The 412,501-nt window shown below is 43.7% G+C and carries 377 protein-coding genes, 6 pseudogenes and 2 riboswitches (1 of these 385 only partly in view); of the genes and pseudogenes, 82 read left to right on the top strand and 301 right to left on the bottom strand.

Going from position 1 to position 412,501, the window contains the following annotated elements; genetic code table 11:
- Nucleotides 1–828 carry the 5' portion of an erythromycin esterase family protein gene (locus J2Z66_RS06185; protein ID WP_209970499.1) on the bottom strand. It extends 447 nt beyond the left edge of the window, so the window shows 828 of its 1,275 coding nt (coding positions 1–828); its start codon is at nucleotides 826–828; the stop codon falls past the left edge of the window.
- Nucleotides 829–1,064: 236 nt separating this feature from the next.
- Between J2Z66_RS06185 and J2Z66_RS06190 the strand changes: the two genes are divergently transcribed.
- Both J2Z66_RS06190 and J2Z66_RS06195 read left to right on the top strand, forming a co-directional pair.
- Nucleotides 1,065–2,069: an ABC transporter substrate-binding protein gene (locus J2Z66_RS06190; protein ID WP_209970500.1), complete on the top strand. Its 1,005-nt coding sequence runs from the start codon at nucleotides 1,065–1,067 to the stop codon at nucleotides 2,067–2,069.
- Between the two features lie 36 nt (nucleotides 2,070–2,105).
- Nucleotides 2,106–3,722 carry an AraC family transcriptional regulator gene (locus J2Z66_RS06195; protein ID WP_209970501.1) on the top strand — a complete coding sequence of 539 codons (1,617 nt, stop codon included), beginning with the start codon at nucleotides 2,106–2,108 and terminating at the stop codon, nucleotides 3,720–3,722.
- 107 nt (nucleotides 3,723–3,829) lie between these two features.
- Here J2Z66_RS06195 and J2Z66_RS06200 read toward each other — a convergent pair whose 3' ends face one another.
- From J2Z66_RS06200 to J2Z66_RS06215, 4 genes are all read right to left on the bottom strand, one after another.
- Nucleotides 3,830–4,804 carry a phosphotransferase enzyme family protein gene (locus J2Z66_RS06200; protein WP_245375318.1) on the bottom strand — a complete coding sequence of 325 codons (975 nt, stop codon included), beginning with the start codon at nucleotides 4,802–4,804 and terminating at the stop codon, nucleotides 3,830–3,832.
- A 232-nt stretch (nucleotides 4,805–5,036) separates the two neighbouring features.
- Entirely contained in the window at nucleotides 5,037–5,684 is a 648-nt protein-coding gene (locus J2Z66_RS06205) for a TVP38/TMEM64 family protein (RefSeq protein ID WP_209970502.1), read from the bottom strand.
- Nucleotides 5,685–5,712: 28 nt separating this feature from the next.
- Nucleotides 5,713–6,099: a ribosomal maturation YjgA family protein gene (locus tag J2Z66_RS06210; protein WP_209970503.1), complete on the bottom strand. Its 387-nt coding sequence runs from the start codon at nucleotides 6,097–6,099 to the stop codon at nucleotides 5,713–5,715.
- A gap of 75 nt (nucleotides 6,100–6,174) precedes the next feature.
- Complete coding sequence (locus tag J2Z66_RS06215) at nucleotides 6,175–6,936, bottom strand: class I SAM-dependent methyltransferase (protein WP_209970504.1); 762 nt, start codon at nucleotides 6,934–6,936, stop codon at nucleotides 6,175–6,177.
- Nucleotides 6,937–7,273: 337 nt separating this feature from the next.
- Between J2Z66_RS06215 and J2Z66_RS06220 the strand changes: the two genes are divergently transcribed.
- Nucleotides 7,274–8,140: a pentapeptide repeat-containing protein gene (locus J2Z66_RS06220; protein WP_376774367.1), complete on the top strand. Its 867-nt coding sequence runs from the start codon at nucleotides 7,274–7,276 to the stop codon at nucleotides 8,138–8,140.
- 744 nt (nucleotides 8,141–8,884) lie between these two features.
- Here the strand turns inward: J2Z66_RS06220 and J2Z66_RS06225 are convergent.
- Together J2Z66_RS06225 and J2Z66_RS06230 are read right to left on the bottom strand one after the other, a co-directional pair.
- A complete protein-coding gene (locus tag J2Z66_RS06225) occupies nucleotides 8,885–9,406 on the bottom strand; it encodes a redoxin domain-containing protein (protein ID WP_209970506.1) in 522 nt (173 codons plus the stop codon).
- A gap of 156 nt (nucleotides 9,407–9,562) precedes the next feature.
- Nucleotides 9,563–10,009, bottom strand: a complete 447-nt coding sequence (locus tag J2Z66_RS06230; protein ID WP_209970507.1) for a BlaI/MecI/CopY family transcriptional regulator — start codon at nucleotides 10,007–10,009, stop codon at nucleotides 9,563–9,565.
- 235 nt (nucleotides 10,010–10,244) lie between these two features.
- On the opposite strand from J2Z66_RS06230, the gene J2Z66_RS06235 reads away from it, so the two are divergent.
- Entirely contained in the window at nucleotides 10,245–11,210 is a 966-nt protein-coding gene (locus J2Z66_RS06235) for a cation diffusion facilitator family transporter (protein ID WP_209970508.1), read from the top strand.
- Between the two features lie 771 nt (nucleotides 11,211–11,981).
- On the opposite strand, the gene J2Z66_RS06240 is transcribed toward J2Z66_RS06235, so the two are convergent.
- The 12 genes from J2Z66_RS06240 to J2Z66_RS43340 form a co-directional block, all read right to left on the bottom strand.
- On the bottom strand, nucleotides 11,982–13,814 hold the full coding sequence (locus J2Z66_RS06240) for an ABC transporter ATP-binding protein (protein ID WP_209970509.1): 1,833 nt from the start codon (nucleotides 13,812–13,814) through the stop codon (nucleotides 11,982–11,984).
- The gene (locus J2Z66_RS06245) at nucleotides 13,795–15,537 is read right to left on the bottom strand and encodes an ABC transporter ATP-binding protein (RefSeq protein WP_209970510.1); all 1,743 of its coding nucleotides are present in this window, start codon (nucleotides 15,535–15,537) and stop codon (nucleotides 13,795–13,797) included. The genes J2Z66_RS06240 and J2Z66_RS06245 overlap by 20 nt, the downstream gene beginning before the upstream one ends.
- Before the next feature lie 206 nt (nucleotides 15,538–15,743).
- Entirely contained in the window at nucleotides 15,744–16,766 is a 1,023-nt protein-coding gene (locus J2Z66_RS06250; RefSeq protein WP_209970511.1) for an LLM class flavin-dependent oxidoreductase, read from the bottom strand.
- A gap of 2 nt (nucleotides 16,767–16,768) precedes the next feature.
- Nucleotides 16,769–16,984, bottom strand: coding sequence for a DUF896 domain-containing protein (locus tag J2Z66_RS06255; RefSeq protein WP_209970848.1), 216 nt, complete (start codon nucleotides 16,982–16,984; stop codon nucleotides 16,769–16,771).
- A 33-nt stretch (nucleotides 16,985–17,017) separates the two neighbouring features.
- Nucleotides 17,018–17,500, bottom strand: coding sequence for an Rrf2 family transcriptional regulator (locus tag J2Z66_RS06260; protein ID WP_209970512.1), 483 nt, complete (start codon nucleotides 17,498–17,500; stop codon nucleotides 17,018–17,020).
- 93 nt (nucleotides 17,501–17,593) lie between these two features.
- Entirely contained in the window at nucleotides 17,594–18,313 is a 720-nt protein-coding gene (locus J2Z66_RS06265; RefSeq protein ID WP_209970513.1) for an ATP-binding cassette domain-containing protein, read from the bottom strand.
- Nucleotides 18,310–19,110 (bottom strand): hypothetical protein, encoded by an 801-nt coding sequence (locus J2Z66_RS06270; RefSeq protein ID WP_209970514.1) that lies wholly within the window; start codon nucleotides 19,108–19,110, stop codon nucleotides 18,310–18,312. Before J2Z66_RS06270 ends, J2Z66_RS06265 begins: the two co-directional genes overlap by 4 nt.
- Complete coding sequence (locus J2Z66_RS06275; RefSeq protein ID WP_209970515.1) at nucleotides 19,103–19,654, bottom strand: RNA polymerase sigma factor; 552 nt, start codon at nucleotides 19,652–19,654, stop codon at nucleotides 19,103–19,105. The genes J2Z66_RS06270 and J2Z66_RS06275 overlap by 8 nt, the downstream gene beginning before the upstream one ends.
- 21 nt (nucleotides 19,655–19,675) lie before the next feature.
- On the bottom strand, nucleotides 19,676–20,356 hold the full coding sequence (locus J2Z66_RS06280) for a hypothetical protein (protein ID WP_209970516.1): 681 nt from the start codon (nucleotides 20,354–20,356) through the stop codon (nucleotides 19,676–19,678).
- On the bottom strand, nucleotides 20,353–22,470 hold the full coding sequence (locus J2Z66_RS06285; RefSeq protein ID WP_209970517.1) for an ABC transporter permease: 2,118 nt from the start codon (nucleotides 22,468–22,470) through the stop codon (nucleotides 20,353–20,355). The genes J2Z66_RS06280 and J2Z66_RS06285 overlap by 4 nt, the downstream gene beginning before the upstream one ends.
- Nucleotides 22,467–23,342 carry an ABC transporter ATP-binding protein gene (locus tag J2Z66_RS06290; protein WP_209970518.1) on the bottom strand — a complete coding sequence of 292 codons (876 nt, stop codon included), beginning with the start codon at nucleotides 23,340–23,342 and terminating at the stop codon, nucleotides 22,467–22,469. The genes J2Z66_RS06285 and J2Z66_RS06290 overlap by 4 nt, the downstream gene beginning before the upstream one ends.
- A 220-nt stretch (nucleotides 23,343–23,562) precedes the next feature.
- Entirely contained in the window at nucleotides 23,563–23,685 is a 123-nt protein-coding gene (locus tag J2Z66_RS43340) for a hypothetical protein (protein ID WP_281068797.1), read from the bottom strand.
- 1,014 nt (nucleotides 23,686–24,699) lie between these two features.
- Here J2Z66_RS43340 and J2Z66_RS06295 point away from each other — a divergent pair.
- Nucleotides 24,700–26,163 (top strand): Msr family ABC-F type ribosomal protection protein, encoded by a 1,464-nt coding sequence (locus J2Z66_RS06295; protein ID WP_209970519.1) that lies wholly within the window; start codon nucleotides 24,700–24,702, stop codon nucleotides 26,161–26,163.
- Between the two features lie 257 nt (nucleotides 26,164–26,420).
- Here the strand turns inward: J2Z66_RS06295 and metE are convergent, their stop codons facing one another.
- The 14 genes from metE to J2Z66_RS06365 all read right to left on the bottom strand — a co-directional run bounded on the left by metE (nucleotide 26,421) and on the right by J2Z66_RS06365 (nucleotide 43,818).
- Nucleotides 26,421–28,709 (bottom strand): 5-methyltetrahydropteroyltriglutamate--homocysteine S-methyltransferase, encoded by a 2,289-nt coding sequence (metE, locus tag J2Z66_RS06300; protein ID WP_209970520.1) that lies wholly within the window; start codon nucleotides 28,707–28,709, stop codon nucleotides 26,421–26,423.
- A 140-nt stretch (nucleotides 28,710–28,849) separates the two neighbouring features.
- A complete protein-coding gene (locus tag J2Z66_RS06305; protein ID WP_209970521.1) occupies nucleotides 28,850–29,749 on the bottom strand; it encodes a LysR family transcriptional regulator in 900 nt (299 codons plus the stop codon).
- 309 nt (nucleotides 29,750–30,058) lie between these two features.
- Nucleotides 30,059–30,820: a DeoR/GlpR family DNA-binding transcription regulator gene (locus J2Z66_RS06310; protein WP_209970522.1), complete on the bottom strand. Its 762-nt coding sequence runs from the start codon at nucleotides 30,818–30,820 to the stop codon at nucleotides 30,059–30,061.
- Nucleotides 30,821–30,845: 25 nt separating this feature from the next.
- On the bottom strand, nucleotides 30,846–32,321 hold the full coding sequence (locus J2Z66_RS06315) for a rhamnulokinase (RefSeq protein ID WP_209970523.1): 1,476 nt from the start codon (nucleotides 32,319–32,321) through the stop codon (nucleotides 30,846–30,848).
- Between the two features lie 39 nt (nucleotides 32,322–32,360).
- Nucleotides 32,361–33,617, bottom strand: a complete 1,257-nt coding sequence (gene rhaA / locus J2Z66_RS06320; RefSeq protein ID WP_209970524.1) for an L-rhamnose isomerase — start codon at nucleotides 33,615–33,617, stop codon at nucleotides 32,361–32,363.
- A gap of 45 nt (nucleotides 33,618–33,662) precedes the next feature.
- Entirely contained in the window at nucleotides 33,663–34,034 is a 372-nt protein-coding gene (locus J2Z66_RS06325) for a sensory rhodopsin transducer (protein ID WP_209970525.1), read from the bottom strand.
- 57 nt (nucleotides 34,035–34,091) lie between these two features.
- Nucleotides 34,092–36,161, bottom strand: a complete 2,070-nt coding sequence (locus J2Z66_RS06330; RefSeq protein ID WP_209970526.1) for a bifunctional aldolase/short-chain dehydrogenase — start codon at nucleotides 36,159–36,161, stop codon at nucleotides 34,092–34,094.
- Nucleotides 36,162–36,336: 175 nt separating this feature from the next.
- On the bottom strand, nucleotides 36,337–37,386 hold the full coding sequence (locus tag J2Z66_RS06335; protein ID WP_209970527.1) for a serine hydrolase domain-containing protein: 1,050 nt from the start codon (nucleotides 37,384–37,386) through the stop codon (nucleotides 36,337–36,339).
- A 107-nt stretch (nucleotides 37,387–37,493) separates the two neighbouring features.
- Nucleotides 37,494–39,035 carry a hypothetical protein gene (locus tag J2Z66_RS06340; protein ID WP_209970528.1) on the bottom strand — a complete coding sequence of 514 codons (1,542 nt, stop codon included), beginning with the start codon at nucleotides 39,033–39,035 and terminating at the stop codon, nucleotides 37,494–37,496.
- Nucleotides 39,036–39,125: 90 nt separating this feature from the next.
- Nucleotides 39,126–39,836, bottom strand: a complete 711-nt coding sequence (locus J2Z66_RS06345) for a TioE family transcriptional regulator (RefSeq protein ID WP_209970529.1) — start codon at nucleotides 39,834–39,836, stop codon at nucleotides 39,126–39,128.
- 119 nt (nucleotides 39,837–39,955) lie between these two features.
- The gene (locus J2Z66_RS06350) at nucleotides 39,956–41,866 is read right to left on the bottom strand and encodes a PAS domain S-box protein (RefSeq protein WP_209970530.1); all 1,911 of its coding nucleotides are present in this window, start codon (nucleotides 41,864–41,866) and stop codon (nucleotides 39,956–39,958) included.
- A 126-nt stretch (nucleotides 41,867–41,992) separates the two neighbouring features.
- Nucleotides 41,993–42,229, bottom strand: a complete 237-nt coding sequence (locus J2Z66_RS06355) for a hypothetical protein (protein ID WP_209970531.1) — start codon at nucleotides 42,227–42,229, stop codon at nucleotides 41,993–41,995.
- A 406-nt stretch (nucleotides 42,230–42,635) separates the two neighbouring features.
- Complete coding sequence (locus J2Z66_RS44000) at nucleotides 42,636–42,767, bottom strand: winged helix-turn-helix transcriptional regulator (RefSeq protein WP_209970532.1); 132 nt, start codon at nucleotides 42,765–42,767, stop codon at nucleotides 42,636–42,638.
- 169 nt (nucleotides 42,768–42,936) lie between these two features.
- Nucleotides 42,937–43,818 (bottom strand): LysR family transcriptional regulator, encoded by an 882-nt coding sequence (locus J2Z66_RS06365; protein WP_209970533.1) that lies wholly within the window; start codon nucleotides 43,816–43,818, stop codon nucleotides 42,937–42,939.
- A gap of 112 nt (nucleotides 43,819–43,930) precedes the next feature.
- Between J2Z66_RS06365 and J2Z66_RS06370 the strand changes: the two genes are divergently transcribed.
- The gene (locus tag J2Z66_RS06370; RefSeq protein WP_209970534.1) at nucleotides 43,931–45,316 is read left to right on the top strand and encodes an MFS transporter; all 1,386 of its coding nucleotides are present in this window, start codon (nucleotides 43,931–43,933) and stop codon (nucleotides 45,314–45,316) included.
- Between the two features lie 143 nt (nucleotides 45,317–45,459).
- On the opposite strand, the gene J2Z66_RS06375 is transcribed toward J2Z66_RS06370, so the two are convergent.
- The 3 genes from J2Z66_RS06375 to J2Z66_RS06385 all read right to left on the bottom strand — a co-directional run bounded on the left by J2Z66_RS06375 (nucleotide 45,460) and on the right by J2Z66_RS06385 (nucleotide 48,223).
- Nucleotides 45,460–46,572, bottom strand: coding sequence for a Gfo/Idh/MocA family protein (locus tag J2Z66_RS06375; protein WP_209970535.1), 1,113 nt, complete (start codon nucleotides 46,570–46,572; stop codon nucleotides 45,460–45,462).
- Nucleotides 46,573–46,613: 41 nt separating this feature from the next.
- Complete coding sequence (locus J2Z66_RS06380) at nucleotides 46,614–46,952, bottom strand: ASCH domain-containing protein (RefSeq protein ID WP_209970536.1); 339 nt, start codon at nucleotides 46,950–46,952, stop codon at nucleotides 46,614–46,616.
- A 323-nt stretch (nucleotides 46,953–47,275) separates the two neighbouring features.
- Nucleotides 47,276–48,223 carry a sensor histidine kinase gene (locus tag J2Z66_RS06385; protein WP_209970537.1) on the bottom strand — a complete coding sequence of 316 codons (948 nt, stop codon included), beginning with the start codon at nucleotides 48,221–48,223 and terminating at the stop codon, nucleotides 47,276–47,278.
- A gap of 202 nt (nucleotides 48,224–48,425) precedes the next feature.
- Between J2Z66_RS06385 and J2Z66_RS06390 the strand changes: the two genes are divergently transcribed.
- Both J2Z66_RS06390 and J2Z66_RS06395 read left to right on the top strand, forming a co-directional pair.
- Nucleotides 48,426–48,791, top strand: a complete 366-nt coding sequence (locus J2Z66_RS06390) for a c-type cytochrome (RefSeq protein WP_209970538.1) — start codon at nucleotides 48,426–48,428, stop codon at nucleotides 48,789–48,791.
- Nucleotides 48,788–49,402: an SCO family protein gene (locus J2Z66_RS06395; RefSeq protein WP_209970539.1), complete on the top strand. Its 615-nt coding sequence runs from the start codon at nucleotides 48,788–48,790 to the stop codon at nucleotides 49,400–49,402. Before J2Z66_RS06390 ends, J2Z66_RS06395 begins: the two co-directional genes overlap by 4 nt.
- A gap of 6 nt (nucleotides 49,403–49,408) precedes the next feature.
- On the opposite strand, the gene J2Z66_RS06400 is transcribed toward J2Z66_RS06395, so the two are convergent.
- From J2Z66_RS06400 to J2Z66_RS06420, 5 genes are all read right to left on the bottom strand, one after another.
- Nucleotides 49,409–50,269, bottom strand: coding sequence for a cytochrome c oxidase assembly protein (locus J2Z66_RS06400; protein WP_209970540.1), 861 nt, complete (start codon nucleotides 50,267–50,269; stop codon nucleotides 49,409–49,411).
- A 26-nt stretch (nucleotides 50,270–50,295) separates the two neighbouring features.
- On the bottom strand, nucleotides 50,296–52,518 hold the full coding sequence (locus tag J2Z66_RS06405; RefSeq protein WP_209970541.1) for a heavy metal translocating P-type ATPase: 2,223 nt from the start codon (nucleotides 52,516–52,518) through the stop codon (nucleotides 50,296–50,298).
- A 118-nt stretch (nucleotides 52,519–52,636) separates the two neighbouring features.
- Nucleotides 52,637–52,966 (bottom strand): hypothetical protein, encoded by a 330-nt coding sequence (locus J2Z66_RS06410; RefSeq protein ID WP_209970542.1) that lies wholly within the window; start codon nucleotides 52,964–52,966, stop codon nucleotides 52,637–52,639.
- Nucleotides 52,967–53,214: 248 nt separating this feature from the next.
- Nucleotides 53,215–53,946: a class I SAM-dependent methyltransferase gene (locus J2Z66_RS06415; RefSeq protein WP_209970543.1), complete on the bottom strand. Its 732-nt coding sequence runs from the start codon at nucleotides 53,944–53,946 to the stop codon at nucleotides 53,215–53,217.
- Between the two features lie 142 nt (nucleotides 53,947–54,088).
- Nucleotides 54,089–54,742, bottom strand: a complete 654-nt coding sequence (locus J2Z66_RS06420; RefSeq protein WP_209970544.1) for a response regulator — start codon at nucleotides 54,740–54,742, stop codon at nucleotides 54,089–54,091.
- A 179-nt stretch (nucleotides 54,743–54,921) separates the two neighbouring features.
- Between J2Z66_RS06420 and J2Z66_RS06425 the strand changes: the two genes are divergently transcribed.
- Complete coding sequence (locus tag J2Z66_RS06425; protein WP_209970545.1) at nucleotides 54,922–55,344, top strand: FixH family protein; 423 nt, start codon at nucleotides 54,922–54,924, stop codon at nucleotides 55,342–55,344.
- 14 nt (nucleotides 55,345–55,358) lie between these two features.
- On the opposite strand, the gene J2Z66_RS06430 is transcribed toward J2Z66_RS06425, so the two are convergent.
- The 6 genes from J2Z66_RS06430 to J2Z66_RS06455 form a co-directional block, all read right to left on the bottom strand.
- Nucleotides 55,359–56,039 (bottom strand): sulfite exporter TauE/SafE family protein, encoded by a 681-nt coding sequence (locus J2Z66_RS06430; RefSeq protein ID WP_209970546.1) that lies wholly within the window; start codon nucleotides 56,037–56,039, stop codon nucleotides 55,359–55,361.
- Nucleotides 56,040–56,504: 465 nt separating this feature from the next.
- On the bottom strand, nucleotides 56,505–57,068 hold the full coding sequence (locus J2Z66_RS43750) for a winged helix-turn-helix transcriptional regulator (protein WP_209970547.1): 564 nt from the start codon (nucleotides 57,066–57,068) through the stop codon (nucleotides 56,505–56,507).
- A 2-nt stretch (nucleotides 57,069–57,070) separates the two neighbouring features.
- Nucleotides 57,071–57,427: a VOC family protein gene (locus tag J2Z66_RS06440; RefSeq protein WP_209970548.1), complete on the bottom strand. Its 357-nt coding sequence runs from the start codon at nucleotides 57,425–57,427 to the stop codon at nucleotides 57,071–57,073.
- A gap of 335 nt (nucleotides 57,428–57,762) precedes the next feature.
- Entirely contained in the window at nucleotides 57,763–58,740 is a 978-nt protein-coding gene (locus J2Z66_RS06445) for a phosphotransferase (protein ID WP_209970549.1), read from the bottom strand.
- A 27-nt stretch (nucleotides 58,741–58,767) separates the two neighbouring features.
- Nucleotides 58,768–59,490, bottom strand: a complete 723-nt coding sequence (locus tag J2Z66_RS06450) for a metallophosphoesterase family protein (RefSeq protein ID WP_209970550.1) — start codon at nucleotides 59,488–59,490, stop codon at nucleotides 58,768–58,770.
- Nucleotides 59,491–59,532: 42 nt separating this feature from the next.
- Nucleotides 59,533–60,222 (bottom strand): metallophosphoesterase family protein, encoded by a 690-nt coding sequence (locus tag J2Z66_RS06455; RefSeq protein WP_209970849.1) that lies wholly within the window; start codon nucleotides 60,220–60,222, stop codon nucleotides 59,533–59,535.
- Nucleotides 60,223–60,418: 196 nt separating this feature from the next.
- On the opposite strand from J2Z66_RS06455, the gene J2Z66_RS06460 reads away from it, so the two are divergent.
- The gene (locus J2Z66_RS06460) at nucleotides 60,419–60,949 is read left to right on the top strand and encodes a histidine phosphatase family protein (RefSeq protein ID WP_209970551.1); all 531 of its coding nucleotides are present in this window, start codon (nucleotides 60,419–60,421) and stop codon (nucleotides 60,947–60,949) included.
- A 42-nt stretch (nucleotides 60,950–60,991) separates the two neighbouring features.
- On the opposite strand, the gene J2Z66_RS06465 is transcribed toward J2Z66_RS06460, so the two are convergent.
- The 10 genes from J2Z66_RS06465 to J2Z66_RS06510 all read right to left on the bottom strand — a co-directional run bounded on the left by J2Z66_RS06465 (nucleotide 60,992) and on the right by J2Z66_RS06510 (nucleotide 71,900).
- Nucleotides 60,992–62,446 (bottom strand): MFS transporter, encoded by a 1,455-nt coding sequence (locus tag J2Z66_RS06465; protein ID WP_209970552.1) that lies wholly within the window; start codon nucleotides 62,444–62,446, stop codon nucleotides 60,992–60,994.
- A 256-nt stretch (nucleotides 62,447–62,702) separates the two neighbouring features.
- Nucleotides 62,703–63,473, bottom strand: coding sequence for an ABC transporter ATP-binding protein (locus tag J2Z66_RS06470; RefSeq protein ID WP_245375319.1), 771 nt, complete (start codon nucleotides 63,471–63,473; stop codon nucleotides 62,703–62,705).
- A 1-nt stretch (nucleotide 63,474) separates the two neighbouring features.
- Nucleotides 63,475–64,593, bottom strand: a complete 1,119-nt coding sequence (locus J2Z66_RS06475) for a FecCD family ABC transporter permease (protein ID WP_245375320.1) — start codon at nucleotides 64,591–64,593, stop codon at nucleotides 63,475–63,477.
- Between the two features lie 2 nt (nucleotides 64,594–64,595).
- Complete coding sequence (locus J2Z66_RS06480; protein WP_209970554.1) at nucleotides 64,596–65,642, bottom strand: ABC transporter substrate-binding protein; 1,047 nt, start codon at nucleotides 65,640–65,642, stop codon at nucleotides 64,596–64,598.
- Between the two features lie 680 nt (nucleotides 65,643–66,322).
- Nucleotides 66,323–67,342 (bottom strand): helix-turn-helix transcriptional regulator, encoded by a 1,020-nt coding sequence (locus tag J2Z66_RS06485; RefSeq protein WP_209970555.1) that lies wholly within the window; start codon nucleotides 67,340–67,342, stop codon nucleotides 66,323–66,325.
- Nucleotides 67,343–67,524: 182 nt separating this feature from the next.
- Nucleotides 67,525–68,349 carry an ABC transporter permease gene (locus J2Z66_RS06490; RefSeq protein ID WP_245375321.1) on the bottom strand — a complete coding sequence of 275 codons (825 nt, stop codon included), beginning with the start codon at nucleotides 68,347–68,349 and terminating at the stop codon, nucleotides 67,525–67,527.
- A complete protein-coding gene (locus tag J2Z66_RS06495; RefSeq protein ID WP_209970556.1) occupies nucleotides 68,346–69,296 on the bottom strand; it encodes an ATP-binding cassette domain-containing protein in 951 nt (316 codons plus the stop codon). The genes J2Z66_RS06490 and J2Z66_RS06495 overlap by 4 nt, the downstream gene beginning before the upstream one ends.
- Nucleotides 69,297–69,330: 34 nt before the next feature.
- Entirely contained in the window at nucleotides 69,331–70,152 is an 822-nt protein-coding gene (locus tag J2Z66_RS06500) for an SDR family NAD(P)-dependent oxidoreductase (RefSeq protein WP_209970557.1), read from the bottom strand.
- Nucleotides 70,149–71,054, bottom strand: a complete 906-nt coding sequence (locus J2Z66_RS06505) for a helix-turn-helix transcriptional regulator (protein ID WP_209970558.1) — start codon at nucleotides 71,052–71,054, stop codon at nucleotides 70,149–70,151. The genes J2Z66_RS06500 and J2Z66_RS06505 overlap by 4 nt, the downstream gene beginning before the upstream one ends.
- Before the next feature lie 222 nt (nucleotides 71,055–71,276).
- On the bottom strand, nucleotides 71,277–71,900 hold the full coding sequence (locus J2Z66_RS06510) for an FMN-dependent NADH-azoreductase (protein ID WP_209970559.1): 624 nt from the start codon (nucleotides 71,898–71,900) through the stop codon (nucleotides 71,277–71,279).
- Nucleotides 71,901–72,125: 225 nt separating this feature from the next.
- Between J2Z66_RS06510 and J2Z66_RS06515 the strand changes: the two genes are divergently transcribed.
- Complete coding sequence (locus J2Z66_RS06515; protein ID WP_209970560.1) at nucleotides 72,126–72,851, top strand: sulfite exporter TauE/SafE family protein; 726 nt, start codon at nucleotides 72,126–72,128, stop codon at nucleotides 72,849–72,851.
- A 25-nt stretch (nucleotides 72,852–72,876) separates the two neighbouring features.
- Here the strand turns inward: J2Z66_RS06515 and J2Z66_RS06520 are convergent, their stop codons facing one another.
- Complete coding sequence (locus J2Z66_RS06520; protein ID WP_209970561.1) at nucleotides 72,877–73,743, bottom strand: sigma-70 family RNA polymerase sigma factor; 867 nt, start codon at nucleotides 73,741–73,743, stop codon at nucleotides 72,877–72,879.
- 199 nt (nucleotides 73,744–73,942) lie between these two features.
- On the opposite strand from J2Z66_RS06520, the gene J2Z66_RS06525 reads away from it, so the two are divergent.
- Nucleotides 73,943–74,413, top strand: a complete 471-nt coding sequence (locus tag J2Z66_RS06525) for a carboxymuconolactone decarboxylase family protein (RefSeq protein WP_209970562.1) — start codon at nucleotides 73,943–73,945, stop codon at nucleotides 74,411–74,413.
- A gap of 145 nt (nucleotides 74,414–74,558) precedes the next feature.
- On the opposite strand, the gene J2Z66_RS06530 is transcribed toward J2Z66_RS06525, so the two are convergent.
- From J2Z66_RS06530 to J2Z66_RS06570, 9 genes and pseudogenes are all read right to left on the bottom strand, one after another.
- Entirely contained in the window at nucleotides 74,559–75,077 is a 519-nt protein-coding gene (locus J2Z66_RS06530; protein ID WP_209970563.1) for a GNAT family N-acetyltransferase, read from the bottom strand.
- A 30-nt stretch (nucleotides 75,078–75,107) separates the two neighbouring features.
- On the bottom strand, nucleotides 75,108–75,917 hold the full coding sequence (locus J2Z66_RS06535) for an AAC(3) family N-acetyltransferase (RefSeq protein ID WP_209970564.1): 810 nt from the start codon (nucleotides 75,915–75,917) through the stop codon (nucleotides 75,108–75,110).
- A gap of 382 nt (nucleotides 75,918–76,299) precedes the next feature.
- The gene (locus tag J2Z66_RS06540; RefSeq protein WP_209970565.1) at nucleotides 76,300–76,818 is read right to left on the bottom strand and encodes a GyrI-like domain-containing protein; all 519 of its coding nucleotides are present in this window, start codon (nucleotides 76,816–76,818) and stop codon (nucleotides 76,300–76,302) included.
- Nucleotides 76,819–76,990: 172 nt separating this feature from the next.
- Nucleotides 76,991–77,402: pseudogene (locus J2Z66_RS06545) on the bottom strand (hypothetical protein).
- 214 nt (nucleotides 77,403–77,616) lie between these two features.
- Nucleotides 77,617–78,672: a hypothetical protein gene (locus J2Z66_RS06550; RefSeq protein ID WP_209970566.1), complete on the bottom strand. Its 1,056-nt coding sequence runs from the start codon at nucleotides 78,670–78,672 to the stop codon at nucleotides 77,617–77,619.
- The gene (locus J2Z66_RS06555; RefSeq protein ID WP_209970567.1) at nucleotides 78,662–79,237 is read right to left on the bottom strand and encodes a sigma-70 family RNA polymerase sigma factor; all 576 of its coding nucleotides are present in this window, start codon (nucleotides 79,235–79,237) and stop codon (nucleotides 78,662–78,664) included. Before J2Z66_RS06555 ends, J2Z66_RS06550 begins: the two co-directional genes overlap by 11 nt.
- Before the next feature lie 314 nt (nucleotides 79,238–79,551).
- The gene (locus J2Z66_RS43755) at nucleotides 79,552–80,418 is read right to left on the bottom strand and encodes an SRPBCC family protein (protein ID WP_209970568.1); all 867 of its coding nucleotides are present in this window, start codon (nucleotides 80,416–80,418) and stop codon (nucleotides 79,552–79,554) included.
- An 18-nt stretch (nucleotides 80,419–80,436) separates the two neighbouring features.
- On the bottom strand, nucleotides 80,437–80,916 hold the full coding sequence (locus J2Z66_RS06565; RefSeq protein ID WP_209970569.1) for a MerR family transcriptional regulator: 480 nt from the start codon (nucleotides 80,914–80,916) through the stop codon (nucleotides 80,437–80,439).
- An 82-nt stretch (nucleotides 80,917–80,998) separates the two neighbouring features.
- A complete protein-coding gene (locus J2Z66_RS06570) occupies nucleotides 80,999–82,207 on the bottom strand; it encodes a macrolide family glycosyltransferase (RefSeq protein WP_209970570.1) in 1,209 nt (402 codons plus the stop codon).
- Between the two features lie 217 nt (nucleotides 82,208–82,424).
- Here J2Z66_RS06570 and J2Z66_RS06575 point away from each other — a divergent pair, with 217 nt between their 5' ends.
- A complete protein-coding gene (locus J2Z66_RS06575) occupies nucleotides 82,425–82,706 on the top strand; it encodes a toxin-antitoxin system YwqK family antitoxin (RefSeq protein WP_209970571.1) in 282 nt (93 codons plus the stop codon).
- 598 nt (nucleotides 82,707–83,304) lie between these two features.
- Here J2Z66_RS06575 and J2Z66_RS43760 read toward each other — a convergent pair.
- From J2Z66_RS43760 to J2Z66_RS06590, 3 genes and pseudogenes are all read right to left on the bottom strand, one after another.
- The gene (locus tag J2Z66_RS43760) at nucleotides 83,305–83,457 is read right to left on the bottom strand and encodes an NUDIX hydrolase (protein ID WP_312894420.1); all 153 of its coding nucleotides are present in this window, start codon (nucleotides 83,455–83,457) and stop codon (nucleotides 83,305–83,307) included.
- Between the two features lie 218 nt (nucleotides 83,458–83,675).
- Nucleotides 83,676–85,152, bottom strand: a pseudogene (locus J2Z66_RS06585) (amidase family protein).
- A 694-nt stretch (nucleotides 85,153–85,846) separates the two neighbouring features.
- Entirely contained in the window at nucleotides 85,847–86,524 is a 678-nt protein-coding gene (locus J2Z66_RS06590; protein ID WP_245375322.1) for a helix-turn-helix domain-containing protein, read from the bottom strand.
- Between the two features lie 403 nt (nucleotides 86,525–86,927).
- On the opposite strand from J2Z66_RS06590, the gene J2Z66_RS06595 reads away from it, so the two are divergent.
- Nucleotides 86,928–88,094: an epoxide hydrolase family protein gene (locus J2Z66_RS06595; RefSeq protein WP_209970573.1), complete on the top strand. Its 1,167-nt coding sequence runs from the start codon at nucleotides 86,928–86,930 to the stop codon at nucleotides 88,092–88,094.
- A gap of 157 nt (nucleotides 88,095–88,251) precedes the next feature.
- Here the strand turns inward: J2Z66_RS06595 and J2Z66_RS06600 are convergent, their stop codons facing one another.
- The 10 genes and pseudogenes from J2Z66_RS06600 to J2Z66_RS06645 form a co-directional block, all read right to left on the bottom strand.
- A complete protein-coding gene (locus J2Z66_RS06600; protein WP_209970574.1) occupies nucleotides 88,252–88,734 on the bottom strand; it encodes an NUDIX hydrolase in 483 nt (160 codons plus the stop codon).
- 178 nt (nucleotides 88,735–88,912) lie between these two features.
- A pseudogene (locus tag J2Z66_RS06605) lies at nucleotides 88,913–88,990 on the bottom strand (helix-turn-helix domain-containing protein); the annotation flags it as partial.
- Nucleotides 88,991–89,012: 22 nt separating this feature from the next.
- Nucleotides 89,013–89,756: a metallophosphoesterase family protein gene (locus J2Z66_RS06610; RefSeq protein ID WP_209970575.1), complete on the bottom strand. Its 744-nt coding sequence runs from the start codon at nucleotides 89,754–89,756 to the stop codon at nucleotides 89,013–89,015.
- Between the two features lie 155 nt (nucleotides 89,757–89,911).
- Nucleotides 89,912–91,177 (bottom strand): acyl-CoA thioesterase/bile acid-CoA:amino acid N-acyltransferase family protein, encoded by a 1,266-nt coding sequence (locus tag J2Z66_RS06615; protein WP_209970576.1) that lies wholly within the window; start codon nucleotides 91,175–91,177, stop codon nucleotides 89,912–89,914.
- Nucleotides 91,178–91,907: 730 nt separating this feature from the next.
- Nucleotides 91,908–92,102 (bottom strand): hypothetical protein, encoded by a 195-nt coding sequence (locus tag J2Z66_RS06620; RefSeq protein WP_209970577.1) that lies wholly within the window; start codon nucleotides 92,100–92,102, stop codon nucleotides 91,908–91,910.
- Nucleotides 92,103–92,369: 267 nt separating this feature from the next.
- Nucleotides 92,370–93,365 carry a phosphotransferase enzyme family protein gene (locus J2Z66_RS06625; protein ID WP_209970578.1) on the bottom strand — a complete coding sequence of 332 codons (996 nt, stop codon included), beginning with the start codon at nucleotides 93,363–93,365 and terminating at the stop codon, nucleotides 92,370–92,372.
- 249 nt (nucleotides 93,366–93,614) lie between these two features.
- A complete protein-coding gene (locus J2Z66_RS06630; protein WP_209970579.1) occupies nucleotides 93,615–93,920 on the bottom strand; it encodes a hypothetical protein in 306 nt (101 codons plus the stop codon).
- Nucleotides 93,921–94,016: 96 nt separating this feature from the next.
- On the bottom strand, nucleotides 94,017–94,487 hold the full coding sequence (locus J2Z66_RS06635) for a DUF4362 domain-containing protein (RefSeq protein WP_209970580.1): 471 nt from the start codon (nucleotides 94,485–94,487) through the stop codon (nucleotides 94,017–94,019).
- Nucleotides 94,484–95,005 (bottom strand): phosphotransferase-like protein, encoded by a 522-nt coding sequence (locus J2Z66_RS06640; protein ID WP_209970581.1) that lies wholly within the window; start codon nucleotides 95,003–95,005, stop codon nucleotides 94,484–94,486. Before J2Z66_RS06640 ends, J2Z66_RS06635 begins: the two co-directional genes overlap by 4 nt.
- 20 nt (nucleotides 95,006–95,025) lie before the next feature.
- A pseudogene (locus tag J2Z66_RS06645) lies at nucleotides 95,026–95,250 on the bottom strand (NUDIX hydrolase); the annotation flags it as partial.
- 344 nt (nucleotides 95,251–95,594) lie between these two features.
- On the opposite strand from J2Z66_RS06645, the gene J2Z66_RS06650 reads away from it, so the two are divergent.
- Nucleotides 95,595–95,756: a hypothetical protein gene (locus tag J2Z66_RS06650; RefSeq protein WP_209970583.1), complete on the top strand. Its 162-nt coding sequence runs from the start codon at nucleotides 95,595–95,597 to the stop codon at nucleotides 95,754–95,756.
- A gap of 129 nt (nucleotides 95,757–95,885) precedes the next feature.
- On the opposite strand, the gene J2Z66_RS06655 is transcribed toward J2Z66_RS06650, so the two are convergent.
- The 14 genes and pseudogenes from J2Z66_RS06655 to J2Z66_RS06720 all read right to left on the bottom strand — a co-directional run bounded on the left by J2Z66_RS06655 (nucleotide 95,886) and on the right by J2Z66_RS06720 (nucleotide 109,410).
- On the bottom strand, nucleotides 95,886–97,178 hold the full coding sequence (locus J2Z66_RS06655; protein WP_209970584.1) for an arsenic transporter: 1,293 nt from the start codon (nucleotides 97,176–97,178) through the stop codon (nucleotides 95,886–95,888).
- 14 nt (nucleotides 97,179–97,192) lie between these two features.
- Nucleotides 97,193–97,516, bottom strand: a complete 324-nt coding sequence (locus J2Z66_RS06660; protein WP_209970585.1) for an ArsR/SmtB family transcription factor — start codon at nucleotides 97,514–97,516, stop codon at nucleotides 97,193–97,195.
- A gap of 261 nt (nucleotides 97,517–97,777) precedes the next feature.
- On the bottom strand, nucleotides 97,778–98,695 hold the full coding sequence (locus J2Z66_RS06665) for a hypothetical protein (RefSeq protein ID WP_209970586.1): 918 nt from the start codon (nucleotides 98,693–98,695) through the stop codon (nucleotides 97,778–97,780).
- A 30-nt stretch (nucleotides 98,696–98,725) separates the two neighbouring features.
- Entirely contained in the window at nucleotides 98,726–99,583 is an 858-nt protein-coding gene (locus J2Z66_RS06670; protein WP_245375323.1) for a DNA alkylation repair protein, read from the bottom strand.
- 210 nt (nucleotides 99,584–99,793) lie between these two features.
- Nucleotides 99,794–100,003: a hypothetical protein gene (locus J2Z66_RS06675; RefSeq protein WP_209970587.1), complete on the bottom strand. Its 210-nt coding sequence runs from the start codon at nucleotides 100,001–100,003 to the stop codon at nucleotides 99,794–99,796.
- Nucleotides 100,004–100,285: 282 nt separating this feature from the next.
- Complete coding sequence (locus tag J2Z66_RS06680; protein ID WP_209970588.1) at nucleotides 100,286–101,395, bottom strand: NADH:flavin oxidoreductase; 1,110 nt, start codon at nucleotides 101,393–101,395, stop codon at nucleotides 100,286–100,288.
- A gap of 135 nt (nucleotides 101,396–101,530) precedes the next feature.
- Complete coding sequence (locus tag J2Z66_RS06685) at nucleotides 101,531–102,109, bottom strand: SCO family protein (RefSeq protein WP_209970589.1); 579 nt, start codon at nucleotides 102,107–102,109, stop codon at nucleotides 101,531–101,533.
- A gap of 19 nt (nucleotides 102,110–102,128) precedes the next feature.
- On the bottom strand, nucleotides 102,129–102,464 hold the full coding sequence (locus tag J2Z66_RS06690; protein WP_245375325.1) for a c-type cytochrome: 336 nt from the start codon (nucleotides 102,462–102,464) through the stop codon (nucleotides 102,129–102,131).
- A gap of 30 nt (nucleotides 102,465–102,494) precedes the next feature.
- The gene (gene cyoE / locus J2Z66_RS06695; protein WP_209970590.1) at nucleotides 102,495–103,373 is read right to left on the bottom strand and encodes a heme o synthase; all 879 of its coding nucleotides are present in this window, start codon (nucleotides 103,371–103,373) and stop codon (nucleotides 102,495–102,497) included.
- Nucleotides 103,370–103,696 carry a cytochrome o ubiquinol oxidase subunit IV gene (cyoD, locus tag J2Z66_RS06700; RefSeq protein WP_209970591.1) on the bottom strand — a complete coding sequence of 109 codons (327 nt, stop codon included), beginning with the start codon at nucleotides 103,694–103,696 and terminating at the stop codon, nucleotides 103,370–103,372. The genes cyoE and cyoD overlap by 4 nt, the downstream gene beginning before the upstream one ends.
- A complete protein-coding gene (gene cyoC, locus J2Z66_RS06705; RefSeq protein WP_209970592.1) occupies nucleotides 103,697–104,338 on the bottom strand; it encodes a cytochrome o ubiquinol oxidase subunit III in 642 nt (213 codons plus the stop codon).
- Nucleotides 104,338–106,317, bottom strand: a complete 1,980-nt coding sequence (locus tag J2Z66_RS06710) for a cbb3-type cytochrome c oxidase subunit I (RefSeq protein ID WP_209970593.1) — start codon at nucleotides 106,315–106,317, stop codon at nucleotides 104,338–104,340. Before J2Z66_RS06710 ends, cyoC begins: the two co-directional genes overlap by 1 nt.
- A gap of 37 nt (nucleotides 106,318–106,354) precedes the next feature.
- Nucleotides 106,355–107,263, bottom strand: a complete 909-nt coding sequence (gene cyoA, locus J2Z66_RS06715; RefSeq protein ID WP_209970594.1) for a ubiquinol oxidase subunit II — start codon at nucleotides 107,261–107,263, stop codon at nucleotides 106,355–106,357.
- Nucleotides 107,264–107,842: 579 nt separating this feature from the next.
- A pseudogene (locus tag J2Z66_RS06720) lies at nucleotides 107,843–109,410 on the bottom strand (aminotransferase class I/II-fold pyridoxal phosphate-dependent enzyme).
- A 250-nt stretch (nucleotides 109,411–109,660) separates the two neighbouring features.
- Here J2Z66_RS06720 and hisC point away from each other — a divergent pair.
- On the top strand, nucleotides 109,661–110,785 hold the full coding sequence (hisC, locus tag J2Z66_RS06725; protein ID WP_209970595.1) for a histidinol-phosphate transaminase: 1,125 nt from the start codon (nucleotides 109,661–109,663) through the stop codon (nucleotides 110,783–110,785).
- A 58-nt stretch (nucleotides 110,786–110,843) separates the two neighbouring features.
- Here the strand turns inward: hisC and J2Z66_RS06730 are convergent, their stop codons facing one another.
- Genes J2Z66_RS06730 through J2Z66_RS06750 form a run of 5 tightly spaced genes read right to left on the bottom strand, consistent with a single transcriptional unit; the run spans nucleotide 110,844 to nucleotide 114,237 of the window.
- Complete coding sequence (locus J2Z66_RS06730; RefSeq protein ID WP_245375326.1) at nucleotides 110,844–111,521, bottom strand: HAD family hydrolase; 678 nt, start codon at nucleotides 111,519–111,521, stop codon at nucleotides 110,844–110,846.
- Nucleotides 111,490–112,323: a VanW family protein gene (locus tag J2Z66_RS06735; protein ID WP_209970597.1), complete on the bottom strand. Its 834-nt coding sequence runs from the start codon at nucleotides 112,321–112,323 to the stop codon at nucleotides 111,490–111,492. The genes J2Z66_RS06730 and J2Z66_RS06735 overlap by 32 nt, the downstream gene beginning before the upstream one ends.
- Before the next feature lie 36 nt (nucleotides 112,324–112,359).
- Nucleotides 112,360–113,076 (bottom strand): DUF7002 family protein, encoded by a 717-nt coding sequence (locus J2Z66_RS06740; RefSeq protein WP_209970598.1) that lies wholly within the window; start codon nucleotides 113,074–113,076, stop codon nucleotides 112,360–112,362.
- Nucleotides 113,077–113,091: 15 nt separating this feature from the next.
- Nucleotides 113,092–113,661 (bottom strand): HAD-IA family hydrolase, encoded by a 570-nt coding sequence (locus tag J2Z66_RS06745; protein WP_209970599.1) that lies wholly within the window; start codon nucleotides 113,659–113,661, stop codon nucleotides 113,092–113,094.
- A gap of 30 nt (nucleotides 113,662–113,691) precedes the next feature.
- Nucleotides 113,692–114,237, bottom strand: a complete 546-nt coding sequence (locus J2Z66_RS06750) for a GrpB family protein (protein ID WP_209970600.1) — start codon at nucleotides 114,235–114,237, stop codon at nucleotides 113,692–113,694.
- 83 nt (nucleotides 114,238–114,320) lie between these two features.
- Here J2Z66_RS06750 and J2Z66_RS06755 point away from each other — a divergent pair, with 83 nt between their 5' ends.
- Nucleotides 114,321–114,494: an Arc family DNA-binding protein gene (locus tag J2Z66_RS06755; RefSeq protein WP_209970601.1), complete on the top strand. Its 174-nt coding sequence runs from the start codon at nucleotides 114,321–114,323 to the stop codon at nucleotides 114,492–114,494.
- A 61-nt stretch (nucleotides 114,495–114,555) separates the two neighbouring features.
- Here the strand turns inward: J2Z66_RS06755 and hisA are convergent, their stop codons facing one another.
- The 12 genes from hisA to J2Z66_RS06815 form a co-directional block, all read right to left on the bottom strand.
- On the bottom strand, nucleotides 114,556–115,314 hold the full coding sequence (gene hisA, locus J2Z66_RS06760) for a phosphoribosylformimino-5-aminoimidazole carboxamide ribotide isomerase (protein ID WP_209970602.1): 759 nt from the start codon (nucleotides 115,312–115,314) through the stop codon (nucleotides 114,556–114,558).
- A gap of 127 nt (nucleotides 115,315–115,441) precedes the next feature.
- Nucleotides 115,442–115,969 (bottom strand): GrpB family protein, encoded by a 528-nt coding sequence (locus J2Z66_RS06765; protein ID WP_209970603.1) that lies wholly within the window; start codon nucleotides 115,967–115,969, stop codon nucleotides 115,442–115,444.
- Between the two features lie 26 nt (nucleotides 115,970–115,995).
- Nucleotides 115,996–116,592, bottom strand: a complete 597-nt coding sequence (locus tag J2Z66_RS06770) for a GNAT family N-acetyltransferase (RefSeq protein WP_209970604.1) — start codon at nucleotides 116,590–116,592, stop codon at nucleotides 115,996–115,998.
- Between the two features lie 2 nt (nucleotides 116,593–116,594).
- Entirely contained in the window at nucleotides 116,595–117,125 is a 531-nt protein-coding gene (locus J2Z66_RS06775; protein ID WP_209970605.1) for a nucleoside deaminase, read from the bottom strand.
- An 80-nt stretch (nucleotides 117,126–117,205) separates the two neighbouring features.
- Nucleotides 117,206–117,682, bottom strand: coding sequence for an NUDIX hydrolase (locus J2Z66_RS06780; RefSeq protein ID WP_209970606.1), 477 nt, complete (start codon nucleotides 117,680–117,682; stop codon nucleotides 117,206–117,208).
- A 1-nt stretch (nucleotide 117,683) separates the two neighbouring features.
- A complete protein-coding gene (locus J2Z66_RS06785) occupies nucleotides 117,684–118,475 on the bottom strand; it encodes a sugar phosphate isomerase/epimerase family protein (protein ID WP_209970607.1) in 792 nt (263 codons plus the stop codon).
- Nucleotides 118,441–118,782 carry an NUDIX domain-containing protein gene (locus tag J2Z66_RS06790; protein WP_209970608.1) on the bottom strand — a complete coding sequence of 114 codons (342 nt, stop codon included), beginning with the start codon at nucleotides 118,780–118,782 and terminating at the stop codon, nucleotides 118,441–118,443. Before J2Z66_RS06790 ends, J2Z66_RS06785 begins: the two co-directional genes overlap by 35 nt.
- Nucleotides 118,783–118,792: 10 nt before the next feature.
- Nucleotides 118,793–119,458: an HAD family hydrolase gene (locus J2Z66_RS06795; protein WP_209970609.1), complete on the bottom strand. Its 666-nt coding sequence runs from the start codon at nucleotides 119,456–119,458 to the stop codon at nucleotides 118,793–118,795.
- 179 nt (nucleotides 119,459–119,637) lie between these two features.
- Nucleotides 119,638–120,072: a DUF2798 domain-containing protein gene (locus J2Z66_RS06800; RefSeq protein WP_209970610.1), complete on the bottom strand. Its 435-nt coding sequence runs from the start codon at nucleotides 120,070–120,072 to the stop codon at nucleotides 119,638–119,640.
- 216 nt (nucleotides 120,073–120,288) lie between these two features.
- Nucleotides 120,289–121,335, bottom strand: a complete 1,047-nt coding sequence (locus J2Z66_RS06805) for an NAD(P)/FAD-dependent oxidoreductase (protein WP_209970611.1) — start codon at nucleotides 121,333–121,335, stop codon at nucleotides 120,289–120,291.
- A gap of 309 nt (nucleotides 121,336–121,644) precedes the next feature.
- A complete protein-coding gene (locus J2Z66_RS06810) occupies nucleotides 121,645–122,847 on the bottom strand; it encodes an MFS transporter (protein WP_209970612.1) in 1,203 nt (400 codons plus the stop codon).
- 351 nt (nucleotides 122,848–123,198) lie between these two features.
- The gene (locus J2Z66_RS06815; protein WP_209970613.1) at nucleotides 123,199–126,363 is read right to left on the bottom strand and encodes an ATP-binding cassette domain-containing protein; all 3,165 of its coding nucleotides are present in this window, start codon (nucleotides 126,361–126,363) and stop codon (nucleotides 123,199–123,201) included.
- Nucleotides 126,364–126,664: 301 nt separating this feature from the next.
- On the opposite strand from J2Z66_RS06815, the gene J2Z66_RS06820 reads away from it, so the two are divergent.
- Nucleotides 126,665–126,844, top strand: a complete 180-nt coding sequence (locus J2Z66_RS06820; protein WP_209970854.1) for a small acid-soluble spore protein H — start codon at nucleotides 126,665–126,667, stop codon at nucleotides 126,842–126,844.
- Between the two features lie 77 nt (nucleotides 126,845–126,921).
- On the opposite strand, the gene J2Z66_RS06825 is transcribed toward J2Z66_RS06820, so the two are convergent.
- From J2Z66_RS06825 to J2Z66_RS06880, 12 genes are all read right to left on the bottom strand, one after another.
- Entirely contained in the window at nucleotides 126,922–127,719 is a 798-nt protein-coding gene (locus J2Z66_RS06825; protein WP_209970614.1) for a helix-turn-helix domain-containing protein, read from the bottom strand.
- Between the two features lie 186 nt (nucleotides 127,720–127,905).
- Nucleotides 127,906–128,583, bottom strand: a complete 678-nt coding sequence (locus J2Z66_RS06830) for a stalk domain-containing protein (RefSeq protein WP_209970615.1) — start codon at nucleotides 128,581–128,583, stop codon at nucleotides 127,906–127,908.
- A gap of 37 nt (nucleotides 128,584–128,620) precedes the next feature.
- The gene (locus J2Z66_RS06835) at nucleotides 128,621–129,718 is read right to left on the bottom strand and encodes a sensor histidine kinase (protein ID WP_209970616.1); all 1,098 of its coding nucleotides are present in this window, start codon (nucleotides 129,716–129,718) and stop codon (nucleotides 128,621–128,623) included.
- Nucleotides 129,711–130,409 carry a response regulator transcription factor gene (locus tag J2Z66_RS06840; RefSeq protein ID WP_209970855.1) on the bottom strand — a complete coding sequence of 233 codons (699 nt, stop codon included), beginning with the start codon at nucleotides 130,407–130,409 and terminating at the stop codon, nucleotides 129,711–129,713. Before J2Z66_RS06840 ends, J2Z66_RS06835 begins: the two co-directional genes overlap by 8 nt.
- Before the next feature lie 164 nt (nucleotides 130,410–130,573).
- Nucleotides 130,574–131,866 carry an ABC transporter substrate-binding protein gene (locus J2Z66_RS06845; RefSeq protein WP_209970617.1) on the bottom strand — a complete coding sequence of 431 codons (1,293 nt, stop codon included), beginning with the start codon at nucleotides 131,864–131,866 and terminating at the stop codon, nucleotides 130,574–130,576.
- A 27-nt stretch (nucleotides 131,867–131,893) separates the two neighbouring features.
- Nucleotides 131,894–133,078 (bottom strand): efflux RND transporter periplasmic adaptor subunit, encoded by a 1,185-nt coding sequence (locus J2Z66_RS06850; RefSeq protein ID WP_209970618.1) that lies wholly within the window; start codon nucleotides 133,076–133,078, stop codon nucleotides 131,894–131,896.
- Between the two features lie 28 nt (nucleotides 133,079–133,106).
- A complete protein-coding gene (locus J2Z66_RS06855) occupies nucleotides 133,107–133,937 on the bottom strand; it encodes a carbohydrate ABC transporter permease (protein ID WP_209970856.1) in 831 nt (276 codons plus the stop codon).
- A 59-nt stretch (nucleotides 133,938–133,996) separates the two neighbouring features.
- Nucleotides 133,997–134,908: a carbohydrate ABC transporter permease gene (locus tag J2Z66_RS06860; RefSeq protein WP_209970619.1), complete on the bottom strand. Its 912-nt coding sequence runs from the start codon at nucleotides 134,906–134,908 to the stop codon at nucleotides 133,997–133,999.
- A gap of 80 nt (nucleotides 134,909–134,988) precedes the next feature.
- Nucleotides 134,989–135,498 carry a VanZ family protein gene (locus tag J2Z66_RS06865; RefSeq protein WP_209970620.1) on the bottom strand — a complete coding sequence of 170 codons (510 nt, stop codon included), beginning with the start codon at nucleotides 135,496–135,498 and terminating at the stop codon, nucleotides 134,989–134,991.
- Between the two features lie 259 nt (nucleotides 135,499–135,757).
- Nucleotides 135,758–136,594 (bottom strand): sugar phosphate isomerase/epimerase family protein, encoded by an 837-nt coding sequence (locus J2Z66_RS06870; protein ID WP_209970621.1) that lies wholly within the window; start codon nucleotides 136,592–136,594, stop codon nucleotides 135,758–135,760.
- A gap of 306 nt (nucleotides 136,595–136,900) precedes the next feature.
- Nucleotides 136,901–137,071: an anti-repressor SinI family protein gene (locus J2Z66_RS06875; RefSeq protein ID WP_209970622.1), complete on the bottom strand. Its 171-nt coding sequence runs from the start codon at nucleotides 137,069–137,071 to the stop codon at nucleotides 136,901–136,903.
- A gap of 27 nt (nucleotides 137,072–137,098) precedes the next feature.
- A riboswitch (cyclic di-GMP riboswitch) is annotated at nucleotides 137,099–137,188 on the bottom strand.
- A 450-nt stretch (nucleotides 137,189–137,638) separates the two neighbouring features.
- The gene (locus tag J2Z66_RS06880; protein WP_209970623.1) at nucleotides 137,639–138,751 is read right to left on the bottom strand and encodes a DNA alkylation repair protein; all 1,113 of its coding nucleotides are present in this window, start codon (nucleotides 138,749–138,751) and stop codon (nucleotides 137,639–137,641) included.
- A 1,062-nt stretch (nucleotides 138,752–139,813) separates the two neighbouring features.
- On the opposite strand from J2Z66_RS06880, the gene J2Z66_RS06885 reads away from it, so the two are divergent.
- On the top strand, nucleotides 139,814–140,647 hold the full coding sequence (locus J2Z66_RS06885; protein WP_209970624.1) for a helix-turn-helix transcriptional regulator: 834 nt from the start codon (nucleotides 139,814–139,816) through the stop codon (nucleotides 140,645–140,647).
- Nucleotides 140,648–140,718: 71 nt separating this feature from the next.
- On the opposite strand, the gene J2Z66_RS06890 is transcribed toward J2Z66_RS06885, so the two are convergent.
- The 7 genes from J2Z66_RS06890 to J2Z66_RS06920 all read right to left on the bottom strand — a co-directional run bounded on the left by J2Z66_RS06890 (nucleotide 140,719) and on the right by J2Z66_RS06920 (nucleotide 156,484).
- The gene (locus J2Z66_RS06890; protein WP_209970625.1) at nucleotides 140,719–145,512 is read right to left on the bottom strand and encodes a DUF4838 domain-containing protein; all 4,794 of its coding nucleotides are present in this window, start codon (nucleotides 145,510–145,512) and stop codon (nucleotides 140,719–140,721) included.
- A gap of 47 nt (nucleotides 145,513–145,559) precedes the next feature.
- Entirely contained in the window at nucleotides 145,560–147,803 is a 2,244-nt protein-coding gene (locus J2Z66_RS06895) for a hypothetical protein (protein WP_209970626.1), read from the bottom strand.
- 49 nt (nucleotides 147,804–147,852) lie between these two features.
- The gene (locus J2Z66_RS06900; protein ID WP_209970627.1) at nucleotides 147,853–148,881 is read right to left on the bottom strand and encodes an S-layer homology domain-containing protein; all 1,029 of its coding nucleotides are present in this window, start codon (nucleotides 148,879–148,881) and stop codon (nucleotides 147,853–147,855) included.
- A 132-nt stretch (nucleotides 148,882–149,013) separates the two neighbouring features.
- Complete coding sequence (locus J2Z66_RS06905) at nucleotides 149,014–152,517, bottom strand: DUF4838 domain-containing protein (RefSeq protein WP_209970628.1); 3,504 nt, start codon at nucleotides 152,515–152,517, stop codon at nucleotides 149,014–149,016.
- A 54-nt stretch (nucleotides 152,518–152,571) separates the two neighbouring features.
- Nucleotides 152,572–154,986, bottom strand: a complete 2,415-nt coding sequence (locus tag J2Z66_RS06910; RefSeq protein WP_209970629.1) for a glycoside hydrolase family 36 protein — start codon at nucleotides 154,984–154,986, stop codon at nucleotides 152,572–152,574.
- Nucleotides 154,987–155,233: 247 nt separating this feature from the next.
- Nucleotides 155,234–155,485: a YolD-like family protein gene (locus J2Z66_RS06915; protein WP_209970630.1), complete on the bottom strand. Its 252-nt coding sequence runs from the start codon at nucleotides 155,483–155,485 to the stop codon at nucleotides 155,234–155,236.
- Nucleotides 155,486–155,665: 180 nt separating this feature from the next.
- Nucleotides 155,666–156,484 carry an SPL family radical SAM protein gene (locus J2Z66_RS06920; protein WP_209970631.1) on the bottom strand — a complete coding sequence of 273 codons (819 nt, stop codon included), beginning with the start codon at nucleotides 156,482–156,484 and terminating at the stop codon, nucleotides 155,666–155,668.
- 196 nt (nucleotides 156,485–156,680) lie between these two features.
- On the opposite strand from J2Z66_RS06920, the gene J2Z66_RS06925 reads away from it, so the two are divergent.
- The 5 genes from J2Z66_RS06925 to J2Z66_RS06945 all read left to right on the top strand — a co-directional run bounded on the left by J2Z66_RS06925 (nucleotide 156,681) and on the right by J2Z66_RS06945 (nucleotide 161,659).
- Complete coding sequence (locus J2Z66_RS06925; protein WP_209970857.1) at nucleotides 156,681–157,454, top strand: hypothetical protein; 774 nt, start codon at nucleotides 156,681–156,683, stop codon at nucleotides 157,452–157,454.
- Between the two features lie 258 nt (nucleotides 157,455–157,712).
- Nucleotides 157,713–159,212 (top strand): spore germination protein, encoded by a 1,500-nt coding sequence (locus tag J2Z66_RS06930; protein WP_209970632.1) that lies wholly within the window; start codon nucleotides 157,713–157,715, stop codon nucleotides 159,210–159,212.
- Nucleotides 159,209–160,429 (top strand): Ger(x)C family spore germination protein, encoded by a 1,221-nt coding sequence (locus J2Z66_RS06935; RefSeq protein WP_209970633.1) that lies wholly within the window; start codon nucleotides 159,209–159,211, stop codon nucleotides 160,427–160,429. The genes J2Z66_RS06930 and J2Z66_RS06935 overlap by 4 nt, the downstream gene beginning before the upstream one ends.
- A complete protein-coding gene (locus J2Z66_RS06940; RefSeq protein ID WP_209970634.1) occupies nucleotides 160,416–160,583 on the top strand; it encodes a hypothetical protein in 168 nt (55 codons plus the stop codon). Before J2Z66_RS06935 ends, J2Z66_RS06940 begins: the two co-directional genes overlap by 14 nt.
- Entirely contained in the window at nucleotides 160,580–161,659 is a 1,080-nt protein-coding gene (locus tag J2Z66_RS06945; RefSeq protein WP_209970635.1) for a GerAB/ArcD/ProY family transporter, read from the top strand. The genes J2Z66_RS06940 and J2Z66_RS06945 overlap by 4 nt, the downstream gene beginning before the upstream one ends.
- Before the next feature lie 97 nt (nucleotides 161,660–161,756).
- Here J2Z66_RS06945 and J2Z66_RS06950 read toward each other — a convergent pair whose 3' ends face one another.
- The 5 genes from J2Z66_RS06950 to J2Z66_RS06970 are packed head-to-tail and all read right to left on the bottom strand — an operon-like array spanning nucleotide 161,757 to nucleotide 165,851.
- Nucleotides 161,757–162,374 (bottom strand): response regulator transcription factor, encoded by a 618-nt coding sequence (locus tag J2Z66_RS06950; protein ID WP_209970636.1) that lies wholly within the window; start codon nucleotides 162,372–162,374, stop codon nucleotides 161,757–161,759.
- Nucleotides 162,352–163,473, bottom strand: coding sequence for a sensor histidine kinase (locus J2Z66_RS06955; protein ID WP_209970637.1), 1,122 nt, complete (start codon nucleotides 163,471–163,473; stop codon nucleotides 162,352–162,354). Before J2Z66_RS06955 ends, J2Z66_RS06950 begins: the two co-directional genes overlap by 23 nt.
- A 19-nt stretch (nucleotides 163,474–163,492) precedes the next feature.
- Entirely contained in the window at nucleotides 163,493–164,179 is a 687-nt protein-coding gene (locus tag J2Z66_RS06960) for an ABC transporter permease (protein ID WP_209970638.1), read from the bottom strand.
- Nucleotides 164,176–164,907, bottom strand: a complete 732-nt coding sequence (locus J2Z66_RS06965; protein ID WP_209970639.1) for an ABC transporter permease — start codon at nucleotides 164,905–164,907, stop codon at nucleotides 164,176–164,178. Before J2Z66_RS06965 ends, J2Z66_RS06960 begins: the two co-directional genes overlap by 4 nt.
- Nucleotides 164,904–165,851 (bottom strand): ABC transporter ATP-binding protein, encoded by a 948-nt coding sequence (locus J2Z66_RS06970; protein WP_209970640.1) that lies wholly within the window; start codon nucleotides 165,849–165,851, stop codon nucleotides 164,904–164,906. The genes J2Z66_RS06965 and J2Z66_RS06970 overlap by 4 nt, the downstream gene beginning before the upstream one ends.
- A 260-nt stretch (nucleotides 165,852–166,111) precedes the next feature.
- Between J2Z66_RS06970 and J2Z66_RS06975 the strand changes: the two genes are divergently transcribed.
- The 6 genes from J2Z66_RS06975 to J2Z66_RS07000 all read left to right on the top strand — a co-directional run bounded on the left by J2Z66_RS06975 (nucleotide 166,112) and on the right by J2Z66_RS07000 (nucleotide 173,848).
- Nucleotides 166,112–167,869, top strand: coding sequence for an ABC transporter ATP-binding protein (locus J2Z66_RS06975; RefSeq protein ID WP_312894427.1), 1,758 nt, complete (start codon nucleotides 166,112–166,114; stop codon nucleotides 167,867–167,869).
- Nucleotides 167,866–169,635, top strand: coding sequence for an ABC transporter ATP-binding protein (locus J2Z66_RS06980; protein ID WP_312894429.1), 1,770 nt, complete (start codon nucleotides 167,866–167,868; stop codon nucleotides 169,633–169,635). The genes J2Z66_RS06975 and J2Z66_RS06980 overlap by 4 nt, the downstream gene beginning before the upstream one ends.
- 66 nt (nucleotides 169,636–169,701) lie before the next feature.
- Nucleotides 169,702–171,288: a spore germination protein gene (locus J2Z66_RS06985; protein WP_209970642.1), complete on the top strand. Its 1,587-nt coding sequence runs from the start codon at nucleotides 169,702–169,704 to the stop codon at nucleotides 171,286–171,288.
- Complete coding sequence (locus J2Z66_RS06990; protein ID WP_312894430.1) at nucleotides 171,285–172,460, top strand: Ger(x)C family spore germination protein; 1,176 nt, start codon at nucleotides 171,285–171,287, stop codon at nucleotides 172,458–172,460. The genes J2Z66_RS06985 and J2Z66_RS06990 overlap by 4 nt, the downstream gene beginning before the upstream one ends.
- A gap of 2 nt (nucleotides 172,461–172,462) precedes the next feature.
- The gene (locus J2Z66_RS06995; protein ID WP_209970643.1) at nucleotides 172,463–172,708 is read left to right on the top strand and encodes a hypothetical protein; all 246 of its coding nucleotides are present in this window, start codon (nucleotides 172,463–172,465) and stop codon (nucleotides 172,706–172,708) included.
- 24 nt (nucleotides 172,709–172,732) lie between these two features.
- A complete protein-coding gene (locus J2Z66_RS07000) occupies nucleotides 172,733–173,848 on the top strand; it encodes a GerAB/ArcD/ProY family transporter (protein WP_209970644.1) in 1,116 nt (371 codons plus the stop codon).
- 46 nt (nucleotides 173,849–173,894) lie between these two features.
- On the opposite strand, the gene J2Z66_RS07005 is transcribed toward J2Z66_RS07000, so the two are convergent.
- From J2Z66_RS07005 to J2Z66_RS07025, 5 genes are all read right to left on the bottom strand, one after another.
- Nucleotides 173,895–174,845 (bottom strand): NAD(P)-dependent alcohol dehydrogenase, encoded by a 951-nt coding sequence (locus J2Z66_RS07005; protein ID WP_209970645.1) that lies wholly within the window; start codon nucleotides 174,843–174,845, stop codon nucleotides 173,895–173,897.
- Between the two features lie 174 nt (nucleotides 174,846–175,019).
- Nucleotides 175,020–175,811: a squalene/phytoene synthase family protein gene (locus J2Z66_RS07010; protein ID WP_245375327.1), complete on the bottom strand. Its 792-nt coding sequence runs from the start codon at nucleotides 175,809–175,811 to the stop codon at nucleotides 175,020–175,022.
- A gap of 118 nt (nucleotides 175,812–175,929) precedes the next feature.
- Complete coding sequence (locus J2Z66_RS07015) at nucleotides 175,930–177,009, bottom strand: NAD(P)H-dependent flavin oxidoreductase (RefSeq protein ID WP_281068799.1); 1,080 nt, start codon at nucleotides 177,007–177,009, stop codon at nucleotides 175,930–175,932.
- Nucleotides 177,010–177,079: 70 nt separating this feature from the next.
- On the bottom strand, nucleotides 177,080–178,360 hold the full coding sequence (locus tag J2Z66_RS07020; RefSeq protein ID WP_209970646.1) for an MFS transporter: 1,281 nt from the start codon (nucleotides 178,358–178,360) through the stop codon (nucleotides 177,080–177,082).
- Nucleotides 178,361–178,546: 186 nt separating this feature from the next.
- A complete protein-coding gene (locus J2Z66_RS07025; protein ID WP_209970647.1) occupies nucleotides 178,547–178,975 on the bottom strand; it encodes a MarR family winged helix-turn-helix transcriptional regulator in 429 nt (142 codons plus the stop codon).
- A 544-nt stretch (nucleotides 178,976–179,519) separates the two neighbouring features.
- Between J2Z66_RS07025 and hflX the strand changes: the two genes are divergently transcribed.
- Entirely contained in the window at nucleotides 179,520–180,785 is a 1,266-nt protein-coding gene (gene hflX, locus J2Z66_RS07030) for a GTPase HflX (protein ID WP_209970648.1), read from the top strand.
- Here the strand turns inward: hflX and J2Z66_RS07035 are convergent.
- Nucleotides 180,772–181,320 (bottom strand): DMT family transporter, encoded by a 549-nt coding sequence (locus tag J2Z66_RS07035; RefSeq protein WP_209970649.1) that lies wholly within the window; start codon nucleotides 181,318–181,320, stop codon nucleotides 180,772–180,774. The two genes, hflX and J2Z66_RS07035, sit on opposite strands and share 14 nt — an antisense overlap.
- Nucleotides 181,321–181,468: 148 nt before the next feature.
- Nucleotides 181,469–182,386 (bottom strand): DMT family transporter, encoded by a 918-nt coding sequence (locus J2Z66_RS07040; RefSeq protein ID WP_209970650.1) that lies wholly within the window; start codon nucleotides 182,384–182,386, stop codon nucleotides 181,469–181,471.
- 110 nt (nucleotides 182,387–182,496) lie between these two features.
- Between J2Z66_RS07040 and J2Z66_RS07045 the strand changes: the two genes are divergently transcribed.
- Nucleotides 182,497–183,846, top strand: a complete 1,350-nt coding sequence (locus tag J2Z66_RS07045) for an aminotransferase-like domain-containing protein (RefSeq protein ID WP_209970651.1) — start codon at nucleotides 182,497–182,499, stop codon at nucleotides 183,844–183,846.
- Nucleotides 183,847–184,185: 339 nt separating this feature from the next.
- Here J2Z66_RS07045 and J2Z66_RS07050 read toward each other — a convergent pair whose 3' ends face one another.
- The 7 genes from J2Z66_RS07050 to J2Z66_RS07075 all read right to left on the bottom strand — a co-directional run bounded on the left by J2Z66_RS07050 (nucleotide 184,186) and on the right by J2Z66_RS07075 (nucleotide 188,478).
- Nucleotides 184,186–184,527, bottom strand: a complete 342-nt coding sequence (locus tag J2Z66_RS07050; RefSeq protein WP_209970652.1) for a DUF1801 domain-containing protein — start codon at nucleotides 184,525–184,527, stop codon at nucleotides 184,186–184,188.
- A 30-nt stretch (nucleotides 184,528–184,557) separates the two neighbouring features.
- A complete protein-coding gene (locus J2Z66_RS07055; RefSeq protein ID WP_209970653.1) occupies nucleotides 184,558–185,013 on the bottom strand; it encodes a YciI family protein in 456 nt (151 codons plus the stop codon).
- Between the two features lie 146 nt (nucleotides 185,014–185,159).
- A complete protein-coding gene (locus J2Z66_RS07060) occupies nucleotides 185,160–186,425 on the bottom strand; it encodes an RNA polymerase sigma factor (RefSeq protein ID WP_209970654.1) in 1,266 nt (421 codons plus the stop codon).
- Nucleotides 186,422–186,856 (bottom strand): YciI family protein, encoded by a 435-nt coding sequence (locus tag J2Z66_RS07065; protein ID WP_209970655.1) that lies wholly within the window; start codon nucleotides 186,854–186,856, stop codon nucleotides 186,422–186,424. The genes J2Z66_RS07060 and J2Z66_RS07065 overlap by 4 nt, the downstream gene beginning before the upstream one ends.
- Nucleotides 186,857–186,953: 97 nt before the next feature.
- Entirely contained in the window at nucleotides 186,954–187,586 is a 633-nt protein-coding gene (locus J2Z66_RS07070; protein ID WP_245375371.1) for an alpha/beta fold hydrolase, read from the bottom strand.
- The gene (locus tag J2Z66_RS42465) at nucleotides 187,571–187,780 is read right to left on the bottom strand and encodes a hypothetical protein (RefSeq protein ID WP_245375328.1); all 210 of its coding nucleotides are present in this window, start codon (nucleotides 187,778–187,780) and stop codon (nucleotides 187,571–187,573) included. The genes J2Z66_RS07070 and J2Z66_RS42465 overlap by 16 nt, the downstream gene beginning before the upstream one ends.
- Before the next feature lie 254 nt (nucleotides 187,781–188,034).
- Entirely contained in the window at nucleotides 188,035–188,478 is a 444-nt protein-coding gene (locus J2Z66_RS07075) for a MarR family winged helix-turn-helix transcriptional regulator (RefSeq protein ID WP_209970656.1), read from the bottom strand.
- A gap of 119 nt (nucleotides 188,479–188,597) precedes the next feature.
- Here J2Z66_RS07075 and J2Z66_RS07080 point away from each other — a divergent pair, with 119 nt between their 5' ends.
- Nucleotides 188,598–189,185 carry an NAD(P)H-dependent oxidoreductase gene (locus J2Z66_RS07080; protein WP_209970657.1) on the top strand — a complete coding sequence of 196 codons (588 nt, stop codon included), beginning with the start codon at nucleotides 188,598–188,600 and terminating at the stop codon, nucleotides 189,183–189,185.
- A 41-nt stretch (nucleotides 189,186–189,226) separates the two neighbouring features.
- On the opposite strand, the gene J2Z66_RS07085 is transcribed toward J2Z66_RS07080, so the two are convergent.
- Nucleotides 189,227–189,541, bottom strand: a complete 315-nt coding sequence (locus tag J2Z66_RS07085; RefSeq protein WP_209970658.1) for a hypothetical protein — start codon at nucleotides 189,539–189,541, stop codon at nucleotides 189,227–189,229.
- A gap of 128 nt (nucleotides 189,542–189,669) precedes the next feature.
- On the opposite strand from J2Z66_RS07085, the gene J2Z66_RS07090 reads away from it, so the two are divergent.
- Both J2Z66_RS07090 and J2Z66_RS07095 read left to right on the top strand, forming a co-directional pair.
- Complete coding sequence (locus J2Z66_RS07090; RefSeq protein ID WP_245375329.1) at nucleotides 189,670–190,959, top strand: UDP-N-acetylmuramoyl-tripeptide--D-alanyl-D-alanine ligase; 1,290 nt, start codon at nucleotides 189,670–189,672, stop codon at nucleotides 190,957–190,959.
- 508 nt (nucleotides 190,960–191,467) lie between these two features.
- Entirely contained in the window at nucleotides 191,468–192,370 is a 903-nt protein-coding gene (locus J2Z66_RS07095) for a GNAT family N-acetyltransferase (RefSeq protein WP_209970659.1), read from the top strand.
- A gap of 84 nt (nucleotides 192,371–192,454) precedes the next feature.
- Here J2Z66_RS07095 and J2Z66_RS07100 read toward each other — a convergent pair whose 3' ends face one another.
- Nucleotides 192,455–193,402 carry a ketopantoate reductase family protein gene (locus J2Z66_RS07100; protein ID WP_209970660.1) on the bottom strand — a complete coding sequence of 316 codons (948 nt, stop codon included), beginning with the start codon at nucleotides 193,400–193,402 and terminating at the stop codon, nucleotides 192,455–192,457.
- 176 nt (nucleotides 193,403–193,578) lie between these two features.
- Here J2Z66_RS07100 and J2Z66_RS07105 point away from each other — a divergent pair, with 176 nt between their 5' ends.
- Together J2Z66_RS07105 and J2Z66_RS07110 are read left to right on the top strand one after the other, a co-directional pair.
- On the top strand, nucleotides 193,579–194,160 hold the full coding sequence (locus tag J2Z66_RS07105; protein WP_209970661.1) for a TetR/AcrR family transcriptional regulator: 582 nt from the start codon (nucleotides 193,579–193,581) through the stop codon (nucleotides 194,158–194,160).
- A gap of 130 nt (nucleotides 194,161–194,290) precedes the next feature.
- Nucleotides 194,291–195,058 carry an alpha/beta fold hydrolase gene (locus J2Z66_RS07110; RefSeq protein ID WP_209970662.1) on the top strand — a complete coding sequence of 256 codons (768 nt, stop codon included), beginning with the start codon at nucleotides 194,291–194,293 and terminating at the stop codon, nucleotides 195,056–195,058.
- A 67-nt stretch (nucleotides 195,059–195,125) separates the two neighbouring features.
- Here J2Z66_RS07110 and J2Z66_RS07115 read toward each other — a convergent pair whose 3' ends face one another.
- Nucleotides 195,126–196,529 (bottom strand): sigma-70 family RNA polymerase sigma factor, encoded by a 1,404-nt coding sequence (locus J2Z66_RS07115; RefSeq protein ID WP_209970663.1) that lies wholly within the window; start codon nucleotides 196,527–196,529, stop codon nucleotides 195,126–195,128.
- A gap of 103 nt (nucleotides 196,530–196,632) precedes the next feature.
- The gene (locus J2Z66_RS07120) at nucleotides 196,633–197,169 is read right to left on the bottom strand and encodes a GNAT family N-acetyltransferase (protein WP_209970664.1); all 537 of its coding nucleotides are present in this window, start codon (nucleotides 197,167–197,169) and stop codon (nucleotides 196,633–196,635) included.
- Nucleotides 197,170–197,318: 149 nt separating this feature from the next.
- Here J2Z66_RS07120 and J2Z66_RS42470 point away from each other — a divergent pair, with 149 nt between their 5' ends.
- A complete protein-coding gene (locus J2Z66_RS42470; protein WP_245375330.1) occupies nucleotides 197,319–197,609 on the top strand; it encodes a DNA glycosylase AlkZ-like family protein in 291 nt (96 codons plus the stop codon).
- Between the two features lie 82 nt (nucleotides 197,610–197,691).
- Entirely contained in the window at nucleotides 197,692–198,489 is a 798-nt protein-coding gene (locus J2Z66_RS07125) for a DNA glycosylase AlkZ-like family protein (RefSeq protein ID WP_245375331.1), read from the top strand.
- A gap of 553 nt (nucleotides 198,490–199,042) precedes the next feature.
- On the opposite strand, the gene J2Z66_RS07130 is transcribed toward J2Z66_RS07125, so the two are convergent.
- The 6 genes from J2Z66_RS07130 to J2Z66_RS07155 all read right to left on the bottom strand — a co-directional run bounded on the left by J2Z66_RS07130 (nucleotide 199,043) and on the right by J2Z66_RS07155 (nucleotide 205,577).
- Entirely contained in the window at nucleotides 199,043–199,789 is a 747-nt protein-coding gene (locus J2Z66_RS07130) for a MerR family transcriptional regulator (protein ID WP_209970863.1), read from the bottom strand.
- Between the two features lie 109 nt (nucleotides 199,790–199,898).
- The gene (locus tag J2Z66_RS07135) at nucleotides 199,899–200,237 is read right to left on the bottom strand and encodes a VOC family protein (RefSeq protein WP_209970864.1); all 339 of its coding nucleotides are present in this window, start codon (nucleotides 200,235–200,237) and stop codon (nucleotides 199,899–199,901) included.
- A 277-nt stretch (nucleotides 200,238–200,514) separates the two neighbouring features.
- Nucleotides 200,515–201,804 (bottom strand): ankyrin repeat domain-containing protein, encoded by a 1,290-nt coding sequence (locus J2Z66_RS07140; protein WP_209970665.1) that lies wholly within the window; start codon nucleotides 201,802–201,804, stop codon nucleotides 200,515–200,517.
- Nucleotides 201,805–201,972: 168 nt separating this feature from the next.
- On the bottom strand, nucleotides 201,973–202,770 hold the full coding sequence (locus J2Z66_RS07145; RefSeq protein ID WP_209970666.1) for a hypothetical protein: 798 nt from the start codon (nucleotides 202,768–202,770) through the stop codon (nucleotides 201,973–201,975).
- Between the two features lie 14 nt (nucleotides 202,771–202,784).
- Nucleotides 202,785–203,798 carry an ABC transporter substrate-binding protein gene (locus tag J2Z66_RS07150; RefSeq protein ID WP_209970667.1) on the bottom strand — a complete coding sequence of 338 codons (1,014 nt, stop codon included), beginning with the start codon at nucleotides 203,796–203,798 and terminating at the stop codon, nucleotides 202,785–202,787.
- 135 nt (nucleotides 203,799–203,933) lie between these two features.
- Complete coding sequence (locus J2Z66_RS07155; protein ID WP_209970668.1) at nucleotides 203,934–205,577, bottom strand: helix-turn-helix domain-containing protein; 1,644 nt, start codon at nucleotides 205,575–205,577, stop codon at nucleotides 203,934–203,936.
- A gap of 269 nt (nucleotides 205,578–205,846) precedes the next feature.
- Here J2Z66_RS07155 and J2Z66_RS42475 point away from each other — a divergent pair.
- Together J2Z66_RS42475 and J2Z66_RS42480 are read left to right on the top strand one after the other, a co-directional pair.
- Nucleotides 205,847–205,984 (top strand): annotated as a pseudogene (locus tag J2Z66_RS42475) (YiaA/YiaB family inner membrane protein); the annotation flags it as partial.
- A gap of 84 nt (nucleotides 205,985–206,068) precedes the next feature.
- On the top strand, nucleotides 206,069–206,272 hold the full coding sequence (locus J2Z66_RS42480; protein WP_245375374.1) for a YiaA/YiaB family inner membrane protein: 204 nt from the start codon (nucleotides 206,069–206,071) through the stop codon (nucleotides 206,270–206,272).
- 677 nt (nucleotides 206,273–206,949) lie between these two features.
- Here J2Z66_RS42480 and J2Z66_RS07165 read toward each other — a convergent pair.
- The 3 genes from J2Z66_RS07165 to J2Z66_RS07175 form a co-directional block, all read right to left on the bottom strand.
- Nucleotides 206,950–207,504, bottom strand: coding sequence for a superoxide dismutase family protein (locus tag J2Z66_RS07165; RefSeq protein ID WP_312894432.1), 555 nt, complete (start codon nucleotides 207,502–207,504; stop codon nucleotides 206,950–206,952).
- 90 nt (nucleotides 207,505–207,594) lie between these two features.
- Complete coding sequence (locus J2Z66_RS07170) at nucleotides 207,595–208,272, bottom strand: DUF421 domain-containing protein (protein WP_209970669.1); 678 nt, start codon at nucleotides 208,270–208,272, stop codon at nucleotides 207,595–207,597.
- Nucleotides 208,273–208,444: 172 nt separating this feature from the next.
- Nucleotides 208,445–209,221, bottom strand: a complete 777-nt coding sequence (locus J2Z66_RS07175) for a TetR/AcrR family transcriptional regulator (protein ID WP_209970670.1) — start codon at nucleotides 209,219–209,221, stop codon at nucleotides 208,445–208,447.
- Between the two features lie 220 nt (nucleotides 209,222–209,441).
- Here J2Z66_RS07175 and J2Z66_RS07180 point away from each other — a divergent pair, with 220 nt between their 5' ends.
- Complete coding sequence (locus J2Z66_RS07180; RefSeq protein ID WP_209970671.1) at nucleotides 209,442–210,422, top strand: ATP-binding cassette domain-containing protein; 981 nt, start codon at nucleotides 209,442–209,444, stop codon at nucleotides 210,420–210,422.
- Nucleotides 210,423–211,265: an ABC transporter permease gene (locus tag J2Z66_RS07185; protein ID WP_209970672.1), complete on the top strand. Its 843-nt coding sequence runs from the start codon at nucleotides 210,423–210,425 to the stop codon at nucleotides 211,263–211,265.
- Nucleotides 211,266–211,299: 34 nt separating this feature from the next.
- On the opposite strand, the gene J2Z66_RS07190 is transcribed toward J2Z66_RS07185, so the two are convergent.
- The 6 genes from J2Z66_RS07190 to J2Z66_RS07215 all read right to left on the bottom strand — a co-directional run bounded on the left by J2Z66_RS07190 (nucleotide 211,300) and on the right by J2Z66_RS07215 (nucleotide 217,780).
- Nucleotides 211,300–212,685, bottom strand: coding sequence for an FtsW/RodA/SpoVE family cell cycle protein (locus tag J2Z66_RS07190; protein WP_209970673.1), 1,386 nt, complete (start codon nucleotides 212,683–212,685; stop codon nucleotides 211,300–211,302).
- Nucleotides 212,672–213,016 (bottom strand): PadR family transcriptional regulator, encoded by a 345-nt coding sequence (locus J2Z66_RS07195; RefSeq protein WP_209970674.1) that lies wholly within the window; start codon nucleotides 213,014–213,016, stop codon nucleotides 212,672–212,674. The genes J2Z66_RS07190 and J2Z66_RS07195 overlap by 14 nt, the downstream gene beginning before the upstream one ends.
- A 161-nt stretch (nucleotides 213,017–213,177) precedes the next feature.
- Nucleotides 213,178–213,807, bottom strand: a complete 630-nt coding sequence (locus tag J2Z66_RS07200; RefSeq protein ID WP_209970675.1) for a zinc dependent phospholipase C family protein — start codon at nucleotides 213,805–213,807, stop codon at nucleotides 213,178–213,180.
- Nucleotides 213,808–213,843: 36 nt separating this feature from the next.
- Complete coding sequence (locus tag J2Z66_RS07205; protein ID WP_245375332.1) at nucleotides 213,844–215,892, bottom strand: sensor histidine kinase; 2,049 nt, start codon at nucleotides 215,890–215,892, stop codon at nucleotides 213,844–213,846.
- A 175-nt stretch (nucleotides 215,893–216,067) separates the two neighbouring features.
- A complete protein-coding gene (locus J2Z66_RS07210; protein ID WP_209970677.1) occupies nucleotides 216,068–216,760 on the bottom strand; it encodes a response regulator transcription factor in 693 nt (230 codons plus the stop codon).
- A gap of 588 nt (nucleotides 216,761–217,348) precedes the next feature.
- Entirely contained in the window at nucleotides 217,349–217,780 is a 432-nt protein-coding gene (locus tag J2Z66_RS07215; protein ID WP_209970678.1) for a DUF6526 family protein, read from the bottom strand.
- Nucleotides 217,781–218,106: 326 nt separating this feature from the next.
- Here J2Z66_RS07215 and yjcZ point away from each other — a divergent pair, with 326 nt between their 5' ends.
- Nucleotides 218,107–218,199: a sporulation protein YjcZ gene (gene yjcZ, locus J2Z66_RS44345; protein ID WP_209970679.1), complete on the top strand. Its 93-nt coding sequence runs from the start codon at nucleotides 218,107–218,109 to the stop codon at nucleotides 218,197–218,199.
- A gap of 58 nt (nucleotides 218,200–218,257) precedes the next feature.
- Here yjcZ and J2Z66_RS44005 read toward each other — a convergent pair whose 3' ends face one another.
- The 6 genes from J2Z66_RS44005 to J2Z66_RS07250 all read right to left on the bottom strand — a co-directional run bounded on the left by J2Z66_RS44005 (nucleotide 218,258) and on the right by J2Z66_RS07250 (nucleotide 222,462).
- Nucleotides 218,258–218,401, bottom strand: a complete 144-nt coding sequence (locus tag J2Z66_RS44005) for a DUF1697 domain-containing protein (protein WP_376774364.1) — start codon at nucleotides 218,399–218,401, stop codon at nucleotides 218,258–218,260.
- A gap of 7 nt (nucleotides 218,402–218,408) precedes the next feature.
- Complete coding sequence (locus tag J2Z66_RS07230; protein WP_209970681.1) at nucleotides 218,409–219,425, bottom strand: GNAT family N-acetyltransferase; 1,017 nt, start codon at nucleotides 219,423–219,425, stop codon at nucleotides 218,409–218,411.
- 32 nt (nucleotides 219,426–219,457) lie between these two features.
- On the bottom strand, nucleotides 219,458–219,679 hold the full coding sequence (locus J2Z66_RS07235) for a hypothetical protein (RefSeq protein ID WP_209970682.1): 222 nt from the start codon (nucleotides 219,677–219,679) through the stop codon (nucleotides 219,458–219,460).
- A gap of 243 nt (nucleotides 219,680–219,922) precedes the next feature.
- Nucleotides 219,923–220,819 carry an NAD(P)/FAD-dependent oxidoreductase gene (locus tag J2Z66_RS07240; RefSeq protein ID WP_209970683.1) on the bottom strand — a complete coding sequence of 299 codons (897 nt, stop codon included), beginning with the start codon at nucleotides 220,817–220,819 and terminating at the stop codon, nucleotides 219,923–219,925.
- Nucleotides 220,820–220,944: 125 nt separating this feature from the next.
- On the bottom strand, nucleotides 220,945–221,442 hold the full coding sequence (locus J2Z66_RS07245; RefSeq protein WP_209970684.1) for a dihydrofolate reductase: 498 nt from the start codon (nucleotides 221,440–221,442) through the stop codon (nucleotides 220,945–220,947).
- Between the two features lie 21 nt (nucleotides 221,443–221,463).
- Nucleotides 221,464–222,462: an aminoglycoside phosphotransferase family protein gene (locus J2Z66_RS07250; protein ID WP_209970685.1), complete on the bottom strand. Its 999-nt coding sequence runs from the start codon at nucleotides 222,460–222,462 to the stop codon at nucleotides 221,464–221,466.
- 638 nt (nucleotides 222,463–223,100) lie between these two features.
- Between J2Z66_RS07250 and J2Z66_RS43355 the strand changes: the two genes are divergently transcribed.
- Nucleotides 223,101–223,232, top strand: a complete 132-nt coding sequence (locus tag J2Z66_RS43355) for a hypothetical protein (protein WP_281068801.1) — start codon at nucleotides 223,101–223,103, stop codon at nucleotides 223,230–223,232.
- Nucleotides 223,233–223,435: 203 nt separating this feature from the next.
- On the opposite strand, the gene J2Z66_RS07255 is transcribed toward J2Z66_RS43355, so the two are convergent.
- The 3 genes from J2Z66_RS07255 to J2Z66_RS07265 form a co-directional block, all read right to left on the bottom strand.
- A complete protein-coding gene (locus J2Z66_RS07255; protein WP_209970686.1) occupies nucleotides 223,436–223,690 on the bottom strand; it encodes a helix-hairpin-helix domain-containing protein in 255 nt (84 codons plus the stop codon).
- 103 nt (nucleotides 223,691–223,793) lie between these two features.
- Nucleotides 223,794–225,605 (bottom strand): peptidoglycan D,D-transpeptidase FtsI family protein, encoded by a 1,812-nt coding sequence (locus tag J2Z66_RS07260; RefSeq protein WP_245375333.1) that lies wholly within the window; start codon nucleotides 225,603–225,605, stop codon nucleotides 223,794–223,796.
- A gap of 456 nt (nucleotides 225,606–226,061) precedes the next feature.
- Entirely contained in the window at nucleotides 226,062–228,140 is a 2,079-nt protein-coding gene (locus J2Z66_RS07265) for a methyl-accepting chemotaxis protein (protein ID WP_245375334.1), read from the bottom strand.
- Nucleotides 228,141–228,419: 279 nt separating this feature from the next.
- Here J2Z66_RS07265 and J2Z66_RS07270 point away from each other — a divergent pair, with 279 nt between their 5' ends.
- The gene (locus tag J2Z66_RS07270; protein WP_209970688.1) at nucleotides 228,420–229,097 is read left to right on the top strand and encodes an SIMPL domain-containing protein; all 678 of its coding nucleotides are present in this window, start codon (nucleotides 228,420–228,422) and stop codon (nucleotides 229,095–229,097) included.
- 27 nt (nucleotides 229,098–229,124) lie between these two features.
- Here the strand turns inward: J2Z66_RS07270 and J2Z66_RS07275 are convergent, their stop codons facing one another.
- From J2Z66_RS07275 to J2Z66_RS07285, 3 genes are all read right to left on the bottom strand, one after another.
- Nucleotides 229,125–232,301 (bottom strand): bifunctional cytochrome P450/NADPH--P450 reductase, encoded by a 3,177-nt coding sequence (locus J2Z66_RS07275; RefSeq protein WP_209970689.1) that lies wholly within the window; start codon nucleotides 232,299–232,301, stop codon nucleotides 229,125–229,127.
- 164 nt (nucleotides 232,302–232,465) lie between these two features.
- A complete protein-coding gene (locus J2Z66_RS07280; protein ID WP_209970690.1) occupies nucleotides 232,466–232,687 on the bottom strand; it encodes a hypothetical protein in 222 nt (73 codons plus the stop codon).
- Between the two features lie 299 nt (nucleotides 232,688–232,986).
- Nucleotides 232,987–236,475: an FG-GAP-like repeat-containing protein gene (locus J2Z66_RS07285; RefSeq protein ID WP_209970691.1), complete on the bottom strand. Its 3,489-nt coding sequence runs from the start codon at nucleotides 236,473–236,475 to the stop codon at nucleotides 232,987–232,989.
- A 296-nt stretch (nucleotides 236,476–236,771) separates the two neighbouring features.
- Between J2Z66_RS07285 and J2Z66_RS07290 the strand changes: the two genes are divergently transcribed.
- From J2Z66_RS07290 to J2Z66_RS07300, 3 genes are read left to right on the top strand one after another with little or no spacing between them, the layout of a single operon-like run.
- On the top strand, nucleotides 236,772–237,386 hold the full coding sequence (locus J2Z66_RS07290; protein WP_209970868.1) for a superoxide dismutase: 615 nt from the start codon (nucleotides 236,772–236,774) through the stop codon (nucleotides 237,384–237,386).
- A 54-nt stretch (nucleotides 237,387–237,440) separates the two neighbouring features.
- Nucleotides 237,441–238,577: an Mrp/NBP35 family ATP-binding protein gene (locus J2Z66_RS07295; RefSeq protein WP_209970692.1), complete on the top strand. Its 1,137-nt coding sequence runs from the start codon at nucleotides 237,441–237,443 to the stop codon at nucleotides 238,575–238,577.
- A 51-nt stretch (nucleotides 238,578–238,628) separates the two neighbouring features.
- A complete protein-coding gene (locus tag J2Z66_RS07300; RefSeq protein WP_209970693.1) occupies nucleotides 238,629–238,868 on the top strand; it encodes a ferredoxin family protein in 240 nt (79 codons plus the stop codon).
- Here J2Z66_RS07300 and J2Z66_RS07305 read toward each other — a convergent pair.
- A complete protein-coding gene (locus J2Z66_RS07305; protein WP_209970694.1) occupies nucleotides 238,809–239,813 on the bottom strand; it encodes a VOC family protein in 1,005 nt (334 codons plus the stop codon). The genes J2Z66_RS07300 and J2Z66_RS07305 overlap by 60 nt on opposite strands.
- A gap of 207 nt (nucleotides 239,814–240,020) precedes the next feature.
- Between J2Z66_RS07305 and J2Z66_RS07310 the strand changes: the two genes are divergently transcribed.
- Complete coding sequence (locus J2Z66_RS07310; protein ID WP_209970695.1) at nucleotides 240,021–240,662, top strand: helix-turn-helix transcriptional regulator; 642 nt, start codon at nucleotides 240,021–240,023, stop codon at nucleotides 240,660–240,662.
- Nucleotides 240,663–241,212: 550 nt separating this feature from the next.
- Here the strand turns inward: J2Z66_RS07310 and J2Z66_RS07315 are convergent.
- The 3 genes from J2Z66_RS07315 to J2Z66_RS07325 are packed head-to-tail and all read right to left on the bottom strand — an operon-like array spanning nucleotide 241,213 to nucleotide 244,589.
- Complete coding sequence (locus J2Z66_RS07315; protein ID WP_209970696.1) at nucleotides 241,213–242,121, bottom strand: carbohydrate kinase family protein; 909 nt, start codon at nucleotides 242,119–242,121, stop codon at nucleotides 241,213–241,215.
- Nucleotides 242,118–243,170 carry an SIS domain-containing protein gene (locus J2Z66_RS07320; protein ID WP_209970697.1) on the bottom strand — a complete coding sequence of 351 codons (1,053 nt, stop codon included), beginning with the start codon at nucleotides 243,168–243,170 and terminating at the stop codon, nucleotides 242,118–242,120. The genes J2Z66_RS07315 and J2Z66_RS07320 overlap by 4 nt, the downstream gene beginning before the upstream one ends.
- Before the next feature lie 24 nt (nucleotides 243,171–243,194).
- On the bottom strand, nucleotides 243,195–244,589 hold the full coding sequence (locus tag J2Z66_RS07325) for a family 4 glycosyl hydrolase (protein ID WP_209970698.1): 1,395 nt from the start codon (nucleotides 244,587–244,589) through the stop codon (nucleotides 243,195–243,197).
- A 99-nt stretch (nucleotides 244,590–244,688) separates the two neighbouring features.
- Between J2Z66_RS07325 and J2Z66_RS07330 the strand changes: the two genes are divergently transcribed.
- Nucleotides 244,689–245,543: an AraC family transcriptional regulator gene (locus J2Z66_RS07330; protein ID WP_209970699.1), complete on the top strand. Its 855-nt coding sequence runs from the start codon at nucleotides 244,689–244,691 to the stop codon at nucleotides 245,541–245,543.
- 161 nt (nucleotides 245,544–245,704) lie between these two features.
- Here J2Z66_RS07330 and J2Z66_RS07335 read toward each other — a convergent pair whose 3' ends face one another.
- The 5 genes from J2Z66_RS07335 to J2Z66_RS07355 all read right to left on the bottom strand — a co-directional run bounded on the left by J2Z66_RS07335 (nucleotide 245,705) and on the right by J2Z66_RS07355 (nucleotide 252,780).
- The gene (locus J2Z66_RS07335) at nucleotides 245,705–247,960 is read right to left on the bottom strand and encodes a helix-turn-helix domain-containing protein (RefSeq protein WP_209970700.1); all 2,256 of its coding nucleotides are present in this window, start codon (nucleotides 247,958–247,960) and stop codon (nucleotides 245,705–245,707) included.
- 210 nt (nucleotides 247,961–248,170) lie between these two features.
- Complete coding sequence (locus J2Z66_RS07340; protein ID WP_209970701.1) at nucleotides 248,171–249,787, bottom strand: type 2 periplasmic-binding domain-containing protein; 1,617 nt, start codon at nucleotides 249,785–249,787, stop codon at nucleotides 248,171–248,173.
- Between the two features lie 164 nt (nucleotides 249,788–249,951).
- Nucleotides 249,952–250,830: a carbohydrate ABC transporter permease gene (locus J2Z66_RS07345; RefSeq protein ID WP_209970702.1), complete on the bottom strand. Its 879-nt coding sequence runs from the start codon at nucleotides 250,828–250,830 to the stop codon at nucleotides 249,952–249,954.
- Between the two features lies 1 nt (nucleotide 250,831).
- Nucleotides 250,832–251,824 carry an ABC transporter permease gene (locus J2Z66_RS07350; protein WP_245375335.1) on the bottom strand — a complete coding sequence of 331 codons (993 nt, stop codon included), beginning with the start codon at nucleotides 251,822–251,824 and terminating at the stop codon, nucleotides 250,832–250,834.
- Between the two features lie 98 nt (nucleotides 251,825–251,922).
- A complete protein-coding gene (locus J2Z66_RS07355; RefSeq protein WP_209970703.1) occupies nucleotides 251,923–252,780 on the bottom strand; it encodes an AraC family transcriptional regulator in 858 nt (285 codons plus the stop codon).
- Between the two features lie 165 nt (nucleotides 252,781–252,945).
- Between J2Z66_RS07355 and J2Z66_RS07360 the strand changes: the two genes are divergently transcribed.
- Nucleotides 252,946–254,286 carry a hypothetical protein gene (locus J2Z66_RS07360; RefSeq protein ID WP_209970704.1) on the top strand — a complete coding sequence of 447 codons (1,341 nt, stop codon included), beginning with the start codon at nucleotides 252,946–252,948 and terminating at the stop codon, nucleotides 254,284–254,286.
- An 87-nt stretch (nucleotides 254,287–254,373) separates the two neighbouring features.
- On the opposite strand, the gene J2Z66_RS07365 is transcribed toward J2Z66_RS07360, so the two are convergent.
- From J2Z66_RS07365 to aroC, 4 genes are all read right to left on the bottom strand, one after another.
- The gene (locus tag J2Z66_RS07365) at nucleotides 254,374–257,322 is read right to left on the bottom strand and encodes a heparinase II/III domain-containing protein (protein ID WP_209970705.1); all 2,949 of its coding nucleotides are present in this window, start codon (nucleotides 257,320–257,322) and stop codon (nucleotides 254,374–254,376) included.
- A gap of 20 nt (nucleotides 257,323–257,342) precedes the next feature.
- A complete protein-coding gene (locus J2Z66_RS07370) occupies nucleotides 257,343–259,460 on the bottom strand; it encodes a DUF4838 domain-containing protein (RefSeq protein WP_209970706.1) in 2,118 nt (705 codons plus the stop codon).
- 908 nt (nucleotides 259,461–260,368) lie between these two features.
- A complete protein-coding gene (locus tag J2Z66_RS07375) occupies nucleotides 260,369–261,478 on the bottom strand; it encodes a PsbP-related protein (RefSeq protein WP_209970707.1) in 1,110 nt (369 codons plus the stop codon).
- A 113-nt stretch (nucleotides 261,479–261,591) separates the two neighbouring features.
- The gene (gene aroC / locus J2Z66_RS07380; RefSeq protein WP_209970708.1) at nucleotides 261,592–262,659 is read right to left on the bottom strand and encodes a chorismate synthase; all 1,068 of its coding nucleotides are present in this window, start codon (nucleotides 262,657–262,659) and stop codon (nucleotides 261,592–261,594) included.
- Between the two features lie 129 nt (nucleotides 262,660–262,788).
- On the opposite strand from aroC, the gene J2Z66_RS07385 reads away from it, so the two are divergent.
- Entirely contained in the window at nucleotides 262,789–263,691 is a 903-nt protein-coding gene (locus J2Z66_RS07385) for a LysR family transcriptional regulator (RefSeq protein ID WP_312894433.1), read from the top strand.
- Nucleotides 263,692–264,092: 401 nt separating this feature from the next.
- On the opposite strand, the gene J2Z66_RS07390 is transcribed toward J2Z66_RS07385, so the two are convergent.
- The 7 genes from J2Z66_RS07390 to J2Z66_RS07420 all read right to left on the bottom strand — a co-directional run bounded on the left by J2Z66_RS07390 (nucleotide 264,093) and on the right by J2Z66_RS07420 (nucleotide 271,542).
- Nucleotides 264,093–264,710, bottom strand: coding sequence for an alpha/beta hydrolase (locus J2Z66_RS07390; RefSeq protein ID WP_209970709.1), 618 nt, complete (start codon nucleotides 264,708–264,710; stop codon nucleotides 264,093–264,095).
- A 26-nt stretch (nucleotides 264,711–264,736) separates the two neighbouring features.
- A complete protein-coding gene (locus J2Z66_RS07395; RefSeq protein ID WP_209970710.1) occupies nucleotides 264,737–265,717 on the bottom strand; it encodes a ring-cleaving dioxygenase in 981 nt (326 codons plus the stop codon).
- 334 nt (nucleotides 265,718–266,051) lie between these two features.
- On the bottom strand, nucleotides 266,052–266,855 hold the full coding sequence (locus J2Z66_RS07400) for an alpha/beta hydrolase (protein WP_209970711.1): 804 nt from the start codon (nucleotides 266,853–266,855) through the stop codon (nucleotides 266,052–266,054).
- Nucleotides 266,856–267,343: 488 nt separating this feature from the next.
- The gene (locus J2Z66_RS07405) at nucleotides 267,344–267,679 is read right to left on the bottom strand and encodes a DUF1516 family protein (protein ID WP_312894435.1); all 336 of its coding nucleotides are present in this window, start codon (nucleotides 267,677–267,679) and stop codon (nucleotides 267,344–267,346) included.
- A 190-nt stretch (nucleotides 267,680–267,869) separates the two neighbouring features.
- Complete coding sequence (locus J2Z66_RS07410) at nucleotides 267,870–269,009, bottom strand: Ger(x)C family spore germination protein (RefSeq protein WP_209970712.1); 1,140 nt, start codon at nucleotides 269,007–269,009, stop codon at nucleotides 267,870–267,872.
- Complete coding sequence (locus J2Z66_RS07415; protein WP_209970713.1) at nucleotides 269,006–270,442, bottom strand: spore germination protein; 1,437 nt, start codon at nucleotides 270,440–270,442, stop codon at nucleotides 269,006–269,008. Before J2Z66_RS07415 ends, J2Z66_RS07410 begins: the two co-directional genes overlap by 4 nt.
- A gap of 5 nt (nucleotides 270,443–270,447) precedes the next feature.
- Complete coding sequence (locus J2Z66_RS07420; RefSeq protein WP_245375378.1) at nucleotides 270,448–271,542, bottom strand: GerAB/ArcD/ProY family transporter; 1,095 nt, start codon at nucleotides 271,540–271,542, stop codon at nucleotides 270,448–270,450.
- A 115-nt stretch (nucleotides 271,543–271,657) separates the two neighbouring features.
- Between J2Z66_RS07420 and J2Z66_RS07425 the strand changes: the two genes are divergently transcribed.
- Complete coding sequence (locus J2Z66_RS07425) at nucleotides 271,658–271,882, top strand: hypothetical protein (protein ID WP_209970715.1); 225 nt, start codon at nucleotides 271,658–271,660, stop codon at nucleotides 271,880–271,882.
- A 132-nt stretch (nucleotides 271,883–272,014) separates the two neighbouring features.
- Here the strand turns inward: J2Z66_RS07425 and J2Z66_RS07430 are convergent, their stop codons facing one another.
- The 10 genes from J2Z66_RS07430 to J2Z66_RS07475 form a co-directional block, all read right to left on the bottom strand.
- Complete coding sequence (locus J2Z66_RS07430) at nucleotides 272,015–272,614, bottom strand: nitroreductase family protein (protein WP_209970716.1); 600 nt, start codon at nucleotides 272,612–272,614, stop codon at nucleotides 272,015–272,017.
- Between the two features lie 395 nt (nucleotides 272,615–273,009).
- Complete coding sequence (locus J2Z66_RS07435; RefSeq protein WP_209970717.1) at nucleotides 273,010–273,366, bottom strand: winged helix-turn-helix transcriptional regulator; 357 nt, start codon at nucleotides 273,364–273,366, stop codon at nucleotides 273,010–273,012.
- Nucleotides 273,367–273,560: 194 nt separating this feature from the next.
- Complete coding sequence (locus tag J2Z66_RS07440; protein WP_209970718.1) at nucleotides 273,561–273,962, bottom strand: Rrf2 family transcriptional regulator; 402 nt, start codon at nucleotides 273,960–273,962, stop codon at nucleotides 273,561–273,563.
- Nucleotides 273,963–274,046: 84 nt separating this feature from the next.
- A complete protein-coding gene (locus J2Z66_RS07445; RefSeq protein ID WP_209970719.1) occupies nucleotides 274,047–274,877 on the bottom strand; it encodes an alpha/beta fold hydrolase in 831 nt (276 codons plus the stop codon).
- Between the two features lie 27 nt (nucleotides 274,878–274,904).
- Nucleotides 274,905–277,232, bottom strand: coding sequence for a histidine kinase (locus tag J2Z66_RS07450; RefSeq protein WP_209970720.1), 2,328 nt, complete (start codon nucleotides 277,230–277,232; stop codon nucleotides 274,905–274,907).
- 47 nt (nucleotides 277,233–277,279) lie between these two features.
- Entirely contained in the window at nucleotides 277,280–277,885 is a 606-nt protein-coding gene (kdpC, locus tag J2Z66_RS07455; RefSeq protein ID WP_209970721.1) for a potassium-transporting ATPase subunit KdpC, read from the bottom strand.
- 58 nt (nucleotides 277,886–277,943) lie between these two features.
- Nucleotides 277,944–279,974, bottom strand: coding sequence for a potassium-transporting ATPase subunit KdpB (gene kdpB, locus J2Z66_RS07460; RefSeq protein ID WP_209970722.1), 2,031 nt, complete (start codon nucleotides 279,972–279,974; stop codon nucleotides 277,944–277,946).
- A gap of 17 nt (nucleotides 279,975–279,991) precedes the next feature.
- Nucleotides 279,992–281,671, bottom strand: a complete 1,680-nt coding sequence (kdpA, locus tag J2Z66_RS07465; protein ID WP_245375336.1) for a potassium-transporting ATPase subunit KdpA — start codon at nucleotides 281,669–281,671, stop codon at nucleotides 279,992–279,994.
- A gap of 29 nt (nucleotides 281,672–281,700) precedes the next feature.
- Nucleotides 281,701–281,778, bottom strand: coding sequence for a K(+)-transporting ATPase subunit F (gene kdpF / locus J2Z66_RS44010; protein WP_209970873.1), 78 nt, complete (start codon nucleotides 281,776–281,778; stop codon nucleotides 281,701–281,703).
- A 141-nt stretch (nucleotides 281,779–281,919) separates the two neighbouring features.
- Nucleotides 281,920–282,327 (bottom strand): hypothetical protein, encoded by a 408-nt coding sequence (locus J2Z66_RS07475; protein ID WP_209970723.1) that lies wholly within the window; start codon nucleotides 282,325–282,327, stop codon nucleotides 281,920–281,922.
- Nucleotides 282,328–282,449: 122 nt separating this feature from the next.
- Nucleotides 282,450–282,620, bottom strand: a riboswitch (cyclic di-AMP (ydaO/yuaA leader).
- A gap of 492 nt (nucleotides 282,621–283,112) precedes the next feature.
- On the opposite strand from J2Z66_RS07475, the gene J2Z66_RS07480 reads away from it, so the two are divergent.
- The 3 genes from J2Z66_RS07480 to J2Z66_RS07490 are packed head-to-tail and all read left to right on the top strand — an operon-like array spanning nucleotide 283,113 to nucleotide 286,893.
- Entirely contained in the window at nucleotides 283,113–284,189 is a 1,077-nt protein-coding gene (locus J2Z66_RS07480) for a GerAB/ArcD/ProY family transporter (protein WP_209970724.1), read from the top strand.
- Nucleotides 284,190–284,194: 5 nt separating this feature from the next.
- On the top strand, nucleotides 284,195–285,742 hold the full coding sequence (locus tag J2Z66_RS07485; RefSeq protein WP_245375337.1) for a spore germination protein: 1,548 nt from the start codon (nucleotides 284,195–284,197) through the stop codon (nucleotides 285,740–285,742).
- Nucleotides 285,742–286,893, top strand: a complete 1,152-nt coding sequence (locus J2Z66_RS07490; RefSeq protein WP_209970725.1) for a Ger(x)C family spore germination protein — start codon at nucleotides 285,742–285,744, stop codon at nucleotides 286,891–286,893. Before J2Z66_RS07485 ends, J2Z66_RS07490 begins: the two co-directional genes overlap by 1 nt.
- A gap of 106 nt (nucleotides 286,894–286,999) precedes the next feature.
- Here the strand turns inward: J2Z66_RS07490 and coaD are convergent, their stop codons facing one another.
- From coaD to J2Z66_RS07520, 6 genes are all read right to left on the bottom strand, one after another.
- Nucleotides 287,000–287,479: a pantetheine-phosphate adenylyltransferase gene (gene coaD / locus J2Z66_RS07495; protein WP_209970726.1), complete on the bottom strand. Its 480-nt coding sequence runs from the start codon at nucleotides 287,477–287,479 to the stop codon at nucleotides 287,000–287,002.
- 11 nt (nucleotides 287,480–287,490) lie between these two features.
- Nucleotides 287,491–288,000 carry a phosphoesterase gene (locus J2Z66_RS07500; protein WP_209970727.1) on the bottom strand — a complete coding sequence of 170 codons (510 nt, stop codon included), beginning with the start codon at nucleotides 287,998–288,000 and terminating at the stop codon, nucleotides 287,491–287,493.
- A 577-nt stretch (nucleotides 288,001–288,577) separates the two neighbouring features.
- A complete protein-coding gene (locus J2Z66_RS07505; protein ID WP_209970728.1) occupies nucleotides 288,578–289,084 on the bottom strand; it encodes a C40 family peptidase in 507 nt (168 codons plus the stop codon).
- Between the two features lie 505 nt (nucleotides 289,085–289,589).
- The gene (spoIIP, locus tag J2Z66_RS07510) at nucleotides 289,590–290,774 is read right to left on the bottom strand and encodes a stage II sporulation protein P (RefSeq protein WP_209970729.1); all 1,185 of its coding nucleotides are present in this window, start codon (nucleotides 290,772–290,774) and stop codon (nucleotides 289,590–289,592) included.
- Nucleotides 290,775–290,948: 174 nt separating this feature from the next.
- Entirely contained in the window at nucleotides 290,949–291,665 is a 717-nt protein-coding gene (locus tag J2Z66_RS07515) for a permease prefix domain 1-containing protein (protein WP_281068803.1), read from the bottom strand.
- Complete coding sequence (locus J2Z66_RS07520; protein ID WP_209970731.1) at nucleotides 291,649–291,996, bottom strand: PadR family transcriptional regulator; 348 nt, start codon at nucleotides 291,994–291,996, stop codon at nucleotides 291,649–291,651. Before J2Z66_RS07520 ends, J2Z66_RS07515 begins: the two co-directional genes overlap by 17 nt.
- 270 nt (nucleotides 291,997–292,266) lie before the next feature.
- Here J2Z66_RS07520 and J2Z66_RS07525 point away from each other — a divergent pair, with 270 nt between their 5' ends.
- On the top strand, nucleotides 292,267–293,541 hold the full coding sequence (locus J2Z66_RS07525; protein WP_209970732.1) for a copper amine oxidase N-terminal domain-containing protein: 1,275 nt from the start codon (nucleotides 292,267–292,269) through the stop codon (nucleotides 293,539–293,541).
- A gap of 49 nt (nucleotides 293,542–293,590) precedes the next feature.
- Here J2Z66_RS07525 and J2Z66_RS07530 read toward each other — a convergent pair whose 3' ends face one another.
- From J2Z66_RS07530 to J2Z66_RS07545, 4 genes are all read right to left on the bottom strand, one after another.
- A complete protein-coding gene (locus J2Z66_RS07530; protein WP_209970733.1) occupies nucleotides 293,591–294,679 on the bottom strand; it encodes a GerAB/ArcD/ProY family transporter in 1,089 nt (362 codons plus the stop codon).
- Nucleotides 294,680–294,931: 252 nt separating this feature from the next.
- On the bottom strand, nucleotides 294,932–296,155 hold the full coding sequence (locus J2Z66_RS07535; RefSeq protein WP_209970734.1) for a Ger(x)C family spore germination protein: 1,224 nt from the start codon (nucleotides 296,153–296,155) through the stop codon (nucleotides 294,932–294,934).
- A 2-nt stretch (nucleotides 296,156–296,157) separates the two neighbouring features.
- Entirely contained in the window at nucleotides 296,158–297,702 is a 1,545-nt protein-coding gene (locus J2Z66_RS07540) for a spore germination protein (RefSeq protein WP_209970735.1), read from the bottom strand.
- 98 nt (nucleotides 297,703–297,800) lie between these two features.
- Complete coding sequence (locus J2Z66_RS07545) at nucleotides 297,801–298,754, bottom strand: carbon-nitrogen hydrolase family protein (protein WP_376774365.1); 954 nt, start codon at nucleotides 298,752–298,754, stop codon at nucleotides 297,801–297,803.
- 220 nt (nucleotides 298,755–298,974) lie between these two features.
- Here J2Z66_RS07545 and J2Z66_RS07550 point away from each other — a divergent pair, with 220 nt between their 5' ends.
- Together J2Z66_RS07550 and pdxR are read left to right on the top strand one after the other, a co-directional pair.
- Nucleotides 298,975–299,187, top strand: coding sequence for a hypothetical protein (locus J2Z66_RS07550; protein WP_209970737.1), 213 nt, complete (start codon nucleotides 298,975–298,977; stop codon nucleotides 299,185–299,187).
- A 198-nt stretch (nucleotides 299,188–299,385) separates the two neighbouring features.
- Complete coding sequence (pdxR, locus tag J2Z66_RS07555) at nucleotides 299,386–300,822, top strand: MocR-like pyridoxine biosynthesis transcription factor PdxR (protein WP_209970738.1); 1,437 nt, start codon at nucleotides 299,386–299,388, stop codon at nucleotides 300,820–300,822.
- A gap of 755 nt (nucleotides 300,823–301,577) precedes the next feature.
- Here pdxR and J2Z66_RS07560 read toward each other — a convergent pair.
- Complete coding sequence (locus tag J2Z66_RS07560; protein WP_209970739.1) at nucleotides 301,578–302,228, bottom strand: TetR/AcrR family transcriptional regulator; 651 nt, start codon at nucleotides 302,226–302,228, stop codon at nucleotides 301,578–301,580.
- Between the two features lie 197 nt (nucleotides 302,229–302,425).
- Between J2Z66_RS07560 and J2Z66_RS07565 the strand changes: the two genes are divergently transcribed.
- Nucleotides 302,426–303,925 carry an MDR family MFS transporter gene (locus J2Z66_RS07565; protein ID WP_209970740.1) on the top strand — a complete coding sequence of 500 codons (1,500 nt, stop codon included), beginning with the start codon at nucleotides 302,426–302,428 and terminating at the stop codon, nucleotides 303,923–303,925.
- Nucleotides 303,926–304,059: 134 nt separating this feature from the next.
- Here J2Z66_RS07565 and J2Z66_RS07570 read toward each other — a convergent pair whose 3' ends face one another.
- From J2Z66_RS07570 to J2Z66_RS07640, 15 genes are all read right to left on the bottom strand, one after another.
- Entirely contained in the window at nucleotides 304,060–307,398 is a 3,339-nt protein-coding gene (locus J2Z66_RS07570) for an ATP-binding protein (protein WP_209970741.1), read from the bottom strand.
- Between the two features lie 86 nt (nucleotides 307,399–307,484).
- Nucleotides 307,485–308,372 carry an ABC transporter substrate-binding protein gene (locus J2Z66_RS07575; protein ID WP_209970742.1) on the bottom strand — a complete coding sequence of 296 codons (888 nt, stop codon included), beginning with the start codon at nucleotides 308,370–308,372 and terminating at the stop codon, nucleotides 307,485–307,487.
- A gap of 35 nt (nucleotides 308,373–308,407) precedes the next feature.
- Entirely contained in the window at nucleotides 308,408–308,629 is a 222-nt protein-coding gene (locus tag J2Z66_RS07580) for a hypothetical protein (RefSeq protein WP_209970743.1), read from the bottom strand.
- Nucleotides 308,630–308,654: 25 nt separating this feature from the next.
- Complete coding sequence (gene acpS, locus J2Z66_RS07585; protein ID WP_209970744.1) at nucleotides 308,655–309,038, bottom strand: holo-ACP synthase; 384 nt, start codon at nucleotides 309,036–309,038, stop codon at nucleotides 308,655–308,657.
- 39 nt (nucleotides 309,039–309,077) lie between these two features.
- Entirely contained in the window at nucleotides 309,078–309,815 is a 738-nt protein-coding gene (locus J2Z66_RS07590; protein ID WP_209970745.1) for an SDR family oxidoreductase, read from the bottom strand.
- Between the two features lie 24 nt (nucleotides 309,816–309,839).
- Nucleotides 309,840–310,583: a 3-oxoacyl-ACP reductase FabG gene (fabG, locus tag J2Z66_RS07595; protein ID WP_209970746.1), complete on the bottom strand. Its 744-nt coding sequence runs from the start codon at nucleotides 310,581–310,583 to the stop codon at nucleotides 309,840–309,842.
- A 4-nt stretch (nucleotides 310,584–310,587) separates the two neighbouring features.
- The gene (locus tag J2Z66_RS07600) at nucleotides 310,588–310,884 is read right to left on the bottom strand and encodes an acyl carrier protein (protein WP_209970747.1); all 297 of its coding nucleotides are present in this window, start codon (nucleotides 310,882–310,884) and stop codon (nucleotides 310,588–310,590) included.
- 29 nt (nucleotides 310,885–310,913) lie between these two features.
- Entirely contained in the window at nucleotides 310,914–313,316 is a 2,403-nt protein-coding gene (locus tag J2Z66_RS07605; RefSeq protein WP_209970748.1) for a beta-ketoacyl-[acyl-carrier-protein] synthase family protein, read from the bottom strand.
- A 25-nt stretch (nucleotides 313,317–313,341) separates the two neighbouring features.
- On the bottom strand, nucleotides 313,342–314,259 hold the full coding sequence (locus J2Z66_RS07610) for a GNAT family N-acetyltransferase (RefSeq protein WP_209970749.1): 918 nt from the start codon (nucleotides 314,257–314,259) through the stop codon (nucleotides 313,342–313,344).
- Nucleotides 314,243–315,568 (bottom strand): dicarboxylate/amino acid:cation symporter, encoded by a 1,326-nt coding sequence (locus J2Z66_RS07615; protein WP_209970750.1) that lies wholly within the window; start codon nucleotides 315,566–315,568, stop codon nucleotides 314,243–314,245. Before J2Z66_RS07615 ends, J2Z66_RS07610 begins: the two co-directional genes overlap by 17 nt.
- 88 nt (nucleotides 315,569–315,656) lie before the next feature.
- The gene (locus tag J2Z66_RS07620) at nucleotides 315,657–316,031 is read right to left on the bottom strand and encodes a hypothetical protein (RefSeq protein WP_209970751.1); all 375 of its coding nucleotides are present in this window, start codon (nucleotides 316,029–316,031) and stop codon (nucleotides 315,657–315,659) included.
- Nucleotides 316,032–316,130: 99 nt separating this feature from the next.
- Nucleotides 316,131–319,124: an NHLP bacteriocin export ABC transporter permease/ATPase subunit gene (locus J2Z66_RS07625; RefSeq protein ID WP_209970752.1), complete on the bottom strand. Its 2,994-nt coding sequence runs from the start codon at nucleotides 319,122–319,124 to the stop codon at nucleotides 316,131–316,133.
- A gap of 34 nt (nucleotides 319,125–319,158) precedes the next feature.
- The gene (locus J2Z66_RS07630; protein ID WP_245375338.1) at nucleotides 319,159–321,399 is read right to left on the bottom strand and encodes an NHLP family bacteriocin export ABC transporter peptidase/permease/ATPase subunit; all 2,241 of its coding nucleotides are present in this window, start codon (nucleotides 321,397–321,399) and stop codon (nucleotides 319,159–319,161) included.
- A 20-nt stretch (nucleotides 321,400–321,419) separates the two neighbouring features.
- Entirely contained in the window at nucleotides 321,420–322,382 is a 963-nt protein-coding gene (locus J2Z66_RS07635; RefSeq protein ID WP_209970753.1) for an NHLP bacteriocin system secretion protein, read from the bottom strand.
- Between the two features lie 18 nt (nucleotides 322,383–322,400).
- Entirely contained in the window at nucleotides 322,401–323,570 is a 1,170-nt protein-coding gene (locus tag J2Z66_RS07640; RefSeq protein WP_209970754.1) for an ABC transporter substrate-binding protein, read from the bottom strand.
- Nucleotides 323,571–323,840: 270 nt separating this feature from the next.
- Between J2Z66_RS07640 and J2Z66_RS07645 the strand changes: the two genes are divergently transcribed.
- From J2Z66_RS07645 to J2Z66_RS07665, 5 genes are all read left to right on the top strand, one after another.
- Entirely contained in the window at nucleotides 323,841–324,548 is a 708-nt protein-coding gene (locus J2Z66_RS07645; protein ID WP_209970755.1) for a response regulator transcription factor, read from the top strand.
- 214 nt (nucleotides 324,549–324,762) lie between these two features.
- A complete protein-coding gene (locus tag J2Z66_RS07650) occupies nucleotides 324,763–326,334 on the top strand; it encodes a spore germination protein (protein WP_209970756.1) in 1,572 nt (523 codons plus the stop codon).
- Nucleotides 326,335–326,353: 19 nt separating this feature from the next.
- The gene (locus J2Z66_RS07655; RefSeq protein ID WP_209970757.1) at nucleotides 326,354–327,589 is read left to right on the top strand and encodes a Ger(x)C family spore germination protein; all 1,236 of its coding nucleotides are present in this window, start codon (nucleotides 326,354–326,356) and stop codon (nucleotides 327,587–327,589) included.
- Nucleotides 327,586–327,810, top strand: a complete 225-nt coding sequence (locus J2Z66_RS07660) for a hypothetical protein (RefSeq protein ID WP_209970758.1) — start codon at nucleotides 327,586–327,588, stop codon at nucleotides 327,808–327,810. Before J2Z66_RS07655 ends, J2Z66_RS07660 begins: the two co-directional genes overlap by 4 nt.
- A 59-nt stretch (nucleotides 327,811–327,869) precedes the next feature.
- Nucleotides 327,870–328,958, top strand: a complete 1,089-nt coding sequence (locus J2Z66_RS07665) for a GerAB/ArcD/ProY family transporter (protein WP_209970759.1) — start codon at nucleotides 327,870–327,872, stop codon at nucleotides 328,956–328,958.
- A gap of 13 nt (nucleotides 328,959–328,971) precedes the next feature.
- Here the strand turns inward: J2Z66_RS07665 and J2Z66_RS07670 are convergent, their stop codons facing one another.
- The 4 genes from J2Z66_RS07670 to J2Z66_RS07685 all read right to left on the bottom strand — a co-directional run bounded on the left by J2Z66_RS07670 (nucleotide 328,972) and on the right by J2Z66_RS07685 (nucleotide 334,381).
- Complete coding sequence (locus J2Z66_RS07670) at nucleotides 328,972–331,164, bottom strand: M56 family metallopeptidase (RefSeq protein ID WP_312894439.1); 2,193 nt, start codon at nucleotides 331,162–331,164, stop codon at nucleotides 328,972–328,974.
- A gap of 45 nt (nucleotides 331,165–331,209) precedes the next feature.
- Nucleotides 331,210–331,584 carry a BlaI/MecI/CopY family transcriptional regulator gene (locus J2Z66_RS07675; protein WP_209970761.1) on the bottom strand — a complete coding sequence of 125 codons (375 nt, stop codon included), beginning with the start codon at nucleotides 331,582–331,584 and terminating at the stop codon, nucleotides 331,210–331,212.
- Nucleotides 331,585–331,731: 147 nt separating this feature from the next.
- Nucleotides 331,732–333,477: an ATP-binding cassette domain-containing protein gene (locus J2Z66_RS07680; protein ID WP_209970762.1), complete on the bottom strand. Its 1,746-nt coding sequence runs from the start codon at nucleotides 333,475–333,477 to the stop codon at nucleotides 331,732–331,734.
- A 16-nt stretch (nucleotides 333,478–333,493) separates the two neighbouring features.
- A complete protein-coding gene (locus J2Z66_RS07685) occupies nucleotides 333,494–334,381 on the bottom strand; it encodes an energy-coupling factor ABC transporter ATP-binding protein (RefSeq protein WP_209970763.1) in 888 nt (295 codons plus the stop codon).
- A gap of 98 nt (nucleotides 334,382–334,479) precedes the next feature.
- On the opposite strand from J2Z66_RS07685, the gene J2Z66_RS07690 reads away from it, so the two are divergent.
- A complete protein-coding gene (locus J2Z66_RS07690; RefSeq protein ID WP_209970764.1) occupies nucleotides 334,480–335,103 on the top strand; it encodes a biotin transporter BioY in 624 nt (207 codons plus the stop codon).
- 145 nt (nucleotides 335,104–335,248) lie between these two features.
- Complete coding sequence (locus tag J2Z66_RS07695) at nucleotides 335,249–335,467, top strand: spore germination protein (protein ID WP_209970765.1); 219 nt, start codon at nucleotides 335,249–335,251, stop codon at nucleotides 335,465–335,467.
- 462 nt (nucleotides 335,468–335,929) lie between these two features.
- On the opposite strand, the gene J2Z66_RS07700 is transcribed toward J2Z66_RS07695, so the two are convergent.
- The 9 genes from J2Z66_RS07700 to J2Z66_RS43360 all read right to left on the bottom strand — a co-directional run bounded on the left by J2Z66_RS07700 (nucleotide 335,930) and on the right by J2Z66_RS43360 (nucleotide 346,084).
- Nucleotides 335,930–337,426: an aldehyde dehydrogenase family protein gene (locus tag J2Z66_RS07700; RefSeq protein ID WP_245375340.1), complete on the bottom strand. Its 1,497-nt coding sequence runs from the start codon at nucleotides 337,424–337,426 to the stop codon at nucleotides 335,930–335,932.
- An 86-nt stretch (nucleotides 337,427–337,512) separates the two neighbouring features.
- A complete protein-coding gene (locus J2Z66_RS07705; RefSeq protein WP_209970766.1) occupies nucleotides 337,513–338,964 on the bottom strand; it encodes an ABC transporter substrate-binding protein in 1,452 nt (483 codons plus the stop codon).
- Between the two features lie 21 nt (nucleotides 338,965–338,985).
- A complete protein-coding gene (locus J2Z66_RS07710; protein WP_209970767.1) occupies nucleotides 338,986–340,077 on the bottom strand; it encodes an ABC transporter ATP-binding protein in 1,092 nt (363 codons plus the stop codon).
- Between the two features lie 14 nt (nucleotides 340,078–340,091).
- The gene (locus J2Z66_RS07715; RefSeq protein WP_209970768.1) at nucleotides 340,092–340,874 is read right to left on the bottom strand and encodes an ABC transporter permease; all 783 of its coding nucleotides are present in this window, start codon (nucleotides 340,872–340,874) and stop codon (nucleotides 340,092–340,094) included.
- Nucleotides 340,871–341,734, bottom strand: coding sequence for an ABC transporter permease (locus J2Z66_RS07720; protein ID WP_209970769.1), 864 nt, complete (start codon nucleotides 341,732–341,734; stop codon nucleotides 340,871–340,873). Before J2Z66_RS07720 ends, J2Z66_RS07715 begins: the two co-directional genes overlap by 4 nt.
- Before the next feature lie 85 nt (nucleotides 341,735–341,819).
- On the bottom strand, nucleotides 341,820–342,932 hold the full coding sequence (locus J2Z66_RS07725) for an ABC transporter substrate-binding protein (protein WP_209970770.1): 1,113 nt from the start codon (nucleotides 342,930–342,932) through the stop codon (nucleotides 341,820–341,822).
- Between the two features lie 74 nt (nucleotides 342,933–343,006).
- Nucleotides 343,007–343,783: a gamma-glutamyl-gamma-aminobutyrate hydrolase family protein gene (locus tag J2Z66_RS07730; RefSeq protein WP_209970771.1), complete on the bottom strand. Its 777-nt coding sequence runs from the start codon at nucleotides 343,781–343,783 to the stop codon at nucleotides 343,007–343,009.
- 25 nt (nucleotides 343,784–343,808) lie between these two features.
- Nucleotides 343,809–344,525: a FadR/GntR family transcriptional regulator gene (locus tag J2Z66_RS07735; protein WP_209970772.1), complete on the bottom strand. Its 717-nt coding sequence runs from the start codon at nucleotides 344,523–344,525 to the stop codon at nucleotides 343,809–343,811.
- A gap of 857 nt (nucleotides 344,526–345,382) precedes the next feature.
- The gene (locus tag J2Z66_RS43360) at nucleotides 345,383–346,084 is read right to left on the bottom strand and encodes a DUF4183 domain-containing protein (RefSeq protein WP_312894440.1); all 702 of its coding nucleotides are present in this window, start codon (nucleotides 346,082–346,084) and stop codon (nucleotides 345,383–345,385) included.
- Nucleotides 346,085–346,312: 228 nt separating this feature from the next.
- On the opposite strand from J2Z66_RS43360, the gene J2Z66_RS07745 reads away from it, so the two are divergent.
- Nucleotides 346,313–346,726, top strand: a complete 414-nt coding sequence (locus J2Z66_RS07745; RefSeq protein WP_209970773.1) for a DUF4183 domain-containing protein — start codon at nucleotides 346,313–346,315, stop codon at nucleotides 346,724–346,726.
- A gap of 60 nt (nucleotides 346,727–346,786) precedes the next feature.
- Here the strand turns inward: J2Z66_RS07745 and J2Z66_RS07750 are convergent, their stop codons facing one another.
- From J2Z66_RS07750 to J2Z66_RS07790, 9 genes are all read right to left on the bottom strand, one after another.
- Nucleotides 346,787–346,918: a DUF4023 domain-containing protein gene (locus J2Z66_RS07750; protein WP_209970774.1), complete on the bottom strand. Its 132-nt coding sequence runs from the start codon at nucleotides 346,916–346,918 to the stop codon at nucleotides 346,787–346,789.
- Between the two features lie 72 nt (nucleotides 346,919–346,990).
- Entirely contained in the window at nucleotides 346,991–348,277 is a 1,287-nt protein-coding gene (locus J2Z66_RS07755) for an AAA family ATPase (RefSeq protein WP_209970775.1), read from the bottom strand.
- 343 nt (nucleotides 348,278–348,620) lie between these two features.
- Nucleotides 348,621–349,610, bottom strand: a complete 990-nt coding sequence (locus J2Z66_RS07760; protein ID WP_209970776.1) for a helix-turn-helix domain-containing protein — start codon at nucleotides 349,608–349,610, stop codon at nucleotides 348,621–348,623.
- Between the two features lie 25 nt (nucleotides 349,611–349,635).
- Nucleotides 349,636–350,724 (bottom strand): TolB family protein, encoded by a 1,089-nt coding sequence (locus J2Z66_RS07765; RefSeq protein WP_209970777.1) that lies wholly within the window; start codon nucleotides 350,722–350,724, stop codon nucleotides 349,636–349,638.
- A gap of 78 nt (nucleotides 350,725–350,802) precedes the next feature.
- The gene (locus J2Z66_RS07770; protein ID WP_209970778.1) at nucleotides 350,803–352,263 is read right to left on the bottom strand and encodes a sensor histidine kinase; all 1,461 of its coding nucleotides are present in this window, start codon (nucleotides 352,261–352,263) and stop codon (nucleotides 350,803–350,805) included.
- On the bottom strand, nucleotides 352,254–352,949 hold the full coding sequence (locus J2Z66_RS07775; RefSeq protein ID WP_209970779.1) for a response regulator: 696 nt from the start codon (nucleotides 352,947–352,949) through the stop codon (nucleotides 352,254–352,256). The genes J2Z66_RS07770 and J2Z66_RS07775 overlap by 10 nt, the downstream gene beginning before the upstream one ends.
- Nucleotides 352,950–353,162: 213 nt before the next feature.
- Nucleotides 353,163–353,969, bottom strand: coding sequence for an IucA/IucC family C-terminal-domain containing protein (locus J2Z66_RS07780; RefSeq protein ID WP_312894442.1), 807 nt, complete (start codon nucleotides 353,967–353,969; stop codon nucleotides 353,163–353,165).
- 210 nt (nucleotides 353,970–354,179) lie between these two features.
- Nucleotides 354,180–354,653, bottom strand: a complete 474-nt coding sequence (locus tag J2Z66_RS07785; RefSeq protein WP_209970781.1) for a hypothetical protein — start codon at nucleotides 354,651–354,653, stop codon at nucleotides 354,180–354,182.
- Between the two features lie 11 nt (nucleotides 354,654–354,664).
- A complete protein-coding gene (locus J2Z66_RS07790) occupies nucleotides 354,665–355,699 on the bottom strand; it encodes a DUF3231 family protein (RefSeq protein ID WP_245375341.1) in 1,035 nt (344 codons plus the stop codon).
- Nucleotides 355,700–355,951: 252 nt separating this feature from the next.
- Between J2Z66_RS07790 and J2Z66_RS07795 the strand changes: the two genes are divergently transcribed.
- Nucleotides 355,952–356,404, top strand: a complete 453-nt coding sequence (locus J2Z66_RS07795) for a MarR family winged helix-turn-helix transcriptional regulator (protein ID WP_209970782.1) — start codon at nucleotides 355,952–355,954, stop codon at nucleotides 356,402–356,404.
- A gap of 11 nt (nucleotides 356,405–356,415) precedes the next feature.
- Complete coding sequence (locus J2Z66_RS07800; protein WP_209970783.1) at nucleotides 356,416–357,681, top strand: MFS transporter; 1,266 nt, start codon at nucleotides 356,416–356,418, stop codon at nucleotides 357,679–357,681.
- A 366-nt stretch (nucleotides 357,682–358,047) separates the two neighbouring features.
- Here the strand turns inward: J2Z66_RS07800 and fumC are convergent, their stop codons facing one another.
- A complete protein-coding gene (gene fumC / locus J2Z66_RS07805; RefSeq protein WP_209970784.1) occupies nucleotides 358,048–359,445 on the bottom strand; it encodes a class II fumarate hydratase in 1,398 nt (465 codons plus the stop codon).
- 164 nt (nucleotides 359,446–359,609) lie between these two features.
- On the opposite strand from fumC, the gene J2Z66_RS07810 reads away from it, so the two are divergent.
- Nucleotides 359,610–360,002 (top strand): fluoride efflux transporter FluC, encoded by a 393-nt coding sequence (locus J2Z66_RS07810; protein WP_209970785.1) that lies wholly within the window; start codon nucleotides 359,610–359,612, stop codon nucleotides 360,000–360,002.
- Nucleotides 359,999–360,355: a fluoride efflux transporter CrcB gene (gene crcB, locus J2Z66_RS07815; protein WP_209970786.1), complete on the top strand. Its 357-nt coding sequence runs from the start codon at nucleotides 359,999–360,001 to the stop codon at nucleotides 360,353–360,355. The genes J2Z66_RS07810 and crcB overlap by 4 nt, the downstream gene beginning before the upstream one ends.
- 115 nt (nucleotides 360,356–360,470) lie before the next feature.
- Here crcB and J2Z66_RS07820 read toward each other — a convergent pair whose 3' ends face one another.
- The 5 genes from J2Z66_RS07820 to J2Z66_RS07840 all read right to left on the bottom strand — a co-directional run bounded on the left by J2Z66_RS07820 (nucleotide 360,471) and on the right by J2Z66_RS07840 (nucleotide 365,297).
- Entirely contained in the window at nucleotides 360,471–361,346 is an 876-nt protein-coding gene (locus J2Z66_RS07820) for a radical SAM/SPASM domain-containing protein (protein ID WP_209970787.1), read from the bottom strand.
- A gap of 187 nt (nucleotides 361,347–361,533) precedes the next feature.
- On the bottom strand, nucleotides 361,534–362,502 hold the full coding sequence (locus J2Z66_RS07825) for an alpha/beta hydrolase (RefSeq protein WP_209970788.1): 969 nt from the start codon (nucleotides 362,500–362,502) through the stop codon (nucleotides 361,534–361,536).
- 661 nt (nucleotides 362,503–363,163) lie between these two features.
- Nucleotides 363,164–363,313, bottom strand: coding sequence for a 50S ribosomal protein L33 (gene rpmG, locus J2Z66_RS07830; RefSeq protein WP_209970789.1), 150 nt, complete (start codon nucleotides 363,311–363,313; stop codon nucleotides 363,164–363,166).
- A gap of 13 nt (nucleotides 363,314–363,326) precedes the next feature.
- The gene (locus J2Z66_RS07835; protein ID WP_209970879.1) at nucleotides 363,327–364,541 is read right to left on the bottom strand and encodes a GTP-binding protein; all 1,215 of its coding nucleotides are present in this window, start codon (nucleotides 364,539–364,541) and stop codon (nucleotides 363,327–363,329) included.
- A gap of 141 nt (nucleotides 364,542–364,682) precedes the next feature.
- Complete coding sequence (locus J2Z66_RS07840; protein WP_209970790.1) at nucleotides 364,683–365,297, bottom strand: DUF5052 family protein; 615 nt, start codon at nucleotides 365,295–365,297, stop codon at nucleotides 364,683–364,685.
- 278 nt (nucleotides 365,298–365,575) lie between these two features.
- Between J2Z66_RS07840 and J2Z66_RS07845 the strand changes: the two genes are divergently transcribed.
- Nucleotides 365,576–366,052 carry a phage lytic cycle repressor MrpR family protein gene (locus J2Z66_RS07845; protein ID WP_209970791.1) on the top strand — a complete coding sequence of 159 codons (477 nt, stop codon included), beginning with the start codon at nucleotides 365,576–365,578 and terminating at the stop codon, nucleotides 366,050–366,052.
- A 63-nt stretch (nucleotides 366,053–366,115) separates the two neighbouring features.
- Here the strand turns inward: J2Z66_RS07845 and J2Z66_RS07850 are convergent, their stop codons facing one another.
- Nucleotides 366,116–367,549, bottom strand: coding sequence for a serine hydrolase domain-containing protein (locus tag J2Z66_RS07850; RefSeq protein WP_245375342.1), 1,434 nt, complete (start codon nucleotides 367,547–367,549; stop codon nucleotides 366,116–366,118).
- Between the two features lie 211 nt (nucleotides 367,550–367,760).
- Here J2Z66_RS07850 and J2Z66_RS07855 point away from each other — a divergent pair, with 211 nt between their 5' ends.
- Entirely contained in the window at nucleotides 367,761–367,982 is a 222-nt protein-coding gene (locus J2Z66_RS07855) for a DUF3951 domain-containing protein (protein WP_209970792.1), read from the top strand.
- Nucleotides 367,983–368,096: 114 nt separating this feature from the next.
- Here J2Z66_RS07855 and J2Z66_RS07860 read toward each other — a convergent pair whose 3' ends face one another.
- Entirely contained in the window at nucleotides 368,097–369,173 is a 1,077-nt protein-coding gene (locus J2Z66_RS07860) for a CobW family GTP-binding protein (protein WP_209970793.1), read from the bottom strand.
- A 111-nt stretch (nucleotides 369,174–369,284) separates the two neighbouring features.
- Here J2Z66_RS07860 and J2Z66_RS07865 point away from each other — a divergent pair, with 111 nt between their 5' ends.
- Nucleotides 369,285–370,058, top strand: coding sequence for a HoxN/HupN/NixA family nickel/cobalt transporter (locus J2Z66_RS07865; RefSeq protein WP_209970794.1), 774 nt, complete (start codon nucleotides 369,285–369,287; stop codon nucleotides 370,056–370,058).
- A gap of 279 nt (nucleotides 370,059–370,337) precedes the next feature.
- Here J2Z66_RS07865 and J2Z66_RS07870 read toward each other — a convergent pair whose 3' ends face one another.
- Together J2Z66_RS07870 and J2Z66_RS07875 are read right to left on the bottom strand one after the other, a co-directional pair.
- Nucleotides 370,338–371,270, bottom strand: a complete 933-nt coding sequence (locus J2Z66_RS07870; RefSeq protein ID WP_209970795.1) for a manganese-dependent inorganic pyrophosphatase — start codon at nucleotides 371,268–371,270, stop codon at nucleotides 370,338–370,340.
- Between the two features lie 126 nt (nucleotides 371,271–371,396).
- Nucleotides 371,397–372,707, bottom strand: coding sequence for a hemolysin family protein (locus J2Z66_RS07875; protein WP_209970796.1), 1,311 nt, complete (start codon nucleotides 372,705–372,707; stop codon nucleotides 371,397–371,399).
- Between the two features lie 256 nt (nucleotides 372,708–372,963).
- Between J2Z66_RS07875 and J2Z66_RS07880 the strand changes: the two genes are divergently transcribed.
- A complete protein-coding gene (locus tag J2Z66_RS07880; protein ID WP_209970797.1) occupies nucleotides 372,964–373,716 on the top strand; it encodes a DUF1836 domain-containing protein in 753 nt (250 codons plus the stop codon).
- A gap of 67 nt (nucleotides 373,717–373,783) precedes the next feature.
- On the opposite strand, the gene J2Z66_RS07885 is transcribed toward J2Z66_RS07880, so the two are convergent.
- On the bottom strand, nucleotides 373,784–374,107 hold the full coding sequence (locus J2Z66_RS07885) for a hypothetical protein (protein WP_209970798.1): 324 nt from the start codon (nucleotides 374,105–374,107) through the stop codon (nucleotides 373,784–373,786).
- Between the two features lie 270 nt (nucleotides 374,108–374,377).
- Here J2Z66_RS07885 and J2Z66_RS07890 point away from each other — a divergent pair, with 270 nt between their 5' ends.
- A complete protein-coding gene (locus J2Z66_RS07890) occupies nucleotides 374,378–374,530 on the top strand; it encodes a DUF1540 domain-containing protein (protein WP_209970799.1) in 153 nt (50 codons plus the stop codon).
- 108 nt (nucleotides 374,531–374,638) lie between these two features.
- Here J2Z66_RS07890 and J2Z66_RS07895 read toward each other — a convergent pair whose 3' ends face one another.
- From J2Z66_RS07895 to xylA, 14 genes are all read right to left on the bottom strand, one after another.
- Nucleotides 374,639–375,424: an ABC transporter permease gene (locus tag J2Z66_RS07895; protein ID WP_209970800.1), complete on the bottom strand. Its 786-nt coding sequence runs from the start codon at nucleotides 375,422–375,424 to the stop codon at nucleotides 374,639–374,641.
- Nucleotides 375,421–376,326 carry an ABC transporter ATP-binding protein gene (locus J2Z66_RS07900; protein WP_209970801.1) on the bottom strand — a complete coding sequence of 302 codons (906 nt, stop codon included), beginning with the start codon at nucleotides 376,324–376,326 and terminating at the stop codon, nucleotides 375,421–375,423. The genes J2Z66_RS07895 and J2Z66_RS07900 overlap by 4 nt, the downstream gene beginning before the upstream one ends.
- The gene (locus J2Z66_RS07905) at nucleotides 376,323–376,526 is read right to left on the bottom strand and encodes a PLDc N-terminal domain-containing protein (protein WP_209970802.1); all 204 of its coding nucleotides are present in this window, start codon (nucleotides 376,524–376,526) and stop codon (nucleotides 376,323–376,325) included. The genes J2Z66_RS07900 and J2Z66_RS07905 overlap by 4 nt, the downstream gene beginning before the upstream one ends.
- Before the next feature lie 46 nt (nucleotides 376,527–376,572).
- The gene (locus tag J2Z66_RS07910) at nucleotides 376,573–377,673 is read right to left on the bottom strand and encodes a DUF1648 domain-containing protein (protein WP_209970803.1); all 1,101 of its coding nucleotides are present in this window, start codon (nucleotides 377,671–377,673) and stop codon (nucleotides 376,573–376,575) included.
- Nucleotides 377,674–377,684: 11 nt separating this feature from the next.
- Nucleotides 377,685–378,068 carry a GntR family transcriptional regulator gene (locus tag J2Z66_RS07915; protein ID WP_209970804.1) on the bottom strand — a complete coding sequence of 128 codons (384 nt, stop codon included), beginning with the start codon at nucleotides 378,066–378,068 and terminating at the stop codon, nucleotides 377,685–377,687.
- 82 nt (nucleotides 378,069–378,150) lie between these two features.
- A complete protein-coding gene (locus tag J2Z66_RS07920) occupies nucleotides 378,151–379,788 on the bottom strand; it encodes an alpha/beta fold hydrolase (protein WP_209970805.1) in 1,638 nt (545 codons plus the stop codon).
- Nucleotides 379,789–379,928: 140 nt separating this feature from the next.
- A complete protein-coding gene (locus J2Z66_RS07925) occupies nucleotides 379,929–381,707 on the bottom strand; it encodes a Rieske (2Fe-2S) protein (RefSeq protein WP_209970806.1) in 1,779 nt (592 codons plus the stop codon).
- A gap of 23 nt (nucleotides 381,708–381,730) precedes the next feature.
- Nucleotides 381,731–382,816: an AI-2E family transporter gene (locus J2Z66_RS07930; RefSeq protein WP_209970807.1), complete on the bottom strand. Its 1,086-nt coding sequence runs from the start codon at nucleotides 382,814–382,816 to the stop codon at nucleotides 381,731–381,733.
- A gap of 18 nt (nucleotides 382,817–382,834) precedes the next feature.
- A complete protein-coding gene (locus J2Z66_RS07935; protein WP_245375343.1) occupies nucleotides 382,835–383,764 on the bottom strand; it encodes a YihY/virulence factor BrkB family protein in 930 nt (309 codons plus the stop codon).
- A gap of 265 nt (nucleotides 383,765–384,029) precedes the next feature.
- The gene (locus tag J2Z66_RS07940; RefSeq protein WP_209970809.1) at nucleotides 384,030–384,344 is read right to left on the bottom strand and encodes a hypothetical protein; all 315 of its coding nucleotides are present in this window, start codon (nucleotides 384,342–384,344) and stop codon (nucleotides 384,030–384,032) included.
- 588 nt (nucleotides 384,345–384,932) lie between these two features.
- Complete coding sequence (locus J2Z66_RS07945; protein ID WP_209970810.1) at nucleotides 384,933–386,333, bottom strand: DUF4179 domain-containing protein; 1,401 nt, start codon at nucleotides 386,331–386,333, stop codon at nucleotides 384,933–384,935.
- Nucleotides 386,326–386,853: a sigma-70 family RNA polymerase sigma factor gene (locus J2Z66_RS07950; RefSeq protein WP_312894446.1), complete on the bottom strand. Its 528-nt coding sequence runs from the start codon at nucleotides 386,851–386,853 to the stop codon at nucleotides 386,326–386,328. Before J2Z66_RS07950 ends, J2Z66_RS07945 begins: the two co-directional genes overlap by 8 nt.
- 206 nt (nucleotides 386,854–387,059) lie before the next feature.
- Nucleotides 387,060–387,647, bottom strand: a complete 588-nt coding sequence (locus J2Z66_RS07955; protein ID WP_209970812.1) for a hypothetical protein — start codon at nucleotides 387,645–387,647, stop codon at nucleotides 387,060–387,062.
- Nucleotides 387,648–387,792: 145 nt separating this feature from the next.
- Complete coding sequence (xylA, locus tag J2Z66_RS07960; RefSeq protein WP_209970813.1) at nucleotides 387,793–389,109, bottom strand: xylose isomerase; 1,317 nt, start codon at nucleotides 389,107–389,109, stop codon at nucleotides 387,793–387,795.
- A 174-nt stretch (nucleotides 389,110–389,283) separates the two neighbouring features.
- Between xylA and J2Z66_RS07965 the strand changes: the two genes are divergently transcribed.
- Entirely contained in the window at nucleotides 389,284–390,477 is a 1,194-nt protein-coding gene (locus tag J2Z66_RS07965; protein ID WP_209970814.1) for an ROK family transcriptional regulator, read from the top strand.
- A gap of 29 nt (nucleotides 390,478–390,506) precedes the next feature.
- Here the strand turns inward: J2Z66_RS07965 and J2Z66_RS07970 are convergent, their stop codons facing one another.
- The 4 genes from J2Z66_RS07970 to J2Z66_RS07985 all read right to left on the bottom strand — a co-directional run bounded on the left by J2Z66_RS07970 (nucleotide 390,507) and on the right by J2Z66_RS07985 (nucleotide 396,141).
- Nucleotides 390,507–392,339, bottom strand: coding sequence for an ABC transporter ATP-binding protein (locus tag J2Z66_RS07970; RefSeq protein WP_245375389.1), 1,833 nt, complete (start codon nucleotides 392,337–392,339; stop codon nucleotides 390,507–390,509).
- The gene (locus J2Z66_RS07975) at nucleotides 392,323–394,083 is read right to left on the bottom strand and encodes an ABC transporter ATP-binding protein (RefSeq protein WP_209970882.1); all 1,761 of its coding nucleotides are present in this window, start codon (nucleotides 394,081–394,083) and stop codon (nucleotides 392,323–392,325) included. The genes J2Z66_RS07970 and J2Z66_RS07975 overlap by 17 nt, the downstream gene beginning before the upstream one ends.
- A 100-nt stretch (nucleotides 394,084–394,183) precedes the next feature.
- Nucleotides 394,184–395,059 (bottom strand): sugar phosphate isomerase/epimerase family protein, encoded by an 876-nt coding sequence (locus J2Z66_RS07980; RefSeq protein WP_209970815.1) that lies wholly within the window; start codon nucleotides 395,057–395,059, stop codon nucleotides 394,184–394,186.
- Nucleotides 395,060–395,079: 20 nt separating this feature from the next.
- Nucleotides 395,080–396,141 carry a Gfo/Idh/MocA family protein gene (locus J2Z66_RS07985; RefSeq protein WP_209970816.1) on the bottom strand — a complete coding sequence of 354 codons (1,062 nt, stop codon included), beginning with the start codon at nucleotides 396,139–396,141 and terminating at the stop codon, nucleotides 395,080–395,082.
- Nucleotides 396,142–396,377: 236 nt separating this feature from the next.
- On the opposite strand from J2Z66_RS07985, the gene J2Z66_RS07990 reads away from it, so the two are divergent.
- Complete coding sequence (locus J2Z66_RS07990) at nucleotides 396,378–397,232, top strand: helix-turn-helix domain-containing protein (RefSeq protein ID WP_209970817.1); 855 nt, start codon at nucleotides 396,378–396,380, stop codon at nucleotides 397,230–397,232.
- 9 nt (nucleotides 397,233–397,241) lie between these two features.
- Here the strand turns inward: J2Z66_RS07990 and J2Z66_RS07995 are convergent, their stop codons facing one another.
- The 14 genes from J2Z66_RS07995 to hrpB form a co-directional block, all read right to left on the bottom strand.
- Nucleotides 397,242–398,465: an ABC transporter permease gene (locus J2Z66_RS07995; protein WP_209970818.1), complete on the bottom strand. Its 1,224-nt coding sequence runs from the start codon at nucleotides 398,463–398,465 to the stop codon at nucleotides 397,242–397,244.
- A gap of 51 nt (nucleotides 398,466–398,516) precedes the next feature.
- Complete coding sequence (locus tag J2Z66_RS08000; protein WP_209970819.1) at nucleotides 398,517–399,227, bottom strand: ABC transporter ATP-binding protein; 711 nt, start codon at nucleotides 399,225–399,227, stop codon at nucleotides 398,517–398,519.
- A gap of 27 nt (nucleotides 399,228–399,254) precedes the next feature.
- Entirely contained in the window at nucleotides 399,255–399,533 is a 279-nt protein-coding gene (locus tag J2Z66_RS08005) for a DUF1294 domain-containing protein (RefSeq protein WP_209970820.1), read from the bottom strand.
- Between the two features lie 39 nt (nucleotides 399,534–399,572).
- On the bottom strand, nucleotides 399,573–400,355 hold the full coding sequence (gene murI / locus J2Z66_RS08010; protein WP_209970821.1) for a glutamate racemase: 783 nt from the start codon (nucleotides 400,353–400,355) through the stop codon (nucleotides 399,573–399,575).
- A gap of 52 nt (nucleotides 400,356–400,407) precedes the next feature.
- Nucleotides 400,408–401,382, bottom strand: coding sequence for a peptide-methionine (R)-S-oxide reductase MsrB (gene msrB, locus J2Z66_RS08015; protein ID WP_209970822.1), 975 nt, complete (start codon nucleotides 401,380–401,382; stop codon nucleotides 400,408–400,410).
- A 102-nt stretch (nucleotides 401,383–401,484) separates the two neighbouring features.
- Nucleotides 401,485–402,396: a DUF4871 domain-containing protein gene (locus J2Z66_RS08020; RefSeq protein ID WP_209970823.1), complete on the bottom strand. Its 912-nt coding sequence runs from the start codon at nucleotides 402,394–402,396 to the stop codon at nucleotides 401,485–401,487.
- 8 nt (nucleotides 402,397–402,404) lie between these two features.
- Complete coding sequence (locus tag J2Z66_RS08025) at nucleotides 402,405–402,950, bottom strand: RNA polymerase sigma factor (RefSeq protein WP_312894447.1); 546 nt, start codon at nucleotides 402,948–402,950, stop codon at nucleotides 402,405–402,407.
- A 949-nt stretch (nucleotides 402,951–403,899) separates the two neighbouring features.
- Nucleotides 403,900–405,843, bottom strand: coding sequence for an ATP-dependent DNA helicase (locus J2Z66_RS08030; RefSeq protein ID WP_209970824.1), 1,944 nt, complete (start codon nucleotides 405,841–405,843; stop codon nucleotides 403,900–403,902).
- A gap of 62 nt (nucleotides 405,844–405,905) precedes the next feature.
- Nucleotides 405,906–406,838 (bottom strand): LLM class flavin-dependent oxidoreductase, encoded by a 933-nt coding sequence (locus tag J2Z66_RS08035; RefSeq protein WP_376774368.1) that lies wholly within the window; start codon nucleotides 406,836–406,838, stop codon nucleotides 405,906–405,908.
- A gap of 155 nt (nucleotides 406,839–406,993) precedes the next feature.
- Nucleotides 406,994–407,215 carry a hypothetical protein gene (locus J2Z66_RS08040; RefSeq protein WP_209970826.1) on the bottom strand — a complete coding sequence of 74 codons (222 nt, stop codon included), beginning with the start codon at nucleotides 407,213–407,215 and terminating at the stop codon, nucleotides 406,994–406,996.
- A gap of 30 nt (nucleotides 407,216–407,245) precedes the next feature.
- Nucleotides 407,246–407,515 carry a hypothetical protein gene (locus J2Z66_RS08045; RefSeq protein WP_209970827.1) on the bottom strand — a complete coding sequence of 90 codons (270 nt, stop codon included), beginning with the start codon at nucleotides 407,513–407,515 and terminating at the stop codon, nucleotides 407,246–407,248.
- Nucleotides 407,516–407,538: 23 nt separating this feature from the next.
- Entirely contained in the window at nucleotides 407,539–408,231 is a 693-nt protein-coding gene (locus J2Z66_RS08050) for a hypothetical protein (RefSeq protein ID WP_209970828.1), read from the bottom strand.
- A gap of 104 nt (nucleotides 408,232–408,335) precedes the next feature.
- Complete coding sequence (locus J2Z66_RS08055) at nucleotides 408,336–408,635, bottom strand: hypothetical protein (RefSeq protein WP_209970829.1); 300 nt, start codon at nucleotides 408,633–408,635, stop codon at nucleotides 408,336–408,338.
- 53 nt (nucleotides 408,636–408,688) lie between these two features.
- Entirely contained in the window at nucleotides 408,689–411,223 is a 2,535-nt protein-coding gene (gene hrpB, locus J2Z66_RS08060) for an ATP-dependent helicase HrpB (protein ID WP_209970830.1), read from the bottom strand.
- Nucleotides 411,224–411,320: 97 nt separating this feature from the next.
- Here hrpB and J2Z66_RS08065 point away from each other — a divergent pair, with 97 nt between their 5' ends.
- Nucleotides 411,321–411,581, top strand: a complete 261-nt coding sequence (locus J2Z66_RS08065) for a DUF2533 family protein (protein WP_209970831.1) — start codon at nucleotides 411,321–411,323, stop codon at nucleotides 411,579–411,581.
- 251 nt (nucleotides 411,582–411,832) lie between these two features.
- On the top strand, nucleotides 411,833–411,997 hold the full coding sequence (locus tag J2Z66_RS08070; protein ID WP_209970832.1) for a hypothetical protein: 165 nt from the start codon (nucleotides 411,833–411,835) through the stop codon (nucleotides 411,995–411,997).
- The last annotated feature ends 504 nt before the right edge of the window (nucleotides 411,998–412,501 follow it).

Below are 412,501 nucleotides of genomic sequence, written 5' to 3' on the forward strand. Positions count from 1 at the left end.
GTTGTGTTCCCAAACGATCGCTTTGGCATCCTGTCCATGGAAATTTAACGTTCTCTTGAGCACTTCCACCATATGCTGATCGCGGACATTCCACGATTCTGGACCTCCCATTACCATAGTGCGATAATATTTTTCAGCGTTCAATGCAACCAGCGTATTCATCTCTGCATCGAGAGCAGCTTCACTACCGGGATGCTGGTGCCTCTTCTTATTCATCTCGAAAAGCAGCTGGACCACCTCGTCTTCACAGCCCTCACCAAACAAACCTGCAGAAATACCGTAGGATTGCTCATCTCTGTTGAAAGGCTCGAAGCATTCAAATGCTTTTTTGGCATGCTCCAATTGCGATGAGCCTGTCTTTTCCAAATAAGCGATGATATGCTCCATGGATTCCCAAAGGCTATACATATCCAGACCATAAAAACCTATTTGCTTCTCTTTTGTGAACGTTTGATTTGCAGTACGGAGCCAGTTAACAAAATCGGCAACTTCGCGATTCGCCCACATCCAGGTTGGCCAACGGTTAAAATCACTAAGCGCCAACTCTGCTGATTCGGCAGCCCCAGATGCCCCTTTTATATATTGATTGACGCTGTTGCATGAGGGCCAATCCCCTTCAACGGCAATGAAATCGAAGCCCTTTTGCAAAATCAAACGCTTGCTTAACTCTGCACGCATCGTATAAAATTCCGAAGTTCCATGACTCGCCTCACCGAGCAATACGATTTTTGCATCACCTATTGCCTCCATGATTACATCCAGATCCTCCATACTATTAAAAGAAACCGCATCAGTTCTAATACGATCAACAATCTTATCAGCATTCATTTTTCGTTTTCCTGCCCTTCACACAAAATGCTCACAATGACTAGGATATCCATATGAACCTGGTTTTAAAATCCATGAAATTGGCAAGGTTAGGAGCGCTACTATCCAATTATGTATATGTCCGAATCATTCATGTGGCATGGCTGAATCCGGCATGTTAAAGCTTGATCCGGTTTGCTATAATGAGTTGCTGAGAATGATAATCATCTGATACAATTGAGAAAGGGAGTTCTACAATGAGAAAGCAACATTTGGCAATATCAGTAACAATTCTTCTATTACTCTTGCTGGTGACAGCATGCGGGAAATCGGCAACGGAAACACCCGTTCAGGAGCAGCCGCAAACCTCTGCTTCTACGAGCACAACTACGCCAACGGTTGAGACGGGTGCTGAGACCAAAACTTATACAGATAGTCTAGGCCGCGAAGTGGTGATCCCAACGAAGCCGGAAAGGATCGTGACTACGCAATACTTACCAGATATGCTTGCTCTAGGTATTAAACCGATCGGGGTGCCTCAGCATTTGCTAACCAATTTTGCATCCGTTAAAGATCTGATCGACGGCATAGAAAATTTGGGTCCGGTAAATGAACTCAATTTGGAGAAGACAGTTACGTTAAATCCGGATCTGATCATCGCTATGGAAGGCAATCAGGAGCTGATCGACAAGTTAAGCAAAATAGCACCGACTATCGTTGTTAAGTGGAGCGGCAGCGATCCCTTTCAGCATTTGAAAGACGTAGCAGATGTCCTTGGGTTGAATGATAAGGCAGACCAATGGATTGCGGCATATAACAAGAAGAGTGAGGAAGCCAGAGCGAAGCTTGCAGCTTATGTGAAGCCTGGTGAAACGTTCGGCACAGTCGTGATTGGCGGCTATGAGAAAGGACAGCTGCGTGTGTATGGCGACAGTAACGTAGGCTACACGCTGTTTAATTCGCTGCAATTTCCGATGACAAATACGGTAAAAACGGAATGGGATAAGGGCGGACATGATTTAGGTATGAAAATATCACTGGAAAAGCTGCCAGAATTCGCTTCGGCAGATAGGCTGTTTGTCGTAAAATTCGATAATGATCAAGATTTCCTCAAGCAGGTTGAGGACAGCATGCTGTGGAACAATCTTCCTGCAGTGAAAAATAATAAAGTTTATGTCGTAAACGAGAGTCTGTGGTTTTCTCTGGACGTACTGTCATTCGAGCAACAGCTCGATGATGCCGTCAAGCTTTTGGCCAAATAATGAGATGCTCTCACACTTAGAAAGGACGAATATACTATGAGCCTGCCAAGGGTTTATGTGTGGTCACAAATCATATTGCTAACAGGTGCTTCAGCAGCCAAAAGTGACTATATATCGCAAGCTGGATATTCGCTCGTAATTCCTTTTCAAGGTCAATGCCTGTGGAAAATCGCTGGACAGGGAGACGGCAATGTCGCCAATGGCGCTAATGGCGCTAATTTCGCATATATCCTCCCGCCTGCGACTGCCATCGAAGTTCATAACGCTCCAGGGCTTCCCTGGAGCGCTTTTGTCATTACATTTCAAAGTATCGAATTGCAAAAGGGTAGTGAACCTTCTGCCGATCCGCTAGCAGTGTCCTCCCCCGTCACTTTGCGGGTTCCTCCATTTTATCGGCTGCTGGAGCTTGCTGAGGAGATTCACAAGTCATTGCCAGAAGGCAGCTATGCGGAGCGTTATAGGGCTCACTCGGCGTTTCAGGAGCTAATGTTTCTGCTGTTGAAAGCCGCTGAAGAAAGTGCTGCAGCCGAAGAGGATAAAGGGGTTCAAGCTGTAAGGAAAACGATTGCTTATATCGATAAGTACTTTGCGTCTGAAATTACGCACACCCGGCTGGCCGAACTGAGCGGCCTCTCACTTCGCCATTATTCACGAATTTTTCGTCAGCTTACCGGCCAAAGCCCCATCGATTATTTGATAAGACAGCGGATTAATGAAGCCGAAAGGCTGCTTCTTTCTTCAGCCGATCCGATTCAGGATATTGCCGGCAAGAGCGGGTTTCGCGATCCCTTCCATTTCAGCAGGAGCTTCAAGCGTCAGCGCGGCGTCTCTCCACGGTTGTATGTTAATTTACGTAAAGACAGGAGCCGTTTAGTGACTTACCAGTATCTTGGTGAAATACTCGCGCTTGGCATGAAGCCGGTAGGAGCTCCAAAACTGCTGCTGGCAAGTGGCTATTTACGCAAGCAGGCAGAAGGCATCGAGGAGATGGGAATGTCCGTCGTCACGCCATATTTGGATAAATTGGCAAAGCTGAAGCCAGATGTCATTCTAACCTTTGACGGCCATCACTACAGTCAGTACGCGAAAATTGCCCCGACGCTGGACGTTTCGTGGTCCAAACCAGCCTTTGAGCGCTTTCGGCTTTTGGCCGATCATCTGGGGAAGGACAAGGAAGCCCAAGCTTGGCTGCTGAGCTACCAGGAGAAGGTGGAAGCGGCTAGAATCAAGTTGGCCGAATATGTGAAGCCTGGACAGACTGTTTCATTTTTCTGGGCTAGAGGGCTCCCCCGCTCTTTTCAGGCTTATTATGATGCAGAATTGTTCTATGATGACCTTGGTTGCATGGCACCGGAAGCGGTTCGGCATGTACAAGCGATAAGCGGCCATCCGTTCAAGAGCGACATCCCCGTGGGTGAGCTTGGAAAATATGCAGGTGATCACATGTTTGTCGTTGTATCACGGGACCCTAAGTCACAGCGGGAGTTTCGGCGGTGGCGTCAGGATCCAGCATGGAACGAACTGCCCGCGGTAAAAAACAATCAGGTTTACTTGCTCTCCGAAGATTGGCTGAGTGAGGATCCTATTTCCAGGCTGGGCCAGCTGCAAGACGTTGTCAACCTCATACAAACAAATATGCAAGGTATACATTGAGCCTGAACAGTGGTGGAACCCTGGTCTGGGTTTTTTTTTTATAATTTCACATTATAAATCCCTACTTTTTCTTAAACCGCTTCTTAAATCGCTTCTTAAATCGCTTCTTAAACCTCTATTGAATTAAATAGAAATGGTTTCCCATTTAAGTAATGTTTGATAATGGCTTGTGCGTAGGGTTGCTCTCCCTTAAGTCCCTCGCTTTCCCTTGGATCAGGCGCATGGTGAGAATAATTTTCGATCATTACCATCACTGTGAAATTTTCCAATATGGGAAGCCAATCTTCTTCTAGTTTCCTAATACTTTGGTATCCCTTAGTAACCAATTCCCTCTGCGCGGGATAAATCCCCAAAATGGTATGCGCTATATCATAAAGGAAGTATCCAAACCCACATCTTCCAAAATCAATCGGACGAGGATCTTCGTTGTGAAATACAATGTTGCCTTGGTGCAAATCCCCATGAATTAATCCATAACCACTCCTATCCTTGCTCAATGTGTTCATCCAGGAAAGGATCTTCTCAGCTGCTGTTTGGTACAATTGGAATTCAGCGTCAGTCAAGAACCGATCGTAATTCTGTGTCAAACGAATCATAGCTTGCCTAAAACTCTGCTCACCCCAAACAGGACGTTCGAAGCCAGGAGTCAGCTCAAAATTCTGTGATACTTGATGGAGCTTTGCTAAGAGGATTCCCTCTTTGTAGCTCTGGTTCTCGGTAATTCCTTCTTTCGCATGCTCACCTTCAACCCAACACATCAACGAAGCATGGCTATGATAATCATTATCCAATTCTATGCTCACGGTTCTAGAACCATTGCGATCCAAGACACCCTTGGGGATAGCAACATCAATCCGTTCATTCAAAGTATCTAGCCAAACAATCTCGGAATCTATCTCTTCCCTGCTCATATTTGAGTGAATGCGGAGCAAGAAAGTTTCCCCTTTATTTGTTTTTACTATGAAAGTACACGTATCGGAAAATTGGTTGAATTGAATTTGATCCCAATCCAAATCATAGTTTTGAAGTGCTATCAAAGCTGCCTGTTTCGATCTTGCAATTGCCTTGTTTATTTCATCCAAACTCAGGTCCCCCTATTGCAAACTAGAAATAATATTAATGATATCATATCGGATTCCTTTCAACTGGTAAAATATAACTATAATTAAGCATTCTGTGAAGAAGCAGTTAATCTCATCCGCTGGTTGAAATCCGATTGATAAAGTAAAAAAACACAGCTCTACCCGCTTTTTGGGGACAGAACTGTGTTGTTGGTTTTTAATATCATGCTCTAGTCTAGCCATCCAGGCTTGTCTAAACTTTAAATGTTGACTTTGATTTATTGCCTGATCGCTTCCTATACCACCAATACAACAGAAAAACGAAGGAAAGAAAGAATATATAGATCAAAGATGCCCACAAAACATTACCCAAATCGGAAAGCAGTTGGTCGCCAATGACAGCAAATACAAACATCACAGGTATCTTCCCAATACATGTAGCGGCGGCAAAAGTTCGAAACCGTATGCGACTGATGGCGGTGTAGACATTCACTGCAACTGCAGGCACAAAGGGAATGAGCCGGGCTGTTAATACCGCGATAAACGCATTACGTTCCATCAGCTCCGTAAACCGGTCCAATCGCTTGAATTTTGCCATTAGCTTGATTCCTTGTTTCTGAAAAACCAGCCTCACAGACAAAAAAAGCAGAGCAGCAGCGATGGTGGAGCTCATAACATTCAGGAATCCTCCCAAAAATGGGCCATATTTGGCCCCAATCAATCCTGCAACAATGCCATAAGGGACTACAGGAACCAGGGCCAATAATACAGCTGCTCCAAATAGCAAAATGAAATTATTGCCGCTATCGTCATCCAACCAGCGAAGAATGGGGTCTTTATTTAGAATGATTACGATGATGGTGATTACATACCCGAGAACAAGAAGCCATTTATTAATCATCCTATAGCCCCCTTGTCACTGATTGTGGTTATCGCTTTATTCGTTGAAGCAAGTACTTGTCTATCGAAACAGCAATTGCAATTCCTAGGACATATCTAATTAAATCAACCGATAAAAACCCTCTCCCAAGTATAAGCGATCCCAAGACTGTATTCCTGAGGCTAACTATCCACTCGGCTTGATATAACTGACTAAATTCAATAGCAAAGCTAAATAGGATGCTGATCCCTACTGTCCATGTCAAACTTTTCTTAATGAAGAAAAATCGAAATCCAAAATAGACCATACTCGCCCATAGCATGTCCCCAGCATGTTGGGAAATAAACTCAGGTATTTGGCTGGAGAACTTTCTTGAGCTTAAGCCTAATACGACAGAAGTTATAATAGCTACAAAATAAATGATGCGCGTATACAAATAGAATCATCCTAACTTCTTCATATCCAATTTGTGATTGAAATGGAGCCTTCCAAATAAGAAGGCCCCCGCTTTCTAAATAGGTCGTGATTTTATTATGAAACGGTGTTGACTTACGTCAAAAAAGCCTTTTTCTTGAATGATTTGATGAATCTCATATATTTTTGTGAGATATTTTTCCGGTTCGAATCCGGGAACTTGCCAAGGTATTGCTTTTAAGTAGTAAATTAAGCTGCCGACATCATAAAATCTTTGAAGCGGGAATTCTTCTTTACTTGTCAAAACCTCAAATCCATTGGCTTCAATTTCCAGCACCGCCGTTTCTAAATTCCAATGATTAAATTCTTCATTTAACGGGACTCCAAATGTCTCATTTATTTCACGACAATCAAGTCCGCCTGATTGCTGGGTAAGGAAAATACCGTCATCTGAAATAATCCTTCGTATTTCTTCCGGGCAGTAAGATTCATGCTTATTTAAAATTAAATCAAATTGATTATCTTCAAACGGTAAGTGGGAGTCTTCGTCAATCTGTACAACTTTCACACCTAGTGGCTCTAGTCTCTTTCTGGCTATTGGAACATTAGGAAGATATCCTTCCGTAGCGAATACTCGCTTAGGCAGAGGACTCAGCATGGATAATAACTCTCCCCCACCGGTTCCCATATCTAGCATAGAATTAGCTTTCTGAATAAGGGGGATTGCCATGCTGCCATAGGACCAGGAGAGCAGTTGGCTTCCCATTCGACCAGTCGCTGTAATATAAGAAAAGTCCCAGCCGGAAAAATCTTGATGGACATTTGATAAGATATCTAGAAATTGCTTATCCATTTTCATCTGGTTACCTCCGTAATAACAGTAATTTGTAATTAGTTATTCTTAATCTCTCGCAACTGTTAATTATGGAGGACCTCTTATGTATACGTATAGGAGTTACGTCTCATGTTCTAACAATTTCATATGGATAGCCCCCCTAATGAAGATGATTAAATACAATTATATTGCTATTTCATTGTTTTGTCAGTGCTTTGTGAGATCTTTGTGAGCTATATAACTATAATCAAACAACTGCAAGCATGGATTGACGGGAAGAATATTCAGTACTAATATATAAGAATTCAGAAAAAAATTCATTGTTTTACTATACAAAGTAGAACAGGGAGGCCATGCTTTGATAGAGAATCACGAATATTCAGGAGCTTTCCCCGACAGAAATTTTCGTAGTCTGCAGGCTGACTGCGAGAACTGCTTCGGCTTATGCTGTGTTGCGCTGCCCTTCGCAGCTTCGGCAGACTTTGCGATTGACAAAGACGCAGGACAGCCCTGCATCAACCTGCAATCCGACTTCCGCTGCGGTGTTCATACCAGCCTCAGGCAGCGGGGCTTTCGAGGCTGCACTGTGTATGACTGTTTTGGCGCCGGCCAAAAGGTTTCTCATGTCACCTTCGGCGGAAACGATTGGCGGCAATTCCCGGAATCGGCGAAGCAAATGATCGAGGTTTTCCCGATCATGCGGCAGCTCCATGAAATGCTCTGGTATTTGACCGAAGCGCTGGCGTTGCAACCAGCCTGTCAGATACACGAAGCGCTCAACTTAGCGCTCAACGAGACGGAACGTCTCACTTTTCTTAGTCCCGACACTCTCAGGGAAGTGGACGTTACAGCGCACCGAGCAGATGTCAACGCTCTTCTCCTTCGTACAAGCGAACTCGTAAGAGCTGAGGCCCTCCGCCAGCACAAGAAGTCTTCGAAGCGTCAGAAAACATACAGCCGCGGAGCCGACCTGATTGGAGCCAAGCTCAGAGGGGCTGACCTTAGAGGTGCCAACTTGAGAGGCGCTTATCTTATTGCCGCTGATCTCAGAGAAGCTGATTTAAGAGTGGCTGACCTGATCGGGGCTGATTTCCGAGACGCTGATCTCAGGGGTGCTGACCTTACCGGGAGCATCTTTCTCACCCAAGCACAGCTTAACGCAGCGAAGGGCGACGCCGATACAAAGTTGCCGCCTTCACTTACTCACCCAACGCATTGGTCCACATAGGCCCACCAGATCGCTGCTAAACCAAAATTTTAATTAAAAAAAAGACCGCTAAGCGGTCTAATTTATGAACTTATCCCTATCGCCACTATCCACTTCCCTCAGGAAGCAGCATCTATGGACAGTCCTTTTGAGCGTGCGATTCACTTGGGCGATGGTTTTCATCGTTAAATCCAATCGAGAGAAAAACCCTTGTTGGCTGTTCGTTTGAGCTTGGTGTTCGTGTGATTCGTGCGGTTGTAGCTAAAGAGAGGGAATGGCTGTGGGTGGAAGAGCGTTAGCGTCCGCCTTTAAAGATTTGTTCCTACCTCTTCATCTCTAACATTCAAAGGAACAAATCTTTAACAGCGGCTGGAGCCCACAGCTATTCCCTCCCCAACCACCAAAATTACGAACACGCACCTCAAAGGACACTGCAAGGCGTCTTTTCTTATTTTACATTAAAGTAAAGAGTACAATCACAATTACAACCATTGAAACCAGTGTACCCATCATTCCTCCCAATAACCAGGACTCTTTCTTACTCATAAATAAGGAGCATAGAACATGAATAAAAAAAGGGATCGCATATATGTACAATCTCAGACTAGTAGGGATATGGATGATCAGATCCAAAGCAAATAACACTAACAGAGCAAAAATGATAATAAGCGCGCTTGTCCTTACTTTCTTAAAATCCAAAGTACCATAAAAATGAAGATGCATCATCTATACCCCGATCTGATTAATGATTGTTCAATTCACCGCTTACGGTTTCGATCCAAGGATTTTTTCAATGCGCGTTTGAATATCCTTCTCCTTCATTTCTCCCACGAAAATATCTTGGATAACTCCATTGGCATCAATATAGAATGTTGTTGGGTAAGAATTGACTCTGTATGTTTTTCTAACTTGATCATTGTCCATCAATGTAGGGAAGCTTATTTGGTGTTGCTGCATAAACATTCGTACGGTTACCAAACTTTCGTTAAGGTTTACCCCTATTATTCGCACGGGCTCCCCTTTCCAAAGCTCACTTTGTTTCTGCAAGGCAGGCATTTCTCTTACACAGGGCGGACAAAATGTTCCCCAAAAATTCAACACCAGTCCTTGCCCTTTAAAATCTGCAAGCTCAAAGATCTCCCCGTCCAATGTAGCCAATTTAAAATCAGGGGCTTTCCCCCCTATCTTCACTTCTTCTAATTTTTTCCCCGAAGCTGTCCAAATCGCAAACGCTCCAGCCAGCAAAACAACGAAGATGATCACCATTTGAACCCAGCGATTGCGCAAAATTGAGCACTCCTCTTCCATAAATACTTTTTATTTGTCTGTGTCTTCGTTATCTTTTATTTACGTTTATTGTACCATAACACATGATTCTCAAAATACTATGCGCTGTAGTTTTTATGACAAATTCATGAATCTCTCGTGCGTTATTGTGTATACCTATTTTTCTATTTCATGGTCTTTCCTTTTGATGGCGTCCTGCAGCTTCTGTTGAACTTTACGCAACAATTCAGGATCAACTTCTTCCATAACATCAATCATATGAGAGACGATAACTTCTCCAAAATCTTTAATAAGTCCTTCTGTTACACTCCGGGTCTGTTGATTTATGAATACATCCTTTGAGACAGCTGCTCTGAATTGAGCCTGTTTGTTTCTCCCTCTCCCGCCTGCTTGCTTTTCGATAATGCCCTTCTCACCAAGTCTATTTAAGACCGTCATTAGAGTATTGACAGAATAATTATGTTCTTCTTGTAATTGATCCCGCAGCTGCTTAACATGCATCCATCCTTCTGAGGCCCACATGAGCTCCATAATTCGCGATTCGAGCGAACCAAAGAATCGATTGATCCCTTCTTCTTGCATCCGATAACCAATTGGCTTCATGATGTCAGGCTCCCTTTTTTACAGTAACGTTCCTCTTACATACGCATTATAACAGAATATTATTCATTTTACCGCGGATCCAAGGACATAATAGACGTTAAAGGAAATCATTAAGTGTTTAAAGTATTGAGCTATAAATGATTTGAAATTGAGATTTATATTGCAAAGAATGAAAATAACAAATATAATACATATGAATACATGCTCATATATTAATTATAAGGAGGCGTTTCTTATGTCTGACCACTCGCATCAACCCCACTCTCACTCTCACTCTCACTCTCATGCTCACGACCATAGTCATCACGGACATGGGCACGGACACTCACATGCTTCCAACAATAAAAAGGGCTTGACTGTCGCACTTATCCTTACAAGCAGCATTATGATACTGGAGTTCTTCGGAGGTCTCATCACCAACAGCTTGGCCCTGCTCTCAGATTCGGGACATATGCTGAGCGATGCAGCATCACTGGCTCTCAGCTTGGTCGCCCTGTCGTTTGCTGCAAAAGCTGCTTCGCCACGAAAAACATATGGTTTTTACCGCTTTGAAATCCTAGCCGCGTTATTTAACGGAGTGACCTTGTTTATTATTGCTGCCTTTATTATTAAAGAAGCCTATCAACGATTTTTCGAGCCCCCTACTGTTTCAAGCGGTTCCATGATTCTCATAGCATCCATAGGTTTATTGGCTAACCTGATAAGTGCCTGGGTACTACTTAAAAAAAGCGACGTCAAGGACAACATCAACGTTCGCAGCGCTTACTTGCATGTCATTGGTGATGCATTAGGCTCTGTTGGGGCCATTATCGCGGGGCTATTGATGCTCATATTTGGTTGGTACATTGCTGATCCCATCATCAGTGTGATTGTTGCCTTACTTATTTTGAAAGGTGCGTGGGGCGTAATACGCAATGCCATCCATATCCTGATGGAGGGTACACCAATCACGATTGATTCTGATCTTGTTAGAGAGATATTAGAGAGCATTGAAGGTGTTATCGATGTTCATGATCTTCACATTTGGACGATTACTTCCGGTCTTGATTCGTTAAGCTGCCACCTGCTAATTGAAGATTCTTACGAGGGTCACGATATCTTACAACAGGCCATCTCGAGAATCGAGGAAACATTCAAGATCAAACATACAACAATCCAAGTGGAAAAATCTTCTTTGCAGCATGCCGAGTTAAATGTTTAACTAGCAACCAGTTGAGAGCAGTGGCGGTCACCGGTAAAATATATGAGAAATACGCTTGCTGCGTCTCTTGAGGAGCTTTTTCATGGCTTTGGTGCGTTGCGGAGGAAATGGCCGTTGGCTCCAGCCGCTGTTAAAGATTTGTTCCCTTGAATGGAATGGATGAGTAAGTAGGAACAAATCTTTACATGCAGAAGCTATTGCTCTACCACCAACTGCCACGCACACTCTCAACTTCAAGGTGCAAGAACACCAAGCTCAAAAGGACCACACTACCAAACCGACTAATCGATCTGACGTGACAGCAAACAAGGTTTTTTCACTTGGTTAGAGGAGATTTCCTAGGGGGCAAATGAGCTGGGGGCTGGAAATTGGGATGGGGCAAAAGATCCCCGCTACGTTAACGATGAAAATCATCATTAAAGTGGCACCTTGACTTGGGAACACTTGTTTTAACGATGAAAAACATCGTTAAGTGCAGCCCACGCCAATTCTCCCAATTCTTCCGGGGAGGAGCATGGGACAATGTGAAGCGGCAGCATGAATGGAAAAAAACTCACAATGTGCGCGCGCGTCTGGCTTACTACAAAGATCCTAACATGCCACGCTCAAACGGACGGACTTTCAGCAGGGCACCAGTTTCCTGATCGAAAGGGATAGTGATGACAATGAAAATTTGGACATCTTTGCAGATTTCAATTAGTTTACAAAAAGACCACCTGTAAAGGCGGCCTGAAAAATGCTAAATATATAGGAAGCTATCCATATTCCATTTTACATCCCTACCAATTGCCCTTCATGAAGCGCGTGGTAAAATCCGCCCTTTTCCATCAATTCCTCATGCGAACCCTGCTCCAAAAGACGTCCTTCCTTCAGCACCAGAATGCGGTCCGCTTGACGGATCGTATTCAACCGGTGGGCGATGACGAAGCTGGTTCGCCCTTTCATTAACCGCTTCAGCCCTTCCTGAATTTTGATCTCCGTAACGGTATCGATGCTGCTGGTTGCCTCGTCGAGTACGAGGATAGACGGATCGGCCAAAATAGCGCGCGCAATCGCGAGCAGTTGCTTCTGTCCTTGGCTGATACCACTGCCGTCGGCGCTTAGCTGTTTATCATAGCCATCTGCTAAGCGTACAATAAACGAATGGGCGTTGGCCAGTTTGGCCGCCGCTTCGACCTCCTCGTCGGTTGCGTTCAGCTTGCCATAGCGGATATTTTCCCGGATCGAACCTTGGAACAGGAAGGAATCCTGCAGCACAAATGCCATATGAGATCGCAAGCTCTGGCGTTGAATAGATAAAATGTTCCGGCCGTCAATCGTAATCGTTCCCCCATTGGGCTCGTAGAAGCGCGAGATGAGCTGAATTAGGGTCGTTTTGCCAGCGCCAGTTGGACCGACCAGGGCGATCATGTCACCAGGTTTCGCCTGAAAGCTAATACCTTCCAACGTATCACCGCCCACATCATAGGCAAACGACACATTTGAGAACGTCACCTCGCCTTCGATGCGATGAAGTGCAACTGCGTTTCCTTCATCCTTCGATTCATCTTCTTCGTCCAGCACTTCAAACACCCGTTCAGCGCCTGCAATGGCCGACAACATCGTATTCCATTGATTGGCCAGATCGTTGAGCGGCCGGGTAAACTGCCTTGCATATTCCACGAACACGATAATGACTCCAACGGTGATAGCGCCTTGAATGGCTAGAATGCCGCCAACTCCGGCAATGACCGCGAAGCTCAAATTATTCAAGCCATTCATTAGCTTTGGTATAAAGCTAGAGATCGTCTGCGCCCAAAAGCCGGACAAGGTGATTCGGTCATTGCGTTCCGTGAAGCCGCGGATAACCCGTGCTTCCTGCGAGAACGACTTGATGACCTTCTGTCCCGACAGCGTTTCTTCAATGTAACCGTTCAGTTCTCCCATATTGCGCTGACGCTGCTTGAATAGCGGACCGGTGCGCCGGGTTATCCATCGCATACCTAGTGCCATCAGCGGCACCACAGTGAAAGTGAGCAGCGTCAGCAGCGGGCTCAGCCGCAGCATCACAATAATCGTCCCTACGAGCGTCAGCACACTGGAGAAAATCTGGATCGCTGAGCTATTCAGCGTCGCACTGACATTCTCGATATCGTTGGTCAGCCGGCTCATGATTTCGCCTTGCTGGCGTTTGCCGAAGAATGGGATCGGAAGCTTGTGCAAATGTGCGAACAGCTCGGTGCGCATCCGGTATACAGTCTCTTGGGCAATGCCGATCATCCATACATTTTGCAGCCACGATGTCAAAGAGTAGAGCACATAAACCACGGCCAAGACGATCAAAAAACGTACCCAGGACGAACCGCCAGTGCCTTCCAAATAATCGTCAACCGCGACTCCAAGCAGGTAAGGTCCAAGCAGTGCCAGCGCTGAGCTGAACACGACCATAAGCAGCACGAGGGCCAGCTTGCCCTTGCGGTAAGACAAATAGGTCCAGATTCGTCCCAGTGTGCCTGACCAGTTTTTGGCCTTGGCTTTCTTCGTCTTGCCGCCTGGTTCTACTGCCGTGCTGGAACTGGTCTTCGGAAAAGGATGACGGAAAGGCTCAAGAAGTGCTTTGAACATAAGGCACGTCCTCCTTCCTGTACTGGGATTCATAAATTTGGCGATATAAGGAAGACGCAGTGATCAGCTCATTATGTGTTCCCTTATCAATCAGCCGTCCTTCATCGATCAGCAGGATCAGATCCGCAGAAGCGGTGGAGCTGATCTTCTGAGTAATCAGGAAAGTTGTGCATGACAGGCTGGTCAGCGCATCCAGAAGTGCAGCTTCTGTCCTAACGTCCAAAGCGCTAGTGCTATCGTCGAGTATAAGGATGGACGGGTTCCGGACAAGCGCGCGGGCGATCGACAGACGCTGCTTTTGTCCCCCTGACAAGTTGACGCCTCTTTGTCCTAGCATCGTATCATAACCGTCAGGCAGACGTTCGATTGTCTCGTGAATTTGAGCCTGCTTGGCAGCCTCGACAATCTGCTCAAAGCTGGCGTTCTCCAAACCCCAAGCGATATTGTCCCGCACAGTGCCAGTGAAGAGCAGCACTTCCTGGGGCACATAGCCAATGGCTTCACGCAGACTGACAACGTTAAGCTTGCGGGCATCAACACCATCGATCCGCACCGTTCCTTCCTGCTCTTCGTAAAGCCTGGTGATGAGCTGAACGAGCGACGACTTGCCTGCGCCGGTTGCTCCCATGATTGCGATCCGTTCCCCGGGACGTGCCGTGAATGAAACGTCCTTCAATACAGAAACTTCACCGCCCGGATATTGGAAGCCGACACGATCAAATTCGACACCGCCTGTAACGTTCAGGAGAAGCTTCCCATCCTGGAAGACCTCATTCCCCTCGCCGTCAGCAGCGAATACTTCGTTGATACGCCTTGTGGAAGCTCGCGCTCTCGAGAAAGAGACAATCAGCCAGGCGAAAGCCGATAACGCACCGATCGTGCGTAAAGAGTAGTTCATCACTGCGACGACTTGTCCTACCGTCGCGTCACCGGAGGCAATGTCAGCCCTCCCAAACCAGAGTACGGCAATGATGCCTGCATTCATAACCAGCATTATGAAAGGCATCGTCGTCTCCGTCAACCGTAAAGCGGAAACTGTACTTTTCATTAATTTCAAACAAGCCTGAACGAACCGGTTGCTCTCATGACTCATGCGCACGAAGACACGGATGAGACGCATACCAGTGAGATTCTCTTGAATGACACCATTGACTGAGTCCAGACGCTCCTGTACAGAACTGAACAATTGGGCGGACTTCTTGATGACCCATATAACAAATACAAGAAGAGCCGGGACCATAATAACGAGCAGCAGACCTAAGCGTACATGAATGATCAGCGCCATGATCATACTGCCAGCGACAACAAGCGGCACACGTGTCATGAACCGTAGACTCATAAATACGAGTTCCTGCACTTGGCCGACATCACCCGTCAATCGTGTAATGAGCGATGAAGCGGCGAAACGGTTGAAGACTGCGTATGTAAATGACTGCACTTTGTCGTACAGCCTCGCCCGAAGATCATACCCGAAGCCCTGGCTCGCGTGAGAGGCGAAGAAAGAGCTTGCAATTCCAGCCATAAAAGCCAATATTGAGCTTATGGTCAGAATGCCGCCCCATAACCAAACGACGGACAGATTCTGTCGCATGATGCCTTCATCGATGATTTTGGCAATTAACAACGGTTGCATAAGCTCGACCGCTAGCTCAACTAGCATCATGATTAAAGCCGCGATCGAAGCTACCCGGTATTTTTTCAAAAAAGTGAAGATAATGCCCATTTCCATTCCTCCTGCCTAACGGTGTCCTCTCCCCCTCATTTTGTTTATTATACCGTATTTTAGCGATTTGTGATCGTTTTCACCGAGAGAAATTACAGCAAAAATCCGTGAATGAACATTGTTCATCCACGGAATCCAGTAAACTAAAGCATAAAAAGTCACACAAGTACAACAATTTCAGGACCCTTTATTTCGACTCATTCTCTTCACTTCATACCAGTAATCTCAGCTACTATTTCATATGAACGAAGACGGGCTGAATGATCATAGATGGCTGTGTTAATAATTAGTTCATCTGCTTGAGTTTCATCCAGAAATGAATGAAGCTGCTCCCTCACTTCATCCCGATTACCAATAATCGAGGATTTAAGCTGATTCATGACCCAATTTTTCTCCTCGTTTGTCCAAATGCCCTCCATCGAATCTACTGGCGCTGGCAGCTGGGAGGCCGTATTCCGAATAACACTAAGAAATTGCTGTTGAAATGAAGTTGCCAGATAATGCGCTGCATCACTTGTATCTGCTGCAATTATATTTAATCCTACCATAGCATAAGGCTTATCCAATACTTTGGATGGTTTAAAAAGGCTTCGGTATCGTGTGAGAGCAGGAACCGTATTTTCAGGAGAAAAATGACTCGCAAAAGAAAACGGCAATCCTAGTTGTGCAGCTAATGCGGCGCTGAAGCCACTGGATCCAAGCAGCCAAATCGGAATATCTTGTCCTTCGCCAGGAATGGCTCTAACCCGATTAGTGCTTGAGCCGGCATCCAGATAGCTCCTCAATTGCTCCAGCTGTTCCGGGAACTCCTGGCCATTTGCCCGGGAATCACGACGAAGAGCCATCGCAGTTAACTGATCACTTCCAGGGGCGCGGCCTAATCCCAAATCGATTCGGCCTGGATACATCGCTTCTAGTGTTCCGAATTGTTCAGCAATTACAAGCGGGGCATGGTTGGGCAGCATAATCCCTCCAGAACCGACACGAATTGTATTAGTTCCCCCGGCCACATAACCTATGACGACTGAAGTCGCTGAGCTCCCGATACCTGGCATATTATGATGTTCAGCAAGCCAATAACGATTATAGCCCCATTTCTCTGCTTGCTGTGCGAGATTCAAGGTATTTTTGAATGCTTCACCGGGCGTACCTCCCTCTGTTATGGGGGCAAGATCTAGTACAGAATAAGAAATTTGCTTTAGCTTTGCATCATCTATGAAATGGTTCATCTTCAACCTCTTCTTTCCAACCGAACTTTATCAGGTGTAACATCATTTCCTAGCGGATCGATCACAGTCAGACCGGAAATCGTAGAAAGAACCTGTCCGCGAATTTCGCGCAAATAATGCTGCCGCAATTCTTTCTGCTCCATCCGTTCAACGCTTGTTAATCCTTCTCCACGGTCTTTTCTTGCTAATTCATTTATCCGATCTAGGCTTTTAATCATCATGATCCCTCTTCTCTAAAATGATTTTCCCTGCTATACAACCATTTTTTCCTTGACCCATGCCTGAAGTGATTCTAATTTGTTCTTAAAACGATTGGCCTTCATCTCCTCAGCCAAATAGGCGACGGTTTCCCGTTTAAGCACAGATTTCCAAGCCGTCTCCGCCTCTTCCATCAAATCGCTCAATAAACAGCATTGATCTTCTGCATGCAGCTCAAGCATATCGTTCAAAATTCCGCTTGCCGAATAAAGTGTCTGCTGCCCTTCTATAGCCAGGTAAATATCATAAATCCGAATATCTTCAAGCTTCTTCTTTAATTTAAAACCGCCCTTTATCCCTGGCACTGAAGTAATCAAGTCCGCACTGACTAGCTTCCGCAATAACTTTTGGAAATACGTCGCTGAAGTCCCTAACTGCTGACTGATCGCTTCTCCAGGCAACACAGCCCGATCTGGCAGCATATCAAGTAAAAGAATCGCATATACCGACTGCTCGACACCCGTTTTCATGTGCATAACCATTCACCTTATCCATCTCTGTTTATTTTTTATAAAGTGGATAATGATTATCCTTATTAATATAATACAATATTTTTGGATATATGTAAACTACTCTTTAAATCTTTCCAATATAGAATCGACCTCATCCACCCCGCCATAAAAACACACCTTCCCGTCTTCTAGATACAGAAGGCTATCATTTTCAGACTGTTCAATTTCTTCAAGTAAATTTGTGCTAAGCATAATAATGCTATGAAAAGAAAGCCTATGGAGGATGCGCTTATACAAGAGCTTCTCTTGATTATCCAGCCCGGCAAATGGCTCATCCAAAATACAGATCCGAGGCTGATTCATAAGAGCTTGCAGCAAGCCTACTTTTTGCAGTTGTCCCCCGGAAAGTGCCCGCAGCTTTTTCTTTTTAAGTTCATACAAGCTGCTTTGCTTCAATCCATTCTCTACAGTAATTTTTACTAGGTTGTGAGGAATTCCTTTATGAAAGGCCATGTAAGTTAAATACCTTTCGATTATCATATCCGAATGACCCGTAAAGTGTTGGGGCATGAATCCAATCATGGTTCGAACATCTTCGATACTTAGCTGCTTGCGGTATAGACCTGTTCTATCTTCACGTATTAATTTTGTGTAGGTAATGCTTCCCTTATCCGGGGTTATGGCTGTGGCAATAAGCTTTAAGAGCGAGCTTTTGCCCGCTCCATTCTTTCCGACAACATACGTAATTCCTGCAGTAAATGTGCAGGTGGTATCGTTTATGAGTTTGGCATGATCCTTCGTATATTCCACGTTGTTTAATGTGATCCGCATGCTCATTTGAAGTCCCTCGATCGTCCATTTTTTAAAAGCAGGCTGCATAGCAAGAGGCTGGAAAGCGCCAAAATGGCAGCGTTGATCAGGTAGAAATGTTCATTCCAAGGCAGCTGAAACATAGAGGCTGATTTGAGCTGCTGATCGAATATCAGTTGAATTAGCCAAATCAATAGTGTGATGAGAACACCAACCTTTTGTCCCAGCCACATTGTACTTATAAACCCAATCACTCCAAAGAAGAAAATAGGTGTAAAGGAGCCGGATATATACAAAAGTGAGCTTGCTTTCCCTAGAATGAAAAAGCCTAAAGAGAATATCAACGCTAATTGCAAACCCATAACGATAATAAACCGTGCAAACATCTGTTGCGCCAAGGTATGATAGCTTAATTTTTCGATGATGTCATTCCCTTCATTTTTGGAGCGGAAGGCATAGCCCATAATAGCAATCACAACAAGTGTAATCCACTTTATCCAGGTCATAAAGCCAGTCATTTCACTTCCTGCACTCACGCTGATCATAATAGTCAATAGGAGCATGACGGCTCCAGTTAGCAGCCAGCTGGTAGTGCCATAAAAACTCCATTGGGACAAAAATAAATTCGCAATTTTCGTTAATGCAGGTTGAGCTGCTTGTCTGGCTTCCAGTTCAACCCGTAAATCCACTGGCTTTACTTCATGATTTTTTAATTTTTCAATCAAATTGAAGGTTTGCTCTCTTGTTGGCTCCGGGGATGTGAAACGGTCCAAGCGGTTTTTCCACTCGTTTTCTAAACGTGTTAACTCCCGGTCTTCACTCATGGATCCCCACCCCTTTTCTGTCATCTTCTTTTAATATTTCTTCAAGATGCTTTAATCCACGGGCAATTCGGGTTTTTACAGTATTGATGGAAAGATCTAAGGTCAGAGCAATCTCTGCATACTTCAAATCCTGATAAAATCGTAAATAAAGCACAGAGCGATATTCAAATGATAATTGATTCAAGGAGTCAACCATCCATTTCCGCTCAAGCTGGCGATCGATGATGGAGTGAATGTGTCCAGTCGCCTCTACCTCTTCATCCATCACATATTCCTGCTGTGTAGAAGCCTTTTTCCAGTAATCTTTGCAGCAGTTTGTAGCTATTTTGTACATCCATGGTTTGAACTGATCTGGAATAAATCCTTTTTTACCTTGTTGATATATTTTAAGAAAAATTTCCTGAACCATGTCTTCTGCTAACTTTTCATCCTGTAGTAATCGGTATACATAGCCATACAGGGGTTTATGATAACGAAAAACAAGTGCATCCAGAGCCGAGTCATTGCCTAGTGACAGCTGGCTCATATCATCTTCATCCTGCATTCCAGTACTACCTCCAAATGTTCAGACTGACTTTCGGTTGAAATGCCATACAGCTAACACAGAAAACAGTACGCCCAAACTCATATAAAACAATCGGTTGTATAAGATCCAATGAGCATCGTTGGCGAACAAGCCGCTTGTACCGCTCAGGGATTCATAAACACCAGAAAACTGCAGTAAAGCCGGATTTAAATATAATAACGCATCTCCATTTAATGATATCATCCAAAAAACCAAACCAGCAAATAGCCCACCAAGTGAATGATTGCCTATGATCACTGCAAGGATGACGATCCCAGCCAAACCAATATAAACGGGAATAGAAAAAAGTAGTCCTTTCCAAATAAAACTGCCTATAAGTGGTGTCAACAGCATCGTGACGATACACATAAAACTGATAAAGATAAGTGAAGCTAATAGCAATCTTTCAACAACTAGCTTCCACCTTGAAATTGGGTACGTAATCAGTTGGCCATAAAATTTGGAATCGAAGTCTAGGGAGAAGCACCATTGTAAAATAAACACATAGATAAGCGTTGCTGCTTTTTCATATATCATGCTTGATAAGTACGCTATTTTATACGATTGAATAGTGTAGATGAAATAAACGATAAGTGGTATGAGCAGCATCAAGACTATGGAGTGTACGGATGTAAACCAAAGTTTGAACCATAGCCTTAGTCTGATGGAGAGTCCGCTCATCTGTTTTGCTCTCCTTCATACAGATTTAAAGCAGCTTCTAGGTCAAATTGAGTTTTGTCTGCCAGTTGTTCGTATTGTTTAAAAAGAAATTTAACGACTTGTTCAAATGCCTCTTTACCTTTTTCATCATAACGATTGATCATATTTGCTTGATTCGCTGTTTCCGCAGGTATTTCAGAAGAAAACTCCTTCATGTACCAGTCATCAAATCGTTTAAATTCAGTCTCCACTTGAAAATGATGCATCAATGTCCACGTCAATGCTCTTTGCAACAGGTGGACATCATCGCCTGGTTGAGAATTATCATTTATAAGATCGAGTGCTAGAGCATAAACCATAATGGGTGGTTCCACATACTCCATATCTACAGAGCTCCAAAGCTTAAATTCCTGACTAGGTGTAAATTGGGTAAGATATTTATGATCATGATTCAATATATAAATCACTTTGGGCGCCATGGGGACTTCCAGCCACTCTTCTATATAATTCCACCATTTAAGATATATTTCAGTCGTTTTTTTAGCGCCCTCCATGATATCGGGATGTCCGACGACTCTCGTTTGCTCAACCTTAATTTCCTTGAAGTTTCCACCAATCAGGGACAAACCATACAGAGAGGTTCCTTGATATAAACCATCTTGTACATGTGGGATCGTCAGGGCAACGGGATATTGCTCGTTTTTGTTCATTATTGTGACCTTAAACTCGGTTGGGTAATTCTCAATAAGTCCACCATTCCGCAGCATAAATTGTACATAGCGGTTATCAAGAGCTTTCGTACTTATCGCTAAATATTTTTGACCAATTAACGGGTACCAGCCTGCTTCCTTAGGAAGGTAGATCCGGTCGGATTCGATAAAGGAATGCTGCAGCAAGCCATCTTCCCGATATTGCTTCATATCTCCGGCATAATTCAAATTTAAGCTGAGCTGCTCACCTGGTTCAAGCTTGTCTGAAAGATGGACAGTTAGAAAGTCATTTTCCCTTGAACAAGTGATCTTCACATCACTCGTGCAGTCAGTAACCTTTAATTGGTGATGCAAGGTGACATAAACCTCGTTAACAGGTACATCCCCGTTATGCCTAATCGATAGCTGGCTGTTGACTGCAATTTGATTTTCGGCTGGAAACTGCACGTTTAAATTCGTACGTTCCATTGAAAAAGGATATGCTTTAGGATTGGATTGCAAATTGTAATATTGAATCTCGTCTTGCCAATCTATTAAGTACTGTTTTCCTGTATGAACGAATTGCTCCAGCGCATTATTATATTGTGTATACCGAATTCCGCTAACCACAACGGTAGGGATCATTAGAAGGATGATCAGAGTAATGGCGATTCTTTGTTCTACTTGCAATCTGCGATTGGGACGAAACAGCAGGAGCGCTACAAGTATGAAAATAAATCCAAGCAATATGACGGCAATTTGGTGCAGGATCACACCTTCAAATACGCCATTAATCCCCCATATGCCTTCAAACGGAGAAGCGATAAACATCGTATCAAACAGAGATAATAAGTTTAACCTTGGATTTACATAGGCGAATCCGTAGCTATTGGCTTGAAGTAAAAAAACGATGCCCAGCAAGGCTGGAATACAGATGTAGGTAAACATATTTTTAATCCAGACACCGAACAAATATCCGAATGAAACGAGTAAAAAGAAAGCCCCTTCCATTTGAAAAAATAAGTAAATAAGATTTTTGAACGCTTCTTCCATGCTCATATTTCCGCTTAAAAACCATATGCCTTGAACAAGTAAGGTAATGATCGTAATGCAAAGACCATACGTCTGGGTAACCAGCCATTTTCCTAGTACCCATTCCATATTTTTCACCTTATAGGTGACAACCAATAGTTCGAATTCACTTTCATGGTCTTTTCCAGCCATATAGACGGAGAATAAACCGACAATTAATAGGTTTAACATCAATATCCACTGGAAGCTGCTATAGAAAACGGCAGCAAGTTCCTGGTAATGAACAGGTTGATTCTCATAAGAAAAAATGACGTATCCCCAGCAAATTAAATGAATGATAAGCGGGAGCGCTAGATATTTATTGCGAAGCAATATCCGCATTTCATTGTGATAAATGAGCTTGATCATGTTCATACAACCACCCCATTAATGACGGCCATATACCCGTCCTCAATTGTCGGCTGTACAGCCGCGGCATGCGTGTAGGGAGGTTCTTTCGCGATCACCCGAAAAACAGCATGGTTCATTTCCCTTCTGCTGGAAATAATCAAGTGCTCCCTGGCGACATGGTCATATTCAGCGTATGGCATCTGAAATTCCCAAATACAATTTCTCGCTTTTTGCGCCAAGGCAGAGGTCATACCTTGAAAAAGAACCTGGCCATGATTCACAACGGCGACCTTCTCACAGCTGGATTCAATATCACTAATAATGTGCGTGGATAGCAGGATCGTGCAATCTTTGCTCTTTTTCTCGATTAAATTACGGAAGCGGATTCGTTCAGATGGATCAAGTCCTGCAGTGGGTTCATCCAAAATGATTAATTTGGGATTTCCAAGTAATGCCTGGGCAATGCCCAGCCGCCTCTTCATGCCTCCGGAATAGCTTTTTATTTTTTTATCCGCATGCGGCAGCAGATTCATTTCATCGAGCACGCGTTCAACCTGCTGGGATCTTTCCTTAGGCTGAGTTAACCTTTTCATCGATCCCACGTAATGTAAAAACTCTTTGCCTGTGAATTGCAGTGGTGCGTGGAAATTTTGTGGCAAATAACCAAGTATCCCCCGGATTTGGTCTCCTTCCTTAGCTAAATCATAATCATAGATGGTAATGTCCCCATCCTTATAAGGAAGAATCGTACTCAGGATTTTCATTAAAGTCGTCTTGCCAGCCCCATTAGGCCCAAGAAGACCGAATAAACCTGTTTCAATTTGCAGATGAATATCCTTTAATGCTTGAAAGCTGCGATAGGTTTTATTAATACCTGCTATTTTTATAGTATACATACGCTTCTCTCCCCGAAAATCAAAGTTCTAACCTTTACACGAGCAGCTGAGAGAAATTGTTTCATTATTAAGAAAAACGTTTGGCGGTGACCTTTGAGGTGCGTGTAAGTGACTTGGGTGCGTTGCGGAGGGAATGACTGTGAGCTCCAGCCGCTGTTAAAGATTTGTTCCCTTCAATGGAATGGATGAGGAGGTTGGAACAAATCTTTAAAGGCGGGCGCTAACGCTCTTCCACCCACAGCCATTCCCTCTTCTTAGCTACAATCGCTCGAATCACACGAACACCAAGCTCAAACGGGCAGCCAACAAGGGTTTTACTCTTGGCTGGAGGAGATCTTCCCATCGGGCAAAACCGCTGTCGATTAACTCTGGACAAAAAATAGATGTGCCAAGCGTTGTTGATTAACATATATGTTTATTTCCACTACTCTCTTTCCCTACCTATAGCATACATGCCAATAAGAACCGACCCTGGGGGACAAAAAGATGCATAAGTACATCATTTTTGGATTCGAATGCACCTATAAAAGGAAATTACTGCAAATCTGCAGGATTTTAGGTGTCTCTTGTCCATTAGAGCGCTCCAAGTGACTATTTTCCTGCACTTTTGCAGCAATTCTTGGCCAATACCCGATTTCAGGCGAAAAATCCTGTACTTTTGCAGGATTTACTATGAGGAGAGTCCAAGGCTTTGGCCTCCAAAGCAGGGGGCCTCCAAGGCTGCTGAAAGGCGAGTTTTGATCGATTTCAGTGGGAGTTTAGTTAATCGACAGCCCCAAAAACATCGTTAAAATCCCTTTTTACCCCAAGAGAGGCCAACCGTCCTCTTATAACGATGAAAAATATCGTTAATTGAATCACCCGCTCCGTGATTTATTGAATTGACACTCGGAGTAGTCCATGTTATCTTTAAATATATTTTTAATAAGGAGGCATGTCATCTATGTTCTACTACATACGTTTAAGATAAGCTGGCAATAAAAAGCGGATTTTCCACAGATTGTGGGCTTTTTTTGAGCTGCTTATTTTTACGTGTGTAGACATGGATCGCGATTTGGATAGCTTTTTGCTATACCCTCTTCGCCATGCTCTCTCTCGTGATAAATGCAGATTTAAGCCCGCGTTGTGGACTTGGATCTGTATTTTTTATTGCCAGAAAACAGTGAAATGTTGGTGCCAGAGGATCAACGGACGAGATGCGCCGGACACAGCCAATCGAAGCCTTCCATGTGTGTTAGGAGAAAGGAGCTAAATATATGCGATATATGCATTGGTATTTCTTTATATAATCCTCACTTCGTAAATCGCAGGCTATCCTGCGAACAGAAAACTGCGATTTCTGAAGGAGGAAAATACGATGGAATTATTGATAAAAGCAAAAGGTATTCAAGTGGAATATATGGGACGCGATGTGTTAGACATTGACGATTTGGAACTTTATGATTATGATCGCATCGGTCTGGTAGGTGCGAACGGGGCAGGCAAAAGTACATTGCTAAAAGTGTTGTTAGGTGAACTTCCTTTAACACATGGCAATATAGTCCGTGAGGGTAATTTTAGCTATATACCTCAGTTGGATGATGTATTCGTACAAGAAGTACAGGATTATGCTTTAATGGGCAAGCTGGGGATTGATGGTTTTAAAGTGGAGCATATGAGCGGTGGCGAAGAAACCCGGCTAAAAATTGCACAGGCGCTCTCAGGAGAGGTACATGGTATCTTTGCCGATGAACCCACTTGTCACCTGGATCGTGGTGGTATAGACTTTTTGATCAACCAGCTTAAATATTATTCTGGCGCATTGCTTATCATTAGTCATGACCGCTATTTCCTTGATCAAGTCGTCGATAAGATTTGGGAGTTGAAAGAGGGGAAAATTACTGAGTATTGGGGTGGATATTCCGAATACTTGGCCCAAAAGGAAGAAGAACGGCAAAGTCAGGCTGCACAATATAAGCAGTTAGCTGCTGAACGAGACAGGTTAGAGAAAGCAATCACCGAAAAACAGAATCAGGCTCGGAAAATAGATCAAAAGGCCAAGGGTGCTTCAAGAAAGAACGATACTGAAAGCGGCGGACGTCTTGGTCATCAAAAAACGACGGGCAGCAAACAAAAGAAGCTCCATAATGCAGCTAAAAATATGGAACATAGAGTCGAGGCGCTCGGTGATATGAAACCACCTGAAGCAATTCGTTCCTTCCAATTCCGGCAAAGCAAAACCTTGGAACTTCACAATCCGCTTCCTATCACGGGGAAAGAGGTCTGCAAACAGATCGGGGGCAAGGTCATTTTTGAAAATGCGTCCTTCCAATTTCCATTGGGCGCCAAGATTGCGGTAACAGGTGCAAATGGAACAGGTAAAACCACGCTTTTCAAAATGATACTAGATCGTGAAGAGGGTATCACCTTATCACCTAAAGTGGAAATCGGCTACTTTGCTCAAAACAGTTACAAGCTTGAACGTAATCAGGGTGTTATGCAGTTCATGCAGGAAAGCTGTGATTATCAGGTGGCGGAAATTCGCGCCGTACTGGCATCTATGGGATTTTCTCATCAGGATGTACGCAAGGAGCTATCTGTTTTAAGTGGTGGCGAAATCATTAAATTGCAGCTTGCCAAAATGCTGCTAGGGCGATATAACATCTTGCTTATGGATGAACCAAGCAATTTCCTTGATCTTCCTGCTGTGGAAGCGTTAGAAAATTTGATGAAGAACTACGCGGGTACACTTATATTTATCACGCACGATCTTCGTTTGTTGGAGAATGTAGCTGATATCGTTTATGAAATTGAGGATAGAAAGATCATTCTGAGGAATTAGCGAAGTTTGACGAGTGAACTATGATTGAGCTAACGGCTGCATAGTTCAATGTCCTAAATAAGACGAGACTGCCGACATGGATTGGTAGTCTCGCTTCGTTTGATGGAAAATGGGTAGAGGCTCCCGCCGCTGTTAAAGATATGTTTCCTGATTGGACTATTGGAAAAAGGCAGACGTCCTATTTAGGACGTCTACCCTCTCCTCTATTATTCAGATCCCGTTAACTATTAGCTTTCGTTAGCTTCTGTAAGCTTCCCTTAGCCTACAGGGACATACTGTTCACGAGCGATCTGCGTTGCTTTCACCATGTTGCGCAAGGAATCCACTGTTTCTTCGAGTCCGCGTGTTTTAAGTCCGCAATCTGGGTTAATCCAGAATAGCTTAGGATCCAGCACACGCAGGGCACGTTCGATCATGCTCGTCATTTCCTCTACGCGTGGAACACGTGGACTATGGATATCATATACACCTAAACCAATTCCCAGTTTGTAGGTGTTAAGCTCAAAGCTATGAATCAGCTCACCATGGCTGCGTGAGGTTTCGATCGAAATCACATCTGCATCCATTGCTTCAATGGAATCGATCATGTCATGAAACTCGCAATAACACATATGTGTGTGAATTTGTGTAGTATCCTGCACGGTGCAGGTAGTCATACGGAATGCCTTGACTGCCCACGCCAGATAATTGGCCTGCTCTTCTTCTTTGAGCGGAAGCCCTTCACGAACCGCAGGCTCATCAACCTGTATCATGCCGATGCCAGCTTTCTCCAGAGCCTCAACTTCTTGTCTAAGCGCATAGGCCAACTGGTAAGCGATCTGTTCACGGGGAATATCTTCACGAACAAATGACCAATTCATGATCGTAATCGGGCCAGTCAGCATCCCTTTAACGGGACGTTCCGTCCGTGATTGTGCATACTTGGTTTCTTCGACGGTCATTTCTCCGATAAAAGCAACGTCCCCGAATATGACCGGTGGCTTCACACAGCGTGAGCCGTACGACTGTACCCATCCGTTTTGCGTGAAAGCAAAGCCCGCGAGCTTTTCACCGAAAAACTCGACCATATCAGTCCGTTCAAATTCCCCATGCACAAGCACGTCCAGACCAATTTCTTCCTGCAGCTTAATCCAGATATCGATTTGTTCCCGGATAAATGCGGCATACTGCTCGGTATTCCATTCACCCTTGCGCCATAATTGACGGGCCTTGCGTACTTCTGCAGATTGAGGAAAGCTGCCGATTGTCGTCGTTGGAAATATTGGCAATTGCCATTTCTTTTGTTGAGCAACATTACGATCTGCAAATGGACGGCTGCGTACCAGTTGCTGATTACTAATGGATGCAACGGCTTGTTGAATGTCGCTGCGGTTACGATCACTTGATTGCTTGAGCGCTTCATGAGCGCGATCGTTTTCTTCCAGCTCCGCAGCAATTTCTGCATCATCCGAAGAAATCGCTTTGGCAAGAATGGCCAGCTCATCCAGCTTCTCATCTGCAAAGGCTAGCGCATTTTTCAGTTCAGGAGCAAGCTTTGTTTCACTACCTACTGTTACGGGAACATGAAGCAAGCTGCAGGATGTTTGCACGATCAGAGACTCAGGTTTCACAGATGTGCTTAGCTCTTTAAGAAGCTCAAGCTTATTGCGAAGTGGTGCTTTCCAGATACCACGTCCGTCTATGATGCCTGCACCTAGAACCTTGTCTGCCGGGAAACCATGTGATCTAATCGACGATAGATTACCAGAATAACCGTGAACGAAGTCAAGACCGATACCTTTGACAGGCAGCGCGACAACGTCGCTGTAATACTGAACGGATTCGAAGTAGGTTTGCAGCATGATGTTGAGTTTTGGCGCCGCTTCTGCAAACGTCTTATAAATGGTGTTCAATCGTTGAATATCTTCATTATTTAACTTCGTTACGAGAATCGGTTCGTCGATCTGTACCCATTCAACACCCTCGCTTGAAAGCTCCTGAAGAATCTGCACATACAGCGGCAGCAAACGCTCGAGCCATAAATCAGTTTCCGACTGGCTGTATCCTTTGGACAGCTTCAAGAAAGTCAAAGGTCCGACGATAACTGGCTTACCTTCAATACCAAGCTTTTCTTTAGCTTCGCGGTAAGCAATTAACGGTTTGTTTTCTGTAAGCTGTGGCAATGCTCCGTCCAGTTCAGGTACGATATAGTGATAATTCGTGTTAAACCATTTGGTCATTTCGCTTGCAGTAGCTTCCTTTGTCCCACGGGCAACTCCGTAATAAGTAGACAAAGGCACGACGCCGCCTTTATATGAAAAACGCTGCGGAATAATACCAAACATTGCAGCAGTATCCAGTATATGATCATAATAGCTAAAATCATTGACCGGGATGAGCGTAATGCCTCTCTCCTGCTGCTTGCGCAAATGATTCAGCCGAATCTCCTGCAGTTGGCGGTGAAAATCGGACTCTTCGAGTTTGCCTGCCCAGAATGCTTCAAGTGCTTTCTTCCATTCCCGATCTTTTCCAATTCGTGGATATCCCAGTACACTACTTTTTATCATCTTGTAAACTCCCCTGTGTAAAATTTTTGTATGGTTCGGTTGTTTGGTTGTTTACAAGAAAGATATCACGGATTACCAGATATAGGGTAACTCCATTAAACTATATCTAGTTATAGTCAGGGGCTATATCAAGAAAAAGATTAGGATATGACCTCCTCGAGCGCTTGAATATAGGCGACTCCGAGCTTAGAGAGCGACACATTGCGGTGGGCAATCCAACCCACATTTATATTTTCCTCGCAATCCAAAGGCACTGGAATAATTTCATTGCCGTTCAAATCAGCACTCAGCACGCCTGTCGAAATCGTATACCCGTTCAAGCCAATCAGCAAATTAAAAAGCGTGGCCCGGTCATTCACACGAATGCTTTTTTTGTGCGTGATCGTACTCAGAATCTCTTCAGAAAAATGAAAGGAATTATATTCCCCTTGATCAAATGACAAGTACGGATAATGCTGAAGCTGCTCTATGGTCACGATCGATTGCTTGGCCAGCGGGTTTTTGCTGCTGATGAAAATATGCGGCTTCGCCGTAAACAAGCTGTTGAATTGCAAATTCGCGTCTTTGAGCAGTTTGTTAATGACTTTTCCATTGAACTCATTCAGATACAGGATGCCGATTTCGCTGCGCAAGCTTTTGACATCTTCAATAATTTCGTAGGTTTTGGTCTCACGCAAAGCTAGCTCATATTCATCCTGGCCGTACTCTCTTACCAGATTTACAAATGCATTCACAGCGAATGCATAGTGTTGCGTGGATACCGAAAAATGCTGCGGGGAGGGCTTCGCGTTCAGATACCGGCTTTCTAGTAATTCTGCCTGCTCGACAACCTGGCGTGCGTAGCTTAAAAATTCAACACCCTCCTTGGAGAGTGAAATCCCTTTATTGGATCGTTCAAAAATGGCAATCTGCATTTCTTCTTCCAGATCCTTAATGGCATTTGAAAGACTAGGCTGAGAAATAAACAGCCGCTTGGCGGCCTCATTAATAGACCCCTGATTAGACACCTCAATAACGTACTTTAATTGTTGCAGAGTCAAAGAAATGCTCCCCTTAGAAATTCACATTGTATTGGATGGATTGTCGATCCTTCTATATCTATTATACATGAACAACAAGTTCTGAGAGTAACCAAAACTATGTCTAAAAAATATTAGTTTACATAACTAATATTATGTAAACTAAACTGAGTTTTTTTTTCATTCTCACCTCTCCTACTCGATAATGCTTTGCAGTACCAAAAAGGCCACCGATGTTAATGGCGGCCTTTTCACCTATGTTGTACCCATCTTTTTACATAACTTATAATATATCTTGACTCGAATTCATGGATTGCTCAGTTTACAAAGTTACACAGTTACAACGGTAATTCCCCGTTCTTGCAACTGCTCCAGCGTTTCCTTGGCTATGCGGCGATCTGTTATAATCACATCGATCTCGCTCAAATTGACAACATGGGTGAACGCTTGTACGCCGAATTTGCTGGAATCCACAAGAAGTACAACTTCATCCGCCATACCGATCATCCGCTCTTTGATACGGGCTTGCAGTTCGTTGGATTCGCTGATTCCGCGGTCAAGGTGAACTCCCTTGCAGGATAGGAAAACTTTGTCTACATGGTAGGCATCAAGTGAGCGTTCGGCCAGTGGTCCAACAAACGATAAGGAGCGCTGTGCCAATATACCGCCTGTTGAAATCACTTCGATCTTCTCTTTACTGCTCAGCTCCGTTGCGACCTTGATTGAATTGGTAAGTACGGTCAGAGGAACGTCGGGTACTTCCGCAGCCATATACCAAGCCGTCGAGCTGGCATCCAGAAGAATCCGATCATTAAGGCCTATTCGCTTGATCGCTTCCTGGGCTATCCGTCTCTTCTCTTCGGCGTGGATGATTTCCCGCTCGAAATAGGGAATTTCCGGCTGCTGGTCGTCCTTGACACTCACCGCTCCGCCATGCGAACGGCGAAGACGCCCGGCTTGCTCCAAGCGGTCCAGATCGCGGCGAATTGTCTCCTCAGTAACCAGACAGAGGTCGCTAAGCTCGGAAACCCGAATCGCCCCCCGCTCGTTAACCAAACTTACAATTTTTTCATAACGCTCCGCAACTAGCATGGTTTACCTCTTTTCACTGACTTTATTATTCGGCAATTCCCGTCAGCTTAACAAATCTATCGTAGGCATGACCCCAGGCTTCTTGTTCTTCAGGTTTATACTCAACAATAGGAAAAGAATCCCGAATAACTTGACGTGCTTCCCAAATATCTTTAAATACGCCTTGTGCGATCCATTGAACAGCCAGGTTACCAATAGCGCTGCCTTCCGAAGGGCCCGCCCATACCGGTTTGCCAATAGCATTGGCTGACCACTGGCAAAGCAGTGTATTTTGAATCCCTCCGCCAACCATATGCAAACCATTGAACTGTTGGCCGGATAAACGTTCGGTTATCTCAAACACAAAGCGATACTTCAATGCAAGGCTTTCCAGAATGCAGCGCACGATTTCCCCAACTGACTCAGGTGCTTGCTGTCCTGTCTGACGGCAATATTGAGCGATTCGGGCAGGCATATCTCCCGGGGCAAAGAACAGGGAATCGTCAGGATCAATGAAAGCGCTGAAAGGTTTAGCTGCTCCGGCCATTTGCACGAGCTCGGGGAAGGAATACGATTTCCCTGCTTTTTCCCAACCGCGGCGGCTTTCCTGCAAAATCCACAAGCCCATAATATTTTTGAGCAAGCGGTAAGTCCCCTCAACTCCACCTTCATTGGTAAAATTGAGCTTCTGTGACAATTCGTTAATTACAGGCTCCTGCACCTCAGTGCCCATTAAGGACCAAGTCCCACAGCTCAAGTAAGCAAAGGACTGATCCGTAGCAGGTACTGCAGCTACTGCAGAGCCTGTATCATGCTCGGCCACCGCATAGACAGGAATGGATGGTATACCTAGCTCTTCACATACAGAAGCTTGCAGCATCCCAGCTTTGCTTCCAGGCTGCAATACATCGCCAAACCAGGAATCATGGAAACCCAGACGGTTGAAAAGTTCTTTATCCCATTGATATTTAATTGGGTTAAATAGTTGTGTTGTAGTAGCATTTGAAAATTCATTATGCATATTTCCAGTTAAGAAGTATCTAAGCAAGTCTGGAATCATAAGAAGCCTATTCCCCTCTTGCAACCAAGGGGAGTTAGCCTGTTTAAGCGCATAAAGTTGAAATATAGTATTGAATTGAAGAAACTGAATGCCTGTACTCGCGAAAATTTCCGAAGCCGGAAGTTCAGCAAACAACTTCTCCATTATATGATCCGTATGGTGATCCCGGTAATGATACGGGTTCCCGATAAGTTCACCGTTCTTGCCAATAAATCCGAAATCGACTCCCCAGGAATCGATACCGATACTTTCTACATCGATGCCTTGGGTTTTAGCGATTAACAGCCCTTGCTTGATCTCGTGATATAGCCGTAAAATATCCCAATGCAAGTGGTCGCCCACCTGCACCGGATCATTGGAAAACCGATGAAGCTCTGTAATCTCGATCTTGCCATCCGTCAAGCGGCCGAGCATAGCTCTTCCGCTGCTCGCCCCCAGATCAAATGCGACAATGTTTCCCAAAGGATATCACCCTTATTCGTTAATTGGATTCCGCCAGCTTCAGCGCTTAAGCAGTACTTCTTGCTCGTAGGCTTTAACCTCGGCGAGCCACTCTTCGCGTACGGGAACATTTTTGGACGCACAGTAATAGTCCCAGATAGCGCCGAAAGGATACGATTTGAACTCTTCTGTCAATGCCAGACGTGTTGTATAATCGCCTTCCAGTTCAGCTTTCTTCAAAGCTTCCACAGGATCCAGCATCGCCCGCAGAATCGCTTTGATTGTGTTGCGTGTACCGATAACCCAAGCTGCAACACGGTTAATGCTCGCATCGAAGAAATCCAGGCCGATATGTGTTTTACCTAACAGGTCGCCGCGCACCAATTCACGGCCAATATCGATCAATTCATCATCCAAAGTTACCACGTGATCGCTATCCCATCTCATTGGACGGCTGACATGCAGCAGAATGCCATCGGCGAATAAAGCAAGGGACGATAATTTGTTCGAGATCACTTCTGTCGGATGGAAATGTCCTGAATCCAGACAGATCAGCTTGTTGTTTTGGATACCATAGCCCATATAGAACTCATGGGAACCAACAACATAAGCTTCGGATCCAAGGCCGAACAGCTTGCTTTCAATCGCATCCAGATTATAGGCGGGATTAAGCTCTTCAGCAAATACTTCATCCAAGGAATCTTTCAAGCGTTGTCTTGGAGCCATGCGGTCTGCGGGGACATCCTTAAAGCCGTCTGGTACCCAAATGTTCGTTACGCAGGTTTGACCAAGCTGCTCGCCAAAATACGCTCCGATTTTTCTGGAAGCTTTGCAGTGATCAATCCAAAATTGACGAATTTCTGCGTCGGAATGACTTAGTGTAAATCCATCCTTGGATTTCTCGTGGGAAAAGCAAGTCGGGTTGAAATCGAGACCTAATCCCTGCTCCTTACTCCAATCCACCCACTTCTGAAAATGCTTCGGTTCCAGCTTATCGATCTCAACTTTCTCATCCGTATCGGCATAAATGGCGTGAAGATTTACTTTATGCTTTCCTGGGATCAAAGAGAAGGCTTTCTCCAGATCTGCACGAAGCTGTTCAGGTGTTTGTGCCGCTCCGGGATAATTACCAGTTACGGATATACCACCGGTCAAATCCTGATCACGATTCAGAAATCCCTTTACATCGTCGCCCTGCCAGCAGTGCATGGAAACTTTGATTTTTTCCAGCTGCTCGAGTACTTGATCCACATTGATGCCATGGGCTGCATACAGCTCTTTGGCTAACTCATAATTTGCTTGAACGTTCTTATCCATTTGTACAACTCCTCAACATTGATATTTGATAGGTTATTTGATAAGTTATTTGATTGGGTAAGCCATGATTGACATGAGAGCATTCTCAGCCTGAGTCGCATCCAAGCGGCTGTATTGTACGATGATCGGGATATTACTCTTTACTTGAATCGCATAGGGAACACCAACGGGTATGGATGCTCCTTCTTTGTCTAAGAGCGCTGTGCGGATATGCTTTGTGCGTCGGCCCTGAACAACTTCGGTTATATCCTCAAGCGGATCACGATCCTCAAAGAAGATAGTGATGCTAAGGGATGCATCTTCGGAAGAGGTATTTAATACGCAAATCGATTCATGGCTGGTTAACGATCCAGAGCTAAACTCCGGAATGTAACCGTCAGGGATAATCCATAGCTTTTCGCCTGTTGCTGCTGACATGTGAAAGCATCTCCTCTATATAAATAGTCTCTTGCTCTTACTCTTGCTATCGTGCAATTAACGAGTAAATGCAGCAGGTACACCGCCATCGATCGTCAGCATGCAGCCTGTTGTTTTATCCGATTTCGAAGAAGCGAAGAAGGCGATCCCTTCCGCAATATCACGCGGATAAATATTAACTAGCAGGGTTGTACGTTTGCGATAATATTCTTCCAATTGATCAGGTTCAATGCCGTAAGCAGCGGCACGTTCGTTACGCCAGGTTCCGTTCCAGATAGCAGAGCCTTGCAGGATCGCATCCGGCAGAATCGTGTTGACGCGAATGCCGAACTCTCCACCTTCTGCAGCGATGCAACGAGCCAGATGAGCCTCCAGTGCCTTAACTGAGCTATACGCCGAGGCGCTTTTACCGGCATAAATAGAGTTTTTGGAGCCGATGAACACCATGTTGCCGCCGATCGCCTGCTCTTTCATCAGAATGAACGCTTCGCGGGCAACGAGGAAATATCCGGTTCCGAGCACGTTCATGTTCAAATTCCATTCCTTCAAAGACGTTTGGTCGAAGGGGCTGGAAGTGGCCAGACCTGCATTATTAACAATAATATCTACACCGCCATATGCAATTGAAGTTTCTGCATAAGCTGCTTTAATCATATCTTCGTTTGTAACATCCATCTTCACTGCGATAGCACGGTTTTCTCCATATTTGGCATTAATATCTGAAGCAACCTTCTCAGCACCTTCAAGATTAAGATCTGCCAGTACAACATGGGCACCCTCAGAAACCAGTCGGCGTGCTGTCTCACTGCCGATTCCGCCTGCTCCACCAGTGATGAAAGCAATTTTGCGGGAAAACTCAGCTTCTGCAGGAGCCAGTGACAATTTGTAAAGCTCAAGCGGCCAATACTCAACATTGTAGGATTCGTTCGCGCTCAGGGATACGAATTGTCCAAGAGCTGTAGCACCTCTCATAACGGCGATGGCACGGTGATACAAGGCTCCGCTCACTTGAGACATTGCCCAGCTTTTTCCGGTATTGATCATGCCTACGCCTGGTATCAGGATCACGCGCGGCGCCGCTTCAAACATCACATCGCCATCGTTCTTGTTGCGGTCGAAGTAAGCTTTGTATTCTTCTTTGTATGCGGCAATACCTTCTTTAAGCTTGGCCTTAAGACCGTCGATATCATCAGCGTCCGGTGCCCAATCAATGAATAAAGGAACAACCTTCGTATGAACGAGGTGATCCGGGCAAGCAGCTCCAACCTGGGAAAGTGTTGCGGAATCTTGTCCACCTACGAATTGAAGAACGTCATCGGCATCGTCGAAAGAAAGAATCATCTTCTTCGCATCGCTAACAGCACCGCGGATCGTAGGCATCACTTGTGCAGCAACGCTTCTGCGAACATCAGCAGCCAGGGCAGCATGCTTCACTCCGCCGAAAATTTGATCTTCCTTCACACGTGCTTTGATAAAGCTCTCTGCTTCGGTGATAATCTTGATGGTTTGAGCATAAGCCTCTTCTGAGGTTTCACCCCATGTGACTAAGCCGTGCTTCTCCATAAGTACAAGCTCAGCGTTAGGGTTGTTCAATACACCTTCTGCGATCATTTTGGATAATTTGAAGCCTGGACGGATATAAGGAACCCAAACGAAACGATCACCGAAAATTTCACTAGCCAGTGCTTTACCGTTATCTGCGCAGCAAAGACTGATTATGGAATCGGGATGCGTGTGGTCAACGTGTTTAAATGGAAGAAAAGCGTGGAGCAAGGTTTCAATAGAAGCACGCGGATGCTTGGCATCAATCATACAGTTCGCAAGATAAGCGACCATTTCTTCATCTGGCATTTCGTCTTTCTCAAACAAAGGACGGATATCATCCATACGTAAGCCTGTGAAATTAGACGCCTTCATCGTAGCAAGGTCAGAACCGCTGCCTTTAACAAACATAACTTCTACGTCACGACCGCGAAAATCCTTTACGATCGTTTTGCTGGAAGTATTCCCCCCGCCATAATTGCACACACGACGATCTGTACCTATCAGATTGGAGCGATAAACCAATTGAGCAAGACCCGTAATTTGTTCTGCTGCTTTAGATGCTTCCCATAAACTTTGTACCATGATTATACCTCCGAGTTGATGTTTATTTGGTTTTGATTTCATCTTATCATATTTGTTTTGTTTTGAATACAAAAAAAATCAAACACAAACAAAGATTTAACCAAAAATAAAAGGAAATCTATCAACTGAGATTTTTCTGGTGAGATAAACGAAAATGTAGGAACATTCGTCGTTGTTAAGCGCTCTCATTACCAAAGAGCAATTCCTCGAATTTTTGGTGTACCCCGATTATTCCCCTGTCTGGATCGTAATTAGATAATACTGCTAATGTAAAACCGCTATTCATATACATATTCAGAAGCGCGCTAACCCCGGGAAATCCGCCATTGTGACCGATGATCCGCTCTCCCTGCTTGTTCACATCCATAAATCCATACCCGTACTGCATTTGCATATCTGGGCCGAAAGATTTAAACTTATCGGTTGTAGCCAGGTTCGTCCATTCGGGACTAAGCAGCTTATTTGCACGAAGGGCGATGTCAAACTGGAGCAGATCTGCGACAGTCGAGTATCCTCCACCTGCTGGTCCTCCCTTTACGACATGCAAAAATACATTATTGCGCCAAGGACCTCCCTCCTCTGTGCCTAACCGGGTATACCCGGTTGCCAGGTTTGGTACGTCATATTCCAGATCGTAACAGTCGGAGTTGTGCATATTCGCTGGTGTGTAAACATGCTCTTGCACAAATTCAAAATAGTCCTTCCCTGAAACTGCTTCGATGATCGCTCCTAGAATGATATACCCTGAATTACTATATGCCCACATCGTTCCCGGTTCGAACAAAAGCGGATCTTCAATAAATAGCGGAATGTAGTCATTCACGGTTTTTAAGGAGGTAAACCTGGCTTTAAATTTATCATTCCAGTAAAGACCAGCTCCCGATGTATGCGTTAGAAGCTGGTGAATAGTAATTTTATTGGCAAGCTCCGGAGGAAAATGAGGCAAGTACTTGCCGATTAAATCATTAACATGCAAGAGCCCATCTTGCGCTAGCTTCATAATGGAAACGGCGGTAAAGCTCTTGTTCAACGAACCAAGATTAAACTTGGTGTCTGTTCGGTTTGGAATGCTGTTTCCTTTGCTGGCCATACCAAAAGCATGTTTGTACAGGACTTCCCCGTGCCGCGCAACTAATACAGAGCCCGAAAACTTATCCTCGGCAACAAGATTTTCAATCGATGAATGAAGTTCAGTCAGATCAATTTCCGATAGTGTCATATTCATGATTTTGTACCGCCTCAATTCAACTTTTTTAGTATCGAATCTAACCCCCATGTATTCTATTTAGAGAATGGAATATCCTGCTAATTCAATCTCTATTACACTATTTTTTACATATGGCGGTACATATATCGAAGCTTCCAGAGCAGCTGGACTAGCGGGTCCCTTCCGATAGACACTCGAAGAGCCGTTTCCTTGCCGGTCGCATCGGTGACAGCATTCATCCGGAACGTATCGAAGCCAAAACTGCCTCCGGATACAAAATGTTCTTCCTCGGGAGCAGCTGCTACAAAACGATCAATCCAGGCCTGATAGTCCTGCTCCGTGCGTTCACCTGGAAGCTGAATATAAAAAAGCGAGCCGATCCATGGCTGACCTTTCAGCATAAATTGAGAAGATGGCTCCACCGAATGATAAAAGGAAGCAACCTTCCCTTCCCGTACCATATGCCTCAAAAAAGCGTCCATCCAGTAAGCATTGCGATTCAATCTGCACAAGCGGGACGTTACCCGCTTTAGATCAGGCTCAGGCAGCTGACGGACCGTGACCGGATCGGCACCCGCGTCGAGGAGCGACAAGAGAGACACCCATTTCTCTCGATGCTCCGCGCTTTCAAGAGCCCTCCCGAGCGCGACCAGGCAGCCGACATTTGCCAAATCAAACCCATATTGCAAGTATTTAATCCCACTTTCCACACTGATCAGCACGACATGATCCGGCAGCCGATCCGCATACCTAACGAATAAAGGATTAGCAATACTTGTCAGTGTCCGGTCCACGATAACATAAAGCGGTGCGTTCTGTTTGTGATGGGCCAAGCCTTCGAATAACCTAGCAAGATCAATTGCGGGTCTTACCGGCCAGCATACCCCAGGATCAACAAGAAGACCGCCGATCGTCTCGTTAGCCTCCACTTTTGTATAGATTGCCTCAGGGTCTACCTCCAACGGAGCATTCAGCAGCATAGTAGCCAGATCTACACCTTCACCATAGAAGCCCTTTTGAAAATAGAAAGGCATTGTTTGTTGCGTTATACTTTTATATGAGAATAGGGCCAGCTCAAGAGCCTTCATGCCCGAGGACGTCAAAAAACCTACACTTTGTTTGAGCAAGCCCTCTGATAAGGAGTAAAAAGCTTCTATAGAAGCCTCCTCGTACTGCTTCACGGTTTCGCTGCCATAGCTGCGCATATAAGTGCCTTCTTCCTCCTGGGCAAAACCTGCCTCGGCGGAGATGTCTGGGGCAGCACTGCCCAACCTTTTGCATGGAGATTGCCAATCACTTCCGGCTAATATCGCACCAAGCTGCTTGAAAAGCAGACGAATTTCGTACTTCAAGCTGAGGTAAGCATCCAGATCGCAAGCTTCCAGCTTGTTTTCATAACCATCCACACGCTGCTGCAGCAAATCCGTCTGCTGGGTAAAGGCCGCTTCCAGATCGAGCTCGAATTGTTTATCCGGGAAAGCTTCCTGGTAAACCTGGAGCTTCTTTCTAATGCCTTGCAGCAGCCAGCCAAGCTCCGACAAGTCCTCTTTGCGGTCATTCATTTCCACATGCATCCAGGCTAATTCTAACTCAGCATCGCTGCCGCGCAGTAAGGTTGTCCAGTCAAATTCTGTTGGATCTAATTCTTTCGCGGCTTGGTCCTTCATCCCATTCAACTCCTAGCTCAAACATAGATCTTCAAAGTTCATTAAATAAGTTTACCCGTAATCTGGTTAAATCAAGCATAAGCATTACCGTCAATGCTCCAGCAGCTCAACCTCTTTACAAAGCAGAACCAATTGATGAACGCCATAGAACTGCATACGGTTACGCTGATGAATGCTCAATAGTGCTTGTTCGGTGACTTTCTTTGCTTGCTCTATATTTTGATGCTCCACAGCCTGAACAATTTCCTTCATATTTTCCAAAAAGTAGACAGTCCTGCGCAAAGTACGAATGAGCAAAATTTGCCGTACATGCATGGAGGTGAAAACGCGATATCCATTCTCGGGATCTCGTCCTGGCAGGAGAAGTCCTTCCTTTTCCCAATGACGAATTGCCGAAGCTTGTACATCAGTGAGCGCGGCGACTTCGCCAATGGTCATATTGTTTTTTAGCTTTTTATTCGCAATAAGTGGGAGATCCGGATCTTGCAGCAGCGCAAGCGTTTGGTCGGCAACTACTTTTTCATGCTGCAGATTGGATTGTTCTTTGTTTACAAGCCAGAACGCGGTATCTATATCCGCTTTTTGTATGTGCAGAAGCACTTCACAAGTGATCGGAACACCAAATCCGGGGAACATGGCACGAAGGCAGCGGAAATAGGCTACATGCACCTTGGTATAAAGACGATACCCATTCGCAGCACGAGCAGGTGCCGGGACAACTCCCCATGACTCGTAATGCCGCAAAGCGCTTGTACTAATCTGGAGCTCTCTGGCAATCTCGATTGGCTTGAAGTAATGCATCTTCAGTCCTCCCCCATAGGTTCATAGATTTTCAATATACCATGAAATTTTATGGAAAAACATTGCACAGAGAAAGACCGCCGAGAGTTCTCGACAGTCTTTACATACTGACAGTGAATTTACTTGAGACTAGGGAATTTGTCAATCACATTGGATATAGCATCAATACTAATGGGCTTGCTTATATATTCATCAAAACCAACGGCTAAATATTTTTCCCGATCGCCTTTTATGGCATGTGCGGTTACTGCTACGATATAAGGCTTTTTCTTAGCGGATAAAGTTTCCCTGATCTTTTTAGTAGCTTCTAATCCATCCATAACAGGCATTTGAATATCCATAAAAATAATGTCATACGGATAACGCTCACACGCATCAACGGCTTCTTTACCGTTTTGGACTGTCGTTGAATTATAACCGAGCTTCTCGACCATTTTTTTAATGACAATTTGATTAACTTCATTATCTTCCGCTATAAGGACTTTTAAAGGATTCTCTATGAGTTTATCCTGCTCAGCTGACGTATCATACAACATGGAATCTGGATGAGTTTGGATCTGAAAGGAAGCCGTGAATATAAAAGCTGATCCCGGTTGTTCTAGACAGGGCTCATACCAGATATCTCCGCCCATTAGGTGAACAAGCTTTTTGCAGATAGCTAATCCGAGTCCAGTTCCTTCAACAGTACGTGTCATAAAATTATCGACCTGATAAAAGGGATCGAATAAATGAACAATCTTCTCTTGAGGCACACCTAGACCTGTATCCCGAATGGCAAATTGGAGACTTACCCTGTCCTCTTCTTGCGCAGCACGTTGTACCGAGATTGCAACCGCACCATTAGGCGTAAACTTAATAGCGTTGCTAAGCAAGTTCATAATCACTTGTCTTAACTTAGTAATATCACCAAGCACAATGGAGGGAACGTCAGGGAAAACGGATGTTGTAATTTCTAAATTTTTTTCAAGCGCTTTTGGCAAAATAATATGCAGCGTTTCTGATAGCATTGTTCTTACGCTAAATGGCTCTTCAACTAATTCCGTCTTGCCCGATTCGATCTTGGAGAAGTCCAGAATATCATTGATGATCATAAGAAGCGTGTCGCCACTTTTTTTAATAATTTGAACATATTCAATTTGCTCGGGGTCCAGGCTCGTATCTATGAGCAAATCAGTCATTCCAATGACACCATTCATAGGCGTACGAATTTCATGACTCATCATAGCTAAAAATTCACTCTTCGCTTTATTCGTCTTTTCCGCGGCTTCTTTCTCAATAATCAGCTTCTTTTGATCGGTCATGTCTTTCGCAATGATATAGAAGCCCACATTCTGATTATGAATAATAATCGGAGCTAAAGTGGCTAGCACTTCGACTGCGGACCCCTCTTTGTTTTGGATATAATTTATATCTTTTTCAACCTTTGTATAGTCTTCTAAGGCCAAGAGGATGTTTGCGAGATTTTTTTCACCAATTAGTTTGGCAACGCTAGTTCCAATTAGTTCAGCAATGCTATATCCGGATACTTGTTCTGCCATTTGATTTCCATTTAAAATAATGCCTTCCATACCAAAAGAGATGATGGCATCATGGTTGTACTTTTTTAGCGAAGTATAGCGTTCAATGCTTTCCAGCAGCTTTATTTCGGCAACTTTGCTTTTCGTAATATCGATCACTTGTGAAATGAAAAAAAGAGGCTTTCCATCACTTTCATCGCGTACCAGCGAAACATGTAAAGAAGCCCAGATGATTTCTCCATTGGTATGAGAATAGCGTTTTTCTGCCTCAAAAGTAGACACACCGTTCATAAAATCTAATAAATCTTCAATATTATTTACATTTTCTGGATAAATGAAATCTGCAGCCCTAAGTTTCATGACTTCCACTTCCATAAGCCCAAAAAAATTACAGAGTGCAGGATTAACACTTATCCACTGCTCTTCAACCGATACTAAGGCGATGCCAATCGGAGCATTCTTATACACATGTTCAAAAATAGCTTGGTGACCAAATCCTTCTTTATTCTGCATATTCCGCACCTCCTCATATGGATCATTATACAACAGGTGCGTTGATGAAGGAATGGCTGCAGGCTCCAGCCGCTGTTAAAGATTTGTTCTCTTGAGTGGAAACGAATTGTATGGTGGAACAAATCTTTAAATGCGGACGCCTCCGCTCTTCCACCCAAAGCCATGCTCTCTCTCAGCCACAATCGCACGAATCGTACAAACACCACGTTCAAAAGGAATGCAGCTTAAATGGACTGCCAGCTTAAACGAACAGCCATGAAGGGTTTTTCGCTGGATTGGAGGAGATTTGCCCGCGGGCCAAGACCGCTGGGACTGAAGAACGCGCAGCTGAGAAGGAGCTGCTACTTTAACGATGATTTTCATCGTTAAAAGCGCCAGGTCTTCTCCATATCCTTACTTAACGATGTTTTTCATCGTTAAATCGCTATTATTCACCCTGAGGGGGCCATCCGACCTCTTTTAACGATGAAAAACATCATTAACGTGACGGATTGACCTGGAACACTTGCTTTAACGATGAAAAACATCATTAAGTGGCGCACATGCTCCATTCAAGGAAGGTTGTACTGCTAAGGTTTACTCCAACTGGCAATTAGACTCTATTCATGCAATCTGCCCATTAAACTGATTTAGCGAAAGTCACGCGATGATATCCTGATATAAAGAAATCTTTCTCAAGTTTTATTAGCTCAAAGCCCAGATTCATATAAAAAGCTAACGTTGATTGGGTTTCTGGGTGTCTATATTACAGCAAGATTACGGCAAGTTTTTAGCTATCCCTATCATTGGCTTCATTTTTGTGCAAAGAAATGTAATGTTCCCCCACTATTATCATTTGCTCCAGAATGGGCTCCAAACTTTTTCCGAAATCGGTTAATGTGTACTCAACCTTCGGCGGCATCGTTAAAAATGCGCACTTCAGAAGTTGTTAGAAAGCAGCCGGATGATAGCTGGCTGTATATCATAGATCATCCGTTCGGTACGGATCTGTTAAGAGAAACGGAGCCCACCGGCTGACACATAAACATAACTCAAGCCTTATCTCCACCTGAGCTCTACTGGTTATACAATTAGGATTTGGATATCGCTTCAAAATATTGTACAACTACCTCACGGAATTCCAGAGCAGCCTGCGAAATGTACCGACTCTTGTGCCATAATAAAGCTATCTCCCGTACCAATTCTTGATTCTCTACTTGGAGATATTTGATATCTTCCCGTGAATTCCTTGCCGTGCTTGGTATGAAAGCTATGCCAATTTCGGCTTCAACAAGCATGCTAAGCCTTGCAGGCTCATCACCCTCATACACAAATTTAGGTACAAATCCAACCGATTTGCATACAGAGTCAATTAAATCGCGAGTACCGTAGCCTCTTTTTACACCAACAAACCATTCATCTCTTAGCTCTGTCAAGGATACGCTGCTTCGATCTGCCAGCCTATGCCCTTTTGGAACGGCTACAAGGATAGGATCGATAAACACGATTTGACATTCGATGTCATCCCCTCTTATCGGAGGTGAGGACAAGCAAAAATCAACCTCTCCTCTATCAAGAAGCGTAACCATTTCCTTCGTGGTCAGCATTTGAACATGAAATTGAATATTGGGGCGCTTTTTCTGAAACTCTCGAAGGATATTTGGTAATGTGCTTGCGGTGGTCACCGCTAATTCGAGTGTGCCATGATCCGGGCTGGATAAATCACTTAGCTCCTGCTTCCCCTGTTCCAATTCAAACAAAGCTCTTTCTGCACGGCGAAGAAATCTGCTTCCGAACTCATTTAATCGCAGCTTCCTCCCTATTCGATCGAATAAAGGAACACCTAGATCCTCCTCCAAGCGTTGAATCGTTTTGCTTAGTGACGACTGAGTAACGTGCAGATTTCGTGCAGCTTCGGTAACATGTTCCAAACGAGCTACTGTGAGAAAATATTGCAGTTGAAGAAGTTCCATTTCGTACCCTCCATTCATTCCCTCAAGTCAATGAGATTATAACATGAAATGCGTTGGAATGAATAAACGATTTCAAGTAAGATGACATTAATACGCATCGGGGGGATTCAAAATGAGTGTTCGCAGCAGGTGGTTAATGATTTCAGTTGGTCTAGGGATACTATTGAACCCTTTAAATTCTTCGATGGTTTCTGTTGCTATTCCAAGTCTGCAAAATGTGTTCCAACTTGACTTTACAGGTGTTTCCTGGATTGTTTTTTCTTTCTATATTGCAAGCAGCATCGCTCAACCTGTCATGGGAAAGGCTAGCGATTTATTCGGTCGTAGGAAGATATTTCTTACCGGGCTTGTTGTAGCCTTCATTGCATCCTTATTAGCTCCATTATCACCAAACTTCGGGTGGCTCATCGTGTTCCGCATTGTGCAAGCCATAGGAACCAGCATGATGGTTGCGGTTGGAATGGCCATTGTGCGAATTCATATTACCGAGAAACAAGCGACAGCACTATCTGTTTTGTCCATATTCCTATCCGGTGCGGCAGCAATTGGACCCTTTATTGGCGGGGTCATCATTCACTGGTGGGGCTGGCCTGCTATCTTTTTCGTCAATATTCCTTTCGCAGTGGTGAGCTTTCTATTATCTTGGAGGCATATTCCTAAGGACGAACCGTCAACATCCGTTACACTGGGCATGACCTATCGTAAATGGTTTGATTTGGTTGATGCGTCAGGGATCCTGCTCTTCACAGTGGGACTGGTTGCCCTGCTCTTTGGATTACTCTCAGCAAAATCATCTGGGCATATCTCATTAGGAAATGTCATTCTCGTGCTGATAGGTCTCGTTGCACTGGGGGCATTCGTACGACATGAGTTAAAAGCGGCGTCACCTTTTATTCCTTTGCGCACATTCGCCAAATATCCTGCGATGACTTGGGTTAATGTCGAATTCATGCTCGTTAACATACTTTATTACTCGCTCTTTTTCGGGCTTCCGTCCTACTTGCAAATGGTACGTCATGTTAGCGAGTTCCAAACAGGGATTCTCATGCTAACCTTGGGCTTGTGCTCACTAGTTACTTCTCCAATAGCAGGACGATGGATTGATAAATCAGGACCTCGACCAGCTTTACTGGTGTCCGCAATCTTGATGACATTAGGGTCGGTGTGGCTTGTGACATTGAACCAAACATCACCCGTTATCAGCGTGTGTTTGGCTTTGGCTGCATTCGGTATTAGCAACGGATTGAACAATGTAGGTATGCAAGCGGCCTTGTTCCAAAGTTCTCCAAAAGAAATAATCGGCGTAGCATCCGGATTATTTAATACATCAAGATACCTGGGAACTATTCTATCTTCCTTGTTGATAGGTGTCGTAATGGGAGGTAAGTTCAACTTCGAGGGATTTCGAGTGCTTGGAATTATTCTCACGGTAATTGCATTGTCTTTGGTATTCATGAGTCGGCGGCGCCGGGAGGCAGGGTATGTGCAAGAGTCGTAGGTATTGAATAGCTTGTTTGAAAATTTGTCTCAGTGATTGTCATCATAGTAAGCCCCACGCTGTTCAAATCTTTCAAGGTCGGGAAGCGTGGGGCTTACTGAGTAATGATCAAATACTTTGCCCAGTACAAAGGCCTTTAAATTTTAAATGAAATCACTTCGAGTATCAAAAATATTTGGATCCAATTTCTCCCAAGGAGTAAAAGTTGTTGATAATTCATAACGTTTGCCAGATTGCGCTGAGGTGTAAGCTCCGAACATAATTTCGTGAACATGCAACTGCTGTCTACCCGATTGTATGGGCTGTTTTCCGTTACGGATGCAGCGAACGAAATAGGTTAAAACATTCTCATCCGGTACGGAAGCAATGCTTCCGTGTGGTACATAGCAATCGCTGAGACCGCGCCATGTCACCTGCTCAGCATCTGCCAAAGCTAGTTTCAGGGAATGTATAACCAGGGGAAATCCGCTATCGTTCAGGGCTATCGTCCCGCTGCGGCCATATATCAAAGTATTATTTTGCTTGAACGATGTTCCCCATAATGTACGGATGACTGCATGTTGACCACCAGCAAATTCGACGATTAGGGTCACATTATCATCAACGTCACTATTCACTTTTTTGCCTTCGCCTACGATCCGATTCGGAATTAACGTATTGACTTCTGCCATGACACTAACAGCGGGACCCAACAAAGCGATTAATCGGCTGACGGGATAAACTAGACAGTCGAGCACGGCTCCACCGTGAGCGACTGATTTATTATAATACCAGTTATCCCTCCACGGTCCGGGCAGAGAAAGCTGAGCCTCGGCACCGGTGATTTTACCGATGTATCGTTCATCGACAAACTCGGAAGCAGCTAGGAAGGCAGAGTTGAGATCAAAGGGCAAACTCATGAAGATCGCACTTTTCTCTTCCGCGAGCAAAACCATCCGTTTACAATCCTCAAAAGAAGTAGCCATCGGCTTCTCGTTCAATACATGCAGCCCGCGTTCAAGAGCTGTCAGCACTGGCTCCATATGTATGGAGTGGGGCGTCGTTACTACAATGGCATCAAGCTCTTCTTTGTCTATCATGATGCGGTAATCATCATACCAACGTGGCACACTATGAGCAGCAGCTTTCCGCTCCGCGCTTTCCATCCGTCTTGCACATGTAGCCACGAAACGAACTCCTTCCAGCTGGGCAGCCTGCATAAAGTAACGGTCACTAACATTCCCGCTTCCGATCATCCCTAAGCGAATTTCTTTCATCGACATTTCTCCTCTTGGTAATCTTGGTAACATACCCAATGTTAATACTTTATTGAAATCGCCAATGTTCCCCATTGTTTTTCTTGTTCTCGCGTGTAGATTGCAAATGTGCCTTCAACCATCTCTTCCAATAACCATCCTTCACAATCGAATTCCTTAAATGGGATATTTTCATACATCTCTTTAAATGTATCGTATATTCTTAACATTGTAACTTGAACTTTTAATGTTTCATTTTGTTCAGGGACATTAATAAATTCGATGGTATCCCCGACTTGGATCATTCTTCTTTTCTCGTCGTTCAAACGTACCTCAACCGTCTTTCTTCCTTCTTTTATCGCTTTGAAATATTCTCCATATAGCCCCATTTGATGTACCAATTCATCTTCACCTCAATATTCAACTTCGACACTTTCAATTCTAGATGATTTTGGAGAAAATTTCACTTAGAATGCTTCTGAGCCTGCAAAAGTTGCAAAAGGAGTATTCACAGCAATTCCTTTTATTTGGTTAGAAAGGGCCCTAAATTGTTGTATATTTGGATCTTTTTTGGGTTTGCATAGCAGGTTGCTTGGATTTTCGATTTTTTGAAGGTATTGAGGTCAGCAGCAAGCCTAACAGATGACCCAAGGTTACTCAATCACTCGTTTGGGTGTTGAGTCTTAATTATACTTGTTTTTTCCAATACGTTCATCCTACTGGCTTATCCCTCTCTCTCTCCCCTTTTCCCTACTTCGATGATTGTCAGACCCTGCTCTTTCTTAAAATCAAGAAACCATCCAAGCTCCAGAGCTCGCTCTTTCATAATCCTAAGGCCGTATCCTGTTGAACTGTTAGAAGCATGCAAACTATCCAATCTATCCGAATCGCTTGAACTACCCGAACTATCCAATCTATCCGAGTTGCCAGAACTGTCTAAACTGCCCGAACTGCTCCAACCATCCTGGAGAAAACCCTTGCCGTTGTCTTTTACCATACAGCGCCATCCACTTTTGTCTTCTTGCCCAGAGACCCATGCCTGGCTGGCATTCGCGTGCTTATATACATTAATGAGGGCTTCTCTTAGTGTCGCATATAATTCTACCTTTTCTTTCATGGAAAGCTTATCTTCACTGAGCTGCCAGTCCAGTTCGGCCGTGATTCCTGTATCTTTTTTAAAGTCCTGAACAAGATTATGAATGGACTCTTTCCAAGGCATTGCAGCTGGTATCGGCGGATAGCGCAAGTTGGCAATGGCCTGCCTTACGTACTCATTTATTTGATGCACAGTCTTACGAAAGCTTTGATAAGGCTCTGTCCGTTCTGACCGTTCCCCGGAGTCATCTTTTTCTAATCGATCCACTTTAACTGACAACAAAAACAAAGACTGCGCGATTCCATCGTGTAATTCACGGGCAATCTTTTCCCGTTCCTCCAAAGACGCTTTAGCGGCCTTCTCTTGTTGAAGCTGTTCCTGCAAGTGTTCCATGATTTGAAACAATTGGCGCAACAAAGTCATCGTTACCAAAAAAATGATGAGCGGCGAAAGCCAGTTTCCCAGCTCCATAGAAATATAGGGCAGTAATATCGTGTGGCGCAAGTATTCCCAAAGACCAATTGTTAGTGTGGGAATGATCAATATCAGGCTCTTAATATTTTTATATAAGATCATAAATCCTCCTAACCCTTCTATTTTCAATATAATCATATTTCCTCAAAAATTCTATGACTCAGAAGAGCTATTGCATTCTTGCTATTTGACGAATCCATGTCAGAGGCGCATTGGTTCGGCTGAATCTGACTCCAAAGTGCTATATACAGTACTTTCGGCAGAATGCTAGGATAATCGTGAAAGCAGGGAGGTGAGATCAATCATGTATAAGTGGATCATGGCTGTATTCTGTGGGATTGCTGTTGTAATCGGATTCGGTGTCTTGTTTAATCAAATTAGTGAGCGGCAAAATCAAGCTGTACAAGAGGAAAAGGTTGTTGAGATTCCAGATGCTCCCGTGAATGCAGAGGCTGCTGAGGCTATTTATAAGCAATCCTGTCTGGCCTGTCACGGGAAAGGTTTGGAGGGGCAAATTGGCCCGAATTTACAAAAGGTGGGCGACAAACTGACCAAGCAGCAGATTTACAAAATGATTCAAAATGGTAAAGGCGGCATGCCTTCCTTCAAAAGCAGCTTGAAAGACGATGAGATTTCTAATTTGGCACTTTGGTTGGCGGAGAAAAAATGAAAGCTTTTATAACACAGCATGGATTTAAATTACTCGTCACTGTCTTATTTACGGCTTTAATTGTCAGTGCATTTTTCTGGATCAATCAGGATAGCCCCCCTCTGCCCAGTCTCAAAAAAGCTCCTGATTTTACTTTGAGCAGCTTGGATGGAAAGCAGGTCCAGTTGAGTGATTCAGCTAAAAAGGTTCGTCTGGTCGAGTTTTTGTTCACCAGTTGTCCGGATATATGTCCAATAACGACTTACAATATGGTGAGGCTTCAAGAGGAGCTAAAGCAGGACAAGCAATGGGGCAATGAAGTTCAGTTTATTTCAATTACCTTTGATCCGGAGCGCGATACACCAGAAGTATTCAAAGAATATGGAGATCGCATGGGCATGGATTACGAGGGTTGGACATTGTTAACTGGAACTGAAGCAGAGACGTCAGCAGTTGCGAAAAGCTTCGGGGTACTGGTACAAAAAATGCCTGACGGCCAATTTGCCCATTCTGTTACCTCGCTTTTTGTCATAGACGGGAGTGGCGAAATCCGCAAAATATTTGCAATGGGCGAAGATATGGATAATGAAGAAATATTAAAAACGATCCGGCAGATTGCCGAATCGAAATAAAAAGCTTTAAGTGCTTGCCACTGGCCGGGGATCTTCGAGATCCTCGGTTTTATCTTTTTCCTTCCGATACCATTGAAAGAAGATATAGCCGAGTATGCAGCCGTACGACAGCTCCTGCAGGACCTTCATAATGACTCCTCCCAGCTGCTGGTCATTCATAGGGGTCAGCCACGAGATATCAAACGCCGGTTTTTCTACAGTTAAAGAATAGAATGGCAGACATAGTAAATGAGTCGAGCCCGTATATACATTATAAATCAAGTCGTTCGCAAATATGATCAGCGCACAAGCTGGGGTTAGCAGAAATCCATTCACAAAAATAAATCCCATTTTTTTAGGGCTGCTCATTGCATGTACGGTTCCTTCCGGCGTGAAGACACACCACCATACACAAAGTGCCGAAAGGAATAATAATAGATGCAGCATGTTATGCAGCGCGTAATTGGACATGGCAGCATCAAAGATAACTGGCATATGATAAAAAGAAAAAGCACCATTAAATAAAAATAGAGCGAATACCGGATGAGCAAACAAACGAAGTACCCGGTTCGAAATGTTTAGGTTTGATAGCAAGCGAAACACACTGTCCGGCAGTCCCACATACAGCAGCGGAGGTACAATCAAGTACAGGAAGGATTGCTGCAGCATGTGGATACTGAACCAAAAGTGACCCAATAAGTTTAAAGGTCCTCCAAGTGCGAAATAGAAGACAAATAGGGCAAGTAAAAAGCTGAACTTCCCCCTTCTTCCCACCTGACTCCCTAAATAGCGCAAATAAAAAACAGCTACAATGGTCATCATCAAAAACAATTCAGGGCTGAACGAAGCCCGAAACCCATATGTTTCAACTAAAAGCATGAAATCCATAATCTACAATTTCTCCTTAACTCCCGTCATCCAAGTTTTCTTCTCAAAATACGTTTCAATCGAAGTGCATTAAGAACTACTGTCAAGGAACTTAGCGTCATCGCCGAACCTGCTGCCCATGGTTCTACATGTCCCAGCATAGCTGAGGGAATAAGCAGAGCATTATACACGAAAGCAAAACCGAGATTTTGGCGGATGTTGGTTACCGTCATGCTGCTTATTTGGAAAGCATCAACCAATGCCTTGCTGTCTTCCCGGTTAAGAAGTACATCTGCTGCTTCTTTAGCCGCGGTTGTAGCATTCCGCACGCTGATGCCAATATGAGCGGCAGCCATTGCCGGTGCATCGTTCATTCCATCTCCAACCATAGCGATCTTCCGCTGCTGCTGCTGTAATTGCAGGACATGCTCCATCTTTTCATTCGGCAGCACTCCGGCCTGGAAATGTTCGAACCCGCAGAGCTTCGCTGTATAAGCAGCTGCCTTATAGGAATCTCCTGTAATTAATGAAAGCTGGATTCCTTTCTTTTTCAAGCTTCGGATTGCAGCTGTTGTTCCTGGGCGCAACGAATCCGTAATAGCTGAACTACCTGCCCATTCCCCGTCGACTGCTACATAAAGAACAGTCTTTCCTTGCGCTTCCCATTGATCAGCATCTCCAGATTGAATCCCCTTTACGTTACGGCTCAATAATAATCGTTTGCTTCCTATTAGCAAGAATTTTCCTTCTAGCTTCGCTTCTACCCCATATCCAGGTAATTCCGTCCAATATTCAGCCTGGGTCAGAACTATCCCCCTTCGGCCAGCTTCCCGAACCAGAGCCCCAGCAATCGGATGCTCGCATTCTTTTTCGGCTGAAGCGATTAGACGCAGGAATTCAAGAGTTGGCAGTGCCCGTGCCGATATATCCGTAACCATTGGAACCCCCATCGTCACGGTGCCCGTTTTATCGAAAAGAATCGTATCCGTTCGACTCAACGCTTCCAAAGCCTTGCCGCTGCGGAAGGAGATACCAAGCTCTGCTGCACGCCGGGAACCGATAAATACCGACAAGGGGGTGGCGAGTCCAATGGCGCAGGGACAAGCGCTAATAATAACGGAGATGGCAGCCTTCAACGCGATTCCGGCATCCCCAAGTGTTCGGAGCTTAAACCAGTAAAGAAAAGTTATTGCCGCCAAACCAATAATGATTGGCACGAACCAGGCGGCGGCTTTGTCTGCTTTCGTTTGTATAGCAGGCTTGGCGCTTTGGGTTTCTTCGAAAGATCGGATGATGTGCCCAAGCAGCGTCTGTCCGCCAGTCTGTTCCACTTTTACCTTCAGCGTCCCTTGAATGATCCGGGTTCCTGCTGAAACCTTCGTGCCTGCTTGCTTTTCCAACGAATGGCTCTCACCTGTTAAAGCCGACTCATCGATGAGGGCACTGCCCTCCAGCACGATGCCATCAACAGGAACGATCTCGCCTGAACGAATGAGCACTTCCTCGCCTTTACGGATCTGGTGGGGTTCAAGAAGTTCCTCGCAATCCTCCCGAACTCTTCGTACCGTAGAGGGCAGAAGTCCGCCCCAGCCTTCCGTACTTTGTCGAACATGATTTCGGGCTTTCGCCTCCATCCACTTCCCGAGCCAGATAACCGAAATGATCATGGCACTCGTTTCAAAATATAATGGACTATGTCCATGGTGAAATCCTGCTGGAGGATGAAAAACCAGATAGTGACTGTATCCAAAAGCAGATAATGTGCCCAATGTTACCAGTACGTCCATATTTGCATACCCATTCTTTAAAGAGCGATAGGCTCCATCCAGAAAAGGCCATCCCCAGATAAACTGAACCGGAATTGCAAGCAGGAGCTGCACCCAAGGTATTTGAAGCCATTCAGGAACCCACAGAAATGAAGTCCATGTAAAATGATGCAGCATCGGCCAAAGCAGCGGCAGCGTGAAGAGAGCGGACAATAGGAAGCGGTTCCTGAATAGTTGTACCGTACTAGAAGAAGAAATCCCGGATTCATTCTGCTCAGAGACTGCTGCCCGAAATCCTAACTGATGAACACGATCGAGAACTTGTCTTACATCGGCTTCTTCAGGAACTAAACGAATATAAGCTTTTTCGAGGGCAAGGTTCACAAAGATAGAATCGATTCCGCTCATTTTTTCAACACTCTTCTCAATACGATGCGCGCACGCCGAGCATGTCATACCGGTAATTTGCAGCGTCAGCTTTTCCTGTACCAGACCATCCTTCATTAGCCTCACTCCATCCTGAGAAAAAGGGACAACTATACCCTTTTACATCCTATGGATGGAGAAGCCTTTTCATGATGAAATCACGCCAAAACCTTTATTTCAACTGTCTCCCTCCTTCTTACCAATTCCAAGAACTCTCCTTCAGACCTATCTTTTCCAGAATCACAAAATAAATAGTTGTTTTAACACCCTTCAGGGATTTCTCTGTACAAACGGAATTGGCTTCATATTCCAACTGAATTGCTTTAGATAAAGTGGTTTCTGATAAATCATTGGTCGTTGTCGTTTCAAAACAAGGAGGTGATATGTACGTCCGATTTGTTCGTTCCAGGATAATGCGGGTATTGCCCGGAGGGTTCACTTCTACTTGGATTGTAAATATGGCTATGATGCCAACAGCAAGCAATATGCTGATCGCTGCAAGAAGCCGGATGCGTCCTTTTTTCATTTCAAATCAAACTCCATTCAAATGAAGTAATAGGCTTTAAAACGTAGTCTACAGAAGTAAATTATAGTGCAGAATGCTATTTTTATCATGACTATAAAGAGCTACTTTAGTGTCTTAATTGTGAAAAATACACAAAATAAAAGCCGTAAAATGCGCGATTCGTGCGAAGTTTACGGCTTTTATTTTTCACCATATCTATGTGCTGCTATCTGCTATCAAGTTTGACACACTTACCGATTAAAATTTAATTACAATTTAACCGCTGCAATGAGTAAGAAAATGGGACGGCGGATAGCGTCTTTCCAATCGGGGTTGTCCAGCATTTCTTGGGTCGGCAGAAGTTCGGAAATCTTCGTAATCCTAAACCCGGATTCAATCAGGGAATTAATATAGGTGGTGACGGTTCTATGGTATTTGATAACATCATTGTCAAGAAATCTTGTCTGCCGTGGACCTTCGATGCAGTAGTCGTCAACAGGCCAATGTAATTTCTCACCTTGCTCATCGTAGTGCCAGTCTTGTGCAGCGACCGCGGTGTAGATTGGATGTTCAACGGAGAACACAAAACTTCCCCCAGGAACAAGATAGTGATGAATTTTCTCACAGATCTGATCGAACCTCTTAATATAATGGAGTGCAAGAGAGCTTATTACCACGTCAAATTCCCCCGCATGAAAGTCGATGTCTTCGATTGCGAGACGACGATACTCGATCTCTGAATCACTAGTCATAGCTCTCGCGCGTTCTAACATGTTTTCTGAGAGATCTACACCCACTACCGAGCGGGCTTTCTGTTCGCGCACATATCGGCAGTGCCAGCCAAAGCCACAGCCAAGGTCAAGCACCTTTTTATCCTTCAGCTCAGGAAGCAATGCACGGAAGGCAGCCCATTCCCCAGCTGCATCCAGTCCGCCGATCGAACGAGGCATTTGACTGTAATTCGCGAAGAATCCTGAATCATCATATTTGTTTTCCTTCATACTAGCTGCAGCCTCCAAATTAAATTTATTTGTCCTTATTTATACTTTACCTTCAAAGATAAAAAGAAACAATTGCCTATTTGACTATAACTAAATAGTACAGCCGCTACATTGCTCACTCCCATTATCCACTCATGAACATTTACTTCTTTCCCATCCAGCCCTGCTCATAGGCGTACCGGGTGAGTTGTACTCTGTTGTCTAAATGCAGCTTTTGCAAAATGTTTTTCAAATGATTTTTTACCGTATGCTCGGATATGTCCAGATTAATAGAAATGTCACGATTGGACAAGCCCTTGGCAACAAGACCCAGGATTTCCCGTTCCCGGGGAGTCAGAGGGCTTGCATGAGCTGCAGGTCGCTCAAATTGGGAGAACTCCGTTAGAATGCGGAAGGCCAGCTCTCTTGTCATGGGTGCCTCGTCAACCGCTATCGCTTTTAAGTATTCGTGCCAGGACTCCGGTTTTAAATTTTTTAGTAAATAGCCCTGTGCCCCTTTTTTAAGCGCATCGAACAGATGGGCAATATCATCAGAAACAGTAACCATCACGATTTTCACATAAGGATACTTCGCTTTGACTCTCCTGGTTGCTTCCAGTCCATCTATTCCGGGCATCTGAATATCCATCAATATCAAATCGGGCATCCATAGTTCAGTTAATGCAAGAGCTTCAGCGCCGCTTCTCCCCTCAGCTACAACTTCAAAAGCGGGATCGCTGCTGAGGATCGTACGGATGCCCTCTCTAGCCTGATCGCTATCATCGATGATAAGCACTCGAAAACTTGGATAATTCACGCGGCTTTCTCCTCTCTAATAAGTTCATTATCTCATGCTACCCCAAATCAAATTTAAAAAATATGACCCCAAAGGGCTAGTATGGCAAGTGAATATGGTATAAAAGGAGCTTGGGATGCATCAGGTTAGCCCTAAACGTATAAACATGATGGAAAGAACTCTTAAGGAGGCCTCCCATCATGCTTATGAAATATGCTTGGTATTTGCTCATCGGTGTAAGCATACTTACGGTCATTGCGTTGACTGCTCACTTTGTAAAAAGCGACGAAAATATGGGTCAGCCGACCACTTTCCGCTCATCCGGTTACGAAGTTCATCTGCAGATGAACGAAGCCCCCGTTAAACCTATGACAAACCATGACCTGATTATTTCTATTCAGGATGATCTTGGCCTGCCAGTGGATGCTGCAGAAATCAGCATTTCCTTACGCATGCCGGATATGTTTTGCGGTACGTTTAATTTCACTGCAGAGCAAACGTCCCCAGGTATGTACAAAAGCACTGTTAAACCTGTGATGCCAGGAATTTGGGATGTTGAGGCGAGCATTCGTATTGGCTCGAAGCTTTTGGACGTTACCCATACTTTTAGGACTGCCCCGTAATACTACTTTCTTCTTTACCACAGCCATGGATGAATAGCCGGTATCCATTGATTTGCAGATAATCCCCGCATGATGCATAGAAGTCCAATCGTCACAGCCAATCCATTTCCCACCTTGATCATCGCTAAACGAAAAGATTGTTTGATTATAGCCGCGAATAAAGCGACAATGATCAAAGCAGGCATCGTAGCAAGTCCGAAGACGGCCATAGATAGCGCCCCAGCGGCCCCGTTTCCGCTTGCGGCAGCATTAATTTGCATAGCATAAGTGAGCCCGCAAGGAATCAAACCAAATAATAACCCACTAACAAATACTGCAATACCTTCGCCCTGTTTCTTAAGACGTTCCAAAAGCCGCTTAACCGGTGATGCTTGATACAAACGATGATGGTGAAGCGGCAGTCCTATTTTGGTAAAAATCCATAACAGCATCAATAACCCGCCGCAGATACTTGCTATCCCCTGAAAACCGACCCAAGAACCCGCCATATCCATAAAACTGCCGATGACACCCATTATCGCCCCTAACACGGTGTAGGTAAGAATACGTCCCCCATTGTAGTAAACAATGATGATGAGCGCTTTCGTATTTGCCCGCATCGTAAACCCGGATACAATTCCACCACACATGGCAATGCAATGCGGAGCACTAAAAAGACCTGTCAGGGCAATAAGTGTTAAACTTTGACTGGTCATACATGTTCCTTTCCCTGCATATGCTGCAGTCGGAATGGCGTGCCTATGAATTTTACTGATCCGATGTTGAAGAGCGATGGAACAGAGCTGGATTTATGGTTACTCTGTGATTTAGTGATTTAGCAATTTCGATACACTATCCAAGGCTAAATGGCCATCCAAACCAATTCATTCTTATCATTCTTATGCATGTTCTATACACAATAGCATAGCTCTAGATAAGATCATCTCAAATATGGCATTCCCTTTTTCAATCTGAAATAGGAACGTGCATGGGTTGCAGTTTGCCCTAATTCTCCCTCTAGCTCATATTCGGGCTGATCCCTTGTGTTCAGTTATATTATAGAAGAAAAAGCCCGTCACGCCAGCATATTTGCCGGTACAACGAGCGCGCTTTTCAAATTTCCCATGTTTTGTTATTTCCCGAAGCGCCTTTGGATATAACCTTATTTTATCTTATTTTATTTAGATCAAAGAAAACAAATCGACAGATAGACGATGAACGGGACTCCGCACATGACTGGAAAGCTGGTAAAGAAATGAAGGCCGTGGCAGCTCGGATACAAGCTTCCTTATGAGACCTTCCGTGTTCAGCTCGCCCAGACGCATAGAAAGCATACGGGGCGTTACCTGATCCAGTACGCGGCGGATTTCTTGGAAGTGTTCATGCTCAAAGCCAAGTGTTAGCAGCACCGGAATGTTCCATGCTTTGGCGGACAAGCAGCCATGTGCAATATCGGACTCCGCAATATGGATGGCCTTGGCCATTTCTTTCCAAAGCTTACCTTCCTCGGTAAGCTTATATTCCGGTAATAAAGGATGGCGACGTTCGTAGGGTGAAAGATGCTGGATGATCCCTAGATGGATCAGCTGTTTTAAGTTTTCGCTCAGCCTCGCAGGCGCGATGTCGAGTTGGCGCTGAAGAGGCGTAAAACGCCCCCCATTAGATTCCAATCCAAGCAGTATTGGAATCGTCCACCGACCCGAAAGCTTCTGTGAGGCTTGAATGATGAGCGCCTCCTGATTCACAGCTAAACCAGAGACTCTGCTAACATTAGATTATGCCCGTCAGGATCGACAAAAGTAGCCAGCTTTACCATGTTGGGGATCGTTTCGATTTCACCAATAAACGTAATGCCTTTACCAGAAAAGCCTTCAACGGCCTGCTCGAGATTATGTACATCAAACACGGTTGAAGAAGTTGAAGGAATTACGGTCTCGACCTCTGAGAAACCGATTGTACAATCATTCGTGTTCGTACTTATAATGGCCATACCACTCTCCATGTCATGAAACTGCAGTTGAAAATCAAGCTTCTTCGTGTAAAATTCCAACGTGCGTTCGATGCTGTTTACATTATACCAAATCGTGAGTCCAGGTTTATACATAATTCATCCTCCTTTTGATACCGTTATTATACTAAGTATAAAAACGGTAGTAAAGGTTTATTTTCACTTTTTAATTTCCCATTCGGAGTATGCAATGCCGATTAGTTGGCATCTCATTTTGTAGTAACTTCATCTGTGCTCTTGGAATCAGACATTTGTTCACGCCATTCTAGGGCATCCACGAGACAATGGAGTCAACAAAACTACACGCCTCTTAATTAACTAAAATAAGGAGCAAAATAATTAAAAAAGTGCTGGAAAGTCCCTCTGGACAATTCAGCACACTTGTATAGAAACTGGTTGCTCACAGGATGTATTGCACAAGATAGTGTATCTCACAAGCTTTTAAATATCTCTTCGAGATTATTCCATTCCTTCCCTATCCATATCATTTCTTCAATAAACCGGCTCATTGCTTTATCTTGGCTAAACTGTTCGTGCACCCATTTAAACTCTTTATACCAAGTTAATTTAATCGAAAGCATCAGTTGATCTATAGTAAGAGCGGCATGGTTTCTATAACCTTCTATATACGCTTTGGTTGTTTCTGTATTTAGGATGGAACCACTTGAAAGTGCACCAGAAAGTAAGGCACGGGAAATATCAAAATCCGGATATACAAAGTGGAGTCTGTCAAAATCTAATATATCTGCCAATCGGTCTTCATGAAATAAGATATTGTCAACATGCATGTCCCAGTGTGCCCATCCTTTGGTGCAGGCATTAAATATTTCCATATCTAATTGTTCAAGGATAATAATTTGTTTCTCAATGGCTTCTAAATACCTGTCATTACCCAATTCTTTTGTTTCCCTGAAATTTGACTCCAGTTTCTCAAACATTAGTGTTTTTGAAGGCAATTCCCATTGCAGGTGCTTTAACCGGGGCATAAATGTTCTCATCCACATATGCATACGGCCTGTAGCTTCGCCGAGACTATTCATTTGATGGCTATTTATTTGTCCGGCTTCTACGAGTTTTCCTTCACTAACACCAGATATCATGTACTCTTCACCAGAACCAGTGGTAAGAACATATTCACCATTAAAACTATACACTGGCTGACAAGGAAGCTGATCTCGCTGCATTAGATCTTGATACTTCAGTGCTTGCCTCACCCCTTCTAATCCACGCCGATTTCTGATTTTACAATATTGCTTGACAAAAATAGGCTTGTAATCTGTCTCCATAATCCACTTCAAATTCCCATAACCAAGAGCGCTTGGTTTAAGTCCATAAACCTTCCATCCAAACTTTCCTTCTATGTCAGAGATGATTTCATTTTGTATGAAATCAATGTTTTGAATGCTCATAATCGGGCCCCTCCTACTTGTATTGCCTCAAAGGGATTTTTCACAGCTGTTAATCCGCTCTGTCAAATAGACTCCATCCTTATAAATCAAAGCGTTTAATTGAGTCCCGTAAGAACATCCACCATCTATGCCAATCTTATCATCACTAAACCATACTTCTCCGGTTCCATGAATATCTGTTGTTCTTGTATGACCAAATATTACTTTTTTACTAACCGTTGTCTTAGATTGGATAAACTCTCCCTTGATGTACATAAAATCATGTTCGGGTTGCTCCTTCCAATTTGTATACCTGGGATTTAGCCCAGCATGAACATAAATATGGTTGCTATCTTCATAGTAGAGAGGAAGCTTACTGAGGAAATCAATGTGATGTGAATAGGTTTCCTTTATGTAAGAAATGGCTTGTTCCATCATATTTTCTATGTTTTCAACATCAATCCACTCACAATAACTTTGTAAGGTTTGTCTGCCTCCATGCTCTAAAAACTTCATCTGAACTTGTTGGCTTTCCAATCTTATTAAATCAACCAGACGTTGATCATGGTTTCCTCGCAAAGCTATTACATTCTGTGTGTGAACTAAACTTATGACTTGCTCAACTACTTCTCTGCTTCTAGGACCACGGTCAACATAATCACCAAGTAAAATTAACTGGTCATTTGACCGATTATAGTTAATGACATTAAGTAATTTGTGGAATGAATCCATACAACCATGAATATCGCTAATCATTATTATTCTTTTCATCTGTTCACCTGGTTTTTCTAGGATTTTTTTTCTAAACAGCTCTCAAAATATTTCTTCTATTTTATTAAATAATAGCGTTTGTTTATCAGAAACTTTAAAGTCTAAGTGAAAATGTCCAAAATACCAGTGAGAATATTCCAATTTCGTTTTAATTTCTTCAAAATAATCAGTGAGTTGATCGCTATGCATTGATTCAGTATCACCCTGTTTAATTAATCCTAAGGTTGATGAAGGACAAGTGTGGGTAATAACAATGTCCACTTTCCAATCGTGTTTATTAAGATTTAAGTGTCCTTCTTCATACTCTTCATTACTAGGCATCTCCCTGGACCACCAATTAATATTTTCTTTTCTAAATTCCTTATCGTGCGAACTGGCTCCTCCAAAAGTAAAAAGTTTAATGTCATTAATTATATACACTTGACCTCTCATAAGGTGAATTATGCTTTCGTTTATCTTGTGAACTTTACCACCACTCCAAGTTTGAACCGGATAGTCATCTAATAAGTTAAAATTTTCATGGTTTCCGTCTATAAAAAGCGTTGTGAATTTCTTATTGCTAAGCCACTTTCTCCAATATAATTCATCGTTCTTATTATCCCAGATTAGCCCAAAATCCCCTGCTACGATAACGTAATCCTCTTTAGTTAATTTTCTACTCTGTGGAAACCGTTTGAAGTTAAACTTACTTATTTCAGTGTATCCATGTAAGTCTCCAGTAACATATATCATTTTCACATCCAGCCCCAATTTTCGCCACGTTTTCCGATTTGTACAACTAGTATACTATGATTCCCCAATTTAAGGGAGGGTGGATTTTTATCCCCAATCGATTCAAATTGAACTCGCAATGTGATTTTAAAATGGTTATAATTGGTATTGGCATTGTAAATGCAAAGTTTAAATATTTCAATTCGGAGATGAATATATGAAATTATTTGTTACAAGACATGGTCAAACCGAATGGAATTCTGAAAACCGAGTCTGTGGGATAACGAATATTAATTTAACGGATACAGGAATTGAACAAGCAAAGGAACTTTCGACTAAACTCGCAGACTATAAAATCGATATAATAATATCTTCACCACTGAAGAGGGCAAAAGAAACAGCCGAAATCATATCTGATGCTATTGGTAAAATAGTGATTATAGATAGAAGACTTTTCGAGCAAAACTATGGTGTTTATGAAGGTGTTTCACGTAATGCTGAAGATTTCAGAGCTGCAAAGAAACATTTTTCAAGCAAACTATCAGGAGGCGAATCATTATTTCAAGTGGCACACAGAGTATACAGTTTAATTGAAGAAATAAAAGAAAAATATCCTAATGAAAATGTTCTATTTGTTACTCATGGTAGTGTGTGCAGAGTTATACATTCATATTTTACTGATTTATCTAATGAAGAATATTTTGAATATTACACAGGCAATTGCGAATTAAAAGAATATAGCCTTTGATGAAAGGGTCTATTAACATCGATTTTGAGAATTTTCAGACCTCTATTTTTTTCGCCCATCCAAGAAACAAAGACAAACAAACGCTGCAAAGGCAAGTCCCCCGATTACTTTTAAAGAGGTGGAAAACGCCCTTACATAATCCGAAAGCTCTGCTTCTAAAAGAGATTGCTGAAGGGATCCGGAAAATAAAATACTGATCAAAGCCACCCCTAGCGAATTTGCCAAATACATACATGTAGTGAATAAGCCTGAACCTGCCCCGGCATCCTTTGAAGGTACTGCGCTGAGAATGACGTTAACAAGTGGAGTGGTCGCCATCCCGAGACCGAAACCGTAGAAAAATAATATGAGTATATTTCGGAAATACAGCAGGTGCACCGCATCCATATGCAGGGAGCCGATAAGTAACAGGCAGCAGGTTCCCATCACCAAAGCTCCTATTTTCAGAACTATAAGCCCCCATTTCTTCACGATTCGGGACGATACCAAAGAAGTTAGAAAAAAGCCCACACCTATAGGCAAAAAGACTAAACTCGTGGAGTGAACATTATCATGTAAGCCAAATTGCAAATAGTAACTTAAAATGAAGAAGAAGGAGAACATGCTGAGATAGATCATCACAACTGTGGCCATACCTACGCTGAAAGAACGATGTTTGAAAATAGACATGTCGACTAGGGGGAAATTTCCCTGCTTCCCTTTCCGAATTTCGACCGAAATAAAAGCAAAAAGAAACGGAAGCGACAATAGTAGACAGCCCAAGGTCCATATCGGCCAGCCTTGTTTTTGCCCCTCTGACAATGGATAAACGAGCAGGAGCAAGCCAATCATCAGGATGATGGAGCCAGTCCAATCAATGCTTTGTTCTCGTGCAGCCCGTGATTCGGGTACAATCGGCAAAAACAGCAGGACAAGAAGACCGAGTGGCACATCGAAAAAGAATACCATCCGCCATCCGAGGTTGAATAGATTCCAATTGACTATAGCACCGCCGAGAATAAAGCCTGAAGCAAATCCAACGCCAATCAAAGCACCATAAATACCAAAAGCAAGCGCCTTTTCTTTGGGAAGAAAGCTGACCTGCAGCGTGGATAATACTTGTGGTTGGATAAGCGCCGCCGTCAGTCCTTGTATGGTGCGAATAGCAATCAGGAGTGTTGGATCAGAAGTGATACCACCCAGAGCAGCCATCACGGTGAACCCGCTCACCCCGATCAGCAGCATCCGTTTTCTGCCGTAAATATCTCCCAGCTTGCCGCTAACGATCAGTGCCACAGCCAAACCGAGGGAAAAGCCGGTGACGATAAGCTGAGCTTCGGAGAAGCTGGCTTTGAGGCTATTTTGCATAGACGGGAGCGCGACCTGGATCATATAAGTGTTCAAAGAAATAAGTAAAGTGGGAAGCAAAATAACCGCAAGCGCATACCAACGGCGCGGATCCACCTGCTGCTCCTCTCGTTCATTAGTTGTTAATGTGGCGGATGAATGATTGGACATTGCACTTCCTCCTTGTCTTGTTAAATGATCTATGATAATGATTATCATTCAGATCAATCTTTTTCTCTACCTGCTGGGGGAGGTTCCATCCTCATTTAGGGAGAAAAAACAAAAAAACTTCAAGTTTGGAGAATATATCGCTCGATTCCGAACCATATGTTCTACCTAACTGAAGTTTTCTCTGACTTAAACGAGAGTCAATCGCAAAAAAAGATCGTTTTATTGTTGAATCCAATCTGTTATCACAGGTTTTCCATCATAAACTGCCGGGCATATAGGCGATAGCAAGTCCTCCGGTTACAGGGTTTGTATACATTTCACAATCAATCTCATATACATCCTTGACAAGTTCTTTTGTTAAAACTTTATTTGGCTCGCCGCTTGCGACTATTTCCCCACTTCTAACAACATATAAAATATCGCAATAAGTCGCGGCGAGAGAAAGATCGTGCAATGCAGCCAAAGTGCCTACTTTCAATGATTTGACAATGGATAATATTTGCAGCTGATATTTGATATCCAAATGATTGGTCGGTTCATCGAGGATTAAAAACTGGGGCTGCTGGGCAATGGCTCTGGCCAATAGAACGCGTTGTTTTTCACCACCGGAAAGCGTTAAATAACTTCTATCTGCATATGTGAGTAAATCGACTTTTTTAAGGGCAGCATTCACAATTTCATAGTCTTCTTTGTTATCTGATTCCATGATATGTTTATGGGGCGTTCTTCCCATCATAACTATTGCGTGTACAGTGAAATCAAAGCTCATATCATTAAATTGCCCAACCACACCCATTTTTTTGAAGATTGACTTGGGACTGGATTTTAATACATCTCTCCCATCTAAAAATATGGACCCTCGCTTCGGTTTAATTACTTTATAAATACTTTTTAAAAGGGTCGATTTTCCACATCCGTTAGGGCCAATAATACCAACAAATCGTCCGTTATCAACATGGAGTGAAATATCTTTTACAATTTGCGTGCCGGAAAGTGTAACATGGAGATGATCAACTTGTAAATTCAACCTATTTTCCTCCAAATCCATAGCTCTTCTTCATTAACATGTACATAAACATAGGAGCGCCAAGCAGGGCTGTCACAATGCCTATAGGCAGTTCTCCATTCGGTATGATGGTTCTTGCTAATACATCTGTCCATATCATAAAAATAGCACTTGTAAGAATGACCACCGGTAATAGGCGTTTGTGGTCGGGACCGACCATGCCCCTGACGATATGTGGAACAATTAATCCAACGAATCCAATAATACCGCATGTTGCCACAATGACACCTGTTAGTACCGAAGAAATAATCATATACAATCTTCTGTAAAAATTGAGGTTAATCCCTAATGTTACCGCAGTTTCATCTCCCATCAGCATCGTATTCAGGACTCTTGCCTGACAAATAAAAAAGAGAGCTGCAAGACCAATCATGATAGCAATCAGCGGCAGCTTGTCCCACTTGGCCGAGGCAAGGCTTCCCATCGACCAAAAGGTAACGGATCGAATGCCTTCCGCATTTTTGGCCAAATAAACGATGAGATTGGAAAAAGCACTGCACAGCGCATTGATGATCGTCCCGGCCAGCACCAGCTTGACGGAGGACATTTTACCTCCCAGATTGGCTAGAACTAGCACCAGAGCTGCTGCCCCCAGAGCCCCGATAAAAGCCCAAAACGCAACGCCCAAGCTTGCCATAATCCCCACGGCTCCAAAACCGAGCATAATCGAAAATGTTGCTCCTAATGAGGCACCCGACGAGATACCCAATAGATAGGGATCAGCCAGTGGATTTTGCACGGACGCTTGCATAACCGTTCCACATAAGGCCAGCCCTATGCCGACAATCATTGCCAGCAGCACTCGAGGAAAGCGGATATGCCATATGATATCCACAACGCTCCCTGAGCTGAGCTCATTCATATCGCCGAGTGATAGCCCTATCGTCTGGTAAACAATGATCCGCAATGAATCCATAAAGGGTACCGCAACCTGTCCGATTGAGAGGGCCATTCCAATAGAGCATATAACCGCAGCGATTAGCGAAATCATCATCCATATAAATAGTGAACGTCTTTTTAAAACAGATTCAAAATGGGTCGACATGCCTGTGAAAGCACCTCGTTTTTGTATCGATGACATGTCTACTTTCCTCCAAATAACTCTGGATGAATAAACGCTGCCACATCCTCGTATAGATCAGCAAGCTGCAAACCGCCATTTATAGCGCTTGTATATTCAGCCACCATCACATTTCCTGTCTTTATCGCACTGACATTTTGAAGTTTTTCGTTGGTAAGCAGCTTGTTTTTTGTCACCTCACTATCAGGTTCCTGAAATTCCGTAATAATAATTTTTTCTGGATTCGCGGCAATGATTGCTTCAAGCGACAATTCCATATAGCCATCCTTCGATAACTCCATATACTCCCCTCCTGCTCCTTCAATCATTTCGTCGATCATGCACCAGGAAGGTGGATAGTAATAATTGGTGTCACGTGCTCCCCCGATAAACAGTACCTTTGGAACCTCTTCCACCGCTTCAGCGATCTTTATGACCTGATTTATTCTATCGCTCTGTGTTTTTAAATACGCATTTGTCTTGTCTTCAACGTTAAAAGTGAGTCCAAAATTCTTGATTTCTGTAAAATATTCTTCAATACTACGCCCGACAGTAAAATTAACGGCTGAAACCACAGGAATCCCTCTGTCATTCCAAAAAGATATGTCCCCCAATAAATCTTCCTTAAAAGCTGAAGAAATGGAATAGATGATATCAGGCTGCAAAGCAAGCACAGATTCCTTAGATGGCCACGATTTCGTAATCAGGGGCAGCTCCGCAATTTCACTTGCATATTTTGAAAAAGATTGATCCGGATATCCGAGACCAACAACTTTTTCTTTTTGCCCAAATTCAATCATAAGCTCGGCTATGGCTGATCCCACTACCACAACCTTTTTAGGCTCTACCTCAATGGTTTGGATGACTTCTTTCCCGTCATTCGTATAAACCTTGATCGAGACGGGATAATGATCGTCACTACCGCTCTTTGATTGCAGAGTTTCTATACTCCCTTTTTCAATGCTTGCAATGCCTTCCATTTCCCGTGCCGGAACAGATGCATCTTTTTTCGAGCAAGCTGAACACCATGTAAGCATGATCATAAGCAAAATAACCCCACATTTTTTCATAAAACAACACTCCTTATCCTAGTTTTTTCACCCGACCAAAAGATTACTTTAAGCCGAACATTCTATGATAATGATTATCATTTATATGAACATTAATCTCTACCTGTTGAGGGAGCTTCTTTCCTTATTCAGGGAGCAGAAAATAAAAAAACGCCTGTGGCGTCCTTGAGGTACATATTCGAGACGTGATGGTTCGGGGAGGGATGAGCTGCGGGCTCAATGTTGTAAGGTTAAGCCGGCCAAAGTGATTGGTTTGTCAACTACATTCTACTGTTTCGGCCACGTATAAGCACAATGTGGTCGGTTTTCCGCCTACATTCTGCCGCTTCGGCCACACTCAAGCATATTGTGTATGGTTTTTCGAATACATTCCGCTGCTTCGGATTTGGCCTCCCTTTTAATTGGGAAAATCCCAACCTCCCACTTGCCTATTAACCTGACAACATTGGGGCTGTGGGCTCCAGGCGCCGGGAATGAAAACGGAGAGGATCTGCTACTTTAACGATGTTTTTCGTCGTTAAAACCACAGGTCCTCTCCACATCCTTACTTTAACGATGAAAATCATCTTTAACGTGATCGGTTGACCTGGAACACTTGCTTTAACGATGAAAAACATCGTTAAGTGGAGCGCACAGCACACGCTCATTTCGGCGGAGGACGAACCGTTACTAGGTCTCTACTAGTCAAAATCCTTCTGAAGCTTGCTTCTTTCGAAATCCAGTTGATCAACACGCTTTAAGTATTCACTCGGATTGCAGCCATAATGCTTGCGAAAGGTCGTCGTGAAATTACTGACATTGCTATAACCGACCGAAACTGCGGTTTTCCCCACATTCAAATGCTCCACTTCCATATACCAGAGCGCTTTCTCCATTCTTTTTTGACGCACCAGCTCGAAGATTGTCATGTCAAATAGTTCCCGGAATCCCTTTTTTAGCTTGAATTCATTCATGCCTACCCGCTTGGCTAACTCGCGGATCGATAACGGTTGTTCGAAATGGATTTGCACCAATTGGTGGACCTGCTTCAGTTTCGTTATATCATCATGCCGGAGCGTCATGCTTCCACCCACAGAGCCGTAGCCATCAGACTCCCCGAACAATGCGATAAATTCAAGCGCTTTGCTTTCCATATATAAACGTTTCATCGTTCCCTGATGCTTACAGTGGATCATTTCGGAAACACATCTTTGGATAGCCGGAGTGTCTGGAAAGCGGTCAATATTTCCACGATGATGCGTAAGCCAAGTTCCCATTTGCTGCTTCTCCGTCAAATCTCCGGCATAATGCAGCAGCTCATTTGGAGTCAGCCTAACTTCAACCAGTTTATTTCGGATGCCAGCTTTTTTCTCTTCATACACCTGAACATCCTCCAGGAATAGAACATTGCCTGTTGGTATATCCGTATGGCTCTCTTTGCCATTCCATTCGCAATAAATATCGCCGCTTACACAATAGCTTAGCTCAAACAACGGACAAGCCTCTTGGATGTGGAGCTTCATATCTTGTTCAAATGTAATATCCGTATACATGATCTCCATCCCTGGACGAATTCGTGTCCGTGTAACGCTCCCCTTGCCAATATGTGGGGGAATAGTGAGGCGCTGCTCCCACTTGTTTTGTTGAACAGTGCCCTCTACCAATATCGTAAATTGATCAAAAAGATCATGAATCTCCATATTCCATATATTTAAAGTCATCGTATTCGTGCTCCTTCTTACCCTTTCGTATACGATGCATTGTACTCTATACCGTGATTTACTACAACCTCATAAAAATAGTAGTGCTTTACTTTCTTCACCACCTCAGATGTAGCACAAAGTCAGCCCTCCTTATCGGAAGGCCCTCTCCTATGCTTTCTGAATTCCGTAACCAAGATGCATCACCGATTATTTTTAGTCAAATATAAATACAAGGTTAGCGGGGCGAAAATGAGTATCATCAGCAGGCAAACGCCGATTCCCGCTGCGATGTCGGTTGTATTTGCCGTTCCATTCATAAGTGCTCTCACCGTAGAAACCGCGATACTGATTGGATTTACTTCGACGATGAGCCCTACCCATTTCGGCATGGTTGATGAGTCTACCAATATATTGCTTGCAAACAGAAGTGGATACACCACCATCATACTTGATCCCGATACCGTCTCAGGACGTTTGGCTAAGATACCAATCATAGAAAAAATCCAGCTTACACTAAAGGCGAACAAAATAATAAATAATACAGATGTTATCGCTCCCCCGATTCCTCCTTCTGGACGAAACCCCAGCAGCATCCCAGTCCCTAATGCAATGAGTAAGGCTATCGTATATCTCAGCCCATCTGTTATTAACGGTCCCATGACCGTGGCGGGCTGCCAAAAAGGCAGCGTTCGGAAACGGTTATACACCCCTTTTGAAATATCCTGGCACAAAGTTGTTCCGCTATATACGGTCATAGGAACGACAGTTAGAACGAGTATGCCTGGCAGAAGAAATTGAATGTATGCCTCAGTAGAACCAGCAATGGCGCCTCCGAACAAAAAATTAAATATCAGCAGCATCATGACTGGAGACAAGGTGGCATCCATCGCAAAGCCGAAAAGATTGTTTTTCGTATTTTGCCATGTTCTCCACATGAAAATTGTTGTCGACACAAAGACATTTGGGCTGCCCAGCGCGGATTCCCGATTCATGATCGATGCATTTGTGAGAGGGATATCTTTCATTGAACGACCTCCTTCTTCAGTTTAGAGGCAGTCAAAGCCAGAAATACCTCGTCCAAGCTGGGCTCACTTAGTGAAAAGTAGTCAATGGAGACTTTATTATTCACAAGCGTAAGGATCACTTGGCTAGCAAGATTTGCTTCTTGCACGGGTATTTTATACACAAACGGGTCATCATCTTGAAATCCGGTCAAATGATGATCAGCTAACAGGCGATTGATTGCTGCTTGATCTGTCTGTTCTGCCAGGCGGATCAATAAAGTCTTGCGGCCAATGGATGCCTTTAATTGATTAGGTGTCCCTTCAGCAATAATTGTTCCTTTATCGATCACAGCGATTCTGTCAGCCAACTGATCCGCTTCCTCCAGATATTGAGTCGTCAACAACACAGTCGTCCCCTGCTTTAATAGCATACGAACCACTTCCCACACCCCCAGACGACTCTGCGGGTCTAAACCGGTTGTAGGTTCATCCAGGAAAAGAATTTCCGGCTGTGCAACAAGGCTTGCAGCAATATCCAAGCGTCTGCGCATGCCACCTGAATAACTTTGGACCATACGATCCTTGGCATCCGAAAGCCCGAACGATTGAATCCGTTCTTCAGCAATGGAACGTGCTTCTTTAAATGAGAAGCCATAAAGTCTGGCAATCAGGATTAAATTTTGAATTCCGGACAGTCCTTCATCCAGGGCAGCAAACTGCCCGGTCAGACTTATTTTCTTTCGCACTTCTTTGGCATTTTTCACAACATCATAGCCACATACGAGTGCTTTTCCTCCATCCGGCTTGAGAAGAGTGGTCAACATTTCAATGGTCGTAGTTTTCCCTGCGCCGTTAGGGCCAAGCAAAGCAAGCAGTTCCCCTTTTTTGACGCATAAATGTATGCCCTTGACCACTTCAATTTCATTAAACGATTTTCTAAGATCGTTGACTTCAATTGCAAAAGACATTTTGCCAGTCCCCTTGTCATAAAATGCTTCTGTTCTACTCAAATTTGTGTTTATGTTCAAGCACCCACTCGGCGAGTGTCTTGGCAGGACGTCCTGTCACTTGCTCCACAGTGGGGACAACCGTGTGGCCGATTTCGGGCGGATTTTTTACCATGAGGACAAAAAAATCAATATCTCCCTCTTCATACCCCTGATCTCTCCAGTTCTGCCTTGCTTGATCCTCTGTCAGTTCATCAAAATGAATAACCTTGCCGATCCCTTCACTAATTGTCCGGACTGCTTCTCTGCGAGAAATAGACTCAGGACCTGTTAGCATATAACTTTGCTTGTGGTGACCGTCCTCCAGGAGTGCTGCAACGGAAACAGCGGCAATGTCTGCTTCATGTACTCTGGCACTCGGTGCGTCTCCGAAAGGCTCCCGGACAACCCCTTCCGTACGAATCGATTCCTGCCAATCCGCAAGAATGTTGGCCATGAATTCACCCGGTTTAACAAGCGTCCATTCCATCCCGCTATTTTTAAGCGCTTCTTCAACAGGCCCTTCTTCGTAACTCACCAATACGGTGACCCGTCTCACTCCGGCTTTTTCCGCCAGTTCAATCACTTTGGGCTGAGTTTGCAACGTGGCATTGGGTTCATCGCTGGATAGGATTAAAAACATCCCTTTAACACCCTCAAATGCGGCTTTCAGCGATTCCGGAAAATTAAGATCTCCTTCCATGATTTCAACACGCTCCGGTAAATTGGCTTTGGCCGGGTTACGCGATATGGCTCTCACCTCTACTCCTTTTTCAACTAGCTGATCTACGACGTGCCGTCCAACCGTACCCGTTGCACCTGTTACTAAAATTGTCATGTTATACCTTCTCCTTCATATTGATTTTGGATTTGTTTGAGCTGTCTGATAAAATCTTTCATCAGATCATCAGGAGCAATAATCTTCACCTTTGACCCGAAGCTTAAAATGATCGAAATTGCGTACTCTCTTGAGTAGAAATCCGTGTGTACCTCAATATGGTCTCCTCTGTGTATGCATTCCCCCTGAAATTGCTCCAACACTCGCGGTTGGGCTTTTAAATCAAAATGAAGATGGACTTGCGTACCTTGCACTTCTTCTTCAGCCAGAAGATTGTATGCTTTCCTTGGTAAAAATTGGTCGTCTGAAACTTCGAACTGAGTGATCCTTGAAACCCGAAAGATTCGCTTCGCTTTGCGCAATAAGCAATATCCCTCTAAATACCAAGCCCCTCGTTCCCAGTACAAAATGATCGGTTCCACTTGTCTCTCCGTAAGCGTACCCGATGTGCTTGTATAGGAAATTGTAATCTTTCTGGTTTGATGGATTGCTTGGAAAAGCGGGTGAACAATCGCCTTTTCGTTTGCTGATGTGCTCATATCGAAAATGATTTTATCGTGGTGCCCTCCGTTCAACAGAGCAGGCTGCACACTGGTAAGCTTATGCATTAACGAGGTGGATTTGCCTCCCATGGCTCCTTCCATACCCTTTAAGAGATTATAGATCACCGAGAAGTCATCGATAGAGAAATGCTGTTTCGTTATGAAGAAACCGTTCATCAGCTCAAAACCTCCAACTGTCCCCGTATATGAAGCAATGGGAATGCCCGCTTGATTAATCAATTCCACATCACGGTAGATCGTTCGGATGGAGACCTCAAACCTGGCTGCCAATTCGGTGGCCGTCACTCTTCTTTTCGTCATCAGTTCTACGGTAATACCGAGCATTCGATCCAGTTTCATCTTTTCACTCCTCAGGTTCATGACTTATCGGCCCATCTATATTTGAATCATAACGCATAAATTCTGACATCATGTATGTCAGGATTAAAAAAATAAAATTTATAAATTTTATCCAGCAGAGAAATTTTCACAGGATTAAAGACTAAATAAATAAAGACAGCCCCACTTTAGGAAAGGCTGTCTTCACTACTTCTTCACTACTTTTATAGCATTCAATATGATTTAGAAATTAGCCGCTATTTTTGCCGTTTCCTCTAAACCTTCAGAAATAATTTGTGCCGAACGATCCTTAAATTGATTGTGGCCTTCAATGATGACTACCTCTGCCTCAATTCCAAACAAGCCGAGGGTTGCTTTGAGTGGTTTTATTGCTGATTCAATAGCAGACATTGGACCAGTAGAATAAATCCCTCCACGAGCATTTAGCAATACGACTTTCTTGTCACCTACAAGACCAACAGGACCTTCTGCCGTATATCTAAAAGTCTTGCCTACTTGAGTAAGGTAAGAAATATAGCTGATCAAAGGTGCAGGTGCTACATAATTCCAGAGTGGGAACGCAATTACGACCTTGTCGGCTTTCAGAAATTGATCCAAATATCGGGAAACGATATTAGTGGCTTCTTGCTCTTGCGGTGTAAGTTCGTATCCTTGACTCAGCTTATACATTCCTGTGATAGCATCATTTCCGTAATAAGGAAGCTCTTCTTTATAAAGATCAAGTTCCGTAATAACGTCGGAAGCATGTGTTTCTTTAAACGTGTTCAGGAACGTTTCATACATTTGAAGACTTATCGCCTGCTCAGCAGGACGATCGTTTGCCTTAATGAATAGTACATTTGCCATAATTTCATTTCTCCTTTAATATAAGTAAACAGCTATGATCTATAGCTGCAAATCATTAAAAAACAAATTAGCTGCGAACTGGCCTCCATGATACTTATGATTTAAGTGTGCCTCTAGAAAGCACAGATGTATCGAAAAAAATATCACTTACTGCAACTAACATAAGCACATTATAAATCAATTAAAAATTTTTCTCAAGTAGTATTTATATAGGAGCGTTTTTTTGTGGGAGATTATTTATTTGTGTTACTTGTAGGATTTATTGCTGGTGCTATCAGCGGTGTTATTGGAACAGGCTCATCCATCATGCTATTGCCTGTTCTAGTGTTTACTTTTGGACCCAAGCAAGCTGTACCTATCATGGCAGTTGCTGCTGTTATGGCGAATATTTCAAGGGTTATAGCCTGGTGGCGTGAAGTCAACTGGCGGGCTTTTGCCGCTTACTCGCTTACTGGTGTGCCAGCTGCAGCAATTGGTGCAAGAACATTGTGGATTTTGCCGACACACGTTGTGGAAATTGGGCTAGGTATGTTTTTTCTGTCGATGATTCCTGTAAGGCACTGGCTTGAGGCCAAAAAAATTCACATTCGCTTATGGCAGCTCTCTGTTGCTGGTGCTGTTATCGGCTTTTTGACAGGATTAGTTCTCTCCACAGGGCCACTCAGCGTGCCAGCTTTCACTTCCTACGGACTAATAAAAGGTGCATTCCTCTCTACGGAAGCAGCCAGTTCACTTGCACTTTATGTTTCTAAAGTTGTGACTTTTCATGAACTGGGGGCTCTCCCGACAGAAATGATTGTACACGGAGTTATTGTGGGCTCCTCTCTTATGCTTGGAACGTTCACCGCAAAATCTGTTGTACAGCGAATGAGTGTTGTCTCATTTAAGTTTGTATTGGACATTCTTCTCCTATGCTCCGGGATTTCTATGTTATGGGCGGCGTTCCATTAGATTTTTTTCGTATTCCAGTGGACGATCAATCGCCCAACACCGCCAGTTCGAGCTGGCTTATGCGCGTGGGGTCGGAAATCAAGTCGACCTCGGTGATCTTCCCGTGTCTCATTGTAAATTTGAGTACGTAGAGGAGTCTTCCGCGAGGAGCCACGATGACTCCTACTGATCCGTCCACGAGTGCTGACTGAGCAGCTTGAGCACGTCCCGAAACCTGGTTGGCCAGAGCTCTTGCACCTCGAGTTATTCTTGAGGCACTTGTCTGGCGATCATCCCGAAGCACAACGTCCGGATCAAGCGCCGCTACCAGTGTATCAAAATCGCCGGCATGCGCGGCAGCAAGGAAAGCATCGACGAGTCTGCGTTGACGGGCAAGATCGGCATCAGGCACCGAATCAGCCCCCTGAACCCGGCGGCGTGCCCGGCTCGCAAGCTGTCTGGCTGCGGTCTCCGATTTCCCTACAATAGATGCAATCTCGGTGAAAGGAATGGCGAATATATCATGTAGTACGAACGTGATCCGTTCTGCAGGATTCAGCTTGCCAAGCACGACCAGCAGCGCGAGACCGACAGAATCAGCCAACAGTGTTTCTTGTTCGGGGTCGCTTCCATCCTCTTGACTCGCGAACTTCTCGGGTGAGTGCATTTCTATCGATTCCTCGCGTTTTGATTTTCGTGACCGCAACATATCGAAACACACACGCGAGACAACCGTAGTCAGCCATCCCCCCAAGTTCTCGACACTGCTCGTATCCGAACGGTTAAGACGCAGCCAAGATTCCTGTACCGCATCCTCCGCATCGCTTAATGATCCCATTATGCGATAAGCCACCGCCTGCAGGTGATTCCGGTGTGCTTCGAAATGCTCTGTCAACCATTCATGTTCGCTCACTTATTCAACTTCCTTTTTATAATAAAATTAGCCCTTATACATACTGACGAACGGAAACAAGCCGATGTGACAAGAACTTAAAGATTTGTTAATTTCCCCTCTTCTTTTGCAGAGCTGTCACATTCCCGAGGTTCGATCCGTCATCGTAGTGAAGGGCCGAATAAGCGGCTCCTATCCTAAGAATGAAGGAGTTTTTCCCATGCAATCGAGAATGAGTAGTCCCGTTATGATCGTACCTGAAGCGGTCCAAGCCTTGCAATCCCTGGGCAAAGCCCTGTTCATGTCCGCAGAAAAAACCGGCGTTCCAAGCCGGACGCTATTCCTTGCCTATCTTCGGGCAAGCCAAATCAATGGAGACAGCGTCTGTGTCGAACTCCATTCGCGTAATGCCTTAGCGGCAGGTGAAACGACAGAGAGGCTTCTGGCCGCAGCGGCATGGCGTGAAACACCTCACTTCACCGATGCAGAACGCGCTGCCCTGGCACTCAGCGAAGCGGTTACCCGACTCAGCGACCGAGCAGACGCGGTATCGGACGAGATCTATAATGAGGCTGCCCGGCACTACGAAGAGCAGGCTCTGGCCACACTTATCTCTGGGATCGCCACGGCCAACCTCTGGAATCGCCTTAACGTCACGACAAGGCAGATGGTCAATGTTCCGGCTGACTAAGTACATCTGATAGAGATTTCGTCGAGAACGAAAAAGGATCAGTAAAGAAGCTGTCTTTTACTGTAGAGGGACCAATTTGGCCGGAGGGAATGAATTTTGGCAGCATTCACCCTTCGGCCGTATAATCATTCTTATTGTTATCTTTTTAGACAACCATTGTTAAGCTATCCCATCCCAAAGCAATTTCAACCAAGCTTTCTTCACCAATTGTGATTTCTTTCTGACCAATAACCTTTCCTCCAAATGCGTGGTAAAATCCTACTGATGGATTATTATTAAGAACCCAAACCATCATGGAACAATAGCCATGGTATTTCAAGGAGTCAACAACTGCATGTAAAAGTAATTTACCAATACCTAATCCCTGGTAGTCCTTCAACAAATATATGGCATACAATTCCCCTTCGTGTTTAAACTCCTTGTTACGACTTCGACCGCCATCGGCAAAACCAACAATTCTGCCATCCGTGTCTTCCGCTACAAATATATTCTCATTCTCACAAGGATTATTAAATGCCCAAAGCCAACTGCTCTTCCGAGTTTCTACAGATAGATTTGCTAGTACCGAATCAGAAATAATCCCCTTGTAAGTGCTTCTCCAACTCTCTACATGAACAATAGCCATACCTTCAGCATCTTTTAAACATGCTTCTCTTATTTTCACACAGGTCAACTCCTTATGGATGAAAAGAGATTAAGTACCTCGGTTATTTTCTATCCACTGAACCCCGAAATCGACGAGTTGTCTCTGTGGCATCAGTCGTAGGGTTGCGTCTCCGATTTTGCCGATTTTAACATTATTAGTTTCACGCTCAAAGTCCCTTCCGATTAACTGGAAATCATTTGAATCATAATCGAGATCTCTAAAAGTAACCCATTCCCTTCTGCCGTTCATCAGGATAGGTGCACCAAACTCCACTTGTTTTTTTCCCGGGTAGTTTGCACGATATTCGGATAAATGCAAAGAAGTGCTGTTGCTATGATCTACCCCAAACAATAAAACCCAACTGTTACAATCAAATATGCGGGCTAGAGGCGAGCTTTCTCCCAGTCCGTTTGCTAGTGGATGTGGATCGGTAATGAACTGTGCCTTGGGTCCCCTTGCAGCGAATGAAACCTGAGGATGGTCACTGCGCAGTGTGCCGTTTTGTTTGCGAAAGCATTCCGCTACGACACCCATACCACTCGTTGGAGTCAAGTCACGGTCAAAAACCGGCATTTCTGTCCGGATGATGTCCCACCAATCTTCTGGAACCGGGGGATTTTCCCAACATGCAGGATCTGATAAATCCACGGATTGAGCTGGCATAATTAAAGTGCCTTCTTCTCCGATTGCTTCTTCGAGTGATATAATAACCGTCTGTGCCCCGCCCACAATCCAACGATTCAGTGATTTAAGCGAAGAGTGGACAAAGAGATTCATCCCTCTGGCTATTCCCAAATTTGTCAGCTCTTGCACTAGTAAAGAAGGAGTCAGTGGATATTCGGATTCATTTATTTTCATTTACACCAATCACTCCTTTGCTTCCAAATATATCGTTTCCCGTTAAGGTAAAGCCACTTCTAGACTTTGGCTGGCTTCTATCAACAAACAATAAACATATTTGCCCAGTCAGCAGAAACAATAAAAACAAAGAAAGCACATGATTAACTCCGCTTCTGGAAGTTCTTTTATTTTTTAGTAAGTTCCTCTAAACAAAGCTGGCCATACATCTCCAGGATTAGTCTGTTTCCCAATATTGCTCACTCCGACAATCATGCGTTCAGAATATTGGTGTGTTAATCATTGCTTTTTCGTCTCCCTTATAAGTTTGAGTTGAGTTTATTTATCTGGACAGTGACAAGTTTTCACTGTCCAGATTAGTAAACAATCGACTGAAAATGCTCTATAATGCTTTCTTCACCGGAATCCATAATTCCTCAAAGTATTTACCATCGGGTGTAGTATAGTAAATTTCCATATTTGGCCCGATTGCATGGTCATAATCGGAGGATCGGAGCCATTCGCTATTCGCTTGTTTGAATAGAATGGGGATTTCCGCACCTATCTGGTCTGTTTTTTCACTTCTGAATACTGCCCAGGTGGTTTTCGGAATCTGCACGACTTTAAACCCTGTTATGTTATTGTCTGGCTTTTTCAATGCGCAAATCAAGTAATGGTAGGTATTGTCGCCCAGATCGGAATAACCACATACCGCATTTATCACAAAGCTTCCATCCTCGAGTGGAAGACCACGACCATCTGGGTAACGCGCTCCTCCTGCAGCCTCAAATAATTTTTCGTAGTTGCCGTTTTTACGGCACTCGTCCCAAAAAACCGGAATTTTCTCGGTTTCATCGAGTCTGAAATTTCGTTCAATACCAAAAACTTCAAACGCTCCTCTTTCTTCAATCCGCCAATTCATAGCCTGAACTCCTTTGATTTTATTTTGGAAAGTAAGCACTTTTTCAATAAGAACTGCTCACTGTCCAGATTTATCAATTCAACATACATTCAATATTTCCTTCCAATTTTTGTAACTAATCTGCCGTTAGCTCAACAGTAAGCCATCCGTCGAAGTCTGGCATTCGTATCCTTCACAGAAAACAGGCATGAGGACACCAACATGTTTTTCTTATTCGACGCTGTGTTCTCATATTCCTTACTGTCGAGATAGCGGAACCACGCCAGGTAATGCACCGAATACTTGGTTGCTACTACGTTGAAGCGGTCAATCCATTTCGACTGTACCTTGAAATGCTTCGGTCGGAACCTGTTTAAGCGCAGCGAGAATCTTATGCGCCAGTAAAAGAGGGTCACGAATGAAACCTCTTCATACATCAGTTCGGCACATTTCCGCAGCGAAAATCCTTCTTGCTCTTGAATTTCATCAATCACTCGGGTAGGAGCTGCCGCACCTTTGGTTTCCGACTGCAAGAAGCGAATAAGCTTCTGCTTGTCCCGATTATCCAAGCTCTTAGCAAGTCTAATTAGTTCTTTCAGATCCATAGGGTATCAGCTCCGAGCAAATGATTACCTTTATTATAGAACAAATGTTCGCTATCTTCAAATATCAACAATGAAGGTTAACATAGCCTTGATAAAAAAAAGACCCGCAGGAGGGACATTTGTTTAAAATGTCCAACTTGCGGGTCACCGTTCAGAAACGTGATCGTTTTTGGTTCTGGATTATCCAACTGTTCTATGCATACACCTTGACTTGTTATTTATTCGAGGGTGCTTCAGTTTTGTGTTCAATAACTTGCAATACTTTTGGTTCAATAGCTTTTAACATTTGTTCATTTGAACGATTACTTTTAGGAACATCGCCAATATTTTCACCTTGAATTTGTGCATCAACCTGTGTTTGAGCAATAACATCAATCACTTGTTGTTTAGAGATATTTTTAGATGCTGCAATCTCTACAACAGATTTACCTGTTGCTAATTCTTGTTTTAATTCTGCAGGGCTAATTTTTAGTAAAGAAAACAGTTTTGCATCATTTAAGAAGTTATCAGCAAAATAATCAGGCTTACCATTTGTAGAGAAGAAACCTTCTACTTTCATGTTTGAAGGTGTAGTTTCACCTCCGATCAGAGAAACGCTGCTTGTATTGCCCTGAACAAATACCTGGTAGAACGGTGTATTTGATCCCTTCTTGGTGTAATTCAACATAAACGTTTTCTGATCCGGGTTCTCCATTTGCTCCATAGCAAACTCGTACTCTTCGATGCTACCATACATTTTATTAAGCAGATCATCTACCTTAGACTTAATTTCCTGATCGGTTAAAGCAGTGAGCGGCTTCTCCTTAGGCTCCCAATTCTCTTGAATTACGTGTTCAATCGTACCTGTAATACCGTTTGTATGAAGGGTAATCTTTTTTCCCATTGCCCCTTTTTCTTGCAGTGTGATGCTTGTTTGGACACCTTGAACGTTGCTTGCCTCGATAATCTCGAACGATTTTGTTTCGGGAAATGCGCTATACACCTTCTCAAGTGCTGCTTTGCCAACCTCATCCGTCTTGACTTGTTCGACAGTCATTGGTGTTCTTGTAAGCATTTCAATCAGGGTAGGGGCTGCAAATGCTGCAGTTGGAATCAAAATGGCAGCAGCAACTATTCCACCAATTAATCTTTTTTTCATGGTTTTTTCGCTCCTTTTTCGTTGCAAATATTGAGAATAGGATTGTTCTATTCGTTTGGTAATGGCCGGAGGGCATTCCATAGATTCTGCTTCTATGTGCAGATGTTCACGGATTTTGCGTTCAATAGTCATTGATCTTTTCCATCCTCTCTGGGGGGAGATTCCTTAAGTTTTTTCGAAGCGCCTGGAGACCTGCATGATATCTGGACTTGACTGTTCCCAGTGGAATATCGAGCAATGTCGCGGTTTCCTCAAGCGTGTAGTCGTGAAAAAAGCGGAGGATAACAACCGTACGCTGTTTGTCTGTCAGTTTTCGGATTGCCTGCGATATCATTGGGTCCGTCCCATCCATCAACACAGTAGGTTGATCCCAATGAGACTCTTCCCGGGAGAATGCACGGATGCGTTCAAAAATTCGGAATCTCCGCCAGCTCTTGACCCGAAATCTCTGCACTTGACGGATTACCAAGCCGTGTAGCCAGAAGTGGAAAGGTCGGTTCGTATCGTAGTTAGCAAGCGAGGTCCACATTTGCATATAGATCTCATTCATGACATCTTCCCGATCCTGCCGATGATCCACAAGAAAGGAAACTGTCCGGTAGACGTCCTGATGGGTGGCATCATAAATCGTATGAAACGCCTGTTGATTACCATCTTTCATTTTTGTGAGTAATTGGTACATATATTCACTTTGCATTCAGAGGGCCCTCCTGAGTAAGCTTACACCCTATATTGTCTCTATCTCAAAAAAAGGTTCGGTTCTTTATATTTTTTTTTCAAAAGGTTGAGTTTTGGCGGCCAAAATCTTCCCTTTTATCCCAACATCCATATCCTTTTCCACTAAGCCTCTAAACTATCCTACCCTGTAGCTTAATAAAAAAACAAGGAGTAGCTGCCGCGGCAGACTGCACCTTGTTTTGTGTTCAATTAACGTTTATAAATTATAATCTGTTAGTTGCAGGTTATCTTTATTTTCTCTTGTGCTTGCCTTCTTTCCCAATCTGTCTATTCTTAAAGCCCATTCAAGAGCAATCCGAGCCTGTCTAAATTTTGTTCATTCGCTTCTTCACAAATGGGTTTGAGTTTATTGAATTCTTCCAGTGTTTCAAAAGTTTGCTGAAAGGTAATCTCTGTCCCACCGTCAACTTCCTTGAATGTGAAAGTCAGGGTGAAATAGGGTCTGGATTCGTGCCGAAGCACAATGCACTCAGGCCCGATTTCATGAAAAACGTTTCGGTTCGGGAAGTCGGTTCCGTCAGGACCATGCATTGTAAATTCCCAGACGCCTCCGGGTTTTAGATCAAATGTGTGGAAAGTATTCGTGAACCCATCAGGACCCCACCACTGGGCAAGTAGTTCCGGCTCGGCCCAAGCCCGATAGACCAAATTTTGAGGGGCTGCAAGCTTCCGTCGAGATATGAGTTCAAAGGTAGCTGAATTACTTTCCCCAAGTGATTTTCCGAGAAGATCCAACATTTCCTTCGTTCCATGCTCACGTTGTTCCGGCGTATCATGACCGTCCAAAAATGTTCCCTGCTCTGTAAAAACCAATTTAGTGCCCTCGCTGGTTGGGAGCAATTCAATGGTCGCAATGGAAACTGATATTCGGATTTCATCTTGGTCCAAACTGTACGAATACACCAGTCGTTCATTGGGCACGATTTCCTGGTAATTAGCTTCAAAGGCAAAGACAGGTCCTCCTGCAGGGCCACCCTGACTATATTCTCGACCCCCAACGCGGAAGTCGAAGACCTCAGCAGGTTGAAACCAGCGCGCTTTTGCGCTCCGGTCCGACCATGCCGCAAATACGCGTTCCGGCGTGGCACGATAAATACGTTCAATTTGAAATGTAGAGTGAGTAGTAAATCGTGGTTTCATAATGTGAACCTCCCAAATTTATGTCAAATTATTATTTAAAAAATCGCCAAGCTGATCAAAATGGTGTTCCCATTTCAGCCGATGTTCAATGATATACTTTTCGTGGCCCGTCTTCATTATTTCCAGTAGTGAAATAAATTCATCAACGGAAGGCGGCTCCTGATGGTTCATTCGCTCGGCCACGTGTTCTAGTTCGGCCAGAAGCTTCTGTTGGGTTTTTATATTTTGCCGGACCCGTTCAATCTGAATGGCCACGATGTCAGACGGTGTATATGTATGTCCCTGAAGCACCGACTGAATTTCTTCAAGCGATAAGCCCAAGTCTTTTAGAGACAAGATTTGCAGCAACCGTCTAATATCGGCTTCGTTATACAATCGATGACCGGAATCGGAATACCCTGACGGTGAAAATAAGCCGATCTGATCGTAATACCGCAGGGTTCGGACGGTAAGTCCAGTTAATTTGGCAAGATCTCCTACCTTCCAATGCGACTGCATAATCCACTCCTTTCTTTGGCGCTAGCTGATTACCGGTGTTTTTAGTTTAGAACATGACGTTACGTAAGGTGCAAGAGGGATTTTATATTGAGATATGATTTTGAATTTTATAATCGAAAATATCATCAACAGCTTGATCGTACCCACCTGATTTTCGAAAGGATTCCTTAATATTTGCAACAGCTTTCTTGATCGATCTTAGGGTTAACACATGATCTACGGCTTCACGAAGTTGATTTGCAGTCAAGCTGTGCAGCTGTAATTTTATACCTGCTCCTATACTGGCGACTTGCCCGGCAATAATCGGCTGATCCGCGCTTTGCGGGATTACAATTAACGGAACCCCGTAATAGAGACCTTCATGTGTACTGTTCATTCCACCATGCGTAATAAATAACTTAGTGTACTGCAGCACATCTGTTTGTGGAACATAATTGTTTACAATGAAGTTTTTGGGGATTTCCCCTAAATCAGAAGTTTGAGCTTTATTCCCAATAGACATGACAATCGTATGATCAGTGTTCCCTAATGCCTCAAAACAAAGCTTGTAGAAATCAATTGTTTGGTTAAAGACAGTACCCAGTGAAATGTAAATGGAGTCTTTACCCTTGATTGCAGCAAAATCGAAGTTTTCTTGAGTTAATCGTGAAGAGATGGACGGACCTACAAATTTATAGGTTTGGTCGAATGTTTCTCCATAAGGCTGAAACTCCCTAGTTGTATAAACGATTGTAAGTGGTGCAGGATTACAAAACACTTCGTAAGGAGAATGGATCTCCACACCATACTTTTCCTGTATCATTAACGTCAGACTTTGAAATTTGTCGTTTATAGGTTTAACTATTTCTTTAGGGACTTTTATAGAAAATTGTTCCAACATTTTATCGAATGATTCTTTTGTCTGCGCAAAAGAAGTACAAGAGTTGATTGCAGGAAGCTTTAGGATTTGAGCAAGTATACGTCCACAACCAAACATGGAATCATGTATGATGTAATCAAAATGCTCTCCTTTGATCTTTTCAAGAACGCTTGGTATGACTATATCTGCCGTAAGTAAAAGACCGTTGATTCTTTCGAGTAAATAGTCTCTTCCACCTGAGATAAAGGCTTTTATAAATTTTTGATCGTCAAAAGTTCGTACTGAAGCTCCCGTCTTCTCCATACGCTCTCTAAAAGCTTCTATAGAAAAGTATACTACCTCTTCTCCACGCGAAATAAGCTCTTGCACAACTCCGATAGTTGGATTGATATGTCCCTCTGATCCACCATTAATAAATAAAACACGCGCCATTTCTACCACTCCTTAGGTATACTGTTCTCTAAATTGTGTAAGAGTAAAGGGCACTTCCCATACATCTATTGAATCAAAAAAAGGAATCAAATATATCATAGTACAATACTTGAAAATCTCAAAGCTTTAATCACTATACGTTTCCTCTATTCTACCAAGAATCACTATTATTGAAATGTGATATAATTAACAAAAAGCTGATTATAGGAGGGAAATCGTGGAAAATGAAAAATGTGACTTGATACACCCAAACGGTGTCAAGGAAAAGAAGCTGGAAGTGATTGATGGATGCACGATCAAGTACCATGCAAACGGAAAAACAATTTGGTCAAAGGGAAAAATGATGGATGATAAGCCAGAAGGCTATTGGGAATGGTATCGTGTTGATGGAACAATAAAGCGATCAGGGTATTTTGACATGGGCGAACCTGTTGGTGAGTGGGTCACCTATGACGGCCAAGGCAATAAACACAAAACTACAATTCGTGATAATGGATAAAATGACAGAGAAAGATGCTATCCCTTACCCATTTTAGAGCAATGATAATTTAGGTGAACTCCAGCCCTAAGCAGCTTGAACTTTAATTCGGTGCCTAGTTCAACCTTACGGCATTGCTTTTGAATAATATATGTCAGTACGCGGGCCCGTTTCAACGACTCTTCTCTTCTTGAACATTATCTGCATGCCTTTAAGGTGCTCGAAAAGCCTCTGCCCCTCACCAAGCAAAATAGGCATAATGCCAATTTGCAATTCATCCACGACTGAGCTGCGGTTTCTTTTAATTTGCTCTTTTTAGAATATGACTTAATGTCGCAATGCCCTTCGTCTCCAGTTATATTAACTTCCTTTCAGCTTAATACATGGAGAGATGCATTCAACTATCGTTTCGCGTTTGTTCAACAACGAGAAACAATCTACTTCGATAACCCTGTTTGGTGTTTGATTATGAACCCCACCAACAGGTTTACATACGAAGTCAAACATAACTTGCGTAGGAACATCAGTCACACCATCATACCATTTAAAAATCCCTGTATTCGAATAGACACCAATTAAGTTGCTAACCGTGGTGTCTATTCCGCTTTCCTATTTGATTTCACGAATCAAAGCATCCATTAGATTTTTCTCCAACTTCCACTTGTCCACCAGGGTAAACCCAACCACCGTCACGAGTTTTTACTAAAAGGATATTTCCTTCCCCATCTTCCACAAATCCACCTGCGGCTACGATATGTGCTGGAAATGACATTTTTGGACCTCCTTATACTGCAATGAATATATATTTATTCCACTTCCTTCTTGCACTTCCCTGCCCGTTATTTGAGTTAACTGGTGAAAATCTTATTTTTAAGATTAATAAAATGAGCAGGCTGCGGTAGCCTGCTCAACAATACGTGTTATTCAATTAACCCGTTAGTTCAATGCTGCAAAGCGAACTCTGATGTCATGATTTGAGCTCATATTTTATCATCCAGGGGGAAAGCGATGTTTTGTGGCTTGTTCAAAAGCATAAGCTAGTTTTATCAATGTAGGCTCACTAAATGAAGTTCCCGAAAAGGTTATACCAAAAGGACCCTTTGTAATCCAACCTTCCGATGTGGTACTTCCATGAGTCGCATATCCAGCCGGCACTGTAATCAACGGGTAGCCTGCCCTCCCAGCAATATCAGTACCTTCGTAATTACCGGGCAGCAATAGGGCATCTAAACTATGTTTTTCCAAAACATAATCGATTCCCTCGGTGCGGGCATACATTTCATTTTTCTTTTTACTTTCAAGGTATTCTGGCTCATTCAAAGAACCTGACGTTTCATCACACCAAATCAACCGCGATTGTCCATATTTCAGAGCGACATCAGCATGTTTAGTATTATATTCAATCAATTCCGACAAAGTATGAACCGGAACTGAGACCGGCAACTTGGATAAGTAATCGTTGACGTATTTCTTAAATTCATGTCTTTTCACATCAAAATTCCATTGCACCTGCTCGCAAGAAAGGACAACGGGGTCAATAACGGTCGCCCCCTCATCTATTAAAAGCGTGATGGCCGACTCCATAATAGCAAGTCTCTCTGGGTCCAAATTTTGATAATAAAATCTCGGGATTCCGATTCTAGCCCTTTTCAAAAAGTTACGATCGAGAAATTGCGTATAGTCTTTAAACGATTGATTCACGCTCGATAATGTGCTGGAATCTCGTTCATCAACCCCTGTCATAACGCCCAATAAAATGGCTGCGTCTTTTACAGTTCTAGTCATAGGCCCGGGGGTGTCTTGGCTGTTCGAGATGGGGATTATCCCCGTGCGGCTAATTAATCCGATTGTCGGTTTCAACCCTACAATGAAATTTTGACTTGATGGACAAATGATGGATCCGGTAGTCTCTGTACCAATAGCAGCAGCAGCCAAATTTGCGGCTATAGCAGCTGCCGATCCAGAACTTGATCCGCCAACGAATAATTCACCAGGACCATAAGGATTCATGGTCAGTCCGCCTCTTGAACTGTATCCTGCCCACATAGTATCCGACATAAAATTTGCCCACTCGGTCATATTCGCTTTCCCTAATAAGACTGCGCCTGCTGACCGAAGCTGCTCAGCAACAAAAGAATCTTTCAAAGCGAAAGATTCTGCGAGAGCCACAGCCCCAGCGCTCGTGTGCATATTATCAAATGTATCAATATTGTCTTTCAACAATATGGGAATACCGTGCAACGGCCCACGGCTTCCCTTTTCTGTCCGTTCTTTGTCCAATGACATTGCAATTTTGACAGCATCCGGGTTGATTTCGATAATTGTATTCAAGACTGAATAGCGTTGAATTCGATTCATGTATATGTTAATGAGGTCGGTCTTCTGATCTAATTTTTCCTAACTCCATAGCAGTCTGCATACTATTAATATCAGCCTCTATGATCCATTCTTCTAGCACGTCTGGCATACGAGATCTCCTTTTAAAGTTAGCAGTTAATTTTGTAAATTTGATTAGGCAGTCACTCGTTAGAGTCCAGCAAACCAAGCCCAAAGTTTCCTCTTCAATCTCATAGCAATACCCAAGCTCGAATCTCTTCCTTGAAGCCATCGAATACAATTATTTTATCACACTCATTTGCGATTATTTGGTAAAGTTTTGTTATATTTGTATGTTATTCTCTATACGCTTTTTATTGAACTAATCTGTCCATTAGCATAACAAGAGGACGCCGCGGCAGCTTCTTGTTTAAAGTTGAACACCCGTTTACCACTAGTTAGAAGATCATATCTCAACTGGTCAACTAAAGCTACCCGCTAGCATAATCGTTAACCGATACCCTTTATTAGAACAGAGAGTGCAAAAAAAGCGTAACTCCGCAAATTAGAATAATCAGTACCGACAACAACCACAAATACAAAGTTATCTTCTTCAAACGAGTTCCAAGCCGAAGATAAATATGAAGCAAAATAAAAATTGGCAGAGTATAAATTAGAGTTTTCCCCGCGATATCCCTTAGTAAGTCCAATACGAACGCATCTCCTATGTCTAATAAATACTGATAGAGGGTTCATTAATCATCCTTCAATATGCGCAATATTTGCCTTGAAATTGAACTATCCTTCCTGTTAGCTTAATAAAGAAAAACTGTATGCGCTGATCGTTATTGAGCTGTACCAAACTTGCGGGATGTAATTCGATACGTTGTAGGTGACATCCCTTTTCTAGCTGTAAACTGTTTAATAAAGTAGGTGTCATACTCGAATCCAGTGGAACGTGCAATTTCATTAAGGCTCACATCGGTATGTGTTAAAAGGTCACTCGCAACCTTCAAGCGATGTGTAAGCAAGTAACCAAATGCTGTTTTTCCACATCTCTCCTGAAACAATTTATTCAGAGACACACGGTTCAAATGAGCACAATTCGTCAAATCGTTTAATGAAATCTTTTGCGAATAATTAGTGTGTATATAATTTAATACTTTATCGACAGGTGAATGTTCGCTATTTTGATTTAACTCCTCCATCAAGCCTAAAATTTGGATGAGATACTTTTTTATTCTGCACACCCAGAGTGCATCACTTTGCGCCTGCACTTCGGTGCCAAGTACGAAAAACCATTCAAACAATAGGGGGAATGCTTTCTCGGTTATTCGAGGTACACCAGTATACAAATGATCCCTTTGAAAAAGGGAAAGTCCTGTTTGAATGCTAGGAGCTGCAGGAAAATAATCCTTCGTTTCGGTAAGAGTAATGGTGTTAAGAAATTCGGGATGAAAACTAAAGGATTGAGCAGATACATTAATCTTTTCAACCACTTGTATATTATCGTCCTCAGCCAAGCATAGGACACCAGGAGCGCTAATGGATATTGGACGTTCATTCAATAATCCGTTTATACTGCCTGACGTAATAAATATAAGCGTATACCGTTCAGGATAAGGAAGAAAACTGAAATCCTCCACTGCTACAAATTCTATTTTCACCGTACGTTCTTTGTGTCGGTCCAATTGCGGCATTTTTTTCACCTATCAAATAGTATAGTCGATTGCTTCACTTATAACAGTGTAGCATACAAGTTCAAAGGTTATAATTAGATTGTGAATCAATCCCAAATGAGCAGCTTAAGGATAACATTCCATAAGTGCAACCTGTGTCATACGGGAGGGGAAAAGAATGAATAAGGATATCCGCTTGAGAGATCAGATATGTTCCAACTATTAAGATTAGTGGGAGGAAATCATTGTGGCTGTTGAACGTTTTCAAATCCAGGTACCCGATGAAGTGCTTGACGATTTACAATACAGACTGAATCACGTCCGCTGGCCGGATCAATTAGAAGACTCAGCTTGGGAACAAGGCACTGAATTAAGTTATTTACAGTCGCTCGTTGCTTATTGGCGAGACCATTTTGACTGGCGTGTTCAAGAAGAGAAATTAAACCGCTTTTCTCAATTTCGCAGTAATGTGGATGGGATAGATGTTCACTTCGTGCATGAGCGCGGTAAAGGACCTAATCCGTTGCCCATTATCCTTACCCACGGATGGCCGGACAGTTACCTGCGTTACCAGAAGATTATCCCGCTTCTTACTGATCCCGCTGCCCACGGTGGTGACCCTGAGGACGTTTTTGATGTCATTGTCCCTTCACTGCCAGGGTTTGGCTTCTCTAGCCGTCCTGACCATCGTGGCGTCAACAATTTTCATGTTTCCGAGATGTGGGCTAAACTAATGACACAAGAACTTGGCTATAACAAATTCGCTGCTGCAGGCGGGGATATTGGCTCTGGTGTTACCAGATATCTTGCGGCGAACCATCCTGAGCTGCTTGTCGGCATCCACTTAACTGATATCGGGATCATTAGAGATCTCATGACTGCACAAGATCTGGTGGGGCTCTCAGAGGAAGAACTGCAGTATAAGAAGAATGCTCAGGAATGGCTTGCCCTTGAAGGTGGCTACATATCCATTCAATCGACAAGACCCCAGACTCTTGCCTACGGCCTATCCGACTCGCCAGCAGGTCTGGCTGGTTGGATGATTGACAAATTCCGTGCATGGAGCGATTGTAAGGGGGACCTGCGGCAAAGTTTCAGCGAGGATGAACTGCTCACGCATATTATGATCTATTGGGTTACCAATACGATAGGATCAACTGCACGTATGTATTATGAGAATTCGCATTCTTTGCCGCCTCTCGGCCGCATAGAGGTACCGACAGCCGTCGCTCTTTTCCCGGCAGATATATTATTGCCACCTAGAGAATGGGCTGTACGCCACCTGAATATAACTCGCTGGAATGTAATGCCCCGCGGCGGCCATTTTACTGCTCTGGAAGAGCCGGAATTGCTGGTTAAGGACATTCGCGAATTTTACAGACCCTTTAGAACATTTCCGGAAAAACTCGAATAGCGGACAGCAAACCGCTAGCATTTGTGGGGTCAGCAACATTACGTAATACCAACAGTTATGTTGCGCTATAATACCCGTTACTTCAACAAAGAAGAATGGAGATGGATCAAAGCCAGCTCCTTTCTTCTTTGTTGAAGTAACGATTTAGAAGAAAAAATTATATAGTCCGTTTCAATTTAACTTCAAAATTAGGTTTGGTAACATAATCCATATAGAATGAACTTCCTCTAGAATCCAGATATGCTTGATAACGAGAACGTATCGCTGGAGCTGTGATTATATCGAGCACTTTACCCTTTTCAAACCAGCTACTTTCTGATGTTTCCTCAGAAGCACACAATTCTCCACCCACAGACTTGCACATAAAGTCTAACATTACCTTTGTTGGAATATCGGTTACACCGTCATGCCATTTATGGATACCTGTATTTGAATAGACCCCAATCAAGCAAGAAACAACCACGTGAATTCCGCTTTCCTCTTGTATTTCTCTAATTAAAGCATCCATTAGGTTCTCACCTACCTCCACTTGCCCACCAGGAAACACCCATCCCCCATGTTGTGTCTTCACTAAAAGGACATGTCCTTGTTCATTTTCTACGATACCACCTACCGCTACAATATGGGTTGGCATTGCCATACTTACTCCCCCTTATATCATTTATGTATAATTATTCCATTGTTAATGGTATCATGAAACCTTATGAATTGAACTCTACTGCCCTTTAGCATAAAAAAAAGAACAGCTGCCGCGGCAAACTGCTCCTTGTATCGTTCAAATAGCGTGTACCGTTAGTTCAATACGGTCGAGTGTTCATTTAATCTTTGAGTTTCTCGTCACTTTTGTATTCTAAAATGTCTCCAGGATGACATTCTAAAGCCTTACAAATCGCCTCTTCGTTAGTTCAATGATTTTTTTCAGGGTGTATGTTGATAAGGGTTTTGACCACCATGGAATATCTTGAGAATATAATCTCCCTCAGGCACCTCAAGTTCATTATAAGATTTTAAAAAACTCTTGTTATCATATGGTAATTCCAAGGTTTTTACACTGACTTTCTCATCGTTTACATTTACAATTCCATATCTTGCGCGTGGCAGATGATAACATCCTAGAGAGCCTGGATTAAAGAAAGTTCTATGATTAGAAATAAAATGATGAACAATGTGATGATGACCAAAACAGACAAGTTGATATGCTGTTTCAGTATAGGCTTGCTCCAATCCTTCTACTGTTGGCTGTTTTTCAATTGGTAAAAACCAGTGTTCATCGTCCAAGTGATAATGTGTAAATAACAACTGTTTATCATTAACGGGTATCGATAGTTGTTTGGGCCACTTAGACATAACTTCAATATATTTAGGTTCAATCCGATCTGCCAACCATTGATGATGTTCCCGCTCTTTATGATGCCCTCGCGGGGGGATCTCTTGATTGAATGCAGCAATTACAGCTAAATCATGATTTCCAACAACAAATGAAATATCATCTCTTTGAGTAAGCAGATCAAGAACTTTATTTGATTCTGGGCCTATACCGACGACATCACCGAGACAGTAAATGTGATCAATTTCTTTTTTTGATGAGATATCTTTCAAAACTGTTTCAAGTGCAGGGCTATTTCCATGAATATCAGTTATGATTGCAAAACTTCTTTTCATCTCATCGACGTCCTTTGCGTGTTTCTCTTAATAATACTCGGATTAATCAAGCAATCCTGCCTAGCTCAACGAGGCTGCCGTTTCATGCCGGCAGCCTCGTTATGGTGATTGTTAAGCTATAGTTAACTGTTAGATTAATGAATTGATCGTATTTATTATGCCGTTGTATTTCTGAAATTTCGTTGCAAAAACTCTTTAGTTCTATTCCAAGAATCCTCACTAGCATCAGCTATTAACTTTGCATCCTGTCCAGGGATTGTTACACGCAAGAAAGGAATTCCAATAGCATGTGTTCCTCCGGGATAGTCTAGATGAATAACCTCATACGGATGATCGTACTCAGCAAGACGATCCACTCCAATTCTAGTAAATCTGGAGACATCACCATCGTCCTGTCCAGAAATGAAAAGGACTGGACCTTGAATACGCTCCACAGGAATAGCTGACCTTTTCACTACTTCTGGATCGGATGCAAGTTCTTCGTACCACTTTACGAACGGTCTACCTTCACCAGAATTAAACATTCTTAAGCACTCTAAGGCAACGTCAACTGGATTTTCTGGCGTAGCATATGGGATAGGTTTATTTTCATACGTCCATGATGGCGGTAAAGTTTTAGCAACAGACCAAGGCACAATACCAGCAAAAGACAAAGCTAGACCACTTAAACAAACAACCGCCTTAATCTTGTTAAAGTAAGCTCCAGATAAGAGAGCTAGTTCCCCACCTTTTGAAGTGCCGTGAATTCCTAGCCAATTAGGTATTACTTCAGGGCGGGATTCCATCCATTTGATTGCAGTTTGGATATACTCAAGAGGAATTTCAGCCGCTCGTTTAGGTAAATGTTCAATGCCAAAGTATGCTAAAGCAAGGGTACTAAATCCGTGGGATGCAAATAGTGCAGCCATATATTCATTTAACCCGCCTTCAGATCCACCAACAACAATTACACCAGGTCGGGCAATACCATCATTGTTAAAAAAATAAGTCGCAACTAGACCCTCTTCACGAATGGGATTTCTAACAATATCATTATTCAACCAAAATCTATTGAGACTACTTGTGCTAATTAACTGACCACTACTTTCAACCGTTAAAGTAAAATGTTGAGGCTCTAAAACTTGACCAACAGATTTTGTATTATCCTCTGATTGAACGTGCTGTATTTTAAGTGACCAGAAAAGGCCCATTGGATCTATACCCTTAAATGTCCCGTCTATAGGAGATTGTCGGGAAAGATCAATACGTCCGTAGTCGTCGGCTATAAACTCAGCATACGATGAAAGATAAAATGTATGAGCTGAACTTCGAGTAATGCGCGAGAGAGTTACCTTTACATTCTGCCTTGGATGAAGCCCCGAAAAGCTTATCTTCACTGGCTCATCCACCAAAGAAGGATTTGGAGCAATGCTAATATTCATATCCTTTAAACCCCCTCGTTAACTGATACTTTCATCAGCCGGTAAATATAGGTAACATTCCCATACAGGAATTATAATTCAAAATACTCTTATAACCTAAATGCATATTTAGCATAATACTTTATAATAAATTTGCATATATTCCATATAAGGGGACCCCCAACATTTTAACGGTAATATACGCTAAGACCTGAATCGCGTCCGATTTGGCTTTTCTCCTTACTCTAAGCTCAAACGACATAATCACCCGACAAACTGAATTAGACTGACTCTTAAAAAAAGCAGTGACGGACTAGGAACTCAAAAGACCTAGACTGCCGCTGCTTTTATTGTGCTATCGTTTCCGTTAGTTTAAAGATGAGGCAATAAGCCAATATGTGCTTCAATTTCAAAAATAAATCCTTCAAGGTTTTCGCAGTCATACTGATACGTGGTTCCAAATGGTTCATGATAGATTCGATATGCTAACCATTTCTTTTCCATTTTACACCTCAAAAAGTTTCAATGCATTATTCTGCCAATCAAGTTATTCGACGATTTACAAATATTCTCCTCCACTCCCAACGAAGCGTTACAGGATAAAATATTAAAACTTATATCCATCGCAGGAAGCTCATTTCCAGCAATCTTAACAACAAAGTCTGCATCGATCTGAACGACTACATTGAGTGAAGATAATAAATTTGTCCAGAAATTGACTGCCCTTGTATTCGTTTTAAATATGCCAATTTTATAGTGACCTTTGTTCCTGTACCGAATAGTCTATGCCTTCAGAAACATAGGGCGGGGAAACGACTAAGATAAATCCGGCTATCTTATTGTCCATCGTAATAAGATAAGGGTACAATCGATCATCCATGTAATATTGCGAAATATCTTCCATTTCATACTTACCATCGGGACCAACTTCTTCAAGCGAGTACATGGATAGCTCACACAAATAATAGTTAAATAAATTATCTTGAGAATAAAATCTCTCTCAGGTTAATCAAGCAATCCTGTCCGTAGCTCAACGAGGCTGCCGTTTCATGCCGGCAGCCTCGTTATCGTGTGTTGAGCTAAAGTTAAACATTAGTTTAGCAAAATTAGCAGGTTTATGGTCTCCAACTCGTTGGCGTCGTACATCCGACATGAGGGTACGACTTCAACAGACTGCTCATCGAGATAAATGCTTGTTTTTATAAAAACTAGTTTAAGTAAACTGAATATCAAGGAATTGCAAATCATTTTCTATATTGATCGTCGTGGTCTTGATCATTTCTTTGGACCATGGATGTAGGTTATTAAAATCTAAGCTCCGAAAAGCTCCTGAATAAACTAGAATTTCACGTAGTCTGAGAAACAGAGGGATTTTATTTAGCCAGTAAGTCTCAAGCGAGTTCTCTTGGAAATATCCCTCCATAAAATAATCGAAAAATCGTTTGGCAGAACGATTTCGCAGCTCTATTCCATCGCTCTTCAGTGGGGTTGCATAAAACAACGGATTTGCTATATCTGCAACGAACCAGTTGTATTCGCACTCATCAAAATCAAAGAGCGTCAAATCATCCTTATGGACATGGAAATTGTTAAGGTGGATATCACCATGAATCAAACCGTAAGAATCCCTGTCTTGAGGTAGTAGCATTAATTCGAATAGAAACTGTTTCGTCTTTTCAATCACATTAGCATAGGATTCAGGGACGTACTCAGCGAATTTGATTAGGTAATTATTATCCTTCCAGTCACTTCGTCGTGCTGATCCTTTTTTAGCTTTGTATTTTTTTGATAACATATGAATTTTCCCGGTAGTCCGGCCTAGCTTTTGAATCAGATTTTTATCTTCCATAAATATCTGATAATGAGGCTTCGATCCGGGCGCTTTTTTAAATGCTGTAGCGATAAAATAGGAATCCTCATGGTGAGTTATATTCACTAGTGAGCCCTCTAAAGAGCGTATTGGAGCTGCTACATTCACTCCATGATTGAATAAATACGTGATCCAATCCAATTCTGCTTCAGTCAAGTTAAGGGATCGATGAGAGCTGTGAGCAATTCTTAAAATACAACTTTTTGTGTTCTTATTGGCCTCATAGACAAAGTTTTGAAATCCCTTTAAATCGATCAAGTCGTTTTTATGAAATCCGTATTTACTGGCGGATTCCGTCAAAATATCGTCGTTTAGCAAAGTTTTAATTTCTTTTTCCAAATCGATTCCTCCTATAAATTCTTAATGTGAATTTATGATCGAAATCTCCTTTTCTTCAGGCAATCTAAGCAGCAATAACCAAGGCTGGTTGATGCGCATATTTCCCCTCCTTACCAAGTCGTAAAAAAGATATTCTACATTATACAGCCATTTCCTTCTTAGGTTGTGCAGATCACCTTATAATGTTGACGCGACCTCTAATAAAGAGTTGGACTGACGTACTCTATTTATGATGTCCCACAATGTTCATTAATCTAAACCTAATTGGTCAATAAGAAAATCACCAGGTTGAAGTTTTACTACTGCATTTTTATCCTTATAGTTCCATCCATTGCTTATGGCATAATTAATTAGCTTCGCACAAACCTTAGGGTGACATAGGATCGTTGCCCAGTTGATTTTCCAAGAAAAGAATATCACATAATACGATGTTTTAGTATCTGATGGGTATATCTTAAAACTAATAAAGTCATTGTCTGGACTTTGATCGATGATACAATGAAACGGGTAGTTATCGACTGTTAACTTCTTGACTTCCTTCGTAAATAGCTTCAAGTGCATGACTCCTTAATGAAATAATATGATTCAGCTTACTCACTTGTCAGAGCCTCTCAAAACTACAGCTTATGACTTGATCTACTAACCTGCCCGTTAGCGGAATAAAACATTTTCCTTGAGGATGCTAAAAATTGGTATGCTCTTTTCACCTTCATTGTCACATTGATCAAGTGTATACACGTAGTCATCTTTTGTCTCAATCATGTTAATCTTCTTGCACCGGTAAATCTGTTTTCCATGCTCAGAGCTCATTCCATCTCTGGTATTATCAATTGTCCAGGTGACCTCTCTGCCATTTGAATGCACATCATGTATCCAGTAACCACCGTCGATAATCGGTGGAATGAGCATCAGATAGTCGCCTTTCCCATTTTTATGACGTTGAACCATCTCATCTAAGCGTTCTACATCCACCTTGTTAAAATGGTGAAGGATAATATCTTTTCTTTCAAGTGCCTCTTTGTCAGTCGTTAGATTAATAACCAAAATCGTTACCAACACCACGATGATACCAGCCAGCACCCCGATCGTTATCTTTGTTCGTAACATGTTTAAGTAATTCATACATCATCTTCAAATATACATTTTAAAATCAAACCTGCACATTCTTCGGAGGTGTTTAAATATGTGTTGACAGTACAATTGTACTGGATATCTTTTGCCATGATTTTGTGTTGCCAATCAGACTGGTCTTCTGTTCTATTTCCTCGTGCAATATTTCTTTGACGGCAAATGTCTAAAGGGCAAAACACTTCAACAATGTATAAGGGGTACCCAGTAAATATATTCTTCACTTTTTCATAATGTGGTTTTAACTCAGCTCTTTCTACCATAATGCCGTCAATAAGTACATTTTTACCATGGTCAGAAAATAACTTGGCTGTATGATACATCAAGATAATTGCTTCACTTAAATACTTCCAATAATCTTCACGAAGATAACGTTCACCTATCATTTCTTCAAAAAGGTCATTGGCAACAACATAAAAAAATTCGTGCGATTTCAACTGTAAAGCATCTACTATAGATGTTTTTCCAGAACTCGTAACACCGTTTAAAAATACGATTCTACCTTTGTTCATCCTTTTGATACCCCTTATTCAATAGACTGACTTACATTTTGAAAAACAGCACAAAATTTTGTTACCTCTATATCTATACCGCTCTCTTCTTTTGTTTCCCTGATCGCTGCATTTTTCAGCGATTCGCCTTCTTCAACCACGCCCCCTGGCATTTCCCAACCTCTTTCAGGACCTTTTATTAATAATATTTCGTTATGCTCATTAAGTACAATTGTAGCTGCAGAAAGAAAATGTTTTGGAGCCATCTTATGTCCTCCTATTCTACTACTTTATAAAACTATGTTACCATTATTTCCCTAATAGTACTATACTGCCTAGGCAGCCGATATTATTGCCTTCCATTTCCTAATGATTATTGCGGAATAGTTCTCCGTTAACTTATTAAACTGATCCCTGTTGTCGAAGGACTATCACCCGAGCGGCAAAAAACAAGACGCCCTCCCGGCTGCTGGAGCCAGATGGGAATCTTATATTTCAATCCATCAATGCTGAGGGAAGATCTTTTACCTTTATTTTCTAACAACAGACAACTGGGATAAAATGCAAGCCGCCTTCTCATACTAACTGTGAGACGATGGAGGTGAACGCAATGCCCAAAAATGACGCCGATCCCAAGTATGACCGCGAAGATAACAAAGCAGATAAGAAAGACAATCAGCACAACTTAAACGATGAAGCGCCGACACTAACAAGCAACAAGGACACTGATTACGTCCCAAGTTTAAATGGAATTCCCAAAGATGAAGTTTAAGTAAATTCTGGGCTACTCTTCTCGTCCCTTAATGATCAGAGAGTAGCTTTTTTAGTGAAAATGAAAACGCCAAAGCGTTCTGCTCCTGCTTCATTCATTACTTTTTATCGCACGAGGAATCTCGATTTTTTATGATATTAGCTTAAGCCATAAGTACAAGCCAACCAGTGTAATAAATAGCGTAGGCAGCGTTAGCACAATTCCGATTCTAAAATAGGTTCCCCACGTGATAGTTATACCTTTTCGTGATAAAACATGAAGCCACAGCAATGTAGCCAATGATCCAATCGGCGTGATTTTCGGACCCAAATCTGACCCTATCACGTTGGAATAAATTAAAGCTTCGCGGATTACACCTTCTGTTTGAGTTCCTTTTATAGCCAGAGCATCGATCATAACCGTAGGCAAGTTGTTCATAACAGAAGACAATATCGCTGCGATAAACCCCATCCCGATCGTAGCCGCGAACAAGCCCTTATCCGCTACCATCTGGATGACTGCACCCAATTGATCCGTAAGTCCGACATTGCGCAGACCATAGACTACAACATACATTCCGATGGAAAATACGACTACAGCCCAAGGAGCTTCTTTTATAACCCTTTTTGTCTCAATGGCGGGGCTTTTACGTGCAGCTATGATAAAGAGCAGCGCAGCGATGCCAGCAATAATCGAAACTGGGACATTAATAAACTCACTTAACAGATAGGCCACAAGAAGTACCACCAGGATGATCCAGGAAAACCGAAACAATCTGAAATCTTTAATGGCTTCGCTTGGCTGTTTTAGCTGCTCGTGGTCATAATGCTTAGGAATGCTTTTCCGGAAAAATAAATACAGTACAAGGATACTGGCTCCAAGAGAAAAGAAATTGGGAATAATCATACGGCTGGCGTATTCCACAAATCCAATGCCGAAGTAGTCGGCAGAAACTATATTCACCAGATTACTCACTACAAAAGGCAATGAGGTTGTATCCGCAATAAATCCGCTAGCCATGATAAATGGAAGGATCATCCGATCATCGAATTTTAATGCCCTTACCATCGCAAGCACGATTGGCGTTAGGATGAGCGCAGCGCCATCATTGGCGAAAAGTGCAGCCACCGCGGCCCCAAGCAAAATCACATAAATAAACATCGTGGTCCCGTTGCCTCTTGCAATCCGAGCCATATGAAGTGCCGCCCACTCAAAAAAGCCGATCTCATCCAAAATAAGTGAAATCAGAATAATCGCGACAAAGGCCAGCGTTGCATTCCAGACAATTAACGTTACGTCCCAAACATCGCCTAAACTCACAACTTGGAAAATTAAGGCTAGGATAGCGCCGCCCATGGCAGAATAACCGATGCTCAACCCCTTGGGCTGCCAGATTACAAAAATTATAGTCACAACAAATATGAGAAAAGCAACATAAGCCATAAAGCCCTCCTGGGTTAATTGCAGCAGTCGTTATCTTCACAAACAAGCGAATTAAGTTTCTCTTTTTGTGAAGGAAGCTGATTAAGAATTTCAGTTAAATAAGGTTTGTCTTGAACCGCTAAGGAGTAATAGACCCATTGGCCCTTTTTGGTTTCCTTTACAAGCCCACCGTCTTTCAATTTGCGCATATGCTGACTGATGTTCGGCTGACTCGTTTGTAAAATATCCACAATTTCACACACGCATAACTCTTTTTCTTTGAGCAGAGCAACAATGGTTAACCTGTTCTTATCTCCAAGCAGTTTAAACACATTGGCTATTTCTTCGATTTGACTCATGGATTTCCACCCCTTTTTAAGTGTGGGAATTCTCCCCCTTCTGCAAAGCAATCAAGTTAAACACATAGTAACTTTTTATTTATTTTCTCATACTTCCATTCACTTGTAAATGATTATATAATTATGTGATTATAAAATAAATTGATATTTTTTATCTACAGTGGATTAAATGTTACCTTAAAAAAGGGAGGGAATATTATCCATCACTTCGAATCCAAAAAAAATCGCGTGAACTGCTGAAAGCAGCAACCACGCTGATTTTTATTTTTTAAGTAAATCATTTAATTCGTTAATAGTTACTTTGGAAACCACTTCGCTATGCGGGCTGATGTTTTGCTTCCAGTATTGCAGTGTCTTTTCCATAGACTTTGAAAAATCATCATAGGCAAGATTGTAATTGACACCACTGCCCACTGTAGCTAATAGGCATTGGGTATAAGTTGGAAGCTTACCAACTATTTCAAAAAACTTGTCGTTATACTCAAAAAAAGAAGCACGCTCTTTAGCACTTTCATAACCAAAAGGATAGGAGGAAATACGAGCAGTCTGGTCGTCAAAGGCGGCATACTTAGCTGCCTGTCCTCCTACAAGTTCCCATTTAAAGTTTGAAAGGCGAGCATTCAGAAAATCGTTAAAATCCGGTTCTTTGCTCTGCTCGATATCAGTGAATGCAACCCGCATTGTTCCCCGGTTATTATAAAAGGCACAGTCGATAATGATAATGCCACCATAACATTCATTTGGATATTGAAAAGAAAGACAACTGCCATTTTGATACTTGCTTTCAACTTGCTTTGGTGGTTTCACTCTCTTTTTTGTCATACTTCTTGGTTTGCTGATTTTGGTTAAAAATTTCTGTAAACATGTAGTTCTCTTGTCAAGAAACTGCTGATCTGCCCCGAGCTGTTCACATACATTCAAGTCATTTCCACTTTCAATAATCTGAGCTACTTGCTTTAGCAGCTCGTCATCTAAGGATTTCGTTTCCCACAGGCAGTAGGCAAAAGCAAATAGGACGTTGTTCTTATCCTCAGCAAGATTTAAGCTATAAGAAAATTTTTCCTGTAACTCACTTGCAATAACATGAACTTCGCAACCAAGATTATATTGTTCAAAAAAATATTCCTTAACCTCACAAGAGGTGTCATTACCAAACACTTCAGCACTCCATGTTCCCATACTATCACCACCTAATTTGTAATACCGTATTTACTTTTTGTTTAAGCTTCTTTGGGCACGAGTTACAATTCGTTTTGTTTCTTTCGTATCAGAAGCTTCCGTCCATTCACGACAAATCTGAAGCACCCAATCGGGATTAGTCTTTATAGCATCATTTAACCAATTGCTTACGGAATCCTGAACATATTTGACCGGATCGGATTTAACAGCTTCCAGAAGAGAAAGAGCCATCCCTGGATTCTCCTTTAATGCGGTAATATGTTTAGCCCAAACACCTTGTGGGCGGGTTGATTCAATGGCAAATCTTCTAATATTAGCATCCTTATCGAACACCCAATCCTTCAAAAGATGTATCGCTTGCACTAACTCCTTCGAAATCGATTCTCTTACAGCCATCCAAGCAATCTCACGTACGCCAAAATGGGAATCTGCAGCAAACGGACGAATGAATGTCAATTTCTTTTCCAGGCTTAAATGATGATCGAGCCCAACTATATAAGCAGACCAGCAGCGAACACTGTCTGAACGATGGGTGGATAGCGCCTCAAAGATTCGGGATCGCTCCTCTTCAGATTTGTGATCCATGAGAACAAGCCATTCTTTTGCAATAGCCGGTATTACTTTCATTATCTTATTATCGTTCAAATGATTAATAGCAAATAACATTGCATCTGATTCCTGCTTCAATCCGAGTTCACTAAGGACATTTTGCAGCAGTATGGTATGATCGACGGCTAACCATTCTGTAAGATTAACCGTCTGAAGATGCCCCTTGTGAAGTAGGCTGACTACCTCATCAGGAATCTCGCTAACCTTACGAGCGCCTTTCCTTTGCAGAATCTCATCTGTAATCATATCAGAAATCATTCTCTTGTTTTCTTTGTCCATGTTTTTCTCCTGGAATCATTCTTGGATTAGATAAAGCACGCCGTCTTCTGAATAAAATTTAAGAAAAAGCCTTGCGGCGTCCTTTGATGAGCGTGTTCGTGACTTGGGTGTGTTGCGGAGGGAATGGCTATGGGATCCAGCCGCTGTTAAAGATTTGTTCCCTTGAATGGTATCGATGAAGAGGTAGGAACAAATCTTTAAAGGCGGACGCTACTGCTCTTCCTCCCACAGCCATTCCCTCTCATTAGCTACAATCGCACGAATCGCACGAACACCAAGCTCAAACGGACTGCCAGCAAGGGTTTTTCTCTGGATCGGAGGGGATTCCCAGCGGCCTGCTGGCCAAGCCGCTGGGACTGAAGAACGGTCCCGCCAGCGCTCACAACCGATAGGATCTGCTACTTTTACGATGTTTTTCATCGTTAAAATCCATTTTAACCACCCAAAGAGGTCATCCGGCCTCTTTTAACGATGAAAATCATCATTAACGTGATGGATTGACCTGGAACACTTCATTTAACGATGAGAAACATCGTTAAATGAAGCACACGCTCGTTTTCGACGGAGGGCGGACTGCTTCGGGGTGTGCTCTTCCCCTTCTATGCTTTATCACTGTAAAGCACTTAAGCTTTCTTATTTCTTGTTAAAAAGGCCCCCGATCACTTAAGTGATCAGGGACCTCCTCCTCTGATCTACACAAACCTACGACAAAGTTGCTGTTGACTTTGGCGTGAAGGGGATGATTTCGTTAGTTCGGTTGTCATGCATCTTCGCTGCCCAAGCCGGATCTGCCAGCAAAGCACGACCGATGGCTACTAAATCGAATTCTTCATTCTCCAGTCTTTTGACTACCTCTTCGATGTCCGCCTGATCCGACTCAGCTTGCTCCCTTGCCAAATCCGCGTTCTGACTATTTAGTCCCACGGAGCCTACGGTAATCGTTGGTTTTCCCGTTATTTTTTTAGTCCATCCGGCCAGATTCAGTGGCGAACCTTCGAACTCTGGCTCCCAAAACTCGCGTGTCGAGCAATGGAATATATCAACACCTGCTGCTGACAATGGCTCCAAAAACTGAGCGAGCTGTTCAGGTGTTTCAGCCAGCTTGGTTGTATATTCGCCCACCTTCCATTGCGAGTATCGGAAGACAATAGGGAATTCATCTCCTACAGCCTGCCGGCATGCTTTTATAATTTCTACGGCAAATTGTGTCCGGGCAATTAAGCTGCCTCCATAGCGGTCAGTTCTTTGATTCGTTTTTTCCCAAAAGAACTGGTCGATCAAATAACCATGAGCTCCATGGATCTCAATACCATCAAATCCAATGCGCTTAGCATCGGCTGCTGCCTCTGCATATGCGTCGATGATAGCACTGATTTCCGCTTCGGACAGGGGCTCGGCAACCTGTTCTCTCGAACTGTTTAGTCCAGAGGGACCGACTGGCATCGCTTCAGGATTGGGATAGTCCCCTTTTACACGTGTGGTACCTACATGCCAGAGCTGCGGGATAATTCGCCCACCTGCTTCGTGCACCTCAGCAAGCACATTTGCCCAGCCATTCAACGACTTCTCACCGTGAAACAGCGGTATAGCTGAATTGTTAACGGCGGCAGGGTGATTAATGGCTGTCCCTTCAGTAATGATCAGCCCGACACCATTTTCTGCACGGCGTCTATAATAGGCGGCTACATCCGCTCCTGGTACTCCATCCGGAGAAAAGCACCGGGTCATCGGAGCCATCACAATGCGGTTAGCTAGTGTGAGATTACCGGTAGAGAAAGGTTGAAACAAACCTTGTATATTGTTATTGTTCATTTTTGATACCTCCAGCCTCTATTTTATCATAGCTGAGTGTTAGTAAACCAATTTGTACGGAATAGGCAGGCTGCTTCCTTTCATCTCTTCCTTCATCTTAAGTGAATGCTGTCTCCCGGAACCGCATAAACATCACTAGCGCTGCAAAGCTTGTACATCTTTTATGATTTTATCGTACGGAGGATCGGCCTCTCCATCATACTTGGCAACAACAATACCTGATTGATTGACCAGATAAAAATAAGTGTCATGAATCACTTGACCCGAGGTAGCATCCTTGGCAATTGGTGATTTAAAAGAACGTAAAATAAACGTCTTGATTTCATCGAATTGGTAGCCGGTTAAAGCATGCCAGTTCGTAAAATCGGCATCAAACTTTTGCAGATAGCTTTTTAGCGCAGCGGGATCGTCATTTTCCGGGTCAATGGAGAAGGAAATCAGCTCCGCCTTTGCCCCTGCCGCTTTTAGTCTTTTTTGAAGCTCAGACATATGGGCTGTCATTAAGGGGCACACCGCAATACAATGGGTAAAAATAACATCTGCAATCCAGACCTTATCCTTTAAGCCAGACAATGAAACTGGATTTCCATCCTGGTTCGTGAATTCAAAGGGTTTGACAGGGATATGAAGCTGGTTAGGCTTGCCACTACCGCATGCAGCAGCAAGAGCCATAATGATTACAATTAAAAGCCCATACACAAATGCCTTCTTCACTTCAACCGTCTCCATTCACCTATTTATTTGTCGCAAGCCATTGCGCCAGGCTTTCAATTTCCCCGCTAGTAAGGATCTTTTTAAACGCAGGCATGCCTCTTGCACCATTTTGTACAAATTCAACCAGCTGCTGCTCGTTCAATCTAGCGCCAACCTTCTGCAAATTCGGCCCTACTCTCCCTCTCAAGTCAACTGCATGGCAGGACAGACACTGCTTTTTATAAAGCGTCATTACACTTGCATCTTCAGGTGCGGTATAGTTGGAATGGATTGCCGAATCATCCGTTTCTCTGCTGCATGCTGTCAATGCAAGCGAGATGAGCATCATAATAAGCAAAAATCCTTTTTCTTTCAAAGCAGTCCCTACCTCTCCAATGATTTCGAGTTAAAAAGGCCTCCCTGCCGCATCTACAATCATCATGATAAACACGAGCATCAAGTAATTAACTGAGATCAAAAAGTTGGTTTTGGCCCACCGATCCGTGTTAACAGCCGTTTTACCAAGCCATGTATGCCACATCCAAACGATGCCTGCAAGCAAGGATACAACCAGAAAGACGACCCCGGAATAATGGTAGACATTCAGCAGGATGACTGTGGGGAGCAGCAATGCAACATACGGAATCATTTGCAGCTTTGTGCGATTAATCCCTTTGCGGACAGGCAGCAGCGGATAGCCTGCAGCTCTATATTCCTCTACGCGGCGAATAGCAAGTGACCAGAAGTGTGGCGGCTGCCATAAAAACAAAAAGGCAAATAACAGAAGTGCTCCTGCATCAATTTCGTTGGAGCTCGCACAGTAACCGATGACTGGAGGCATTGCTCCTGAAACTCCGCCGACGGAAGTGCTCCAGGTGGAGGTTCTCTTTAACCACATTGTGTAGATGACGATATATACGAACATGCCAAGCAACCCGAGCCAAGCGCACAGCGCATTTACTTTTAGAAACAAAACAACTTCTCCAGCTAACCCCAGCACAAGTCCGTAGACCAGTACGCCTCTTACTTTCAGTCTGCCAGTTGCAAGCGGCCGCTCCTTGGTGCGCTGCATTTTTCGATCCAGCTTATAATCCCAAATATTATTGAACACGCATGAGGATGCCATTGTTAAAACAGTTCCGAGCAGCGTCCATAGCAATAAGCTCCAATCCACCATCCATTTGGAGGCCAGCCAATAGCCACCAAATGCGGCAATGAGATTCAATCGAAGGATACCTGGCTTGGTTAATTGAATCCAATCACGGAATGAGCTCGCTCTATTCATAAAGCCACCATATTGTACATCATGATCCACATCGAACCGGCAACGATCACCAGCAGAATAACCAGACCGAGTATTAAGGAGATCAAATTGTAGCGCGGCTTTTTCTCCTCACGCAGATGCATGAAAAACATCAATTGCACGATCAATTGCAGCACCGCTGCCGCCATTAATACTACTGTGCTTTTCATGCCGTCCAGCCAGCCATTCATCACAATCGCAATTGGGATTACCGTCAGAATAATGGAGCATAGGAAGCCAATTGTATACGTCTTGAACGAACCATGTGCCTCAACCTGCGAATGCGCTGATTCCATCTGCGCCATTTAGCTCACCCCCATTAAATAAACAACTGTGAATACAAAAATCCAAACCACATCTAAAAAATGCCAGAACAAGCTGATTACATTCACTTTTCGCTTGGTTACAGGGGTAATCCCCTGCCTTGCCAGTTGAATCATCAGACCTACCATCCAGACTAATCCAATCAGCACATGCAAGCCATGAGTACCAACCAGCGTATAAAAAGCCGATAGAAACGCACTTCTTCCCATTGTTGCGCCTTCCTGCACAAGATGAGTAAACTCGCTAATCTCCAACCCGATAAAGACGGCCCCCAGCAATGCAGTAACTCCAAGCCAGCCGATTAAAGCCCGGAGATTTCCTTTATTCATGGCAAGCAGCGCCAGTCCACATGTATAGCTGCTGGTGAGCAGAATGAATGTACTGGCAATTATACCGCCCATTTCAAACAATTCAGCAGGCACCGGACCTCCATCCGTGTTGCCGCGAAGAACAATATACGTAGCGAAAAAGGTGCCAAATATCATCACATCGGTCATTAAATAGATCCAGAAACCGAATGTGCGCATTTCCTCCATATCCGGATGTGCATGTCCATGATCTCCATGATGCTTCGAATACGATTCGGGTTGATAAGCACGCTCGGACAGATTTGATTGTGCCATTAGCTTTTCACCCTCCTTATTGCAGCTTCTGTACGTTCAATTTCGTTCACAGGGATATAGTAATCCGTCTTATAATTAAAGGAATGCACAAGCATACACACGGCTACACCAGCCAGTCCTGGAATCGTCAGCCAAAGCCAATGAAATACGAAGCCAAAACCGGTCAGAAACCAGAAGGCAGACATAATAATAGGGATTCCGGAATTTTTGGGCATATGGATCGGCTCCAGCTTCACAGGAGCATGCGAAGCCTGTCCTCTTTCCTTGCGCAGCTTTTCCTCCCACCAAGCATCCTGTTCGGAAACCTGGGGCAGCGTTGCGAAATTATAGAGTGGTGCAGGTGAAGGAATCGACCATTCCAGGGTACGACCCTTCCACGGATCGCCTGTTGTGTCCAGATTGCTTCGACGATGCTTGATGCCATGAACAATTTGCCAAACCTGAAAGAGGAAAGCAACTCCCATTAAGCCTGCGCCAACGGTGGAGACCAGGTTCATCTCCCACCAGCCCTTGTCCCAGCTGTAAGTTGCTACCCGCCGCGTCATGCCCATCAGACCAAGCACATATTGCGGCATGAAGCACAGATAGAAGCCAATGTTCCAGAACCAGAATGCCCATTTGCCTATGCGCTCGTTCAGCTTGAAGCCGAAAAGCTTTGGCCACCAATAATAAAGGCCTGCAAAATAACCGAATACGACGCCACCAATAATAACATGATGAAAATGAGCCACCAGGAAATAGCTGTTGTGAAACTGGAAATCGGCTGGCGCTACCGACAGCAGCACCCCGGTCAACCCGCCGGTGACAAAACAGGGAATGAACCCGATTGTCCAAAGCATCGGCGTTTCAAACGTAATTTTCCCCCTAAACATCGTAAACAGCCAGTTGAAAACCTTGACGCCTGTAGGAATCGCAATAAGCATGGTCGTTAGGGCAAAGAAGGCATTGACATCAGCGCCTGAACCCATCGTAAAGAAATGATGCGCCCACACAAGAAAAGATAAAATGCTAATGATCATCATGGCATACACCATCGATTTATAGCCGAATAGCTTTTTCTTCGCAAAGGTGGATACAATTTCAGAAAAAATACCGAAGGCGGGCAGCACGATAATATAAACCTCAGGATGCCCCCACATCCAAATCAAATTGATATACATCATTGGATTGCCGCCGCCGTCCAAGGTGAAAAAATGCGCACCCGCGTAGCGATCCAGAAAAAGAAGCGCCAATGTTGCCGTCAAAATCGGAAATGAAAAAATGATCGCGATACAGCTCGATAACACCGACCAGGGAAACATCGGCATTTTCATCAGCTTCATGCCGGGTGCACGCATTTTCAGAATCGTCACGATGAAGTTAATTCCGGTCATTAGGCTGCCAATCCCCGAAATCTGTATGCCCCAAATATAGAAATCCTGTCCGACACCAGGGTTATGCATAAGCCCTGAATATGGCGGATAAGCCAGCCAGCCCGCATCCGGTGAGCCTCCGATCACGAAGGACAGGTTGAAAAGCATCGCACCCGAGAAGAAAAGCCAGAAGCTGAGCGCGTTTAGAAACGGATAAGCCACATCCCTTGCCCCGATTTGTAAAGGCACCATCACGTTAAATAAACCGAACATAAAAGGCATCGCCATAAACAAAATCATAATGACACCATGAGTTGTGAAAATCTGATTGTAATGATCCGGCGCCAAGAAATCGAGCTCTGGAACGACCAGCTGTGCCCGCATCAAGAGGGCATCCACCCCGCCCCGGAACAGCATGAGAAAGGCAGAGAGGATGTACATAATGCCAATTTTTTTATGATCTACGCTTGTGAGCCATTCACGCCACAGCCAACCCCATTTTTTGAAATAAGTTAACACGAATACCACCGCTATGATGGCAAGCACAATACTGACGTCAGCTCCGTAAATTAATGGATCGCCCGTAACAAAGAAATCCGAAGCGAAGCTTTTCACTTTCTCCCACATGGATGACTCTCTCCTTACATGTTCGATTCTGAACCAGTTATTCTTCGATCTGAATCTTTTGAATATCCTTCCAAGACAAGCCATGATTATGTGAGGAAGCATATTTGGTGACCGTCATTTCAAACAAACCCTCTGGGAAAGCGGAAAATGATAGGATCTCCGAGGCGGATGGTTCTGCCAGCTGTTTATAGCCTTCCAAAGTCAGCTTAGGTGAAGCAGCTTTAATTTCATTCACCCATTGCTCGAACTCCTCTTGTGTCGTGGCCTCTACATTAAAATACATTTTGGCAAAATCTTTTCCGGTATAATTAGCGCCGGACCCCCAGTATGTTCCCAACTCGTCAGCTTGCAAGTACAGCGTCATGGCCATACCAGACATTGCGTACATTTGACCGCCAAGCTGAGGAATCCAGAAGGAGTTCATAGGGGAATCGGCTGTAATTTCGAATCGGATCGGCACATCCTTCGGAAGCTTTATCTCGTTCACAGTTGCGATCCCCTGATCCGGATATTGAAACAACCATTTCCAATCTAGTGAAGTCACTTGAATAGTCACAGGCTCTTTATCCGATTCTATGGGCTTGGATGGCTCAAGTGCATACGTGGCTTGAACCGTAATAACAGCAAGCGTTAAAATGATCAAAATTGGAATTCCCCACCAAATAGCCTCCAGCTTCGTGCTGTGCTCCCAGTTCGGTGTGTACTTGGCTTTCCTTCCTTTTTTGTCACGATAACGCCAAATAATGATTGCCGTAAGTATCAGCACCGGTACAATAACCACACTGCATAATAAGGTTGAAATGAGCATTAAATCCCTTTGCTGCTCAGCAATGGGTCCTTTCGGATTCAGCACGATGATGTTTTCTGTACATCCGGTCGTTATCAAAAGCATAAGCACCAGCATGTATAAGGACGTAAACCATCGAAGTGCTTTGGATGATGTCATGTTTTCTCAGCTCCTATCGACTTCCATTCGTTCATGAATCATGTATCACTTTATAAGAGAAAGCGGATAGTGTCACCAACCACTGTTCAAGACATTCAACCGTCCATGTTCAACATTTTGAAACAGAAAGGACAATATTTCGAAACAGAAAAGACAACATTTAGTCACTTAGAAAAAGGTCTTGTGGCGTTCTTTGATGAGCGTGTTCGTGACGTGGGAGCGTTGCGGAGGTAAGGGGCGTGGGCTCCAGCCGCTGTTAAAGATTTGTTCCCTTGAATGAAATGGATGAGGAGGTAGGAACAAATCTTTAAAGGCGGACGCTATCGCTCTTCCTCCCACACCCCTTACCTCTCTTTAGCTACAATAGCACCAACACCAAGCTCAAACGGACTGCCAGCAATGGTTTTTCTCTGGATCGGAGGGGATTTCCGAGCGGCCTGCGGGCCGCTGGGACTGAAGAAAGGTCCCGCCAGCGCTCACAAACGTGAGGATCTATCACTGTAAAGCACTTAAACTTTCTTATCTTGTAAGAAAAGACGCCTCGCGGCGCCTTTGAATGAGTGTATTGATTCTGTTTGTTCAATCGGGAATCACATAGCTATTTCTTATCTTCAGAGACTCATCCTTTTGTTGATACAAAACGACCTTTACTTCATGGATGCTTGGATCTTCAGGTCCTTTAACCGGAAGTCCCGCCTCCATATGTTGGACGATGAAATCAATGATTTCTTCGGATATGACCTGACCGGGCATTAGAATTGGAATATCAGGTGGATATACATAAATGAATTCAGTGATAATACATCCTTGGGATTGTTTAAATGGTATTTTTTTAGTCTCCGCATAAAAGGCATCTCTTGGAGAAATTACGAACCTGGAAACTTCGGGAACAGGAATAGAGGCTAATAGCGGCGCAGGGACATGGACAGAAGGAGAACTATGAACAGGCGTAATAGCAGATATTCGTTGATTTGCAGCTATTCTTTCTCTGAATACTCCTGACATCTTCTGCATAGCAAGAACCAGTTGATCTACCTCTAACTCCGTATCCCCTAACGTAATCAGACACAGAATATTTGAAAGATCACTGAGCTCAACCTCAATATTGCAGGCTTGACGCAGCCATAATTCAGCTTCGTATCCTGTAATGCCAAGATCTTGAAGATGAATGCAGAGCTTTGTCGGATCATAATCTGCTACACCCTCAGCTTCACATATTTCTTCTCCAAAACAATAAAGACCGTGGATTTTGTTAATTTGGATGCGAGCATGGTTGGCCAGGCGAATGGTTTCCTCTGCGAGTTCCCAGCCTTTCAGTGCGAGTTGTCTACGGGCGGCATCGAGTGAAGCTAGCAGCAAATAGGATGTCGACGTTGTCGTCAGCATACTCATCACGGTACGGATTCGACTTATATTCACCCGATTGCCCTTAACGTTTAAAATAGAGCTTTGAGTTAATGATCCTCCCAACTTATGGACGCTGGTGGCTGCCATGTCCGCACCTGCTTGCATGGCTGACATCGGCAGCTTTTCATGAAAGTGTATTAGCGTGCCGTGGGCTTCGTCCACGAGCACTGGAATGTCATAGCTGTGTACAAGTTCAACCATTTCACGCAAATCGACACATGTACCATAATAAGTCGGATTGATGATAGAACAGCTTTGGCGTTCCGGTTCATATCCAATGCCTGCTTGACCGACTTCAAAGTTACTCCATGATCAATTCCGAGTCTGGCATCTTTTGCTGGAGAAATAAATACGGGGGTAGATCCTGACATAATAACGGCAGACAAGATGGATTTGTGGGCATTGCGTGGAAGAATGATTGTATCGCCTGGTGAACATAGTGACATAATCATTGTCATAATCGCGCCAGTCGTGCCTTGCACGGAGAATAACGTATAATCCGCGTCAAAAGCATCTGCCGCGAGCTGTTCGGCTTCCTGAATCACACCTGTTGGCTGGTGAAGATCATCGAGCGGTACAATATTAATCAGGTCGATAGATAAAGTATTATCGCCTAGAAAAGTCCGGAATTCACGGTCCATCCCCCTTCCTTTTTTATGACCTGGTATGTGGAATGGCAGCGGTTCGCCCGCGGCATGCTCTACCAATGCTGTAAACAAGGGTGTCTTCTTGTGGTCCATGCTGCTTCTTTCCTTTCAATTAGCTTCGCTATTGCAACTACTGACTGTATGATCTTAATAGATTGGAGTTCATGCGTGACCATCCATTTCATTTGTTTCCTAGCCAGCCAATACGTAGCACAAATAAAAAATTAATTGGATTGGTTTAAAGCAGATCAATTGGGTGGTTACAATCGGGAAGGAACGTTATACATTACAATAATAAGAAAAGCCTGAGGGAGCTAGAATGAGGAATCGAGGAGTATATAAAATGAATGAAAACAAAGAAATCATAGGAAGCATAGAGGTCGAAGCAAGAAAGACTCTGCACAATATCACACCCTATACTCCGGGCAAGCCCATTTGGGAGCTGCAAAGTGAGCTCGGCGCAACCAAAGTCATCAAATTGGCTTCAAACGAAAATCCGATAGGTCCTTCGCCCAAAGCATTGGAAGCCATCGGAGGTTCTTTATTGGACATTCACCGTTACCCCGATTCAAGCACATCGAAACTGCGGGAGATTATTGCCGCGCAGCTGCACATGAAACCAGAACAATTCATTATCACCAATGGTGGAGATGAGTTGATTACACTAGTTTCTGAGGCTTTTCTGGAGCCAGGGGATGAAATCATCGTGCCCGCTCCGTCGTTTAGTGAATATGAATTCGGGGCGCATCTTATGGGGGCCAATATCGTTACCGTACCACTTGGAGAGTCCTTTTCCTTTAATATTGATGCTATCGTCAACGCTGTTACTAATCGCACCAAGCTGCTCTGCGTCTGTTCGCCCAATAATCCGACGGGCACTTATCTATCGAAATCGGTTCTTCATCATTTACTGGATGTACTGCCCAAACATATTTTAGTACTTTTTGACGCGGCTTACAGTCAGTATGCCACTGCTGCAGATTACACTAACGGACTGGAATTTGTTCGCGAGGGATATCCGATTGTTGTATTGCAGACTTTTTCCAAAATATACGGCTTGGCGGGTCTTAGAGTTGGCTTTGGAGCGGCTTCAGAGACTATCATTCAACATATTCGCAAGGTAAAGGAACCTTTTAATGTTAATTCTTTAGCCCAGGCGGCCGCCGCTGCGGCCTTTCATGATGTTGAACATGTAAACTTGTCTCTGCAAGTGAATACACAAGGAAAAGAACAGCTTTCCCGTTCGTTCGAGGAGCTTAGTCTATCGTTCACTGAAAGCATGAGCAATTTTGTGCTGGTTGAGCTTGGCTCGCGTGCAAAATCTGTTTATGAGCAGCTGTTGGCCAAAGGAATTATCGTTCGTTATGGAGGTATATGGGGTCTTCCTCACCATATTCGTGTTTCAGTGGGAACGGAAGAAGAGAATTCTGTCTTTATTCGCGAGCTTACCGAAATCCTAAGTCGCTAAACATAACACTTTGAAGTGCCTTTTAAGAAGTTTGCCATCATTATCCATAATTATCATTCTATTCCACAATTTCTTTTAGTAATTCATGGGGATGGTTAATCTTCTTAAAGGTACTTTCAATATATGTGTTGAACCATACCGCATGATAGACTTTTAAACCTGCAAGCTTGGCTCCTTCCAGCTCATTTGAACCGCCATCTCCTACAAATATGGATTGCTCTGGAGCTGCTGACAAGCGTTCGCAAGCTAGTTGGTATATGTCTACATCCGGCTTAGCTATCCCGACTTCAAATGAAAATACGATAGAGTCAAAATACGGAGCAAGCTTGCTTTCATGGAAGTATCTAACTTCCTCCTCAGTACAATTACTAATTAAACCTATCTTAATTTGTTTGTTTCTTAGACTTTCCAAAAGTTCGAGCAGGTCTGAACGAATATTTAGAAAAGGTTCTCTCTTCTCTTTAATTCTTTCCTGATATAAGTACTGAACAGATTCATCGTTAAAATTCAAGCTTCGATTCTCGGAAATATCTTTTAAAACTGCTGGATAATTAGAGAATATACCAGTCATTCTCTTCAACTGTCGGCTATGCCATTCTTTCTTGAAATCTTCTTTTTCCAGCCCAAGTAATTCCAGATAATTATAAGATCGATCTGATTGTCTTTTTCCATTTGAAAATTCAGTTACTAAGGTTTCGAATAAATCAAAGAATACGGCCTTCGTCTTCAAGTTCATCTCTCCCTGATTCCAAAAATGGTTGATACATCATTAGTGCATGATTTTCGGTCACATATTGATCATCAATTAATTCTCTATTTTCATTAAACACTCGTCTGTGGATGAGATTATGCCTCATATATCCACCCCAATATTCTTGAGTGATTTTATGCTCTTTTTCATAGATTTCGTAGCTGTACTGTGGTTGGGCGATTGATGTCCACTCACCTACTAAATAGTCATTCGTTACATAGATATTGAGTTGATAAGGCTGCTCTGTGGAGTTGTGTATCCTTAAGTCTAAATAATTATAGGCGCAGGTTGCACCACTTCCGAAGGGCTGACTACGTTTGGAGTCTGGAAAAATATCATAGCTATGACGGTGTCTTTCTGAAATTTCCAAAGGGGTATGCAAAGTCATCCAGTAAATCAGATTCGATAATTGACACAATCCTCCCCCGACTCCAGGTTTAAATCCACCGTAAAATAGAACCATTCCTTCCACATATCCTTTCTTACTGGTAGGACAGCCTATCAATTTCCAGTAAGAGAATGTCTCCCCAGGGTAAATCATAATTCCATTGATTTTTTGGATAGCTATTTTCAGATTTTTAATCTTGTTAAGCTGCAGCCACATATCTACTTCTTTCAGTTGTCTAAGCAATGGAGTCTGATGTTTAAAAATCATGAAGGGCAATGTGTCTTTCTGAATTTTCTTGGCAAAATTAGTTTTTCCGAAATACCATTCCATATATCTCTTGCCTATGTAATAGGCTTTTCCTAACGTTAAGCGGAGCTTGGATCTTTTAATGGGCTTCATTTTACCCCCTCCCCTTTTATTGGCTGCCCCTTCCGATTATGGATGGTCTTCCAAATCTTTCGTGATTGCATTCATCTTTCGCAAGTCCTCCAATGGACGAACTATAATTCTCCAGCACGCAGGTGCATCTTCATAGTAATCAACATAAACAGCTTGCAAATATTTGGACACATTTACAACCTTGTCTTCTATCAGCACTTCTCGAATTTCAGACGCCTTTGTAGGTACTGTGTTATTCACTAAGGTTTTGAAGCGGTTCAGGGGTACAAACATGTCCAGACTTTTCTTGTAGGAACAACGAGTGGGAAACCGCGGCGAGCTCCCCGAGTCATATTTGGATAGCTTCACTGCAGGATAATGCTCGGATATCAAGGAAGAAGCATCAAATTCCAGGACGGCAAATTTTTCATGCGGCTCTCTACGCGCGTAAGTGCTTATCATTTTCTGACAATCCTTTAATGTTGGCCAAAAAAATACATGCCGGTTTAGAAAAGCACGAAATTGCTCCAGTGTAGTTGCAGCATCCATCACCAGATCTGATATCCTCAGATGGGCATTTATGGTTATGGAATGTCCTTCATAATTCACTTCCACAGCTTTTAATCGCCGCTCACCTTCGGAATCAGGGTTTATTTGGTAGCTGGACAATAGTGCATCCAAATCAGCAACAACCTGCAAATTCCTGACCCTTGTAAAGTGAAATAAGGATTTTCTGCTTTTTGCTTTTGTTATTAAAGGCACGATAGTATTCATTATGGTCCTGCTCCTCTACATATCTATCCCCTTGGTTTTAAAAAATTCTTTGTAATCCGATACATATAAATCTGCACCTGGAGTCGTATTTTGAAATAAACAAGTCTTGATCCCCATTGATTTGGCTGGAAGAATATCGATTTCACGATCACCAATGGCAAGATCTATCCTATGCTTATTATGCAAAAATATATAGGAAGCAGGATCAGGTTTTCTCGGGTATCCATCATCACCAGCTACAATGTCCAAAAAATAATTTTCCCACTCATAGTGCCTCAAAATGTCGAGGACCTCTCCTCGAGGCTTGTGAGTCATAATTACATTGATATGAGCAAATTTCAGGACTTCCTCAACAAATGGAAATGGCGGCGTTTGAGCCGGATGCAGCATTCGTTCTCTATCCAATATTTCTTTGACCTGATTTTCAGTAAGCTTGTAATGTTGGGCTGTGTGCGAGAACGAAATCTTCAAATGAGATAAAAGCTCCTCCTCTGAGACCACTTCATGTATAAATTCCTTTATTATTTCTACATAGGCTGGATATGTGTTAAACAACGTACCGTCAAAATCCCATAAGATGTTCATATTTGTCTTCTCTTTCTGTTATCTATATTTTTAAATATCACTGATCTCTGGTTTCCATCCTGTCTCTTGACTCCAATGATTTGCCCTGCGCATGATCTCCCATATTAATGGCTCTTTCTCTTCAACATATTTCTCCCTTTCATTTGCATACAAATTCATTAGTTTATATTTTAATTCAGCATATAGGTTGCATTCGTTCTCATGACAGCGCATATAATCCCTAAACAATAATGGAAATAAGGAAGACCAACTCCCGGATTCTCTTACATGTATATGGGTTCTTTTTTTGCCGGGTAGTTCTCTGAAATATCTTTTGGTTTTATCTGGATTATCAGCTTTATGAAAGTATCCGATTTTTTCTAATCGCCCTTTATAGATCTCCAGGGGATCTAACGATTTGACTGTGATTTGAATGTCTATAATCGGTTTGGCATCAAGTCCTTCAATCGAGGTTGAACCAATATGATCAATACGAATTGCGAACTCTCCAAGCGAATTTCTAATTAAATTACCAGTCTTTAAAAATTCCTTTTTCCATTCCCTATCATAGGGAAGCACAATAATTGGCTCGGCCATGGGCTGCTCCTTATTATTTAATTTTTTGATTAAAGCGATTCACATTGTTATACTATTGACATCACTTTGAAGGAGCTTGAATAATGGCAACTAGTAAAAGAGTCTTTACCTTACGCTTAGAGGAAAATAATTTTGAGAAGATCAAATTCATCGCTGATAAAAATAAACGATCCATCGCCATGCAAATTGAATATTTAATTGAAAAACACATTGAAGAATATGAGAAAACCAAAGGGGTAATTCAAATAAACGATTAATTCAAAAGTTATAAAAGAAAACAACCGACATGTAACTGCCGATCGTTATATGACTTCCATATTAAGCTCGCTGAAGCTCCTTGCTGTATTTCACAACCTCTGCATAGGACAGTTTTCCTCCGAATATGTCAAGTGCGCTCCCGATCGTAAGATCAAGCTTGCCCCCAGACAGCTTCTGGAACTGATCCATATCGGCAATTGAACGCGCTCCGCCGGCATACGTAGTCGGTATGCTCACCCATTCTGCGAGGGCGCTTACGAGGCTTTGCTGAATACCACTTTGTTTCCCCTCGACATCGACGGCATGCACAAGAAATTCGTCGCAGTATTGCTCCAGATAACGAATGTTGTCCTGATTCACTTCGAAATCACTGAACTGTTTCCACTGATTGGTTACGACGTACCATTTGCCATCCTTCTCTTTACAGCTCAAATCAATGACGAGGCGCTCTTTACCTGCTTCAGACACGATTTGGGCAAGATGCTCTTCATCCAAACGGCCATCCCTGAAAATATAGGACGTTACAATCACATGAGAGCCGCCCTGCTCTAAATAGTGAGCCGCGTTATCGGCCGTAATACCGCCCCCGATTTGCAACCCTCCCGGATATTGCTGCAAGGCTGCGACTGCTGCTGCTTCATTGCCAGGCCCCAGCATGATAACATGTCCGCCAGTTAGTTCATCCTTTTGAAACAAAGCTGCATAATAAGATGAATCCTGTTCGGATACAAAATTTTCAATAATTTCCGTGTTCAACGTTTCGCCGACGATCTGCTTTACTTTCCCATCATGTAGGTCTATACAGGGTCTAAATTTCAAAGGAATACCTCAATTCATCTATAATCTACAATCGTTTATCCTTTTAAAAAAATAACCTATGTTAAGCTTGGAATCAAGCTTCTGGCCAAAGAAAAATTTCACTTTCATTTGCAGCACCGAAGTTGTGTTATCCATGATCTTCAGTGAGTTGTTGCCTTGCTCTTGTTAATATGGTTTGAATAAATGGAGCCTTCGCATTTGTATACCCAACTCTGTCATGCTGAAACTTTTCTTTAAGGTCTCTCTTCAGTTTACCATATTCTTTCGCTGCATCAGGATGGTTGATCAAATAATCTCGAAATAATAAGTTTGTATTCCAATTTTCTGCTAAATGCAGATATATGTGCAAATGATGAGTTCCCGCGCGCCACTTTCCTTTACGAAAAAATCTTCTTTCTGGAAAATGAGGATGATCGATAAATTCATATCCATAAGAATCAAGTCTTTCCAGATGAATTTCAGTAATATCCTTCAGGTTGTTAACCCCGATCATAATATCTATGGTCGGCTTTGCTGCTAACCCAGGAACTGCAGTACTTCCTATATGTTCAATGCCAACAATAATGTCTTTTAATTGCTCAACTAACAGTTCTTTTTCTTTTTCAAAATCGATAACCCACTCAGGATTATAGTCTGAGACTAAGACTTCTTCCATTCTTTCTCCCCAGTTTTACAGTTTTATTAAGTATGATGGGTTCCTATTCCTAAAAATCCTTCTAATTTGTTCTTTATATGTGGCCATTCACTATCAATTATACTATATATATACGAATTCCTGATATAACCATCATGTAAAATACGATCTTGCCTCAATATCCCTTCCTTTGTTGCTCCTATTCGTTCTAATGCCTTATTGGAGCGTTCATTTCTTATATCTGCCCTGAATTGAACTCTTACTGTCTTTAATTCTTCAAAGCAATACGTTAACAACTGATATTTGCATTCCGTATTCACGCTTGTTCTCCACACTTCCGGCGAGTACCAGGTCCATCCGATTTCTAAATTTTTATTGGGTAAGGATATATTCAAAAATCGGGTGCTGCCAACTAATTTATTAAGTTCTTTGTCAAAAACAACAAAAGGAAATTCTAAACCCATTTCTTTACTCTCCAAAGATTTTTCAATAAGCTGAATCATATCAGCTATTGTTTCAATTTTATTAGGTAAGAATGTCCAAATAGCAGTATCCTTTCCGCAATCAAACAACGCTTCCGCATGACTAAGATTCATTGGAATAAGCAATACACGGCTTCCTTCTAAAACAGAAGATATTTGCATGATTAATCGATCCTTTCAAGAATTTCATTATCATGCTGCCACGTTGTATCCGTATATCCCCGGCCAATAGACCAATCAGCCATCATCTTTCTTTGTCTGACTTCCAAATCTCTAAAAGGAGCCGCCTCACAAGAAATTTTATTAAATTTATCTAAAAAGTGCGGTCCTTCTTTGAACTTTCTCATCGCCCCGATTTGGTTGTCATCCGCCGCCCACACCACTCTATAGATACTGAAACACAATAATATTGTACAACTGCACATCGGGCAGGGCTCACAGGTTGTATATAAAGTAAAATTCTCCTTTAAAAATTTCTTGTTTTCTGGATCTAACATTGCTAAACCGGATTTTCTAATGGCATCTACCTCGGCGTGAGCCGTTGTGTCACAGTCTGAAAAAACTCTGTTTCTTCCTCTGCTAATAATCACTCCTGCTGAATTAACAATTACAGCTCCGATCGGGTAAGTTCCTTCTTCTTTTGATTTTTCAGCCTCTACGAAAGCTTCTAATAAATATTTGCGATCATCCAACATACGAGCACCATCCTCTTCTATCGTCTCATTCCATTTAACGTTGTCGTTGTTATGTATTGCCGCGGCAGAATAACTCCTATCTACGATGAAATATGAAACGCTCTATAATGACTATCCATAAATTCCTGAATGATTTTCTTATGGCTTTGTACAATCCCCTCAGGTAACTCCTTATGATGAAAATATTCAAAATTTAAAGACTCAGCGTCATCAATAATCAGGTTTCCATAAACCTCATTTGTATAATAAGCAATAGTAACTGCATAATATTCATCCCCGTTTGCAGCTCTAATAAATTGTCCTGGTCCAGAATATATATTTATTAGTTTTAGATCACCTACTGTTAATTTTGTTTCTTCATATAGCTCTCGCCTTGCTGTTTCTTCCACGGATTCACCTAACTCCATTAGACCACCTGGTATCCCCCACTTGCCGTACGGGTGCTTCCTTTGCTGCAATAATAATTTACCTTCGGAATCAACAACGATTACAACAGCTCCAACCAATATTAGAGGTCTCTGACCAACAACGGCTCTTAATTCTTCGATATATCCCACATTATCCTCCCATTTGCTTGCTTCTTATTTGCTTTACAGATTCTTTTAATGATTCACTTGTTTTCACTTCAATAACTACCTTTAAATTATGCTTAGTGGCAAAATGAAGCCTTTCATTTATTGGAACGATTCCACTATATAACGCTTGATGATCTGATTTACCATTATAGTCATGAAGGTGCATATGCTTTATGTTTTTCTCAAACTTCATCATTATAGCTTCTTCTTCATAATTAGCTTTTGCGTCATGTCCAACATCCCAAGTGAGACAGAAATTTTCAAATGATTCTAACATCTCTAAAGCACTAGTAATAAAAGGTATATGAAAATTACCAGTGTTCTCAATGCACAAATCAATCTCTTTTGATTCAGCAAAGGAATATATCTTCTCGTAAGATTGATACAACATTTGTTTGAATTCTGTTTGATATTGTTCATTAATCCATACCTTTTGATGCGGCAAAGTAAAGTATATCCCATTATTCAAATGCATATTAAGCGTTCTTATATCGGCCAAGCTTGCCCATTCCATGATTTCTTTACATCTTTCCAAATGTCCTTTTCGTATCGAGGGATGGAATGAGGATACATCCAATTCTTCGGGCAAATGAACCGTAAACTGAATACCGTATTCCTTTTTAATTTTTCGTAGTGCCTTAACATCCAGATTCTCTGGCATACAAATAGGAAGATTCATGTTCAACTCAATAAAATCCAGGTTTAGCTCATGACAAAGTCTCACGTTCTGTTCTAGCGATTTAAACTCTATTAAAGAAGGCATCCCTAATTTCATTTGTATTTCCCTCAGATCTCAAAAGTTCAGGATCATGTCCCAGTTGGGGCTGCTCGTTATTTATCGTTTCACAAAGGAAACAATAATCCATACCATGGACATACTCCATCTCAAATAACTTCAGCTTTACTCGCACATCCAGATTTACTTCTTCTTTGACTTCCCTTATAACGGCTTCCTCTTGTGTTTCATTATATTCAATTCCTCCGCCAGGAAGAGTCCAGAACTCTTTGTCTTCATCAGCTATTCTAACCATTAAGATGCTCTCGTCACGAATAATGGCTCCACAAACTCGATCTCTTGCCATTGTAGTCGCCTCATCTCTTTCCCGGCTCTTTGAACCATTTTCTGAAATCATCTATTTGTATTTGCATAAAACTGGTTATTTCCATATCTGCCCCCGTCATGTCTTCTTTAACATGAATTAGCCCTTTATAAGCTATACATATCATTCCAGCTGCTTTAGCTGAGAGTAAACCATTGCGTGAATCTTCAATTACAACACATAATTGGGGACTAACCTTTAATTTATTAGCAGCAAGCAAAAAAATCTCAGGATCCGGTTTGGATTGATTGACTTCATTATCACAAACACATTGATCAAAATAACTGCTTAACCCAAACATCTCAATGACAGCTTGCATTCTCTTCTTTGAAGCGCTGGTCGCCAGTGCAGTTTTGATCCCACTTTCTTTAATCGCTTTCAGCAGATCCTTTACTCCAGGAATGAGACCGATTTCTTCATACTTAATTATTTCTTGATCAACATTATAAGATTTAATTAATTCATGAACTTCTTGAGGTAGCTGATGCTCCTCTTTAACTTTCGTCCAAAACTGACGGGAGCTAAGACTTCCCCATGAGTGAATTTCTTCAGGCGTCAAATTGCATCCGTATGAGTTCGCTGTATCACAAAGTAAATGTAACGCGACTGAATGTGAATCGATAAGAACACCATCCATATCAAAAATTACAGCTTCCATGAAAATGCTCCCTTTGGTCATTGGTTTTAGGATAAAATATTTATAACTATCATATATTCAATAAATTCCCATGTATCCCTGCATTCTTTTACATTTTTCATTCGAGAACAATAATTCTTTAAGTATTCCGATCATAATGGAACTGCTTTATTTGATGGCTTCACAAAGTTCGTTAAAATTTAACGTGCAATTGGACCTACAATTAGTAATTGTGCTGGATAAGCTAATACAAAATTCAATAGTAAAAGGTGAGCATAATTGCTAAGTAGCGTGCCTTCGATCCCACTAGTAACTATTTTTGAAATTAATCCATAAACCGACATAAATGAAACCATACCGACCACCATACAAGTTGATATGGCAATAATATTGTAGAGTTTCTTTGATTTATTGTAAGGCAGCATGAATGCAATTTTTCGAGCAATATTCCCGACAACAAATGCTTCAATAATAAATGCGACAATAAATGTTATGCCATATTGAATAAAACCTTTTACAAATGTCATTTCCTCCCACAGACCTTGAAGAGTGCTGTTATAAATAAACATAATACTTACCATACCAAATACCATCATTAATCCAAAAATAATTTCTTCTTTTTTGTTATCAGGCAAAATAAAACAACCTTTCGTTTTAATATTGTTTTAGTATATCTACTGAATTTTTTTTTCGTAAGTGAATGTTTTGTGAATTTAATTTAGATCCAAAGCGATGTATAGACATGACATTTATAGAAAAATGACTCTAGTTTTTTTGCTCTTCTTTGAATACAAAAAACAAAATGAGACAGCACCATCATAGGTGTCTGTCCCACTTCGTTTGGATTATTCTTATGCTTCTTCTTCTTCTACCACGCCTAACTCCCGATTTTTCTCCTTAAACCGCTCATTATGGGAGGAAACGTATGCTACCTTCGGAGCTTCAGGATCCATATATAATTTGGCACTGTTAAGCGCAAGTACACCATCCGTAAACGTTCCAGCAATCAGCCCAACTTTACTTCCAAAGGACACGAAATCGCCTGCGCCAAAGATACCAGGAATGTTTGTCGACATCTTCTCACCTACGTTCGCATTCCATTCTCCCATTTCCATACCCCAGTCGCGTATAGGACCGAAGTCGCTCTTCATTCCGTGATTGACGATTACCGCATCTACTTGGAGCTGTTCGCTTTCCTCAGTTTCCATATGTGCAATTGTCACCTGCTCGATGCTTTCCCCGTTGCTGCTGTGAAGCGCAAGCACCTTATAAGGCGTGAGCACTTTGACGGAGGATTGTTTCATTCTGGATACGTTTCTTTCATGTCCCCCGAAACTATCACGCCGGTGTACTACGGTTACGCTGGCTGCAATAGACTCCAGTTCATTCGCCCAGTCCACCGCCGAATCGCCTCCTCCGGAAATCAGCACCCTTTTGCCGCGGAAGGTTTCGAGCTCTTGCACCGTATAAAACAGGTTGGACACTTCATAGCGATCTGCTCCTTCAATCTCCAGCTTCGCCATTTTGCGTATGCCATAACCGATGGTCAGGATTACTGTTCTTGTATGGTGCCGTTCACCACTTGCTGCGGTTAGGATAAAGGTTCCGTCCGCCTGCCGTTCATAATCCGTAATCTGCTGACCGAGCACAATTGTTGGATCGAAGGTTTTGGCCTGCTGGATTAATTGGGCGATTAATTTTTCACAGCGAATAGGCGTCACACCGCCGACATCCCAGATAATTTTCTCTGGATAAGTGAGTAGTCTTCCACCTAGTTGATCCTGAGCTTCTATCAGTTTTGTTTTCAGATCGCGCATGCCGCTGTAGAACGTCGTATATAAACCGCCGGGACCCCCGCCAATAATCGTTACATCAAATAACTCTAATTGTTCGCTCATTGTTTGCCTCCAAGTTTAACTTTTTTGCTACTTCGCCAAGCAAAAGATGATATTAATTATCATTATCATTCGTGTATAGTATAGATTATTTAGCTAATTGTGGCAATGGACTTTCTTAGTCTTTTTTTTGTACAATATTCACTTTTTTTTAATTTGAGCTTACACAATCATTAAACCCGCCAATTTTATCAATTGACGGGTTGTTTTACCGCTACTTCTAATAGTATTTCTGTCTTATATATTAATTCATTGGAGGCTTATTACATCCTCTGTCCGCGGTTCCAGTTGCGCTAACATTTCTCCTATCCATCATGATGCTGGGCCTCTCTCAGCCCTGTTTCTTTTCACAAGGGGCATCAGTAAAAGCGCACCAGTAATAATCAAACCGCCGCTGACCACATATACAGCTAGCAGGGAGAACATATCCTTTAGATAGCCGGAAATGAACATGCCGATTACCATCATGCCCATAAACACAGGCGTGATCGCTCCTGATACCCGGCCAATAAATGCCCCTTCTGTGTTCCGCACAATAAGAGTCTGGATTCCGCCTTGAATGCAAGGGTAAAACAAACCACTGATCACCAAAAGGACGATTGTCAGCCAAATCATCGTAGAAGCGCCTATTCCGACCGTACAGACGGCGGTGACAAGTAATCCTACCATGAGCAACAGTTGTGGCTTCACCTTTTTGGCTATCCCCATTATGGCAAATCCGCCTACCAACATGGCTGCCCCATTAGCCATAACCAACCACTGTAGAAAATGTTTGTCCTGCCCCAATTTCTCGATCACAAGGAAGATCTGTAGCGGCATAGTTAGTCCTGATGCCAGTCCAACAGCCGAGAAAGTCACGCTGAGTGTTTTTAAGGATTGATTGGACCAGATATAGCGCAGCCCGGCCATCAACTCCTTTTTGAAGTCGCTGGCATCCCCAGACTTCGGTTCTTCCGCGTCACGTGGAAGCGACGATAGTATAAGTGAAGAGCCTAGGAATAGTACTGCCGTCAAGATCAGAGATACGTTAATTCCAAACTGTAAGAAAATAAACGTACCCATGACTGGACCCAACACCATAAAGATAGCGACCAGAGTCTGGGACAATGCCATCACGCTCTGCAATTGTTCAAAAGGCACGTGCCGCTTGTACAGTTTCATGGCCGAAGGCTGAGAAAATTGTGACAGACTTGCGGAAACGAATGATCCGATAAGAAGTGCAACCCACCCACCATTTATGATGGCAAGCAGCACAGCCACAACGGACAAGGAAGACAGCAGATCGCTCCATACCATTGTCCGCTTTGGCCGCCATCGGTCGGCAAAGGTCCCGCCAATAAGGCCGAATAGAAAGATAGGTGCGAATTCCGCAACCGAAATCAGTGATACATAAACCGGATTATTATTCGTCAAATCGGTAACATAAAGAAGCACGGCATAATTGCGGATCCAAATTCCCAACTGAAGGAGCACTCGGGAAAAAATAATAGTTCGAACATAGCGATTGGAAAACATGTTAATACCCCATATCCTTTCTCATTTTTACTAATTTACTTGAATAGTTATTTACTAATTTACTAAATTACTAGATCATTTTATCTAGAATTTGATTTTTAGTCAACCGTTTTTCGATGTCCATTATTTCACATCCATTTTTGATGACGGAATGGCATATCCGATACCGCGGCCGCGCTATTATGTTCCAGAATGTTTTATCGGGGAAATTAAGAGTATTAAAAGAAGTAAGAGTCAAATGGCCCTCACTTTGTTACAAAGTGGGGGCCATCTGACTCTTGCATTTTTCCAATATAATTGATGTGATCGTTCCGACTGTCTGCATTTATTTCATGCTATGCTTGAGTTATTTCACTTCAGGCAATGATAAACCGCCATCATATCTCGTTTATTCAACTCACGAATGCGGTTGAAGATAGGAATATCTGCCACTGCCTCAGTTAGTAAGCTTTCAGCAACAACATCACTTACCTTGCCAGTAAACCATGTTTGTACATCTATGCCCTCGACGATTTCCTTGCGTCCTTCATCATTGATGCCACTTACATAACAGCTAACACACGGCACCGATAATTTCTGTACGCCATCATGGAGTCCATCTTCTGAAATAACTCTCTTCCCGTTACAAAATGGACATGGATGACTTGCTTTAATCTTATTAATTTGGGTAACAATCTTAGTATAACCAAACACTTCATAGACATAAGTTAGTTTTTTATATTTTCCATTGGTGAAATACTTATCAATTATGGTTTCTCTAGTTTCAACAATATCGGCAAAATCACAGATGGTAATCAAGTTTTTGCTGCTTATCGCCTCGATATTATCTTTAATCTTGTCCCAAAATGGTACAGCATTTTGTAAAACCACTTCATACCCAACAAAGCTTGCAAACTCCAGTTCGAGCATTTTCAGCGCAACTTGTTTTTCCCTGGGAAGTAAGGAGACATCTTCTGTAAGTGTAAGATCGCCACCAACAATTGATTTTAATCTTTCTAGTTCTGGTAACTTCCCTACAATTTTAATGACCTGATCCAATGGCTGCTGAATAATCTCACGGATATCCGTGTCACCAAATTTTAACCTTTTATGATGGTTTAATACGGTTCCTTGACAAACAGGACAAGTAATCATTTCTTTTGAGGCTTTCATCTGCTCTTTAATAATCGACTTTGAAATAACCATATAACGCCCAAGGATGAAATTAAAGCCTTCCCACATTCTCGAAGCCTTCCCTGCTTTATCATAAAATGACTTTTCCCAATATCCATATAAGAATGTATACTTTTCTGCTTCTGACATCTCATTAAAGCTTTTACTAATATCGTGACCCAGTTCATTCTTGATCTCATCAAATAGGAATTTCAATTTGGAATGTTGATAATATTTCAAGACCTCCATGACGTCTGGATGTAATAAGCCATCCCAGAATGGTACTGTTTTGTCTTGAATGACAACATCAATATCAAATTGTTCAATGACACGACGACCCGAACAACATGGACAATGGTTTTCTTGATAATAGAAATCGAAGCTTCTTGTATCTTTATTGGTCGGATGAGCAGCCACAATATGGTTGATTAGTCCACCTATTTCATAGAGGAAGCTATATTGACTATAAAGATGTCGTTCAAGATCGATGGCAATGACAGGTGCAATAGTTTCAGATTCATATTCACCATAAATCACACGGGCCATAGGAGATAAGCTTTTTAAGATACCTCCCTTATAGACGTTTTCTGCCTTTTTAAAATAGTCCATATGATTTTCTTGTAAGTAGTGAATACCTTTTTGCTGCTTCAGTGTGGAAGAAATATGCAATGGAGCAATCCTATCTTCCTTATTTTTTTGCTGATAATAATCATCATGACTGACAACATCAAGATACTGAACAGGCTCAGGCTGTCTTTTTCCAAAATCAACAATATAATCAGAGCTTTCCAGCATGTAGTCATTATGTTCAATCATCAGAATGGAGACAGAATCATCTTGCAGAATGTCCCTAACACTATCAATGAATTGGTTTAAAATATTTTGTGATAAGCCTTTTGAAGGCTCGTCAAAAATAAAAAGCGTATGTGGGTTTCTTGATTTAGCAAACAACTCAGAAACTAAATGAACACATTGAAATTCACCCGTGGATAAGGATTGTGTTTTCCTTTCTAATGTCAAATAACCTAGTCCAAGTTTATTCAATAAGCTCAATCGTTTATGAGCGATGTCTTCATTTGGCAGTTCATCAATAATATTTTCAATCGAACGTTGAAAAATATCATCCATAATATCTTCGCTATATTTTGTGAGTTTCTTTTTAATATCAAGGAAAGTAGCAACGGTGGATCTGCTGGTAATCGATTGGTTTCGATCTTGCCCCACCATAACGAGTTTATCTTTTGGATAACGCTTCTGAAAATCTTTGGCCATGCACTCATTGACAAGTGTAGATTTACCGCATCCAGACTCACCAGTAAAGGTTACAAGTCTATTTTTGGGAATCTGAATTTCAACCATTTGAATGTTACGACAGTAGAGATCATGAAATACATAGTATTCTGTTGGCATTGCCTTATCTTGTTCCCAAAGGATTGGTTTAAGACGAGGTGATTCTTCAACAATTTTCCCGCCATATTTACCACTGCCTGGTCCAAAGAACAATTGCTCATCCGTTGTATTGAGCACCGTGTCAGAATGATCGATGAGCCAAATTTGATTCTTACAGCCTAATTGTTTAATCTGTTCTAAAATTTTCAATAGTGTCTGGCGATCAAGTCCAACGGATATTTCATCAATTATAATAACGGAATTTTCACTGGTTGCCATGAATTCAGCCAAGTAATGCCGTGTTAATTCTCCACCTGATAACGTCCCCATAATACGATTTAATGTTAAATAACCAATATTCATATTGATCATATTTTGGAGAATATGCTGCTTCGCTTCACTAAGTTGTAATTCCTCTGCAAGAGAAAGAATCGATTCCATGCTTAAGTTATTGATATCGGAAATACTATGTGGTTGATTCAATAATTCCTTCTTATATTGCTCAACTTCTTGATTGTAGCGCCTACCTCTGCACTTTGGACAATCGACATTTTGGGTCATACTGCGCCCTTTACAATCTGCACACCAACCTAATGCATTATTAAAAGAAAAAACTTCTGGGGAAAGATTAAATTTATTACCAAGACACTCGCGAATCTCTTTAAATACTCCTGTATGCGTGCCAATGGTTGAACGAGGATTGGATGAAATCGATGATTTTCCGAGAAATAGGACTAAAGGCATATCTTCCATCTTGATGGCACTAAAATTGGTTTCCATAATATCAGGAAATAAATATTGATATTCAGCCTTCGGCAATAAAGAAACGAGACGCTTCTTGGATTCTTCACCAATGGTTTGACAAAAAGTTGTTTTACCAGATCCAGACAAGCCAGCAATTCCTAACGATTTATCGTCTGGTAGTGCTGCATCTAATAAGTTAATATTGTTCGAAATTAATTGATTTATTTGCATATGTACGTCCTTTCTAGACATATAAGTAACCTTATTGTATCATATTAAAATCTTCAACAGGATGAGCAAACGGGTTACCTCTATTGCATGTAAGAGATCGAATTAGATGCCGGGATCCTTTTACAAGGGAGCTCAATAGCTGCTTCTCCGATGCCCATTTTCTCATAAAACATCTCTAGGTCCTTAATTTGAATATACGGCATAAAAACGTCCATGCAACAATTTTTTGCAGAAAATAGGTATAATTGGGTACTTTCGTGTAATAATACACAAGAAATCTAAATCGTGGAGGTTGTTGAGCATTAATAAACAAAGAGCACAAAAGATCATTGAATCACCTGTTATGGTTAATGTAACTTACCAAGGAACGCCGATCTATATACAGAATGTAGATGAACACAACGATACGGCAACCATTTTTCCACTTGACCAACCAGAAAATGAACAAAGCGTCCCTTTAGATAGTTTAATTGAACAATAAAAAAAACAGAGAGAAGGCGTCTTACTAGTGGCGACCTTCTTTTCTTTGTTTTGGGTTAAGTGAGGAGACAGTCCTTCTCAACGAGTGCTGCCTTGGAGAACTCTATTTAGGAAATTATTCATCAATAGAGGAAGAGAAATCAGGATTGGAGGGTCGTCCAATCTGGGAGGGTACAGCATTACTCGCTGATGTGGGACGGTAGTATAAGGTTGGACGAGAATTGCCTCCTTCGATCGGGTCCGCAAAGTTGTGTGCGGAAGCAGGAAGTCCACGGCCTGCATCCCGTATGAGACGGAAGTCGCCATAAGGTAATAGGTGCCCGGCTTAACGTCCGTAAAGCAAAAATCCCCCAATGAAGAAAGCAGTGTTCCGTATAGGGGGAGCCCTTCAGGAATCGGTTTGGCAAACAGTCCGATAAGAATGACGCCCTCAAAAGGAACCTCCGCTTGGACGTTCCCTTCTACTCTTGCGTATGGATTTATAATGGGATGTACGGAATCCCGCCATTGATTAAGATCCTGTAAGGAACGAAACAAGTTGTCTGCTTGCATTGTGGAATTACGAAAATCGGAAGGAGAAACTCCGACCCGCTCGGTAAAACGGGTGGTGAAGGTGCCCAGACTCTGCTGTCCTATGATTAATCCGATATCGCGAATACTCAGATTCGTGCGCAGCAGCAAATCTTTAGCTTTCTGCAAGCGCAGGGAAGAAACATAATATAGCGGCGAGAGTCCGATTTTTTCTTTGAAAATGCGTGTGAAATGGTAAGGGCTATAAGCTGCATGACTGGCCAGTTGGGAAAGCGATAGAGGTTCATCGATATGCCGATGAATATATGCGATTACCTCGTCTATTTCTGAATAACGGTCAGTCACTATTCCTGCACCATCCCTCTGCTTTGTTAAAATATCAAAAGTGAATGTCGTTAGCTTTGCTTGTCAAAGAGAACAAGTGTTTGTTTTTTTATTTTACCACAAATTTTATCTGAATGGAACACTTAACTCAAATTATCCTTATCCTCCCTTTAGCCACACTTGTTCATCTCTCACACTTACTCTTCTCTATTTAATTTCTACCATAAACATATAAGTAGTATGGCCGTCATCCCAGCCAGAGTTTATCACAATATGATAAATTCCAGACTCTATTGGTAATTGAAGCCGATCATTGACTATGTTTATTTCATTATCTTTGTTTTCTTCGTTTTCTTCGTTTACATCTTCTGAAATTTTTTCAATATAAGCTATTAAATTCTTTGGTTCCACAGCTCTTGGGTATACAATTTTAATTTGGGATTCTGGCTCCATACTCACCGGAGGATAATCGAACTGCTTAATAATTTCTGAATGAGATCCGGGCACTTCGATGCATCCCTTCCAGCATGAAGTACCTTGGAGCAGCGGAATCTCTTGCATCCACAGCGTCCCGTTATGATATCTTTCATAGGCAACATAAGGAACTGGCGCAGAAATCCGTTCATCAAACTTAACACTGGACTGCTCAATACTTATTGTCTTGGTGTTATCATTATAATTAATTTGTGTGGCCATATTCTCAGAAACAAACCGTATTGGAACATATACATTACCGTTATAATTAATAACTGGGTACTTAAGACTGATACCGTTAATTTTAAAATTTTCAGAGGATAGGAAATCTATATTGGCATTTAAACCGTAAGCCACGATGCCGAAAGCTGCCAAAATGCAAAATATCAAGCCCAGCAAAAAAATTTTCAATAGTAAAACCGGCCTCTCTGTAATTATAAAATTTTTCTTAAATGTTGGGCTTGGGCAAACGCACCTCGAAGAGCGTGCAAATCAAATTGCTTTGGACAGAAACAGTTCCATTGTGCTGCATGACAATATTTTTCGTTATGAATAAGCCTAGCCCCGTGCTTCCCTCTTGATGCGAGCGTGCCTGATCGCCGGTATAAAACATCTCAAAAATATGCGGCAGCTCTTCCGGAGGAATCTGATTCCCATAATTAACCACTTGAACGACCACCTCTTCCCCATCCAGGTTGCCGTTAATATCTACATATAGGCCATCGTTGCCATAACGAATAGCATTGGTCAGCAGATTTTCAAAAACACGTGCCAACAGCTCTCCGTCACCCGAAATGTTTAATTGAGGAGTCACGTTTAATCTGGCTATCAGCTGATTTTTCTCAAAGACAGGAAACAGCTCTTCGTTTAATTGAATAAGCAGTTCACTTAGATCGATTGGTTTCTTTTCAATAGTAATCAAGCCATAGTTCATTCTGGTGATCTCGAATAATTCATCAATTAGCTTTTCTAATCGTTGGGATTTGGAAAAGGCAATGCCGGTATAATGCCTGATTTGTTCTATAGTCAATTGCTCGTCCTGAAGAATAAAATCTAAGTATCCTAAAACAGAAGTCAGTGGCGTACGCAAATCATGAGCCAAATTCAAGACTAATTGATCCTTACTGCTTTCTGCGAAATCTCCTTTTGTAACGGCTTCTTGTAATTTTTCACTAGCCAGATTAATGTCTTTGGCAATATCTCCGAACTCATCCTTGGCCGAAATATGAACGCGATTATTAAAATCGCCATTGGCAAGATGATGAATTCCCTTGGAGATCTCATTAAAATAAGCTGCATAAGGCTTAGTCAGGAAAAAGAAAAACAAAATCGCGAGAGGGATAAAAACAATCAAAAAGAAGTTGATATCCCCTACACTACTTATAAACAGGCGGACATAAGCCAATGGATTTTCAAATTTGACTTGAGTGCGATAGTAAAACTGGAGAATTTTATAGAGTAAAAAGGTAATGAGGCCGGATATAAGCATACTTAAGCCTAAAAGCATGATCATTTTGGAACGAAAGCTGCGCAGCATATTAGCCATTGAATGTATATCCCACTCCCCATACTGTTTTGATCAGTTTGTTTTTATGGATATCTTCTCCAAGCTTTTTGCGCAAGGTGCGAATATGCACCATGACCGTATTGGCGCTTTCATAATAGGCTTCGCCCCAAACATGCTGAAAAATATTTTCAGCGCTATAGACTTTCTTCGGATAACTGGCAAGCAGATATAGAATATCAAACTCCTTCGGAGTAAGCTCGATCGTCTCATCGTATAGGCGAACCGTGCGTTGATCAGGATAAATGACCAATCCCCCTACCTCAACAATGGGCTTGTTCGCAGCAGCAGCGGGTTGATTCATTTGCAGGGATCGCCGCAGGTGCGCATTCACGCGGGCAATTAACTCCATGGGGTTAAACGGCTTGGTCATATAATCATCTGCCCCTCTTACGAGTCCTGAAATCTTATCCATGTCACTAGTCTTGGCGCTCAAAAAAATGATTGGCATTTGATGCTGCTCCCGAATCTGCCGCGTGACTTCATAACCGTCGAGCTTGGGCATCATAATATCTAAAATTGCCAAATCAATGGATTGTGTCTGAACAGCTTGTATGGCTTCCTTTCCATCTGATGCTATCACGTAATGGTAGCCCTCTTTTTTCAAATGCAGCGCAATTAGCTCCGCAATCTCTGCTTCATCATCAGCGATCAAAACTGTAATACGCTTCATCATATCCAACTCCTGTTAAAAGGTAACTAAAAATTATTATATCAGATTCCTTGTGAATCTACCCGTGCTCAAAGAAAACGCCTTGCGGCGTTATTCGTTATTTGAGGAGTTGATAGCTTAAAACAAGCAGCGCAAGAGGTGCGCTGCTTCAGCCTCAATATTTGCTACTCGTTTAATAAGGTTGTCACCTTGTTCTGGATCAGCTTGGCTACTTCTTCTGCAGACTTTTGTTCACTAAAGAATGCTCTGGGCTCATCGCCTATAATGGAAATTACACTTCCGCTCACGTCCGTATAGTTATCAGCTGTATTCACGAGCTGTTTGAACTGTGTAAACTCTTCATCCAGCACCTTGGGTACCTTCCCGTCTGGAAGCTTGTATGTTCCACTTTTAACTTGTTCCTGAATGGCATTCAACTGCTTCTCATTCACAGATTTTAACAGTGAAAATCCTTCTCTCTCTTGCAGGGATTGCCCCTCGTCGGATAATAGGAAGGCAATAAACTTCCATGCCTGCTCTTTCACCGGGGAGTTGGCATGAATCGCGAACTGGGATCCAGGGATAATCCTCGTCCCCCCTTTTTGTTCTGGTTTTTGCAGCAGCTTCGGATTGGAGAAAAATAAATGCGGACCATTGATAAGGTCTGCCGGCGATTGCAAGACGGTGGAATAGAACAATTGCTTGCCGATATCCGCTGGTTGCGAAGTCATGACTTTATCATCGTACATTTTTTTAATTTGCTGCATCTTTTCCACAAATGATGGAGAGTCAAACTTTGCCTTTTTCGCTGCATGATCAACAAACTCTGCATATTTATCCACTATCATTTCTTGAAGAAGCATCTCTGGCGGGTCATTAGCTAACGCATAACGGCGTTCAGTGCCACTCTCCTTTTGCATAAGTTCCTTCGAAGTCTCTTCAAACTCCTTCCAGGTCCAGTTCTTATCGTCGACTTTCGTGTTTTTAAGAATGTCCCCATCGCCAACGAACGCCCGCAGGGAGAAACCGGAAGGCATCGCATACGTACCGCCATTCAGCTTCAATGCATCCAAAATGTTCATTTGCAAATCGCTTTTATTCAGCGTTTTGTCTTGCTCCATGGGCTCATCCATGTTCAAGAGAAGCTTTTTGCTCACATAATCGTCAATTGGCAAGCTGCTTATTTCGAAGATATCCGGTCCTTTCCCTGATAGCAGCGCTGCATTCGTCGTTTTTTGGTATTTTTCATAATCTTCTGTGATCTGAATTTGCAGATCGATGTCTGGGTACTTTTCTTCAAATTTTTTCTCAGCAGTCTGATAAAATGCGCTTGCTTGTTGCATAGACAAAGTTACGACTGTTTGCCCCTCTTTGACTGGTTTCTCTGTACCTGCCAATTTCTCGCCGCCTCCAGCACCACATGCGGTCATCGTGGTCATCAAAATACCAATAAATATCATCCACAGCCATTTGTTCATCGTATGAATTCCTCCTAAAGTTTTTGTCTATTGAAGACGAACACGGTTTCCGTCTTGTAAAGGCTCACTGCTTTCCAGAATCATAAGGTCTTCCTCATAGAGGCTGTCCGCTTGAATCATTGTTTCTTTGCCATTCGCTTCACTGAACTGAATTCGGGCTTTACGGGCAACATAAACATTGCCAAGTGCACCCCTCTGCTCTTCAATTTTATAAACAAACATACCGTCATGATCCTGATGAATAGCTTCATTGGAGATAACGAACCCCTCTTGGTGTGAGCGTTTCTCTAGTTTGATCTCTGCCTGCTCACCCCCTTTCAGCTCGGAATCAATGACCTTTATGCGAAGAGCTTTCTGAGGGATCGTTAGGGTCTGGCCTGCACCTTCACTAGATGAACTTTTGGTACGCGATTGTGCATTCGCCACTTCTTCAATCATGCCATCAATTGTTCGGGTCTGTTGTTCTTGTACAGCATCTCCCTTGACCTTATCCTTGATCTTAACCTTGACCTCTATCTTCTCTCCGATCGAAATCCCTAAGCTTCCAAGCAGCGTTGAATCGACAGCAATATCCAATACATAACCTAATCTGCTGTTCGAGATAAGAACATCCGGTTCTCCCCCTGATGTTAACCCTTCAATCGCATTCAATTTGTTAATAATACCGTCGAAAGGGGCAGTGATTTCCTGTTGGCTTGCCAGACGGTCTCTCAGCTCATTAATTTTACGTTCCTGCGTACCTAGATCGAGCTTACGCGTTTCGATATCTCGTCTTGCATTCCGAATCTTGAGTTCATCCCCTTCCGTCGCCGACTGGATGTACTGATCCTGAATATTCTGCAGCTCGATTTTCTGCTTCTCCAAGTTAGTTATTTCATTTTCCAATTCTCGTTCAGCGGTTTTGCTATCATAAATGATGAGCTTTTGCCCCTTCTTCACGCGATCTCCTTCTTTTATAAGAATCTTTCCGACCTTCCAGCCCGCAGGGTTCAATAATCTCGTTTCGGCGAACGGTTGCAGCATACCGCTGCCTTCGATTGTAAATATAAGACTTCCGTTAGCCGGCTTTTCCGTTCTCACTTTCGGCAAGGTCAGTGACTGCAGCGTATTGCTGAACAATGTAAAAAAAATTAACAATCCCATTAAAACAATGAACACAACTTGAATGCTTCGTTTGCGCCTACGATCACCCTGTTCTTTATCTAACTCCATATCCCGTCTTTCTCCTTTTTCCAAAAAGTTAACCCTTAATGCCAGACAATTGAATGCCTTCAATGAAATACGTTTCCGCATACAGAAACAGCAGCACCATCGGAGCCATGTAGAGCATGGATGCTGCGAAAGCAATCCCAGGCTCACCATTAATCCTCGATAAATAAACCGATAGCGGCTGCTTGAATGGATCGTCCAGAAAAATAAGCGGCTGCTCCACCATGTTCCAATAATCGACGAATAAGAGGACAATAAGTGCAGCCAGACCCGGTTTGATCATCGGGATTATAATTTTATAGAAAATTCGCATATGGCCGGCTCCGTCAATTTTTGCCGCTTCTATGTAGGCATATGGAATATCCAGCATAAACTGCCTCAGCATAAACACACCAAAAGCTGCGAAAATGCCAGGTAATATAATCGCATTCGGACTATTCAGCAGACCAAGCTTATCCGCCATTATGTAATTCGGCACCAGCGTAACTTGGAATGGCATGAGCATCGTCAAGACATAGACGAGAAACAAGTGATCCCGGCCGCGAAACTGCAGCTTGGAGAACGCGTATGCAGCCAGTGCTGCTACGAGAGTTTGTCCTGCGATGATTGGCACCACCATAAATACCGAATTCCAGAACATCATCAGATATCTAGGGCTGTCCACCAACACCTTGCCATACTGCTTTAAGGTCACTTCATCCGGAAGCAATTTTAAATTTACAAAAGGATTTTCTCTCCCTGCAGACGCTTTGTTCATCTGTCCTATGGGTCCATAATTCATGCCCATTTCTTGTTCTGTCATGAGTGAATTTGTGAAAGTGATGACAATCGGGAATAGTAACAGGAGTGCTAGGGTACCCATGACGACTGTTAACACACTTTTTTGCAATACTTTGGCAACTTGCACAGCCTTCCTTCCCCCTATTCCATGAAATGCCGATACCGGCGTTCAAGCGCAAACAACCCCATGACGATCAAAAGAATACAGCCGACCATCAAGGTCGCCGCCGCAGTCAGCTTCTGAATATCCAACGAGGTAAACATGTTGTTCATATAGTGCTGCATCATATATATACTGTCATGCGGATAATCGCCTGCGATCAAGTACGTTTCCCGAAATACTTTAAACGAATTAATGATCGACATGATGACTACAAAGAACATTGTTGATGTCAGATAGACAAGTGTTATACTGCGAAACTGCCTTAGACGCCCTGCCCCTTCAATTTGGGCCGTTTCGTAATAATCCTTCGGGATTTGCTGCAATCCTGCCAAGAATAAAATTACGTTATAGCCGATGTTCTTCCATAAATAAACGACAAGGATTACATGGCGGGCCGCATCTGTCTTCATCCAATCCACACGTGCAATTCCAAAGCCGCTCAGCCATGCATTTAAGGAACCGTTCCAGTCGAACAGTATTTGCCAGATCAGAATAATGGAGGCAACTGGGACGACAAGTGGCAGCACATAGGCAGTCCGCAGCCATTTGCGAAGATATATATTTGTATTCAACAACATCGCCAAGCCTAACGACAGCGCAAGTATAAGCGGAACACTAACCACGCTAAAATATAACGTATTGGATGACGCCTTTCGGAAGGAATGGCTCGCAAGCAGCTCGCGGTAATTAGCCAATCCCACAAATTGGCTGTCTACTGTACTATCCATAAACGAATAGAACAGGCCAATGGCAAACGGAATAAGGTAGAACAGCGCAAACCCGATAACGCTCGGCGCAAGAAACATTAAAGCCGCTGAAGCATCCTTGCGAATCCATTTTTTTATTTGTTTCTTTATAATGAAGCCACGCCTAAAGCCCAACTTCTTCATCCACGGCTCCTCCTCCCATTCATACATTTAGAATAGAGCAGACTGTTAAATAAAAAAGTGGGGTAAATCTAAAATTTTCCTTAAATGCTCGACGTTCGATGATTTGCTGCTACAAACCTAGTGCTAAACTTGAAAATAATGAAACCGGTCAAGCCGCCACTGGAGTTCAGTATGAGATCATCGACATCAAAACTTCCAATAGAGAATAAGGCCTGTGCGCTTTCCAAGATTAGACTTAATCCTAACGAAAGCGTGAACACGCCTATATAAGATATTTTTCCGTTTCGTAACATTAAACCAAGCAAAATACCGAACGGTATGAAAATCACGAAATTCCCTATCAGGTTAATTAAGCCATGACTTGATAGATCATGAATCGTTCTGGATATTTCATTAAAGGGAATCAGATTGCCTTTGTGAAATTGCCTGCTGATATAATCAGGGCTCCCTATACTCAGCTTAAGCTGCTGCCAGAGAAATCTCATATGAATGGAACCGAATTTAAACAGAATAATTTTGAATAACGCGTACATATATAGGGTAAAAAGTAGTAGAATTTTAATATCATTCAATATTTTCTTATGTTTCATAACGTCATCCTCACCTTCTTTATGCTCTAAAGCATAAGGAAAACTATTTAAAAAGAAATGAGGTTAAAAATAAAATTTTTCTTAAACTTGAGCCTACATTCAATTTGGAAATGTGCAGGCATTTTCTTTTGGTCAGCAAAATTGCTTGCGATAGTAATTATTACACATAAATATCAATAAAAAAGAAGCTCGCCCGTTTAAGCAGGTAAGCCTCAAGATGCTACGCAAATGCTAAGGGTAATGAGCCATTTTCATCATATTATTTTGCCAGAATGGCGTCCATAGATTTCGATGTGTTGTAAATGACTTGCTCAGAATAGTGTGCATAGGGTGCAATTTCGGCAGTCACATATCCATCATAACCAATGCCGCGCAGATGCTCCATGACTACAGGATAGTTGACATCCCCGGCCAGAAGATCGACGAAGCCTGGCAGGCCATTCGCCTGACGACGATAATCCTTGAAATGAACTTTACGGATTCTTCGATTTAGAATGGAGATCCAGTGTTCGGGATATCCGCTGGCTACGACATTGCCGACATCAAAGTAAGCACCGACATAATCACTGTTAACCTTGTCTATGAAATCCCTGAATTCAAGTGGCGACAGCAGGAATTTATTCCAGACATTTTTGAGCCCGATATGTATGCCGTATTGTTGTGCTACTACTGCCAATCGGCTGAATGCATCTAATGCGTAATCGTAGGCAATATCATAGGGGACGACCTCGAAGTCTGGTATAAAATCAACACCAACAGTCCCGGGAATTATTGCCACCGTGTCCATTCCGAGCCATGCTGCGACCTCTATTTGCTTTTTGCCAATTTCAAAAGCTTTCTCCCGCTGCTCAGGACGGCTCGAGGTGAATGAATATGTCCAGTACAAGCCGCTATTTATACTAATTAGCTCCATGCCAATTTCTTCTGCTTTCCGTTTCAAAGCGCTGATTTCCTGAAGACTGCTATTTAGATTGATTTCCCCAGCTTCATCCAATGAAAGCTCGATGCCATCAAAGCCCGCAGCTTTAGCCAGCTTCATACAGTCAATAATGGCAGTGCCTTTCTCGAAAGAATAAATATTAATTCCTTTTTTCATCTGATTCCCTCCACTTTGTCCTTACATTGCAATTCTACTTTATTCGGTATTAACACTGCGATTCCTCTTTCTTCTTGAGCCAGATACCCCGATACAACAAAAAACCACGATGTACGCGGTTAAGAATCAAACTATTGCTTGTCTATAGACAAAAGAAAAATGGAAAAGATTCACTTAGGGGACTTGTGGAGTCCTCTTAGCGAAATTTACTTTTCCAAATTTTGCATTCTTTTAGCTTTCCAACCTTTTAGGTTTCCAAGTAAGCTGGTGCGCTTTTCACGGGTAAAGCTTGTTTTGAGTAAATGACTAACAAACACCTTTTTGGCAATCAATAGTAAATGAAGCAATATACTTTTGTTCTAAAAAGAACTGGCGAACTTCTTCAGGGGGAATTCCCATCTTGCGGGCAATGCTAATAAGCTCTACCCATTCTTCATCAAGTTCCACATTTACATTTACCCAATTGTTTTTGTCCATTACGTATAATCCCTCCCAGAACACTCTCCAGGCAGTTCAGCCATCATAGCAATAACAATTGCCTTAGACCTGTAACTTTGCGTCCCTACTTTTCAGTTAAGTTAGCCATTTTCTGGGATTAAATGGAATAATAATTTCAAAGACTATATTGGTAGATGCTTCACTGCATACTTGTCAGTTGAGCGCTATGCCTCTCGGGTTGCAAAATTAAGCGCATCTATTAGGCTTATGCCATTTCCAAATCACAGTCCTTGAGTTTAGTTAGGGTCTCTAGCTGTGTAGGAAGTTGGATTTTCTCAATTCTTCAGCCACATATTGCGGATTATGTAACCGATATGTATGAAATTTACTCAGCAATTACACTTTTAAAGCGCACCTTATCTACGACTTGGTTAGCTGACCAAAGAAATTTCCGCATTTTATGGAATTGTCCAACTTATAAAACTCTCGGTACTTGACCATTAACTAATTATTACTATACTATAAATAGTTCTTGGAGTCTGTAGTGCCTATCACATTTTACCAAAAGTAACAAAAGTTTATTTTTATTAACTTACATTATGAAACCTAAATGTCAACCTCCTCAAGCATCAGCATTGCACTAGCTGCTTCCCTACCGTTAACCAACAGAGCAATTTTGTGCGCACCCGGATAATGACGACGGGTCGTCAGATCTGACCAGCGGTGGGTTCGCTTGCCGACAAGATGTGTGCCTCCAGGTACTGTTTTGTCAGACAGCAGAAATTTCTTGCAAGAAGTCTTCCCTCCAGCCTTCACAAAGTCGATCGCATATTCGATGCGGATACGCGCGGGATCACCTTCACGTATGCACAGCTCATACTGCAGCTCACAGCTGCCACCGATCTGCAGTACGGCTGGTTCAACCGTAAGCGCGGCGCTGGTCGTAAGCTGCGTGGTACCTTCCGGTTCCGCATATCCGAACAGTGCCATGACCTCCGATTCAGCCTTGCGGATCAAAGTTCTGCAGCCATGCCGAACGATCCAGTCCGTATTCGGATCCATGCCTTTCCAGCGGCGTGCCGTCTCGATCACGACAGAAGGATGATCCTTTGCGATATCGTTCAGGTTGTTGGCGACGCTTTTGCGCACATAAAGCGAGGGGTCTGCCTTCAGCAGCTCCAGCACGGCCAGCACCGGTGCCGGATCCCGCTTGAACATCGGCAGAGCCTGACCCCAGGGCAGACGTGGCCGACAGCCCTCGCTTGCCAGCCGCCGGACATGATCGTCCGAATGCTCTGCCCAGACCATCATCTGGGACATCACCCGCTCCGGTTCGCGCAGTAAGAACGACCTGATGGCAAATTCGGAAGATGACTTCTTCGTGAACCGTTCCAGCGCTTCCATGGAAAGGGCCCAATGCTCCTCAGCCTGGCCGAACACCTCCACGAAATCCGGGAAAAATAGATATGGGAATCCAACGCAAGCTTCATCGATTGCAAACAGCACAGCCAGTGCCTCTTCATAGCTAGCCGGCAGATACTCCCCCAGAGATTGGCTAATCCGCCGCATTCGGGCTTTAAGCTCAAGCTCATTCCAAGTATCATCCATTGCTGCAGCGATAAAGCCATCAGTATCGAAAGCGCCGTACACGGCTTGGATCTTCTCACCAAAGCCGCGCAGAAACGGCTCGTTGTAAACGGATTTCAAAGGTTCTGCCATCGTTAATCTCCTCCAGTTGTTTATGGGCATGATCCGCCCAATTGCCTCTTGCTTTTGTAAAGTCCCCTATTTTCAACTTTGATAAGTATTGCTTTAATATCGTAACATACTAACTTGACAACTATATGTCATATTCACGTGTTTAGGTCATCTCTCTGATCCAATTCTATAATAGCCTTTTTCTGGCACAAATCATAATTAGAAACCGCCTAGTGGTGTTCTGAGGTGCATGTTCATGACGTTAGTGAATAGAGGGAGGTAAGGGCTGTGGGCTCCAGCCGCTGTTAAAGATTTGTTCCCGTGAACGGAATGGATGTGGAGGTAGGAACAAATCTTTAAAGGCGGGCGCTAACGCTCTTCCGCCCATAGACATTCCCTCTTTCAGCTACAATTGCACGGCTAAAATTACACGGATACAATCGCACGAACACCAAGCTCAAACGGACAGCCAGCAAGTTTTTTTCTCTTGGTTAGAGGAGATTTCCTAGCCGACGCAGGCGCTGGAGATGAAGAGCCCGCACAGCTGAGAAGGACCTGATGATTTAACGATGTTTTTCATCGTTGAAAGCATCAGTCCTCTCCACATCCTTGCTTTAACGATGAAAAACATCGTTAAAATCCCTTTTAACCACCCTAGGAGGCCATCCGACCTCTATTAACGATGAAAATCATCATTAACGTGACGGATTGGCCTGGAACACCTGCTTCAACGATGAAAAACATCGTTAAGTGGAGCATATAGGAGTACACGTCCAATTCGGCGGAGGGAGAGCTGCTAAAGACTACTAAAGCTCATCTTCCCCGCATTCCTTTCCTCCCCTAACAGCTACAAATTGTTAAACGTGTCACGCACAAACAGAAAGCCAGCAGGCGTCTGTTTCCTTAGCAATAGGGATAGTGATTAGCGTATGCCAGCGCTTCTTGTCATAAAAAGAATATGAAAAAGAACATTCAGCAAATTTACAGTTCATTGTATAATTATGTAAGGGTTTTCATCATTTCTGTAGGTGTATATTGCGCTTTCGAAATTGATATGGTAACTTTCAAATAAGAGGTGAGTCCATGCTCCAGACGTCATTTATAATTCAAAACAGCAGCCCGGGTGAAATCACAGTATTGACAAGCGGAAATAGCCAAACAACAGCGGGATATTCCATGGCACCCATGATCCTTGATTATTATTTAATTCATTATGTAAATTCGGGGAAAGGCGTTTTCTGGAGTCGTGAGCAGCGTTATGAGCTGGGACCCGGCGATCTTTTTATCATTTTCCCGAACCAGTTAGCTGCCTATACAGCTGATACTAGCAATCCGTGGCAGTATGCATGGGTCGGCTTCACAGGCTCACATGCCGATTCACTACTTCAAGCTGTTGGAATCACCGAAGATTTACATGTTCTCAACATCGGGGATCATGAACGGATTCCAAGTCTGTTAACGAGCATTCAAGATCACTTCCAGCCCAATAATGATTTTTTTGATCTACCTACAGGGGCCTACCTAAGATTATTGTTCTTTGAATTCAAGAAAATATTAGAGAAAAATCGGCCAATAGCCATAAATACTCATCAAGAAGGCTATGCAGCCGTTGAAAAATCGATACGCTGGATGATTACGCATTATAATCAACAAGTTACGATTGAGCAGATAGCAGATGCGATGGGCTATCACCGCTCCCATTTAGCCAAGTTATTTACCAAGTATACAGGGGTTTCTCCCACCCAATATCTCTTTAAACTACGTATGCAACGGGCCCAGTCTCTACTTCTTGGTAATTTTGCAGTGGAGCAGGTCGCCGCTTCGGTTGGGTACTCAGATGCATTATATTTTTCGAAAATGTTTAAAAAATGGTCTGGGTTCTCGCCAAGTGTGTATCGGCAAAAAATGAAAGAATAGTTCCCCACATCCTCCCCACCATTCACAAAAACCGGAAGCCTGTTAATAGGGCTTCCGGTACATGAGAGGCATTAATTCATTTTATGCATTTCCATGTCGTCAAGATAAATTTCTCCGTCTTGCTCAAAGCCTTCCAACTGCAGACCCCACTGAATCTGAGCGACAGGAATACCAGCAAATTGTTGAGGAATTTCTGCAATGAAGGTAACCATTGACCATCCTCCTTCGGTATATTTCACTGGCACCGTTTCACTGCGCAGCAGCCCTATAATATTCCCCGTACTATCTTTAATGTTTCCGAAGAACGACACATTCCCTTCTGAATCACTACCTGGTTTTGTGTAGTAATAAGCGACAAATCCATACTCTCCCGGCTCAATGGCCAAATCCTGAACAGGCCCGCCAAATCCCATTCCCTGACCGCGCAATGCATAATTTCCGGTTCTGGAAATTTCATCTGTGCGTCTTATATCATCATTCCCGGTAACTGGTTCAACCCAATACCACCAATTTAAAGCCCTCTTTGGTTTAGAATTCTCACTGATTTCAAACGATGAATTAGGATTAACTGGAGCTTCTCCTTTCAATAATTTAAGCAGTAACCTGGAGAAGTTGCGAATGGTTACCGATTCAGCTTCAATAGACAAGCTTTCAATTTTCTGTTTGACACGGTTATCGCCGGGGTGCCCCTTCAACCAGTCGACGAGAACTGCTACCTGGTTTCCGTTCAAACCAGACCAGGAAATTCCCCAATCAGTCGGCTCAAGCGGGTGTTTCAGCACTGGATCGCTGCGGAGTTCTTCTACAATTTGCATCCGTTTGTCAGCTAATTTCATTCTATCCAAATTTTCATTTAACAAAGCTAATGCCTCAATCTCATCTGCGGGCGGTGTTGTTAGTCCGGGACGCGGATAACTTAGCGCTGAAGTCTCATAATATTCGAAAGCCTTCAATAGCATCTCTGCTCTCGCTTTCTGTTTATCCGTACCCGCCTTTTCCACCGTTTCTTCCAATAAGCGACGGCTTTCTGCCATTTCTTCTTTCGTTACAGCAGTCAAATAAAGAGCATTGTTGAATCTCATATAATTCAATCTTGTATCAGCCGTTGCCCAGGATTTATACCAGTACGTTTCGTAAATACGTGAAGACCAGAAGTTTTCCCAGTGATCGTAGTAGGCCTTCAGGCTGGCAGCAGCTTCCTTCCCAACTGCTCGTTCGTACCAATCGTTGAGCAATTCATCCACATCGAGATTAGGGTTCCATTGCAGTTTAAGCGATACCCAAGCTTTCGGTCCTTCTCCCCAGTTCGGATACAGCTCAGCATAACGGGCTATAAAACCATTTTGCACCCCGAACTTCAGATTTTCCGCCTCCAAGTGTGGGTAAACACGGGGCAAGGTATACGGCGTTCCATACATATATTCATAGAAAGCGATACTGGGAGCCGCTTGCTGCCATGATTTCGTCAAGGCTTCGCCTTTCTGCCTAAGAAGCGGATCCCCCCATGATATACGATCATCCGTAATTAATACGACAACTCTCTCATTAACTTTAATATTTTTTGGTGGATCATAAACAGACGCATAGGCATACACACCAAAATATTTATCTTTATGTGTTTGCAACACACCTTCAACGACCTTATTCACCCAATTGAAATACAAATCAGACATATCCGGTTTACCGATCGAATTTAACTTGCTGCGGTCCGCTTCACAGAAATTGTCGCTGTCATTAATGCCAAGTGGAAACGATTCTTCCTCGGGATGTTGACTGAAATAAGTATTTATATTCCGGATCGCTTCCTCCGCAGTAGCATTCGTGAGGCAAGGCTGCCAATCATAGTTATTCGGAGCAGGAACAATCCCCCCGGGATAGAACTCGGGATGATCTGCATACTGCGCTACCGGGAACAGATTTAATAAATTGTGTGCGTTAGTAACTCTACCATGCTGCCGGTTAAATCTAGCCCAATTCGAATCTGTAAAATAGTCGAATTGTCTGGATATTAAAGCCGGTTCGTCGCGAATCGTATCGACGGATACGGTGAGGTTTGCAGTTTGCGGAACATCCTCACCATCAGGACCAGGCATTAGCCAGCGGACGCCAACGAAACGCTCCAGAAAATCGTAAACACCAAATTCGGTTCCCCAGGCACTCGAACCAGCAATGGTAATACGGTTGGCTTCCCTGTGAATGATGAAGCCATCCTTATCCATACCTTCAAGCAGATTTACATCTGTTAAGCCTTCTTTTCCAACATAAATTTGATTCGTGTCTGCAGCTATCGGTGATTCCAAGCTATCGATGACGATCTCCAGCTCTGAACCCGTGGATTTCTTCACGTATTCAACGAGCTTAGCAGCTGCATTCCGAGTTTGCTTATCCGCCCCAGCAGCTACTATAACCTGTGCTTCAGGTTGACCGTTCGTAACGATAGATACTTCCTCCTCTTCAGGAGTCCCTCCTCCGATTCCTTCCGTTGTCCAGAGAACGCCAGGTCCCACAATACCGCCTGTGCCCAGTTCATCTAAATATTCATTGTTTACCGAGACGACAATATCGTTCTTTTGGCCAAACTTGATCACGGTGGAAACATCATATTCCCAAGGTATAACCGTTGCGATGCCGGTGGACTTTGGCTGGATTTCTTTGCCATTGACCCAAAGCCGCGGAGTTTCATCGATGTCACCGAACCAGAGCCGGATCGGCTTATCCTGATAGGCTGCCTGCACATTGACAGAAGTACGGTACCAGACCTCCCCCTTATAATACCGCAAGCCTTGATTGGACCAAGAGTCCGAGTAAGTTTTTAGCTTTTTCCATGATTTTGTGCCTACTCCAGTCTTCCACAATCCGAGCTTCTCGCCATTTCCTCCTGGAATGAACATGACCGACCATTCGTCCGGCAGCTTTGCCACAATTTGACTGCCGTTGGTCACTCTTTCGTAGGCCTGCTCAATCTGATACTTCCAGAAAATATCGATGTAGCCGCCTGCCCAAGGGTGGATGATAACGGGGGAATGGTTGGCTGCGGCCTTCAGCTGTGCTTTCGCTTCGTCATAGTATTGTTTCGCCTTCACAAAATCAAACTTGAGATAAGCGTCCCTCATATTCGTGAATGCCTTGCCAAAATCTAACGCTACACGAACCATCTTGATTCGTTTGGCATATCTGGAATCTGCCGGCACTTTGCTTTCTGCTTCGGCCAGCGTACTCTCCAAAGCTTTCATAACAGCTGGGGTCAATATTTTCGAAAAATCGAAAACTGCTCCTGTATAGTAATCCGCACTTGCAAATGTATCTTCCAGCTTGCGGAAATGATTCCACATCGGCTCTGCCGCTGGTCCGTAGAATTTGGAGAAATAATCGCTTAACGTCTTCTGAACATCCAGCTCCGGATTCCAGCTTAACTTGGACATTAAATATAACGATGGCCCCTGATAACCCCATGATGGCAGCACTTCGAAACGAAGCTGGTTCATCCCCTCTTCACGGAAATGCTTCATCTCCTCCGTAATCCGGTTGATCATCGAAAATGGCAGGCCTGGGTCTGCTAAATTGTACATATAGCTGTAAAAGGACACATCAACACCTAATTTTTTCCAGTCGGCAATGAGGTCTTTCAAATAAGACCGCTCCCAGGACATGCCATTTGCCATCGAATGAATGCGCTCAACTGTGATCGGAGCTATCACTGGCAGCAGCTTAGGATTCGGGATCTCACGAACTGGTGCTCTCATATAACGAAGATAGGCAAAAAATGCAATGCCTACATCGGGATATTGCGGCTCAATTTGCTCTAAAACGAGATTGTAAAATTTCACATAACGATCCGTTATGGAATTGGAGCCCATTAGCGGATCGTAATCTTCGGCATCCCAGGCCGATGTGCCAAAATCGTCACCGTCATTGGGTCCCAAATCCAGATACTTGGCGTCAGGATGTTGCTCCAGAAATTTCAGTGCTCCTTCTACAACGCAGGCCAGTACCTCTGGTTTCGTCACATCGAACTGAGAAGTAGGCTTTCCATTGACCTGCACGTACAGATCCGGCCGCTCCTGAGCTGTGATCGTGCAGGGTAAGCCGTGTCCGCCAAGAGCAACTGTGCTGTTATTACCTCTGCTGTGATCCAGCCAGCCCTTTCCTTCAAACTCATCGACGAAATCCATCGTTTCTTGGGAGAACAGCGGGTATATGCCTCCGACATACCGGCTCGTCACACCCGGATGCTGGATCGTGTTCTGCTGCTTCACACGAATCGTTTGCAGCGCTGGAACTTCTGTGCCAATTTCCCCGGGAGCGAACCAGCGGATACCGATCTGCTCCAGCAGCTCATAGGCGGCAAACAGGGTTCCTCTTTCTGAAAGACCGATTAATTGAATTGTGTCCGCGCTCACAGATAAACGGAAAGAATCCGGATCTGTCCTCTGGCCGATCTGATCCAGCTGTGGATCGGGTGCAGCATTTCCTATGAAGATTTTGACACCTGTTGCAGCGTTAGCATCTGTCACAATGGGCAGCTGAGCCCCGGATATTTGTTTCATATAGCTTTGCAGTTCTTGGGCTGCTTGTTTTTCAAGTTTCGTTGCTGTGGTCGTGAGGATGAGCGAAGCTTGACCTTGTCCTTCGGCAACAAGACTGGGCCCACTGTTTGGTGCTTCTTCTGCTGCAGGCGGGATGTAATCCCCCATCACGTTAGTCCTGTCTGGTTGCCCAGCCTTTGTTTCTGCCTCACTCCCGCCTCCACTCCCACTCCCTGTTACCACGGCGTAAGCAGGTGTTGTTGTGATGGACAACAATAAAGATAACACGAGAATCAGCGACACTAAGCATGATATCTTACGAGAAAAACGCAGTTTCATTTCGATCCTCCTTGTAATTGTAACTTTTACATCCTATTCTTATCCTTCTATTCATTTCGCGGAATAACGGTAACATACCAGCTCCGGTCGCTGAACGATGCGGCTGCACTCATGCAATTCGTGATACGAATCGTAATTGTATTTGCAGCGCTTACAAAAGAATAGATCGAAAACCCATAGTCAGGTATGACATTTGGAGTGGCGACGCTGATATCACCGATTTTGGCTCCACTTACGGTAATGGTTTTATCCACACTCCCCCCTGCCGCAATGGATCCAAAGCTGGGAACACCAAAACCGTACAGCATGCTTTCAGGAATACGGGTGTAAATGTTATTGCTTGTGTAGCTTGTGAAGTAATCCGCTTGAAAGCGGGCTCCCGACATAAATCTTTCGTTGCGAATATAAGGTGTTCTGTTAGGCGCATCCCCGTAAGCATTGCTTATCGTACCCGAGCCGGTAAGTGTCGTTGTGTACTCGTTATTTTCGCAAAGAGCTGTCTGAATCAGGCGGTTAACAATTAAATTGCCGCTAACTTGCCCTGCATTTAGCTTAACGTGGACCTTATTGTTCGTGAACTTATTGAATGCTCCGCTGAGCCAGATAGCCTCACCGAGCAGTGCTCTGCCTGTAAAATCAAACTCAAAATCATTATGGTCAATCCAAACATATTGATTCGGGTCGCTACCATCGATACTTAAAACTACGCCATCCTTGGCATGGACCTTATTATGGATGAAAGTAGTCCGCTGGTGAGCCCCTCCTCCCGCTGATGGTGTATAAGAAAGCGGCAGGCTTCCATTTAAATATAGGGTACATCCCTCCACCAGTGTGTTTTCTGCCGAGAAAATAGCAGTATAGGTCGGACTGCTGCCTCTCGCATCAAACACACAATCACGAAAGGTAATATCCCGGCTTCGATCACTAAAGGCAGCAATGGCAGACAAGCCGACGTTCCGCTCAAACCGGCAGCGCAAAAAGGTAATTTGCTGCGTCTGGTCCTTCTCCGGCACCTGCAGTTCGGTAATGGTAGCATACTGATACCACTCAGGCTCAATATCCACACCTGCGCCCGGTGCGTGACTGCCGTAGGCCGCTTTGCCGGTATCACTGAAATCACAGTTAATAAAAATGCCGTTCACCATCTGCATAATACTGGCACCCTGTCTGCCATTAAAGGTAAACTTGCAGTTTATAGCTACGTGGTTCCGGTCAGGCAGCTTTTCAAGTACACCTTCACTATCATAGAAGAAGCCCAGAAACCAGCCATCCATTAAATGATGATGGGCATTCAGATTATAGATTGAGAAATTTTCGCACATCACGGTCCGCAGTCCGTTCGATCCAGGCTCTGCCGTCACTGTGACGTCCCTTGTCGTTAAACTGCTGTTACCATCGAGCTCTAGATCGTGAATGGTAACATGACTGCATCTGCTGAAAGACAATACCGTAAGCGCCCTGTCATAACTATAGCCATATCCGCCATAGGAGTAATGATAGCGCCGATGAAAGCTGCCCTTTACAGAGAATTTGGCATGGTTGCCATGGATCACAAGGCCATGGACATTCTTAAACCAAATATCCTTGACCCCGTTTCCTGACCATACTGGATTCAGTGAATCGAGGGGGTTTTTATCCTCAATAGCATAACGATTCAGAAAGTAGTTGGCGTCTTTACGCAGTTCAATCACGCCACCTCCTGCAGTGTTGATGTACTTGACTGTTTTGTCCCAGCCCTCGTAATCGTCGTTGACTCCATCGCCTATACAGCCGAACCATTCCGGTCTTACATGATCGGCATACAGCCTCCGCCAGCGCCCGCCGCCTAGAGCGGCAAAGGTAATGCCACCATCCCCGGAGGCCAGGTCACTACTAAGGCTTTCCTTTACGAAAAAGCCTCCTCTTAGCCTTTCACAGACGAAAGCGACTTCACAATCATCCGCAGCTAATGCCATCAAAGCATCGATATCCTCTACCTCTAAGGAGGCTGCGGACGCAAGCTCAAGCTTACCTAGCTCAGATTGCGGTTCATCACCATAAACAGCTTTAGTCACGCTGGTGCTATGTCCATAAGCGATTCCAGCAGGTTTACCCAATAAGCTTTCTGCAGCAATAGCAAGTCCTGCAGCACCTAAAGAGGATATAAGCGTTCTTCTGCTGATCATACCCCCTATGCGGCTATCAGTAGGCAGTGTTTCCTGTTGTCCATCTTTTTGCAGTTTCTTTTGCAGCTCGGGCGAGTAGGTTTGTTCCTCTTCTTTTGCATGCTTCTGATCATTATTTTCCGGCATAGCCATCCCTCCAATTTTAGGTTTCCATGTAAGTGTTGATTAGTGTCAATTAAAGAAGACTTAGTGTGGAAAGCAATCTTTTGATCACAACCGCAGCTTCCGCTCTGGTTGCCTGATCTTGAGGTGCAAACTTATTCTCTGCCCTGCCATTGATGATGCCTAAACGAACTGAGGTATAAATGTCTTCTCTAGCCCACTCACTTATGGCTGCTGAATCTGCAAATGCTGAAATAGAAGCCTTGCTGTCCTTTCCTAGGATATCAGCAGAAATATGAGCGCTCGCTCTAACAATCATCACGGCCATTTCTTCCCTTGTGATGTTTTTTTCCGGAGCAAAGCTGCTTTCTGTTATGCCTTGGATAATCCCTGCTGTGTAAGCCCTATTGACTTCAAGCTCATACCAGGAACCTGATGTGACATCGGTAAAAGGATTTTGCTTCGTAGTCGTTTTCAGATTAAGGGCTCTGGAAATTAAGGCGGCAAATTGAGCTCTGGTGACCTTGGCCTGCGGTACGAAATGATCATCGTCCATTCCTTCAATCATGCCTTTGGAAGCGAGCAGCTCGATATCTGCCTTTGCCCAGTGCCCTTCCAAATCTACAAAACCTTTCTTCGTTGTAATCAAGGAAACGCTATTTCCAACCGAATAAGTTTGATCAGATAAATTATGGTCTACCGTCTTGATGGATTCCCACCTTACAGTGGAGGTCCCTTGCTTTTTGGATTTGAAGGTCAAAGTGCCGATACGGATATCCCCGCTTGCCCCTGTTACATTGCCAACTTTGGTATGAGCAAGGACAATCTCTTTGTTTTTAATCATAGGAGAAACTGAGAACCCATCCAGACTGGATTTGGCTTCTACCAGCTCCAATTGGTCTGGATCGAATGAGATTCTCACTTCATAGCCGTATAAATCCTTTATATTTTTGCCATGCATAGTTACAATCATCGTATCATTAATCGGTTGTTCAACCGTTAAAAGAAAGGATTGGGCGGCCTCTGCTTTTGCCGCTGTAAGATGCAGCAATGGCAGGCCGAATAGGGAGAAAAGTATAAAAGTGATTAAGTAACGTTTCATAAAATCATCCTTTCCACGGTTAAATCACATACAAGTGTGTGTATCTGCTTATTTTTGAAAAGACAGGAAGGAGAAGCTCCTCCCTGCCATCCGCCTGGAATATATCTCTACTTCTCCTGCTTGATCTTTCTGCTACTCCAATATTTTTTTGGCAACTGCTGCGAGATCAAGGATATCGATTTTGCCATCTCCATTTATATCTGCGTTCTTTACTTGCGTCCAATCCGGATTGCTGCTGTTCTTGCCATAATGTGCAGCTACGATCGACAAATCACCGATGGTCACTTTGCCATCCTGATTGATATCTGGTGGATTCCCACCTGGACCACCTGGCCCTGGACCACCCGGATCTACTGCAGTAACCTCAACAGTAACGGACGATAATTCGGCCTGAACTTCATGGCCCTGGTCATCTCCCAGAGCAGCACTCGTAATAGAGATTACGCTTGAAGCTGTTTGGGAAATTGGTTTCGCTCTAAAGGTAAGCTCTGCTACCTGCGTATTGCTTGTTACTGCATGCTGTGAACCTTGACTGGCCATGATCAAGCGAAGCTTGCCTGCCGGTTCCTTAACAATCTCAACAATGGATACCCCTTCTATTAAAGACTTTGCAGATACAAATTCCATCACTGCAGGATCATAATCCAGTTTGATGTCCTGTGCGTAAACAGCCTTGCTGACATTACTGATTCCATAGTTGACTTTTAGCGCTGTACCTGCAGCTATCGTGCTTGCACTAGCCATTAATGTGCTTTTGTTGCTTACAGGCGGCTTTACTTTCTTGAAACTGAAGTCATCGACAAAATAATTGCCTTTGCCCGTATCTGGAAGTGATTCCATGTATATACGAGCCGTTTTCAACTCTCCTGTCCATGTAATAGGGGTCAAGCCCGAAGACTTCGTCCAACCTTCGCTCCCTACACTTACTAAAGACCCATTGTGGTAACGGCTGCCCTCGCTATCTTCAATAAATATATTTACATACATGGTTTGTGTATCCGATTCTGTGCGCAACATAGCACTGAAATCATAAGTCCCTTGCCCGCTTTCCAACAATTTGGCTTTGATATCCTGCATAGCACCCGTATAGTTCGAGCTCCTTGCACTTATTTTAAGTGCTTTAGAGCCAGAATTCACTGGTTCTATAACGGATGTGAATGTACTTGGATTGTAGGGTGTCCATCCTGTAGCCCCCTGTTCAAAGCCAGGATTCGTAAGCAGCTCATCCGGATCAACCGGAACTTCCGGAGTAGTTTCATCAGATGTCCAGAGCATGGCCGGCCCCACAATACCGCCCGTCCCAAGCTCATCTAAGTAACGATTAGTCACAGAGACGACAATATCATTCTTCTGGCCAAATTTGATACTGCTAGTCACATCATATTCCCATGGAATTACCGTTGCGATGCCTGTTGACTTTGGCTGAATTTCCTTGCCATTGACCCAAACCCGTGGGGATTCGTCGATATCCCCGAACCAGAGCCGAATCGGCTTATCCTTATAGGATTCTGCGATGTCCACTGAAGTTCTGTACCAGACCTCGCCCTTGTAATAGCGCAAGCCCTGGCTAGTCCACGTCTCGGAATAAGTCTTCAGCTTCATCCATGATTGCGTACCCACGCCCGGCTTCCATAATCCAAGCTTCTCGCCATTTCCGCCAGGAATCAGCATGGCCAGCCATTCGTCCGGCAGTTGGGTAACAATCTTGTTCCCATTGGTAACCCGTTCATAGCCCTGCTCAATCTGATATTTCCAGAAAATATCGATATAGCCACCTGCCCAAGGATTAATGATAACGGGGGAATGGTCGGCAGCCACCTTCAACTGTGCTTTCGCTTCGTCAAAATATTGCTTCGCCTTTACAAAATCAAATTTGATGTAAGCATCTCTCATATTCGTAAATGCTTTGCCAAAATCTAAGGCAACACGGACCATTCTGATCCGTTTGGCATATTTGGAATCTGTCGGTACTGCGCTCTCCGCTTCGGCGAGCGTGCTTTCCAGATCACTCAGCACCTCTGGCGTCAGAATTTTTATGAAATCAAACACAGCCCCTGTGTAGTAATCCGCCTTGGCAAACGTATCCTCCAGCTTGCGGAAATGGTTCCACATCGGCTCTGCCGCTGGTCCGTAGAATTTGGAGAAATAGTCGGTTAACGTCTCCTGAACATCCAGCTCCGGATTCCAGCTTAATTTGGACATTAAATATAACGATGGCCCCTGATAACCCCACGACGGCAGCACTTCGAAACGAAGCTGGTTCATTCCCTGGTCACGGAAATGATTCATCTCCTCCACGATCCGGTTTATCATCGAAAATGGCAGGCCCGGGTCTGCTAAATTGTACATGTAACTGTAAAACGACACATCAACGCCTAATTTTTTCCAATCAGCGATTAGGTCTTTCAAATAAGACCGCTCCCAAGACATTCCGTTTTCCATCGAATGGATGCGCTCGACAGTGATCGGTGCAATAACAGGCAGCAGCTTAGGATTCGGAATCTCACGAACTGGCGCTCTCATATAACGAAGATAGGCAAAAAATGCAATGCCTACATCGGGATACTGCGGCTCAATTTGCTCCAAAACGAGATTGTAAAATTTCACATAACGATCCGTGATCGAGTTGGAGCCCATCAGCGGATCGTAATCTTCGGCATCCCAGGCTGATGTGCCAAAATCATCACCGTCATGGGGTCCCAAATCCAGATATTTGGCGTCAGGATGTTCCTCCAGAAATTTCAGTGCTCCATCCACAACGCAGGCCAGTACCTCTGGTTTTGTTACATCGAACTGAGAAGTAGGCTTTCCATTGACCTGCACGTATAGATCCGGCCGCTCCTGAGCTGTGATCGTGCAGGGTAAGCCGTGTCCGCCAAGAGCAACTGTGCTGTTATTACCTCTGCTGTGATCCAGCCAGCCCTTTCCTTCAAACTCATCGACGAAGTCCATCGGTTCTTGGGAGAACAGCGGGTATATGCCTCCCATATACCGGCTCGTCACACCGGGATGCTGGATCGTGTTCTGCTGCTTCACACGAATCGTTTGCATCGCTGGAACTTCGGTGCCGATTTCTCCGGGAGCGAACCAGCGAATGCCGATCTGCTCCAGCAGCTCATAGGCGGCAAACAGGGTTCCTCTTTCTGAAAGACCGATTAATTGAATTGTGTCCGCACTCACAGATAAACGGAAAGAATCCGGATCTGTGCCCCCCTGGCGGATCTGATCCAGCTGTGGATCGGGTGCAGCATTTCCTATGAAGATTTTAACCCCTGTTGCAGCATTAGCATCTGTCACAATGGGCAGCTGCGCCCCGGATATTTGTTTCATATAGCTTTGCAGCTCTTGAGCTGCTTGTTTTTCAAGCTCCGTTGCTGTAGTCGTGAGGATAAGCGAAGCTTGACCTTGTCCATCGACAATGAGCTGAGGTCCGCTGGTTGGCACTTCCGCAGCTGTGGGCGGGGTGTAGTTCCCCATCACATTTGGAATACTTGCTGGCGCAGCATTGTGATTTACATCGCCCCCATTCCCCGGTACCTCGGCGTATGTAAGCGGTGAAGCAACAGACATGATTAAAGACAAGGAGAGAATCATACAAACAAAAAACGATGCTTTACGAGAAAAACTTTTTTTCATTTCGATCCTCCTATTTGTGTGAATTCCGCGCATTTCGTATATGATGACGGATGTTCAAAATCTAATGTGAATAACCTGATTTTTGCCTTTTTGCCGTTCTGCAATTTGAATGCTCCATACCGCTTCATTGGCTTTCTCAATACCTGCAACGGCGCATGCTTCAGCCTGATGGAGAACAAGCGGTTTTGTACTATACACAAAGAGCTTGCCGTCGGATGCACCACCATCATTAAGATGGATCACTAAGTCATGCTCTGCTGTTGTAATATTAGCGATTTCTGCTGCCCCCATCGAAATATGCAGCGTAGATCCGATTACAATTGGCTGCTCTGGATTTTCAGCTACCGGTGTAAACCGAAGCAATAATGAGGCATGCGGCTGCAGTAAGGGTGTAGCAAAGCTGCTGTCGGCAATGCCGCCATACTTTTCGTCCCAGAATGACCAAATGTGAAAAGATTTTCCCAATGGGTCCAATCGATTGCTGTTCAGCGCCAATGATGCTTCCTTGTCTTCCGCGTTCCACAGTAATATAGAAGCAAAGTCCCCCCATGCGCGCTTAGCAGTAAACCCAAACCGCTGATGATTCATATCCGTGCCGGCATGCAGGGACAGCGCGAGCTCAGGTGCTGGAGGTGTCAAAATCTCAAAGTTGCGCCAGCCGTTTGCATAGGCCGGTTTTTCCATGGGATCAGAGATGATCTGCATGCCCCCAAGCAATCCTACAAACCCATGCCATGTCTGCCATTCATCCAAAGTCAAGCGGCAACCGGCAGCCTCTCTCGGGTTTCTGTCAGCTTCAGACTGTGAACGAATCATGGTGTAGGTTACGTCTGGATCATTAGCAAATAAGATACCATTGGCAGCCGCCGTCTTGCCTGTCGCCCGGATAGCCTGGAGGATGGTACAAGGCAGATGAGCTGAACTCCATTCATCGATCGAATCAGGGCCAATCCTGCAAGCATCAGCAAAGCCAAAAATTCCGCGGGTAAAGCCTGAGCAAGCAACTAAGTACGCTTCTTCCCCCATTTCCTCCCGAAGCAGCTGGTAAAAGGTCCGATACGCTTGCAGACGGGTCATCTTGGGATCATAGAAACGGCATCGATCAGAGATGGTGTTGTAGTCTGTCTTGTAATAAGTGAAGCCTTCTTGTCTCTCTTCACGTACGATTTCACGAATAAAACTCTGAACTTCAGGATGTGTAGGATCCAACCAATACGTAGTCGCTCCCCAAGTATTATCCTCCATCTCCAACTCGCCCTTGGCATTTCGCTGGAACCAGTCTGGATGATCCCCTAAGTATCCGAGCGAACTGTGCATACCAAGAGGGGCCAGCCAAATGCCTGCTTCCGCGCCAGTCTCGCGAATCTCTCGCACAAGGGGCGCCCAGCCATTTGGAAATTTGTTGTTGCAGCGCCAATCGCCAATCTTGCGTTCGAAGCCGTTGTCAATTTGGATAACCTGAGCTGGTAATTGATCCCTACGCTTATGAAATTCGGATACGGTTGCAGCAATGGTCTCTTCCGTAATATCCCAGCGAAGATCGTACCAACTGCACCACCCATATCTGGGGCCTTGATGGGTTCGGCTTCCATGAGTTGCGCCCAGCCATTTGAAAAGTGTACCAACGGCTTCATCATAGGGGCCAGCCAGAATGACTACTTCTTGTGAGTGGCGGGTTTCTCCAGGCTCTAGGAGGACATCGCTCATCTCACTGATGATATCCAGACGCATTTTACCATTGTTGACTTTGCAGTCAAATCTGACATCCGCTGCCGGCTCGCCTGCAGCACCCATTGTGGTCCCGTATTCACCGGCTTCCGTATACAACGTCACAAAATCTTTGTACGACCGCCAGCGTCCATCGTTGTAACGCTCTTCAGTTGGAAGCTTGAAGGGAATTACCGAATTCATACTTTTCCACATTTGAATGGTGTCCTCGTTAACACTCGATAAGGTCTGGCCTAAATGACCGACTCTCCCCTCGTGTGAGATCGGGGAAAGCAGCCAAGCCGCAGGGTCACCTTCACAGCGCAGGGCACCGCTTGATGAACGGGCTAAGACGATTTCTCTAAGACGAACATTCTCATCCGTCCCGTTGGTTACACTTGCCCGCAGCGTTACGGCTGATAGATGGTCCAGACAGCTAAGCGTCCATGTGAGTGTGAAACCCGCGCTATTTTCGCTTCGCCAAGTATAATCGACCGCCTCTCCAACAGGTGTTACACGGTTCGAGGTCGTATGTAAGATGTTTTCCTCCGGCTTGATCTTCAGCGGTTTTTCTCGCTTTCCAATCAAAACAGTCGCTTCACGAACTGACCCCTTAAAGGAAATTTTGTCCGAATCGAACCCGAATTGGTTTGAAGCCACTTTGACGCTCATGCTGCCAGACTTAATGTCAATACTCAGTTTGATTACTCTCCTCTCTGATATCCTATCTCTATACCCTCCGCTTCTGTTAAGCGCTTTCACAAAAGCTTCTTCTTTATTTAAACATAGATCTATTGGCTTTCAGATGGATAAAACGCGCAGCTTTATGGAGTATTGTCTTCTTTGGCAGGCTATTCTCTTAAATTCCCTCCTCCAAGTTTTATTGTCTTAGTTCTATTCACGACAAATAAAGCTGAAGGTGCTACCTTTCAGCCTTGCTGTCACAACTGTATCACCTCAAATTGCTCCTAAACGGTTAGCTTCAACCTTGTTAATGAAGTATCCAGATTTAATCTCTGGGATAATCGACCTTCATAATATCCATAAAGGGGACCTTTGTTATTTCTCCGCCGCTCTCCATGTGTACTCTAGAGGTTCGTGCATCCATAGTTTTAATCTGTCCGCGTACTTGTTCATCCAGACCCCATACCGTCAGCAGAATCTCGGCCTGTTCCTGCTTGGCTTCTGCAAGCTGATTGCCTATTTCCTCCAAAACAAATTCATCTCTTGTTGGTCGTTTTGATACTTTTGCTTTTGCCACTTTATATCCTCCAAAAAGTAATCTTGAGTTAGCTGTCCAATTAAGAAATTTGCTCCCGTTTATGTAAAAGAGACGAATAACGAACAAATGCTTCCAGCTTCCTACTTAAGTATATCCCGCCAGGTATAAGGTGGCAAGCTTTTGGCCAGTATTTGCGGTACCTGCTTTTCATGTGGAGATTTAAGGGGCAAAGCCCTTCTGACTTAAATAAACCTGATTTTCGGGAAAAACCTTAATAAGTCTGTCATACACGAGGTGATAAGCGGATGGATGATACCATGTTTCCAAGCCCAACTTTTCGTACAAGGCTTGAATCCCCAAGCTTCGCGTTCGCTTGCCGCCGCTGCCGTCTCCCATAAAATAATCGTCCAAACAGACCCGGTTCACAAGCTGCACCAATTTGTCCGGGAACGCCTCGCTGCTTGGCAGCATAGGGGCGATTGTCGCCTGGGTAGGAACGCCAGCTTCTGCTAATAACTGTAAGGTCTTTAATCTGGCACTAATAGGTGGGGCATCTGGTGTAAAATGTTTGCGTATGTCCTCCCGATCCGTTTCCACGGTCATGCTTACCCTTACTTTATCTTTTAATAGCAAAAGCAAATCTATGTCCCTACGAACAAGCGGACTGCGGGTTTGCACAAATAAGAAATCAGGCGGATTTTCTACCATGACTTCGAGTAATGATCTTGTCACCTCTTCTTTATACTCAACGGGCTGATAGGGGTCTGTACTCGATGACATGAAAATGGTTACTTTCCCTTTGGCTTTTGCTTTATAAAGCTCTTTTCGAAGCAAAGCGGCCGCTTCTTTTTTGATATCTACCCAAGTCCCCCATTCCTTCTTGCGGAAAGTCGATACGGGCATTTGACGCACATAGCAATAAGAACAAGCAAAGGAACATCCTGTATAGGGGTTCAGGGAATGACTATAATCAGTAAGAAACCCTGTCCCCTTGTTGAGAAGTGTCTTGGGATATTTGTAGAATAGTTCGCTTTTCATATCGTACCCCCTTCTGGCTTGATGAAGTTATTTAAATAGTATAACCTCAAATATAGCCCTCTGTACGTATTTTCCAATGTAACAGCAAGATATTGAAGGATGCTCAGCTCAGCTGCAACAACTTTCTGGAGAAGCTATGAAAGAAACAGCCAAAAATGATAAAATGATTCTATATAAAATGAAAGGCGGAAAAAATATGGTACATGCTTTTATTATCGAGCCCTCTACGTACAATGCCTTCGAAAACGAAGCCGAACAAATAGAACAATGTAAAGAGTGGAATTTACTCTCCGACAAAGCAACCAAATCAAAAGCTTTTTTCTACAAGGGAAACGGCACAAATCTGGCTTGCAGCATTATTGGCTTTGTCGATAAAATGACTGCGGTGATTGAATTTGATAACCAGCAGCGGCACTGCATCCACCCCTCTTATCTCAAAGAAATGCAGGCTGCGAATTACGGACAGAAGCAAGCTGCGGCAGCAGAAGAACTGATAGAACCAGCTGAAGCAGTTGAAGCAGTTGATTCAGCGCTTGAAACGTTGCAAGAAGCCATCCCTCCTTTAGAGGAAGTCAAGCTGGAAGAGCCTGTGGCTGAAGAGATTAAGCTCGTTGAGGCTAAGACCGAAGATCCCCCTAAAGCTAAAGCCAAAAAAGAAAAGGCCCAAAAGGTACAGCTGCCTGAAGAAAAAGTCAAAATGACGGCAATCGTGAAGGAATTTACAACGGTACCTAATCATTTCTCCGATACTGAAGATGAAGTGGTCATTTATGAAGAGGTGTCCATTGTTGAACCTGCTGCTGAAATAGGCTCAGCCTGGTCCAGTCACAGCGCCACACTGAAAAAAATGGAGTTGGAAGTCGGAGACAAAATCACGTTCGAAGCGAAAATCGTTGCTAAAAAGCTCACCAAACACCCTGTACCATACAAAATCAACAATCCTGCTAAAATACAAAAGCAAGAAGCCTGATAAAAGCTAAGGGGAGTATGCATTCGCATACTCCCCTTCTGCTTGCCCAATCTAAAAATGTAAACAGCTTTGATGTCTTTCCTCGCATCATGCTTACATAATAAATATTATGTAAACAATATGTAAGCCAGTTCTGAACCTATGGTCGACGCTGCAGTGCTCCAGACAATATAAACCATCCAGGTCCTTGAAGAAATTGCATAAAAATATGCTTACTACAGATAATAACCATAAATTGATAAAGGTGGTGGATCGGAAATGGGCCTGCAATTGTTCAAACGAAAACGTCCTAATCTAGACAATGTAGTCCAAAATCCATGCCAAGACCTCAAAGTGTCTGCAGAATTGCAAAATAACATCCATCAATTACAGAACATACTAGGTGACAGCATGGATGTTAAAATAATCCATTTCCTGGAGACACCCGTTCCCTTTGTGCTTTGTTATATTGAAGGCTTAGTAAATAAACAGCAATTGGACCTCTCTATTATTGAACCTATAAGAAGATGGCAGAATGAAAATCAAGGGTGTGAGCCGATCGAGTTAATCCATCAAATTGAAGTTTCCGCAACAGTTAAACCATGCCTTCATTTTGATGAAATCATTACCCCTATTTTAAAAGGGCAGTTAGCTATATTTGTTGGCGGGTTGATCCAAGCTTATATCCTTCCATTGGAAGCATGGACAACACGTAGTGTGGAAGAACCAGAATCCCAAACCATGGTTAGGGGACCCAGAGAAGGGTTTATTGAAACGCTGCAAACCAATACTTCTTTATTAAGAAGAAGATTGTCAGATCCTTCTCTTCGCTTTAAATCATTTCAAGTGGGAAATATTACAAAAACTACTATTTTGGTAGCTTATATGGAGAATCATGTAGATCAAGAAGTGCTTCAGGAAGTAATAAAAAGAGTAACTACAATAAATACAGATAAAATATTTGAAAGTGGTATGCTTGAAGAATTGATAGATGAAAACGGATATACCCCCTTTCCGACATTTCAATCTTCTGAACGGCCTGATGTGGCAGCGTCCGCATTAACTGATGGCAATGTGGTGATTATGCTCGAAGGCACCCCCTTTGTTCTTATTACACCTGTAACATTTGTTTCTTTTTTTCAAGCCGCAGAAGATTATTATCATCACTATGATCTTTCCACTTCGATTAGGCTCATCCGTGTCCTTTCGTTTGTTATTTCCATTTCACTGCCCGCTGGTTTTATTGCGGTTACCACCTTTCATCCTGAACTTATTCCTACCAGTTTACTTATCAGTCTTGCTGCGCAAAGAGAAGGAGTTCCTTTCACTGCTTTTTTAGAAGCCTTCACTATGGAAATCATATTTGAAATATTACGTGAAGCAGGGATACGAATGCCGAGACCGATTGGATCTGCAGTATCGATCGTTGGGGCTATCGTAATTGGTCAAGCTGCAGTTTCAGCGGGTCTGGTTTCCCCGGCAATTGTTATCATCGTATCACTGACAGCTATTTCAAGCTTCGTATCCCCCTACTATGCTTTTAGCGGCGCGACAAGATTATTGCGATTTTTGAATATGATTTTCGCATCGACATTTGGCATATTTGGCATTATTTTCTTTATGTTTGGTTTATTTATTCATCTTTGTTCGCTAACATCTATGGGGAAACCTTACTTTACCTCTCCCTTTCAGGGGGGTAAGCACAAGGACGGCATTCTTCGTTTTCCTCTGTGGTGGACTCAGACCAGATTGTTCAAGAAGAGGTTACAAAAATCATGAGCCGTTATCGAAAGTTAATTGTCATTCTACTGTTGGTTTTAACGGGTTGTAATGCCAAAGTTGAACTGAATGAAGTTCTAATTGTATCGGCCGTTGGTATTGACCAAGAGGGAGATCAGATGATGGTTCACTTGCAAGTTGTGAATGCAGGTGGAATAACAGGCGGACAAGGCGGAGCATCAGTTGGCAGCTCTGGAAGCACCGGAGGAGGGTCCGTATATACTTACTCTGTAGCCGGAACAACCCTTTATGAAGCGGTCGAAAAGGCAAGTAATATTTTACCTAGAAAACTCTTATTTTCACATGTGAGCTGTTTTATTGTTGGTGAAAAGTATGCCCGAAAGATAGGGTTAGCGCCACTGTTTGATTACATGGAACGCAATTATGAAATAAGAGATAATGCATTTATACTCATTGCCAAAAATTCATCAGCTAAAGACATTCTAACCCTTTACACGCCTATAAATAAAAATCCTGGTGAGTTGTTAAGAAGGCAGGTGGAACTTTCCTCTAGTACAACGGGGATTGCAAAAGGAATAAAACAAAAAGATATTATTAATTGGCGTTATGGAGAATTCAGAGATCCGGTCATTCAAGGCGTTGAGCGGGTTGAGTTAAGTAAAATGAGTGGCAGCACGAGTAATCTCACTAATATTGATGCAAACAATAAAATGTATCATATAACAGGGCTTGCGCTATTTGACAAAGAGCATATGACGGGCTGGTATAATGAAAATCAAACAATAGGCTGGGCAATCATTAATGCCAGGATTAAACAATTATTTATATCCATAAAGAAATGTGATGGCCAAAAAGGCCATATTGGCTTAATGATTAAAAACATTAAATCCAGTGTAAAACCAGTAGTTGAGCAAGAAGAAATAACTTACGAGGTAAATGTTTCAGGCATAGCTAATTTACAAGAAGTTACCTGTAAAATGGATATTAGCGACCCTAATACAATAATCGAAATGGAAAAGCAAGTGGAAGAGCATATTGAGCATGATATTGAAAGTGCGGTACAACTAGCAAAACAAAAGAAAATTGATGTATTTGGTTTTGGCAAATCTTTATATGATAAAGAACCAAAAATGTGGAAAAAACAGTACAAGAAAGTGTGGAAAAAAGAATTTACAAAGGTAAAAGTGACACCGGTAGTTACCATTCAAATGGAATCTGTAGGAACAAGGGTGAAAACGATCCATGAAAAAAAATAGCAAACGATATGTATACACCTTATCTATTTTCTGGCTGTTCACCGTGATCTATATGATTAGTTTTTTTCTTCATAAGCAGTGGTTTCCATTTCCAAAATGGATTGATGCGGTTTATGCACCTATCTATAAAGGCATGTTTGGGGGGCTGTCATGAATCATTCTATTTCTAGATGGCAGCTTGTTCTTATGGTGATCAGTTTTCTTTATGGCAGCTCTTTCTTGATGGCACCAGGTTTAACGGCGTTTTTTTCTTTTCAGGACGCATGGATATCGATGTTTTTTTCTGTAATGATTGGTTTATTGCTAAACGTTGTTTGGATGTTTCTTCTTAAATCATATGGATATGAATCTATATTCTGGATTGTGGAACATGTCGGCGGTAAATGGCTGGGTACGGTCATTAATTTACTGATCGTCTTTTATGCAGTCCACCTTGCTTCTTATGTTGTGCGGAATCTTAGCAATTTTATGGTGGTTAGCATTTCACCTATGTCAAATCAATGGACATATCAGATTATGATCATATTGCTTGCGGTTTATTCTTGTTATTACGGCTTAAATAATATAGCTCGAGTGAACGAATTTTTAAATCCATGGATGCTTCTGTTATTTATCATATCAGTAGCGCTAACTGCCAATCAGTTTAATTTTAACCATCTCAGACCCGTCTTCGAGCAGAGTATGAAATCCATTTTACATGGATCTTATACGACAATCGCGTTCCCATTTCTAGATATTATTTTGTTGGGATCAGTGCTTACATACGTAAAGCAAAAAGAAAAATTAATGAAATACTATCTTACGGGTATATTGTTTGCAGGTATGATTCTAGTCCTTACGATCTTTCTCACTTTAGGTACACAAGGACCATATATGGTTATAAGGCAACCCTATCCTACCTTTTCGATGATGAGGGATATTACGTTAATCAAAAATTTTGAAAGAGTCGAAGCACTCGTTGCGGTCGTTTGGATTTTTGGAATATTGGTAAAAATTACCCTTTCTCTCTTTGCAGCTTTAAAAGGATTGCAACATATTTCAAGACATGAAAGCTATACCTCTTTCTTAATTCCTGCGGGGATTATTACTTTTGTTATGAGCAATGAAATTCACACCAATACGGTCGATTACACTGACTGGGTTGCGAAATATTGGACCCTGTTTTATTTTACACTTTATCTGATCTTAATTATAGTGTTGATCATGGGCAAAGCACGAAAAAAAAGTTAATGCGTGACAGACACCCTATGGACACCCGACATCCCTTCTTTATTGTCCACTTATTAGCGTAAAATTTCGGGGAATACCATGCACCAACGTCAGCTCACTAAGGGAGCATGTTCCTTTTCCGTTGCCAATAATAAATCGCCAGCTGCGTGCGGTCTCGAAGCTCTAGTTTATCCAGAATGATCGATAGCATATTGCGTACGGTTCCATCGCTTAAATAAAGCTGCTCACCAATTTCTTTATTAGATAAGCCCTGTGCGACAAGCTCGACAATACCCGTCTCCCGCCCGGTTAAGCCTTCAAGGGCCTCTCTGGTTGGCTCAATAATGGTTTTCAAAACATCTGGATCTAAGACATTCGTTCCAGATGTTAAAGCTCTGATTTGAGCAGCCATGTTGTCAATCGGTGCCGACTTGAGTAAATATCCTTCTGCACCTGCCTGCAATGCGAGTCTAATATTTTTTTCATCCCGAAAGGTGGTGAGCATCATAATTTGAATAGATGGAAACTCCTTTTTAATCATCTTCGTACTTTCAATCCCACCCATCACGGGCATTTGAATATCCATTAAAACGACATCGGGCTGCTGCAAACAAAGCTCAACTGCCTCTTGACCATTTACAGCTACACCAATCACGTCAAAGTCCTCTTCCTTCCCAAGCAATAGCTGCAAGCTTTGACCCACTAGTGGATCATCATCGACGATTAATAGTTTCATCCATTAACGCCTCCTTCTCTAATGGAATCACACAAACAAGCAAAAATCCATTTTCTTGGCTAAAAGATAAACTGCCTCCCAAAGATCGGGCTCGCATTTGTAAACTCCTTAAACCAGTGCCTGCTGGATTCATTTTATTAACCGTACCATGATCGCGAATCGATAGACGCACAATTGATGCCGTTACCTGTAAATCCACCTCGACTTTTGTGGCATTACTATGTCTAGCAACATTGGTTAAAGCCTCCTTTAAGCAAGCTTCTAACAGACCCCATTGATGAGCAGCAACGAGCTGCATGTCGCCCGACTTTAGAAACTGAATATGGATCTGCTGATAATTTTGCACAATGTGTTCTAAGTTTTCAACACCGATGAATGTCATTGACGTCATATTATGAACGGTTTCTCTTAAGTTCTTCGTACTGCGTTCCAAGCGATTTTTGATTTCCTGGAGCAGCTTCTGAGCTTCTTTGGGCTCCTGAACATACTCGTAAGCTTGTAAGGCAAGGTTTGCTCCTGTTAAATCATGCCCTAAATGATCATGAAGCTCTCTGGATATCCGATATCGTTCCATAAGCTCAGCCTGATGTGAGGCGGTTTGATTGGCCTCAAGCAGATCGATCTTGATTCGTTCCAGCTCATACCTCGCTTTACGTTGTTCATCGGCTTCTTGCTTATAGGCTTCTTGATTTTTTAATGTCATATATGCAAAACACCCAAAAAAGCACGCCTGGAGAAAGTTCCAGAATAAAAGGCCTGGTGAAGCGGAGGTGAGGAAAATTCCACTGAAGAACAGGAGGGCAATCGCCCATCTCCCACTTAAGGCCAGCTCAAATATTGGCAGCGCTAGACCGTAAACACTGAAATCTGTATATGGAACATACATTAAGCACACGAGAGCATCGAATACAACAGTCCAGACCGGAATCGAATAACGCCAGCGCAAGCTCATCATGACGAGTAATAAAAGGATTAGAATGAAGGAGCTGATCTTGGTTTCAAGCATAATCCATAAATGAATGAGCACACAGATATTAAGCAATCGCCATCCATTTACAAATCGCATCGGTTCCATCATCCACTTTGTCATCCACTTCATCCTTCAAGCCTCCGCAGCATCAATGTATAGTTCTTGTGCTTCCGATAATAACAAAAACGATCGTATATAGCCATAACACCCCATTGATGAGTAGAAAATCAAGCTTATTTTCGCCGAAAACAATCCAATCAAGTCCTTTAGCAAGCCAATAGGTAGGGAAAATAGCAGCGATTCGTTTTAATAAATCAGGGAACATCTCTAATGGCATCATTAAACCGCCTAGAAGAACGACAAGAAATGTGAGTGACATATAAATGAGAAAGGATATCCCCCTCCTGCGATAAAAGGAAATCCACGCTAATGCCAAAGCTAACGAAGTAAAGCTAAAGGAAATATATAAAAGCAGGAGTGCGTTAGGCTGATATAGCTCCTGCCCGTAAAGTACTCCCCCATAAACAACTACGGTGCATTGAATGATCAAAATGATCGCATAAGCCAAAAGATTTTGACTTAAATAGTGAAAATAACTTACAGGTGCAACCGCAAGGCGTTTGACCACACCTCTTTCCCGATCCTCAAGAATAATCGAGGTTAAACGAATGCCGACAAATAACAGGATAATACCAAAATAGTGATAACCATAGGGCAGATACGGCAAAATCTCTCCTTCAGGCAAAAAAATGCAGGCTATTGGAAAAAGGGTGAGGAGAAGTAAATTAGTAGTATTACTGAAGCTTCTTTTTAAGGCAAAGTGAAAAATTGTCATGCTATTCTCCTCCTCCCTACGACAAGCATCACAATAAATAAAATGACGATCACCGCTAAGAGAATAGTCGCTTGAAGCCATGCTAAACCTGCATTTGCCTGGTTCATTTCGTTAATTGACATGAGGGACAGAGCCAGTGGATTTCCATACGATCCCATAAATTCGAAGAAGGCATTGTCAGGCAAGGGGAAGAAGATTCCGGTCAGGATGATTAAGCCAAACCCATACACGCCACTCAATCCTTCAGATAGCTTATAGCTTTGTACAGAGAAAGTGATAATCAAACAAACAATACTGGATAAAATCGCCATCAAAGCAATGATATAGATGGTCCATAGCCAATTTCCCCATTCAACACCTAGAACAAATTGCGTAAATGTCATTAATACCACACCTAGCAGCATTGAAAAAACCGTGCCGCAGATCATAATTGAAAAAGCGTACATCGTTTGGTTAAAAGGCAGCGAATATAATCTCGTTTTAAATTCAGTAAAAAAATCAGTATATATATAAGCCATGACAATTGAACCACCAAATAGCTGCGCACTGAGTACCATGATGGTTGCCGCACTATTCATGATGGGTTGGGTTGTTTCAGCAATAGCACCTGAGAGGATAACGGATAATACTGTGAGCATAATCATCGGAGACACAAGGTAGAGCAGCAAGAATGTATATCTCCTGAGCATGCGAAGTGCAGTGAATTTAACAGTAGATAGAGCTCTCATGCCTCCTCCCCCTGATCCCTTAATTGGTTCCCTGTCAAGGTTAAGAAGACATCCTCTAAATTCGGTTTATCTACTTGGATGCCGAGCACACTTGTGTGCTCCTTCACGAGTGTTAGAATTCGATCTAGATTGCCGGAATTAACCGCTGAAATCACTGTGATTTGGCCACCAGAAATTAGAACCTTTTTCACCCCGGTTACCTCTTCAAGACTCTTCAATGGGATTCGATCAGGATCTACCACGTCGAACTTGACTTTTTCTTCATGCTGAATCGTTTGAATAAGTTCCTCTACAGTGCCCTCTTTGATGATCTGACCTTGATCCATTATCACCACTCTAGAAGCAATCGCTTGAACCTCCTCCATGTAGTGGGTCGTATATAAAATCGTTGTGCCGTTTTCTCTTAGCTTTTTCACGGATTCAAGAATATGCTTCCTAGACTGGGGATCGATGCCAACGGTAGGTTCATCCAATATTAGAAACTTAGGCCGATGTGTAAGTGCGCAAGCAATATTTAACCTGCGCTTCATCCCGCCAGAGAATTTGGAGGGCTTCTGATTCTGCTGATTTTCCAGGCCGACAAACTCCAAGGCTTCTAGCACTCTTTTACGCTTCTCTGCCCCTTGTAGTCCATAAATGCCAGCAAAAAACAGCAAATTCTCCTTCGCCGTTAATTCTTCGAATACCGTAATCTCTTGTGTAACAAGACCCAGCTTCTCTTTATTTGAATTGGAAAACGGATGCTTCGAATCGCCAAAAAGCTCAACCCGTCCTCGCTCATAAGGCTTCATTCCAGTTAAAGTCTGGATTAACGTCGTTTTACCTGCCCCATTTGGACCGAGTAAGCCGATGATTTCACCCTGGGCAATTTCAAGATCAATATAATCCAGCACCACATGTGAGCCATACCGTTTTACCACACCCTGCATCGAAGCAATCGTCATATTGTTCACCCTTTTTATAGTATCATTACTTCGAGTATAACACTGCATTAATCGGTTTGTAGTTACAATTGTCATTAAAATCAGGTGCCTATTAGCTTGCTGCTAAGCTTGAGCGCTGCCGCGGCAGCTATAGCCTCTTTCCCCTCCATATTAATCCTTCTAAGTGTATAGTTATTTTTTATCTTGCACCCAATCATCTTAAATCCTAAAATAAGGAAATAGTAAATCGGGTTTTGTGTCCCCTTTTGGAGGAAATAACGGTGAAAATACCTGTAAAGCAATATTGGCGACTACTCAGCACATATTTACGGTACGAGAAAAGTAAGCTCGTCTTCCTTACATGCCTTCTGCTGACTGGCATCGCACTGCAGCTGTGGAATCCACAAGTTATACGCCATTTTATCGACACCGTTCAGAAACCCGGTACCCCGCTTGGCGAACTGATCGGCATTGCATTTCTTTTTATTGCCGCAGCGTTATTGTATCAATTGACCAACGTGACTGCTGTCTATCTGGGCGAACAGGTTGGATGGGCTGCAACCAATGAATTGCGCGGGGATTTGGCAGAGCATTGTCTGCAGTTGGACCCCTCCTTCCACAAGGAACGGACAAGCGGCGAAATGATACAACGCATTGACGGTGATGTAAACGAACTCTCCAACTTTTTTTCCAATTTCGTGTTCGTGCTGTTTGCCAATCTCATTTTGATTGCTGGTGTGCTGGTAATGCTGTTCCTTGAAGATTGGCGTTTGGGCGCCGGGATGAGCGTCTTTGTAGTGGTCTCCATTATTGTTTTGCAGCGGGTCCGGGCCCACTTCTCACCATTATGGATCAAGCGAAGTGTCGTTTATGCACAATTTTATGGTTTTATTGGTGAGCATCTGGCCGGAACCGAAGATACCCGGGCGAACGGAGCCGTCGGATTTGTGATGCGAGGTTTTCATCAGCTATTAAGAAAGCTTTTTCCAATCAGCTTTAATGCTAATATGGGCAGTTATACGATGTGGGTATCCACGATCTTTATCTTCACGCTCGGCCGCTCTCTCGCCTTGTTGTATTGTGGTTACTTGTGGTCGACAAATTCGATGAGTTTGGGCACTATTTATTTGGTATTCACCTACACGGAGCTGCTTAATCATCCCTTGGAACAAATCCGAACGCAAATTCAGGATTTACAGCGGGCCGATGCCAGTATAACAAGAGTAAGCGAGCTATTCGCGACTCGTTCCAAGCTTTTGGAAAGTGATACGGCTTTAGAGCTTCCGAAGGGAGCACTGTCGGTTTCCTTTGCTGATGTCTCGTTTGCTTATGCTGGAGAAGATGAAGGAACTGTACTACATAACGTCGACTTTACTTTACAGCCTGGTCATGTGCTTGGCTTGCTTGGGCGGACGGGAAGCGGCAAAAGCACTTTGGCGAGGCTGTTAATCCGTTTTTACGATGTGGGGACGGGTGCAATTCAGCTTGGCGGGACCGATGTACGTAACGTTCCATTAACCGATCTGCGCCAGCGGATCGGCATGGTGTCGCAAAATATTCAGCTGTTTCAAGCTTCCGTCCGAGACAATCTGACCCTATACGACCGGTCGATACCGGACGATAAGCTGTACGAGGTTCTTGCTGAGCTGGGCTTAAGCCATTGGGTTGAATCACTCGGTGAAGGGCTTGATACACAGCTTGCCTCAGGCGGCGGAGGCTTGTCCTCCGGAGAAGCTCAATTACTCGCATTCGCCCGTGTCTTCCTCGCCGATCCGGGGCTGATCATTCTTGACGAAGCTTCTTCCCGGCTCGATCCCGCGACGGAAATGCTTATCGAGAGAGCCATTGATAAGCTGCTTGCGGGTAGAACGGCTATCATTATTGCCCATCGGCTTGCAACGATTAAAAGAGCGGATGATATTCTCATTCTAGATGCAGGTCATGCAGTTGAATTTGGGCCGCAGGCTAAGCTTGCCGCTGATCCAGGTTCCAGGCTGTCCCAACTGCTGCAAATTGGTGTAGGGGAGGTACTTGTGTGAATGCTGCTTTAGGAACTACTCTGCGTTTCATGTGGAGGCTTATCTGTTACCGCCCCATTCTGTATACGGCTAACGCTTTGTTCTGGGCAGGCGTCCATCTATTCCCTCTTCTACCCGGTCTCGTCATTCAGCAGTTTTTCGACACCCTGATAGGTACTGCCAGTTGGTCGCTCGGGGCTTCAAGTCTGGCCATGCTGCTTATGGCGATAGCAGTCGTTCGAATCGTAAATATTTACTGCGGTGCTATTACCGATACGATTCATCGGTTCAGCATGAGTGCGCTGCTTAGGAGAAATATGCTGCAGCAAATATTACGTCAGCCTGCAGCAGCGGCGATTCCCTGCTCTCCCGGAGAGGCGCTAACACAATTCCGCGACGACGCGGATCAGGCGGAGTCCGCTATTAGCTGGACGCTCGATCTGATTGGCAAGGTTTTATTTGCAGCCGTGGCGATAATGATCTTGATGCAGATTCATGTGCAAATCACCTGCTTCGTCTTTTTGCCTATCGTTCTTGTCGTATCTCTCACCCAGATGGCAGCGAAGCGGCTGCAGTCATACAGAACCGTAAGTCGCGAGGCGACTGGTAAAGTAACGGGTATGGTAGGCGAAATGTTCGACTCTGTGCAGACGATTCAACTGGCAGGTGCTCAAGAAAGGGTTATCAACCGCTTTCGTGATTTGAATCGGCAGCGTAGAAAGGCAGTACTGAAAGACCGGTTGTTTACCTTATTGCTCGATTCCGTCTTTTCGAATATTGTCAACGTGGGAACAGGGTTAATTCTGCTTCTTGGGGCAACTTCGATGCAGCGTTCCGAATTGACCATTGGTGATTTTGCACTTTTTGTCTACTATTTAACGTTCGTTACCGATTTCACCAAGTTTTTCGGAAACTTTCTGTCCGTTATTCAGCAGTCAGGCATCTCGTTTAAACGAATGAACGAACTGCTGCAAGGAGCCCCCTCTGCCCTCCTTACAGAGCATCATCCCTTACATCTGAAAGGAGAAATACCAGCAGCAGCCGAGTCAAAGAATGGACCAGATAGTCCCTTCGATACGCTTACCGTTAGCGGCCTTACTTACCGGTATCCGTCAAATGGAAGAGGCATCGAGGATATAAGCTTTGAGCTCCGCCGCGGCAGCTTTACGATTATTACGGGGCGTATCGGTTCCGGCAAAACAACGCTTGTTCGTTCAGTACTGGGCTTGCTTCCACTTCAAGCAGGTGACATACGTTGGAATCAAGAACTGGTTACTAATCCGGATACGTTCTTTATGCCACCTGTATGTTCCTATACCTCACAAGTTCCTAATCTATTCAGTGATACTCTGCTGAACAATATATTGCTGGGCTTACCTCGGGATGAAGACCGTTTGGATAAGGCGATTCATACCGCAGTAATGGAGAAAGATCTGGTATCGCTTGAGCTTGGCCTTGAAACCTTGATCGGTCAAAAGGGTGTAAAGCTTTCTGGCGGTCAAATACAACGGACTGCAGCTGCGCGGATGCTCATTCGTGAAACGGAATTGCTCGTATTCGACGATCTATCAAGCGCACTTGATGTAGCAACAGAGCAATTGCTGTGGGCGAGGATAAGGCAAATGCCGAATAAAACATGCCTGGTTATTTCCAATAGTAAAGCTGCTCTCAGGCAAGCCGATCATATTATCGTAATGAAAGAAGGGGGTATAGTGTCCCAGGGGAAGCTATCCGATTTGCTGGCTCATTGTGCTGAAATGCGTCTGCTGTGGAATGATACAAACTGAATATAATACCTGATTGTGGAAATGATATCAATATGATTAACTTCCTTTTCCTGTAAGGAGAATTGCATGCGGAACCAGTCAACGGATAACGACCTTACACCAAGCCATTCGCTCGCTTCAGAAGCCAAACCTGATCAGCTTTCAGAAGAAGGCCTGGGCTCCAATGCCATTTCTACCTGCTTGCAAGACAATTTATGGCGCATAGAAGAATTTTTTGCAAGTTGTGAGGATTTGAAGCTCTTCGCTTGGAGCTATGGTCCAAAGCTGGAGCAAACAGCATTTTCTGCTTATTTTGACACGCTGATTAAGTCTAATGATAAAAACTATATGAGAGATACACTGCAGAATCTCGTTGCTCACAAGCTCGGTCCCGCAATGACCGTTACAGTTGAAGATGTAATAGGATTTTTTGAAAGCGATGGCGTGAGCTCTCCGTCAGCAGAACTGCTCAACAATATCGATCAGGCTGTCAAAAGTATTCTGGACGGAAAAGTAGTCATCTTCTTTAACGAATGGCACAAAGCGCTAAGTTATCACGCCCTCGATGTTGAGCAGCGACAGGCAACCGAACCTATTACGGAGCCAAGCGTACAAGGACCCCACGTAAGCTTCATAGAGAATCTTGAGCGAAATATCGGCGTGATTCGAAGCCTGCTTAAATCTCCAAAGCTTAAATTCGAGTTTTTTACAGCTGGTGAGCAGAGCCAAAGAGTCATCGCATACGGCTATTTGGATGGAACCGTGATGCCCGAAACGCTAATCGACTTCAAGCAGCGCATTGCAAAAATCGATAAGGAAGAAATTCTTGAGTCCTCGTACTTAGAAGAATGGATTGGGGATTCCCCCTATTCCCCCTTTCCGCAGGTCCGATATACGGAACGGCCAGATAACGTCATCTCAGCGCTGCTCGACGGCAAGATTATCGCTATGGTGAACGGGAGTCCATCTACGCTAATCTGTCCGGGCAATTTCCTGGAGTTCTTTGTTACTAGCGAAGATTATTATTATCGAACCATCTTCTCATCATTAATTCGATTGATTCGGGTGACCGCTTTTATTATTGCGCTGATGCTTCCCAGTTCATATATCGCTTTATCCAACTTTCATTCGGAGCTTATTCCGACCGTTCTGCTTCTTGCCATATTGAACACGCGGGAAGGCATTCCATTTCCGGCTTTGGTTGAAGCGCTAATTATGGAATTCTTCTTTGAATTGTTGAGGGAAGCCGGCATTCGATTACCCCGGCCAATCGGCTCCGCCGTAAGTATCGTCGGGGCACTGGTCATAGGACAAGCAGCCATTCAATCCCAGATTGCTTCACCTGTTATGGTCATTGTCGTCGCATTAACGGGGATTGCCTCATTTGCACTGCCTCAATACAACATGGCCATCGCGATTCGAATCCTGCGTTTTCCGTTAATGATTTTAGCCGCAACATTCGGAGGACTTGGCATTATGATCGGTTTGCTCCTTATTTACCTCCATCTGGCAACCTTACGCTCATTGGGACAGCCGTACCTGGCTCCAGTAACACCGATGAACATCAACCGGCTGCGGGATACACTTATCGTCTTGCCACGACGGATGCTGCTTCATTCTCTTCGCAATCGGCATCTGTACAAAAAGACCTCGGAAGGGAAGAAGGTAAAGTGAAGCCACGTGCATCCTTTCTCGTTTCTTTTCTTATCCTTCTTATGACTACTGGTTGCTGGGATAATAATGAATTGGATGAATATGGGTATGTTCAAGCGGTAGCGATTGACCGGACTAAGGATAATCTAATCCAGTTAACGACCCATTTCTACAATCCTACCAACAAAATGGGAATGGAAGGCGGGGACAACTCTGCAAAAAAGGGCATCAATATCGAAACAACCGGGGATACAATCTTTGAGGCCATACGTGACATCCCGATGAAGTTTGGGCGCAAGCCCAAATGGGATCATATGCGTGTAATTTTGCTCGGAGAACAGCTGGCCAGAACCCAGAACGTAAGGGAAGTGCTCGATTATTTCTCAAGAGATCACGAACCACGCGGTACTGTGCTCCCTTTAGTTGCCAAAGGATCCGCCAGTAATTTTCTGAAAATTCAACCATTTATAGAACAGACCATCGGTCAACAGTTAAAAAAAATGGAAACCAGCGGTTCCCATTATTCGGCTAAAACGTCTAGCATCCCATTATACGAGCTGGCTATTCAACTGAAAAGTCCATCCAAAACATCCGCCATCCCTTATATTCATAAAAGCAACTCGCAGAATGAAGCCATGGTATCTGGGGTCGCGTTTATCAAGGACGGCAAGCTGGTCAGCTTACTTAAAGAGAAGGATACTGAAGCATTCATGATGCTGACAAACAAATATTACTCTGGGATACTGGTTTTCCCTTGCTTAGGCAGCGCTGAAGCGCAGGGTCAAGTGCAAAACAAAGAATCGCTAGAGGTTCTCTCTCTCGACAGCAGAGTAACTCCCAAAGTGACAGGAAATGAAGTGACAGTCGATGTGAAGATTCGAATCAAAGGAAATATTGGCGAACTCCGATGTTCCCTCTTGAAATCAAAAGAAGACATTCAGCGCTTTGAGGAGCGAATTAACAACCAAGTCGGACAACAAATAAAGCACGTAATATCGATTTTCAAGCGGCAGAAGCTGGATGCCATCGGAATCGGAAATCAGATTTACAGGAAAAATCCGAAGCTTTGGAAGCATCTGGAGCCAACCTGGGACAAACGTTTTGCCCAAAGCAGTTTTCATGTAGAGGTTGAAACTGAAGTGCTAAATACCGGCATGAACGTAGGAACTCCATTTGGCATAAAGGGGAAGTAGCCGTGTATGGACAATTGGTCTGCATCTTGATACTAGCTGCCGTAATGCTGATCTGCGACTTCCCTAAGTTCAGCAGTGCCTGCAGCCGCGATCGGCTTGTTTATGGAGCTATGATGGTGGTTATTCTTTATCTTGGATTTATTTTTGTTGCGGCTAAGCCGTGGCCTAATCTTGACACAATCTTCAATTTATTCACAGGTCCAGCCAAGCAAATTGTCCAATGGCTCGATCCTGCAAAATCCTCATAATGAACCTGGAATTGGGAGGAACTCATGAGTAATCAAGAACGTGTTAGCTCTGTCCAGATGACCATGCTGTTCCTCTTCTTTATGACAGGCTCTTCTATCGTAATCATCCCCGCTCCCCTGACGAACGTTGCTGGCAATGGAGCATGGATTTCACTTCTTATTGCCTCGGCAATAGGGATGCTTCTCCTGGCCGTCGTTCATTATTTATACCGGCAATTTCCTGGTAAATCACTAATTGAATACAGTCGCATTACATTAGGAAATGGATGGACCATGCTGCTGTTCATTCCATTCACCTGCGTAATGTTCTGGCATGTAGCGGGCATTGTGATAGAGATTGAAACCTTTTTTAAAAGTACAATGTTAAAAGAAACCCCTACTTATGCCGTAAGCTCCCTGTTTTTCGTAACGATTGCTTTGACGGCACTAGCTGGAATTGAGGTGATTGCCAGAATGGCCGCCTTCTTATTGGCCTTGATGTTTGGATTAATCATCATGATTTTGGTGCTTGTTGGCAACCTATATCATCCCGAATACCTCCTTCCTGTCTTGTCGAATGGGATTGGACCCATTCTTAATGCCGCTTATATCACTTATGGCTTCCCTTATTCCGAGCTTGTGGTTTTTGCCATAATTTTGCCGTATATACGGAGCGAAGATACCTCTAAGGTCGGGAAGCACTTGTATCTAGCACTTATCGTCAATGTAGTGACTTTACTGGCATCGATCATTTGCAGCATCATGGTACTGGGTCCGTTGTCCGGTGACCTCAAATATTCGCTATACCAGTTGGCACGGTTAATCTTTATTCAGGAAATAATCGAAAGGATCGAATCCGTAATCGGCATCTCGCTCATTGTCGGCTTTTACTTCAAAGCCTCCATCCTGCTCATTATTTTAATGCGGGTTTTGGCGCAAATGCTCAAATTAGAAAATGAGCGTCTCCTTGTCTTTCCGGTCGCTTTTATCTGCCTGCTGTTATCGCTCACCACCTATACCAATGAATCTGCACTTGAAGAATTAGTCAATGTAACATGGCCTTTACTCAATAATATAGCCTATTCATTTCCACTGCTTCTGATCTTCGGAGTTGCATTAATACGGCGTTTCAACACACGGAACAAAAAACAAGATTTATGACAGGGAACATTCAGACCTCAGATTTCAGAGACGATGCGAACAATGTTCAATTATGAACAAGGATTACAATTTTGCCTCGAACCTGTTCAGTTTCGCTGAGCTCATGCGCTTTTGCGATGTCAGATAAAGAAAATACATGCTCGATATGAGAAGTTAAAGCTCCGCCATCGCTTAACGCTCCCAGTACTTCCAGATCTGCCGTCTTGGCAGAAGCAGACACAAACCGCCCTTTTCGGCCTGAAGACCATTTCGAAAAAAAATGCATCGCTATAATAGCTGGTAAGGGGATTGTGGAAACAAAGGTCCCCTTCGGTTTTAAATTGCCGCGGCAGGTGAAAAATCCGTATTTGCCCGCTGCGTCAAAAATAAGATCATATGGCTGCCCATTTTGTCTGAAATCGTCCTGATCATAGGGAAATACCTCATCGCAGCCAAGCTGAAGCGCCAGTTCCGAATTTCTTGAATGACAGACCCCGGTAACATGGCAGCCTGCGGCTTTGGCTATTTGCACGGCAAAATGTCCAACGCCTCCCGTAGCACCCGTAATTAATACCCTCATGCCGGAGGTCATTTTTCCTTCTCTATAAAGTGCCTGATATGCCGTGAGACCGGCCAAAGGAACCGCAGCTGCTTGTTGATCCTTTAAGCTTTTTGGTCTAATCGCAAGCCGGGATGCCTGGCAGCACATGACCTCCCCGTAGGCACCGCCCTTCGTTGCAGCCGACGAAAAGCCATAAACGGCATCGCCAGGCTTAAACTGCTTCACCTGTGCTCCGCACTCCATTACCACTCCGGAAAAATCTGCCCCTAAGATGCGGGGGAATCTCCAGCCCGAAATAAAAAATATACTACCCGAACGTGTTTTGTAATCAATAGGGTTTACAGAGGAAGCCATGACTCGTATTTTCACTTCATCTGCCAAGGGCGATGGTTCGGGAACCGTTTCCAATTGGAAAACATTAGGTTTTCCATATTTTTTGATTACTGCAGCTTTCATTGAGAGCCTCACCCCTTCCCTTCTACTTCATCATAACACCTTATCGTGCACTTCGCTTAGGTACGCACAGTAAAGACGCAAAAAAATAAGCCAGCTAAAAACGGCTTGAAATGGCTTGTTAAACATAAAGCAGCCTAGGAGTGAAAATAGTCTAGGCTGCCAATTGGTTTGATATTAATTTATGCTGTTTACAAGCTTCATCACAGTTTCTCTGGTTAGTTTATTACCACCAACAGCGATAAGGTTAACCGTAGCATGAGCCAGTGAGAGCGGTATTTTGCAGAACTTCAGGGCTGGACCGTCTTTCAACTCTCCAATATAAGCATCCGCCAGCTTTAAATTGCGACGTGTATACTGCAGCATTTCCTTGTGGCCCCATCCATCGGGAAAAAAATCCGCGCCGCGTGTTAAATCCTCAGCTCTATTTCGAAGAATATTTACGGCTTGCAGACCTCTTCCGAAAGCAATTGCTTTTGCCGTATCGGATTTCGTACCGTCATGCCAGAACCATATTTCTGCAAGCATTTCACCAACCATACCAGCTACGCTATACGTATAAGCATCCAGATCTTCTTCCGTCTGGATATTCCATTTCATATTCACCCAATCGGCCATTTCCTTGGCCATTTTCCTGATATACTTGTAAACAGTTTGGGCAATTGAAGGTGGACAAAGAAGCGCCCACTCATGAAGCTGTGTGGTAACGGCGGGTAGGATAGCTTGATACGGAGACAGCAGCTTTTGTGTTTCCTCGATAATATCCGGGGATTGAAAGGCGTCGTGAATCCCAAGCAGCAGCTCGGCTTTCAATGGATTGGCAAGCTCTTCATGATCCTCGATTTCATCAATAGCGCGCATGCATAGATAGGCTGACGTTACAGCTTCTCTCACGCCTTGATCTAAGCGGCTAATCGGAATATAGAAAGTTCTGCTCGTTTTTTGTAGCATCATCATTGCATCATTCATTCAGGATAAAGTACCCCTTCCATCAAGCAGCTTAGCTCTTATGTTTGTTTATGTAAAATCATAATAGCATATATAGCCTCAAAAGTAGAGTCTTACTGTATGCTACTTTGTAGAGAAACTATGACAATATAGAATTGGCTTGTTGAATCGTTGCCGCAACGATATCTTTGGCATATTGATCGGAAGACAAGAGTCTTGAACCTTGTCCAGCCCATAAAGACATATAGTCCGGATTATTTTGTCTGGCTGCAGCATTGCGAATATCCCGAGTCGCTGTATTTTGCGTAGGAAATGGCAGTGGTTCGACCCCGCTTGCATCCCACTCATGGATAAAGGTATTAAGCAGTCCTCTTGCCGGACGACCTGAGAACACCTTCGTAATGACACTGCTTTCCTCCGTACTCTCCAATAATGCCTGCTTATATGAGGGGTGTGCTCCAGATTCAATTGCTGTCAGAAAAATCGTACCCATCTGTGCCCCCTGCGCTCCAAGAACTAGGGCAGCAACAAGTCCACGGCCGTCCATAATACCTCCCGCAGCAATGACCGGAATTTGCACACGATCAACCACCTGAGGTACAAGCGCTAAAGTCCCGATGTTTGCACCCATGGGGTGCTTGGAAATGTCGAACGTTCCCCTGTGCCCGCCTGCTTCACTTCCTTGGACTACAATCGCATCGCAGCCTGCCCGTTCAGCCAAAAGGGCTTCATCTACAGTAGTTACCATTGTAACAACAAGTATACCTGCCTTTTTGGCTTGCTGCATGTGCGGTTCGGATAAAACGCCAAAAGCTGTGCTAATGACGGGGACTTTTTCCTCCAGTACTATTTTTAATTGTTCCTCAAAAAGATCCGGAGTAATCACAGATTCTTCCGTTGCTTTTGGTAATCCTAGCGCATCTCGAGACCGGTTTAGCTCTTGCTGGACTTCAATAAGTCTCTCATTATGATCAGACATCCGGATCGCAAATAAATTTACAGCAAAAGGAGCATCCGTAAGCTGCCTGATATTCCGGATTGCTTCACGGATCGCATCCGGCTCCAAGTAAGCCGCTCCCAATGTTCCTAATCCGCCTGCTTCCGACACCGCGGCAACCAATTCAGGTGTTGAAGGCCCACCTGCCATACCTGCTAGGAAAATCGGATAACGGATGCTGAACATTTGACAAAGCTCTGTTTCCAGTTGAATTTTCATCATTCTCACCTCTATGAAATGATAGTGCTTCATATATTATAGCATATTTGATGCTAATCCCTTATTCGGCGAATCATGTCCCCATCACAGGCGGTTGCTGTGCTGCTGCTCTGTTTTTAGAAATTCGCAGTGCCATTATGGCCGCGAGAAAACACACGAAGCCTGCCGTGACAAAAGGAAAGGTATAGGTTCCAAGCCAATCCCTTATGACGCCAGCACCGTATGCGGCGACCGAGGCGCCTATCTGGTGGGCAACAACGATCCAGCCAAAGATCATACCGGCATTTTCTTTGCCAAATTCTTTCGATGCCAGTTTAACAGTTGGAGGAACCGTGGCAATCCAGTCCAGGCCATAAAAGACAGAAAATACGAGAAGCATAGTAGGGCCGGCACTAAGGGCAAATGGCAGGAACATCAATGAAAGTCCACGAAGCCCATAATACCAGAACAGCAGCTTACGATTATCAAACCGGTCTGAGAGCCATCCTGAAAGCGTGGTTCCGACTAGATCGAACAGACCCATTAAAGCGAGAAGTCCAGCAGCCATGACTTCGGGAATACCGAAATCTCCACAGGCAGGAATGAGATGGGTGCCAATCAAGCCGTTTGTGGAGAAGCCACAAAAGAAGAACGTCCCCGCAAGAAGCCAAAAGGTTGAGCTCTTCATTGCGGAACGAAGTGTGCGCAGCGGCGTGAGAAATAAATTCCCTTTAAACGCAACCGGTTTAACGACTTCTTCAGTTCCGTAAGGAGCTGCACCAACATCGTAAGGGTGATTACGCATCCAGATTAATACAATAACCAGTACGACAACAATAGCTGCGACTGCTGCGTAAATCGAATATCTCCAGCCGATTTCTACCGTAATATTTGCCATTAAGGGCAAGAAAAGCAGCTGGCCCGTAGCAGCACTTGCTGTAAGTAACCCTACAACGAGTCCCCTGCTTTTCACAAACCACTGATTGCTAACAGTAACGCCAAGTACGTTCGCCATCATCCCTGTAGCAAGCCCGGAGACAACTCCCCATAATACTTCAAACTGCCATAAAGCCGTCATCATGGGTGTAAGCGATAGGCTGATGGCCAATACGGTCAACGAGGCGACCACGACTCTCCGGATGCCAAATTTCTGTAATAATGCGGCGGAAAATGGCCCGACTAATCCGTATAAAAAAATGCCGATGGAAATGACACTTGAAATGCCGCCGCGGCTCCATCCGAACTCTTTTTCAAATGGAAGCATGAGAATGCTGGGCATGGATCTTATTCCAGCGGAAAGGAGCAAGGTAAGAAAAGTAATGAGAACGACTACCCACCCGTAATAAATGCCTGACGATTTTACAGTCGCTTTCATAATCTTATCACTCCATCTAATTATTGTTGTTTGTACATACAAGATTGAAGTCTGTAATTAAGTAAAGTAAATTACTTAACTACTTACTTATTTATTTAAGAAACATAAAGTATTACAGGCAAAACTAATCCATCAATAGCGATAACAAAAGCGATAATAAATACTAAAAATTAGTTCCAGAATTTCTTAGTTCTCTCCCAGCTTACCGCTCGCAATTTCTGTATCTATGGACAGCTGTGTGGAAGCTTCTATTCCTAGGATGGCCTGATAACGGGCTTGCAAGCTTTTGGATGCACCTCGAATTACATCTTCCAATTCTTTTCCCTTAGGCGTTGGATACACGAGTACAGTTTTACCATGCACCTGCCGTTCAACGAGTTGCCTGCTCTCCAGTTTGTCGATAAAGCGCGTAAGTGTGGATGCAGTGACGGACAGCTTTTCGGATAGTTCTTTTTGCGTAATGCCGGGAGTTCCGTTGACGAGGCGGATCAAGTACCCATACATGGGCGTTAATCCTGTCACTGCAAATTCTTCTTCCGCTATTTTCGTAATAGCACGGCTTAATCGGTTCGCGGTGAAAAATAAACAGTTATGAAGAAAGCTTTCATCGGCCATGTGATCTCCTCAGTTCTCTCTATTTTGTATGTACAACAAATATTAAATGACATCTATTCCTCTGTCAATAAAAAAATCATGGATATATTTCCTGCATCGTAGGTAAAAAATAATTATAATTCTTTTTTAGGATGTAAGCGGGCCTACTCTTGTGTTAAGATTGAAGCACTTTAGGGAACGGAGGCGTTAAGTGTGATAGATTTCATCCGGGTTAGATTTTTGCGCGGCTAATTGAATAGCGGCAAAAGACTCTGTCTGTGTACAGAGGACTCAGGATAGGTCTGTCCAAAATAATTCATATAGGTGATACGACACTTGGCTCGTAAGGAAGAAAAGCAGAGGATGAACGGCTACGGCTTTATTCGCTTTATTTTCCCGATCCATTTTGTGTTTTCTGCTTTCCTGTATGAATGGCCATCTCCTGCAAGTAGGGGCTTATTTATCTTAAGCTCTTTGCTGATGTCCTCTTCTACTGAAACCACAGGCAGTCTGCCTGTGGTATTTTATTTTTATTTTTATTTTAAACTTGAAGGGATGATGAAAAATGAAAGAACAGAAAGAAAAAGCGATACTCGTTGGGATTAATCTTCTGAACCGTCCTGACTTTGCATATTCCATGGAGGAACTTAACAATCTCGCTGCCGCGTGTCAAATCGAGGTAGTTGGCGAACTCAGCCAGAAGGCGGCTCGTGTAGTGGCTTCCCATTACATCGGAACTGGAAAGATTCAAGAATTATCGGCGCTGATTGAGCAGCAGGAGGCTTCTGTCGTTATTTGCAACGATGAGCTCTCCCCTTCCCAGCTCCGAAACCTGGAAGCTTCATTAGAGTGTAAAGTGATAGACAGGACTATCTTGATTCTCGATATTTTCGCGGAGCGGGCTAAGACCCGGGAAGCCCAACTTCAAGTTGAGGTTGCTCAGCTGCAGTATATGCTCCCCCGGCTCGTAGGTTTGCGGGAATCCTTGGGACGCCAAGGCGGTGGAGCCGGATTCAAAAATAGAGGATCGGGTGAAACGAAGCTTGAACTCGACCGGCGGAAAATTGAAGAACGGATTACAGCCTTGCAAACTGAGCTTGAGAAGCTCGTTGCCCGCCGCCAAACCCAGCGAAAGCAGCGTTACAAAAATGAAGTGCCCGTAGTTTGTCTAGTCGGTTATACGAACTCGGGCAAATCGAGCTTGATGAATGCCATGATCGAAACGCATAACCCTCGAGCACACAAGCAGGTACTTGCGCAGGATATGCTGTTCGCCACACTGGAAACATCTGTCCGCAGCATTAACCTGAGCGATCGGAAATCATTCCTGTTAACCGATACGGTAGGATTCGTAAGTCAGCTCCCCCACCATCTGGTTAAGGCGTTTCGTTCTACACTCGAAGAAGTCGCAGAAGCAGACTTGTTGATTCACGTTGTCGATATTTCCAATTCAGAATACGAGCAGCAGATTGCTGTGACGAATCAAACATTGAAGGAGCTAGGAGCGGAACAGATCCGGACGATCTTTACCTATAACAAAGCAGATTTGATTGATCATGAATATCCACTAATTGAGGAAGATATCATTTATCTCTCCGCCAAGCAACAAATTGGAATTCATGAGCTTACTCAGTTGATTCGTGAACGCATATTCCAGAGCTATATGCAATGCGAGATCGTAATTCCTTACGACCAAAGCCGGATTGTTGCTTATTTTAATGAACATGCTCATGTTCAATCGACGAGCTATGAACCTGATGGAACACGACTCACATTAGAATGTAGAGCATCCGATTTCGAACAATATCGAGATCATTTCATTCAGCTCTAAGGCCACCAGCCCCCAAAGAAGCAAAAATGATAAGAAGGGATACGATATCAGTCATGGATAATTGTTCACTCAAAAATAGGGTTCCTAGAAGTACACCAAATAAAGGAACTAAATAGTTATTCAGCGATGCGAATACAGCTCCTGCCTTCTGAATAAGAATGCTGTACAGCAAATAGACTATACCTGCGTGAAAGACCCCCAGAATGACGACTGCAAGCAGCTGCTTCATGCTCAAGTTTACGGCACCTGGATCTTCAAATAGGAAGGCTAGCGGAATCAACAATAAGGTAGCAATACCAAGAACGTTTCGCATAGCAAGAATGGAAGATACGTTTGGCAGCCGTTTTATGAGTATAAGCGACCCTGCAAAGCTGGCAGCGGCACCCAGAAGAGCCAAGGCTCCTAGAGTGCTGCTGCTGCCAGCAGTTAATGAGAGATCAGGTCCTATAAGTATAACTATTCCTATAAGTCCTCCAGTAACGCTAACCCACTTCATGATGCTTATTTTTTCCTTCGGTATTAGCAGTGCTGCCAATAATTGCCTCCAACAAAGCAATAAATCAGGCCAATCACAATTAATAACACATAATTTGTCCATTTCATGGAGCATCCACTCCCTCATATCGCTCATATAGCCAGATTCCGATTGTTCAGCCAGATCGCTGAAAATCATCCCGTATTGCTTACAGCTGTGGAGATTTACTTTTTTGTACAAAAATATTCATACCGACGACGCCACCGACAATCATGAAAGTACCGATGATGTGATAGTAACGGAGTTGCTCATTCAGAAAGGCCACACCAGCTGCCATGGTGATGAGAGTCGCCAAGTTGCTAAAGACGCTCATTTGTGAAGCTTTCATGATGGATAGAGCATAATTAGATAAAAAAGAAGTTCCAAGGGAAGATAGTATTCCTAAATATAAAATGGAAAGTAAGAAATTAGTATCTGAAAAGGCTTGGAAATAATCATGTAAGGTGTTTGCGGCCTGATGTTGAACAATCGCTGCGGAATTGAAGGCAATAAAGCCAATAAGCAGCATGACGTAGGTTAAAACATAAAGTGAGTATTGCTTCGTTAGCTTCTTTGCCAGGACATTATAACCGGCCGCAGATAACGCTGACAGAACAATAAGCAGAGAACCTTTAAAACTGGAAGCAGTAAAGCTGAAGCCTTTCATGGTAAAAATAAAAATGACCCCTGCTACAGATAATAAAATAGCTGCTTTTTGATAGGTTGTTGAAGACTCACCTAATACATAGGCAGCTAGTACCAAAGTGAGCACTGGAATAATAGCTTGAATAATTCCTGCTTCAGAGGAAGAAGTGTACACAAGCCCAAAGGCTTGAAAAGCAAAAAAGCTTGTTGGATACAAGATTGCCAAAGGCAAAACAATGAACAGATCCTTCCATCGTATGGAGAATGCGACCTTTTTCATTAAGATTGGAATAGAAGCCGCGATTAGTGATATTGTGAATCTGTGTGCCAGTGTGTCGAGTGGGCTTGCAGCCGTAAGTGCTACTTTTAAGAACATAAATGAGAACCCGATGATGACAGCGTAAAGCAGTGCTGCGATATAGGCTTTGTTGGTTTCGGTCATTGGACAGCCTCCCTTGTTGTGAACTCCTTGTACACGTATCGTAATGGATGGCGCAATTTGTTACAATGATAATAAACTGCATCTGTACCGGTACAAGAGGGGTGAAAACGATGTATAAATATATTGAAATTGCTCACGAATTGGAACAGGATATAAAAAAAGGGCTTTACAAAGAAGGCGATCGTCTCCCTTCCATTCGTTTGCTAAGCCAACGGTTCGCCTGCAATAAAAGCAGTGTAATTAAGGCACTTGAGGAGCTTGAAAAAAAGCATGTTATTTATGTGGTTATGCGCAGCGGATATTATGTACTTAAGCAGTCACTGAGGGCTTTGCCAGGACAAGCTAACGAATATGATTTTGCAACGGCGGCACCTGATTGGAATGAGTTTCCTTATATCGATTTTCAACATTGTATCAGCAAAGCCATCGATGCTTATCAGAGAGATCTGTTCCTATATGGAACTCCGAAGGGTCTACCCTCCTTAATTAAAGTAGCCAACAAACAATTGCAAAACAACCAGGTGTTTGCAAAGGATGAACAGATCATCATCACTGCTGGTGTCCAGCAGGCCTTGTTTATTTTAATGTCTCTCACCTTTCCTAACGGTAAGCAGCAAATTGTCATAGAGCAGCCAGGCTATCATCTGATAGTGGAGTATATAAATAAGTATGGCATCCCGGCCATTGGCATAGAGCGTACGGCGCAAGGGATTGACTTGAACTATCTGGAGCATATTTTCAAGTATGAAGCTGTCAAATTCTTTTACACAATGCCTCGATTTCATAATCCCCTAGGAACGTCTTTGTCCAAAGAAGACAAGCTTGCGATAGTTAGGCTGGCACAAAAGTATGATGTCTACATTGTTGAGGATGACTTTCTAGCCGATTATGAGCAGGATGCCAAAGTGGACCCGCTCTATGCCTACGACCAGCATGAACGAGTCATTTATTTGAAAAGCTATTCAAAAATCATGTTTCCGGGGTTGCGAATCGGAGTTGCCGTCCTTCCATTGGCATTAGCAAAAGCATTTTATCAATTTAAAAAATACATCGACATAGACAGCTCCATGATCTCGCAGGCTGCCTTGGAAATCTATATTAAAAGTAAAATGTTTGACCACCACAAGTCGAAAATTCAGATTCCTTATATTAAACGCTCCATGGTGCTGAACGAGTCGATGAAGACCCATTTAGGGGGAAATCAGTCGCTAGGTTTAGCTATTCCTTCACCAACGTTATGCATGCACACACATGTTTTACTTGATAAGCGCACCAATCTGGAACAGCTCATAGGTCATGCTAAGAAAAGAAAGATTTGGCTCGAAACTGCGGAGAGGCATTATTTGGCTTCATTCCCAAGGAGGAAAATCGTTAAGCTTAATGTATCCAATATTGAGGCCGAAAAAATAGAGGCAGGTATGGGGCAAGTCGCCGAAGCGATTAAAGCAAGTTTTTCATAAGTAAAACGCCTTGTGGCGTCCTTTGATGAGCGTGTTCGTGACGTGGGAGCGTTTCGGAGGTAAGGGGTGTGGGCTCCAGCCGCTGTTAAAGATTTGTTCCCTTGAATGAAATGGATGAGGAGGTAGGAACAAATCTTTAAAGGCGGACGCTATCGCTCTTCCTCCCACACCCCTTACCTCTCTTTAGCTACAATCGCACAATCGTACGAATCGCACGAACACCAAGCTCAAACGGACTGCCAGCAAGGGTTTTACACTGGTTGGAGGAGATTTCCCCGCGGGCAAAGGCGCTGGGGATGAAGACTCATTATTGGGGAGGCGCGTATTCTTCAAATGGGTTTATAGCGAGCCCGAAGCTTGTTTGAGTAATGACACCAACTGGCCTGAATCAAATGTATCCCCTTTACGCAGCTTTAGTGTTTTGCTTTCCGTCGGGCCATCGAACATACCTCCCGGAAGCTCCAACTCTGCAGCATTAAAGATCGTAAAGCTGACCGCGTCTTTCGATGTCGAGATGACTGCGGCATATTTTCCGTTTTTCAAAAAATGGGGCTTCTTGTATTGAATACGTTCTTGTACATCCGGTATGGCCTGAAAGACAACCTCACGCAGATTAGTGGACAGTTCTGCCTGCCATGGCTCTTTTAAAGCTTCAATAAAATCTGTTACTTCCTGATTCATTTTGTATACTCTCCTTCTTTGTACGTAATTTTACACTTCTAAGGCACTGCCAGGAATTTTTCTTAACATGTTCAGTTGGTCCTGCAAATCAGCTTCCATTGCCTGTATTCTAGGCTCCCGTTGGCAATCCGAATTCTCTCCGAGCCTCCGCAATTCAATCTCGCACTCGCCGCGGCCAGCAGGAATCGGCATCCGGAGCGCCCAATTTAGTGCCTCGTCCTCCGTCTCTACATCGATCAGGGTAAATTCCGCAATGAGCTCATGATCTAACGTAAAAGGTCCAGCTTGTACCTCTGGCTCTCCACCATGCGATGGATACGATATTCTTATCCCGGTTGAGCTTGGCTGAAGCTCCTCTGAAGCTAGGAGCACACCGGCCTTGGCCAAAGACTTCTTGTAAGCCATCATTGAGTCGATGTGTTCCCCGCTGTGATTGACTCCTGCCTCCGAAAACCCTGATGCCTTGACAATCAACATAAATCGCATTTATTGTGCCCCCTCTTGTGTGAAGAAGACTTGAGAGAAGTATTGGCTATTCGCTTTTGGCTGCCTTACTCTTCCCATACTCTTCCCTTACTATAACGACGGATGGGAAACTCTGTTATCGACAAGAAAGCCGAAAAATAATTCAATTATTCCGATGTTCCAGATTCACATTCAGCCGCCCGGTTCAGTAAAAGTACCTGTTCACGTGTATTCCGGGTCATGGATGCAGCTCGTTCAAATTCTGCACGGGCTTCATCATACCGCCCCAGCTTCACCAGAAGATCGCCGCGAACGCTTGGCAACAGATGGTAACCCTTTAAGGACGGTTCAGCACTCAGCTGGTCGATAATCTGCAGCCCGAAGCTTGGACCAAACGCCATAGAAATGGCGACTGCCCGGTTTAATTCGACGATCGGAGAAGGTGCGACTCTCGAAAGCGCTTCGTAAAGAGCAGCGATTCGGATCCAATCCGTGTCAGTTGCAGTCCGGGCCTGCGCATGGCAGGCAGAAATCGCAGCCTGGAGCGAATAAGGCCCAAGCGGACGTCCAAGCTTCCGGCTGCGATCCAGTGCCGCCAATCCGCGGCGGATCAACATATGATCCCACTGCGCCCGGTTTTGGTCCATAAGAAGAATGGGTTCCCCCATGGAATTCACCCGGGTTTTAAACCGTGAAGATTGAATCTCCATTAGGGCGACCAGCCCGTGTACTTCCGGTTCATGAGGTGCAATCTCGGCAATTATGCGTCCCAGTCTCAGCGCCTCCTGGCACAGCAGCGGACGAATCCAGCTATCCCCGGAGGTTGCAGAATATCCTTCATTGAACATGAGGTAAATCACCTCAAGCACTGCAGACAGGCGTTCTTTGAGTTCACTGCCTACAGGCACTTCAAAAGGAATCTTCTCGGTGCTAAGGGCTTTCTTGGCCCGGACAATCCGCTGGGCAATCGTTGATTCGGCGGTAAGAAAAGAACGTGCGATTTCATCTGTGGTAAGTCCGCATAAAAGGCGAAGTGTCAGGGCAACTCTGGCATCCTGTGATAACACCGGATGGCAGGTCATAAAGATCAGACGAAGAAGATCGTCACCGATCTCCCCGTCCAAAACATGATCTATGTCTTCCTCTGTATATAGATCCATACTGCCAGCGATCTCTACGTACTTCTGATCACGCACCTTTATCCTGCGCATAAAATCAATCGCGCGCCGCTTCGCCGTTGTCATCAGCCAAGCACCGGGATTATCCGGAATGCCGGTATCCGGCCAACGCTCCAGTGCAATCACCAAAGCATCCTGGGCAAGATCCTCTGCCAGACCGACGTCCCGTACCATTCGCGTCAACACCGCGATAAGCTTTGCCGACTCCATTCGCCATATCGCATCAATGGTCCGGTGAGTAAGGGACGAACTCACGCTTTTTTCTGCTCCTCAATCTGTTGGCGAAGTGCTGCTTCTTTCGCAAGCATTTCGGGATTGACCATTATGTCCTCCACCTCGAACACCTGTCTAAGCTCAATCTCACCCTGTCCATGTCCATGAGGGTCAGGCATGCGCAGAGCCCATTCAATGGCTTCTTCCCTGGATTTGACTTCAATCAGCGTATAACCTGCAATCATTTCCTTTGCCTCCGTGAACGGGCCATCCATAACCTTCGGCTTGCCTCCAGGTTCCGGATATGAAATCCGGATTCCGCTTGAGCTGGGCTGAAGTCCATCGGCAGCGAGTAAAACGCCGGCTTTCACCAATTCCTCGTTATATTTCTGCATGGCATCAATAAGCTCCTGGCTGGGCATATTCCCCGCTTCTGAATCTGTTGTAGCTTTAACAATCATCATAAATCTCATTTGTTGTATACCTCCTATTTTATAGTAAAGTGTATTGTGAAGCTTCCATTACCGGTGTAACCGTGCGAGTAAATTGGCTTCTATATATACGACGAATCTATTTGGACTGGATCGACAGTTTGTCCATAAAAAATGCTGCAAGCTTCGATGCAATTATTTTTGTATCCAGCTTTTTGGTATGGCCGAGTCCCTTTTCACTTAGCAGCTGCGCATTGGGGAGTACGCCCGCCAGAGCCTTCGCACTATGACGCAGTGCAGCCGGGCTCTCAGTGCCTTCGAGCACCAGTGTGGGCATCGTGACTGTGCCCCACAGTTCAGCTGGCAGCGACTTTCCGTCCATATATCCATCCAACAAAGCCGCATCGTAGGGAAGCGTGTGTGCGATGGCCATAAGCCTAGGCCACACACCTGGCATCATGCGCATCAAACCAACAACAAATGAAGGCGCACCCATACCTTTGGTCATAAAGTACTTGATGGCCTCTGCCCGGCGATTAGCGGCAATAAGCTCAGTAACGTGCGTGACAAAACCTTTCGGCGGTTTGCGATCCGCTGCATCGACAACAAATGGAGGCTCATGCAGAGCCAATTTGGCAATGCCTGCCCCCCTAGCTGCTGCCTGCAGGGCAAGAACTGCCCCGGATGACAATCCCCAAACATAGGCTGAGCTCCCAGCTTCATTAATCATTGCCTGAAGATCTTCAATCTCGCGTGCTATGTCATAGGGCAGTGTGTCTCCGCTATCGCCGCGGCCGCGGCGGTCATAGTTGTAGACTGTAAATGCTCTGACAACAGATTAGCGAGCTGCACTTGCCCCGGATATTTCCGATAGCTGAACGCTCCCGCTACCAGTATGACTGCTGGCCCTTTGCCAACTTTGTCATAGGCGATTTGAGTACCGTCTCTTGAAGTTACAGTATGCATAGTAAGTCCCCTTTTCAATTGTAACAGATTGTTTAGATATTGCAGATATTTCATATATAGCTTCAGGCAAAGTAAACAGCATTTCTGGGCCTCTACTTAAGACGACGAAACACTGTAGACAAAATCGACACATTCGCAAATATTTTTTTATTTAAAACAGAGCATGGAAAAAAGCCAAGCCTGACATGATCGAGGGCTCAGCTTATACTTTCTCTAAAATGTTGGTGGACCCTTTAGTGCCCCTTTAGTCTCTGTCACGAAGATGTGCCAGAATAGAAAAGCTTGCTATGAAGGATATCCAAAGCATGTTCAATCTCTTCTAATTCTTTCTCTGAAACTCCCTCTAAGCGTTGCAGAAAACGGCCTTCAATGCTTTTAAAAGCTTCGTTCATCATGGTTTCCCCTGCCTTGGAAAGACGGATGTACTGCTTTCTTCGATCTTCTGCTACTTCAAATTTTTCACATAAATGTTTTTCGCTTAATTTTTTCAGCTCGCGACTTGTGTTCGGCATGGACATATGCTGACAATCACTAATTTGACTAAGGGTGACGGGCTGGCTAACAGCTAAATATTCAAGAATACTATATTGAACAGGTGTGATGGCATCGGATTTAACATTTTTAGCAAACTCATGTGTAACCTGGTGCACGGAATTTGTGAATGCCACTATTTTGTGGAAAAAATCACTTTTATTCAAATTTATCACCTCATACTTCAAGATAGCAAATTATTTATCAAAAAACAATTATCATTTGACAACTAAAAATAAAGTGTGTTACGATTTTCTTATCAAATGATAAGTAAAGAGGTGGCATTATGAAAGTATTAGTTATTTATACACATCCTAATCATAACAGTTTGAGCTATGCATTTTTGCAAAATGTCATCAAGGGAATTGGCGAGAACTCCCACATCAAAGAGCTTGATGTACTTGATTTATATGAGGAGGAGTTTGATCCAATCCTTGTATTTAACGAGCACAAAAGAAGAAGGGATATGCATGCTGAACCTAGCCTTGAGAAGTACAGACAACAAATAATTTGGGCAGACAAGATTGTTTTTGTGTATCCAATTTGGTGGGGGCGCCCCCCTGCTATGCTCATGGGATATATAGACCAAATGTTTGCTTCAAATTTCGCTTATAGGGATAAGGGTGGACTTCTGCCAGAAGGGCTTTTAAAAGGCAAATCTGTCGTATGTATTTCCAGCATGAAGGGTCCTGCGCTTTACCCTTTGTTGTTCTTGAATAATGCACATAAAATATTAATGAAAAGAGCCTTATTTAGTTATGTAGGAATCAAAAAAGTAAAGTTTTTTGAATTTGGTAGTTTGGAAAGTCCAAAAGGAAAGCAAGCGCGAAAATTAAATAAAATATATCATTATTTCAAAACAATATCGCTTTAAATAGAAAAACCACCGGGAAAAGTGGCTTCTCCAGGATGGTCTCAGAAAAGAATAATAATCTTTTGTCTTCCTGAATGCTTTAGACGCTTCAATAAGCTATCATTGATTAGCTGTAAATCTTTTTTTGTAAATTTATGCTTTCCAGGATACGTTGAATAACCCGTGTAAATTTTATCACCAATTTGCTCAATTGTCATAATTTTAGTTGCATTCCCGTTCATTTTTAAATTGATGTAATTTTTTTCTTTATCTAGTGAGATGTTTTTGGTATGACCGTTATGGTCTTGCAACAACACCAATTTGGTTAACAATCCCTTGTGATCTACCTGAAAATGAACTCTTCCTATTGGCTGCATGTTACATCCTTCCTCTCCTTTCCTCTCTATACAGTAAGATATGTTAAATAGAGAGGAATTGAAGTAGATGAAAGTCCCCTTTTACTTAATATGGGCGGAAACGCTGTGGCAATCGTCCATACACCTCCATGCGTGTTACATACAATGAATTTATCAATTGTTCATTAGGGGATGACGATCTGAAACAGTTCAAATCAATTCAAAGACCAGTCATTGCCATTACAGGCAGTGCAGGCAAAACGACGACGAAGGAAATGATAGCTTCCATTTTACAAAAAAAATGTACGGTTTTTAAAACAAGAGCGAATATGAATCTTCCTAATTTTATTTATAGACAAAAACAAAGAATACAGGCTAAACATCAAGCCATCGTTCTTGAATATGGAATGTCGAAAAAAGGACATATCAAAAGAAGCTGTCAAATAATTAAACCTAATATTGGAGTTGTCACCACGGTTGGCAATGCACATATTGGCCATTTTGGAGGAAGTGTAAAAAAATTAGCGAAGACCAAGTCGGAGCTGATTAAAGGAATGAACAAAAAAGGCCTTCTTTTTTTAAATGCAGACAACAAGAATTCCAAATATTTAAAAATAAAACGCTTTAAAGGTACGATCTACAAGGTCGGCATACACAAAAATGCTAATTACAAAGCACATACAATTGCTTATACCACCAAAGGTATGTCCTTTAAGGTGAGATTAAATAATAGGGATGAGCAATTCTATATCCCCATTTTTGGAGAGCACAATGTGTATAATGCGCTTTTTGCCATAGCTGTCTCCCACCGGCTTGGAATCTCGCCAGATGTAATACGTCACGGTCTGAGAACCTATGAAAGGCCTAAGAGCAGATTAATGGTATACCCTCTTATAAATAATGTTCAATTGATTGATGATACCTATAGTGCGAATCCACAAGCTGTTGAAGCAGCCATTGATGTCCTCACCCACATTGGGAAACATCATAAAATTGCTGTGCTGGGAAATATGCTGGAATTGGGAAGTTACGCCGTTAAGGGTCATGCGAGTGTCGGCAGCTATGCTGCTAAGAAAAGGATAGATCATTTGTTAACATACGGTGATTTAGCCCGATATATTTATATTTCTGCTGTAAAATCCGGATTCCCTTCATCCAAAGCCAAACACTTTAACGATCGGGCCAGCTTGCACAGCTACTTAAAAAGTATTATAAAACCTAACTCCACAATACTTGTCAAAGGCTCGCATAAAATGAAGATGAATCAAACCGTAGGATTTATTAGAAATGGGTCGGTTACTCACTCTAGCGAACCTATGAATGTGCCCCTTCAGTTTATTGAAAAAAATAGCAATAAGATCATAAAAGTGTGGAGACCCTCCCCCTCCAAATATGCTAGTGGTAAAAGCCACTTTACTCCCTGGACTAAAAAAAACTGATTTAAGAGAAACGCCTTGCGGGGCTGTTGACAAAAGCCAATTTTACGAAAAATGACTTTTAGATACCCAGTGTTTATGCGGGTTCTCAAACGTCAATTTCGTCAATAAGGTAATTTGTCAACAGTCCCTTGCGGCATCCTTTGAGGTGCGTGTTCGTGACTTGGGTGCGTTGCGGAGAGAATGGTTGTGGGCTCCAGCTGCTGTTAAAGATTTGTTCCCTTGAATGGTATCGATGAAGAGGTAGGAACAAATCTTTAAAGGCGGACGCTACCGCTCTTCCACCCACAGCCATTCCCTCTCTTTAGCTATAATCGCACGAATCGCACGAACACAAAGCTCAAACAGCCAGCCAGCAAGGGTTTCTCTATTGAATGGAGGAGATTTCCTAGCGAGCGTGGGCGCTAGGGATGAAAAGCGTGCGCAGCTGCAAATTACCGAATGGGAAATCATATAATTAATGTGTTAAACTATTATAGAAAGAATAACCAAACATGGAGGACAAGCTGTCATGTCTTATGAAAAGTTAGGAAACGAATTTGTTCAAATAAGCAACTACAGGGATAATGAGAGTTGCAGAGATAGTTTTAATCGATTAGCTAGTTTGGTTTATGGTATTGATTTTGAAGAGTGGCATCAGAAAGGTTTTTGGGATGATACCTATATTTGTCATTCAATTCTGAGCAATAATGAAGTCGTATCCAATATCTCTGTCAGTAAAATGACTTTGACCATAAATGGATTAAACCGAAAAGCTATTCAGATCGGTACCGTAATGACACATCCGGATTTCAGGGGAAGGGGACTTTCCGGAATACTCATGCTTCAAGTTTTAGAAACTTATAAGCACGATTGTGATTTATTCTTTTTGTTCGCCAACAGCAGTGTACTTGATTACTATCCCAAATTTGGTTTTACAGCTATATCTGAATCACAGTTCAAGCTACATATTGACCCCATCGCTAACTTGGGTATTTCACTTCGCAAGCTGGATCCTTCCAAAGCCGCAGATTTGGAGTTCATTAAACGGATGGTCCTCTCCAGGAAACCGATTTCCGAGCGATTTGGTGTTGGGAACAATCAAGGAATTTTTATGTTTTATGTATTAAACGTATTTCCGCAATCCTTATACTATTCTCCAGAGGACGAAGCGATAATTGTCTTTCAACAAGAAGGGCAGACATTGCATGTATATGATGTTGTAAGTCAAAATATCGTTAATTGGGATGGTTTGCTTCCACGTCTTGCTAATGAGCAAACACAAACTGTCCACTTTCATTTCACACCAGAACAATTTACCTCGAATGCAGAGTTTCAACCTGTAGATGGAAATGAAGATGTGTTGTTTGTTCAATCTAAGGAAACCCTAAACCTTCATTCAGCCTTCTGTGCACCTATAACAGCACACGCCTAGTTTCAGCTTTTCCAAAGCAGCTGCTGCAATTTCAAAATACAGCTGTTTTTTTGCGCAGTTTTTTGGGCAATTCTGCCCTTCTCTTCATTTAAATACAGCTTCCAAAGCTGTAAGACGCGGAAGTGGAACACCAAGCTTTCGGGCATCGGCCAGTACATCTCGGGGATAAAGGCTTGTCAAAGCATAACTGGCATGACCACTAGCTGCCAATTGTTCCATAATTAAACGTGGCAAGCTAGCTCTGCCAAGAAACTTTTGCATGATAAATCCAAGCATCCCGGCAGGAAGATTCAAAAGCAAAACCACACCCGGTTGCAGTCTAGCTCCTTTTGCCTTCAACAAAGGAAGCATCTCTCGCATGAGCAGGAAAGAATGCTTAAGATGAAAGGATGAGCTCATAAGCTTAGAGTATCCGCCAACCTGCAATGCTTGAGCTGCAAGTCCCGCATTAAGAACAAAATGAAGCCACAACCAGCTCCGGAAATCTTTTTGTTCAGATATTGAAAAACCGGCTTCGCGGAAAAGATTGCGAACTGACAGGTAACGTGTAGTGCGAACAGATCCAATAACGGTTCCCATATAAATAGTCTTCATAAAACCACCCTTTAGAGTAGCAGCATCAAAACCGCCACCCCCTCCCGGGAACCCCCACACTACTTGATCCTTTGGAAGCTGAGAAGCTGCAGTCTGCGGATCAACCCACAGGTTGTTGAATATTAATAACGTGGTCTTGCTGATGCGAGAACTTAAAAATGCAGCGGCTTCATCAAACTGGTTGTGGTTGACACTGAGAATAATCAGGTCATAATCATGATCCTCTTGCAGGTCTTCCCGCATGGTGATGGGCCACTTTTCTTTGATCAGAGTTCCTTTAGAGGTAACCCGGCCGTCCAGTATTTCAAGATTCACCGAATGACCGTACTGGGCAGCCCTTCCTGGCCGAACATAAAATTCCACAGTATTCCCCGCCTTTTCCAGTGCCCAACCGTACTCTGTTGCAATTACGCCACGACCAAACATCAATATTTTCATGAGTCCCTCTCCTTGAAAGTTTTTTAATTTGTTAATTTGTATTTAAAAACTATCACAGCATGGTTTCTTCTGCTGTCAATAAGTTTTTAAATTTATGATTAACTATTTAAAAATTATGTTGTTTGTAATATAGTATTCTTAATAAGGTTTAATAAGGAATGCTTGAGGTGTTAAACATGAATAAATATGAAATCAGAACCCGGAAAAAGAAAGACGCTATCCTGAAAGCAGCTTTGACCCTGTTTAAAGAAAAGGGGTATACTCAGGTGAGCATAATGGAAATAGCAGCCTATTCAGGTGTTTCTTCTGTGTCCCTATATAATTATTTTGATAGCAAAGAAGGCCTGATCAAGGAGTGCGCCAACGTACTCATGCAGGAAACCATTCAGATGGCAAAGGAATTGCTATCCCAAAACATTAGCTTTAAAGAAAAGCTGCTGCAGGTAGTCGCCCTTTGTTCGGATAAAAACCAACAATTATTAGGCGAATATTTTTCACAGGAAGCATTAAGTGATAAAATGCTGATCGATTTATACAATGAAAATACAAACCAGATTAGGATGGAAATTCTCCATGATTTTATTGAATCTGGAAAAGAAGAAGGTGTCATTGATCCTGCCATTTCAACGCAAACCATAATGGAATATTTGCAGGCTATTGCAGGAATCCATATGCCGTGGGAAGCGACAGGTGATTCCAAAACAAAAATTAACGACCTCTACAAGCTTGTATTGTATGGATTGGTGGGACATAAGTGAAGGCATTCATTAGACATATTCTCACTTTGGAGAATTAAAATCATGAGCCTTCAAGTACATTGATACATATAGTCCATCATCATGCAGTCCACCATTTAAAACTACTTGTTCTGAAAGGATGTGTTATAGGGTGCTATATCATAGGGAGTACGGTAATCCAGAAAATGAAACGATATTGTTCCTCCATGGCGGTGGATTGAGCGGCAGTATGTGGGAGGATGTTGTTAGTCATTTAGACGATTTTCACTGTGTTGTGCCTGACCTTCCTGAACACGGCAAGAGCGCAAAAGTTAGGCCATTGACAACAGGAAATTGTGTGGAACAGTTAGAGGCTTTGCTTAAGAACTTTGAAAAGGTGCATATTGTTGGACTTTCACTTGGAGGAGCGATTGCTTTAAGCATGCTCATATCTAAGCCTGAGCGGATCAAGTCTGTCATCATCAGTGGGACCGCTGCTGGTATTAGCAAGACTACGGCTGCGTTATTAAATAGCCTGGTCGCTCCCATTTACGGTATGTTGTCTGAAGAACGTATAGCCAAATCCATGATGAAGGGTTTTCGTATTCCTGAGCAATATAAGCAATCTCTAATGGAAGATGCTAAATGCATGAATACAGGAATGGTCCGAGGCATGCATACCATGCTGTCCGAAATCAAGATGCCGCGGGCAAACGATAAACCCCTCTTGATACTAGTGGGTGAACAGGAAAATCGGGTCGCTAAGAAAGCTATGAATAGACTTCTGATGGAAGTTCCTTTAAGTAAAGGAGCAATCGTTCCGGAGGTTGGTCATGTATGGAGCTATGAAGTGCCGCATTTGTTTGCGGAGGTGGTCAGGCAATGGGTTAGCGACAGTCATGTGCATCCCAGCCTGATAGAAACACAAAACAGACCTTAACTGTTAGCATTCAGTATAGGTCTGTTTTTTCTTTTATATAACTATATAGCTTTGAGTATGTAGAATATTATTTCATTTTCGCAACAACGAATAGCAGGTCATTCTTTGTTACATTTGGCGATCTGGTGAAAACGTCATACGCATATATTTTCCCGTTTATTTGTTCAATCCAACTAATACATTTTTTCTCATTGGAACTCAAGTAATAAACATTACACTTCAGACCAGCAACATTAATTTTTTCCGGATTCGTTCCAGGGATTGTTCTAATAGCTCCATCCATTAGCAGCATATAACATACTTCAATCTGATCCATGTGATAATTAGAATAAATTAAATGGGGAGTTACATTGAGAAAGCTATCATCTTCAGGTACAGACTTTTGCCAAGATATTCCCCCATTCGTTTTTAAAGCCCTCTCCTTTAACAACGTATAGTATTTGATTTGATTTTCGTATGTTACCGCCCCTTTACTTTCTGTCTCTGCTCTAATAAAAGTAAATCCATCTGGCATGGTTGAGGGTAATTTTATGCCGCTATAATCTATGCTTATTAGTTCTCTCCATTCATTCATATCCAAATAAAATAATGAGTTATTCACTCTTGTCAATCCTAAGGTAGGAAAAACAAAGAGTTCATTGTCCAAATCAGAAATATATACAAATGCCGATTCTCCCATAGATAATTGATTTCTAACGTTGGTTCGTACATCTTCAAATCTGTCCCTTTGATATTGCGACATTATAGGAGATGGAGAACTTGCTATCTCAAATTCGAAGCCTTTAAAATAAAAGCTAGTAAATTGATGCTCTATTTGAATATCTAGATCAACTGGTCGTTCTAATTGTTCAGCAACTCTCTTGAACTCGAGTTTTAATGGTTTACGATTGAAATGGTTAGTTGAAGGTGCCTTTATATCATCATCCATGATATAATTCCCCTGGCTACGTAATTTTTCAAGAGCAATATGATGTCGTGATCTAACAGTGCCTACTGGTATTTTCAGAATCTTAGATATCTCTTCAAAAGAACAATCTTGATAATAACGTAGAACAATTACAACACTGTGTTTGTATGATAGCTTATGTATGCGTGAGACAAGTTCATTATTATGTTCTTTCTGCAGATGAATTTGTTCGGAGTCAGGGGCATGTTCTACTAATTCTAACAATTGGCTGCGATCATAGAGTCTCGATCTGCTCCAAATCTTTCTATTCCAGTTTGACGTTTGTCTTACGATCAGTCCATTTAACCAGGTTCGAAAAGGTTTATCAAAATTGTACTTTGGAAGAGACTTGAATACTTCAGTATACACTTCACTAACAACGTCATACACATCTTGTTTGTTATGTATTAAGAATGAAATCGTTTTATAAACATGACAAATGGTTTGCTTATAGAGGACTCGAAATGATTCTTTATCTCCCCTATTCGTCTTACTTATCCAATCTTTTAACTCTTCTTCTGTCATAAGCTGCTCCCCTCAATTTCCCCCTTTATAATATATTGGTTTTGAGTTATCAAAACGTTCATTTTAAATTTTTAATTCTATAATTGTCCTCCATCGCATCATGCTATACGTTCAGGTCAATCCAGAATCTCCTTACGATATTACCGCTATCCTCCTCAACAAATTCAGAATCAAACCTGCCGCCATTCTTAATGATTGTTCGTTCTGATCCCATATTTCCTTTATCGCAAACAACAAGTACAGTATCTAAGCCTAACGCACGAGTTTTTTCTAAAGTTAATGATAAAAGTGAGGTTGCATAACCCTTTCGTCTCTGTGAAGGTCTTATCCCATATCCAATACGTCCGCCGCAGTTATAAAGCTTTTCATTTAATCTATGCCGAATATTGAACGCCCCAAGAACAGTTTGCTGCGAGTCAACTAGCCAATACGTTGAATGCGGGACAAAGGCCTCTATATTAATCTTCTCTTCGGAATCCTGGGAATATAAGAAGCTAACGTACTGTATAAAATCTGATGGATCTTTCTCAATAACCCAAGGAACCATGTCCTCGCCACTACTTTTCCATTCATTATAAAAGCTCAAATATTCCTCATAATATTCTGAAGATGGTTTAACTAATAGCAACTTAGATATCATGATAACACCTCGCTAACAGGTAATGGTACCCATCATATCATTTCAATTTACATCATTCAATATTATAGCACCCTTATTTCACAAAATATGGTAATATGAAACACAACAAGAACTTTTGTTCCTATTCATTGTATATTTGAGGTGAAGAAATGACAACCATCACACTTACCAAACTTCAAGTAAGAAGATTTTTATTATCCTATCATGGGTTATACGGCGATTTTAATTTTACAGGAAAGAATGGGATCATGTCTTACATCCGTCGTGTTGGATGCATTCAGTTCGATCCGCTCAATGTAGTTGGGATGAATCCAGAACTTGTACTTCAATCCCGGATCAAGGACTTCGATCGCAGCATGCTTTGGGAACTATTATATAAAGAACGTGAACTTATTGATTATTGGGATAAGAACATGTCGATCTTCCCAAAAGAGGATTGACCTTATTTTGGGAGATATCGGAGGGATCTCCAAGCTTGGTGTGATAATAATAAAGATGCTGTAGACAGGGTGCATGCAGAAGTTGAAAATAAAGGATGTCTATGTTCCGGGGATCTACATTATGATTAGTTGGTCATGGGGGCCCACCATGCTATCTCACGCCGCACTTGAAGGAATGTATCATGCGGGTCATCTTATCATCCATCATAAAGTCAATACCCGCAAGTATTATGATTTGTCGGAACGTCATATTCCACAGGATTTGCATGCTGCTCCCGATCCTTTCCAGACGAAAGAGCAATATTATGACTGGTATGTGCTTCGCCGTATTGGTAGCGTTGGAATTCTTTGGAACCGGTCAAGCGATGCCTGGCTCGGTATTAAAGATATGAAAAGCCTTCAACGAAATGATGCTTTTACGAGGCTGCTGCAGAAGAACAAAGTTATTGAAATCAATGTGGAAGGGCTCCAACACCCGCTATATATGCGGAGTATGGACTTAGAGCACTTGAATCATACATTATCAATTGGACAAATTGAGGAACGATCAAGCATACTAGCTCCTCTTGATAATTTGTTATGGGATCGAAATTTAATAAAAGAGTTGTTTGATTTTGAATATCGTTGGGAAGTTTATAAGCCAGCGGCAGAAAGGAAATACGGTTACTATGTGCTGCCTGTTCTATATGGAGACAAGATTGTAGCTCGGTTTGAACCGGAAAAACATAGAAAACATGCTCCTTTCTCCATAAAAAACTGGTGGTGGGAGGAACAAATATCTATGAACAGTCCTATGAAAGAAAGTATTTTCAATGGTCTCGAAAGATTTGCTGCATATCTTGGTACTTATATTCAGCCTGAAGAAATTCGGCTAAACTAAACCTGAATCCCCATGTGAAATTCTGGTAAAAGACTGCTGTTAAAGATTTGTTCCCTTGAATGGTAGAGATGAGGGAGTTTGAACAAATCTTTAAAGGCGGACGCTTCTGCTTCCCCCCTTCTCTCTATGTAGCTACAATCGCACGAATCGCACGAACACCAAGCTCAAACGGACACCCAGCAAGGGTTTTTCTATGGGTAGAGGAGATTTCCTAGCGGGCGAAGGTGTGGGGATGAAGAGCACACAGCTGAGAAGGATCTGCTATTTTAACGATGATAAACATCGTTAAAATAGCAGACGAAGCACACGAAGCCACACCGCTCAAATGGACTGCCAATAGAGGTAGCTTTCTGAGGGAAGGGGTTAGTGGCGATTGGGAAATCTGTGCTTCGTCACACCGAATACTTCATCGCAATAAAGCTGCATCATGTGAATGATTCCTCTCACTCCAAGCAACCCAAAACGTAAACATTCTAATAATCCACAAAGAATTCCTCAAAAAAAGCTGCCGAAACCAAGGTTTCGGCAGCACTTATTCATCAATCGTTGCTTATTATTGATTCACGAACGACTCAGCCGCTGCGTTAAGATAGTAAGCTAGTCCTGTCTGCTGATCTTCGAGCATTCGAAGATGAAAGTCATCACTGAGGAAAAATCGCGTTTGCACAGCAAAATCCGCAGCCGATACAGATTGGCCATGTTCATTCATAAAATCAAGATGACAGTGGATCAGATGCCGTATTTTCTCGTCATTATGTTTGATGCCCTCCTGTAAAGCACTTTTCATGTCCGTCATAAATGCGGCTGCTTCCCCTGCTTGTTCATTCATACTTTGAACATCGATGGGTCCAGCATCAAGCGGACGAACATCATATGCTTGTTTCAAGTATTCATTTTGCTCGCTCAATGCTTCTTTCCACGCTTCTTCGCTCTCAAAGCCTATAAACATATCTGCTTTATCCATTATAACTCCCTTCTCCATACTAGCTATGGATGTTTTTAATGTTTGGATAACAGCTTCTATCCTTTTTTTGCGGATAAGCAAAAGCTTCTCCTGCTGCAGCAGAATGGACATCCGCTCCGGCTCCTCTTCGAGCAGTTGCTTTATTTGCTCTAGGGGAAAATCGAGTTCCCTATAGAACAAAATTTGCTGCAGACGTTCCAATTCTTTCGTTCCGTACAATCGGTATCCACCTTCACTGATCTCGCAAGGCAAAAGGAGACCAATTTTGTGATAATGATGAAGCGTTTTGATCGTTACATTAGATAACGACGATACCTCTTTAACCGTGTAAAGTATTTGAACTCACTCCCTTCTATTACAGCATAAAGGCTCCTCTTAGGGGAGTGTCAAGTAGTGTATATTAGAGATATACATTTAAGCATACATTAGATCATGATCAGTAACTTTAACTTAGGATCTCAACAGTAAATCCACCGGGGGCTTGCACATAGAATGTCCAGCCATGCGACCTTTGTGGCGGCTGCACATCAAACCCATCCTCCTTTAAGCGCATATTGATTTCGTTCACTTTCTCTTCGCTTTCTTGTATAAAGCCGATATGAAACGTATTGGGATAGCTAACTTGAGCACCTTTCATCAAGGTGAGCACTAACCCGTTGTCGTCGAACATTACAGCGAAGGAATTGCCTCGTGTACCCCCGCTTTGCAGGTTGAAATAAGTCTCCAGGAAATCTTTAGCCGCGTTAACATCAGTAACTGTGAGATTGAGATGATTCAGTTTAATAGGTTTCACGTCCTCTTCTTAGCGATCTAGCGTTTGCTTTATAACGCTCAATCACAAAATAACTTTCTATTTAATGATATCAAATTCATGCAAGTGGTAAGCTTCTGGCTATTGTAAGCTTATTTTCCGAAGAAGATCCGTCACATTACTTTAAGCTTTTATATGAATCAAACGGATCAATAAAAAAAGGCCCCCCTCAATAGCACAATAGGAGCACCTTTAACATTTGACTTGGTTTTGATTTTGGTTTAGATTTTGGTTTTGATTTTTGTTCGCTTTATTTAAATGCACCATAACGGCATAATATTTCGATAACTTCTTTGCTTCCTGATGCCTTTTCAGGTATAGGAGATCCCGCTTGGAGCAGAGCCTCCACAACTGAGGCATGGGATTCATTTCTTTGAGAACGGTGATGGAGGGATCCGTGAATTGCACTGCCCAATGGTGTACCCCCATATGCATTTTTCATGGTGAGTGATGCCCCGCTTGCAATTAGAACCTTGACGGTTTCTAAATGGCCAAACCAAGCAGCAATATGCAGCGCTGTTCCCTCTTCTTTTTTTGTATGACTATCGAAACCCGTCTTCAGCATCAAGCTTACAGCTCCGCTATTATTCATCTCAGCAAATTGGAGGAGCATGAATAGATCGTGATGAGATAAGGATGTGAGAAGAGCTGGCTCGTTCTTCATCATATCGAGTATTTCGGGTTCATTGGCTGCTGCATACGCACCAAAAAAACTATCTATTTTGTGGACATCCGTATTGGCTCCATATTGCAGCAGAATGTCTGCAAGCTCCGTTTGCCCATACCGTACCGCTAACGTATACGCGGTTTTTCCATCCGGCCTTTTGGCGTTAACCTGCGCCCCGTGTTTTAGCAACAGCTCGATAATGGAGGATGATCGCCCCCGGAATACAGCCCAATGCAGAGGCGTACCATGATCTCCTAATGACTGCTCCAGATCGGCTCCATGCTCTACAAACCACTTCACACCAGCGTAATCGTCAAAGTCTAGCTTTCGAAACAAAGCAGGTGAAGCATGGATGTCAACTCCATACTGATACAACAAATCCAAGCAGTCATGGCTGGTGAGTTCTGCGGAATGGTACAACGACTCCCCGTCATTCGGATTGGCTCCTGCATCAAGTAAAACTTTACCTACTGCTGCATTCCCTGCTATTCCAACAGCTCCATACAATGAGCTTAGCTTGCGTTCGTATGGATCATCCTTTTGTAAGTGAAAAGCGTTAGGGTTTGCACCATGCTCAAGCAATATTTTTGCCGTTTGCAAGAAGCGTTCGCGGCTCTGAGGTTTTTTGAGAAAACAAGAAAAGCTTAAATAATGTAACGGCTCCCAAAACTCCGGTCCTCCTGGTGTTACAGCAAGGGCAGCATCTCGTGATAGCATATCTTGAACGGTTTCGATCTCTCCCAAAATCGCCGCGGCATATATATTCGAGTAAGGAATTTCTTTGTTCGTGTCTAAAATCATTATTGCTTGCTCTTCATTTTCATTTACAGCCGCAATGAGAAAATCATCCACCAAGTCTTTACTTGCCATCATTTTTTCACTCCAATCAAAAAAATTGATTCACCGTTTCTCAGGGATATATGCTCTAATAGTAATCGAAGTCATTTCTATTGTAAATCTTATTCCATAGATATCTTCTTAACTGCAAAAAATCCGGATTGCCATAGTATACAGCAATCCGGATTTCAATCAGTATGGACATTACAGCCTTAGCGCTACCCGGTCTTTTTCTTTGAGTCGTGGGCATTCATAACAGTAGCCGATTTTCAAATCCAGGCGGTAAATCAAGCAGCAGGCTGGTTTTATAGACACCATTTGAGTGGGATCATTCTGGCTTTCAATAAATGTCAGTTTACTATCAAACGGATTTTTGCGGAGTCCAAAAGCACTGGCATCAACACCATGAGTAAGGATGCCGAAGTGATCCATAATTCGATCCCTACTTTTCTCATCCAAAGTTTCCGAAGCTGCAGCAAGCGCTTCTTCCCTCTGATTATATAAAGCATTGCTGATTTGCCCCCATAATGGGTGGACCCTCATTTGTGCTGAATCTGACAAAATGGCTATCATTGGTCTTACTTGATTCTTATAGAATGAATGGAGAACCATCCTGCACCAAGCTTCGCGATCCACCTTCGGAATGTTTATAAACCGAACTTCGTTCATTCTAAATGAAAACAATGGATACTGAGAGCCCATATATAATTGTACGGATAGATTCGATAGTGACAAGTCCAAAATAACTTCTTTGTTGTGAACCAACATGTGTTGCATCGCACAGCATAAGCCCGCATACCAACTGCAAAAAAAGGCCGCTGCTACAGATCGTTCACTTGTTTTGATAAGGGGACCATATAAGTCGATCAATTTCATCAATGGCTCTGTTTCTAGAAGCTCCGAAGCAGGCATAGATAGTTGAATGCTTTCTGGTTCATGCAAAGTCAGGAAAAACTTTTCTTCAAGCAGTTTAAAATCCACCGCTTCCATCTGCTGCCCCATCGGTCACTCCCCCATCATTTGCTTTTCTTTTCAAACGCATGAAGAACATCGTCAATCGCACTGTTATCAGCCAATGGAGACATGCCCAAGTTAAACCATTCCTTGGCGCCCATTATATAAACCTGGTTTTTTTTAACAGCCGTCATATTTTTCCATAACGAACTTTCCAGCATTTCCTTGTACCTGCTTTGAACCTTTTCATTGGAATCATCATTTAGCTGCAATATGATATGGTCAGGGTTATATTCAGGTATTTTTTCCAATGAAATCGAGACGCTCAACTCACTCTTGGGGAAATTTCCAATCGGCTTTAAGCCTAATTGCTTATGAATAAAGCTTCCCCGATCGATATTTTCACCGTAAATAATCAGTCCATCGTCCAAAATCATCATATACATAACCGTGTCGTCCCCAACCAGCGTATGAAGCTTTTCCTTAGCTGCTGCTTCTTTATTTGTTAAATCCTGGATAATTTTTTCCGCTAAATCTTTTTTATCCAGCACCTCAGCAATGTCCCGCAACTCATCCTGCCATTTATCCCGCTGTGGGAGCAGCACGGTTGGAGCAATTTTGGATAGCTGCTCATAATCCTTATCTGCCCACCATGTCGGCGCAATAATCAAATCCGGGTTAGCAGTTAGAATAGCTTCAAAGTTAGGTGATTTTCCGATGCCCATTTTTAAAGTATCCTTAAATGGTTCCTTTATGTAAGCTGGGAAATCCGGGTGGTAGTTTTGTACTGCAATCGGCGTTACGCCTAGCGCATACAGAAATTCGGGATAAACTACAGACAGGCCAATGACCCGCTGGGGTTCTGCAGGAATGCTGATATCTCCTTTCAGACTCTTGACAACACGCTCTTTTTCGGATACATCTGAACTTGGACTGGGCTCAGCAGGATTTACTGTTGGGGTGCTCGTGCTTGTGCTCGTTTTATTTGGCTCATTGTTCCCGGCATTACAAGCCGTAATCATAATCAAAACCAATAAGGCAGCCAGCCCCATAATCAATCGTACACTTCGTTTCATTCTCTAATGCCCCTCCTGAAAATTCATTTCATAATTAATAATCAACGATCTATATTTGAAATTGATTATCATTATCGTATTTAAGGAGTATAATTCATTTTTTGATTTCGGAATATTGACAATACTGACAACTTTTCATGCACGATCCCGCCAAAGCTTTAATGCTTCATCCAATAACAGCTCATGGGTAAATGCGTTATACTCTAACCAAGGGTATGCGGGTAGGAAATCAACCCTCTTATTCCTGACTGCTTTCAGTTCGCTCCAGGGCTGGGAATGCTGAAGCGTTTGCCGGGTCGTTTGTGATAGGGCGTCCTCGTCCACAATAAGCAGAATCCGGTCTGCATCGAAATTTGCCAATAGATCAGGAGCCGTATACTGAAGCTGATCAGACAGGTTGCGATCGATACCATGTGCCGGAACTATGTGCAGATCATCGTAAAACACAGCATCAAGGCTTCTACTGCCTAAAACGTTGTAACGGTCTCCGCTGATTCTCAATATCAGAAGACTATCCTCCTTAATCACGCTCTTCACCTGTTCTCTAACAAAACGGGCTTTATTCTCATAATTTTCAAGCCAAACTTCTGCTTCCGCGTTTTTGTCCAAGAATTGGGCAATTAAGCATAAATGTTCGCGCCAATTATTGTTCAACCATGGCACAAAAAACGAAGGTGCGATTTCCCCGAGCTTAGCTTGCTCCCCAGCGGAGACAAAACTATCGATACCGATAATATAATCGGGAGCTGCACGCCGCAGCTCTTCCCTGCTTATCGTCTCATTTGAGCTTAAAGGCAGCACCGAATCTGTCTGGTACTTCCGCCGGTAATAATCGGTCCAGGGGTGATCGGACGGAGCCGCATAGGGAGTAATTTGCAGTGCAATCAGCTGTCCAATGTTAAGAGAATGGTACGCAATGATTTTTTGCCTGCTACTTTTCATAAATGCCGCTGGAGGCACCCCTGTTATATGTTTAAATTTGCGCCGGAAATAAATATCATCCTGATAACCGACATGCCTGGCGATATCCTTTAGACGATGCTCTCCCTCCTTCCTCATAAGCTGCTGCGCTTGTTTAATCCGGAAGATTGCCAAATAGTCAATTGCACTGCAGCCAACTCTTTTTTTAAATAATCGCATAAAATGACGGGAGCTAATCCCCGCTACTTTGGCCAAATGTTCTATAGTAAGCTCATCTTGATAATGCTCCTCTATATAGGATTTCATGTATTCCAGTATGACCTCGGTCCCGCTATCCTGAATAAGAAGCGCATCTTGCAAAAGAATATAAAGCAGCTCCTGAAAATAAATTTGACTGCGGAATCGCTGTAAGCGATCTTGTTCCCCAAAGCAGCGGCAAATCGTTTCGCATAATACGCTAATGGATACTGGTGACGAAGCTATAATTTCTCCTTTAACCGGAAACCTGCTGTCTCGCTTAACAAGCTGTACATGGCTATCTGCCGAGCTGGAATCCTCACTAACATCAAACCGCACATAAAAAAAACCACGTTCGTCAAGAGCATCCACAGCGGCCTCGACCAGTTGCCCGGGTGCACAAACATAAACACTGCCTTGTCGGAGCTCGATGAATCGACCATCAATAGTCAGCCTGCCTTTGCCGCTTGCCATAATTAGAAGCAGATGAGACTCTAGGAATTGCATTCGTAATTCCCAATCAGTTGTGCCGTTCTTAATCTGTTCGATCTCCCTCAGCATAAACCACATCCCATCGAGTGAATCGTATCCGGACATCTCAACGTTCCTTTTAGCATCCATCCTAAATACTCACCGTCCTTCATACTTATTAAGGAATAGTTTAGTTGAAACTTCTTCTAACTGCAATTATGAAATCCTATTTCTCATAGTCTGCCTTTAGGAGCAGGTACTATAATAAAATAGTACTTTTACTTATAGGGAAATGCTGTAAACTAAGGTTAATACAGAATCACCATTTGGTCACAAGGGAGAGGTTAACATTGGAAAATTTACAAACTCGTAAAGTAAATAATTTCTACCGCAGACGGAATACACCGACTTACACCTTTATGGCGTGGGCTGCATTTGTACTTGCAACTGGCTTTGAATTTATCGGTATCTATACTTTAAAGCAGCCCTTATCCGTACAAGGCTATTACGCAGTTACCGGAGTTTTGCTGATGATTACATCGTTTGTCCTGCAAAAGGTGTCCCGAGATAACGATGAGGATTCCTATCTGCAAGAACAAAATCCATACTACCGCAAACGCAATACTTCAGCTTTTACCTTTATGGCTTGGGCAGGATTTATCATTGCTGTCCTCGCTGAATATATCGGTATCTATACGCTTGAAGAGCCCTTTTCTGTAAAAGGCTACTATGCAATTGGCGGTGCCTTCCTCATTGTCACCTGCCTGGTGCTGCAAAAGACCATTCGCGATAATGAGGAAGATCATGCAAATTTGAATCCCAGCACAGAAGATCAGCAGTCCTAAAAATGAAAATGAAAAATGAAACCAATGAAGTTCCTTCTAAGTAGAGGAGGATTGGAATGTCCCTTGGACGCCAAAAGAAGCAGATGCAAGCATCTGCTTCTTTTTCTTGTAACCTTACACACCAGATAGTATAAGTTTTGGGGATGCCTGGAGTGATGATTTCCCTATCACCACTATCCCCTTCCCTCAGAAAGCAATCTCTATTTGACTGTCCTTTTGAGCGTGTGGCTTCGTGTGCTTCGTCTGTTTCACTTAACGATGTTTTTCATCGTTAAAGTAAGGATGTGGAACGGACCTTATGCTTTTAACGATGAAAAACATCGTTAAAGTAGCCCAGCCCAGCTCGCTCATTCTCAGTTTCGAGCGCTCTTCATTCCCAGCGCCTGAGCCCGCTGGAAGTCTCCTCTAATCAAGAGAAAAACCCTTGCTGGCTGTCCGTTTGGCTTGGTGTTCGTGTAATTCGTGCGATTGTAGATGAGATGAGGGATTGGCTGTGGGTGGAAGAGCGGTAGCGTCCGCCTTTAAAGATTTGTTCCAACCCCTCATCTATACCATTAAAGGGAACAAATCTTTAACAGCGGCTGGAGCCCACAGCCATTCCCTCCGCAACGCACCCACGTCACGAACACACTCATCAATGGACGCCGCAAAGGCGTTTTTCTTACACGGTATAGAAGTTACTGAATGACACCGCAAGCGATTCGATCACCGGAATTGCCGCTGGGATCCGTTTTTAAATCGTCTGCTTTGTCGTGAATAACGAGCGCCGTACCGCCGTCCTTCAAGAGCGAATTCGGCTTCCCCTTCTCTAACGTCACGTTAGTACTGAAGAACTCAGCCTTAGCTTTGCCATCCGCCGCTACATCCAGATTCGGCAAATCTCCCTCGTGATAGCCATTTGGGTTGTCGAACCCATGCTGCATTGCTCCTGGATTGAAGTGACTGCCAGCCGTCTTGAAGTCCGGCGCTTCGCATTTGCCAGTATCGTGGAAATGGATACCATGCTTGCCTGGGGTCAAACTAGCGGCTTCGACGTCGATTTTGACTCCTTTGATCAGCTGGGTCAAGTGGGCCGTTCCTACCTTTAATCCTTTTGAGTTGATCAGATCAATCGTTATTTCTTTGTTGATTGGCGGCTCAGCAAGCGTTGCAGCCGTTTCCTTGCTGGCGCAGCCTGTCATCCAAGTGGCCAGAATCAACAGAAACGTAGCGAAAAGAATCGATTTTTTCACAAAATTACCCCCTAGTTGGAATCGTTTTCTGCTACATTGTTTGCCTTTTGCAGCCATTCTAAACATCTTGGGGGGGATAAATAAAATAACCTAACGTTTTTTAATAATAACTAGCTTATTTTCCTCTTGGTTATATTCTGCGTAAGCAATCTCTTTTATTTCAGTGAAGCCCTGCTCTTTGGCCATACTTCTAATATGAACCTCATTCATTTTTATACCGCGGATTGTATCCAGCAAGATCTGTCCTTTTTCGATTACAGGTATAGAAGGTGACTCCTGCTTGACCTGAAGTCCTAAATCCTTGATGCGGACATATTCATATTCAGGTTTTTTTATTACGCTTATTTTTCCGTTCGTTTCGTACAGGACATAAGCAACCTCAGAGAAATCAAAGATTTCCTTCTCACGAAGCATCACGATCAATTGGTTAAAATCAAGCTTGCAAGCTTGGAGCAGCTTTTGATTGATCTCGCCCTTATCGACCAATAGAACGGCTCTGCCTTCGGTTAATCTCCTGAATTGTATGAAATGATTAGACAGCTTCTCTATGCTGTATGAGAAAAGCATCCAGAGGAAAAGTGCGTAAATCAAATGAAGATAAGTTACATTATCATCATAGATGGTATTGCCCACAATTTCACTTAACAAAATAGCTGTAAAGAAATCCAAAGGAGTAATCTGTCCAATTTCTTTCTTTCCAATAACGAAGGTAATCACCCACAGACCCAGAAAACCAATGGCTAGTTTGAGAAAAATCATTATAAACATGGTTGTTAACACCCCTTCCCATTAAAAGTACAAAGTCTTATTACCCCTGATTATAAAAGCTAAATCATTGCATCTGAACTTCAAGCGATGTAATGCACTGCGAAAAACAGAAAAGAAGCAGATAGTGGGCATCTGCTTCTTTTGGCACGATTTTCGATTGACGATCAGGCTGTTAAGAGCCAGCAGAAGATTTTCCTGCGGCAATAAGAACGCCCGTTCCTTCGATAATTCGCTCAAGACCAAAGGAATAAGCATACTCGGGATTAAAGGCCCCCTGGTGCGCCTCCCCGGCTGCTTCTCCAACGCGCGATGCAATCGGGAACTGTGCTGGATCTATTAGTCTTTCAAGTACAGGAGCATGAGCCAGCCACCATTCATTCTCGTCCATACCAGTCATTCGCTGTGTGGCCTTCATGGTTGTGACCTGCCGCGCGCAGCTCTCGACATGCATAATAACAAGCGACAAGGTTGCATCCATCTCGATATCAGCCAAACCGATTCCTTCCAAAACACGAAGCTCCAACTCATATTTCAAAGTAATATGGGGACCGAGTACGGGACGTCTGCCTGATAAATCCAGAATCCACGGGTGTTTCAGAAATAGGTCCCAGTTTTTCTTCGCGATGAACCTGATCGCTTGAGGCCAATCTCCTCCCTGTTCAGATGGGAGATTTATGCTTTCATAGAGATGTGCATAGGCGGAATCAAGCATGAGTTCCAGAAGCTCTGTCTTACCAGGTACATAAGTATAGAGCGACATGGTTCCAACGCCTAGCCGCTCAGCTACTTTGCGCATCGATAGTTCCCCGATGCCGTCGGCATCAGCGATCTCCATGCCCGCCATCACGATGCTTTTGATCGTAAGACCGGAGCGTCCCGGGATCGTTTGGGAGCCCCAAAGAAGATTTAAGCTGCGGGTTGGATCGTTACCGGCTTTTTTTTGACTCATAAGCATATATTCTCCAATCCATGATTCAACGTTGTTGAACACATTTTAACATAACTGCATGGCCTTGATCGAATTTATCGAACTTTGGCGTAACCAAGTTAGTATCAATGGTTTTAAAATCGCTTTTAAAATATGATTGACAAAAAAAACATCGAATAGTACACTGTACGATACAGTGTACGATTTCAAATGAAGTAAACGATTTAAGGAGGAGTACTAAGTGCAAACAAAGGATCTCGCTATCGCAGCCTACGGGCTGAGTAAGAATTACAAAGGAGCTGTGGAAGGTCGCGGGCTTAACGGTTTCAATCTCGAGGTTCCTAAGGGAACCGTATGCGGACTTCTGGGTCCGAATGGCGCTGGCAAAACAACGGCAGTCAAGATCTTATCTACACTGCTTGAGTTTGATGGCGGAGAAGCTGCTGTTGCTGGTTTCAATGTCAAGACGCAGGCTCACCATGTTCGTGCAAGGATTGGTCTTGTTGGGCAGTACGCTGCAGTGGACGAAATCCTCTCGGGAAGGCAGAATTTGGTGATGTTCGGCCGATTGAATCATCTGACTGGCAAGCAAGCCCGGGAACGTGCGGAACAATTGCTGGAGCAGTTCGGACTTGCCGACACGGGAAGCACACCAGCCAGGAAGTATTCAGGCGGTATGCGCCGCCGGCTTGACCTGGCAGCGAGCCTGATTGTATCCCCCTCTGTTCTTTTTGTCGATGAACCGACAACGGGCCTTGACCCATTGGCAAGGAGAGAGGTTTGGGGGGCGATTCGCTCTCTGGCTGCTGCGGGAACTACAGTACTGCTGACGACGCAGTACCTCGAAGAGGCCGATCAGCTTGCCGATAGCATTTCAATTCTTAAAGCTGGAAGGATCATTGCTGAGGGGCCGCCGGAAGAGCTCAAATCGGCTTTCGGGGGAGATCGGTTAGAGATAGTTCTAAGTTGTGAAGCAGACGCAATAAGGACTGTTGCTATCCTTCAAGAAGCTGCTTTGACGAACCTCTTTGTTGACGAGCTGGCAAACCGGGTCAGTGCGCCAGTTGCTGATCGTACCGGCGCATTGATGAGAGTGGCGGCTGCCTTCTCAGAGGCGCGGATCGAACCTATAGACATTTCCCTTCGCCGGCCAACTCTTGATGAGGTGTTCATTCATCTCACTGGGGAAATTCTATCAGATCAAACACAGGAGGCAAAATAAATGACTACTTCTCTTCATTCTTCTGAATCCGTCACCCGCACAAGCTCCACAGCCGAAAGCTTCCGCTTTGCTATAAGCGATGTTTGGACCCTTACTGGGAGAGAATTCAAGCATTGGCGGGGACAGCCGGGTACTATTATTCTTGGCTGGGTATTTCCTGTTATGATCGTACTCATGTTCGGCTCACTCTTTGGGGGTGCGATCAATGTTACGGGAGGAGCCGGCTATTTCGAATTCCTGATACCTGGTATGTTTGCCATGACCATGGTTTTCGGACTAGAAACAACCGTTATGGCCATCACTGTAGACGCAGCGAAAGGAGTGACGGACCGTTTCCGCTCTATGCCCATGAGTTCATCCGCCGTTGTCCTCGGGCGATGTACTGCTGACATGGTCAATTCGATCGTAGGTCTGATGATCTTGATCGGTTCCGGACTTCTCTTGGGCTGGCATTGGCATGGCGGCTTCGACAAAGCTCTCATAGCTGTTGGATTGCTCTTGCTTCTCCGCTTCTCATTGCTCTGGGTGGGCATTTATATCGGGCTTGCGGCCAAAGGCCCTGAGTCAGTGGTAGCGTTACAGATACTGGTATGGCCCATCGGATTTCTTTCTAGCGTCTATGTCGACCCGTCCTCAATGCCAACTTGGTTAGGAGCTATGGCGGAGTGGAACCCTTTGTCCGCAACTGCGACGGCAGCTAGAGAACTGTTCATGAATCCCGGCTGGCAGGGAGACACCTGGGCCACTCAGAACTCCATTTTATTAGCGATCATTTGGCCCATACTGCTGGTTGTCGTATTTCTGCCCCTATCTGTACGCCGGTATCGCCGGCTAAGAAGTTAACGAATAACCATTAGCTTCCCTCTCCTAACTCTTATCAAGACCGCTTTCTAAAGTTTATCTTGATTTGAACATGTATCCAAGGGCTCCCTTCGCTTCCTTCTTTCTCACTTACAAGATTGGTTCGCCTGTACACGGAAAGCAGCAAGCCCATCAGCGCCATATTCACTATAAATCCGGATCCACCGAAAGTAATAAAAGGCAAGCGTAAAGAAAGTGGTGGAAAGATGCCTATATTGGAGAGAATATAGAACACAATCTGTACGGTAATTGCCAGGCAAGCCGAAAAAGATAGAAGAAACCCTAAAGTCCTTTTTTGCCTGAGCACTGAGATAAACATGCGAACAATTAGAACAAACAATACAGCAATAAGTGCCATTCCAGGTACATACCCCAAGCTTGCAATAAGGTAAGTCAACGAAAAATCGCTGGACCACTCTGGCAAAATCTGATCGATACGCTGAGTTCCGAAACTACCATCAAGCACTGCTGTCCCTATTGGTTTAGCAGATGAAAATAAATTCCTGATCAGCAAAAATTGATACCCAGCACCTAATGGTTCACGCTCGGGATTTGAAAAAGCTGTAATTCTTTCTATTCTTTGCTGTACATAAGGAGACAAGATTGTCGTAGTACATATCGTCAATATGAATGTCAGCAGCGTTGGCACATATAGAATAGCAAGGCCTAGCTTCTTATTCCCGCCAAAGAAACCTTTTCCAATGGCAGCAGTCAAGATTATCAAGCATGAAAGAGTAAGTAATAAAAAAGAGATAGCGGAATTTCCCCACAAACAGATAAAAACAGCTCCAGCATAAAAGAAAGCAGAATAAATAATACCCAAGTACCCTTTGTTCCTAAAACCATAAACAATCCCAGCAAACACCGGAATGAAGAGTAAGGTGAAGCCGTAGACATACGTGATCGTGCCTCTCATCGTATTATCAAAATAAAGAAACACAGCTGTCGTTAAGCCAAAAAGCAAAAAGTAGGCTAGCTTTGAATTGCGTCCAAGCCATGTATAATCAAAAAAATACAAGAGCAGAAAGGCTGCAATACCGATTGGTGCATATTGAAGAAAATTAGAAAATAGATGGTCACTTCGTTCATTAATTCCTGAAAAAAAGTACTGGACAGCTCCGCCTAACACTACTAAAACCGCAGAAATCGATAGCAGCGTCCATTCTGTTTTGGGCCTATGCGTTAGGTTTAGTTGTTTGCCAACAAGCATGGGGTCACCCATTTGTTCCACAGCTTTTAATTCTGCTGCATCTTTATCAAGCCCTTGGTCTATGTACTCATTTTTTTGATCTTCGATATGGTCAGTGAGCTCCTTAACTATGCTGGCATGGATACTCTTAAAGCGGATCTGTTTGCAAACTCCTTGAACGAATTGTTGAACAAGCTTACTAGGTGATTCCATAGTTTGATCCCCCCAGCACTTGATTCACAATTGATGTGTATGCGGTCCATTCCGTTTTTTTCTCTTGAAAAAGCTCTTTACCACGCTTCGTAATTCGGTAATATTTGCGCGGCCTTCCACTCTCCGAAGCTTGGTCATAGGACTCTATCATCCCTTGCTGTTCTAAATTATGCAGGATGGGGTATAGGGTCCCCGCTTTTAGCGTAAAAACATTTTCGGAGCGGCGTTCCAGTTCATCAATCATTTGGTACCCATACATATCATCATTATCCAGCAGTTTCAGGATTAGCATGGTTGTACTTCCAGTCATCAGACTTTTGTCAATCTTCATTGCAGCACATCCTTTTCCATATATCGACCATCTATATATAATCATATATAGATGGTCGATATATGTCAAGAGGATTGAGAGTCATATTCTGTTTTTGTTGTCCCCCCATAATTAAACAGGCCACCGATCATATCGGCAGCCTGGCGTCACTCCCTACCGCGTTACTCTCTACCGCAAAAAGCTTTTTCAATAACAGCAATAGCCTTTGATTTCGATAGGTTAATGTACTCGATAATTTCATCAAAATTATATACTTCAAGTTCACAAGTTTTATTATGTTCAATAATTTCAAAATCTCCGTACATTTCTTCAATAAATGTTTGTAAGTCGTCAAGGGTTATTTCTTCTATTTTCCTCGGCAAAGTACCCATTTCCAACTCATCTTTTAGGTATCCCATCTTATAATGACAAAGCAGCTTTGTATTCATTTTTCTAAAATCAGAATACCATCTTTGTAAAAAAGTCGGGTCTAAATCTTGCTTCTGCTTGAATTCATGTGGATAATAAATAAACTCCATCCATATGTTGTCGGAAATTAAATGAGTCAAATATCCTAGCGAGTAGTCATCTTTTATATCTGTTAAGTATGTATCCATATATTTTTGATAATTTACGTTCCTGGTTCCCTTGTCCACATCTCCTTCGAAATAATGGGTACTAACTTTCCTTTCAAATGAGAAAGCAGCATCAGGCGCAATTGAACCAATTAAAAAATCTCTCTTGTTTTTTACAACATCAAGGCTGGAAGCGACTATCTCACCAATGATTACATGCATCAACCGCGATCCCATAAAACCCCTCCTTGTACCACATTTTACCACAGAGTTTTAAGTTGTGACTATCCTGAGAGAAATACTTACTTTAAACAAGTCTCCCTCCGTTTCAATATCAAGGCTGCCTTCATGAAGGTCCACAATTGATTTCGCAATGGCCAGCCCGAGGCCAGAACCTTCTGTATGACGCGAAGTATCTCCACGTTTGAACCGTTCAAATAGCTCATCCATATTTTCACTCAGTTCATATTTTGAGACATTCTTGAATGAAAGAATCACCTGATTGTCCAGCTTACGCACTGTAATATAAACGCGTGAGTTGTCCATCGAGTATTTAAAGACATTTCCGATTAAGTTATCAAAGACGCGCCACAGCTTTTTCCCATCTACTAGCGCGTAAACTGGCACATCCGTGTAAGTAACCCGGAATTGCAGACTGGACTCATTCATAGTGTCATCATATTCGGCAAGTGCTTGTTGTAAAAGCTGGACGAGATCCACCTTTTCCAATGTCAATTCAACATTTCCACTGGCCATTTTCGAAACTTCAAATAAATCATCAATTAACAGCTTTAACCGCTTTGATTTCCTGTCAATGATTTCGACATAGGCTAGCCTGTCCTCATTGGATACTTCTTCCGTTTTTAATAACCCGGTATAAGTAATAATGGAGGTTAGCGGTGTCCTTAAGTCATGACTTACATTTGTAATTAACTCTGTTTTAAGTCGTTCGCTCTTTGCTTGTTCGTTCTGCGACGTTCTGACCCCTTGCTTTAATACATTCATATTTCCAGCGAGCATGGCCAGAACAGATTTCCCTGACACCGGAAGATCCTCCCCTAAATTACCAACAGCCAATTCATTCGTTTTATTGACGATCCGGTTAAAGTACCCGATGCTTTTGATCAAAATAACAACAACTGGAAGCCCTATTAACGCAAGCAATAACATATATACAATAAGAAAAACGGGATCCACAATAATCATTATCGCTGCTAAACCTAGACCAAATACTGCCGCTAATACAATAAACATCTGCATGCCCATGCTCTTATTCAAGAAAGCGTCTTTCAGGCTGCTTATTGCTTTATTGAAAAGTACCTTCATGCTCTGTCCTGTTTTATTAAGGAGCGCCTTTTCCCATACTTTTTTTAAGTTTTTCCAATCCTTTAATTGTGCAGAAAGAAATCTCCCTTGAACAAGGGTAAGAAACCAAAGCAGTGATCCAGCTACCATATAAGTGAATATACCCCATGTGTACACAAATAGGTTTTCAATGTCATAAAAAATTTTTTCATTAATGAGTAACAGAAAGATAACAGCCCCAAATCCAATTGTGGCAAATAAAACTACTCTAAGGTCAATGGGAAGCTTGATATAATAGGGCATCCATTTTTCAATTTCAACAACTATAACTTTCGATCTTTTCACAAGATAGAAACACAGAATAAGAACAAAAACGCTTGCTAAGGTACACACCAACCATATGAATTGTTTCTGCTTGTAGCGTTCGTACTTGATCATAACCGGGTTCGATGATGATAGAGATAGAGATTTAGATTTAGAAACTGCAATCTGTCCTTCAAACGGAATAAATGAATCAACCTGTTGTTCATATCCTGGGATGCTGTAAGACATCGAATATTCTCTTGGTATAGAATAATTGGTTACAAATAACATGTGGTTGAGATTCATATAGTCTTTTGCTGATTCAGCTTCTGAGTTGATCAGATTGGTATAAACTTTTCCGGTTGAACTGTTTTTAAAATAGTATTGAAATGCTTCTTTGTATTTCAAATATTCAGAGCGGTAGTTTTCCCGATCCCTGTAGAACATGTCCATTGCATGTTCTTTTTCCTGTATAACCTTTGCTTTGAAATACTCATCACTTTTGAACCCATTGGTAATATCCTCTATCTTTTTGTCTCTTTCCGCAACATAGATATCCGCTGCCGCTTTATTATCCATGGCCAATGCTTCCAGAATAGGAGCATCATACTCAGCATTTAAGTTAGCAATTTGATTAGTTAGATTTCCAAGCCGGTTACGATGCTCGTTAATTTCATCTTCATTGACAGTTATCGATTTTTTCGCTTCTTCCAAAGTGATATGGTTTAGCTCGAACATACTTAAATCCCTAATGAATTGATCGAGCTCGAATCGAAATTCCGGAGTGTGGAAATAATCCCGATGAACGTAATTGTTGCCGGCAGTGAAGAAGGTTAATATTCCGCTTAGGCCAAAAGTAAACATAAAAGCCCAAGCACCTATGATGATTCTATTTTTCCATTTTGTACCCAATTCCCCATACCACCTTTAAATATCTTGGATTTTTCGGATCGATTTCAATTTTCTCGCGAATTTTTCTGATATGGACGGCCACCGTATTTTCTGCGTTATAGCAAGGCTCCTTCCATACCCGTTCATAAATTTCATTGATGGAGAATACCCGTCCGGCGTTAGTCATAAGTAATTCAACAATTTTATATTCAATTGGAGTAAGCTTAACGGGGTCTCCGTGAGCGGTCACTTCCTTAGCTGTTTTGTCTAATGTGAGCCCATTAAGATCAATCATTTTTTTAATGCCCTCATAAGTACCAAGAGTTACATATCTTCTCAACTGGGATTTCACGCGGGCTACGAGCTCCATAGGATTGAACGGTTTTGTGACATAATCATCCGCTCCCATATGCAGGCCTAATATCTTATCGGTATCCTCACTTTTTGCACTCAAAATAATGATAGGAATATTTTTCTGCTCACGAATTTTATATGTAGTGGAAATCCCATCCATCTTGGGCATCATAATATCTAATATAATGAGATGGATTTGGTGTTCATTTATGATTTCTAAAGCTTCGATCCCATCCTTTGCTTTTAATACGGTAATTCCTTCATTTTTCAAATAAATTCCAATGACATCGCGTATTTCCTTTTCATCATCAACAACTAGTACAAAAAAAACATCCATGTTTCAACCTACCTTCCAGCTGCCATCTTTCATTAGCTTTATTATAAACGTAAACTCTTAACAAAGATTTATGATAATTATGATGAACTTCTTAATATTTTTATAACACGTGAATATCCTTCTAAAAATAAGAAAAACGCCTTGCGGCGTCCTTTGATGAGCGTGTTCGTGACGTGGGAGCGTTGCTGAGGTAAGGGCCGTGGGCTCCAGCCGCTGTTAAAGATTTGTTCCCTTGAATGAAATGGATGAGGAGGTAGGAACAAATCTTTAAAGGCGGACGCTATCGCTCTTCCTCCCACACCCCTTACCTCTCTTTAGCTACAATCGTACGAACACCAGGCTCAAACGAACTGCCAGCAAGGGTTTTTCTCTGGATTGGAGGGGATTTCCCAGCGCTCACAACAGAGAGGAACTGCTCTTTAACGATGTTTTTCATCGTTAAAAAAAGCACACGCTCGTTTCAGCAGAGGGCGGACTGCTTCAGGGTATGCTCTTCCCTCTTCTATGATTTATCACTGTAAAGAACTAAACTTTCTTATTTTGTAAAAGAAGGAGCCGCTAGTTAAGCAGGCTCCTTCCTCAAACTATCTACACCCGAACATGATCGGCTCTCCATTGAGTTATAGATTTCTTTATCTCGTTGGACTGCATCCCGGATTCGGCCGCTTTCGCGCACAGAGCAGGGAAATCCTTATCCGCTGAGAAACGAAGCGCAGTAATTTGCGCCAAAGTCAGTCTTGCATCTAATGGTTTGCCTGTTAGCATAAAGTGCCGTGAGTTCTCCTCTTGGCGAATAATACGATCTTGAAGCTTAGTTGCAAAGCTCCTAACGACTGCTACCAGCAGCAGCACACATATTGAGAGGCCAAACAATAGGATAGATGCAAAAGTGAAGCTTTCTCTTATTAAGTAAACAACAGTTGATACAAATAAGATCAAAGCGATCGGCGACAAGACATAATGATAGAGAGTTGAAAATTTCTTGTGATTTTGGTAGTTTTGTTCGTTCGAATTGTTCATTCATGCCTCCTGATAGGTAATGGGTTACTTTTTCTCTGGAATACAGCATTAATAAGTGTGGAATATACAAAAACAATTATCTCATCATTCAACATTTCTAGCAAATCCCAATTCCCGTGGGGAAAATAGACGAATACGATCAAAAAATCCAACAACAGCATGATGCTGTCTACGGCTTGTTTGTATTAATCTACTAGTAGATTGGTATATTACTGACTCCAACAAAAAATATTTACACATCATCCCCGACACTCGCCTAAACATTACAAAACTGATTTGCGTAGAATATGAAGGTAATGACACATCATTGTGAAAGGAGTGGCGAAATGTCGGAAATTTGTCATCGTCGCAATAACACTGCAGAAATTCTAGTCCTCTTCATTCTCTTAGTTATCATTGCATGCTCATTCTGCTTCTAATCTCGCCCTTCGTTCTTTTGATTACCATTTATGTAACAATTCCACTCTAGGGAGGCAACTAATAAAAACAGCCCTCAATCCTGAACGGAAAGAGGGCTGTTGTTGTCATTCCTATGCTAAATGCGCTATATCCCAATACTGATACCACTTTATTATTCCCACCCACATTTATTCCCCGAAGCAGTGCGACATAGACCATCATTGTCCTCCTATCCGTAACAGGCCCTGAGTACTTGATCAATAGGTGCTATAATGCGGCAGCTGCCGCGGAGGGGCTTGAAGCCAAGCCGATGATTTATGGAAAGGATGGAAGTGTTCAAGGAATCATTATCTGTACGTACATACCGGGCGTTGCGTTTTTTAGCTAACTGAGCGGCCAAAATTTTTAGAGCTGTAGCAACCTTTCTTCCCCGGTACTGTTTGCTGACTCCTGTATATTCATGATACATGCCTTCAGTCTGTGAATTGTACAGCAAATGGGTCACCCCAATATATTCTTCATCCTTTGCAGCAATGAGCACCAAATCTGGCTGATAGCCATCTACATTCAAATACCATTTCCGCCATTCGGTTATATCCGGTACATCTCCGCGATAGCCAGGTATGTCTACCAGCGTTTCTTTATAAAGCTCATAGAGCTTGAGTTCACTCTCATCACCAGATTCGTCAGCAAGCGTCAGAAAACGGATGCCTTCTGCCTGCAGTTGCTGAATAATATCCAAACCTAATTGATCATCATAATTCGCTATTTCAAGAACAGACTGGAATGAACGACGTTCAATCGCAAATCCCCTTAGCTCTACAAAACGTAAAGCCTCAATATCATCATCCCATATTTCCGAAATAAGCGAATCTGCACCGAGGTTTGAACCCCACTTCGCCACATGCTGCAATAGTAGAGTTCCTGCTCCTTGCTTGCGGTACTGCTTGTCAACGACAAGTGTGTTGCAGAGAAAACCCGGCTCTGTCCAAGGAGCACGCCATGACAAGACAAACCCTATTATTTCCCCCACTTCATTTATAGCTACCTGCCGTTCCCGATCATATCCCTGAAGCTGCCCATTCTCATCTTTCCAGGTTTCACCGACTTCGTAAAGCTTCTCGTCATCCTCCCGCAGCTTATGAGCCGTAGTAGGCTCTGACCAAAACTGATTCAGCACTCTCGAAATTGCTTCGTAATCCTCAGGCAAATGCAAAGGACGAAGCTGAAAATTCCTGCTATTCATACTAGCACCCCCATTCAACCTTTTTTGGACCATCAGCTCTTTATTCCCGGGAAGCGCTTTTCCAAAGTGGAAATCAATTCACCGTAAGAATCCCGTAATTCTGTTATCGTTATTAGCTCAGGTGTATTTGAGATTTCTTCTGATGTGTGCGTACGTAGAACACCCTCAAGTCCATCATAGTTGAACTTCATTTCTTTATAGGTTTGGGTGAGCTTCTCCAAGACGACTCCAATTAAGGTTTGATATTGCTCCATAGTTGACTCCTTTCGATTACCTGATTCCGGGATTGGATTGTTTAATTTTACCATAACCTACGAACAATTTGTCCGGAAAAAATGTGTATAGCTGACTATTCAGTCAAAGTCAAAGTCAAAGAAAAAGAAAAAGAAAAAGACCAAGAGCATACTCCTGATCTTTGCTTTTATTTTGATCGTTTAGAATAGCGGATAAACCCATATACAATAACGGCCGGTTCTGGTTTCATTGTATAGTATTATTTAAAACTCATCCTGAATGAGATCGGAACACACACCAATTGCTGCTTTGTTTCCTTCTCCCGCGGCGACAATCAGCTGCTTAATTAAAATACTGGTTGCATCCCCAGCCACATAAACACCAGGTACACTAGTTCTGCCGAAATCGTCCACCTCAATGCCGCCATAATCATTAGTTTTACAGCCCAAATCTTTGCCGAATGAAGCTGGCACCCAATCTGGGGAAATCAGCCCGCCTTCCCGCTCAATTTCTGTTTGATCCTCTAAAATTATTTTCTCCAGCATTCCGTTTTGGCCGACCAATGAGCTAATTTTTTGTTCATATACGGGGATGCCCTTTTGAAGCAGTTGCTCCTTCTGTTCTTCGGTGATGATGGATGTTCCATTGGTGCATACCACGAGATTTTTGCTCCAATTGTATAAGTTCTTTACTACATGAAAAACGGCCGGATGACCACTTATTACTACGAGTGCTTTATCTCTTAATTCCCAGCCATCACAGAAGGGACAATTAAATAAACTCTTTCCATAATACTCCTTTACCCTGTCCAATTCAGGAAGTACTTCTTTTAAACCAGTAGCAAGAATAATTTTTTTCGCTTCGAATGAATGGCCTTTTTCCGTTACGAGCGTAAAGACACTGTTCTCCTGTTTTATTTCTACAATAGTGTCCGCTTTGATCTCAATGGATGGGTATATCTCTATGTCCTGATGGGCAATTCGCCTGAACTCATTAGGCTGGATGCCGTCCCTTGTGATAAATCCGTGCGACTCCTTGGTTACAGCATTTCTTGGCTTATTATCATCGAATAGAATGACACTTCTTCTCGCTCTACCTAGTACAAGGGCTGCGTTAAGCCCGGCAGGCCCTCCGCCTACAATCGCGCAATCAACTGGCATACCTGTTCCTCCTGATAATGAGATATATTAAAGACTCTTAATGTCCTTAATATAACAAGCTTCATTTACTAAGTCAAGTTGTAGAAATCAGTTCTTCTTAAACAAGCCCACTATATCCACAAAAATCACTGTCTTTTTGCAGATCGTTCATAAATATGAAAATAGTATGTATATGGGTTCTTTTCATCGGTGATACCTTTTTCTACAGAAACCTCATTCCAATCTTCCTCATTAATTTCTGGAAAAAAAGTATCTCCCCCGAAATCATGATGGATCTTTGTCAAATACATTTTGTCTACGTACGGTAAAAACAAGGTGTAAATCTGTTCACCACCAAAAATGAATATTTCCTCTTCCCCTTCACACAATCTGAATACATCCTCAACAGTATGAACAATTTCACATCCTATCGCAGTATAATCATAATCCCTTGATAAAATTATATTTCTTCTTCCAGGCAACGCTTTGCCAATCGATTCAAAGTTTTTCCTGCCTAACACTATCGGATGCCCCATTGTAGTTTTCTTAACATATTGCCATTCTTTAGGCAGTCTCCATGGAAGATCGTTGTTTTTGCCAATAACCCTGTTATTGTCCATCGCTGCTATGATTGAAATAAGCATTCAGTCACTTCCTTTTAGTAATTATAAAATTGTATTTTGATACCATTCTGGAGCACCATTGTTAGCGAAGTCATGCGTTTCTACTATGAATCGGGTTCTCTCTTCAACAGCTTGCAGGTTATTTGCCGCCGCGCCAGCTATTTGACTAGCATGCTGGTTGAGTGCGACAAACAAATTGTATTTTCGCCAAAAATCATCAGGTATTTTATGGTTAAAGTACCCAATTACTTGACCCTTCGCAAAATATGCACTTACATGAATCGTAAACTTGGGCAATTTAAAAAATTCCTCAAAGGGGTCACCCCAATCATAGGAATCGAAATCAATAATTGAAATGGTGCCATCATCTTTTACAATCATATTTTGAGGATGGAAATCATCATGTTGAAAATGTATGGGGCTATCTTTCAATAAATAGATGTTATCTTTAATATAGCTTTCAATACATTCCTGCTTGTAAAATGTAAGACCCAGTCTCTTGCATTCATCTATTTTATTCTGATACTTTCTCATCCTTTTTTCATACCAGTTGAAAGGTTTCTGTGGCGTGATTACATGGATTTTCTTTAATTCTTCACCTGCTGAAATCCCTAGACTATACTGCTCTTCAACGCTCTTAAGAGGTAAAGAAGTGTCCCCACTCACTCCATCAAGATACGATAATATCATATAACATATTTGCTGTTCCTCATTAATACCGAATTTTACTGGCAATGGACACGAAACATTATGGCTGTAATGCCTTTTTAACAAATCAAACTCAACACTGCGTCTATCTGCTTTTTCAATTCCGTATATTTTCAAAACGTATTTCGATTTATTCCCCTTGGAATAAAGGATATATTTTGTGGCAGTTGAAAAGCCCTTTTTAAAAACTGAAAAATGAGTTATGGAAGGATCTTGCAAGTCATTTATTATGTCCTCGATTTTAACCATAAGTTCCTTTAATAAATTCGAGATGTTTGGGCATCCAATACGCCACCTTTTTCTACGCTCACCATTGGGAATTAATTGTAACATAGATATAGTCACATTAGAAAGACGCCTTGTGGTCGACGCTACACCTTCCTGGTGACCGCGACATTCAGTTAAGCAGCATGTGGTTATTGTCAAGCCGGCTACTTAATGGATGTTACGGACATGAGGTCCGCTATTTTATTATTTATCTCTGTTTTGCGAGAATTACGGACATTGGTTCCGCTTTTGCCCTAAATCCATGATTTTGACGCCATTTCAGCGTCAATAACGGCTCTCATGTCCGTGACTGCCACAAAAACCTTTGAATTTCTAAAATAACGGATCTGAGGTCCGCAAGGTCTGCACAGTTTATCGATAACAAAAAAAAGATCCCCGAAGGGATCCTTTTGACGGTGTTGATTAGATCAATTCAAAGCCTTACTTCAAAAAATTAATTTTGAATGTTGGATCGTTATTAATAACAATCATTTGTTCAGCTAGAATGACGACTTGCAGTCAGTTGTTTCTTTAAATAGCCCAACGGAACCACACCTCTCTTCACCGTCCTTACTATATTGTCCCTTATGATTAATGTTTATACATGCAAGAGGAAAATAATCATTAAAAAAAAATCGGATACCATTACCCCTTAAGGACAACACTATGAGCGCGTTATAAAATTCAATCATGAGGTGATTTAGTTGAAGAATCAAAGCATTGAACAACAAAACGAAAGCTTTAAAAAGCAAAGCGAAGAAGCTCAGAAAAGTAAGAGCAGCACGCTTCCTCCTTCCGACAAAAAATTACATCAGCCAAACCGTCCTTCAGTTTAATCGTTCGTAATGTGAAGTGCAATACCAAAGCCAACAAACACCACTCTACAGCAGGATAGCTGTGAGGTGGTGTTTGTTAGTAGCGGGTTGATTCCACAAAAAAAGAAATTAATTAATGGCATTAAATAACACGAAAATGGTTAATGTCATTAATAAAAAACACTCGAAAAATGTCGTATTTTAGTTAACCACGTTAAGTTTTATCAACTTCTGTCTTCTTTTGAGCTATTGGCGAATGTTAGGCCCTTTTCCGCAAGGGCAAGACGGATCAGGCCCAGCGCCTTTGGCCCCATCCCATGCAGCTTCAAAACCTCAGCTTCCGTCACTTTGCCGAATTGTTCAAGCTTCAAGTACCCAGCATTAGTAAGCGCTCGAGTTGCCGGCTTGCCAAGCCCCTTCGGAAGATCCGATTCCGATTCATCGCTTTCCAGTCTAGTATCATTTGTGTTTTTTGGCATATTAATCCCGCCTTTTCCTTTACTGATCTTGATTTTATCACCAGTATACCATGTTAAACTAGGTAATGGTTTCTTTCAAATTGCTATCAATATTTCTTTATTTTCACTCAGCACTATCAGCCAGGATTTGCATTATCCCCTTAAAAAGTGGTATCGCCTTATTTTCCTCACGTAGACCTGCATGCTCTACAACGACTGCTACAGCATACTTAGGTGAACTTGTTGGGCCAAATCCAATGAACCATTGGTTTACCTTTTCCTGCTCGCCCACCCGCACCTGGGCAGTTCCAGATTTTCCTGCAAGCTCCCATGTCCCTCCCTGAAGACCCTTCCCTGTGCCATCCGTTACAACGGTCTCCATCCACTTCAGAATTTTACGGCTAGCTGCCGCTGACACGCGTTGATTTTTTTTATTGTTCACTTTTTTAACAGGAAAACGCAGCAGCGTCTGATCCGTTTGATAGCGAATATCTGTTGCCACCCTTGGCGCGAAAACCTCTCCTCCGTGGAGAAGGGTGACGACCATATTAGCAGCTTGTAGCGGAGTCATCCTGACATCACGCTGACCGATCGCTGTCTGTATTCTTACTCCTTCGTCCTCTGGTGTTTCGGATGCAAACAATTGTCCCTTCTCTTCAGCGTCCAACTGTTCAAGCTGCCCGTACTTCCTCGAAGAACCAGACCATCCTTGCTCAGTAAGCAGACCGAGCTTTCTGGCATAAAGCTCCAACTGTTTAGAGCTCAATCTTTTCATGACCTCGGCAAATACAATATTGCAGGACTCGGCGAAGCCTTCCTCCAATGTCAAATGTCCATGACCTTCCTTTTTCCAACAGGTAAATCCATATTTTCCGAGAGCCCCTTCACAATTAAATGTTTCATCAGGCTTAACGACCCCTTCGTCCAAAGCAGCGGCCGCGACAACGGTTTTGAAAATAGAGCCTGGCGTCATCGCCTTAAGCGCATGATTGCTCCAGTTATTCTCTTTAAGATCGATATGATCGGGATTATAAGCAGGCCGGCTAGCCATTACCCTTATATCGCTCTGCTCTGCATCAAGCACAACAACAGCCCCTTCTTTTACCTTCAGCTTGTCCATAAGGGCTTCAATTTTTTGTTGAATATCCATATCTATAGTGGTAATCACTTTAAGCGGATAGTGGCTGTTGCTTGGCTTAATCAGTCTCATCCCCAAGCCTTCTAACATCCGGTTCGCATTATCGGTAAAGTAAGAAATTGAAGTAGCACCTACTCCCCTAAGCCATGGCTCAAATGTCTTTTCCAGGCCTGCACCTCCAATCTTGCTAGCAAGGGTAAGTTCGCCAGAGGCAAGCTGATCTGTAAAGGTCTGCGCAATTCTTTCCGGATTCTCACCAATAAATCCGATGAGCTGTTTAGCTGTCATGCTATCTGGATAACGTATTTCAGAATAGACAACTTTACTATAGGATAACTGCAAGCTCTCTATATCTTGAGCTTGCTCCTTGGTTAGCGAAGTTGGAATACCATTATTGTCCGCTGACCATAAGCGTGGTACCTTGGAAGCTTGGACGAAGGCCGTCCATGATTCTTCATCCGTTTTCAAGATGGCGGCTAGCTGCTTTGCACGATTTTCATCCTTTTGCTGGTTAGACTTATCGGGAAACACAGCTAGGGCAATGATGGGTTCCCCTGTCAAGGAGCGCAGCTTGCGATCGTAAATGTTGCCGCGGCCAGTTGTAAGAACCAGTGATTTCTGCCGTTGGATAACTGAATTTCTGACGATATCTTTTTTCTGGTCCGTATATATATGAGGGCTTAGAAATTGAAGCCAGAAAAGTCTGCCAGCAATACACGCAAGAAGCAGCGTTAATATGAGCAATGTGATGAACATTCTTCTTTTTTCGAGATCGCCGCTTGTCTGTGTTTTTTCCAAGGTGTCTTCGCTCCTATCGTGACTAGATTCATTCCTATTCTAATTATGAACTTCTATGCGAGGAAACAAACATATAGAAAAAAAGCCTTGCTGGTATCCTTAGAGGAGCGTGCTCGAAACTCGGGTGCATTACGTAAGGGAAAGACTGTCTGCTCCAGTCGCTGTTAAAGATTTGTTCTCTTGAATGGTATAGATGAGGAGGTAGAACAAATCTTTAAATGCGGACGCTATCACTCTTCCACCAACAACCATTCCCTCTCTCAGTTGCAAAGTGCAAGCACACCACGCTCAAATGGACAGCACCAAGGCATCTGATTTCTGAGGAGAAGAGGGAGTGACTGCAATGAGCATTTGGACATCTGTGCGCAGATACCAAGAGGTAGGTACATAAGAAAAAGCCGTTCTCCACAAATCGGAGAACGGCCATGACGTGCTATAACTGCTATGGAGGATTACTTATTCCACCCTGAATTTAGAAAGCGTCGTTTTGAGGGAATCGGACAGCTCTTCCAGCTTGTTCGATAGCTTCACCAAGCCCTCGCTGATGCTCAGCTGCTCGGAGCTAAGCGAAGCAACCTCTTCCGAGGTGGCTAAGGACTCCTCTGCTACTGCACTGACATTCGTCATTGCATCGGAGAGCACCATCTGGGACTGATCCAGCGTGCTGATCGAGTCACTGACTGCGCTAAGCTGCTCAATAAACCCGCCCATGTGGCTGGCAACCTGTTGGAAAATAATATCCGCTTCTTTAACCGACAGGATCTGCTCCTGAAAGATTGGAGTCGCGTTCGATAGTACCTTAACCGTCTGGTCGATTTCACCTTGAATTGTCTCGGTGATTTGTCCGACTACGTCGATCGACTGACGAGACTGATCCGCAAGCTTGCGGATTTCGTCCGCTACAACCATAAAGCCTTTACCAGCAGCGCCTGCACGAGCGGCTTCAATCGTAGCATTAAGTGAAAGAATATTGGTTTGTTTCGTTAAGTTGTTGAGCACATCGAGAATTTTGCGGATGGATTTGGTGCTTTCCTTCAGGTTGTCAACCTTCTCAACCATCGAGCGCATCATATCCTCAGTCAGATTCGTCTTGTTGATCAGCTCAGACATATATTTGGTTCCCTGCTCGCTGGAGCTCTGAACATCTGCAGCTGAAGTGCCCATCTCAAGATTCGCTTCGATTACCTGTTTCATTTGCATACCGATGTGATGTGTCAACTCATTGCCTTTTTCCGACTCAGTTGCCAGTCCGGCTGCACCGCTTGAGATTTCGTCGGTCGCTATGGCAATTTCTCTAGCTGCAATTGCTGTTGTTTTGGACGAATTGGTCAGCTCAGCTGCCGTCTCCAGAACCTGTTGAGCAGAGAGGCTTGTCTGTTGAACCAGCGTCGTGATCTGCAGCATCATCGTATCAAAGCTCTCGCCCAGCTGGCCAATTTCATCTTGTGATTTATACCCGGCCCTAACTGTCAGATTCCCTTTCGCACCCTGCTGCATCAGATTGCGAAGATTAACAAGCGGCTTCCCGATCATCCGGACCATCCATAATCCAATCAGAACAGCAATAACAGCTGCAATAAGCGCTACAATCAAGGTGAAATTGAAAATTTTCTTGGCATCCTTGACAAGTGAGCTTACGGGCATAAAACCGATGATGTTCCAATCAGTAATATTGCTTTTATAAAATACGACGAGCTCATCTTGAGGGGTTTCAAAGGTACCTAGCCCTGCAGCCAACTGCTCTTCACTTAGCTGGATAATTGCATCCTTTTCCAAGTCACTATTGTCTTTAACCGCAATATTTTTGTTTTGCTGGTTAGTGATAATAATTTGACTCTGATCTCCCAATTCAATTTGTGCAAGCTCTTTATTCAGTACATCCGTACCAATTTCAAGGACTAGAACAGTTTCTCTGGTGCTGGTTGTGCTGCTGAGCAGTCTCCCGAGAGCAAAAGAGCTGCTCGTTTTCGAATACCCCTCTACCTTAGAATCCAGCCAAATGGCCGCGCCATTTGCTTCAACCACTTTTTTAAACCAATCAGCCTCAGCCATATTGTCAAAATCCTTGCTCTTTCCGTTGCAGCACATCGTAATTAATTGTCCGTCTGTACTGTAGAGCTGTGCCGATTTAATTGAACTGTTGCCTGCAAGAATGGAAGTGAATTTTTCGTCTATTAACAGAACAAGCTCTTTACGCTCATAGGCTGTATTATCGCCTTTAAGAATTTGAACATATGTATCGTGAAAATTACTATCAAGTGAAAGCTGCAGCGTAATGTCGTCATAAATGCGATACAGGTAATCCAGCTTCTGTCCTGCTTGCTTGATCGTCTGCTCACTGGAGTCGGACACTTTTTGCTGAATCACACTTCTGGAAACCTGATAAGAAAAAATACCCATGACCAGCACAAAGGACAAAATACTAATAAAAAATATAAGAAAAAGCTTCATACCAACTGATTTCAGTGGATTTGTGATGCGCACCTGCTTGAGTCCCTCCAGGTCCTTAGAACCAGTTTTGCTTTGATTTTTCATTTTTTTGGAATCTCCCATTTGGTTTATAATTCCTTTCTAGTTCTTTTTTCATAACTGAATTCGACACAGTCATACAATATCCTTTATGAAGCGCTCCCAAATTTTAAAAAAAGTAAATCCGCAGTCGCAGCTTACAGTTCAGATATGTAAAATCGTTTTTAACTCCCCCATACAATTCATCGACAAATAGAGCCTGAAAATAAAGAGTAGTCATGTAAAAGATAAAATTAAAATACATTACTAGTAACTATCCTATTAAAAATGAAAGGTGGTTGGCCTATGAATGACCCGCACTCCCTCATATCGTCTCCAGCGACGAATGCTTCATGCTCCCATAATAACAAGTGTTTGATTGAGGTCTCAGGCGAAGGCACAGTTTCTGCAGCACCTGACAAAACGATAATTGTGCTAGGAGCTACGACTGAAAACATAAGCCTGGCTGCTGCTCAAAAGGAAAATGCTGCAATAATAACGAATGTGGTGAATGCAATGATGAAATTGGGAATTCCGAAGGAGAATATTCAAACGATCACTTACAACATTGATACCCAATACAATTATGAGGATGGCAAACAAACGTTCCGGGGATACAAAGTGACGCACCTGCTGCAAATCAGCATCCCGAGCGTTAATCAAACAGGGCTTATCTTGGACACAGCGGTGCAAAATGGTGCCAACTCGGTTACGAGTATTCAATTTATGGTGGGACAACCAGATGCTTACTACAATCAAGCATTAACACTAGCCATTAGAAATGGCCAGCAAAAAGCAATGACCATAGCAAAAAGCTTCGGAGTGACTCTGGATAGAACGCCGAATCAAGTTCAAGAAGTAGCCCGTGGACATGAACCCTCGCCCTACCCGATTTCACTAATGGCCAAAAGTGAAGCCACTCCTATTCAACCGGGAGAATTGAAAATTTCTGCTGCAGTTCGGATCGTTTATTCTTTTAGTTAATCTTAATGTCGTACTTAAAAGAGGTACTTACAGCCCGGACCAAACGTCCTTAACATAACGCTGATTACGCTCCAGCTGAGCAAGCCATGCGCGGGACTCTTCCTCTGTGATACCGTGGGCATCGCCGTATGCGCTCCATAGAACATGTTCAACGGCTGGAGTCATACGGCTTCCATCCCCGCATATATAGAGCTTTCCGCCTTGATCCAGAAGTCTGATCCATTCCTTTGCATTTTGGAGCATCAGGTCCTGCACATAGGTTTTCGGATTCTCGCCAGATCGGGAAAATGCTGTATAGAGCGTTAGCAAGCCATCCTGCTGATAAGCTTCTAGTTCGTCCTGGTACAGGAAATCTTCATCAGGGTTGCGGCAGCCAAAATACAAATGAGCTTCCCCTAAACGTTTGCCTTCTTCCTTCCACACTTTCCTAGCCTGCAGAAACCCAAGAAAGGGAGCGACTCCAGTTCCTGGACCTACCATGATAATCGGTGTTTCCGGTTGATCAGGGAGCTGGAAGCCCGTCTCAGGAGTGCGGATAAAGGTAGCGATGGAAACTCCCGTCCCGCATTCTGCCAAATAATTGGAGGCCACCCCCCGGTATTCACCGCGACCATTCCAGGCTGGGCTTTTGACTACCCGTACGGTTATACTCGCGTGATCGGCGTGCTGCCTTGGCGAGCTGGAAATGGAATAGTAGCGCGGTTTAAGCGGCGGGAGCAGTTCCAAATAAAGCTCGAAGGCTATTTCGCACGCTTCATATTTTTCTAAAAGATCCAGCATGCTGACCCGTTTTTGCAAAACCTCAGTCTTGTAAGTATCTTCTTGCAGCAGCGACTCCAATTCCTGCCTATGAGGCGGACAAACCGTGGATTTCGCGAGTTCCCTAAGCTGGGCTCGTGTAGCAGGTTCCTGCAGTTCAACACTATGGCTTAGCAAATCAGCCAAGCTGACAGGCTTGCCAAGCGGAAGATGGGCGGCGCTCCGTCCGGTTGCATGAATAATCAAATGATCGTTACCGTCCAGCTTGAAGCGGCGTAAAACACGATCAACAAGCATCTGGTTATTTTGCGGCAGAACTCCCAAATGATCCCCTTCCTTGTAGCTGATGCCTTCTGGCAGTGAAACTACAATATGCCTTGTGCTCCGTTCGCTTCTTGGCGTCAACTCACGGTTTTCTTTAACACCACAGAGGAAGGCATCATAGTTCTCAGCAAGTGGATTATCAACTAGCCCGCTGACGAATTGGACACTAAGACTGCTGCGGTCTTGGGCAGCCTGCTCGCTGAACTTTAGGTTCAGGAAGTTCATAACGTCCGGCCACATCCGCTCCCTCCACACCTCGAGCTCCTTTTCAAAGTCACCGCTCGCATCCCCTTCTCCAGGTGGAGAAAGGCGCTCCGCCCCTTTGGCAGTAAGCTGCCGGTCGATAAACTTCGGTATTTCCTGGTAGGTGCTTGCCCAGTTATGATCACCACAGCCAAAAACCGTATACCGAACCCCGGTTAATTCACCTGGTTCCAATTTATCCAGCCATTCCACGAAGGCGGACGCATTGCCTGGAGGCTTCCCGTTATAGGAAGCTGTCACAATAAAGACGGCCCCTTCTTTAGGCAGCTTGCCTACATAAGCATCCAATGGAGCAACCTCGCTATTGAAGCCTTGGAAACGGGCAGTATCTGCCAGCTCCCTCGCAATACCTTCAGCCGTTCCAAGATTGGAGCCATACAGTACGAGCAAAGGTGTATTATGGGCTTCTACTCCAGGTGCAAAGGCCGGCTTCTTGATCTTCTCTTCAACTATCCTCTTCTCTTCGGCTGAAAGAGTAGCTGCGGCTTGATGGCCGCGTGATTTAACTTGTATCGTAAAACCGTCTGGTTTCAAGGTTAATGTTTCTTTGACCTTTAACTGGTAGTTGCTATGGTCAATAATCTCAAAGTGCTTTAGTACCATACCAAGTACAAGTGCTGCTTCTTGCAGCGCGAACTGCTGTCCGATACAAGCTCTCTGCCCGTTGCCAAACGGTTTATAAGCATGATGAGGGATTGCGCTCGGGTCCTCGAAGCGCTCCGGCTTGAATGCCTCAGCGTCATCGCCCCATGCATCGCGGTCCCTATGAAGAGTGGGGATCAGCACATTGACGCTGCCACCCTTTTGCACAGGAAATTCACCTGCAAGCATCGTGTCCTCTTTGGCAAACAGGGAGAATGCGGGAGCCGTTGGCCATAATCGTAAAGATTCATTCAGAATCATACGAATATATTTGAGCTCTCTGACCTGCTTATAGGTTGGAATGGGATCCTTCATAACCTGATCTACTTCTTCATATGCTTTCTGCAGCTTATCTGGATTTTTCAGAAGATAATACAGAGCGAAGGAAAGCAATCCGCTCGTGGTCTCATGACCAGCGATTAGGAATGTTATGATCTGATAACGGATATTTTCGTCATCTAATGATTCACCGGTTTCAGGATCTTTGCCGCTAAGCATATGGGCCAGCAGATCCTCCTCGCCCTGACTGCCATGCTCCTTGCGGTCTGCGATAATTTTGTCAACCAAAGCAAACATGGTCTGAATATCATGATTAAACTGGCGCTTTGTAATGACCATCAGCTTGTCCTTGAGGCCAAGCCTTTGCAGCTGGCTCATCGCTTCATCAAGCGCCCGTGTCATGCTGATAATAAAGGGATGAGGCTGCTCCCGGTAGAAGCTGTTGAAGCGATAATTAAAACCGCACAGGCCGATCGTATCCAGCGTCAAGCGAGTCATATCTTCAGGTACTTGAACACTCTCATCAGAGTTGAGGCGGGACCACTTCTGGACGAGCTGCACAGCCAGGTCAACCATCATACAATGGTAGCCCTGCATTGCACGCTGGCTGAAGCTTGGCAGCAGAATGTTGTGGGCCTTATGCCAATTCTCTTCCTCTGTCCAGCTGGTGAAAAGCCCGTCTCCGCCAAAAGCCCGGACCTTCTGCAGTGGAGCCCAGACATTCTTGTCAAACCGCGATTCGTCACACGCGTCCTTCACTAACTCATGACCGGATATATACAGATCTGATCTTCCAGGCAGGTCCATCCGGAAAATAGGGCCGAGTTCATCGGCAATCTTCATAATGGATTGTAATGGCGCATCCAGATTTATCTGCGGAAGGTTTCCTAGCGGCCCATAGGTTTTCGGCTGCGGTATGTTGCTTGTTTTAGTCATCTAATGCCCTCGCTTGTTGGGTGTGATATGACCTTATTTTTCCTGTTCGAGTAAATTTTATCCCCCTTTACTTAATTAAGTGAGACACCTTGCGGCGTCCTTTGATGTGTATGTTCATGGCGTCGGTGCATAACGGAGGGAATGGCTGTGGGCTCCAGCCGCTGTTAAAGATTTGTTCCCTTGAATGTGTCCATGAGGAGGTAGGAACAAATCTTTAAAGGCGGACGCTGCCGCTCTTCCTCCCACAGCCATTCCCTCTCTTTAGCTACAATCGCACGAACACCAGGCTCAAACGGACAGCCGGCAAGGGTTTTCTCTTTGTTGGATGAGATTTCGCAGCGGGCAGTGACGCTGGGATGAAACGACGAAGTTCGATGGAGCGCCATGAAGCGGCCCGCTATGAAGATCGATGAAGAGCTGCTGTTTTAGCGATGTTTTTCATCGTTAAAAGCACCAGGTCAGCACCACAACCTTACTTTAACGATGAAAAACATCGTAAAAATCAAGCGACAAGCACGAACAATCGGGAGAGGCCCGCTGCTATGCTGTTACTCTGTTACGATGTTACGCAATTACGCTGTTATGCAGCTAACGCCGCTGCGGGGGCTGCTACGGAATGCTCATCTCCAAACTAGCAAGCTAATAAAAAAAAGCGCCGCATCACTTCGCGGCGCCTTCTTCATGACTAAGGGTGCAGAATTTTCCATAAACGTGTTAGTGCCACAGCACTTTCAGCCCGGGTGATCTGTGCATTCGGCTCGAACCGATTGCCTTCCCGTCCCGTAAGAATGTTGTGATTGAAAGCTTCAAGCACAAATGGCTTGCCCCATACCGGGATTTCTTTATCATCGGCAAAAGATGTAGCCTCTTTACTATCAGCCTTCCACTTCATAGCTCTTGCCAGCATCGCAGACATTTCTGTCCGGCTGATAGTCGCATTGGGACGGAAGGTTCCATCCGGATATCCATTCACAATTCCTTGATCAACTGCGTATTGAATTGCTGCCTTCGACCATGCCGGAATTGTATTTCCGTCTTTGAACGATATGGAAGCATTCTCCGCGTTACCTGGCAGGCTTAGGGTCCGAAACAGCATCAATGCAAACTGAGCCCGTGTTACTAGACCATCCGGATTGAAGGCATGCTCTGAAACTCCATTAACAATACCTGCTTCTGCAGCCTCACAGATGATAGCTTTACCCCAGTGGCCGCTAATGTCTTTGAATGGGCATCCTGATTCTAGAGGATTGCCTACATTCGGATCAGTAGGTTTTACCCCTGTTGTTTCTTCAGGAGGCTTCACTTCTTTTGCATTGCGAACAATCGTAATGCTGTAATTTTTCACAGTACCATCTTCTGCTTTTACTGAGATAGAAATAACATTACTTCCTTCTTTCAGCCTGAAAGACTTCGAACCTTTAACCGTCTCACCACCAATGGTAACGATAGAAGCAGCGTCATCGGCTGCAAGCTGAATGCTTACATCTTCCAAATCCGTTACAGCTGTATATTGCATCACTTCCGGCTTAAATGCCGGTGTCAATACAGCCTTGCTATCAGCTTGAATGCTCAACGAGCTAAGCGCAGCATTGTTAGACAGCTTCTTCGGAGGTGCAGTATAAGGTGGCGCTTCATCATCTAAAATGGTAACGTCAGCACTTCTCAGACTTCCTAACATTGCCTCTGAAATAGGTGAAGCATCAGATAAGTTTACTTTAAAAGTTCTATTTCCATTATAGGAGTAGTTATTAATGATAGGAACCGTCAATGACTTGCTAGTTTCATTATTTTGAAAGACCAAAGTTCCTGTCACTGCTGTATAGTCCACGCCTGCGATAGCACTGCCATCTGAAGTCGTATAGACAACGCTTGTTACACCTGTACTGCTACCATCTCTGGTTACAACGAGAGTTACTTCTCCACTGCCACTATTCTCATTAACACTGACAGCAGTTGACTGCAGGTTCAGTTTCCACTTTGGAGGGATGCTGTTAAAGAGTGTAATATGATCCGAGAAAGTGTTTGCTGCAACTACGTCTGATTTCCCGTCTTTGTTAAAGTCACCAACCGCGATGGATCTTGGGAAGTTACCAGTGTCGTAATGAACTGCTGCTTGAACTGTTCCATCGCCATTCCCCTGCAAAATAGCAACATGATTACTAAAAGAATTGGCAACCGCTATATCTGGCTTCTCGTCACCATTGAAATCTCCAATAGCTACAGAGTAGGGATCACTATTTAATTCGAGGCTATAGGTTACTGCAGGTGCGAGCGTTCCATCCCCAGAACCCAGCAAAATAGACACATCACCGGAGTTATAGTTGGCAGCAACCACATCCAGTTTCCCGTCCTTATTTAAATCACTAACAGCTAAGGATCTCGGACTACTGCCAACACCGTAGTGGACAGCACTCTGGAACGTCCCATCCCCTTTACCCAGCAATACGGAAATGTTATTGGAGTTAGTGTTTGTAACCGTCAAGTCTGGATTTCCATCGGCATTTAAATCACCGACAGCAACTGCAGTAGGAGTACTTCCAGTATCAAAGTTAACGGCTGCCTTGAACGTTCCGTCTCCATTGCCTAGCAATACGGAAACATTATTGGAGGTTGCGTTTGCTACAGTCAAATCTAATTTTCCATCCTTGTTGAAGTCTCCAACCGCAACGGATACCGGTCTTACAGCAGCACCATACTGGACAGCAGCTTGAAAGGTCCCGTCCCCATTGCCTAGCAGAATTGAGACATCTTGAGAGGCGGAATTAGCGACCGCTAAATCTGCTTTACCATCCGCATTAAAATCCCCCACCGCTACCGAGTAGGGCTTAGTACCAGTGCCATAATGGACGGCGCTCTGAAACGCTCCAGCTCCATCGTTAAGTAAAATGGATACGTTGTTGGAGCCATTGTTTGCAACCGCTGCATCCAGATTACCATCGCCATTGAAATCGTTAACGATAACCGAGTACGGATCCATGCCTACATCGTAGTTGGCTGCAGTCTTCAGCTTTCCATCTCCGTTACCACGAAGAATGGTTAGTTTATTGGACAGATCATCCGGCAGGTAGTTTGCAACGGCTACATCCAACTTTCCATCCGCGTCGAAATCAGCAGCGGCAACCGCATACAGAAACCCGTCAACAGCATAGCTGGCAGACGTTTGTAAGCGGCCAGCTCCATCACCCAGCAGCACAGAAACGTTAAACGAACCCGAGTTTGCAACGACTAGATCGAGCTTTCCGTCATTGTTGTAATCACCAACAGCTGCTGAGCTTGGATAACTGCCAACATCATATTGAACAGGAGGCAGGAATGTTCCAGATACGTCTCCAGTCCCCAGCATAAGGGAAATATCATCTGAACCATTGTTTACTACTACCAAATCGGCATTTCCATCTCCATTAAAGTCACCAATAACGGTAGACTGGGGGCGAGCTCCCACATTGTATTGGACTGGAGTCCCAAACGAGCCGCTTGAATCTCCAGACCCCAGCAAAATGGAAACATTATTTGAGGATTCGTTTGTAACGACGAGATCCAATTCCCCGTCCTTATTAAAGTCATTCAGATTTACAGATATCGGGTTGCTGCCAACGCCAAAGTCGTAGTAGACAGCTGCTTGAAAAGTCCCGGTCCCATCCGCGTTCCCAAGTAGAATAGAAACATTATTGGAGTTGTAGTTAGCTACAGCTAAATCAAGTACTCCATCTCCATTCAAATCTCCCGCGGCTGCATATGTAGGATTTGTACCTGAAGGATAGTTAACTGCCGCTTGAAAAGCCCCATTACCATTTCCTAACAATATCGAAATATCACTCGAGCCATTGTTTACAACGGCCAAGTCCAGATTGCCATCTTTATTGTAGTCACCAATGGCTGCGGATTCGGGATTCGTGCCGACAGCAATTGTAGTTTCAGGGAGAAAATCCCCATTTCCATCATTGAGTAGTACCGAGATCGTATTTGAATCATAATTCGCAACGATCATATCGGGCTTCCCATCCTTGTTGAAATCGCCAACAACTGCCGAATGTGGTTTACTCCCCACTTCATAGTTAGCTGCACTTTCAAATAATGGCATACCATACGCTTGCATTGGCACTAACAACAGCATTAGGCTGATGGATCCTATCAACAGCTTCAATGGCATGCTCTTTCCGTTTTTTTTGTACATCTTCGTCATCTCTCTCCTCTTAATAAATGTCTAGTGAAATCGCAGCTTAGAGGTATTTCTCCATATGCTATCTCTAGCAGAAGAATTATAGCATACTCTCCATAGTTTTTAACCATTATTCAATTATTATTAAACATATATTTAAAGATATGATTTAGATATTACTATTTTGTGTCTTCGTCATAATTGAGAACCATTCTCTATTAGTATACTTTTTATATAAATATGTTGACTATGTATGTTTTTTTTAATACACTAGGGCTGTAATTCACTTTCCGAAGGAGGAGTTTTTGAACATGACTTACCAGCTGCCCCCTCTGCCCTACCCTGCAAATGCATTGGAGCCTTATATCGATGAACAAACCATGCTTATCCACCATGACCGCCACCACAATACTTATGTAACCAACTTAAATGCTGCACTGGACAAATACCCGGAACTGCAAAAGAAAAGTGTTGAAGAATTAATCCAGGAGCTCGATCAGGTTCCAGAGGAAATCAGGACTGTCGTACGCAATAACGGAGGTGGCCATGCCAACCACTCTTTATTCTGGGAAATTATCGCTCCTAATAAGGGCGGACTGCCTGGAGGTTCCTTAATTAAGGCGATTAACTTGCAATTTGGAGGATTCGAAGCATTTAAAGCAGAATTTTCAAAAGCGGCAATGGCCCGTTTCGGAAGTGGTTGGGCTTGGCTTAGCGTGGATAAGCGCGGTAATCTTAAAATTTCAAGCCTGCTTAATCAGGACAGTCCGATCATGGGCGGTTTAACACCTCTACTTGGTTTGGATCTTTGGGAGCACGCCTACTACCTCACCTATCAAAATAAACGTGCGGATTATGTCGCTGCTTTCTGGAATATCGTTAACTGGAATGAAGTGGAAAAACGTTTTGATGCCGTAAACAAATGATCTTTCACAAAGGTGCAACTCAGGTTGAAATGTACGATAGGCAGGTGCAGCCAGATGGAAAAAGAACAGATACTTAGGGCAATTGCCCACATCCTTGACGAGGAAAGCGGCAAACCGTTAGTACAAATTGGACTCATTCGCGATATTCTTGTTACAGGCAATCATGTTGCGCTCACACTTCTTCTTCACACAGAGGACGTTTTGAAACAAACTTACATGCGAAATGAGATTATTGAAGCTCTAAATAAAGCAGCAGTTTCCGGCATTCATGTTCGCATAAAGATCATACCGAAGGATGAATGGGATAAAATTGTTTCGAATCGCCTAGCACCTAGACCACTCTCAAAAGCCAGCTCAGAAGCGCTCTCTCCTATTCTGTCTCCAGAATCAGGTGTGCAATTTATCGCAGTGGCGAGTGGCAAAGGCGGTGTAGGTAAGTCAACAGTAACCGTCAATTTGGCCTTGGCATTGCAAAGATCCGGAAAACGCGTAGGCATTATCGATGCCGATGTATACGGTTTTAGTATTCCTGATATGCTCGGCATGGATAAAGTATCCTTAACCAACAAGAGTCGTATTGTGCCTGTTGAATTTATGGGTCTGCAACTCATATCAACCGATTTTTTTGTGCCTGACAACAATCCTGTCGTATGGCGGGGACCGATGCTTGGGAAGATGTTATCGACTTTTTTAAATGAGGTGGCCTGGTCGCCTATGGATTATATGTTGATTGATCTGCCGCCTGGAACAGGAGATATCGCTTTGCATGTACATCAGAAAATTCCCCATTGTGCGGAAATTATCGTGACAACTCCTCACACTGCTGCAAGTCATGTAGCCGCAAGAGCGGGAGCAATGGCCAAGCAATTGAAGCATAGAATTCTGGGCGTAGTAGAAAACATGTCGTATTTTCAAGATGCTGATCAGGGTAAAAAACATTATCTTTTCGGACGCATGGGTGGAATCCAGCTTGCAGAAGAGCTGCAGACGAAGCTGCTGGCTCAAATCCCAATGATTTCTGTAGAAGCGGACGCTTCAGAACCTGCAGACTCGCCTTCGGTGTTTCATCCGGATACAAGAAACGGCGCTATATTCACCGATTTGGCTAAACAAATTATGCAGCAGCTTTCAGATTCCGAGTCTGATTCCGCTTCCGCTTCAAATTCCGCTTCCGGGCAGATCAACAACTGAACCTAAACCATCAGAATCTAAAACATCAGAACCTAAAAGGATGTGAACAAAATGGCTTTTGTAATTATTGGAGGCTGTAGTGAAGAAAAAGCAGCTGATTGCGTGGACGTATGCCCTGTTGACTGCATACAGGAAGGTCCCGACCAGTATTATATTGATGCTGATATTTGCATCGATTGCGGAGCTTGTGAAGCTGCCTGTCCAGTAGGGGCGGTTGCCTGGGAAGATGATTTAAATGATGATGATAAAATCTACATGGAAAAAGCCGCAAATTTTTACAAGCAACAATAGAAAAAAAGAAATACACTTTCGGGCGTCCTTTGAGGAGCGTAGATGTGACGACAGTACGTGGGGAAGGGAGTAGGTGTGGGCTCTAGCCATTCCCTCCACAACGTACCACGTCACGAACACGCTCATCAAAGGACGCCTTAAAGCCTTTTTCTGATACAATCTCGAATGTGGCAAGTTTAACCGTGTAGGCAACTCTTCAGGAAATGTAGTTACTTTTAAGGAAAATGTATACTCATTTATCTTAAATGACAGTTCATCATCCCCCGCATAAACAATTTCTTTTTCTTCCAATCGGGCTTTGACTTTGTCAATATATTTACGATCTGTCACTCCAATGCTTACGTTCATTGTTGGGGGTAGCGCGAACATAGATATGGGGATCCATCTTCTTTTCTTTGAGCAAATAACGGCATGTGCAGTTCCCCCAATAGCAAATGTAAAAAGATCAGATACCTTGCCAAGCTTGAAGTCGAACAAATTAACTAACAATTCCCTGAAACTAATTACACTGTCTACAGGAAACCCAATTTCTCTGAGATTAAGGATTTTTAGCATACCGCTTGGAATCAGTACTTCCTCTTTAATGTATGTATGAGTGATGATTTCCAGTAAGTTCCCGTCTCCATCGCGAAAGTATAGATTGCTTCCATGCTCAAAATTATCAATAGTTCTGCCATCCGGCCATGCCAACAGCGAAACACCTGCTTTTTCCAACAAGCTTACTACAGAAAGAAATTCAGAGAAGGGCACTTCAAAGGCAATGTGCGCAGGGATGAGGGGCTCGTAGACTTCCTTGAATGTAAGGATGAAAACATCCGTGGGTTGAAACTGTATTTCGTCATCTGATTGGTACACGATAGGGAACTGTAATTGTTCATGATAAAACTGCTTTACACCGTGGATAGAAACGGTTTGCAGTTGAAGTTGAGAAAAGTGGGTAATCATGGACTTGTCACTTCCTTTCCTTTTTTATGGGTGCCATTGTAATGTTTAATTTATTATATATACATATTATATACATATGTTTAAAAAGTGGCAATCTTTTCTAGTTCAAGATTCAAAACTTTCTATATAGAAATGTTGACTTTTCTGAATTTAATTCATACAATAATTTTTACAGCTACAAATGTGTGAAAATAGGTGGTGGTGGCTTTGAAGAAAGATTCCGGTTTATCAACACGTGAGCAAATTGTGCAAATGCTGAAAACAAACGGTGAGTTGAGTACAAAAGACCTCACCGAACAGCTGGGTATCACAGGCATGGCCGTTCGCCGTCATATTGATGCCTTGGAGCGTGACGGATTAATAGAATCCCGCACCCTGCGCCAGCCTATGGGCAGACCTACAGCTATATATAGCTTAACTGAAGAAGCTGACAGACATTTTCCCAAGAAGTATCATGCTATTGCCCTTGATTTGCTAGGTGAATTAGCCAAAGAAGCTGGGGAAAGTCAGGTCAACCATCTTTTCGATATGCGTAAAGAAACCCTCTATAACAAATATTCCGGATCCATGGATCACAAAAATTTGGCAGAGAAGGTTTCCACGCTTGCAGATATTCAAAATGAAAATGGCTACATGGTCGAATGGCAGCAAAAAAATGAAAATGAATTCATATTAGAAGAGCATAACTGCCCTATCTCTAAAATTGCCAACAAATACAATCATGCTTGCCAATGCGAGCTAGGATTGTTTGAAAACCTGCTGGATGCAGACATTACCCGGACCGAATGCCTGGCAAAAGGCGGAAAAAAATGCGTGTATCTCATTCGTAAAAGAAATGAACAACAATAAAATTCCCTAAACGCCTTGAGGCGTCCATTGATGTGAGTGCGTGTTCGTGAAGCTAGTGCTTGGGGAGGTAAGGAGTATGGGCTCCAACCGCTGTTAAAGATTTGTTCCCTGATTAGAATATAAAAGGTGGAACAAATCTTTAAATGCGGACGCTATCGCTTTTCCACCCATACCCCTTACCTCTTTCAGCTACAATCGTACAAACACCAAGCTCAAACGGACAGCCAGCAAGGGTTTTTCTCTTGGTTAGAGGAGATTTCCAGCGGACGCAGGAGCTGTAGAAGAAGAGCTCACGCAGTTGAGGAGGACCTGATGCTTTAACGATGATTTTCATCGTTAAAAACATCAGGTCCTTTCCACATCCTTGCTTTAACGATGAAAATCATCGTTAAAATCCCTTTAAACCCACCTGAGAGATGAGAGAGCATTTGTCCTCTTTTAACGATGAATATCATCATTAACGTGACGGATTGACCTGGAACACTCGCTTTTACGATGGAAAACATCGTTAAGTAGCGTACATGATCATTTCGGCAGAGGGGGGCTGCGTTCACACTATCCTGACTTGACCTGCTATGCCGCCAGCCTTTGTGGTGCTCATTCCTCCACAATAGTTGCCTATACGCAAGCATTCTTGTATGTCGTGCCCTGAGAGAAAAGCGTATACAAATCCGGCGTTGAAGCTGTCCCCTGCCCCTACTGAATCGATGGGCTGAATGTCTTTAAGAGGCTCCGCTCTAAAGTACTTTCCTCCATTATAAGCGAATGCCCCCTTGGCCCCTTCTTTTACGACAATCAATGGAACAAATTCTTTTAACACCTGGATCGATTCTTCCACCGTCTCCTGCTTGGCTATCGCTTTTAATTCATTAACGTTCGGGAGGAAAATATCCACATAAGGTAAAATATCCCAAATGCCATCATCCCAGGTTTCTTGAGGATCCCAGTTTGTGTCGAGACTGATAGTCATCCCGCTCTGTTTGGCCTTCTGAACGATATGCCGCAAATGAGGCTGCAATGACTTCATCAAATAATAGCTTCCAATATGCAAGTGCCTCGTGAGAGAAAACAATGTCTCCGGGATATTGTCGGGTCCGATCGCATCAATCGAACCGGTATAAGTAAGAATCGCCCTGTCATTGACATCGCAAAGAGCGATACCCAGTCCTGTTTTACAGCTCTTATCCTTTTTCACATAATCCATAATCATCCCTGATTCCTGGAGACGTGCCAATACAAGTTCACCAAAAGCATCATCCCCCACAAATCCGACACCTACCGTATTCAACTGCAGTTTGGCTGTCTGAGAAGCAAAAATGCAGCAGGAGCCTCCAAGCTCAATGGAATAATCGCCGACAAGCTGCTCGGCTTGCCCAAATCTGGGAACCACATCTCCACCGCAAATCAGCAAGTCCACACATACGTCCATGAAAGTAAGTACATCGTAAGGTTTGGTCATAACGTTGTCGGACTCAATTGAATCCAAGGTGACAAGCCTTGTGGTGAATCCGGATTGACCCCCACTTGAAGTGCTTTATAATAGGCCAATCCCTGCATAACGAAGGAACCATAAAGCCCAATGATTTCAGCTGCCGCCCCCTGTTCTAGAGAAAACAGATCAACTGCTTGTTGGAATGTGCCTTCTTTTCCGATCGCTATGACTCCAGCACCTTTGGCCAGACAGTCCAGGGACAGCTCTTCCTCAAGGCGGGTCCCATTCCCTCCACTGCTGAACATGACAACCAACGTTTTGGAATTAACATTTACCATTGGACCGTGACGCAGTTCAAGCGTATTGTAAAAGGAAACCGGCACTTGGGCCATCTCCAGCATGATCAGTGCACCTTCGCAGGCCAAACCAAACAAACCACCATTGCCTAATGCGACCACATGATCCCACGGCTTTTCTGCAATACGCTTTAACCTGCCTTCATTCGTCCGGATTATCTCTACACATTCTTGTATATATCGGTCACTTTCCCGGAATAAACTGTCATCATTTGACCAAATGCTTGCAATAATGAACTGAGTTAAGTACAAACTGGAAAACGAACGAGTCTGACAAACACTCACTTCATTGCACCATGGCAGAAAGAGGCTTAAGTCGGAAAGCTGCGCAAGTGGACTATTCTCATATTCGACAATGCTAAGTACAGGAGCCTGATACACATTTTTCATCAGGGCTATCGCCTCTATGGTTTCCGATGTTGATCCCGAACGGGATGGAGCCACAATTAAAGGCTTTCTGTAGGACTTTCTATAAAAATCTGGATTGAGTAAAACTTCACCGCTAGCAACCGTATAGCATTTAATTCCAAGCTTACTTTCCATCGTGACGGCTGCCGAGAGAGATCCCCAATAGCTGGAGCCACAGGCAACAAACACAATTTCTTCCGGGGCGTTGCTATTAAAAAACTGAAGAAGAGCTTCTCTTTGTGACAATATATAATCATACGTTTCTCTTAAACTTTTATACTGCTGGAAAATTTCATGGTATGAGTGATTCATGTCGCATCTCCACCTTTCAGATTGTTAAACTTGTCTAAGTTCGTTAGCGAATTGCGGCAAATGCTCTTGATGTACGAGCAGCAATTCATCCGCCAGACGTTCTGCTGTCGACTCATCCGTTACCGAACCATCCAGCAGCAGCGCTTCCACGAAATATTTACGGCTTCCGGTAAGTGCCGCTTTCACTGTCATATCAACCACTGCTATTCTTTTTGTTAATGTCGCAGCTGCAATCTCGTTAAAATTTGGTATATGAAGCGGATAAAATCCGTTCCCCGTCGCTACGGCAGGCAGCTCTAGCACACTATGTGCCGGAAGATTGGATACAGCACCACCATTGGGCATATTCACGGAAAACGTTTTACGCTCGTCGTGATACAGGGAGCGCAGAATCTCAACCAGTTGTTCATGTTCTCCGGAGGTCCGTTCCAACAATTGAAAATCCATTGCTTTTTTCCCTAAAGCCTGATCATGCATGTCCTGATAGATTTGATCGCCGTAGGCAATTACCTTTTCAAATGAAAATGCATCTACACCCAGCTGCTGTTCGTAATAACGCCCTTCCGGAAAGCGTTCCGGAAAAAATTCAACCACATGCCGGTCCAATACAGCCGGGAATGCCCCATATCTTTCGTACAGCGACCAGGAAAACGGATTATCCAAATGCTCGCTACTATCAGGCACTTTTCCGCCCATCTCAGGAAAAGAATCAGCCATCTTTAGATGAGGATCCATGTTGCTTTTCTTCACTGCCAGCTGCCTGTCGATTTCATCCCACAAATTAAGACCTTCATATCTTAAATCGAAGATAAATGTAAGGTGATTGAGACCTACAGCTAAGGAACTTACTTTCTCTGGAGGGACACCGGCAAATCTGGCTAAATAATGTTCTACGTGAAAGACACCATGGCAAAGTCCAATCATTGGGCTATCCATTTCACAGCGAACAGCCTGACATATGGCTGACATCGGATTCGAATAATTAAAGAAATAGGCTTCTGGACATAATGCCTTTACATCATGGGCAATCTCAAGCATTACAGGAATCATCCGCAATGCTCTGGAGATCCCCCCAGGCATACTCGTATCGCCAACCGGCTGAAATATCCCATATTTCCTCGGTATAAAAACATCCTGCTCCCAAGCTCTTCTCCCGCCAACTGCAATCGTTGTGATCACCACGTCAGCGCACGGCAGCACTTCACAGCGATCCAGCGAGGAGCTAATAAGCAGATCTGCCTTTGTGTGTTCAATCATTTTGTGAGCTAGTCTGGTGATCGATTCCAGTGCCAGCAAATCGATATCAACGAGGCTGATTTCCCATTTACCAAAGTTCTGCGCTTGAATGAAATCAGCAATCAATCCCTGCGTGAACATTGCACTCCCGGCGCCAATAATCACTAGTTTTTTACGCTTCATTTTTCTACCTCTCCTTATATGGACTTATCGATTATTGTTGCGGTATAATAACAAGTGTATTTCAAGCAAGAATATCCCACTTGTTAAGGACGGATGCTTATGAAACACCAGTATGTTTATCGGATCCCTGATCAATTGGACAAAGGTCATCACAGCCGTGAGGACTATTTGCTGATCAACTGTCTCGGATATGAATACGACGAACCAGCCGGCTTAGCTAATCGCGAACAGGGGCGGGTCGATTTTCTGTTATCTTATCTTCACAGGGGTACCATGAAGGTAAAGATCGCTAATCAGGAACAAATCATCTCTGCGGGGACTGTGTTTATAGGCAAACCTTATGAAAGACAGTATTATGCGAAAATTGGGGAAGAACCGACAGAAAGCTATTGGCTTCATTTCACAGGTTATGGGGTTACCGAGCTGCTGATTAAAGCCAAATTATGGGGGGATAGCTTCTTTGTCACCGGCATCAATGACGACATCCCGCGGTTGTTCGAGCGGATTATTGAAGAGGAAGCCGAAAGGCAGATCAACTTCGAGCACATATCTGCCTCACTCCTTCAGGAGCTGATTTTCACCATCTCGCGCAACATATCGATCAAAGAGCAAATAAAGGATATGAATCCTAGAGAACTCGATTTGCACACATCCTTCAATCTGCTGCATAAGAACTATGCCAAGAAACTAACGGTAACTGAGCTTGCCGCCCACATCGGTTTGAGTACAAGCCGCTACACAAGCGTCTTCAAGCAATACACGGGACTTTCTCCGCAGCAATATTTAATTCAATACCGTCTGCAGAAAGCTAAGGAGCTAATCAATAACACTCAGTTGAACATTAGACAAATTGCCGCTCTAGTAGGCTTTGATGACCAAATGTACTTCAGCCGTTTATTTAAAAAATATGAACATATGTCCCCCATCGAATTTCGTAAAAAAAGTCAGCTTTAAAGTCAGCTTTAAGGTCTGTTTTAATAATGATTCATCATCAATCCTCCATTCCATTCCTTAGTCCCTTGGATTAAATTATACTATCCGGACAACTGAAATAGATATGAAGAGAATCATTCAATATATGGACAAATCGATTATTTGTAATAAATTCCTGTCAATTACTCCCCGTTCGGAACCGCTTTAGCGGGGTCCTGGTCCACGACTATTTTGCGTGAATTTCGATATTGGATTGGAGTTACAGCATAATGTTCCTTGAACTTGGTGCAGAAATATTGCACGTTTCGGTAACCTACCTGGGCTGCGATGTCCTTAACGGCGGTCCTTTCATTTCTTAGAAGCTCTGCCGCACGATGCAGCCGGCGTTTCGTCATATATTCCGAAAAGGAGACTTTCATAACGGTCCCGAATAAAGTGGAAATATAAGAAGGAGACAAAGAAGCTTTCTGGGACAACAAATCTAGTGAAATATCTTCATCCAGGTGAGAATCGATATATTGTTTCAATTCGAGGATGACTTCCTCGTGGCTGTTTATGGAATGTGCTTCTAGCTGCAGGATCAACTCGTTGCATATTTCGCGAATTCCTTGAATCGTTTCGTGCAGCGAGATCTTTTTGTAATTGGCAAACAAATCGGATATGGATATATACTTCTCCACAGCGTTCCACTCTACCATCACTTGCGCCAATGTATTGACCAATTGGTTGAGGGAAAGCTCAACGGCCTCCATCGTTACTGCCTGACTGCATAGTGACTGCGCAAAATCGCTCAAAAATCCGTCCAAGGCTTCCCGATTCCCCGCTTTGAGTGCATTCTCAAACAGGTTGTATTTAAACAGACCTACCAATCCCTGACGTTCACTGATATCTAAATAGCTCAACATTTTTCGGTCCGGATAAAGGAAAAAATACTGGAATACCTCATTTGCATTACGATAAGAAAGATGTATACGGTCAAGCGAGAACTCCGCAGACCCCACAGCGCATTTAAAGGAATCACCCGTTTGATTCATGATCGCAAAAAACTTCTTAAGATCCTCTTCGATCCACTTCATAAAGCCGCCGCCGCCGCTTTCCATCATTGCTATTTCCTCAAAAAACAAAACGACAATTTCATCATCGCGGGTCACAACGGATTCATAATGATAGCTGTGGCACATGCGGTCAAACTGAGCTTTAATCTCTTCTGCCGCACCGGATGCGGTCTTAATCATCGTAACGATATAGCTGCAGTTCAGCGGGATCTTCAAATCGCCTTTCAGGTTGGAAATACTCCCGTTAAGTATCTGGATAAGCTGTTTGGTCTTGACTTCATCTTCCAGGTGGGTGATTTTCTTTTCCAGAAAGAGAATGGCATTATCCAAAGTTTTGTATTCGTTGTTTGGCTGGAACGGCTTGGGAACATCATAAAGATTACGTATGTTGAACAGCAATTTTTTGAGGGGCATATAGAACCTTCTGGACAGGAAATAGGAAAAAATCAATCCGAATATCAGAACGATGATACAGATTAAGAGAATCTCTGCTTTAAAATTTTTGGCCAATAGAGCAAAGTTATTCATCGGCCTGATCATGACATAGCTCCACCCCTGCTTGGAAGCAGCCGGCGGCAAATAAGAGACGACATTTTCCTGACCGTCCCCTTTATCCAGCAGAAAATCGCTCTTTGTATCCTTTTTTAATTTTTCAATCAACTGCATGTCATGTTCGCTTTGGGGCAGCGCACTGAGGAGCAAATTATGGTTTTCATCAAAAATATATATATTTTCCTTAGATGCTTGCAGCATATCCTGGTATAGCAATGTCATCTTAGGCAGACTTATATCGATATACATGTAACCTTGAATCCGTTCTCCAGTCGCTTTGTAAGGAAGCGTATAAACATAAGTAAGCAAATCTTTCCCGTTGGCAGACGTACGATGAAACCAGTGATAAGGCTCTATAGATGGCAGTTCATCTATGAATGCAGTGTCAAAATGGCTTTGCGGACTTTCATAAAAGTATTCATGATCAACTAGAAAATTGTCCTTCTTAAAAAACAATGTAATATTGTCTGTTTCCGTAAAGGTGTAAATGCTGTTATTTAAATTCTGCACCAGTTGAACGATGCGGAATTGATTGTCCTTAATCGGGTTATTCAAAAAATAAAACAGCTCCTGCTCTGAAGGCTTCTCTATAGATGGAAGTGTTTTGTTCAAAAACGTTTCCTCATATTTATTCAGCAAGGACTGCTCTGTGAAATCACTCATTTTTTCCAGACGGTATTTGCTTTCAGCAGAAATTTCACGAACCATAATATCATTGGCCCGTGTAAACAAAAAGATGCCTATGACCCCAACTATAATCACGGCAAAAATGCTATAGGATATAATCATAAGGGTTAAAACGTTGTTTTTGAACTTAGTCCTGTATTTCATAGTGAAGCTCCCCCTCTCAACTACTTTATGTATGCGCTTCCACTAAATGTTTTCGAATGAAGGCCTCTAGGTAACTATCATTATAACAAGTCTGATGTGAAATTGCTGTTGTAGTTTTTTACCATGCTTGTAAACATACAAATATCGGTTCCGATTCATAAGGAATCGGAACCGCAGCTGCTTTGATCCAACAAATTGGCTATTTCAAGCTTACTTCATACTGGCATACGTTTGGTTGGCCTCATCTGTCAGCGCCTTGCCGCCAGCATCATTCCAGGTTTGAAGCCATTTGTCCCAACCGCTTTCCAAATCGATCTGCCCGGTAATAAATTTGACCCAGTATTCGTTTTCCAGATTACCAAGATCCGGGTATTTCGTTTTGGATGGCAGCGGGAACGTTAATGCATCGCGCAGTTGTAGAGTACCCGCGTTTACTTTTTCACGGTAGTCCAAAGAATCCTTCGTTTGATCAAAGTGGTACATATTTGCCGAGCCCATCAGTACATTGTAGAAACTGCCGGCACCAACTGAAGAGCCCAGTTTGGCCATATCGCCAAAATCACCGATCGGCTTAGCCACACCGTCCGCAGTCATTTCATAGTGAGTGCCCTCTTCACCAAATCGCGATAATAAATACGCTTTGTCATCTGTAATCAGGTAATCAATAATTTCCATGATTTTGTGCATCTTTGCCTGATCCTTCTCCAGCTGCTTGCCAAAGCTTAGCATGCCGCCTGCCGGACCCCAGCCGAGTGCTCTTGCCGGACCATTAGGACTATCAAGTCCCTGCCCCACCACATGCTCATTGCCTGCCGCCTTCGCTTTACCTCCAAAGCTGCCGGAATTTTCCGGGTAATAATGATACCAGAATCCTAGGTCGGTCACCCCAACGCGCCCGTTTATACTCTTTTGTTGGACTTTGAGCTCATCATCCGTAATAAACTCCGGATCAATGACACCATCTTTATATAATTTATTAAGAAGCTTAAAGCCGTTGCGGGCTTGCTCAGTTGTGAAGCCGTATTGTAAATTACCATCTTTATTCACCGTCCACTGGAACGGATTGATCTGAAAGGCAGAAAAGATCGCAGTGAAGGAACCCATTGAAAAATCCTTGCCCCGGTCCGTCATGCCATAGGTATCCTTCTTGTTGTTACCATCGGGATCATCATTAGTGAATTTGTACAATACATCAACAAATTCATCCAGCGTCTTTGGAGCATGATCATATCCGATTGCGGTCAGCCATTTCTGGTTATAGGCCGGCAGGAAGAAGGAAGCGCCTTCCATCCAGTAACGCGGAATCCCCATCATTTTGCCGTTCAGCATGACACCGTCCCAAAGTGATTTATCCACCTTGTCAATATTTGCTGCATTGGTCGGCATATGTTTGCGGACATCATCCAAATTCAGCTCTGCCATTAAACCTTGGTTGGCATATTTGTAGAATTGTTCGCTGCCTTCTGTGATCCACATATCAGGCACAACGCCAGATGCCAGCTTAATATTCAACTGGTCCTCATAATTGCTGCGGTCGATGCGGATGTTTGTAATCTTGACATTGAACTTATCTTCAATAAACTTTTGTACCATGTTCCCGTCTTTATCCGGCGGGTATATCCCCAACCATGAGATTTCCATAGGCTTGCCCGAATCACTGCTCTGAGGACTGCTGCTTGGGTTTGAACCGCTTTCATTACTTGGAGTGCTCGTTCCTGTTCCCTTATTCCCGCTGCCGCAGCCTGCAATCATGCTGACCATCATCATTACAGCGATACATAGAACCAAATACTTTCTTCTTGCATGTTTCCTTGACTTGCTGTCCATACTGTTTCCTCCCTTGTTATGATTGTGCAACATTTTGGTTAAGCAAATTCAGAATAGGGTATTTTCCGGCCATTTTATATGTTAAATTCATTGATTTTGGTTTGTTTTTTTTCAATTCAACGACTATAATCCTTTTTTCAAACTGAAATGAATGAAATTATAACTTATCCTTTCAGTGAACCCACCAGAATTCCCTTCACAAAATACTTTTGAAGAAAAGGATAGAAGCACAGAATAGGAAGCGTTGTAACCATTAGCACTGCCGCGCGGATCGTGTCCGGAGTAGCTTGTGTATTCAGTGAAGCCATCATGTCGGCCATATCATTGCCGGAGTTTTGAATGATTAATTTCCTCAGGAAAATCTGCAGCACTGTTTTATCGGGATCCTGAACATAAATCATAGCCAGAAACCACTCATTCCAGTGATAAACTGCGGTCCACAAAGCAATCGTAGCCAGAATGGGCATGGACAGCGGAACGATAATTCTGAACAGAACTGAAATATCATTCGCTCCGTCCATTTTTGCCGAATCCTCCAATTCCTCAGGAATTCCCATAAAGAAGTTTCTCATAATCAGCATGGAGAACGTCTGATAGAGGACGGGAATAATATAAGCCCATCTCGAATCGTACAGTCCCAAGCTCTTGACTAATAAAAAGGTCGGGATCAAACCACCGCTGAAAAACATCGTGAAGACGATAAACAAGGTCCAGAAGCCGCGGTTCGGCAATGTTTTTTTGGATAAAGCATATCCGCTCATGGTCATAAAAATCAAGGAAAGGAATGTCCCAACTACTGTCCGAAAAATAGTATTGCCAAAGTCCCTCCACAGGCTGTCGGAAGCAAACACCGTTGCGTATGCGTCCAACGATCTTTCCAAGGGAAAGATGTGTACTCCATATCGAAGCGCTTCTTTTGTCGTACTGAAGGAGATCGACAATTCATGAATGAATGGATACACCATCATAATAGACAGAACCGATATAAATACAACTAGAAAAACCTGAAACAGCTTCTCGCCTATAGTCATGTAAGGTGTCATCTCAAAACAGTCCTTCCTGGCCGCTTTTTTTGATCAAATAATTGGCAAGCAGCACCATGGCGAAAGCAATCACATTCTTGAATAGTCCCACCGCCGTTGTGAAGCTGTACTGCAGTTGCAGAATACCTGCCCGGTATACATAGGTATCGAGAATATCTGAAACACTATATACGGCCGGGTTATACATATTTAGAATTTGGTCGAAGCCGGCATCCAGCAAGCTCCCGATACGAAGGATGAACATAATGGATATCACCGGCAAGATTTGCGGAAGCGTGATATGCAAGGTTTGTTTCCAGCGATTTGCCCCATCCATCACCGCGGCTTCATACAGATGAGGATTGACGCCCGCCAGTGCAGCCAGGTAGATGATCGTTCCCCAGCCTACCTCCTTCCACATCGCAGAAACAACGAGCGTAAAGCGAAAATAATCTGGATTTCCCATAAAATAAATCTCTTTGAACCCCAAAGCTTTAATAATAAAGTTCACAATGCCTTCGCTTGGTGACAGAATAGTCGTTAGCAGTCCTGCCAGTACTACCCAGGATAGAAAATGCGGCAAATACATAATCGATTGCGTAATCCGCTTGAATTTCTGCAACCTCAACTCATTGAATAAAAGTGCGAGAACTATAGGAGCAGGAAATCCGAAAACAATGTGATAAAAGCTAATGATGATCGTATTGCGGATTATGCGTCCAAAATCATTGGAAGCAGTAAACATGTGTTTAAACTGATCCAATCCGACCCAGGGACTTTTGGCAATACCATCCATGAGATTATAATCTTTAAAAGCAATCTGCACGCCATAAAAAGGGGCATAATAGAACAAAGAATACCAAATAATCGCAGGCAGCAACAAGAGCATGATATATTTTGCTCTCTTGTACTCCTTCCATACATCCCGCAAAGACCTTCTATGCCGGGACGTCATGCTCGTCGAAATTATATTCGCGGTCCCCCCCGCTGCCAAGTTCGCCTCTGTTTGCTTCATAGACATACTCCTTTCTGTGTCTATTTATCTTACGGCAATTACCTTCCCTTTTAAATTTTAAATTCATTGAATTTGTTTTGAAATATTTCAATCCGCCTTTAAATCTGCTTGAAATCCATACTCCCGCTGCTTCTTATCCTGTGTAAATAAACCGCCCGGAACTCTGAAGGTGAATACGTTGAATATTCACGGAAGATTCTCGCGAAATGACTGGAATTCGTAAAGCCCAATTTAGCGGCAATCTCCTTAATACTTCTTTCAGGCCGCTTGACCAGATCCTTCTGCGCTTCAAGCAGCTTCAGCTTTGTAAAGAATTCAATGGAAGACATGCCGAACTTCCTTCGAATGAGTCTTGTCAGATGCTGGCGCGACAGCCCAAGCTCTTGGGATATGTGATTAATATCCACAGGTGAGGACAAATTTGCTTTCATCCAACTGATAGCCTTCTGCAAATGAATATTCGTGGAATCGGAAACATCCATGGCTTCAGGTCCGGTTCTATACTGCATAAAAAAGCTGATCAAAATTCGATAGAGAATAACAGAAATCCGATCGATAACAAAGTAATTCTCCACTTCCTCCAACACGGATAAGATGTCTCTGTGGATAGTGGGATGAGAAGCGTCCTTAATGGTTGCATAGGCAGGTTCAATTCCATAATGCTCCATAAGATTATCCGCAAGGTAGCCGGTGAAGGAAACCCAAGATAAATGATACATTTGACCCCGAAATATATAGGCATGAACAGTTCCCGGTTTCAACAATAACAATCGGCCTGGTTTTAAATCGATTGAATCCTTCCCGATGACGACCGTTCCTTCACCTTGATAGCAGCAAACCATTTGATAAAAAGGCCACTCACATTGTTCAGTCCGCATAATTTTTTCACAGCCCGCATCAACGGAAATTAGAGGCAGATATGGTGAACTGATTTTGGGTGCAAATTTAATGTACATCCGGCATCACCTCCAGTACATGGTCGATCTTCCCGTTACAACTTACAACCTTACGAAAAGGTTCCATCGAGAACATTTTGCGACATATCGGTTCTTTTTCCCGGGTCTGTACTCCTTTACAATTTCATTATGGAACAAAAATAAGATTGAACAGGAGTGCAGCCCATGTATCAATACGCAGGCATTCACAATGCCCAGAAGCTTGGAAAATATGGTGTGGAGGACACTTCGAAAATCGTAAAAAGACTGGCGTACTCGCACTATCGGCTGATGATGATCGAAGCCGCGCAGCTGCCCGCCCGGATGAACTGGCATTTCAAGGCGGGATTGGCTAAAAGTCTTTATGAAGACGCTCAAGCTATGAAGGCTTGGGTAGATCGGGCCTCTGAGCTGCGCAATCCACAGCTGCAGAAGATGAAATCCCCTGACCCATGGCTGGAGTTATTTTGGGACGAATTGCTAATGGCTCGCTCGGATTATGAATTGTGGGTAGGCATATACGAAATTGCCAAGCCCGAAATTCAACGTCTATATAAAGCATATTTGGAAGCTACCCAGCCTCTCGTAGACTATCCGACAGTTCGTCTGATGAAGCAAGCGATGACAGATCTGGACGATCAGCTTGCATGGGGATTAGCGATTCAACCTGTGTTGCTTGATGATGCCCAATTTTTTACGGCACATGCAGATCAATATGATATTATCGTAGATGATGAGCAAAGTGTGAAAGCATACAAGGAGCATTTGCTTGAGCTGCTTCATGAATGCGGCGGTATTGCCGGAGAATCAGCAGACCTAAACCGAACGCCTATCCGCTGGAGATCCAAAGAAGCTTTCGCCATCCCGGTTAAAGCTGTACGGGACCCGCGTATGGGTGGTGAAACCATTGGCCGCACAGGTGTAAAAAACCAACCGTTGGACAATGTACTAGCTGGCGCCGCCGAATCCGCCCGCATCCGCCAAGAGGAGCTGGGAGCAGCTGAGCTTATTGCCGCTACACTTGTGATGCAGCATGGGATGCCCTGGGAGTTTTACGATGACTTATCCAGACACTGCTGGGATGAAATGAGACATACGCTTTACGGGCAGGCCGTCCTCGATCTCGGAGGTTTCGAGTGGTTTACACAGCCGCAATTCAAAGGAGACTACGATCCCCATATGGACAAACCGGTCGCTGCCTCCTACGTGTGGTTATCCGTCGGCGTCGAAGGTGAAGCGATGAAGAAAGAACAAATGCCTAAAGAAGCGAGATTTTATAAAAAATTGGCTCAGGAATCCGAAGAACCTTTTGTAAAGCTGTTGGCTCAGGGAATTGATTTTGATTGGGCCGATGAAGTGACGCACCACCAGTACGGGCGAAAATGGGCCGAGGAACTGGTAGGCGGATATGGAACCGCAAAATTGATCGCGGATAAAGAAATGGCATTAAACAACGAGCGGATGAAGGAAGATACCCACAAATACTGGAATGGCAAGGTATTCAGTCAAAGGTATATAGGATCGTAAAACAATGCCCTCCCACTTCTTGGATGAGAAGTGAGAGGGTATAATTAATTCCATAGAAATCTAGCTATGCTAGGATATAAAATGCAGCTATCCAAATGATCTCGACAATGGATTTGTACCGCTGCGGATAACTCTGATACGCTCTGAAATCTGCTCCCCGGACCAAACCATCGGACCTTTCCCCAACCTGACAAGCAGCGTATCAGTTCCCCAGGACCCCGAGACGGTGAACCATGTTCCACCTTGTATCGGTTTGCTAGTGATGTCAATCGGTGGCTCGTTGCCGTTTGCGGGATACGGGATCATCAAGGCAGCTATATTCATGACCTCAGCATCAGAAGCAGGGCAAAAGACAAGATTATGAGTTGTCGCACTCTCATCCTCATATTGACTCATACGATGCTCAAGCTTCACATCGCAGGCATATTGCAGCATAAGCCCAGCTTTGGGTGCTTCGGCAATAAAGCTATTGTCACCCGTGGACCGAAATTTGCCGCGGCTGTGGAAGTTCCACTCGATTCCACCTGTAGGGGAAACCAGTTCATCAAGTACTAGAAAATAATTTGGCCTCACAAAAAGCAGTGTGCGGTCATAGCGCTCCAATTCTTTGTAGCTATTGGCCAGATCAGCCTTTAAATAATTGAACTGTTCATCATTATCATAGACAGATATCTTCACAGCCTGTTCAGCGTTCTTGTAGGATTGGTTTTTTCCCCGAATGGTCACAATATTATGATAGGCGGATTGCACATAGTGAACATGCCCGGGCTTACTGTAATAGATCATGCCTGGATCCGCCGCCAAAAACTCTCCATTGGCCTGGATGATAAACTGCCCTTTATCGTAATGGGTATGCTCGAACGACTGCCTGCCGCCTTCAAAAAACAGCAGCAAATCCGACTCCCTGGAACCTGTACGCCAGAAAATGCGATCACATTCGAACCTCTGACTGTCTGGTAAAGCTGCTTCTGCAATCGCTCGATCCTCATAAAGCAATAAAGTCAACAAGCCGTTTGTCGTGTATTGGCCGGTGCTTAGCTCTGAGCCAAAAAAGGAGCTCCCCGGTTGATAAGAGCGGTCGTAATACTGATGCCACATCCAATATGCTGACGTATCCTCATAATATTTGGCAAAAAACAGCAAGGAAGGTCCCATGTACAAAAAGCTATCTGTTTTGCAATCGCCTATGGGCAAGAAGCCCAGGTTGTTATCGTTCAGAGAACGCATGTGCAGGACGTATTGCATTCCTTCCTTCAATTGTGAAGGCGCAATATCAAGAACCGTCTTATTCCGTTGACGGGCGATCAGCATCAGACATTCTATGACATAATGCGTCGTATATTCCCAATACATCATGCCTTCCCCTGTCGTTCCGTCTGCTTTGTAATAGTTGTCGATCATTCGCAGGCACCACTCGGATTGCCTTGCTAGAATCGTATCGACGTCCGGATGACTTCTTCTTGCTACCAGACAAGCGTATAGAATCCCGGACGCATATACAGCGCCTTGGTTGCTTTCAAGCAAGTATCCGTCCTTATTTTTTCGCAAAAACATATCAAGCGCAGGAATCGCCTTTTCATAAACAGCATCCTCCACCGCTCTTTTCTCTTCGGCAGAAAGCAGATTTCCAATGAAATCGTAGCAAAGCGCCACCCCCTGCATCAGATGAGCCTCGTAGAACGGTGCACGATAGCCTGTAATTCCTTTCGGTATGCGGCATAGGAAGCCCCCGCACCATTCCTGGCATTGGATAAGGGCCAACAGCGCCCTTCTGGCGGAAAGGCCATATTTTAATTCTCCCCCCAGCAAATAAGCTAGCGAGCTGTAAACGAGCGTACTGAACCAATGGCGCGTCTTTTCATAAGGAACGGAAGCTCGTTCAATTCCCTGGTTAGCCCAGTACGCGGGAAAATAGGTGCCTACATACGATTCCGGCCGGTACCCCTGATTTAAGTCAGCCTCGGCAATAATTTCTTCATAGAAGCGTTTGCCTGTACCAGATGAAATGGTTTGTTTAAGCTGCGCCAAACCCGTATCATCAAACAAAAGCTTGAGGGGCAAGCCCTCCGACTCTGCAGCGCCCATGGTTATGGGATCCTCAATATCCGGTATACTGCTGATTTCATTGGAGTCCTGCGGATCAGCACCACAGCTCTCCAGCATGAACCAGTACAAGTGCGCTAAATGCTGTCCCTCGCTATCACTGGCTAGCTCGATCGTGATTCCCTGCAGCTTGTTCCCTTGTATCGGTACTCGCAACTCTTCCATCCCCGCACCTTTGTGGCTATCTATCAGTAGCTTAACCTCGCCATCGATAACTGCTCGAAGACTAAATCTCCCTTTTGTTTCTATGGAGATACATACGATAAATGCCTGAAATTCGCGGATGTCATGATCGTAATCCCGCGAATAAGTGATTTTGTTTGCAGGGCCGTCTTGCGGAATGGTCAGCTTCAACCGTGCAAAATTCCAATCCCGGTTAAGCCCGTCATCCACAGCGGTTGCAGGGGCATCGCTCCCCTCTTTGTTCCACATGTCCACGCGATAATAACCATCACTTGTAAACATATCGAGCAGGCTCTCACCTGTATGAATAGGAATGAGCGGACGCTGCGGCAGCCAGATTGGGAGTCCAATTGTCAATACTGTGCCGGCAAATGTGAAATCCCGGGCTCTGAACACGATCTTATGTGCACGCTTTCGCGCTTGCTCTGGCAGCAGCGCATAAATATGCTCATTCCCCGCCCACTCGACGACGATGATGATTTCATGCACCTGCTCATCGTTAACATCTTTGATGAGGAGATCGACTCCGAGCATCGATTTTATGCTGGCGTGAATCGGTAAGTCAAGAAAGCAGGATTCATCCACAGGCTGTGGGAGAATAAGGGTATACTCATTTTGCTGTGCCGTATCCCATTGGATCAAGAAATTCGTTAAACGATCGTTTCCCACACTTCCCGCTTTTTCAAAATTTCCCACGTTTCCATCATTTCCCACATCTCCTGCGTTTCCTATTTCCGCAATTTTATCCATAAGTAAGCCTCCCTCGCATCCTATGTGTGCTGCTTCGAACCTAGCTGTAGATGACGCCAAGTGCGGCAGCGCCGGATCAATTCCCTTAGTTGGCTGCGCGTTAACGCAGCTTTACTCTCAAGACCAGCTCCGGGCTGCTCGTATCCGATCGGCAGGAAATAGGCATCCATTCGCTCAGCTGTTTGTTCGATTCTTTGCCAGGAGACATTGACTAGCGACTCATCTCCTTTGTAAAGTGCATCATAGTACACTACGAATTCCACCTGAAGCTTGAGCGTGTCGATTCCATACAAAAGTAACCGGCGATCTTCACCGAGACGCAGCTCAAACCTAAGCTCGGCCAACGATTGCGCCCTGGCATCGACCGGATTGATAGCTACTTTCCAAGTGGCGAGAGCTTGCGAAGCAAGAGCTGCCTTGTCATCCGCTAACGCAGTGAGGATAAGCTGCAGCGCCTGATCCAGCAGATCAAGTGACATTCTTCCAGCCTGAACGGCATTAGCCGCCTGATGCTGGAAATGGTCACCCACTGCTAACGGCTGAACAGGCTTGGCACCATCCCAAGCAAGAAGCAGCGACAATACGCTGTCTTTTTTCCATGATCGCCAATCAGCAATATAACCCCATGCCTGCTCTATAGACTCGTAAGCTTCGCTCATGGTTACTGCATGAGGACCATACCAATTAACAAAGTATTCCTGTAAGAAACGGTCAGTATCCGTCTCCGCATCCCAGCTAAGCTGTGCATAAAGCAATTGTGTTAATGTCCGCATCCCCCAGTTGACAAGCGGGACGTGCATATAAGTGATACCCTTTACCCCCATCCGCCAGTAAGCTGGAATGTCATGCGCCATACGGGATGTAAAAAGAAGCGGTAAATCTTCAAATTTGGAAACGTTATAGTACTCTCCCATAATGACAGGAAGTGTGGATTTGAGATCGCACCAGCTCTGTAAAGCTCCGTGGTAGCGACTGTTGGCAGAGCAGCTTCCAGCATCCAAATCATGCTCATAGCAGCGATTGATTGGATAATAAACGACTAGATCACCAGCTTCAGCTACGTTATCCGGGACTGGATACTGTGGACCGTCAAGGGTATCCGTTCCTTCGTAGCCACAGATGATCAAGCGGATAGGATGCCCGATATCCCCAAGAGCCAAAGCATGGTTTATGATGCCCCTAAGCCCGGAAACGAAATGCAGCAGCCGGTCTGCACTGCTGCCAAGATTTTGGCAAGCGGTACACATGCAGGAATGTCCCCAAGTGTCAAAGCCCCATAAATCGACACGGTCAGCTTCCTTCCAATCCCGCTGCAAACGACGGACCAATTCAGCACCCAAAAATTCAATTAAGTCCGGCTGTGACACGCAAAACTGGATGCGCAACGCCTCTTCTTTGATCCGGATTCCATTCTCAGGCAGCCCATACCAATGCGGATGCTGCTCCCAGACCGTAATGCCACTTGAGAGTAGGCGATCTGGATCTAGAATCGCTTCAAAAATATGGCCGCCTACTTTAAATATCATGCCAAGCTTACGGCAAAAGGCCGCGGTAGAGCTCCGGTATGCAGTAACATTCAGCCGATTCCTGGCCATCCACAGAAAGAATGTTTCTGATTCCATAGAAACATATTCAAAATCAAAGCCACGCCCCATATCCATCGATGCTTTTCTTTCCCATTTGCCTTCAGGCAAAATCAAAAAACTGCCTTGCTGCGGCATGATTGCCCCGGCATCTCCAAGTGCATACCAGCGCCATCCCTGTAAACGCAGCAGCTCATACGCCCCATAGAGTACGCCGGCTCTGCCAACGCCCGTTACCACAACACCTTCCCCGATGCGCTCCAGCGTAAATGCTTCGTCAAGCCGGAGAGAATCAGCAATATGGAGCGCAATGTAGCATCCATTCCCGCTCCTTTGTTCGACGAATCGAACCGGAATTGCCGGCAGGCTGCGACTCAAATGTCGTTTTAGCTCCATCGCTGCGAACGCGGTTGTACAGCGGCCTGCCGCCCCATGATCGCTGTCAAAATCGATTTCCCGCTCCTCCTCAGACCAGAGCTCCGTAAACAGCTCCGCTCCGGAGTATGGGACCACGATTTGGATAGACATAACGAGCTGATCCCGATTCACATTCATATACGTTCCTCCTGTAAGACCATGGTTGGGTACCTAGAGTGTTATCTCGATCACTCGTTCAATTCATCAATCGTTCAACTGTTCATACGTTTAGTTGTTCGAACAATCAGTTATTCAAACAATCAGTTATTCAAACGTTCACGGAGAAAACTCTTTTACTTTTAAATTATACAACCCAGACTGCCTCACTCATATAAAGATAACGCTTTAATATATGGATAAATCGATTACCAGCGAATTTATATCCATAGTAACTCTTAGCTGACAAAAATGCATTAGGCAATTGTTAGCTCGTCCTTTGATAAGCGTGTTCGTGACTTAGGTGCGTTATGAAGGTAAGGGGTGTGGGCTCCAGCCGCTGTTAAAGATTTATTCCCTTGAATGGAATGGATGTAGAGGTTGGAACAACTCTTTAAAGGCGGACGCTATCGCTCTTCCTCCAGCAAGGGTTTTTGTCTTGTTTGGAGGAGATTTCCTAGCAGGCGCAGGCGCTGGTGAAGATGAGCGCGTGCAGCTGAGTGGAGCTGATGCTTAACGATGTTTTTCATCGTTAAAGCATCCAGTTCCTCTTCATATCCTTGCTTTAGCGATGAAAAACATTTTCCCTTAAGTGGATCACGCTCATTTCCGCTGAGAGCAGGCAACCACTAACGCTCATCCTCACCGCATCCCTTAGTGGCGATAGGATAATTTGAGCTTCCGTTCTGATTCCCTTGGAGGATGAAGGGGCACACTCATCAACTTTTACACTTTAAAGCTGCACTGTGTATTCGAGAGTTTCCCACTCCAGGCATCAGCCCAAAACTTAAACTTTCTAATAAAACTATAAAAAATGCCAGAAACCCTTATTTACAAAGGATTTCTGGCACTTTTAATGCTAGCATATAGATCGAAGAAAACAGACTTTTCTATTCGATAATTTTAAATGTTTTTGTAGCATCCATGTACCCTTGCTTCTTTTCAGCCATCAGCTTTTGCTGGGTCCAGAATAAAACCTGCGAGAAATGCTTGGATGATTGAACTGTCGTCAATAAGTAAGCAATCTTGATTTTATCAACCTCACCTGTGATCTCCGACTGCAGCGCTGGCTGCCCGTTAACTTCAAGTGAAACAGGCTCTGAAACAGTTGCATTTTGAAGCCCGGCACTCATATTATCCGCGATGATTTTATTATATTCTGCCAGCTTCATATCATCAGCAAAGAGATCTTTCTCTTCCTTCATAATAATGAAGTAATCTTCGGAACTCAGCTTCGCCCCTTGCAGATCAGCTTCTTCATTCAGATTAGCTTCCTTCCAATCTCCAAGAACGGTCAACTCTAGCTTGCCATCTTTGCTTTTCATAACTTTTGGTTCGTTACTGTTTGCAGAAGGAGCTGCTGAAGGTGCTGTGGTACCTGCAGTTTCTTCAGCGCTTGTTTCCTTAAGAACTTTAAATGTATGAAGTACTTGTTCAAAAGTACTAAGGTTTGCTTCGAATTTCGATTCTGTCGACCATGTCACAAGTTGATAAAATGAGTTTCCTTTTTCCAACAGTGCAACAATATATTTTACTTTGATGTTTTCAGCTTCCCCTGAGAAAATTAATTGGGTAGCTGGTACTGCATCAATAGTGATCTCAGACACTTCATCTTCTTTATAATTTTTGAGAGATACGGCTGTGCCGCTTATAAACGTATTCTTAAAATCCTCTAATGCTGCGCCATCGGAATAATCATTCTTAGACACTTCATTTATCATAATATACTGTTCTTTACCACGATTAGACGCACTTATCTTGGCTAACTGCTTGAGGGCAGCGTCGTCTTTCCACTCTTTTGGTACAGTGATCTCAAAATTACCATCTGGTGCAGTTAACGTTTTCCCTTTAAACTCCGGTTTAGTCTCACTTGTTGCTTGACTGCCAGGACTGGATGATGCTCCATTTGTTGCTTCGTTTTTTGGGCTGCACCCTGTAAAAATTAATAATGAGGCCATTCCTGTAATCAAAATTTTTCCTAGGTGTTTGGGTGTGTTCACTTATGTAGTTCCTTTCTTGTGACAATTTTTGATTGGACACTATAACCTACTTACACTAACACCTTATGCTTTGAAACACAAATGGGGGTGAAAAATTGTCAATGATTGTCGATTCAAAAAGAGGATTTATCATGCAGCGCTGCTTGCCGCTTGTATTGATCTTCAATAACGAGGCAGGCCATGGCTTCCACCACAGGAATAATTCTCGGACAAATACATGGGTCATGCCGTCCCTTAGTGACGATGGTCTGCTCCTCCCCGTTAGTACGGACGGTTTGTTGTGGAAGAGAAATAGAAGAAGTCGGCTTCACAGCAACTCTGAATATAATCTCCTCTCCTGTGCTTATCCCTCCAACAATGCCACCCGAATGATTGCTCAAAAAACCGGTAGCGTCCATTTGATCATTATGCTCGCTGCCCAGCATGTCAGCTGCTGCAAAGCCAGCACCAAATTCGATTCCTTTAACAGCACCGATCGAAAGCATCGCTTTGGCAAGCTCGGCATCAAGCTTATCAAACACAGGTTCACCTATGCCTGGACTCAGACCTCGAATTCTGCATTCCACTATGCCTCCACAGCTATCCCCGATTGACGATAAATACTGAATTTTTTCAATCATTGCTTCTGCAGCTTGAGGATCGCAAGCTCTCACATCATTTTTTTCGATTATGCTTTCATCAAATGTATTACAGCGGATTCCCCCGATCTCTTGGGAGTAGGCAATGATACTTATTCCCCTGTTTTCCAGCAATTTACGGGCGACTGCTCCTGCCGCCACCCTCCCTGCTGTCTCCCGTCCTGAAGCTCTTCCACTGCCCCGGTGATCGCGGATTCCATATTTTTTCAGATAAGTAAAGTCCGCATGTCCTGGACGGAATGCATGTTGAATATCCGTGTAAGCCTCGGGTCTCATATCTGTATTTTGCAAAATAATAAATAGCGGTGTTCCCGTAGTTTTCCCCTCATAAATACCCGAAAGAATACGAATGATATCATATTCCTTTCTAGGAGAGGTAACCGACGATTGGCCTGGTTTTCTGCGATCCATTTGAATCTGAATGTACTGCTCATCGATTTCTACTCCAGGTGTAACCCCGTCGACAATAACTCCAACTGCTTCACCATGCGATTCGCCAAAGGTTGTAATTTTAAACATGTCACCAAACGTATTTCCAGCCATGATATAGCCTCCTATTTGTGTTCATTTATGGTCATTTGACATATAAGATCTACTTCAATTATAATTTCCCCATCAAAATAAATGAAATCGTAATTTTATCAACTTGTCATAGAGAGGATCTATATCATAATGATGATGAATATGGAATGGTATCGTATTTTTCTATATGCAGCTAGATTAGGCAATTTAACAAGGGCCGCAGAAGAGCTTCATATTACTCAGCCCTCTGTTAGCTATGCGCTGAAGCAATTGGAAGCGGGCTTAGGTGTGAAGCTGTTTAACCGGATTTCCAAAGGAATCAAGCTGACATCTGAAGGCATTGCCTTGCTCGAATATGTGGAGCAGTCTTTTTCATTACTCCATGCCGGGGAAAGTAAAGTTCATTCTCTAAAAAATCTTGCAGCAGGAGAGCTTCGCATAGGGGCTAGCGGGCCGATTATTAAGCATCTTCTCTTGTCTCCGCTGGATCAATTCCATACCGATAACCCGGGCGTTCGCATCCGTCTATCGCAAGGAAAAACTGCGGAAATCAGGAAACAGCTAAAAGAAGGGCAAATTGATTTAGGTTTTGTTCATCTGCCCTTATTTGATCATGACCTCCATGTGGAGCATTTAATCACTATTCAAGATTGTTTCGTCGTAGGTCCTGCTTACAGGGGAATGGCCAATCATCCGATTTCTTCGGCAGAGCTGGCCCAAATACCACTTCTCCTCTTGTCTCAAGGAAGCAGCACCCGACAATTTGTTGAACAGTGGCTTTCCTCTCAAGGCTTATCTGTCGAAGTCGATATTGAGCTCAGCAGTTTGGATATGTTGATTGAGCTGGCTCAGCGTGGCTATGGGGCCGCCTTTGTGACAAGCTCCTTTGTGAAGTCTGAATTAATGGCTGAAAAGCTATTTCAACTGCAGCCCATTGAAGCAATACCCACGCGTTCCATAGGTGCGGCGACACGACGGGACATTTCTTTATCCATTGCTGCACAATATTTTATGGATTTGGTACGGAGAAAAATGCTTAGTGGCGTCCTTTGAGGTACCTGTTCAAGAATTGGCAGCGTAGCAGGAGGGAAGGAATGTGGGCTCCAGCCGCTGTTAAAGATGTGTTTCCTTATTTGGACTTGGTGGTAGAAACACATCTTTAAATGCGGACGCTATCGCTCTTCCTCCCACATCCCTTCCCTCTCTCTCAACTGCAGAGTTCAGAACAAGCTATTCTCAAACGGACGGCCAAAAAAGATTTTTCTCTTTGCTGGAGGGGGAATTCCCTCGCGGTTGTAGGCGCAGGGGTTGAAGATTGGTAATTTTGTGTCTCCACAAGCTTGCCCTAACAATTACAGATGAAAAAAATTGAGCATCATATACGTTCTCTTTTATGCATTAAAAGACGCCCCACAATTGCTGGAGCGTCTTCTAAGAGATATCAAGTATTAAGTTCATTTCCGGTTTGTATAATGCTGATCAAACCACTCTTTGGCCTTTTCAACCTCTTCGCGTGTTAATTGATGTCCGCCCTCTGTCCAATATTCGGTTACATCTGCACCTGCTTGACGCAAATGCGCGGAAAGCTCTTTGGTTTGCTCCGGGTCGATCAACGAATCCCGCTTTCCTGCTCCAATGAAGACCGGGACGTTAGCCAGGCTGGGCAGCTCGATATGTTGACGGGGAACCATCGCATGGAATAGGATAGCACCTTGAAGTGAGTTCTGATGGTGATATAACAAACTTGCCGCGATATTGGCTCCATTCGAGTAACCGATAGCTACGACATGATCACGATTAAAGCTGTACTGCTCAGCAAAATCCGATATATGGTCATTCAGCTCTTGCGTCCTGAAAATAAGATCTTCAATATCAAATACGCCTTCAGCCAGCCGACGGAAAAATCTAGGCATTCCATTTTCTAAGACGTTGCCCCTAACTCCAAGCACAGACGCATCAGGCGCAATGATTTCTGCTAATGACAACAAGTCGCGTTCGTTGCCGCCTGTACCGTGAAGCAGCAGTAAAGTCGGCAAGTCCTTCCTTTTTCCCTCTATAAAAACATGCTTCATTTGAACCCCTCCTTTATGGTTAATTATTAGTTTGTAGTTTCCAATGGTTTTAGTTTCGCTTCAATTGCTGCCCGCTGATTTTCGAAGTACGGAGGCAGTGCCAGGCGTTCCCCCAGATGCTCGAAAGACTCGTCGCCCTCGAAGCCAGGACCATCTGTGGCCAACTCGAATAATATGCCATTTGGCTCTCTAAAATATAGGGAACGGAAGTAGTACCGTTCAACAAATCCTGAATTGGGCAGCCCCGCCTGGTTGAGTACGTCCACCCATTTACGAAGCTCTTCCTCGGTCTCAACCCGGAAAGCTACATGGTGCACGCTCCCCCGCCCTGGCCGTTCTCTAGGCAGATCATCACGTTCCACCAAATAAACTTCACCGCCAGTGCCGCCTTCTCCTGTTTCAAACACACGAACCTGGCTCTGCTCTTGTCCAGCGGAGGTGAAGCTCTCCTTTTCGCGGTAATTCAGTACGTCCATCAGCACCTTTGCGGTCCGTTCCGGACGGGATACGGTTAAGGTAACAGGACCCAGGCCTAGAATGCCATGCTCAGCTGGTACAGGGCTCTTGTCCCATGGCTTACCGCCAGGGGTCCCAACATTGTGCTCATCAGAGACAAGCATTAAACGCTGGCCTTCAAAATCACGGAATGACAGCGATGCACGGCCTGCCACCTGCACGATCTCATCATGATCGACTGCGCTTTGCTCGAAACGATTTTTCCAATATTGTATAGATGCATCATTCGGAACACGAAGTGAAGTAAGTGAGATGCTATTTGTCCCGAAAACAGTATGACCAGCATGAGGAATTTCGAAAAAGGTCAAATCTGTACCCGGGTTTCCCCGCTCATCGGCATAAAATAAGTGATATACAGAAGTATCATCTTGGTTAACTGTTTTTTTGACAAGTCTTAGCCCTAATATTTGTGTATAGAATTCATAATTACCTTTCGCATTAGCCGTTATAGCTGAGACATGGTGTTGTCCTTTAAGTGGTTTAAGATTCATCGTGCATCTCTCCCTCATGATAGAGTAGTTAAGAACCATAAGTTATCCAAGTTCATTATCAACAAACAACTTACTTTAATATATTAACTAACATTATTATATCACGTTACCTGTCTTTTTACAAATACGAATATGATTAAAGAAAACCTCCTTGCCCTTTGAATTACGTGTTCATGACGTGGGTGAGTTACGGGAGGGAATGACTGTGGGCTCCAGCCGCTGTTAAAGATTTGTTCCCTTCAATGGAATGAATGATGACTCCCTTGGAGAATAAATGAGAGCCATTCTTTTACAGTAAATGAAAAAGAATGGCTCCCATAACATATATGTATACTTAGAAATTAGATGAAAATCTCCGTTTAATAAACTGTTCGCATAAAAAAGTCCATGTTCTAACGCTTGCATCATCTTCGGCTAATCCCATACCATGCGGCCCGCTTTCGTAAACCTGCATTTCATAAGGAATGTTATGTTTACCTAATGCTTGTGCAAATTGGATACTATTCTCTACAGAAACAACCGCGTCATCTGCAGTATGCCATAAAAAAGTTGGAGGCGTTTCGGACGAAACCTGAAGTTCACTCGATAGGTGCCGCTTCAATTCATCAGGAGCATCAAATCCGATCAAGTTGTCCATAGAGCCCTGGTGCCTATTTACTTGGAAGCTAATAACTGGATAGCATAGAACTGAGAGATCCGGACGGCTGCTTTCCTGCTGAATGGGATCAGGATCGTTCTTGATGCCATGGTCGAAATGAGTTGCTGCCGTTGATGCCAAATGTCCCCCTGCTGAAAAACCCAAGATACCAATTTGCCGGGGGTTGATGGACCATTTTTGGGCATGATGACGGACGTACCGGATTGCGCGTTGGGCATCCATCAAAGGGACTGGATGTTTGTACGGAGCTAACCTGTAATTCAGCACGAAAGCCGAGATTCCAATACTATTTAACCACCTGGCGATAGGTTCTCCTTCATGCGGAGCAAGACCAGCATACCCTCCACCTGGGCATACAATAATAGCGCCGATTTCTTTGTCAGATTCAATGGTGTAACAGTCCAGCAAAGGACTGCTTTGATTGATTTCTTCATTAAATAAAGGTGCTCCCTCTGGCCATATCAATAAACTCGTTTTCATATATTCCCCTCCATCATTAAATACATGCAAACCAAATAAATCCAATGGTAGTATATCACTTGTAATTATTAAAAAAAAGACATTTTTTGCTCAAAATCGTATCCTTGTTTGCATGCAGGAAATCGGTGTCCAACCTTATCATAGAACAGCAAAAAGAGGGTTGAAACTAGTTCATCCCTTTGATAGAAAATAGAAAACATCGGTAATCACAGTTCTTCCGCTCCCGCACCAGTGAGAGAACTCCCTCCAACCGAAGGGAAACCTTGTGGCTTGTGTCCGTTTGAGCTTGGTGTTCTTACGGTTTGTAGCTGAGAGGGAAAGGATGTGGTGGAAGAGCGCTAGCACCCGCCTTTAAAGATTTGTTCCTACCTACTCACTATTCCACTCAAGGGAACAAATCATTAACCAGCGGCAGGAACCCACATCCTTTCCCTCTGCAACGCACCAACGTCACGAACGCACATCAAAGGACGCCACAAGACGTTTTTCTAAAACTGAAGGACACCATAACCTATTAATATAATGATAAGAATAGCTGCGGCAAATACAGCCCATAGCCAGCCCACTTTTTTGTTTTTTGCTTTTCGTCCAACGATGACCTCCATGATACCGATCAACACAATAGCAGCTATGCCCTTAACGACATATTTCATTGGAAATTCCATAATGACAAGCATTCCGATTCCGGAAACAAGCATGATGACATAAAATAGTCGCTGAAGGATCAAAGTAAATTTTTGTCCTTTGAACAAGCAAGTTAGGATAAATAAAAAGATGAGGACAAGCCATGATCCCGCATGAGAATTTTGAAAAATAGAGTGCACAGTAATCTCCTTTCAACAAGTTAGTTAGTTATGTGGGAATACAATATGTGCAAACGCACATATGCTTCCATCATAACAGCGCCCCTACTCGGATGACAACGAACAAAAGGAAGCAGCCTTATTTTGTTCATAACTTTTTGAACAAGTTTAAAACGACTCTTGGAACACAGAGCACCTACAAATTAATCTTTTAGAAGATAAAATTCGTATGGTCAACTCTGGAGTGAACTTCCACAGTGAACTCAGATGAGGCATAAATGTCAATCCAATCCTGCTTCATTTTGCCCCAGTATGTTGGGTGTCTGCGATGGATGCGTTCCCCTATACCTAGTAAATCAACCTTATGCTTTTGTGAATACTGGATGAAACGCTGGACTTCGTCGGTAATAACCACATTTAGCTTTATTTCCATTTCGGAAATCGTATCTGGGTTAATCGTGATTTCAGGGCACTCCATGTTCGTAATATTAAGATCCGCATAAATTTTAATTCGAATCAGCGGTTTTAGCTGGTTATCGACAACAATCTCTATTTGGCTTCTGTTATTGATATTTTCAAAAGTAATTGTTTTGCTCGTTCCGCAAGGAACGGTTTCTGAGGAATTATCCATTTTGTTCACTGCACGAAGAAAACCCTTGGTTTCCAAGCCCCGCATATGTCCTTTCAGATTGCTGCCGTGAAACACAAACAGACCTACTGTTTGCAGAAGTTTAATCTTCCTATCGTTTGGATCGTTCGTGATTTGAACCGCAGGCAAGCTTATGTCGTTGTAATGATTGACCAGATCTTGATAAACATCAATTAACCTCACCTGCTGTGTCAATGCCGTGCTCTCTCCCCCCTCAGTCAAGCCCTTTAGTGCTTGGGAAGTAATCGTTGCCTGTGGTGTGGAAACTTGTAATACCTCGGAAGCTTCCCCTTCTGTTACATAGAGCAAAGTTGAATTTCTAAACTGCTTTAAACGCCGGATACCGTCGATATGGTTTTCAATTCCGGCTTCCAATATATTCTTGCTGAACAAAATAGCCGAGGTATGCCCCCATAGCAGTGTGCGGTCGGCTTTAATTCGCATAAGACGGGCCGCTTCAAACAAGCTTTTACCTTCAATCGAAAGCAAAAAGGTGCGGTCCTGCATACCTTTTGGATTTTGCCCTGGGGGGGTAACCTTCGCTATTTCTGCAGTCAATTTAATTAAGCCGCTTTTCCCCTTATCAATAGCAATCGCATGGACAATATATAACTCGTTCAATTCATATTTACCCTTGCACCCAGAGCTAATTCCGCAAAGGCCGAATACAACGACTAAGACCCAAATCGCTCTAATCATCATTGCTTACTCCAAAAGCGATTTCTGGTCAGTGGCCGGAACAAGCTGGGCCGCTTATTGTTGGAGGCATGAGGTCTTCTTACTACAACATCCGTCAGCTCATTGAGATGAAACGGTGCCGCTGGTCCCAAGTAAGGAATTCCGAATGAACGAAGCGAAGCCAAATGGGTCAATAACATAATAACTCCTACCATAATACCAACATAGCCTAAAAGAGAGGCAAGAAACGTCATGCCGAATTGAAGAATACGAATAACGTAATTAGTGGCATTCGGCGGGAGTGTAAATGTACAAATACCGGTTAAAGCCGCGACGATTACCATAATCGGAGATACGATCCCGGCTTGCACTGCTGCCTGTCCCAATATGAGAGCGCCGACTATGCTGACGGCTTGACCCACCTGCTTTGGCATACGAACGCCCGCTTCACGCATAATCTCAAAAGCAAACATCATCATAAAACTTTCAACAACCGCCGGGAAAGGAATCGGCTCTCTTGCTGATGCAATGCTCTGCAGTAGTGGTGTGGGAAGCAGCTCATGATGGTAAGTCACAGTGGCCACATACAAAGCCGGAAGCAGCATACCAAGAAATCCGCTGAACAACCGAAGTAAACGTATAACAGATCCGATATAGAAGTTCCAGTTGTAGTCCTCACTAACTTGAAATGCTTGTAAGAACACAAAGGGTAAGAGCAATACAAAAGGAGTCCCTTGAACTAATACAGCCACTCTTCCATCAAGCATGGCACCAATAACTCTGTCCGGTCTCTCCGTAGATTCAATCAAAGGAAACAATGTAAAGCGGTTATCGATAATCCATTCCTCAATATAATTGCTTTCCAATATGGCATCTATCGGTATTTCACTTATTCTGCAATGAACTTCACGAACAATCTCCGGATTCGTTAATCCGCTGATGGAAAGAATAGCAAGACTTGTTTGGCTTAACTGACCAACTTTCAAATACTCGACCTTCAACTTCGGTGAAGGAAAATGAAACCGGACCAAAGCAATGTTATTGTGCAGCGATTCAGTAAAGCCACTGCGTGGTCCCTTCACTGTAGCTTCGCTTGCTGGCTCCTCTACATTTCGGAGTTGAACTCCGAAGGTATCGAAGGCAACCCCATACTTATCCTCAGGAAACAGTAGTACCGTTAATCCTTGAACCAGATACCCGGCAGCGTCCTCAATGGTGTAAACCTTGGTTTCCTTTTGAAAAGGCAGCAGCATTTCTACATTATTCTTAAGCAGCAGCAGCATTTGCTCCAGCTTCTTTGCGTCTGTAAGACCGTCCAGATAACATACCGTAACCGTTTGTTCAAAATCGAGAGATAAATTTACTATAATTAAATCATCGGTAGCTTGCATCTGTTCGAACAACCGTTTTGTGTTTTCAGCCGAACAGTCAGACAGCAGCGTTTTATTTACCTCCAAAAGATTCACCTGCTTCTTCTATATTTCTCTTTGACGTGTGCTGCAAGTAGCAATGCGGACGGAACAAAGAACTGAAAAAGCACAAAATACCAGGCTTGTTTATCATAAAAAGAGGCTATTTCAATCAGTCCCCAAGCTTTGTATTTGGAGCAAATCACAAATGCAGCAGCCAGAGGAACAATGAACCGTCGGGGCTGCCGAAGCCGCAGCAAATCTGAAAGCCCCTGAAGCGCAGACCAGAAATAAACGGTGATTTTGACAAATGAACTCATAACCCAAATAGCAACAAGGGCAGCATCGAATCGTTCTATATTGTGGAAAAAGCTTATGTTCTGAATCAGACTAATGCTTGGATATGTAAATGTAGCCGTGGTTTCCCCTCCAAGGATCATAGTACAGGATAGAACGGCAAGCAAAAGTATGCAAAAGATAACACCAACAGCTGCCATGGCGTAATAAGGAGTATGCTTGGTATGGCGAACGTGCCGGATGATCATGGAAATAAACATCAAATCCCCAAACCATGAGACAGAAACCATCAATCCCTTCAATGGCTTAACCATTCCATGCTCCAAAACGGGAAGCAGGTATTCTGGATGGTACTGGCTGATTAATAACATATAAATAGCTAGAAAAGTGAATGTCGTAACAACAAAAATGATTTCTGCTACACGGGCAAATACTTCAAGACCATAATAAACGGCATATGCACACATGATGGCGCCAGCTATCAGGTACCAGGTCATCGAAATCGCCGGATCAAGGGTGATGATAAAAAACTGGGAGAATTCACGGAGTACCCAAGTCGCAAGATCCAAGAAATAAAAAATAAATACGAGTGCTAATAATCCGCCAAACCAGCGCCCAAACACGTGTAAACAAATAGTAATCAAATTTTTTTCCGGGTACATCCGATTCAGCCATAAAAAAACAAATATATTCAATAAGCCAATAGCTCCACCAACAACAACCAAATACCAGGAATCACGTCCTGCATAGTGAGCTAATGTTGATGGAGCATATAAGCTTGATGTTCCAATTGTCGCCACTACGACTAAGGCCAGCATTTGCTGGTTAGAAATCACGACTGCTCTTTCCATCACACACCTCCACCTTCACTTCTACTTTCACTTACGTTAGTATGATCCGCAATATGTTAATTATTCCATGCATAACAGAGCGTAAAATGAAGAAGTCTACATCAGAGGTGCCGATATGAAAGCTTACGTGTATGTGTACTCGTTGATAGGCGTTTGGTTTTGTGTTTTGTTTGCGTATCTGCCCAATAGTAAATGGTTTGAATTGATCGCCAGAAATCCATGGGGATTTATTCGTATCGATGCGATCATTCTTGTTCCTGTGTTGATAGGCTTATTTATAGCAGATCGGAGTCAGCCTCCCGCTGCCTCGAATCCTTCAGATAGCTTTCCTGAAAAATAAGAGCTGCTCCTGCTTTTCTGAAAACGCAAAGAAGGACGATGAAATCAATGATTTCATCGTCCTTCTTTTTAGTCTTCTTTTACTCAATAATATTTGATCAAAAGCTCTATTTGTTCAATCCTGCTGCCCTGCTTACTTAATTACTTTCAGACGGTCTTCTAATGGTGCGAATTGTTTTTCACCTGGAAGTGCAGTAGGTTTGCCGAAAGGCATTTGAGCAATTAATTTCCAAGTCGTTGGAAGATCCCACTCACTGCTTATTTGTTGATCAATTAGAGGGTTGTAGTGCTGCAAGGAAGCGCCGTAGCCTTCCAATTCCAAAGCCGTCCATACTACAAACTGCAGCATGCCAGAGGAATGTTCAGACCAAACCGGGAATCTGTCCTGGTAAAGAGCAAATTGTTCTTGTAATCCTTGAATAACAGCCTGATCTTCAAAAAATAGAACAGTTCCATAACCACTGCGGAAAGCTGCCATTTTTTCTTCAGTAGGTGCGAAGTTTTCTGCAGGAACGATTTGTCTCAAGGTTTCTTTTGTAATATCCCACAATTTGTCATGCTGCTCGTTCAGCAATACGACAACTCTACCACTTTGTGAATTAAAGGAAGACGGTGTGTGCAGAACTGCATCTCCAACGATTTCCTCAATGCGCTCATCGCTCGCAACAAATTCTTTGCTAATCCCATAAATGCTGCGTCTTTCTTTTGTAGCTGTAATAAAATCTTTACTCATGATTTCATGCTCCTTTTAATGTTTATTTGATAACTTCAGCTGCAAGCAATGGCTTGATCTGAAGTCCATCTTATTTATTCCCTATCCAACCAGCCTTCCTTTGTTATTATAATTTATAAACTTACATTATGTAAGTAGGCACTTTAATGTTTGATAGTATCAAAAAGTATACCGTAGGATGGCAGCAGCTATATTGTTTTAGAAAGAAAAATAAGATTGTGCAAACCTCAGGAAAACAACTTCTGCTGGTAGTCTGTTTGAGTGTGACACGTTCGACACTTTGTAGCTGAGAAAGGGAATGGTCTGTGGCAAATATCGGATGAATCCTATACAATAATCATTGAATAAACAAATAATCCCATGGCCCCGTACCATGGAATCAATTTTAGTATATTTTATTTATTATCGGCTGCCAGCTGCTCTTCCTTCTTTTTCATACGTTCCAAATGGGCATAGCCCCATTGATGCATGCTATCTAGAATGGGCTCCAAGCTTCTCCCATATTCTGTTATGGAATATTCAACTTTGGGAGGAATTTGCGGATATACAACCCGCAGAATGATATCCTGCTCTTCAAGCTCACGCAAATGCATGGTAAGCATTCTTTGGGTAATATCGGGCATTAACTTTTTCAACTCATTGAATCGTTTAGTCCCTCCTATCATTAAATGTGAGAGAATAGTGGGCTTCCATTTTCCTACAATCATATCTAAAACAACGACGAATTTACATTGATCCGGATCTTTTTCCATTCACCTGGTCTCCCTTTTCACAAATATCGTTCCTATCCATAATAATAATAATAATAACATACATCATACTGCCTCAGCGCAGTCTAAGCACCTGCCCGGTACGAATGGTAAATAGCCCCTACATTTCCTGCAGGGGTTTCTTATATAAATTTGCTATATATTTCAATCATTTATTTCAATCATTTTTTCAATGATTACAACACTATCGTCATTTGGTCAGCAAGATCAATAATCTTCTTTTGCCTTAATTGCTCTTCCATACTTTGCTCCGCTTCCATCATCACTTTCTGGATCTTGCATTCCGTATTGTGAAAAAGCGAGCAGCTGAATAAAGAAGCCGTGCCTTCAATGGCATGTATAATGTCCAGGAACGTGATATCTTCCTTTTTCCGGGATAGTTTATATCCACCATTAGCTCCGGAAGCAGATTCTATCATTCTGGCTTTAACGAGCTTGGTTAAAATTTTGGAAAGATAGGTGGGAGAAACCCCTTGAAACTCAGCCAGCTGTTGTACTCCAATGGGTTTATTCGGTGAAGCAGCAACCAGGTAAAGCATCGTGTGCAGGGCATAATTGGTCGCTTTCGAATATTTCATCGTTTTCAACCCCTCTATTAAGGATTTTATTTATCTATAATACCCTCAATATTTCTTTCCTGTCAAGCTAAGCCCTTCAAGGGCTTAGCCCTGAGAATAGCGCTGCATCCATTCTCTTGATTGCAGGAGTTGCTGCTCCTCTAAAAATTGCTGGACAATTTCATTAAACCGCTGCGGCTGACACAAGTTGCTAGGATCACATGAATCTGCAATCACTTCAAGGCGTGCATCGGGGAGCAGTTTCGCAGTCTTCTGCATGTCCTCTATTTTCCCGTTCAAATAGTCACCTACCAGGCATAAAGCCGGAACTTTAACCCGCGGCAAAAAGTCTGTATAATCAATTTCACTGATAGCTATTCTCTGTTTCAGCAGCTCTCTCGATCTTTTATGCAAGATTCCTTTCCTTAGTGCCAAATAGGCCATATCCCAACGATTGTACATAATTTTTAACGAACGCAAAAAGAATTCTCCAGGTAAATAATAAGTAAACCAGCTGGCTGCAGATATAGTTTGTAAGGATTTTCCCAGAGTTGTAGTAATCACATTATTGCAAAAGCTGTCTGATAAAATAATAGCACTTACGAGATTTGGAAATAAACATGAAAATTTCTGCACCACAATACCGCCATAGGAAATACCAATGAATACCGCTTGTTGAATACCTATATATGTTAGCAGGGTCCTGAGATCCTCGCATTGAGTTTCGATAATTTCATCGTTGGATACTACTAATTTTCCCGACTGCCCGTTTCCTCTCAGGTCGACAGTTATGACCGTACACATTTTCTGGAAAAATTCCATTTGCGGCTTAAACATTTCATGCGTTAACCCATGGCTGTGGATAAAGATCAAGGGGACTCCGCTGCCATGTACCTCGTAATAAAGTGAAGTCCCATTCAATTTTCTAATCGGCAACCCGTCCAGCTCCTTTATGTAACTCCCTTATTTTTCAGCATGCGGATCGAAATCGGCAACGACCAATACATCCATATGCCTTCCATGACGCATAATCGTTTTGACCACTGATTTTTTCGTTATTTTCGCCCAAAAATTTGGCTTGGACTGCCCCACAATCATCTGGGTGCTTTTATTTGTATTCGCCTTTTTCAGCAAAATATGAGGAATTTGACTGTGTCCGCCGGCATTCAGGATTTCAAATCTCCCGCGTAACCTTGCTGTTAAATCCTGCAGCACTTGAATGCGCTGCTTCAACTCATCTGGAATCACTGGATCACTGTGAACATAAGTTACCACCCAATCTGCCTTCAAACGATACGCTATCCGGAAGCCTCGTCTTATTAACCGCTCGGCATTTGGACTTGTCGTCACCCCAACAAAGATGGATTCGCGTCTGCGCCAAGGCCCACGAAGTGAATCCTTCCGCTCCCAGGCTTCCAGCCTTTCGTCGACATCATCAGCCAATTCCCGTAAAGCCAGCTCTCTGAGAGCAATCAGATTACCGATTTTAAAAAAGTTGCCCAAAGCCTGATCTACTTTATTCAATGCGTATATTTTCCCTTCCCGCATGCGCTGTTGAAGCGATTTGGGCGCTACATCAATAAGCTCAACCTCGTCTGCCATACGTAATATATGATCCGGAACCGTTTCCCGTACACGCACTCCGGTAATTTGCTCAACAGCATCGTTTAAGCTCTCCAAATGCTGAACGTTCATCGTCGAAATGACAGAGATACCAGCCTCTAACAGTTCGGCGATATCTTCGTACCTTTTTTTGTGTTTGCTGCCAGGCATGTTTGTATGTGCAAGCTCATCTACAAGCACCACTTCAGGATTTCGGCGAATGATCGCAGCGGTATCCATTTCTTGCAAAGTTGTGCCGCGGTACAGAATCGTTTCACGCGGGATCATTTGCAGCAGGCCTACCTGATCCGATGTTTCCTTTCGTTCATGGGCTTCAAGCAGACCGATTACAACGTCGATCCCTTTTTTGAGCAAATCATTTCCTTCCCGCAGCATCGTATACGTTTTGCCGACACCTGGCGCGGCGCCGATATAAACTTTAAACCGTCCTTTGCGTATTTCTTCAATTTTCTCTTCCACTTCAGCATGGCTCAATCTGCGGTATGGGTCTTTCGGCTGCTTGATGACCTGCATTTTGGTTGGAAGAATCCGTTCTCCTTCTTGCTCGGCCCGGTCTGCAACGAAATAAACATCCACATTTTTCGTTTTTTTCAGAATGCCGTTCACAACCGATCCCCGCCACAGCTCCTGCCAAAAGCTTTGCTTGGAATGTCCCAGCACAATTCTCGTTACGTTATGCTCTACAGCATATTGAAGCAGGACACTGGAAAGCCGCCATCTGCTCGTTAATGGCAGCTCTTCGAAGCTTGCACCAATTTTTTCTGCCAGCTTTACTATAGACCGCTTGAAGGCAGCTGCTTCTTTCGTTAACGTTTTTTTGGGATGCACCAACGTTGCAACCAGCAGGTCCCCGCCCAGTCTTCTGGCAATTTGCTGTCCGCGGCGTATATAGATCGATCCGTTCCAATGGTATTGAGCCGAGACAAGAATTCGCTCCACAGCTCCGGACGGGCCCATAAGACCTTGTTCCTCTCGATGCTTTTCCAATGATTCGTTGACATCCTCGGCAACTAACCGCAAAGCAAGTTCACGCAATTTGGCAATGTTGCCCCGTTTGAATAATGAGGGGGCAGTGTCGCTCTGGACATGGCCCTCCTCCAAGCGCTTTAGTATTGTTTCAGGTGTCACATCGATCAATCTGACCTCATCTGCCAATTCAAGCGTATCTGCCGGAACGAAAGTCTCCACTACGATTCCCGTCCATTTCTTAGCAAGCTCCATAGCTCCTTCCAGCTCATATACATTCACAGTGGCAATAACACTGATGCCGCGGCTGAGCAAAAATTGGATGTCGTCGAGACGGGTCGGGAATGTGGCTTCCGGCCGATTGGTATGGGCAAGCCCATCGACAAGTACAACCTCCGGATTGCGTTCGAGCAGCGCATCGATGTTTAAATCCTTGCGCTGCGTTTCCTCCTTCATCCAATGAATGCTGGGTACCCGCTCCAGATCACGGACTTGCTCCACCGTTTCCGGTCTCTGTCTTGTCGATACAGCGCATATGACTACATCAATCCCCTGCTGCTTAAGCAGCTGGCCTTCCCGCAGCATGTGGTAGGTTTTCCCTGAGCCGCTTACGGCGCCGATGTAGATTTTCAATCTTCCGCGATGAAGCTTGGAAATGGACAACAGAATTTCTTCAGGCGTTTTGCGTCTAAAGCTTTCCATACGAACATCCCTCCCCCTTTCTCTCCCGGCATATCCATGAATAACTTTTACTTGCCAATGAGCTCATCAAGCGCGATGTTTAGCTTCAATACATTCACCCGCGGTTCTCCGAATATGCCCAGATCCCGAGCTTCCGTATGCTTGTTAATCAACTGTTCCAATTGACCGCTGGAAATGCCGGTTACCTTGCTGATGCGAGGTATTTGTACCTCGGCCGATTCAGGTGTAATATGCGGGTCCAGGCCCGATCCGGAGTTGGTAATAAGATCGATAGGCAGTTGGCTCACTGGTACATCCGGGTTGTTCGTCTTCCATAGCTCTATGGATGCTTGGGTACGTTTGAGCAGCTCCGGATTCGAAGGCCCATAATTATTCGTTCCAGAAGCTTCCGCTTTGTAATCGATGCTGGAAACTCTGCCGTGAAAATATCTGGGATCCGTGAAAGATTGACCGATCATTTCTGAGCCAATAATGACTCCTGAACTATTTGTAAGTAAACTGCTGTTGGCTTTGCCAGGCATCAGCACTTGTGCGATTCCCGTGCATACCAAAGGATAGAGGATACCGCACAGCACGATGAACAAGATTCCGATGCGAACGATGGTAAAGAGATAAGCTCCGCCTGTCATAACTGGATGGCTCGTTTTATTCATCTTTTTTCAATCCTCTCTACTTATCTAAATCCATATACGTGACTAGATCCATGCATGACTAGATCCATACATGAACGACCAAATCAATAAGCTTAATTCCCACAAAAGGGACGATCATACCACCGACTCCGTATATAAGCAGGTTACGGCTCAGCAGTTGGGCCGAACCCATAGGCTTGTAAGCCACGCCCTTCATCGCAATTGGAATCAAGAGTGGAATGATTATGGCGTTAAAAATAAGCGCTGAAATAATAGCGGACGTAGGCGTACCAAGCCCCATAATATTGAGAACATTCATTTCTGGAATGGCCAGCATGAACATAGCCGGAATAATCGCAAAATATTTAGCGATATCGTTAGCAATACTGAAGGTGGTCAGAGCCCCGCGGGTCATTAACAGCTGCTTGCCAATCGCCACAACCTCAATAATTTTCGAAGGATCGGAATCCAGGTCGACCATATTGGCCGCTTCCTTTGCCGCCGTCGTGCCGCTGTTCATTGCAAGTCCGACATCAGCCTGGGCCAGTGCAGGCGCGTCGTTCGTGCCGTCGCCAGTCATCGCTACCAGTTTGCCCTCAGCCTGCTCTCGGCGGATAACGGCAATTTTATCTTCTGGCGTGCTTTCGGCGATAAAATCGTCTACCCCGGCTTCGCGCGCAATTGTCGCTGCCGTCAACGGATTATCTCCCGTACACATAATCGTCTTGATTCCCATCTTTCTCAGCTGGTCGAACCGCTCCCGCATGCCAGGCTTAACAGTATCCTTTAAATAAATCAGCCCGAAAATTTGCTGGTCAACGGCTACAGCGAGCGGTGTCCCTCCCTCAGAGGCAATCGCATTTCCCTTTTGCTCCAAATCGTTTGGAATACTGCCGCCCTGCGCAGCAACCCATTTCTTGACCGCATCGACGGCCCCTTTACGCACTTTCCGGCCATCTTGCAAATCCATTCCACTCATGCGGGTCTCCGCCTTAAATTCGATAAACTCGGCACCTTCGGACAGCGCCTCATTCCAGGACAAGCCCTCTTTTTTCATCAGCTCAAGCACAGATCTGCCCTCTGGCGTCTCGTCCTTCATGGAGCTGACAGCTGCCCACTCGGCGACATCCTTCATGGACTGATCCCCTACAGCAACAAACGCATTGGCCATCCGATTGCCGAACGTAATCGTACCGGTCTTGTCGAGAATCATCGTATTGATATCTCCGGCAGCTTCTACTGCCTTTCCTGACATGGCCAGTACATTAAACTGGGTTACCCGGTCCATACCGGCAATTCCGATTGCTGATAACAAGCCCCCAATGGTCGTTGGAATCAGACACACTAATAAAGAAATCAGCACAGGAACATCCAATTGAATGCCAGCATATTTAGCAATCGGCCCCAAAGTTACAACGACAATGAGAAAAATAAGTGTGAGCGTAGTCAGCAGTGTGCTTAGTGCAATTTCATTCGGTGTTTTCTGCCGTTTCGCGCCCTCTACTAAAGAGATCATCCGGTCGATAAAAGATTCACCGGGATCATTCGTAATCCGTACGGTAATTTGATCGCTGACTACGCGAGTACCGCCAGTCACAGAATTAAAGTCGCCACCGGCTTCTTTAATAACAGGTGCGGATTCGCCCGTAATCGCAGATTCGTCCACAGAAGCAAGGCCTTGGATCACTTCTCCATCCCCCGGCACCATTTCGCCTGACTTAATCACAACGACGTCGCCTTTGCGCAAATCGGTGGAAGAGACTGCTTTTAGGCCCCCCTCTACCACTTTGTTTGCTTTCATTTCTTTTTTTGACTGCTTGAGCGAATCTGCCTGTGCTTTCCCGCGGCCCTCTGCCAGAGCTTCTGCGAAATTAGCGAATAATACAGTAAACAGCAGGATCAGAAATACGGTAGCATTAAACCCGGTACGTCCCTCAGTCCCAAAGTACCCAGGCAGCAGCGTCATCAGCAGCACGACGAAGGTGCCCGCCTCCACTACGAACATGACCGGATTTTTCATCATCGTCATCGGGTTCAATTTAATAAAGCTATCTTTACTGGCATTTATGATGATGTCTGCAGACATTAGATGCTTGCGTTTTGAACTCATTTCGATCACCTCATCTTTTATCGGAGCGTTAAATGTTCCGCAATTGGTCCCAGCACAAGCACGGGTAAAAAGGTTAATGCCCCAATAATGAAGACAGATCCCAGGAGAATCCCTACAAACAACTTGTTGTCTGTACGAAGTGTTCCCGGGGTTTCAGGCACCCATTGCTTCGTCACTAAAGATCCGGCAACTCCGAGCAGCGCTATAATGGATATATACCGTCCAAACATCATCACAAGTCCTGTTGATATGTTCCAAAATGGTGTGTTGTCGCCCAATCCCTCGAAGCCCGAGCCATTGTTAGCAGCCGAAGACGTATATTCATAGAGCACTTGTGAGATACCATGGAAGCCGGGATTCGTAATGGAGCCCTTACCCAAATCCGTGAGAAAGGCCGCAGCCGTCGGTACGAGAATAATAAGGGGATGTACCAATATCGCAATCGCGATAAATTTCATCTCCCGGGCTTCAATTTTGCGACCGAGAAATTCAGGTGTCCGTCCAACCATTAAACCACAAATGAATACGCCCAAAATGGCATACATCAGCATATTGACCAAGCCGACTCCATCGCCGCCAAAAACGCTGTTCAGCATCATTAGTGCCAGCGGCACAAGACCTCCAAGCGGGGTTAAGGTATCATGCATGTTGTTGACGGTCCCCGTAGTCGCTGCTGTAGTTACGGTCGTAAACAAGGCTGATTGAGCGATACCAAACCGTACTTCCTTCCCTTCCATGCTGCCTTGAGAGGCATCCATACCTAGCGCATTTAACGCAGGATTTCCTCTCATTTCTGAGGTATAGGTAAGTGATAGGAACGCTAGCAGAAAAATCAGCATAGCGCTGAAAATGACCCAGCCCTGCTTCTGGTTTCTGGCAAATCTCCCAAAGGTGTATGTTAGTGCTGCAGGAATACACCACATGGATAGAATTTCAAGCACATTCGTTAACGGGTTCGGATTTTCAAAAGGATGTGCTGCGTTTACGCCAAAGAACCCTCCACCATTCGTCCCCAAATGCTTGATAGATACCAGCGAGGCTACTGGACCTGTAGCGATTTGCTGCGGCTGACCTTCCAGCGTTGTCGCTTGAATCATTGGATCAAGTGTCTGTGGAACATTCAAGGCAACAAGTACAAGAGTAAGTACGATCGAAAACGGAATAAGCAAACGGGTTTGCGCCTTAATAAAGTCAACAAAAAAATTGCCTAAAGTTTGGCCCTTGCTTGTTAAGCCGCGGATAAAAGCAATAGCTACAACGATTCCCGTCGCTGCTGAAGTAAACATCATCATGATAATGACAGCCATTTGGGAGAAATAAGACAGCCCGGTCTCTCCACTGTAATGCTGCAGGTTCGTATTCGTCACAAAGCTGATGACCGTATTAAATGAAAGTGTAGGCTCCATCCCGCCGATCCCGTTTGGATTAAACGGCAGGATGTTTTGAATCCGCAAAATTACATAGCTGACTGCAACCAGCACTATGTTCGTTAAAATCAAGCTTAGTGTATATCTTTTCCAAGTCATCTCCGTCCGGTTTTTTAAGCCAATCAGCCAGTAGATGGATGTTTCAAAGGGACCAAAAATTTTATCCGTCCTGTTAGCCTTGTTGGAAAAAATATGATATATATACGTTCCCAAGGGCTTAACGATCAAGAGCAACATGAGTATGACCGCTGCCATTTGTACAATAGCCATTGTATATCCTCCTTAAGCCTGGCATTCGATTAGAATTTCTCGGGATTAACCAGCGCGTAAACCAAATATAGAAAAATGAAAGCCGTAACTGCAGATAGGATAATCATTTGCCTTCTCCTCCTGATTCACCTACAACTCGGCCGCTCCAGGCTAAAAAACCATAAAACAATAAAAAGGCTCCTGCCAATATGAAGATCATCAATAAGTCTTTCATTTATATTCCTCCTGGCAAAGCTTATCTGTAGCATCTAACCAATTAGAAACGAAAGATCCTCACTATGGGTATAAATCACATAGTCTGCTCCTAATCCTTTATAAATGAGTCTTGGGTTACAGCTGTGTGTAATTACATAGATTGGTTTGGTCGTCCATTTACGGCAAATTTGTATATAGCGGCAGCATAAGGTCACGCTTGTTTCGAATAAAAATATGCTGCCCACGGGAAACTCGGGTAAAATCCATGTCTTATGCTCGCTAGTATCAACCATAACAAGATGCTTTACACCTGATTCAAGCAGCCGTTTGGCTTCGTTCTCGTTATTGGTTAATGCAGCATAGGCAAATCCTCTACATCTCAACATCTGAAGAAAATTTTCTCCTGCTTTATTAGGTGCAGATACGAATATATAATCATCAACATCTTCTGATTGCTTCACATAAATCTTCTCCTTGAAAGTAAGTTTCAAGAAAAGGCAACAAAAAAAGAAACCATGAGAAGAGGAACTCTTCTCGTGGTTTCTTGGGCACTAAGAAAAAAACGTGTCCAAACACGATAATGGTTGCCTCTCTCGGTACGCTTACGAGGTTAGCTGCCGGATTCGGACGTGAGAGTCGCCCTACCTGTGAGCAAACGAAGTTTGCTTTCAAGGATTCACCCCATGTGCTGTCAGAACAGCACGCTTGGTTCCCCCGCTCCCCGATCCATTCGGGGATTAAGCGATAAAGACCTTAATTAAAAAAGAATGCTTATTTCAAATGCCTGATGCTTGATAAAAGAACGGATTCGGGAGGTGAGAGTCGCCCTACCGATAAGCAAGAACCCATGGTGCTCCGGCCTAACGGATTCATCCCTGGTAGTGTGTGCCCGACTCTCACATCGAACAACAACTACCTTTAATGCCCCCCTGATTCCCTGTCTCGGGATTGAAGTCATTCAGAAATGTGGGAAATTCTGTTTGAACATGAATCGTATATTACGCCTCTGCACAGGGAAAGTAAAGCAGCAAGAAATTGGACTAAGATTGGTTTATCGGCACTTTATGGCACTAATAACGTTAACGCTCATTGCGACCTTTCATTCTCTCGTTATTTCTCTTCTTCTCTAATTTTTCATTACTTAATCCGATCCTTGGAGCTTAGGCAAGAGGTTTATAACCATGTCTTTTGGAAACAATGCTTACTGAATGCTAGAATTCTGAACAATAGACAAGGTGGGATTCCAGTGTCGAAAATAAGCGTTATCCCTTTATTTGCAATTATTATTTTAGCCGTTGGACTCATGAATCATGTCATTGTCATTCCTCTGCTGCTAGATAAAGCGCAAAGAGACTCATGGTTGAGTGTGCTCATTGTATTTCCTTTATTTATGATCTGGATTGGCCTGCTTTTCTACATTATTAGGAAGACTAAGCAGCAGCCGATCATTGAATGGATAGAGCAGAGATACGGAAGCTTTACAGGTTTCCTCTTTAGGGTTGTTTTCATTTTATTTTTTGTCTCCATCAACCTGATGACCCTCAAGGATACTACAACTTGGACAGATATATTTTATTTGCCTGCTACTCCAACCTGGGTCATTGCCAGCTCTATGACTTTGCTTTGCTTTTTTGCCGCCAAGTTCGGAATTCGGGCCATTGGCATCACTTCTGGCATTTTGTTACCCTTTGTCGTTATATTTGGCGATTTTGTTATGAGCGCAAACTTACCCAAAAAAGACTATTCCATATTAATGCCTATGTTCGAAAATGGAATCCAGCCTGCAATCCAGGGAATGACATTTGTTGGTGGCGGGCTTGTAGAGCTTATTATTCTTTTATGTATCCACCAGCACATCGCATCCAAAATTCGCCTATCTCACCTGATTGTACTTGGCTGCATTCTCGTCATTCTTATTCTCGGTCCGCTTACGGGATCTATCGCTGAGTTTGGCCCTTTTGAAGCAGCTAAACAAAGGTATCCGGCTTATGAGGAATGGAGACTCGTGACGATCGGCAGGTACATCCAGCATGTTGATTTTTTATCGATGTATCAATGGCTGGCCGGATCCTTTATCAGAATTTCGATTACTATGCTGCTGTTCGTTGAGTTACTGGGTATCCGTACTCAGAAAAATCGGAATACGGCTTTGATCCTGACAGCGGCAGGCATGATTATTTTCACCCAACTGCCTATTAGCGACATGCGATTTATGCAGTTTCTATCCGCTGTTTATTTTCCGGTATCGTTGTGGACGATGCTATCCGTATCCTGTCTGCTGTTCATACTCGTTATGATCAAAAGCAAAGCAAAGGAAGTGTAAAGTGAATGTTCATTAAAAAAATGCTAACCAAGCTTCTGCTTTCCCAACAAAAGAAGGAAAAGAAGGATACGCTAACGAATACCTCTCCACCAGTTAATTTCGAACGGCTAGACGAACAGCAGATACGCATGCTTTTTGCCAAAAGCGCAGATATTATGATTCAGAAATACCATTTTGATGTTGATGGACACTATGGCGAGCCCCTGCTTCTATATTGCAATGGGATGGCCGATTTAAAACAGCTCAATCAATATGTGCTGCCACAGCTGGAAAATATGATAAGAAACGGCAGTATACATAGTGAACAAGTTACAGGCAAGACCCTGCCGCTTGAGCCTATTGACCTGAAAGCCGGCGTGGGTGCACTTGTTTCCAGCGTATATGCAGGTAATCTTATTGTCATTTTTGAAACTGTTCAACTGCTCTACGCTTTGGATATTGCCGATCCTCCTCACCGGCAGCCTGAAGAATCCAACACAGAAACGACCATTAAAGGTCCAAAAGACGGATTTACTGAAGAACTTGTAACCAATATCGCTCTCGTTCGTAAAAGGTTACGTACCCAGTCTTTATGCTATGAGCAATTTATAGTTGGCCGAAGAAGCAAGACAAAAGTTGGTCTCTTGTATATGGAGGATATCACCAAGCACGAGGTTGTAGAAGAAGCCCGATCACGGCTCAATGGGATCAATATCGATGCGATTTTCAGCAGTGCTCAATTAGAGGAGTTACTCTCAGATTCGTCTAATTCCCTATTTCCGCTGCTTGACTACACCGGTCGTCCGGATTACATAGCAGACTGCCTGATGCATGGCCGGTTAGCGATCATTGTGGATGGTGCTCCAACCGCTGTAATTGCCCCGGCAAATTTTACATTGCTATTGAAAAGTCCGGAGGATGCTTATTTTCCCTTTTATTATGTTACACTGGAACGTTTTTTGCGGCTGCTCGGCTTAATCATTGCCCTGTTTTTACCGGGCTTCTGGGTATCCCTTTCATCGTTTCACATGGATCAGCTGCCATTTCCTCTAATGGCCACTGTAACTCTTTCCCGCATAGGCCTCCCCTTGCCTGCTCCCCTTGAAGTCTTTTTGATGCTTGGTTTATTTGAGCTTTTCAGGGAGGCAGGCGCTCGCTTGCCCAAAGCGGTAGGTCAGACGGTCGCCGTTGTCGGCGGACTTATTATTGGTGATGCATCCATTAAGGCAGGGCTGGCTTCAACGACGATGCTCGTTGTATCTGCAACAACAGCTGTGGCTACCTTTACGTTAGTGAACCAGTCATTAAGCGGATCGGTCACGATTATCAGGCTGTACGTTCTCCTTTGTTCCTCCTTTTTAGGAATGTATGGATTTTTTCTGGCCGTTTTCTCCGTAGTTTTATATCTTTCCCAATTAAAGTCCTTTGGAATGCCGTATTTGGCCCCCCTATCCCCACTTCGCATAAGTGATGTGCTGGCCAGCCTATTTAAAAAGCCGATTCGCGGCAATAATGCCCGGCCTGAAATATTGCAGACGAAGGATTCAACCCGGCAAGGGGGCGAAGGCTCATAATGTCTCTGTTGATCAAAATAACATGTGTGTTGTCCCTAACGATGATAGTCCTGACAGGGTGTTGGGATGTGAAAAATATACAAGATATCAATTACCTGACGGCTATCGGAGTTGATATGGAGGACGATCAATATGTAGTCTATGTGCAGATGCTGGATTTTTCCAATGTAACTAAACCAGAAGGAGGCTCCAAGCCCACGCAACCCATAACGCCATGGATCGGAAAAGCAAAAGGGAAAAACGTGATTACAGCTTTAAATGAAATGTATAAAACCTCTCAGCAGCAGCTATATTTTGGTCAGATTTCAGCTCTTGTTTGTACAGAAAAGGCAATGAAGGGTGGTCTGGAACCGATTATAGATGCTTTGGACCGGTACAGGGAATTCCGTTATACATCCTGGGTGTTTGGTACAAAAGAGACGATGGAAAATATTTTTGCTGTCCAGCCTTTTTTTAACCAGTCTCCATTAAGCTCACTCTTGCATGAACCTCAGGCTCCATATTTTCAGGAATCCTCTATTGTGCCATTACAACTTCGGCAATTTGTCAAAGACTTCAGGGAACCTGGCAAGACGAGTCTCATTCCATCTCTAACGATCTCTAAAGAAAATTGGAAAACTGGCTTTAAAGAGCAGCCGCTGCTAAAAATCGACGGTATTTACGCCTTCCATTCCGGCACATACAAAGGATGGTTAGGACGAAAGCAATTGCAGGGCATGCGCTGGATGGAGCCCGAGACGAAACGAAGCCCCCTTGCGATTGAGATGGATGGAAAGCCACTGGTTACTTTATCTATAGAAAAGCCGAAAGTAAACGTTACATCCTTAATAGCTGACAACAAGCCAACTTTTCATGTTGACATTTCAGTTAAAGCCACCATCAGTCAGGAATTGGAAAATATCTCCCAGGCCGATATTGAACAAGAAGCTGAGACAAAAATTAAAAAGGAAATTATCGAAACCTATGAGGTGGGATTGAACAATAAGACAGATATTTTACAGCTGGAGCACAAGTTCTACAGGCAAAAAACGAAGGAATGGAAAAAGATGATTGAAGACTTTCCTTTAACTAAGGAATCCCTAAATCTAAATGATATTGTTGTAAATGTACATATTACTGACTCTGGAAGATACAAAACAATAGCGGAATAGCTGGGCGTCGGCACCCCAAAAAGCCATGACACAACATCTGGTGATCATGGCTCTGCTTTTATGTTCAGCTTTCATGTTCTGGCTTCCATGTTCTGCTTCCATTTTATCAGTCATGAATTTGTTTTATCATCTCCAGATAGGCTTTAGGAGCCATATAGGATTGGGCCAGCTCCATCTTATCGGACTTCAGAAACATCCTTACAAGAGAACTGCTTGTCTGCATGTACTGTGTGTAAGGGGATAAATAAATAGTATCTGCCTTTGTGGTGTTTCGAATATACTGCTCAAGCTGCAATTCATATTCCAGATCGGTTGCATTACGGATCCCTCTTATGACGACTTGAATGTCATTTTCATTAATGTAATCGGCAACTATGCCTTCAAAGGGAACTATTTTTAATTTCTCCTCTTCTTCGACGGACAGGAGGACGAATTCCGTTCTCTGTTTAATTGAGAAGTGATGCTGCTTCGTTCTGTTGTTAGCTACAATAATATGTACTTCCTCAAATAAATGAAAAGCTCGTTCGATTACGGAAACATGACCTAAGGTAATCGGGTCAAAGCTCCCGGCATATAGTGCCTTCACATCATTACCCCCTACTGTTCTTCGCTCACAACTACCGAGTCTCTAATTTGCTCAAAGGAAAGCGGCTTGTAATCCCAATGCTCCACACAAACATTAAAATAACTTTTGCCCTCATACTTCTGACCGTGGATATGTCCATGCACATTTACATAAGGCATATGTTTATTCATATACATCGGCTCGTGACTGAGGAAAAAGAAGTTTTTATAAACAATCGGATGTTCGCTTACCTCGTCAAATCCAACATCAAGCCACCAGCTTCTAGATCTCCCGCGGTCATGATTTCCTAGAATCAGAACCTTGTATCCATTAAGAGCATTTACGATCTCCTTAGTCTTATCCCGATTCAAGAACGAGAAGTCTCCAAGATGGAACACTTTATCTTCTTCCCCTACTACCGAATTCCAGCTTTCCACCATATATCGGGTCATCTCTTCAGCATCTTGAAAAGGTCTCGATTCAAAATCAATAATGTGCTTGTGCCCAAAATGATGATCTGAAATGAAATAGTCATGCCGCATCTGCGATTCCTCCAAGCTTCCATATTAGATATAAATGCAATATAGTTGTCCGCCGCTTGAACCTTATCATACATGTTAACACAGGTTCTTGACAATTTTAAATTTATGAGGAACCTTGCGACGTCCTTCGAGGTACGTGTTCGAACTTGGATGCGTTATGGAGGGAATGGATGTGGGCTCCAGCCGCTGTTAAAGATTTGTTCCCTTGAATGGTGTGATGTGGAGGTAGGAACAAATCTTTAAATGCGGACGCTAACGCTCTTCCATCCACACCCATCCCCTCTTACAGCTACAATCGCATGAACACCACAGTCAAATGGACAGCCAGCAAGGCTTTTTCTCTTGGCTGGAGGAAATTATTGGCGGGTGCAAGACGCTGGCGCTGGGGATGAAGAACGCCCCCTGCCAAAGCGTGGAACTAAGAAGGATCTACTACTTTAGCGATGTTTTTCATCGTTAAAAGCACCAGTCGTCTCCTCAAACTTACTTTAACGATGAAAAACATCGTTAAGTCAAATTGAAAAAAGCCCCAAATGAATTGGGACTTTGTCTTTTAGTTTGCTTCTCGTTATTATATTTAAAGCACTCGACGGGCTGTGCTGTAATGATTTTTCCACCAGCCTGAATTCATATTGGAGATAGTCACACCAGGTTTACCGTAAGTGTGAAGAATTTTACCGTTCCCTAAATAAATGGCTACATGATGAATGGGAGAATAGAAGAATACCAGATCGCCCGGCTTCAGTTGACTTTTTGGCACATACTTCCCAGCTTTAGATTGTTGCTTGGAAGTACGCGGCAAAGAAACACCATGTTGTTTATATACATATTGCGTAAAAGATGAGCAATCAAATGCATTCGTACGTCCTGACTTTGCTCCAAACACGTAGCGAACTCCCATAAAGCGCTTTCCTGTCTGAATGATCTTAGCAGCTTTAGTTGTGGCCGATACTGTAGCTGCATATGCTGTATGAGTTGGTTGTAATAAAGATGCTGGAGAAATCAGCGACAGACTTAGAAGAGAGATCCCAACGGCTGTTCCAACTACAGTTTTTGCAAAACGGTGTTTTTTGGTGATGTTCATAACATCCTCCTTCTTGTTCTTGGTGTAGGTTAATCACCTAGGGAAACTATAACATACGAAAATTTCCCATAAATTACTAGATAAGAGAGAAAGATAGAGTATTCCTCATTTATACCACAAACATGAAAAAACCATGAGAATTCTCTCATGGTTACCTTATTGACAATGAACAGGGTTATTTTCAATTAAAAAACCTGTTTCAGGTTCATAAAATTTCTCATAACTAAACCAATGAACGAATGATTATAAAAGCAATAAGTCCTATCAGCGCAAGACTTAGGACAATAGTCGTAACTCTTGCCGCTGTACGGGAAGCTTTAAACAATTTATTGCGGAATGAACCTTCTTCAGCCGTAATATCGAATTTGACTAGGATAAAAGGAAATAGAAGTACGACAAATAGGAAAAATAAAATTTTAGGAGCAATTAGGTGAATAAGCACATGAACAAGGAAAAAATCGATTATACTTTTAAACGTATCCATATTGTTGCCCCAATCAAATAGTTACAAAACAGAATTAACCTCTGTTATATTTTTTTTGCTTTTGTAAAAATCAGAAATCACATCCGATAAGGCATCTATGGTCCGGTATGATTCTTCAAGCGTATTATTAACGCCGCCAACTTCAATAATCATACTATTGATGGACAAATCCTGGTTGTAGACACCATTCCCCTGTGAGTGATCCTTCGCAAAGATACCTTTTGACAATCCAGGATACTTTTTATTGAGTATATCAATGAATTCTTTCGCAAATTCAGTGTTCTCTTTCCATTTTGGATTTTCTGCACCAATAATTATGTACAATTGTGCATAATCTTTTCCATTAATTATTGTTGTAGTTGCTTTCCGTGGCCCTGAATCACGATGGATATCAAACAAATATTTGATTTCTTTATTTACAATCATGGCTTCTTTCACATTTTTTCTTGAATAAAGATAGGATTCTGTTGTCTTGAAATCCTTCCCATAAACAACCTGATAATCTGTCGAATCATGAAGACTTTTAATGCCATAATCACTTAATTGTTTGGCTAATCTATCTCCTAATAAAGTGACATTCTTTTCTTTATCAAAGGCAAGAAATTCTTTTGTTATGTGGGGTAATTCCGGTAACCATGATTCACGATTATGAGAGTGATAGATGAGTATCTCCGCTTCTGCATGATTGATATCTACCGGTGTTTTAGTTTCATTGTCTGTTGGATTTACTGGTGGAATATCATGGCTATCCGGCGTTTCCGTTGCAGTCTCTTCAGGCTCGATATTGGCAGGCGGATTGCTCTCTGCAAAGTTTCGCTCATCATTTCCGGGATAGTCAATTCTTTCATCTCCATAATCTCCTGGATGAAGCAGGGTTGCATTATTTATTTTCATTTCTGGAATGATACCTGCCATCAGAGTTTTTTTATCCTTGAGATCCACATTCAGTAAAAACTTCAGCATAAAATTCGCTATATTTTTCCCTTCAAAGGCATGTGTTTCCGTTTGATATAGTGGAATTTCCAAACTTAGGACACTACTGAAGATCTGGGTAGGGATGTTAGCTGCTTTACCCGTCGGTATTTTATAGGCCGGGTTAAAAGCGGCTAAGGCTGCGCCTAACAAAACTGTAGATAGGAAGGTTATAAGCATTATCATGAGAAAAGTCCGAAATAGTTGAATAAATCCAGCACCATCAATCTTCATAATTTTAGTCTCATGAGCATAGGATCCTCTCCCTTAATAGTTACTAGGATCTTATGCTATTAATCTGCCAATTATGCATTACTATAGTTCCAAGTAACAAGACGATATACTTGTTTGCTAGAGTGTATGTTAGCGCGTTTGCTAGAACTTTTGCTTGAGCTCTTCTTATCCTATCTATCTTCTCCCTCTTATCCGTGCTATATATGTAAGTACAAAGGCTATGCACAGTAGGAACGCAAGCTGCAATACGGAGCCAAATCGCAAAATATTATACGAATAAGCTACTAGATAAACATCCTCCTGATTAGGATAAATGGCTGGGATCCGTTCTATCTTCGTTGTAACAGCAATGGAGTCATCTTGTGGAAAGCCCTCCGAATCTATCGTTTTGTATATTATAGGCGATGAGGAATGTGTCCCCCGTGTAATAACAACATCCTTGATCACCTTCTCTTCTATAGCACGATCAACTTCCTTTTTTAAAGCGTCCATATCAGGCTGTTCATTCATAAAAAGTGCACCCGATACGCCATTGTAAAAAACCTCTCTTTCGTGCTGATTGAGCTGCTTTACTCCCCAGGCCGTGATGGCTAACAAGATTATGGTAGATAGAATAACGATTGCCGAAATCATCTGTTTGCTCTTCGCTTTCACGACAGACACTTGCGTATCTAGGCGATCATCAAAACGATCAGCAAAAATTTCTTCTTCTTGACCAAAGTTCTCTATTGCTTCTTCAATGGCTTGATTATCAGTAAGGCCTCTTTGCTTAGCCTCTTCGATATATGCATAGAGATGAGTTCTCATTTCTTCCTTCATATCCTTTATTTCTCGTGGATCTAACCCCGAATCCTGATATAAACGATTAAGGAAATCATCTATTCTTTTCATTACTCTTCACCTCGAGAAAAGATTCTAAAATCTGTTTCAGTACAAGCCATTCACTTTGACTGCTTACATACGTATCAACGCCTTCCGGTGTAATCCGGTAATATTTCCTGCGGGCAGCGCCTTCCGATTCACTCCAGTATCCTTCAATTAATTGTTTTTGCTCCAATCTCTTAAGCGCAGGATATAAGGTTCCTTCTTTTAAAACAAATAAATTGCCGCTTACTTCCTTCATTTTCTTGCTCATTTCATACCCGTACAGATCATCAGTCTTAAGTAAGCTAAGAATAATTAAATCTATATATCCTTTCAGCCATTCCTTCCGTATTTTCAAATACCTCATCCCCTCGAAAGTATGGTAACACACAATATATTGTATTACAAGGTATTGATAAATGAGAAGCATTTTTAGTAGATATATATACCTATGTTATTAAGCAATCAATAATGTCATTCTTATTCACTTATAGACCTACGTCCTACTTATCAACCAAAACAGGTCATAAGTATCGTGTCTGGCTATTACTACAGTACCTGGAAATATTTTGGAAAGTGAAGTATCCTGTTAGGGTTCATAATCCACAGCCAAAGGAGGATATTAATTTTGTATAAACCGCAAGTGTTTGAAAAAGTTAACGTACTTCAGATAGGCTTTATGCTGCTGTTGATCATGTGCGTTATCGGCGTTTCTCCGGGTAAGGCCACAGCTGCAGCCGCGCCACCCCCTATTAAAGTTTTTGTCGATGTCACTCCAATCCAATTTGAGGTGGACCCGCTGCTTAAGCAAGGTACGACGCTCGTCCCCTTCCGTCCGCTGTTCGAAGCTATGGGCATGGAGGTAGAATGGAACAGTGAACAGCGTCTCGTCACAGGCACTAAGACTGGGCTGGACATTACCCTGAAAATAGACAATATCAATGCGACCATCAATGGTAAAACGGCGGTGCTTAGCCAAGCTCCAACGATCATTTCCGGCAATACGATGGTGCCGCTGCGTTTTATAGGCGAGGCAACAGGAGCTGTCGTAGCTTGGGATGGGCCGAATCGGGAAATTACGATTTTCACCGAAAAGTTCTGGCAAGGGCTTGGCATCACTAAAGCAGAGCTAGAAAAAAGGCTGGAGGGATTTCTGACTACAGATACACCAGCTGCCCCCAAGGAGGATAAACCCGCATCTCCAAAACCTGATGTATCCAAAGGCAGCGGCGAGTATGCCCCCTCCTCGACAAGCACTGTCGATCTGAGTAAGCTCCTGGGCATGTATTATGGCTTCAGAGACGATCTGGGGGGGAGTGAATGTGGAGGTATTTGTTGGGACTTCTATACCTTCCTTCCCGGAAATAAGGTAATTATAGGCGAGTCTCCTCACGGGGGACCTGATACGCTCGACTGTACACAGGATGCGTGCAGCCCCTATACGATTTCCAATGGGACGATGAAGCTTGACAATGGGGATACCTTTGCCATTGCAAAGTCTGACAAAGGTAAATTAATGATAGACGAGGTTAGCCTGGAACCCGTTAAACCGGCTGCTAAAGGGTTAATGCTTGAAGGGAAATACAAATATCAAGGATACTCTGGTTTAATAGGCATCGATCCTTATTCGTCTTCCTGGACTGAGTACATTACGTTCAATAAGAATGGAGCCTTTGAAAGTAAAAACCTTTCACTTTCCAGTCTCCAAGGCGGTTCGTCGTCAACAAACGCGACTAAAAAAGAGAGTTCAACAGGCACGTATGTAATTGAAGGCAATACCATAGTTTTAACCTTCAAGGATGGAACCACTCAGTCTCTGCTCTTCTTCATTCATGAAAATACTAAACGGGGACCTTTGGAGGACATCCAAATTGGTGATCGTAACTTTTATATAGATAAATAATCGATTCTTATGCACCTAAAGGCTGCACTCATTTAATTGGGTGCAGCCTTCAGGTTCTAATCAATCTTTTGATGGATGCAATCGCGTAGACAAAAAGTGGAAACAAGAAAAAACCAGTTAGTATATACAGGGTTCCCGAGTTCGAAACAAATTCTGCGAGTGTCCGGAAATCATTGACAGACCAAAATGACATCAAAAGGATAAGAAAGGCAAGTGGAAACACAAAAACACGTGCGGCATGGTTGAACTCAAAGGTTTGAGATAAACCTATATAAACGGCATAGAAATGAACGCTGATCTTGATAAATTCACCAAGCACCCAGACCATCATCACCACAGACTCAACATGTTCAAAGAAGTTCGCCAAACGAATGTAACGAGCGGCCATAAACACGGGGTAATTGTAAAATGAGGTACTGTCACCTAAAAGCATAAATACAGATATATTAACCACAAACATTAAGATGGCAATACCTGTGACGCAAATAATGCCCCATTTCATAATGGCTTGTTCATCTTTTACATGTGGTAAAATGTAGATAACCACCATAAGCTGACAAAACCAGCCGCTCATAATAACAGAACCCTTCATTAGCGGTGTGATCCCTTTTTCGAATATCGGTAATATTTCCGTTGGATGTAATTCTTTTAAGAGCATAACAAAAATCAGGAGTGCGGAAACAGTAATGATCGGAATGAACAACTGCCCGCATCTCGCAAGAACCTCGATCCCTTCTTTCACAACCCAGCAGGTTAAAAGCAGCATCGCGCCCAAAATGACGACAACCGGTGTTTTGAAAAAAAAGTTATTCACCATAAATGCGCCATAATCGCTCGTAACGATCGACAGTATATGTATTTGAAAGCATAGAAACAACAAATTGAGTATTTTACCAATTGGTTTGTTAAAGACGGTTTCCAGTAATTTGATAAACGTGCCATCCGGAGAAAGACGATATAGCTGTACAGCCAGCCAAAAAACAAAATAGCCAAAAACGATACATATGAGAGGGGTCATCCACATGTCTTGTCCGGATATTCGAGTGGTAATCGAGGGCATAAGCAGCACAGAAGAGCCCAAAATGGACTGGAACATTAGAAAAGCCATTTGAAATGAAGATATTTTCCCCTTATCCATAGGAACCCCCATTCCTTGCCCGAGTATTAGGGCTTCAAATATTTACTTATCGGTTTATACAGTGTATTAACGAGTTCTGTGGGACCAGGCATATTTGGATTTCTGAGAAGCGCAATGAAGAGAAAACAACAAAAGCTGAGCAATAGGATATAAACTGCGATAGTGCGTCTGCCTTTTTTAAAATATCTCAGATCCTTCCATGCGAGAAGAGCAACCAGCACCCAAATTATACTCAAGGATATTCCATTCAATTTAGTTTCCCTTTCTAATTACATTAGGTATCGTCTCATTCATAGTACCCGGCCGGATAATATAAACTGTCGCTTGAACGTCGACTTCCATCTCAGCAAACTTGCTGCCCCAATCCAATTTTGCTTCCTTCCACTGCTCCTTATACTTTCTTCTAAACATTTCGCCAAATCCAAATACATCAGCCTTCATTTGCTTTTGTATTTTTTTCAAGGCTCCTTCAATTCGCAGCTTAATCAACTCAGCAGATCCAATTTCTATTTTTTGCAGGTGCTCAGCATTCATCAAATCAAGAGATGATGTATTCTGGATCACATCTCCATCACATTTTATAGAAACGGTCATTTTCCACTTCCCTTCAGGAGTAATAAAGGGCTCCAGCTTGGTATTACTATTAGCCAGTCTGATGGAGGTAGTTCCAGTGGAACCCATATGCGATACATTAATCGTAGAAGCTTTGATTTTATTTGTTAGCCAGAATGCACCTCGTGTTAACTGATTATCCAGGCTGCCTATCATTTTTGCTTTTTTGAATATTGTCAATCCATGAAAATAAGGCATCTCTGTATTTCGGATGTAATTCTTATCAGCCATATCAGAAGCTTTGACAATATAGGGAAGAAAAAACGTTTGCTCAGGTGTTTCTACGATTTTTTCAATCACCTGCTTTAAATCCACCTCTGTACTGACCTGTTTTTTGGACAATTCCCGCAGTGCTTCCATGGAACTCCGTTCCATTTGGGGAACTACCTTCATGATCTCACTGGCTGTCCCTTCGGTGACGTATAGCGCCCCTCTCTCTCGCATACTGGAAAAGCGTAAAATAAAGTCCAAATCATCAGCAATACCAGCTTCCGCACGCTGCTTGCCAAATACATATACGTCATTATGTCCCCAAAACAACCTTCTAGAAATACGTTCCTGAAGATGCGACATGGCATCTGCAAGAGAAATGCCTACTGCACTGGTAACCAGCGTTTGACCACTGTTGGAGCCGTTTGAGTCTTTGCCCTCTTGTGTGTTTGCAGACTGGGTGCCGACTGCCGGAAGATAAATTTGCGCCGATAATTTGACCTGATTATGCTCTTCCTGATCGATCCCCGCAGCCATAACCAGCGCCATATCCGTTACTTCAGAGCGATCCCAACAACCTGAAACTAACGGCAGCGTCAAAAAAATCAGGCAGAGCAAAGTGATTCTTTTACAACATGCATTTCTTGCAATCATCCCTACTCCCCCTGTTCCTTAAGAGGCTGAACGGGCTTCATCGTCCTGCTGCTGCGGCTTCCTCCCCCAGCTCTTGTTAACCGCGGCCTCTTTGTTGGTGTCCAGGCAGGAGCCCGTACCAGAACATCCTTCCACTCTTCAGACATCATTGGTGCCAAAGGCGATAAATAAGGAGTCCCAAATGAGCGAAGTGAGCATAAGTGAATAACTATCGCGATCAAGCCGATCAATAAACCGAGCAGCCCCAGAATCCCTGCCAGCAGCATAATAGGAAATCGCAATAGCCGAATAGAGATTCCAATTGTATAGTGAGGAATTAAGAATGAGGCAATACCAGTAATAGCCACAACCATAACCATGGGAGAGGAAACGAGCCCGGCTGAGGTGGCTGCTTGTCCTATTACAAGAGCTCCGACAATGCTGACAGCTGCCCCTACCTGTTTAGGGAGACGTACACCAGCTTCCCGTAAAGCTTCAAACATGGTCTCCATAATAAAAGCTTCAACAAGCGCTGGAAACGGGATTTCTTCCCTGGATTTGACAATGCTGAACAACAGCGACGACGGAATCATCTCCTGATGGTAGGTCAGAACGGCAACATAAGCGGAGGGAGCAATCAAAGCAATCAAAAAGAATGTATAGCGAAGCCAGCGAATAGCTGTTGAGATCATATAGCGCTGATAAAAGTCTTCAGGTGATTGAAGCAGGGAAAATAAACTTATTGGGGCAACAAGACAAAAGGGTGTTCCATCGGTTAAAATAGCAACACGGCCTTCCAGTAACGATGCTGTGACAGTGTCAGGGCGCTCTGTGGCCATAATTTGTGGAAAAGGAGAAAAAGGTTGATCCTCGATGTATTCTTCGATATTTCCGCTCTCCAGAACACCATCGACTTCAATAACTGCAAGCCGCTTCTCCACCTCTGCAATTAATTCTGGAGCCGCCAATCCTTCTACATAAGCAATTGTCACACATGTTTTCGTATAAAGCCCTAGTTCTAATCCTTTCATCTTCAGGTCGGGATTACGTATCCGCCTTCTTAACATAGCCATATTATCGGTAATAGACTCCGAAAAACCTTCACGGGGACCTCTGACCACGGATTCTGCTACCGGGTCTTCTACCGCTCTTTTACGCCAGCAGGCTAAAGAAAAGGCATAGCCGGTGTCCATACCATCAACTACCAGGACCGGGTTGCCCATTGTCAATTGATCGGCAATATCGTTAAACGTAGGCAATTCTTTAAACTGCAAATGATTAATCTTCCTATAGATCAAATCTTCAAAATAGACTTCCTGGGAAGCTTCCTGAGAAACCTCTTGTTCTATTCTGTGATCCACTGTGGAAACCGATTGCCTAATTTCGTCCAAACGCTCCTCATCAGTAAGGCCGTTGAAATACACAAACAATCCTGGAACGGTTTGTCCCAGGTCACAATCCAGATATACAATATCAGTGCAGTCAGAGAACAACTGCTGTAATCTGGTCTTATTTTGTTCAAGATGAATGCTTAGCAGATTATCAAGGTTGGACGGATCATGGCTCATCTTCAGTTTCCTTCTGATGTGGAATTTTGTTCTGGTTTATGCTTTCCACTTCGAGCCAATCGTATTCTATTCTTTCGTTTCAGTCAGCTTCTCCAAGCTCAAATAGTGCGAAGGATATCCTGCTTCTGATTGTTTACGATCAACTGAAACACATCAGGGCGGCTATAATGTCCAGTAGCATCAAAGTCAAAGCGGCTTTGTGTTACCAGCGATAAATCAAGGTCTGCTATAATCATACCCTCCTGGTCAAAAAGCGGCCCTGTTACATAACCTCCAAGCGGTCCAACAATAGCACTTCCACCTCGGCTAAGAATATCGGAATCCTGACTAATATCTCCATAACAAGCGAGGTCTACGGGGTAAGATTCCTTCGTTACAAATTGATTGCTGGAGATCACGAAACAGCGCCCTTCACAGCCGATATGCTGCAGAGTAGCCTGCCAGGTATCCCGTGCATCTGCTGTAGGCGTTATTAAGATGTCAATGCCTTTGGCATACATAGCCATCCGGGCAAGCGGCATATAATTTTCCCAACAAATCAAACCTCCAATTCGCCCGAAGGGTGTATCTATGACCGTTAATGTGCTCCCGTCTCCCTGTCCCCATAGAAGACGCTCAGCTCCAGTTGGGACAAGCTTGCGGTGTTTGCCCAGAACACTTCCATCAGGTCCCATATACAGGATTGAATTAAAGAGAGTCCCCCTGCTAAATTCCTGATCACGTTCAACTACACCAATGACTAGATAAACACCAGCTTCCCTGGCAATTTCCCCAAGAATAGCCGTATCTTCACCAGGAATATCGATAGCGCTCTCCCAGTAACGTGCCCAATCCTGGCGGCCTTCCGTACTCCGGCTTCCTACCCGTGTTCCAAAGGTTAGCCCCCTCGGGTACCCTGAAATGAATACTTCAGGAAATACAACCAGCTTAGCTCCTTTAGCAGCGGCATCTTTCGTCCAACTGGCAATCTGGGTTAAAGATGATAGTTTGTCAAAGAGGATGGGTGCCGCTTGAACCACTGCGACACGTAATTGGCCTTCTTTCATGTTCATAACCTCCTGGCGATTTGATTTCTTAAACATTTCTAGCATACTTCTATAATAAAAGAACTTGTGTGCATATATCCCATCCAAAGAACCGCTTTTTTCCCCATCCAGTTTCATTAAGAAGCCGAATGGCTGGTATAAAAGCTTATGAATTGGATGGTTACAACTGGTTATATTATTTATATGATCAAGTTATGGTACTCTTAGGTTTAGGTGGTGGTAAGATATGTCCGTGTATGCATATTACATCGTGTTTTTCGTTATTCTATTGTGCGGTACGATTGCAACTATCATGATTGGAAACTCTAAAGCTAACAAAGAAGGAAACCCTGAATATGATCAAAAAACAAAAGGCTATTGGAGCAGACTAACGTGGTTTTATGTAGTCGCTATTGTTCTGGGATTTGCAGCTTTAGGCTTCTATTTGTATATGAAGTGACCCAATATTATGGATCATAGATGCAAGCGCAGGTTATCTGCGCTGCATCTTTTTGCGTTTTCTGGGCAGTTCATTTATATGGGCGGCTCATCCGGTTGTCAAATAATTGATGAATGAAGCAGCCCCAAAAACTGTGTTCAGATGTTATGATAAGGGCAGCATATTTTTATAAAAAAGATCAGTCAAGGTCGTGATAGCATGTGGAAGCCAGATCGGACAAGCGGACAGTCGCTTTTTCAGCAAATAGCAGATGATATGGAGCGGAGAATCTCATACGGCGAATTTCCGCCTGGAAGCTTACTGCCTTCTGAGCGTAAATTAGCCGAGCAGCTTGAAGTTAATCGCAGCACAGTTGTGCTTGCGTATGAGCAGCTGCGGGCACTAGGACTTATCGAAAGCCAGACAGGAAGCGGCACCCGTGTAAGCAGATTTAAGTGGGGCGTCAGTTCCAAGCATACCCCTAACTGGAACCGTTACGTAGAGGGTGGAAATTTCCTGCCCAACTTACCTTTTTTACGCCGCATCAGAGAAGTGCTTCAAAAAGGAACAGCCATCATCGATTTCGCCAGCGGTGAGCTGGCTTCGGATTTGGCTCCTAATGAAGAAATCAGGCTTATTTTGAAAGAACAGCCTTTCATTGAGCATTTGGGGTATGTCAATCCACAAGGCTATGTACCGTTACGAGAAACTCTTGTTTCCTATTTAGAGCAATATCGCAGCATTCAGGCCACTGAATCTTCCATCCTCATCACATCCGGCTCCCAGCAGTCATTGTATTTAATTACCCAGTGCTTGCTCAGTCCAGGGGATGCTGTTGCGATTGAAGATCCCTCCTACTGCTACTCTTTGCCTATGTTTCAATCTGCCGGACTGCGTTTGTTTCGTCTGCCTGTAGATGACAAAGGCATTAAGCCTGAGGATGTCCGGGCCTTATATAAAAAACACCGGATCCGGATGGTTTTCATTAATCCCAATTTCCAGAACCCAACTGGTGCAGTATTCGATCCGGTTCGCCGCACGCAATTGCTCGATCTCGCTGCAGAGCTCGGCATCCCTATCGTAGAGGACGATCCATTTAGCCTGACTGCTTATGAGGGAACACCTCCTGCTCCCCTCAAGTCTTTGGATCAGCACGGTTCCGTTATATATATTGGCTCTCTTTCCAAAATCGCAGCTTCGGGTTTACGCATTGGCTGGATGGTTGCTCCCCATTCTGTTGTCTCCCGCCTGGCCGACGCCAGACAGCAAATGGATTTTGGGCTCAGTGTCGTTCCACAAAGAATCGCTGTTCAGTTTCTGGAATCCCCTTACGTCGAGCCGCACCTGGACCGTCTGCGTACAAGCCTGCTCTTCAAACGTGATTTACTGATAGGTGCCCTGGAAAAAGAGCTGGGGGATGATGTAACGTTTACCGTACCGCAGGGAGGCTTGCATCTCTGGTGTAAAATTATCCCCGAAGTGAATGATAGCAAGCTGCTTGAGGAAGCGATAAAAAGAGGGATTATCTTTGTTCCCGGCAGTGTGTACGGATCTGATTCCGGCTATGTCCGCTTCACCTTCGCCAGACCCAGCCAGGAAGATATCGTTCCGGGCATAGCCAAATTTGCCGAAGCGCTTCGTGCTGTGCTCGTTTGAGAAAAACGCCCTTCTTGGGCGTCCTCTGAGGTGCGTGTTCGTTTTGTGGGTGGTTCGGGGAGGAAATGGCTGTGGGCTCCAGCCGCTGTTAAAGATTTGTTCCCTTGAATGGATGGATATAGAGGTAGGAACAAATCTTTAAAGGCGGACGCTGCCGCTCTTCCACCCACAGCCATTCCCTCTCTTTAGCTACAATTCGCACGAATCACACGAACACCAAGCTCAAACGGAAAGCCAGCAAGCGTGTTTCTCTTGGTTGGAGGAGATCTCGTAGCAGGCAATGATGCTGGGATGAAGAGCAGTAACGTTCGATGAAGATCGATGGAGCGTGATGGAACGATTTGAAGCGCCTCGCGATGAAGATCGATGAAGAACTGCTACTTTAACGATGTTTTTCATCGCTAAAAGCACGAGGTCGCCTCCGCAACTTACTTTAACGATGAAAAACATCGTTAAATCCCTGGTATCCACCCAGATGGGACCATCCGACCTCTTTTAACGATGAAAAACATCATTAACGTAACGGATTGATCTGAAACCCTTACTTTAACGATTAAAAACATCGTTAAGTGAAGCACACGCTCCATTCGGGGAGACGGGGGAGACGGGAGTGACGCGACACGAGGCAGCTTTTCCCAAAAATATAAAAGGCACATTACAAATAAACCAACCGACTCCATAAAAATCGACAGGGATTATATGCACTGCACCTTTAGTTAAACTTAAAAATTAAACTAAAAAATAAACTTAAACACCTACAACCCTTTCACAAAAAGGCGGCAAATGCCTTCAGTAAATCGCTGCTTGCTGTAGCCCAAAACTTCCCTGTGATACAGGTACTGTTCCGGACTGAGCGAAGATAATATCGTGTTCACAGTCAGTGTAACATCAATGGGCTGAATCTCCCCTTGACTTACGGCACTGTTGATCAGAGTTTCAAGAACACTGTGAAGTCGCACATAAATCGGTTTTTGATGTATAGAGGTTCTTTTTTTGTCAGTATACATCGATTTGATCCCTGCCAGCAGTGGCGCCTTATCATCAATAAAATCAATGATCCGGATAATGATCTGCGACAGCTGGCTTAAAGCTGCTTTTTGGGGATCGGCATCAGCCAGACTTGAATCAAGAGAGTCAAGAAACTCGGCTGTACCAGAACGCAATAAATCGCTGCAGACCTCACCTATATGAGGATATCGGCGATACAAGGTGCCTTGACCTACCCCCGCCTCTTTGGCGATTTGGTACATCGTAACCTCTTCAATTCCGTGCTTTTCGAACAGGCTTTGTGCAGAAGTAAGAATACGTTTACGATATTCCGAATCCCGCTCTTCGCGCCGGCCGCAGACGGCCTCTGCCGCCTTCTGTTTGTGCAGAGAATCTGCATGGTGATTTGAATGCTTCACGCAAGGTCCTCCTTACGAACAATATTCATGAAAGAAACATTTGACATTGCGGACAATTGTCCGTAATATGATGTAGCGGACAATTGTCCGAATTAATTATAACACATTCAGTGAACTTGCGCTCTTATTCATATGCCTGAATGAACCTTTAGGAAGAATGGAGCCTTGAACTGATGTCGTCTAAGGAGGAGCAAGGGATGAATCAAGCAGCTGCAACCGGCGGTAATGAACCGGAGTTTCGAATTACGAGTATTTTAGTACCGCTTATTGCCATTATATCGGGTATTTTTATGGTTATTCTCGATACGACCGCAATGAATGTCGCCCTGTCGAAGCTCGTGGTCGACTTTCAAACTGATTTGCCTACGATACAATGGACCGTAACTGGCTACATGCTGGCAACAGCGGCTGTCATTCCGCTCGCTGGTTGGTTATCGGACCGCTTCGGGGCCAAGAATGTATTCTTGTCCTCTGTCATTATGTTTACGATTGCTTCTCTGCTATGTGCTACGCCGAACACTGCAGAGTGGTTAATTGTGTTTCGAATTCTTCAAGGACTGGGTGGCGGCTTCGTTATGCCTGTCGCTATGGCGTACGTATTTCGTCTGAGTCCTCCGAATAAGATTGGTCAAGTTATGGGAATGCTTGGTGTACCCATATTATTAGCGCCTGCGATTGGCCCTATTCTAGCCGGATGGCTGGTAGAGTTTCATTCCTGGCACTGGATATTTCTAATCAATATTCCTGTTGGGATTTTCAGCTTTATTTTTGGACTGTGGAAGCTTCCTAAAGTAGGCCGTAAACAGGTAGCCGGATTTGATTTACCGGGTATGATCCTTGGACCCATTGCTTTTGCGGCATTATCGTATGGTGTATCGCAGGGTGCAGAGAGCTGGACTTCCGACAAAACGCTCGGAGGGCTCATCATTGGTACACTTGCACTAATTGGCTTTATTATCGTTGAGCTTAGGGCCAAGATTCCGCTTCTTGAACTGCGTGTGTTCCGTTCCGTTGATTTTTCCTTCAGTATTTTTGTCCAATGGGTTCTGCAATTCTCGTTGTTCGGAGCCATTTTCCTGCTCCCGCAATTTCTCCAGCAAGCCCGGGGTTATGGCGCGTTTGACACAGGAATGACCTTATTTCCACAAGCTTTGGCTTCAGCCGTCATGATGCCTATCGGTGGTTATTTGTTCGATAAAATTGGCGTAAGATGGTTGGTTGTTATCGGACTCAGTCTAGTCTCTGGGGCAATCTTTCAATATTCTCATGTTAGCTTGACTACGGAGGGTCATGATTTGATCTTACCGTTGATTATGGCCGGGGCAGGTATGGGACTTATGATGATGCCGCTCAATTCACATTTAATCAAGAAAGCGCCAAGTGATTTGGTCAGCCGGGTCACCTCGTTGACCAGCGCGATGCAGCAGGTTATCAATTCCTTTGCCGTCGCAACCTTGGTAACAATTCTTTCATCCCGGGTATCAACTTTGATCGCGGAGAAAAACATCACAGTAACCGGACCCGCCGATATGCAGAAAGCTATGCTTCAAGTGGCGCCTGAAGCCTTCGGGTACACCTTCAGAATTATGCTCGTTATTGCTGTCATTGGCATTTTCCTTGGATTATTTCTTCGCCGCGGCAAAGCACAAGAAGAAACAGCAGGCAATAAGGGAGCCGGTTTGGAAGGTCTCCACTAAAGATTTTTACTAAGACTTGAGTTAGGCAGCAAAACAGGCTATCCGTCCTTTTGACGCGATAGCCTGTCTGTGTTTGAAGAGTGCATCCCATGCCTCTATCACTCTATCACTCTTAAACTCTTACAGTAAGTCTCTTACAGCTCATCGTCCAAATTATAGACAGGTAATGTAAAAGAGAACGTGCTGCCGACGCCCTGCTCACTATTTGCCTGGATGCGTCCCTCGTGGTATTCGACGATTTCCTTGGCAATGGCCAGTCCGATTCCTCTGCCCTTATAGCCGGAATGGCTGGAGTTCTGCTGCTCCCGGTAAAACCGGTCAAACACCAAAGGCAGCGCTTGTCCGCTAATTCCTTTGCCCGTGTCACTCACACTAATCTCAAGTTCCCCCCAAATGTCTTCTTGATTGTCACTCTTTCTCACTTCCCACGAAATTGAAACCATCCCTCCATCAGCCGTATATTGAATCGCATTGGAGACCAAATTATTCATCACCTGATCGATACGGTCTGAGTCCACGATCAGCTTCAACTGCTTGATCTCGGAGGTAACACTCGGCATCTTGAATTGGTAATGTAACCCGGCCTGGGCAACATCCATCCCGAATCTATCCCCGATTTGATTCATAAATGTTACAGCTGTCAGTATTTCAAATTTCATATTGGAACGCCGCGACTCAAGCCGGGACAGCTCAAACAGATCTTGTATTAACCGGTTCAAGCCAAGCGATTTCGATAAGATCATCTTCAGGTAAAGCCTTTCTTTCTCTTGATCCTGCACTATTCCGTTCAGGATAGCTTCCGTGTAACCTTGGATAGCGGTCATTGGCGTGCGCAGCTCGTGAGAAATATTGCTTAACAAGTGACGTCGTGCGGATTCCAGACGGTTTAATTCTGTATTTTTATGCTCCAAATCCTTATTCGTAGTTTCCAGTTGAAGGGTTCTTTCCACTATTTTGGACTCCAGGCTTTGATTAAGCTCTTTAAGGCGATCATTAAGCTGAGCCAACTCATGAGCGTTCAAACGGACATCCTGCACTGCTTTTTTGAGCGTAATCAAAGTATGTACACGTGCGGTTAATTCATTGCGGTCAAAGGGCTTTGAAATATAATCATTTGCACCCGCAGCGAATCCTGCAACTATACTTTCTTCCCTATTCTGAGCGGTCATTAACAAAATCGGCAGCTCATAAAGGGTGTAGCTTTCCCTGATTTTGCGGCACAGCTCAAAGCCTGACATCCCCGTCATCATAATATCGACAATGATCAGATCATAACGGTGCAGCTCATGCAGCATAGGGAGCACTTCTTCTCCGCTGTACGCAGTAGTAACGGCACATTGCGCTGATTGAAGCTGCTGTGTAACAACGTGTAAATTTACCGGTTCATCGTCCACAACAAGCAGATGAAATTCAAAAGCAGAAGCCGCGGCTACCTGATCTCCAGGCTCGAGCGTTTGTGATAATGCTGGTGACAGCCCTCTCTTGGCTTTGCTTGTCCGGATTACATCCTGACGGGGATCATGATGAAGAGTAAATGTAAAGCGTGAACCCTTCCGCAGCTCGGATTGTACCCGGATCGTTCCCCCGTGAAGCTCGACAAGCTTTTTCGAAATTTTCAGTCCAAGTCCGGATCCAATTTCCGATGTACCTTCGTCGACCTGTTCGAATGCTTTGAAGATGTCTTCAAACTTTTCCAGGGGGATCCCAATACCTGTATCCTGTACGACTATTTCTACATCCTGCTCCAGCAGCCGGGCGGTTATAGAAATCGTTCCGTTCGGCGTATACTTAATCGCATTTCCTATTAAATTGTATATGATTTGCTGCAGCCGGTTCTCATCCGCCTGAATGTTTGGAAAATCATCGGGTATACGATTATCCAGAATGAGGCTGCGCCCTTCCGTCAGCGGCTTGACAATCGTTAAGACCACATTGACGAGCTGATGCAAATCCACCTCTTTACGATGAAGTACAATAACATTGCTGCGTAATCGGGAATAGTCCAGAATATCATTGATTAGATGCGTCATTCGCTTACTGTTGGAAATAATCATGCTCAGGTGCAGCTCCTGTTCTCCCGTTAGCTGCCCCCTCATATTAAATAACAGCGATTCTGCCAAACCAATCATTCCGTTAAGCGGGGTCCGCAATTCATGGGAGGTATCCCTCATAAACTCATCTTTCAGCTTGTTCGTCTCCATAAGACGATCAGACAGCTTTTCTACTGTTTTGAACGCTTTCGAGAAATTCATGGCTAGAATGATTGACAAACATAAAATAAGTACTAACAAACCATAGGGGAAATAAGTTCCCGTATTCAGCTTGCCGTTATTGTTCAAAATATCGTTAATCACCGACAACGAGAATAGCAGCCCACCAATAGCGGTTAGTACGGCCCCATCACGTCCTCGAGCGATAGCTTTCAGAATGACATACATCAGGAAACACATAGTAAGAACGGCATAAATCTGATACATACTTGCAAAAGACAAGTAAATGCTTATGGGGCTGACCGAGATGAATGAGGTAATTAATACACCTAGTGCAATAAAAATTTTACGCAACAGACGGGACATTTCATCAGGAAAGTTGGCGTGAACGAACAGCACAAACATAGGAGCGCTGCACAGGAATCCCAAGTACTCCATTTTGATCAGGTATTCCCATTGTATATTCGGAAGCAGGATCGCGAAGAAGGTCTGACCATGCGAGCTAGTCTTGATAGCAAGCAGCAAACAAATGATACCAAAATAAAGTGAGGATCTATTTTTTCTAAGCATCGAGAAAAGTACCATATGGTACAAGCCCATAATAATCATACTGCCGATCAGCAGCATTTCCACGGATAAATCCAAGTTCATTTCATTGAACAGTGCCGTATAAGTGTCCATTTTAATAGGATCGAATATACCAGCCTTACGGTGTACAAAATTCGAGATTTGGATAATGATTTCCATATCGCCGTCCATATGATTCAAATGAATCAGCTTGGGCACAACAACAGCTTTCATCTCTTCCTTGCTCTTTCCGACAATACCGCTTGAACCGACCATTTCCCCATTCACCCACATCCGGTATGCGGTACTAAGGCGTATAGTTTGAAGCGCTTTCGGCTGCGAATGGTCTGACATGTGCACCTGGAGCCGAAAGGTTGCATAACCATGGGTTGTCAAAGGACGACCCTCTACCTCGTACCCTTCCCAGGAGCGGGGGATCTTTATATAACCGGTCATTGGCGGCTTACCACTAATGAAATCCTGTGGTTCCAGCAGCTGATTCCAGTAAATCTCCCACTCACCATTCAAATTGACACTGCCACTCGTATTAACATCCCAAAGTGTCAGATCAAGAATCCCTTTCGTGGCAACAGGTGCAGTACTTCTACCCTGTTGATAAAAGGCTGCAGCAGCCATAATAAGTCCTATTACGATAATGGGGAGTAAGACGGCAAACCACCTAGTCCTGGATTTCATCTTAACCTCCAAACATGTTAGTCCTGCAGCATTTCGCACAGTATTTCGCACAGCAATTTGCAGCCGTTTTATACTTGTAAACTCGTTTATTCAATCTCGTAATGCTGCAGCAATTCATGAATGAACGGACGATTCAGCTCCAGGTATACGTTCATCCAGGCGAGCAAGTGCTGGTGTTTTGCCGAAACTGCGATGGCTAGTGGATCGATCTTATCGTTAAGAGCAATAAATTGCAAATCGAGAGAGCTGCCAGGATTATGCTTCAAATGCATAGATAATTCGAATTCATCATATAAGACGGCAAGCACCTCTCCCTTACTGACAGCCTCCATTAATTCAGGCCCTGTATTGAACTGTATGATTTGAGCTTTAGGGAAAAGCTCCCGGGCATATTGCACATATGAACTGCCTGATATGGCACCGATCTTGTCACCTTGTGCCTGAATAAGCTGAAGAGTATGTTCTCCTTGCTTCCCCAATTTGGCAAGCTGCAGCCGATTGACTAACAGAGACTGGCGCAAAGTCAAATATGGACTAGAGAAAAAAACCTTCTGAGCCCGCTGTAGCGTCATACTTAGCTTAGATAAGGCAAAATCTGCTTCCCCACTCGCCACCTGATCAATCAATTCGTCAAAATTACCTGCTGTACGCAGAAAAGATACCTTCACTCCGAACTTGTCGGCGATGTCTTGTGCAAGCATCACATCGCTTCCTGTAAGTGTGCCGGTTTCATCGAGATAAAAAAAAGGATAGCGATCACGTGCATACATAGCTACTTTGAGCGTACCCTGCCGATGGATGGCTTGCATTTCGGCTGTCAGCTTTCCCAATTCGGCTGGTGCCAGTCCCAGGGAAGCATCTTGATTAACAGGAGGAGCTTGAGGTGCTGGTACGGATGGCGCAGATTGAACCTGAGCACAGGCTGTAAGGGTTAGGACAAGCAAGAATAGGCTGAAAAATCGCCAGAGATTCATGAAACATCTCCTTTATATTGGTTATAAGTTTGCATTCAATGTTCTGGGGCCAAGTCACCAGGGTTAAGTTTACGAAAGCAGACGGCGCAAATGTCCATGTGGAATACAGCTACCCGCTGCCCGCATTGCTTGCACAAAGGTACTAGAATGGAAGCAAGCCCACCCGCTACCTGTTCCAAATCTCCATCGTTCAATTCATCAGGATCTTTCTTCTTGGCCTTGAAGCCCTCGGAATGTGAATTTCGTTCGCTCGCCATCATTCGTCTCCCCGCCACTTTTAAACTAAGCCAGCTCTAGTACAACTGTAGCTTCTGCCGCCATGCTCGTATGCGTAATACTGAGATGACATTGAACCCGATGACCAATGTGACTATACACATTTGAAGGTACTTTGACGCTCAGCCTGTGTGAACCATCCGTTGAGATGTCAATCGAGCTTAGTGGCACCAAGCCACTAATTCCCGTTCCCAGCGCTTTCACAAAAGCTTCCTTGGCTGCAAATCGTCCCGCAACCCATTCCGCTTTCCTTTGCTCATCAAGGATGCTGTCTAGTGCCGCTAGTTCCTTCTCGCTTAACAAACGGCGAAGAAATAAACGGGACGTTCTGCGAAGTATTTTTTCTATACGGCTGATTTCAACCAGATCGGTTCCTAAACCAACGATCATTCTCTTTCTCCTTCGCGCCTCAGCTATCTCTTCAACTAACTACAAGGTCGTATCCAGTCCGAAGCCCCAGTGTATATTTTGCCCGCTCAATCCGCTTCCATGGTCAAGCAGCACATCCAGCCCCTTAACCAAGTCCGATAGTTCAGGAATGGGGGGCTTCAACGCATAAATGTCCAGTGTCTTGCGTACAGCTTTCCATTGTTCGGACAGATCTTCATTCCGGAAAAATCCGAATGTAAGTGCATTAATAGTAATCCGAAATGGAGCAAGCTCCTTAGCCAGGCTTTTGACGAATGCAATTACACTGTGATTATAAACAGGAGAGCTCGGAAATTCAGAATAATGCAGGGAATCGGCAAGTAACGGAAAAATGATTTGGCCCTTTTTCTTTTTGGCCATCATATTCCCAGCAGCACGACTGTACAGAAAAACCTGTTTGATTCGGCTCTCCAGCACTTCCGTAAAGCTGAGTGGATCAGCGTCCAACAGTTGAGCCTCATCCATCCAGTCGTTCCCATGAATAAAAACATCCATTCCTTCCATAATATGTGCGGATTTCAACACAAGCTCATGGATACTTGCAAGCGCCTTCGGGTTCTCTACAATAGGGTTGCACAAATGCCGCTGTTCTTCAGGAAGCAGTGACAAAAAATCCTCAGCATCAACCGGATCTGCAAACTGTACAGTCAGCTTAATTCCACGCGCTAACAAATGATATCCGATTAATCGGTTAACGCTGCCTCCCGCCTGAGTGAGAAATGCGGTACGGATCATCATCTTCCCTCCTCTATTTAACGCAGATTATCGCAGAAAACCGCCATCCGCTTTAAGCACGTGATCCGAGACATAATCAGACAGCGGGCTCGCCAGGTAAACAATAGAGCCGGCAATTTCTTCCGCGGTTCCCATCCGGTTCATGTTGGTATGCCGTAGAAAATTATGTTGTTTTTCAAGCGGGACCTTATCCGTCATTTGCGTTGTGATCATGCCGGGAGCGAGTGCATTCAGCCTGATGCCATCTGCCGCATATCTTCTTGCCAGCATTTTTGTCAGACCTATAATCGCTCCTTTGGATGCCGCATAGTTGACTTGTGCCTCGCGTCCATAAACACCGCTGACAGATACAACATTTACCACCTTACCTCCACCTCCGGCTGCCATATAAGGAATCGCCTCCTGGCAGCATATACAGGTTCCTGTAAAATTGGTGCGGAAGACAGTATCCCACTGCTCTTCAGACATCATCAAAGCAAGCTGATCATCGGAAATACCTGCATTGTTCACAAGAATATCCATTCTTCCCAATTCATCGTATACTTGCTTCATCATTGAGGCTATGAATGAACGGTCCGTAACCGATCCTTTGAACATTCGGACATCACTTCCCCGCAAAGCCAGCTCGCTCTGCAGCTCTTCTGCCAGCTTGTCGCTGCTGTTGTATACCCCCACAACTGAGGCTCCTTCAGCCGCAAGTCGCTCCATCGCAGCACGTCCGATGCCTCTTGTTGCTCCAGTTACTACTGCAACCTGATCACGTAATAGCATCAGCCTACTCCCTCGCTTGAAGCTGCGCCAAGATGAATGAGGCAATGGAATGGACACAATGCAGATGAGCCTTCAGCTCTTCAGCGGGAATATCTTCAACCATAACACCGTATAGCTCCTCCATGCCTACCATAACTTCAAAGGCTTCAACTGAATCGAGGCCAAGACCTTCTCCAAATAATGGCATATATTCGTCTATATCGTCCGCAGTAATATCCTCCAGCTCCAGCCGCTCAATGAGGAGGTTCGCTTTCACTACCTCTTTTATTTGCTGCAGATCGTAAGTTTGGGTTAAGCTCATAATTATGTTCCTCCTTAATAAGTTTAGTTTTATGCAGGCTCATTCGCTGCCCGGCTGACGATTGCCGCCATATTGTTGCCATTTACCGAAGAGCTGACTGTTACTATATTTGTCAGAGCCCGCCCGGCAAACTCTGGCCATCTGGTCCATTTGTTGTCTGCAGCCGATACTGAAACGATCTCTGCAGCTGCTCCAAGATGCAGTAAGGAACTGACCGATTCTCCGTATCCTCCATTCTCATTCAAGCAAACTACCGGTGGTCCATCCTTGCCAAATAAGCGGCGGATACACATCAATTCCAGCTCAAGCTCATCAGGTCTTCCTACAGAATTAAGAAGCACCAGATCAATTTCACTTGCCGGCAATTCCGCTTGTGCAAGTGAAGCAAGAACAGCGGAAGCGAAAGGGGATTGCTCAAGCCGATCAGGCAGCATGCTCCCAAAAGCTGTACCAAAGCCTCGAAGCTCTGCATAGCACGTCATCCCCCGCAGCCTGGCTTCATCCATATCAGCGAGAACGAGGCAGACGCTGCCCTCTGCTTTGCTGTAACGGCTTTCATCCAGCTGCTTGGCGGCATCTATTTGATCCGATAATTCAGAATGCTCGTCACCCGCACCAATCAGACAAAAGGGATGAACCCCACTGCGGATCATTCCCGCCCCATAAAGCGCCGCTGCCAAGCCTTCGTTGCCCCCTGTACTTAGCGAGCTGCTGAATCCCTGCAGGCCAAGCTTCTCTGCTGTCTTACCAGAAATAGAGTTTATAACGGTATGCGGAAAATAGATGCTGCTTGCAAGCTCAGGCCCTTTCTCAAATACAGAGCCTAGAAATTTGCTAATGCTGCTAGTACTTCCCCTTGAAGTACCGTAAATATAACCCATATTACCGAGCGGGAATTCCTCTTCCTTCCAGCCTGCATCCTGGCATGCTGCCAAAGCGGACCCGATACTGAATTGGCAAAGCCGGTTCATTCTGCGCTCATACCTGTCCTTATCAAATTCCTTTAATGAAAATGGCGAGCTTAGGCCCTGCTCATTCAAGCCATCCAGTGCCTGCAAAATACCTCCTGTGCATATTCCCCAGCCTCCGACCGCTCCCAAGCCAACTATGGCGACACGTGGAATAGGGCGATTTGAATGGCATGAAGATGCAGGTAATGTTGCATCCTCAAGAGTGCCGCATACTTCCGGCCCTGTTCTCACGACAATGGACACATTATGGCCACCGAAAGCCGAGTTATTGCTCAGCATGTATGCAGGTCGGCCGCTCTTCATTTCTCCTGCAATAAGTTCGATTCCCTCACAGCCGGCTCGAAAATCATCAAAATGCAGCGTAGCTGGAACGAAGCCTTGATCTATCGCATACAAGGAAGTCACGAGCTCCACAGACGCTGCCGCTCCCAGATTATGTCCGAAGTAAGCTTTGCTAGAGCTGAGCGGTACAGACATGCCGCTGCCAAATACACTCCGTAACCCGGCAATTTCAGCCTGATCATTAGCCAAGGTTCCAGTGCCGTGTGTGTTAATGTATTCGATTTTCTGGTGTGGTACTCCGGCCTGCTTAAGAGCCATCTCCACTGCTTTACGGACGCCCAGGCCTTCAGGATGTGGGGCTGTTTCGTGATAGGCGTCGTTGCTGAGTCCATAACCGCATATTTCGCCGTATATTTTAGCGCCTCGCAGGATCGCTTTGTTCAGTGGCTCAAGCACTACAAATGCTGCACCTTCACCAAGATTCAGGCCAAACTGGCTCCCAAAGGGAGACGATGGCTGCGGATTAAGCGCACGAAGTACATTAAAACCGGCGTACACGGAATGCGATAGCGGATCGGAGCCTCCAGCCAGCATCGCATCTGCATATCCCCATCTCAGCATGTCACAGGCATAACCAATTGCATTGCCGCTGGCTGCACAAGCCGTATTTATCGTGACAACCGGTCCCTGTAGTCCAAGTGCAATCGCAGTATCATCCCCTTGCTGGTAAAAGGGGTATTTCGCTGTGCGGGACTCGTCAAGCTGAGAAATCGTCCACTGTTTTTCAAGTGACAGGATACCGCCATTGCAGGTTCCGAGCGCAAGTCCGAAACGATTGGCTTGTAAACTGTAATCCCCGCTGGCGGTCTCGTTTGATTCGTTTAACCAAGGCGTTATGGAAAGCCCGCTGCTTGCCAATGCCTGGCGTGCTGCCGCGATAGCATACTGGGCACAGAGATCCTCAGAATCAGAAGCAGCACCAAAAGAGACTTCTCCTGCTATGGAGCATTGTAATGCATCCGTTGAAAAGCGGGTAACAGGTCCAATACCTGATTGACCCTCAAGCATGCGGCTGAACACCAGTTCCACCGTGTCCCCTAGGGCGCATAATACGCCAAGTCCAGTAATCGCAATCCGCTCGGCGGTCTGCTCTGATTTTCCAGGCTTTAGTGCTGTCATGTCATCCCCTCCTACTGCATTTTTATTAACCTCGTTCGCATCCGTTTATGCTTTTATAGACGACACGCTTCTCGCTCACCTTCTTTGCATAGGGACGCAGGCGGCGTTCTGCAATGGAAAGCATAAAAGGTGTGGACATATTTACGGTAAACATCGCGTAAGGAATTCCAGTCTCAAGCTGTATAAGGATCGAACGGCAGAGAAGTAATAAAGCGAGTCCCGATAATTGATATTTGGGCGTGATAAATACAGCATCGTATAAAACCGTATCTTCAGAAATTCTGTAATTAACGATCCAACCCACTATATCTCCATCCGTTTCCAAGCCCAGACTGTTAGCAGCTTCAAGCGGAGCAAAGGATTTAAAAGGAGACAAGAATGCTGGATACATTTCCCCCTCCTGCTCAAGCAGCCTTGCCTTGTTTAGCTGGCTCAAATTGCCCCAGGGAAAGGCTTGAATGCCAGCAGGCAGTGGATGCTCCCGCAGCCATGGTGCATGAACGATCTGCTTGTCGATGTGGTATATTTTAGCCTCCAAGCTTGGAGCCGACCAGCCTGAACGGCTAATAAATGCCTCCAAGGCTGGTGTAATTTCTTTCCCGGAATAATAAACAAAACGAAGCCTCTCTACACCTTGAGAAGCAAGATGCTGCTCCAGCGTGCTCATTAACCTGGAACCAAGTCCTGCTCTACGGTAGCCTCGATGTACAAATAAAGATAAAATATGAGCGGCCCTGGTTTCCCGTTCCACCCGCTCCTGCTCAGCGATGACCAGCCCAATCGGGGTACAGCTTTCATCCTGACTTCCCGGCACAAGCTCAACCCCAAAGACAGATAACCTGCCCTCCGCCTCCAGCTCCGGAAGACGGGGCATAAGGTGTCCGAACATCAGTCCCCGGTAACGGGGCCAATCATCTGGTGTGAGCTTAATCCAACGATACAAGTGGAACGCCTCCGTCTTCTTTTGCCGGTTGTGTATAATCACTTTCACTGCTTTTTTCCGAAATCATCACGCTTGCAGCGCAATTGGACAGCACATTGGCTGCAGTTATGATGGGATCAATAATTGGGTTGATAGCCAGCAGCAATATAATCGTCGTGTCTGCCGGCAGCTGCAGGGGCCCCGCTATCATAGCGATCATAGCAATCGAGACCATTGCAGGCGCTCCTGCACCTGCCAAAGCAGCGAGCACAGCTCCAATCCAAACGGTAACCAGCTGCAGCATCGTTAAGGAAACACCATATAGCTGAGCCGTAAACATAATTCCAAGAGCATACACCAGGATCATGCTGTATCTGCACAAGATCATGCCAAGCGGAACAACTAATCGGACTGAACTGGCTTCAACCCGGAATGCAGTACTTAGCGCATGTAAAGAGGCTGGTATGGCCGCGATACTGTTACGTGTTCCAAAGGCTACGACAAGCGCATCCTTTAATTCATAAAACACCGCTTGTATCGACATATTGACCTTCTTCGCAATGATTCCTGCACTGATGAGCATAACGATCAGGCTGGAAATGTACATCCAGAGAATCAGTTTCATGATGGCCGGGAAAACGCCTTCCCCAATAGCTGATAATTGTCCCGCCATAATACAAAATAGTCCAAATGGCAGCAAATACATCGACCAGGAAATCGCTTGTTGAAAAGCCTTAAACAACAGATCTGTAAGCTGCAGTAAATTCTCACCAGCTTTAGTGGAAACCATGCCGACCGTTACTCCAACAACGATGGAGAAGAACAATATTTGTAAGCTGTTACCTTCACCCAGCGCTATAAAAATATTGGGTGGTATAAGTTCAACCAAAAAACCAAGCAGATTAGTAGTCGTACGCTCCTCGCCGGTCCCGCTTCCAGTCTCAGCCTGCTGCTCAGCTTGCTGTACGACAGATCCGAGCACCGCCTTGGCTTCCGGCGAAAGGCCGCTTCCAGGCTGCCCAATCAGTCCTACTGTCAAGCCCACTGCGCTCACTAGGAGCAGCCCTGCAGCAAAAACGATCAACATACGCTTCAGGATATGAATCGCATTGCTGTTCATAAATATGCCGCCTATGCTCGATACAATCGCAGTCATCATAATCGGAATGACGCACATCTTGAGGAATGATAAGTAGAGGTCCCCGAATGGGGCAATCTGCGCCGCGAAATCGGGAAATAAAGTCCCGGCAGCGGCTCCTGCAGCAATACAAATAAGAATAGTCCAAACGGACTTGATCCATGCCAGAGAAAAGGCCGGAAATTTAGACAATGCCAGTGCACCCTCTCACCCGGGTTAGTTGTAGAAAAACCCCGATTGCCCGGGGTTTGTTCAATGCGTAGAACGTATATAATTGGAATTAGATTTGATCGATTGCTCTATTAGCTGCACGCTCAGCTACGTTTACAGTTCTTCTTGCCGCATCCTCAGCGATGTTTCCAACTGTGCCAAAGAAATCATTAGCTCCGGATTTGCTGCCGCCAGCTACACTCTCAAGCTCTGTTTCGGAAAGCTCATCAGCAGATGCTTTAGCTTCAGGAAGCACGATGTTGGCATGATAGCCTTTACCATCGACAACATTAATTTTGAAATCTTGGGGTACTTCCTTACCTGTTGCTTCTTTAACAGCTGCATAAATATCAGTCAGGCACAAAGACCTGAACGCGTCATCGCTGCTTGCCTTCTCAATTACTAGTGTTGCGGTTTCTTTTACTTGCTCTTCTGTCCAACTCATGTTCATTCCTCCAATAAATTAGTATAAAGTTTTTACATTACTTACAATAACAGACGAAGTTCAAATTCACTTAAAGTCCTATTCAAATCTTGCTCAAATCTATGCTAACTGACGTTTCGACAAATCAGCAAACAAACCGTCTCTTTGCGTTAACTCTTGATAGGTCCCTGTTTGTACGATGCCACCCTTATCGAATACATAAATACGATCAGCATTCCTAATCGTACTCAGCCTGTGAGCAATGACGATTCTTGTGGCTTGCAGCTTTTCCAGACTCTCGCTTACGATAGCCTGGGTACGATTGTCCAAAGCGCTTGTAGCCTCATCAAAAAAAATAATTCTCGGCTTCCTGGCAATCGCACGTGCTATGAGCAGCCGTTGACGCTGTCCACCGGAAAGCGTACTACCACCCTCGGAGACAACCGTATGCATGCCCATCGGCATACTGCGGATATCTGCATCCATGCCTGCCATTGTGGCGGCCTCCCAAGCGTCTTCTAACGTCAGGTTTGACGAGCCAACGATATTAGTGAAAATATCTCCGGACATCATCTTTCCATTTTGCAGAACAACACCAAATTGATTGCGCAGCAGCCCGACATCGAGCGTCTTGAGATCCTGTCCATCAAAAAAGATCGAGCCCATTTCCGGCTTTTCAAAGCCAAGCAGCAGCCGTACCAATGTCGATTTCCCACATCCCGATGCTCCAATGAAAGCTACAAATTCACCTGAACGAATCTGCAGTGAAATATCCTTGATGACCATAGGCTGGTCCTGATGATAACGAAAATGCAGATGCTTAACTTCAATCGCACCACTAAGATCCCCAGGATCTTCAAGCTGTTCATGAATCTCTGGCACGGTTTCCAATATCGGCTTGGCGCGCTCAAATAGCGGCACAATATTAATGATGGATACAATAGCCGAAGACATCGCCATCATAGCTGTCAAAAATGCGGTAAAGGCAGAAAAGAAGGCAATGAACTGGCCGGCGCTTAACGCTTCGGAACGAGAGGCGACAAAATAAAATAAAATCATGGAAGTAACAATTGGAAAAAAAGATTGAAAAACGCTGAGCCAGTTGGACAGCATATGCGATTTGAAGGACAGTTCCTTCTGTTTCGCAAACCAGTTTGCCCATAGAAAGAAGGCGCGATTCTCAGCGGCAGCCATGCGGAACTTACTGATCCCGTTTAACAGCTGTAGCACCATACCAGAAATTTTACCTTGAACATGCAGCAGCTCGCGCTCGTAACGAACCTGCATAATACCGATTGTGGATGTCACCACCATGGAGATCAGAACCAGACCACCCGCGATAAGTGCCAGCGTGACATCATAATGGAAGAGCAATATGAAATTAAAAGACGAAAAGATACCTGAGAAAATAGACGTAATAACAACGCCAGACATCATTTTGCGGATTGAATTAATGCTGTTAGCCCGCAGCGCAAGGTCCCCGGCTGTAAAATCACGAAAAAAGGAAACGGGAAGGTTGAGCAGCCGATCCCATACTGCAGCTTGTATAGAGCCATCCATCCTGCCTTCGATACGCAGCATCGCCATGGAACGGGTTAACTGGAACAGCATCGTCGAAGCCGTTACGGTTAGCAAAATGAATGTCATCTGCAGCAATGTATAACGATTGGATTCCGGAATAACAGTATCGAACAAAATCCCGTTGGCAATAGGCATAAACATTCCGAGAATACCAGCAGCTATGCCCATTAGCAGCATGACAACAAGGTCACGCTTGATTGTTTTATGCGCTCCAAAACGGAGGATATCCATCACCTTCAAAGGATGCGCAGGCAGTGAACGATAAAACATATGCGCCATTGGATTTAACATTTGAGCGATTTCTGGTGTGATTGTACGCTCCATGCCACTTGCCGGATCGATCAGTTTGTATGAAGCATGCGTTTGGGGGATAAGGGCCACCGGTCTGCCATCTTCCTCCATAAAAGCCACCAGTGGACCGCTGTCTTCTTTCCACCAATTGCCCTTCAGCACAACCTGCCTTGATCGCACATTGGAGGCTTGGGCTATGTCGTGAAGGGGATTGCTGGCTCTGACTGCACGGTCTCTTTTGAGCGACGGCTTGATATCTATGCCTGATGACTCTCCTGCAATCCGGCAGGCCATGTATAAGGGATCAGCAGAAAAAGCAGGCTTGATGATCCTGTTCTTTATTCCGGCTGTGACCTCCACAAGCCTGGACAGAGCTCTGTTCATCAACAGATGATCACTTTCTGTCCGCTTGCGCAATTGATCCCTGTCTGTTAATTCTTCCTTCATCAGCATATGCTTAAGCCGTGCAGATACGATGCTATGGAAACCCGATAGTCCATCCCACTGTCGATCCTGAGCCATCCATGCTGTCGTCTTACAGGCTGAAATGCGGCTTTCCTCCTGAACACTTAACCAGCTTAGCGAAGTCAGCGGAATAATAGGCGTAACTCCCTCAAAATGGATAGGGTGATCTTCCATCCACTGCAGCACACCTGATTGCTGGCTCACCCACAGGGTGTCCATCGATCTAAGCACCTTGTCTTTAGGTACAGTTATTTCGTCAGAATGCTCGATACTGAGGAAATCTGCCGGGGGATTTTTAGTTCTCAAAGCAGCAGACCATAACTGTATCCACTGATCAATCTCTTCAGCGATCACGCTATTGAATTCGCTAAACGCAGCAGCCTCCTGCAGCCTGCCCAGTTCCAGACGCAGCAGCTTTGTATCCTCTGATCCTGTAACCAATAACCCGTTACGTACTTCTGCCTCAACGGGTCTGAAACCAAATAAGATTCGCCCAGTCTCAGCACTAAAGAGATAACGCCGCTTATCCGTACTCTCTTCTTCTTTTATCGTAACAGCAAACAAATCGACATGACCGCTCTGGACATACCAGATGTAATGTTCATTCATAATCAATAGAGGGTTGTTCCCTTGAATGACTACAGGTGTTCCATTTTCGAGAAACAAGCTTTCTATGCTTTGTTTATAAAACTCATCAGATTCCTTGCGTTCCTCATTCTGATCGAGTTCATTGCTCTCATTGTTTTCATTACTTTCATTGAGATCCTTGGGTTTCATTAAATGTTGTTCACCTCCCATATTTAAGCCGTGTCTAATGCTCTTGAATCAATTTGGCATAAGCCCCATTCCGTTCAAGAAGCTCTCTATGAGTGCCGCGTTCAGCAATTTTCCCGCGATGCATGACGATTATTTCGTCAGCATCCCGGATCGTGCTTAAGCGGTGAGCGATAATGAGACAAGTGATACCGCGTCTGCGGAAGCTGTCGTCCACGAGCTTCTCCGTTGCAGGATCAAGCGCACTGGTCGCTTCATCCAGAACCAGAATGGAAGGATTACCGGCGAGGGCCCGGGCGATTTCCAGCCGCTGGCGCTGTCCTCCGCTGAAATTACCGCCATTTTCAGAAATTTGATGCTCGTATCCGCCGCTGCGCTCAGAAATACTGTCATGAATAGCAGCGTCCTTAGCCGCCCGAATGACATCGGCCTCAGTAATAGTTGAATCCCAGAATGTCAAATTTTCTTTGATGGTGCCTTCAAATAGACAGATGTCCTGATCCACCACGGCCATTGAATTTCCGATCTTTTCGCGCTGAATTTCCTGTCTTGTTTTATGATCAAACCTAATTTCCCCTGACCAAGGCTCATAGATGCCAGCTACCAGCTTCGCAACCGTAGATTTCCCGCTTCCCGATCCACCTACGAGCGCTACTCTCATTCCAGGCTTGAGTGATAATGAAAAATTATTAACCAGCGGTTCTTCCAATCTGCTGTAGCCAAAGGATACATTCTGAAGCTCTACATATCCAGACAGCTTGGCCTTATTCTTAGCAGCGCCGTTGGCAGAATTATCTTCAGGTTCAGGGCGATCAGAGCTGGCCTGCTGTGATAGCTGTCTGTCAATCGGATACTGAAGTACATCGTCCAAGCGTTTCAAACTGCCTCCGGCTTCCTGGAGTGAGCCTCCCAGATATACCATTTGATTGACCGGATCAATAAAGCTTGCCGATAAGCTTTGGAATGCCACAAGCATACCGATGGTCAAAGCGCCGTCCATCACCTGCATCCCTCCGACTGACAGGACAATCACTGAGCTCAAGCCGGATAGAAATGTAGGCACTGCAGTTAGAAACTGATTCGACACGCCAAACTTCTGCGTCGAATTCATCAGCTTTCCTTGATGTCCAGACCATTTAGCAAAGAAATCCGACTCGGAGCCGTTCGATTTCAATGTTTCGATGATTTGCAGACCGTTCATCGAAACACCTTGCATTTTGCCTCCTTCTTGAAGCAGCGTTTGATTCTGATCGTTGCGGTGTCGTGAAATATACCGAAGGAAAACGATATTCAGCAAAGCAACGCCGACAGCGATCAACGTTAACGTAATGCTGTATTGCAGCATTAGAACGAGATAAAATAAAATCATAAAGCAGTTCAATACAGCAACTGCCAGCTCTCCCGACAACAGCTGGGCGACTCGATCGTTGATCATTACGCGCGAGCCGATTTCACCGCTGTAGCGTTGCGCAAAGAAATCGATGGGAAGACGAAGCACATGCCAGAAGAAACGGCTTGATGAGCTTAGAGAGAACTTCGTTTCCAAGCGCAACAAATAGTATCGTTGCAGCCAGGTAAGCGAAGCACGCATGACGGCCGTCATGCCCATACCGATCAGAAGCGGAGCAAGCCAGTCGTGCATACGGCCGAGCAGCACGTTATCGATAAAAATTTTGCTGAAAGTAGGGATGACTAGTCCAGGAATAACTAGAAACAAACCGGCAATAACAGCAAATAATAATGCACTTTCCGAGCCTTTCAGTCTGGACAATAAAGAGACGAGCATATTCGGTGCTTGTCCCTTACGGACATATTCAGGGGAAGGCTCCATTTGAATGACAACGCCTGTGAAAGATTGATCAAATTCAGTAAAGCTGACTACTCTTGGGCCTGCTGCCGGATCATTTAAATAAACTTTATCTTTTCCGAAGCCTTCGAGCACCAGGAAGTGATTAAAATTCCAATGAATAATAAGCGGGAACTTCATCTCTTTCAGCGCTTCAGGCTCTTTGCGGTAACCTTTGGCATGCATGCCATATTTCCTGGCAGCCTTCAGCACATTACTAGCCTTGCTTCCATCCCGGGAGACTCCGCATTCAATCCTCAGTTCCTCAAGAGGAATAAAGCTTTTATAGTAACCTAGAACGATTCCGAGAGCTGCTGCACCACATTCGACTGCTTCCATCTGAAGCACTGTCGGTGTTTTAGCCCGTTTGCTCATTTTCATTTTCTTAGGCCTCTCCGAGGGCTCGGATGTCGTGTTGTTCGTTGACATCATCGGCTCTTTTCACCTCCATGTCATTTGAATTGTGGGATGACTGAAGCTATTGGGCGCTGTTTGCTCACAGTGATAGACCCGTTCACGAGTGTGCCGCTGTTTATAACGGAAGGCGGTCCATCCGCGGTTGACCAGGCGTAACCGCTAAAAGTCCGGTTATCCGGTACGAGGTCAACCCGAACTTCAAGAGCAACCCCCTGCGCGGCCATTTGCTGAACGAGTCCTTCATTTCCCAGCTTGATCATCATTCCCTGCTGTGTTGCCGGGAACTCGGATACAGATATGACTCTTCCGATCATAAATCCATATTCTTCACGGTTGACAGAGCTCGGAGAAAGCTGCACATCCATACCAGGCAGTAATTTCTTGCCTTGATCGGCAGGGACATAGAGCACAGCTTCCAGCTCCTTCATAGTTGCGCCATTCGTCTCAATCGTTACGATCGCAGTTCCACTGTCCACGTAATTCCCTTTGTTGACTTTAACTTCAAGAACGCGTCCTGAATAAGGACTTACGATTTTTGAACTGTTTTCATATTCGTCGAGTAAGTTCACCAAACTGCTTTGAAGTGACTCCAGCTCACTCTTAATTTTGGGATCAGGACTTTCTTTAAGTGCCGCTGAAGCCTTCGCAATGTTAGCTTTAGTTGTCTTCATAAGTTCAAGAAGTTCTGGCTGCCCGACCCGTGCAATCACATCGCCCTTATTGACCTTATCATGCTCAGACACTCGTAAATCTGTAATAGGTCCGTTCGAGCCGGCATAAATGCCCTGCAAACCACCCGGCCTGATAAGCACGCCCTGGCTATTGACTTTGACAGATAAGCTGCCGAAGATTCCCCAGTATATGGCTGTTGCAAGCAGCAGGGCTATCCCGATCAGAGCCAACCAGCCTCGCGGCGAGGTAACCTTGACCAAGGTATCCAGCTGTTCAGGAGATGACAGCCGTTCCATGGATACTTTGCGAAACACTTGATTATTCATCGTTTTTCAGGCTCCTCCTTAAGGCTTCACGTATTCGAATGTTCCATTTCGCACTTGCTTCATTACAACCGGCATATCATGGATATTGCCGTCTGGCGAGAAGGATCTTGGGCCTGCCGCGCCTTCCCATGCATTCATCTCTCTCAACGCCGCAGCGATATCTGCCGGAATTTTGGAGTTTGCCTTTTCAATCGCATCCGCTAATAAATGAAGAATGTCGTAGCCTTGGGCAGCCCATTTATTGGGTTCCTTGCCGTATTTGACTGTGAATTTTTTATGGAATTGTTCATTTTGAGGGCTTGGTGCATCCGGATGGTAAATCGAAGCAATCAGAGTTCCCTCCACGGCCGCACCGCTTGCAGCAAATTCCTCGGAGTCCAGACCGTCACCTCCGATGACTGGAATTGACATGCCGGTTTCCCTCAAATTCGTTATGAAATCAATGCCATCTGCAGCAGCACCCGCCATAAGAACAAGGTCGCAATCCAGCACCTTCCACTTTTCAACGATTCTTTTTACGTCTGCTGCATTCTTATAGCCAGAAATGCGATCAACAACGTGAAGTCCCGCTTCTCTGGCTTTATCTTCAAATGAATTTGCCAATCCACTGCCGTATTCATCATCTACATAGTAGATGGCGATATTTTGGAATCCTTCTACTTGCGCATAGAGGGCAAGTGAATTTCCTAACTGCACATCATCAGGTATGTTACGGAAAACAAGCTGGTTGTTGTTTTCTGTCAGCTTAGGGGCAGTGGCAGCTGGTACCAGTTGCAGAATTCCCGCATTCTCATACATAAGAGACGTTGGGATGGATACAGAGGAGCTACGGTGACCAATGACAGCGGAAACTTGCAGATCGTCAGCGAAATGCTGGGCAATTGCCAGCCCTGTAGTCACTGAAGCTTCGTCGTCTTTCAGGACAAGTCTGACAGGCTTGCCATTTAGAACGCCTTTCTCGTTGATTTCCTCTAAAGCCAGCTCCAGTCCTTCGCGAAAAAGATCATTGTGCTGAGCAAAAGGCCATACCGCCCCAACAACAACTTCATTAGATGCGTTTCGTAGTGCTCTCTCACGTGCTTCATATGGAGTTCTGTCAGATGAACAGCCTGTGGCCACAAAAACGAATAATAAGACGCCGATTGACCATGTTTTCAAGTTTTTCAAGGAATGAAATCGAGTTTTCAATGTTAATGTTCTCCCTCCTTATGTTTAGCCGCTCTGTGCAACAGAACTTATTGTAAGTCAGCAGTAACAAACTAACAATTAAGGTTTGTTTAATTTTAGTTCAAATTTACTTAAAGTATGATCAAAAAACAGGCAATAAAGCGAAATAAAGCTCGAAAAAAGGAAAAAAATGTTGTTTAATGTTAGGTTTCATCTTGCTAAATCAGATCTTTTGCACTACTCTAAAAGAACCACTCGCAACAAAGAGTCGAAAGGAACGGGGATATCAAGATGTTGAAGAAAACTATTCTGGTTGTTGATGATGATGCCGATATCAATGAATTGTTAAACATTTCTTTAACCAGAGAAGGCTATCACGTTGTTTCTGCCTATCGGGGGGCCGATGCGATTCCCTTAGTAATACAGCATCAGCCTGACCTCATTATTCTGGATGTGCTGCTTCCTGATATCGATGGCTTTGAGATATGCCGCGAGCTGCGGAAGACTAGTACCATACCTATATTGTTTCTAAGCTGCAAAGATGAAGAAATCGACAAGGTACTTGGACTCGGATTTGGCGGTGACGATTATATGGCCAAGCCTTTTAGCCCTATTGAGTTAGTTGCAAGGGTCAAAGCACATATGAGGCGTAATTACTTACTGCGTAAGGACATTAAAGAGGATGACTCCATATTAAACTTCCCCGGATTGTCGATCGATCGTTCAACTCATAGAGTACTTGTGGATGGCCAGCAGGTTTCCCTTTCTGCCAAGGAATTCAAGCTGTTGTTCCATCTGGCACAAAATCCTAACCGGGTATACAAAAATGATCAACTGTTCAGTCTGCTCTGGGATGAACATTTTTTGGGAGATCCCCATACAGTCATGGTACATATTTACAATCTACGCAAGAAAATTGAGCTTAATCCAGCCAAACCCAAGTATGTAATGACGATCAGAGGGGTCGGCTACAAATTTAATGATAAATACGGTGAGTAGCTATTAGGAGCTCTTCACTTCCCCTTCAAACCTACTTCTGCAACCTGCTCAAACACCCTGGCTGGCAGTCCAACAGCACCTCCTTTGATACAACTTTTCTCACTTTCTCAACACACCCTACCGTTCGACATCTGAACGGATCCCCTTGCTTCCATCAGGTTAAATGTCTGGTGTTTTGTCTAGAATGGGTATTAGTAAGGGGGAGATGCTGATCATGTCATTTTTTCGCAAACTAATGAAATTGAGTGTCAACCAACGCAGCTCAACCGTAGTTAATGCTTCTGCTGATCCCAATCCACATCTGGTTCTTCTTTCCTCAAGCTTGGATGCGAACATAGCTGTCCTGCAATCGATTTATGAGGACTGTTCAGATGTTGTTATTCATCCCTTTTTAATCGGTGGTAAAACAAATGCTGTGCTTGTCTATATTGAAGGCTTGTCTAATTTGGAAATCATCGATCAACATGTATTACTACCGCTTATGAATGAAAACTTCGAAGAAGATCATATACATTTCACGGAAAAATTGACAGTCTCGCAAAAACTGGTGGTCACAACCATTTCCGAGCTAATTGCCCAAATCTCCATAGGTTACCCCGTTATTCTTGTCGATAATGAATCCACAGGTACTGCTTTAGGTTTGGCAAAATGGGACAAGCGAAGCATTGAGGAACCAGCAGCCGAATCTGTCATTCGCGGACCTCGCGAAGGCTTTACAGAAACAATGACAGTCAATACTTCTATGCTGCGAAGAAGACTAAAAAGCCCACAATTCAAAACAAAGCTGATAAAAATTGGCCGCTACACGCAAACCAAAGTTATTATCGCTTATATGGAAGGACTAGCAGAACCGGGTCTGATCGAAGAGGTAACTAAGCGGGTAAGCCGTATCGAAATAGATGGCGTTCTGGAGAGCGGATATATAGAGGAGCTCATTGAGGACAATCCCCTATCCCCGTTTCCCCAGTTATCAACGACGGAGCGGCCGGATGTAGCAGCTTCCTCTCTATTGGAGGGACGGGTTGTTATTTTAGTCGAGGGAAGCCCTTTTACCTTAATTGCTCCGACAACTCTGTTTGCCCTGCTTCAATCACCCGAAGATTACTATCAGAGGTTCATTATTGGCTCGGCGATCCGCTGGTTAAGGTACTTATTTCTTGGCATTTCTCTACTCGCCCCTTCCCTTTATGTAGCCATTGTTACGTTCCACCAGGAGATGATTCCAACTCACCTTCTGCTTACACTTGCCAAATCGCGGGAAGAAATTCCGTTCCCGGCACTTGTCGAAGCACTTTTAATGGAAGTAACCTTCGAGGCATTGCGTGAAGCCGGTGTCAGATTGCCCAAGCAGGTAGGAGCTGCCGTGAGTATAGTTGGAGCCCTTGTCATCGGTCAAGCTGCTACGGCAGCAGGTCTCGTTTCAGCACCAATGGTCATGGTAGTCGCAATAACTGGAATTGCTTCTTTTATGATTCCTCACTACTCTGCTGGCATTTCCTTCCGTTTGCTCCGTTTTCCGCTCATGATCCTTGCTGGTATGCTGGGACTGCTTGGCATTATGATGGGAATTATCGTGATCTACATTCACTTATGTTCTCTTCGATCATTTGGTATTCCTTACCTGTCACCGCTTGCCCCAATGAAAGGAAGAGATTGGAAAGATGTGCTGCTTCGGGTGCCATGGTGGATGATGGACAGCAGGCCAAGCCCAGTTGGGAAAAGAAACCCATATCGGCAGCCCCCTGGACAAAAACCGGGAACAAACAGAGGGAATGAGGACATGTGACAGTGAGGGATGGGCACAGATGCAGCATCTTCTATTCAATAAACTAAAAAAAGCGTTTATAGTGCTTTTTCTTTGTATTGTAGTAACGGCAATTACTGGTTGTTGGGATCGAAAGGAAGTCAACGATTTAGCAGTCGTAACCGCCATAGGAATTGATAAGAAAGATGATAAAAACATCGAGCTTTCCATTCAAATATTTAATCCCAGATCCGTAGGCGGCAGCGGGCAAATGGACGGAAGCGGTGGAGGATCTGGCGGGGGATCTGGCGGAGGCAGTGATCAGGTTCTAATCCAATCTGAAGTAGGTCTCACACTTGCGGATGCCATGTCTAAGTTTCAGGAAAAACTGGCCCGTCAAATCTTCTGGGGGCACGATGAGACTTACATCATTAGTCAAGAGCTCGCAAAAGAGGGCATTAGGGAACAAATGGACTTCCTGTTAGAGGACCCTGATCTTCGGGAAAATGGAAATGTGTATATAAGCAGTGGCAAGGCCAAAGATATTTTACCGTTGCAGCCTACTCTTGAACGAAATTCTTCGGAAATGCTTCGTGAATTATCTGCATTCCGAATCGGAATGATTGTTACAATTTCAGATTTAGCCCAGATGCTGGCAGGAGAAACTGGAGCAGCCGCTATCCCTTTGATCGCAATCTCACAATCTTCAGGTAATAGTACAAATAGCAGCCCTATTCCATCACTTATGGGAACCGCCGTTCTAAAAGCAGATAAAATGATTGGACATCTTAGTGATAAAACAACGCGGGGAGTCTTATGGTTTAGAAACGAGATTGACTCGGTGACGGTGACAGTTAGGCCGAAACTAGCAGAACAAGGAATGATAAGCGTAAGATTGAAAAAAAATAAAACACAGCTTATCCCTACCATCCAGGAAGGCAAATGGACAATAACTTTGAGAAGTGAATCCAAGGGTGAAATCGTCCAAAATACTACCAATTTAAATATGATGAATCCTGAATTCGTAAAGGAACTGGAGAAAGAAGTTGGAATAGAAATTCAGAAACGTATGGAATTATCACTTAAGCAGGTTCAAAAAAAGTTAAAAGCTGATATTTTGGGTTTTGCTCAAGCCTTTCACCAGAAATATCCGAAAGAATGGAATGAAGTTAAAGATCACTGGGATCAAAAATTCCCTGAAATCGAAGTCGTGATCACACCAAAAGTCAGAATCCAAAGATCGGGCTTGTCAAACTCCGGAGCCATCAGACCGAAACAAGAGGTGAAAAACAAATGAAGCTCCTGGCGATAGCAGCAATAACCCTCTTATTGTACATGATGATGCTTTTTGACTGGCCTAAAATTAAACGTCATCAAAGGAGAGAAAAAGCAGCCTTCGCAGCGATAACTGTGTTCGGATGGGGACTAGCTGTTCTGCTCATTTTCTTTCCTGACATCCATGGGCCTTCTCAATTAATCGATGCGATATTCAAACCACTTGGTAAAACGCTCGAATAACATCCGAAAACAATCGGAACTTGCAACAAGGAACTCGGGCTAAAGAGAGGAATATCTTCATGATTGAAAAAGGAAAAATTTCCGCATTTCAAATGGGAATGATGATGTATTCCATGCCAATAGCGACTGGCATCGTATTACTGCCTGCTATTACAGCTAAGCACGCTGGGCGTGACCTGTGGTTGGCCGCTATTCTTGCTTCTGTAGTGGGGTTCATTCTTGTTTATACCGCCCATCGTTTTAATAAATTCTACCCTGGTAAAACGATTATGGAATACAGCATAAGTATCCTCGGTCGTATTCCAGGAAAAATGATGGGATTTATATATTTGTTTTTCTATCTTCATCTTAGCGGAATTGTCATTAGACAATACGGGGAATTTATCGTCGGGAATTTTCTGCGCAAAACCCCGATTACAGTCGTTATGGGCATTATGGTTCTTGTATGCGCACTGGCTGTCCGTAGCGGATTGGAGGTGCTCGGGAGAAGCGCGCAAACGTTCATCTTTCTCTTGATCTGTCTGATCCTGGTGATCACTTTGCTGCTCATCCCCGAAATGAAACCGGGAAATATGCTTCCTATCCTGGAACATGGGCTGCAACCAGTGATCAAAGGCGCCTTTCCGCCTATGGACTGGTTCTCTTCCTATTTTGTGATGATGTTTCTGCTTCCTTTCCTGAGCGATAAACAAAATGGAATGAAATGGGGGATGATATCGGTTTTTGCGGTTATGGTAACCATGATCATTTCCAATCTTATAGCTCTTTTTTTATTCAGTGACATCATTGCCAGTCTTAACTATCCATTAATGGCTGCTGTAAGAAAAATTAGCCTCGCCAGCTTTTTTGAGCATGTAGAGGCTTTCGTTATGGCCATATGGATATTGGGTGCTTTTATCCAAATCAGCATGCACTTTTATACGACTGTACTGGCTGCTGCCCAATGGTTGGAGCTGGAAAGCTATAGACCGATTGTATTCCCACTCGGATTTCTCCTGACCGTGTTAGGTGTTTGGGTTGCTCCTAATTCTCAGGAAATGTCCTATATCTTAGGCACAACATTTACTTTCTATGCTTTATCGATCCGCTTACTTATTCCTCTGCTGCTGCTTCTTATTGCTGCCGTTAAAAACCGAAAAAATGTTTGAATATTGCATTCATTTATAAATCTTCTGGAGTAAGCGAATCAAGATCATAATTTTCAGCTACTGCGGGAATAGTTCCTTTTCGGCCAGCGTGATTGAGAATAACCTTACCTTCACGTCCATCTACCTCAATATTGTTCACAAGGTAGCCCTTTTTCGGATAAATATACCATGCGCCTTTGTACTTTATAATACTGGTTTGTTCCGAATTATCTTTTGCATCTTCCCATTTACTGTTGATTGCTTCTGGAATGGCAACATCACCAGATGTGACTCTTGGCTGCAGTGCTCTTTTCTCAGCTTGCTCTCTTAAGCTTTTTTCCGCAAGCTCTTCCGGTATTTGAAACAGACTCTCGTCTAATGCTGCATTTAGCTCTAGCTCTACGACTTCAATACTTTCCGTGACTCCACCCTCTTTATCATACTCCTCCCTTTTCAGCAGCATCCCCGTTTGCTTGTCCATCCACATTTTAAAAGTTTCAGCTTTATGCTTGGTTTTGAAATAGGAGGATAGCTCTCCACCAAAAACGATCACACTTCGCCCTAACAACGTATCCTCACCTTGTATGGACCAGAGCTTGTAGTCCTCTAGAAATCCGAGTGCATTTTGTTCCGGAGAAATAACGGTTCCAGCTATTCCTGAGTTAGCAGGGTCACTTCTTGCTGTGGAATGCTTATCACCATTAATAACTTCTATTCTGGGGTGGTTTACAAAAAAAGAAACAGGAAGCGGATTGCCAAGGCGTCTGATTGTTCCCACTACCCCATTATACTTATCCATCAAGTATGGATAAGAAGAGACCGTCTCCGAAGTACCAATCTTCACATAACTCGCAGGTTGATCTCCTTCCCGAACTTGGAATTCTGTGGTTTGACTTTGACCATTATATATCTCGACAAGCCTGCCTTTGACCGTTGCAAAAGCTTCAACTGAGTACCTCATTTTGTCTAAAATCTGAGTTTGCGGATCAGAGGCAATTGTCACTGGAACCACTTCTTCTATTCGCGGGATTTCTACAGGTGCAGCCGATGCAGCCGCTGGCCTGATTTCCTTTTCTTTTCCCGTTTCTTTGGCGAGATCAACTTCTGCTTGCGATTGCGATGTTCCTTTTGCATTGGTTAGAGCCACACCACCTAATAAGATTAGAGTAGCGAGTCCCAGAATTGACCACCTATATGAACCTTTTTTAAATTGTTTGATCATCATCATTCTCCTTTTAAGCTGCTTCATGTTACCGGATAGGGTTGCTATGCCAGGATGCTGAAAGGAAACAGGACGGGAATAACTCTCCAATAGTTTAATGATAGTCTCGGCATACGCCCTAGACTGTTCCGGATTTAGGTAAGTAAGCACCAGGGCATCACAAGCAATCTCTTGGTCTTCGCGCATACGGTAGTAAGCGTACCAAAGAATCGGATTAAACCAGTGGATAATAAGCAAAACATTCATTACCCAATTAAGGGCAATATCTTTTCGTTTAACGTGGGCCATCTCGTGAAGGAAAATGTACCGCAGCTCCTCATAGGTAAGTGTGTGTAAAGTATTTTCCGGCATGACCATTATGGGCTTCATAAAACCAATAAGGGTAGGGCTTGACACTCCTTCTGACTGAACGAACGGAATGGGCTTTCGGATCGACAACTCTTCTTTGCAGCATTCAAAAATATGCATAATGTCAGGATCGACACTTCCAGCTTTTTTTCGTATTCTCCTGTTAAACCTCTTATTAATACGAATCGTATACATGCCTAAAAGAACGATACCTGCAAGCCAAACCAACAAACAAATCTGAAAGGCAACAGCAAAATAATCGTCCAGTGATCTGGGAGTATCTAAAGGAGTCGGGACTAATTCTGTCGCAGGGCTTACTCCGCCGCCAAGCTCTTCATAGCTCCAAGGTTCACTTTTTACAAGAGCGTCTAACTCTGGTGCAATCACTTGCATATTCATCTTGTTTATCTTGGTTTCGTGATTTTGTCCGAATGGAAAAAGATTGAATACACTAAAAGAGCTCTCCGGTGTCCAAGGTAAGATAAGCCTAAGGATCAGCAGCAGCCACAGCATGTAGTGCCATTTCGGTTTCAGCTTATGTTTCAAGATCCATTTTATTATCAAAATAAGTCCAACAAATACCGCTGACATTACTGATGAAGATAGTACCCACTTAAAAAAATCAATAAATAATAGGTATAGAGCCCCCACATTCACCTACCCTTTCTTGGCTAACATTTTTACATCTTTCAGTAAAACTCTTTATTTGCTCTTATCATCCAGAATACTTTTAAGCTCTGCAATATCCTCAGATGATAATTTCTCCTCACGCAAAAAATTTACCAGCATCGGTTTCAGAGCTCCCCCATATATCTTTTTTAAGAAAGATTGGCTTTCTGCCCTCAGGCACTCTTCTTCACTCACCAAGGGGTAATATGAATACGTTCGTCCCTCTTCCTTAAAAGCAACTGCATGTTTTTTGACGAGTCTGCTAATAAAGGTCTTCACCGTGTTGGGCTTCCATTTCGTATGATCGTCCAATATTTCTATCACTTCGTTGGCCGTTAGAGGAGCTTGACCCCAAAGTACTTTCATTATTTCCCATTCGGACTCAGAAATCCGAGGTATATTTGTCATGACTTCCCTCCTTATAACTACATCTGTAGTTTGTAATTTACATATTACATCTGTAGTTGATGGTTGTCAATTCGGATAATACAAATAAAAAGCCGATACTTGTTTGTGAACAACATCGGCTTTTTATTGCATACTCATCACATGGAATTATTTATATTGCCTAGAAAACCACATGAATCCAACTGCGAACAGGAGCGCACCTAACACCAATGCTGAATCCCGCCACTGCCAATGCAGTTTACTTCCTCTTGATGGCTGAACGTGACGCCTGACGCCACGACTCTCCAGCGCAAGTGCCACCTCGTCCCCCAACCGGAATAATGATAATAGGAATGGCAAGGATATATCACGCAAACGTCCAATTAAAGCCCGCGGGGTGCGGGAAAGCTCTTTTCCCCGTGCCAAAAATATCCGTGTGTAACGTTCCCACTCACTAAGCAGCACCGGGACAAATCTCATCATTAAAGCCACCGTTAAAATAATACGCCGGGCGAACTCCGGAGTTTTCCCTTTTATAGATAATAGCTGTTCTAGCGATCTGCGCAGTGACAATGGAGACATAACTAATGGAATTGCTAAACCCAATAGCAGCACTAGCATCGTTCTAGAAAAAGAAAACAAGGTCCCTGCAAAAGCTTCCATGTCCAAAAATCCGCTTCCGCCGCGCGAGCCTATTGCAGATAGTGCCGATGCGGTTATCATAAAGAAAGCAAAACTGAAAATGACACCATGCCATCTCCGCAAGGAGATGTTCCCGGCAGTTAGCAGCAGCAGAGTCACAATGGCTCCGACCCCGAGTCCAATCCATGAGCCTTGGGCGAACATGCCTGCGGATAGTGCCAGGTAAGCAAGCCACACAGAACGCGGATCAAAGCCGGACATCCGGTGTTTGCTGCTATTCTTATTTCGCTTCTTACTTTGCTTCTTACTTTTCTGGAATTGCTGGCGGGCTTGCTCATGATCACCCTCCGCTTCGTTTCTTAACAGTCCTTCCGTTCCGTCTATAAACCCATCTATTTTCTGAATTTCTAACGCTGCTTGCTTAGGATTCCACAGTCGTTCTGCCGGAATCCCATTCTTCCTAAGAAGATGAGCCATACGAAGCCATTGTGGAACCCACATACCAGCTTCCTCCAGCCATTCTGGATGCTCGATAATCTCTTCACAGCTGCTTAAACGCATCTTGCCTTCAGCACTTAATAGTAGGACGGAGTCTGCTAAAGGAAGCGCCCAGTCGGAATCATGTGATACGAGTACGATTCCAGTCCCTTCTTTCTTTAGTTCCTTCAGGCGCTGAGCAACGCGTTCATGTCCAGCACCATCAAGACCTGCTGTCGGTTCGTCCAGCAGCAGCCATGCTGATGGTGTTACGAATGCGGAAGCCAGCGCAGTCCGGCGGCGTTCTCCGCCACTCATTAGGAAAGGATCTCTGGATAACCACGACCCGTCCCAGCCAACAGCTTCAAGTGTCGTTGATATTCGTGCGTCTCGTTCCTCTCCAATCCATCCATAAGCTCGCAATGAATAAACTAATTCATCAGAAACACTGCGGGCAAACAAGCCATCTTCAGGAGATTGACTGGAATAACTGTAAGAGCGCAGTGCCTCGAGGTTCAATCTTGGCTTCCGAAACTTTCTATGGTGCCATAAAGGCTCCGCACCATAAGCAATATGTAATTCTTCCGGATTTCTTAACCCGGCTAATTTTTCTAGTAGGGTTGTTTTTCCCGCTCCATTTGGCCCCATCAGCACTGTAATCGTGCCAGGCTCAAGCTGGATGCTGGAATTCTGTTCTTTCCTTCCATCGCCAGCCCCATCATCAGAATGCAAGGAGAGTCCTTCCAGTAGAAGGGGTACAGCTACGGGTACTGAACTATGGTTTTTTCGCTCCACTTCACTGCTCTCCTTACTATCCACGCTCTATAAATTCTCCATGCTTCTCTGCACTCTGAACAACTGCAGGGCCCAAGCTTGCCAAAGCCCTCTCCCATTCAGCCGGAGATACAGGCAAAGGATCTCTCAATCTTCCTAGCCGTCGCAGTTCTATAGCCATAGCGGCCATATACGGAAGTCGTAACCCGCATTGCTCACAAGGGGAAATAAGATCCCCGTCTCCAAAAAGAAAGGATCGCGCAGTCCCATTAAATACTAAGCGGCCTCCTGCTAATGCTGCAGTTCTCGCATCTGGATCAAGCTCATCCAACCGCTGGGTGACCCAAATAATCGTCGTTCCGTTTTTGTGCAAATCTTTTACAATCTGCAGTACCACTTGCCTGTTTGCCTCATCCAGCATGGAAGTCACCTCATCCAGCACCATGAGCGGGGCTTCGCAAGCAGCCGATGCTGCAATGGCAGCCAACTGCTGCTGACCACCGGAAAGCTGATCCCAAGCTTTGTCAGCAAAAGCACTCAATCCAGTCGCAGATAAAATATGCTGAATGCGTGACTGCATGCTTTCTGGCTCAACGCCTCTCCATTCCAAAGCAAACTGGATTTCCTCACGTGGGGTTTCACCAAATAATTGGGCCTGCGGCTGCTGCAGAACGATCGGCGATACATCGTCTCCTGCAAAGCCGCGCTCTATCACACCTCCGACTCCAACAAGGTGAATACCGGCAAGGAGTCTGGCCAGAGTTGATTTCCCGCTGCCATTCACGCCAACCAGGTTTAACCACTCGCCCGGTCCCACTTCCAGCCCGATATCTTCCAGCCGGTGCACCACGCTGCCGTCTTCATGGCTTCCACTTACAAATACCCCGGATAAATTCATATTTATTTGGGAATCATTTCTCAACACGCAAATTTCCTCTTTTCAATAAATCATTCTCGTGCTACAATTTCATTTGTTAACCACAATCTATAAATCTAGGTTAACATTTGAAAGGAGATTTGACAATGTCTTTACCATCAACCGCTTCCTCAACGAATAACAAAGCTTCAACCAATCAATGGATCCGGGGTATCGTATTTACTGCCTTATTCGGAGCCCTCTTCATCGCAGCCGGGATGATCAAAATTCCGATAGGCTTCACCCCTGTCCCGATTTCCCTGCAGTCCTTCGCCATCATGCTTGCAGGTGGTCTTTTGGGAGCAGTATACGGATTTTGGAGTATCTTTCTTGTTGTCATTCTTACCGCAACCGGACTTCCTCTAATGAACGGATCGGGAGGCTTGTCACAGATTTTGGGACCAACAGGCGGCTTTATTTGGATGTTCCCTGTATCCGCTTTTCTGATTGGATGGGTAAGTGACCGGCTTTTCGCCAACAATCGTAAGCTTAACCGAAAGCAGCAAATAGGCTTGCTTTTGAGCATTTTCGCTTTGGGCTCATTGCTCCTCTATGTATCGGGTATTCCTTGGTACGCGCATGTGTCAACCAAAGTGGATTTGTCTGGAGCGCTTGCCGGTGCTATGTATCCTTTCCTGCCTGGAGATGCCATTAAAGCAATTGCTGCGACCCTGGTCATCACCTCGATTCGGCCTCTTCTACCAAGCCTTAGGCCAAACCGCTCTTCATAAAATGCTTAACAAGACAAAAGGGCAAAGGGCCTCCACAGCAAGAGGCCTTTTGGTTATTCAATGATCGCTGCAGATAGTGACCGGAATGGGTACTCGCACATATGATGATTTTATCATATAAATATAAGAAAAGGGGTATTCGACGGTGCCTTCCATTGTTGGTAATATTAAAATCAATAACGTTGGCTCCGGTTCCAATGTTCAGATTGGAGATACAGCCTTTGTAACGCTCACAAGTACAACCAAAAACTATGGAGGCGCCAGCTCCTTCTCACCAGGGGACAGCTTGGGCTCTGTTACAAATAATTTAAATAGCAGTACAAATACACTTGATCCGGATGTTAATGATGCTAACGTTGTATGAATTTACCAAATAAAACTAATTCTTGAGAAAAACGCCTTTCGGGACTGTTGACAAATGCCAATTTTACGAAAAATGACTTTTAGATACCCAGTGTTTATGCGGGTTCTCAAACGTCAATTTCGTCAATAAGGTAATTTGTCAACAGTCCCTTTCGGCGTCCTTTGAAGTGCGTGTTCGTGACTTTGGTGCGTTGTGGAGGGAATGGCTGTGGGCTCCAGCCGCTGTTAAAGATTTGTTCCCTGAATGGAATGGATATGGAGGTAGGAACAAATCTTTAAAGGCGGACGCTACCGCTCTTCCACCCACAGCCATTCCCTCTCTTTAAAGGGTGGGCTGCTACCCGGTTTTTTCACTTTAAAGCTGCATCATCATAAAGTGAAACCACGCTCCACTCGCACTTTCAGTTAATCAGAAAAAACCCTGCGTACATGACCATGTACGCAGGGTTTTTATCGCGGAGATTTATTCCCCTTTACCTTTATAAAATCCTAAAGGCTTAAGTTCCATATTGACGTTGATTTGCTTGACTTCCGTATATTCATCTAAACCAAAAGTACCTAATTCCCGGCCAAGTCCGCTTTGTTTAAAACCGCCCCAAGGCGCTTCATTGTAGGTCGGGTGGTAAGTATTTACCCAAAGAATACCTGATCGCACTTTTCTTGCAACACGCATTGAACGGCTGGCATCGTTGGTGAACACGGCTCCGGCAAGCCCAAAGACAGTTCCGTTAGCCAAACGAATGGCTTCTTCCTCATCTTTAAACCGCTGTACAACGAGCACAGGTCCGAAAATTTCCTCCTGAACGATACGCATATCTGGCGTTGTATCCGTTAATATCGTAGGCTCCACAAAATTTCCTTTTGCGTAATCCCCACTCATAATCCGGCTGCCTCCAGCTGCAACTGTTGCACCTTCCTGACGGCCGATTTCAATATAGGACAATACCTTTTCCATATGTGCCTGTGTTACGAGCGGGCCCATTTCGGTTCCTTGTTCCATACCGTTGCCTACCCGTATCAGGTTCGTTCTTTCCACTAATTCTTTCATAAAAGCATCATAGATCTCATCCTGGATCAATAATCGCGAACCCGATGAACAAACTTGACCGGAACCGATATAAATGCCATACATGACATATTCGGCAACGATGGCCGGATCTGCATCGGCAAAAACGATATTCGGCGATTTACCGCCTAGCTCCAAAGACACCTTCTTGATGTTGCCAGCTGCAGCACGCATCACACTTCGTCCTGTATCCGTACCTCCAGTAAAGGCAACTTTATCGACCAAATGACTCGATGCCAGCTCCGCACCGACGGTTTTGCCATCACCAAGCACAAGGTTGGCGACACCTTTCGGAAAGCCGACTTCCTCAATCAGTTGGAACAGACGAATTGCGGTTAAAGGCGTTATTTCTGACGGTTTGAACACTGAGACGTTCCCGGCTCCAAGGCAAGGAGCCAATTTCCAGGCTGACATCATAAGCGGGAAATTCCAAGGAACAATTTGACCACACACCCCTACAGCTTCTCTTACGACCATCGCCTGAATCGGATAAGGCACTTCATAGGTTTGTCCATGAGGTTTAGTTATTAATCCGGCGTAATAGCGGAAGCAGCTGACAGCGCTGGATACGTCAGATTCTGCTTCTCCAAGTGGTTTGCCATTATTCAACGTTTCCAATTGGGCAAGCTCTTCCGTATGTGCTTCTATTTTATCGGCTAAAGCAAATAACAATCTTGCTCTTTCCCGGGATGAAGTGTCTCTCCAGTCGGTCTCGTCAAACGTATGACGGGCCACTTGAATCGCACGCTGTACATCTTCGAGTCCGCCTTCTGTCACAACGGCAATAACTTCTCCCGTAGCCGGGTTCGTAATTTCACGGGTTTGACCAGATGCGGCTTCCACCCATTCTCCACCAATGTACATTTTTCCGAGGCCTTGAAATGCTAATGCCATGATGTTTCCTCCCCAACTGATTATTCCAGACTGCTTATTCCAGACTAATTATTTCAAAATAATTATTTCTAACTAATTCAAGCTAATTATTCCACTGCTGTTATGTCGCAAACGTAGATGTATTCGTCCATACGAGGCTTCCAGTCCCACTTTTTGCTTAAGCCGTATAAGTCAAATTGCTGGAACAAAGGAATCCAAGGCAGTTCATCGCGGAAGATGAGACATGCCATCCGGTATAAATCCTTACGACGCTCTTGATCGAGAATGTTGCTGGCTTCCATAACCATATTCGCCATGTCCTCATGGTGGAAATCTGTTGGATTCCATGGATTTGGTGCGATGTATGCATTGCGGTAAACTTCGTCAGGATCAAAGGTGGAGTTCCCCCAGCCTACATAATACATTTGATCGTATTGGTGGTTACGGAAGCGGCTGATGAACTGTGGCCACGGTTGAATATCCACCTGCAGCCGGATACCAACCTTAGCGAGCTGCTGCCCGATACGCAAACCAATTTCCTTATCCTGGGTAAAACGGCCATCTGGAACTTCCAGCTTGACGTCCACCCCATCCGGATAACCCGCTTCGATCAATAATTGCTTAGCTTTCTCCAAATCAAAGGTGATCGGTTGAATGCCAGGGTCAACGCCAAACGCTTGAGGATACACAGGACCGGCAAGCGGAGCACCGCAACCGCTAAGTTCTTCCTGAATCAGCTCACGGACATTAATGGCATGAGACATAGCCTGTCTCAGCTTTTTATTTTTCAGAACGGGATGATGTGTGTTAATCCCCATATAAATAACGCCTACACTTGGCGTTCCGACTACGGAGAGAGCCGGATCTGCTTCCACTTGCGCACGCATCAGCGGAGGAAAATTAGCGGCTAAATGAATCGTACCATCATGCAACCCTTGTACACGATCATTGCCTTCCGGTACAGCTTTGAAGGTTAGCTCCTGTACAGATGGACTTCCATGCCAATATTCGTTATTGGCTGTCAGCTCAACGACTCCATTCGGCTTGTCCCAGCTGACGAACTTGAAGGGACCTGTTCCGTTAGGTACACGGCTGAAATGCTCTTCCCCATGCTCAGCGATGTATTGAGGAGGAATAATCATAAGACCAGTAAGCTGCGCAAGCAGATTAGGATCTGGACGGTTAGTGACTACACGTACCGTTAAATCATCGATAATATCGACATGATCGATAGAATTGAACCGGCCATACGGAGGAAATTTAGGTTCTCTTGACGGATCTACCATCCGTTCCAGCGAGAATTTAACCGTCTTAGCATCAAAAACTTCTCCATTATGGAACGTAATTCCTGAACGCAGACGGAATTCGACCACCGTATCAGTGATGATTTCCCAGCTTTCTGCTAACCAAGGCTCGATATCCATAGAAGGATTGCGGCGAACAAGCGCATCATATACCTGTAGTAAAATAATGGCTGTTGTCGTTTCTGAATGAGCGTACGGATCCATAGTTGAAGCATCTGTTCCTTGAGCGATTACCAATTGTTTATTATTAACCATTTGCTAATTCCTCCTTAAAATTTAAAAAATAAGTGTAGAACTGATTGGCCAAACGGCATGAACATGATCGCCTTCGCTTACAGCAAGATTTGCTTCCCCATGCATCGGCGTTTTTACGAGAAACGGTTTTTCAAGCCCTTCGACCTGCAGACCGATTAAATAGGCAGAACCTGTGTAGTGGATATACATAACTGTACCTTTGATTTGGTTCTGAGTTTGTTGATCGATCAGTAAGCCATCTTTGCTATGTGCTGCATAAAGCCTTACGGCCTCCGGCCGGATCATCGCTGTTGCTTTTTCCGTTTTGGTTACAATATCAGCAGCTTTAACCCGCTGTCCTCCAGCAAGGACAACATCCAGATATCCGGTTTCCGGCTTGATTTCCTTCACCGCGAGCAGGTTGGAATCACCCACAAAATCGGCTACAAAAGCATCATTAGGCCGGCCATACACCTTCTCAGGGGTGTCGAGCTGTACAATATCCCCTTTGTTCATAACCGCAATTCTGTCGGATAACACCATCGCTTCTTCTTGATCATGGGTAACGAAAATGGCTGTAAATCCGATGCGTTTCTGCAGCTGACGAATTTCGATACGCAGCATTTGACGCAATTTCGCATCCAGATTACTCAGCGGTTCATCAAATAGAACGAGCGGAGGACGCAGTACAAGCGTGCGGGCAAGTGCTACCCGCTGCTGCTGACCGCCTGAAAGCTGAGCGGGCATCCGCTGCTCCAGACCTGCCAGTTGGACCGATTGTAAAGATTCCATAACCCGGTCGCTAATTTCATGCTTTGGAGTACCATGGCGACGCAGACCGAACGCGACATTTTCAAATATAGTCAAATGCGGGAAAAGCGCATAATTCTGAAAGACCAGTCCGACATTACGTTTGTATGGGGCCAGCTTTGTCAATTCTTTTTCTGCCAGATGAATAGAACCGCTAGTTGGCTCCAGAAGCCCTGCGACCATTCGCAGTGTCGTCGTTTTACCGCAGCCGCTTGGTCCCAAGAGGGATACCATTTCCCCGCTGTGAACGGTTAAATCCAAGTTTTCTACAATGACATTGCTGCCATATTGCTTTTTGAGCTCTCGCAGTCGTAATTCACTCATAAGGGGACCTCCTACTATAAAATCTTATTTCGTTTAAGCATACCCATCCCAAGCAGACCAATTAGCAATGTGCCCAGAATGATAATCGAAGATACGGCAGCAATTGCCGGAGTCATATTAAACTGGATATCGGAATAAATAAGCATCGGTAAGGTGACCATACCAGGTCCTGTTAAGAATAAAGCCATAACAAGCTCATCGAACGACATGATAAAGGCAAAGAAAGCACTTGCCATTAAAGCAGGACGTACCAGCGGTATAGTTACAAGGCGGAAGGTTTCCCACGGAGTTGCACCAAGAATAAGTGAAGCTTCTTCAACGGAACGATCCAACCGGGCAAAGCCTGCACTCATTGTTCTTACCACATAAGGCACTGTAAGTATGATATGCGCCAAAACCAATCTTACGAAATAAGCGCTGATCCCTAAATTACTGTAAAAAATCAAAAGCCCAATCCCAAACAGCAGGGTAGGAACAATCAGCGGAGATAAAAATAAGGAGCGCATAAATTCTTTGGAGCGGAACTGGTATTTCTTAAATGCCAAAGCTATTAACGTACCTAACGGAAGCGCAATAGCAGTCGTTGTTACAGCAATCCAGATACTGTTCCAGAACGGTTCAGCATAACGCCCACCTGTCAGTACATCGTTGTACCAGTGAAACGTAAATCCTTTGGGTGGAAACACGAGATAAGAGCTCTCGCTAAAAGAAGTGATTACCACTACGACAAGAGGAGCTACAATAAACAAATAAATCAAGATATTGATTACACTTAGAAAAGAGAAACGTTTCTTCATATAATACCAGCCCCCTGCGATGAACTGCGGCTGAGTGCCCGGTTGTACAAGCTAGTTATAATAAAGACGGTGACAAGCAGAATAACGGCAAGTGCAGAAGCAAACGGCCAATTCATTAAATGAATCGTCTGATTGTAGATCTCTGTCGCCATCACTTGTACCCTTGGACCCCCAATTAATGCCGGTGTGATATAGAAGCTGATGGATATCGAGAACACAAGAAGTGTTCCTGCGACGATACCAGGCAATGAAAGTGGCAGTGTAACAAACCAGAACACCTTGGAGGGTGACGCCCCTAAATTAGCAGCCGCAGACTCCAGATTGCGATCCATTCCATCTAATACACTGTACAAAACCAATACCATAAATGGCAGCAGCACGTGAACCATGGCAATAACTACACCCGTAGAAGTGTAAAGCAGATCAAGCGGTTTATCAATCAAACCAATGTTCATTAGAACCTGGTTTATTAGTCCTTTTCGGCCTAAAATAACGATCCATCCAAAATTCCTAATAACTGCACTTGTAAGTAAGGGTAAAGCGATAAGCAGTAGCAGTAAATATTTGTTCTTGGGATTAGAGCGAGCCACCCCGTAAGCGAGACAATAGCCTAGAATCAAACAGATTACACTGACCGTAACACCAATTACTATAGTTCGCCAAAGTATCATTAAATAATGAGGGTCTTTAAAAAAAGCAAAGTATTGCTCCAAAACAAACGTCTTTTCCATCAATCCATCAGGTGTCGTATGAAAAAAGCTAAAGAGCAAAAGCTGTCCTACTGGCAGCAAAAAGAAAAAAATTAAAATCAGCAAGCCGGGTGCCATTAAAATCCACTGAGCAGGCAAGCGTCGCAACATAGGAGATACGTCCTTTCCATTGTTTTAAAAAAAGAGATAACGAGTATCGGCCATATATACTGTTATCTCTTTTTGTTCAAACGGATTATTTACTGATCAGTTTGTTCCATTGCTCTGTCCAAGCGTTACGGCTCGTACTGACCACTTCCCAGTTAAGTGGAACCAGGCTGTTAACGGCTTCTTCACCATAAGGCATAACGGCTGCCAAATCTTCGGAAAGCTTAACGTTTTTATTGGATGGGGCAAATCCGGTTTGCTCGGCAAAGGCTTGCTGAACTTCCGGTCTTAAAGCGTAATTAATAAACTCTTGGGCCAAATCGGCATTTTTGCTTCCTGTTACTACTTGTGCGTTAATAAAGGTTGCCATTGCGCCTTCTTTAGGAACAACGAACTTGATAGGCTGTCCTTTTTTACGGAAGTTGAAAGCATATCCAGAATCATAGGCTGCAATCCATGCTTCTTCCTGAGCAAACAGGTTTCCAACGTCTGGTGTAGAAGCTACAATTGCAGCTACGTTAGGCAGAAGCGTTTTGATTTTTTCGAAACCCGGGGTCATATTCGTTTCATCGCCACCAGCAAGCTTCGCGTTCATAACGGCAAATTGCAGTCCGAACGTATTGGAAAGATCAACAAGTCCAACATGGCCTTTGTACTCCGGCTTCCACAAGTCATTCCAGGAAGTTGGTGCAGTTGTAATTTTTTCATCGTTGTAGATAATGCCTAAAGCATCAAAGGCGATGCTTGGACCATATCCACTTTTACTTACTGCAGTTTCATAAAGCTCTTTTTGATTACTAAGAATTTTCTCATCTGCCTTCAGGATTAATCCTTCTTTAGCAGCCTGTACTTCCTGACCACCAGAAAATTGTACAACATCTAGTGTTGGCGCATTTTTTTCGGCACGCATACGGACTAATGCATCCGCTGAATATAAGGTGACCACTTCGACCTTCGCATTAAACTCTTTCTCGAAAGGCTTGATCAAATATTCTTTTTGAGCCGTTTCATAATCGCCACCAAAAGAAGTTACAATTAATTTCTTAGGTGCGCCGGTATTATTGTTATCTGTAGGTTTTGTTGTTGTAGTTGTCGTTGTTTCAGGCGTTTTTGTAGTGGTGCCACCACAACCAGTGATAATTAGCAGACCGGCAAGCACTGTAGCTGTTGAAATTTTCATCCAAGATTTTTTAACCAACATGTAGACCCCTCCTTGAGTTTAAAAAGCTATTAAATCAAGCATTCCCCTTATTGCATTATCAGTCTTGCACATTCTTAAGCGTTAGGCGTATGGGCTGGAGCATTGGCCACTTGATTAAGCCACTTAAATGGACGCAGTCCCTCCTCGTCTTGCTTGGCCATCATTTCCGGATGCCACTGCAGAGCCAGAACGTTGCTGCGCCCTTTCATAGCAATTGCCTCTACAATCTGATCCTCGGAATGACCTATCACTTCGAGGCCTTCTCCTAATTCTTTCACCGATTGGTGATGAATACTATTGACATTAATGTGAGTTCCTCCCAAGACAACGCTTGCAAAGTGGTCGGATTTCACAGTCACCGGGTGAACAGATTTCCAAGGCTCATTAGTTTCCCAATGATTCAACATATCATCTGCTATTTCACCAATATCCGAATGCAACGTTCCTCCGCAAAATACATTTAAAAGCTGCATCCCCCGGCAAATACATAGAATTGGAATGTTTCTCTCTAGTGCGATTTCCATCAAGTCCATTTCGTATTTGTCACGGGTGGGATCAATACGGTGCGAATTTGGTTGTATCGTTTCTCCATACAAACGAGGGTCTAAATCTTCCCCGCCAGAAAAAACAAGTCCATCTATAGTATCCATTTGTTGATAAATTTTATCCCTTTCAACTACAGGCAATGGGATAGGCGTTGCTCCTGATTCGAAAATCGCCTGAATCATATCATAGCTGAATAGTGAAAATGCCTGTCTTGGAATGCCTCGGACTTGTCCCCCCACTGCTTCTTCCTCTGAAATGTAGTACCCTACGACACCTATTTTGGGTAAACGCTCTGCTGTTTTCATGTTGTCACCTCCCCGCATGCTTCTTCTATTCTACGAACTGACTAAGCGCTGATAACGTTTTATTGACATGCGCTTTCATCGTTTCACTTGCTTTATCTCCATCACGTGCATCAAGAGCTTCAAGCAGCACATGATGCAGTTCGCAGCTAGACAATTGTGTTTGGCGATTATAGGGCATTAAATCGAGTCCCGGATTGATATTAGTACGGACTCTCCTTACTGCGCTTTCAATATAGGAATTTCCCGATGCATGAGCAATTTCCAGATGGAACTTCACATCCAGCGAGCGAAACATTTCCCGTGTGCAGTCTTCCCCACTGCTCTTTTCAACAAGCTCACGGATATGAGCAAGCTGCTCGGTCGTAATTCTTGCTGCAGCCAATCGTGCTGCTTCAGGTTCAATAATCGAACGATACTCCAGCATTTCTTTCATCCGAGCCCAATTCTCAGCAATTTGCTGTTTCGTACGCTGATGTGTTTTTGCTGTGAGCGGAAGAACGAAGGTGCCGCCTTTCGCGCCAAGACGTCTTTCAATTAATCCTTTTTCTTCGAGTTCTGCAATGGCTTCTCTTACTGCCAATCTACTGGCTTTAAATAATGTGGCCAATTCCCTTTCAGGCGGTAATTGCTCTTCCGGCAAAACATCTTTAAGGATGATCGCTTCTTCGAGTTGTTCCAGAATAAAGTCACTAACTCGTTTGGGTGTTACATGTTTGAAGCGTGCAAAATAAGAAGATACCATCTGACTTGCCTCCAAATTCACTTTACGATTAATGGTATAATGTTCGAACCATAAACCAATAATAGCAGGTCGATAAAATGTTGGCAAGTATTATTTTATGAAAATCATATTTCATGTTACATAAGCTAACATAGAACATCAATCAAGACTAATCGGAAGCAGTGCCGGTTTACAATAATCCACTTGAGCTGCCGCAAAATAATACGAGAAAACTGCCTTGTGGTGGCCTTTGAGGAGCATGTTCGTGACGTAGGTGGTTGGTGAGGGAATGGCTGTGGGCTCCAGCCGCTGTTAAAAATTTGTTCCCTTGAATGGAATGGCTATGTGGGTTGGAACAAATCTTTAAAGGCGGACACTTTCGCTCTTCCACCCACAGCCATTCCCTCTTCTCAGCTACAATCGCACTAATTATACAAATCTTACGAACACCAAGCTCAAACGAACAATCGGCAAGGGATTTTCTCTTGATTGGAGGAGATTTCCTAGTGATCGCTGGAGCTGGGGATGAAGAGATTCTCCGCCATCGCGCGCAACCGAGAGTGCCTGCTGCTTTAACGATGTTTTTCATCATTAAAAGCACCAGGTCGACCCCACATCCCTGCTTTAACGATGAAAATCATCGTTAAATTGACCGATTGCCCCGGAACCCCTACTTTAACGATGAAAATCATCGTTAAGTGGAGCACTCACTCATCTCGGCGGAGGGAGGGCTGCTAATAGGCTACTTTTAACCCCGACCCTTACCTTTTTTATTCTCCCTGTCCTCTCAGCAGCAAATTACCTAATGTGCCAGAAACAAATAAAAGCCGATAACTCCCTACTCTATTGTGGGGAATTATCGGCCTTTTATGCATATTTCAGGAAGTCATTTGTGCAGAAAATTGTACAACTTCCACAATAATTGGAGTACCTGAATAAATAATGTCTCCATTTAGATGTAATGTCAAAGCGTGAAGGCTTAAACTATATAAGCTTCCTTCCTGCAGCAGCCCATTAATATAAAGATTCACAAAGCTATTATTGCCTACGTCTACAAATTCACTCGTTATTACACCCTCATCGTTCGTAAATTGATTGGCGGGAATAATAATGGGCTCTTGTATGTCAGAGACTGCAAAATAAAAATATCTTTGCGCGATTGGCAAAACCGTAATACCTGTAACAATGACCGGTGGCCCTGGAGGTCCTGTAATTCCTTGTATGCCTTGTACCCCTTGTGCACCTGCGGGTCCTGCGGGTCCTGCGCTTCCTGCCGGTCCCGGAGGACCCGCAACTCCCTGGCTCCCTTGCGCTCCCCTATTGCCCTTCGGCCCTCGAGGCCCAATTTTCCCCAGTGGAGTTTTAGTGTTTCTTTTACGGGGAGGACAAACCACTTTTAAAATCAAGCGTTTTTTACATTTTTCTTTTCTTTTCAGAGGGCATGTTATGTCACATTTCTTCTCATCGTTTTTCCCTTTTTGGGTAACAGCCTTACTAGAACTTGATTTAGGTTTTTTTTGACTGGGATTTTTGCTGAAACGCAATAATTTTCGGGTATCTGGGCTACCCAATATCAACACCTCCCCACATTTAGTTTTATTATAGTATGCTGCTTGACCTACTAGGGATCGGACATATAACTGATCGTCCCATGCCCTTTTTTTGTATAACAAGATTAGATAGCTAGCTTAGTTCCATAAATTTTGGCCAAACAGCCGTTGCAAAAAAAATTTTTTCTCATTTACTAATAGAGAACCATAGGATTTGCGAATTTACTAGGTTTAAAAAAGTAGAAAGGAGGTGACAACATGCCCGTTATAAAACCAGTGTTTACCGCAACAGCCTCTGCACCAATAGCTTCAGGTGGCGTTATTTCTACCTCCGTAAATCCAGTCGTATCTCGTTACTTTGCAGCGATAACTGCTGGAATGATAGGTGCTACGGATACTACTATCCCTGCAGCAAGTTTCATAGATGATGATGATGCCCCAGTGGTTGCATTACCCGCAATAACTGCAGAAGATTATTTTAATGTATATATCAATGGAGTTCTCCAGCAAAGTGCTCTTTCCACTTTAACAACAGCTGATTTGGTTCTAGCAGCAATAGATATTGCAGAAGGTGTCCCTGTTTTGCTAGAGATAGCGAACTTCGGAAATTCAACTTCAACAATGACTACACCGCCAACCATTTCTGCACCAACTATTACGATCATCACGTAAAAATTTCACATCAAAAATCCCTGCCTATTATGGAAATAGGCGGGGATTTTATTGTGGATACTATTTATTTGTGCCATGCTGCTTGGATGCCAACTTTTTTGCCGGTGATCCTTTGCCTTGATGCTTTTGATTTTCTTCAGCTTTCTCCTGTGTTTCCTGCAATTTTTGCACAAAATCATGTGTGTTCTCCATTAGCTGTCAACCTCCCAGGTTAAAGTCATTTATACTATAACCATATGGCTTGCAAATCATGTGTGCTAAGTGCTAACGGACAAGAAAACCTACCTGCGCATCGCTCTCTTCTTTGATCCAATTCATCGTTTTTCCCTTTTGAAGGTCGATTTTCATTGTTTTCACGAGTTTTTCCACATGTACAGTTTTCTCATAATGCCATTCCAGCGCAGCAGATACATAGAGTTCATTCAATTGGGCAAACGTAAACCCTTCGGTAAGCTTTGAAGCATGGACGATCTCTTCATCCGTCAACAGCCTGGAAAACCCTTTTATCCGCAAATAAGTTAATCTTAGCTCAGTATCCGGCAGCTTAATTTCGTAAGCACGGTCGAATCTTCCAGCCCTGTTCGTCAATGCGGGATCGATTTTTTCCGGATAATTCGTCGTGCCGATCATAAAGATCCCCTCTTTCGAGGTAGCCCCGTCCAAAGTATTCAAAAAATAAGAACGGGCCTGCACCGGCATAGAGTCAATATCTTCAATGACTAAAATCATAGGTGCCATGTTCACTGCAGCTTGAAAAACTTCTTGAATCGTATCGCTGCATGTATGCTCCGTATTTTGCCAATAAGCTACAGGAGCGTTGACACTGCCTGCAATGGATTTCACAAGAGTCGTTTTCCCGTTGCCAGGCTTCCCGTAAAGTAAAATCCCCCGCTTATAAGGAATTTGATATTCTTGAAAAAATCCGCGGTCTTCAGCAAAAAACTGATCGATCGAACGGTAAATTTCTTTTTTCAGCTCAGCTTTCATGATCACCTCATCACGATTGACCATACGTGTAATGGGTGACAACTCTTTCTCAATACCATGCGGTCCATCTGTAAACACAGTAACTTGACACCGGTCAAGCTCTCTGCGGCGATTGCGTGTATGCTCCAAAAATCTGAGCAGGCACTCATCATTAGCAGCAAACACAAAATCCTCCAAGCCTATGCCATGCAGCCGAAATACAGGGACTCTGGCCAAAGCAATTCCCCATTCAGGGTAAGCAAACACATTGTTGCGTAGTGTAGGAAACATGCGGAACGCCGCTTCACTCTCTTCAGTGTCAAAAGCAAAGGCTCGCGACTCTATATGTTCATAAATTCTGGCCACAAATTCCACACCATTACCGCTAGTGAGCAGATCTTGTTCGAGCAGCTCCCAATAATCCTCATTTCCATCATCACTTACATACATTTGAAACTGCTTTTCGTAGCGCTCAGTAAGAAGTTTTTGTATGCCATCAATCACATAAGCGTAATCCTCATACGCTTTTGCCATGTGATTGCTGCTTCCTGCGGGAGAGACAACGATTATTTCTTCATTTTTCATATTTATGTTCACCTTATACTCCTTTGTATGATCTTTGTTTGTATACGCTCGGTTAGATTTTTGAATGCAAAAAGCCATAGACTCTTTTCGTCCATGGCCTTTAATGCAACTGAGGTTAATTAGGACCTGCTAAATAGCAAATACACCGAGTAAACCGTCACATAATCCGCTGAAACCGACGATATGAATCTTCTATTACAATAGTAAATGTGCGTTTGTCCTTGGAATTCATTATCATCGGCCTCCCTTCACGTTTATTTAGATTCATATTAAAGGTCATACCAGGATTTGTCAACTTGCTAGAGCGGAAAGATTCATTATACATGTTGTCTACTGTCTACTATTAAAACAAAGCATTCACCTTGCCGTTCAGTTCTGTCCAGAAATTAGCAATATTAGCTTTCGGTTCCCCGAAAATACTATCCGTACCCTGGCTATATATCACATCCTGATTTTGATTAATGAGATCCAGATAGGCTTTGACGATTTGAGCTGTTTGGCTATCTGGATGCTGCTTGATCAAACTTTCATAGCTTTGTTTGACCTCAGGCAGCAGCTTCATCGTGTTTTCGTCGACAGCCTCATACGTATATTCTTGAATGTAGGGCACCAAGTATTGTTTGTATAAAGCTTTTATCTCCGTCTTTCTTTTTCCTTCCGGATACTTTGTTATATATTGCTCAGTCAGCATAATCCGCTCTGCCAGCTCATCCCTCGAAATTTTCAAGCTTCCATCCCTGTAGAAATTTTTCTTCGATTCTTCTGCTCTTATCTTTAAATACTCGTTTAAATCATCCGATAGAGAGGCCCCATAGATTTGCAGAGCTTCGTAATTAACCCTCCAAAAAAGGTCGCCTTCCTTATCATCCAATACCAGCTTACCCGTTACTTGATTGGTTAGCCACTGCTTTAGCGAATCGTCATTTTTGATATTATTGAAATCAACGGGATATCCGAGCTCACGCATGTTTTCCGCAGTTTCAGGTTGAGCCAGCATAGTTGCAAAATTGGCATTCAGGGCGGGTAGATGTTGTTCATAAAATTGCTCAAGCACCAAAAACATCTTATCTGCTGTCTGTGAATCCACCTTTTTGATGTGTTCATCCATGAAAGCAATGACTACACGAGCTTCCTTAGCCTGAGCCACACGTAATTCAAACAGTTTCAGCACTTCTTCCGGTTTATTTGCCGTAGGAACAGGTTGTACAGAATGGGTTCCTGAGCCTGCGTCAACCGGCTGCTTAACTGTCAGGTCTTGTTCCTTGTTTCCGCAGCCTGACAATAGCGCGATGATCAGCAGGGAAATGCCCATCGTATATCCTAAATGTTTCATATCTCCAACACTCCAATTTATCTTTTTATTTCAGCCTGTAAATATTCGTGAACGCATGACCCTCTATTTCAGATGGATTATCTTCACTAACCATAAACTGCATAGCTGAAGGGCTCCAAATAATTGCACTTTTTAAATTTTGCTTATAGGAAACGGCTATAGTACTGCCAGTCCCGGTATTTACGACGTATAATCCAGTCATTCCCTCATCCAGACTGAAGGCTGAGAAGCCAAGCTTCCTTCCATCCGGTGACCAGGACAATTGCTGTATAAGGCGTCCCATCGCAACCAGTTTCTTCTCTTTGCCGTTCTCCCACCCTTTCCCTTTGCCATGAAATGAATCCATAATGAATAGAGATTGCTGATTAGGCGCTGTCTCGGCAACAAAGGAGATTTGGGCTCCATCTGGAGAAAGCGCAAAATCTGTAACACCGTTTCTTATCAAGCTTGTATCCGTGCTGCCCTTTACAAACAGACTTAATTGATGCCTAGCGTCAAGTATATAGATATGATCCTCTTTCATAACGACCTTTTGGATAAAATCCACCCCCTTGGGGAGCTTTAAGGGCGATATACTTCCGTCTATATCTACTAAAACCAATTGATCTCCACTTTTCTCAAATATAGGTAGAACATATGTCCTCTCATCAACCCAAGAGCCTCCAACTTCCCTTCCCTCTACAGGAAGCTTGATCATATCTCCGCTCTTCAAGTTGACGATCCGTGACTTTCCAAACAATCTCTGAAGAATAATCACATGATTGCGATCCGGGGATATTTGCAGCAAAGAGCCATATTCCAGACTCATGGGGTGATAGTTCGATTTGCCGGATTGCAGATGATAGAGGATAACCTCTCTATCGTACGAAGCTGCTGGCAAAGCACCTAGCAGCTCTTCATCAGAAACCCAATCCAGCCCGTATACCCCATCCAACCGATCGATCCGATCCAATACGATATCCCCATCCGAAGGAATAACGGGTGGATCTAGTACGGTAATGGAGCTCCCCCCATTCACACCGTTACAGGCCGCAGCCGTTACGAGTATACCTATCATAATCATCCAGGCTGCCCCCTGCCTGAACAGTGCGGTTAATCGATCGTTCAGCGTCATGACCTCCTTTCTTATAACCCAAGTATAGTTCAGCCATATTTCAAGAAAATCTCTACTTGTTTCCAACTTGTAAATATTTCAGAGTTTACATATAACGAAAGTAACAATCATCCTCGTACCTTGCCCTGCCGCTTCCTCCACCCGGACTTGCCCACCCTGCCTATCAACCAGCTGTCTGACCAAAGCCAAGCCAAGTCCTGTCCCGCCTGATTGACGGGATCTATCCTTATTAACTGTATAAAAGGGTTCAAAAATAAGCTCTCTACGCTCTGGTGGAATACCAACCCCTGTGTCTATAAAGGCAACCTCGACAAAATCTTGCCCTACATCCGTTCTCACGGTAACCGACCCCTGATCTAAGTTGTATTTAATAGCATTATCAAGTAAATTGACGAAAATATGAATAAGGCTGTCCCGATCAGCCCAAATATGCACAGATTGCAATTCCGGTAAAATAGAAATTCCGAATTTATCCGCCTTCCCTTTCAGGCGGAGGCAGATATTTGCCAACAAAGGCTTTAAGTCGACCCTTTCCGGATGATAATCAAACTCATATTTTTCCAAGGCGGCCAATTGAAGCACCTTCTCCACCAATTCATATAGGCGGCTGGATTCCTGCGCAATTGCCTCCCGGGCTTCTTTAATCAAGGAAGGATCATCGTCATACATATGAAGCAAATCCACATAAGCTTGAATGGAGGTAAGCGGGGTTTTTAATTCGTGACTGACGTTATGAATGAACTGTTTTTGCTGTTGTTCAAGCTGCTGCAGCTTCTGTAATGCCACTTGCAGCTTATCCTTCTCTTCGTTTAAGGCTACGATATTGCTTTGAATAGCCAAGCTCATATCGTAAATGCCCAGGCTCAAATCCCCCAGCTCATCCCGCCTCTGCAAGCTTGGTCTTTCCATGTAATCACCTCGCCGGATTTGATCCGCTGCATCTTTTAAACGGCTAATATCCTTGGCTTGCCGAGTCATGTACAACAATCCGAACAGAAAGCTGATGCCTAGGACAATGAAACCAGCGACCAAAAACAAGTTAAGGATATTTCGGTAAAACGCGTGCTGTTCATGAAGAAAAGCCTGAAAGTGAATAACCCCAAGCAGGCCGTCAGGACTTTGCAGAGGAGCCATATATTCCAGAGTATCCCCTACGGCGAAATAAGCAATTTTATTTTGCAGCGCATACTGAAGCGCTTCATGGATATCCGCTTTTTCAGCCATCGGAAGCGAATCACCAACCTCGACACCCTCCGGATCATACAGGCTAACTCGCATACCACTGCTTGCACCTATTTCAACAGCCAATTTTTGTCCCTGCAGCCCCATAAAGGTTTTTGGTTCGAATCGGGTTCCCGTTACATATTGCTGCCTGACGATAATATTCGCCATCTCCACTTGCTTTTCCAAAGCTCTCTCAGTTTGAGTGCGCTGATAATCGGAAATGCCTTTAAGCACGTATATACTGAGTATACCGATAGTAAACAGAAGCAGCACCGCAATAAACCAAGTGAATTTCCATCTAACACTTACTCGCATACAATATCTCCAGTAGCTCTATATCCTATTCCATATACCGTTTGAAGTATTTGCTGATGATCTGGACCCAGCTTCGTCCTAAGACGTTGAATATGAATATCCACAGTCCGTGTGCCTCCTGCATAATCCATGTCCCATACCATATCAAGCAGCTCTTCACGAGTAAAAACCCGCTTCAAGTGAGTCAGCATAAGTGTAAGGAGATCGAATTCCTTAGGTGTCAAAGCTAATGGTTCTCCATGTAAAGAGACACTTCGTTGCTCTATATAAACGATAAGGCTACCGATCTCTACCTTTTTGGGCGCCGCCTCTTTCCCGTTCTTTTCCATTCTTCTACACAGCGCCTTCACTCTGGCAACCAATTCCCGAAGATCAAATGGCTTGGTCATATAATCGTCAGCACCCAGCTCAAGCCCCAGAACTTTATCCACGATATCGTTTTTCACTGTTAGCAGTAAAATACCGACATCCTGACGATGCTCCAATTTCCGGCATACATCAAAACCGTTCAGCTTTGGCATCATGACATCCAACACAAGCACATGAGGCTGAAAAGCTTTCGTTTTTTGCAGCGCTTCTTCACCATCAGCCGCGGTCTCCACAATAAAACCTTCACGCTTTAAAGCATAAGCAATCGCCTTAACAATCGCCTGTTCATCATCAGCCACAAGTACTTTGAATTCCACCCCATGTCCTCCATTCATTTCCATTAACAGTTAAGCAAAAAACCTGTCTTCTTTAACATTACCATTTTAACTGAAAAGAACAAAATAAGATCGGACCCCTTTAACGACAAAATGACAAAACGACAAAACGACAAAACGACAAAAAGAAATAAGACGCTGCCACGGCAGTCTTATTTCTCTTTGTCGATTGTCAGACCAATTGGAGGTGCTTCGCTATTTTGCCGAGCCCACACGAGCCCTGTAGCTCTCACGCTTCTCCGCCCGTTCTTCTTCTTTCATACGCGGACACGTATAACAGTAAGTGCCACCTTCTGTATAAATATACCGGCAGCATGCGTTTTTCATACGAACCTGTTTATCCGGTTCCAGAATATGCTCCACAAACCTGATTTTCACATCGAATGGATTTTTGCTGCGGCCGAAGACAGCTGGATTCAGCTCCAGCTTCAAGAAACGATAATCATCAGCCAACCGCTCCTTAACCAGTAGCTCGCTGGTTGCTTCCTCAAACCCATCCATATAATAATTAAATTTAGTAGGCAGTTGTCCCCACAGTTGGCCTGCGTTTAATTTAGTTGTCTCTGACAGTTGTTCAAACAACGGCCGCAAGGTATCTCCATATAAACTTGAAAATACACGCTCCCGCCATGCTGGCCTATCGGCTTCCAATTCTGGTGCTTTTTCTTCAATCCGCTCGTGCAGCTGGAAGGCAATGCGCACATAGCCATCATCAGGAATGATATGAACGCTAATATTGCGGAGCGAGAAATCCAGCGCCATGTTATGTAAGGATGCAGTATATTGGAGAGCTAATGCCAACCCGCCAAACCAGCTTGCTAAATACGCCGCGGGAGCCGTATCCTCAATTGCTTTCATATGCGAACCATAGTAAGAGACCAAGCTCTGCATATTGTCCTCGTTCAGCATATCGGCGGCATTCATGGAAAAAACAGCTTTTTCAGGTTCCTGCAAATGAATATAAAACATTTTTTCTAATTGATCTGAATTTATAATGTCCACTAGCATCCACTCCTCTTCGAATGATCAATTCCTTGCTTATGTATGATAAAAATAACAACGCTATACTTCATTCATATGGTGAATGGGATTGATTAATGAAAAACATTCTCATTATATCAAAGTTTATGGATTTTATCTATGGATAGTTGATGTAGTTTTCAACAAAAAAATAAAGTCCTCTCATTTTAGAGAAGACCTTAGCTCTGAGTTTCAGTTTTCCACAGGATCTTTCATCAAAGAAAGAAACCATTTTTTTAATATAAAACCTATGCCTAATCCAATAAAGCAAAATAACATGGGAAGCCATACGGGCCCCCATAATATGCCACAAATACGCCAACTCGAATAAATAAGACCAACCGTTGCAACAAAAGCAGAAGTAACAAAGGGAAGATAGGAATATGGGTTTAATTCACTGCTGACTTCTCTATATGCATCCCATATTCCAAACATATATATACAAGGGTAGAACATCAGCCAATGGTAATCTGTTAGGTTGATGGCATTTTGAATTTCACCTTTAAAGCTGGCGATTATAACCAGATTTAAATTCGATTTTAAATTCACCATAAATTCCAGGACAATCAATAACAGCCCTTTCACAACGTGGCCATTTAGAATTTGTCCAAATCCGGGAAGGGCAATGCTCCATAAAATAACCTCGACACGTTTATGTCTACCCATTCATCTCACATCTATCCCTTTGCAAGCTTATCTCGGTCAACAGCTTGAGGTGGTTGTTCCATCCACCCGTTATCAATCATGATGTCTGCCCCGTCATCTGCATAAGCCATAATTTCCATCATCAGACGGACATAGATTGCTCCCAAATCCCGTCTGGGTCCCAGACCGAGACTTTGCCCATAATGCCCTATTCCAGCCGAATTTAACATAGAAACGTGAAACATCATGATTTTATCAGAAACAGGAGCAATCTTGGAAGCCGTTGGCAATACATCCCAGGTGCTTGCTGAGGGAAGATACTCCTTGCTTAAGGTAGAGCCGAATATTTCCACATGCTTATCGGCAATGTTCCTACCTCTTACCAGATAATCACGAACTTGTTGCGACCTGGCAACTTGGCTGAAACCCATAAGTAAAGTACGGCCTAGTTGATTTTGGATCAAATTAAAATAGATATTTGTCATATCCAGCACATTTAAAGGTCTGTGGCCCCCCAATAATCCTTGAATATAACTTTCCTTTTTGACAAACTCTACTTCTTTGTATTCTGGAATATAAGGAGATCTTATAAATGTCCCTTTCTTCAACATGGTCTCCATTGCTTTATTTAGCAGCTGTGCCGATTCACTCAAGCATTCTGTATAATATTGGCACATATCCGGCCTCGCCGAATTGGACAAGGCTAATGTATAAGCCACCGCACCAAGCTTGCCTATGTTTTCAACATAAAACAAGTAAAAATCATCGGTAAACAAACGAGGAGCTTCAATATTCAGATCATATTTTTCAGAAAAGCCAACAGGAATAGGCAAATGATCCTTAGTGAAAAAAGCTTCCAACTTTTCAATATGCATACGGGACTGCTTTAAGGAAAGCTCTACAACAGACCTAATGTCAGGATCATCAACATGCTGTAAAAAAGAGCTTAATGTACATATGGCCATCGTATCGTTTTGATAATTCGTCCAGATATTTGCGATTTCTGCTGATGTTAGCTTTAAATTATGTGCTGTTTCCGGGGAAATTGTAACCATAGCTTTTTGCATGCCTCCACTTGATCTCTTTTACATAGCTATTGATCATATAATTACCTCAAAAAAGGAAAATATACTTTATCTGCAAACTTTATCCACAGGACTTGACAGCACTTGATTTAACGATCAAAAACATCGTCCTTAAGTGTAACCACGCTCCTTTCCGGAGGAGATGGGTTAGAGAGTTCAAGTATTCGCATTGACAACTTTAGTTGTCTAACATATAGTTGTCTTAACAACTATATAACAAAAAGGAAGTTGACCATGACAGAAAACGTAAATGTATTGGATAGTTCGATCGGCTTTATTATGGGTGTAACCTATCGTAAAATATCTTCCCTTTTCCAGCATCGTTTGAAGGAATACGATATTACTCCTGAGCAGTGGTCGGTCCTCTACCAGATAGCTAGAGCTGAAGGCCTGATTCAGAAGGTAATCGCCGGGCGTTCAGGCAAAGATAAGCCGACAACCACACGTATTCTTGATCATTTAGAAGGAAAAGGCCTTATTTATAAAGAGGCTGGGACGAACGACCGCCGGGCGTTTCTGGTCTATATTACAGCCAAAGGGACAACCCTCATTCAAGAGACTACCCCGATCGAGCAGCAGCTTATTAAAGACATCAAGCAATGCGTTTCAGAGGAAGAATACAATGTGCTGGTAGAGCTTCTTTTGCGGATAAACAATTTTGCTACTGAACTAACAGACAGAGAGTAGGATAAGCAGCCATGCTGTACCAAACCCAACAAACTAAATTATGGACAAAATCTTTTATCGTTTTAACGATTTGCTCGTTCTTATTGTTTTTGAATTTACAGATGCTTCTCTCCTCTTTTCCCGAATATGTGAAGAAGGAGTTTCTTGCAGGGGACTTGACGGTTAGTCTTGTAACTAGCGTCTTCGCTTTATCGGCAATAGTAACTCGCTTCATGACAGCTGCCTTGATGCGTAAGGTGCATCGTAATATCCTGTTACTTGTTGGTCTAGCCTTGGCCGCTGTGGTTACTGGTGTTTACATATATGCGGATTCAATTGGCTCGCTGCTCATTATGCGTGTTGGTTATGGAATCGGATTTGGGATGGCAAGCACGATCCTGCCGACATTAGTGTCACAAATTATTCCGGGAAACAGGATGGGAGAAGGCATCGGTTACTTCGGCTTGTCCACCAGCCTGGCTATGTCCATTGGGCCGATGATTGGATTGAACGTAATGAAACAGGCCGGCTTCAGTTCGCTGACAGTGATCGGCACTGTTGTTGTGCTCCTTATTTTTCCGATTATTTTATTGTCGCGTGCGATCCCTCCCGATACGAAAACACTGCGTTTTACAAGTGCGAAAACACAGCGTTCTCCAGATTCGAAATCCAAATCTCCGTCCAAGCAGCCTTTTAACAACAAATTATTTATACCAGCGCTATTGAACGTCTTACTGGCCGTGACCTATGGCGGGCTCCTCAGCTTTATCGCGTTATTCGGAGGATCTGTGCATTTAGAACAGGTTGGCTTGTTTTTCTTATTTAATGCTGTCACCATCATTATTATTCGCCCTATATCGGGAAGAGTATTTGATACCAAAGGTCATGCCGCCGTCCTCATTCCCGCTGCAATTAGCGTCGTGGCCAGCTTAACAGTACTATCCTTCGCGACCACTACGCCAATGCTTATTTTGTCTGCCCTGTTGTATGGAATCGGTTTTGGCGCAATCCAGCCCACTATTCAAGCATGGATGCTTCGGTCAGGCTCACCTGATCAGCACGGTATGGCCAACAGTATGTTTTACAACTCTACAGACTTCGGGGTTGCAGCAGGCGCATTGATTCTGGGGGCGATATCTTCGGTCTCAAGCTATGCACTAATGTACCGCTATTCCGCTGGATTCATGGTTTTGTTCCTAGTACTATTTGTATGTGTCCAATTGCTTACAAACAAGAAACGCCGTAATACTGATACTGACGATACCATAGAAAAATCGCATCCAGGCTTGTATTCATAAATGGCGTCCTTTGATGTGTGTGTTCGTGACTTGGTGCGTTGCGGAGGGAATGGCTGTGGGCTCCAGCCGCTGTTAAAGATTTGTTCCCTTGAATCGTATCGATGAGGAGGTAGGAACAAATCTTTAAAGGCGGTCGCTACCGCTCTTTCTCCCACAGCCATTCCCTTTCTTTAGCTACAATCGCACGAATCACACGAACACCATGTTCAAACGAACAGCCAGCAAGGGTTTTTCTCTTGGTAAGAGGAGATGTCCTAGCTGGCGCTGGCTCTGGCGCTGGAGATATGAGCCCGCACAGTTGAGGAGGACCTGATGCTTTAACGATAAAAAACACGACATCGCAAGTTAATCGTTTTTTAGCAGAGGTTAGCTGCCCAGTGAAGCAGGACCGATCATCAGCTCGGGTCTAACGATGCGGTCAAATTCCTCTTCTGTCAAAAGCTTGCTTTGTACAGCGGCCTCCTTGAGTGTTGTCCCTTCTTGATGGGCCCGCTTGGCAATAGCTGCTGCCTGCTCATATCCGATGTGCGGGTTTAACGCTGTAACCAGCATCAGGGATCTTTCCACATTGTTTTGGATGACTGTATAGTTGGGTTCAATACCGATAGCGCAGTGGTCGTTGAAGGAACGAATAGCATCACTAAGCAATCGGGCAGATTGCAGGAAATTATAAATAATGACGGGCTTGAACACATTCAGCTCAAAATTCCCCTGGCTGGCAGCAAACCCGATCGTCGCATCATTACCCATCACCTGGCAGACAACCATCGTCAATGCCTCACTTTGTGTAGGATTGACTTTTCCAGGCATAATAGAGCTTCCCGGTTCATTTGCCGGAATGGAAATCTCCCCAATGCCGCAGCGCGGCCCGCTGGCAAGCCATCTTACATCGTTGGCAATTTTCATCGTATCTGCGGCTAGCGCCTTTAATGCACCATGCACATAGACCAGCTCATCATGGCTTGTCAATGCATGAAATTTATTAATGGCCGAAGTAAACGTTTTGCCGGTTAACCTGCTAATCTCCTCCGCAGTAATGGCTCCGAATTTCGGATGAGCATTGATTCCCGTTCCTACCGCCGTTCCGCCAATCGCCAGCTCACTCAAGGATTCTGCACTTACGCGAATCATATGCTCCGTTTTTTCCAGCATACGAACCCAGCCGCTTACTTCCTGACCAAGCGTTAGTGGCGTGGCATCCTGTAAATGAGTTCTGCCAATTTTTATAATACCCTGGAAAGCTTCACTTTTCTGACGTAGAGTCTCCTTTAATTCAGCAACAGCTGGAAGCACTTGATCTTCAATGGTAATAAGTCCTGCTATATGCATCGCAGTAGGGAAAGTATCGTTAGAGCTCTGAGATTGATTGACATCATCGTTGGGATGAACCCTTTGCTCACTTCCACCCTGCTTTAATATTTGATTAGCCCGGTTGGCAATAACCTCATTTACATTCATATTGGACTGCGTCCCGCTTCCGGTCTGCCATACAACTAATGGAAAGTGTTCATCAAGCTTCCCATCTATGATTTCATCGGCCGCTGCTACAATGGCCTCTGTCTTCTCATTCGATAAGGAACCCAGCTTATGATTAGCCAGAGCAGCGCTCTTTTTCAGGATGGCAAACGCTTGTATAATGGCTTGCGGCATTTTTTCAGTCCCGATATCGAAGTTCTCGAAGCTTCGTTGGGTTTGGGCAGCCCATAATTTATCCAAAGGTACTTTGATTTCCCCTATCGAATCTTTCTCGATTCTATATTCCATTGTATTCCCTCCAATGCTGAATTTTTATTGCCTACAATTGTTAATTTTATAGAAGATGATAAACGAAATCAATTTTAGCGGTCAGACCCGGATTTATTTATTTTACAAACCAAAGGTTTGTTTATATGATAATGATAAGCTCGATAGTAAGAAGGAGAAGCTGTATGAATGTAATAGCTCTAGCAATTGGAGGATTTATCGGAACTATTTTGAGATACGAAATTGGTGTTTGGTTTGAATCGTTTTCCGGTGCCTTTCCACTAGCAACTTTAATCATTAATTTAAGCGGCTCCCTCTTTCTTGGATGGTTCTTTACTATTACGCTTCTCCATTGGAAGGTTCGTCCGGAAATCCGTCTTGGTCTCGGTACTGGATTAGCAGGGGCCTACACTACATTCTCTGCTTTTTCCGTTCAATCCGTTGAGTTTATTCAGGCAGGAAGAGTTGATATCGCTGCTATTTATATAGGAGCAAGTGTTTTAGGAGGCATAGCGCTAACGTTGATCGGGGTTGTTTTGGCCAAGGCTCAAGCAAACAGGAAGGGTGTAGCTGTATGATTGCAGCCATTGGACTTGCTGGGGTTGTAGGAACATTATTACGGTATTATATGGGGAAATGGATTTCATCAAAAGTAGGTACTGGATTTCCTTGGGGAACATGGTCGATTAATATGACTGGGTCTTTTCTGCTTGGGGGCTTGTATGCCATGAACCAACATCATGACATTCCGAATTGGGCATGGCTCATAGTCGGTACAGGGTTTTCTGGCGGTTTCACTACTTTTTCCACCTTTGGCTATGAAACCATTCAATTACTACAGTCCGGAAAATGGTACCGCGCTGCAGTTTACATCGTGGCATCTATTTTGCTGGGCTTGTTATGTGCTTGGCTAGGGATGATAACATTTTGAGTAGATCTTCTCATTCAGAGAAATGAGCCAACGCATCAATTAAGCGATCGAATAGCATGGTAAAATGCTAGAAAGGGCTGCTCAGCACACATAGTGCTAAGCAGCCCTTTCATGATCAGCCAAACCTTTTTCTGTATCCGCATTTCCTACATAATTCTTCAACGGCTTCTCTTCTGGAAAATCCGTCAAAAAGGTTGTTGGCTCTTTCACTCTCCACAATATCAGAAAACCGGGATTGATGAACATTCCCCAGATTAATAACGCCTTCGCCATCCAGACAGCAAGGAACTACAGTTCCATCCACCAGTATGGCTGCCTGATTTCTAAGTGCATGACAAAATCCTTTTCCCTCATCCTCTTCCGCTTTTAAATCCGGCCATTCAAATTCATGATCCTGATTCAAGTATACGTTATTTGCTATCTTGAGCCCGCTGCCGCGCACGAACTTCTCTTCAATTTTATAATCGAGATTAAATTCATTCTCAATAATTTCAAGCAATTGACGGTTTTTATTTTTCTCCAAATTGGTTTCATTATCCTTAGTTAAGTTCCAAAGCCTGAAGGATATAATCACATTACTGTTAGCTACGGCTTCTCGAACAAAAGTTAAAATACTTGCCAGATATCCCGCCTTGTCCTTGGAGCCTTCATGTCCATCAAAGCTGTGCAAGGAAAAGTTTACTTGCCTAAGTGCCGGCTTCATCAAAATTTTATGCTTCGCTTTATCGATCAACGTACCATTTGTAGTAATATTGACTTTAAAGCCTCTTTCGTGGCTCAAATCCAATAACTGATCAATCTTCGGATGAAGCAGCGGCTCCCCCTTGACATGATAATAAATATAATCGGTATGAGGCTTGATTTCATCTAATATTTTCGTAAAATCATCTATCTTGATAAAATTGGATTGTCGCTTCGTTTGTGGGCAAAAAGTACAGGCAAGATTACAAACACTCGTAATTTCAATATAAAACTTCTTGAACTTTTTCACTCGTCTAAACCCCTATCCTGTTCTGAAAAAAGCTGTTGCGCTATGCGCTATCACGATTATAGGATTGAAGCTCTCAAACGTCAAGTAAATAGCGGCAATTGCATGCAACGGACAAAAAGTCCACTAGCAACATGTTGCTTTGGACTTTTTGTCGTATTCTTATGTCTTTCACAGGCTGTCAGACAGTCTACCGCTTGGTCAAAGCCAATATTTCATCGGCAACGAGATCAGGGCGATATTGATGAATATAATGATCGGTATCCTTGACCACCAATTGCTTCGCTTGCAAGGACCAAGAAGTAAATTCCGCTTCGTATTTGTTCCAGACTTCATCGCTAACCCCTAAGTAATCGGATGTCAGCACCGTAAGCGGGAAAGGAAAGGGTTGTTTGTCATCCAATACGACCTTTGCATTCACCTTGAATTGACGCATTTCGTCCGCTATATTGGCATTTTCAAGCTTAAGCAATGAGGCTGTCAGATCAATCTGCTTCAGTTCATCCGGTACGAACTTCAAGCCATTTCGCATTGAACGTGTGCTTTCTATAACACTGTCAGCCTGGAAAAGCATCCGAATCACACCTGTTTTTATGAGCAGCTTATTGATAAAGCCGGCTTCTACTGGATCCGTATCATTGTAGTAATATTCCGGACTTCCGGCATCCAGCATCACGATACCTTGTACCTCGTCCGGGTATTTCTGTGCAAAGCGGAGCGTTTCGAGGGCTCCTAGCGAATGTCCCACAAGCAGGTAAGGCGGCTTTTGGCCGGATGCCTGCAGCACCTCGTGTATTTCGTTCGTTATAGTATCAATGTCACGCTTCTTATCCGTCGTATCACTGTACCCATAGCCAAACCTGTCATAGACAGCGAACTTAACATGTGGTGCAAGCTTCTCATACAGTGGGGAAAAATCAACATACGGATTAGCCGTGCCCCAACCAGAAGCCAGTACTACCGTTACATCACCTTGACCACCTGTATATACATGCATATTTTTTCCATTCACATTGTACAGCTTGCCGCTTGGGGTATAAGATTTCAGATCTTGGCTGGTGCTCACCTGTTCATATATCAAACCTGATCCCACAAGCACAACAATAGCCAGCAGCCCGAAAATAAATGTCTTCAATAATCTTTTACGCCATTTCTTCATTTTTCACACTCTCCTTCTACCATTCATTATAAATGCTCAAGCTAAAGCATTAGAAAACAGTAGCTTAATTCTACCTTAATTCTTTTAAGAAAAACTTGTTGCGTCCTTTGAGGGGCGTCTTCGTTATGTTGTTGGTTCGGGGAGGGAATGGCTGTGGGTTCCAGCCACTGTTAAAGATTTGTTCCCTTGATTGGAATGGATGTGGGGGTTGGAACAAATCTTTAAAGGCGGGCGCTTACGCTCTTCCGCCCACAGCCATTCCCTCTCTTTAGCTACAACGAATCACAAACACCAAGCTCAAATGAACAACCAGCAAGGGTTTTCCCTTGATTAGAGAGAAAATTTCCTAGCGGGCGCAGCGTTAGGAATGAAGAAGAGGGAAGAGCCCCCTACCTGCTACTTTACGATGTTTTTCATCGTTAAAAGCACCATGCCCTCTCCACATCTTTACTTTAACGATGAAAATCATCGTTAAAGTGAAGCACGCGAAGCACACGTAGCACAAACGCTCAAAAGTGCGGCCAAAAGAGGTTGCTTCCTGAGCGAAGGGGATAGTGGCAATAGTGCATTGCAAAGTACTTAATTATCTGTTATGTAAAAATAAACCCGACTTCCCTTAACGCTACAGGGAAGCCGGGTTTATTTCATAGTGGAGCTGCTGTTATCTGGTTTCACGGTGCAGTGTATATTTATTGAGACGCGGACAGAACTTCCTAAGCTCCAAGCGTCCTGGCTGGTTCCGCTTATTCTTGGTTGTCGTATAATTACGATCTCCCGTTTCTGTACAAGCTAGTGTGATTATAATTCGCATGCTTACTCACCTCCTATGTCAAGTTAAATACTTCTTTCAGCTCAGAAGCGCTGTTTGGAAATGGATCAGCAAACCGGGTCCAATCCTGCTGTTTTTCATTATCAGTTAGCAGACAACCATCCAAAGAAGCAATGATCTGCTCCTTATTCATTTCAATGCCGATAAACACTACCTTATTAATACGATCTCCAGAGATTGGATCCCACTGCTTCGAAAGCTCTTTATCCTCCTGCAGTAGTTCTGCACGCTCTGCTTCCGGGAGTGCTGCAACCCAATAACCAGCGGGTCCAAATTGAATCGAAGGTCCCGCTTGGCTAAAGCTCTGGGCGAAATCATTACGGGAAGCCAGCCACATCATGCCTTTCGCACGCACAATTTCAACTGGCCACTCCTCCATCCAGGTCATAAGCCTTTCCGGATGGAAAGGTTCCACCCTTTCGTATACAAAAGAAGCGATACCATACTCTTCCGTTTCCGGGGTGTGAGCCGGTTTCTCCATTTCCTTCATCCATCCGGCTGATGTGCTGGCAGCGTCGAAATCAAACAATCGAGTGTTTAAAATATCAGCTGGTTCTATTTGGCCCTTTATGGCTCGTATCAGCTTGGCCCGCGGCTGCAGCTTGCGCAGCACACCCTCAAGCTCTTCCAGCTCGTCAGGAGCAACCATGTCACATTTATTCATAATCAGAACATCGCAAAACTCAATCTGATCGATCAGAAGATCAACTACATCACGCGTATCGTCATCCCCTACAGCCTGTCCACGATCTAGTAGTGTTTCACCAGATGAGAAATCAGTCCAGAACCGATAAGCATCAACAACGGTAACCATACAGTCCAAGCGGCATAATTCAGACAAATCAATTCCCTGCTCTTCATCTATGTAGGTGAAAGTTTGCGCAACAGGGATCGGCTCTCCTACCCCCGTAGACTCGATGAGGATATAGTCGAACCGATTTTCTTTTGCCAGCCTTTGCACTTCTCGCAATAAGTCTTCACGAAGTGTGCAGCAAATGCAGCCATTGGAGATTTCAATGAGTTCTTCATTCGTTCGCGACAGCCCCCCGCCATCCCGGATCAAATCGGCATCGATATTCACTTCACTTAAATCGTTAACAATTACCGCTACCTTCAAGCCTTGGCGATTATTTAATACATGATTGAGAATCGTGGTCTTACCGGAACCTAAATATCCACTTAAGACGGTAACTGGAATTTTGCTTTTCATCATAAAAGCCCCTATTCATATAGTAATATTTACGCTTAATGCATTTATAAAAACCGGACGCGAATGTCCGATTTAAATGTAATATTTACGCTCAGAGAAGTGTATCATCTATTCTTCCATTCGTCAATCCTTTCATATGTTCTAATTAAATAGTGATAAGTCATATACTGTGTAATCACACCGATATATAAATAAATATTTACCGTCTACAAGAAACCCCGTTGATTTATCGATGTCTGTTGTAAAGTATGACACATTATTGCCCACAAATGTTGCTAGAGGCTTTCCGGATTGGGATCGAACTAATATCAGAAGTTTTTGCCCTGTAGTCAGATTCTTAACGGAGTTAACCATTTTGTTTACGAATGGAATTGATCTGCTGCTGCTTTCTAGATCATTTGTTTTTGCATACTCTTCGAATACATTGGTCAATCCCTTTTCATTAAGTATTAAGCTGCTGCCTACATGCATCATCGTTTTTCCACCAACAGTTATACTCATGACCCCAGATTTCTGAACAGTTGAACCCTCACTATCTTTCAACTCAAAGCTGCCATTTGCTCCAATGTCTATTGATTTACCTTCAATCTTATCGATAATATTACTCTCTTCATCATACGTTTGAATAATAGCTTCCCTGCCTTTTAGAGCACTTTTCATTTTCCCGACTTCATTTCCAAAAAAGTTACACCCAGCAGCCAAAATCAACAATGTACTCACTGCCAACAATGCGAATGCTTTATGAAATTTCTTCATTTGTTCTCTCCTTTATCTTTACTCAACGATTACACCAGACCATTTATTATAATCCATTGTACATATATTGGCTACGAAATATTGGCTGCGAAATTATCGTATAGAAATTATTGAATACCGTTTCGTTTATCACGTAAATGTTTAATATCATAATATGTAAAAAAGTATTTTTTTTCATCGACAAAAGTAGTCATTTTACACCCTTACCAATCATATCCATATCATATATACTTTTGTTTATACCTCATAAACACATCTGAAAGGTTGGTACCAACTACATGACCAAAGGTTTAATTGAAAAGCTGCTGTTTGTAGAATCACAATGCATTAATCATCAAGACGCTTTAATAATTCGTCTCCTTCTCGAAGGTCTGGAAGTTCACGAAATTGTTTATTTGAAAAAGGACTCTCTGGATATGACCAATAAAATACTTACAGTAAAAGATGCTTCCGGAGTTAAAAGCAGATTTGTGGTAAGCTCCCGATGTGCGATGTTATTCAAACGGGCCATTAATCAATCCCACTACTTTATAGACAATGGATCTAACCAATCTGAGCTTAGAGAGAGTAAATACGCGATTAAAGTGACTATGAATGATTATCTTGCTAACGAATCTATGATTCAAGAAATGGATTCCGTTGTGCTAAGAACTATATATAATCGGATCAGAAATCTCGCTGAGAGGTTTAATATGCCGGAGATTACTTACGTAACAACAGTTCGAGTAGAATCTGACAATCGAATATATGCTTAATGAAATGAAGTGGGCGTTCAGCTCACTTTTTTTTATTTGATCAAAGCTATCTCAATACTTGGCCTAAAATAAATATCCTGTTTGTATAAATTCATTGAATAAATTAGAGGTATAATGTAACTCTATCCTTCTGTCATTAAATGAAATTGAATACTTAACCACATAGGGGGTTTCAATGTACAACAATGTAAGTTCTAGCAGGTTTGCATCCTTCCAACAAGTATGAGTTATTAATTCCTGTTGATGAGTGGCTAAATCTTTTGTGAAGAGATCGCTTGAGTACATTAAATCATCAAAATTAAATAAATATGACTTAACTGTTTTGTCTTCGTATGTAATTTGAAACTCTAGTTTCTCATCTCTGTAGAAAAAGCCAAGCTGCGAAATGTGTTGATCATTCTCCTTCAACGAATAATGTCGGTTGTCTATGTTAAATACGGTAGCAGATAACGTTTCGGGTTTAGTGAAGGGATAGGCAATGCTTGATAGGTGTGTGTGTAATAATTTCTGCCCCTCATCATCTTCAGCGATTTCTGTGCCAATTTGCCCAAGAAGATGCTCATAAATTAAATGCAACAGTGTCTGAAGTTGTCTCATGCTTGAGAAGTTTGATGTTGCAGCAATAACTATATTTGCTTTGGGAGCAACAAAGCATAATTGTCCATACCCGCCATTCCCCATGAAACAACCTTCACGACATAGAAAAAATTGATACCCATAGCCTTGAGCAAAATCAATCCGGTCTTCGCCTCTTCTTGTATCGCTCTGCTCTTTTGTAGCCAAATTTATATATGCCTCTGAAACAATTCTTTGTCCGTTGTACATGCCTTTGTTTAAAAGCATTTGTCCGAATTTAGCTATACCTTCCGTTGGAATACTCAGGCCCATCCCCCCAGCTGTAATACCCAATGGACAAGTTTCCCACGATGGGTTTGAAATACCCAAAGGCTCAAACAACCGGGGTGTTAAAAACTCCGTTAGATTTTGACCTGTCACTTTTTCTAGTATTGCAGCTAACATGTACGTAGAGTGTGTACTATAACGATAGTAAGTTCCTGGCTTGTGCTCTATTTCAAGAGACAAAAAAGCCTTAACCCAATCGGTTTCCTTTTCCACATAGCCATAAATATTGTCATGGTGGCCAGCATTCATAGATAAAAGATGATGTACCGTCATATAAGATAAATTCTCTGAAATATGGTCCGGCACTTTGTCTGGAAAAAATGATATAACTTTATCGCTTAAGTCTAGAAAACCTTCATCTCTAGCAATTCCTACTGCAATGGATGTAAAGCTTTTACTAAGTGAAAATAAGAGTTGAGGACTGTTTTTTCGATAAGGATTTCGATAAAACTGGGCCGTAGCTTTACCATTTTGTAGTAAAATAAAACTATTCACTTCTAAGCTTGATCGTTCTACTTGTAATAAAAACTCAAGTATATGCCTAGAAGAAAGGCCATGCCTCTCTGAAAAGTCCTTTTGAATTTCACTGATCAAGATTTCAACCCCCATAGAAATTTCATTATTTCCATCTTCTAACAATCATATCGTACATACGTTTCCGTTACAATAAGTCGTTCCATTTTTCTATTGAATTGAGCAATTAGACATAAATCAATATATAATGTAAAATACCAATTATTAGTTGAGCATAGTTTATTCCTTTTGCTATTTTGATTGATCAAATTTGAAAAAAAAGGGTGGTAACATGGACTTTTCTTCAATCGTCTTATTATCGTTGATCTTACCAGTATTCGTACTAATCATTTACATTATGGCAAAAGCAATTATCAGCAATAGAATTCCTGACAGCCGTTATAATCCGTTCGATAACATTACAGGCCAGACAACAGTGATATTCCAAGAGCAAAAAGAAGAGAAAGAAGAAGATGACGAGCAGGGTGACGATATTAATAAAAATGAAAAGTAATCCTAGCCCCCCATCGAATCAACAATAATGGAATTAAAAAAAACCGAGCACAAACACCCGGTTTAAAAGAAACTTTTGCAGTTATAGTTGTCTCATCATCTACACTTCCATCCGTCAGTCCCCTTGCATGTTCCATACAGCAGCAACAATTTCTTCTTTCGAAAAGTTCTCCCCTATAAACACCGCAACACTAGGCACATCGGCTTTAGGTCTGATTTTTAAAATCTCCAGCTCGCGGTATGCGAATTGGAATAAATAAGGCTGCTCGTCGTCGGTGAAGCGTAACAACCCTTTAGCCCGGTACACCTCGCGAGGAAGCTTACTAATCAGGAGCTCGAATCGGTCTCTATCTATAGGCTTTTCAAAATAATGCGTATATACCATAACATGCTCATGAGAATGGTGATGCGCGGCAGAAACACATGCATGGTCTGTTGTATGTTCGCCTACAGGGTGTGCGTGTGTATTTCCTTGTTGTCCTTCATCTTCAGGGTGCTCAAGGTCAGCATGTTGATCATGGTCAGCATGGTCACAAGCACCGGACTCATGGCTCCCTTCGCTCATGTAATGCTCATCCCTTTGTGCGTGTTTCTCATCAAGAAAGTCTATACTTCCTTGACAATGAACCGTCGCCCGAATAGGAGCGAAGGCATTCCACCCGCGTATTTTCTGCTGAAGCTCGAGTAACTCATGAGCAGAAACCTTATCTGCTTTATTTAGAACTAACCAACCAGCACAGCGAATCTGCTCTTCCATCAAGCGGTAAGTCCGTCCCTTATTATTAAGACTGAGCTCTAATAAATGAGGCGCATCAATTACCGTCACGATAAATTTCAGCTCCACTTTTTTGAGAAGCGAGGCCTCTGTTATGCTATGAATGATCTCCATAGGATTGGCAATCCCCGTTGCTTCTATCAAAATAATATCAGGCTCGTAATTTTCCATAAGCTCATAAATGGTCATGCTCAAATCGCCGCTAATCGTACAGCAAATACACCCACTCAGCATTTCTGCCATGGGAACGTTCGCATCCAGCATTTGGCCATCTATATTAATATCCCCAATCTCATTCATAAGAATGGCCGGCTTCTTACCCGACTCTTGCAGAGCATCGAGAACCTGGTTCAAGAGCGTGGTCTTCCCGCTCCCCAAAAATCCTGAAAAAAGGTAAATCGGAATAGGCTTATTCATCGGTACGCCTCCTGTGATTTTATTTAGCAAGTTAGCAGCTATACCCGCATAGAGTAAGAGGAGTCAGGTTGTCTACTTTTGAGGGACTGCTCCCTCTAGGAGGATGTTCATATGGAACTGGTTTACACAATTCCCGCAGCAATAGGGTTAGGTGCGCTTCACGCGTTGGAGCCGGGACACGGTAAAGGAGTCATTTCAGCTTATCTCATTGCGATCCGCGGGAAGATCAAGGATGCCATGTTCATTGGCATTATTTCAGCAATCACGCATACGATTTCCATTGTAATTTTGTCATTGGCCGCCTCGGCTATGATTCAATGGCTGGCTCCTGATCAGTTAATTCATTGGATCGAATTAATTGCTGGTATTCTAATCACATTAATTGGGGCAAAAATTCTGTATGGTCATTATTACCCGCGTATCCTCTCGCTAGGCTCCTTGGCATATCTACAAAAAGACCGGCTCTCGGAGCAATGTGACCACCACCACCATCATCATAATCATGAAAATCAGAAGCACCATAAGCATGATCATCAAAGTCATCATAGTCACCATCAGCATGCCGATGAAGCACCAACATCCATACTTAGGCTAATCGTCGTGGGGTTCTTCACTGGGATCATTCCATGCCCAAGTGCTGTGGCCATTTTTTTGGCAGCGATCGCCGCAGGTCAAATCCCGCTCGGAATCGGTCTGGTTAGCGCATTTTCCTTAGGGAGTGCTATTACGATGTGTGCTGTCGGAATCCTTGTTGTTCGAATCGGACGTACAATTAAAAATAGGGGCAGCCTGACTTTTGCCCGTTCTCTGAATATGGTTTCGTCGCTTATCATTATTGGTATAGGCCTGCTCGTAACTATTAATGCCGTAGGTCAATTTGCTTAATTAAATAAGTATAAAATTCAACATGGCATCAATTATATTAGTAATATTTACTACTTATCAATCATAACTCTTTTTCTTTTCCACTGTCAACGGCATACGAAAAGAAAAATGCAAGGCAGGAACATATACTGTTCCTCCTTGCATTTCCTGGGTTTGACGCTATGATAGCAGCTCAGCGCAACAGCACTTGCGTCTCTGCTTGTAGCTCTGATTGCAGTTGCTGCTTGTGTCTCTGCTTGCAGCTTTGCTTGCGGCTTGCTTGTAGCTCTGATTGCTGCCCTACAGCTTGTTAAAAATATCAGTCAAGACAGGCACAATTTGTGACTTCCGCGAAACAACGCCTTTCAGAACAGCTTTGTTATCAATCAAATTAACGTTGTAGGCTTGTTCCACAGCTTGTGTTGAACGGCCCAGCGCTAAAGCAACCGAATCATTGTTTAGAATATCGGTCACTACGAAAACAAATAGATCCAGTCCCTTCTCCGAAATAATGGCGGAAAGGGCTTCTTCCAGCTCAGCTTGCCGGGCAAGCACATCATTCGTATCCACAGCATTCACTTGCGCGATTTCCACTTTGTAGCTGCCCATTTGGAACTCTTTGGCATCCAGGGAAATCAGCTGGCTGATCGTTTTGTCGCTTAGATCAGCACCTGCTTTAAGCATATCCAACCCGTAGGTCTCGATGTTAACTCCGGCTATTTCCGCTAATTCATGAGCTGCCGCTACATCTTCCTCCGTGCAAGTTGGTGATTTCAAAAGCAATGTATCTGAAACGATCGCTGATAGCATAAGTCCAGCTGCCTCTTTACGGATAGCAATTCCTTTTTCTTTGTACAATTTATTTAGAATAGTTGCCGTGCACCCTACAGGTTCAGCACGATAGTACAACGGATTGCTAGTTTCAAAGTTGGCGATACGGTGATGATCAATCACTTCAAGAACTCGAACCTGATCAATATCCGCCACGCTCTGCTGACGCTCGTTGTGATCTACCAGAATAACGTTACTAACTTCGTTAGCTACAGTTTCTACCAAGCGTGGTTCTTTTACTTGGAAATAGTCAAGCACAAATTGTGTTTCCCCACTGATGCTTCCAAGACGAACAGGCTCAACGTTAGCACCCAACGCTGTTTTTAATTCAGCATAAGCAATTGCCGAGCAAATCGTGTCTGTGTCTGGATTTTTGTGGCCAAAAATAAGTGTTTTCTCCATCATCTTACTCCTTATTCATTTTTCTTGGGTGAGATCAATATCTCATAGAATAATTTCCCTTACTAGATTATACATTTAAACTCTTATTAATCCAATTCATTTACAGAGATTTTTTTTACAATGGGCTTAATCCTCTTTTTCCAAAGACAAGGGGTCGCTCTGTTTGATAATTTCGATCTTGCGGATCCGATTATCATCTCTTTCACGCACTATAAAAATCAATGAATCGTAATGCCATTCCAAATCCTTTTCCAGCTCAGGCTGCTGGCTGTAGAGCCATCCCCCGATCGAGTCGACCTTGTCGTTCTCCAGCTCAATTCCAAGTGCATTATTAATATCATCAATCGAAGCTACACCATTCACCAGAAATCGATTTTGGTCGAGTGCTTCAATTTCCTTTTTCTCATCCTGGTCAAACTCATCACGAATTTCTCCGACGATCTCCTCAATAATATCTTCAATCGTAATAAGACCGGACGTTCCGCCATATTCATCCAAAAGCAGTGCGATATGAACGCGTTCCAGCTGCATTCTTTTGAGTAGGACATTGACAGGCATCACTTCAGGCACAGTCATTACAGGCTGCAGCAGTGATTTAAAGTTGAAATTTGGATTATTGTCATAACTTAGAAATATTTGTTTCGTATTTACTATTCCGATAATGTGATCTTTGCTCTCAAGCGCAACTGGAAATCGGGTATATTGTTCTTTTTTTATTATCGCCATATTCTCTTCAAGCGTATTGTTGGCATACAGACAGATCATATCCGTACGCGGCACCATGATCTCACGGGCAAGCAGCTCATCGAAAGCAAATATCCGGTTCACATAGCCGTATTCCGTCTTGTTGATTTTACCGCTCTGATAGCTCTCTGATAAAATAATGCGAATTTCTTCTTCCGAATGGGCCTCTTCATGTTCCCCTGCCGATTTGATGCCAAAAACTCTGACCAGCTTGTTAGCCGAGCCATTGAGCAACCAGATGAACGGATACATGACTTTATAAAAAACAATAATAAGTGGAGCGGTAAGTATAGAGATTTGTTCAGCTTTCTGAATCGCTAATGTTTTTGGAGCAAGCTCACCTAATACGACATGCAGGTAAGTAATGGAAACGAAAGCAATAATAAAGGAAAGAATGGAGACTACACTTTCACCCAAAGCCATTTTCTCAAACAAAGGATGTAGAATCGCTTCAACCGTCGGTTCACCCAACCAACCAAGTCCGAGGGCCGTAATCGTAATACCGAGCTGGCAGGCTGACAGATATCCGTCAAGATTCGATGTTACTTTCTGAACAGCAATTGAATTTTTTGCTTTCTCCACTACCATCTGATCCACTCGGCTCGGACGAATCCGAATAATTGCGAATTCCGTTGCTACAAAAAAAGCGGTAAGTAAAATAAGTAATGCCACCAAAAACAAATTGAGAACCATGTGTACCTTCCTTTTTCTTCATTTTTAAACCTAATTTTTCTGAACTGTTCCAATAAATAGTTCATATGAACTTATTGTATCTTGGATTAGAGAAACACTCAATGTTCCAATTTGGCTATATTCGCTTGTATTGGCCTATATTTTCTTGCACTAATAACATAACCGCATGTTCTTTTTATTATTTGGGCTTTGACATGAGCGCAGGGCCGTTTTATCATAAGTTCATAAGAACTTTTTTCTGAAACGAGGATTTAACATGGAAACTTTAATGTTCACACGGAAAGACATGGCTAATCTGCTGCTTTCCCTCTACGGAACATCTGCTAAGCCTCCTTTGCACATTATTCAAGAAATATGGAGAACCAGACATTTGCGGGAGATGGAACAAGGCAAATCCATGTCAGCATTTATTTCGATGAATCTTTCGACCGTTTTTGAACGGATTATTAAATCTGATGTCAATGCTGCATTTTCCATTCACGATATTGTGTCCCTTGGGTCTCAGATCGAATACACCCACTTTTCCGTGACATCAGTGCAGAATTGGGTCAAGCGTGATTTCAAGGATTTCATAGGTCTAGCCAAGGAAGGCAAAAAATACTCACTGCAGCAGGTTGCCTTATTTTTTATCATTGAAGACCTGCGCTCCACTCTTGACTATGAGTCGATCCGAAAATTGTTTGAAATTGTGTTTGGCGGGAATGGATTGAACCGGAAAGCGATGATTGAGCCTTTGGAATTTTACGCAGCCTATGCCGATTTGTTCGAGGATTTGGATGATAGATACAAAAATTTATTTATCGAACGCGGAGATACGATTAATAAATGGGATCATTTGATTAATGAGGTATCCAAAGAATATGTAGCCTCCAAGGACGAACTGTCAGTAGATCAAAAAGCGGCACTGCAAAATGCAATTCACATATCGATGATTTCGGTCCATACTTCCAGCTTTCATTCCTTAGCTAGACGTTATGTGAATGGCATGGTATTTCTGCGCAATATATAAAAAAAAGCAAAGAAGCGATAAGTCAGCATAGTTCCTTATCGCTTTTTTGCCATGATCAAGAAAGGGTCTAAATAAAAAAGAAGGGAACGAGGAACAACAGCGCAATAGAAGCCCAGGTCAGTGCCAGCGCTGGATTTCCAAAACCAAAGCCGAAGGGTCCAAAAGCAGAGGTTTTTCCTTTTTCCTGCATTTGCTCCAACTGCTTCTTGGCTTTTTGCGGTTTAGTCGACAAAATATTCGCTCCACTGCAGCACCCATTAAATTCTAAGCCAGCTTCTGTCACACCTGTTAATGTGCCATAAACGTGCCTGCCGTCATTTAGTACACAACAAACCTCGCGGCCAATATGGGGAAGGCATGACTCTCTACAAATCGGAGTAATGAGCTGCATAAATGCTTCCTCCTTTCAATTATTCCCCATATTGTATTCTTATAGGTTAATTTCTGTAATAGACAACGGTCTACATCCACAAGAATAACCTCTTACATCCGCGGAAAGTTGCCAAGACCTTTGATGTTTGATATGCTTATAGAACGACTAAAGTCGTACAACACAAAAAACCTCTTTTCTTAGAAGAGGTTCCTTATTGCTATTACAAGCACCACCTTGTAAAGCAACTACAGCTTGTGTTGCAACCCCATTTGAATGGAGGTGACAAATATGGCTAAAGACGTATTGTGCGAAGTTAATTCCTGCCGCTACTGGGCTAATGAAAACAAATGCAGCGCAAGTTCCATCTACATTATTAATCACAGTAATAAAGAGGCTCACAAATCCGCTGAAACGGATTGCAAAACTTTTGAAGTGAAGTAAGAACTACGATTGGAGGAACCCCCAAGGTTCCTTCTTTCTTCTGTATTGTATCAATAATGATAATTATTATCAAGTCATTTTTTCATTTATGGATATTGTGTACCTGAACTACATGGAAACCAGCTCTTTTTTTGATAAATACGTTCTGGTAAGCAGCATCAAAATAAGCATAAGCAGAACCGTAACGACAACAGTCGGGGCAAATGAGGATAGTGTTTCACCCTGGGTTATCATATTGACCGCATGATTGGTTAAATAAGCTGGATTGAACATTTGAACCTCTTCTCGCAACACCGTAGCAACCTTCAACACAATCAGAACAACCATAGACAGGAATGCGACTGCAGCATTTTTCCCCAAGATTGCACTTAAAGCCATGGTGAAGGTGAAAATAAACAAACACCAAACCAGGTATATGCCTATGCCTAGTAAAAGAGAGGTAAATGGAATACTGCTGTATAAGTAATCAATGTAATAGTAAGATGCCATGCAGCCTGCTATGATGGAAATGATGACAATGATCGCTTGGGCGAGCCATTTGCTTGATAAATATTCGGTTAAGGACGTTGAACGGGTCAGCATAAAACTAAGCATGCCGCTGTTTTTATCCCCGGATACGACTCCCATCATACTGATGATAATAATAAACAGGCCTAATTGATCAAATTGCTCTGATAAGGTGGACGCCATCACTTGCGCTCCGGTAAGCTCAGGAAAAGTAAAATTTACGCCCTCCGGTAATCCTCCAGCTGCCTGCAAAATTTGCGGCATATAGAACGTAATCAGCGGTTGTGTGATACCAAGCAATATAAAAACGATAGGCAGCCACAGCAGCTTAAAGTTCCTTCTCGATTCCAGCCATTCTTTGTTAAACAGAATCGACCATCTGCTCATGCCTGCTTCACCATCCTTAGAAAAATATCCTCCAGGTTCTCTTGCACCAGTTCAAACTTTTGAACCGGCAGATTCGTTTGTCGAATCGTCTCCAACAGCCATTCCCTTCCCCTGTCGATATCCTTGACGTGCACCTTGGTCATATTCCCTGCCTGTTCGATTTCTTGAACCAATTCCCCACTGCTGACAATGTTAAGCCACTCTTTATTTTGCGGTGCCTTAATAATAAATACAGGCTGTTGGTGCTTGATCATCAACTGGTCCATTGAATCACTTACAAGCAGTTTCCCTTGGTGTAAAATACATATTTTATTGCAGAGCTCTTCCGCATCATATAAAATATGTGTCGAGAATAAAATCGTCGTTTTCTCTTTGATTACCTTCAGAAGCTCCAGCATATCCCGCCTCCCCTGCGGATCCAATGCTGAAACCGGCTCATCCATAATGAGAAATTTGGGCTCGTGGATAATGGCTTGGGCAATGCCCAATCTTTGCTTCATGCCACCGGAGTAGGTACCAATCGGCTTATGACCATCTTTGCTCAAACCAACCAGTTCAAGCAGCTCTGGGATTCTCTTCGCCAGTGTTGGCTTAGGGATTTCTGAAAGACCGCCCATAAAAGCCAGCAGCTCTTTCCCGGTCATCCAGGAATAGAAGGTGGGATGCTGGGGTAAATAGCCAACAATATGTTTCATTTCTTGATTACTTTTTCCTTGCAGCAGAATTTCCCCAGAGGTAGGCTGAACAATGCCAATCAGCATTTTAATGATCGTCGTTTTCCCAGCCCCGTTGGGACCAAGCAGCGCCGTACACTCCCCTTCATTGATCTGTAAATCAATGCCCTGGATGACATTCTGCTCACCATACTTTTTTTGCAGCTTTTTTGCTTCCAAAAGATTCAATATTTCGCCTTCCTTCCAACTGTGAAATAAATAATAGGGCCAATAATGTTCACTACGACTACAATTACAACCCAAACCCATTTATTTGGCATTTCACGCTGATTTTTAAATAAATCATAGAGTGCTGCTATAACCAAAATGCCTTGCAGTACAAGAAACGGAATAATTAATTTCAAATCCAAACCTAGTTCCTCTATCATGGCTAACCCCCTAATTGTTCTACATCACTAATTAAAAATACACATATTAACGAGTTAAAAGCAAAGGCGCGAGAATAAGAACAAGCGGAAGTCCAATCATGATGACCCAGCCTAATGGCCTGCCCATATTAATCGTCCAACCGATCCCCATTCTTTTTTCCACAAAAAGTGAAGGATCTTGAGGGTTGTAATAAAAAGCGCCCAGCTTCCAAAACTTGTCATCATTGATTTGTACCTGCTTAACTGTTGTCTCGGAAGTTCGAATCCGGCTCCCTCCTTGCCCGGTTCGAACACCCAGCACAATCGTTCCAATCAGAATAATGGCAACTGTGATCATGGACACTGAAGCGTTCACGCTGTAGCTGAAAGAGTAAATCATCCCCAACTGAATAAAGGAAAACAACGCTATGAGCAGGAAGCCTAAAATAATCGCATAGAGTGACCACAATCGCCTGAATGCTACGTTTTGCTGCATCGATGACTCTGGATTGCTGGCGTTAATCTGCTGCTTGCTTTTCATTGTAATCATATTAACAAAAATAAACGTAACAATCATACACAATTGCATCACATTGGGGAAAAACACACTTTGGTAAGATTTCTCCACTATATTGGTCGGAACTCCCTGGAAATCATACTTCATAACGATCATGTCTGGGATACGATCATACTGCATCCAGACAAACGCAGCACTAAGCAGCATAAAGGCTGCATGAATGAGAAACCACAAATTGGAGTAACCCAGCTTTTGGCTGCGGAACCTGGTGTCCACCGCAATAATTTGCGATTGTGGATCTTTCCAGCCCAGCTCTTGCTTCAAGTTTTTCATTTTTTGATAGAAATAAAGATAGCTTATGCCGGAAACGGCCAGTAGTATGATCAGCAGCCCATTAATAATCCAGGCAAATTGCTCATCTGTCAATAGCCCTGTGAGGATCAAGGAGCCAGTCACAACAACTATACCAAGCAAACCAATTATCTGTGCATAGCTTTTGCGCATTTTTTTGACAGCCGGATGATGATAATTTTCTTCACTAACGGAAACTCCAAAACTGATCGTTTTCCTCGTTAAATACGGCGTGGCCGCCATTAAGCCAAATATAGGAACGAATATCATAACTATAAATAACACGGACCAGAACCCCATCCCAGCACCCCCTACAAGCCTTTAATACTTTGATACAATGTACCGATTGTCTGCAGCAATTCTTCTTTCTGCATGCCGCGGCAAATAGCCTCAGCCACAATCGGCTTCAGCTGTTCATGCAATTTGACCAAATAAGACTCCGTTACAACCGGCATCGCATCCGGTTCAATAACAACGCCCTTCTGGCGATGAATCTGGATAAAGCCTTCTTGCTTGAGATGTGTATAGGCTTTATTCACCGTGTGCAGGTTGATGCCAATATCTGACGCCAAGCTGCGCACGGACGGCAAAGCTTCACCGGGTTGTAGCTGTCCACTTGCGATGCCTTCGATAATTTGATTAACCAGTTGGGTGTAGATGGGGATATCAGCCTGAAGATCCAGTTTGACTATCACCGTAATTCCTCCTTAGCGTTTTGCTTTAGCAAAACTGGCTCCGTAAGCATAATGCTTCCGACAATAAGCCCATCACCGCTATTTATTGTTGTTTTTTCAACCATTCAGAAATATCATCAATAACATATGAAGGGACATTGCCCGGTAATGCATACTCTTCCCCAGTAGATGGTTTGTCATATTCTACAAAGCCATGGTTTAATTTCGGATAAAGCTTATACGCAACATCCTTGCGCTCATTCAATGCATCTTTCCATCCTTGCAGGTTTTCCCCTTTTGATTGAAAATCATTATCTCCTTGCAGAATCAGCAGCGGAACTTCCTGCTTCTTGGCGACTTCTCCACCATAGTAATTACTGAAATCAAACCACCAGACGGGATTGGACATCATGAAATCCTTCGGAATATTCGTCACTGAATATTGCGGATCCTTAAGCAGCTTCATCTGCTGCTCCCACATGGCTATTTGCTGCTCAATTCCTTCAGTTGGCTGTCCAGCTTGCTTTGTACGCTCAAGTATATCTTTATATTGGGTAAGTAGTACGTCCTCAAAGGGTGTTGCAGGAGCCGCCATGATAATGCTGCCGGCAATTGTTTGCTCCGAATCCTGATCAACTATTCTTGGGATCAGCATGCCCCCTTGACTATGCCCCAGCACAAAGATACGTTTAGCGTCAATAAGCTGTTCTCCTTGCAAGGCTTTTACTGCAGCCAGGCTGTCATCAATCGTTTCTTCTTTAACGGTAAAGGAGGGATTTAATCCACTTTGCAAAGTGTGCTCCCTTGTCTGCTTCTCATAACGCACAACAGCGATATTTTGTGCGGCAAGCCCGACTGCAAGGTCGCGAAATGTTTTGTAACTGCCGATCGTTTCATCGCGGTCATTTGGACCTGAGCCATGTACCAGCACAACAGCTGGGAAAGGTCCCTCGCCTTTAGGCAAAGTAAGCGTGGCTGGCAAAGCCTTTGCTCCATGACCGATCACGATTTCTTTTTCCGTATATTGATCCGGGTTATCATAGGATGGTTTTTGGTAATTTCCAGCTGGAGTGAGCGGCATAAAGAGATCATCGATTTTACCTTCACTATCAAAACGCACTATGATCCCAAAAGGAAGCGATTGTGCTGTCGCATAGCCAAGGCTCACATTATTGTGAACTGGATTGGACTCTTGCTCCAACATCATAAGCTTGTCGGGAATACCGTAGACAGCCGTATTACCCTGCCAATACTGTTGTAAAAAAGCAGGATTCATGATCTGCTGCAAGTTCTTGTTCATCATTGCAAATGCATCTTCAAATTGCCCGGTTTGCAGCAAATGCACAAAGTGACTTCCTAATGTTGGAGTGTCTTCACTGTCAATTGCAATCCCCTCCTTGTCGTTCCAAGCGATTTTCACATGAAAGGCCTCTTGAATCGTAGTCAGAGGAATTATCGTTTTTTCATTTTCCAGGATTGCTTTTTCATTCATCTTGACTTGTGTATGGTTCACGCTAGCCGTTTGATCGCCGATTGTGACAATAAGCTGCACAGAACCTCTCGTCACTTTGGCCTGCATCAGCTTGCTGTCCCATTCGACAGATGCACCAATGGATTCTACTGCTTGTCTCAGTGGAACCAGTGTATTTGCTGTGCTTTCTTTTTCAGCGGCCTGCAGGGGTTGAGCTAATGTTACTGCTAATAATGAAGTGGCGGCTAGTAATTTGAACGTCTTTTTCATTTCAATCACTCCCTCTTAAGATCAAAAAAATGATAACTGTTATAGATGTAATATAACAGTTATCATTATGGGAGTCAATGCTCAACAGTTACTATGTTATTAACTTGACGATTCTTGATGATGCCATACCTCTACACCACCTACTCCTCCTCAAACAATCGTTCCCCTCTATACAACCGCCAAGCAATTTTGGCAGTATGCGGTAGCTCACGTGCTGTAGGCGCATGCGCCGCCAGATAACGGGTGCATGCAAGCAGCATCGTTTCCTGCGCCCGCAAAGCAAAATCATTTCCATAAGTTGTCCAATGATCGTATTCTTCGGATGCGGCCTCATACATTTGAAACGTGTGGAACTCGGCGTCCTCCCTAAGCAAGGCATGACCAAGCGTATTCCATAATACTTTTGAACTCCCGCCATTAGCCACATAATCGACTACCCACTGCCCGGCAGCAGCAACCTGCTGTCTTTGATCCAGGATGTTCAGCAGATCATCAGGCTCGGTAGAAGAGCCATTAACAGCCAGCTCTCCTTCCGCCGCTCCATTCCTTTGTTTGTGTTGAGGGCGGGCTGCCGCTGGCACATTGAGGAACCGATCCAGATACACACTGGCGGCACCATGGAAAATGGCCCGCAGCAGCAGCGGCTCTGTCGAGTGCATAAACCTAACATGAACGGCATGTGCATAAGTGAACGTATGCAGCACAGCAATCCAATCGCTGAAATCATTTTGTGTATGGAAGCGGATGATACGCTCAGCAGCAGCCAAAGCTACAAGCTGCGCTAGCTTCACCGGCTCTACGCCTGCTAGAAGCAAGTCTCTTATCTTCTCAATCGTTTCAATTGGTTTATCACTAAGCAGTTGCTGAAGAAAGGATTCTTCGTCCAGTACAGATTTATGTTCTTCGCTTGTAAACGCTGTCGTATTAGTCAAAGTAAGGACGGCTTGCTTAATCGGTTCAACTAATTGGATGGGAGCCTGCCATTGATGCAGCTCCTCACTTCGTACAGGCATATTCATCATATGCAGCAACGAGGTGACAATTCGTTCCGTTTGTTCACTCCCTGCCCATTGCAGCGCTTCAAAGGCTTTGTTGTGGAAGTCGAACACATGTCCTCCGTCCAAATAATAGTGATCCGTTGCCGCAACCAGCATTAAATCTGCTAATTGCTTGGAATCAAGCCCTTTCTGGGCAGCAGTGAGCAGCACCTTCTGGGCTCCATCTGTATCCCTCACTTCTATACAGCTGCGATACCACTTTAATAAACGCTCCAAAGACGTCTCAGCGGCGGGCAGCGGACCAAGCAGATGCCGGGTTCCTCTACCCGAGCTTTGGCGCGCTACATGGACCAGACCTTGATAAAGCGCGAGTATGCGGCCAGTCTTGTCCAGCTTCGGCAGCACCCGAACCATAGCAGTCAAAATCGTTAACCCCGAATTCCATCCGTTTCCATAAGTTGTGCCGAATTCAATGCCAATTCGGGCAATATCCTTGTCAGATACACCCGATTCTACTAATCCAACGACAGCTTTGGCAATCACGATCCCGATATTTTGCTGCAAGCCCTCTCTAAGACGCTCTTTATAGGAATCTGCATGATTCGCCTGCTTAGGCATAGAATTCACAAAAACTTCGCCGGCCTCGATTTTCACTTCATAGGAAGGGACGTTATCAGCCCATGGGTCAAGCGTTCCACCACTGCAAACATCAAACCGGGCATGATGCCAATGACAGGTCAGAATGCCATCACAAAGGCTTCCCATATGCAAGGGAAAACCGAGATGTGGACAGCGATTATCAACGGCATAAACTTGATTATCATGAAAAAAAACAGCGATACCGCCTTTAATAACCTTGGACCCTTCCTCCTGTAAAGTGTTCAAAGCTCCTGCGCTTACCCATTCCAAACTTTTGCTCATTGTATACCCTCCTATTAAAATGATTACTCAATCAGTTCTTCTACCTTTTCTTCCAAAAACAAATGGTACACACGGACAATAATAATCTTCGCTATCATATAGGCTGGAATGGCCAGAATAATACCTAGAAAACCAGCAATTTCCCCGGCTATCAGGAGCAAAACGATCGTTGTCAAAGGATGAATATCCAGACTTTTTCCATAAATATTAGGTGATATCAAATTCCCCTCGATTTGCTGAGTAATGGTGATTACAATAAGAGCCCACAGCGCCATCGTTGGAGAATGTATAAATGCCACAATTAACACAGGAATCGCACCGAGCAGCGCCCCGAAATAAGGAATGATATTAAGTACAAAACCAATAACCGAAAGTAATAAGGCATATGGAAGTCCGATAATCAAATATCCAATATACATCATCACACTAAGTATACTCATTATGACTACGCGGCCAACTATAAACTTGCTTAAAGCAGAATCTATCTCTTTGATCACTTCTTTCCCGTCATGACGATAGCGCTTTGGAGTCACATTCAGCATAAGAGTGGGGATGCGATCGCTTTCCTTCAGCATGTAATACAGAATAATCGGTACGCTTGCAACAATAATGAAAAAGTTTGTAAATACACTTACCAGATTAACGATATAGTTGGAAGCTACCGTAATCCCTTTGTTCAAATATTCGGAAAGCTTACTGGAAATATCCGAATTTTCTTTAGTAAACATCGAAACGATCCGATTCTCCTGAAGCTTGTTGATTTGTTCCTGAAAGCCTGCAATTAACTGCGGGGCTCCATCAACGAAATTCTCAATTTGTTTTTGCAACGGCGGCCAGACGATAATAAGAAATCCAACAACCACAGCAGCTAATAGAAAATAAATAAGAAGAATTGCCAAGATTTTATTAATTTTTTTTCTGGATAAAAAGGAGACGATCGGACGCAGCAAATAATAAAAGAAGCCCGCCAGCATGAAGGGAACTATCAGGATATTGAACATCGTAACGAGCGGATTAAACAAAAAACTGACCTTTGAGGTCAGGAAAACAATGAGTAATAAAGCTATTATACCTAAACATATCCGAAAAAATCTACTTTGCTGCAGCATGCTCATCGCTCCCCGGGTTCACTTATTGAGATGGTTAGAATTTTTATTTTTATTAGTTAAAAAAGGGATCGGAATAGAGAATTTTTTGCAGTTGTTTTTCTTTTTTCCTTCCTTGTCAAAGTGCAAAGTTGCGTTAATTTCTCCGCCTAATACAATAATGATGCTTGATAAATACAGCCAAGTCAATAGTACAATAATGCCGCCGATACTGCCGTACGTTTTGGAATAGCTGCCGAAATTATTCACGTAAAAAGAGAACAACACCGAGGTCACCACCCAACCCACCGTAGCAAAAACAGCCCCGGGAAGCACTTCCTTGAATTTCAATCGCAAATTTGGCGTAAACAGGTAAAGCATAACAAACACAATGACCATGATCGCTAACGGAATTAAAAATTGAGTGAAAGTCCAGATCACTTCAAAGCTTCCTGGCAAATGAGCAAACTTGTAGAGCGATTCACCAATAATACGGCCAAAAACTAGCATCAGAAAACAAAGAGTAATCACTACAGCCAGCACGATGGTAAACAGCACAGATAATCCTCTGACCTTCCAAAATGGGCGGGTTTCCTCAACATCATAAGCTTTATTCAAAGCCTTAATGACCGCATTCACTCCATTTGAGGCTGACCACAGGGCCGCTATTAAACCAATAGAGAGAATCGAGCCGCTTCTTGAATTCTGAATCTCTTCGTAAACATTAAGAATCGTGTTGGACGACATATCCGGCATCACCCGGGCCATACCATCAATAAACTCACGCGCCTCGAAATCCGTAAAGCTGAGCACAGCAATTAGAAAAATAAGAAATGGAAAAAAGGAAAGAATCAAATAATACGTCAATTGCGCACCCATCGCAGGCACTTCATCATCTTGAAAGCGGCAGTACAAATCTTCTACAAAGTTAGTATCCTTATTATTTTTAACAGGTTCTGAAGTTTTATTCATAGACATCGGCTCCTTAAACTTAAACTATTTGCACATCTATTTGCACAACTACCCTATAAATAGTTATATAGGTATTATTAAAGGTATGTAGTTCATCTATAATTATCCTCAAACTCTTCCCATGCATCCTTCCGTTAACATTCCTATAATTTCGTTTGCAAAAAAGCAGCTAGGGATCTGTCTTCATTGTTTACCCTTTTTCATGCAAGCTGACTCTTATGGATAGAAAAAAATACCTTGCGACTTCCTTTGAGGAGCGTGTTCATTACGTGTGTGCGTTACGGAGGGAAGGGATGTGGGCTCCAGCCGCTGTTAAAGATTTGTTCCCTTGAATGGTATAGATGAGGCTGTAGAAACAAATCTTTAAAGGCGGACGCTTCCGCTCTTCCACCCACATCCCTTCCCTCTCTTTAGCTACAATCGCACGAACACCAAGCTCAAACGGGCAGCCAGCAAGGGTTTTTCTCCTGGTTGGAGGAGATTTCCTGGTGGGATCAGGCGCTGTAGATGAAGAACGGCCCACCAGCGCACACATGCTCATTTCGGCGGAAGGCGGGCTTCCTCCAGATGCTACTATCACTCCTACTCCCTACTCCTACTCCTACACTTACTCTTACTCTTACTCTCCTATCCCTTCTCTCTCAACTGCAAATTGCCGAACGCGCCACGCTCAAACCGATAGCGGACAGCCAGCAGGCGACTGTTTCCTGACGGAAGGGGTTAGTGATTATTATCTAAATTTGGATTTTTTTACAGATTCCATTCAACCCCACAATACTTTACCGCTGTAAAACAATGCTGCATCAATTGACGAACGTACACCCTGTATTCCGCCAAAAAATATGTACTTTCCAGAAAGTTTCTCACAACATGGATAGGTGACCACAACATTCCAGAAATCATCACCGGAGCATAGCATTTAGGCGGGTGAGCATATGGACAACTAGGTTACGGACATGAGGTCCGCTATTTTACGATTTATCTCTTGGTTTGTGAGTTTATGTTTATTTTGGCGTTATTCAACACAACTCCATAACTCCATAACTCCACAATAGGGGTTTTACATCGAGGCTATTCAAGTACTTTGCGGGGATCCGGGAGATTTATAGAAAGCTTCAAAATGGTTCAAAAAGGTGCAAAAAAACTGGCCAACGGCCAGTTTTTTTGCTTACTTTTCATTTGGTTCCTTCAATGGAATTTTTAGCTCAAGCTCCTGCGCAACCTCGAGAGGATCCAGCTCTATAGTTTTCACTTTAAGAGGTAGACTCCTATCCATTGGCGGAAATTTCTGGATAAATGAATAGGGTAATCCTTCCACAGCCATTAGGTCACTGATACTTTTGATATATTTATTGCCTTCCTGATCTTCAATCCATATGGTTTCCGCTTGCACGTAAGGATCCTCACCATCTACCCTGAAATGCAGCAGTGTCCGATCCTCCAGAAACTCCACCTTCGTAATTGTAACCTGACCAGCTTTTCCTTGAGACAAAGTAATGGGTAACTTCGTTTCATCAAGAAGGCCTTCGGCATAAACATACTTCTTATTGGGATCTGTAGAATAGGTTTTGGTGACTGGCCGGATGATTAAGTACTCAGGAATACTCGGCATGGGAGCCAGTCTTATTTGTTGTTCTGTTTTGCGCAGCACATCGCCGTCTTTGGTTGTACTATGTCCGCTTTCACCAAACCCTTGCAACATGATTCCCTTGTCATTAAACACCTGGAAGCCATCCGTTTGATATTGGAGCAGCCCCTTCTCCGGTTCTTCTGCTCCGGAAAGCAAAGGCTCGATCACATCCATTTCAATAGATGTAACTGCAGGGGTTAAGGTGACCTTCTTTACATTAATTGTCTTGTCATGAAATTGAACAGTTGGGGCTTTATCAAACGTTTTGACAACAATGCCCTCCTTGAGCTTTGTAACCGGTATGTTAAACTCCCATAATCCCTTGATTTCCTTTGGCTCCCCGCCGCTCCAGTCAACCATACTTTCATACTGAACTTTCAAATTAAATTGCTCTGGAAGCTGCCCCCTCGGCCCGTAATCGACGATTCCAGCAAACAGACGATCACCAACCGATCTCCCATCTCCTCCTGCTGAGTATCCCAGCTTTCTCCCATTTACATACAAAATATCTCCACTCGGCCGAATATCCTGCCCAGTCTCGATGACATAACCGATAGATAAGCGAATTCCATCATACAGCACTTCCGTAATGGTCATAGTTATCCCTTTATCCTCTGCCGTTTCACTTACCTTGGAGGTAATCCCCATCTTACTGGAAATGCGGATACCCATGTCTCCAATCAGTTCAAAAGCGGATCCCAATACTGGTACATCTCTGAGTGCCTGTGCCATATTCGGATAAATTACGCCTGCTCCCGTCAAGCAAACTAAAGATACACAGACTACCGCGGCACTGTAAAATAATTTACGAAGAAATTTGGGCTTCCTGCGCAAGCTCTCCAACGTTTCATCAACCCGCGAACTAATCATTGACGGAACATCCGGATGACTTCGCTGCAGCTTCTGCCTTAACTGTGTATCGTTCCATTGTTCATTCATGCCATAGCCCCCTTTTCTCCCTGCCTTGCAAGTAATGAGCCAGCTTTTCCCGGGCCCGGTACAACCGGGACTTCACAGTTCCTTCAGGAACATCAAGCATCACTGCTATTTCCTTCAGCGGCAGATCCTCGGTGTAGAATAATGTAATAATGATCCGAAAATCTTCTTCCAATGAGGCTATCGCTTCTCCGATTTCCAAGTCACGATTGGTATCGTATTGACTTGCCCTTTCCACAAGCTCCGCCATAGGAATGACCTGACTGCTTCTTTTCTGAATCTTCTGGCACTCATTGATCAGAATGCGGATAAGCCAGGTTTTGAAATAGGCAGGCTCTCTAAGTGCACGAATGCCTTGGAAAGCTTTTAAAATGGTCTCCTGTATAACATCTGCACATTCCGCATCCATTTTCAAAAACGATTTGGCCACCCTGTACATGCTGGGTTCATTTGCTTTGATCAAATGGACAAAAGCTTCATGATTTCCTTTTTGGGCCTTGAGCACATACGCTGATGGGTCCACAACTTCACCTCTTTTTTCCGTTCTATATATCATTAGATCATTTACTTATCCGTCAGGTTCCCGACTTAAAAAAAGAAATTTGGACCGGCAAAATAAAGGACCCAGCCGTTAAACTTGGCAAGGTCCTTTTATTATAAGAAATCCAAATATTCATTGTAAGGGAACAAATCTTTAACAGCGGCTGGAGCCCACATCCCTTCCCTTGATTACAGAGGAAAGGATGGAGTCGTGATGCTTCCGGGAGAGAACAATATTTTCTTTGCTTGCCCGGCTGGAGCCGTATGCCCTTTCAAATAATCTCCGGTTAATTCAATATATACACCGTCAGCATCACGCTCAATGCCATACCAGGATATCGATGAGCCGCGCCGCTGGAATTTCTTGCTTACGATCCCAGTCCAGCTGTTGGTATCAGGAGCCTCGTTTCCTTCCCAGAGGTAAAAATAAACTTTTTTACCAGTTTTCATCTGAAACCGTTTGCTGGAACCGATGCGTTCGCTCATACTAATGTCATAAAAATTGCGGATGAAGCTCTCTTCAACAGCAGGGTATAACCAACAATCTGTTTCATTCATATGTACATAAGCAAGCTTAGAACGGGCAAAAGAACGGAAAATATCACAAACCTTACCATATGTTGCAGGCCGGCCGTCCAATAAGGGATTCCCCGAACGGGTTTGGAATTCTGAGTATCCATAATTATCTACAATGATTTGCGAAATTTGCGAAGCACTGCTCATCCCACTTGCCGCCAGCCCGCATATAAAAAGCTTCACTTCATCCCAAGGAATCATCTCGCACCATTCTTTCCCTATCAAGTTTCTTTTATTATAGCAAAGAAAATGTCGAATAGGGAATAAATTACAAATGAAACCATAAAAAATAAATGGGTGCCATTACATTTTCACCAGATAATGGAACCCCAAACTTTTTGCCAAGCTATGTGTTGATTATATATTGATTAACGATAGATTTAATAAGCTCCAAGCGACCGGATTCATTGAAGATAGGCTTGTTCTGAAGAGCGTAAGCCTCCAAGGTATGGAAGTTGGCTCTGCCAGCAGCAATCTCGGCGCCAATGCCTGATTTAAATGAAGAATACCGCTGTTCAATCACATTGTCCAGAGCGCGTTCTTCAATCAGCTTGGCAGCAATCTGCAGCCCTCTGGCGAAGGTATCCATACCAGCGATGTGCGCATACACACCATCAATGGGCTCGAAAGAGGAGCGGCGCACCTTGGCATCAAAGTTAACACCACCCCGCCCAATCCCGCCTTCATTCTGAAGAATTTCATACATCGCCAGCGTCGATGCGTACAGATCTGTAGGGAACTCATCGGTATCCCAGCCAAGCAGCATATCACCTTGATTAGCATCTATCGAGCCCAGCACGCCATTAACTCGCGCCAGACGAAGCTCATGCTCAAAGGTATGGCCAGCTAGTGTTGCATGGTTGGCTTCAGCATTGATTTTGAAATAAGGGATGAGTTCGTATTTATGTAGAAAGGATAGTGTAGTAGCCACATCAAAATCATATTGATGCTTAGTAGGTTCTTTAGGTTTGGGCTCAATCAGGAACTGTGCATCGAATCCAATTTCCTTAGCATAATCGACTGCCATATGGAGGAATCGCGCCAGGTTATCCAATTCAAAGCCTAAATCTGTGTTCAACAGAGACTCGTACCCTTCTCTGCCTCCCCAGAAAACGTAATTTTCCGCACCCAGCTCTTTTCCTTGCTCTAACGCTTTCTTTACCTGAGCTCCTGCGTACGCAAATACATCAGCATTACTGCTCGTTGCCGCTCCATGAACGAAGCGGGGATGGGTAAACATGTTAGCCGTATTCCACAGCAGCTTCCTGCTGCTTGCCTTCATGTTAGCTTTGATGAGTGCCACAATCGTATCCAGGTTTTGGTTAGTCTCCTGCAGTGTATTTCCTTCGGGAGCAATATCGCGATCATGGAAGCAGAAATAGTCCACGTCAAGGATGTCCAGCAGCTCAAAGCAAGCTTCAACACGTGCTTTCGCCAGGTCCATTCCCGTGTATGCGTCCCAACCACGCAGGGCTGTTCCTACACCGAACGGATCGGAGCCGTTTGCCGTAAAAGAATGCCAGTACGCAACAGAAAAGCGTAGGTGCTCACGCATTGTTTTACCGAAAATCACTTGATCAGGGTTGTAAAATTTGTAAGCTGTCGGATTCGTTGATTGCTTGCCCTCATATCGAATTGTTTGTACATTACCAAAATAGCTCATCGGTATGTCCCTCCGGATAATTAAGTTAGGGTATCTTGCAGTTCTATAATATCACCTTGCCAAAAGTTTGTAAATTCATTAAACTAACTTAGCTGGTGCACAACATGTTTCTTCATGCTAAACTATTTATAATCATCTAAAAATGGCAACAACGTAATAAAACTGGAGGCCCCAATGAAGCAAACGGGAGATTTAAACTTAATCAAAAAAATTAACAAGTCCATTGTGCTGGATTATCTGCGCCGCCACTCTCCTATTTCACGCGCCCGCATAGCAGAGCTGACAGGGCTGACGAAAGCTACTGTGTCCAGTCTGGTAAATGAGCTGATCACCAGCAATCTGGCCCACGAAATTGGTGCCGGGATGTCCAGTGGCGGACGCAAGCCCATGATGCTGCATTTTCACGCTGCAGCCGGATATGCGATAGGTATTGATCTTGGTGTCAATTATATCCTTGCTGCTTTAACCGACTTAAGCGGCACGCTCATAGATGAATATAAGCTTGAGCATCAGAATTCCTCACTGGAGCAGGTGATCGAGCTTATCCAAGCATCAATCCGGGTGATGATTGCACGGGCACCCCAAAGCACTTATGGTATTGTTGGCATTGGAATTGGAGTTCCAGGCATTAGTGACGAGCAAGGAAATGTGCTTTTTGCACCTAATCTGGGCTGGCAGCATGTCCCGCTCAGGAACCTAATAGAAAATGAATTTAATCTTCCCGTCGTTATCGATAATGAAGCCAATGCTGGTGCTGTCGGTGAGAAACAGTTCGGAATAGGCAAATCTGCCGCTCAACTGGTTTATTTAAGTATTGGCATGGGGATCGGAACGGGAATTATTCTTAAAGGTGAACTATTCCGCGGATCCTCAGGCTTCTCTGGGGAAGTCGGGCATGCATCTATCCAATATGACGGCAAAACTTGTGTGTGTGGAAACTATGGATGCTGGGAGCTCTATGCCTCGGAAAATGCGCTTTTGGAAGCAGGACGGCTCGAATTCTCTGATCCGAAAATCACCCTTGAGCAGCTGCTTAAGCTCGCCGGTGAGGGCAGCTTGGAGGCCAAAGCGTTATTCACACAATTAGGCCGTTTCCTCGGCATTGGAATCGTGATGATTATCAACACATATAATCCGGAAATGATTGTCATAGGAGGACGAATTGCTTTAGCCCAGCAATGGCTAATGACGCCTATGCAGGCAGAGATTACTAAGCGTTCACACCCGTACCCGCTTCAGCAGCTGCATGTTCAATTCTCAGAGCTAGGCAGCAAAGCAGCTGTTCTAGGCGCTTGCTCATTTGCCATATCTTCATTTTTCTCATCCAATAAAGTGATGGTCGAACTGCAAAGTTATTTTCCTGATTAAATCCCTGCCGCACGAAAAAGCCGTTCCCCCTAACTTACGGAGGAATCAGCTTTTAGTTTACCCATGGAGTGTGAATACAAGCGTTCGTAGAGCCCCCGCTTTTTGATTAGCTGAGCATGTGTCCCTTGTTCAATAATGCGCCCTTGACTCATAACAATAATGCGGTCAGCCTGCATAATCGTTGACAAGCGGTGGGCTATCACAAGTGTTGTTCTTCCTTCTGAAACGACCTGCAAAGCATCCTGCACCCATTGTTCCGTCTGCGAGTCCAGGTTGGCGGTTGCTTCATCCAGAATCAGAATTTTCGGCTTGAACACAACAATTCTCGCAAAGGATATCAACTGCCGCTCTCCGGCAGAGAGGCCGCTTCCCCGCTCCGACAAATGTGTATCATAACCGTTCTGCATGCGCTCAACAAGCATCTCTGCCCCGACAAACTGGCACGCTTCTATAACCTCTTCACGGGAGATGCTTTCATCGAACAGTCTTACATTGTCTATCAGACTCCCTGAATACAGGAAAGGCTCTTGCTGCACTAGTCCAATCATCCGCTGCAGGGATGCATGGGATATTTCACGAATATCCGTTCCATCAATCTTAATGCTGCCCTCCTGCACATCATACATCCGGCACAGCAAGCTCATCAGCGAGCTCTTACCCGCACCCGTCGTTCCCACGATACCGATCATTTGCCCTGCTCCGATATGCAAATCCAGATTGGAAATAATCGGGCGGTCCTCCTGATAGCCGAAGCGGATATGGTCATATTCGATCTCCCCTTTTACCTTCGACAGATCGATATTTCGTGGAGATTCCGCCTCTTGAACTATGGGCTTCACTGAAAATACCCGCCAAAGGCGTTCCATGGAGACCATGGCAGATTGCAAAGTATTCCATTGCTGTGTAATGGAGTTGATCGGTTGAAAGAATTGACGAATGTACGTAATAAATGCGTATAATACACCGAATTCCATTTGCTTATGAAATACGGCCATCCCCCCTAGCCAAGTAATAAAAGCGATGGACAGGTTGCCCAAAATATCAAATGACCGGTTGAACAGCACATTCGTCCGGATCTCCCGTAAATTAGCCTTCAAATATTTATGATTGCGTTCGCTAAAATAGCTTTCCTGCTCCTTCTCCTGATGAAAGGCCTGGATCAGATTCATGCCCGCCAGATTCTCAGCCACAAAGCCAATCAGTCGCGATAGCTGGGCTCTGGCCATTTGATACGTTTTGCGCATATAGCTGCGAAATCCTATAGCAATTGCGGCGATAATCGGCAACAGGATCATACTGTAACCAGCCAATACCGGGTCTAAGTGAAACATCAATATAGTAATAAACAGCAGCGTCATGCCATCCCGGACAAGACTGAGGAAAACCTGTGTAAAAAATTGATTTAAAGCTTCTGTATCACTTGATACATGGGTAACGAGACTGCCGCTGGAGAAGCGATCAAAAAAGGACATCGACAGCTTGGTAATATGGTCGAACAGCTCCTTGCGAATACGTCCGACTATGCTCTGCGCCGCATATTGCAGTAAATTGCTCTGAAAATAGCTGAAAGTAAGCCCGATAATTGACAAGCCTACATAAATAGCACCCACAATGACCAGCGCCCGAAAATCATTTTTCCCTGCGAGCAAGTTATCATCAATGATAATTTTCATTAAATAGGGCTGAAGTAAATCGGCTGATATCGCCAGCAGGGTACAGAAAAAAACAGCCAAAAACGTAAAGCGGAAAGGTTTCGTATAAGCAAGGATCGCTTTGAAAGCAGCTCGCCGGTTTGCTTTGCTAACGGTATTGCTGCTGTTAACTTCCTCCTCAGGCTTAACACTTTTACTTGCCTTCTGCATCTGCATATCGGGTCCCTCCCTCTTGGATGGCATACAGAGCGGCATACACGCCTTCTTCCTTCAACAGTTGGCGGTGGGTTCCTTGTTGGACGATCCTGCCTTCATCCAGAACGATAATCTGATCAGCATGTTGAATGGCACTAATACGGTGAGCAATAATAATCGTTGTCTTGCCCTTCCTCGTAAGACGCACGTTTTCAATAATTTGTGTCTCTGTTTCGGCATCGACTGCACTAACGCTGTCATCTAGAATAAGAATCGGCGCATTTTTGATAAACCCTCTGGCCAGACTTGTTCGTTGCCTTTGTCCACCCGATAAGGTGACGCCCCGCTCTCCTAGCTTGGTCTCATATTGTTCTGCAAAGGTCTGAATGCTCTCATCGATCTTAGCTTGTTGGGCAGCCATTTCAATAACATCCATCGCTTCGTCCCGGTTAGAAAACGCGATATTGTCGCGTATCGTCGTACTAAACAAGAACCCGTCCTGCGGCACATAAGCGATCTGATTGCGCAAGCTCTCCAGCGTAGCTTGGCGAACATCTGTATCTCCGATAAAAACCGTCCCTTTGGGCGGGTCATATATACGCAGCAGCAGCTTGACTAACGTTGTTTTACCACTTCCCGTTTTTCCTACAATTCCTAATGTTTGTCCTGCGGGCAGATGGATATGAATATCCTCCAATGCCTTCCTAGAAGCATCTGGATATGAGAACGTCAATGCCTTCATCCGAATTCCGTTGGATTCTTTTTGAATGGTTCGTGCAGATGCTATCTCTTTAATATCAGGCTCTATTGCCAGTAATTGATTAATTCGATCCAGTGAAGCTTGTGAGCGCTGCATCGTATTGATAACATTGCCAATTTGCTGCAGCGGGTTAACCATCATTCGTAAATACAAGGTAAGTGAAACAAAATTTCCAAGTGTTATTTCATGCTTTATCGTTAAATACCCTCCAAAGATGATGGCAATAATGAGTGAAAGCGAACCCAAAAATGGTAAAATCGCTTGAAAAAGCGAAGAGATCCGGACCAGGCTAAGCTGATTGTCGCGAATATGATCCACCTTTTCTCCGAACCTTCCCTTCATCATCCCTTCTACAGCAAATTTCTTAGTAACCCTGATTCCGCCGAATTGTTCCTCCGCCGCTTCTGTCATTCGGGCCAATGACTCCTGCACCTGCTTGGATCTGCTCCTTATGGCCGGTCCAAACCAGACAACCAACCAGGGAATTATAAGTAAGGGCAGCACACAAACAACGATCAGATAGAGCGGAATCGAGCTGATAACCATCATGACGATAGCGGACGCAGTAATAATAACAGCATTCGTTGTTTGATTAATTCCTTGAGAAATAGATTCTCTAACTGCGGTCACATCATTCATCACATAACTGAGCAGTTCCCCCACACCGTGCTTTGAATAATAGCTTTCACTGAGTTTAATAAAATGGTTAAACAATTTGCCCCGGGTAATAAATTCAAAAATGCGGCCTAAACGCATCACGACATACTGCCCCACTCCGAAAAATATGCCACAGCTGATGCCTATCACTAAAAGCAATAAGCTGTAATCGATAATCGCTGCTTCTGTAATTTTGTTTTTATGCACCAGATCCGTAAAATCACCTAATACCTTCGGATATAGGGATTGAATAATATTCGCGAGCATCATAGAAAAAACAGCTAAAATATAAAAAAGCCAATGAGATTTAAGATAATCCTTCAGCAGTTGTTGTTTTTTTATGAGAATCACTTCCTATCAGCTTCAAGCTGCAAATCATAATCATGCAAAAGACATACAAATCTATACCATTTGTATGTCTTAAGGGTAAGCATTATTAAATTTATTTGAAAGCTTGAATGAATTCAACCGCTTTGCGGATGTCTTGCTCCGGCTGATCGCTTACTTCCCGCTCAATCGTTAAGTATCCGTTATAACCAATGTCCTGCAGCGCTGCAAAATAAGCTTTGAAATCCACTTTTCCTTCTCCCAAAGGCAATTCTCTGAAGGAAGGGCCGCTGGAAGCTTGCGCAGCGATATCCTCATGGCTCATTGGTGCATGGCCCAGGAAGCCGTACACATCCTTGGGGTCCATCTCCCGCAGGCGGATTCCATCTTTGACATGCGTATGGACGATATAGTTATGCAGCAGGCGGACGCCCTGCACCGGATCATCGCCAGTCACCATCACCATGTTGGCAGGATCGAAATTGACAGATACACCATTGGTCGTTAGGGAATCCAGGAACGCCTTCAGCGTAGCTGCCGTTTCTGGACCTGTCTCGATCGCAAAGAAGGCGTTCATACTATGCGCATATTGGCTGAGCTCTTCACAGGCAGACTGCATCGCACTGTAAATGCCCGACTGCCGATCGTCAGGAACGATACCTATATGTGTAGTCACAATATTCGTTCCCAGATCCATAGCTAGATCCAGGATGCGTTTGGATTTATCCACCTTCGCCGGGTTGGCTGTGATATCCTGAAATCCATGGCCGCCAAGATCACCGCAAAGCGCCGAGATTTCCAGGCCAAGCGATGCGATATAGTTTTTCAGCTCTTTACGGGCTTGTGGCGATAAGTTAGCAGGATCCATTTCTCCACTAGTCGCGTATATCTGCACACCGTCAGCACCAACGTCTTTGGCTTTTTTCAAGCCTTCCCTTACTCCGAGGCCAAAGCTTTCAACCATGACCCCGATCTTGTTCGTTAATTTCATATGAGCAAACTCCTTCTTTACTAAAACTGGATTTCTACGCCTTTTTCCGCTGACTCGTAAATACCGCAAAGAATCTTCATCATTTCCACGCCGTCTTCAACTGGACTCAGCGTATCGGCTTTGCCTTGACAGCTGTTCACGAAATGCCCGATTTCATTGGCAAAGCCTTTGACGAAATCAAAGCTGAGCTGATCCACCTGTGGCGTCATGTTCAGTATCGTATCGTATTTTTCGGTGGTGATTTTCAGCTCAGGCTCAATCTCGGCTCCGCCCTTGTCACCGTATATTTTCACTCCGATTTCATCCTTCAAAGCATGCAGCGTAAAGCTGACGTCTACCATTAGGGAGGCACCGTTCTCAAAGCGGATCAGGGCATTGGCCAAATCCTCTACATCATTGACATCAGGATTATAGTCTGCTGCTTGATAAAAAGATAAGTTCTGGACATTAGCCCGATTTCCCAGCTTACGATACGTGTTCCCGCTAACCGATTTCACTTTGGGCTTGCCCATCAAGTACCAGCAAATATCAATGACATGAACGCCCAGATCAATAAGCGGTCCGCCGCCTGATTTCTCGATATCTGAGAACCAGCCACCGGGATTGCCTAAGCGCCGCAGACATGAAGCTTTGGCATAATAAATCTCACCAAGATCACCAGCTTCAATAAACTTGCGAAGAATTTGCGTGTTGTCGGCATAACGTCTGACGAATCCTACCTGGAGTACTTTACCAGAGCGGTGTACCGCCTCTTCCACCAGCTTGGCCTCTGCCACTGTTTTGCAGAGCGGCTTTTCACAAAGCACATGCTTTCCTGCGTCCAGCGCGGCAATACTAATTTCCGCATGCGAATTGTTCCAAGTACAGATGCTTACTGCATCAATGTCCGGATCTGCGAGTAATTGCTTGTAATCCGTAAATATTTTGGCGGCACCAAACTTCTCGGCTTTTTCCTTGGCACGTGCTTCATTCTTATCGCAAATCGCTACGAGCTGCACTTGTGAATTGTCTGCATAAGCTTGTAAATGAATAGCTGAAATCGATCCGGCGCCGATTACGGCAATTCGTAATGGTGTGGTCATGATTGAAATCCTCCTTGGAATGTACTCCTGATATGTATCCCTGTTATGTGTTCCTGGCAAGTCATACGAGTATGTCCCGACTCATGAATTCTGTTCTATTATTAATAGACATAGCAGCAGGTATAGCTACCTCTCTTTACTATCGTTATAATAGGAAGGAGAGCTCAGAGAGAGAACAAAGTTCTAGACACATACTGCAAGATTATCACGCTGTCCCTGAGGAGGGAATGCACACAATGGCAAGTTTCATGGATTATATGATCAGCCCACAACCGATGCGCTTGATTGATCTGAAATCAGATAAAAGCAAATTAAACCTGAAATCATTAACGATATTAAATGTCGGCCATCTTCCGGGAAGAACGTTATTTAGAAAAGATGCAACCTTCGGGAAATGGGCGGTCGTCTATATTGCTGGTGGCAGAGGAAGCTGGCAGGTAAATGGTGGAGATATACAAGTCGTGGAGAAGGGCACTTTATTTCTGTTTCGGCCGGATGCCACCTACGATTATGGGCCAGATGAAAATGGCTATTGGGATGAGTATTACTTTACGCTCGAGGGAGAGCGCATTACCGAATGGATTAATACATGGTTAATTCAGCCTGATACGGTTAAGCAGGTAGGCACGGATGATTCCCAACAGAGTAAAATAGAGCGGATTTTCATGCTGATGGATAGCGGAGTGCCTGCGAACCTGGACCGTGCCGCATTGCTGCTCGAGTCTCTGCTTTACGAATTTATGCTTAAAGCACAAGTTCTTCCGGAGAGTAACAAAACCGGACAAATCGCCAGCTTGATGGACGATCTTTCCGATTCTCTCTATCAGGCGTTCTCCGCAGATTGCATTGCCAAACGGCATCACATCTCCCTCTCCACACTTCGGCGGATTGTGAGCGAATACACAGGCTATCCTTTAAATGAATACATGCACCGTCTGAAAATAGCAGAAAGTAAAAATATTCTCTTAAATACAGACAGCTCCGTGAAAGAAATTGCTAATCTGCTCGGCTATAAGGACGTATTTTACTTTTCCCGATTGTTTAAGAAATTTGTGGGCGTATCACCGCTTGTATATCGCAAGAGCATATAAACAATCATTTTACCAAGGAGTTAACAGCTTGGATATGGCATAAATAACAAGTCCGCCTGCCGGAATCATCACAATAAGTCCTGACCAGGAAGAAATACTGATACCGAATGCAGCACTTATGATCAGGAAACCAGGCAAGGCCATGATAAAAACAGCTTTGACTAATGCAGACCTGCTGTCCTCTTTCTTCCAGGCAAACAATTGCACAAATTCGGAGGACAGCATCTCTTTGCCATATGTTTTCATCCAGTAGACTAGCAGAAAACCAAATGCGAGCCATAGAGCTCCCTTGATCAGGCCAGGCATGAAATGAAATGACAGAGCCCCTGCAGCGATTAGGACGAATTGCAAATAAAGCCGTATTTGGGTCCAGCTGCGAAAAAATGATTTCACAAACATTTCGGCAAGACCACTTGCTGGAGTGCGTTTACGAAAAATCAAATTGGAGTTGCTGAAAAGAAGCGGTTTTCTGCGGCGCTGCCGCGGCCTTTTTTCAATAACAGTACTTAACAATAACGCCGCAAATTTCATCTTCTGCTTCTGCTCGTGGTCCACATCATGATAAAAAGCCCCTTTGACCCTCAGACGCCGCCTGATCATCCACCCAGTTAGTAAAGCAAGGCCCATACAAGTAACCGTAAGCAGCAGTGGCTGCTTTGTACATGTAAGAACTAGGAAAACAAATAGTACGGCCATGAACAACTGAACGAAGGTAATCAACAATCCGTACCGCCATCCATTAAAGCGTACAGACAATAAATTACCAAGCAGAGCAGCACTTACACGAAAGCAGCAAATGAATACAAACAATATGACAAGCTCGAAGGAAGATAATTCATATTGCAGGAGCAGCAGCGGCGCAAGCAGCATGACAAACACCGCGCTGGCAGCACAATGAACGATTAGTGTATACATAAGGCCACGTTTCAGTAAAGCACTGAACCAGTGTACTCGCTGCAGCAAAAAAAGCTGATCTCCATCCTCAACAAACAAACGCACAGTCCCTCTTGTCGCAAGGATAAAAAGCAGGATAGCCATTACGAAGTAAGGGATATGCTCGATCCAAGGAGGAGCAGCTTGCCACCAGGTCATATAGAAGTACCCTGCGGTCAACAGTCCGGGAATAACCAAATAGAGTGCCACGGTCCAATCCACTACGGAGCGAAAATTAGCAAATTGAAATTTGTAGTAAGAAACCAAGCGTTTGTAAAAAAGCCGGTTAACGGTAAACATGTCGGATTCTCCTAGTGTTTTGCTTTCGCAAAACCGATTTCGTAAGCAAAGCTAGGTTAACGAGTGAAAACACTCGAATAAGGAGGCGTTCGGCAGCCCGCATTGTTCTCTGATTTCCGGCAAATATCCCTGTGCCACAATGCTTCCCCGATCCAGCAAAATATGACGGTCACAAATTTTTTCCGCCGTATCCAGCACATGTGTGGACATTAATACCGCTGCTCCCCGCTTCCTTTCCTGCTCCAGCAGATCAAGAAAATCCTTAATAGCCCTTGGATCAAGCCCTACAAACGGTTCATCTACCACATAGAGATCGGGTTCAATAAGAAAGCCGAGGATTAGCATAATTTTCTGCTGCATTCCTTTGGAAAAGCTTGAAGGTAAATGATGTTTCACTTCCTGCAGGCGAAACCGGGCGACAAGCTTCTCGGCTTTTTCAATAAAGACAGGACGCTCCATCTCATAAGCTGCAGCCGCAAGCTCCAGATGCTCCCACAAGGTAAGCTGGTCATATAAAATAGGCTGTTCCGGGATGTAGGCATAATTTTGCCGTTTACCTGTAAAGCTGATCTCTCCTTTAAAATCCCGCAGCAGACCCAAAATCGCCTTTATAGTCGTGCTTTTGCCTGCACCATTCGGTCCCAGCAATCCAACGAGTTCACCCTGCATCAGAGAAAAACGAATGTCATGCAGAACTACAGCCTGGTTGTCATAGCCTGCTTGTTCAATATTGACGTTTAGAATTTGCAACTTGCCCTTCATCCTTCCCTCTTAGAGCCGATCACACGCCTAGGGCTGAAGCAGCTGTCCCCATATCAGATACACACATAATGCATTTACAACAAGAAGCGTAGGCATTCCAATCACAAATGAAGTGTGCTTAGTTTTATGACGCCACACACGCATTCCGGTCCATCCGCCAAGTGCCCCGCCCAATGCTGCAAAGATAAACAAGCGCTTCTCTGGAACTCTCTGCTTCCGCCGCTTGGCCTGGCCTTTATCGAATCCCATCATAAAAAAGCTGATCAAATTAATAATGACCAAGTATGTAAGTAATGGGGTAAGCATAACGCGCCTCCTTAATGTTGTGCTTTAGCCACGCTTGCTTTAGTTAGTATTTATTGATTCATTGTACAGCTTGAAAGCTTCTCTCATCTTCTTCGTATAGCTTTCGTTATGGCCTGAACACATAAAAGTAATTTCACCGCTTCCGGCCTCATGCTGGGGAGCTTGTGCCGCCAACATTTCCTTCAGCCGCCTTACCGTCCCCTGACTTCCATCAATCAGCTTGATATGAACGGGAAGAATCTCCGACAAAATCCGCTTATAAAATGGAAAATGTGTGCATCCGAGAACGAGCGTTCCGTATTGCGAAAGATCGAAAGCGGCAAATTGTTTATTAAAATAGGTTTTAATGATTTCGCTATCGAATTGCAGCGCCTCACAGAACTCAACCAGATCAGGTAAAGGCAGCGAGTCTACGATGCTCAGATCGTCTACTCGCTGCACAAGCTCATGATATTTAGCTTCCCGAAGCGTAAGTGGCGTGGCCAGCACGAGCACTCTTTTGCCAATAGATCTGCTCATCTCAACGGCTGGTTTAACGGCTGGTTCCATACCGATAATTGGAATCTCACTATTGGCTCTAAGCTGGGATATCGCGATGCTCGTGGCTGTATTGCAGGCAATAATGATAGCCTTAATAGGTTCTTGCAGGATCATGCTGATAGAATCGTAGATATAGCCCTGCACTTCTTGCTTTGGCTTAGTACCGTAAGGAACATGAAGCGTATCTGCAAAATATAAAAAGTCTTCCTGTGGCAGCTGCCGGATCGCTTCAGTCAAAACCGTAATTCCACCGATTCCTGAATCAAAAACAGCGATTTTCATAGCATTCTTCCGTTCCTTTTTAAGCTTTAAGCTACTTGTTTAAGTAACCTTTTTAGTCAAACAGTTTGGCAAATTGTGCGTAGCCTTCCTTCTCCAAATCCTCCTTGGGCACGAAGCGCAGCGCAGCTGAATTGATGCAATAGCGCAGTCCAGTTGGAGCCGGACCATCATTAAACACATGCCCAAGATGAGAATCGGCTTCTTTGCTGCGAACCTCGATACGTCTCATCATATGGCTGTAATCCGATTTTTCCTTGACCTGCTCCTCAACCAGAGGCTTCGTAAAGCTTGGCCAGCCACAGCCTGAATCAAATTTCTCTAATGAACTGAATAACGGCTCACCTGAGACGATATCCACATATATGCCATCTTGATGATGATCCCAAAATTCATTGCGGAATGCCGGCTCTGTTCCGTTATTTTGCGTGACTTCGTACTGGATAGGTGTGAGCTTTTTTTGCAGCAGTTCTTTATTTTTACCTGATCCCCAGTGCTGATCGATAAATGAATCCCTGCCCGAGCCTTTTCTATAAAGACTGTAGCGGATTGGATGCTTTTTATTATAGCCCTGATGGTACTCCTCTGCAGGATAGAATACGCTAGCAGGAATGATCGGTGTCACAATAGGCTCATTGAAACGCCCGCTGTTCTCCAGAGCTTGCTTGGATGCTTCCGCTGTTTGTCGCTGCTCTTCACTGTGATAGAAAATCGCAGTTTGATATGAGCTTCCCCGATCATGAAACTGCCCGCCTGGATCCGTAGGATCAATCTGGCCCCAGAACAACTCAACCAGCTTGTCATAGGAGAATACATCCGGATCAAAGGTAATTTGAACAGCTTCTAAATGACCTGTTGTGTCCGAGCACACCTCCTCGTACGTTGGATTTTCCGTATGGCCGCCGGTATAACCGGATACAACCTTGATGATGCCAGGCTGCTCCTCAAAGGGAGATACCATACACCAAAAGCAGCCCCCCGCAAATGTCGCCAATTCTACTTTATGTTGACTTGATTGTATGTCGCTCATTTTTTATCCTCCTCCGAACCTGATTGCCTTCACCTCTATCATACCAAAAGCAGGGACTAAACTCCAAATGAGGATTTTCACGGGGTGCTCCAATCAAACTCACTAAGCCTTGGGCTTTACCTCAACGATGATACTGTCTATGAGCTGCTCGTCGATATAAGCCATCAGGCGCCATTTACCGCTTGTAGGCAGCATCATGCTCGTAACCACATGCCGGTCTGCTCCGTTCAGCTTATCCCCCAGCTCTGCCGCTGTAAATACCTCCACAAGCTGGTCACTCCCTTGACGAACTGCTGCTATCGTTAATTTACCTGAAAGAGCTTTGTCTGCCCCCCAAAAATGCCACATATACTTATTGCTTTGGCCGGCAATGAACCCAGAGTCGATAAAGCCTAATTTCTTTTCAATTCCTCTCATTTTATAGATTCCGGAGCTAAAAACCGGGCTAACCTCCCACACGGAATCGTTCACCTCAAGCTCCATGGACCCATAAAGAGAACCGTTCAACAACACCTCATAACGCCATAGTCCACTCAGCGGCAAGCCAAAGGTTACTGTAAAACGTTCCAGAGAGTCATACCCAGGGCTTGGTTCAGTAATGAGCTGCTCAGGCATTGCATCTACAACCGTTCCTGATTTGAGGTGAACTGCACGAATGGATAGCGATTTTCCGGCAAATTGCTCAAAATCTGCATTGAAATGAAGCATGTATCCATACGGCTTTCCAGCTGCAAGCTCCGGGTCGGGGAAAATCGTAAAGAGAAGTCCCCCTGGGGTTTTGGCACTGTTCTCCATTTTCAGCCAATTGCCTGAAACATAAAGAGCAGCGTATACGATCATGACTCCAGCGAGTACTGAAAGTAGGAGTCTAGGGATTGTCCATGGTTTAAAGAGATAAGGTTTAGAATTAGCTGCTTTTTGTTGGATTTTCTTTTTCAGCTCATCCGTAAAATGCGATTTTGTAAAAGGGGAAGCACTTAACTGACTCATCCAGTCGGGTTGATGTTCATTCATACAATGGCTCACTCTCCTTCTTTATTTTGCTGCAGCGCGGCAGATATTCGCTTGCGTGCACGGTGAAGCCTGGATTTAACTGTGCCTTCGGACAGAGTTAACAACTCGGCCATTTCTTTCGTGTTCAGCAGAAAATGAGCATTTAAAATAATGACCTCTCTATATTTTCTTGGAAGCTCCATAACTGCCGACCAAATATGGCTGGTTTCCATACGATCGAACATCACAGCCTCTGCCGAGGAAGAGGATTCATGACGAAAAGCAGGCTCCAACAGCAGCACTTTACGGATAAAGGAACTATTTAAATAATTCAACGATTTATTCCGGGTTATCGTAAGCAGCCAGCTTTTTACGGTGCAATGTCCCCTGAAGGAAAATAGCTTCTCGTAGACGGCCAGAAAAACATCCTGCGATATATCATCGGCCGCATCCCGGCACTTAGTCAGGAAGAAAGCGAAGTTCCAGACATCCTCCCCAAACTCCACCATTAAATCATGGAAAATCACATTTTTGTCTTGACTCTCCCCCAAATATTTCAAATAATGATCTTCCAAACCTTATCACCTCAAGAAATTAGACAGTTCACAGCGAAAATAGTTCCCGATTTATGCAATTTCTTTGAGAAAGATGCGTTGTGGCGTCCTTTGATGGCTTTGATGAGCGTGTTAGTGACGTTGGTGCGGAGGGAGGGAATGGCTATGGGCTCCAGCCGCTGTTAAAGATTTGTTCCCTTGAATGGTATCGATGAGGAGGTAGGAACAAATCTTTAAATGCGGACGCTACCGCTCTTCCGCCCATAGCCATTCCCTCTCTTTAGCTACAATCGCACGAAACACACGAACACCAAACCAAGCTCAAACGGACTGCCAGCAAGGATCTTTCACTTGGTTGAATGAGATTTCTTGGCGCCTGCAGGCGCTGGGGATGAAGAGCGCGCGCAACAATCAACACTGGGAAGGATCTGCTACTTTAGCGGACTTTAGCGATGTTTTTCATCGTTAAAAGCATCGTGCCCCTCCACATCCTTACTTTAACAATGAAAAACATCGTTAAAACTCCGATTATCCCCTCTGAGAGGTCCTCCCGCCTCGTTTAACGATGAAAATCATCATTAAAGTGCTGACTGACCTGGAAACATTTGTTTTAACGATCAAAAACATCGTTAAGTGAAGCTCACCCAAACGGGCTGCCAGCAGAGGTAGCTTCCTGAGAGAAGGGATCGTAGCGATAGGGACTACGGAGCAGTCCCTATCAACTTGCGGACATCAGATGCGCTATTTATGACTTTTTAGGTCTTTTTGGGATCGCTACAGACATCAGATCCCTTATTCGCCTTAGCTGGGAGGTTTAGGGCTCTTTTTCATTCAAATAGAGCATCTGATGTCCGCAAGCTTCCCTAAATAGGGAGATTTGCCACAAATAACGGCTCTCATGTCCGTAAACACCAGACATCAAAAAAAAGAGCAGTCAAAACTAATAAATAGTTTTAGACTGCTCTTGAATTTATTCGCGCCACTTCACACCCGGCGGTAATATTTCTTTCACTTTATTCGTTACAAGCTCGGACTGATGCAACTGTTCACTTAACAAGACAATAATGCCACGGTCATCCCGGGTACGAATTAGACGGCCAATGCCTTGTCTAAGGCGAAGCAGCATATAAGGCATGTCCACTTCCTCAAATGGAGAGGCAGCATCCTTACGTCTTGCCGCATACACAGGATCATTTGGTGGAAAGGGCAGTGCCCAGACGATCACGCTCGACAACGAGGGGCCAGGTACATCAAGTCCTTCCCATAAGGTTACCGCACATAAGACGCTGTGCTCATTCTGTTGGAAATCCGTGATAAGATGACTGATCTCACGGTCACCTTCGAAACCAAACTGCATACCAGCACACTCTGGGTAGTTAGAAATGGCCTGCTTGAAGGCTTTCATTTCTTCTTTTGCCGGGAAAAGCAGCAGTGCCCGCCCTTCCGTCTGCTTCAGCATACGTACAGCGTATTCGAGCTTCTCCGTAAACAAGTCAGCCGCCTGCATTCTTGGTGCATAAACCTCCATCTGCTCGCTATAATCAAATGGCGAAGGCACTGAAAAGGACAAGTATTGTTTGATGCCCAAGCTTGCGGCCATATAATCAAAGGAACCATCAATGGATAGTGTCGCTGAAGTAAAAATGATCGGCATTTTTTGCGAGAAAACCCGCTCTGCCAACACTTCCTTAACTAGCTTGGGCATAATGACCAAGGTAATTCCATCATCATCATCTGTAACCCAAGAGATCAAATTATCGGAATGCTTGTACAGATGGAGCGCAAGCTGAATCATCTCCAGATGCTCTTCCACGATACGTAACTGGTAAGGATCCAGCGTGAAAAGTGCTGCTTCAAAAATCAACTCTTCCTCAATCGTTGAAATAATATCCCGAAAACGGTTAAATTCAAAAACAAGCTCATCCGTATACAAAATTTCCTTGCGATTCGAGCCGGGTACGGACATACTCAGACGTCTTAGCATGTTAAACAGCGTGGAGCTTTGCTCTATGCCATCTTCAATCGCAACCGCTAAGGTTTCACGAACTTGACCTTTTAGCAAACGAAGAAGAATTTCCTCAAACACATCATGCTTCAGCTTATAGGTTAAAGCCTTCTGCGCTGCTGGTTCCAGTAAGTGCCCTTCGTCGAAAATAACCGTGCAGTGCTCCGGCAGCAAGGGCAGCTGCCCCTCACGCTTACGAGCCTCATAAGTCCAGACATGCTCCATATAAAAGTCATGAGAGCAAATAATAAGCTCAGTCGATTTCCGGTAATGATCCCTCGATAACGTTTGACCGCAGCGGTGCCTCCGCTCACAAATTAAACAATCCTGAAAATAGTCCCAGCCAATCTTCCCCCACTGTTCATCGTCCAACTGCGGATAGCTTTTCCGGTCGCCGTAGGGATAGAAAGACTGCATCGCCGTGTTGGAAGTGACAAAATCAGGCAGCTCATTATGAATTTGTTGAAACAGCTTCGCTTCATGGTCTTTATGCCGGGAATCTTCAAGTTTGTTGAGACAAAGGTAATTATCCATGGACTTGCCAAGCCTTGCATCGACCTGTAAGTCCAGATGCTTTGCCAGCTTGGCGATATCGCCTTCCGGCTTCACAAGCTGTTCGATTAATGATTCATCTGCACAGGCAATAATAGCCGGCTTTCCAGTATGTCTAGCGTGGCAAATCGCGTGGAGTAAATATACTAACGTTTTACCAGTTCCTACTCCGGCTTCAGCGAAAATAGTCTGCTTATCAGCAAAAGCGCGTTCTAGTTGAAATGACATATAAATTTGCTCATCTCGCACCTCAAAGCCTGCTTCAGGCAATAAGTCATAAAATACATCTGCAATCCAATCGCTAACCTGCTTGTTGAACGATTCGGAAGGATTATAAGCAAAGGGGTATCGTTGCACTTCAGTTTTGCCTCCAATTGAAAAAAGCTTTAACAATTAATAATACAGGAATATGTGTTTTTCTACAATGCCAACATCTCATTTGCCAATAGCTCATAAGATCGTATTCTTTGATTATAATCAGAAGCCATGGTCAAAATCATCAGCTCATCAATTTGGTATCTATCCTGCAGCTGCAGCAGTTGCTCTCTAATCTGCTGGGGGTTACCAATCCATACACGCTGAGCTCTCGACTGTTTATCATCACTATTGGAAGCCTCAGTTTGAAACAATAAACCTCCTTGGGCCGCGATATTCTGAGCCTCTGTCTCGGTTTCCGCACACACGACGCCTACCGCAACAATTGTTTTGGCCACGCTTCCCAGGCTTGATGACTGAAAGCTCTGACGATATATGGATAATGCCTCTGCTGCATCCTGGTCGCTCATAAATTGTCCAAAAACAAAGCCCGCTCCAAGCTGAGCCGCATATTGCGCACTTTTGCGACTTGTACCCAGCAGCCATAGCTCAGGTGCAGCAGGTGGAACAGGACGGGCTATTACCCGCTGTTCCTCCAGCTTATAGTCATGAGTAAGCAGCTCCTTTAAGGCCTGCAGCGATTCCGGAAGCTGACGAATTTGTTCAAGGAAATTATCATTCAAGGCCAAAACAGCATGCGCCGAACCACCCGGAGCCCGGCCAATTCCCAGATCAACTCTGCCAGGGTATAGTGAAGCTAACAAATGGAAGGACTCCACTACCTTCAATGGTTTATAATGCGGTAACAACACAGCACCGGAGCCGATTCGAATATGCGTGGTATAGGCACCTATATGCGCTAACAGCACCTCAGGCGCAGCACATGCCAGCTGCTCCATATCATGATGCTCAGATACCCAATAACGGAGATATCCCAATTGTTCTGCCGCTTGAGCAAGCCGGACCGATTGCTTCAGTGCTGACGAAACATCGACTCCTTGCAGAATAGGCACTAGATCAAGCACACTAAGCTTCAAAGGTTTCAAAGAAGGGATCTCCTTAAAGTAATAATGAAATATAGATGGTGGCAGCTATTGCAGCTTCTTCATTAAATGCGCTCAAATTAATTTTAAAAACCGCCATCATAATCACGTTATGCGGGCGGCTTACAAATCACATTGTATCATTAAAGCTACTCTCTTAAAGCATCACGCAGCTTGCTCGACATTTGGCTGCCCAATTTTGCCTGTGAGGCTGATCGAAGCTTGATGACTTCCTGCTTCAACCGCTCATTTTCGGCAAGTAATTGTTCCATTAAGGACAGCAGGTGGGTATCTTCCCTGTTTGCGTCCTGAAACAGCTGCTGAAGACGCAGGCGTATTTGCTCCTGATTGGACTTGATCATTTCACTCATCTTTCGGCTCCATTCGGTCAAGCATTTGGTTTACTCCTTGATAAGCTTGCTCTTGGCTGCTTCAACAAACGCATCAAACCATTCGTCATTCTCATCAATCTCTGCCTCCGCAGCAAGAATATCCTCTTCACTGCCGGATTCGTTCAAAAAGTTCAGCGCATACATCCATTCTCTTCCGTATTTGCTATGCAGTGTAATCTCATAATCATGCTTATGGTTTTCGATTTGAAAACTGACATGCCCTACGTACCCGTCCTCTTTGCTATATGTCATTCTAGCATCCAAAATAGTGTAATTCATATTCATGACCTTCTTTCGCATCTTTATCTAGTGTAATCATCCGTTTGCAGCCATGGCCAGAAAGCATTAAGGGTTACCTCCATATTACTAAGACCATTGTTAATAAAAGGCGTATGCATGCGAAAGTAATCCGCATGACCGCCAACGATCGAAACTTCCTTGACTAAAGGAGCCAGCAGCTTTGGACCTCTGCCCCGGGCTCCTGAAACTCCAGCTCTTCCAATACCGGTACGCCAGCTTCCTATACGACTAATCGGATCTTTCCACCTGCCCTGCTCGTTAATAGCCGTTACAAAGGTAACGGATTCCTTAAACTCCATGGGAACAGGAAATCTAGGTGATCCAATCTGAACTACCCGCGGCATTGGAATGCTCTCCTCAGCCATTAACAATTTAGCCGCATGAAACCCGGCGATCCCCCCGCCGCTATGGCCTATTATAATCAGATTCCCCTGCTTATAGGAGGCCTTGATGGCATCGGCTGCCCTCCTGCCTCCAATACTGCTTTGCCTACGTCCAGTTCGGGGCAGCATATCATAAGAGATTTCCCGCAGCTGTCCCCATCTGTTGATGTGCCAGTTTCCATATGGAAATAACATCTTCGCTTGGGCCTGCAAACCCATTAGCTCAAAACGCTGTGTTAAAGCTACACATAAATTTTCCAAGAAATTGGGTGCCGTCCATATTCCTGCAAGCACATAGATGTCTGCGTCCATGACTAAACCCTCTCCAAGCTTGATGCCAAAAATATAACATAAGATAGCTTCACACAACAACTCTGGATGTAATCACAGCTTGAGCATGTCCCCGCTCCCATTGTTTACAATCGAAAGCGGACAATTTGCTCCCACTGCTGCTCCCGCTGAAGCACTTCCTTCTGCCATTTGCCAATCAGATCGAAATGTGGGAAATCTGCTCTTAAATGAATATACTGTGGATCCAATCCATTGCGCTCACACCATTCCCGAAGGCGGTTTAAGTCGGAGCAGCCTACCTTAGTAACTGTGTTCAGCGCAGGAAAGCGGGCATCATACCAAAAATGTGTCAAAAAAGCGATCTCACCCTTGGCTACTTTATGTTTCCAAGCTTGCATCTCCGCTCTGGATATACCGAAAGCCATTCAATCAGCTCCTTCTACAAATGGAATATAACCCATAGATCTTTTTGGGGCTGCTAGACGCGAGGTTTAGCTCGCTGGGTCGGCGTAGCTGCAAGCGGATCATCGGGCCAGTAGTGCTTCGGATAGCGGCCTTTCAGATCCTTTTTCACTTCGAAGTAGGCATCACGCCAAAAGCTGGACAGGTCACGTGTTACCTGGACCGGTCGCTGGGCAGGTGACAGCAAGCGCAGCGTCAGTGCGACCTTTCCACCTGCAATTCTTGGTGTGTCAGCAAGTCCGAACATCTCCTGCAGGCGCACTGATAAAGCAGGCGAAGCCGGATCGCTGTAGTCAACAGGGATTCGTGATCCGCTTGGGACCGTAAGGTGTGTAGGTGCGTATGTTTCCAACTGCTGACGCTGCTGCCAGGAAAGCATCCCCTCTAGAATCATAAATAGATTCAGTTTTTGTAAATCACCACGGTTCTTTAAGCCATATAAGTGGTCCCCAAGCCATTCAGCTAGGGTATCGATGAGCGAAACTTCACTTACATCCGGCCAATCGGGACTGAATTGATGCATGAAATGCAGCCGCTCTCGCAGTTGGGTTGCTGCCCGCGTCCAAGGCAGGAGCTGAAGCCCTTCCTCACGAAGCCCATCGAACAAGGCCTGGAGGATGTCCAGCGGATCTGGATCCGGATGCGGAATTTCCTTTAAGATAAGCGCCCCCAGTCGCTGTCGCTGCCTTGCTTTAACAGATTGCATCTGTCTGTCCCATGTAATAAGGCTCTCCTCTTGCACAATTTCCTGCAAATATTTTTGCAGATCGGCTGCTTCAACCGGTGCTGCCAAATACATGCGACTTTCCAAGCCGTAATCATCCAAATCCGCTGCAACTAAGTACGGAGTATTCGATAATGGCTGCAGCTCTGTAATAACAGCTCCCCGCCCATTGCTTAACAGAAATTTACCTGTCGTTCTCCGTTGAGCAATTCTATCGGGATAAGCAAAGGCTAGCAGCAAGCCGCAAGCTGCATGATCAGGATGCGTGTCTCTGGAAATCCCAAGCTCTTTCTTCCACTGAGCAGCTTCTACTAGTATACGCCGGCATAGCGCTGTGTCTACCTGATGCTCCATATCCAGCTGTTGAGCTGAATGATCTCCTTTGGCTGCATAAGTGTGCAGCAATTCGAGTCGAGTACGTAAATCGACACTTCTGGCAGGAACCCCACCTCTGAGAAAATCTCGCTCACTTAGTAATGCTGCGAGTTCGCAAGCCATGTTTCCCAGCGCTAGCGGAACTGCTTGAAGAATCATATGTGCCAGCCGTGGATGAAGACCCATCTCGGCTATCTGTTTGCCATGTTTGGTTATCGTCCCGTCTTGATTCAGTGCTGCCAGCTGAATCAATAACGCTTGAGCTTGTAAATACGCACCTGTGGGTGGCGGATCCAACCAAGATAGTTCACTTGGGTCACATACTCCCCAAGCCGCAAGCTCAAGAACCAACGAAGCAAGATCTGCATCTTTAATTTCGGGCGTACCTCTAGGCATTAGCTGCCGGTTCCCTTGTTCTGTCCAAAGCCGATAACAGACGCCTGGTCCAAGCCTGCCTGCTCTGCCTCTTCGTTGATCTGCCGAGGCCAGCGATACAGGGACCGTCTCCAGTCGAGTCATCCCTGTGCGCGGGGAGAAACGGGGAACCCGCATAAGACCGCTGTCTATCACTACTTGTATACCTTCTACAGTAAGACTCGTTTCTGCAATAGAAGTAGCTAATACGACCTTCCGTTTACCTGCTGGTGCTGCCGCTAATGCCTGATCCTGATCACCTTGTGACAATCCGCCATGAAGTTGGGCAATAATCACCTGACTGCCCGCTTGACTACCCATTAGATTTCCTGACAATCCAGACGCAACCCGCCGGATCTCTCCGGCTCCTGGAAGGAATACAAGTAGATCTCCTTCGTTATGCTCCAAAGCTTCCACTATCGTTTTGACTACTGTAGTTTCGATGCGTTCCTGTGATTTGACAGTGAGATATTGGGTTTTAACCGGAAAGGCACGGCCTTCACTTGTCAATACACTTGCGTTTCCTAATAAAGCCGCAATTGGCTGAGCCTCCATAGTCGCGGACATAACTAATATGCGCAAATCTTCACGCAGCAAATGCTGGGCTTGATGGCAAAGAGCAAGTCCAAGGTCGGCATGTAAGCTGCGTTCATGGAATTCATCGAATATTACTAGACCAACATGCTCAAGTGCAGGATCAGCTTGAAGCAGACGCGCCAATACGCCTTCGGTTATAACCTCAATTCGGGTACCTGGACCAACGCGCGTGTCCATTCTGACTCTATAGCCCACTGTCTCTCCAACTCGTTCACCAAGCTGCTCTGCCATGTATTTGGCAGCAGCTCTGGCAGCTAACCGCCGCGGCTCAAGCAGCAAGATTATGCGGCCCTCCAGCCACTTCTCTTTAAGTAGAGCCAGAGGAACTCTTGTTGTCTTGCCTGCCCCGGGAGAAGCGATGAGTACAGCAGATGTGTTAGTATCCAAAGCCTTCATCAACTCAGGAATGATAGGCTCAATAGGCAATACATGTTGGTTCAAAAATGACACTTCCCTGCTCAACTATGATTGTATGTAGCTTTTCCCTTCTGTCGTGTATACTAGAAGAGTAAAATGTTCCAAAGGAGAGATATATGAAATGAACGTTCATGAAGCAATTACAAAACATTCAACAAACCAGCACTTGCACATCGTGAGGTTTTTGGAGCTTGATGAGCAGCGAGAGCAAGCCATCGATGCCTGTCTGGCCCAATGCCGCAGCGGACAGCCCTTCTCCGTAGCTCCAATCAATGCGGTAACCGCAGCTATTATAGAGCATGCGAAGCATGGGATTTCCCCTCTAAGATCATATGTGACCGAAGAGATGGTTAGCGATTTAGTTGCCCGCGAAAAAAACTAGGGAGCTAAACCAGACAGCCATTGCAAAAAGCCATTTACCGCGTGCAGCTCCCCAGCATGCGGACTGACTGTCTGGTCCCACTTCTCTTCTGGAGATAGAGTTACAGTGTTTATCGCCCTTCTGAAAAACTTGACCCGTTTCATTCAAACAATCGTAATAACTTGTAAGTATGAACATCAACTTAATCTGTTAAAATAACATTATGATTTATAGATTGGCATTTCCCTGGAACAAGGGCTGGAGGTTAGAGAATGGGTATTTTGACTTTTATAAGTATGCTCATAATAGGATCACTATTTAGTTTTGGAGTTCTTTTGCTGTTTAAATCCAAAGTTTTTCCGGGCATTCTGCTTTTGGTGCTTTCTGTAGTCGCCTATATTGGCTATGCAAATATCGCAAATACTTACTTTGCCTAAAAGGCAGCTGGGGAGTCGTCCTTAAAAAGACGGCTCCCTCATCATATTCCCATTTAAGTGTGCAGCGCCTACTGAGCGTGTGCTTCACTTAACGATGTTTTTGATCATTAAAGCAAGGGTTTCCGGGTCAATCAGCCACTTAACGATGTTTTTCATCGCTAAAAGAGGACGAATGGCCACTCTGGGTGAATAAAAGAGATTTTAACGATGATTTTCATCGTTAAAGTAAGGATGTGAACAGACCTTCTACTTTTAACGATGAAAAACACATTAAGCATGCATTAAAGCTCACATCGATTTACAAATAATGGATACGGAAAAATCCGGTTCAGATATTTAGGAGTATGTTATATTAATTGAATATTTTTACATTTATTTTGGCAAAAAAAGCATTACTCTCTCGAATGAAGTGTGTATTATCCATTAATTGGAATATACATTTAAAATTCCCTTACCTTACAATCATTCGTTGGGGTTCGCTATGCGCATAAACATACTCTGTTT

It is taken from the genome of Paenibacillus eucommiae, from assembly GCF_017874215.1.
GTDB lineage: Bacteria > Bacillota > Bacilli > Paenibacillales > NBRC-103111 > Paenibacillus_AI > Paenibacillus_AI eucommiae.

Excerpts from the sequence above, each read along its gene's own strand:
- J2Z66_RS07735 (WP_209970772.1), bottom strand. The coding sequence starts at position 344,525 with ATGGTATCTTCTTATTTTGCACGCTTCAAACATGTAACACCCAAACGA.
- J2Z66_RS06335 (WP_209970527.1), bottom strand. The coding sequence starts at position 37,386 with ATGAATATGACACTATCGGAAATTGATCTGACTGAACTTCATTCATCG.
- J2Z66_RS06710 (WP_209970593.1), bottom strand. The coding sequence starts at position 106,317 with ATGTGGGAGAAAGTGAAAAGCTTCGCTTCGGATTTCTTTGTTACGGGC.
- J2Z66_RS07575 (WP_209970742.1), bottom strand. The coding sequence starts at position 308,372 with ATGAATCTCTGGCGATTTTTCAGCCTATTCTTGCTTGTCCTAACCCTT.
- J2Z66_RS07200 (WP_209970675.1), bottom strand. The coding sequence starts at position 213,807 with ATGGGATCGCGGTTGATGCATGTAATCATTGGTGAGATAGTCGCTTCC.
- J2Z66_RS06635 (WP_209970580.1), bottom strand. The coding sequence starts at position 94,487 with ATGAATTACTTAAACATGTTACGAACAAAGATAACGATCGGGGTGCTG.
- J2Z66_RS07450 (WP_209970720.1), bottom strand. The coding sequence starts at position 277,232 with ATGGAAAGCTTTAGACGCAAAACGCCTGAAGAAATTCTGTTGTCCATT.
- J2Z66_RS06870 (WP_209970621.1), bottom strand. The coding sequence starts at position 136,594 with ATGAAAAAAGGAATTAATATTTATTCTTTCGAGAAAGGCACTGCCATT.
- J2Z66_RS07955 (WP_209970812.1), bottom strand. The coding sequence starts at position 387,647 with ATGATTCCTTGGGATGAAGTGAAGCTTTTTATATGCGGGCTGGCGGCA.
- cyoD (WP_209970591.1), bottom strand. The coding sequence starts at position 103,696 with ATGGCGCAGATGGAATCAGCGCATTCGCAGGTTGAGGCACATGGTTCG.
- J2Z66_RS06850 (WP_209970618.1), bottom strand. The coding sequence starts at position 133,078 with ATGGAGTTAGATAAAGAACAGGGTGATCGTAGGCGCAAACGAAGCATT.
- J2Z66_RS07350 (WP_245375335.1), bottom strand. The coding sequence starts at position 251,824 with ATGAAGCAAACAGAGGCGAACTTGGCAGCGGGGGGGACCGCGAATATA.
- J2Z66_RS07710 (WP_209970767.1), bottom strand. The coding sequence starts at position 340,077 with ATGAGTGAATTACGACTGCGAGAGCTCAAAAAGCAATATGGCAGCAAT.
- J2Z66_RS07240 (WP_209970683.1), bottom strand. The coding sequence starts at position 220,819 with ATGCCAGTTGATTGCGCGATTGTAGGCGGAGGGCCTGCCGGGCTTAAC.
- J2Z66_RS06640 (WP_209970581.1), bottom strand. The coding sequence starts at position 95,005 with ATGAACAAAGGTAGAATCGTATTTTTAAACGGTGTTACGAGTTCTGGA.
- J2Z66_RS07210 (WP_209970677.1), bottom strand. The coding sequence starts at position 216,760 with ATGGATGTTTTTTTTGTACTAGTTGTTGATGATGAAAAGGAAATACGC.
- J2Z66_RS07825 (WP_209970788.1), bottom strand. The coding sequence starts at position 362,502 with ATGAAGAAATGGCGTAAAAGATTATTGAAGACATTTATTTTCGGGCTG.
- J2Z66_RS06670 (WP_245375323.1), bottom strand. The coding sequence starts at position 99,583 with ATGGACAAAGAAAACAAGAGAATGATTTCTGATATGATTACAGATGAG.
- J2Z66_RS08040 (WP_209970826.1), bottom strand. The coding sequence starts at position 407,215 with ATGAGTGAAATGATCAAGTCCAATCAGGAGCAAATACGCCTGCGTCTT.
- J2Z66_RS07945 (WP_209970810.1), bottom strand. The coding sequence starts at position 386,333 with ATGAATGAACAATGGAACGATACACAGTTAAGGCAGAAGCTGCAGCGA.
- crcB (WP_209970786.1), top strand. The coding sequence starts at position 359,999 with ATGATTGCAGCCATTGGACTTGCTGGGGTTGTAGGAACATTATTACGG.
- J2Z66_RS06345 (WP_209970529.1), bottom strand. The coding sequence starts at position 39,836 with ATGCATTACTTCAAGCCAATCGAGATTGCCAGAGAGCTCCAGATTAGT.
- J2Z66_RS07630 (WP_245375338.1), bottom strand. The coding sequence starts at position 321,399 with ATGATGTCAACGAACAACACGACATCCGAGCCCTCGGAGAGGCCTAAG.
- J2Z66_RS07600 (WP_209970747.1), bottom strand. The coding sequence starts at position 310,884 with ATGAGCTTAACCCAAACTTACGATCTGCAGCAAATAAAAGAGGTAGTG.
- J2Z66_RS07265 (WP_245375334.1), bottom strand. The coding sequence starts at position 228,140 with ATGAAAAATCAAAGCAAAACTGGTTCTAAGGACCTGGAGGGACTCAAG.
- J2Z66_RS07675 (WP_209970761.1), bottom strand. The coding sequence starts at position 331,584 with ATGACAAATATACCTCGGATTTCTGAGTCCGAATGGGAAATAATGAAA.
- J2Z66_RS42465 (WP_245375328.1), bottom strand. The coding sequence starts at position 187,780 with ATGCATACTGTAACTTCAAGAGACGGTACTCAAATCGCCTATGACAAA.
- J2Z66_RS06280 (WP_209970516.1), bottom strand. The coding sequence starts at position 20,356 with ATGAGCGGACTCTCCATCAGACTAAGGCTATGGTTCAAACTTTGGTTT.
- kdpA (WP_245375336.1), bottom strand. The coding sequence starts at position 281,671 with ATGGCTATTGTACAAATGGCAGCGGTCATACTCATGTTGCTCTTGATC.
- J2Z66_RS07895 (WP_209970800.1), bottom strand. The coding sequence starts at position 375,424 with ATGAGCAGATGGTCGATTCTGTTTAACAAAGAATGGCTGGAATCGAGA.
- J2Z66_RS07400 (WP_209970711.1), bottom strand. The coding sequence starts at position 266,855 with ATGAAAACGAGTTTATTGATATGGCCAGAGGGAGCACCTTTATTTAAT.
- J2Z66_RS07385 (WP_312894433.1), top strand. The coding sequence starts at position 262,789 with ATGATGATGAATATGGAATGGTATCGTATTTTTCTATATGCAGCTAGA.
- J2Z66_RS07845 (WP_209970791.1), top strand. The coding sequence starts at position 365,576 with ATGACCAAAGGTTTAATTGAAAAGCTGCTGTTTGTAGAATCACAATGC.
- J2Z66_RS07115 (WP_209970663.1), bottom strand. The coding sequence starts at position 196,529 with ATGACAGAAGAAGAGTTAAAAGATTGGATAAGTAAGACGAATAGGGGA.
- J2Z66_RS07370 (WP_209970706.1), bottom strand. The coding sequence starts at position 259,460 with ATGAATGTGAATCGGGATCAGCTCGTTATGTCTATCCAAATCGTGGTC.
- J2Z66_RS06450 (WP_209970550.1), bottom strand. The coding sequence starts at position 59,490 with ATGAAAAGAATAATAATGATTAGCGATATTCATGGTTGTATGGATTCA.
- J2Z66_RS06740 (WP_209970598.1), bottom strand. The coding sequence starts at position 113,076 with ATGAATACTATCGTGCCTTTAATAACAAAAGCAAAAAGCAGAAAATCC.
- J2Z66_RS08005 (WP_209970820.1), bottom strand. The coding sequence starts at position 399,533 with ATGCTTACCCCATTACTTACATACTTGGTCATTATTAATTTGATCAGC.
- J2Z66_RS06370 (WP_209970534.1), top strand. The coding sequence starts at position 43,931 with ATGAGTGTTCGCAGCAGGTGGTTAATGATTTCAGTTGGTCTAGGGATA.
- J2Z66_RS07010 (WP_245375327.1), bottom strand. The coding sequence starts at position 175,811 with ATGAATGATGCAATGATGATGCTACAAAAAACGAGCAGAACTTTCTAT.
- J2Z66_RS07580 (WP_209970743.1), bottom strand. The coding sequence starts at position 308,629 with ATGGCGAGCGAACGAAATTCACATTCCGAGGGCTTCAAGGCCAAGAAG.
- fumC (WP_209970784.1), bottom strand. The coding sequence starts at position 359,445 with ATGGAATATAGAATCGAGAAAGATTCGATAGGGGAAATCAAAGTACCT.
- J2Z66_RS07040 (WP_209970650.1), bottom strand. The coding sequence starts at position 182,386 with ATGACCGAAACCAACAAAGCCTATATCGCAGCACTGCTTTACGCTGTC.
- J2Z66_RS07880 (WP_209970797.1), top strand. The coding sequence starts at position 372,964 with ATGGAAACTTTAATGTTCACACGGAAAGACATGGCTAATCTGCTGCTT.
- J2Z66_RS06840 (WP_209970855.1), bottom strand. The coding sequence starts at position 130,409 with ATGAAGCGTATTACAGTTTTGATCGCTGATGATGAAGCAGAGATTGCG.
- J2Z66_RS06855 (WP_209970856.1), bottom strand. The coding sequence starts at position 133,937 with ATGGGTACCCTAGCACTCCTGTTACTATTCCCGATTGTCATCACTTTC.
- J2Z66_RS06620 (WP_209970577.1), bottom strand. The coding sequence starts at position 92,102 with ATGTACTCGCTTGAAGAAGTTGGTCCCGATGGTAAGTATGAAATGGAA.
- J2Z66_RS06805 (WP_209970611.1), bottom strand. The coding sequence starts at position 121,335 with ATGAGCGAACAATTAGAGTTATTTGATGTAACGATTATTGGCGGGGGT.
- J2Z66_RS07970 (WP_245375389.1), bottom strand. The coding sequence starts at position 392,339 with ATGCAGAAGGCAAGTAAAAGTGTTAAGCCTGAGGAGGAAGTTAACAGC.
- J2Z66_RS07620 (WP_209970751.1), bottom strand. The coding sequence starts at position 316,031 with ATGAGTTGGACAGAAGAGCAAGTAAAAGAAACCGCAACACTAGTAATT.
- J2Z66_RS07095 (WP_209970659.1), top strand. The coding sequence starts at position 191,468 with ATGTCTTATGAAAAGTTAGGAAACGAATTTGTTCAAATAAGCAACTAC.
- J2Z66_RS44005 (WP_376774364.1), bottom strand. The coding sequence starts at position 218,401 with ATGATGGTCTATGTCGCACTGCTTCGGGGAATAAATGTGGGTGGGAAT.
- J2Z66_RS07245 (WP_209970684.1), bottom strand. The coding sequence starts at position 221,442 with ATGCTTATTTCAATCATAGCAGCGATGGACAATAACAGGGTTATTGGC.
- J2Z66_RS06390 (WP_209970538.1), top strand. The coding sequence starts at position 48,426 with ATGTATAAGTGGATCATGGCTGTATTCTGTGGGATTGCTGTTGTAATC.
- J2Z66_RS07660 (WP_209970758.1), top strand. The coding sequence starts at position 327,586 with ATGAAGCTCCTGGCGATAGCAGCAATAACCCTCTTATTGTACATGATG.
- J2Z66_RS07150 (WP_209970667.1), bottom strand. The coding sequence starts at position 203,798 with ATGAAACGAAGTGTACGATTGATTATGGGGCTGGCTGCCTTATTGGTT.
- J2Z66_RS07305 (WP_209970694.1), bottom strand. The coding sequence starts at position 239,813 with ATGATTACCCACTTTTCTCAACTTCAACTGCAAACCGTTTCTATCCAC.
- J2Z66_RS07500 (WP_209970727.1), bottom strand. The coding sequence starts at position 288,000 with ATGCGGCATGACTATTTCATTTCAGATCATCATTTTGGGCACAAGCAC.
- J2Z66_RS07055 (WP_209970653.1), bottom strand. The coding sequence starts at position 185,013 with ATGCGATTTATGTTGATTGTCAAGGCATCAGGGTTTTCGGAGGCAGGA.
- J2Z66_RS07720 (WP_209970769.1), bottom strand. The coding sequence starts at position 341,734 with ATGTTGCGACGCTTGCCTGCTCAGTGGATTTTAATGGCACCCGGCTTG.
- J2Z66_RS07785 (WP_209970781.1), bottom strand. The coding sequence starts at position 354,653 with ATGGGTAGACATAAACGTGTCGAGGTTATTTTATGGAGCATTGCCCTT.
- J2Z66_RS07935 (WP_245375343.1), bottom strand. The coding sequence starts at position 383,764 with ATGAATAAAACTTCAGAACCTGTTAAAAATAATAAGGATACTAACTTT.
- J2Z66_RS07985 (WP_209970816.1), bottom strand. The coding sequence starts at position 396,141 with ATGACCACACCATTACGAATTGCCGTAATCGGCGCCGGATCGATTTCA.
- J2Z66_RS06880 (WP_209970623.1), bottom strand. The coding sequence starts at position 138,751 with ATGGCAGAACCTTTGAAATCCGTTTACAACGAGCCGTTTCTGCGCGGC.
- J2Z66_RS07255 (WP_209970686.1), bottom strand. The coding sequence starts at position 223,690 with ATGCCAAAAAACACAAATGATACTAGACTGGAAAGCGATGAATCGGAA.
- J2Z66_RS06940 (WP_209970634.1), top strand. The coding sequence starts at position 160,416 with ATGAAAAAAAATAGCAAACGATATGTATACACCTTATCTATTTTCTGG.
- J2Z66_RS06375 (WP_209970535.1), bottom strand. The coding sequence starts at position 46,572 with ATGAAAGAAATTCGCTTAGGGATGATCGGAAGCGGGAATGTTAGTGAC.
- J2Z66_RS07505 (WP_209970728.1), bottom strand. The coding sequence starts at position 289,084 with ATGAACATCACCAAAAAACACCGTTTTGCAAAAACTGTAGTTGGAACA.
- J2Z66_RS06510 (WP_209970559.1), bottom strand. The coding sequence starts at position 71,900 with ATGGCAAATGTACTATTCATTAAGGCAAACGATCGTCCTGCTGAGCAG.
- J2Z66_RS06295 (WP_209970519.1), top strand. The coding sequence starts at position 24,700 with ATGGAATTATTGATAAAAGCAAAAGGTATTCAAGTGGAATATATGGGA.
- J2Z66_RS07365 (WP_209970705.1), bottom strand. The coding sequence starts at position 257,322 with ATGGATAAAATTGCGGAAATAGGAAACGCAGGAGATGTGGGAAATGAT.
- J2Z66_RS07435 (WP_209970717.1), bottom strand. The coding sequence starts at position 273,366 with ATGGAAAAAGATCCGGATCAATGTAAATTCGTCGTTGTTTTAGATATG.
- J2Z66_RS07340 (WP_209970701.1), bottom strand. The coding sequence starts at position 249,787 with ATGGACAGCAAGTCAAGGAAACATGCAAGAAGAAAGTATTTGGTTCTA.
- J2Z66_RS06355 (WP_209970531.1), bottom strand. The coding sequence starts at position 42,229 with ATGAAAATCATCGTTAAAGTAGCAGCTCCTTCTCAGCTGCGCGTTCTT.
- J2Z66_RS07025 (WP_209970647.1), bottom strand. The coding sequence starts at position 178,975 with ATGGCCGATGAAAGCTTTCTTCATAACTGTTTATTTTTCACCGCGAAC.
- J2Z66_RS06900 (WP_209970627.1), bottom strand. The coding sequence starts at position 148,881 with ATGAAACGTTACTTAATCACTTTTATACTTTTCTCCCTATTCGGCCTG.
- J2Z66_RS07410 (WP_209970712.1), bottom strand. The coding sequence starts at position 269,009 with ATGATGATTAGAGCGATTTGGGTCTTAGTCGTTGTATTCGGCCTTTGC.
- J2Z66_RS07395 (WP_209970710.1), bottom strand. The coding sequence starts at position 265,717 with ATGAATCTTAAACCACTTAAAGGACAACACCATGTCTCAGCTATAACG.
- J2Z66_RS07230 (WP_209970681.1), bottom strand. The coding sequence starts at position 219,425 with ATGAATAGCAGGAATTTTCAGCTTCGTCCTTTGCATTTGCCTGAGGAT.
- J2Z66_RS06330 (WP_209970526.1), bottom strand. The coding sequence starts at position 36,161 with ATGGTACAAAGTTTATGGGAAGCATCTAAAGCAGCAGAACAAATTACG.
- J2Z66_RS07275 (WP_209970689.1), bottom strand. The coding sequence starts at position 232,301 with ATGACTAAAACAAGCAACATACCGCAGCCGAAAACCTATGGGCCGCTA.
- J2Z66_RS07515 (WP_281068803.1), bottom strand. The coding sequence starts at position 291,665 with ATGAAAAGAATAGATGATTTCCTTAATCGTTTATATCAGGATTCGGGG.
- J2Z66_RS07050 (WP_209970652.1), bottom strand. The coding sequence starts at position 184,527 with ATGAATCAGGAAGTAACAGATTTTATTGAAGCTTTAAAAGAGCCATGG.
- J2Z66_RS06905 (WP_209970628.1), bottom strand. The coding sequence starts at position 152,517 with ATGAAAAAAAGTTTTTCTCGTAAAGCATCGTTTTTTGTTTGTATGATT.
- J2Z66_RS06265 (WP_209970513.1), bottom strand. The coding sequence starts at position 18,313 with ATGAGCATGCGGATCACATTAAACAACGTGGAATATACGAAGGATCAT.
- J2Z66_RS06255 (WP_209970848.1), bottom strand. The coding sequence starts at position 16,984 with ATGATTAAAAGCCTAGATCGGATAAATGAATTAGCAAGAAAAGACCGT.
- J2Z66_RS06485 (WP_209970555.1), bottom strand. The coding sequence starts at position 67,342 with ATGACTTTAAATATATGGAATATGGAGATTCATGATCTTTTTGATCAA.
- J2Z66_RS43760 (WP_312894420.1), bottom strand. The coding sequence starts at position 83,457 with ATGTCATTTCCAGCACATATCGTAGCCGCAGGTGGATTTGTGGAAGAT.
- J2Z66_RS07860 (WP_209970793.1), bottom strand. The coding sequence starts at position 369,173 with ATGAATAAGCCTATTCCGATTTACCTTTTTTCAGGATTTTTGGGGAGC.
- J2Z66_RS06970 (WP_209970640.1), bottom strand. The coding sequence starts at position 165,851 with ATGACGATTGCTTCGATGCAGGGTGTGGTAAAACGGTATGGCTCACAT.
- J2Z66_RS06930 (WP_209970632.1), top strand. The coding sequence starts at position 157,713 with ATGGGCCTGCAATTGTTCAAACGAAAACGTCCTAATCTAGACAATGTA.
- J2Z66_RS06540 (WP_209970565.1), bottom strand. The coding sequence starts at position 76,818 with ATGAATTGGCGGATTGAAGAAAGAGGAGCGTTTGAAGTTTTTGGTATT.
- J2Z66_RS07655 (WP_209970757.1), top strand. The coding sequence starts at position 326,354 with ATGCAGCATCTTCTATTCAATAAACTAAAAAAAGCGTTTATAGTGCTT.
- J2Z66_RS07810 (WP_209970785.1), top strand. The coding sequence starts at position 359,610 with ATGAATGTAATAGCTCTAGCAATTGGAGGATTTATCGGAACTATTTTG.
- J2Z66_RS08050 (WP_209970828.1), bottom strand. The coding sequence starts at position 408,231 with ATGGACGCAGACATCTATGTGCTTGCAGGAATATGGACGGCACCCAAT.
- J2Z66_RS07285 (WP_209970691.1), bottom strand. The coding sequence starts at position 236,475 with ATGTACAAAAAAAACGGAAAGAGCATGCCATTGAAGCTGTTGATAGGA.
- J2Z66_RS07760 (WP_209970776.1), bottom strand. The coding sequence starts at position 349,610 with ATGAAACATTTAGGATATACGATGGGCATTTCCCTGCTGATCATCGCG.
- kdpF (WP_209970873.1), bottom strand. The coding sequence starts at position 281,778 with ATGATTATCCTATCTGCAGTTACGGCTTTCATTTTTCTATATTTGGTT.
- J2Z66_RS06615 (WP_209970576.1), bottom strand. The coding sequence starts at position 91,177 with ATGAATATTAGCATTGCTCCAAATCCTTCTTTGGTGGATGAGCCAGTG.
- J2Z66_RS07980 (WP_209970815.1), bottom strand. The coding sequence starts at position 395,059 with ATGAAATTAACGAACAAGATCGGGGTCATGGTTGAAAGCTTTGGCCTC.
- J2Z66_RS06415 (WP_209970543.1), bottom strand. The coding sequence starts at position 53,946 with ATGAAGGAAAACAAATATGATGATTCAGGATTCTTCGCGAATTACAGT.
- J2Z66_RS07530 (WP_209970733.1), bottom strand. The coding sequence starts at position 294,679 with ATGGATAAGGGGAAAATATCTTCATTTCAAATGGCTTTTCTAATGTTC.
- J2Z66_RS07175 (WP_209970670.1), bottom strand. The coding sequence starts at position 209,221 with ATGAGTCAAAAAAAAGCCGGTAACGATCCAACCCGCAGCTTAAATCTT.
- rhaA (WP_209970524.1), bottom strand. The coding sequence starts at position 33,617 with ATGGATAAGAACGTTCAAGCAAATTATGAGTTAGCCAAAGAGCTGTAT.
- J2Z66_RS06190 (WP_209970500.1), top strand. The coding sequence starts at position 1,065 with ATGAGAAAGCAACATTTGGCAATATCAGTAACAATTCTTCTATTACTC.
- J2Z66_RS07000 (WP_209970644.1), top strand. The coding sequence starts at position 172,733 with ATGAGTAATCAAGAACGTGTTAGCTCTGTCCAGATGACCATGCTGTTC.
- kdpB (WP_209970722.1), bottom strand. The coding sequence starts at position 279,974 with ATGAGTTCAAAACGCAAGCATCTAATGTCTGCAGACATCATCATAAAT.
- J2Z66_RS08045 (WP_209970827.1), bottom strand. The coding sequence starts at position 407,515 with ATGAATTACACTATTTTGGATGCTAGAATGACATATAGCAAAGAGGAC.
- J2Z66_RS07090 (WP_245375329.1), top strand. The coding sequence starts at position 189,670 with ATGCGTGTTACATACAATGAATTTATCAATTGTTCATTAGGGGATGAC.
- J2Z66_RS07105 (WP_209970661.1), top strand. The coding sequence starts at position 193,579 with ATGAATAAATATGAAATCAGAACCCGGAAAAAGAAAGACGCTATCCTG.
- J2Z66_RS07295 (WP_209970692.1), top strand. The coding sequence starts at position 237,441 with ATGGAAAAAGAACAGATACTTAGGGCAATTGCCCACATCCTTGACGAG.
- cyoC (WP_209970592.1), bottom strand. The coding sequence starts at position 104,338 with ATGGCACAATCAAATCTGTCCGAGCGTGCTTATCAACCCGAATCGTAT.
- J2Z66_RS07590 (WP_209970745.1), bottom strand. The coding sequence starts at position 309,815 with ATGATGATCCGTACCGCATTTCTCACTCAGGCGGGAGGCAGCGTTAAC.
- J2Z66_RS08020 (WP_209970823.1), bottom strand. The coding sequence starts at position 402,396 with ATGAATGAACATCAACCCGACTGGATGAGTCAGTTAAGTGCTTCCCCT.
- J2Z66_RS07215 (WP_209970678.1), bottom strand. The coding sequence starts at position 217,780 with ATGAACAATTCGAACGAACAAAACTACCAAAATCACAAGAAATTTTCA.
- J2Z66_RS06350 (WP_209970530.1), bottom strand. The coding sequence starts at position 41,866 with ATGCAGAATAAAGAAGGATTTGGTCACCAAGCTATTTTTGAACATGTG.
- kdpC (WP_209970721.1), bottom strand. The coding sequence starts at position 277,885 with ATGAATAAAACGAGCCATCCAGTTATGACAGGCGGAGCTTATCTCTTT.
- J2Z66_RS06365 (WP_209970533.1), bottom strand. The coding sequence starts at position 43,818 with ATGGAACTTCTTCAACTGCAATATTTTCTCACAGTAGCTCGTTTGGAA.
- J2Z66_RS06550 (WP_209970566.1), bottom strand. The coding sequence starts at position 78,672 with ATGACTATTGAACGCAAAATCCGTGAACATCTGCACATAGAAGCAGAA.
- msrB (WP_209970822.1), bottom strand. The coding sequence starts at position 401,382 with ATGAGCGACATACAATCAAGTCAACATAAAGTAGAATTGGCGACATTT.
- J2Z66_RS07015 (WP_281068799.1), bottom strand. The coding sequence starts at position 177,009 with ATGATGAAAATTCAACTGGAAACAGAGCTTTGTCAAATGTTCAGCATC.
- J2Z66_RS07490 (WP_209970725.1), top strand. The coding sequence starts at position 285,742 with ATGTCTCTGTTGATCAAAATAACATGTGTGTTGTCCCTAACGATGATA.
- J2Z66_RS06455 (WP_209970849.1), bottom strand. The coding sequence starts at position 60,222 with ATGATATATGTTACTGGAGACTTACATGGATACACTGAAATAAGTAAG.
- J2Z66_RS06245 (WP_209970510.1), bottom strand. The coding sequence starts at position 15,537 with ATGGGCATTATCTTCACTTTTTTGAAAAAATACCGGGTAGCTTCGATC.
- J2Z66_RS06875 (WP_209970622.1), bottom strand. The coding sequence starts at position 137,071 with ATGGACAAAAACAATTGGGTAAATGTAAATGTGGAACTTGATGAAGAA.
- J2Z66_RS06460 (WP_209970551.1), top strand. The coding sequence starts at position 60,419 with ATGAAATTATTTGTTACAAGACATGGTCAAACCGAATGGAATTCTGAA.
- J2Z66_RS07360 (WP_209970704.1), top strand. The coding sequence starts at position 252,946 with ATGTATCAATACGCAGGCATTCACAATGCCCAGAAGCTTGGAAAATAT.
- J2Z66_RS07995 (WP_209970818.1), bottom strand. The coding sequence starts at position 398,465 with ATGTTTACCGTTAACCGGCTTTTTTACAAACGCTTGGTTTCTTACTAC.
- J2Z66_RS06860 (WP_209970619.1), bottom strand. The coding sequence starts at position 134,908 with ATGAAGAAGTTGGGCTTTAGGCGTGGCTTCATTATAAAGAAACAAATA.
- J2Z66_RS06425 (WP_209970545.1), top strand. The coding sequence starts at position 54,922 with ATGCTTATGAAATATGCTTGGTATTTGCTCATCGGTGTAAGCATACTT.
- yjcZ (WP_209970679.1), top strand. The coding sequence starts at position 218,107 with ATGTCGGAAATTTGTCATCGTCGCAATAACACTGCAGAAATTCTAGTC.
- J2Z66_RS06745 (WP_209970599.1), bottom strand. The coding sequence starts at position 113,661 with ATGAACATCTTATGGGATTTTGACGGTACGTTGTTTAACACATATCCA.
- J2Z66_RS06810 (WP_209970612.1), bottom strand. The coding sequence starts at position 122,847 with ATGTTTTCCAATCGCTATGTTCGAACTATTATTTTTTCCCGAGTGCTC.
- J2Z66_RS06465 (WP_209970552.1), bottom strand. The coding sequence starts at position 62,446 with ATGTCCAATCATTCATCCGCCACATTAACAACTAATGAACGAGAGGAG.
- J2Z66_RS06430 (WP_209970546.1), bottom strand. The coding sequence starts at position 56,039 with ATGACCAGTCAAAGTTTAACACTTATTGCCCTGACAGGTCTTTTTAGT.
- J2Z66_RS07065 (WP_209970655.1), bottom strand. The coding sequence starts at position 186,856 with ATGAGATTTATGATGATTGTTAAAGCTACAACAGATTCAGAAGCGGGG.
- J2Z66_RS06340 (WP_209970528.1), bottom strand. The coding sequence starts at position 39,035 with ATGAAGGACCAAGCCGCGAAAGAATTAGATCCAACAGAATTTGACTGG.
- J2Z66_RS06985 (WP_209970642.1), top strand. The coding sequence starts at position 169,702 with ATGCGGAACCAGTCAACGGATAACGACCTTACACCAAGCCATTCGCTC.
- J2Z66_RS06260 (WP_209970512.1), bottom strand. The coding sequence starts at position 17,500 with ATGCACATGAAAACGGGTGTCGAGCAGTCGGTATATGCGATTCTTTTA.
- J2Z66_RS07665 (WP_209970759.1), top strand. The coding sequence starts at position 327,870 with ATGATTGAAAAAGGAAAAATTTCCGCATTTCAAATGGGAATGATGATG.
- J2Z66_RS07320 (WP_209970697.1), bottom strand. The coding sequence starts at position 243,170 with ATGAATCACTCATACCATGAAATTTTCCAGCAGTATAAAAGTTTAAGA.
- J2Z66_RS06395 (WP_209970539.1), top strand. The coding sequence starts at position 48,788 with ATGAAAGCTTTTATAACACAGCATGGATTTAAATTACTCGTCACTGTC.
- J2Z66_RS07550 (WP_209970737.1), top strand. The coding sequence starts at position 298,975 with ATGTCCGTGTATGCATATTACATCGTGTTTTTCGTTATTCTATTGTGC.
- J2Z66_RS07420 (WP_245375378.1), bottom strand. The coding sequence starts at position 271,542 with ATGGAAAGAGCAGTCGTGATTTCTAACCAGCAAATGCTGGCCTTAGTC.
- J2Z66_RS07185 (WP_209970672.1), top strand. The coding sequence starts at position 210,423 with ATGACTACTTCTCTTCATTCTTCTGAATCCGTCACCCGCACAAGCTCC.
- J2Z66_RS06865 (WP_209970620.1), bottom strand. The coding sequence starts at position 135,498 with ATGAAACATAAGAAAATATTGAATGATATTAAAATTCTACTACTTTTT.
- J2Z66_RS06410 (WP_209970542.1), bottom strand. The coding sequence starts at position 52,966 with ATGAAAAAAGGACGCATCCGGCTTCTTGCAGCGATCAGCATATTGCTT.
- J2Z66_RS08055 (WP_209970829.1), bottom strand. The coding sequence starts at position 408,635 with ATGGCTTTCGGTATATCCAGAGCGGAGATGCAAGCTTGGAAACATAAA.
- J2Z66_RS07930 (WP_209970807.1), bottom strand. The coding sequence starts at position 382,816 with ATGCTGCAGCAAAGTAGATTTTTTCGGATATGTTTAGGTATAATAGCT.
- J2Z66_RS07870 (WP_209970795.1), bottom strand. The coding sequence starts at position 371,270 with ATGGAGAAAACACTTATTTTTGGCCACAAAAATCCAGACACAGACACG.
- J2Z66_RS07190 (WP_209970673.1), bottom strand. The coding sequence starts at position 212,685 with ATGGAATCACCTAGTAAGCTTGTTCAACAATTCGTTCAAGGAGTTTGC.
- J2Z66_RS07100 (WP_209970660.1), bottom strand. The coding sequence starts at position 193,402 with ATGAAAATATTGATGTTTGGTCGTGGCGTAATTGCAACAGAGTACGGT.
- J2Z66_RS07690 (WP_209970764.1), top strand. The coding sequence starts at position 334,480 with ATGTCTTTACCATCAACCGCTTCCTCAACGAATAACAAAGCTTCAACC.
- J2Z66_RS07725 (WP_209970770.1), bottom strand. The coding sequence starts at position 342,932 with ATGTTGGTTAAAAAATCTTGGATGAAAATTTCAACAGCTACAGTGCTT.
- J2Z66_RS06955 (WP_209970637.1), bottom strand. The coding sequence starts at position 163,473 with ATGAAGTGGATGACAAAGTGGATGATGGAACCGATGCGATTTGTAAAT.
- spoIIP (WP_209970729.1), bottom strand. The coding sequence starts at position 290,774 with ATGAAGATTGATGGTGCTGGATTTATTCAACTATTTCGGACTTTTCTC.
- J2Z66_RS07540 (WP_209970735.1), bottom strand. The coding sequence starts at position 297,702 with ATGAGCCATGATCCGTCCAACCTTGATAATCTGCTAAGCATTCATCTT.
- pdxR (WP_209970738.1), top strand. The coding sequence starts at position 299,386 with ATGTGGAAGCCAGATCGGACAAGCGGACAGTCGCTTTTTCAGCAAATA.
- J2Z66_RS07855 (WP_209970792.1), top strand. The coding sequence starts at position 367,761 with ATGGACTTTTCTTCAATCGTCTTATTATCGTTGATCTTACCAGTATTC.
- J2Z66_RS06775 (WP_209970605.1), bottom strand. The coding sequence starts at position 117,125 with ATGTTGGATGATCGCAAATATTTATTAGAAGCTTTCGTAGAGGCTGAA.
- J2Z66_RS07170 (WP_209970669.1), bottom strand. The coding sequence starts at position 208,272 with ATGTTTATAATGATTTTTCTCAAACTAGCCATTGGTTTTCTGGGTCTG.
- J2Z66_RS06890 (WP_209970625.1), bottom strand. The coding sequence starts at position 145,512 with ATGAAACTGCGTTTTTCTCGTAAGATATCATGCTTAGTGTCGCTGATT.
- J2Z66_RS06250 (WP_209970511.1), bottom strand. The coding sequence starts at position 16,766 with ATGAACCATTTCATAGATGATGCAAAGCTAAAGCAAATTTCTTATTCT.
- J2Z66_RS06965 (WP_209970639.1), bottom strand. The coding sequence starts at position 164,907 with ATGAGAGCTCTATCTACTGTTAAATTCACTGCACTTCGCATGCTCAGG.
- J2Z66_RS07650 (WP_209970756.1), top strand. The coding sequence starts at position 324,763 with ATGTCATTTTTTCGCAAACTAATGAAATTGAGTGTCAACCAACGCAGC.
- metE (WP_209970520.1), bottom strand. The coding sequence starts at position 28,709 with ATGATAAAAAGTAGTGTACTGGGATATCCACGAATTGGAAAAGATCGG.
- J2Z66_RS07300 (WP_209970693.1), top strand. The coding sequence starts at position 238,629 with ATGGCTTTTGTAATTATTGGAGGCTGTAGTGAAGAAAAAGCAGCTGAT.
- J2Z66_RS06405 (WP_209970541.1), bottom strand. The coding sequence starts at position 52,518 with ATGAAGGATGGTCTGGTACAGGAAAAGCTGACGCTGCAAATTACCGGT.
- J2Z66_RS06785 (WP_209970607.1), bottom strand. The coding sequence starts at position 118,475 with ATGAAATTAGGGATGCCTTCTTTAATAGAGTTTAAATCGCTAGAACAG.
- J2Z66_RS06935 (WP_209970633.1), top strand. The coding sequence starts at position 159,209 with ATGAGCCGTTATCGAAAGTTAATTGTCATTCTACTGTTGGTTTTAACG.
- J2Z66_RS07910 (WP_209970803.1), bottom strand. The coding sequence starts at position 377,673 with ATGGGGTTCTGGTCCGTGTTATTTATAGTTATGATATTCGTTCCTATA.
- J2Z66_RS06680 (WP_209970588.1), bottom strand. The coding sequence starts at position 101,395 with ATGAACAATAACAATATACAAGGTTTGTTTCAACCTTTCTCTACCGGT.
- J2Z66_RS07765 (WP_209970777.1), bottom strand. The coding sequence starts at position 350,724 with ATGACGCTGAACGATCGATTAACCGCACTGTTCAGGCAGGGGGCAGCC.
- J2Z66_RS07770 (WP_209970778.1), bottom strand. The coding sequence starts at position 352,263 with ATGCGAGTAAGTGTTAGATGGAAATTCACTTGGTTTATTGCGGTGCTG.
- J2Z66_RS07790 (WP_245375341.1), bottom strand. The coding sequence starts at position 355,699 with ATGCAAAAAGCTATGGTTACAATTTCCCCGGAAACAGCACATAATTTA.
- J2Z66_RS06535 (WP_209970564.1), bottom strand. The coding sequence starts at position 75,917 with ATGAAAATAAATGAATCCGAATATCCACTGACTCCTTCTTTACTAGTG.
- J2Z66_RS07120 (WP_209970664.1), bottom strand. The coding sequence starts at position 197,169 with ATGATATCTAAGTTGCTATTAGTTAAACCATCTTCAGAATATTATGAG.
- J2Z66_RS07705 (WP_209970766.1), bottom strand. The coding sequence starts at position 338,964 with ATGGTTAATAATAAACAATTGGTAATCGCTCAAGGAACAGATGCTTCA.
- J2Z66_RS07905 (WP_209970802.1), bottom strand. The coding sequence starts at position 376,526 with ATGATAGAGGAACTAGGTTTGGATTTGAAATTAATTATTCCGTTTCTT.
- J2Z66_RS07890 (WP_209970799.1), top strand. The coding sequence starts at position 374,378 with ATGGCTAAAGACGTATTGTGCGAAGTTAATTCCTGCCGCTACTGGGCT.
- J2Z66_RS07155 (WP_209970668.1), bottom strand. The coding sequence starts at position 205,577 with ATGGATGCTAAAAGGAACGTTGAGATGTCCGGATACGATTCACTCGAT.
- J2Z66_RS06655 (WP_209970584.1), bottom strand. The coding sequence starts at position 97,178 with ATGGCTTATGTTGCTTTTCTCATATTTGTTGTGACTATAATTTTTGTA.
- J2Z66_RS08070 (WP_209970832.1), top strand. The coding sequence starts at position 411,833 with ATGGGTATTTTGACTTTTATAAGTATGCTCATAATAGGATCACTATTT.
- J2Z66_RS07865 (WP_209970794.1), top strand. The coding sequence starts at position 369,285 with ATGGAACTGGTTTACACAATTCCCGCAGCAATAGGGTTAGGTGCGCTT.
- J2Z66_RS07715 (WP_209970768.1), bottom strand. The coding sequence starts at position 340,874 with ATGAAGAAACGTTTCTCTTTTCTAAGTGTAATCAATATCTTGATTTAT.
- J2Z66_RS07280 (WP_209970690.1), bottom strand. The coding sequence starts at position 232,687 with ATGGCGCTCCATCGAACTTCGTCGTTTCATCCCAGCGTCACTGCCCGC.
- J2Z66_RS06920 (WP_209970631.1), bottom strand. The coding sequence starts at position 156,484 with ATGAAAAGCGAACTATTCTACAAATATCCCAAGACACTTCTCAACAAG.
- J2Z66_RS06400 (WP_209970540.1), bottom strand. The coding sequence starts at position 50,269 with ATGGATTTCATGCTTTTAGTTGAAACATATGGGTTTCGGGCTTCGTTC.
- J2Z66_RS07625 (WP_209970752.1), bottom strand. The coding sequence starts at position 319,124 with ATGAAACCCAAGGATCTCAATGAAAGTAATGAAAACAATGAGAGCAAT.
- J2Z66_RS06500 (WP_209970557.1), bottom strand. The coding sequence starts at position 70,152 with ATGACAATTTTAGTAACAGGTGCAACGGGTACGGTTGGACGGCACGTC.
- cyoE (WP_209970590.1), bottom strand. The coding sequence starts at position 103,373 with ATGAATAGAGCGAGCTCATTCCGTGATTGGATTCAATTAACCAAGCCA.
- J2Z66_RS07605 (WP_209970748.1), bottom strand. The coding sequence starts at position 313,316 with ATGACAGCACTAAAGCCTGGAAAATCAGAGCAGACCGCCGAGCGGATT.
- J2Z66_RS43755 (WP_209970568.1), bottom strand. The coding sequence starts at position 80,418 with ATGAAACCACGATTTACTACTCACTCTACATTTCAAATTGAACGTATT.
- J2Z66_RS06845 (WP_209970617.1), bottom strand. The coding sequence starts at position 131,866 with ATGAACAAATGGCTGTGGATGATATTTATTGGTATTTTGATGACCACG.
- J2Z66_RS06570 (WP_209970570.1), bottom strand. The coding sequence starts at position 82,207 with ATGGCGCGTGTTTTATTTATTAATGGTGGATCAGAGGGACATATCAAT.
- xylA (WP_209970813.1), bottom strand. The coding sequence starts at position 389,109 with ATGAGCTATTTTGGTAATGTACAAACAATTCGATATGAGGGCAAGCAA.
- J2Z66_RS07885 (WP_209970798.1), bottom strand. The coding sequence starts at position 374,107 with ATGCAGCTCATTACTCCGATTTGTAGAGAGTCATGCCTTCCCCATATT.
- J2Z66_RS06495 (WP_209970556.1), bottom strand. The coding sequence starts at position 69,296 with ATGTCTTTTGCAATTGAAGTCAACGATCTTAGAAAATCGTTTAATGAA.
- J2Z66_RS07325 (WP_209970698.1), bottom strand. The coding sequence starts at position 244,589 with ATGAAGCGTAAAAAACTAGTGATTATTGGCGCCGGGAGTGCAATGTTC.
- J2Z66_RS07250 (WP_209970685.1), bottom strand. The coding sequence starts at position 222,462 with ATGTTACAATTAATTCCCAATGGTGAGCGTAGAAAAAGGTGGCGTATT.
- J2Z66_RS07235 (WP_209970682.1), bottom strand. The coding sequence starts at position 219,679 with ATGGAGCAATATCAAACCTTAATTGGAGTCGTCTTGGAGAAGCTCACC.
- J2Z66_RS08000 (WP_209970819.1), bottom strand. The coding sequence starts at position 399,227 with ATGAAGGGCAAGTTGCAAATTCTAAACGTCAATATTGAACAAGCAGGC.
- J2Z66_RS07080 (WP_209970657.1), top strand. The coding sequence starts at position 188,598 with ATGAAAGTATTAGTTATTTATACACATCCTAATCATAACAGTTTGAGC.
- J2Z66_RS06750 (WP_209970600.1), bottom strand. The coding sequence starts at position 114,237 with ATGGCCGAGCCAATTATTGTGCTTCCCTATGATAGGGAATGGAAAAAG.
- J2Z66_RS07430 (WP_209970716.1), bottom strand. The coding sequence starts at position 272,614 with ATGAGTAAAGATTTTATTACAGCTACAAAAGAAAGACGCAGCATTTAT.
- J2Z66_RS06565 (WP_209970569.1), bottom strand. The coding sequence starts at position 80,916 with ATGCAGTCGCATTGGAAGGTAGGAGATCTTGCCAAATTAACTGGACTT.
- J2Z66_RS07570 (WP_209970741.1), bottom strand. The coding sequence starts at position 307,398 with ATGAAATCCAGGACTAGGTGGTTTGCCGTCTTACTCCCCATTATCGTA.
- J2Z66_RS07335 (WP_209970700.1), bottom strand. The coding sequence starts at position 247,960 with ATGAAATACAGGACTAAGTTCAAAAACAACGTTTTAACCCTTATGATT.
- J2Z66_RS06960 (WP_209970638.1), bottom strand. The coding sequence starts at position 164,179 with ATGACAATTTTTCACTTTGCCTTAAAAAGAAGCTTCAGTAATACTACT.
- J2Z66_RS07730 (WP_209970771.1), bottom strand. The coding sequence starts at position 343,783 with ATGAAAACAGCAGAGCGTTTACCCAAAATAGGTGTCGTAGGGTACTAC.
- J2Z66_RS06765 (WP_209970603.1), bottom strand. The coding sequence starts at position 115,969 with ATGGAAGAAGTCTTAGTCTCAGACTATAATCCTGAGTGGGTTATCGAT.
- J2Z66_RS07045 (WP_209970651.1), top strand. The coding sequence starts at position 182,497 with ATGTATAAATATATTGAAATTGCTCACGAATTGGAACAGGATATAAAA.
- J2Z66_RS06275 (WP_209970515.1), bottom strand. The coding sequence starts at position 19,654 with ATGCAGGATGAAGATGATATGAGCCAGCTGTCACTAGGCAATGACTCG.
- J2Z66_RS06490 (WP_245375321.1), bottom strand. The coding sequence starts at position 68,349 with ATGAAAGATATCCCTCTCACAAATGCATCGATCATGAATCGGGAATCC.
- J2Z66_RS07875 (WP_209970796.1), bottom strand. The coding sequence starts at position 372,707 with ATGGTTCTCAATTTGTTTTTGGTGGCATTACTTATTTTACTTACCGCT.
- J2Z66_RS06325 (WP_209970525.1), bottom strand. The coding sequence starts at position 34,034 with ATGTCAGCAGCAACAGGCGAAAAGCTATGGATTATCCCTGACGGTTAC.
- murI (WP_209970821.1), bottom strand. The coding sequence starts at position 400,355 with ATGAAAATCGCTGTTTTTGATTCAGGAATCGGTGGAATTACGGTTTTG.
- J2Z66_RS07755 (WP_209970775.1), bottom strand. The coding sequence starts at position 348,277 with ATGAAAAATGAAGAAATAATCGTTGTCTCTCCCGCAGGAAGCAGCAAT.
- J2Z66_RS44000 (WP_209970532.1), bottom strand. The coding sequence starts at position 42,767 with ATGCCGCCGAAGGTTGAGTACACATTAACCGATTTCGGAAAAAGTTTG.
- J2Z66_RS06205 (WP_209970502.1), bottom strand. The coding sequence starts at position 5,684 with ATGATTAATAAATGGCTTCTTGTTCTCGGGTATGTAATCACCATCATC.
- J2Z66_RS07020 (WP_209970646.1), bottom strand. The coding sequence starts at position 178,360 with ATGAAAGCGACTGTAAAATCGTCAGGCATTTATTACGGGTGGGTAGTC.
- J2Z66_RS07330 (WP_209970699.1), top strand. The coding sequence starts at position 244,689 with ATGAAACACCAGTATGTTTATCGGATCCCTGATCAATTGGACAAAGGT.
- J2Z66_RS06230 (WP_209970507.1), bottom strand. The coding sequence starts at position 10,009 with ATGAAGCCAATTGGTTATCGGATGCAAGAAGAAGGGATCAATCGATTC.
- J2Z66_RS06950 (WP_209970636.1), bottom strand. The coding sequence starts at position 162,374 with ATGAAACTATTAATCGTCGATGATGATCCACTAGTGGGTCAAAGCTTG.
- J2Z66_RS06270 (WP_209970514.1), bottom strand. The coding sequence starts at position 19,110 with ATGAGTGAAGACCGGGAGTTAACACGTTTAGAAAACGAGTGGAAAAAC.
- J2Z66_RS06675 (WP_209970587.1), bottom strand. The coding sequence starts at position 100,003 with ATGAAAAACATCGTAAAAGTAGCAGATCCTATCGGTTGTGAGCGCTGG.
- J2Z66_RS06755 (WP_209970601.1), top strand. The coding sequence starts at position 114,321 with ATGGCAACTAGTAAAAGAGTCTTTACCTTACGCTTAGAGGAAAATAAT.
- J2Z66_RS07315 (WP_209970696.1), bottom strand. The coding sequence starts at position 242,121 with ATGACCAAACCTTACGATGTACTTACTTTCATGGACGTATGTGTGGAC.
- J2Z66_RS08065 (WP_209970831.1), top strand. The coding sequence starts at position 411,321 with ATGAACGTTCATGAAGCAATTACAAAACATTCAACAAACCAGCACTTG.
- J2Z66_RS06770 (WP_209970604.1), bottom strand. The coding sequence starts at position 116,592 with ATGCAAATATCTTCTGTTTTAGAAGGAAGCCGTGTATTGCTTATTCCA.
- J2Z66_RS07440 (WP_209970718.1), bottom strand. The coding sequence starts at position 273,962 with ATGAAATATTCGAAAGCGACCAATTATGCCCTGCACACGATGCTTTAC.
- J2Z66_RS06735 (WP_209970597.1), bottom strand. The coding sequence starts at position 112,323 with ATGAAGCCCATTAAAAGATCCAAGCTCCGCTTAACGTTAGGAAAAGCC.
- J2Z66_RS06610 (WP_209970575.1), bottom strand. The coding sequence starts at position 89,756 with ATGAAAAGAAGTTTTGCAATCATAACTGATATTCATGGAAATAGCCCT.
- J2Z66_RS06445 (WP_209970549.1), bottom strand. The coding sequence starts at position 58,740 with ATGAGCATTCAAAACATTGATTTCATACAAAATGAAATCATCTCTGAC.
- J2Z66_RS06660 (WP_209970585.1), bottom strand. The coding sequence starts at position 97,516 with ATGAGTCAAATCGAAGAAATAGCCAATGTGTTTAAACTGCTTGGAGAT.
- J2Z66_RS07085 (WP_209970658.1), bottom strand. The coding sequence starts at position 189,541 with ATGCAGCCAATAGGAAGAGTTCATTTTCAGGTAGATCACAAGGGATTG.
- J2Z66_RS06790 (WP_209970608.1), bottom strand. The coding sequence starts at position 118,782 with ATGGCAAGAGATCGAGTTTGTGGAGCCATTATTCGTGACGAGAGCATC.
- J2Z66_RS07425 (WP_209970715.1), top strand. The coding sequence starts at position 271,658 with ATGAAAGCTTACGTGTATGTGTACTCGTTGATAGGCGTTTGGTTTTGT.
- J2Z66_RS06925 (WP_209970857.1), top strand. The coding sequence starts at position 156,681 with ATGGTACATGCTTTTATTATCGAGCCCTCTACGTACAATGCCTTCGAA.
- J2Z66_RS07195 (WP_209970674.1), bottom strand. The coding sequence starts at position 213,016 with ATGAAGATTGACAAAAGTCTGATGACTGGAAGTACAACCATGCTAATC.
- J2Z66_RS06480 (WP_209970554.1), bottom strand. The coding sequence starts at position 65,642 with ATGAAAAAATGTGGGGTTATTTTGCTTATGATCATGCTTACATGGTGT.
- J2Z66_RS07925 (WP_209970806.1), bottom strand. The coding sequence starts at position 381,707 with ATGAGCAAAAGTTTGGAATGGGTAAGCGCAGGAGCTTTGAACACTTTA.
- J2Z66_RS07140 (WP_209970665.1), bottom strand. The coding sequence starts at position 201,804 with ATGATGGCAAGTAAAGACTTGGTGGATGATTTTCTCATTGCGGCTGTA.
- J2Z66_RS43340 (WP_281068797.1), bottom strand. The coding sequence starts at position 23,685 with ATGGGAAGATCTCCTCCAGCCAAGAGTAAAACCCTTGTTGGCTGCCCG.
- J2Z66_RS06895 (WP_209970626.1), bottom strand. The coding sequence starts at position 147,803 with ATGCCGGAAAATAATGATCAGAAGCATGCAAAAGAAGAGGAACAAACC.
- J2Z66_RS07795 (WP_209970782.1), top strand. The coding sequence starts at position 355,952 with ATGACAGAAAACGTAAATGTATTGGATAGTTCGATCGGCTTTATTATG.
- acpS (WP_209970744.1), bottom strand. The coding sequence starts at position 309,038 with ATGATCGTTGGTTTAGGAACCGATCTGGTTGAAATCAGCCGTATAGAA.
- J2Z66_RS06505 (WP_209970558.1), bottom strand. The coding sequence starts at position 71,054 with ATGAAACTGGATCGAATGCTCGGTATTACCGTAGAACTGATGACGAAA.
- J2Z66_RS06815 (WP_209970613.1), bottom strand. The coding sequence starts at position 126,363 with ATGCAAATAAATCAATTAATTTCGAACAATATTAACTTATTAGATGCA.
- J2Z66_RS06195 (WP_209970501.1), top strand. The coding sequence starts at position 2,106 with ATGAGCCTGCCAAGGGTTTATGTGTGGTCACAAATCATATTGCTAACA.
- J2Z66_RS07545 (WP_376774365.1), bottom strand. The coding sequence starts at position 298,754 with ATGAACATGAAAGAAGGCCAATTACGTGTCGCAGTGGTTCAAGCGGCA.
- J2Z66_RS06665 (WP_209970586.1), bottom strand. The coding sequence starts at position 98,695 with ATGGGAACATGGAGTGCTGAAGTGTTTGGTAATGACACCTCTTGTGAG.
- J2Z66_RS07990 (WP_209970817.1), top strand. The coding sequence starts at position 396,378 with ATGGCAAGTTTCATGGATTATATGATCAGCCCACAACCGATGCGCTTG.
- J2Z66_RS06310 (WP_209970522.1), bottom strand. The coding sequence starts at position 30,820 with ATGCTAGTTGCGGAGCGTTATGAAAAAATTGTAAGTTTGGTTAACGAG.
- J2Z66_RS07920 (WP_209970805.1), bottom strand. The coding sequence starts at position 379,788 with ATGAAAAAGACGTTCAAATTACTAGCCGCCACTTCATTATTAGCAGTA.
- J2Z66_RS07270 (WP_209970688.1), top strand. The coding sequence starts at position 228,420 with ATGAATGACCCGCACTCCCTCATATCGTCTCCAGCGACGAATGCTTCA.
- J2Z66_RS06215 (WP_209970504.1), bottom strand. The coding sequence starts at position 6,936 with ATGAAAATGGATAAGCAATTTCTAGATATCTTATCAAATGTCCATCAA.
- J2Z66_RS07965 (WP_209970814.1), top strand. The coding sequence starts at position 389,284 with ATGAAGCAAACGGGAGATTTAAACTTAATCAAAAAAATTAACAAGTCC.
- J2Z66_RS07355 (WP_209970703.1), bottom strand. The coding sequence starts at position 252,780 with ATGTACATTAAATTTGCACCCAAAATCAGTTCACCATATCTGCCTCTA.
- J2Z66_RS07635 (WP_209970753.1), bottom strand. The coding sequence starts at position 322,382 with ATGAATAATCAAGTGTTTCGCAAAGTATCCATGGAACGGCTGTCATCT.
- J2Z66_RS07835 (WP_209970879.1), bottom strand. The coding sequence starts at position 364,541 with ATGAAAAGCAAAATTCCAGTTACCGTCTTAAGTGGATATTTAGGTTCC.
- J2Z66_RS42470 (WP_245375330.1), top strand. The coding sequence starts at position 197,319 with ATGACAACCATCACACTTACCAAACTTCAAGTAAGAAGATTTTTATTA.
- J2Z66_RS07145 (WP_209970666.1), bottom strand. The coding sequence starts at position 202,770 with ATGGGGCAGCAGATGGAAGCGGTGGATTTTAAACTGCTTGAAGAAAAG.
- J2Z66_RS07840 (WP_209970790.1), bottom strand. The coding sequence starts at position 365,297 with ATGAAGAAATTTCATAAAGCATTCGCATTGTTGGCAGTGAGTACATTG.
- J2Z66_RS07645 (WP_209970755.1), top strand. The coding sequence starts at position 323,841 with ATGTTGAAGAAAACTATTCTGGTTGTTGATGATGATGCCGATATCAAT.
- aroC (WP_209970708.1), bottom strand. The coding sequence starts at position 262,659 with ATGGCTGGAAATACGTTTGGTGACATGTTTAAAATTACAACCTTTGGC.
- J2Z66_RS07700 (WP_245375340.1), bottom strand. The coding sequence starts at position 337,426 with ATGGCATTAGCATTTCAAGGCCTCGGAAAAATGTACATTGGTGGAGAA.
- J2Z66_RS06385 (WP_209970537.1), bottom strand. The coding sequence starts at position 48,223 with ATGATCTTATATAAAAATATTAAGAGCCTGATATTGATCATTCCCACA.
- J2Z66_RS06290 (WP_209970518.1), bottom strand. The coding sequence starts at position 23,342 with ATGTATACTATAAAAATAGCAGGTATTAATAAAACCTATCGCAGCTTT.
- hisC (WP_209970595.1), top strand. The coding sequence starts at position 109,661 with ATGAATGAAAACAAAGAAATCATAGGAAGCATAGAGGTCGAAGCAAGA.
- J2Z66_RS07390 (WP_209970709.1), bottom strand. The coding sequence starts at position 264,710 with ATGAAGCATGTTTTTATAGAGGGAAAAAGGAAGGACTTGCCGACTTTA.
- J2Z66_RS06650 (WP_209970583.1), top strand. The coding sequence starts at position 95,595 with ATGCCCAAAAATGACGCCGATCCCAAGTATGACCGCGAAGATAACAAA.
- J2Z66_RS06885 (WP_209970624.1), top strand. The coding sequence starts at position 139,814 with ATGCTCCAGACGTCATTTATAATTCAAAACAGCAGCCCGGGTGAAATC.
- J2Z66_RS06945 (WP_209970635.1), top strand. The coding sequence starts at position 160,580 with ATGAATCATTCTATTTCTAGATGGCAGCTTGTTCTTATGGTGATCAGT.
- J2Z66_RS06440 (WP_209970548.1), bottom strand. The coding sequence starts at position 57,427 with ATGTATAAACCTGGACTCACGATTTGGTATAATGTAAACAGCATCGAA.
- cyoA (WP_209970594.1), bottom strand. The coding sequence starts at position 107,263 with ATGACATCATCCAAAGCACTTCGATGGTTTACGTCCTTATACATGCTG.
- hflX (WP_209970648.1), top strand. The coding sequence starts at position 179,520 with ATGAAAGAACAGAAAGAAAAAGCGATACTCGTTGGGATTAATCTTCTG.
- J2Z66_RS06600 (WP_209970574.1), bottom strand. The coding sequence starts at position 88,734 with ATGGCAATGCCAACCCATATTGTAGCGGTAGGTGGTATCGTAGAAAAT.
- rpmG (WP_209970789.1), bottom strand. The coding sequence starts at position 363,313 with ATGCGAATTATAATCACACTAGCTTGTACAGAAACGGGAGATCGTAAT.
- fabG (WP_209970746.1), bottom strand. The coding sequence starts at position 310,583 with ATGCTATTACGTGATCAGGTTGCAGTAGTAACTGGAGCAACAAGAGGC.
- J2Z66_RS06730 (WP_245375326.1), bottom strand. The coding sequence starts at position 111,521 with ATGAACTTGAAGACGAAGGCCGTATTCTTTGATTTATTCGAAACCTTA.
- J2Z66_RS07005 (WP_209970645.1), bottom strand. The coding sequence starts at position 174,845 with ATGAAAGCTGCAGTAATCAAAAAATATGGAAAACCTAATGTTTTCCAA.
- J2Z66_RS07565 (WP_209970740.1), top strand. The coding sequence starts at position 302,426 with ATGAATCAAGCAGCTGCAACCGGCGGTAATGAACCGGAGTTTCGAATT.
- J2Z66_RS06835 (WP_209970616.1), bottom strand. The coding sequence starts at position 129,718 with ATGGCTAATATGCTGCGCAGCTTTCGTTCCAAAATGATCATGCTTTTA.
- J2Z66_RS06525 (WP_209970562.1), top strand. The coding sequence starts at position 73,943 with ATGCAATCGAGAATGAGTAGTCCCGTTATGATCGTACCTGAAGCGGTC.
- J2Z66_RS06795 (WP_209970609.1), bottom strand. The coding sequence starts at position 119,458 with ATGGAAGCTGTAATTTTTGATATGGATGGTGTTCTTATCGATTCACAT.
- J2Z66_RS06475 (WP_245375320.1), bottom strand. The coding sequence starts at position 64,593 with ATGTCATCGATACAAAAACGAGGTGCTTTCACAGGCATGTCGACCCAT.
- J2Z66_RS07800 (WP_209970783.1), top strand. The coding sequence starts at position 356,416 with ATGCTGTACCAAACCCAACAAACTAAATTATGGACAAAATCTTTTATC.
- J2Z66_RS07750 (WP_209970774.1), bottom strand. The coding sequence starts at position 346,918 with ATGGAGAACACACATGATTTTGTGCAAAAATTGCAGGAAACACAGGAG.
- J2Z66_RS42480 (WP_245375374.1), top strand. The coding sequence starts at position 206,069 with ATGGCTTGGGCAGGATTTATCATTGCTGTCCTCGCTGAATATATCGGT.
- J2Z66_RS07485 (WP_245375337.1), top strand. The coding sequence starts at position 284,195 with ATGTTCATTAAAAAAATGCTAACCAAGCTTCTGCTTTCCCAACAAAAG.
- J2Z66_RS06555 (WP_209970567.1), bottom strand. The coding sequence starts at position 79,237 with ATGCAAAGTGAATATATGTACCAATTACTCACAAAAATGAAAGATGGT.
- J2Z66_RS06240 (WP_209970509.1), bottom strand. The coding sequence starts at position 13,814 with ATGTTCAAAGCACTTCTTGAGCCTTTCCGTCATCCTTTTCCGAAGACC.
- J2Z66_RS07745 (WP_209970773.1), top strand. The coding sequence starts at position 346,313 with ATGCCCGTTATAAAACCAGTGTTTACCGCAACAGCCTCTGCACCAATA.
- J2Z66_RS06285 (WP_209970517.1), bottom strand. The coding sequence starts at position 22,470 with ATGAACATGATCAAGCTCATTTATCACAATGAAATGCGGATATTGCTT.
- J2Z66_RS06235 (WP_209970508.1), top strand. The coding sequence starts at position 10,245 with ATGTCTGACCACTCGCATCAACCCCACTCTCACTCTCACTCTCACTCT.
- J2Z66_RS07290 (WP_209970868.1), top strand. The coding sequence starts at position 236,772 with ATGACTTACCAGCTGCCCCCTCTGCCCTACCCTGCAAATGCATTGGAG.
- J2Z66_RS07535 (WP_209970734.1), bottom strand. The coding sequence starts at position 296,155 with ATGATTGCAAGAAATGCATGTTGTAAAAGAATCACTTTGCTCTGCCTG.
- J2Z66_RS07345 (WP_209970702.1), bottom strand. The coding sequence starts at position 250,830 with ATGACACCTTACATGACTATAGGCGAGAAGCTGTTTCAGGTTTTTCTA.